This window comes from Niallia circulans NBRC 13626, from assembly GCF_001591585.1.
In the GTDB taxonomy this organism is placed as follows: domain Bacteria; phylum Bacillota; class Bacilli; order Bacillales; family Cytobacillaceae; genus Niallia; species Niallia circulans.
In genome coordinates this window covers 1-338,055 of sequence record NZ_BCVE01000005.1, presented here as the reverse complement: position 1 = coordinate 338,055, position 338,055 = coordinate 1, and the positions used below count along the sequence as shown (strand labels likewise).

The following is a 338,055-nucleotide window of genomic DNA, read 5'->3' as shown; positions in this document are numbered from 1 at the left end:
AACAAAAGTAATGCAAGATCTTATGGAGCCTTTAAATAAACTAACGAATAAACTAATTAAAGAAACAATTGCAACAAAAATTTCTAGTATCAGAAATATGGAAGATATAAGAAAGATGGAGAAAGCAATTGTCGAGAGTTCATTAGAAACTAACGATAAAAAAGAACTTTATAGTTTACTAGTAAACAAAATTATGGAACAGAAAAACTCCATTATTTTCGAAACAGCAGATGATATTAGCATCATCAAAGAGGGTATTGCTAACTCAAACCTTAATGAGCCAGCAAAAGAAAAGGCTTATATAACATTAGCTGAAAAAGCAATTAATGAATTAGCGCAAAGAGATAAACCATCTGGTGATAAAGAATTCCAGAAACAAGAAAACCAAAACATTGTAAAAATAATTAATCAAATCAATAGTTCCAAAGAGAAAGCAAGATTAGCTAAACTACATAAATTATATGTAGATACACTAACTCTTACCAAAGAACAGGCGTTTACTTTTAACGTTAAGGATTCATGGGAAAGTATCACTTCGCAATTCTTATTATTAGCAGAAGGAGACTATGGGTCTGAAATAAATTGGGAGTCTAGTAATTCACGTGTTATTTCTATCCATAATCAGAAAGCAAGTGTTAATCGACAAGTAAAAGATAATGTTATGATACTAACAGCAAGATTAAATAATGGAGATACAAGCTTAGAGAAAACATTCCTCCTTGTTGTTAAAAGTAATATAGCTGGTGTAAAAGTAACAGAAGATACGAGAAGACAGCTTAGTGTAGCAGTTGGATCGGAGAAATCATCACCAGTAAGTATTCAAAGAATTAATTTATATGGACTACAATCAGGTAATATTCTTAATAAGATTGATAAATTGATTGTAGATGATTCACTAGTATCTAATGCAACAACCGAATCGGTAAGGATTTACATGCCAGATGATACAAATAATCTTGCTGATGAACTAGCAATAGAAGTTCCATATAGTACTTTGCAAAAGTTAGGAGGCAGCCTAGAAGTAGGGACAGATCAAGGTAAGCTATTGCTTTCTAAAGAAGTAATTCAGCAATTGCAAAGAGATGGAATCGACTTGTATTTCCATATAGTTCCAATTAGAGAAAAAGAGGCACAAGAAGATGTAATGAGTCGAACCATAGACAGTGAGCAGGTAAAAGAAGCTATTGCTCAGGTTGGAGGAAATAAAATCCAAGTGCTTGGTACACCGAGAGAAATCGAGACCAATTATAAAGGATACAAGACAGATATTGTCTTGCCTTTAGCTGATGTTCTATACAATGGCATTAATCTTGATATGATTCGTATCTATATAGAGCATACAGATGGAGAGAAAGTAGTAGAGCAAGGCGAAATTGTTTATGATGAAAATGGCAACCCTACTGGCATTAAGTTTTCCGTAGATAAATTCAGTACCTTTACTATTTTCGAGATTCAAAAGGTAGCAGATGCACCAATCCAACAACCAAATGAGGAAGATGATTTAGCGGAAGAACCGCAAAATAGTAATCCTGGTGATATAAAAGCTGAAGAACCAAATAATGGATCTGAAGATAAAACAGCTGAAACCCCTTCTAACGAAATTTCAAAAGATAAGACAACAGCTGATCAGTTGGAAAAATCTAATGTAATTACAAATGAATTACCCAATACGGCTGGAACATCTTATAATTTAATTTTATTAGGTGCCATGTTCTTATTAGCAGGTTTCATCTTATTAATAATGAAGAGAAGAAAAAGTAAAAGAGCTTAATAAACAGGAAATAGAGAGCTTGTAGACATTGTCTGCAGGCTTTTTTTATACTATCAAAAGTAAATGGATCTCAATAAGAAAGCTCTCTGCTTCCTTTTCAATTTATGACGAATCAAGAGTAAGTTTGGTTGATAAGGAAAGTTCTTGTAAAATGAGAGAAATTGCGTTATATCATCATACTTTAAGGGAGTACTACGAGGGAAAAGGATGTAAAAGAGTATCTTCTTTATCCCAATTTTAAGAATTTGCAAAGGATATTCTCGCGCTGGCAAAAGAAATTTTACCAGATAGTTTAACTTTTAAGTGTGTTTGTGAATGAAAAACAGCATGTATTGGAATTTCAAAGAATAACAAGCAGATTCATATTTCCTATTTGCCTATTATCACAATAGGCTCTGAACTAACAGCTATGTATTCGATAACAATAAAAATGGCTAAAAATGAAGATGTATCAATCGTTAAAGCATATGCCGCTGCCTTTCACAAAAACTTTAAACAGAGTACGATCATATGGTTGATTTTATTAGCAGCCGGCATTATTTTGTATATGGATTACTATTACCTGAATCAATATACAGGAAACTTAGTTTTTCTTGTTAAGATAAGTCTAGGACTTTTTTCTTTTGCTTATATAATATTGTTTAGCTTTATATTTCCTTATGTTGCAAGATTTAAAGATTCAGTAAAGGATTCAATCATTAACACTTGGAAAGTAGCACTAGTTCACCCTTTTAAGACAATTTCCGTCCTAATGGTTACTGGGACTCCTATTATAACTTTGGGAATATCAGTCTATTCCTTTTTCTTTCTTTTATACTTTAGTCTATTTATTGGTTTTTCCTTATTTGCTTATATAACTACCTATATCATTCTCAATATTTATGAGGGAATAATCCCTCTTTTTCTCCGCCCTTGTCGTTACTTGTCAAATGCCGTCAAACATGTCAAAAATCCTCGAAATATTTCTTCTTTTATTAGTTGTATCTCTATTTCCACAGTGTTAACATTATTTTGTAAGCGTTTTCCGTTATTGGTGCCTGACCATTAAATTATCTACTTTTTAAGGAGGAATTCGATGAACCAACAGACTGTAGTTTTGAAAGAAAAGGTTGGAAAGTTCCTAAGTGGTAAGAAAAAGTTATTTATTAATGGTGAATTTGTGGAGAGTCAAACACAAAAAACATTCGACAGTTATAATCCAGCGACAGATGAGGTTTTAGCAAGTGTATATGAAGCAGGTCCAGAAGATATTGATTTAGCGGTGAAAGCGGCACGGAAAGCTTTTGACGAAGGACCTTGGTCAAAAATGAGTGCTTCGGAGCGCAGTCGTCTTATGTACATACTGGCCGATTTGATGGAGAAAAACAGTGCGGAGCTTGCCCAATTAGAAACGTTAGATAATGGGAAACCGATTCGCGAAACAACTAATGCGGATATTCCATTAGCCATTGAGCATATGCGCTATTATGCGGGTTGGTGTACAAAAATTACAGGACAAACGATTCCAGTTAATGGTCCATACTTTAATTATACACGCCATGAAGCAGTGGGAGTAGTTGGGCAGATTATCCCTTGGAACTTCCCGCTGTTAATGGCAATGTGGAAGCTCGGAGCGGCTCTTGCAACCGGATGTACAGTGGTATTAAAACCAGCTGAGCAAACGCCGTTATCTGCTCTTTATTTAGCAGAATTAATCCAGGAAGCGGGGTTCCCGGATGGGGTTGTGAACATTGTTCCTGGATTTGGGGAAACAGCTGGACAGCCGCTAGTTGATCACCCTTTAGTAGATAAAATTGCTTTTACTGGTTCTACGGAAGTTGGAAAAATGATTATGGCGAATGCCTCTAAAACATTGAAAAGAGTTACATTGGAGCTTGGTGGGAAATCACCGAACATTATCCTGCCAGATGCAGATTTAACAAAAGCTATTCCAGGTGCATTTAATGGTGTTATGTTCAATCAAGGACAGGTATGCTGTGCCGGGTCTAGAGTTTTTATTCAAAAGAAACATTTTGATAATGTCGTTGCCGATATGGCAGATCAAGCGAAAAAAATGAAGCAAGGTGCTGGTATCCACGCTGATACAGAAATTGGACCGCTTGTTTCCGCTGAACAGCAACAACGAGTTCTTGGTTATATTGAAAGAGGGTTAAACGAAGGCGCGCAGCTAGTCGCAGGTGGTTTTAATCCACGTGAGGAAGGATACTTTGTTTCCCCAACTGTTTTTGCCGATGTACGAGATGAGATGACGATTGCCAAGGAAGAAATTTTTGGACCTGTTATTTCGGCAATGCCATATGATGATTTAGATGAGCTGATTAAACGTGCAAATAACAGTGAATATGGCTTAGCAGCAGGCGTCTGGACGAGAGATGTTGCTAATGCCCACTACATCGCCAGCAAACTCCGCGCAGGAACAGTTTGGGTCAACTGCTACAATACATTCGATGCAGCCTCTCCATTCGGCGGATACAAACAATCAGGCATCGGCCGTGAAATGGGCTCCTATGCCCTAAACAACTACACAGAAGTAAAGAGTGTATGGGTTTCTATGCAATAAGGGAATCGGAGGGACGGTTCTTATTGCTTTTTAATCGCATGATATAGCAAGTAGTGGCTGACGCAAAAGTCGTTTAAGAACAACTTTTGAAGTCAGCTTCTTTTTGTTCATATACTAGGATTAATGGAAAGAGTACTCTGTATAAATGTGTATTTCATTTTCACGAGACATACTAATAAGGAAGGAAGAAGGGAGGGCAACATGTAATGAAGAACATTCTTTTGATAGTTGCGCTAGCTCTGACCATTTTTGTTATTTACCTTATTGCGATGCATCCAAATCCAACTAAAACTGTCTTTATTCCTCCTACATCATCTTTGGAAGAAAGGGTATGTGAAGAAGTATCGGAACAATTTGGTGATTGCAAACGAATCCTGTTGTTTGATGCGCAGTCCCGTATCGTTTTTGCGGAAAATAGGTCGGGGATTGTTCCTGTACTTACTAATAAAGAATTTACTGACTTTCAAAAAATTATTTATCCTATATTAGAATTTCAGGAGTTTCAAGAAGAGAGACAAGAGAGAGGTTCTATTACCTGGCAGGCAAATAATAAGCTCGAAAAGAATTTTTCCATTATTTATGGATTTGCCGAAGATAGCGCCAAAACCATCATTATTACTAGTGAGGGCAATATCCAGCCAAATAAGTTTTTCCTTCAAGGTAATCTCTGGGTATGGTATGCGACTTTCCCAAAGGATAATGTTAAACTGCCAGTTGAAGTAGATATTTATGAATAAAGAGAAGTGTATGAACCGTCCCTCTGCTTCTCTTCCATACAAAAAATCCGGTTGTTTTTTGAAAAAGTTTGGGTGTAAAATCGAAGTGATTTTGTCTATGATAAAATGAGGCCATAGGTAAATAAGGACATAGTCCATTAGTATTCTGCTCCATCTTTTTTGAGGGAATCACTTGTAAGCGCTTAAATGAAGAAAAGACTTTGATAGGGCTATATGAATTTTCAAATGAAACAATCTTCCAAATGGAATAAGGTTGAATGAGGTGAAATGTATGCTTACTCAGCGACAAAAAAACATTGTCTTCTATTTACTAAAGTCAGTTAAACCAGTCACTGCAAGATGGATTGCCAAACATCTAGGAGTAAGTGATCGCACCATTCGAAAAGAATGCAAAGATATTCAAATAGAAAGTTCTTCATTAGGATTTGAGCTCCACTTAATACGGGGGAAAGGCTATCAAATACAGATTAATGATGAAGAACTGTTTAATAGCGAATTTAATGTGCAGATTGAGAAGGAAGATGGACCATTATTTCCTGATTTTACCGATCAAAATACTAGAGTGATGTATTTATTAAAACAATTTCTCTTAAATAATGGTTATATCAAATTAGAGTATTTTGAAGAAGAAATGTTTGTATCTAAATCAACTATTCAAAATGATTTAAAACAGGTGCGGAAGATACTCGCATCCTATCATTTAAAGCTGCTTCATCGCCCTCATTATGGATTATATATTCATGGTGATGAGTATCAGAAACGTTTATGTTTAGCCAACTATATGCACAATCAGCAGCTTAACTCAGACTCAAATCGAAATCAACTGCTTGTATTTAAAGAAGATCTATATAAGAAAATACACACTATCATTATTAAAAAAGTCAATCAATACAAAATAGAGATATCCGATATTTCTTTAGAAAACCTTGCTACACATATAATGATTGCATGTAAACGAATAGAAGAAGGATTTCTAATTGAAGATACGGAGGGCAATCATTTAGAGGAATTTCCCTTTGAAAACATTGTTGCCAAGGAGATCGTACAGGAAGTAGAAGCGATTACTGATTTACTATTTCCTACGACAGAAATTAATTATATTGTTATTCATTTAGCTGGGACAAAACTAATCCATAAAGACAGTTTGACGGCATACAGCAAATTGGATGAAGTTGAAAGCATCATGAAATGTATGTTAAATAAACTGAAAAAGGAAATGGACTGGGATTTATATCATGATTATGAATTCATACAAGCAATGATTCTTCATATAAGACCTGCGATGAATCGTCTACGCTATAAGATGAATATCCGAAATCCATTATTACAGGATATCAAACTTAAATATCCATTGGCTTTTGAAGGGGCTGTAATAGCTAGTAAATGTATGAAAGACTATTTAACAATGGAGATTGGAGAACATGAAATAGCCTATTTGGCTCTACATATCGGAGTGGCTCTTGAAAGAATGAAAAGTAAGAATAGAAAAGCGAAAAGGGTTGTCCTCGTTTGTGCATCAGGAGTAGGAAGTGCCAAATTGCTTTATTATCGTCTAGAAAATATATTCGAACAAGAGATCGAAATTGTCGATACGATTAATTATTATCGATTAGAGGGATATGAGTTATCTTCAATTGATCTCATTATTTCAACAGTTCCAATTAAAGAGCCGGTAGGCATTCCTATTCAACTTGTGAGTACATTTCTAGAAGAGACAGATATTACAAGAATTAGGAAACATTTATCTGCAGCATTAAAAATGAATGATAGCTATCTTGATTCAAAAAGAATTTTTCTAAAACAAAATTTAGATACAAGGGAAGAAGTTATTCACTTTTTATGTGAGAATTTATCTAATCAGAACCTTGTTACAGAAGGATATGAAGAATTGGTACTCGATAGAGAGAACACAGCACCAACGAGTTTCGGCAATTTAATTGCAATCCCACATCCAACTATTCCTGTGACAAAAGAGACCTTCTGGACCTTTTGTACACTTAATCGTCCTATTGCTTGGAGTAATAACCAAATGGTGCAGCTTGTTTGTTTGCTTAATATTAGTGCGGTTAAAAAAGGAGAATTGGATAAAATGTATCGCAAGCTAATTTCGATAATGGAAAATCAGCAGCTAGTTCAACAACTGATCCATTGTGAGAAGGTAGAAGATTTTATAAGATTGTTGAATGAATAGGCTTTTCCAGTTCCTATATGAACTTTTATTGAAAAAATAAAGCATAATTATTTCCTCTGCCAATTGGAAAAAGTAGCTTTTAAAAATGAAGCGTTTACATAGTATGATGAATATAGAAGATATCTATCTATTATAGGGAGGAATTTTACATGAAATCAATTATGTTAGTTTGTGCAGCAGGGATGAGTACTAGCTTACTAGTTACTAAAATGCAGAAGGCAGCGGAAGCAAGAGGATTGGAAACAGATATATTTGCCATTTCTGCTTCCGAATTTGAAGATACCTTGGAGAAAAAGGATATAGGTGTCGTATTACTTGGACCGCAAGTGAAGTTTAAGCAAAAACAACTGGAAGCAAAACTAGCAGGGACGAATATTCCGCTTGACTCTATTAATATGCAGCACTACGGAATGATGAATGGGGAAAAAGTGTTAGAAGCTGCATTAGAGTTGATGAATTAAAAAAGTGGAGGAGGGATATCCATGCATGAACAAACGCCAGAAGAATATGAAATAAGTTTTTCGATTATTAGTAATGTAGGAATGGCAAAAAGTCTAGTAATGGAAGGATTATTTGCTGCAAGAGAGGGCAATTTTGAGCTAGCTAAACAAAAATTGGATGATTCGAAATCCTATTTTACCGAAGGGCATAAAATCCATTCAACGCTTATTCAAAGAGAAGCAAGTGGAGATAAGGTACCATTTTCTTTAATCTTTATGCATGCGGAAGATCAGTTAATGAGCGCGGAAACAATCTCTACATTAGTGGAAGAAATGATTGAAATGTATAAGCAAATCAAAAGATGAACTAAGATCAATAAGAATAATAGGAAGGCACTGCTTAGCCCATGCAAATGCTGGGCTTTTTTGCTTTTTTTCATTGTCGTTGTTTCTATAGATTTCCTTAAATCACTTCGTTACAATGAAGAAAGAAAATGAAATGTGATATAACCAGGAAATATTCCCTAATATTACGTTAATTAAAGGAGAATGGATACATGTTAATTAACAAGATGAAGTATATGAAGGACTTAACTAATCAAGAACGCCATATTGTGAATTATATACTTCAGAATCCGGAAACAGTTTTTCGGGTTACTGCAAATGAATTGGGAAAATTAACGTTTACTAGCTCATCAACCATTGTGAGGTTATGTAAAAAATTTGGGACAAAGGGATATCCGGATTTTCAATTGCAGTTTGCTTTAGAATATAAAGATTCTCATTTGAAAGATCAGTTGATTCATAGAAATGATGGAAATTATAAAGATTTTTTAGATAAGGTTGATGCCATTCCTTTTATTTATGAAGAAGCCTTACTTCAAACGCGCAAGAAATTTAGAATCGATGATTTAATCGAGATAATCGGCTGGCTGAAGGATGCCAATCGTATTGAAATATATGGAGTAGATGCGAATTATTATATTGCACAACAAGTATGTGCGAAATGGAGTGAAATAGGACTGCATGCGGTAGCGTATAATAGTGTAAACTATCATTTGCTGAATAATGTCAAAAATAATAAAAAAACAGTGTCCTTTGTCATTTCCCATACAGGAACGAATAAAGCGATTATAGATATTGCGAAAACCATTAAAACGTTTAACAGAAAGGTGATTGCGATTTCTGGTAATGAGGAAAATGAATTAGTGAAGCTGACTGATAAAAATATTCAAAGTTACTATAATAATGAAAGCCTCCATCTTACCAAAACTTTTAATATCGTTACCACTCAATATATTTTTGATGTCTTGTATATTGGTACAATAGAAGATAAAGATATTAGGAGGAAGACCCAATAATGCCCAATTATGAAATTCAATTTCATAATTGGGTTAGTTTAATTTGTTATTTTTGAAAACGCTTACCATTATCTTGAATATCTATATCTAATGAATAAAGAGCGTGCTATCATGAGGTCAAGCAAGAGTAAAGGAGAGATTTTATGATGAATATTGCCATAATTGGTTATGGAAATGCGGTTTTAAATTATCATTTACCATACTTGGAAAGAAGAGAAAACATTAAGGTAAAGTACATTTACCGTCGAGAGGAAGATCGAGTTCGTGAAGGGATAGAGCATGAGAGCTGGTATCCGGCTATTCAATTTACAACAAACTTAGAGGAAATTCTTCAAGACGGTGAAGTGGAGCTAGTCGTGATTTGTACCCATGCTGACAGTCACGTTGAATATGCCACAAAAGCATTGGTACATAATAAGCATGTTCTTGTGGAAAAGCCTTTTGCCCCAACCATTCAAGAGGCAGCTAAAGTGTTTGAATTGGCGAAATCTAAAGGACTTATTGCCATGGCAAATCAAAATAGAAGATTTGACGGGGATTTTCTCACTTTGAAAAAAGTACTAGATAGTGGCAGATTAGGAAATATTGTTGAAATTCAATCCCATTATGACTATTTCAATCCTCAAGGTATTAAAAAGGGAGGATTTGGTATGTTATATATGCTAGCCGTTCATACCATTGACCAAATTGTGTCTTTGTATGGGAAACCAGATGATATTCATTATGATGTCAGAAGTATCTATTACCCTGGGGAGTCAGATGATTATATCGATATAGATTTTTATTTTGGAAGAATAAAAGCAACAGTAAAATGCAGCTTAAGTGTTAAATTAGAACATCCAAAGTTTACTGTACATGGCGATAAAGGGAGCTTTATTAAATACAGTAGCGGGCATCAAAAAAAGAATCCGAATGGTCCAACACGAGTATCTTTTGAGCCTGAATCTGAAAGTAACTGGGGAATACTTTCATATATAGATGAAAATGGAGAAGAACATAACGAAAAAGTACCTTCTGAATATACAGATTACGGTATTCTTTATGAAAAATTATATCAAGCGATTAAAAACAATGGGGAAAAGCCGGTAAAGGATGACGAAGTATTAACGGTTCTGAAAGTGTTAGAAGATGGACTTACGATAGCAAAAGAAGCAAATTAGTTAGTCGTGTGGAGGAATCAAAATGAAAATAGGAACAATTGGAACAGGTTTTATTGTAGATGTATTCTTATCAGCCTTAAGGGAGATAGAGGGCGCAAGATGTATGGCTATGTATTCGAGAAAAGAAGAAACAGCAAAGACACTAGCGGAGAAATACCAGATAGCCAATATTTACACAGAATTAGAAAAGCTGTATGCAGATCCTAACATTGATTTTATTTATGTGGCTTCACCGAATAGCCTTCATTTTGAACAGTCCTATCAAGCGTTGTTAAATGGCAAACATGTTATTTGTGAAAAACCATTTACCTCTACCGTACAGGAAACAGAAACTTTAATAAAACTGGCTAGAGAAAAAGGGTTGATGTTATTCGAGGGAATAACAACGATTCATTTACCCAATTATCAATTGATTAAGAAACATCTAAACCAATTAGGTCAACTAAAGTTTGTTCAATGTAATTACAGTCAATACTCTAGTAGATATGATGCCCTGTTAAAGGGGGAAACACCTAATGTCTTTAACCCTTTTTTTGCTGGAGGAGCATTAGCAGATATAAACATTTATAATCTACACTTTGTTCTAAATTTATTTGGCGCACCAAACGCCGTTACCTATACAGCAAATAAACATTCGAATGGAATTGATACATCAGGAATAGTAGTGATGCAATATGCTGATTTTATTGCAGAATGTGTAGGTGCAAAAGATACAAGAAGTATGAATTTTGTCCTTATGCAAGGGGAGAATGGATACCTTCATGTGGAAAATGGCGCCAATGGCTGCCAAAAAGTAATCTTGTATTTGAAAGACAAAGAGATAACGCTCAATAATCAAACTACTAATAACCTTTTATATTATGAACTTCTAAGGTTCAAAGAGATTTTTGACACGAAATCATTTGATAAATGTAGTAAATTGCTAGAACATTCCTATACAGTTATGCGTGTATATGAAAAAGCCAGAAAGTCAGCAGACATCTTATTTCCGGCCGATCTGGTTTGATTTTTAACAGGATGTACAATAAGCGTTAACTTTTAGCCTATTTAAGGGTTAATGCTTTTAAAAAAATAAAGTGAAAACGCTTTACATCAGATGGGGAAGACTATCCTAATAGTCAAAAATAATGATGGATGGGGGAATAAAAATGGCAGGTCAAGAGACAAAGGGGTTTGGTGAGAAGATAAATGACTTTATTATGAATAAAATTGCGGCTCCTCTTGCAAGATTTGGAGAAATACCTGTTGTTACGGCAATTAAAGATGGTTTAGTGGCATCTATTCCTATTATTATTATCGGCAGTATTTTTCTTTTAATTGGTATGTTGGGGCTGCCAGGTTCTTTTACCGAAAAGGCCGTCATTCCAGCATTTTCTTCCTTAACACCTAAATTTTTAATGCTTTATAACTTAACGATGAATTTCTTAGCTTTATATGTTGTGGTTGCCATTGCTGTATCCTATGCAAAGCTTAAAAAAATGGATTTGCTGTCTTCTGCTTTATTAGGTCTTGGCGCATTTCTCCTTATGACGATTGGGGAGATAACAGATGGTGCCATTACCGTGCAGCCCTTTAGTGCACAAGGTTTATTTACTGCTATTATTGTTGCCTTGTTATCTGTAAAAATCATGGAATTATGTATAAAAAATAATATTGTTATCAAAATGCCTGATGGTGTTCCTCCTGCAGTAGGCAATGCATTTTCTGCCTTGATTCCATATGCTATCGTATTTATTCTCACTTGGCTAGTGCGCACAGTATTAGGTTTTGATTTAGTTAACTTTATGGCTGTTGTCTTAACCCCATTATTCGCAGGAGTAGATAATATCTTTGTTTTTGTTGGAAGAGTATTTGCAGAGATGCTCCTTTGGACGGTAGGAATGCATGGAACTGCTATGGTGGACACCATATTTGCGCCATTAAGATTACAATGGGTAGCAGAGAATGCTGCGGCTTTAGCGGAAGGGGTTTCCCGCTATGAATTGCCTTATATCTGGACCACCTATACAGAGCGTATGGCGATTTGGCCATCTGCCGCATGGGGATTACTATTCTGGATGTACTTCTCTAAAGTAAAAACAGTAAAAGTACTCGCCATTGCAGCAACACCAGCAGCATTATTTACGATTGTAGAACCAATTATCTTTGGTGTTCCAATTGTGATGAATCCATTCTTCCTCATTCCATTTGTACTATCAGCTGCCGTCGCATCTGCGGTAACATATTTATCCATGCAAATCGGCTTAGTTGCAAGAGTCTTTATTGAATTACCTTGGGCAACCCCGCCATTTATTGGAGGATTCCTTGCAACAGGCGACTGGAAGGCAGTCATACTCGTAATGGTTAACTTCGCTATCGGTGTAGCGATCTATTATCCATTTTTTAAAGCCTTTGAAAAAGACCAATTACAAAAACAAAATCTATCTTTATAGGGATCGAAGGGATCCTTATTAACGATTAAAGAAGCTTAGGAGTCTTCCTATGCTTCTTTCTTGGTTTAATTAGGGACTTTTCTTGCGATCGATGAATGTTGGGTGAAAGCTAACGATAATAGCAATTTCTCATCCAGAGAAGGAATATAGTCGAGTAGGGAAAAAAGGCTTTATGGTTGATTGTTGCTGAAAATTAAGAGGAAAGCGGTAGAACCGTTCCTCTGAAGACTAAATTCGGTAGAAAAATGTCGAAAACGGTTGTCGAAAGTATTGATATACGTCAAATTTTGTCGATATGTATATTAAGCAGTATAGTTATATGTTTTATGATGCTAAATAGAGATGCATAAAGGAGACGAGGAAGGATGAAAAAAAGTAAAGACAGATCGATTAAAACAAAATTTATTTTGTATTTTTTATTAATTGGTCTTATTCCAGTAATAATAGCTTCTAGTATTATTTATTATGTAAGTAGTAATAATGCGTTAAACAAGGAAGAGGAATGGCTTGGTAATCAAACAGCTTCTACTGTTGAAAACATGGAGGAATGGATTCAAAAACGTTTGGATGAACTTACGCTTATTTCGAAATCAGATACCATTATCAATGGAGATCTTGCAGCTCGCAGTAAACAAATTAATATAGTTAAAGAGCAAGATCCAACTTATGAATCAGTTGTAGTTATCGGAAAAAATGGGATGGTGGAAGCACATACAGACCCTAGTCTAGTTGGTAAATTAGACTTATCAAAAAGAGATTATTTTATTAAAGGGATAAAAGGCGAACAGAGTGTTTCGAATGTCCTTAAGTCCAATTCAACAGGGAATCGGGTTCTTGCAATAGCCACTCCGATTATAAATGCTAATAAAGAAGTAGTGGGAGTTGTATCTGCTACCGTTAACTTTGAAAGTCTTATAAAGCAATTTTTCCAAAATGAGACTTCTCAAAATAGTAGCACATATCCTGTTTTAATTGATAGTAATGATATCATCCAATATTATCCTAATGCAGATTTAATCGGTAAGACAATTAAGGAAGCAGGATTTTCCCAAAAAGTAATGGATATATTTGAGGAGGGAAAAACAGCCAGTGGTAATAAGAACGCAAATGTTAACGGAGAAGAAGAACTAGTTACTTATGCTCCACTAAAAAGTGCTGGTTTAGGGATTTATTTATTTACTTCCTTCGATGATATATTACAAGTCACTAAGAGTATAAAGAATATTACTATTATTATTATAGCAGTGGTTTCTGTGCTGATAATTGGTGTAGCAATTTGGATTGCAAACGGGATGACAAAACCAATCCGAAATATTGTTGCTCAGCTTCGTTTAGTTGCAGCGGGAGATCTTACAAGCAAGGATGTAGCTGTTCACTCTAGAGATGAAATTGGCCAGTTGGCGGAAAATACGAATTCGATGAAACATAGCTTGCGGGAATTGATTAAACAGTTGAAGGAAAGCTCTGAACATACAGCAGAAACATCTGCGCAATTGGCTGTGAGTGCAGATCAATCCAATCAAACAAGTGTAGTAATAACGGAATCGATTCAAACTGTTGCTGAAGGAGCAGCCGATCAGGCGGAAATGGTGACCGAAAGTACAGAAGCGCTTGATGAAGTGGCACAAGGAGTACAGCAAATTGCAGAGGCTTCGGCGACTATTTCTGAAAAGGCGAGCTCAACATTGAATAAAGCCAAAACTGGTAAGGAATCTGTTGAAAAAAATATTACCCAGATGAATACAATTCAACAATCGGTTCAAAACTCAGATGAATTGACGAAATCACTTATTGTAAGATCACAGGATATTGTAAAAATATTGGAAGTTATTACTTCTATAGCTGATCAAACAAATCTGCTTGCGCTTAATGCGGCAATTGAAGCAGCTAGAGCTGGAGAGCATGGGAAAGGATTTGCAGTAGTTGCCGATGAAGTTCGGAAACTGGCAGAAGAATCACAGCGTTCTTCTCAAGAAATTGCTGGGATAGTAACGAAAATTCAAGGGGAGATTAAACAAACGAGCGAATCAATGAATGCAGTCATGGATGAAGTTCAAAGCGGTGTATTGATTGCTAATAATTCAAGAGAACTATTTATGGAAATCTTAGAATTGACATATGAAGTTTCTGATAATATTACCAATATGTCTGCCACTTCAGAAGAGATTTCAGCAGGCGCAGAAGAGGTATCTGCTTCCTTTAATCAAATCTCTACTATTACTAAGAACACAAAGGCAAGCACACAAGAAGTTGCCGCAGCCTCAGAAGAACAACTAGCAGGAATAGAGGAAATTTCCTCAGCTGCCCAAAGCCTCAAAAACTTAGCAGCTGAATTAGAAAAAACGATCACAAAATTTACAATATAGGAAAAAAAGGGGACGGTTCTCATCCGTCCCCAGCTTGTGGAGAAAGGCACTATATTTTCTTCCACAAGCTTTTTTATTTGGTTTAATATTTATTTTTTTCACTGCCTTCCATCATTTTTATGTAAAAAACAAGGATCGTCACAATTACCCTAGCTTGGCTAGGTGCATGGCGATCTTTTTCATATTCTGACACGCTGCGGTGAGTAACACTTGCTCACTCGCGTTGCGCAAGCCCCGTAACCGGCAATAGCGAAGCCCATGCAGTTCTTTTGAATCTGCGAAGCTTCGCTCGACTTTCTCTTTTCTAAGTTTATAAAGCATTTTTCCGGAAAGGGAGAGTCTGTTTAGGCGTACCTTCTCCTTGAACTCTTCCCACACATGGCGTGTTATGACCTTTTGTTTGTTCTTTGACCTTGTGCACTCCTTCAGGAGTGGGCATTCCGAACATTTTTTAGCATCCGACTTATATTCTCTATATCCTTCTCTTGTTGTAGTGCGATAAACTAACTCCTGGCCATTCGGACAAACATAGACATCCTTTTCTTTGTCATAAGTAAACTTCCACTTTGGGAAAAGTCCTTTTGTGGGCTGAAATCTTCGGTGGGCAATGACGCCAAAAATACTTCTGTCGTGAAGACCTTTACAAATGGGATTCGTTAAATAACCTGAGTCTAGTGCTACAGCTTCCACTTTAAATCTAAATCGCTCAATCTGACGATCCAATCTAGAAAGATAAGGGACAGAGTCATGGACATTTCCAGGAGTAACATAGGCATCAGTTATAATATTAAACTTCATATCCGTTGTTCGGTGGTCAAGGTAACAGAACATTTCCTGCTTGTTATCCCTGGACATAAAGCCACAATCCGGATCGGTTGTACTTTTTCGGATTTCTTTTGTCTCTGTCACCTCCTCTATATCTTTTAGAGCTTTTTTCCGTGGTTTGATCGGTCTTCATCAATAGCTTTATTGAGTTCATCTATGTATTCACGAGTCTCCATTTCTACTTCTTGACGAGTGAACTTGTGCTTGTTGGCATTCGCTTTAAGGTGAGTGGAGTCAGTAAATAAAACTCTTCCACCGACCATTTTATGATTGATAGCTTGAAGGACAATTTCATCAAAGATTTCTTGAAAGATGTTTGTATCCTTAAAACGAGTTCGTCGGTTCCAACTGATTGTTGAATGATCCGGAACGGGATCATTGAGCTTTAAGCCAAGGAACCATCGGTATGCCACGTTCATCTGGACTTCGCGTTCTAATTGTCGCTCTGAGCGGATGCCATAAAAATAACCAATGAACATCATCTTAAATAGCATAATTGGATCCGAAGGACGCCCGTTTTTCTCAGAATAGAAGGGACGGACTTTCTCCCCAATAAAAGAAAAATCAATGTACTTATCAACCTTTCTTAGAAGATGATCCTCCGGGACCAAGTCCTCAATAAAAACAAATTCAGCTTCATTTTGTGATTCTTTTTTCGGTTTGAACATACCATCCACCATCCTAGTAATATTAACTATATTATATCATATTAACGCGGTGAATTAGTGAAGCAAAAGCATAAAATAAAGACTGTCGAGAGTTTCTCGACAGCCTGGGGACGGTTCTCATCCGTCCCTTTTTTTATACTCTTTATGAAGGAAGCAGGAGAATCTCACTTTTGGGACTTTGATGGCTAAAATTTATATTTTTTGCAAATACTAACTTCAAACTCTTTCGCAAAACCATGGATTATATTCTCAGTAGATGCAGATCACAAAGCTGTACGCTCAATTACTTTATCTATTAAAAAGGTGGCCGGGGAAAGATGTGAATAAGAATTCATTTGAAAAACTTTTATGGTCCATCGCTTTGCCTGGCTTTGGACAACTACTTAATAAGAAATATATAAAAGGAATTATTTTTATCTTACTTGAGTTAGTTGTGAACATACAAGCTAACTTTAATAAAGCCATTATTTTAAGCTTTCATGGACATACTTCCGCATCTTTAGAGGAAGTTAATCTGAAATGGCTTATGTTTTATCCATGTCTTTATTTTTTTGCGATGTGGGATGCTGTAAAGGATGCTGATGAGGAAGGAGAAAATTCTCCCTTACTATTTCTTCCGTTTGTGTTTGCAGCTTATTTTGTAACAGTAGGATTAATCTATTCATCAGAGGTTTTCTTATTTGGGCATCTAATCGGCCCTATTTTTTTACCAATGCTTTTTGTGTTACCAGGCGTAATCGTTGGATTGGTCATAAGAAAAGTAATATATATATTTACGAAATGAAACGCCATTTTTTAAATGGTGTTTTTCTAATATTCAAGTAAAGGAACGAGGAAAACAACGATTCTTTAAAAGCACCTCAACTAAAATAAGGGAAAGTTCACAAAAAATTTCGGAATACTTTAAAACATATTACATTCTAGTCAATCATAAGCTATTTAAGAAGTAAGGAAGGTTTACTAACTGTCATGATTGGAGGAATGAATGAGTATTTTGCAATCAGGAACTCCCACCTACTTGAAGATAATCAATAAGAGAAAAGTGCTGCAAGAAATTATCGAGGGAAATAAGCTTTATTCCAGAGCGAGTTTGGCAAAAAGATTGAAGCTGAGTAAACCGACTATATCAGCATTGGTAGATGAGCTGGTGGAAGAAGGCTGGATTATTGAAAAAGAAAGCAAAAAGGCGGCAAAAAAAGGGGGGAGAAAACCTGTCCATTTATTGTTTGCCAAAGAATACAAATATACGATTGGCATTGATATTGGAGGAACGACGACCGAAATAGCAATTATGGATTTAGAGGGTAAATTTATTCTTCACCGCAAAATCGACACGCAAGAAGCGTTGAAGAAGAATTTTGTCCCATTGCTTGTTGATCAAGTAAACAGCATGTTATCAGACCAGAATATTAGTCATACGAAGGTGTTGTCTTTAGCGATTGGTGCACCGGGTATGACGGATTCTGAACAAGGAATAGTGATCGAAGCACCAAGCTTAGGGTGGCTGCATTATCCATTAAGGGAGCATATGACAGAACATTTTTCTTTCCCAATATACATAGAAAATGATGTGAATATGGCGGTACTAGGTGAATGCTGGAAAGGAGCGGCTAAAGATAAAGCACATGTTGTTTTAGTAACAATAGGTACAGGAGTCGGCTGTGGAATTGTTATAAATGGAGAATTATTTCGCGGCAGTCAATATGCCTCTGGAGAAATGGGGTATATGATTACCAATAAAGACCAGGCAACCGAAGGCTTTGAATCCATTTTCGAAGGCTATGGTTTTCTGGAAAATCATACTGGCGGTCCATCTATAGTAAAGCAGTATCAAAGAGGTCTAGAGGTTAAGCAAGAAAAGGAGTATAGTGCGGAGGAAATATTTGAGAAGGCTATCGCAGGAGAAGCTTTTGCAAAGAAAGTCATAAATGAGGCATTAGATCATATTGCTGTCTCCTTAATTAACATAGCAGCATTGCTCAATCCAGAATGCATTATTCTAGGGGGAGGAATATCGAAGTCAGGATATTGGTTTCTCCCTAAATTACAAGCTAAAATTAACCATTATTTACCCATTCAAAGCAGGACAGAGGTTATGCTGACAAAGCTGCCTCAAGCATCCTTATTAGGTGCAGCGGTTCTAGGTATGAAAAAACATGAATTATTATCTAGTTGAAAAAATAGATTAGAAGGGAGATATACATGCTCGTTCAAAATGATTTTCAAGTGATTGATATACATGGTCATTTGCCAGCTAAAGAAGGGAACAGCTTTATCAAAAGATCAAAAACGGGCGATCAATACAATGCAGAAAGATTAGAAAGAATCTTATTTGGAACAGATTCAAATGGATTTCCGAGAGGTTTTTCCAATCGGTATTTACAAGAACAAGTAAGAGTATGTAGAGAGATTAATATGCAGGAGGATGCTATCGAAACTATATTTGAAAATAATGCTCGCCGTTTTCTCCATTTAGAGAAGGGAGTGAAGCAGTATAATGCCAGACAGTAGATCCCAAGTCTATGTAAACCATATCTTAGAACCCATCTATGATTTTACGAAACAACATTACCTTCCCTATTTATTAGAGATTAACATCGCCCATGCTACTATGCTAGCCCGCCAAAAAATCTTAACAATAGAAGATACCCAAAAAATCATTAAAGCGAATCAAGCGATATTAGCAAAAGGTTATCCCAAAAACTATAATCCTCTTTATGAAGACTTATTTTTTATGCTCGAAGATGATTTGAAAAAGGAAATCGGCGAGGTGCTTGTTGGAAATATGCATATTGCCTTTAGTAGAAATGATATGGATGCAACCATGTATCGAATGGTATCTAGAGAAAAGCTCCTGCAGTTTCTTACCTTACTTGTAGAGTTAAAAAAGGTATTGTTATGTTTGGCAAAAGAGCATGAACTAACGATTATGCCAGCCTATACCCATAATCAGCAAGCACAGCCGACTACCTTAGCCCACTATCTGTTAGCCATCGATTGTAGTTTACAAAGGGACTTGGAACGTGGTTTCACGCTTTTAAGAAGAATCAATGAGTCCCCAATGGGAGCTGCTGCTTTAGGGACTTCTGGTTTTCCAATTGATCGTTCATTTGTGGCAACCCAATTAGCTTTTGATAAACCAATGGAGAATTCCTATGATTCTATTAGTGCTGCTGATTATATGCTGGAAATAGCTAGTGTGATCAAGATTACTTTAAGTACCTTATCGCGTTTTACTCATGATCTCTTGTTTTTTACGACAAATGAAGTAGAAGCAATCAGATTAGATAAAAGCTTAGTGCAAACATCGAGCATCATGCCTCAAAAACGAAACCCTTCATCTTTAGAACATACGAAATCTCTCATTAGTCGGACAATTGGGGAAGTAAATGCTGCTTTTATGATGTCCCACAACACACCTTTTGGGGACATCGTCGATATTGGGGATGATATCCAGCCTATTCTTATCAATGGCTTTTCTCACTCTTATCAAATTATCGAATTGCTGACAGAAATTCTTAAAACGATGGAGGTGAATGTAGATAAACTCCTGACCCGTTGTTCAGAAGGCTTTTCCACCGTAACGGAATTAGCGGATGTACTGGTTAGGGAGTGCCAATTATCCTTCCGCGATGCCCATCAGATTGTCAGCATTTTGGTTCAGCGATTAGCTAGTTCTAGGAAAAAAATAAAAGATGGTTCTGCTGAACTAGTCAAGCAAATTTCTCAGGAGATATTAGGAACACATCTTCCTTTAACAGAAGAACAATATCAAACTGCGATTAATCCTTTTCACTTTGTTATGGTTCGCTCTGCTTTTGGAGGTCCTAACCCAAAAGAAACAGAGAGACAGCGAATAAAGTCCATTCAAAAGCTTGCTGACTTTTCAAAAGAAGTAGCAATATATAGAAACAAATTTACTTCTTATAAGCAGCTGCTTCGCAATAATAACTAACTTGTTTAATAGGAGGGGTTCTATTGAAAAAGTTTTTAAGTGTATTTCTTTTTCTAGCCATAGCAATGGTTATTGTTGGTTGTTCGAAGGGAAAGGATTCTAGCGGGGAAGCAGATGGTACGGTAACAATTGAATATTGGCAATATGCCTATAAGGCGAAAGTGGATTTAATGGATGAGCTTATTAAAGAGTTTGAAGATAAAAACCCAGGAATTAAAGTAAAGCAGACAACTTTTCCATATGAGCAATACAATGAGAAGGTTGCTACATTAGTTCCAGCTGGAAGAGGTCCCGATGTTATCAATTTATATTATGGCTGGCTGCCAAAATATATTGATTCAGGCTATTTACAGCCTCTTCCTGAGGATACATTTCCAGTGGATAAAATCGAAAGTGAATACTTCTCCTTAGTTAATGCGGCAAAATTGGACGATAAATATTGGGCCATTCCGACTGCGGTTCGTACTCTTGCCCTATTTTATAACAAAGATCTTTTTGAAAAAGCAGGCCTGGATCCAAATAGTCCGCCAAAAACATGGGATGAATTAGTAGATTATGCGAAAAAACTGACAGTAAGAGAAAACGGAAAGCTTGTAACAGAGGGGATGGCGTATGAAATTGGTGCACAGCTGAACAACTGGTTTTATGATGCTCTTGTCTATCAAGCTGGCGGTCAAGGATTGAGTGAGGATCGTAAGCAAATTCTTTGGGATGATACACCTGCTGGTTTAGAAGCATTTACGTATTTAGTGGAATTCGGATCCAAACATAAAGTTGGCGAAAGTGGTTTTTATACAGATGATGTAACAGCATTTAAGACAGGGAATGCGGCGATGAATATTGACGGTTCCTTCCGCTTAGGTACATTGGCGACAGATGCACCTGACTTAAATTATGGGGTTGCGCCACTGCCATCTTATAAAGAAAAGGCTACACAATCTTCGTTCTGGGCAAATGGCATTACGGCTAAAGTAGAAGGAGAGAAATTAGAAGCTTCTAAAAAATTCTTAGCGTTTTTAACAAGTGATGAAGTGATGGAACGCTGGATTGACGAGGTAGGAGAATTGCCAGCAAAAGAAGCGGTCGCAACACAAGATAAATATGTAAACGATCCATTATACGGACCATTCATCGAACAGCTTCCATATGCTAATGCACAATTCTATGTCGACGAAACAGCACAAAGACAATATGTTATTGATGCAGTGAATGAAGTGTTGCTAAATGGAGTTTCAATTGAAGATGCCTACAATGATTTCGCAGCTAAGTCACAAAAGCTATACGATGATTATTGGAGTAAAAAGTAAAGATACTGGAATAAAGAAAGGCGGTAATCGTCTTTCTTTATTCAGAAAGGAGGGTTTTCATGTCGGGGAAGAACCATTCTGCCGTCTCCAAAAAGACTGCTAGATTTACGTTAAAGCAACAAAAATATATCTTTGTATATACATGCTTGCTGATACCTCTTCTTTTTTTTATTTCGATTCGGTTTTTGCCAACACTTTATACATTCAATATCGGGTTTCGGGAATGGGATATTCTATCAGAGGATAAACCATTTGTAGGGATGGATAATTATGTAGCCCTTTTTAAAGATGAAGTCTTTCGTAAATCACTAATAAATACATTTATCTATGTCGTTTTTGGTGTAGTAGGACAACTGATGTGTGGATTAGGAGTAGCGCTGCTTTTGCAAAGGATTAATAAATTTGTCGGGGTATTTCGCGCTATTTATTTCATTCCCTATGTGACAAGTATTGTTGCGGTAAGCTGGGTGTTTAAATGGATTCTAATGAACAACGGCATTGTGAATGATATTCTCATGAAGTTTGGCTTGGAAGCCCAGCTCTTTCTTAAATCACCTGATCAAGCAATTTATATTATTATCTTAACGATGATCTGGCAAGGGCTAGGTTTTCAAATGATTATTTTTCTAGCAGGACTTGAGAATATTCCCAAAATGTTCTATGAAGCTGCGGAAATTGATGGGGCAGATGGTTGGAAAAAATTTATTCATATTACCTTGCCTTTACTAAATCCAACCATTGTATTTTCCGCAGTCATTGGCAGTATTAGTTTCTTACAAACCTTTACCCAAGTGCAAAATATGACACAGGGTGGACCACTTCATTCTACTATATCCGTTGTTCTTTATATTTATGAATTAGCCTTCCAGCGCTTTGATATGGGTCTCGCTTCTGCGGCAACAGTTATCTTATTTCTGATTATTTTAGTTATCACAATCATTCAAATGAAAGTTTTGACAAAGAAATTTGAGTACTAGTTTTTTATGGGGGTGAGGAGTTGAAGAAAAGAAGGTATTTAAAAAAATCAATCGTCTATATCCTCTTGACCGTTGGGGCTATCTTTATGCTGTTCCCTTTTATTTGGATGGTATCCACATCCTTTAAGCCGCCGACGGAAGTATATGGACTGAAGCTGCTTGCCGACCACCCTACATTAGAGAATTATCGGAAGATCATGGTGGATACCCTGTTTAGTAAATGGTTTTTAAATAGTTTTATCGTGGCGGTTATTACTACTATAAGTGTTGCGTTATTTGACACCCTTGTTGGTTATGTTATTGCTAAATTTTCCTTTGTTGGCAAGAGTATTATTTTCTTATTCATCTTAAGTTCCTTAATGATTCCTACCGAAATGTTGATTATTCCTTGGTATATCATGTCTACTGACTTAGGCTGGGTTGATACGTATTGGGGGATTATGTTTCCAGGCGTAATTTCTGCCTTTGGTATTTTTCTCATGAAACAGTTTATGGAGTCTATTCCAGATGACTTACTCGATGCTGCAAGAATTGATGGCTTAAATGAGTTTAAAATTTTCTTTAAAATCGCCATTCCACAAGTATATCCAGCATTAGCAGCGCTATGTATTTTCACATTTTTAGGAAACTGGAATGCCTATTTGTGGCCGTTAATCGTTATCGAGACAGAAGAAATGCGAACACTGCCAGTCGGCCTTGCCTTTTTCTCAGGTGAAAACCAAACTTACTGGGAAATCGTCATGGCAGGAGCTACCATCGCTGTTGTACCACTAATCATCGTCTTCTTAATCTTCCAACGCCATATTATTAAGGGGATAACGTTGACGGGGTTGAAGTAAGGGGAAGTGGAAAAGAAGTTTTTCCAGTTAGACAAACTTGATTAAAGGCTGATCACAAGCATTAGAGGGAAGTAGTACAACTGTCCCTCTGCTGCCATTCCCATCTATACTTAGACAGATGGGAATTATTTATGATTATTGGTAGATGTTGATTAATGACCAGAACCCATTGCATCCACATGATGGACATGTTTGCTATTAAACCAGATAAATAACACGGAAACTAATACAAATCCAGCTCCAACAAGGAATGGGACAGATGGATTAAATATTTCTGCTAACTTTCCTGCTGTGAAAGGTGCAATGGCTCCACCTATAAAGCGCAAGAAGCTGTATGCTGCTGAAGCGGTAGATCGTTCTACAGGAGCAGCATTCATTACGGCAGTTGTAATAAGCGTATTGTTATTTCCTAATAAGGCACCAGCGAAAATAACTGCTGCGATGATAACCCATTGGGTTGTTGTCCAAATTCCCATAGCAACTAATACAACTGCAAACAAGGTTAACATTGCACACATTGATTTTACGGTTCCAAAACGTTCCTGCAATCTTGGTGCCATAAAAACAGAAGTGACAGCTAATAAAATACCCCAGCCCAAAAATACAAAGCCAAGTCCATGTTCGTCTAAGCCCATTACAAACGGTGCATAGGCTAACAACGTGAAAAATCCAAAATTATATAATGCTGCGGCAATCCCTAAAACTAGTAAGGAGCGGTGTTTTAATGCTCTAAACGGATCTGCCAGGGAAGTTTTAGGTTTAACTGTATTTGTTGTATTCATGGAAGTATTTTTTGGCATTAAAATGAAAATACCGAAAAAGGCAATGATCATTAAAACAGCTACCCCTAGGAAAGGACCTCTCCAGCTCATGGCTCCTAACCATCCGCCTAGTAGTGGACCGACAGAGATACCAAGTCCAATCGCTGCTTCATAAAGAATAATTGCTTTAGCAGTGCCACTGTTTGATAGGGACACAATTGCCGCTAAAGCAGTTGCTACAAACAGGGCATTACCAAGTCCCCAACCTCCGCGAAGACCAACAAGCGACCAAATCCCATTTGATAGTCCGCCTAGGCAGGAGAAAATAGCAATGATAACAATCCCCAAGATAAGTGTCCACTTAATTCCAAGTCTGGAGGAGATCATCCCAGTCACTAGCATTGCTACAGCCATCACGGCATTATAGCTAGTGAAAAGCAGCGTTACCTGGCTTTGGGAGGCATGAAGTTTCTCGGCAATAGCAGGAAGGATCGGATCTACGAGACCAAGCCCCATAAAGGCAATAATCCCCGCAAAAAATACAGCCCATACTGCTTTAGGCTGTTTTAATAAACTAGCTTCTGTTTTCGTATTTAAATTGTTTTTGCTTGAATCTGCTGATACAGATTGTGAAGATGACATTTCATTCTCCCCTTTATTTTTTTATTCCCTTTGTTTTTATAGACTAGATTAATTCTTTAAAAGAATTCCTTATAACATCACCGCGACTAATAATGCCTACTAAAACTCCATTTTTTTCAACGGGGACTTTTTTTATTTGCTTTTTACCTAACAGAGCAGCAATCTTTTCTAAATTTTCATCCCAAGCCACTTTAATAACCCTTTTTTTCGCAATTTTCATTACATTCAAATGTAAGAGACTTTGCAATCTATGTTCAAAGTCTTCATCATCCCCTTTAATGACAACCGTATAATAAATACTGTCGATAATATGATCATCATGTTTACCAATGTATCGCAGTACATCTCCATCACTGATGAAACCGACAATCTCATTGCGGTCATTAACGATAGGAAGACCGCTAATTTTATATTGAATGAATTTTTCGATGACAGAACGGACGGTGTCGTTTTCCTTCACTTTATATACTTGGCTTACCATAATATCATGGGCTAACATTTATCTTTCCCCCTTTTTTGGACAAGTAGTTGTATAAGGAAACTATATAATTGTATTATACAACTATATGATGAAACGTCAAATGTTTTTATAGTCAGATGGATTCCTTCCTCCTTACAAATCTTTAATCAAGTATGCTATCATATCTTATAGAAATATTGGAAACGGTGAGGTAGTTAATCAATGGATGAACAATCGCTGGAAGAACTTGAAGTGGAATTATCTATACTGATAAGAAGGGTTACCCATACCTCTTCTCATAAAAAAACTGGCAGTCTGGATCGGTCAGCATACCTGTTATTGCATGAAATAGTGACATCAGGACCTGCCGGTGTTAAAGCGTTAGCAACTGAATTTCAATTAGATGTTTCTACTGTAAGTCGACAGGCGGCTGCGTTGGAGCAAAAGGGCTTTTTGCTGAGAATTCCTGATGAAACAGATGGAAGGGCTTATACGCTCCAGATAACCGAAACAGGATTAGAAGAATTTCAAAAGGAAAAGAAGTTTAGAAAAAGCAGAGTGGAAGAAGTTACTAAATGTTGGACAGAAGAAGACCGTGAGACTTTTGCCAAGTTATTAAAAAAATATAATCAGTCTGCGATGAATGTTCATATATGACTGATTTAATAAGAGAATAGGCATTTGGAAAAAGAAGTGCTTGCTTAAGAGGGAAGGTATTTTCACCTTCCCCTTTTCTATTGGGAGACAAGTGTAATTGGAGGCTATTTGCGTTTTTTGCATGATTTTTATAGGGCCGTTAGAGAGAGGTTCCTTTATGTCTATTTTATTAATATTTTTATATAGTTTGAAAAGCAAAAGAAGATTATTTGCTGGAGATTTAATGTTGATATTCCTTAGTTATGGAAGTGCTCTGATATATAGGGGAAGCACGATTGGGGATTAGTGCGGGATTTGAAGTTTGAAAATAATTAATTTTCTGATATAAAAGTACTATTTTGAGAAAATAAAAAGGGGAATTGACTATCAATTTAGAATATTAAGTCTCGTAATATTACATATTGTGATCAGAGGGGGATTTTTTGGTGGTAAAGAAGAAACTTAAAAAAACAGCACTAGCAGCAGTACTTGGAATTAGTACTCTCTCACTAGGGTTATATGGTCCTCCTGAGAAAGCCGCTGCAGAAGCAGCATATAAAGAAGTTGTCTCCAGTTACGGTGGAGCTCCTATTGATTTAGGCATTGCCAATGATGAGCGGATTATTGAAATGCTGAAAAAAGAGGGAAAGTTAGCAAAGAATGCAAGTACCGGTGAAACGGAAAAAGCTTTACAAAAGTATTTACAAGGCAAAGCAGAAGGAGCTAAAAAAGAAACAAAGGATAAACTGCCGAAAGCCTTATCAAAATTAGAAACAAAGGGAGAAAATGAAACATCTAATCATAGTCTCCAAAAGGGAAAAGGAAATAAATTAGGACAGGCAAAGAAAAATACAGTTGATTCTGTCAAAGAGGAAGCGTATGAAGGGGAAGTTCGTGAAGATAAGGTTCTCGTTTTAGCGATAGATTTTCCAGATTATAAAAAAAGCTCGATTACAAAAGATGAGACAGATATGTTCTATGAAGATTACACACATGAGCACTTTCAAAATATGATTTTTGGCGAAGATGGTTATGAAGGTCCGAACGGCGAAAATCTTGTCTCCATGAAACAATTTTATGAAGAGCAATCTGGTGGCAGTTATTCGGTAGAAGGGGAAGTTGCTGGCTGGTACACAGCTGATCATGAGGCCGCTTATTATGGAGGAAATTATCCTGGGCCAGATGATAGTGATGCACGTCCTCGTGAATTAGTCTATGAAGCATTATCAAAAGCTGCACAAGATCCAAATGTAGACTTAAGTGAGTACGATGTATGGGATCGTGATGATTATGATGGCGATGGTGTATATAACGAACCAGATGGAATTATCGATCATTTAATGGTTATCCATGCAGGAGTTGGTGAAGAAGCTGGTGGAGGAGCCTTAGGGGGAGATGCTATTTGGTCTCATCGTTGGAACTTAGGAAACCTAGTTGCAGTGCCAGGAGCTACATCTAATAGCGATCGTTTCGGTGGCTTGCTTGGTGCATATGATTATACCATTGAACCAGAAGATGGTGCGGCAGGTGTTTTTGCGCATGAATTCGGACATGATTTAGGATTACCAGATGAATATGATACGCAATATACTGGCGGCGGTGAGGCTGTGGCTTACTGGTCTATCATGGCTAGTGGCAGCTGGGCCGGAGATATTCCAGGTACGGAGCCGAGTGGATTTAGTGCATATGCTAAGGAATATTTGCAAGGTGCCCATGGGGGAAATTGGTTAAGCGGCACTACGTTAAATGCGGATGAAATTACAAGTAAAGGAACAGAACTACTGCTGGACGAAGCGGTAACAAAAGGAATAAATAATGACGCAGTGCGTATTAATCTTCCAGATAAAACAACAGATGTAAACACACCGGCAAGCGGGAAATATGAATACTTTAGTGGTAGTGGAAATAATATCGATCATTCTATGAAGACAGCAGTAGATTTGACTAATGCCACAAGTGCCGAGTTGACCTTTAAAACATGGTACGACATCGAGGCTGAATGGGATTATGCATCTATTAAGGTAAATGGCGAGACGATTAAAGGAAATATTACCACAAGCGAAAATCCCAACGACCAAAATCCAGGAAATGGGATTACAGGCAGTACCAATGGTGAATGGGTGGATGGAGTCTTTGATTTAAGTGCATATGCGGGACAAAAGGTCGAAATTGAATTTAATTATTGGACCGACGTGGCAGTTGCTAATCCTGGTTTCTATGTGGATGATATTAAAGTGACAGCTAATGGAGCGGAAATATTAACAGATAATGCAGAAGGGGATTCTTCCTTTGCATTAGAAGGCTTTCAGAAAGATGAAGGAAAATTTTATTCAAAACATTATTATTTATTAGAATGGAGATCACAAAATGGAGTAGATGAGGGTCTTGCGCATATTCGCCGTGGTGCTAGTCTCATGAGTTATGATCCAGGTCTTGTCGTTTGGTATGTGGATGAATCATATAGTGATAACTGGACGGGGGCGCATCCTGGAGACGGATATTTAGGAGTAGTCGATGCAGACCAGCATACAAACTACTGGAGTGATGGAACTGTAGGAGCTACCCGATATCAATTAAATGATGCTGCCTTTAGTTTAGCTAAATCTAATAAAATGTTTTTAGATTATGCTGCTATTAACGGAACTACATTAAAAGATAATTTTACAAAACGAACTCCACTATTTGATGATAGTGCTGACTACAGCAACCAAGGAAATCTAGAAGCAGGACGCAATATTCCATCCACCGGCTTGAAAATTCGTATAGTTGGTGAGAGCAAAGACGGTACAGTAGGAAAAGTATTATTATATAAATAATAATAAATAGAAGAGGCTGTCCGAAAAGTCTCTAATATAAAGCAAGAGGAGAAAAAGGCTCGTTTTTCTCCTCTTGCTTTTCTATTCTGTTGATTCTATCCGAAAGTAGCTGGTGGAAATATGTATTGAAATTCCACTTATAAAGAAAAAAATGGAGAGCATGGATTCATGCTTATACAGGTGACCAAATGGCCCTTGACGGCCCACATGCAAAGGGTGACTTGCGAAGAGCACGTGCAGCGGCTTTAAATATTGTACCAACTTCTACTGGTGCAGCTACAGCAATAGGACTGGTCATTCCAAAATTAGAGGGCAATTTAGACGGTGTATCTCAGCGCGTGCCAGTACCGGCTGGCTCGGTGACAGAGTTAGTCGCTGTCGTCAATAAGACGGTAAAGAAAGATGATATAAATACTGCTATGAAAGCGGCATCTTCCGATTCATTTGGATATACAGAAGAACAGTTGGTATCCTCAGATATAATTGGTATAACATATGGTTCATTATTTGATGCTACACAAACAAAGGTTACCTCACTTCCTGATGGGAAGTCTTTAGTGAAAGTTGTGGCATGGTATGATAATGAGAATTCGTATACAAACCAAATGGTTAGAACTATTAAATATTTTGCCGAACTATAATCTGTGGCTTAAAAAGATATGGCACTAAGAACTTATGAGAAGTCCTCAATATCTATTGTCTTTTAATACACGCTTGGATTCCGCATTGGGAAGTTGGATCACTGCGTGTTAAAAGCAAATGGCATTTTTGAGCTAAATCAAAGCCGCCATAACTTAATAAATTAGGAGGGTGTAATTAATGCACCCTCTTTTTGTATATGCTTGCGGCTTTAGGATAGGAGGTTCTTATGTATTCAAAGCGGCTGTTTTATTTTGGGAAGGAACCGTTACCCTGCGGTAACGGTTTAGCCTAGATGAAGCTCCCATCCTTTATAAATTCAAAAGAAGTATCAAAATGATGACCAGTCAGGGCGGTCATTTTTTATTCGACACTTTTCATGCAAATTTTGTGCAGGGATGTTTTTTGTACCTTTTTTTCATTTGTAGCATATGGGACACCCCCTTCCCTTTTTTATTTTTCCTTAATTAACTGTACACGACCTACTTGTCCATCTTCTAGGCGAACCTTAATTCCATGGGGATGGAAGGAAGACTTGGTTAATATATCTTTTACAATGCCTGCTGTTCGTTTCCCGGTTCTTTGATCTTGTTTTAGTACTATTTCAACAGGCGTGCCTGGTGTTATGTCTTTGCGATTCTGACCGTTCATTATACACCCATGCGTTTTCTTTGGTTATTTGGCTTTTTGGTTAACTGGCTTTTCATTTTTTGCATTTTTTGATTGCCGCTCAAACTTGCTTTTCCGCCTTGTCCTTGCTGTGCTTTATTTGCCAGCTGCTGCTTCATGGCTTCTTGTAAGCTAATTTTCTTTTTACCTTCTTGTTCCTTTGTCTGCATATCGTTGTTCATATCGTTCACGGATTTTTCCTCCATTATTATCGAAATAAGGTTACTCCCTCATCATAACATCAATTGGGTGTCAGGCACCATAAAAAGACAGAAGCCAAAGGGTGTTCACCTCAGAAGGACAGTTTTTCTGCAAACATATTCTCTTCTTTTTGTGAATAGGCTGTAGGAGAACAGGAATGGATGGTGGTAACGATGGATCTGCCGGTTATTTTAGCTGGGCCATTGGTGCGCAAAGTGGAGGAAACATCAGCTTATCTTTGGATAGCTTTAAGTGGAGAATATCAATTGAACGCCAATCTATATGTGATTCACTTCAATCAAACGACAAAAGAGCATGAATATCAGCCGTTTGACATTCAGTCAGATATACAAGTATGCCGATTAGGAAAAAACTTATATATTTATTTAATCAAACTTCAGCCTATCTCCCAAAACTTTCCCACCCAAACATTGTTAGGATACAATCTAGGGTTTCAAAAAGACAAAACAAGCTATGACTTAAGTGATTTTGGATTATTATCATCTGATAGTCCAGTCTCTATTTGTTATGGAAACTTACAATATCCCACTTTCTTCATTCCAGCAACAGTTGAAAAAAACTTCTTATATGGTTCCTGCCGCAAATTTCTAAGAAAATAATCAATTTATTTTATAAAGAGCACCTCTTTTTTCTTCCTTTTGCGCAACGCTATTGTAAAAGAAGGAAAGAGTAGGAGCTCTTTTCTTTTAAAACTACTAGTCGCCATAGCACCTGTATTTTTAAAATTTATATAGATTAGAAGATTCAGAAAAGTGTGGTTGCTAATTCCGAGTAAGTGTATTAGAATAATAGAAAATTAAACTCTTTACAAAGATAAAGGGAAGGTTCAGGAGGTTAATCATTGATCGATTTAGTGTATCGTTTTGGCCCTCAAAATTATTATCATTATGCTGGAGTAATTAATACACTACCGAAGTTTTTGGAAGACAACCACATACAATTTCCATTAATAATTCATGGGCAAAAGTCATGGCAGGCTGTTCAACCTTATTGGCCCGAAACTGAATTTCAGAATCCCTATAAAGAAATTTTGTTTGCTGGTGAATGCAGCTATGAAGAAATAGACCGAATATGGAACGAAGCCTTGCACCACCAGCATGATGCCATAATAGGAGTTGGTGGAGGGAAAGTTTTAGATACGGTAAAAGCGGTGGCAAGTAAAGCGAAAATACCTTGTATCTTAATTCCTACATTGCCTTCAAATTGTGCTAGCTTTACCCCCATCAGTATTGTTTATTCTGCTGAAGGAGACCATCTTGGTACAATACGACATAGTCAATCAAATTATATGGTAATGGTTGAACCAGAATTATTAGTTAAAGCACCAATCGAGCATTTGACTTCTGGAATTGGCGATACCTTGGCTAAATGGTATGAAAGTAAAATTCGTTTTAAGAAATTAACAAGTAAAGAAATATCCATTCCATTGGAACTGTCTCATACTGCTGCTAAGCAATGTCGAGATAATATTTTAAAATGGGGTGAAGCTGCTGTTATAGCTGCTGAAGCTAAAAAAAGCAATGCAGACTTCTCTCGCATGCTTGATACGATTTATGCCGTAGCCGGCCTTGTTGGAGGATTGGGAGGGGAGTTTGGGCAAAGCGTTGGCGCACATGCCTTTAATTACGGATATGTCAGTTTGGGGAAAAAGAGACATTTACATGGCAGCCTTGTTGCGTACGGAATATTATTTCAGTTGAGTTTGGAAGAAAATTATGAAGAAATAAAACAATTAGTTCCTTTATATAAAAAATTGAAGTTGCCAATATGCTGGAGAGATTTACATTTATCCCCTGAGAAAGGTGACCTTGAAAACATGGCTGATCAAATATTAAGACCATCCTCTAGAATTTATGCATTGCCAATGGAGCTAACCAAGCAAAAGGTAATAGATGGCCTGGAAAAATTAGAATCATTTATTACAGAAAATGAGGTGGGGTTAAATGCATTTTGATTGCTCTGAACGTCTGGGTAAATTAAAGCCGAAATATTTAGTCGTTCAAAATAAACGGATAAAAGAACTTCAGCAATCAGATAAGCAGGTAATTAATCTCGGAAGAGGAAATCCAGATCAGCCAACTTTCCCCCGTATTGTGGAGTGCCTGCAAGAAGCCATATATGATAAGAACAACCATGGTTATCCACATTATGGCGGAAAACAAGATTTTAAAAAAGCTATTGTGGATTTTTATCGAAAGGAGTATGGAGCAAATATTTCGTCTAATCAGGTTGCGATCATGAATGGTTCTACAATAGCCTTATCTGGATTAGCACAGGCCCTCTTAAATCCTGGGGATATTGCATTGGTTCCTGATCCTGGTTTCTTTGGATATCAAGCGGCTGTTGAGTTGGCAGGTGGAGAACCATTTTTTGTTCCGATTAGCGAGAATAATCATTTTTTAGTTGATTATTCAAGCATCCCAGAAGAGGTCAGTCAAAGAGCAAAGATTTTATTTTTAAATTATCCGAACAATCCAACAGGTGCAAATGCCACAAGGGAATTTTTCGAAGAAACGATTACATATGCCAATAAATATGGGATTGCTGTCATTCATGATTTTGCTTATGCAGATATCTACTATACAGAGGAAAAGCCAATCAGTTTTTTATCCATTTCCGGGGCAGCGGAAGTAGGAGTTGAAATTTATACCTTCTCCAAAACATTTAATATGGCTGGTTGGAGGAGTGGATTTACAGTAGGGAATGAATCGCTTATCAAACATTTAAGTGCCTATTTACAAAATGCAGTTGGCGGTGTTTTTGGTGGAATACAGGATGCATCTGTGTTTGCTCTATTACATCAACAGGCAGAACGTAATGCCTTAAGAGAGTTATATCATGAGCGGCAATTGTTAGTTGAAAAATGTTTAGAAACGCTAGATTGGGAGTATGTTGCCCCACAAGGAACATTTTTCCTTTGGGCTAAGGTTCCGTTACCAATGAATTCGGTTGAATTTGCCGAACAATTACTAGAAGAAGCGTTGGTAGCAGTGGTTCCGGGCAGTATATACGGCAAAAACGGAGAGGGATGGATTCGCATTAGTTTGGTGACCTCTTTGGAACAGTTGAAAGAATCATTTGAGCGAATAAAGAGATTTTTACTAAGGAAGCGGGGGAATGAAAATGAAAACCTTTCTAAAGCTTAATGCACTTCTTATTGTTGTTATTTCAATAAATCTATTAGCTGCTTGTAGTAATTCTGCTAATTCACAAGAAGAATCGACGAAAACTGCTAGTAAAAGTGAAGCTTCAGATGGAAAAGTTATCCGCGTTGGCGCAACTGGTCAAAGTTTTCCAAACTCTTATCAAGAGGATGGAGAATTAATCGGTTTTGATGTGGAAGTACTTGAAACGATTGCAAAGAATTTAGGGTATAAAGTGCAATGGACATTAGCAGGCTTTGAAGGGTTAGTAGGGCAGCTAGGGGTCGGAAAACTTGATACGATTGCTAATGCCTTTGAATATACAGAGGAAAGGGCAGAACAATATAATTATTCGACAACTTATTCTTATACAAGTACAGGGATTGCTGTTCTTAAAGATAGTCCTTATGATTCTGTAAAGGATTTAAATGGACAAACAGTTGCTGGAGTATTAGGGTCTAATAAAATTAATGTATTGGAAGATTATGTGAAGAAAAATGGATTAGATATTGAAGTCAGACAATATGAAACAAGAGATGGTCCACAATCGGATACAATTAAGGGTGCCGTAGCAGGTTATGTCCAAGGAAAACCTATTTTGCAAGCAACAATAAATAAATCGAAATTACCTCTGAAAATATTAGAGGATGACTTAAAGAAATCAGAAATTGGTTTCCCGTTTGCAAAAACAGAACAAGGGGATGCGTTAAGAAAAGCGTTTAATGCAGAAATAGAAAAGCTGAGAGCGGATGGAACACTAGCTGAAATCTCGGAAAAGTATTATGGAGATGATATTACTTCTGAGGAGTAACGAGAAATTTATTGAATTTTTGATTAATTAAGTAGAAGAAAAGTTTTCTATTAAATAGTGTATAGGCTTCTTCGTGTAGAAGAAGCCTAATTATATTTTGTCCTTTTAAATTGCGAGTTTAGAACGTCTGTTTTTCCTCAATTATGAATGTGTGGAACGTTAAAAAATAATAACTTAATAAACGCTGTCAAATGAAAATTATAAAAAAAAGAAAAAAGTGTGGGATTAACCACTTGGAATATGTTAGAATAGTCAATAATTCGGATTAGTTTTGTTGGAATTAATTATTTGATAATTTAAATAATATTGGTACTAGGAGAGGATAGGAAATGGGTTCACATGTAGTAGCTTTAAAAATGCTGCAGAACAATTTTAGTACAGAAGAAATGCGTTCTGTGTGGGATGATGAAAATAGATTACAGAAGATTTTGGATGTAGAAGCAGCATTAGCATTAGCAGAAAGTGAGTTAGGAATCATTCCAAAGGAAGCTGGAAGAGCTATAAAGGACGCTGCAAAAATAGAAAATTTTGATATTGAAGAAATTGCAAAGGAGTCTGCTAAACTAAAACATTCCTTAATGGCTACAGTTAACCATTTGCAGAAACTATCAGGCGATTATGGAGAATATGTTCATTATGGTGTAACAACACAGGATGTAACGGATACAGCGATGATTCTTCAATTGAAGGAAGCAGATGAAATCATAAGAAGAGATACAAAAAAAGTAGCAGAGCTTCTAATTGGTTTAGCATCTAAGTATAAGAAAACGCCGATGCCAGCAAGAACACACGGAATGCAAGGACTGCCAACCACATTTGGCTTTAAGCTCGCAGTCGTTTTGAGTGAGTTTGAACGTCATCTAGATAGATTAAAGAGCGTCCAGTCGCGTATTTTCACAGGTGTTCTTGCTGGTGGTGTTGGTACATACGCCGCTTTAGGAAGTATAGGACCAAAAATTGAAGAACGGGCATTAGAAATTTTAGAACTTAATGCGCCAAAGATTTGCTGGCATTCTTCACGTGACCGAATTTCGGAGTATGGCTCAGCGCTAGGGCTAATAAGTGGTTCATTAGGAAAGCTGGGAAATGAATTCTATAACTTAATGCGGACAGAAATCGACGAAGTGGAAGAGCCGTTTTCAGCAGGAAATGTGGGCTCAACTACGATGCCGCATAAACGTAATCCAGCTATTTTTGAAGGAATTGCCAGTCTGACAAAACCTGTCTTACATAGTGTTGCCTTGCTGCATGAATCATTAGTGATGGAACATGAAAGGGATGCGATGAGCTGGAGAAGTGAATGGATAGCCTTACCAGAAATTTGTTTATATTTATCCTCTCAATTGAAAAGTATGCTAACCGTTCTGGAAGGGCTTGTAGTTAAACCTGAAAACATGCTGAAAAACTTGGAGCGATTAGGTGGACTGATTTTATCAGAACGTGTCATGTTTGCTTTATCAGAAAAAATAGGTAAACAAACTGCCCATCATCTTATATATGAAATCGCAATGGAATCTGCTGAACAAAAAACTCCATTTAAAAGATTGCTTGGTCAGAATGAAAAGGTGGCTGCTGTATTGACAGAAGAACAAATTAATCAGTTATTAGATCCAAGTCAATATATTGGCTTAGCTAGTGAGAAGGTAGATGAAGTAATTGCTTCGATTAGAAATGGGGGACTTTTAAGTGAGTAATTTATCTTTTCATCAAGCAACTTCCAAAGATATTCCCGAATTACTTGATCTATCTCTAAGAGGATATGCCTCTATTCGAGAGCTGGGAATTCACTTTGCTGCTGCAACAGCAGATGCAGAATTGGTAGAAAAGAATATCAAGGAAAATATATGCTTCTATTTACGAGATGAAGGCAAAATGGTTGCAACTGCTTCTGTTCGCATGCCATGGAGCAGTCATCCTGGTCCATTTGAAATTCCCCATATTTGGTGGGTTGCTGTTGCTCCAGAAGAAAAAAGAAAAGGATACGCAAGCAAAATCCTTCATTATGTGGAGGAAAGTTTTTTAAGAGATACACTTCATTGTCCATCTGTATCGCTGGGCACGGCGAAGGAGCATCCTTGGCTTAGAGAAATGTATGAAAAACGGGGATACAAAAAGGTTGGAGAAACGGATTTAGGGAAAGGTCATATTACCATCTATTTAGAAAAATTACTTTTAGCAAAATCATATAAGAAAAGGTAGGAATTGATAATGTGGAAGAAACTGACTGTAATCATGAGTATAGCATTTTTATTATTATTATCTGCTTGCAGCGGAAACGATAATAAAACAGAAAATGGGGGATCCTCAAAGGAGCAAAAAACACTCCGTGTAGGTTCAACCGCACAAAGTTATCCAAATGGATATGAGGAAAATGGTAAATTAGTAGGTTTTGATATAGAAGTATTAGAGAAAATCGCAAAAAATTTAGGCTATCAAGTGGAGTGGGTTAGATCAGACTTTGCAGGTTTAATGGGGCAATTAGAAACCAAAAAAATTGATACAGTGGCAAACTTTGTTGCTGTTACAGATGAAAGAAAAGAAAAGTATCAGTTTTCAGAGCCGTATGCCTATGCAGGTGCTACCATTGTTACAAATAAAGACAATGCATATGATAGTTTAGATGATTTAAAGGGCAAAACAGTATCCGGAGTATTAGGTTCGAATAATGTGAAGAACTTAGAAAATTTCGATCCTGACATCATCCCTAAAACATATGAAAACCGTGATGGTGCAATGAATGATGCGATTAATAAACGTGTCGATGGTTATGTTAACTCTAAATCTTCTTTGATCGCAGAAATTGAAAAAGGAAATTTGCCATTGAAGTTTGTAGGGGAGCCATTTGTGTATGAAGATGTTGCTTTTCCGTTCCTTAAAAATGAAGATGGAGAAGCTTTGGCAAAAGCATTTAATGCTGAAATAAAAAAATTACGTGAGGATGGTACCTTAACAGAAATATCGAAGAAATATTTTGCAGACGAGGATATCACCGTTAAGGAATAGTTTGGAGGACCAGTATGAATCTTAATTTAGATTTTCCATATTTAGTTGATATATTACCAGAACTGTTGGAATTCATACCGCTTACTTTATTTCTTGCTGTTCTATCCATGGTTTTTGCCATCATTGGCGGATTGATTTTAGCTGTGATATCCAGATCGAATATCCCAGTATTAAAGCAGCTTGCCGCTGTATATATTTCGTTTTTTCGTGCCATTCCAACACTGGTTCAATTATTTTTAATTTATTATGGGCTGCCACAAATCTTTCCAGCTCTAAGTGCGATGACGGCTATAACAGCAGCGATCTTAGGGCTTAGTTTAAAACAAGCAGCATTTTTAGCAGAAATATTCCGTGCTGCACTGAATTCGGTTGATAAAGGACAGGTGGAAGCATGTTTATCAGTTGGAATGACAAAAGTGCAAGCCTTTCGTCGAATTGTTCTACCTCAGGCGACGCGAAATGCTATTCCTGCAACAAGTAATATTTTTATTGGTTTAATTAAAGAAACCTCATTAGCGTTTACTTTAGGAGTAGTGGAGCTTTTCGCCCAAGGGAAAATAATTGCTGCTAGTTCTCTTAAATTTTTTGAAACCTATTTGGCTTTAGCGCTGCTTTACTGGGTGTTAATTATTCTTGTTACTTTCGTTCAGCGGGCTATTGAAAAAAGAATGGAAAAACCGTATTTATCATAAAGGAGTAGTAGGATGATAGCTGTTACAAATCTAAAAAAGAGGTTTGGAGAGAATATAGTATTAGATGGTGTTAATTTAAAAGTTAACCGTGGAGAAGTGTTGGCTATTATCGGACCGTCTGGATCTGGAAAGTCAACATTGCTCCGGTGTTTGAATTTATTAGAGCTGCCTGATGAAGGGGTTATTCAAATAGGCGAGACAAATGTAAATGTACAAAAAATGGGGCGGAAAGATATTCATCAGCTTCGCCAGGAAACAGCGATGGTGTTTCAAAACTATAACCTTTTTAAAAATAAAACTGCCTTGCAAAACGTTACGGAATCCTTGATTGTTGCTAAGAAAATGAATAAACAAGATGCAGAGAAATTAGGGAAAGAACTTTTAGTGAAGGTAGGGCTTGAGGATAAGTTTCACCAATACCCTGCCACATTATCAGGCGGACAGCAACAACGTGTGGGCATTGCTAGAGCGCTCGCTGTTAAGCCACATGCCATTTTATTTGATGAACCAACCTCAGCACTTGATCCAGAATGGGTTTCAGAAGTGCTGCAAGTTATAAAAGATATTGCACAACAAAATACAACCATGATTATTGTGACCCATGAAATGAAATTTGCGGAAGAAGTGGCTGACAGAGTGATTTTTATGGCAGATGGAAATATCATTGAAGAAAATGAGCCGAAAGAATTATTTCATCATCCACAAAATATAAGAACAAAACAATTTTTAAAAACTTTAGAAAGAGATGAATAATAAATCATGAACATGTCTCCTGAACTATTAAACGATTTAATTGTCAAACGAAGATATTTGCATGAGCATCCAGAGCTAGCTTTTGAAGAATTTCATACAACGGAATTAATCAAAAAATGGTTAACAGAACAGGGTATTGCCATTGTTGAACTTGGTCTAGAAACAGGAGTTGTTGCGGAAATAAAGGGAGCGTTTGCGGGACCAACCATTGCTATTCGGGCAGATATTGATGCCTTGCCGATAATAGAAGAAACAGATGTTGCATTTAAATCAAAAAATGAAGGGAAAATGCATGCCTGTGGTCATGATTTCCATACAACTGCTATTTTAGGAGCAGCGATTCTAATCAATAGTCAAAAGGACAAATTACATGGAAATGTAAGATTTATTTTTCAGGCTGCCGAGGAAATTGCTCAAGGTGCAAAGAAATTTGTAGAAAAAGGAGCAATAGAAGGAGTAGAAGCTATTTTTGGAATGCATAACAAACCTGATTTGCCAGTAGGAACGATAGGGGTAAAATCAGGTGGACTTATGGCAAGTGTAGATAAATTTAGTTTAAGGTTTATCGGTGTCGGAGGTCATGCTGGTATACCACATCGTGCTATTGATCCGATTGTTATGGCTAGTCAATACGTAACAGCAGTTCAGTCAATTGTCGCAAGAAGAATGGATTTGTTTGATAATGTAGTAGTCAGTATCACAAGCATCCATGGAGGAAATACATGGAATGTCATTCCAGATGAAGTCAAACTAGAAGGTACTGTTCGAACATTTCAGCCTAAAGCTCGTGAGGCAGTTCCGACAATAATGAAAAAGCTAGCGGAGTCTATTGCAGAAGGAAATGGTGGTTCGGTTGAATTTGTTTGGGATGATTATCTTCCCGTGGTAAACAATCATCAAGATTATGAAGATATTGTCCGAACCACTGTTTTGGATGCAGGGTATAATGTCGTCGATGCTGTGCCAAGTGCCGGTGGGGAGGATTTTGCGTTTTATCAAAACTATATTCCTGGATTTTTCGTATGGATGGGAGTGGATGGACCCCAAGAATGGCATCACCCAAAGTTTGATTTAAAGGAAGATGCTATTAAAGTGGCCGCTGAATTTTTTGCTAAGCTCGCGGAGAACATTTTGAAAAATGACTGATTTAACAAAATCAATAGTCGACTTGATTCAATCCTCCCCGTCTTATCAGGAGCTTACTAATGAGACAAAAGAGAATTTGGAAAAGGGAGTATTCGATTATTTTCTGTCGTGTTTTGCTAGTGTGAGGTTTGACATGAATTTTTCCACTGTTTTACATACTGCTATTTATCCTACTGAAGAGGGAGCAGCAGTAGTAGGCACTGATTTAAAGGTTCACCCATTTGATGCTTGTTTAATTAATGGGTATTCTGCACATGCATTAGATTTAGATGATGTTCATTCTGAGATTAGAGGACATCCGTCTGCGATTATTTTGAGCTTATTACATGCCCTAATAGAAAAGAAGCGTGATAGAGACCGCTTCTATGAAGCCTATTTAATAGGAATAGAGACGATGAAGTGCTTTGCACAACTATTAGGTGCACAGCATTATGAAAAAGGGTTCCATACAACTGCAACTGCAGGTATTTACGGAGCAGTTGCAGCTGGAGCCCATTATTTACATTTCGACACAGAGAAATTCTCGCAAGCTATTAATTTATGCGTATCTAAATTAAGTGGTTCCCGAAGTCAATTTGGAACAATGGTTAAACCGCTGCATGCTGGTCTAACAGCCCAAAGTGCTTGGCAGATTCTTCATTTTGTTGATAAGGGAATTGTCGGAAGTGCTAATACCATTCAAGCTAAAAATGGTGTACTTTCTATGTATGTGGAGCAAAGCGGAAATCCATTCGAGGTTTTTGAAAAGTGGGGAGAACCTTGGACAATAGATAAACCAGGATTATGGTTCAAATTATATCCATGTTGTTCTGCAAATGCACATGCCATTGAGGCCATTCAGAATATACAGGCACAAAGAAATTTTTCTGTTGAAGATGTTGCTTCTGTCGATTTGTACTTCCCTCCCAATGGTGATGCTGCATTAGTTTACACTTCCCCAACGAATGGAGAACAGGGCCGTTTTAGTGTAGAATACTGTGCTGCTTTATTATTAAATGGTGAAGCATTATCTATTGAAAATTTTTCTGTCAATCAAATTGCCGATGAAATTCAAGCAGGAATAAAAAAAATTCATCGAAAGTATGATCATGGAATTCCAGTAAAAGAAATTAGTTATCCAAAAGGTAGATATTGTATAGCCAAAGTAATGTTAAAAGATGGTCAACAGTTGGTCTCTAGAGTAGATGCGCCAACAGGTTCACCAGGTAAGCCACTTAAAATGAAGGATTTAGCCAATAAAGCAAACACATTATTAGGCGAACAAGCCAATACACTAAACAAGTACTTTGCTGCAGGAATAGAAGGCTGGTAAAAGAGGGACGGTTCTTGTGAGGTCATTTGACCTTTAAGAACCGTCCTTTTGTGCCGGGGGGATATCTTTAAGAGATAAAATTTTTTTCATTTTTTTTCATATTTGAACATTCAAGGGTGGCCTAATGTTTTAGGGACCTTTTTTATTTTAGGAATTTGTCCAGATAGCTGCTGCATGAAAGGAATAACAAGGTATAATAGAACTAGAAATTTTGAGGTGGCTAAATGAAAAAATCAATTGGAATTATTATAGCATGTTGTATCTTTATCCTTTCTATTATAAGCATTGTCTATTCTAGTTGGTCGAATCATACTAGAGAAGCAAAAATCTCTAATGGGCAAATAAATCTTGCATCTGTATCGTTTAATAATAAAGATATCATTCACTTAAACGGTGAATGGGAATTTTATAAAAATCAACTGATTACTCCCATTCCAAATAAGGATATATTTGGATCGTATGAGAGGGAATTAAGATATGTCCCCGGATTATGGAATGATAATAAGAGTAAGGATCCTTTTATTGCGGGGACTTATCGAATTACCATTACCGTTCCTAAAGATGGCTTATTTGGTGTTAAAATAAATGATGTTAATCATGCAAGTAAGTTGTTTATCAATGGGCTGGAAGCAGGAGAAAGTGGCAACCCATCGAAAGCGAAATCAGATTATCGCCCATATATTCGAAATTATATCGGAATAGGCAGGAGTGAAAACCAAAAGATTGAGGTAGTTATTCAAGTGGCTAGTCATTATAATCCCACACGAGGTGGAGTAGTACAGTCAATTGAATTTGGAACAGCAACACAAGTATTGAATAGTAGAGAAAGTGACAGAATAGTCGACACTTTATTAATAGGCGGTTATTTAGTACTGGGTATTTTTTACCTTTTCACCTTTTTTTACCTATTTAAGGATATGCACCAATTATATTTTAGTCTTTTTTGCATCATGCAAGGCATGTATTTAGCTTTTGTAAATGAAAAAATAATAGAGTCTTTTATTCTTAATTTAAATATATATTTTTTGACCAATATACAGCTATTGTTATTCCACAGTGCCTTGCTTTTCTTTTTATGGTTTATACATGGATGCTTTGAGGAGTACTCTAAACAAAAAATTATCCAAGTGATAAGCATCCTGCTTATACTCAATGGATTACTATATGGTATTCCTGGTCTTAATAGTATTTTATTGGGATTCTTGCCTCTTTCTTATCAACAAGTAATGATTGTTCTATTCTTATCACCATCCTATATATATATAGGGATAATTTTAATAAAGGCACTTAAGAATAAATCAGAGGGGTCTCAGTTTCTCATAGTCATCATGACAACGTTTATCAGTTATGGTTTTATGCTTGGAGTAAACTTTCTTTTTGATATAGAAATGGGTGTGCTTCCACTTGTGCTGTTTTTATTTATGACCATAAGTCTGGCGTTATTTATGGGACTACGATTTTATCAGGCTTTTATTAAAATAGAAAAACTATCAGAGAGTCTGCAAGTACAGGATAAATTGAAGGATGAGTTTCTAATAAAAACTTCTCATGAACTTAGAACTCCTTTGAATGGAATTTTAAATTTATCTAGGCTGATGCTAGAGGGCAAGGAAGGACCACTTTCTATAAAGCATCAGGAGAGCCTAGCACTGATCCATAATGTTGGGAAGCGTTTAGCAAATTTAGTGGAAGATTTATTAAATGCTTCTGATATAAAAACAAATAATATTGCATTATTCCCAAAAAGTTTAAATTTAAAAATAATAGATGAAGTCATAAAAGAGATGTATCTTTTGGTTCCTGTAAATAAAAATATTACGATTTCCAACAAGATAAATGCCCATCTGCCCAATGTGTATGTCGATGAGGCTAGGCTTATCCAAATTTTTTATAACTTAATTTCGAATGCTATTAAGTACACGGACAATGGTGAAATCACTATCACGGCAGATGTCATTAATAATAAAATGGAAATCACTGTTACGGATACAGGAATGGGAATAAAAGAAGAAGAGCTAGAGCAAATTTTTACGACATTTTACCAAAGTGAAAGAACAATCAACCGAGGAACAGATGGACTGGGATTAGGGCTGGCTATTACGAAGCAGCTGGTCTTAAAATCCGGTGGCGAAATTTTTGTGAAATCAAAAGTGGGACAGGGCTCTCAATTTTCCTTTACCCTTCCTTTAGCTAGTACAGGGGAGAAATTGCCAGTTGAAACACTAGTCCGTCCAGAGGAGTCTATCGTTAAATCTCAAGAAAACAAGGAAAAGTTACAACTTCCGCTGCCTTTAATCGAAAATGGCAAAAGTCCTTATACCATACTTGTTGTCGATGATGAACATGCAAATTTAAAAGTGGTTGTTAATCTGTTAAAACTGCTTAACCATAGTATAATTGCAGTAGATAATGGAAACATGGCATTGGAAATAATCAAAGAAAGAAAAATAGATTTATTGGTGGCAGATTTAATGATGCCCGAAATAAATGGCTATGACCTCTGTAACATCATTCGAGAAGAATATCATTTAGTCGAATTACCAATTTTAATTTTAACGGCTTCAGGGCAAATAGCAGATTTAACAAAGTCCTTTATCAGAGGAGCCAATGATTTTTTGCGAAAACCTATTGAGCCAGAAGAATTAAATGCAAGAGTGACATCGCTTTTAACGATGAAAAATGCCGCAGAACAGGCGGTAAACAATGAACTTAATTACTTTTATGCCCAAATAAAACCACACTTTTTATTTAACACATTAAATAGTATCATCGGTTTAAGTTATAGGGACATGGAAAGAGCCAGAGAAGGGTTATATCATTTATCCACTTATTTCCGCGGAAAACTTGATTTATATCGAAAACCAACCCTGATCTCTATACAAGAAGAAATGGAATTGGTTCAGGCATATCTAGCAATTGAACAATTGCGCTTTGGCGAAGACTTACAGGTGAAGTTTGATATAGAAGAAGATATTCAGATGGAAATTCCGGCCTTAACTATTCAGCCTCTTGTCGAAAATGCAGTTCAGCACGGATTTTCTTACAAGAAAAAAGGTGTGATTTCTATCATAATAAAAAGAGTGGAACCAAAAATAGTTAACATTATTATAAGTGATAATGGAAAAGGAATGAACGAAGAGTCAAGGAATAGGTTATTTCAAGGTAAGAGTAATGGGATGGGCTTCTCCAACGCTTTAAAGAAGCTGAAACTGCTTAAAAACTCAAAACTCTTACTCGAGTCTACAGAACATCAGGGTACTAAAATAATCATCATACTTCCAGAGGTGAGAAGGAATGAGGGTCATAATAATTGATGATGAAAAGTGGGCGATCGAAGTATTAGTACGCCAACTTAATAGATTAACGAATGTAAATATTGTGAAGACATTTACCAATCCGCTTGAAGCCTATCAGGAGCTACCGAAATTAAATGTGGATGTAGTTTTTCTTGATATTGAAATGGGAGAAGTGGATGGTCTAGAATTTGCAGCAAAGCTACTCGCTTTGCCAACCCACATGGATATCATCTTCGTTACTGCCTATAATCAGTATGCGTTAGATGCATTTGAAGTAAATGCAATAGATTATCTAATAAAACCTGTCACTATTGCTAGATTGAAAAAAACTTTTGATAAACTGCATATTTATGGACGAGCAGATTCACAAGTTTTAACTGATAAGAAACAGAGATCCCTATATGCAAACGTGATGGGAGGATTTCAGCTGCTTGATCAGGATGAAAGTGTTGTGAAGTGGCGGACCAAAAAGGTTAAGGAGCTGTTTATTTATCTTTGGCAGCACAAGGGGATATTAGTGCATAAGACAAAAATTATTGACAACTTGTGGACAGATATTCCTGTAGATAAATCTTTAACACTATTGCACACTTCTATCTATCAATTAAGGAAAACACTCAAAACATTAGGATTAGAAAATCCTATCGTCTATTTAAATGATCATTATAAATTTGATTGCCTCATTGAAAGTGATATAGATCGGTTATCAGAGATTTTTGCCAAAAAAGTGGTATCAGAGGAAATGTTAGAAGAAGTTCTCTCTCTATATAAAGGTGATTACTTGGAGGAAGAAAATTTCGAATGGGCGATTGGGAGACAACAACAAATAAAATCCCAGTTTGTAAATTTTTTAGATCAATATATTGAGAGAGAAATTGATCATGCAAAAAAATCAAGCAGTATTATAAAATCTTTAGAAAAATTAGTAGAGCTGGAGCCATATAATGAAAAATATCTCGCATATGCGATTAGATATTTGGGGGAACAAGAAAGTAAGCAGGAGCTAATTCACTTCTTTGAATATTTTCAAGAAAAGTGGTCGAGTGATCTAGATTTGCATTTACCCAAAGAATTATTTGATTTGTATCAGCAATATATAGTGAAACTTTAGAAAAAGAGGGTGTCCCAAATGGATGGGATATCCTCTTTTTTTGTTCAGAATTTGTTCAGAAGGTATTGATACTCTATATAAAGCTTTAGATAGACAAATAAAAATCAATACAAGTCTTTTACGAGTTTGTTATTCCTAAATAAGAATCAAAGCTAAGCTTGAATATTTGTTTATCTAGCAATCATATTTTGAAAGGAGAAAATAGGTTGAAGAGGATAAGTATTAGTTTTCTACTGTTTGTTTTTATTATGCAAACGGTAATGAGCAGCATTCTTTTACCTTCATCAGTATTAGCAATAGAATTGGATGATAATCCGCTAATAGATGTGAATCTATTGGATGAACAAGGGAATGCTGTCAATCTAGCAAATAAAATTACATTAGACTCCAAACTGGATTTGAAATATCAATGGTCTCTTGCTGATATCGATGTATCAGAGGGTAAAGCATTATCATTTCAAATACCTTCAGAGCTAACAGTGACTGAAGAGAAGCAGGGACCATTAGTAACAAGTGATAATCAATCAGTTGGAGAATATAGTATCACCACCCAAGGGATTGTCACTCTCCATATTAACGCAGAGGAAGAAACTACAGAGGCTTATAACGGATTGCTTTCTGTACCAGTAAAGCTAAATGCAGAAAAGATAAAGGGTGACGAGAAGTCTCTCTCTATTCCATTTACTTTAAGGGAAGGAAGTAAAGTTATTGAGGTTGGTTTAGAATCTATCCAAAGCCAAGAAGAAAAGGATAGCTCAGGTCAGGAGAAAGCTCCTGAAACAGAAGAAGCGTTAAAAGAAGAGCAACCTAGTGATAGTGGTCAACAAGAAAAGGATATAACTGATTTACCACTAGAAAATGAAAGAAAAGAAGTAAATATAAGGGAAATTAAAAGTTCAAATATAGAAGAGAACATCCTTGTAAAAGCAGAGCTTACTTACGAGGATGAGAATGGAAACAATCTAGAAAGGCCTAATAAGAACTCCTACATTGGTGTTGATTATACGTGGAAACTTCAAAATGGCCATGGTTATAAGGATGGGGCTACCTTCACGTTTACATTACCTGAGGAGCTAGAGGTTTATAATATAGTAGATAAAGAGGAAATACGATTCAATAATCAAGTTATTGGTCATTTTTCGGTAGCGGAAAATGGAACAGCAACTATTGTATTTAATGAATTTATTGAACAATATTCTAATATAGAAGGCACGCTTAAAGTATGGACAAAGTTAAGTGAAGAGCTTGTTGTCAATGAAGAAAAAACAGTCACTATTACACCTATTAAAGACAGCAACTCAATAAAGATTCCCATTGAATACACTCCGAATGGACCAACAGTGACAAAAAGCGGGCTCGCAAATAAAGCATATAATGCTAATAGCATTTCATGGACGGTTGATTTTAATAAATCTTTAGAAAATCTGGAGAATGTTGTTTTAAGTGATCCCATTCAAACAGGCCAAGAATTAAAAGCTGGTTCTATAAAATTATTTCATTTTAATACAAAATTGAATGGTCAAATGACGTTAGGGGATGAAGTAGATCCATCCTTATATGAAATAGGAAAAGCAGAGGATAACAAAGATTTCACTATTAAGTTTAAAAATACAATAGGAACAGCTTATCGATTAGTTTATGAAACTACTATTACAGATGAAAATCAGAAGAAATTTGATAATAAAGCCATCCTTCTTTCAAATAATAATCCGAAGGGTGAAGCAGCAGCATCTGTAAGTGTAAATAGAGGAAGTCATCTAGAGAAAAGTTCGACTGGCTATGATGCAGATAAGCAAAGCATTAGTTGGGAAATCAAATATAATTACAACGAAAAAGCAATTAAGAAGGATCAAGCTATTTTAAAAGATCTATTTACAAATAGTCAATCCTTAATGAAGGAATCATTGAAGATTTACAATGTCACAATAGATGAAGACGGCAAAGAAAGTGTGGGAGAAGAAATTCCCGCATCATCATACACGCTACAAGAAATAAACGAAGATAATAAAAATGGGTTCAAGTTAAGTTTTAACAACGATATCAAGACAGCTTACAAAATAGTATATCAGACTAAAGCGATTGACCGTGTATTTGAGGGAGAAACGATTAAAAATACAGTTATATCCCCAAATGAAACAAAAGAGGCTTCAAGGAATATTGGGCAGCGTATTTTATTTAAATCGCATGGAACACCTAATTACAAAGATAAGAGTATTGACTGGACCATAACATTTAATCACGATCAGTATGAGATGAACAGTGTTAATTTAGACGATATATTTGTAAATGAGGGACTGACTTTAGACAAGGAAAGTCTAGTTATTAAGAGTGGAGAAAATACATTAGAGTTAGGCACAGACTATAAGCTTGTTGAAACAAGTGATGCAAAATTTTCTATTGAATTTTTGCACAAGATTGATCGCATGACGACGATAAAATACAAGACAACTTTTGACTATGAAACTCGACTAGAAAAAACACATTATTACCTTGAAAATAAGGGTATTTTGACATGGATCGATGAAAATGGAGAGGAAGCGAACAAAGAAGTAGTATCTAGATTTACTCCGGACAGTTTTACTCAATCCAATGGCTTTAAAAATGGGAATTATGATGCAGTTACAAAAGAAATTACGTGGAACGTTGGGATAAATTATAATGAAAAGCTGCTGCGCAATGCGGTAGTAGAGGATTATATTTTAGGAAACCAGCGCTTAGTAGATAATTCCATTGAAGTCTTTAAAATGAATTTAACAGGTGGTTCCAATGGAATAGGGAAAGGGGAACTAGTTCCAAGTGAAGACTATTCTATATCCAACAAGGAAGATGAGAATGGTAATAAAGGATTTAGAATTGAATTTAAAGAGGAAATTCAATCCGCCTATTATATTACCTATAAAACTAGTTTAAAGGATTTAGCGTTAGTAAGTTCGAAATATGATAATAAAGCAGTTTTATATGATGGAGAAACAAAAGAAACCGAATTATCTGCATCTGTTAGTATCCCGCATGGTGGTACTTATATTACGAAGGATGGAACGCAATCCGGAAAACTAATTGATTGGAAAGTAAATATCAATTTTGCCCAATCTCAGATAATGAATGCGAGCATTGAGGATATTCCTAGTCCAAACCAAATGTTATTAAAGGACTCTTTTCACCTTTATTCAACTAATGTAGATTCGAAAGGGAATGTAACAAAGGGGGAAGAGCTGGTTCAAGGAAAGGACTATTCTCTTCAGCTTGAGGAAGATCCAAGTTCATTTAAACTAGTGTTTCTGAAAGAAATAAATGAACCTCATATACTTGAGTATCAGTCATATATCCAGGCGAATGTAAATGATGCAGTTAGTAATGATGTTTCTATTACAGGAGAAAACATCGAACCAGGGCAAATCTCGTCCACAGAGAAAGTTGTTATAGTCAAAAGAACAGCTGGTATGGGAGATGGAACTGGAGTGCTTGCAAACTTGAAAGTTGTTAAAATCGATGCAAGCAGTCAGGAAAAATTACAGGGAGCTGCTTTTTCACTTGTTGATAAGCAGAGTGGCATTACATTAAAAACAGCGGTCACTGATGACAAGGGAGAAATCCTTTTTGACAAACTGCTTTTTGGTGATTATGTCTTAAAAGAAGATAAAGCACCAGAAGGATATTTAGCAGGCATTAATGGAGAACAAAATATAACAATTGAAAAAGAGAATAGCGAAATAACGATAAAGAACCAAAAAATAATCAAAGCCGTACAGTTAACGAAAGTGGATATGGCCTCAACAGATACTACATTGGCTGGAGCTACTTTTAAGTTGTTGAAGAAGGTTGACGATAAGTTTGTTGAATTAGAAACATTGACAACAGATGGGGAAGGCAAGGTATTTAGAGACAACCTAGAGCCTGGAGAATACCAGTTTATAGAAACGAAAGCACCTAATGGATATGAGCTTAATGAGGAACCGATAGCTTTTACTATTAAGGAAGATCAAACGAAGGCGATAGAACTAGTAGCAAAAAATAAAAAACTCGGTTCTGTAGAGTTAACGAAACTAGATATGGATGACAAGCAAACGCCGTTAGCGAATGCTGTATTCCAGTTGTGGAAAGACGGGGAGCTTTTAACCTCGAATCTTACAACAGATGAAAAAGGGCTCCTTTTTGTAGAAAATCTTAAACCTGGATCTTATCAGTTTATAGAAACTACAGCACCTGATTATTATAAGCTGGATTCTAAGCCCATTGACTTTACGATTGAAGATGGTAAAACAGATCCAGTTAAGGTAACAGCCTATAATGAGTTAGTTGAGGGTTCCGTTGAATTAACAAAAGTGAATCAGGCTGATTCAAAGGAAGCATTAGCAGGAGCAGAGTTTGAACTCCGCAATGAAGCAGGGGAACTAATTGCGGAAAAACTAGTAACAGATAAATCTGGTAAAATAACGGTTGATCAATTAAAACCAGGAAAATATCAGTTTATAGAGGTAAAAGCACCAGCTGATTTCCAATTAAATAGTGAACCAATCAGCTTTACGATTTCCAAGAGTAAGACAGCAGCTGATGCAGAACAAGTAAAAGTGACAGCAGCAAATACGTTGATCCCAGGCTCTGTTGAACTGACAAAAGTAGAGAAGGATGATCATTCGATTGTTTTAGCAGATGCTGTATTTGAGCTGCAAGACAAAGATGGAAATATAATCAAGTCTGATCTTATAACAGATGAAGAAGGAAAAATTTTAGTAGAAAATCTGGTACCAGGCACTTATCAATTCATCGAAAAACAGGCTCCTTTTGGATATGTATTGGAGAAGGAACCAGTTATTTTCGAGATAGAAAGAGGGCAAACGGAAGTACTATCCATTCAAGTTGAAAATGAATTAATTCTTGGAGCGGTTGAACTTCTTAAAGTAGATGCGGATAATGATATGATGCCATTAAAGGACGCTGAATTTGAATTACAAGATCAAGAAGGTAATAGCATCAAAAGCGGACTAATCACCAATGAAGAAGGAAAAATATTCATTGATGGCTTAAAACCAGGCAACTATCAATTCGTTGAAACAAAACCGCCATTTGGCTATAAAAAAGTGGAAAGCCCAATTAGTTTTGTTATTGTTAAAGGACAAGAAAAACCACTATTGAAGGTAGTAACGAATGAACTAACATTGGGTTCAGTCGAATTAACAAAAATAGATGCGGACAATCACAATCTGGTCTTAGAAGGTGCGGAGTTTGAACTTCAAGATAAGGAAGGAAAAACGCTGCAAGAGGGATTAAAGACAAATGAAGAAGGGAAAATTCGCATTGACGGCTTAAAACCAGGCAGCTATCAATTGGTTGAAACGAAAGCGCCAGTTTACTATCAATTAAATGAAAAGCCAATAATTTTTACAATCGAAAAAGGACAAGAGAGAGCATTGGAAGTGACTGCCGAGAATAGCCTTATTACTGGATCGGTAGAATTAACGAAATTAGATGCTGATCAACAAGATCAATATTTAAGTGAAGCCGAGTTTGTCCTTCAGGATGATAACGGTCATATCTTGTTCGAAAAATTGGTAACAAATAAAGAAGGAAAAATTGTAGTAGAAAATTTAAAACCAGGAAATTACCAGTTTGTAGAAGTGAAGGCGCCGAAAGATTATGTTTTAAATAAGAAACCCGTAGCTTTCACTATTTCTAAAAGCGAAACAGCCGCAGATGTAAAAGTAGTAACCGTTTCTGCATTTAACGAACTAACACCAGGTTCAGTTGAGCTGACGAAAGTAGATGCAGACGATGAGAATCTTGTTTTAGAAGGAGCGGAGTTTGAACTTCAAGATACGGAAGAAAAAACACTGCAAGAAGGATTAAAAACAGATAAAGATGGAAAAATCTACATCGATGGCTTAAAACCAGGGAAGTATCAACTAGTAGAGACGAAAGCACCAACTTACTATCAATTAAGTAAAAAACCAATTGTTTTCACCATTGAAAGAGGACAGACGAAAGCATTGGAAATAACAGCTGAAAATAGTTTAATCACTGGTTCAGTGGAGTTAACAAAAGTAGATGCAGATGATAAGAACCTTCGTTTAGAAAACGCTGAGTTTTCGCTGCAGGATATCGAAGGTAATACGATACTAGGTAACTTAAAAACAAATAAAGATGGAAAACTTCTAATTGAAGGGATAAAGCCAGGCAAGTATCAGCTGGTAGAGACGAAAGCGCCAGTTTATTATCAACTAAACAATAACCCAATTGTCTTTACGATTGAAAAAGGGCAAGAACAGTTATTGGAAGTAAAAGCTGAAAATAGCTTGATAACTGGTTCAGTAGAATTAACAAAAGTAGATGCAGACGATAAGAACCTTGTTTTAGAAGGAGCGGAGTTTGAACTTCAAGATACAGAAGGAAAAACACTGCAAGAAGGGTTAAAGACAGATGAGGATGGAAAGATCCGAATCGAAGGCTTAAAACCAGGGAAGTATCAATTGGTAGAAACGAAAGCACCTGCTGACTATCAGTTAAACGGCAATCCGATTGTCTTCACGATTGAAAAAGGACAAGCGAAGCCATTGGAAGTAGTAGCGGAGAATAGCTTAATACCAGGTTCAGTAGAATTAACAAAAGTAGATGCGGACAATAAGAATCTTGTCCTAGAAGGGGCAGAATTTTCACTTCAAGATACAGAAGGGAAAGTACTGCAAGAAGGGTTAAAGACAGATAAGGATGGAAAAATCCGAATCGAAGGCTTAAAACCAGGGAAGTATCAATTGGTAGAAACGAAAGCACCAGCATACTACCAGTTAAACAGTGATCCGATTGTCTTCACAATTGAAAAAGGACAAGAAAAACAATTAGAAATAACGGCCGAGAACAGTTTAATTACTAGTTCAGTAGAATTAACGAAGGTAGATGCTGATCAACAAGAGCAATATCTGAGTGGGGCTGAGTTTGTCCTTCAAGATGATAAAGGCAATATCCTGTTTGAGAATTTAGTAACAAATGAATCAGGTAAAATCCTAGTTGAAAATTTAAAACCAGGAAATTATCAGTTTGTAGAAGTAAAGGCACCAAAAAATTATAATTTAAATAAAAAGCCTGTTCCTTTTACAATCTCAAAAAGCAGTACAGCAGCAGAAGTAAAGAAAGTGACAGTTATAGCAACAAATGAATTAACACCAGGAGCAGTAGAGTTAACAAAAGTAGATGCAGATAAGAACGATCTTGTTATTGGAGGAGCAGAGTTTGCGCTTCAAGATATGGAAGGGAAAAACCTTCTAGAAGGGTTAATAACAGATAAGGATGGGAAAATCCACATCGATGGCTTAAAGCCAGGGAAGTATCAATTGGTGGAAACGAAAGCACCAGCTTACTATCAGTTAAACAGCGATCCGATTGTCTTCACGATTGAAAAAGGGCAAGGGAAGACATTGGAAGTGAAGGCCGAGAATAGCTTAATACCTGGTTCGGTGGAACTAACAAAAGTGGATGCCGATCAACAAAACTTACCATTAAGTAATGCGGAATTTGTGCTGAAAGATAGCCAAGGGAATGTTTTAATCGAAGGCTTAGTGACAAATAAAGCAGGTAAAATTCTGGTAGAAAATTTAAAACCAGGTGATTATCAGTTTGTGGAAGTGAAAGCGCCGAAAAACTATGATTTAAATAAGCAGCCAATCCCTTTTACTATCTCCAAGAGTAAAACATTAGCTGATGTAAAAATGGTACCAATCACAGCAACTAATGAATTAACAGCAGGAGCAGTGAAATTAACAAAAGTTGATGCAGATGACAAAAACCTTGTCTTAGAAGGGGCGGAGTTTGAACTTCAAGATACAGAAGGGAAAGTACTCCAAGAAAGCTTAAAGACTGATGAGGATGGAAAAATCCTTATCGAAGGTTTAAAATCAGGGAAGTATCAATTGGTAGAAACGAAAGCACCAGCTTACTATCAATTGAACAGTGAGCCGATTACCTTTACCATTGAAAAAGGGCAAGCAAAAGCATTGGAAGTAGTAGCCGAGAATAGCTTAATACCAGGTTCGGTAGAATTAACGAAAGTTGATGCAGATGACAAAAACCTTGTCTTAGAAGGAGCGGAGTTTGTTCTTCAAGATATAGAAGGGAAAGTACTCCAAGAAGGCTTAAAGACAGATAAGGATGGAAAAATCCGCATCGAAGGCTTAAAACCAGGGAAGTATCAAATGGTAGAAACGAAAGCACCAGCTTACTACCAGTTAAATAGTGATCCGATTGACTTCACTATCGAAAAAGGACAGGCGAAGACATTAGAACTTATGGTCACTAATAAGTTAATACTGGGAAGTGCAATAGTGAAGAAGGTGGACGAGAAAACAAATCAACCATTAGAAAATGCACATTTCAAGTTAACTGATAAACAAGGTAATATCATCATGGAAGAGGGAATTAGCGGGAGAGATGGCAGTTTAGAATTAATAGATTTATTGCCTGGTGAATATCTCTTATTTGAAACGAAAGCACCTAATGGCTATAAGAAGTTATCAGAGCCAATCATGTTTGAAATTACCAAAGGGCAGCAAGAACCAATTGTTGTTAAAGTAGCAAACGAAAAGATAGTTTCCGGAGAACAGAAACCAACGAAAGAGTCTGACGATGAGAGTGGTACTAAAGGGGAAGATTCTTCTGGTTCGAAAAATAACCCTGGAAAGACGCTTCCTGATACAGCAACAAGTTACTTCAATTACATTTTAGCAGGAGTGCTCTTAATAGGTTTTTCTGTTTTAATTAGAATTAGAAAAAGAGGAAATTAAGAAACAGAAATCTACTATCTTCAACGTAAGCTAATAATAGAGAAAGCAGCTGAATTGTCAGCTGCTTTTTTTAGTGTGCTAGAGATAGCAACCATCTAGTCGATGTAAGTTCTCTTTAGTGGGATTCCTTCTGTGCTATTTTCCCGACACTCGATTTCATAGGAGTAATTAATACCCATTAATTACTTTTATAAAGATATATCCTCTTATTCGTTTTAATAGGTTTTTAGAGGGAATCGGTAGAATGTCCCTTAATAGGAAGCTATTTTTGCTTTGGATAGTCGAACATTACTAAAAGCGATTCCTCCTAATATTAAGGCAACACCGATCCATTGCAGCATGCCAACCTGTTCTCCTAAAACGAGTGCAGACATCGAGACAGCTACAGGAAGCTCAGAAGCTGTTAAGATAGTGCCAAGTCCCGGTCCAATTTGTGGCATTCCAATAGAATAGAGCAGAGGCGGAAGAACTGCACCGAAAACTCCAAGCAGCAATCCATATGGTGCTACCCCTATTAACGTAGAGAAATCCATTAAATAAACCGGTGGAAATACTAGAAAAACAACGAATAAGCCACCTACGGAAAGAAGGCCGCTCTTTAGGAGAGGAGCAGTGTTCTTTCCGACAGATCCGCTAAGAAAAATAAAAGTAGCAAAGGTGAAGGCAGAAAGTAATCCCCAACCGGCACCTTGCCAGGAAATATCCATGCCCCCTTCTAAAGAAATGCCTCCTGCGAGAACAGAGCCGAATAGAAGAATAATAATCGAGATGACCTTCTCCTTTGTAGGCTTTTTCTTATAAATAACCATTTCGAAAAGCGTGCCAATCCAAACAAATTGAAACAGTAAAATAATTGCAAGGGAAGCATTTATTGTTTGTAAGGATTGATAATAGAAAATTCCTGTCATCCCAAACGGAATACCAGATAATAAGAGTTTAATAGCTTGCATGAACGTTACTTTATATTTCTTTGTAAGTAATACAAGAATCCATGTAATGGCTGTACCAAATAAATATTGTGCACCTGTTACTTCAGCTGCCGAAAATCCAGCAGCATAGGCAAGTTTAACAAATGTAGACAAAATTCCGTAACAGCAGCCACCTAAAAAAACGATTAAAGCATAATTCCATTTTGCCAAAATAAATTTCCTCCTTTTCAACATAAAAAGCCACACAATTGTCAAAAGACAATCGTGTGGCGAAAATAGAGTTTCCTCTAGAAAAATCCACGTCCTACATCAGGTTTTATTATTACATTCCTCATTTATTATAAGAACAAGCCTGCTCGTTGTCAAAGGGTTAGAAAGAGAAAAAGAGGATAAGTTCTAGCGTGGGCATTTAACTAAGGATAAAAACAAGAAACATGTTAAGAGAAAAATTCAAAATAATCTTTTTTAGCTAAAAAGGGAAACGGAAGAACTTCTCTTGCTTCCCTTTATGAAATGTATGTGAATTAGTACACAAATAAGGTTTTTTCGAATCTATGTGGAGTACAATAAGGGGAGAAAAAGAATTTGAGGAGTGAATTGAAATGTGTTCTGATGATCAAGCGTTTTCAGGTGTTGATGGAATTGTAAATGAGCTTCATGTAAATCAGGTACAGAATACTAATTTCTATGGAGCGGGAGGGGATTATTCAAATGGGATACATCTGCAAGTGCAGCTAAGTTCCAAGCAATATTCAAATCTATTAAAATACGGATACTCAGGTAAAAAGAACAATGTCTATTTCGCAGTAAGATCGAATAATCATGTCCATCTCTATGCGGCTTCTACAGAAGATATTAACAAACTTTTAGAAGTGATCAGTAATTAAGGGAAGCAGAAGGAGGGTTCTAGTGAGATCATCCGACTCATAAGAACCGTCCTTTTATGTACCAATCTGATATATCTTTCTTGGTCTTCCTCTTGTAAGAGGAACTTCTTCGCCGATTATTTTGGCTAGTCCTTGTTCTTTTAAATTTGTCAGTATTCTTCTAGCATTTCTTGGTGTCATTTTGAGCCATTCAGCTACGTCTGATGCAGTTATTGCATGTTTTCCAGTATTTTTTTGGATAGAGATCAATTTGTTATAGGTGCTAATAGTCACTCCTGCTTTTTTGAGTTTATTGCTAAGCTCTTCATCTGTCACCCTGTAATTAAATCCTATGGTTTGATTTTGCTGAAGTGGACCAGTAATATTTCCTATATCATCGACAAGAAAACCGGTATAGGTTCCATATGCCTCTGCATGTTCCAGTGCTAGAATGGCGTTTTTCTCCGCAATCATGGCGGTATCCCCATAACCAATTCCGACATTTGCTTTAGAATCTGTAAGCAGCTCTATCTGAGAAAGAAGGGAAATTCCTTGTTGACCGTTTCTTTCAATCGAGCCCCTTGTCGAGAAAATAATAAAGCTGCCGATACCTGTCGTAATAAAAGACCCTGAAACAGATTCAGCAAAATCTAATACGGAATTTTGGATTTTTAAATTTAATCGATGTAAATCATAGGAAATCGAATCCTTTGCAGCTGTATCCATCATTTCCCCAATTTTTATCATCATGACTGCAATTTGGGAATTACGGAAATGGAGCTTTTCCCATTTTTCAAACCCTTCGCTAATCGTTTGTTTAATATTCTCTTTTGTGGCAGTCACTCGATAGACAGGAATATTCAGCGAAACAAGCTTGTCATAAACGGAGCGAAGGGAGGTGATGCAAATATCTACTTTCCTATTCCGAAAGAGATTAGTATGATATTCAACAATGTCATTGGTTGAGAGTCCGACATTATGTAATAAATGTAATTGGTCTAAAGGAATATGGTTTTCCTGATAAAGGTCGATAAATTGCTGTTTAAAAAAACTATCGATACTAATTTTTTCAATGTTTTTTCCATCCTTATAAAGAATATTTAATAGGATGATGGCAATAGCGCCTTGATTAAACCGTGGATAAAAAAATAATTGCTGCTGGTGAAATTTTTTCGTCAAATGGTAAGGGGTATATCCTGTACATATCCAAAAATCAACAAATTGCTGCTTTTGTTCTACAATTGCTACCGAGTCACTTGGTTCGTTATAAATACATGGAATAACTTCTAGAGTGGGCTGGAATTCTTTAGCGATATTCATTATTTTCTGGACCGAGTCTTTTGGGCCGAGCAGCCCAGCTTTTGCTTTCATGATTGCATTGCCTCCGACTATTATTTCCTCGAGTATACTATAGGAAATAAATAATGAGCAAACTGAATTTCCGTAATAATTCTGTAATAATTGGAGAGAAAAATTATGTCAGATAATCTTACAGGGTTTTTAACATGTGTTATTGACTTTGATATTTTGTCTCTCTATACTTTAATTTAAGGGTTAATTAAGGAAATATTCCGAATTTAACAAAAGAATAAAGGGGGAGGAAAAATGCAAGATATCATTACATTTGCCGCGACTGGTGATTCCTTTATCACACGTAAGCTTCCAGTCAAAACTGCATCCTATAAAGAAATTGCTGGAATTATTAATCAAGCTGATTTTCGATTTACGAATTTAGAAGTCACACTTCATCATAATGAAGGTATTCCCGGAGCAGAAAGTGGAGGTACTTGGGCGATGGGGTCTCCAGAACTTCTGTCTGATTTAAAGAATTATGGATTTAATACCCTTGCATGGGCGAATAATCATACCTTGGATTATTCTATTGATGGATTGAAAGCGACAGAAAAATACTTAAATAAGTCAGGCTTTGTACATGCAGGTGCTGGACAGAATTTGGCCTATGCGAGTGAACCCAGATATCTAGAGACAGATCCTGGCAGAGTTGCCTTAATATCAGCCACATCCACCTTTCATGAGTCATGGGTAGCAGGAGAGCAACGCCCAGATATGATGGGAAGACCTGGCATTAATCCACTACGTTATAAAACCACCCACCAGATTACACCTGAAAATATGAATACTTTAAAGCAAATAGCCTCAACCACTTATATAAATGCAGCTCAAGAATTATCCATTAAAGAAGGCTTTCTTTTAAGAAGAACCGATGGGATTTTTTCTTTTGGAGACTACTTATTCGAAGAAAGCAAAGAAGAAGGACAAACGACTACACCGGATGAAAGAGATATGGAACGGATCATAAGAAGTATTAAACAGGCCAAAAGACAAGCTCGCTATATTATTGTAAGTATTCATGCTCACGAAATGAGAAAAGGAGATAAGGAACTACCTGCTCAGTTTTTGGAGAAGTTTGCTCGAAGATGCATTGATGAAGGAGCACATGCTGTCATTGGTCACGGTCCGCATGTATTAAGAGGAATAGAAATTTATAAAAATCGTCCGATATTTTACAGCTTAGGTAATTTTATTTTTCAAAATGACACTGTACCTTATTTACCAACAGACTTTTATGAAAAGTATCAATTAAGTCATACGGATAATGTCGCAGATGCACTAGATAAAAGAAGTAAAAATAACACAATTGGGTTTGGGACAAATCATAAAATTTGGGAATCGGTTATTCCAGTTTGGACAATGGAAAAAGGTGAATTATCAGAACTAAAGCTCTACCCAGTGGAATTAGGCTATGGGAAGAAAAGATATGAAAGAGGCTGGCCGGTTCTATCCGATAATCAGGACATATTGCAAAGACTTGCTAAACTTTCTGAGCCATATGGTACGCAAATCAATCTAGAAGGAAATATAGGGATCATTCGTTTAAAAGAGCATACAACCGCAATTTGAAAAGACAGAATATTTTTAAAATAGAGGAAAAAGCTTTTAAGTTCTTAATAAGGAGTGTATTTCAATATAAGATGTCCATTTAGAATGGATCGATGTAAGCAGGAAGTGCCTTCGGAAATTACAAATTAACGATAAACATGTTGTTGCTTTTCATTTATATGATTGATTAAAAAGTGAGAGAGGAGTGCAGATTTCATGACAAATGTTGAGCAGAAAACAGAGGGGGTTACCAAGAAGGTGGGGCAAGTATATAAACTACTTGCTGAGAATGAGCAAGTCCAAAAAGCACTAGAGTTTTTAGAAGAGGATAATGAAGCAACAACTGAGGAACAAATTGAACTGACGGAAATAGAGGCACCAACTTTTGAAGAAAAGGAAAAAGGAGAATGGTATAAAAAGAGATTAGAAGCGTTAGGTGTTAGGGAAGTAACTACAGATGAAGTAGGAAATGTTTTTGGTGTGCTGCCAGGAAGCGGGAAAGGTCCTTCCTTAGTTGTTTGTGCTCATTTAGATACCGTGTTTCCAAGAGGGACAAATGTAAAGGCAGTCCGCAAAAACGGATTAATTTATGCTCCGGGGATTTGTGATGATGGAAGAGGGTTAGCTGTTGTTTTAACCATTATTCGAGCGCTTGCTGTGGCGGGGATAAAGACAGAAGGGGATCTTATTATTGGTGCCACAGTGGGGGAAGAAGGACTGGGAGATTTAAGAGGGGTGAAATCATTATTTGAAAGTCGTCAAGATATAGATGGTTTTATCTCGATTGAGCCTGGGGATCCAAGTCGTATCACTTATTTAGGCACAGGAAGCAAAAGATTTAATGTTTTATTTAAAGGACCTGGTGGGCATAGCTTTGGGAATTTCGGTATTCCAAGTCCCATTCATGCATTAGGGCGAGCAATTGCCAAAATTTCTGACCTAGCGACACCTATTGAACCAAAGACGACGTTTAATGTAGGCATGATAAAGGGAGGAACATCTGTTAATACGATTGCGGAAACAGCGGAAATGCTAGTTGATTTACGTTCGAATTCACAAGAAGAACTTGAAATAATCGAAAGTAAATTTTTACATTTGATGGAGCAAGCAAAAGAAGAAGAAAATGCTCGCTGGAATGTGGAAGCACAAGTTAGTCTTCAGATAGAAAAGGTAGGTGATCGTCCAGCGGGATCACAAGATAAAAATAGTGTCATTGTGCAAGCTGCTCAATGTGCGACAGCAGCGCTAGGGTTTGAACCGATTCTAGATCAGGCGAGTAGCACTGATTCGAACGTTCCTATTCATTTAGGGATTCCAGCCTTAACGCTCGGCGGCGGTGGGGAAGGTGGAGGATTCCATACATTGCAGGAATATTATAACCCTGCCGGCGCTTATACTGGGGCACAAAAAATATTATTAACAATTCTCGGCTTAGTTGGATTAGAACAGGTTACCGCTCCACTATTGGAGAAAGGTAAATAAAATCTTAAATGGCTGCTTAACTTTGGTAAGCAGCCAAGTGTAGCTAATCGAGGTATTAAAGAAACGGCTGAAGTAGTGGCAAGATCCATTTGAAAGGCTTAGGAGCAGATGGAGAATTAGTCGCAATAGAAGAAAATCCGATTGATCAATAATGGGGAAGTGACTCTTTTTCGTCAAAAATTCGTTACGGTATGCAAGAGGGATCGCTAATAATAAAAGGGCTCTTCTTGATAGAATGGTGCTATGCATACATATTAAGCAGTAGTTGAAGAACTATCGATTAATCTGATTTTTTTTAGTACTTTTAATAAGTAAAGTTTTTTTGTTAATATTATGATGAATATAAATATTAGGATTTTAAAATAAATGCTTTAGAAAGGGAAAGCATGTTGAAGAAAAAAGTAGTTTTGATATTTGCTTTAGTAATTCTGTTAATAGGAGGCTGCTATTATTTATTTATCTATTTTCCTTATCAATCTTCCAAAGATTTTTTCGGCTTCCCCGTTCCTAGAAATGCTGAAATAATTAGAGTAAATGAAACGACAAAAACTTATAAATGGTCAAGCGCATCAGAAGAACATGGTATTCCCTTTGGATATGCAAAAGCCATACAATCATATGGTTGGAAAAAGGGAGAACAAGAGGGAGCTTTGGTTTATTATAGCAACGGAGAGCATCAAATCATATTGATTTCTTTAACAGAAATAATAAGCATCGAAAAAGTAAAGTAAGAAAATAAAGGAAAAGTGAAATGGAGAAAAAGAGCTATTCTAAATGGAGTTGTGGCTTTTTTGGGAGTTAAAATATATAAGTCTAACCGACGGCATAGGTGGAAAAAATACAAGAATCGACTATAAAATATTTTTCCAAATAAATGAAACTAATTAGCTCTTTAAAACGTATTCTTAAGTAGCAATTGTTAAACAATAGATGTGGAGGTGTAAAAATGATATTTTTATGGCTATTTGCCCCAGTGGTAATTGTGGTGGGACTTGTACTATTTTTCGCAAAGAAATCTGGAATGACTGCACCTGACGAAAATAAACAAGCAGATAAATTAGGAGAAATAGTCCATTATAATCGAGTTAATTCAAGTAGTGGTCCAGGAGGAAATAGTTGAATAAATGAGAGTAGAAGAATCAAAAGGACAGTTCTTGTGAGAATTTATAATAATCACAAGAACCGTCCTTTTTGTGAAGTGGAGGGCGGGGAGTACTAGAACCGTCCCTCCGAGGTCATTACTTAATCACGACATATTCTAAATTAACTAGTTTTGCATAGGTGATAATTTGATCGGTTGTTAGGTTTAGAGAAACGACTGTATGGTGGCCGCCACCGTTTTCGATCCATGCCTTTACGCCGTCTTGAAAATTTGGTTTGATATTCCATAATACCCGAGCTACTGGAAGATTTGGGGCTGGAACGGTTGGTTCGAATGCGGATACTTCATTGATTAAAAGCTTGTAATGAGTACCGAAGTCAGCCATGGAAACAACAACTCCATCTCCTGCTTTTCCATCAAATACTAATCGAGCTGGATCCTCGCGATTGCCAATCCCTAATGGAGATACAATAATTTTCGGTTTATTGCTTGCTAAAGTTGGATCGACTTCGAGCATATGTGATTGAAGTGCGGCTTCTTGACCAACTGCTAATTCATAGGTGTAATCCTCCATAAAGCCTGTTGACTCGTTATGGCTCATTACTTTTAGAAGGCGATCAAGTGCAGCGGTTTTCCAATCGCCTTCGCCGGCGAATCCATAGCCTTGCGCCATTAAACGCTGGACAGCAAGACCAGGGAGCTGTTTCATGCCATATAAATCCTCAAAGTTTGTGGTAAAAGCGTTGTATCCACCTTCATCAAGGAAGCGTTTAATGGCAATTTCATAGCTTGCCTGCACTTTTACGCTAGCTTCCCAATCTTCCTTATTATAGCTTCCGTAGTCAAAGTCATATAGTTCTTCATATTGTGCAAATAAATCATTTATTTCATTTTCGTTTACTTCATTTACATATTGAACAAGGTCGCCGATTCCAAAATAATCAACGGTCCAGCCAAATTGTATTTGTGCTTCGATTTTATCTCCTTCTGTCACCCCGACATTACGCATGTTGTCGCCAAATCGCGCAACCTTAATTTGAAAGCTTTCGTTATAAGCGACAGCTACGTCCATCCAATCAGCAATTTGCTGCTGTACTTTTGCGCGCTGCCAGTGGCCAACCACTACTTTATTTTGTTTTTTCAAACGTGCATTAATGAAACCGTACTCTCGATCCCCATGAGCTGCTTGATTTAGATTCATAAAGTCCATATCAATTGTATCCCATGGAATGCTTTCATTGTATTGTGTTGCTAAATGAAGCAAGGGCTTTTGTAATAGCTTGGTGCCGCGAATCCACATTTTCGCAGGGGAGAAAGTGTGCATCCAGGTGATAACACCAGCTACTTCATCTCGGTAGTTAACTTCTTTCATCATCTTTGTAATGGTATCTGCGCTCACTGCTAAATCTTGCAAAACAAGCGGATAAGGGAGCAGACCACTTTCATTTAAAGTGTCTGTCATTGTTTGTGCATGGGCTTTGACTTCCTTTAACGCTTCTTCGCCGTATAGATGCTGGGATCCTACAACAAACCAAAATACTTTATTAGTTGACATGCTATTTCCCTCTTTCTAATAATAGTTTAGTAGCTTAATATTACTTTTGACCATAATAAGCATTCTTTCCATGCTTTCGTAAATAGTGTTTATCCAAAATACGCTGCGGCAATTCTTTGGAAAAATGGTTTAATTCTCTTGTAAATAAATTCATCTTGGCCACTTCATCCAACACGACACTGTTCATAACAGCTGATTTAGCATCTTTTCCCCAAGTGAAGGGACCATGACCATGCAGCAAAACGCCAGGGATTGCTAAGATGTCTAATCCCCGTTCTTCGAAAGTTTCAATGATTACTTTACCAGTCTCTGCTTCATAACCACGATCAATTTCTTCTTGTGTTAAAAAGCGAGCACATGGTACAGCACCATAAAAAGTATCAGCGTGTGTAGTTCCCAGAGCGGGAAGATCAAGTCCTGACTGAGCCCAAATGGTTGCCCAAGTGGAATGAGTATGGACAATTCCGCCGATTTCTTGATAATGTTTATAAAGAACAGCGTGAGTAGCTGTGTCAGAGGAGGGATTCAACGTTCCTTCTACAACATTTCCCTCTAAATCTATTACGACCATATCGCTTGGCTGCATTGTTTCATAATCAACCCCGCTAGGTTTAATCACGAATAAACCACTTTCGCGATCAATGGCGCTGGCGTTTCCCCATGTGTATTTCACGAGTCCCTGCTTAGGTAATTCCAAATTTGCGAGAAAAACTTCCTCTTTCAGCTTTTCTAACATGTAAATCCCTCCAATTATCCTTTAGAGAATCAAATTTTCGATTGCAGCTTTTTCGATTGCTAGCCCTTTTTTATAGCGTTCGATAAATTCTTCAAAGCCTTCTACGTCAAAGCGGTCTGGATAAATCGTCTGTTTATCTACCTCTTTAAATACTCTTTTGTCGAGATAATCTTCTAAACTATCATGCTCGTTATTATTTAACATATAAGAAGCGAGAATAGCGATTCCCCATGCGCCGCCATCTCCAGCAGTATCCATGACAGAGACAGATGTGTTCATTGCAGCTGCCACAATTTTTTGTCCCACGACAGGCGTTTTGAATAAACCGCCATGTCCTAAGATGCTGTCTATGGTAACATTTTCTTGTTTGGTCAAAATATCCATTCCGATTTTTAAAGCTCCAAAGGCCGTAAAGAGATGGGTTCTCATAAAGTTTGCTAAATTAAAATTGCTCTCTGGCGAACGGACGAATAAGGGACGGCCACTTTCTAAACCAGTGATATTTTCACCTGAAAAATAGCCGTAGCTTAGCAATCCGCCACCATCTGCATCCGCTTTCAAAGAAGTGTTTAATAAAACATGGAACAATTTGTCCATTTCTACCTTTTGTCCCATTGCTTCTGAAAATTCGCGGAATAGGCGCATCCAGGCATTTAAATCACTCGTACAGTTATTGGCATGGACCATTGCAACTGGAGATCCATCTGGAGTTGTGACAATATCAATTTCTGGGTGAACGGCTGAAAGGTCTTTTTCTAATACAATCATGGCAAAAACAGAAGTTCCAACGGAGACGTTTCCAGTCCGTTTCTTCACGCTGTTGGTTGCAACCATCCCTGTACCGGCATCTCCTTCTGGAGGACATAGGGGAATACCTGGTTGTAAATTCCGTGAACGATCCAGAATTTTTGCGCCGATTTCTGTTAATTTTCCGGCTTGTTCTCCGGCTATAGCGACTTTTGGAAGGATATCCTTCAGTTTCCAAGGGTATTCTTTTGCAGCAATTAATGCATCGAATTGTTCTATCATTGATTCATTATAATCTTGCGTTGTTTCATCAATTGGGAACATACCGGAAGCATCGCCAATGCCGATGACCTTTTGACCAGTTAATAACCAATGAATATATCCAGATAAAGTAGTAATATGGTCGATACGCGGGATATGCTGTTCATTATTCCAGATAGCTTGGTAAAGATGTGCAATACTCCATCTTTCTGGAATATTGAATTGGAATACATCAGTTAATTTTTTTGCAGCAGTACTTGTGGTAGTATTGCGCCAAGTTCGAAATGGAACAAGTAGTTCACCAGTATGATCAAAGGCTAAATAGCCATGCATCATCGCAGAAAACCCGATCGAACCAACTGTGCGAATAGTTACCCCATAATTTCGTTCAACCTCTTGTTTCATTTCACTATAAGCTGTTTGTAAACCAGTAATAATGTCCACTAAATTGTACGTCCAAAAACCATCTTCTAAAAGATTCTCCCACTCATAACTTCCAGTTGCGATGGTTTCAAAACGGTTGTTAATTAAGACAGCTTTGATTCGCGTGGAACCGAATTCAATTCCAAGTGAGGTTGCCCCCTCAACAATATCTTGTTTGGTATTTGCTCGATTATTTTTCATATATTCCCTCCTTGACAGCGGTTTCGTAATCAGTGGAGATAATGGTGTTTATTAATATCATTTTTATACCTATACTTTATAATGTGTACGTACATTTGTCAAATGTATTTATAGATGTTCATACAAATAAAAAGAATTATGAATAGCCTTATTACTATTAATACTAGCCTGAATATAAATTTATGTATATTCGTATAAAAAATTGTCGGAAAAGTAAAATGGCATTAGCTGTGTTTAATTTGTATGCACTAATATGCATTGTTTTGTTTCTGTAGCAGTTATGCTAAAATATGACCATACAAATACCAGATCGTCATTACATTGAAGGAAGTGCATTAAATGAAATTAAAGTATCAGATCATCATTGATGATATAAAAAGTAAAATTCTTTCTGGAGATTATCAGGTTGGAGAACAAATTCCTACTGAATCAATCTTGCAGGAAATGTATAAAGTTAGCCGTCATACGGTGCGAAAAGCAATCTTGGAATTGTCTAATGACGGATTTCTCCGAAGTGAAAAAGGATCTGGTACCTATGTAAGTAACTACTATCAATTAAAAGGGAATGGAAAATCCAAAAGGAAAACAATTGGTGTTATTACTACCTATATATCTGATTATATCTTCCCTTCCATTATTCGAGGAATTGAAAGTCGGTTAAATGCAGAAGATTATTCTTTATTATTAGCAAGCACAAACAATGATGTGGAACAAGAAAAGAAGGCATTAGAAATGATGCTGGCATTTGGAGTAGACGGTTTAATTGTTGAGCCGACAAAAAGTAATTTATACAATCCAAATATTGCTTACTATCTATCCTTTAAAGAGCAAGATGTTCCATTCATTATGGTCAATGCCTATTATGAAGAACTAGAAGTGCCATTCTTCTGTCTTGATGATGTGAAATCTAGCTATCTTGCAACAAATGAATTAATCGCAAAAGGGCATACAAAAATTGGCCTTATAGCAAAAATGGATGACTTACAAGGAAAGTTTCGTATGAAGGGATACATAAAAGCATTAGGAGAAGCAAAGCTGCGTTTTCAAGCAGAGCATGTTTATTCTTTTACAACCGAAACAAAGCCTGATTTAAATGTAAAATTAAAGGAATTTCTACAGGAAAACATGGATGGAATGACAGCGATTGTCTGCTATAACGATGAGGTAGCGTTAGAGGTTGTTCATGTATGCAGAAAACTGAACATCGCCATTCCAGACCAATTATCGATTATTGGTCAGGACAATTCCTATATGGCAAAAAACGCTAATATCAAGTTGACTACTTTAACACATCCGCAAGAAAAAATGGGACAAGATGCAGCAGAATGGATCATTAAGAAACTACAAGGCAAAAAAGATTTGAAAAACGAAAACTATTATCAACCAGAACTCATCCAAGGAGAAACAGTGAAAGGTCTGATATAGGATGCAGAGTGGCGGTTTCCACGCAAAAAGGTTCCCCAGCCCTAAAGGAAAAGGACTGGGGGAATATATAAGTAATTAACCATTTTGGGGAAAGGGAGAGCTTTACTATATTTGCAAAATAAGCTATTTCGTTTTTAAAGTGATTAGTCCAATGCTCGGAGTATTGAATAATCGAAATGAAGCAAACCATGGACCAGTTACCCCTAACCCACCATTTACATATTGTGTATGATTTTTTACAGTATGAACCCCTGTTACATTTACCTTTCCTGGAAATAATCCATAATTCGGTGCATAGAGAGGACCGATAATTGGTAGTTTGAATTGGCCGCCATGTGTATGACCATTAATGCTCAAATCCCAATGTCTCCATTCTTTATCGGTATCCTTTAAAGAGGTTATCCGATAATCATGGAGTGTAGTGCTTTCTTTATCAATTTCTGTAGGGCGATGCGAGATTTCAATGGTGAAAGGCTCGTTCTGCTGTAGGTAACGAAGCTCAAATTCTTTCCTTGCTTCTATTAAGTGATAGGGGATTTTATCTGCCCCTACTTCATTTATTCCAGCATATGGATTGGTTTTTAACCAAATAGACTCATCACCTTTTTTTAGTTCCTGACCAGGATATAATGGCTTCACTCCATATTTCATAAATAATTTATAAAATGGGTTGCTTTTTGTCAGTGCTGCTGTACTATTATCAGCATCTTTGTCTCCTAAAATATAGTACATTTCTTTCTTTTGTGGCATTCCTTGTAATAGGTGTTCGAGTGGTTGTAAATTTTCTTCTTCGGAAATATAATCCCCTGTGAAAACAACTAAATCATATTGTTGCTTTTTTATTAAATGAATCAGCTTCTGCTGATCTTTTCCGAATTCCTTTCCTTTCAAATCAGAAATCTGTAAAATATTGAAATGATCAAATGCTGCTGGCAAACGGTGGTTGACAATCGTTACCTTATCTACTACCACGCGATTGTTATCCCAAATAATTCCTATAATTAACAAGGTGAGTGCTGTCATTATAACCCAAAAAGGTTTTAGCTTTTTCATTTCTATTCTCCTATTGCCTGATTATTTTTTTGTAGCTTTTTTCTGTCAAAATAAAGAGAAATCCATAAATAATTATAAAAACAATGGCCGCAAAAAGACCACATCCTATCACCACAAGCCAGTCATCCATGGCTGCGATTCCTATTAATTTCATTACTAGTGGCAAAGCCATTGTAAGATGCAAGAGAGCGACTGCTAACGGGGTAAAAAACATAATCCAAGTTTGTTGCCGAATCGTTTTCGTCATTTCTCTATCGCTCATTCCGACCCTTTTCATAATGACAAAACGCGTACGATCATCGTAGCCTTCGGAAATCTGCTTATAAAAAATCATTAATGCTGTTTCCGCGAATAAAACAGTACTAATAAATATTCCGAGAAATAATAGGCCGCCAAATCGTACTAATAAAGATTCTTTATAAATGGATTTTGCTTCGACATAGATATTTTCGATGGATTCTGCCTCGTCAGTGATTGCGTGGGAAAGCTTATTCACTGCATCTGGATCTCCTTGTAAAGCGATGTCTTGGAAGCTTTCCGCAGAATCGGGCAATCCAATTTGGTTTGTGAATCTGCTGTTTAGTGGTGCAATAACATAAATCCATTTATTCTCCGGGTTAGTAGATAAGGAGGTGTCTATTGGAAGCTCTTCGATGAGTTTATTCACTTTGAATTGGTGATCAGCTAAGTGAATACTTTGTAGTGGAGTTGTTTTCTCATTCCTTAAAAGCAGTACCTCATCATCAGCCAAGGAAACCTGTTGGTTTGTTAACCTGTTATAGTCGTTCAAGGGTAAAATAAACACAAAGTCGTCCTTCCCATCACCCGTTAGATCAGCAGCAAACTTTCCTCCTTGATAAGAAGTAATAGAGGTAATCTTGACTTTAAAAGCGTCTGCACTTTTTTCTATAAAGGTTTTCAGCTTTGTTTGTTCCGTATTGGATTCTCCACTGCTGCTAATTTTTATATCATACGGAAAACTGTTCGTTAGTATTGTGTTAATGCCCATATATAAAGAAAGTGTTATGGTCATAACCATCAATGTTCCAGTACTTAAAATCGTAATATTGGAGAGGCCAACTGCATTTTGTTTCATTCGATAAAGCATGGTAGATATTAACGTGAAATTATTTTTGCTATAATAAAGGTTTTCCTTACTGCGCAGGGCTTTTAGCAGGGCAATACTAACAGCTATAAAAAGCAAATAGGTAGCTATCGTTACAAATCCGATAGCTAGCAGCATGGAATATAAGTCATTTTTCGGGTCTTTTACGGTAAAGGATAGAATATATCCAACTATTAAAAGCACTCCACCAAGCATAGCAGCTATTAATCTTGTTTTTGGCTCCTTTTCGCCAGCTTCGGCACCCTTCATTAAATCGATTATAGGAACGGAAAGGAGTTGTTTTTTATTAAATAAGTATAGGATAAAAAAGATAACAAAAAACGTAGCGATTGTTTTGAAACATGCTCCTAATGATATAGTGCTTACAGTCAAGGGAACATCCATGATGGCCGACATGGCTAATCCTGCCAATTTATTGAAAATAAGGCCTATTAATATACCACTCGTAATTGTTAAGCTTGCAATGATATTATTTTCTAGCAGCAATAGTCTTTGGATATGTTTTCTCTCAAGTCCCAATAAATGATAGAGGCCAAATTCCTTCTTCCGCCATTTCAAAATAAAGCTATTTGTGTACAGTAAGAAAAAGACAGAAAGAACCGTAAATAATAGACTGCCAAATTTCATAACGTCTATGGTGAAGTTCCCTCCGGAAATAGACTTTAATGTTTCGTCTGTCACTAAGTTATTGATGGTATAGTACAAAGAGATGATAACCGTGCAGGTTAGTAGATAGGGAAGGTACATTTTCCGATTTGTTGTAATGTTAGTTACAGCTAATTTGATAAAGACTTTTTTACCCATAAATGTCACCTCTAGCAGCTTTTGCTGCCTGTACTTCGAAGATTCTCTGTATCATATCTTCCTCGGAATGTGTTTTGCGAATTTCTTGTTCCATTTTTCCGTCCTTGATAAATAACACACGGCTTGCCTTACTTGCTGCATGAACGCTGTGTGTGACCATAATAATTGTTTGACCTTTTTCATGAAATAACTGAAATAAATCCAATAGCTCATCTGCGGAGCGAGAATCTAATGCCCCGGTTGGTTCATCTGCTAAAATTAAGCTTGGCGATGTGATAAGCGCCCTTGCGACAGCAGCTCTTTGTTTTTGTCCCCCAGATACTTCATAAGGGTACTTTTCTAAAATGGAGTCTATTCCTAATGTTTTCGCCAACGGCTTAAGTCTTTCTTTCATTTCTGCTACAGACTTATTGGCTAATACAAGCGGTAGAAAAATATTATCTTTTAGACTAAATTGATCGAGTAATTGAAAATCCTGAAAGACAAATCCTAAATGTTCTCTGCGGAATGCTGCCATTTCATCATTTTTGATTTGTTTATAATCTGTCCCGTGTAATATTACATGTCCTTCTGTGACATCCTCTAATGATGCTAATATATGGAGTAATGTTGACTTCCCTGAACCGGATTCCCCCATAATAGCAATATGCTCCCCTTTGTGAACAGTGAAGCTTATATCTGCCAATGCCTCTACCTTTGCGCCAAGCCGGGGTTTATAAACTTTTTTGACATTTTTCACTTGTAAAATTTCCATCATCATACCTCCAACAATAAAAAGCAGCTTATTATTTCGTACTTTAATCATACGGAATAATAAGCTGCTTTTTATTTGCTCTATCTAACAATTATCTTCTTTTTTTCTTCTAAAATTCTTACGAAATTCATACGGTGAGAGGGATGATGACTTTGAATAGAATATGTTGGTCTTCGCTTTTCGCCGTAATGGTACCATGATGTTGTTCGATAATTTGCTTAGCGATTGCTAATCCTAATCCTGTGCCGCCATTTCTAGAGGATCTAGAGGTATCCAAACGAAAGAATTGTTCAAAAATCCGATCTAATTTTTCTTGTTCGATTGGATAACTTTGATTGCTAAATTGAATCACAGCATTACCGTTATCCTGCGTAACGGAAACAATGATGCTGCTATTTTCCAAGCTATAATGCACAGCATTACTAAGGAGGTTATCAAATACTCGTTGAATCTTCTCTGTGTCACAAACGATTTCTACATCCTTGCTTCCGTCCAACTGATACGTTACATTTTTCCTTTTTAAGGCTGGCTGCAGCTCAAATAGTAACTGCTCGAGCATAAAGGAAATATTCACTTTGCTGTAATTTAACGAGACATTAGCTAAGTTAAAGCGGGTAATTTCGAAAAACTCATTGATTAAATCGTCTAACCGCTCTGCGTTATGGAGTGTAACTTGGATAAACTTTTGATGCATCTCATCTGAAATGCTTCTCTCATCCCGCAACAGTGTTAAATATCCGATAATGGAGGAAATAGGTGTTTTTAAGTCATGTGCTAAATAAACAATTAAATCATTTTTTCGCTGCTCAATTTCTTTCCTGGCCTGCTCCTTTTCCCGTAATGCTAATTGCAATCTTTCTATGCTCTCTTCCGTATCTTTTAATATGCCTGGTAGCGGGAAACGGTCTTTCTCTTGATCTTCTTCCAAGCTTATTGTCTCAAAATTTGCTGAAAGGGTAGCTAAATAAGCTATTAATTGTCTTCGCTGAAAATAAATAATAGCAATAATACAAAAGATAAAAAGTAGTGGAGCGAGGGTTAAAATTCGGTTACTAAGCCATTTTAGCGCGGTCCCTAACATCCCATTAAAGAGTTGCTCACTATCTGCTTTTAGGATGAGAACAGAGAGGAGGAATATAACCGCAAAGCAGAAAAGTGCAAGGATAAAAAAACGAATTCTTAAATAATGGCTAATTTGCTTTTGCTTTGCTTGTTTATTCAACTTTATACCCCACTCCCCAAACGGTTTTAATAAATTTCGGCTTTTTGACAGGCTCCTTGAGTTTTTCTCGCAGTCTCGCAATATGTGCCATAACCGTATTGTTGTTTTCTAAAAACTTCTCTCCCCAAACATTCTCAAACAGTTCTTCAGAGGGAATGACTTTGCCCTGATTTTCGGCTAAATACCACAGGATGGAAAACTCAATTGGAGTTAAATCGATTGGTTCCCCAAATAAAGAACAGGTGTGGGTTGCTTTGTTTATTTTTAATCCTCTAATATCATGCTCCTCGACCTGCTGTTTTCCTGTTTTTTCGTTGTAGCTCGTATAACGACGCAAAACAGTTTTCACTCTAGCCATTACCTCGAGAGGATTAAAAGGTTTCGTAATATAATCATCAGCACCAATTGTTAAACCGGTAATTTTATCGAAATCCTCTATTTTGGCTGTTAACATAATGATGGGATAGTAGTATTTTTCTCGAATTTTCTGGCATAATTCAAACCCATCGACATTAGGTACCATTACATCTAATATGGCTAGATCGTACTCTGTATTTTCAATATACTCTAAGGCAAGCTGCCCATCATGAACGGTTGTAACGATGTATCCTTCATTTCTTAAATATAGCTCTAATAATTTCGACAGATCCTCTTCATCTTCAACAAGTAGTATTTTTCGACTCATTTTCTATCTCCTTTTTGGTTTAAACATGATAAATGCTAGGGATGTGGAGTGGAAATATAAATTTACTATACCAAATAATAGGACGAGAGGGGAACTGTCCTTTTGCGTCTTTTTTTACTGAAAGTCTTTCCTAAAAGGGAAAGATAGTATTTAATAGAAATATGGGTAGATATGGGTGAATATACTAAACTATCCATTTTTGTTGTGTTCAAAAAAGAGGAGGAATGGCATGGGCTTTAAAGATGAATTAAAACATGAAATGCGGAATTTAAAAAAGGATATAGAGAAAGAGGTTCAAAAGAGTTGGACCGTTCATTATAAAGGACATGTGATAGAAGTGATCAATCAAATGAAAGAAGAGTTGCTTATCATTGACGGGATAACGGTAGCCCAAAATAAACGGAAATCAATACTATCGCATATTATTCCTTATACAAAGCTATCGGGAGTCCTCACTTTGGAAGATGGGAAAAAGCATAAAGTCTCTGTAAAAATTGGTGGCTACGTAAGTTTAAACTGCAGCATCAAAATTGATAATGAGACTGTTCTGCAGGAATCCGAAAAACTTGAATTTCTGCCCTGGGACCATAAAGAGAAAATAGTTCCGTTTATTCAACGACAAGTTCTAGAAAATAATAGAATAGTAGAAAATACTCTACCAGATGATACGTACTTTTTTGGAGAAGATAATCCACCATTGGAGCCAGGGTTATTTGATATAATCGTGAATGAACCGAAAACGCCATTTTTTGTGAGTAAGCTGATGAAGCTTTTTAAAGAACAGCTGGAACAACCCACTATAAAAACAAGAAAGGCGACATATGATCAAATTATTTTTGACCATATTGCCATCTATCGAGATGAGCTTCTTGACCAGTTAGGGCAAGCAGAATTGGATGAACACATGGCACAGCAAGAGGCATTATGGCTATTAGAGCATGCTGCACATAGAGATGTTGTTAAATTTGCTATTCTGGTTCTCGGGTTTACGAACTGTGAGGAATATCAGGAGCTCTTATATACAATCGGCTTGCACGATGAGTTTACCCCATATGCTATATTCGCTATAAGAAGCGGAGGGAAGGGAGTAAATGATCAAATATGGAAACTAGTTCAATCTGTCCAAGGGATTGGTAAAATGACAGCGATTGAGCTAGTGGAAGCGAAAACGCCAGAAATGAAGTATTGGCTGCTTACAAAAGGATGTGAAAATAGGAAATTTGCTGATTTCCTAGCGCATCGTTGTGCAGTAAAGGGAGAGCTAGATGTTGCGCTCTACGAAGTGAATATTTCCAAGGAGCTATACACGGGAGCGGCTATGATTATAGAAGGCTTATTAGACGATGAAAATCAAGACGGCATGGATCAATATCCTTACGCCAGTGCTGTAATGACTCGCTTCCTTCACCACGCCGCAACCCACTGTGAAAGCTTGGAGGATTTTTATCCGATAATGAAAATAAGCGAATTTGTTCATGCCGAAGATGACATTTGGGAAGAGCGATTAAATGGACAATGGAAGCCGCATGAACGCAGGGCAATTCAAGAAGCTGTTCAACCGTTCATAGACAACCCTAAATGGTCACAGCTGGCATTGGATGTATTACAATCGAGCGAGAAGGTAGATTTCCGAGCAATGGAGATAGCTCGATTCTATCAATTAGACATTACGGCACTATTATTTGAAAAGCTGAAGAAAGAGCCGACAAACAGTATATTGTATGGTGCTATCATGGAAACAAGGGATTTACAGTCTATTCAAGATCTTTGTGCCTTCGCAGAAACACATTTTTCTATATCCAGTTTATCGCTGGAAGAACAGTATTGTCTAGAGTATATTATTCAAGATTTACATGAATTTGAGGGTGTAGGGGCTCCATTAGTCCGCGCAGCACTGGAAACTAAAAATGAGAGCTTACGCTGGCAGGGATTAAGCGTGTTGGCAGAATGGTCCCCAGCTATAAGGCAGTTACCAGAAATACAACACAGCCTTAGAACTATAATCAGCACAACAAAAGATAAAGAAGAACGGAAATTGGCCAAGCAGTTGGTGAGATGAGAACAGCAGAGAGACGGTTCTAGTGAGGGATATCTTCATTAGAACCGTCTTTTTGCTTCTTTTTTTAAATGTTTTTTTCGGTAGTTTAAAGAAGAAATGCAATATTTTTTCTTGAAGATGCTTGAGAAGTATTGGCTGTATGTGAAGCCGCATTTTTCTGAAATTGTTTGAATGGTGTTATCTGTTTTTAATAGTAAGATTCTTGCTTGCTCTAACCGATAAGAATTTAAATACTCTAATGCGGTGAATTAATAAAATAGTTTCATGTATTTAGATATTGTATTTTCATGTATGTTAAAATGAGCGGTTAATGTATCGTTTGTTAGAGGAAGATGATCATTTTCTCGTAAAAACTGAACAACCTTTTCTGCGATCACATAGCTGCTATCTTTTGCAATTCCTTGAGATTCTAAGAGATTAATTAATGAAAAAAAGCTTAATTGGATATCCCAAAATGAAAGCTCTAAGGATTCGGTTTGTACAGATGTGTATACAAAGTATTTAAATGACATGCAGGAAATCCAGAGAGTTTCACTTCTGCCATTTGTTGAAAAGGAAGGAAGCAAGTATAAGCCTTCTCTTTTATTCGATGTGTTATGAGCTCATAAAATCACGATTGGAGTAAATCGAATCCAATCAGATAGCGTTGTGTTAAATGCAATGGAGCTAATTCAGAAAGTAATTGAAAATCGTTTGTCCATTTCGCTAGAGCTCTAGTTAGTCCATATTTTCGCCAGAAAAATTATGTGCATTGTTTAAGCACGTATAAAAGCTTATATAAAAATTGCAATAATAATATAAATGATAAAAAAGAAGTTCTAAAAATAAAATGAAAACACCATATTTTTTAATTGAAAAATAATAAAATGTTATAACATATAAGAAAGCGCTAACATTATATTTCGAATTCCTTATTGGTGTTTTTACCAATACAATCAATTAATTTGAGATTAGAAAGGACAGGATAACATGAAGCTAAATGTTATAAGATCTTCTTCTACTGAAAGGGCGTTTTTTCCTGGAATTTCTAAAACAGCAAGAACTACATATACTTTGATGGAATATAGTTAGTAAAAAATAAAAAAGGGAGTGATAATTGTATGTACAAACATCATCAAGATTCCATTAACAATTTCATTAATATATATAAAGATAATTTAGAAATCATAGCTGCCATTTTAGGAGGATCGATTGCAAAAGGTAAAGAAAGAATAGATTCTGATGTAGATATCATGTTAATTGTTAGTGATGAGAAGTATGAGGAACTTACAAAACAAAATAGGCTTTCAGAAGTAATTACGGATAACTGCACTTATGAGAAGGGTTATTTTGACATAAAATACTTTACAAAAGATTATCTCACCAAGCTTCTAAAGTTGGAAGTGAACCTACTCGAAATGCCTTCGTAGGAGCCCAATGTATATTTACCCATGATTCTGAAATAGTTGAGCTAATTAAGAAAATCCCTATTTATCCAGTCTGGGAAAAGGAAGAAAAAATAATATCATTTTACAGTGCTCTCATGCTAAATAACTTTTATTTTTGGGAACAGGCTATCATCACAAATAATGTCTATTTAAAAACAAGAGTTGCCACGGACATTGTTTTGTTTGGTTCAAGAATGTTACTAGCTTACAATGAGAAACTATATCCTTGTCAAAAGGGATTAATTTCCACGCTCAGCGAACTGGATCAAAAACCGCAAGATATTGCAAATAAAGCCAATTTATTTTTACAAAAACTCGATGAAGATACAAAAAACGATTTTGTATTTTCTATCTTAAATTTTTGTGATTGGAATGTATCAAATGATACGGCAGCTATTTTGAGCAGATCGATTGATGATAATGAATTATGGTGGTATAAGAATCGCCCTGTTCTAGCAGAATGGTAAAGAGATTTAAATAGAGTGATAGAGGAATATTAAACATACTGATATTATTACAAAATTGAATTTAGAGGTAATATTTATTTACACTAATTTAGAAGTCATTAATAAAAACTCATATGAAATGAAATTAACCTGGACGAATAAAGTTGTGGGAATTACGATGCTGTTTAAGTTTCGTTGCAGAACAAGCAATAGGGGATGGGCTTTATCGTCCGAGCAGCATTCTTTCTTTGTTAATTGGGGTAAAAAGTTAAAATCAATTATAAGATTAATTAAATGAGGAGGAACATTTAATGACTATACTGAACCATAATGGCAATAATTCAAAAATTGATTTCCTAAACACAAAATTTATCGATAATCCATATCCAGCCTATGCTGAGATTCGTAAAAATGATCCAGTACATCGATTTCTATTGCCAAATGGACAATTTGCCTGGATTATATCAAGATATAAAGATGCCGCCAAACTGTTAGCTGACTCTCGTTTTGTTACAAATTATCCTGTCCACTCTTCTATTAAAGGAAATCTGCCTCCACACCAAGAAATAATTTCCAGAAACTTACTTAGTGTAGACCCGAAAGATCATCGCCGATTACGACGTTTAATCCAAAAGGCTTTCACACCAAAAATGGTTGAGAATCTTAGAGGAAGAATAGAGGAAATTGCAGAAGAGTTACTTTTTCAAGTTGAGCATAAACAAGAAATCAACTTGATAGAGGACTATGCCTTTCCGCTTCCTATTATTGTTATATGCGAAATGTTGGGTGTTCCCTTAAAAGATCAGGAAAAATTCAGGGAATGGTCGAATGTGATCATGGAAGGAGTTAGTAATCCAGAGCTTTCTCAAAAGACTGAAAACGCGATGATTTCCTTTATCCAGTATTTAGAGGAATTAATTGCCGAAAGAAGAAGGCATCTTCAAGATGACTTAATTAGTGATCTTCTGCGTGTGGAGGATGAAGGAGATGTATTAAGTGAAAATGAATTATATGCACTTGTTTTCGTTTTAATCATTGCCGGTCATGAAACAACTGTTAATCTTATTGGGAATGGTATTCTTGCCTTATTAGAACATCCTGAACAGAAAGAAAAATTAGTATCTCACCCTGAGCTTATTCATGGTGCAATTGAAGAAATATTGAGATATAACGGTCCTGCCGAAGTTAGCAATGTCCGTTTTGCAACAGAGGATGTCATCATTGAAGGAAAACATATTAAAAAGGGGGATATGGTATTTATAGCATTAGCAGCTGCCAACCGTGACGATAATCACTTTATTGAACCAGATTCATTTGATATAACCCGTGAAGCTAATACCCATATCGCGTTTGGTAAAGGAGTTCATTTCTGTCTGGGAGCTCCACTCGCAAGACTGGAAGGTGAAATTGCGATTAATAAACTGCTGAAAAAAATACCGCAAATAAAATTAAAAGAGGATTTAAACACAATTGAATGGCGACCTGGGATTATTATTCGCGGAGCAAAAGAAATTCCGCTTACTTTTTGAAGTATATAATTGGAAAAAGTAATAAATACTATGCCTAAAAGATTTGGTTGCAATATGGGCTGCCAAATCTTTTAAATTAACTTTTAAGCAACAGTATTTCCAACACAGTGAACTTCATAAATCAGTAGTACTAACTATTTTCTTTCCCAACTGTTTTAGTTAAAATAGCAAATCCCTGACAATGTTGACTATACTCTTCTACACTTGGACCATCCTGATATAATCCATAAGCACCTCTACAGAATGTATTTATTGCCTTTTTAACTTTTAGAGGGCGCAGTAAATAACAGTTTGTCTGCAATAATTTCTGTCATAATATCCAAACATCCTTATATACCTCCATTATTATAAACAAAAGAAGAAGTGACTTTTTCTTTTCACGATAGAAATTCTTTCCTATTGACCAAAAAGTAATAAAGTGATAAAATTATTTCGAATTAAAGATATCTTAATTAATTATATTTTTTTATATAAATATCTCAATTTCGAGATAATTAATAGGAGGAAATAAATAATGAATGAGTTAAAAGGACTTCATCATATTACAGCAATTACAAGCAGTGCCGAAAAAATTTATGAGTTTTTTACCTATGTATTAGGGCTAAGATTAGTTAAGAAAACAGTAAATCAGGATGATATTCAAACCTACCATCTATATTTCACGGATGATGTCGGCAGTCCAGGTACGGATATGACATTTTTTGATTTTCCTGGAATACCAAAAGGAGTGCACGGCACAAATGAGATTTCCAAAACATCATTCCGAGTGCCGACAGATGCAGCTTTAGAATATTGGGTAAAACGCTTTGATAAGTATGAAGTGAAGCATAAAGGAATTCAAGAACAGTTTGGGAAAAAGACATTGTCATTCGTAGATTTTGATGACCAGCAATATCAACTGATTTCAGATGAAAAAAATGAAGGAGTTGCATCAGGGACTCCGTGGCAAAATGGACCAGTTCCATTAGAATTCGCGATTATAGGATTAGGACCAATATTTGTTCGGACTGCTTACTTGGATTACTTTAAGGAAGTATTAGAAAAAGTGTTTTTAATGAAAGAAGCTTCTCAAGAGGGTTCATTCCATCTATTTGAAATGGGTGAAGGAGGAAATGGTGCCCAAGTTATCGTAGAATTTAACACCATTCTTCCACAAGCAAGACAAGGGTTTGGTACCGTTCACCATGCTGCTTTCCGAGTAGAAGATCGTGGCGAATTAGATCAATGGCAAGAACGTTTGAGCAGTTTTAAATTGCCAAACTCCGGTTTTGTAGAGCGCTATTATTTTGGTTCTTTATATTCCAATGTTGCACCGCAAATCTTATTTGAATTAGCAACAGATGGGCCTGGATTTATGGGAGACGAGCCATATGAAACATTAGGAGAAAAATTATCCTTACCACCATTTCTCGAACCAAACCGTGAAAAAATTGAAAAGCTCGTAAGACCAATAAACACCGTGCGCAGTAATATAGAAATCAAGAAAGAATACTTGTAAAGCAAACAGAGGGATGGTTCTATAGAGGTTAATGACTTCAATAGAACCATCCTTTTTTATATTTAGAATCATATATTTACTGTCCTCACAAGATCCATCACTCTGGCAAATAAGATTATCTTATACTATATTTAAATTTATAGTGTTTGAGGAAAGTAGGGTTAGTGTAATGAAAACGACGATTTATCAAGTGGCAGAGAAAGCTGGGGTTTCTATTTCTACTGTTTCGAAAGTTATAAATAATACGGGACGTATTAGTGAGGAAACGCGGAAAAAAGTCAAACGCATTATGAAGGAATTGAATTTCCAACTAAGTGTGGTGGCTTCTGCCTTAACGGGAAAGCAGACGAAAACAATTGGTTTTCTTATTTCTGATATATCCAATCCCTTTTATGCAGAAGTTGCGCGGAAAGTAGAAAATAGAAGTAGAGAACTTGGCTTTCATGTCATGATGTGCAGTACTGATAATGAAGAAGAAAAAGAAAAAAATTATTTATCCTTGTTAACTAGACAGCGTGTCGATGGATTAATTATAGCTTCTGAGTTTCATAATACGGATATATTGGCAGAAGTGATTGAAAATCAGCAATTGCCAGTTGTACTGATTGCTTCTGATATTCCTAAGCTTCCCATTCATTCCGTCAGAGTTGACGACTATCAGGGGAGTTATTTAGCCACTTCTCATTTAGTACAGCTAGGACATCAGCGAATTGCCATGATAGCCGAGAAAATTAGAAGTAATCATCAACGGGTAGTAGGTTATAAAGATGTTTTAGGAGAATATGATCTCCCTTTATATGATGAATATGTTATCTATACAGAGGCTACTCATCAAAGGGGCTATGAAGCTGCGATGAAGCTTCTTTCATTGGAGAATAGACCAACAGCTATTTTTGCAAGTAATGATTTATTAGCAACAGGTATTATTAAAGCAGCGAAGAATTTAGACATAGAAGTTCCTAATAAACTTTCGGTGGTTGGCTTTGATAATACTATTTTATCAACGGTTATTACCCCGGCATTAACGACTATAGCACAGCCTGTTCAGGAAATGGCTTCGAAAGTAGTCGATTTGCTTATGGAAGAAATGGAGCAGCCAAGTAAATATAAACAGCGTTTACTATTTACTCCCGAATTAATCATTCGCGATTCTACGTTGTGATACGAAATGTAAAATGAGTTGACATCAAAGTTGCTCAATAGTTACTCAAATAATGAAAAAATCATGAGAACTTTTTTAATAAATCATGTTGCAATAAATGGGATTATCAGCTAAAATGAACCTAGCTGCAAAAGAAAGCGTTTTACCAAAAGGTTTTGGTATGACCAATCATCTATGTAACTACCAAATCTAAAGTAGAAAAAGGAGGGGATTTATAACTCTAATACTTTATGGTTGTATCTGTTCAATAATGAAGAACTAAGGGGATTCAAAGATTAAACAGTATATAGGGAGTGATTAGGTGAATAAAAAAACAAAATGTGCTGTTATGGGAATTGGCAGATTGGGATATTGGCATGCTGTAAATGCATCAACAAGAATTCAACATGTAGAAGTCGCTGCTATTTTTGATATTGATATAATCCGAGCGGAGAAAGTAGCAAGGGAGTTAGAGATTCCTAAATTCACTTCAAATGCAGAGGCGATATTTCAAGATGAGACGATAGAAGCCGTTATCATTGCTACGCCAACAAGTACCCATTTTGAATTTTTAAAGCAGGCTTCTTTTGCTAATAAAAAGATTTTTGTGGAAAAGCCATTGACCATTGATATACAGGAGGCAAAAGAGATTACTAGTTTAATTGATAAGAATCATACATATTGCCAATTGGGCTTTATGAGAAGATATGACCCGGCATACGCGGAAGCCAAAAAGAGGATACTTGCTGGAGACATTGGGAAACCGCTTTACTTCAAAGGCATATCAAGGGATCCAGATTGTCCTCACGAAAGCTTTATTCAGAACAGCGGCGGAATTTTTGTGGACGTCTCTATTCATGATTTTGATATAGCAAGATATTTATTAGCATCCGAAATCAGCAAGGTTTCCGCTAATGGGAAAGTAGTTAAATATCCTTTTGTGGAAAAATATAACGATATTGATCAAGCGCTTTCCTATATAGAGTTTGAATCAGGTGCAGCTGGCGATGTTGAAGCTAGCAGAAATGCTTACTATGGCTATGATATCCGCGCCGAAATTATTGGTTCAGAAGGAACCATAGTGGTAGGAGATAACTTACAGCAGCATAATCTTCATATCTTTACAAAGGCAGGTAAGACACATAATATTCTCCCTCATTTTCCAGAAAGATTCGCAGATGCTTACTATTTAGAATTAGATGATTTCTTTCGAGGCATTCGAGAAAATAAACATGCTTCCGTTACAGCTTACGACGGATTGAAAGCGCTTCAAATTTCTTATGCAGCAAGATCTTCTTATCTAACACAACAACCGGTCTCATTAGCAAAGGAAGAAAGTGCCATAGCAAATATAGATTAATTGGTTCAGCTCATCTTTATTGTCATTACTATTTAAAAAAAATAATCGAGAATAGAGGGGTATATGCTATGAAAAAATTTGGTTTGTTGCTTACGATTATTGGTTTAGTAATTGCGATGGTGGGATGTGGCAAGAGTGCATCCGGAAGCGGGGAAGATGGAAGCGTTGCGGTTGTATTGAAAACATTGAGTAGTCCTTACTGGAAGTATGTAGAAGCAGGAGCGAAGGCAGCAGGAAAAGACTTAGGTGTGGATGTTACTATTGTGGGACCTGCTTCTGAGTCACAAATTATGGAACAAGTTAACATGATTGAGGATTCTTTAAACCAAGGGATAGGTGCACTTGTTGTATCTCCAACCCAACCAGATACTGTCGTACCAGTGTTAGAGCAAGCGAATGTGCCGGTCCTTTTTATTGATACGGACGCCGATTTTTCTGGAAAAACTTCTTTTATTGGTACAGATAATTTAACAGCAGGGAAAGAGGGCGGAAAACTGCTTGCTTCTTTCCTAAAAAAAGGAGATGAAGTTGCTCTGCTTGGTGGAGCGTTAGGAAATACAGCAATGGATCAACGTATTAAAGGTGCGAAAGAGTCTCTAGAAGAAGCAGGAATGGTTATTGTGGCTGAGCAGCCTGCAGATAGTGATAAAACAAAAGCTAATTCAGTAGTGGAAAATATTTTGCAAAATAATCCTAATATTAAAGGGATATTTTCGGCAAATGATGATATGGCAATAGGGGCGTTACGTGCGACAGAGTCGAAGGGAATTAAACTTCCGATTATTGGAACAGATGGAACTGCTGAAGCAATTCAATCGATTATAGATGGAGATTTAGCTGGATCTATTGCCCAAAATCCATATGAAATGGGCTATAAAGGGGTGGAAAATGCTGTTAAAGCAATGAAGGGGGAAAAAGTAGAATCAAGAATCGATAGTGGAATTGATATCATTACGTCTGACAATGCGCAGGAGAAATTAGATTTCCTTGAAGGAATCGCAAAATAATGAAAGTAACTATATGAGTTCTACTGTCTATTTGAGGATGAATTCGTATAAATGTTCTTTATAACAGATATCTTCGTAACTAGAAAACATGGAAATAGAAGCTTAGAAAGGAGAACAAGTATGGAAGATGGGAAACAATTGCTTGTGATGAAAGGGATTAAAAAAAGCTTCTCAAACAATCATGTCCTAAAAGGGATTGATCTCGAAATAAAGGCGGGAGAAGTCCATGTTTTATTAGGAGAAAATGGTGCCGGAAAATCAACATTAATTAAAATTTTGACTGGTGCATATGAGAAAGATGGCGGAGAAATATATTGGGAGAATCAATTAGTCTCCATCAATTCCCCTGTCGATTCTATGAAGATAGGCATTGCCACGATTTATCAAGAGTTAAACGTTATCCCACAGCTTAAAGTATATGAAAACATTTTTTTAGGGAGAGAATTGAAAAACAAGGGAAAATTATCTTTTTTAAATCGAAAAAGCATGCATGAAAAAGCGAAGGAATATTTACGAATGCTTGGGCAGGACCCATCGATTGCGGATAAAGAGTTAAGTGAATTAGGAATGGGGCAGCAGCAACTTGTTGAAATTGCGAAGGCCCTAACTTTGGATGCAAAATTACTCATTATGGATGAGCCAACATCGAGTTTAAGCGGGGCAGAAGTAGAACAATTATATGATACGGTTGAGAATTTAACGAAAAAGGGAATGGCAATCGTTTTTATATCCCATCGCTTGGAAGAAATTAAGCGAATAGGGGATCGAGTAACCATTTTAAGAGATGGCTATAAAATTGAGACATTGCCTGTAAAAACAACTAGTAGCGATCAATGGATTGAGTTAATGGTTGGAAGGTCATTAGATGAAAAATATCCGAAGAAGAATTTTCCATTAGGAAAGGAGGGGTTCCGAGTTGAAAATTTAACAGTGAAAGGGACTCTTCATCCAATAAATTTTCATGTTAATCACGGAGAAATTGTTGGATTTTCTGGTTTGGTGGGTGCGGGCAGAACAGAACTTGCAAGGGCGATCTTTGCAGCCGATCCAAAAGATGGGGGGAAGATTTTTGTAGAAGGAAAAGAAGTTTCCATCCGAACACCGAGAGATGCTATCAATGCAGGAATTGCCTTTATTACAGAAGATCGTAAAAGTGAAGGCTTGCTATTGGATCAGCCGCTTGATTTTAATATCGCATTAGCTAATATGAAGGGCTTTCAAGGAAAAAAATCAAAGTTGATCAATCTTCAGCAAATTAGAAATGTGGCCAATTCATATATTCAAGAGCTTCAGGTCAGGCCGAATAATGTGGAGCTAAATGCAAGAAAACTAAGTGGAGGAAACCAGCAAAAAGTTGTGATTGCAAAATGGCTGGAAACGAAAGCAAAGGTGTTTATTTTTGATGAGCCAACGAGAGGGATTGATGTTGGAGCGAAGGTAGAAGTATATCGGTTAATGAATCAGCTGGTAGAAAACGGTGCGACTGTGATAATGATATCTTCAGATTTACCTGAAATTCTTGGTATGTGTGACCGTATTATTGTCATGCATGAAGGAAAGATAACTGCTACTTTAGATCGAACAGAAGCGACACAAGAAACGATTATGAAAGCAGCTACAGGAGGGTGATAGTATGTCAAAAGCAGCGATAAATGATGTGCAGGCAGAAATTAAGGCCCAGGAAAGAAAAAAATCATTCCGATATTATTTAGATAAATTTGGTGCGGTTATTGGCTTAGTTGTACTAAGCATTATTTTAACGTTTTTATCCGATCGATTTTTGACACTAAATAACTTAATGAATATTGCTCGTCAATCTTCTATTAATGCTTTACTAGGACTCGGGATGCTGCTGCCGATCTTAACAGCGGGCATTGATTTATCTGTTGGGTCTATTCTTGCTATATCCATTATGGTAATGGGAGTCGTGGTTGTGAATATGGGAGTTCCTCCTGTAGTTGGAATTTTAGTATGTTTATTAGTGGGGGGATTCTTTGGCTGGCTAAACGGAATTATGCTGACAAAGCTGCGTTTACCACATCCGTTTATATCCACTTTAGGAACAATGAATATAGCGAGAGGGTTAGCCCTTATTATCACAGCAGCAGCTCCAATCGCTGGTTTTCCTTATTTGATTCAATTTTTGGGGAGAGAGTTTGTCGGTCCTATTCCGGTTAGTTTCGTATTGGTTCTTATTATGTATGTTATCTTCCATCTTTTCTTAACCCGTACGAAAACAGGAAGATATATTTATGCAATTGGCGGTAATAAGGAAGCTGCACACTTATCAGGAATTAATGTAAACAGAGTCCTAATCATTGTTTATTCCATAAGTGGCTTTATGGCCGCACTTGCAGGATTAGTAATGGTGGGGCGAGTAAATTCTGCCTTTCCACTTGCAGGCCTTTCGTATGAATTAGATGCTATTGCAGCAGTAATTATAGGCGGCGCCAGCTTCTTTGGTGGAGTTGGAACCGTATGGGGAACCTTAATTGGAGCCATGATTATAGCCGTTCTCCGCAATGGATTAAACCTATTGAACGTATCAGCAGACTTTCAAATGACCGTAATTGGGGTGGTTATTATAGCAGCAGTATTCGTAGATGTTATCAGACAAAGAAGATCAAAAAAAGATTAAAGGAAATGAAGGGAGGGTTCTTGTAGAGTTGAATCCTTCTCACAAGAACCGTCCCTGTGCTTGCCCTTTATAGATAGGGAACTTTTCTAGGCTGATAAGAAATAGTTTCTGCTGAATAGATCTCTATGAGTAAATGATGTCCTAACATTTTGGCTTGAATAAGGACGGGAAGTTCGTAGTTATTTTCAAAAACAAAATCTGGTCCGTCCCAGCTGACGGTGGCATCTCGCTTGGGCGGAACATAAGAGATTTTTCTACTATGTGAATATCGTTGAATGATATTTAATCCCGCATTATCTACAGCATTAAAAAGGGTAGAGGAAACTTGGCAAATTCCACCGCCAATATCTTCTGAAAATTTCCCATGAATAATTACAGGAGCCTGTAAATATCCCTTTTCCACAGTTCTTTTCCCAACAATTTGATTAAAGGAAAATTTTTCATTTGGAAAAATGACACTGTTATTAATCGCTTCTGTAGCTAGGGAAATATTCATGCTCCGTTCTTTATTTCCCTTGTTAAAAGATGTTATATATCTACCTATTTTTTTGCGGCGAATACTTTCTAACAATTCACTATCTACCTTAGGATAAATCACTTCTAGGGGGTACCCTTTGTTACTAGAAGTATCATTAAAATAATGTGCATACATTTGCTCTATAAATTTAACTCGATGCAGACGATAACCAACTTCTTCAGGGACAATCTCTCCATATTTATTGACGGCAGCATCTTTTGGTGCGATATACACTTTTTTATCTATTTCATCCATTACTTTATTGAACTCATCTGTATGGATAACAGGTAAACCAGGGGACTTCCATAAAAAATTTTCTTCTTTCTTACCTTTAGGTTGTGATATACTTTCAGTTGCTTTAATAAAATCACCTGATAAAAGTACAGAATGAGAAAATAGCAGCACTCCGAGTAAAAAATGAACATACATAAGAAATACCTCCGTAAAGATCTCCGTTATTCATTAATATGTGTTTGTTTTTTTATTTAATGTACTTAATTGTAATTTTAATGAGGTAGTAGAGGTATTCACTTGGAAGTGCGAAGATTGTAAAGAAGCAGAGAGACATTTTTGGATGCTGCTTTGGCTGATAGTCTCTCTACTTTGGCTGATAAGCCCCCGAGTTTGGCTGATAAGCCCCCGAGTTTGGCTGATAAGTCCTCGAGTTTGGCTGATAAGTCCTCGAGTTTGGCTGATAAGCCCTCGAGTTTGGCTGATAAACCCTCGAGTTTGGCTGATAAGCCCTCGAGTTTGGCTGATATCCACCTGTTTTTGTGAGGCTATGACTTCACAATAACCGTTTTTCTATCTATCTTTTTTAATAATGGTGTACGCACCGCTAAACATGGCCATTAGCAGTCCAGCTATTGGGAAGATAATCCAATTGATATGCCAGTTTCCATACACGATGCCAGTAATTAAGAAAATGACAACAGCTAGTGGCCAGATAACCGCTGCAAAGGCACCGATTACTTTATCCTCTTTTTCTTTTTCGAAGGAATAGTCTTCAACTTTTAACAGCTTTTCATATGCATCTTTTTTGCCGCCACTAATAATAAATAGATATACTGCTATTGCAATAAAGGCTAATAAAAGACAGACCCCATAAACCGCTGCTTGATCACTGATACCAGAGGTTACTAGTATTGCAATTGGGGATAAAATACATAATGCTACACCGATAGTTACGGAACGAAAAAAGATTGGCTGATAAGCATCTTTTTCTGCCGTTATTTTCTTTTTTAAAGGAATGGAAAGCTCAAAACTAGCTGTTTTTTCCATAAATTTATATTTTTCTAACAGCTGGCCACTATAAATGAATAAACTAACAGCGATTGCTACGAATAAAAGTAATTGAGCAACACCGATTAAAGTGGCTGTGTTTTCGGTTATGCCGTTCAGCAATCCTTGATCATACATTTGAAGGCTGAGAATTAGCAGGGCGGAACCAAGTATACACAGCATCACACCGATACCGATAAAATTCATTGCCTTTGCTGTTTTTTGTAAAAAAGTTGTTACTTCTTCTTCAGTAAGTTGGCGTTCTAATGATGTTTCCTCGGTTAAGGGAAGATCAAGCTCACTTAACAGTTCATCCATATTACCAAATTCAGAGATGACAATCCCAATTGCTTCATGTTCCATTTTTCCAGCCTTTTTTAATTCATTATATTTATCCTCCATATTTGAGAGCATTTCTTGTTTCAGTGTTTCCATTTCTAAAGTTTTTGGTAAGCTGGCAAAGACATTGTCTAAATAATTTATAATGCTATTCATTATATCCCTCCTTAATAAATAAGTTAATTACTTCCTGGGTTACGAACCATTCTTGGCATTTTTCCTGATAATATTTTCTGCCTTCTGACGTTATGGTGTAATAAGTTCTTCTTTTTCCAAATTCTCCTTCTTTGTAATAGGAATGAATATAGTTATTTTTGATTAATCGATTAAACGCAGAATAAAGGGTTGTTTCTTTAATAATGTATTTTTCGTTAGTTAATGTTCGTATATCTTTTGAAATTTCATAACCATAAGAATCCTTTTCTAATAGTAAAAAAAGAATGATGGTGTCATTATATCCGCGAATGACATCACTGCTAATCAAAAAATCACCCCTTCCAAATACTTCATCTATCATACTATGTCTGTCGTAGTAATTATACTTTACCATATATACTACGACAGGTGAAGTAAAAATGTTAAAAATTTCTGATTTCCCTTTCTTTACATAAATTTTATGTTTATTAATACTTGCTTAAAGGTTCCTTAAAATAGGAGCTCTATGATTTGACTGAGTAGGATAATCACCTTAAGGGAGGAATGAGCTTGTGACTATAAAAAAGAGGATAACAAAGAGGGCTTTGGTCATCTTTGTGATGGGGGTTTTTTTCTTTTCAACCTATTTTCCTATTTTTCCAGGTTTAACGATGTATGCGGCAGAACCAACTGGTAAAAAAGTAGAGGAAAACCCGCCAAAGACAGTAGAAAATAACACGGTAGAAGTACCTGAGACTACAACCGACAAAGAGAAGGGAGAAACAGTCGAAGAAGAAAAAGTAGAGGAAACGGATCAGCATGAAAATGAATCCTCATCTACTTCCAAAGAGAAGAAATCAACTCTGACTGCTGAACAAAAGGAAGAATCAGTAATAGAGGAAGTGGATAAGCCTCAGGAAACGGAAGAGAAGGAACCAGCAAAAGAGGAAATAACAAATAATACGGAACAAAATCAGGAGAAAGCAGAGAATCAACAAGAATCTGTTGATTACACAAAACTACCGCCATTACTTATTACCGAGCTAGCTCCTGATTCGAAAGGAACCGATAACTTCGAATTTATTGAGGTCTATAATAACACTAATCAGCCAATAGACTTAAATAGCTATTATTTTTATTACCAATACATAGGCGGTAATACAGCAGATAAAATAATGTCTATTCCAGCAGCCACACTAGCACCCCAAGAAACCATTGTTCTTTGGTTTAATGTCAAGGAACTTTCAGTAGAGGATTTCAACAAGCATTTTAGTACTTCATTAACAGAACAACAAGTAATTTCCATTAAAGGGGATTTTTCAGGTTTTGCCAATGGTGGTAATCGAGGTGTCCTAATAAAAAACCTTGCAGGGCAGGAAGTAGTATCAGCAAACTATTTACCAGGTGAAACGGACAATACAGGTGCAGATGTTCATTATGCTTTTCCAACTGAAGGTACAGAGATGGTAAAGCAGGAAGTTAAGGCTGCCCCAACACCAGGTACATTAAGTGATGGACAAGTACCAGCAGAGCAAGTTCCAGTGAATCCCGAAACTAAAGATACAGAAGCTCCTGTCATAACGCATGAAGCAAAAACAACCATGAAAGCAGGAGAGGCAATTTCTATCGAAGCCACTATTGTAGATGATAGAAAAAATCCAACAGCTACCTTGTATTATCAAGGTAAAACAGACACAGAGTTAAAGGTATTAGAGATGAAACAAGATTCAGCCCAACCACAAAAATTCACAGCCAGCATACCTAAAGAGGCTGCATTGGGCAAAGTAGTCTATTATCTGGAAGCTTCAGATGGCATGAATATATCAAAAACATCCGAATATACAATCGAATTAGAAAAAGAACCAGAGAAGGAACCAGTGCAAGATACATATAGCGATCGCCCCCTTTTAATCACAGAACTTGCTCCTAATTCAATGGGAGGAGGCACAGATTATTACGAATACTTTGAGCTATATAATAATTCCAACCAAACATTGAACACAGCAAGTTACACTTTCTACTATGTATATACGGATAATTCGAGAGAGCCGATTCTCTTTCCATTACCAGCAACTGAAATAAAGTCAAAAGAGAAGCTTGTATTCTGGTTTAATAATGGAAATAAAACATTAGCTGATTTTAATAAAGAGTATGGGGCAAATCTTACAAGTAACGAAGTAGTAATGTTTACAGATCAAACATTCCCAGGTTTCGCGAATGGGGGTAATCGTGCTCTTGAAATCAAAGATGCCAAAGGGAATATCACGATTTCAGCTAGTTATTTAGGTTCTGAAAATGATAATAATGGCAAAGTGGTTCATTATCAATTTCCTCAAGCGGGAACGGAAATGGTTAAGTATAAAGTATTAGCAGATCCTACACCTGGGAAAATAGAAGCAGACCAAGTTCCAACTAATATAGTGGATCTACCTGATGTTCCGAAAGATACGGAACCACCGGTCATTTCTCATCAAGCAATGAAAACAGCAAAAGCATTTACGGCTGTTACAGTAGAAGCAAAGGTAACGGATAATGAGACAGCAAACCCAATTGTGACTTTACAGTATAAAAAATCAGCGGATGAAAATTTTAAATCTGTATCTCTTTTAAAGGATACGCAAGGGAAATACTCAGCAACTATACCAGCAGCAGATATAGATGGAGACATTATTTATTATTTGGCAGCTAGTGATGGAATCAACGAAAGCAAAACCGAAGAATATACAATTTCGGTGGAGAAAACGGATATTGATTTTACCAAAGTTCCGAAATTGCTTATTACAGAAATAGTGCCTGATAGTGCTAATGTCGGGACTGCAGATGGCTATGAATACATCGAAATCTATAATAATACCGATAAGGCAATAAACTTCAAGGATTATAAAATTCAATATCGCTATAATGCAGACCCTAATACAGATATGATTTGGCCATCTGTACCAGATGATACGATAATCGAACCGCAAGGCACTCTTGTCTTCTGGGTGATTAATTCTCAAAATGGGGATAAAACAGTAGCTGATTTTAATGCGAATTATGGGACAAACCTTGTCGAAAATAAAGATATTGTTCGTATTAAAAGTGATGGCATGGCCAATGGAAGTATGCGTGGTCTAGTAATTGCCACGAATACAAAAGAAGAGATAAATGTTGCTTATTATAATGATGAGGCAGCGCAATTAGATACGGCAATGAATATGGGCGTTCTTTATAAATTCCCGGAGGATGGCTCCACGCAATCGGTCAAAATTAGTTCGAAAACAAAATTAGGAACACCTGGCTCCATAGAACCGTCACAAGTGCCGAACGAGCCAGTTCATGTAGAGGATGATACGGTTCCGCCAACTCTCATCAACGCTACGAATGTTCAAGAAATTCAGCAGATGAATGATTTAACCATTCGAGCAAAAGCAACCGATGATAAGGGAATTAAATCTGTGCTTTTGTATTATCGTACAAATGATCAAACAGATTATGAAAAAATATTATTAACAGTAGATGCGAGCGACAGCGAATATTATGCCACTATTTTATCGGCAGCTAACTTTATTGCGAAAGAGAAAATCGAATATTATTTCGTTACCACAGATGGGCAAAATGAGGTAACATCCGAAAGATATGTCATTACTATTAAAAATGAAATAAGCAATGCACCTATCTATTTAAATGTTAAAGATGATGATATTTTAACTGGAAAAGCAATCTTAAAAGCAGTATCCAAAGAAACAGCCGCTGCGGATGTAGAACTTTTTATTGATGGGAAAAAAGTAGAGGAAAGCACCTACAGCACATTAGAGACACAAGCTTATCTTGCTGTTGATATTAGCGGTTTGAATATGTATTTCAAAAATGCTATTACAATGGGAGAGGAAATAATCCACCTTTTGGATAAGGATAATAATTCTGATTGGAAAACTTTTACGATTCCGATTGACCCTAATAAATTAGCCGTCGGAGAAAATATTATTACCGTTCGCTCGGGGAATAAGGCTTCTCCATTCCAATTAGAAGAAAGTGAAGAAAATAGAGATGATTATAATCTAAGAAATGTAAGGTTAATTTTAGCTGATGGTACTGTTATTAGAGACCCTCAAAAGGCGGATCCTTCTCAAGTATTCGATATGGGGGATGATGGCACATATCGTCCATTCGAAGATTTTACTTTTACGATAACAGAAGAGCAGTCAAAAGCAAAAGCCTATGTCTGGGACACTACGTCTGTTTCTGATGGAGCTTATAGTATTAAAGCAACAGATGGAAAAAGGGAAGCAGCTGCTACTGTAAAAGTAGATAATACAGCCCCAGTAATTAAAACAAATATAGAAGCAGAGAAAGAATATAAGGGTGTCTTTACCATTGAAGCGAGTGCAGAAGATACACTTGCTGGTGTAGAATCACTGGAAGTAACCCTTGATGAAGAGGAGATAAAGGTACCATTCGATACGGCTTCTTCCAAGCTTGCTCCAGGAAAGCATACCTTAAAAATGGTCGCAGTAGATAAGGCAGGCAATAAAGGAGAATCCGATATTTCCTTCTCTGTGACAAATGAAAATCCCAATAAGCCAGAATTAATTGCACCAGCTAATAACACAGCAGCACCAGTCGAAGGCAATCCGAAATTGAAGGTAAAGGTAACGGATCCAACAAATGATTCGATGGATGTTACGTATTATAAAGGATATAAATATGAAGCATCGGATAGTAAAGTAAAATCATTTGAAAATGCTAGTGACACAGAACCACCAGTTGAGCTGGCACCAGCAGGGGAAAAGGCATTAACTGCTAAGGATGTTTCAGCGATTTCTTCCTTAGACGGAAAGTATCTAACAACGAATTCAAGTACTAAATTCCCTTATCATCGCTTTGAAGTAGCGCTCGATCCTTCTATTAGTAATCAAGATAAAGTGGAGCTAGTGTGGAACGGAAAATCACTGCAAGGAAGAAAGGTTTCCATGTATGCTTGGAGCATTCAAGAAAATAAATGGAAGCTACTAACATATAAAATTGCGGGTCCTGAAGATTTCACATTAAAAGCAAACGTCGATGTCAGGGCATTTGCTGATGAGGCGAATAAAGTTAATGTGTTAATTCAAGATGAAATTCCAAGCACACCAGATGAATATGATTATACATTTGTTTGGATGTCAGATACGCAATATTATGCAGAGAGCTATCCATATATTTATAAGCGACAAACAGAATGGATTGCGGAAAAACAAGAAGAGATGAAAATTAAATATGTCATGCATACTGGTGATGTTGTCGACGAGTTTGATGATGAGAAACAATGGGTGTATGCAGATGAATATATGCGAACGTTAGAAGAAAATAAAATTCCCTATGGCGTGCTTGCCGGAAACCATGATGTGAACCAATTATCTAATGACTACAAAGAATTCTCTAAATGGTTCGGAGAATATCGGTTTAAAGATAAGCCATTTTACGGAGAATCTTACAAGAATAATCGTGGTCATTATGATTTGATTTCTGCTGGTGGAAATGACTTTATCATGGTATATATGGGCTGGGGAGTAAACGACGAGGATATGAAATGGATAAATGATGTACTAAAACAATATCCAGATCGTAAAGCCATTCTTAATTTTCATGAATACTTATTAGTTTCCGGAAATAGAAGCCCGATTGGGGAAGAAATTTTCCAGAAGATAGTAGAGAAGAATGAAAATGTCTTTCTTGTATTAAGTGGACATTATCATGATTCGGAGACATTAATCAGTGAAGTGGATGATGATCAGGACGGAAAAGCCGATAGAAAAGTCTACCAAATGCTTGGCGACTATCAAGGTGGTCCAGAAGGCGGGCAAGGCTATATGAAACTACTTCATTTTGATCAAAAGAATAATAGAATTCTTATTAATACGTATTCACCATATTTAGATGATTATAATTTCTATGATCCAATAGAGTATCCATTGAAAGATGAATTGGCTATTGATTTAGATTTAACAGTCCAAGAGAAACAAGTCGCTACGGATTACTTTGCAGTAAATGTTTATACAAAGGAAGAAATCGGCAAGCAAGAAAATGTAGCAAGTGGCGAGATTGCTGAAATAGCATGGAAGAATCTAAAAGAAGGGCAAGTATATGATTGGTACGTAGTAGCTTCTGATCATTATACAGGGTCAGTAACTTCCGATATTTGGTCTTTTGCCAAAGGCCAGCCGGCACCAGAAATTCCAGCAGAACCAGGTGATGGAGGAAGCGAGGAGCCAACGCAGCCGAATCCAGGAGGAGATGATGGAGGAAGCGAGAAGCCAACGCAGCCGAATCCAGGGGGAGATGATGGAGGAAGCGAGGAGCCAACACAGCCGACTCCAGGAGGAAATGATGGAGGAAGTGAAGAGCCAACACAGCCGAATTCAAGTGTTACCAATCCAAGTGAACCAAAAAATAATCAGTCCAGCATACTCCCGAATACAGCTACAGCAAATTATACAATTATGCTGGTAGGATTAGTGTTATTAATTGGAGGAATGGTAGTTGCTTACTGGAGTAGAATACGTAGAGAAATATAGGATCTGGTTCCATTTATTCCTATTTGCGGTTTAACTACAGGGAATTCTAATAATCATTTATCAATAACAATAAAGAGCGGTAGAATCTATTTATTAAAACTATCGCTCTTTAACTATAAAATGTACTATTTTCAATATGATAATAATATATTGGAATTATCTACACTATCTTCACGAATATTAACCTTTCAGCTCCCTTACTTATCTCGCTCTTCATTAAAATCTTACGGTTATAAAAGGAGGTCAAAAGAAATAAAAACAGTTATCGTTTGAAAAATCGAATATTTAGATGGTTATGAAAAACATATTTACAACACAAGATATTTATTTTCCATACTTAATAACGACACTAGAAAAAGTAAGTTGATAGAATTTTCCCTATACCACGATTCCCCATTCATTTCCTACCATACTCATCCTAGTCGAACTAATTTATATTTCATTTCAAGTAGCATTTTCATTTCTTTTTAAAGTCATTGGTAAAAGTAAGTAGAGGGAGAGGATTTCATTTGTGCAAAGAACAGGGGATTTAAAGCTCATACAAGAATTAAATCGATCCATTATTTTAGATACGATCCGAAAAAAAGGACCGATTTCAAGAAGTCAGGTTGCAAAAGAAATAAAAATAAGCCCTACTACCGTTACATCAGCTGTCAATGATTTAATTCGTAAAGGCATGGTAATTGAAGATGGTGTTGGTCATTCCAGTGGCGGGCGAAAGCCGGTATTACTTCGCTTTAACCCGAGTAAGCATTCCATTATAGCTATATCTATCACTAATTCTTATATCAAAATGGCTGACATGGACTTAGAAGGAAAAATTTTAAGGAAGAACGTTCATCCAGTAAATCAGCTTCAAGGTGATGATATTATTTTGCTTTTGATAGACTTATTGGAACAGTTTGTCGCAGGGAATGACCGATTAGAGTTTTGCGAAGGGATTTCCATCATAACTCCTGGCATTGTAGATTCCAATAACGGGATGATTGGTTATAACACCAAACTTAAGCTTTATGATGTTCCGCTAACAGAAATGATAGAAGAAAAGTTTAACTTACCAACCTTTTTAGATAATGATGTAAATGCATTTGCGGTGGGAGAATATTATTTTGGTTCTTTTAACAGCTATAAAGATATCATGTATCTCACTATAGGAGATGGTGTAGGATCCGGTTTGATGATTAATGGGACCATCTATCGTGGATTCAAAGGAAGCTCTGGAGAAATTGGGCATACAACTGTTGTCCCAGGTGGTTCAAAGTGTGAATGTGGAAACAATGGATGTCTAGAAAACTATGTAAACTGGCCAGCTATTTATTCCAGTATCGTTTCCTCCATCCTAACTAAAGGGCGTGATACGTTAATAAAAAATTTAATTGAAAATGACGTCCGAAAACTTACCCCTGAAATTTTTATTGAAGCAATTAAACGGAATGATAAGTTAAGTATCGAAATTCTTGATGAAATTATCAGCTACTTATCGATTGCAATTTCTAATACGATTCACTTACTAAATCCAGAAATAATCATAATAAGTGGAGAAGTCGTACAGGATAATCCCTTATTTATCAAAAAGATAAGAGAGAAATTATCTGAAATGGTGATTCCTATATTAAAAGAGGACATAAACATTCAAAGTACTTCTTTGGGTTCGGATTTTGACTTATTGGGAGCGGCAGCGGTCATTCTTCAAGGGAAATTTCGTTTTCAATTATAAAGAGTGGAAAGGTATTAAAAGAATATTCAGTCATTATTAGAGGGAAAATGGAGGGGTATTATGAAAAAGTTATTAAGCCTTTGTATCTTTGTGTTGATCTCCATCATGCTTGTGGCATGTGGCGGGAAGTCATCGGGTGATGGAAAGAAAACGATAGAAGTTGCATTATGGGATGAAAATGTTAGTGCTGCTGTTGATGCATCGATTGAGTCGTTCAAAAAAGAACATCCTGATGTGAATGTAAAAGTTACTTATACTCCGTTTGCGGAGTACTGGACAAAGTTGCGAACAAGTCTGGGAGGTGGTAGTGGTCCAGATATTTTTTGGATGAATGGCCCCAACTTTTATCAATATGTAACTTCTGATTTGATTAAAGATTTAGAACCATTTCTTCAAGGAGACGAAGAGTTCGCCAAGGAAAATTATTATCCAGCCGTTGTGGATCTTTATTCCTATGAAGATAAACTATATGCTGCTCCATATTTTGTAGATTCTATTGGCCTATTTTACAACAAAAAATTGTTTGATGAAGCAGGCGTAGATTACCCTGATGAAACTTGGACTTGGGAAGACATAGAGACAGTTGGTGCAAAGCTTACAAAACCGGACGAAGGAGTCTATGGCTATTTAAATCAAGTTGTGCGAAATCAATCAGGCTACTATAACTTAATGCATCAAGCAGGTGGTTATGTCATCAGTGAAGACAAAACAAAGTCTGGATTTGACACACCAGAAGCAAAAGAAGCATTTGCATTTTTGAATAGATTAATTGAAAAGAAGATTTCTCCGACCGTGCAGGCACAAATCGAAACAGATGCAGATCAGTGGTTCATGTCTCAGAAGGTGGCTATGACTCCAGAAATTTCTGTTCATGCAGCTGAGTATGAAGAGGTTCTTGGAGAGGATTTAGGGGTAGCGCCCCTGCCGAAAGGAAAAGTAGATACATCCATTGTCCATGGTATTGGATGGGCAATGAATAGCAAAACAAAAAATGAAGATTTGGCTTGGGAACTAATTAAAAGCTTATCTAATAAAGAAGGAACAACGGTGATGGCTGAGACAGGATTTGCTACACCAGCCCATATGGAAATTAGTAAGGTTTGGTTAGATTCTCTGCCGAATGTTGATTTACAAATATTCTTAGATGCGCTTGAAAAAGCAGTCCCATATCCAGTTTCCGAAAAAACATCAGAATGGCAAAATATTGAAACAACGGAAATCCAAGGTGCCTTCTTAGGACAAAAATCGATTGATGAGGCTTTAGATAAAATTGCTGCTGAAATGAATGCGATTTTGGAAGAAGAACAGAAGGATTAAGCTGGTTTTAAATGTAATTTCCCTTTTCATTGATTCCTAATGGAAAGGGAAGGGGGGAAATTCAAGAAAGAAGGGAGAGTTACGATTGGAAACGATGGTAGTGAATAAGAAGAGCCCAGAGACTGTGGCAAGAAAGAGAAAGAAATTTAATCGTGAAGCCATTGCTGCCTATTTATTTATTGCTCCCACCATGTTAGGGCTGTTTATGTTTTATATTTTTCCTGCACTTGCCTCATTTGCTTTGTCCTTTACAAAATGGAATGGTATTTCCACGCCGGAATATGTAGGATTGGGAAATTTGATCCAATTATTTACTGATTCTTCCTTTCTTCGTTCGATCATTAATACAGCAGTATTTACCTTTATTTCCGTTCCATTTACTGTCATTATAGCGATTTTTATAGCAGTCATGCTGAATCAAAAAATAAAAGGTATTGTCTTTTATCGTACCTTGTATTTCTTGCCGGTAGTTACGATGCCGGTCGCCGTTGGGATGGTATGGAAATGGCTATATAACACCGATTATGGCTTAATTAACTACATTCTAGGTATCTTTCATCTTCCGCAGCCATCGTGGTTATTTGACCCGAAGATTTCCTTAATATCCGTTATTATCGTCTACATATGGATGAGTGTCGGCAATAATATCATTTTAATCTTAGCGGGACTTCAAGGAATAGAAAAAACGTATTATGAAGCGGCCGACATTGATGGTGCTTCAAGGGCTCGGAAGTTTTTTAGCATTACCTTACCACTATTAACACCTACTATTTTCTTTGTTTTTATAACAGGAATGATTAGTTCCTTACAAGTATTCGACTTATTATTTGTCATGATTGGTAATAGTACAGCGCTACTAGAACCACTGCGTACGATTGTGTATGGCGTTTACGAATCAGGCTTTAAGTATGGTGAAATGGGGATTGCTTCTGCCCAAGCATTTATCTTGTTTCTTGCCATTCTATTGATGACCATTATTCAATTTATTTTCCAAAAGAAATGGGTTTATTACGATTCATAATAAGGGGGGATTTGCTTGAAGCGGGTTTCTAGACATTTACTGCTCATTATCGGAGCTTTTATCATGATTGTGCCATTTCTCTGGATGATTTCTACCTCTCTGAAATCTTTTGGAGAATCTATGCAAGTTCCGCCGACGATTATCCCTAAGGAATGGCATTTCGAGAATTACGGGAACGTCTTTGAAGCTGTGGATTTTTTAAAATATTATCTGAATACGATTATTCTCACTTTAGGTAGAACGATTGGTCAACTTATTTTATGTTCTTTAGCTGCATTTGCTTTTGCCCGTTTAAATTTTCCTGGGAAAAATGTTCTCTTTATTTTAATGCTATCCGTGCTTATGGTACCTGCTCAAGTAATTTTAATACCAAATTATGCAACATTAACACAGCTGGGCTGGATTGATACATTCTTCGCTTTGATTGTTCCAGGCATTTTCAGTGCCTACGGTACCTTTTTGCTGCGCCAATTCTTTATGGGCATTCCAAAGGAGTTGGATGAAGCAGCTAAAATTGATGGCTGTTCGTACTTTGGAATCTATTGGAGAATTATTTTACCAAATTCGACACCAGCCCTTACTGCTTTAGGAATCTTTACGATTCTCGCAGCATGGAATGATTTCTTATGGCCGCTTGTTATGACAAACTCTGAGTCAATGAGAGTATTGTCTGTTGGGATTTCCACCTTCTCAGGACAATATTCTACGGACTATCCGCTGTTAATGGCTGGTGCTGTCTTGTCCACGATTCCCATGTTGTTCATGTTTATTTTTCTGCAAAAGCATTTACTGGCAGGGATTGCACTTGGAGGAGTTAGAAGATAGCTAGTTAGAAGGAGAAAGAATTGATAAATAGAATAGGGAGTGTGTGTATATGTTAAAAGCATTAGTTATTGGCGCCGGAACAATGGGGAGTACTCATTCCTTCGCTTATTCAACCATGGATGATGTTCAATTAGCTGGAATTGTGGACAAAAACCTGGAAAAAGCGGAAGAATTGGCAAGAAAAATAGGAGTTCAGGCATTTGCAAGCTATGAGGAAGCGATCGAAAGCCTTGGTGCTGTTGATGTTGTGTCTGTTTGTGTTCCTACTCCATCTCATAAGGAATATGTCATAAAAGCAGCAGATGATTGTTTCCAAGTTGTTTGTGAGAAACCATTGGCTCGCAATTTAAGGGACGCCAAAGAAATGATCGACTATTGCAAGGAAAAGGGCGTGAAGCTTTTTGTAGGTCATGTCGTGCGGTTTTTTCTGGAATACCAGCGCGCAAAGCGAATGATAGAAGAAGGGAAAATTGGCAAGCCAGGTGTTGTAAATACGAAAAGAGGCGGAGGCTTTCCATCTGCTTCTAGAGATTGGTATGCAGACTATAACAGCAGTGGTGGATTAGTGCTAGACTTAATGATTCATGATTTTGATTATTTACGCTGGTGCTTCGGTGAGGTAGAGCGAGTCTATGCCAAAAGTGCCCAAGGAAGAGCGATGGCAAAATTAGACTATGCATTAGTGACACTGCGCTTTGAAAGCGGAGTAATTGCTCATTTGGAAGGAACTTGGGCTCACCAAAATTTCGCAACAAAATTTGAAATAGCTGGAAAAAAAGGAATTATTCACTATGATAGCTCGAAATCAACTCCGCTTGTAAAAGGTATTAATCACAATAATACAGGTTCAGCTGGGGTCGCCGTGCCGGAAAGTCCATTAAAAGAAAATCCATATATAACAGAATTAAAACATTTTATTTCATGCATCAAGAATAAGGAGGAATCGATTGTGACTCCCTTAGATGCGTATAAAGCAATGGAAATTGCGTTAGCTGCTATCGAGTCACTAAAGGAAGGAAAAGTAGTAGAATTGCGTAAACAAGAAATGGAGGTAAGACGATGAGAGTAGGAATTATTAGTTTTGCTCATGGCCATGCGTACGCCTATGCAGAGGCATTAAAGAAAATCGATGGAGTAGAGTTAGCAGGAATCGCAGATGACCAGGAAATCCGTGGTACAGAAGCAGCAAAGAAATACAGTACCAATTACTACTCAAACTATGAAGATCTATTAGACCAAGCTATAGATGCTGTCATCATTACTTCCGAAAATTATAAGCATCATGAACATGTGCTTGCTGCAGCAAAGAAGGGGAAACATGTTTTATGTGAAAAGCCGATTGCGACAAATAGGAAGGACGCATTGCAAATGATTGAAGTTTGCAAAGAAAATAATGTATTCCTGCAAATTGCTTTCCCTGTACGCTTTAGTACACCAATAGCAAAAGCGAAACATATAATCGAGACAGGGGAACTTGGCAGTATTATTGCTATAAAAGGAACGAATCGCGGTACTAACCCAGGCGGCTGGTTCGTAGACAAAGAAAAATCAGGCGGCGGTGCTGTAATGGATCATACGGTTCACCTTGTGGATATTATGCGATGGTATATGAATTCAGATGTGAAAGAAGTCTATGCGGAAGTAGATAATCTCTTTTCTGATTATGAGATAGATGATTGCGGAATCGTCACAATGGAATTTGAAAACAATGTGTTTGCTTCTATTGATTGTAGCTGGTCAAGAAATAAGACATTCCCAACATGGGGAGACGTTACATTAGAAATAATCGGGACGAAGGGAACATTGTCAGTAGATGCCTTTGCGCAGAAAAGTGAGGTGTATAGTGCAGAGGGAGCAAAATGGGATTATTGGGGAGATGATATGAACCAAGATCTTGTAGAAGACTTTGTTGCAAATGTGATGAAGGGAATTGCACCTACTATAACAGGGGAAGATGGCCTGAAAGCAATGGTGGTTGCTCTTGCAGGCTATGAATCTGTGAAAAGCAAAAGGCCTGTTTTGATAGAAAAGAATGGAATCAAATAATCAATAGATATAGCTGTATGAAGGGATGCTATTTAGGGAGGAATAAAGATGCTAAAGGGGATTAATCAGTGGTGCTATCCCGATGATACACCATTAGAGATGGTATTTAAGTACAGTCATGATGCTGGCTTTGATGCAGTAGAGCTCAATGTAAGTATAGATGGCATTGGGCTTACAATGAATACGTCAAGGGAAGAAGCAAAACAAATTCGAGAAATGGCTGAGCATTATCGTTTACGTTTAAGCAGTATTTCTACGAATCTATTATGGAAGTTCCCTCTTTCCCATCGAGATGAAAAGGTGCGGGAACAAGGGAGAAAAGTGGTAGAAAAACAAATAGAGTTAGCCGGATATATTGGGGCAGACACTGTTTTAGTTGTCCCAGGGGTAGTTAATGAAGAAACGTCTTACCTTGATTGTTATAGGCGTAGTCAAGATGAGTTAAGAAAAGTTCTGCCATTAGCTGAAAAACATAATATTCATGTGGGAATCGAAAACGTATGGAATAAATTTCTACTTTCTCCTTTAGAAATGGCAAGGTATATTGATGAGTTCTGCTCCGATTATATTGGCGCTTATTATGATGTCGGCAATACATTACAATATGGCTATCCAGAACAATGGATTGCCATATTAGGGGAGCGAATCCGAAAAGTTCATGTTAAGGATTTTAAACTGAACGTTGGGAATATTACTGGCTTTGTTCCATTATTAGCAGGGGATGTAAATTGGGAAAAAGTGTACCAAGCATTAAAGAACATAGGCTATAAGGATACAGTAACCGCTGAAATACCAGCCTATGCATTTGGGCCAGAGTATCTTGCCCAAGACACATCCAAGCATCTGGATGTCGTGTTAAATCTGAAAAAGGTTAGCCCTTAGAGGAGTGTCCGGTATGAGAAAAGTTCGTGTAGGCTTTATAGGTGTCGGGGGGATTGGATCCGTACATTTGAAGAATATTGCTTTGATTGAACAGGCAGAAATGGCAGCGGTATGTGATATATCCGAAGACCAAGCAACAGCTGTAGGGAAGAAATATCATATTCCAGCATATACAGATGTAGACAAGATGCTGGAAGAGACCGCATTGGATGCACTTTTTATATGTGTCCCTCCATTTGCCCATGGGGATATCGAGGAAAAGGCTGCTAAAAAGGGCATTCATATTATGGTAGAAAAACCTGTTGGATTAAATCTGGATAATGTAAAGAGAAAAACTGCGGTTATTAAAGCTTCTGGGATTATTTGTGCTACAGGATACTGTTTACGGTACTTAGATACAGTGGCAAAAGCAAAAGAGTATCTACAAGGCAAACAAATTGCGATGGTTAACAGCTATTATTTAACAAAATTTGTTCCAACTCCATGGTATCGGGAACAATCCAAATCAGGTGGACAATTAGTAGAACAAGCCACACATATTTTGGATTTAATTCGCTATTTAGCAGGAGATATAGATAAAATCTATGCAAATATGAATCTATTGGTTTCAAAGGATATTCCTCATATTGATATACCAGATGTCACTTCGGTCAATTTCACTTTAAGGAACGGGGCAATCGGCCAATTAGGCTGCTCTTTTATACAACCAGATCACCGGATGGGTCTAGAAATTTTAGGGAAGAATTTCCGTGTTGCTTTTAACGGTTCCAATATAACGATTACAGATGAATTTTCAACTACTACGTATCGACCAAAGTTGAATTATTATGAGGCCCAGGATCGAGCTTTCATTGAAGCGATTGCTGCCAATCAGCCAGAATTAATCCTGTCATCCTATGAAAATGGTGTTCAAACATTAGCTGCTACCCTTGCTGCAAATGATTCTCATGAAAATGGAGAGCCTATTTCTTTAAGTAATTATTATTCTTTGTAAAAAGATTTCTATTGATAAAATGACAATATGACTTTTTTAGATTGACTTCCTATTTATAACCCCGTTCTAAAAGGAGAACGGGGTTATAAATATAGCATGTAGATTTTGATGTGTGTCTTTTCTTTTAATAAGATTTTTCGATTAAGATTTGAGAGTGAATATGATGTTCCATATGCTCAAGATAATCTTGTATCAGCCACTCTAGTGTTTTATGCTGATTATTTCCTATGTCGCAAAGATAGGAAAGCTTTTCGTGCGGAACATTTTTCACAATATGAACCATTTGTTTATGGAGTGCTTGATACAGATCTATTATGTCATCAAGTGGTCTATCCTGATAATTTTGCATCTTTACCCAATGATCTTGGTCATATGATTGGATAGCATACACTGGTTCTTCATATTGAATTTTGATAAACCTTTCTATATTATTTATCGCTGAATCACAAAGATGCCCTAAAATTTCTTTTTTTGACCATTTGTTTGGCATGGGACGATGAGAAGAACTATTTTCAGACATAGATTTGAATTCTTCTGGTAATCTTTTTATCCAATAATTTATTCCCTCCACAACCTTTTGCATGATTCTATTCCTCCTTCTTTTAAAATTTAATATTCGATTGCCATCTGTAATATTCCTTTATTGTTCCTGAGTTAAAAGTATGACTAATGTATGAAGGATTTATTGACAAAAAAATGCGACGGCTGAATTTAGGAGGAAAAGGGAGGGGCGCTCATTAGTTATTAACCTTATGTAGAAGGGCTACCCATATGTAGTCCTTGCCATTTGGGCAGCCGTTGATAACTCATTCTGTCAAAAATTCATTAATTCTCTCCACATAATCACTTTTGGGGTAGTTATTATATAAAAATCCAGAAAGGCGGACAGGATCGCCAAAAAAATATCGCTCATATTGTGTCTGTCTTGTGCCGAAGGAACTCATTGTTAAATCCCAAGCTAATCGAAAGATTTTATTGCGTTCATCTGCAGATCTGCACGTTGCTTGGAGATATTGATTTAAATCTTTCCCAACTTCTGAGTGAAACATTTTCTCTGTTGGCAGCGATACTAAACCGCTGGCGCCAATTAGTTGAAGGATTTCGGAAAAACGAGGATAAATTTTTGGGAAAATATTACTAGCAACTAGCAGGATGGTTTTATTTGGAATCATAAATCCTTGGTCATTTAAGAGAGCATCGTTCTCTGCCTTTTCTATTAGTGCTTTCAACGTTTCTAATCCAATAATGATTTCGGCCATTTTTTCTTGGATATGTTGATATTCGCCTACATTAATTGTGTTTATCATATTTTCCGCTAAGCCTAAAATAAACTCTGTTTTGACAATTTGTCTAGTAATAACTTGATGATAAGCAAATGAATTAAAAGAACTTTGGCTTAAAAACATATTTGCAGTTTCCAGATCTTCGTGGAAAAAAACACGTTCCCATGGAACAAGGACGTTATCAAATACAACAATAGAATCCATTTCTTCAAATCGCGAGCTTAATGGATAATCAATAGTAGATTCTCCTCCCACATAGGATTCTCTGCATAGAAACCTTACTCCTTTAGTGTCTGAAGGTATTGCAAAAGCAAATGCTTCCTCTTTCGCGAATCTGGGTGCTCCGAAAACCAACAGTTCATCGGTGAGACCACCCTGTGTGGCTAGGAGCCGCGCCCCTTTAATGATTAGTCCCTTATTATTTTTCTCGATTATTTGAGCAGAGATTGGCTCGTTGGAATATTCTAGATACATACTCGAGCGATTAACTTGAGGTGTTATAAAAGTATGGGTGAAGCTAAGATCCTTTTCTCTTGCCGCTTCGTATAAGGATTGGATATGCTTAGGGTAACAATTTTCCTTTCCTTCTAAAAGGGAAGCAGAAGTGGCAAAACTCATGATTACTGTATTCAAATAATCTGGGCTCCGTCCCATCATTCCTGCTGTTTCCTTAGCCCACCGTTCGATCATCTTTCTTCTTCTTCGCAAATCCTCTTTTGTCTTCGGCTGTAAGTATGACATACCTATAGAGTCCCCGGATAGTGGGGATAAGAAAGTCATTTCCTCCTTTAAGTTAGGCTGACATTGTAAATCATAAAGAGAAGCTTTTGAATGTAGTATCCCTTTAAAGGCAGGATGGTTAGAGAGGTCCTGGATTTTTTCCCCATCTAACCAAATTTCTGTAGATAGACCGCTGATTCGTGATAAATATGTCTTTCCATTCACTATTCCCATTTTTTCTTCTCCCTTATTCATTAATAAAATGGATATAAACTATTTTATTATTTTATTAATGAATATAGTCCTCAGTTCCAGTTAATTGGATAAAGATGGGGATTTTTTCTTTTCATTTGATTTGGAAAAATAGGTTTCCGGGTTGCTCGCCCCTTTATTTCCTTCTTAGTTATGAACAAAAACTGTTTCAAAAACAAAACTCTCGTGCAGATGGCGTGTGATCGAGTATTCGAATATTCTTCCATCTTCTAACTGGGCTAATTTTTCGATTTCCATCATGAAGGAGTTGTCTGGAATCTTTAGTAAAGAAGTATCTTCGCTATTTGCTTTGTCTCCTCTAATCCAGACATGGGTGCTATGCGTTTTCAGCTTTAATTCCTCGCGAATATAATTATAGATAGATCCTTCTAGATGTTTTGGCTCTAATCCAGTAATAATAGATAAGGGCATGTAAGTATGTTCCAGCGAATAAGGTTTATTATTAATATGCCTTGTTCGAATAATTCGATAAATGTATTCGTCATCAATCTCAAGTTTTTTGGCAATTTCTAAGGAAGGTTTTTCGATCGAAAAAAGAATGATTTTTGAGGAAATGTTCTCTTTTCCAACAATGTTAGATAAGCCTTCTGATGGACCTAATGCAATAGCTTCTCCGTTAGTAGAAACCCCTTTCACATAAGTTCCAGAACCTCTACGTCTAACAACCATTCCTTCTTTAACAAGAATATCTAATGCTTTTTTTACTGTCAGTTTACTGCATTTGTAATAATCAGCAAGCGTATCCCCGTCAGGTAACTTTTCATTTATCTCATATTCGTTATTATTTATCTTATCTCTAATATCTGTATATATTTCCATATATTTAGGTAGTTGGCTCAAGTTAAATCCTCCATTTTGTAACGGTTTTACATTTAATAAGTATACCATATAGTTAAAAACAAGTATATAAATCAATAAAGGTATATACTTTTTATTAAAAGTATTTACTTATATTAAAAAGAGTGGTATAGTTTGTTCGTAAAGGAATGAAGGAGGCATTTATTATGAAAGAAATGTTAACGTTTCCGAGTGATTTTTGGTGGGGAACGGCTTGGTCAGCTGAGCAAGCAGAAGGTAGAGGTAATACAGGAAAAGCTGAAACAGTTTGGGAACATTGGTTTAAAACGGAACCATCACGTTTTTATCAGGGGATTGGACCTGAAGTAACAACTGATCATATAAATCGATACAAGGAAGATATTCGATTAATGAAGGAAACAGGGCATAATTCTTTCCGCATTTCCATCTCATGGGCAAGGATGTTTCCAGATGGTGGAGTAGGAGAAAGAAATCCAAAGGCAATTTCTTTCTATCGAGACCTTTTGACTGAAATGAATGAAAACGGTATCAAACCTTTTGCTAATCTTTATCATTTTGATATGCCGTATGTACTTCAAGAAAAGGGAGGATGGGAATCACGTGAAGTGGTTAATGCATATGTGAACTTTGCAACTGCTTGTTTTGAAGAGTTTGGTGATTTGGTTTATCATTGGTTCACATTTAATGAGCCGTTAGGGCCAATTTTAGGAAGTTATTTAGAAGATTTTCATTATCCAAATTTAGTAGATTTCAAGCGTGGTGCACAGGCAGCATTTAATACTATATTGGCACATGCGAAGGCTATTCAATCTTTTAAGGAAAAGCAACTGCCTTCTAAGATAGGAGTAATATTAAACTTAAGTCCAACTTATCCGAGAAGCCAAAATGAGTTTGATGTAGAAGCAGCTGAAATTGCGGATGCCTTTTATACAAGAAGCTTTTTAGACCCCATGGTTAAAGGAACATTTCCAAAGAAATTGGTAAAAATATTGCAGGAATATAATCAGATGCCTTCATATGAAGAAAACGATTTAAAAGTAATTGCAGAAAATACTTCTCAAATTTTAGGGTTGAATTATTATGAACCAAGAAGAGTTAAGGCACGCCTGACAGAAATTAATAAAAAAAGCCCTTTTTTACCAGAATGGTTTTTTGAACTTCATAATATGCCAGGGAAAAAAATGAATGTGTACCGCGGATGGGAAATTTATGAAAAAGGTATCTATGATTTATGTATAGACATTAGAGATAATTACGGCAATATAGAAGCTTTTATATCTGAAAATGGTATGGGAGTAGCGAATGAAGAACGATTTCTTAATGAGCATGGACAAATTATAGATGATTATCGAATTGAGTTTATTAAAGATCATCTCGCCTATGTCCATAAAGCCATTCAAGCAGGCTGCCATATCAAAGGATATCATTTATGGACATTTATTGATTGCTGGTCATGGATTAATGCTTATAAAAATCGATATGGACTAGTTTCTCTTAATTTAGAGACACAAGAAAGAACAATCAAGAAAAGTGGAGAATTTTATAAAAAAATGAGCATGGACAATGGATTTGAGTACGAAACGAGTAAATTGGGATAAATAAAATATAAAGGGTGGATAGATCATGAATAACTCAACAAAGCAAGGTATTGCAGATCGGTTTGCTTTTGTTGCACAAAAATTAGGAGCGCAGATTCATCTAAGAAGTCTACGCGATGCCTTTGCATCGATTATGCCATTTATGATACTAGCTGGATTTATGACTCTGATTAATTATGTCATTTTAGAGCCAGCTGGATTTATGGGGAATTTGGTTAATCCTGATACTTTAACAACCTGGCAATCTATTGGGGTATCAATTGCTAACGGTACACTGAATATCATGACACTTTTAGTAGCTGTTGCCATTTCTTATCATCTATGTGTAAATAGGGGATATAAAAATGTAATAGCTCCGATCTTAGTTGTTCTTTCTACAATGATAGTAGTTACACCATTAACAACGACTTTTTCACCAGAAGGATCAACCGAAAGCTTTCTTATTTCTAATGTGATTCCTGTGAGTTATACAAGCGCATCAGGAATGTTTGTTGGGATTATCGTAGGGCTGCTTGCAACCGATTTATTTATAAAATTATCTTCAAATAAAAAAATGCAAATCAATATCAGTGGGAATATACCACCGGCAGTTATTAAATCTTTTAATGTGTTAATTCCGATTATGGTGAATGTTATTATCTTTGCAGTTGCATCCTTTTTATTAAATCAAGTATTTAATATGGATTTTAATACTTTAATATCCACCATTATTACTAAGCCATTAAGCTATGTGACAACCAGTTTACCAGGGTTCTTATTAATTACTTCAATCGCTAATTTGTTTTTTGGATTCGGTATCCATCAGGCAGTTATTTCCGGAGCGCTTTTGGATCCCTTTTTATTACAAAACATGCAAGATAATATGTTAGCATACGCTAATCATCAAGAGATACCCCATATAATTAATATGGCCTTTAAAGATACCTTCGCTGTTATGGGGGGGTCTGGAAATACGATTGCATTGTTGATTGCTATTTTTATCTTTAGCAGACGTAAGGATTATAGAGATATATCAAAAATGTCCTTAACACCTTCAATCTTTAATATTAGTGAGCCAATTATATTTGGGCTGCCAATTGTATTTAACCCAATGTTAATTATTCCATTTGTTCTTGCTCCAATTTTTTCTTTATCAGTTGCCTATTTTGCGACAGCTTTAGGTTTAATAAATCACGTGGTTGTTCAAACCCCATGGACTACACCACCGATTATTTCAGGATTCCTAGCTACAGGAGGTGACTGGAGAGCATCTGTCTTACAATTATTGATCATCATAATAACAGTATTTATGTATCTGCCATTTTTAAAAGTAGATGAGAGAGTAAGTGCGATGCAGAATAAATAAGGAATAAAAACAGTCTATTCTATAGGAGGAGTGGTTTGTATGAAAAATATTTTATTAGTATGTAATCAAGGAATGTCTACGAGTTTTTTAGTAGAAAAAATGAAGCAGGCAGCAAAAGAGCAAAGCATAGAGGTAAATATTTGGGCGGTTTCAGATGCAGAATTACATGAAAACTGGGAAAAAGCAGATATTGTTTTATTGGGACCACAGGTAGGATATTTAAAAAGCAATACAGAGAAAGTAGTCGGTAATAGTATTCCTGTTACTGTCATTGATTTTGTTGATTATGGAAGAGTAAACGGAGCGGCAGTTCTTAAGACCGCATTAGAAATGATAGAAAAATAGTTTATAAGAGGCGAGGGATTGGAATGGAAGGAACAGAACTAATTGCTTTTCAAATCATTGGGAATGTTGGGATGGCGAAGACAAAGTTTATAGAAGCACTAGCTCAAGCGAAAAACGGTGATTTTTCCAGTGCAGCTTCATTGATGAAGGAAGGATCAGACCTTTTGGTTGAAGGCCATAAAGTTCATGGTGAATTAATCAAAAATGAGGCTGCGGGTAATAAAACAGAATTCTCCATTTTATTAATGCATGCAGAAGATCAATTTATGAGTACAGAAACAATTAAATTGCTCATTGCAGAAATGATTGAATGGAGGCAAGAACTAAGTACCGTTAACTGAAGTTGGAAATAAAGGGTTTATTTTGAAGTATCTGCTAAGTAGGATAACTATATATTTCAAGACCTTTTAGGAGGATAGCGGCCATACTATCCTCTTTGCATTTATTATTTTTTAAAATTATTGGTGCTACTTCATCTTGAAGCTTGTTCACACATTCTCATTAAAAAAGAAGACTGTTCCACTCCCCTTAAACGGTCTATCTGTTTCTAGTTTGCTATTTTCTTCTCTTTGGATGCAGGAATTGTAATTTCAGAACGAAAGTATTGTTTATCTAAGATGGCAAGGAACGGAATCCAGATTACTACGACGATTGCTAAATTAACGAGTTGAAGAATTCCACCTGCTATTGAATTAGTAACAAGCATCCCACCGATAAATATGGGCGTAGTCCATGGGACGTGTACCCCTGTCGATACGGGGACAAGCCCTGTTGCCATGGAGAAATAGGTAACGATTGTTACAACAACTGGAGATAAAAGCCATGGAATGATAATTAAAGGGTTCATAACAATTGGCAAACCAAAAATAATGGGTTCATTTACGTTAAATATCGATGGTCCTCCCCCCAGCTTCCCAAGTTGTCGTAATTGCTTACTTTTGGTAATGAAAAAGATACCAAGAATAACGGCCATTGTCATTCCAGTTCCGCCCATTCCAACGATGAACGTATCAATGAACTGATTATTAACAATATTGGGCCGCTCTAAACCAGCGTTAAAGGCTTCAAGATTTTCTAAAGAAAGAGTCATCCAAATTGGGTCCATAATGGAATTCACAATGATTTGGCCATGCAGTCCAAAAAACCAAAATAACTGAATGATTAAAACGGCGATAATGGTTGCGGCAAGCCCGCTTCCAAGAGAGGTTAAAGGTTTTTGAATCACAGTGAAAATAAAATTTTGTACCGTTTCAAAGGATGTGTAGCTAAATAGGATGCGAATTAAGAGAAATATTGTTAAGGTGAAGGTAATAGGAATTAAAGAACTGAAAGATTTCGGTACGGCCTCAGGCACACCATCTGGCATTTTTATGGTCCAGTTTTTTTGTAAAAAGAAACGATATAATTCAACCGATAAGAAAGCGGTGAAAATTCCTAAAAACAGACCTTGTGCACCTAATGCTGCAGAAGGAATAACACCAGAAACGCCTTCCAATACTTGTGGAGTTAAGATAATGAATGCCGCAATCGATGCGAAACCGCCATATAGCCCATCCATTTTATAATATTGCGTTAATTTAAAGCCAATCCCACATATTACGAATAGTCCCATAATACTTAATGTAGATGCAGAAGCTGGACCTAGCGCATTTTTATAAGAGGTAACAGCACCCTCATTCAGGATTTTATCTAAAAAGGGCAAATTAGCTAAAACAACAAAGATTGATCCAAATATAATCATAGGTAAAGCACTCATAAATCCGTCACGCAGTGCACCAAGATAACGATTTGTATTTAATTTCCGGGCTATTGGCAATAATATTTTTTCTAAAAAGGTAGTGAATTTATCCATTAACAACACTCCTTTAAATATTTTTTAAACGCTTACAAAAATGAATGAAGCTTTAACGAAAGCCTGTTTGTAAAAAATATCTGTATGCTAGCAATACTAAACCAAAAAATAGGAATGAATAAAGCGCTCTTACTGGACCACCTCCCTTTTGCTAAAGCATTTTCAACTATCTTTTTACTATTCAGTTTAGTTCAAGCTGTTTATAAACTACAGCTATGCTTTTTCCGTTTAATTTGGAAAATGTTATCTAGGGAAATACAATAGTAGGTGAAACATAATCCTAGCTAATTCGTAAATACTTAGAGACATTCTTTAGGAGGGAGTAAATGAACAGAGAAATTATTTTTGAAGAGGACGCTGCTGTACTGAAGATAAGGGGATTAATGATGCTGTTCACTTTCAAGCATAAAGTGAAGATGCCCTATAGCATGATTAAGAGTGTATTTGTTGATTATTTTGATCCACCGAAATGGATGATTCGTATGCCTGGAACTTCTATTTCGCCGTTAAATATATATGAAGGCTCTTATAAATACCAAGATGAATGGTATTTTTTATCTTACGAAGGAAGGATTCCAGTCGTAATCATCGAATTGGATAACCATGAGAAGTATCGCTATGTCATTTTCCAAATTGAAAATCCAACAGAGGTGGCAGCTGAGCTGAGGAGGAAAATGGCGGAAGCAGAGGGACGGTACTACTGAGGTATGTCTTCAGAACAATCGTTCCTCTGAGCTGAGGACTAAAGAGGGGGAAATATACAGGTGAAATGGCATATAAAGAAATTTAATGAGTTAACAAACGTGGAATTATATACGCTTTTGAAAGAGAGAACGGCTGTTTTTGTAGTGGAGCAAAATTGTCCTTATTTAGAGGTGGATGGAAAGGATTTAGAATCGTTTCATCTTTTTGCTGAAAAACAGGGAGAGATTGTTGCGTATTTAAGAATTTTACCTCCAGGGGTGTCATATCCAGAGGCCTCTTTAGGGAGAATTTTTGTAAAGAAAGAATATAGAGGACAGGGATTTGCAGAAGAGCTTGTAAGTCGCGGGATTGATTATATCAAGCAAGAGCTAAAAGAAGAGAGGATAAAAATTCAGGCACAGGACTATTTGCGGAACTCTTATCAGTCTTTTGGCTTTCAAGCCATATCAGATGTATATTTAGAAGACAATATTCCTCATATTGATATGTTATTAAACGGAAAAATAGCGCAAACTAAGTAACGAAGATTAGATTTGAATACCTAATTTCGGTATAAAATACAGCATTCCTGCCTACCCTTTAATAATGCAAGGGGTGTTGTGAAATGTTCTACATAGAAATTATAGTAGCGATTCTTTTAATCTTGGCTTTTATGAAATACTTATGGACCAAAAAAGAAAATGATTATCAGACTACTCTGCTGGCTAATCATATCGAGTCAAGTGACGAGTTAAAAAAGACATTGGCAATGGGGCTTTATTTAAGGTTTTGTAAAGAGGAAAAAGACAATAACTATTCATCTATTTATTTAAAACAAGATCCTCGCCAATTTGAAAGGTTTGCTGCGGAAATTATGGAGAAGACAAGAGGCGGATCGACATGGGTGACTCCTCCGACAGGTGATTTTGGAGTAGACTTTGAACATGAAACAGAAAAAGGATTGTTTCTTGGACAAGTAAAATGTTATCAAGGAGATTTACCATTTGATTCAATTGCCCTGATTCATTCGAATATAATCAAACGAGGAGCTCAAGGTGGATATGTTATTACAACAGGCAGCTTTACATCTGCAGCTTATGAATATGCCAAAGGATTAAATGTTGAATTAATCGACGGTGTTAAGTTTGTGGAAAGCTGGTTAAGTAGTTTGAGCAAAGAGGAAAAAGAAATGAAGGAATTATTGCTCGTTTAAGGGAAGCAGAGGGACGGCTCATCTGAAGTTATGTATTCGGAAGAGCCATCTCTCTGCTTCTTTTTTAGATGTATTGGAAAATAGGAAAAAGGAATAATAATGGAAATGGTTCTGTCAAAAATGATTTGGAGGGGGATTTTTTATGAGGAAATTTACGTATGCTTTTCTGGCAGTATGTATGATATTGCTTGTTGCTTGTTCAGCAGATAAGAATAAAAAGGAAAATACGGATAATAACAAACAAGCAGATGAACAAAAGGTGAATGTGGATAAAGGTCTTTTAAATGTTGAAATCACACTGCCAGCCTCTTTGTTTGAAGGGGAAGATATTGATTCCGTAATTGCGGATGTAGAAAAAGAGGGCATTAAAGTTACTAAAAATGAAGATGGTTCCCTTACTTATAAAATGTCTAAGGCAAAACATAAAGAGATGATGAAGGAAATGGAAACCTCGTTAGAAGAATCCATTAAGGAAATAAAAGAGAGTGATGATTATGTGTCTATTAAGGATATCACGCATAATAAATCATTTTCTGAATTTACGTTAGTGGTTGATAAAAAGAAATATGAAGATAGTATGGATAGTTTTGCTATTTTTACCCTTGGAATAACAGGCATGATGTATCAAGTGTATAGTGGCGTAGACCCAGATGATTATCAAGTCAAGATTTGGACAAAAGACGAGGCTACAAAGAAAGTTTTGGATGAAACCATTTATCCTGATGATTTAGAAGAGGATTCGGATAAATAGAAGGAGTTTTTACATAGAGAAAAGTAAGGAGAATGAACATGAAAATTAAGCTACCCAATATTTTTAAGCTGTGTCTTACTAGTTTATTTATTATCGCTATTCTTGGAGGATGTGGACAAGATACCAAGGATGTAAAAATGAAAGAAGATCATGAAGGTCAGGAAGAAGCACAGACAAAAGAGTCAGATAAGAAAGAAGAAGCAAAATCAAAGCTCGGCACTCGAAGCAATCCAGTCCCATTGAAGAAGACAGTAACGGTTGATGATGAACTATATAATGACGAAGGGGAGTCTTTTCCCATAAAATTTGATTTAACCGTATTGGAAGTGACACGAGGAGAGGATGCTTATCAAAAATTGAAATCTATGAATGAATTCAATGAGCCTGCTCCAGATGGATATGAATGGCTTTTAGCGAAAACAAAAGTGAAGTTTACTGAATCGGCTACAAAAGATTTGTCCTTCTATATTGACGGAATAATGAATTTCGAAATGGTTAGTGAAAATGGGGATATATATAGTGGTGACATTCTCGGTACAACTGACCCTGAATTTAGTTATGAAATGTATGTAGGAAACGAAAAAGAAGGATATATCTCTGGGTTAGTGAAAAAAGGAGAAAAAGCGCAGCTACGCTATGAAGAGATGCTCGGGGGGAATGTGTTCTTGAATTTACAGTAGAAAAAGGAAGAGGGGAATCAGATTCTACTGATTCCCTATCGCACCACGTACTGAAGATGGTAACCATTTGAGAAAAACACGACAAATGCTGCGTTTGTGTGTGCCTAATGACAGGCTAACAAGTCTAAATTCCAAAAGGTCGATAATTCATCTCTATACACCTAGTATGTTAGCTGTTTGTTTAAAACATGATAGTTTTTTTCTCTAGATTATTATTTTCTAATTCTTGCTTATATATTGTTGGGTGAATTCATTTAATGAATACATCAGTGGAGCTCCTCTAATAAAATATGGATAACATTTTTGAATTATATAGATTGAGTCATTTTCTTTCATTATCTTATCAGACATAAGTGCATGCAGGTAGTTCCCTTTATTAATGATAAATATACTAGATTCTAATATAACTAGTTCAATAATGGCTTAGTATCATAGTCAATTTCTCTGTCAACAACAGGCATTCCTTAATTAAAAGGAAAAACGCTCTCTATTTCCTTTCTTATTTCCTCCTCCAAATTCCCTATTTTTTAAAATTGTTAATATTATAATGTCGTATATGATAGAATAGTTGTAGAAAAAGAGAATATTAGTAGGACATAAGAATGAAAGTTTTATCATTTTATGTCCTGAATTTGTTTAATAGGGGGAAATGACAGAAAATCTATGAATAAAAAAAGACAAATTTTTTACTTTTTTGTAGTTATTTTACTAGGTATGATATATGGCACAAATGTTACTAACGTCAAAGCAGCGCAAAATCCAACGATTAGCTATTCGTCACATGTTCAAAGCTATGGCTGGATGGATAGTGTATCTAATGGCAAGCTATCTGGAACGACAGGAAAAAGCAAACGAGTGGAAGCGGTTAAGATTGATTTGAAAAATAAACCATACTCAGGGAACATTACCTATAAAACTCATGTTCAAAGCTATGGTTGGATGAATAGTGTGAAAGATAATGCTATCAGTGGAACTACTGGAAAATCTAAACGGGTAGAAGCTATTCAAATTAACTTAACGGGAGAAATGGCGAAGCACTATGATGTATATTATCGTGTCCATGCCCAAAGCTATGGCTGGTTAGACTGGGCAAAAAATGGCCAGTCAGCTGGAACAGAGGGTCTTTCAAAGCGAGTGGAAGCGATGGAGATTGTCTTAGTGAAAAAAGGACAAGCAGCGCCTGGTTCCACAGCTAAGCCATTTGTAGCCAAGTTATCCGTAAATTATTCTGCACATGTTCAAAGCTATGGCTGGATGAATGCAGTCAAAAATGGAGCCACTGCTGGAACAACAGGAAAGAGTAAGCGAGTGGAAGGGATTAAAATTTCCTTGAATAATACTCCATACTCAGGTGGAATTACGTACAAGACACATGTTCAAAGTTACGGCTGGATGAATTCAGTTTCAAATGGAGCAGTAAGCGGCACTACAGGAAAAAGTAAACGAGTAGAAGCTATCCAAATTAACTTAACAGGAGAAATGGCAAAGCATTATGATGTATATTATCGTGTCCATGCTCAAAGTTACGGCTGGCTGGGTTGGGCAAAAAATGGCCAACCAGCTGGAACTGCAGGGCTTTCGAAACGAGTGGAATCCATTCAGATTAAGCTTGTAGAAAAGGGAGAAAATCCACCTGGACCTACAGAAAAGCCATATGTAACAGATCTATCCGTTGCTTATTCTACTTATGTTCAGAATAATGGCTGGACAAAAACGGTGAAAAACGGTGCGTTATCAGGTACTTCTGGACAGAATATGAGAATCGAAGCGATAAAGGTTGCTTTAAAAAATACTCCTTACTCAGGTGGAATTAACTATAAGACAAATGTCCAAGGACATGGCTGGTTGAATGCTTCTGCCAATGGAGCTATAAGTGGTAAAGCTGGCGAAGGCAAACGTGTTGAGGCGATTCAAGTAAGCTTATCTGGAGAAATGGCGAAGCATTATGATGTGTATTATCGTGTGAATGCAAATGGTTATGGCTGGCTAGGTTGGGCAAAAAATGGTCAATCAGCAGGAACAGAAGGATTAGGTAAGCAAGTAGAGGGAATAAATGTGGTATTGGTAGAAAAAGGAGGAAAAGCTCCGGGTTCTACTTCTAAGCCATTTTTAACAAAGCCTTCTGTCGCTTACGAAACCTATGTTCAATCTGATGGTTGGACAAAGACAGTGAAAAATGGCACATTAAGTGGTACACAAGGACAATCTAAACGGATAGAAGCAATAAAAATTAATCTTGAAAACTCTCCTTATAGTGGAAATGTTATATATTCTTCTAAAATGCAAGGTACAAATTGGTTGAGTAGTGTAACTAATAACGGTGTATCTGGTATCGAAGGCTATTCCAAACCGTTAGAAGCGGTAAAAATTAACCTATCTGGTGAAATTGCTAATTACTACGAGATTTATTATCGTGTACATGTTCAATCCTATGGCTGGCTGGGATGGGCAAAGAATGGAATGAAAGCCGGAACAGAAGATTTATTTAAGCGAGTTGAAGCAGTTGAGATAAAGCTTGTCGAAAAAGGAAAAGGAGAATCTGTTAGTGAAAAGAACTCCTTTAAAACCAACCTGACTATACAAAATACAAACTATAATATTTCCTTTCAAGATGCATTAGCATTGCAAATGAAAGTTTCACCGCAGACAGATAAATACCGCAACGAAAAGGCATTTGCGAGCAAAGAGTATCTTGAACTGATGAACAAAGCGACAATCAATGAAAACGATGTGAAACTAAGAACTTCTCCAGAGTTAAAAGATGATAAAAATGTGGAGGAGAAAGTGAAGTCCGGTACGGCCATTCTCGTTTTAGATAACAATGTTAAAGGGGATAAAACCTCTAACAGCGAAAAATGGTATAAGATTGAATATAATGGAAAAGACCTATTTGTTCATAGCTCGCTCGTGAAAATGGGAGCGAGAGTAGGAAGAGTAAATGCTGATACTCTAAATATTCGCTCAAAAGAAAGTACGACAAGTCATACCTATGGCACGGTAAAAAAGGGAACCGTATTAACGGTTATAGAAGAAAAAGACAAGTGGGTAGAAGTAAGCTACAATGCTTGGCGTAATGCTACTTCATCAGATGTAAAGTACTATCTAGATCCAGTCAATTTTTCTAAAGATAAAGTGCAGAGATTCCAATTCATGGACTTGACGAAATCAAGTCAAGTTCCAGTTAGTATTCTAAACCAATACCTTAAAGGGAAGGGAATTTTAGAAGGACAAGGACAAGCGTTTATTGATGCAGGGAAGAAGTATGGCATAAATGAAGTTTATTTAATGGCTCATACTTTATTAGAAACTGGCAACGGTAAATCCACGCTTGCAAAAGGAATAAAGTACAATAACAAAATAGTCTATAATATGTATGGTATCGGTGCATACGATGACTGTCCAGAAAAGTGTGGAGCAGAAGCCGCATACAAAAATGGCTGGGACACTCCATATAAAGCTATTTTGGGTGGAGCTGCCTTTATTGAAAATGGCTATATAGGCGGAAATAATGCCGATCGAATTGTACAAAATACGCTATACAAAATGCGTTGGAATCCAGAAAAAATGGTAAAATCTAAAGCGGCTGGGCATCAATACGCGACAGATATTGGCTGGGCTTCCAAACAGGTACAGGTGATGTCTGAAGTATACAACCTAAGACCGTACGTTCTATATTTAGATATTCCAGTATATAAGTAAGGGAGCAGAGGGACAGTTCTACTGTTACCCATTGGATTCTAATTTATAGGTAAAAGAAGAGGGAGCGGTTTAAAAACCGCCCCTTTTTTATTTTTTAACAAACATTTGTACCCATTCATAACCGCCTTCATCAAAACCTACACCGATATGCGTATACTTGCTATTTAGAATGTTTGCGCGGTGTCCTTCGCTATTCATCCAAGCGTTTACTACTTCTTCTGGTGTGCGTTGTCCTTGAGCAATATTTTCACCGGCTGATTCGTACGTAATTCCAAAGTCTCTCATCATGTCAAATGGAGATCCATAAGTGGGGCTTGTATGTGAGAAATACCCTTTGTCATTCATATCTTTTGCTTTCATATCCGCTACATTATTTAATTCTGGATACACTTGTAAATCAGGAAGTCCTTGTTTTTTTCTTTCAGCGTTTGTTAAGTCGATTACTTCCGACACAAAGTTACTCGGTTCTTTTTTTGCCGTATTATTAGGTGTTGTATTATTAGGTGATGTTTGCGGAGCTGGTTGAGCACCTGGCTGCGTACCTTGATTTGTTTGTTGTTGCTGCTCTGTAGCCTGTTGCTGTGGTGTCGCTTTTTGCACTTGTTGTCCATTAGTTGCATTTGGATTATTTGAATCATAAGTTCCGACAATTGTTCGGAATTCGTATTTAGCATTTTGAATTTTTATAGGTTGTGTATGTGGATATTTATTACTATTTACATTTGTTGTTAAGCTAGAAATTGTAGAATCATTATAACGATCCATATTCATGTCTGAAGCTTCACGGTCATTATTGTTACATCCAGCTAGCATAAGAAAAGGCATGCAAGCAAGGATTGATAATATATTTTTAAACTTCATCATCATTTTGCTCCTTTTATTAAGATATTTACTTTTTTATTTTTTCATCTTTTCATCAAAATACAAATGGGAATTAAAAACAAATACAGAGAGACTGTTCTTCCTGCTTTTTCCATAAATTGGAGTATAGGAGTGACTCATTAGAACCGTCCCTCCGAATCCATACTAATGGCAGGAGGATCTTGAGTCTTTTTTATCAGATGGAAATAAAGGAAGTGGATGGGGAGTATACGCTTATTTTGCATTTAAGGAAGCAGCAATCCTGTTATGATAACTTTTAATAGGTCTCATCTTTACTTCGGCAATACGAAATTGTATATTCCTCAATTGATAAAACCCAAAGAAATTTAAGCATAGTGTCTCCTAGTTACTTTGATATAAATGCGGATGGCCCGTAAATACGTCGGCGGGAATATAAACATCAAGGACAGTCATTCAAAGAGCTAACCTACAGTCAGGTAACTTATTTTTGGCACCATTTCTCATGTAGGAATTTATCTGGGAGAAAATCAATTTATTTCTGCTACTAGTATAAAAGGCATTGCTGTTTATTTTATGGATAACACTTATTGGTTTCAAAATGAGAAGACGATACTCTTGTTCCCAAAAGAAAGGGGAAGTGAGCATATCGTCCCTAATTTTCATCATTTTCTCATTTTTATCGTATAAAATACAAAAGTGTTTAAAATACCCATAAAAAATAAAGAAGGAGAGCGCAAAAAATGGAGAAGAGAGTAAGGAAAAAAAGGAAGAAAAAATTATGGATTATTGTATGGTCGATTATCGGGATACTTATAATAGGGGCAGGGTCTTATATTTATTATTTATTTCATTCTGTAGAACAGGCAGCGAATGAAATGTATGAGCCGCTTGCAGAGGATTCAAATTCAGCAAAAAAGGAAAGGGAAGAGAAGCTTTCGCATCAAAAGCCAATTTCTATTTTGTTAATGGGGATAGATCAAAGAAAAGGGGATGTTGGAAGATCCGATACCCTTATTGTAATGACGCTAAATCCGAAAAATGAGAAGATGCAAATGGTAAGTATTCCACGTGATACCAAAACAGAAATTATCGGAGATGGGCGAGTAACAAAAATAAATGCTGCTTATGCTTATGGCGGCGTTAAAATGGCGAAGGATACAGTGGAAAATTTCACTGGTGTAAAGATGGACTATTATATCCAAGTCAATATGGAAGCGTTAAGTGATCTTGTTGATGCTATAGGCGGAATCACCGTTCAAAATGATTTGGATTGGATTGATGAAGGTTATTATAAAAAAGGCTATCATTATGAAAAAGGTACATTAACTTTAAATGGACCACAAACATTAGGATTTGTAAGAATGCGTCACCTAGATCCAAACGGGGATTTTGGCAGAAATGAAAGACAGCGCAAAGTTATTAGTGCGATTATTGACAAGGCTACAGGAATATCTACTGTTACCCATTTTAATGATATACTCGACGCTCTTGGAGCAAATGTAAAAACAAATATTACCTTTGACCAGATGATGACGATACAGAAAAATTACCGAAGTGTGCGTAAATCAGTAGAGCAGTATGAGGTTACCGGACAAGGAACACCGCCTGGACAAACATACTATTTAAATGTTCCTGATGAAGAAAAGGCAAAAGTTCATGATATGTTGACAGAGAATTTAAAGTAAATGGACGAAAAAAGGGTATTAACTATGAATAGTTAGCACCCTTTTTTGTTTTCAGAGGAATGGTTCTCTTGTTTAGATTCCCGCAATGAACGAAAAATGAAAATAAAGATCCATCTCACTGCTTTCCCATGATTATTATAATTTTTTAGCCTTATTTTACATCTTTTGTTTGAATGAACTCTGTATTCATGATGCCGTCAAAATCGACCGGTCGTAATTCGTACCAACCTTTAATGCTTGGCCAAACTGTTAGCTCTACTCCCGCCTCTTCATAATGGTTCACTTTAATTGCATTAACAGAAGGACGAGCATATGTTGTGACATTTTTTAATGTTTTCACTTTTTTCATCTATTTATTCCCTTTCTTACTTTTATCCTCAAGTTTAACTTCCAATGAAATATTGCTAAGAGGTTTCGTGTAAAATGGTTGAATAGAATAAACTTTTCCAAACGAATGTAGAGAAGGAATTATATCATGTTTTTTAAGGAACTCAGCTCGAGAAGAGCCTAACCTTCTTCTTTTTACATAGCCATTAACCGTTGCCTCTACAAATAGGTCCCAAACCCCAACAAACTTTTCATCAAAGAGTATTTCTTGATAATCTACCACAAATGTAAATTTATCTTGTATACCTGGGAATTGATTTTTATGATGTACTTCTAAGCCTGTTGGTCTGTGGACTAAACGTAGTTCATATTCCACATCCTGGTTAATTAATAAACTTTGTGTCATTTGCCCATTAATTGTGAATGTTCTATCATCAAATTCTAATTCGGAAATAAACACATTAGAAGTGTTAAATTGATTTACAACATGTTCTTCATCATAGGAAATTTCTTTAGAAACTTTTCTTAACCTTGCATAGATAAAGCCGTTTTCCACTTTCGAAATGTCATTTGCGGTTACTTTGTTTATATGACGATGAATGGCTAATAATTTATCCACATCATTTTCTTTAGCTACCTTTAGTAAATATTGAAATCTAGAATGCATAGAAGCAATAAGGTCATCTCCTACATGATTATCAATAAATAATTTGGTCTCATTTAACCAATCTTTTTTCTGTTCTTTGTTTAGCAAACCAGATAGTAGATGGCCTTTTAATCTACTTGCATGTAAGAATCGATTTAAAAAGGCTATCTTAAGCTCCCTTTTATAAATAGCATTCAGACTGCTATTTTCAAGAAACTCCATAATACGGTTGAAGGAGAAGAAAAATTCATTTGCAGGAAAATATTTCAGGCTTAAATTTTCATTTCCTCTTGCGACCACATAATAGTAATCATAGTCTGATAGCACGGTTATTACTTTAGCATTTATGAAGCATTGCATTACAAATAGCTGATCTTCTCCAACTACTGCTTTGGGATGGAATTGAAAACCATTTTCTTTAACAAATTGTAAATTGAACATTTTATGGGGAGCTAAACTATACACTAGATTATCCTCAATGATATCCGCGTTGTATCTATTGCCTTTTTTAAACATAGATTGAGGAACTACCCGACCGTTTACCCCTACATATTTTCCAAAAATAACGTCTGACTTATGTTCTGTTGCTGCATTATAAAATCTTTCTAATGTTTCTTCACCTAAAAAATCATCATTATCTAAAAATAAGATATACTCTCCTCTAGCTGCTTCAATGGCATCGTTTCGAGGAATCATAGGACCGCCTGAATTTTCCACACGATCAATTAGGATTAAATTACTCATCTTCTTTTGATATTCATTTATTACACCTAAACTATTATCTGTAGAACGATCATTGACACAGATAATTTCGAAATCGGCAGCATCCATTGTTTGGTTCATTAATGAATCTAATGTAACATTTAAATGTCGAGCCGCATTATAAATTGGAATAGCTATCGTTACTTTCAATTACTTACCCTCCAAAATTACATGTTTCCTTTTATTCATAAGATTTATCATACCACACTTTTTGCGATAAATAATTATCTTCTTTATTACAATAGTTAAGTTTATGATAGGACTATACAGTGTTCTATTTACCTAATTCAAAAATAGTATAATACTATTTCCTTTTAATTACTACCATTTATATCCTTTATAATAGAGGAAACTAATAAGTTTGATGAAAGAAGACGTTATATCCTTAAAATTTGATTACAACAATAGGGTTTTCTATTTGTAGAAAATACAATCTTTTTCCATAGTAGGAAGGAATTCAATAAAGATTTTTGACTTTTTCTATCATTATTGCTAATTTTTATATGTAGCATTCATTTCCATCGTTTTTTTCTATTAATTACTAGCTAAAAATTATTTTTTGATTACATTCATATAAGTTGTTATTTATTTAGGGTAAAATAAAATTGTAAGCTTAAAAGAAAAGGAGAATTTCTTACATGAAAGGAATTATACTAGCTGGCGGAAGCGGGACAAGACTTTATCCGCTTACTTTAGTGACAAGTAAACAGCTCTTACCAATTAACGATAAACCGATGATTTATTATCCTCTTTCTACTTTAATGTTGGCGGGAATCAAAGACATTTTAATTATTTCCACTCCCGAGGACACCCCTCGATTTGAAGCACTGCTTGGTGATGGTTCTCAATTTGGCATTACCTTGCAGTATAAAGTGCAGCCAAAGCCAGAAGGGCTTGCTCAAGCATTTATTATTGGGGAAGAATTCATTGGCGATGATTCGGTTGCGATGATTTTAGGTGATAATATATATTATGGAAGCGGAATGAGAAAAATCCTCCAACGTGCAGCACAAAAGGAACACGGGGCAACCGTATTTGGCTACCATGTTCAGGATCCGGAACGCTTTGGTGTAGTGGAGTTTAATGAAGACGGAAAAGTGTTAAGCGTGGAAGAAAAACCAGAAGTGCCTAGGTCTAATTATGCGATTACTGGTCTCTATTTTTATGACAATCGAGTAGTAGATATTGCAAAAAAAGTCCAGCCATCTCATCGTGGAGAGTTAGAAATTACGTCTATTAATGAAGCGTACTTGCAGCTTGGAGAATTAGAAGTAGAGTTACTTGGCAGAGGCTATACGTGGTTAGATACAGGAACGCATCAAAGTTTATTAGAGGCTTCTAATTTTGTTCGGACAATTGAGGACCATCAAGGAATTAAGATTGCTGCACCAGAGGAAATTGGTTACATCAATGGTTGGATTACCAATGATTTGCTAATTGAACAGGGGAATCTTTACTCTAAAACAGGCTATGGTCAATATTTATTAAAAGTGGCAAAAGGCGATATTAAATATTAAGTAGATTTGAGGTGCATAGGATGCAAAGTATTGAAACATTTATCCAAGGATTAAAAGTAGTGGAACCAAAAGTATTCGGGGATCATCGCGGCTGGTTCATGGAAACCTATAATGAAGAAATCTTCCAAAAGGCAGGAATCGATATTCGTTTTGTCCAAGATAATCAATCGTTTTCGGCAACAAAAGGAACGCTTCGCGGCTTACATTATCAATTAAACCCGAAGGCACAGACAAAATTAGTCCGCTGTACAAAAGGGGCTATTTTTGATGTGGCGGTAGATATTCGCAAAGGTAGCCCGACGTTCGGTAAGTGGTTTGGAATCGAGCTTTCTGCTGAAAATAAAAAGCAATTATTAATCCCACAAGGGTTTGCGCACGGATTTATGACGATTACGGATGATGTGGAAGTGCAATATAAAGTCGACAACTTATACGCCCCTGATTGTGATCGAGGAATTAGTTGGAATGATCCTGAAATTGGCATTGAATGGCCATTAGAAATTACGCCGGTTCTTTCAGAAAAAGATGAAAAAGCACCATTATTGAAAGATGCTGATAATAATTTTACTTTTGGTGAGAATAAATGAAGATTTTAGTGACAGGCTATTCCGGTCAATTAGGTTATGATGTGGTATTAGAAGGAAAAAAGCGTGGATTTGATATGATTGGCGTCGGTCATAAGGAACTGGATATTACGCAAGAAGAGCAGGTGCGAAACTATATACATACCGTAAAGCCAGATGTGGTCATACATTGTGCTGCTTATACGGCAGTCGATAACGCAGAGGATAACAAGGATGTCTGCTTTGATGTGAATGTAAATGGGACAAAGTACTTGGCAGCGTCGGCTAAAAGCGTGGATGCTAAATTTATTTACATTAGCACCGATTATGTCTTTGAAGGAACAGGTACAGAGCCTTTCACAGAAGAAGATGCAGCTAATCCAGTTGGCTACTACGGAATAACGAAATATGAAGGTGAAAAAGCTGTACAAAGCTTACTAGATAAGTACTTCATTATTCGTATTTCTTGGGTATTTGGCATTAACGGCAATAACTTTATTAAAACGATGCTTCGTTTGGCGGAAACAAGAAAGGAATTGAATGTAGTCGGGGATCAATATGGCTCTCCTACGTATACATTTGATTTAGCGAAGCTATTACTAGATATGGCTGAAACGGAGAAGTATGGCGTGTATCATGCTTCTAATGAAGGATTTACTACATGGGCAGACTTTGCGAAAGAAATTTTTCAAGTAGCGGGAAAAGCCGTGAAAGTAAATAGCATTACGACGGAAGAATACCCGACTAAAGCTGTTCGTCCAAAGAATTCCCGGATGTCAAAGGACAAGTTAGAGAAGAATGGATTTACTCGTCTTCCTGCATGGCAGGATGCATTAACGCGATATATCGCTGAATTACAAGAAGAGGTGAATTAAATGGCAAGAAAGAAAGTACTAGTAACAGGTGGAGCAGGATTTATCGGCGGTAACTTTGTTCAATATATGGTAAACAAATATCCCGATTATGATATCTATAATTTAGATTTATTAACCTATGCAGGAGATTTAACGAAGCATAAGGAAATCGAAGCGAAGGATAACTATCATTTCGTAAAGGCAGATATCGCAGATCGTGACGCCATTTTCGCACTTTTTGAAAAAGAAAAGTTTGATTATGTTACTCATTTTGCAGCAGAAAGCCATGTCGATCGTTCGATTACCAACCCTGAAATTTTCGTGGTTACTAATGTACTAGGTACACAAGTATTACTGGATGCGTCAAAGGCAATTGGGGTAACAAAATTTGTTCATGTATCGACAGATGAAGTATATGGTGAATTAGATTTTGATCCAACAACCTTCTTTACAGAAGATACACCATTACAGCCAAATAGCCCATACAGTGCAAGTAAAGCATCCTCCGATATGCTTGTTCGTGCCTATCATGAAACATTTGGCTTGCCAATCAATATTACGCGTTGTTCCAACAACTATGGACCATACCATTTCCCAGAGAAATTAATTCCATTAACGATATCTCGCGTGTTGAATGAACAAAAGATTCCTGTTTATGGAGACGGTAAAAACATTCGTGACTGGTTACACGTATTAGATCATTGTGCGGCAATTGATTTAGTGCTGCATGAAGGTGCAAATGGAGAAGTATACAATGTTGGCGGTCATAACGAACGAACAAACTTAGAAGTAGTAAAAACAATCATTAGCACACTAGGCAAGTCAGAAGACTTAATCGAATTCGTAACGGATCGACTAGGACATGATAAACGCTATGCGATTGACCCAACAAAATTAGAAGCATTAGGCTGGAAACCAACCTATACATTTGAGTCTGGCATTGCCCAAACGATCCAATGGTATTTAGACAACAAGGAATGGTGGGAGCAAATCATCAGCGGGGAATATCAGAATTATTTTGAGAAACAGTATACATTGTAAATAGAAATAAAAAAAGCAGAGAAAGCAGTTTTTCTGCTTTTTTGTCTTTTTTAGAAAAGACATGGAGACTGAGAAAACGGAGAAGAGATATTTTTGTTAGATAGGTAATGGGTTGAAATTTTTCTTGCTTTTCTCTAACCTTCCTTTATAATTTACTCCTATCCTTCAAGCAAATAATTTTTTTTCTTGTTAAGCAATTGATATGATTAAGGATGACTTAAACAAGAAAGGATCTTGCAAATGGCAAATTTAAATATACCTATATCTGTATTAAACCTTGCCCCGATTCGTGAGGGACAAACTTCTAACGAAGCTATTGAATCAATGGTGGATTTAGCTCAAGCAACAGAGAAAATGGGCTATAAACGTTATTGGATTGCAGAGCATCATAATACATCTACACTTGTTAGTTCAGCAACAGCTATCCTCATTAAGCATACGCTTGAACATACAGACAGCATTATCGTAGGATCTGGTGGCGTGATGCTTCCGAACCATTCTCCATTGGTAGTTGCCGAACAATTTGGAACGATGGCAACGATTTATCCAAATCGAGTAGATTTAGGACTTGGCAGAGCACCAGGAACCGATATGCTGACTGCGAGTGCGTTAAGACGGTCACAAAAGGATTCCGTCTATACGTTCCCAGAGGATGTTAATGCTCTTTTAACGTACTTTGGACCTGAAGAGGATCAAGGTTATGTAAAAGCACATCCGGGTGTTGGTACAAATGTACCGATATATATTCTTGGTTCTTCCACTGATTCAGCTTATTTAGCGGCAAGTCTAGGACTGCCTTATGTGTTTGCTTCTCATTTTGCACCGAGATATATGGCGGATGCAATCAAGATTTATCGTGAGCGTTTCAAACCTTCGAAGTATTTGGATAAGCCATATATGATGGTTTGTTTAAATTTGATTGCCGCTGAAACAGATGAAGAGGCGGCTGTTTTGCAGACGTCTACTCATCAATTTTTCCTAAATGTTGTACGGGGAACACAAATGCCGCTTCAGCCACCAGTGAATAGTTTAGATGGTCTTTGGAATCCACAAGAAGAAGAAATGGCCAGATCCATGTCTAGCGTGACTCTTTTAGGAAGCAAAGATTCCGTTCGCAACCAGCTTGCAGCTTTTCAGGAACGCTTTAATGTCGATGAAATCATGGCAGTTTCTTATATTTTTGATCCTGAAAAACAGAAACGCTCTTATGAAATATTGAGAGAAGTAGTAGAGGGAAAATAAAAGTTCAGCAAAAAATTAAATCATAAAAAAGGGTACTAGCTCCTGAAAGAGCAAGTACTCTTTTTTACCATTATTTCTCTTTATCCTCTTTTTTCTTTTCTTGCTGTTTCTCTTTTTGTTCCTCTGTTATTTTAAAATCACGATCCACTGTTTTGTTTTTTAAATCTTCATTTTTAACCATCTATAACGCCTCCTTTTTTCTTATATATAGACGATTTTAAGCAGATTAAACGGTAAAGTAATAGGAAAAAGTGGAATTATTTGGGTTTTGAGGAAGCGGAGGGATGGTTCTCCCTTTTTTTAATAACTAACATTTGAACTTTCTATTTATGATCCAGTTCGATTTTTCTGGACACTTTCTACGCCTACAATTATGTAATTTTTCATATTTCATATTTTTTTGATAATGAGATGAAGATGCAATAACTATGCATATGAATAATTATTTAATCGCTTACATTTTTGCCAGTTAAAGTTGCAAAAACATATACTAAACTTCTTATAAACAGTTAATTATAATCAAATTATGAAAGGGGTTACTTTTCATGAAGGAACGCACAAAACAAGTATTGAAAAGACTTCTAACGGCAAATACGTATTTAACTTTAGAAGATTTAAGTAATGAATACCATATTAGCCAACGAACCTTGCGAAATGAATTAATGCTAATTAATGAGTTTCTCCAAAGCAACAATTATTCACTGGTTACCACAAAAAGAGGGAAGGGAATGCAGCTTACTCTGGCACATAGAGATGCAAAAACCTTATTGGAGCGAATGAATGCGGAAGGAACGAAAGAATATTACCATCCTGACGAGCGTTTCTTAGTATTACTTTTAGATATTGCTGATACTAGTAAAACCACTCTCTTATATGAAATGGAAGGACGTTTACAAGTATCGAAAAGTACAGTGGATGAAGATATGCGTAAGATACGTCAGCATTTAAAAAAGTATGGTATTCAAGTCGTAAGTCTTCCGAAGCAAGGAGTTGTTTTACAAGGGGATGAAAGGTCTATTCGGTCGATGCTTTTTGATGTCATTAATAGTCGGACAGATTTCGATTATATAACGCTATCGAGCAGAATGCCGAAGGAAATTAATTTTGAGGCTAGGCTAGTATTAAACTTTTTGGAAAGAGAACGGATAAAGATTATTGCACAATTGTATAACCAGCAATTGAAGCAGTTGAACCCAGATGTTAATCCTTTATATCATAATCAAGTTATCTTATTTTTAGCCATTTGGATTAGACGGATACATGATGGCAATACCATTAGTGATACGGTAAAAGGAAAAAGAGAATTAACGGAAGGGCAAATTAGAGATTTTATCGATCAAATTTGTGAGCGCTTTAAGCTATATCCCTCCCTATCAGAAATGAAATATATTGCCTTTACGATTGAATCTTTTGATTCGAAAGATATGAGTAATTCACTCGATTGGGTTACAGCACAGCTATTGACAATTCAACTAATCATTCATGTGGAGAAAGTAACACTTATCCCTTTCTCTTTGGAAGAAGAAGATTTATATGAGGGATTGTATAAACATATTACAGGCTTACTCAGTAGAGCAAGGAATGACATAAAGGTATTCAATCCATTAAAAGAGACAATTAAGGAATCCTATAGTTGGATCTATCAAGCGGTAGCAGGATTTAGTAACCATATAGAAAGTTATATAAAGAAACCATTATCAGAGGATGAAATAGGCTTTTTGACTATTTATTTTTCTACATCGACAAGTCGGATGAAGCAAGAGGAGCAGTTTATTTATCAAGCGGTAGTTGTCTGTAATCACGGTATTTCTACAGGAAGGCTGTTGGCGGCAAATTTAAAGGAGCAATTCAATATAGAGATAGTCACTGTTTTGAGTTCCTATGAACTGTCTTTTATCGACAAGTTAGATGTAGACATTATTTTCTCAACCATTCCGATTGACTATTCTAAGAAACCCTCCCTTTTGCTTAATCCTATATTAAGAGAAAGTGATAAAAAAGAGATTGATGCTTTCTTAGAACAAAATAAAGAAAAAAGAAGATTAGTGTCTAATGAAAGAGATGCAACCAAGATGCTGCAGGACATACTAACCTTAATGGAAGCGTGCGGTGCAAAGATAACAGCGGAGAGCTATCTGAACCTAGTAGATACCTTTAAACAACACCGCTTGAAATTTAATACAAGGGAGATTCAGCCAATGTTACAAGATATCCTCAGGGATAAGAATATTATACTCCATCAAGAATGTGAAGATTGGAAGGAGGTGATTGAGCGAGTCTCTCTCCCTTTAGTAACGGAGCAAGTTATCGAAGCTAGATATATTGAGGCAATGATTCATTCTGTTGAAGAATACGGTCCTTATATTGTGATAGGGAAGCACTTGGCGCTTGCGCATGCTAGACCAGAAGACGGTGTGAATGAATTAGGAATTAGTGTGATGACATTGAAAGAACCAATTATGTTTGGAAATGAAGAAAATGATCCTGTGAAAATTATTTTTTGCTTAGCAGCTGTAGATTCTTACTCTCATCTAAACATAATGAAGAGCTTGGTTGATTTGATAAATGATAAACAAAAGGTAGAAAGATTAATCCATGCAGATAATCTAGCTATTTTTAAGCAAGAGTTGTTTGAAAAGAATTCATGCAATAAAAATTGATTTTGCTAATGCTATCAAACTATTAAAAAGTTAAAGGAGAATGCTAATTGAAAAAGTTAAATATTTTATTTGTCTGTGGTGCTGGGTTAGGAAGCAGCTTTGCGTGTCAGATGGCAGCGGAGGATGTGTTAAATAAACTAAAAGTAAATGCAAAATTAGATCACAGTGACATTTCCTCAAGCGCGGCAGCAAAACCAGACATTATTATTACGGCACAAAACTTCCAGACTCAATTCGAAAAGTTCACTATTGATCCTGCCAAAACTCACATCATCTATTTGAAAAATATTGTTTCAAAACAAGAAATTGAAGAAAAACTAACACCGGTTTTACGAGAAAAAGGTGTGCTATCTTAATAAATAGGTAGAGAGAGGGATAAAAATGAGCGTCATCAACTTTATCATCCAAAATATCTTAACGCAAGCATCTATTACGGTCGCTTTAATTGCGATGCTTGGACTTATTTTACAAAAAAAATCGACTGGACAAATTATATCGGGTTCTTTAAAGACATTGTTAGGATTTATGGTTTTATCAGCTGGCTCCAGTATTATTGTAGGAAGTTTACTGTATTTCGGAGAGATTTTTACAGAAGGCTTTCATATGCAAGGGATTATTCCCTCCATAGAGGCTATTAATGGTCAGGCTATGAATGAATTGGGGTTAGGTCGCGATATTGCACTTACCTTTTTAGCTATATTTGTTTTTAATATTCTGATAGCTCGATTCACTAGATGGAAATATATATTTCTTACAGGTCAAGCGATATTATGGATGGCTACTATGACCACTGTTTTTGGATATTTTGCTGGCTTACGCGGATTAGCATTAATACTGATAGGCGGTTTAATTGGAGGAATCTTTGCGGTCGCTATGCCGGCAATTGCTCAGCCATTTGTACGAAAAATTACGGGTATGGATGAGATTGCATTAGGACATTTTTGTACAATTGGTTATGTTTTTGAAGCTGGGGTAGCAAAAGTATTCGGGGAAAAAGGCGAAAAGAAAAAATCAGTGGAAGATATAAAGCTGCCTTCTCAATTAGAATTTTTGCAAGATACGTATCTTTCCTTAATGACAGTGATGGTTCCTCTATTCATTATTACAGCTATTTTTGCCGGTGAGGAATTTGCTTCTACTTTTTCTGGAAGCACGAATTATATCATGTATGCATTCTTGCAATCCATCCAATTTGTAGTAGGAGTTTATGTACTGTTATCAGGAGTGCGCTTGTTATTAGGGGAGATTGTCCCGGCATTCAGAGGGATAGCTATGCGTGTTGTTCCAAATGCAAAGCCTGCACTTGATTGTCCAGTTCTTTTTCCTTACAGTCCTAATGCGGTAATTGTTGGTTTTATTACGACTGTCATTGGATCAATCATTGCGATGTTTGTTCTTCCTATCTTTGGTTTAGCGATGATTTTACCAGGGATATTAACCGCCTTCTTTGCAGGGGGGACAGCAGGAATTTTTGGAAATCTAACAGGTGGAAGACGAGGAGCCATTATAGGAGGAATATTCCACGGATTTTTTATCACCTTATTACCGGCACTATTAGTAACCATTTTTAACTCTATGGGATTTGTCAATGCAACAGCAACAGATGTAGATACTGTAACAGTTGCTTTATTATATGCATGGCTGATTGGTCCATTAATGAAGGCCTTCTAAGAGGAATTAACTGGATTTGGAGGGAATGATTATGTGGTTTAAAAGAAAATCAGAGAAAAATAAAAACGAGAATACCATATCGAAAAAGAAGCTTACGGAGGATCAGAAAGAAGAATTATTAGGTTTTATATCGAGAAAATCAATAGAAGTACAGTCGTTGAATATTGAGAATCAGGCAAGGGTCTTTGAAGAGATAGGTTTAGCCTATTACGAGCTTGGTGATGAAGAGAATGCAATAGCTTCACTAGAAAAAAGTCTTCAGCTGAAAAAAACAATTGGAGAAAGCTTTAAAACATTACTAAAGCTATATAACAAAAAAAGAGCAGAAGCAGCGGAAAGTAATGATGCCGATAATTTACAGACTTTTTTGAATAAAATAGATTTGCTGATGCAAATTTCAAAAGATGTTACCCGAGGTGTTAAGTGATACTTATTTAGGGAGGAAAATCACAATATGTATACAACATTAAAAGAAGTTACTCGTAAAGCCGAGGCACTAAATTATACAGTAGGTGCCTTTAATGCACATAATTTAGAGATGCTGCCAGAAATGATACGGGCGGCAAAGGAAATGGGCGCACCTATCATTATCCAAACAAGTATAGATACGGCTAAATATATCGGGCATGAAAACATAGTAGCGGTTTGTAAGTCTATGGCTACTAAGGAGATGGTAGATGTAGTTCTCCATTTGGATCATGCACATGATTTCAATGACATTAAAGAAGCGATAGATAAAGGGTATACATCTGTTATGTTTGATGGTTCTCACTTGCCCTTTAAAGAAAATATTATGAAGACAAGTGCAGTAGTGGAATATGCTCACCAGCATGGTGTATCTGTAGAAGGAGAGTTAGGAACTATCGGGGGAACTGAAGAAGGAATTCATGTGGAGGAGAGTGACAAGATTTATACAGATCCGCAGGATGCTTTGAAATTTGTAAAAGCAACAGGAGTAGATGCATTGGCAATTGCCATTGGCACCAATCATGGACAATACAAATCAAAAACAGATGTAAATATACCGCTATTGAAAGAAATCAATAGATTAGTAGATGTACCTTTAGTTATTCATGGAGGAACAGGTGTAAAGGAAAACGATATTCACGAATTAATAAATAACGGTATTCGGAAGTTCAATGTAGGTACAGAATTACTGGTGACTTGGACAAAAACAGCAAAAAAATATTTTGATGAAACAAAAGAAAATAAATCCCTGCGACACAATATTATTCCATGTAATGAAGCTGTAAAGGAAATTGTAAAACATAAAATAGAAATTTTCATGAATAAGGAAGGGGCTATAAATAACGTCTTATAATTACCCAAAATATTGCTCCTTATTGCGAGAAGAGAGTACAAGTATTTAAAAAAAGTACTCTTTTTTCTTGTATGAATAGTGGAAGAGGTGATTAGAAATGAATGGGGTCTTAATTTTATTAGCGGGTTATCCAGGAACTGGGAAGACTTTTCTAAGTAATATTATTAAAAAGAAGCTAGGCGGTTTAGTCAGGATTTCACCAGACGATATAAAAGAGGACTATTTCGATAGGTACGGCTTTCGTAATATAAAAGAGAAGCAGCAAATTGAAAGAATAGCATGGGAAAAATACTATGAAATAATGGAAAAGCAAATGAAAAGAGGTAACGGCATTATTTCAGATTATCCTTTTAGCAGTAAACAAAAAACTTATCTAGAAAAATTAAGCGGAAATTATAACTATAAAGTTATTACCATTAGGTTAATCGCAGATTTGGATATATTATATGAGCGTCAGCAAAAACGAGACTTAGATCCAACTAGACACTTAAGTCATATAGTTAATTCTTATAAGAAGGGAGATTATTTAACTAATAGAGAAAAAGCAGATAACTTACTAACTTATGAAGAGTTCATAGAAAGATGTAAAACAAGAGGTTATAACACATTCAATTTAGGGAGACTTTTTGAAGTGGATGTGACCGATTATACTAATGTGAATTATACGGATTTAATAGATAATGTTGAAACGTACCTAAGTTTAGAATAGGAGCATATATATCATTAGGGGAAGCGACGAGAACGTTTTACTGTCTCTCTTTTTGAAGAGAACCACGAAAGGGAATTAGAAAAACATCCTCGTGATTCCCCTTTATATTACCAGCTTGCTTTTTTTAGTCCAGGAATTTGGCCTTTGTAGGCTAATTCTCTTAAGCAAATCCGGCATAATTTAAATTTGCGGTATACAGAATGAGGTCTTCCGCATTGTTCGCATCGTGTATATTCTTGTACTTTATATTTAGCAGTACGTTTTTGTTTATTGATAAGTGCTTGTTTAGCCATTATTCAGCCTCCTTTTAAAATAATTATAAACTAATAATTATTTTAAAAAAATAGGAGATTAATGGCAGATAGAGATACGGTTCTTGTGGTCCCCATCATTACAGTTATTCTTAATGGGAAACAGCAGAACCTCTGAGTACTTTCTATGAAACCCGGGTATAAATAATATAAATAGGGAGGTGACGCTGATGGCTGAGAATAAAGGAAAATCTACTTCGAATAAGACGCAGATGAATATGGATAATCCAGAACAATACCCTACAGAAAATGAAAGTTTATTTGATAAGTTTGAGATAGAGCAGACAGTTGATTCCATTCCAATGGAAGATTTAAAAGAAGAACAAAGAGAAGAAAAGGCAAAACATGACACCAAAAATACATCCTCAAGTGAAAAGAAGTATAAAACAGGTATGTAAAGAAACCGGAGGGATGGTTCTATGGAATCCTTATTTAATAGCAAGTCTAAATGGAAACAGAAGAACCTTCCCTCCGATTCCCCACAAAAAAGCACCCGAGATCAACTCTCAGGCACTTTTGGAATTTTATCTTTTGGGAAAGGCAACAGCATATTGTTTTGGCATTTCTGTTTCTTTGCGCAATTGCGCCGCTGCTTCGATAGTCCAATATGGGTTGCGAAGCATTCCTCTTCCTACAGCAACAAGGTCTGCATCCTCGTTCCCAATAACAGAGTTTGCTAGTTCTGCTGAATCCAGTCTTCCAACAGCAATAACGGGCACATTTAGTTCTTGTTTAAATGCACGAGCTAGAGGAACTTGGTAGGCAACATGTGTCCCAGGTCTGCCAGCAGCTGCAATTGGGCCTTCTCCACCTGCACTGACATGGAAAATATCTACTCCAGCTTCTTCGTATTTTTTAGAAAAAGCAACACTGTCTTCAATATCGTATCCGCCTTCTACATACTCTTTACCAGAAACACGCATGATTAGTGGCATGTCAGTCGGCATTTCTGCTTTCACCGCTTTAATGACTTCTACACCAAACTTCGTCAAATCTTGACCATATTCATCTGTACGTTTATTTGTATAGGCAGATTGGAATTGATGAATTAAATATCCATGTGCACCATGAATCTCGATAGTATCAAAACCAGCTTTTATTGCACGGGCAGCTGTTTGGCGGAATTTTTCTACCATTTCTTTTACTTCATGTGTTGTTAATTCTCTTGGAGTTTTTGATTTATCATCAAATGGAATAGCAGATGCTGATACTGGTTGTGGAGCATCTTCTGCTTTTCTACCAGCATGTGCAATTTGTATACCCACTTTTGCGCCATATTGATGACAAGCATCGACAATACGTTTCAATGGTGCAATTTGCTCATCAGACCATAAACCTAAATCGTTATCTGTAATACGGCCATCTGGTTCTACATCAGTCATTTCAATAATAATTAATCCAGCACCGCCAATCGCACGGCTTACATAATGAACATAATGCCAATCTGTTGCAATTCCATCTTTCTTCTCCACTGAATATTGACACATTGGAGGCATTACCACTCGGTTTTTTAATTCTAATCCTTTATAAGAAAAAGGAGAAAATAGATCCTTCATATTTTTGCCTTCTTTCATCAATAAAATATATGTTTGTCTAAAAACTTACCACCAGCCGCTATTTAATTCAAATATTATGCTTTCACCAATGATTTATTATGTACAAGATGCTGAAAATAAATCCTATCGATTGTTATAAAAAATATTTATTTTAATAGATGAAATCTTACATATTTCATCCATGATAAAAATAAAATAAGAAAAGAGAAATGTAATTGCACAAATTACTATTTAAATATTAAAAATATACAGTAAATTAACAGTATTACCTTTTATCTTATTAATATGTTGTTATATAATGAATACAATATATAGAGAGCGGCTTAAATCTTTCATAGGCGCAACATCACAGAATAAGATAATTGGATACTCAAATTATTTATTGGGGATGGAGATGATAAAGTGAGACTAGGTTCCATTATCTGTTTTTTTAAAAGACGCCATAAATTTAGTTATTACTCCAATAAGTGTGTGCGTTGCGGCAAAAAAAGAGAGATTTAAAAGGATAACAAATAATAAGGTGTTTTTTAAAATACTCTCGGACATGAAGAGTATTTTTTTATTTAAAAAACAATGACTTGCTAAAACTAATAGCATTAGTTAAAATGAAACTAATACCATTAGTTTTTTTAATCAGGAGGTTTGACTATTGAGAATTATCCACCATAATTATTTATATCAATTGACTTTTTTGCCAAGAATTTTTCCAGTGAACTGCTATCTCGTCGAGGAAGGGGAAGAATTAACATTAATTGATACAGCTTTGCCTTTCAGCTATAAAAAAATTCTCTTATTTGCTGAAAAACTGAATAAACCGATTACGAAGATTATTCTTACTCATGCCCATGGAGATCATATTGGCTCATTAGATGCCCTAAAAGAAAGATTACCAGATGCGAAAGTCTATATATCTGTACGAGATGCTCGCATATTAGGCGGGGATCATACTATTGACAAGCAAGAGGAACCCTTTGTTTTAAAAGGGGGTTTACCTAAAAATATCAAGACGAATCCAGATGTGCTAATAAAAGATGGGGATCAAATTGGTTCGCTAATAAGTATTTCTTTACCAGGACATACACCAGGGAGCTTTGGCTTTCTCGATAAACGAGATAATAGTTTGATTACTGGAGATGCTTTTCATACAAGAGGAGGCTTTGCTATAAGTGGTCAATTTCGGACTTTCTTTCCTTTTCCAGCATTGGCAACCTGGAATAAGGAGAAAGCCATTGAGAGTGCGAAGAAAGTGCTGTCTCTAAATATTAGTCTTTTAGCCACTGGGCATGGAGATCTGCTGGAAAATGCTCAGCCTTCTATTGAATCATTACTTAAAAAAGAAAGAGGATAAATATGTCGCCAAGAGCAGGAATAACACATAATGATATTATTGCCATGGCAATCGAAATTGCCAATACGGAAGGATTAAAGGAAGTAACGATAGCTAATCTAGCAAAGCGACTTCAGGTTAAATCTCCATCCCTATATAATCATATCAATGGGCTTCCCGATATCATGAATCTGTTAACATTGCGAGCATTAGAAAGTCTATATCAGTTATTAAAGAACGCAATAATGGAAGGTGGAAAAGCAGAGACTATCCATAATTTAAGCTTCGCCTACTTAACCTATGCGAGAGAGCAGCCAGGGCTCTACATGTTAACTATTGAATCGGCATCGAAGAAAGGAGAGGAAATTCAAACAGCTGCTAATCAAATAATTCAATTATTAATAGAAGTATTAAAGCCATATGATTTAAACGAAGAAGAGACCATTCATGCCATTCGCGGGCTAAGGAGCATTCTTCATGGATTTGCCTCTATTGAAAATCAAAAAGGATTTGGCATGCCGATAGAGCTGGATAAAAGCTTTCATTATTTGGTTTCTACTTTTATTGAAGGGTTGGAAAAACATTCATAAGCGAAGTGGAAAGGGTCACTATTATAGTCGCCCTTTTTTTATGGCAAAAGTAGGTTTATTCACTAATGACTTTTGTTTGGTTTAAAGAAAAGGAACATGTTAAAATAGTTCAGTCATTTAACTATTTATCTGCCTATTTGTAATGATAAAAACATTCATTTTTGATAAGAAGTTTTAAGAAAATAAGTCTATCCTGTTGCATTTAATAGAAACATAGAGAAAGGAGTTACTATGTTAATTAGGGTAATGATAGCCGATAAAGATAAACGAGTGATCGCTCGTATTCGTTATTATTTAAAGGATCATAAGGATATAGAAATTATTGCTGTGTGTGATAACGGCAATGATTTAGTTTATCAATATCAGAAGTGGAAGCCTGATTTGATAATAACAGAAGTAGATTTACCATCTATGAACGGACTGGAAGTCATGAAGCAATGTTACCAATTAGGGGGAGAAATTCATTTTATTTTTTTAGCAGAAGGTGAGAAGGATGCATTAGAAGCATTGGAATTAGATGCTATTGATTTTTTGGTCAAGCCATTCAGAAGTTTTCGATTATCTAAAGCTATTGAAAAAGCAAAACGAGTGATAGCGAGCAAGAGAGAAAGGTTCTCTTTTAATAATTTACCAGTTAAATATCATAAAGGCATGTATTATATTAAAAAGGAAGAAATATATTTTATTGAGAAAATAGGCAAGAAATGTGTTATATATACGGCCGAAGATATAGTGGAGACTCGGGAAAATATTGGAGAGTTATTACCTCAATTAGATGATACATTTTTTCTGTCGCATCGTTCTTATATTATCAATCTAGAAAAGGTGACAGAGATTAGTCCCTATAAGGAAACGTATATTGCCTATTTTGATGGAGTAAACAGACAAGCGAAAATATCAAAGTTGAAAATTAATGAGGTAAAGGAAAGAGTATCTATGCTTTTATAAGTTAGCTAGTACTTTTATATCTCCTAAATAAAAATAAATATGTCGAAACATGGAATATTATGTAGATACTCTTAAATGGCTAAAGTTCTGTTTAAAAAGTATCTTTTTCATACAGAAATGACTAAAATTATGTCTAAATGGCGTTAAGTTCAATAGACAAATACTGACAGAATCGGTAAATTTACTTGTATGATTAGATAAATTTGAAAAATCAGGACTTTTCGTTTATTTTGGAGGATACCCTAAGTGGATATAATAACAAGATTAAAAAGCAAAAAGTTTTATCATGTATATCAGCCAATTTGGAATATAAAAGAATGGAAGATTATCGGATATGAATCATTGCTGCGTATATCCCAAGAGCCAGACATCTCGTTAGAAGCTTTCTTCGCTGATGCGAGAAAAGAGAATTATTTATCTGAATTAGATACCTTTCTTATTAACAATACGATTGAACACTACCAGATACTTTCATCAAGAAGAAAGAAGCCACTATTTATCAATATATTTCCATCAACCATCATACATGAATCATTTGATTCGCTGATTCTATCTTTACTTGAAAAATTCCCAGCCATGAAAGGGAAGATTATCTTTGAATTAAATGAAACAGTATTAGAGGAAGAGCTATGGGATTCCCCTCTATTTAAGGAGAAGATTACCTTTCTAAAAGACAATCAGTTTCAAATAGCTTTAGATGATTTTGGGAAAGGCATAGCAAATTTTGAGAAAATCTTAGAGATTTCTCCTAGCTATCTTAAACTAGATCGTTATTTTTCCAACAATTTAGCTTTTTCCACTGAAAAACAAAAACTAGTTCATCTATTAATGGATTTTGCAGATGAAAAGATGAAAATTATCTTGGAAGGAATTGAAGAGGAGACAGATTTAGCGATGACTAAAGCATTGAAGGTTCCTTTTGGCCAAGGATTTTTGTTAGGAAAACCAGAGATGCTGGTCTAAAAAGTTTTTTAATGAATTATTAAGTACAAGGAGTAATATAATTGTTTTTTATAGAAAAAGCACGCTGCCGTATCATTGTGTTTAGATCTCAATTACTTACATGTGATCAAACATCTTATGGCAGCTATTTTTATATAAGAGAATCATAAAAAGTCGGATGGAATCATTAGAATGACATTGAAATTAAGAATAAAATAAAGTTATATTTACATAAGGTTATATGAGGCATTTAAATTAAGGGCTATTGGATGAATATCTATTACAGGAAAAATACAGGGTATGCGATACTTTTTTTTGAATCTTCCTGTATAGGTGAATCCGTTAGTTTCATCAGTGAATAGGGAGTTAATGAGATGGATCATCAGGGGGTAGTTGTCTTATATAGAAAGGAGAAAGAATGGAAACGCTAACGATAGCGGTAGCTTGTATCGATTCACCTATTAATTCATCTATCCATAATTTGATTGCTATCCATTCTAGTTTTAAAATAATAGGAGAAGCAAAGACTGGAGAAGAATTATTAGAATTAATTTATCGAGCGAAGCCTAATATTATAATTGTTGATTATGACTTACCATCTATCCATTCCACTATTTTTAATAGTGCCTATAAAGACTATCTCCCCGATTTCCAGCTTATTTTAGTAGGCAAGGATAAAAAACAGGCGATTGAAGCATTTAATTATTCAGCAGTTGGTTATTTGCAGAAGCCTATTATGGAATCACCATTCCTATCCCTTTTATATAAAATAAAAGAATCTTATACTAAGAGTAGAAGACAGATTCATACCGGGAAGGGGAATCGGATTTTAATCAAATTAAGTAATCGATTTGTTTATATCCCAATAGAAGAAATTTTGTTTATAGAAATAATCGCACGAAAAACAATGGTACATACAATCAAGAAATCATATGAAACGACAGAAACCTTTCTCTCCTTCGTAGACCGATTACCGTGGTATTTTTATCGTACCCACCGTTCCTTTCTTGTTAATTTAAAGAAAATTGTTCGCATTGAATTATTCGGCGAATCCTATTTAGCCTATTTCTCTGGAACGGATAAGCGTGCAAACATATCAAAATTAAAAATACGAGAAGTCCATTCCTTGTTGATTCAATAAGAGGGGGGATATTCTTTTTCCATAAAAAAGGGAAGCAGGAACCGTGGTTCTGCTTCCTCATTCTTTAATTAGAAGATAGATAAAATATGGAGCACCTAAACAGGATAGAACGAGCCCAACTGGTATTTCTGAGCCAACCATGAGACTTTTGGCGATGATATCAGATGTTAACAGGAGAAGTGCTCCTATTAGTGCCGCTATCGGCAGGAGTCGTTGGTGTTTTGGACCAACTAGCATTCTTGCTAAATGTGGGGCAAGAAGCCCTAAAAAGGAGATTCCTCCGCCAACTGATACACATGCTCCTGAAAGTCCGACAGCAAGCAGCAAAAGTAATCCTCGCTCTTTTTCGATCGAAACACCAAGACCCTTTGCCAGATTATCACCTAGTTGTAGTAAATTAATGGATTGGAATTTGCTTATTGCAATCGGAACAAGAATAAGAATCCAAGGTAAAAGGGCAAGAACATAACTCCAACTTGCGCTCCAAATACTTCCGGAAAGCCAAATAGTCGCTTGGGTAAAATCCCGGGGATCCATCATCAATTGAAAAATGATGATTAAAGCACCGAACGCAGCGTTAATGCCGATACCGACTAATACTAAGCGAACAGGCGTAACCCCATCCTTCCATGCAATGATGTAGATGAGTGCAGCAGCCATTAGAGCTCCAGCAAGTGCAAAAAATGGCATGATATAAACCGATAATGAACCTGCTTGAAAAGCACTTCCTTGAATAAAGAAGATATAAAGGATAACGCCAAAGCCAGCTCCAGAATTGATGCCTATAATACCTGGGTCGGCTAAACTATTACGCGAAACCCCTTGTAAAATCGCTCCAGCAATTGCCATTCCCATTCCTATTAAAACGGCAATTACAGATCGAGGCAGTCGAAAGTTATATAGAATATTAAAGTTTTGAACGGTGCCTTTACCGGTAAAAGCTTCTATCATTTCCATCGGACTAATTTTTATGGTTCCCATATTTAGACTTAGAACAAAGACTAAAACGATAGCCGTAAGTAAGGCAGTGCTAACAATATATATGTTTTTGTTCGTTAATTTTAAAGCAGACATTACAGACCCCTCCCTTCTCGACGTGCTAAATATAGAAAGAAAGGAACGCCAATTACCGCTGTTATGGCTCCTAATGGTGTTTCAAAAGGAGGATGAATCAAGCGTGCAACGATATCTGACAGCACTAACAAAAGTGCACCAACAACTGCCGAACAAGGAATAATTAATCGATAATCCGATCCTACAATAAAACGAACAATATGGGGAACAACGAGTCCTACAAATCCAATAGTTCCCCCGACTGCCACAGCAGCCCCAGTTAAAAGCAAAACGACAATCGTACCTAATAATTTCACTAGACCAACCTTTTGGCCTAAACCAGCAGCAATATCCTCACCTAAACTTAAAATAGTAATAGATTTACTAATGAAAAAAGCGAGAATTAGTCCTAGTATAGCCACAGGGATAAGTAATTTTACATTAATCCACTGTACTCCAGCTACTCCTCCTGCATACCAAAAGCTAATATCTTTAGCTACATCAAAGCGAAGGGCAATTCCAGTTGAAATGGAACTAAGGAAGGCACTGATAGCAGTACCAGCGAGCGCTAATTTCATTGGTGTTAATCCTCTTTTGGAGAGTGCGCCAATCAAAAAGACTAAAGCTGCCCCTAAACCTGCGCCAATGAATGCAAAGAGCATAATAGTCATATTGGAAACAGCAGACAGAAAAGCAAAGGCAATCGATACGGCAAACATAGCTCCAGAAGTTACCCCCATTATAGAAGGAGAGGCGAGTGCGTTTCTCGTCATCCCTTGCATGATGGCACCAGATACGGCAAGGCTTGCTCCGATAAAGGTAGCAGCAAGTGCTCGTGGGAGGCGTAAACGATAAACAATTTGATGAGCGGTGGACGTACTATCAAAATGAAATAGTCCTTGTATAACTGTTGATAGGTTAATATCGGCTACTCCTAAAATGATGGACATACAAATAGAAAAGAAAAGCATTATAAGACCAATTAAGACAACCAAAGTGGCAGCTTTTGGTCTAAATATAGCAGCTTTATCATTTTCAAAAGAGTTACTTTTACTCATGAGGAACCCACTTTCTAATAAAATAGAGAGAAAAATAGTAAATAATAGTATGTAAATGGTTAAATAATAATCGATATAGGAAACATTTCAATTAATTTTACTATAAAATTAATTGAAAATCGATATTATTATTGAAAGTGATAATCGTTATCATTTATAATCGAAATATAACCTATTAGGAGGATACATAATGAATAACCGAAAGATGAAATCAATATTATTTATTTGTTTACTACTAGTTTTCACTGTTCTTGCGGCATGTGGAAATAATAATAGTAAAGAAAATAACAATAAAGAGAATGGCGCTTCCCAAGATGCAACGGAACGTACATTAACAGATGCACTTGGAAATGAAGTAAAGGTTCCGGCAGAGCCAAAAAGAATTATTGGTTCATACTTAGAAGATGATTTACTATCATTAGGGGTAACTCCAGTTGCTCAATGGTCCATTAAAGAGGGAAAAGGGGTTCAAGCTTATCTGCAAGACTCGTTAAAAGATGTCCCAACCATTGACTCTTCACTGCCTTATGAAGCAGTGTCCAGCTTTGCTCCTGATTTAGTATTAATGTCATCGGGCGCACAAGTAGAGGGGGCAAAATATGATCAATACGCGAAACTTGCTCCTACCTATGTTGTTTCAAAAGAAAATAATAATGACTGGCGCACGAGGCTCCAAACAATTGGAGAAGTAATTGGGAAAAAGGCAGAGGCAGAAAAAGTGTTAGCAGACTATAACAAAAAGGCAGAAGATGCGAAAGGAAAGATTCAGGCATCTATTAAAGATGAATCAGCAGCAGCAATTTGGCTTGTATCGAATCAATTATTTATTGTCGGAGAGAATGTATCAAGCGGAGCAGTCCTATATGGCGATTTAGGCTTGAAGGTTCCAGAAGTAGTAAAAGAAATATCCGCTACTGCAACAGGAAACTGGTCAGCCATTTCATTAGAAAAACTTGCTCAATTGGATGCCGATCATCTATTCCTAATCAATAGTGACGGTAAAGGAGCAGAAGTGCTTAAAGATTCCCTATGGTCCAATATTCCAGCTGTGAAAAAAGGAAACATTTATGAATACGGTCCTGACACAAGCTGGCTATACTCCGGTCCAATCGCCAATACACAAATCATTGACGACGTAGTAGAAAGTCTAGTGAAATAAGCAAAGGAATGGTTCTTCCGAGGACTTTCTCCATAAAAAAGCCAAGTAGAAGTGGAAATACTTTTACTTGGCCTTTTATTTTTATGAAATATGTTTAAAAAACAAATAATTTATCCTCATATGAATCGTCCCTATGATTCCTTTCTTCTATAGTATCTAAATCTTGAAACGAGCATGTCCATTACGATTTGATAGATAAAGGAGTGGGTTTGGATATCTGTTTGATGTGGGAAGAGGATAGAATCTTGAACGAAATTGTAATCATTCACCTTTGGATTGGAGGAGATTACAACGATTTTTGCTTTCGTATTTTTAAAAACATTTTTCTTTGGTGTTCCTGCCCGAAGCTGTTGTTTTTCTAAGAAGTTTCCTGAGTTAGAAAAAATGATAATTAATGTATCTTCTTCCGCTTCTTCGATATACTCCTCTTGTTTCCTATCACTTTGAAAAGTGACAATAAATTTCCCGTTATAAGCTAATTTATATTGCAGATCAAAGGCGGCTGATTCCGAAAATAATAAGCCAAAGGAAGCAACATTTTTGAAATGTAGGATATCTTTAGCCAGTCTGTCAATGGCTTCTAAATCAATTTCTCTTTTATATGCTTCTATATCTTTGATAATGGCATCAAAGTAGCTTTCCGTCCCTAATTTTTCAATAGAAGACAAAATATTGGAGACGTAATTCAAATCATTTTGATAGCGATTCTCTATAAAAGGGGCCGCATCCTTCAAATCAAAGTAGTCATCAAATCCAATAGAACGGGCAAACTTAGAGATCGTAGACTTTGAAACATTGCAAAGCTTGGCCACTTCAGAGATGCTTAAGTGTGAGATTTCATTATAATGATTTAATAGAGTAATGGCGATATGATAGTTAGTTGAATCTAGTCGTTCATTGTTAAGAACAGTAAGCAATCGTACAATTAGCTGCCCCACCTAATAATCCCTCCTGAAATGTAATGGTTTCCAAAAAACGAAATTTTAATGAAAACGTTAACTATGTTGCTATATTTAATGTGTAATTAGAAAACTTCATAAAAATTAAAAGGAGCGTTCAACATGTCAAAAGATTATGGCAAGCTTTCTCAAGAAATCATTGACGGCGTTGGTGGAGAGCAAAACATTATTAGTTTATATCATTGCGTAACAAGACTACGCTTTAAATTAAAAGATGAGACAATTGCAAAGATCAATAAAGAAAAGATTCAGAAATTACCCGGAGTTCTTTCCATTGTAGAATCCAATGGTCAGTTCCAGGTTGTAATTGGAAATGAAGTAGCAGATGTGTATCAGTATATCATGGATAAATACAAAATAAAAAGTGCTTTAGGATCTGATTCGGATAATCCTAATGAGGGAGAGGCAGAAGAGAAAAAATCAGGCAATCTCCTTATTCGATTTTTTAATGTAATCTCTTCTATCTTTAATCCAATCATCATTGCGCTCGCTGGTGCTGGGATGACCAAGGCTCTCCTTGTTTTATTATCACAGTATCACATATTAGATGCAGACGGTAGTACGTATAAAATACTATCAGCAGCAGGGAATAGTGTATTTTACTTTTTACCACTTTTTCTAGCAATTAGTGCTGCAAGGGTTTTTAAAGTAAATCAATTTGTTTCATTAGCTATTGTGGCCTCTCTATTAGAGCCTAACTTTGTAGGACTCGTAACAGAAAATGGAACTACTGTTGATTTTCTAGGTATACCAACCGTTTTAATGACTTATTCTGGGACGGTAATCCCAGCAATTGTAGCTATTTACGTTTATTCTCATTTAGAGAAAATTTTGAAGAGGTTTATTCCCAAAAGTATTCAAATATTTGCTCTATCAATGGTTGCATTACTAATTATGGTACCACTTACAGCGATGGTCATTGGTCCTATAGGTGTAGGATTAGGTAATGGATTAGGAAGCATGATGAATTTAATTAGCAGTAAGAGTGGTTTACTAGCTGGTCTTATCATTGGAGCTGGTTGGACATTCCTTGTAATGTTAGGGATTCATTGGGGTATTGTTCCAATCATGATTAATAATCTTGCAACATATGGGTTTGATACTTTACGTCCAATGATTGCTGCTGCAACCTTTGCCAGTGCTGGTGTTGCACTAGGTGTGTACTTAAGAAGCAGAAATAAAGGAACAAAGAGCTTGGCACTGACTTCCCTTGTACCTGCATTGTTAGGGGGAATAACAGAACCCATAGTATATGGTTTATCCGTAAGATATAAAAGGCCGCTCATCGCTCAAGCAATAGCAGGAGGAATCATGGGAGCCTTCATGGGAGCCATGCAAACAAAAGCAATTGTCTATGTGTTTCCCGCATTGACTACTTTACCAGCTTTTCTTGGTGATACCTTCATCTATTATGTAATAGGTATAGCTGGTGCATTTATATTAAGTGCGGTTTTGACATATTTTATTGGAATTAAAGAAGAGGAGCAAGATTCAATAATCAATAAAAAAGCAGCTGAAGGTAAAATGGAGCTGCCGGTAATTGGACATGCAATTTCTTTAGATGATGTGAACGATGAGGTATTTTCATCAAGAGCAATGGGAGATGGTATTGCCATTGTTCCAACAAAAGGAATTCTTTATTCGCCGTTTGATGGAAAAGTTGAGGTTGCATTCCCAACTGGTCATGCTTTCGGCTTAAAATCGAATACCGGTGTAGAGATGTTATTGCATATCGGAATTAATACGGTGGAGCTAAATGGGAAAGGTTTTAATGCAAAAGTAAAAGTGGGAGATTCAGTTGAAAAAGGCCAGATTCTGGGTGAATTTGATCTAGAAGCAATAAAAAATGCTGGTTATGATCCGACAACAATGATGATTTTCACTAACTTAACTGCTGAAGTTCAAGAGGAGATCATTACAGCAAATGATCAAGAAATGATTCATTTAATGAAATGGAAAAATAGTGGAGGTGCAACAGTATGAGTAAGTTTCCAACAGGATTTCTATGGGGAGGAGCTATTGCTGCTAATCAGGCGGAAGGTGCATATTTAAAGGATGGAAAAGGACTGAGCATAGCAGATATTTTACCTGTAGGAAAAAATCGTTTTGATAACTTAACATTAGAGATTCGTGATGGTGTATTTTATCCAAGTCATGATGCAATTGATTTTTACCATACGTATAAAGAGGATATTGCTATATTAGCAGAGGCTGGATTGAAATGTTTCCGAACCTCTATTGCATGGAGCCGTATTTTTCCGGAAGGAGATGAAGCAGAACCGAATGAAAAAGGTTTAGCCTTTTATGAAGATATGTTTCAAACTTTGCGTTCTTTCAACATAGAACCTGTTGTGACTCTATCACACTTTGAAACTCCCCTTCATTTAGTAAAAAAATATGGAGGATGGAAAAATCGACAGCTAATTGCCTTTTTCGAACAATATGCTCAAGTTGTGTTTGAACGGTATCATGGTTTAGTGAAATATTGGATGACTTTTAATGAAATTAATCATACACATACCCTTCCTTTGCTAGCTGCAGGTCTTTATATTGAAGGAGAGGATGAGCAGCAGAAATTGCAAGATATGTATCAGGCTAGCCATCATATGTTTGTCGCTAGTGCGAAGGCTGTAAAAATTGCGCACGGTATTGATAAGTCCTTACAAGTCGGCTGTATGCTTTCCTTAAGTCCTATTTATCCAGCAACTTGTAATCCGAAAGATGTTTTCGAAGCAAACGAATTAAGAAGAAGATCGTTGTTTTATAGTGATGTCCATATTAGAGGGAAATACCCTGCCTATTTTAAACGGATTGTAGAGGAGAACCATTTAAGCCTTGATATTCGAGAAGAGGATCTACAGGTAATAAAAGAGGGAACATGTGATTATTTAGGATTTAGTTTTTATCGAAGTTCTCTTCACGAGGCTGGGATGAAAATTCTAGGGAATACTGGTGGTTTGCTAGGAAAGAAAAATCCATATTTAAAAGAAACACCATGGGGATGGCCAATTGACCCACTCGCACTTCGATATGTTTGTAATGAACTAACAGATCGATATCAAAAGCCGCTATTTATCGTGGAAAATGGAATTGGATTACATGACAAAGTAGAGGAAGATGGCAGCATTATGGATGTGGAGCGAATGCAGTATTTAAAGGAACATGTAGAAATGATGGCAGAAGCAATAAAAGATGGCTGTGAAATTATAGGCTACACTTGGTGGGGACCAATTGATATTGTCTCAGCAGGAACAGGAGAAATGGAAAAGCGCTATGGATTTATTTATGTCGATAAGCAAAACGATGGAACCGGCAGCCTGAAGAGAATAAGAAAAGAAAGTTTCTACTATTATAAAAGAATCATTGAATCAAATGGAGAAGACTTAGAACTTCTTCAATCAGTAGAAAAGGTGGAGAGATAAATGGCAATGAAAAGTTATTTTCCGAAAGATTTTTTATGGGGTGGAGCAATTGCTGCCAATCAGGCAGAAGGAGCTTGGAATGTAGACGGGAAAGGGATGTCGGTTGCAGATGTGGCCAAGTATAAACCAAATATTGATAAAAAGGACTATGTCAGCCAGTGGCATGTAAGTCCAAAGCAAATTGAAGAAGCAATGAAAACAGATGATACAGTCTATTATCCAAAAAGAAGAGGAATTGACTTTTATCATCGATATGTAGAAGATTTGGCATTATTTGAAGAAATGGGCATGAAATGTTTACGTGTATCGATTGCTTGGACCAGATTGTTTCCTAACGGTACAGAAAAGGAACCTATTCAAGCAGGAATTGACTTTTACGTTCGTCTTTTTAAAGAAATGAGAAAAAGAAATATTGAGCCTCTTGTTACTTTGTCTCACTATGAAATGCCATTGTATTTAGTCAACCATTATGATGGATGGGTCTCAAGAGAAGTGGTAGATATGTTTGTAAATTATGCGAAAGTTTGTTTCGACCACTTTGGACAGTATGTAAAATATTGGCTGACGTTTAATGAAATCGATAGTGTTTTCAGACATCCTTTTACTACTGTCGGTGTAGTAGAAGAAAAGTATTCTAGCAAAAAAGAAGCAGAAAATGCCATTTATCAGGCTCTTCATCATCAATTTGTTGCCAGCAGTTTAGCTACTAAATATGCGCATGAAATGATCAAAGACGCAAAAGTTGGCTGTATGTTAACGAGGACCCTTGCTTACCCACTAACTTCTAATCCTGAGGATGTAGTACTTGCCCAAAGGCATAATAGAGAAAATTATTTTTATTCCGATGTTCAAGTGTTTGGCGAGTATCCGTTGTTTATGAAACGATATTTTGAAGAGAATAATATTGTCATAGAAAAGGTAGAGGGGGACGAAGAAATTCTCAAACAGCATACAGTAGATTTCGTATCGTTTAGTTATTATATGTCGATGATTAAAAGTGTTAATGAGGAATCGATGGAAAAGGTTGGTGGTAACTTAATAACAAGTGTGAAAAATCCATACTTGGATATTAGCGATTGGGGCTGGCAAGTAGATCCAGTCGGCTTGCGAATTTCCCTCATTGATTTATATGATCGTTATCATCTTCCATTATTTGTAGTGGAAAATGGCATAGGATCAATTGATGAACTAGTGGATGGTCAGGTACATGATGATTATCGGATTGATTATTTCCGTAGACACTTTGAGCAAATGAATCTGGCATGCAAAGAGGGGGTAGAGATGATGGGATATACATCTTGGGGTTGCATAGATATCGTAAGTGCCTCTACCTCCCAAATGAGCAAAAGATACGGCTTCATCTATGTCGATGCAGACGATCTAGGAAATGGAAGCTACAAACGAATTAAAAAAGATTCCTTTTACTGGTACCAAAAAGTAATTAAGAGTAATGGGGCGGAGCTTTGATAGAAGAGGTAATTAGGAATATTAGCAGATGACAATGGAGGACTTCTGACTTTATCAATAGAAATTAGAAAAGGATACTTTTAAGTAAAGGGAAATCGCCGGTTAAACTGGCGATTTCTTGATTTTAACCATACAGTACTAAAACTACTGGAATAATAGGAGGACATCTGCAAGCGGAAATCCAGTATTTATTATATGTTACAGCAGAGATTCAGCGATATTATTAATCGTTATCAGGAAACACTGATTTTAGTACATTCTTAAAAATTTCTGGAATTTCCCATATATCTAATTTTAATTGGGCAGGGGAAAAAACAGGGAATAATTCTTGCTCGACTACTTAGCCTCCCAAAGCATTGATAGGGATCTGTTGCAGCTACATTTGTAACAAAATAACCAAAGTTTTCATCAAACTTTAATAGTATCCTATTTCCATTTAGCTTTACTTGAACTTGATCACAATTGGAAAAAAGATGACCTCAACTTTTTCACTTTTACAGTGATCCCATTTTTCCGAAGAAAATAACGAGTTTTCTCATTTACGGCTAAATCTAATACTCCTGCTGAAGATCCATGTATGGGCCATCAGTGAGCTTCTTCAAGATAATCGTTACCAGTCCAAGCTTATTTCGATAGCTATCAATGGAAAACATTATTTATCTAAATACTCTCCCAAAAAAGATTCTCCATTTCGGTAAAAGCGCGGATCATAAATGCCGATTCGATTGTCGTCATCTACTACAACTACAAATGGTGACCATCTGTATAATGTTGCAGCTGCAGGATTTTCTGCAAATAGGTAATCAAGGTCCACTTCATCGCTTGAAGTAAGTCTATCCACAAAATTAGCTTTTGTTAGAAGGGAATCATTCATGATATCGACCGTATCAGCATTTTTTCCGATAATGGTAAAATGCCAAGGGATAAAGCTGGCAGACAGGGCAACATCCTGATAATCCTTTTGATAGTTTTTATATAAAACAGCACCTTGAAGAGATTGGATAGCGATATGAAGTACAATTAGAATCCAGCCAATACGGAATAATACATGTGGCTTTATTTTAGGATACACTTTGGAACCAATAAAGGTTAATAAAAAGATAAACCATATCACTAAATCAACAATCGGAACTGTTCCAAAAGTTAAACGAACAGATGAAAATGGTTCGAGATAACCTGTTCCCCATGCGTTGAATACATCACTAGTATTGTGGATGAAAACGGCGAGAAGTGCAATATAATATGATTGAATTCCTTTTATTTTAAAAGCGAAACGATTGATCATGTAAAAGATTAAAGCCCATATAGGAGCTAGAAAAATAGAATGGGTGATGCCTCTATGCCACATCTGATACTGCCCTGTAGTGTCCCAGAGCTGGGAGATAACATCAATATCAGGGATTTGGCTGGCACCTATTGATGTAACAAGCAGGGCATATTTTTCTTTTCTAGTCATTTTTTCTTTATTAACACTTTTATAGATTCCTATACCAAATAAAGTATGTGTAATAGTATCCATATTTCCCCCGTTCTCACAATCAGTCCTTTAGTTTCTCCAATATTTCGATAAATAGTTCATTTTTGGTGGATGCTCTTTTATTCATTTTGACAAGATGATACATCACAATGATAAAAAAGAAAATCCAAGTAAATAGCTGTACAATGAAAGCAAAGTCAGCATTTACGCTAATTTCTATACGGAATATCTCTGGGTGTTGAATAAAATACAACAGGATACCAGCGAATAGAGTAGATAAAATGGCCATAATGGTGGCAGGAAGGGAAACTGAGTTTCTTTGTGCCTTAAAGTAAGCTAGTAAGAGTTCTCTTTTTTCCTTCTCGATTTTAGTGAATGCCTGTTTGATAAGCTCAAGGTTGTCTATAAGATTATACTTCGGTTTAATGTCTTTCAAAAGGTTTTGTTCCAGCCTTCTGCCGCCGTTTCCTCCATCATCAACCCATTCTAACAAACTTTTATAATGCTTCTTTTTCCAGCTTGTTTCACCATTAGACAGCAGATGCAAGAAGCTATCTAATAGAAACATAATAAAAACAGAAAGAAGGATGGAGAAAATGCCATTGATAGTGGTTTGATTTAACACTTCCAGTGAACTGCCTATTGCCAGTCCCGCAAATAACACAACAAAAATAAAAGTAGCCCATAATATCCTGTTCATAAAAATCATCACCAATACATGTATAATTTAAGTAATCTTTAACTTTACTTCCATTATAGCAAGTTCTTGGTAGGAAACATAGGGACGTTCGAAACTAGTAAAGTACGACTTAAAGTAATGAGTTGAAAATGGTCTATCATTAAAATGCGACGTTGCACTGGATTTTTCCAGTTAATTATCATGCTTTCCGGAGCTATTTCGAATGTTTTTGTAACCTCCATTCAATTTATTAAAATAATAAGTCTAATTACATGGGTATAATTAACTATAATCCCCGAAGTGAATACTATTTAATTTCATTTTATGATAATATTGTACTATTGTTAGAAATTAATAAGAGGAGATGGGAAAATGAAAGAAGTAGTATTCTCGATGAATTTATTATTCTTTTGGATTAAGGGAAAAGTCGAAGTTGATAGTAGGTTTGTGAAAACAAATCTATCAAACACAATATTAGGATTTATTCCAGCAGGAAAAGATCAACAAAGCATTCCATTAAAAAATATTTCTGGGGCTATATTATCATCAAAATATCATATTAAACGCATTATTTTAGGACTATTTATATTTTTTATAGGATTAGGTTCTTTAAGTTCCAGTATTTTTGGATTGATTATACTCCTAATAGGTATAGGGATTGCTGGGAATGGTGTACAAACTATACTTACAATTGAAAAATCAGGGACAACCAATGTTATTAGTGTTCCTTTCTTTGAAAAACAAAAGATGCAATTATTACAGAATAGTATACATAATGCCTTAGCAGAAGATACAGATAAAACCGATCTAAATTTATTTTTTGATAAAAAATCACAAGAGGTATAAACTTTAATTTCATGAGATTAATGCTATTATATCAATATTATTAATTGTAAAATGAGGCTTCTAAAAAAGGGTTTATAGGTCTTTTTTAGAAGCCTAATCTATTTAAATTCACCAAAATGCAATAGAAATCCAACTCACTCTTATACCAAAACTCCTTCTATCTCCCCAGTACTTCAAAGGAAACAACTTTGCCTTCGTTTACTGCAATTAAGCCGTGGTCTGTTATTTTTAGTGCTGGGCTTACTGGCAGGGACAGGGTGCTTAATGACATGATTACATTATAATGTTCGTAACCTAATGACTTTAAAGCATCTGTTAATTCTTCTACTTGTGATGCTATGACTTCTAAAGGTTCTTCCGATAGAATGCCTCCAACTGGTAGTGGCACCATGGAGAGAATTTTTCCGTTATAGACACAGCAGATGCCGCCTTGGTTTTTGATGACTTCATTTGCAGCTAGCTGCATATCTGCTTTATTTTTCCCGACTACTAATAAGTTGTGATTATCATGGGAGTAGGTGGTGGCAACAGCACCCTTTTTTAAAATATCACCGCCGATTAAGCCATGTGCTTGATTGTTATTTTTCCCATAGCGTTCAAATGTTTTAACTAAACAATAAGCGCTATTCATCCATTGTAATTTTCCTGCTTCCACTGCAAGTGTATCTTGTCTTTCTTCTGTAAAAGTAGAGCCATTTTGTACATGGATCGTTCGAACAGTGACACTCTTTTTCTCTGTTTCGATAGGTACTTCAAAATCCTCTGCCTTTAAGGGAGCAAGCTTTACACTTTCATAGAAAGGGGCAGGAAATTGTTTGGAGACCGCTCTCTGCACATAAGGGAGGTCTCGCTCAAAAACTTTTTGGCCGTTTTTATATACAGCATCAATGGAAAAGTCTGCGACATTACTCACCATTACAAAATCAGCTATTTTGCCTGGGGCGATAACGCCTCTATCATACATTCTCATCCGCTGTGCAGGAGTATAGGTGCAAGCATAAATGGCGTCCTCTATGGACATTCCCATAGCAATAGCTTTCTTTAGCAAGACATTTAAATGGCCTCTTCTTTGAAAAGAATCTGCCATTACATCATCTGTCACAAAACAAAAATGTTCTTTAACTGGATTTGCACTGAGATAGTCGATCACTTCTTTTGTCATCGATTTCTCTTGAATTTCTAAAAACATGCCAATTGCAATTCTTTCCATCATTCCTTCCACAGTCTGGTGAGTATGGTCGGAGCCGACGCCAGCAAAAGCAATTCCTTGTAACTCATCATCTAATAGCTTAGGAACATGGCCTTCAATTATTAGTTCAGGATAGTTGCTGCGAACAAAGTCGAGAATTTGATTGGTTTTGCAATCTGGCTTTGTGAGAACATCATAGTAATTCATGATTTCGCCTAGGCATTTGATGGACTCTGTTTGCAGCAATTCTTCGATATCCTCTATTTCAATTGCGCCGCCGGTCGTTTCCATTGCAGTAGCTGGAACAGAGCTCGGGATGCCATAAAACATATCGACCACTTCATTTTTGCTTGCCTTAATCATTTCTTTTACCCCAGCAATTCCAAATACATTGGCCATTTCATGGGGTTCTGGGACGATAGTTGTAACTCCATTCTTTATTAATCCATATGAAAAGGTTGCAGGTGTAACCATCGTACTCTCAATATGCAAGTGAATATCAATTAAGCCTGGAATGATATACTTTCCATCAGCGTCAACCGTCTCTTTTGCTTGGAAAAATTCTTTTCCCTTTTTTCCGATATAAAAGAACTTTCCATCTTTAATCGCAATATTTTCTTTTCTAAATTGTTTAAAATAACTATTAAACACAATTCCGTTCAAAACGAGTGTATCTACTTGCACGAAAAACCCTCCTCTATTCCACTAGTACCATTTGATTCTGTGGAATAATTACCGTTACTTCTTGTCCGTTTTTAAATGGCTGAACCATTTCTTTATTAATCGTAAAATCACCGAGGGCTGTTTCTACCACATATTGATAGCTTCTGCCAAGGAATGTCGTAATTTTAATGATTCCCTTCATTCCATTCGTTGGGATAGCAGCTGTGCTTGGCTCCATCATAAAATCATCGGGACGAATGGCGCCCACTTTTTTATTGTGATTTTCCATATGTGCATGTCGATCAACCTTGAAGATCAATCCAGCCTTTTCAAGTTCGATATGATCCTTGTGATCTGTCCGTTTATCAAAAGAAATGAAGTTTTTAAAGCCGATAAAGTCAGCAACGAACTTTGTTTCGGGATATTGATAAATGGTCGCTGGGTCGCTCAACTGTTCAATGACTCCTTTATTCATAATGGCAACTTGATCTGAAATCGAGAAGCATTCTTCTTGGTCATGGGAGACGTAAACAGTAGTGATTCCTAGTTCTTGCTGAATTCTGCGAATCTCTACTCTCATATTGACTCTAAGGTTTGCATCAAGATTACTTAGTGGTTCATCAAATAGTAGAATATCAGGTTCGATTACTAAAGCTCTTGCGATTGCCACACGTTGTCTTTGACCACCAGATAGCTCGCTGGGAAATCGTTGTTCAAATCCCCTTAAGTTTACGATCTCCAGCATATTTAAAACGCGTTTCTCGATTTCCTTTTTGTTGATTTTTCGTAATCGCAAGCCAAATGCAATATTGTCAAAAATAGATAGATGAGGAAAGAGCGCATAGTTTTGAAAAACAAAGCCGAAATTTCGTTTGTTAACAGGAACCTTTGTATAATCTTTACCTTCAAAAATAAATTTTCCTTTACTTGCTTCTAAAAATCCTGCAATTAAGCGCAATGTCGTTGTTTTTCCACAGCCGCTTGGACCTAACAGGGAAACAAGCTGTCCTTTTTCAATACTTAAATTAAAATCTTCTAATATATTTTTCTTTTCATATGCAACAGATACATTTTCTAAAGTAAATAAAGCCATTTTTATCCTCCATTATCTTTTCGTGAAATAAGACAATCCCATTAATCTTTCCACTACAAACATAAAGATAGCAGTTAAGAACATTAATAGAACAGAGATGGCTGCAACAGTAGGATCAAAATAATTCTCTACATAAAGCAGCATTTGAATAGGGAACGTACTGACACCGGGTCCAGTCATATAAACCGAAATATCCACATTGTTGAAGGACTCTAAAAAGGCAATCATGACAGCCGCGATAATGCCAGATTTAATGTTCGGCAATACGACACGAAAGAATGTACCAATTCGATTCGCACCAAGACTAAGTGCCGCTTCTTCTATGGAAAAATCAAAGTTTGCCAGACTAGAAGAAATGACGCGAATAATAAATGGCAGCATGATGACTGTATGACCGATAAATAAGGATAAATAAATAGGAAGGTTATAGGTCACAACAATATAACGCAAAAAAGAGAAACCTAGAACGATTCCTGGAATAAGAATCGGAGAAACGAAGATAGCATTAATGATCCCTTTGCCAGCAAAGTTAAAGCGGCTAAGCGCATAGGCTGCTGGTACACCAAGTAGTAATGCTAAAATGTTTCCTGCTATGGATACAATAATGGATGTTTTAAAGGTGCTTAAAAACATTTCCACTTTAAAAATATTCTCATACCATCTAAGGGAAAACTCTTCTGGAGGGAATTTCAGAATACTTCCACTCTCAAAAGAGGTAATCGATATTATTACAAGCGGCCCAAGTAAAAAAATAAAAACAAGGATCGTAAACAGGGCCAATCCTCTATGTTTTTCCTGCATACACGTTTACCCCTTTGGATTTAGTTTTTTCGCAACACCATTCATGATCGTAATAATGATAAAGGTACAAATAATCATTATAGTTGCCACAATAGAGGCAAGTTTCCAGTCATTTAAGGTAATTGCATTTTGATAAAGAAAAGTGGAGATAACCCGTTGTTTTCCACCGAGCAAAGCAGGCGTAGTATATGCGGTAAAGCTGCCCACAAATACTAAAATACTTCCAATTACAAGACCGGGAACACATAATGGCACAATGATTTTCATAAAGGATGCCATTTTGGAAGCACCAAGACTTTCTGCTGCACGCAGTAAATCACTGTCGATATTCTCCATTACACCAACAAGCGTTACGATAATTAATGGAAGAAAAAGGTGAACTAAACCGATAATAATTGCATTAGGCGTATATAAAATATTTAAAGGTTCTTGGATAAGCCCTAGACTCAATAACGTTTTATTTAACACACCATTTTTCCCAATAATAATCATCCAGCTAAAGGAACGAACAACAGGACTTGTCAGCAATGGAAAAATCGTGAATAACAGGAGAACCGCCTTTCTTTTGCTAGGAAGCTTCGCAATATAATAGGAAACTGGAAAGCCAATTAAAATACAAATAAAAGTTGTGAGTAAACTAACGCGTAAAGTAGTAAGAAGGATATCGATAAAGTATTTATCCTTAAAAAAGTCGATATATCCTTGCAAACTAAAGGATCCTCCCTCATTAAAGGTTGTCCCCATCATTGAAAGAATAGGTATTACTAAAAATATCGTTAAAAATAATACTCCTGGCAGTAAAAGTAAATATAAATATCGTTTCTTCAAGACGTCACTCCCTTTCCTCAAAGTGACCATTCAAAATATCAATAAACATCTGGAAGAAGGCATCAGCATCTACTTGTAGGGAAATATGCAAATTCGCTTCTCTTTGTAGACGATTTTGAAAATCACAGACGAGCTGACCATCACATAATTCACTTCTTGTTTCAACATCGACAAAATACTTTTCTGTTTGTACTAGGCCTTTGTTGAGGGCAATTCCTACAGCGAGCGGGTCGTGCATAGCGCAAGCATGGACTCCGTACCGGTTAAAATATTTTTGTTGATAGTCATTTGTACTTTGAGCAATATAATCTTGTAAAGATTTATCCGTTATTAACTGAAGATGATCTTTCGTTAATAATGCTTTTCTTGTTACATCTAATCCGACTTGCGTGATAGCAGGAAAGCCTGCATGTAAAACAATTTTTACAGCTTCGGGATCAACATAGCTGTTAAATTCAGCAGTTGGCGTTACATTACCTGGTCCCTTTACAACCCCGCCCATAAAAATAACTTCTTTCACGTGATTCGTGATTTGCGGACATTTTTTCACGGCTAAAGCTAAATTGGTTAAGGGGCCAGTAAACACTAATGTTACTTCGCCCGAAAAGCTTAAAATGGAATTGATTAAAAAGTCAGGAGCGAAGCCATCACTCACTGGATGAGTGACAGCTGTCTCCTTTAGTGCTCCGCCTAAACCATCTTCTCCATGTATGCGATGTTCGAAGAATGGTGCTCGTACGAGGGGAGTGGCAGCTCCTTTTATTACTGGAATATGATTTGCTTTTACTAAATCTAGTATTTTGCATGTGTTTGTTGTTGCTTGATCCAGGGAGACATTGCCATTAACAGTTGTAATCCCTAGAATATCAAATGATTTGCTTTTTACAGCTAGTAGAATACCAATTGCATCATCAATGCCAGTGTCTACATCCAATATCAGCTTCTCTTTCATGATGACCCTCTTTTCTATTATTGAACTAGCTCGCGGTTCCAGCGATCAATCCAGCCCTTTAAGTTATCGTTGATAAATTTCATATCTAATGTGTGCAAGCTGGTGATTACCTCTTCGCCATATGTTAACCCTTGTGCTTCTTCTTCTGTTAATTCGACTTGCGTATTAACCGGTGAATCTACTTTATTTTTAGCTGATTTTTCTTGTGCTTCTTTTCCTAAAATATAGTTGATGAATTTTTCTGATAGTTCTTTTTGGTCTGAACCTTTTACGATGTTTACTGTATTCATAACGGCATATCCACCTTCAGCAGGTGTAACAAATTTAGCATTAGGGACTGCTTCTTTTAAATCAGCAAAGTACATTTCCATGATTGGCCCAGCGGCAATTTCTCCTTGAGCAAACATATTTACATATTCAGAAGTTTGACCATATTCTTTTACAACGCTTGGCATTAAGGATTTTAATTGTTCAAAGGCTTTATCTTCGCTAAAAGTTTGTTCACCGCTAACTAAAGAAGCCACGTCTACCATCATTGGCCCTGTTGTAGAGGTAATGCTAGGGATCGTAATTTTTCCCTTTAAATCTGCACTCCATAGGTCTTTCCAAGAAGCAACGGGTTTTGCTACTTCATCTGGATTATAAGCAATTCCAAATTGCGCTATGGTATAGGCAGGTCCGTACTCTTCACCAAGTGGAGCTTTAGCCGTTTCATAAATATTGTCTAGATTAGTCAGCTTGCTGCGATCAATCGTTTCAAAAACATTATCTTCAATTCCTTGCTGGGCGTAATAGTCGGATAAAAAGATGACGTCAACATCTGAATTTCCTTGTCTCACTTTATTTAAGCGGTCTGCATTATTACCTGTATCTAAGACGATTTCTACATTGTTCTCTTTTTCGAATGGTGCATAAATTTCACTGCGGAAGAAATCTTCATTAAATCCCCAAGTGGAAACAACTAGCTTTTCTTTTTTTTCTTTGCTGTCTGATGCGCCATCGGAACTGCATGCTGCTAATAATAAAAAGGATGATGCGGCTACTGCACTAACTAATTTTTTCATTTTCATTTTAGAACCCTCCGAATGATTTTGTTTTTTAGGCTTTAAGAAACTATCTTTCTCGCAAGCTATTAAATAATAAAAAAAGACAAGCTTAAATAGAATTATCCTTCTACTTAAGATTGTCTTTTCTTTGTAAACAAAGATTAAACTTATCTTTTGTATATAGTGGCGTTCTGCTTAGATAAATCCAAGAAGAAATCCAAGATTAATGTTTAGTTAATACAATGTTTGTAAAAGCAAGCTGTGTGAAAGAATCATAATCCCTAAGAATCGCTTCAATATTCCAATTTGTCGTTTCTTCTAGTTGTTCTTTTAGCTTTTTCTTAAAAAGTAAGGACAGATGAAAGTCAACCTCTTGTTTAAGGCTCGGTACTTCTCCTTCGAGAGCAGCAGAGCGGGGGGCACGTGGATGCTTCGCTTGAAGTGTAATCACATTCTGATCAATCGTTACCTTCAATAATGTCGTTCCAGCACCAAACAAATCCTTTGAAATCTTATTGTATACCTGAGATAAAAATCTCTTCATTTCATTTGCATCGATGATAAATCACCTGCCAAACTATTGATATTGGTTATTATACATATCATTTTTGAATAATTCAATAGAATGTGCGGATTTTGGCGAAAAAAATATAAATTTGTCGTTTCTGGAGGAAATAACATGGTAAAAAAACGAACTATGGAGAGATTTGTGAAATGTGTTCTACAGTTTCTCTATAGAGAATCTTTGCTGGAATAGCTAAAGGAAAATTAATTTTAATATTGATAAAATTTTATATATTCCTAACTTTAGTATATTCTCTTTTATTTTTCTAGTAGGAGGGAAGATTTTTTTACATTATTTTAGTGTAAGCGAGAGAGTAGTCATGATAGATTGTAATGTTGCATGAAGAAAATTCTTCTTTTTATAACGGTGATAAAGAAACTGTTTATATATTCCTAACTTAGTTTTTGTGCAAATGAACAAGGAAATTTGGTTGGTTTATCAATTGTTAAAGGGCTTACAATGAAATAGAATGAAACCGTATTCAAGTGGTTCTATTTGCAAATGGTTTATAAGGGGTATACACCAATTTTAGTAATATTACCAAACAAGGGCAGAACAAAGGATGATTTTTGGAAGATTCGAATGTAATAGACCGTTATTGTCAAGATTAATAGATTAGGAGGATTATTTATGGCAGCTGGGTTAGAGATTAGTTGGATTGGAGCTTTATGTGGTTTGGCGCTGGCAATTATTTTAATTTTGTTTAAGTTATCCCCAACTTATTCCCTTATTTTAGGGGCGATTGTTGGAGCATTTATTGGTGGTGCTAATTTTTCAGAGACAATTACGATTTTAGTGTCAGGGACTCAAAGTGTTCAAGGAACAGTTATCCGTATTATTGCTGCAGGGGTTTTTGCAGGTGTCATGATGGAATCTGGGGCAGCAGAAACAATTGCCAAGTTTATTGTTGATAAACTCGGTGGGACAAAGGCTATGCTATCTTTAGCATTAGCTACGATGATCATTACAGCGGTAGGAGTATTCATTCCCGTAGCGGTATTAATTGTCGCACCAATTGCTCTGTCTGTGGCAAAAAAAATGGGTTATTCTAAGATTGCTGTCTTAGTTGCCTTATCCGGAGGGGGAAAAGCAGGAAATATTATATCTCCTAATCCTAATACAATTGCTGCAGCAGGCGGATTTGAGCTTCACGTTAACCAGGTAATGATAGGGGGACTTATTCCAGCTATTTTTGGTGTAATTGTCACAGTATTCCTTGCATCGCTAATTAAGTATAAAGGAACGAAAGTGACAGATCAGGAGGCGGAAGAACTAGAAAATGCAAACGTCTCCAATTTACCGGCTTTATCTAAAGCTTTAATAACTCCAATTATTGCTATTGTTCTATTGATGATTAGTCCAATAGGAGCATTGCTTGGAATAGATGTACTTACAAAATTGAACATTGACTCCTTGTTTATTTTGCCTTTTGCGGCAGTTGTCGGTACGCTGGCGTTAGGGAAAAAAGAAAAGCTGCTGGATTATTGTACAGCTGGCTTAAATAGAATGACACCAACCATTTTAATTATTATTGGTGCAGGTGCTATTGGTGGATTGATTACTGCTTCAGACTTGCCTTCACAAGTAGTTGCCTTAGTAGAATCATCTGGCATTTCTGGCACATTCCTTGCTCCAATTGCAGGAACTTTAATGGCAGCCGCTACAGCATCTACTTCAACAGGGGTTATTTTGGCAACTGGTTCATTCTCAGAAGCAATCTTGAATACTGGCGTCGCACCTATAGCTGCAGCAGTGATGACACATACTGGCGCTACGGTGATTGACCACTTACCACATGGAACTTATTTTCATGTTACTCGCAACGCTATGAATATGAGTATGGCAGACAGAATGAAAGTGGCAGGTTATGAAAGTATTGTTGGCTTAACCATGACTATTGTAGCAATTATCCTATATGGATTTATTTTATAAAAAGAGGTGGAAGCAATGGGGAAAACATTTTTATTAGCTCCTGATTCATTTAAAGAAAGTATGACAGCAAAAGAAGTATGTGTTGCTATGGAAGCAGGGATAAAAAGAGCAATCCCTGATGCAGAATGTATCCATGTTCCAATGGCAGATGGCGGAGAGGGGACGGTTCAATCACTAGTAGACGCTACAGGCGGTACACTAGTTACAAAGGAAGTTACAGGACCCCTTCATACACCAGTTTTAGCACAGTATGGTATTTTAGGAGACGGTAAGACTGCTGTCATTGAAATGGCATCTGCAAGCGGAATCCATCATGTTAACAAAGAAACAAAAAATCCCCTTATTACCACAACTTTTGGAACAGGGGAATTAATAAGGGAATGTATAGAGCGAGGCATTACAGATATTATATTGGGAATTGGCGGGAGCGCAACAAATGATGGCGGAACGGGTATGGCCGCTGCGCTTGGCTATAAATTTTTAGATAAAGATGGAAATGAATTGTTGTTTGGCGGCGGTTATTTAAATGAACTTAATACAATTGATTGTTCTCATGTTATCCCACAGTTGAAAAATGTGCATATATTGGTTGCATCGGATGTCACAAACCCATTGTGTGGAGAAAATGGAGCATCGGTTGTCTTTGGTCCCCAAAAGGGTGCTACTCCAGAGATGATCCAAATTTTAGATAGAAACCTACGTCACTACGCTAACAAGGTGAAAGAGTATCTTGGAATCGATATAGTAGATACAGCTGGTGCAGGTGCTGCAGGTGGCCTAGGGGCAGGTTTACTTGCTTTCACTCATTCAACGATGAAGAAAGGAATAGATATCGTAATCGAATATACCAATTTAAAGGAAAAGTTAAAAGCAGTAGATTATTGTTTTACAGGAGAAGGCGGCATTGATTTTCAAACAAAGTTTGGCAAAGCCCCATATGGAGTTTCACAAGCAGCTAAAAGTGTGAACCGTGACATTAAAGTAATCGCACTGGCAGGGTGTATTGGTCAGGATGTGGAAGTTTTGTACGAAGAAGGTTTTGATGCCATTTTTGGGATTGTCCCTGGAGCAGCTTCGATTGACACTTTGCTGGCTCAAGGAAAAGAAAATCTTGCAAGAACGGCAGAGAGTATTGCAAGACTATTAAAATAGCATTGCTTGATTTCATACGAGTATATAGCTGAAGCTGTTCCTTTGACTTAGGAGCAGCTTCTTCACTTGATACGATTAATTAACATAAAGATTAGTTCTACAAGATCCAATATATTTTTAGGATCTTTCCCTGTAATTTTATGAATACGATTCAATCGATAATTTAATGTATTTCTATGTACAATCAGCTGGCTGGCTGTTTCATTCATATTCATATTGCAGTTAAGGTAAGCCTGGAGTGTCTTGATAAGTTCATCATTTGTTTCCAGCAAGTCTGACTGAAGGGCTGTTTTTTTTATTTTTTGCAAAGAATAAGATAAATCGGCAATAAACTCACAATCAGCATAAAATATGATTTTCTGATGAAGAAACAACCCTTTTAGTACTTTTAATGCCAATTTTGTCTGAAGAAAACCATCCGCGATTTTATCATTTATTTTGCTAACGGAAATAAAGATATCTTGATATTTAGCTAGATTCTCTAGCAGCTCTTCCATGTTGTTTGGCTCTTGCACAACCACACATAGTGTAGTTTGATAGGGCTGAAAGAAAGGAAAATCTTTGACTATAGTCTCATCAACGTTTTTCTGAAATTCGATATAGACTAGTTGACTTGGTTTATTTAGCTGAACATTATAGGAGGATGCCTGGTCTATTAAATCCTTTGTATAAATAGTATTTGAGTCTATTAATAAGTTGAAAAATTCCTGTTTTACATTCTTTCTCCTATTTTCTTTTTCCGAAGCAATGCTCTGTTCAATTAATAGCAGAACGGTTGACTTCACTAGTTTTCCAAAAGGGCTGGTTTCCTTTATCTCCCCGCTAATACCAACTACTCCTAATATAGACTTATTCCATTCAATAGGCAGATTAATTCCTTTCTTGACAAATTCTTCATCCTTTTCAATAGGAACTATTCTTTTTTGTTTGATGGCAGCAACTGCACCATGATGGAGCGTGCCGATTCTTTCTTTATTGCCACTGCCAATGATAATGCCTGTTTTATCCATAATATTAATATTATATGGAATATCCTTCATCATTTTATTTACAATTTTTTGTGCCTGTTTGGGTGTTAATTCATACATTTTAACTGGCTCACCACCTTTTAAATAAGAAAGAAAAATACTTGCTATTATATAGTATATATGAGAATTAGATATTTGATTTTTTATATTGCAAAGGAATAGTCGAAAGCACTTCATTTAATGGAAATTAAAAGTAGAGAGAAAACCAAAACAATTCAGTACTCTAAAAAATATCTGGATACTTTTTTTGAAAATACTTTAAAAGAACGGGTAAATTTTTCTGAAACTCTAAACAAATCTGCTGGCCTAATGGAGCGGCATAAATATTCTTTTGGCAAAACGGGCAGACATCCTTTTCTTTGAATATGTGTTTTACATTCAAGGGAAAAGGTTCAGTAGAATTTCCAATTAGAAAGTGATAATCATGATTTTCTATGCGGAATAAAATTTCCAGTCCCTTAAAGCTGCTTGACGGATAAATCTTGGTTACCTCAATAGGAAGTTCGTTAATCAAAAGCATAGTTAGATTCAATCCTTAATATTTATTGTATAGTCTTATTAATAAAATAAACTATATCATTAAATGATAGCGTGTTCAAATAGGAATAAACACCACAAATCAGCCAATATTGTGGTGGTAAAGAAATTTAACTTCCCTTCATAAAATCCAAAATCTTATCCTTCAAATTTCCGATACTTGTAAAAATAATATAATTATCTGTTTTGGTATGTATGATGATCCTGTCAGTGTTTCCATAAGGGAGACCAATTCGTATTCCGCTTATTTCTTTCCCGGCATATGTTTCATCATTTGTTACTGCTGTTATATCTGATAAGAGTATTTCAATGGTACTTAGCTGCCATTTTATTTGTAACTTGTTATTGTTCTTTGTTACTTTGACTTCCAACATTCCCATTCACTCCTTTTAACTATGTTTACGGAGATGATGGGGAAAAGTTTCATGGGATAAGTAACTCTCTAAAAGAGTATGAGCAAGCATACTGACTGGTCTTAACACAAAGTTTTATTGCTCTGTATAACTTGGGGTGAGCATGAAAAAGAAACGGAAATGGTGGAATAGAAATGAAAGTTCTGATGATACTCCGGTGTTTTTTCTTAGCAGGTTGTTGTGTTTTGATTACTTGCGCTTTGTGTGAATTCCTTTCTTCATTTATGTTTAGTTGAATCACTTGAAATGGTATCATAGAGAAATATTAGGTTTTTTCCAATATATACTAAGAAAAAAGAGGATGGATTCTAGATGACTGCCGTTATTAAGATGATAAGGATTTCAGGAGGAAGCTTTTGTTTGAGACTTTATAAGAATCGCTCCTCTGAATGCTTTTCTATTCATCTTCATAAACTAACGAAGGGTGATTTTTTTGAAGAATGTTTTTACTATTTACCGAAATGATTGGATTCGTATTTTTAAGGCGCCTGTTGCGGCACTTCTAATTGTGGCTTTAATGGTGCTGCCATCTCTATATGCTTGGTTTAATTTGGCGGCTTCATGGGATCCATATTCGAATACGAGTGGGATAAAAATTGCAGTAACAAGTGAAGACGAAGGAGCAGTTATTCGCGATTCCTCCGTCAATATTGGCGATGAAATTGTTTCAAGCTTAAAGAAAAATGATAAGCTTGGCTGGGAATTTGTAAGTAAAGAAAAAGCGAAGGAGGGTGTTACGAAAGGAGAGTATTATGCAAGCCTGTACATCCCTCATGATTTTTCCGCTAAGATTGCAACTATTTTAGAGGACAAACAAGTAAAACCAGAGATTGATTATAGTGTAAATGAAAAGTTAAATGCAATCGCACCAAAGATGACTTCTACTGGTGCCTCGACGATTGTGCAGCAAGTAAAGGAAAACTTTATTCATACGGTAAGTGAATCCGTATTGAGTGTATTTAATGATGCTGGAATTAAGCTGGAAGAAGAATTGCCGACGATTAGAAATATAGAAGAGAAAATTTTCGCATTAGAAAAAGAAGTTCCGAAAATAAATGAATTAGGAGAAAAAGTAGTAACACTGGAAGGTAAGTTGCCTGAAATCAATAAGCAAGCACAAAAAATTTTAACATTAGAAGCAGCTTTTCCAGATATTAATGAAGCGAGTAAAAATATCCTGTTATTAGAAGAAAAGCTTCCGGAACTAGATAAGGTTGGTGAAGGCATTCTAGTCTTACAGGAAAAGGCGCCAGAAATTCAAAAGTTAGCGGATGGCGTGATGGAGCTAGATGCTCATTTTTCTGACATTAGTGAAATGGTAACAAAAGCATTATCGAATGTAGAAGACATGCAGTCATTTTTGGAAACAGCAAGTGGTTCATTAGAGAAAATCGAACAAGGGATAAATAACGGGAAGCAATTAGCAGATACACTGCCGGCGTTTATCGATGCAAATGGGCAAGCGCTCGATGCAGTAGGGCCAGTATATAAACAAAATCTTCTTCTCCATCAGAAAACGGCTGATGCTGTTCACCAATTTGCTGCATTAGTTCAAAATGGTAATCTTACTGAAGAGGAAGCAAAAACAAATGCAGTAGCTTTGCAAGCACAAGTGCAAACTAGTATCGATAGTTTAACACGTTCCGTTGCATTATTTACTACTCTAAATAGTGTAACTCCAAATGGAGATGATGCTCTTTTGTCTGAAATTAAAGACTTACAGGCATTACAAACCAATTTTCAGCAAGAAAAAAAGCTGCTACATACGATTCAAGCAGAGGATAAGGAGAAAGCATCCAGTTTATTGGCGTTGTCGCAAGAGGCAATTGAGCTTAGTACTACTCTAATGAATCGTTATGACAAGCAAACAGAGCCAGCTATACATCGTGCTATAGAGGGGATAAAGGATTCGGCTCAAAATGCAATGAATGATTTGGAAAGTGCACAGGCGAATATACCAAAGCTAGAAGAGATATTAAAAAATACGGATGAGTCACTTGCCTTTGCGCAAGAAGAATTAACAAAGCTTCATTCTGACTTACCTACAATAGAAAAGAAGATTCATGAAGCAACAAACCTTATCAAGAAAAATATGGACAAAGTTTTAGCAGGCATTAATGATGCCGCAGAATTTTATCAAAAATCTTTTCCGAGTCTGAAAGAGAAGTTTCATGAAGCAGCAAACTTTGTTCGTAATGATCTTCCCGCGGCTGAACAAGATATTTCTAAAGTAGCTGCATTTATTAAGACGGATTTACCTAGAGTGGAAGATGCTGTTCATAAAGCGGCAGATATGGTACAAAATGAATTGCCAAATTTAGAAGCGACGTTGACTAAAACGGCAGATTCTATTCGGAAATTTGAAGATGAATATGATTTAGGGGAAATTATTTCCTTGTTGAAAAATGATATACAACAAGAAAGTGACTTTATATCAGATCCGATTGTATTAAATGAAAATTCTTTATTTCCTATTCCTAATTATGGATCAGCGAATTCGCCTTTTTATACAACCTTGAGTTTATGGGTTGGTGCCTTGCTGCTCATTTCTTTATTACGCGTGGATGTTCGAGATCCTGAGGGGATTTACACACCGAACCAAGTATACTTTGGCAGATGGCTCACCTTTGTCACAATTGGATTATGTCAAAGCTTGATTGTGACACTAGGAGATATGTTTATCTTAAAGGCATATGTAGCTGAACCAGTTGCATTCGTATTGTTCAGCATGTTTATCAGCTTAGTATTTATGACAATTGTTTACACATTAGTTTCTGTTTTTGGCAACTTAGGTAAGGGATTAGCGATTATTTTTCTTGTATTGCAGCTATCTGGTTCTGGAGGGACTTTTCCTATTCAGGTTGCACCACCTTTTTTCCAAAAAATTAATCCTTACCTACCATTTACACATGCGATCAACCTGTTAAGAGAAACCGTAGGTGGGATGGTAAAGGAAAAAGTACTATTTTCAATCAGTATGCTTATAGTCTTTAGTGTAATTGCTTTGATTATTGCTCTATTTTTAAAAAAGCCATTAGCAAATGGAACAAGAAAAATGACAGAAAAGGCAAAAGCAAGCGAGATTATACATTAATAGGGACTACGTGGATAAGGAATCTCCCATTATGGAAAGCGAAGGACTGTTTCTACATGATAGAACAGTCTTTTTGCTTTTATTTTTAAGAATAATGTAATGCCGAAAAGGGTAAAAGAAGGAAGGAATCAGCCTTATTAAGTGTTTATGTTAATTATGTAAGCTTTAAGGAAAACTGATGTTGGCTGAAAAAATTCGACTTTAGCTGAAAAGCCAGTGAGATTGGCTGATAAAACAGAAGTTTGGCTGAAAAGCCCCCAGTTTTGGCTGATAAAAATGAAGATTGGCTGAAAAGCCCCTAGCTTTGGCTGATAAGATCGAAGTTTGGCTGAAAAGCCCCTAACTTTGGCTGATAAAAATGAAGTTTGGCTGAAAAGTCCCTAACTTTGGCTGATAAAACAGAAATTTGCCTGAAAACCCAACAGATTTGACTGATAAAACCCCATTTAGGCTAGAATCCTCTCATCTTTGCCATAATGGGAAGCCTTTTTCCAGTAATTTCTCCTATATTTTACTACTCCTTTGACATAAACAGCTGATGACTAATGGTCCATTGTAAGTATTTGCTTTCCAAACTCAAACTATTGAAACATACCTGAAATACTACAGAAAAGAATTAATATCTTCTCCATTCAGCTATGGAAGGTTGGCAGGTTTTAATATCATCAACAAATAAAATACTATTCTACTTACTTAATCTTCTGCTTGTGTTAGGACTACTAATAGGATTTATTTCTCTAATCTAATGGAAAAAAATACTATTGTAAACGTATTATCCTTTTTATTGACAACTTGTATATACATCTATATCATTAGTTTTATGACATGTATATACAAGATTCGACAAGATTTGCAAACGTTTTTATTAGTATTGGAATAGAATTTACTTTCATCATAGAATAGGAGGACGTAAGAAATGAGCATAGATAAACAGCAGGTTAGTAATATAATTGAAGCGATTGGCGGCAAAGAGAATATTTATGCTGCAACGCACTGTGTGACCAGATTACGATTTGCATTAGCAGATGAAGCAAAAGTAGATAAAGAGAAGCTTGAATCATTAGATTTAGTGAAAGGGTCTTTTTCGACAAATGGTCAATTTCAAGTAGTAATTGGTCCAGGTACGGTGGAGAAGGTTTATAAAGAGTTAATCAATCAAACGGGTGCATCCGAAGGGTCGAAGGATGATGTCAAAAAAGCCTCAGAACAAAATTTAAATCCATTACAGCGTGCTGTAAAAATGTTAGCTGATATATTTATTCCGATTTTGCCTGCGATTGTAACAGCTGGTTTACTAATGGGAATCAATAATGTCTTAACAGGTGAAGGTATCTTTTTTGAGCAATCGGTGGTTCAAGCGTTTCCACAATGGGCAGACTTTGCTAGTATTATCAATTTAATAGCTAATACAGCGTTTACTTTTTTACCTGGTTTAATCGGCTGGTCTGCAATGACTAGATTTGGCGGCAGTCCTTTATTAGGGATTGTGCTTGGATTAATGCTCGTTCATCCTGATTTATTGAATGCATGGGGATATGGAAAGGCAGAAGAAATACCGACATGGAACATTTTTGGCTTAGAAGTAGAAAAGGTTGGCTATCAAGGTCAAGTTTTACCAGTCCTGCTTGCTTCCTATGTTTTAGCTAAGTTAGAAATTTTCTTAAGAAACAGAATCCCAGATTCCTTTCAAATGTTATTCGTAGCACCTATTGCTTTACTTGTAACTGGTTTTGTATCATTTATTGCAATAGGTCCAATCACATTTTTTATCGGAAACATGATTACAGATGGAGTTGTAGCAATCTTTGATTTTGCGCCAATTTTAGGTGGATTAATATACGGCGGATTATATGCACCGCTTGTTATTACTGGTATGCATCATACCTTCTTAGCAGTAGATTTGCAGTTGATCGGAAGCACTGGAGGAACATTTCTATGGCCGATGGTTGCTTTATCCAATATTGCTCAAGGGTCAGCAGCACTTGCCATGTTGTTTATATTAAAAGATGAAAAATTAAAGAGTTTGTCAGTAACTTCAGCTATCTCCGCGTATCTTGGTGTTACGGAGCCAGCGTTGTTTGGTGTTAATCTGCGCTTCCGCTTTGCCTTTATTTCGGCCATTATTGGATCTGCTATAGCTGGTGCTTTTATTTCTATCCAAGCAGTAAAAGCACCTTCAATAGGAGTAGGCGGCTTGCCAGGATTCCTGTCCATTTTCCCTAATAATTGGGGAGCATTCTTTATTGGAATGGCCATTGTAATAATCGTCCCATTCCTTTTAACAATATTATTTGCAAAAGTGCGCAAGGCGCAATAAATAGTAGAGTATTTATAACAGAAGGTATCAATGATTCCTATTGATATCTTCTGTTTTTATTTACATAAATGACTAAGCAAAAAAAGTGAAAAGAAATCTATGCTTCTTTTTATCTTATATGGTGAAGAATTCATTAATATGCGACTTACAATATGATCCTGAAAGTCATATAATTCGCATAGAACAATCCTATTTATCTTGAATTGTCTCTTCTGCTGTTTTTGGTATTTAATAGTTTGTGAGTATCGTTTTTCAAATTACCTTTCCAATTTTTAATTATCTTGGTAAAGTAGTCGTAACAATAAGGAGTTAGTAGAGAAAGGTGGGTGAATCATTTTTTGAAAACGTTTAAATTTAAAGATAGATTACGAAAGGAAATTATGGTAAGTTCGCTTATTACTATCTCGCTGGCTTCCTTGGTGATTTTTGGAGGACTATTTGGCTACTATTACTATTCAATCAACCAAGAAATAACAGAAGAAAGGGAAAGGATTACTAAACAGTATAAAAGTATAACTAGTTACCTTGATGAAAATTTAGAAATGTACAGCGAAACCATATTTGCAAGATATGTAGATGGAAAATTAACTGATAGAGATTTATATGAAGAGTATTATCACCTTCTAAGCAGAAAGGAAAGGAATGTCAGAATTCGGTTATTATTATTGGATAAAAATAAAAATTTATTATTTGATAGTGAGAAGAAAGAAGATATTAGGTTGATCTATTTCTTAAATACGGTAGTGGATAATAATCCATTAGAGGAAAAAGTTATACGTCGGATATTTATGACTCCTCAAAGAGAGCATACCTTATTATCTTTAAAAAAGATAAAGGAGGATTCCTATACGATTGGATATGCTGCCTTTTTAATGAATGGAAATGATTTTCTGCAAAACTCTTCAGGAAATGGAACCCAATATCTACTGTATGATAATTATCATAATGTTTTCTCCAGTAGCTCATTCGAATTTTTAAAAGGATCTTTAGAAAAAGTAAGTTCAGAAGTAAGGGATGGAAATTTCCAAAGTGAAGAAGGGAACTATTACTCCAAACATAGACTGCTGGAATCAAATATGAATTTAATTGTTTATAAAAAATTAGAATCACTAAACATATTATGGCGCTTTTCGTTTAGCATCGTCATGATTTTGGTTTTCTTTTTATTACTTTTTTCTCGTTATTCCTCTAAAAAGATTGCTTACAATAATTCTAGATATGTGGAATTTATATCCAATGAAATGAAAAAAGTAACAAATAATAAAAACTATCGCTTTAAGATAGAGTCAAAAGATGAATTCCAATTTTTGAGTGAAAATATAAATCAAATGCTCGATGAATTAGAGGAATTAAATCAAAATAACATTTCTTTACTAAAGGAAAATGTCATCTCAGAACGCAAAATGCTAGAGGCGCAATTTAATCCTCACTTTCTGTATAATACATTGGAAACGATACGAGTAGCAACTTATTATGATACAGAATTAGCTAACAAATTAATCTTAAATCTAAATACCATTTTGAGATATAGCATTTCCAAAATGAATGAAGTAGCAGCCATTAAAACCGATATGCTTTATATTAAAAACTATTTGGAAATTTGCAAAGAACGGTTTGAGCGATTTACGTTTGACATAACGATAGAGGAACAAACAGAGGAATTCCTCATTCCGAAATTGTTAATTTTGCCAATAGTAGAAAATAGTATCAAATATGGATTTAGAGATAGAAGCGATTTACATTTATCAATTAATATCCTCAGAACTGGGGAAAGTTTGACGATACAAATAAGCGATAATGGAGGAGGTATAGATGATAGTACGTTAGTTAAAGTAAATTCAAATGTATTTAAGAAAAGTGGGAACCATCATGGCCTATATAATGCAAAGAGAAGATTATTATTAATGTACCCAAATTCTTACTTCAAAGTAAAAAGTCCTGGGGAACATACGACTGTAATTATGAAAATCAGGGAGTGAGAGAAAAGTGTACAGAGTTCTCATTATTGAAGATGAAAAGTTAATAAGAAAATGGCTGCGTTATGGTTTTGATTATGAATCAGTTAATTGCGTAGTAATTGGAGAAGCAAGTGATGGGGAAGAAGGAATTGAACTTATAAATGAACTAAAGCCTGATATTGTCATTACAGATATTAATATGCCAAGAAAAAATGCCTTTCAAATGCTTGAAGAAACAAAATATCTTATTTTTTCAAAAATTATTGTCTCGGGATATAATGATTTTCCTAATGCAAAAAAGGCAATTTCTTATGACGCAGTTGAATTTATTGTAAAACCGATAAATGAATCAGAATTAAAAGAAGCTATCAGAAAAGCAGGGTCAATGGTAGATATATTGAAACTGGAACAAAAGGAAAAGCAGAAAATAGACGATATGATTAAGGGGTTAGCACATTCATCTTTTGAGGGTCATTATGATCATTTAGTTAAGCAGATGATTCAATATATTGAGAAAAATTACGCAAAAAAGTTTACTTTTAATGCAGTGTCAAATGAACTGGGATATAGCTCATCTCTTCTTTATAAGAAATTTAAAGAGGAAACCAAACAAACTTTTAATGAATACCTGAATCAATATCGAATAAAAAAATCAATTGAAGAGGTTCAACGCGGAGAGTATAAAATTTATCAAATAGCTGAAAAAGTTGGTTTCACTGATTATAAGTATTTTAATCAAGTGTTTAAGAAATACACAGGATATACTTGTACTGAATTTTTGGAGAGAAAGTAGTGTAGAATTTTCTCTGAATTTATAGAATAGTACCATTTGAAAGCGTTTGCTTATATATTATCCTAAACATATCAATGATAAGGAGAGGATAATAAATGAAAAGATATTGGAAAATGTTCATTTTAGTAGTTGTGGGTGTATTAGCACTAACTGCTTGTTCATCTGAAGAGAAAGCGGGAGAAGGAGCATCGGATAAATTAGTTATTTACACACCAAATTCAGAAGGGTTAATTAATGCGACAATCCCTGCATTTGAAGAAAAATATGGAATCAAGGTTGAGTTAATTCAAGCTGGTACAGGAGAGTTATTCAAAAAGTTGGAAAGCGAAAAAGACTCTCCAGTGGCGGATGTAATGTTTGGAGGAACCTATACTACTTATGCTCTTCATGGAGAATTATTCGAAGAATATGTTTCTGCTGAAAACGAAAACGTAATAGAGGAATATCGTAATACTAATGGATATTCTACTCCATTTACTTTAGATGGAAGTGTACTTGTTGTAAATAAAGATCTGACAAAAGGAATGGATATTAAAGGATATGCTGATTTATTGAATCCCGAGTTAAAAGGAAAAATCTCTACAGCTGATCCAGTTAATTCATCAAGTGCATTTTCTCAATTAACGAATATTTTACTTGCAAAGGGCGGATATGATTCAGATGATGCCTGGAATTATGTAGAAGATCTCTTTACAAATATAGATGGAAAAATCAACTCTAGTTCTAGTAATGTATATAAAACAGTGGCAGATGGAGAGATGGCAGTTGGGTTATCTTATGAAGATCCGACAGTGAAGTTATTGAATGATGGAGCGAATGTTGAAATTATTTATCCAGAAGAAGGTACGGTTTTCTTACCTGCAAACTCAGCGGTTGTAAAAAATGCCAAAAATATGGATAATGCGAAAAAATTCCTTGATTTCATTATTTCTAAAGATGTTCAAGAGGTACTAGCAAAATCAACAACTAATAGACCAGTTAGAGATGATGTAGAAATCGGAGAAAATATGAAGCCGCTTGCAGATATTAAGACATTAACAGAAGACTATGAATATGTTATTAAGCATAAGGATGAAATTGTCCAACATTATAATGAAATATTTGTTGATATTCAATCTAAATAATGAGAGGCCAGGAGGTGAAAGAGAATGAGTTTTATTAATATAGAGCATGCCAAAAAGGAATATGGAGGAGTAGCGGTAATTCCAGATCTAACCCTGAACATAAAAGATGGATCTTTATTTACCCTATTAGGTCCATCTGGATGTGGGAAAACAACCTTACTGAGAATGATAGCTGGTTTTAATTCAATAGAAGGAGGAAACTTCTATTTTAATGAGAACAGAATAAATGATAAAGAACCAAGTAAAAGAAATATCGGAATGGTATTTCAAAACTACGCAATCTTTCCTCATTTAACGGTAAGAGAAAATGTAGAATTTGGTTTAAAACAAAGAAAACTTACGAAAGAGGAAATCCAACAGAGGACGACTCAATATTTGAAATTAATGCAAATTGAGCAATATAGTGAGCGGAAACCAGAAAAATTAAGTGGTGGACAACAGCAGCGTGTTGCGCTAGCACGTGCATTAGCAATAAATCCTGATGTACTACTGATGGATGAACCGCTAAGTAACTTAGATGCTAAATTAAGACTTGATATGCGCCAAGCTATTAGGGATATCCAAAGAGAAGTGGGAATAACAACCGTATATGTTACCCATGATCAAGAAGAAGCCATGGCAATTTCAGATCAGATTGCTGTTATGAATAATGGAGTAATTCAGCAAATTGGAAGTCCGAAAGAATTATATCACCGCCCTGCTAATGAATTTGTTGCTACCTTTATTGGGAGAACTAATATACAAGAAGCGAAACTAGTTTCCACTGGAGATAGTGCCACAATAGAGTTCGAAAATGGTTTTAATCTTCCCTTTGATGAACTAGCCAGCGAACATAGTCAAAGAGTTAGAGTGAGTATTAGACCAGAGGAATATGTAAGAACAAAGCAAAATCCTGATACTATTCGTGGCGTAATAACTGATAGTGTCTACCTAGGAATGAATACGGAATATTTCATTCATCTGGATACAGGAGAAAATATTCAAGTAAGTGAAGAGTCAACATTTGAAGAGGATTTGAAGGCTGGGGATGAAGTCTGGCTGGCGATAAATAAACAAAAAATCAATATATTTACTGATGATGGTTCACGTAATTTATTGGGGGTGTAAATAATGAGAAACAAGTTTAAATTTAATATTTGGACCGGATCCTCCTTATTTATCCTTCTTACGTATACCGTTTTCCTTATATATCCGGTATTAATGATTTTAATACAAGCGTTATTTATAAATGGTTCCTTTTCATTAAAATACTTTGTTGAGTTTTTCTCTAAAAGTTACTACTCGGAAACATTAATCAATAGTTTTAAAGTTTCTATTTCTGCAACGTTCTTTGCATTAGTAATTGGAATAACTTTAGCTTATTTATTTTCTATGTTTCAGTTTAAAGGAAAAAAAGTGCTGCAAGTATTAATTATTATAGCTTCCATGTCAGCACCCTTTATTGGTGCCTACTCATGGATCCTATTATTAGGAAGAAATGGAGTCATTACTAAATTTTTAGTGGAATATCTTCATTTTCCTCCATTTGATATTTACGGATTTTCTGGAATAACCCTAGTTTTTACTTTGCAGTTGTTCCCGCTGATTTTCTTATATGTTACGGGTGCCTTCAAGAGTATTGATAATTCGATTTTAGAAGCAGCTGAGAGTATGGGATGTACAGGAATAGCTCGGTTTTTCAAAGTGTTATTACCACTGTTGATTCCTACCATTTTAGCAGGAGCTTTACTAGTTTTTATGCGGGCGTTTTCTGATTTTGGAACCCCGATGTTAATTGGAGAAGGTTATCGAACTTTCCCGGTGTTAATTTATACGCAGTTCATTAGTGAGGTAGGAGGAAATGCAGCATTTGCAGCTTCTTTAGCTATTATTGCAATTGTTATTGCCTTAGTAATATTTTTAATTCAGAAGTATGTGTCCAATAAAAACTCTTTTAGTATGAGTTCGCTTCACCCTGTGCAGCCCAAAAGTATGAAAGGATTTAAGAAACTTTTTGTTTATATAGTAGTTTATGGCATTGTATTTATTGCGATGCTGCCACAATTTTACCTGATGTATACCTCGTTTTTAAATACAAAAGGGATGGTATTTCAAGAGGGATATTCTTTTAATAGTTATATAGAAGCATGGGATAGAATGGGATCAGCGATAATTAACACGATAAGGATACCTTTCTTAGCCCTAGTAATAGTAGTTATTTTTGCTATCTTTATTTCTTATTTGGCGGTAAGGAAACGTAACCTATTTACATCATTGATTGATAGTTTAAGTATGATTCCTTATATTGTTCCTGGCACTGTTTTAGGAATAGCCTTATTAGCATCATTTAATACGGGAATAGGTGGAAGTGGAATAATCGCAATTACTGGTACAGCGTTTATTATGGTTATTTCTTTATCTATTAGAAGATTGCCGTATACGATAAGATCATCAGTAGCCTCCTTACAGCAAATTCCACCTTCTATTGAGGAAGCGGCTGAAAGTTTAGGCAGTAGCCGGTTAAATACTTTTATCAAAATAACCGTTCCAATGATGTTGCCTGGCATTATCTCTGGAGCAATATTGAGCTGGATTACCATGCTTTCAGAGCTTTCTACGTCCATATTGCTATATACGGTGAATACCAAAACAATGACAGTAGCAATTTATACGGAGGTAATTCGGGGGAATTATGGTATTGCAGCAGCACTGTCTACAATATTAACGATAATAACAGTTCTCTCTCTCTTAATATTTATGAAAGTATCTAAAAATGATAGTATTACGCTATAACTTTTGCCTATAGATTAACGAGTAGTTGTTTAAGAGAAGTAGATGCAAATCAAAGAGGCTCCCATCTCATCAAATCTGCGTTATATTGGTTTTGTGAGATCGGAGTTTTTTGTATTAAGATAGTAAAATTAAAGGAATATGCAGACTTTGTCGAAAGAATTTTATAGAAATATAGGAAAAACTACCGATAGTAAATTGGTGGGATTTACTTCTTAATGACTACTTTTCAAGTTATAGGAAGAGACTCCTAAATATAATTTTTTGGAGGACAGCATGATTGGCTTAGGACTTATAGGATTATTATTAATGGTATTTGCGCTTATTTATTTCGTTATCTATTTACTTAACAAGGTGAGAGGCAGAAATCCAATTCTTTCAAAGAAAATATTTTATTTTTCCTTAATTGGTGGTTTCTTATTAATGATTCTTTCGGCTTCTTTTCTTGATACAGGAACTCAAGGACAATTACAAGAGGCAAATGGAAAGAATAGCAAATTAGAGTCAAAAGTAAAGGAATTAAAAACAAAAGCAAAAGAGCTTGAAAATAAAGTCGTAGAACTAGAATCAGATAAAGAAAAACTTACAACTGAGCTAAGTGATACAAAAGCTAAGCTCTCTGATAGCAAGAATCAAGAAAAGGAATTTGCAGAATATAAAAAATCACAAGAAGAAAAAATTGCTAACTTAGAAAGTGAAAAGAAGGAGCTTGAAGAAAAAGTAAATAACTTAGAAGACAAAGTGGCTGCGGCGAATACACCATCAAATTCTTCAACGAAAGCTTCGAATTCTGGCAGTACTGCTAGTTCAAAAAATAATAATGCAACTGCTTCTACTGTTAATTCAAGCAATAATAATTTTGCTAATTGTACGGAATTAAGATCTGTCTATCCAAATGGGGTACCAAGCTCTCATCCTGCTTATCAGTCTAAAATGGATAGGGATAAGGATGGGTATGCTTGTGAGAGATAAGAAATCTTTCATTAATTGATACATATTTTAATTGTACTATACATTCTTATGATTAATAGCTGTCTCTTTGTAGAGACAGCTATTTTAGTAGCTAGCATTTAAAGCTTCTGTGTATCAGAAACAGGCTCATTTACATCATTAGTATCAGCTTTTTTAATCGTAAAGTAGGCAATCAAGAAAGCGGTTCCGATGGCAATAATAATTCCAGCTATCGCATATGGGAAGTAAGGACCAACATAGGCAACTAGACTTACGATACTAGAAAGGATATAGCCATATATTCTCACTCCAGCAGCGGCAAAGAAGGTTGCAGCAATGGCACTTCCGATTGTACATGCAATAAATGCTTTTTTATTTTTAATTAATACACCGAATAAAGCAGGTTCTGTAATGCCGAGTAGTGCTGATATAGTTGCAGAAATGATAATCGATTTCTCCATTTTATTTTTTGCTTTAAAGAACATAGCAAAGGTTGCTCCAGCAATTGCCATATTGGTCATAAACATCATTGGCATTAACATATCATAGCCTTTATCGGCGAAGTTTTGCAGGGCGATTGGCGTGATAGCATGATGCACGCCGAATACAATTTCAATGGGTCTTGCTCCTCCCATTACAACACCAGCTACTATAGGCGAAATATCAAATAAAAGTTCGATAACATAAGCCAATGCCTTACCGACATAACCACCCAATGGTCCTGTGACAATTAAAGAAAAAGGAATAGCAATAAATAGAGCCAACGTAGGTGTAAATACCGTGCGTAAAACATTTGGCATGAAACGATCCACCCATTTGTGAATATGACTTAACGCCCAAACCGAAAGGATAACAGGTATAACTGTACCAGAATAATTAATAACTGGAATCGGTAACCCGATAAATTGAAATTGACTTATTTCTCCTAATTTAGCTGCATCCAATAAGGTTGGATACATCAATCCTCCAGCGATGGCAATAGCTAAGTATTGATTGGTTTTAAAGATTTTTGCTGCTGATGCTGCTAAAAAGAATGGTAGAAAGTAAAAGACACCGCTTGCAACTAAATCTAAAATAGTGACAGTTTCACTTTCCTTGGAAAGAATATTTAAAGCAATGAGTCCAGCCAATATCCCCTTTATCATTCCAGCTCCGGCAATAGCAGGAACTATTGGTCCGAAAACACCTGAAACAACATCTAGTAATCTGCCAAAAACTCCTTTTTTCTTGTCACCCTCTTGTGCTTCTGACTTATCCTCATCTATTCCTAACTCATCGATGATTGCTGTATAAAATTTTTGCACATGCGTACCAATAATGATTTGATATTGATCGCTTTGTAATTGTTCTCCGATTACTCCATCCAGTTGTTTTATTTGCTCTCTTTTTATTAACGACTGGTCATATAAATCGAAGCGTAAACGAGTCATACAATGCCAAACTTTTTTAATATTACTGTTACCGCCAACGTATTCAATGATCTTTGAAATCGTGTCTTTTTCCCTCATAGTTTCATAGCATCCTTTCCTTTTACATAAATGCGGAAAACGTATAACTGCACTTTGATTTGACAAGGAAATCATAGCACAGCTCTTTCATTTTTGAAAACGGTTTAAAAAAACCAAAAAAATGAAGAAATCCTTATAAAATAAGGCGTTTATTCGATTTTTTTATAAAATTGGTATGGTAAATTAACGCTATATTATGACTTGCCTAACCAAATTGACGCTTCATTTTTCCTATGTTTAAATTTAAGTATTAATTGGCTTTGATTTGACAAGAAGAAGCAAAGAGAGAAGGAGATTTTGGTGGAACCGACAATCATAACAGATATAAAATCTTTTGTAACCAATCCACATCGGCATAATTTAGTTGTCGTGAAAGTGGAAACTGATAAAGGGATTTACGGATTTGGATGTGCAACCTTTCAGCAGCGGCCTTTAGCAGTTCAATCCATTCTTGACGAATATCTTAAACCTTTACTATTAAATAAAGATGCCAATCATATTGAAGATTTATGGCAGATGATGATGGTCAATTCCTATTGGCGCAATGGACCGGTAATGAATAATGCGATTGCCGGCATCGACATGGCCTTATGGGATATAAAAGCAAAGCTTGCTAATATGCCTCTTTATCAATTGCTAGGCGGAAAATCTAAAAATGCGATTGCCGCATATACCCATGCAGACGGATTAACACTTGATGAACTTTTTGCCAATGTAGATGAGTTAATCCAAAAGGGATATCGTCATATTCGTTGCCAGTTAGGAAAATATGGTGGGAAAAATCAAAAAATGCATTTGACGAACGAACTAAGTGAAGGGGAATATTTTGATCCAGATATTTATATGACAGATGTCATTACCATGTTTAAGGCACTTCGTGAAAAATATGGCTATTCTATTCACTTCTTACACGATGTTCATGAACGGTTATTTCCAAATCAAGCCCTTCAGTTGGCAAAAGAACTGGAACCATATAAGCTTTATTTCTTAGAAGATATTTTGCCGCCTGATCAAAATGAATGGCTTTCCCAACTAAAAGCACAATGTACGACACCTATTGCGACGGGAGAACTTTTTAATAATCCAATGGAATGGAGAAATCTAATCGTTAATCGACAAATTGATTATATACGATGTCATGTTTCCCAAATTGGTGGAATTACCCCAGCACTTAAGCTAGCTGCTCTTTGTGAAAATTTTGGTGTACGCATTGCGTGGCATGGGCCTTCTGATATGACGCCAATTGGGGTGGCGGTAAATACGCATTTAAATATTCATCTTCATAGCGCGGCTATTCAAGAGATTCAGGAACCAGATGAAACGACAATGAAAATGTTCCCGCATTCGGTAAAAGTGCATGAAGGTTATATTTACCCAATTGAAAGAGTGGGAATTGGCGTAGAATTTGATGAGGAAATGGTGAAGGAATACCCTGTTATCTATCGTAAACATGAGTGGACACAAGCACGAATACCAAACGGTGCTATTCATACACCATAATAGAAGTTAAGAGAGAGGTCTTAGTAAAAGGGATCTGTCTCTTTCTTTTATTTTTAAGAAATAAATATATGTTAGAATGATGGGGCGGATGAAACCTATTCTGTTTGAGAGGTAATAATGATGAAAAAAAGAGACTTTATAGCAGAAGATATTTTAAGTAAGATTTATCAAAATAAATACAAAGCCGGCGAAAAGATCCCAACGGAAAGAGAACTGGCAAAACATTATGATGTATCAAGATACACTATTCGTGAAGCACTAAAAAAGCTTGTGAATATAGGGTGTGTAAAAGTTATTCAGGGTTCAGGAATTTTTGTAAAGGAAACACGATATAAAAGCCCTTTAATATATAATTCACTCACAGAAAGAAAGTTTAAAGATATCCAATCAAAAATTATCTATTTTAAAAAAATAGAGGCAGATCATGCATTAGAAAAAATATTTGACTTAAGTGGTAAAAAAACAAAAGTATGGGAGTATAAACGCGTTCGTATTGTGGATTTTCAAAAAATGCAAATAGAAACAACAAGACTTCCTTGTGCCTATTTCCCAGATTTAGAGGAGGAAGCAGTAAAAAACTCCGTTCATGAGTATGTCCAGCAATGTGGCTATCAAATCTCTCATTTTATTACTACCTATAGTGCTATAAATGTCAGTAAAGAAGATGCCGAGCTGCTTAATTGCAAAAAAGGTACAGCTGCTATGAAGATTTTTAATAGAGGAATTCTGCAGAATGGCACCGTTTTTGAATATAGTGAGATGATAAATTTGGACTACTCCGTTTCTTATTTCACTCCATTTAATCCATATAGTCATCAGTATAGGAAGAATTAGGGGGAAATATTTGTTTTTTCCTCCAAAGGAATAGGGACTGTAAACAATGTCCCTTCAGACAGTAGATAAACTCCTGTATTTTGGAAATAGAAGTTTGAGTAAAGTATAGATTATTAATGTCTTTGAATTAGGGTGTTGTTTTCCGCTCCGGGGGTTCGCGCTGAGCCGCGGTCTGCCTTCAGCCTGCAGGGTCTCAGGCTGCCTCGCTATCTCACCCCCCTCTGCTCCAAGCAACGCATGAAAATGGGTTTCTACTTCTTCCATATCTTTTTGTCGACAAACTGTAGGTACTTTAAAATCTCCCATTTATTTGTATATCAATAAAACAACCTTCCATACCTCCTTCACCATATCATTAAAATCCTCTATATTTTTGGATGAAAAATCCAAAAAAATAAGACAAATTAAATAAATCATGGCTTTTTTGAGTAATCTCTTTAGAATGTATGGATGAAAACATTGTTTACATTTGTTATGGTTGATGAAGAAAGCGTTTTCTTTTTTGGAGTGAAAAGGGGGGAGGATAAGAAGGACCTTGCTATCTTTAATTTATAGGGAGTAAATACATCTTTATTTTTATTGGTTGAACAATTATCCGGAGGTGTACAGATGAAGAAGATACTATCCGTTTTATCTTTGTTTTTAATAGGTTTATTAGTGCTCTCGGGCTGCGAATCAGATAAGGAAACATCGTCAAATGTGGATGGAAATGGAATAAAAACTTTTACTGCATTTATGGCTGTGCCTGGTAAAGAATTACCGGATGATAATAGAATGATGAATAAAATTGCTGAAAAAATAGGAGCGAAAGCAGATGTTACATGGTTAACAGGACAAACGGCTTCCGAGCGAATCGGTGTAATGATTGCAGGAGGAGAATATCCTGATTTTATTGATGGATCAGATGGTACAGCTGCATTAATCAATGCTGGTGCATTAATCCCATTAGAGGATTATTTAGATGATTATCCCAATATAAAAAACTTGTATACGGATGCTCAATGGAATCAAATTAGGAATGAGGATGGCCATATTTATATTATTCCGCAATTTGGTGTCGTTAAAGGGCAGAATATGGCAGTTAACCATAGTGATGAAGCGTTTTGGATTCAAAAGCGTATTTTGGAATGGGCTGATTATCCTGAAATCACCACATTAGATGAATATTTTGATCTAATTGAAAGCTATCTTAAAGAAAATCCTACTTCAGAGGATGGCCAGAAGAATATTGGATTTTCCATTTTGTCTGATGATTGGAGATATTTCTGTTTAGAAAACCCACCGCAATTTTTAGCGGGATATCCTAATGACGGAGCTGCGGTTATTGATCCTGTAACAAAGGAAGCAAAAGTTTATGATCAAATTCCAGAAGCAAAAGAGTATTACAAAATCCTAAGTGAGAAATTTGCCAAAGGAATAGTTGATCCAGAAACTTTTACGATGTCTTATGATCAATATATTGCAAAAATTTCTTCAGGGCGTGTATTAGGAATGGTTGATCAATATTGGCAATTCCAAGATGCAGAAACTTCTCTTAAATCACAAGGTTTAGATCATCTAACTTATGTTCCGCTTGATTTAGTCTTAGATAAAAATGTTACACCGCAATATTTTAGCCCGCCAACATTAAATGTTGCAAATGGCCTTGGCATCAGCATTAGTAATAAGGATGTTGAGGGCTCCTTGAAGTTCCTAAATGACTTACTTGATCCAGAGATTATGGTTATGAGGACTTGGGGAGAAAAGGGTGTTGATTATGAAGTAGATGATAAAGGTTTATTCTATCGAACCGAAGAACAACGTAAAAACGCAAAAAACCAGAATTATGTAACGAATAATTTTTCTGATTATAATTATTTCCCGACATACACTGGAATGATGGAAGACGGAATCAATGCTGTATCTCCAGGTGAACAGCCAGATGAATTCTATGCTACTTTATCTGATTTGGATCGAAAAATTCTTGATGCTTATGGCTATAAAAAATGGACAGATTTCTTAACACCAGTGAAGGAAAACGCACCTTGGTATCCTATTTATTCAGCGACAAATGGATGGACTGCCAGCACACCAGAAGGAATTTCAAAAGAAAAAATGACGGAAGTAAAGCAGCAGTGGTTACCAAAAGTTATTATGACACCACCAGATAAGTTTGAAAGTGCTTGGAGTGATTATATGGATGCTTATAATTCTCAAGTTGATGTAAAGGCCTATGAAGATGCCTTAACAAAGGAAGTACAACGAAGAATTGAAGTCTCTGAATCTACTAATTAACAAGGCTGGTAATGATTATTTAACGAAATATTGGGATGCGCCCTGAAATATAGGACGTTTTCCCAATCCCTTTCGTATTAAAGAAAGGTGTGTGTAAAAGGTGCAGCAGGAGAAACCGGTAATGTTAGAAACTGTCGTACAGCCATCTCCGAAAAAGGTAAGTTCTTTAAAAAAATTATTTAAAAAATGTAAAGAGCAAAAGGAATTAGTGTTACTATCTATCCCATTTGTAATTTATGCATTAATTTTTTATTATGCTCCTCTTAGTGGCTGGTTAATGGCTTTTCAAAATTATCGGCCAGGAAGAGGAATATTTGAACAAGAATGGGTGGGGTTAAATAATTTTAAATTTCTCTTTTCTGATCCTACATTCATTAATGTAGTCCGTAATACGTTAGCAATGAGTATGATAAACCTAGTGCTAGGATTCATTTTTTCCATTGGATTTGCACTTCTCTTAAATGAGGTAAGAAATAAAACAGTCAAAAAGTTTATGCAAACCGTATCGTATCTTCCTCACTTTTTATCTTGGATTATCGTGACAGGAATTGTAATGGAAGTTTTGTCTCCGGAAACAGGCATTATTAATCAATTATTGTTAGTCTTTGGCATAATTGATGCACCTATTAACTTTTTTGCAGATCCCAAATACTTTTGGTGGATTGTAGGCTTTGCAAATGTATGGAAATCAACTGGATGGGGGAGCATTATTTATTTAGCGGCAATGGCATCGATTAATGAAGAACTGTATGAGGCAGCATCTATTGATGGAGCAAATCGCTTAAGAAAAATATGGCATGTTACACTGCCGGGAATTAAACCAACTATCTTTATTCTCTTGTTAATCAATATTGGAAATATATTAAATGCTGGATTTGAAGTTCAATATTTATTAGGCAATGGATTAGTTCAAGGAGTATCGCAAACAATTGATATCTTTGTATTAAAATACGGAATTAGCTTAAATAATTATTCATTAGCTACAGCTGCTGGAATATTTAATGGAATAATTAGTCTTACCTTAATCTTCATTGCTAACCACTTAGCGAAAGCAGCGGGAGAAGAAAGACTATTCTAAAGGAGGATGGAGAGTGATGAAAAAGGTCTATTATTCTGATGTACTTTTTGATATTTTAAAATGGATTTTTTTACTGTTTTTTATTCTTGCAACACTGTACCCCATTTTAAATACGCTAGCAGTTTCCTTTAATGATGGATTAGATTCTATTAAAGGAGGAATTTACCTCTTTCCAAGAGAATTAACACTTGAAAACTATATAACTGTATTAAAAAAAGATACGCTTATCCAAGCTTCTATTATTACTGTTGCGAGAACGGTAATTGCCACAATCGTTCAATTATTTCTAACTGCTCTTTTAGCCTATATATTAAGCAGAAAGGAATTTGTATTTAGAAAATCTATTACATTACTTTATATCTTTACTATGTATTTAAATGCGGGTTTGATACCGAATTACCTTTTGATGAGTAAGTTAGGATTGTTAAATAGCTTTTGGGTGTATATTATTCCGGGAATGATAAGTGCGTTTAATATGTTAGTTATCCGCACGTATATTAATGGATTACCGGAAAGTTTAGTGGAATCTGCCAAAATGGATGGTGCATCTCATTTTAGAATATTTATAAGTATTATAATGCCGTTATGTAAACCAGTTTTAGCAACAGTTGCGTTATTTATAGCAGTATATCAATGGAACTCTTGGTTTGATGCGATGTTATACAACGGATTTAATGATCGATTAACTACATTACAATATGAATTAATGAAACTGCTTTCTTCTGTGACGAATCAAGGTGCAAATGTGGATTCCATGAAAAACTCGTCTTCTATGGTCACTCCTACATCAATACGAGCCGCAACCACAATTATTACGGCATTGCCGATTGTTTGTCTCTATCCCTTTTTACAAAAGTATTTTATGAGTGGACTAACAATAGGTGGAGTAAAAGAATAAAGATGTTAAAAATAAATGATGGAGGTGAGCTGCCTTACTATCAGGAAGTGATAGTTCGGTAGATTAATATGGTAAAAGCATTTCAGACGGGAGAATATACTAATTTATTTAAAAAATATGGCTATCAAGAAGAGGAAATTAACAATCGCTTAGCGCTCATTTGGCAAACGCTATTTTTGGGAAAGGAAGAGGAACGAATTTATTATGAAACAGATAACCAGATGGGATATGTGGTAGATACGGGCAATAACGATGTAAGGACAGAAGGTATGTCCTATGCAATGATGTTAAGTGTGCAATTAGATCAAAAGGAAGTATTTGATCGGTTATGGAAATGGACAAAAACATATATGTGGATGGATTCTGGACTCCATGCTAACTATTTTGCATGGTCTGTTTCACCCGAAGGAGTAAAAAATTCCTATGGACCAGCTCCCGACGGAGAAGAATTTTTTGCAATGGCATTATTTTTTGCTTCGCATCGCTGGGGAGATGGAGACGGAATTTTTGAGTATTCAAAAGAAGCGAAAGATATTCTCCACTATTGTATTCATAAAGGAGAAAACAATGATGGCTTCCCGATGTGGAATCCTGAAAATAAGCTTATTAAATTTATTCCAGAAGTAGAATACTCTGATCCATCTTATCATTTGCCACACTTTTATGAACTCTTTTCCTTATGGGCAAATGAAGAGGATCGTGATTTTTGGAAGGAAGCAGCTGAAGCGAGTAGAAGCTATTTGCTAAAAGCATGCCATCCAGTTACGGGGCTTACGGCAGAATATGCCGATTATGATGGAAACCCCTACTATGACAGCGAACATTTCTACTTTTATAGTGATTCGTATCGGGTAGCGGCTAATATTGGGCTCGATTACGAATGGTTTGGCAAAGACGAAGAATTAAGAAATTGTGTGGCAAAGATTCAAAAATTCTTTTGTGAAACAGTCAAAGGGGAAGAGGATTACGTTTATGCTATAGATGGAACAAAGGTGGAGCAGAAGGTGTTACATCCTGTTGGACTATTAGCAGCAAATGCGATGGGTTCCCTTGCAACAGCAGGAAAGTTTGATTATGCGAAAGAGTGTGTAGAGAAATTTTGGAATACCCCACTTAGAACGGGAGAGCGAAGATATTATGATAACTTTCTTTATAGCTTTGCGTTTTTATCGTTAAGCGGAAATTATAGAATATGGTAGTGCTATTTTTGAGAAGAAGGGATGATTGGCAGTGCAGACTTTTCAGAATCCAATTTTAAAAGGATTTTCGCCTGATCCATCTATTTGTGTAGTTGGAGATGATTATTATTTGGTTACGTCCACTTTTTCTTATTTTCCTGGTGTTCCAATCTACCATAGTAAGGATCTTGTTAATTGGGAATTAATCGGAAATATATTGGACCGAAAATCGCAGCTTCCCCTATCAGATGTTACACATTCTCAAGGAATATTTGCACCTTCTATTAGGTATAACAAGGGAATTTTCTATATGATAACGACAAATGTTCCGAAGGGTGGAAACTTTATTGTGACAGCAACTGATCCAACAGGACCCTGGTCTGATCCATATTATTTAGAAGGAGCAGAAGGAATCGATCCAAGTCTATTCTTTGATACAGATGGAAAAAGCTATTATGTAGGGACAAGGCCAAATCCCAAAGGAGTGCGCTACAATGGAGACTGGGAGGTTTGGCTACAGGAAATAGATCTTCAATCCATGAAACTGATTGGAGTCAGTACAAAACTTTGGAAGGGTGCTCTAAGAGAGGCAATCTGGCCAGAAGGACCACATTTATATAAGCGGAACGGTTATTATTATTTAATGATTGCAGAAGGTGGCACTTCGTTTGAACATTGTGTCACGATTGCGAGAAGTGAAAAAATTGATGGTCCGTATATAGGAAATCCATGTAACCCTATTCTTACACATAGGCATCTTGGACGTGATTATCCTGTATGTAATGTAGGGCATGGCGACTTAGTGGAAACAGCGGATGGGCAATGGTATATGACTTGTCTTGCAAGTCGTATTTTTGACGGATATAGCAATTTAGGCAGAGAGACATTTCTAGCAGAAGTAGTCTGGGAGAGTGATTGGCCAGTCATTAATCCGGGATTAGGAAGGTTAGCAAAAGAGCAGATGCACAGGCTGCCACTTTTTCCAACAGAAACAGTAAATCCTCGAATTCTGTTTGAACAACCTTTAGATAAGCGGTTATTATTTTTAAGAAATCCTGATATAGAAAAGTATGTTTTTGATGAAAGAGACGGTTGGTTAAGAATGTACGCTTCCCCACATACAATCGCAGATATTGCATCCCCTTCTTATATAGGGATTAGACAACAATCCATGTGGTATACGCTTAAAACGAGGCTGGATTTTATACCTCAACAAAATGGGGATGAAGCCGGGCTTGTCATTCTGCAAAATGATCGTTATTCTATTCGCTTTGTCTCAGGATTGTTTGATGGAAAAAGAGAATTGAGAGTCATAACAAATTATAATGGGGAAGAGAAGCTGGAAGAACGTATAGTAGAGAATTCTCGTAATTTAACCTTAAAAATAAGAGGCGATTGTCAAAAACTTCACTTCTATTATTCTCAAGAAGATGGCGAGGAAATAGAAGTGGTGAAGAATATAGATGCACATATCCTAAGTACGGAAGTGGCAGGAGGATTTGTTGGTTGTACAATGGGAGTTTATGTAACTAGTAAATCGGATCTTACAAACATTTGTTATGCAGACTTTCAATGGCTGGAGCAAGTAAACGAGGGAGTAGAAATGCGTATAACAGAAAAGGTGAAACTGTATGAATAGATTAATGAATGGAATATATATGAGGAGATTGACAAAGGTAGCCAATTTATTATACTTAAGTCTTCTTTGGACAGTATTCTCGTTACCTATCATTACGATTGGGGCATCCACGGCTGCATTATATTATGCAGCCCACTATGCAATTAGAGAGGAAGAGGGATATATATTTCAGCAATTTTGGAAAGCGATGAAAAGTAGCTTTAACCAGGCTACTATTACTTGGATATTTTTTGTAGCTGTCATTTCTGTGTTTTACTACAATAGCCTGTTTTTAGGGGCACAAGCAAATGGGAGTGTTGTATCTATAATAGGGCAGACAATATTTCTTCTACTTATCCCTTTGGCATGTTGTTGTTTTATCTATGCTATCTCCTATATAGCGAGATTTCAGTCCCCATTAAAAATTGTTTGGAAAAACGCGGCCATTTTAGCCATCAGCCATTTGCCTAAATCGCTATTTCTATTAACACTTCTAGTGCTTTTTATATTTAGTATATGGCTATTACCAATTTTAGTTGTAATCATTCCTGCTTTTTTCTCCTATATGATAAGTCGCTATATGGAAAATATATTCTCCAGTTATTTGAAAGAAAAATAATAGGAGATTGTAGTAAAAAGGAGAGGAATCAAGTTCAGATTATAACTAATTCTTCAAAGAAACATAGCAATAATGATTTTATGAGAAAATCTATAAAGTAACAGTAAATAAATGGTAGAATACACATTATAGAAAACGTTTACAATTAGTAGGCTAGCAGTCGCTGTTGTTTATTATTTCTTTCTGATTATGATAGATAATAGCCTTTAGCTTTACTATTTGTGTAGAGCTTAGTTTGGAAGGATGGGAAAAAACTTGCTTGCTCTGCTTCTGAATAATATTAAAATAAAGAAAAAAATGATTCTAATTTATTTATTAGCTGTAGTGATTCCTATCGTTCTTACTAATTTAGTCATTATCCATTCCATTCGAGAAAATGAGGATATCCAAAAAAATAAATCAATGGAGATTACGATAGAACGGCTGAAATATCATCTTAATGAGAGCTTCAACGAGATTACGGAAGTATCCAATTATATTAGTAGAGATTTGAAGATCAATGAATTTCTCCAAAAGGAGTATAAGGATAATGTAGATTATTATAGTGACTATATTTCACTTGTTCAAGAAAACATCATTAATAATTTTTATGTATCCCAAGCATTGGAAAGTATTGAAATATACACTACTAATCCAACTATTATTAACGGTGGGGTTTTTTGGAATTTGCGAGCGGTCGAGCATACGAATTGGTATAGAATTTACAAAGAGAATAATCAGAACATGGTTTTATATCCATATTATGAAGAGAATAAACAATTCCCACCAAAGTTAGAGTCGAATCGAACGATCAGTTTTATAAGAGAATTACCAAATGGAAGCAACGGATATAAAAGTATTGTAAAAATAAATATTAATTATTATCGATTATTGGCAAATATCAAAAATGAAGATACGAGTAATAATATTGTAATAGCGTATAATGATCAGGTTATTTTTAGTAATCATGGTTCAGAGAAGAAGAATACTATATTCCGAAAGTTAGAATCAAAAGAAAAATCCAAATTTAATCTATCTGATTCTTTTCTAGCAATCAATGATCGATGGGATATCTATATATCTAATAATCAGACTAATATTTTTGATCTCATTGAGAACAAGAAAACCGTACTACTTGTGTTAATAATTTTTAATTTTCTATTTCCCACACTTGTTATTTTGCTTATTAATAAGTCTTTTCAAGATAGAATTGCTCTAACAGAGCAGCATTTATTGAAAGTAGAAAAAGGGATATTCGAAAGAATCAATATAAATGAAGGGAAAGATGAAATAGGTGATTTAATAAGGAGTTATAATTTCATGGTGGTTAAAATCGATGAATTATTAGGTGAAGTGTACAAAAAAGAAAGAGAACAGCAGAAAATAGAATTAGCCAAAACAAAAGCAGAGCTTAATGCACTTCAAAGTCAAGTAAATCCACATTTTCTTTATAATACGCTTGATAGCATCAGAATGAGGAATTTACTAAATGGAGATCGAGAAAGTGCAACAGTTATTAATGAATTAGCACAGTTATTTAGAAGAATGACCAAATGGAGTGATTCATATTTTGTTACTGTCGAGGAAGAATTAGCATATGTTCAAAGATACTTAAATATTCAAAAATATCGTTTTGTAGATAGATTGAACTTTTCTATCTATGTAGAAGAGGAATGCAAGGAGCATTATATTCCAAAGATGCTGATATTAACTTTTGTGGAAAATGCCTGTATTCATGGGATTGAGAAAAAGAAAAATGGAGGAGAAATTAGCATCATCGTCTCTGCACAAGAGAATGCTATTTATATTGAAATTTTAGATAGCGGAGTTGGGATGGATGCAAAGAGATTAAGGAAAATAAGAGAGTCCCTTGAGAAAAATGATGTGACAACATCCAATTGGGAAGAAAGCACAGGAATCTTAAATGCCTATTTACGGATAAAAATGCACTATCAAGAGGAGGGGGAATTAGAAATTGAAAGCCAGAATTACACTGGAACAGAAGTATACATTAAGTTACCCATTATATAGAGATTAAGCTTGGCAGCATATTTCCAGTACAGGTGTTAATTACTTTTTCGTTTAGTGTTTCTTTCACAAATTCATTTTGAATAGGAGAAAGGTCATTTAGGAGGAATAGATAATGTTAAAAGCCCTTATTGTTGATGATGAGCCATATATTCGGGAAGGAATTAAAGTCATGATTGACTGGGGAAAATACGGTTTTGAACTTTGTTATGAAGCCGGAAATGGGGAAGATGCTCTTCAAATTATTCGAGACTATGATGTTGACATTGTTTTTACCGATATAAAAATGCCTGTTATGGACGGATTAGCATTAATTAAACAAGTAAAGCAGAGCATGGATAAGGAAATAAGATTTGTAATCTTAAGTGGATATTATGAATTTAAATATGCGAAGAAAGCTATTCAATATCGGGTCACTGATTATTTGTTAAAACCAATACAGGAAAAGGAGCTAATCGATTTACTAGAAACCATTAACAAACGATTTATAGTACTAAAGAGAAAAGAAAAAGAGGAAGAAAAAAAGAACAAGGCAATTATTGATTATCATTTAAAAAATATTTTATATGATAAATTTACCTCAAAGGACATCGAATTTGTCAAAGAAAGGTATGGGAATTTTAGAAACTATACCTTTATTAATATGGATGTTGTACAAGAAAATAGGCAGGAACGTGTTATGCCAGATGAAAAAAAGAAATGGAGAAAAATGCTCTATAAAGTAATAGAAAAAATGGTACAGGAAGAGAATTTCCTTATTCTTTATGATATAGAAAATACAAACATGGAATACTCAGTAAGTGTTGTTTGGCAATGCAATCGCTCGGAGGTTTATAGAGCAAATTATATAGAGAAACTTCACAGAAGATTAATTAGTGAAGTGCCGTTCACGGTGAAAATATATATCGGAAATACAGTACAGAAAATAGAAGAAATAACTGATTCCTATAATAAAGTAGTTTTAGGGAAAGAATATGAATATTTTTATTGTGTCGATAAATCAATAATTTATTGCGATAACACACCAGTATTTTCTTTAGAGCAATATCACTTATCTCAAAAACGGATAAATCAATATATTGATAGTATATCAGAAAATAATGAGCAAAAAATAAACATTATTGTTAAAGAAATATACGAAGAATTTCAACAGAAATGTCTGCATCCTCAATTAATAAAAAACAATCTTACTCTGTTAATTTATCAATTAGCAGACCTATGGAATAAGAATAATAAACCGAATTTTTCTAATGATGAACCCCTCCTTTTTATTCATGATCAGAAGAATATTTTATCTGGAAAAATTTCAATGGATGAGTTTTTAACCTATTCATTACATTTTGCAAACTATTTATATAGTATCAGGAATTATTCATCAAAAGACATCTTAGTTAAAATCGAAAGTGACATTGCAGAGCGCTATATGGAAAAATTGAGTTTAAGAAAATTAGGAGATAAATATAATATAAATAGTGTATATTTAGGCCAATTATTCAGTAAGAAATATGGAGTAGCCTTTAAAGATTACTTAAATGAATATAGAATAGAAAAAGCATGCCGGCTTTTAGAAGAAACTGATGACCGCATTTATCAAATAGGGACAAACATAGGTTTTCAGAATCCCGATTATTTTATAAAAAAGTTCTTACAAGTTAAGCATATGACCCCTAGAAAATATCGTCTTATGTCTAGAAGTATAAAGGAAGCATAAAGACAAGAAGCATGGAGATAGTATAAATAAAGAACTAGTTATCCTTTTTTTTACTCTCCCCCGCATTAATTATAGTCACTAAAGGGGGGAGAGTTTTCCGTTAGGCAATTTTAAACAAAACTTATACCCACTTCACCACATCATCAAATTCTCTGCGTGTTTTTGGATATGGATCTTTCGCACGATAACCGAATGCTACCATGACGGAAATTCCTAAATGGCCATCTTCTAAAAGTCCTTCTTTATTTAATAACTGATTCATTTTTTCCATATGAAAGCCCTCTATAGGACAAGAATCGATGCCGATTTGGGCAGCAGCGGTCATCATATTTCCAAGTGCGATATAGGTTTGTTTAGAAGCCCAGTCAAATAAAGAACGATCGGTGTCTAAGCGGAAATCCTCCTTTTGAAATTCTTCTATCCGTTCAATCATTTTTGGAATCACTTCAGCAGGAAGCTTGGATACATTGGTAAACTGTTCTTTTAAATAGGCGGAATCATAGGCTGTATCTAATTTTGTTCTAGCTAATAAAATAACAAAATGGCTGGCGGCCGGAATCTTTGTATACGCTCCCCAAGACGATTGTTTGATTTTATTCAGCAATTCTGGATTTTCAATCACAAGAAATTTCCAAGGCTCAGTACCAAATGAGCTTGGAGAAAGACGAGCTGTTTCTAATATAAATTTCATATCACTTTCTGGAATCTTCTTCTCTGGATCAAATTCTTTTGTAGCATGACGAAAATGATAGGCAGCAAGAATTTCTTGTTTTAACTCTTCTTTATTGCGCATAATTTATCTCCCTTCTTATAACCATCTGCATTACCCCGTATTTCTTTAAGGTAACCAATTTGTTTATGAGTATAGCATAGGAAATTATTGTGGTAAAACAGTCTGATTTCTCTTCATATATATCCATTATTTGTGTATGATATATATAAAATTCCATTAATTTACAACGGAAAAGGGGAGAGTAGGCGAATGAAAAGCAAGAACACTAGCATATCTTTTTATTGCTTCTTAGCTTCTATTGTTGTCTTTATTCTAGCTAACATGATGGGGAAGTTATATGATGAAACAGGATTCAGCATTGGAATTGGGAACGATTATCTCGGTTATAGCATATTAGCAAGTATATTTATCATCCCTTTAGTCGGACTGATATTCCGGATTAAAAGGCGAAAAAAGTCGCTTGAAATACCTTTCTATTGTTGGAAACTTATTAGTATTCTTGACAGTGGGCCTCTTATCAATGGCTTTAACGGTTTACGACTTCCTACCATAGTAAGCCGGAATAAGTATTCAGTCTGCGGGAGATTGCCACCAACTTATCTTTCTTAAAAAAACATAGCCTCATTATAATTAGACGAATGGATTTAATATGTCCGTATAATTGTTCTGAGGGCTGTTTGGCTGGAATACTTATTCCAGTATTTTTTTTGATGAAACAACTGCACCAGAAGGCATCTTGGTGAAGGATATAAAATGAAAACCCTTTACTGTAAAAAATAGATAAAGAATCAGTAATTTTTGCATAAAAAGAAGCAAAATCAGCTATTATTTTCTTGACACTTCTAGAATGTCACATTAATATTATGTAGACCAGTTGTTATAATACTTTTAAGAAGAGATGATCGAATGAAAAAAGGCAACAATAAAAAAGAAGCAATTCTAACTACTGCAACGAAACTATTTCAACTGCAAGGATTCCATGCAACGGGTCTTAATCAAATAATTGATGAGAGTGGTGCTCCAAAAGGTTCCTTGTATTATCACTTTCCAAACGGGAAAGAAGAAATTGCATTAGAAGCAATTAAGCGAATGCGAGAGCTAGTAGTAGAGAAAATGAAAGCAGACTTATATAGCGGGGAAACACCTGTGGCTGCCTTTCAACAACATGTGAATTCTATCGCAAATGAATTTGATCAGATGGGCTGCAGTGCACTTGAAGGCTTGCAAATTAGTCTGATTGCTTCTGAAACAGCGTTAACACATGAAACGCTGCGCTTGGCATGTGATGCTACTTTTACCGATTGGCAGGCGCTTTATACAAATAGGCTAGAGGACTTTGGCTTTGCAGAACCACTGGCAAAGGAACTGGGTATTACGTTAAATGCAATGATAGAAGGTGGGTGCATGCTTGCTCTCACGAATAAGAGCAGTAACCCCCTGCGTTGCATTTCGAATCAAATAGCAGTGCTGTTAAAACAGTGATTTTTTGGATTTAAAGGAGGAAAAGAAATATGACAATGGATATTCCCGCTAAAGGCGAAACAATTGGGAAAACGGAGTTTAAGACGGTGCCGATTATTGCCTCCTTTTTAATTGCAGGCTTTATTGGATTATTTAGTGAAACGGCACTGAATATGGCATTAAGAACAATTATTACGGATTTTAGTATTAACGAAACAACCGTACAATGGTTAACAACAGGTTATTTATTAACACTTGGAATTTTAGTTCCTGTATCAGGACTTATTCTACAATGGTTTACGACAAGACAGTTATTTATTACTTCCCTTATTTTTTCGATTTCGGGAACACTTATAGGAGCAATTGCGCCGACCTTTACAATTTTAATGGTTGCTCGTGTTGTTCAGGCAATTGGTACAGCACTATTATTACCGCTTATGTTTAACACAATTCTTGTGTTAATTCCCCCGCATAAACGGGGAAAAGTAATGGGGATGATGGGGTTGGTCATTAGTTTTGCTCCGGCAGTAGGGCCAACTATTTCTGGATTAATTCTTCGCTCTCTTACTTGGCACTGGATTTTCTGGATTTCCCTGCCACTGCTTGTGGTTGCGCTTGTTTTCGGCAGTATATTTATGCAAAATGTAACGACATTAACGAAGCCAAAGATTGATATTTTATCGATTATTTTATCAACAATTGGATTCGGTGGTATTGTTTACGGGTTTAGTAATGCTGGAGAAGGCGGCGGATGGGGCAGCTTAGAAGTAATTATTTCTATTGCCATTGGACTAATAGCATTAATTTTGTTTGCTATTCTTCAAGTGAGAAGTGAGCAGCCAATGATGAATTTAGGTGCTTTTAAATATCCAATGTTTGTTATAGGTTTAGTACTTGTTATCATGATTATGATGGTTATGCTTTCATCCATGATTTTATTGCCGCTATATTTACAAAATGTGCTAGCATTAAGCACATTTACAGCAGGGTTACTTCTTCTGCCAGGTGGTTTAATCAATGGATTGCTTTCGCCAATTATGGGAAGTCTCTTTGATAAATTTGGGCCAAAATGGTTAGTTATTCCTGGTCTTGCATTAGCAGCTCTTGCATTATTTGGATTCTCTACAATTGATATTGATACATCATCTGGTTTTATTATTGCTTTGCTGATTGTATTAATGATTGGTGTCTCTATGGTAATGATGCCGGCACAAACAAATGGCTTAAACCAATTGCCGCCTGAATTATATCCACATGGAACTGCAATTATGAATACGTTGCAGCAAGTTGGTGGAGCTATCGGAACAGCAATTGCTATTTCTCTTTTAGCTTCAGGTTCAGCGGAATATATAGATAGTGCTGCGACCGATTTAACCACCCCGTTAAGTCCATTGCTTGCCTTTACAGCTGGTGTACAGAAATCATTTAGCTTTGCGATTATTGTTGCAATCATTGGTCTAGTTCTATCGTTCTTTATCAAACGAGTGAAAGTAGACCATCCATCTCATTAATAGCAAAATAATATAATGAAAAATCGATTGGAGGAATATCGATTTGCACTTTTCAGTGTGAATCCCATTCTTTCAATCGATTTTTTTTCTTACAATTAAACCATTCCACCATTAACGCGAAGAGTCTGACCTGTAATCCAACGAGCATCTTCACTCGCTAAAAAGGCGACAACTTTTGCGATATCGTCCGTTTCTCCGAAGCGGCCGAAGGCGTTTAGTTTTTTTAGTTTTTTTAATTGTTCAGGGCTTTTGCCATCCATAAACAGCTCGGTATTTGTAGGACCAGGTGAAATCGTGTTTATAGTGATTTTTTTGGGACCAAATTCTTTTGCCAGCTGTCTTGTAATTTGTTCGACAGCTCCTTTTGTTGCTGCATATAGGCTGTAACCAGGGAACATCATTCCTGCTACAGAGGTGGAAAAATTAATAATTCTTCCTTCTGCCTCCATATGCTGAAGCGCTTGTTGGCAAGCAAAATAAGTTCCTTTTACATTGATGGAGAAATGTAAATCAAATTCTTCTTCTGTTACAGCCTTTAATGGTATAGTGTGCATTATGCCAGCGTTATTAACAAGAATATCTATTTTTCCAAAGTGCTGAAGGGTTTCTATAAATAAACGTTCTACCTCTTTAACTTTACTGACATCTGCTTGAACTGCAATAGCTTCTCCACCTTTATTCACGATGCTTGCAACAACTTCTTTAGCTTTTTCTGAGCTACTTGAATAGTTAATTATCACCTTCGCCCCTAATTGAGCAAGTTCTTCTGCGATAGTTGCTCCTATTCCTCTCGATGAACCAGTTATAATAGCGACTTTATCTTGTAAATGCTTCATTTCTTCCTCCCATAGCTAATTATTAGTCTTTAGATAACATACTGTAATGATAAGAAAACTTTCAGCAAGAGTGATAGAAGATTTCTGTATAATCTTTGCCTAATTCTCCAAATAAGAGGTAAAATGTATGAAAAGTAGGGGGGATATGGTGAATAATAAAAATGAGTTAACGGATCTGGTAGAAAAACACTTTAAAACAGATGGTACACACGCAACAGAAATTAACCATCTAAGCATTGTCCGAGCATCCACATTAACAGAACCGCTTCATTCTATTGTCGAGCCTTCTGTTTGTTTCATTATACAAGGTTCCAAAATAGTGATGTTGGGGGAGGCGATATTTCGCTATGATTCCAGCCAGTATCTAGTTATATCTGTGCATCTGCCTATTCGCGGGAAAATAATAGAGGCTATGAAGGAAAAGCCATATTTATGTATTAGACTTGGATTTACGACAGAACAGATTTTAGAAGCAGTTGCTAATCATAAGGAAGTAGTTTCAGATCCTCCTAAAAGAGCGATGCTTGTAAATAAAACCACCTCTGAAATGACAGATGCCTTACTTAGATTAATAAGGCTGCTTGATACTCCAAAGGATATCCCTGTTCTTGCACCATTATATCAAAAGGAAATATTATATCGGATTTTACAGAAGGAGGATGGTGATCAGATAAAGCAATTTGCCATTTTAGGAACTCATGCCCAGGCGATAAAAGAAACCATTCAATTGATAAATCAGGCATATGCCGAGCCGCTTCGCGTAGAGGAATTAGCTAAAGCTGTGAATATGAGTCTTTCTTCCTTTCATCATAATTTTAAGTTGATTACGGGTATGTCTCCTTTGCAGTTCCAAAAAATGATTCGTTTACAGGAAGCGCGCAGGTTATTGATAGCTGAAGGATTAGAAGCAGCGGAAGCAGCTTTTCAAGTTGGGTATGAAAGTCCGTCGCAGTTCAGCAGAGAATATAGCAGATTGTTTGGATTGCCGCCAAAAAGTGATGTGAAAAAATTACAAGATAATTGGAAATAAGGAAAACCTACTATTTGGAGCACAAATGGCAGGTTTTTCTTTTTATGCTGACAATCATTAAGTTTTCAAAAGTGCGTTATGATTGAGTACATATTAAGGATGTAACCTTATTTAAGATTTTGTTTATCATATTTATATTTTACCTAAAAAAACATATAATTCGTTTAGTTTTTCCTATAATTTGTTTATTGGTTAGCACTCTCTTCGATATTATAATTTAGCTATACCAAAAAGAAAGCGTTTTCCAAAGAAAGGAGGGATAGAAAAATGGCCATGTTAAGAAATTTGTGGAGAAATAAGGCCTTTTTGTTAATGGCATTGCCTGGAACTATTTGGCTTATTTTATTTTTTTATATTCCGGTATTCGGGAATGTTGTGGCATTTAAAAATTTCCACTATTCAAGTGGCGGATTTTTTCAAAGCTTGCGGGAAAGCCCGTGGGTTGGGTTTGATAATTTTAAGTTTTTATTTTCTTCCAATAATGCTTACTTGATTACAAGAAATACTGTCTTATATAATGTGGCATTTATTGTGTTAGGGTTGATTTTTGCTGTTTTCTTGGCAATAGTACTCAGTGAACTGCGTTCAAAAAGAATGATTAAGATTTATCAAACTTCGATGCTATTCCCTTATTTTTTATCATGGGTTATTATCAGTTATTTTGTCTTTGCATTTTTAAGTCCAGATAAAGGATTAATGAATAGTATCCTTACTCTTTTTGGCGGGGAAGAAATTAATTGGTATAACGAGCAAAAATATTGGCCATTTATCTTAATCGTCTTAGGAATATGGAAAGGTGTCGGCTATAATAGTGTCATTTATTTTGCGAGTATAATGGGAATCAACTCGGATTATTATGAAGCTGCGATGGTTGATGGAGCATCGAAATGGCAGCAGATTAAAAATATCACGATTCCGCAGTTAGTACCTTTAATATCTATTCTATCTATTTTATCTGTCGGCAATATTTTTAGAGCTGATTTTGGATTATTCTATCAAATCCCGAGAAACTCAGGTGCTTTATATGAAGTAACAAGTGTCTTAGATACTTATATCTATAACGGACTGACAAGTACAGGTGATATTGGGATGACAGCAGCTGCAGGTCTTTATCAATCAGTTGTCGGCTGTATTTTAGTAGTTCTGGCTAACTTCATTGTTCGCAAATTTGATGAAGAATCTGCATTGTTTTGAGGAAAGGAGGTCCAAATCATACAGTGAAAAAGAAAAAAATAGAGCATGTTCGTGTCCGAACTTTTAGTCGAAAAACAAATATCTTTTTTAATATCATGGTAGGCTTGTTTGCCTTCTCTTGTATTTTTCCCTTCTTATTCGTAATCATTATATCGTTTACAAGTGAAACAGCCTTAATAACAAATGGATATGCATTGTGGCCAAGTGAGTGGAGTATTCAAGGGTACACATATTTAGCTGATTTAAAAACGCAAATTATTCAATCCTTATTTATTACCGTATTTGTAACAGTTGTCGGAACTTTTATCAATGTTGCATTCACATCAACCTATGCTTATGCCATCTCTCGGCCGAATTTTCGTTATAAGCGATTTTTCACCATCTTTGCCTTAATTACGATGTTATTTAGTCCTGGAATGGTACCAAGCTATATTGTGATGACGAATATGCTACAGTTAAAAGATACCGTGTGGGCTCTTATTCTTCCTATGGCTTTAAGTCCGTTTAACATCATCGTGATGCGAACATTCTTTAGAAGACAGGTGCCAGAATCGATTATTGAATCTTCCCGTATTGATGGGGCAAGTGAAATGAGGATCTTTACACAAATTGTTTTACCATTAGCGGTGCCAGGAATTGCAACAATAAGCCTGTTTGCCGCACTAGGATATTGGAATGATTGGTTTAATGCACTGCTATACATTCAAAGTGATAATCTAATTCCACTGCAATACTTATTGATGAAAATCCAAAGCAATATTGATTTTATGACCCAAAATGCGGGCTTAAGTGGAAACTTATCTGGTGGCCTTGCCGCTATTCCAAAAGAGGCTACGCGAATGGCGATGGTTGTGATCTCTACCTTACCGATTGCATGCAGCTATCCATTTTTTCAACGTTATTTTGTTAGCGGCTTAACAATTGGCGGGGTAAAAGAGTAAGTAAATAAAAGGGGGATATGGTATATGAAAATGAAGAAAAAAGTTCCTTTTCTACTTGTTTTGATGTTACTGATTGGCACTGTGTTAGCTGGCTGTAGTTTAAAAGGAAATTCAACAGCAGATAACAGTTCTAAAGATGGTGTAACCACCTTATTAATGTATCAAATTGGTGATAAACCGGAAAATTTTGATACATTAATGGAGAATGTTAACAAGAAAACGGAAAAGGAAATTGGCGTTCGTGTTAATTTACAGTATATTGGCTGGGGCGATTATGAGAAAAAAATGTCCGTTATCGTATCCTCTGGTGAAAATTATGATATTGCCTATGCCAATAACTATGTAACAAATGCGCAAAAAGGTGCTTATGCAGATTTAACGGAATTACTTCCAAAATATGCGAAAGAAGCCTATGACATGCTGGATCCAGCTTATATTGAAGGGAATACAGTGAATGGAAAGCTTTATGCGTTCCCGGTAAATGGTAATGTGTACGCACAGACGATGTTTTCATTTAATAAGCAATATATTGATAAATATAATTTAGATATTTCTGATGTGAAAGGATACAAAGATCTTGAGCCGCTTTTGAAAGTGATAAAAGAAAACGAAAAAGACGTCATGCCATTTTCTGTTGGGCAAGGATTCCGCGTTCTCCCTAATATGGATTTTGTCTTAGGAAATGGCATGCCTTTTGCAGTGGATTTAAATGGAGATACCGCCAAAATTATTAATCAGTATGAGAATAATCAAATGCAAGAAAACTTACGAATTATGCATGAATACTACAATAAAGGATATATTGCTAAGGATGCAGCAACAAGCAATACGGAATACCCATTAAATAGTGGTACATGGTTTGTTCGCCAAGAGACACAAGGACCGTATGACTATGGTGATACCCTTTTATCAACAGTTGCAGAGCAGCCAATAGTTTCCATGCCGATTACAGATCCGATTAAGTCTACAGCACAAGCGCAAATGGCAAACTTTGTTGTTTCTAGTAACTCAAAGAATAAAGAAAAAGCAGTAGAGTTCTTAGGTCTTCTAAATTCTGATCCAGAACTATTAAATGGTCTTATTTATGGGGAAGAAGGAAAAGCGTGGGAGAAGGCCGGAGAAAACAAAGTAAAATTATTAGATGGCTATAAGTCAAATAATCATATGGCAGCTTGGAATACAGGCAATAATAAGATTGTTTATGTTCAAGATTCTATTACTGACGAACAGATCAAAGAGCGAGATGAAAATATTGCCAATGCTACAAGCTCTCCAATTCTAGGCTTCACCTTTAATACAGATTCCGTGAAAACAGAAATCACCAATATTTCGAATGTAATGAGCCAATACCTTGATGGATTAAACACAGGAACATTAGATCCAGATAAAGCAATCCCTGAATTAAATGAGAAATTAGAAGGCGCGGGGTATGAAAAAGTCCGCGAAGAAATGCAGAAGCAATTTGATGCATTTCAAGCCTCTAAAAACTAATCTTTAAAAGGTGCGTTAGCTCTAGTTAACGTGCCTTTTCTCATCATATAATAGAAAGGAGAAAAGCGATATGATTGCCTCTTTTTTGACTACTTTTTTTAACCGATTTTATGTAGTAGTAAAACTGAATCTGTATTTTTGGCTGCTGACTATAATGGGGGGGATTATTTTTGGTATTGGCCCTGCATTGTTAACGATTGTAAAGCTATCTTTAGAGTGCCGTTGGGACCATCAGGAATTAACATGGAAGAATGTTTTTTCTACCTTTAAGACTAGCTATAAACGTGGCAATTTCTCCTTTTACGGATTTTTGCTATTAGGTGTCATTTTAAGCTATAATCTTTATTTTTCCCTTCAAATTAATCATTTGCTCTTTCTCATCATTGACTTCTTGCTTATCTTTGCCCTATTTTTAATTGCTATCAGCTTCCTGTTTTCGCTCTTTATTGAGGCACAATATGAAGCAGCGATAAAAGATGTATGGAAGCTGTCGTTTCTCTTGTTCTTTATGGACTTCTGGACACTCCTTAAACTAGGAGGGCTGCTCGCTGGCATTTCTGTTCTTACTTATTTTAATCCTGCCCTAATTTTATTCGGAAGTATCTCGCTGTTTATCATACTAGCTAGCTTTATTTCCAATAAGCTATTTATAAGACTTAGTCAAAAACTCGTATATGTATCTTAAGGATGATGCTAATTGGGAAGTAAGTATTTTATTAATTCACTATTAAAAACATATTCTATTATCTTAATTTCTGCTGTTACTCTTTTTGCTTTATTAGTCAGCTATAATACAAGCCAGGATAAGCAAAGGACAGCAATCGATTCTGTTGAGAGGGTCGCTAATCAATTAGAAAATATTGTGACAGACAATGAGAAAAAGTTAGATAAAGTAGTTGCTAATTTAATGGCCAGCTCAGAGATGATCACAAGTATGTATCAATATTTTGAGTTAGAACCAGCAGCATATTTACAAAAATCGTTAAGTGAGCAAAGAAATAATGCCTTTCTTTATCTTCCGCGAATCGTAACAGAGATGTATTACTTGGATGATGATATTGAATCGGTAACCATTTCATTAAATGATTATAAAGAAGTCTATTATTCAACGAAGGAAAACAAGGGAGGCAAGAAGTATTTCCATACTCCTATCCGCAACAATCAAGTAGTCTACCAAAAAGCAATAAAGGATCCCAATACTTTATCACAAATTGGAATTGTATCAATTGTTTTTAATGATAAAGAATTAGAACGGATTTTAGATAATGACAAAGAGAAAACGTCTCTTCAAGCAGCAATTATTTCTGATACAAAAAAACTAGTATACTATCAAGGACAATACAGACAAGACTCTGTGCTCCAACAAAAGATTGCAGCAAATTTAGAAGAGTCTTCCGTTATTAGTCTTAAGGATTTAGAAAAACAATATTATATTAAAAGTGTTCATACAAGCAATGACTTTGAGGTGCTCGCTTTCATCAGTAAAAAGGAAGTAAATAACGAATCGATGAAAAGTCTGTTTTTCTTTTTATTTGTTAGTGCTATTTTAGACGGTATTCTCCTTTTTGGGCTCCGAAAAACGTTTAAACGATATGTGATTCAAGTAGAAGATATTCAAAAAGGAACCAATCAAGTTTCAAACGGGAATATGGAAGTACGCATTGAAGAAAAGACGAAGCAAGGGGAGCTAAAGGATATTTCTCATAGTATCAATCAGATGTTAGATAGCATTAATCGCAATATTGAGGATATCTATAACTTAGAAATCAAACAAAAGGATGCTAATATGCGGGCGCTTCAGTCTCAAATTGATCCGCATTTTCTCTATAATACACTTGAGTACATTCGTATGTATGCGGTAAGTGAAGGGGCCGATGAATTATCGAATGTTGTTTATGTTTTTGGAAGCTTGTTAAGAAACAGCATCACCCAAGAGAAAGTAGTTACAATCAGACACGAGCTCGAATTTTGTGAGAAATATGCTTATTTGTATCAAATGCGCTACCGGGATCGCATCGCTTACGGGTTTCAGATAGAAAAGGAGCTTGGAGAAATTAGCATCCCTAAATTTTCTATTCAGCCGCTGGTGGAGAATTTTTTTATACATGGGATTGATCATACAAGGAAAAACAATACAATTAGTGTAAAGGTCTCAAAGCAAGATGGGTATACCTGCATTTTAATCAAAGATAACGGAACAGGAGTACACGAAGATAAATTAAAGAAAATCAACGAATTATTGAAAACGCCTTCTTCAGAAAATCAGTTAGAGTCCTCTATCGGCATACATAATGTAAATGCAAGATTGCGATCCTTTTTTGGAGATACATACAGCATGAGGTTAAAGACCAATCCATTAGGCGGATTAACAATCGAAATCTTGTTTTAAAAGGAGAGGATAGCTTTGTATAAAGTTCTGCTTGTTGATGATGAATATATGATTGTAAGAGGTTTGCAAAAGTTGATTCCTTGGGAGAATCTTGGATTTGAAATTGTCGGCACAGCAGGTAATGGGCAAGAGGCTTTTGAATTTGTAAAAAGACAAAAGGTAGATATTGTGATAACCGATGTAACCATGCCGATCCTTTCTGGGATTGACTTTCTAAAACAAGCACAAGAAGCGTCCATCTTTTTCCGTTTTATTGTGTTGTCTGGCTATCAAGAGTTTGAATATGTGAAAGAAAGTCTCCAGATGGGAGCAGAGAATTATTTAATTAAACCGATAAACAAAGAGGAATTAATCGAGACGTTAAAAAAGTGTATCAAGGAGTTTGAAGAGGAAAAGCTGCGAATCCAAGGCGAAAAATATTTATTTGCACATTTACTCAAACGCTGGGTACATGATGATATTGATTATATGGATTTAAAAAAGATGCTTGCTGCCTTTGATATAAGTACGGAGATGAAAAGGTATCAAGTGCTGATCTTTACCTATAAAAAGAAACTCCATGACCAAGTTCATCAGCTGTTACATACGAATAAAGATTTATATTTTTTTCATCATTATGAAGAAGACCAATGGGTCGTTATCTATTTTGGTGGAAGATGGGGACTGGAGAGCTTAATGAAATCAATCCAAGTGCTATACTGCCAAAATAAAGTGACTTTTGGAATCGGGGAAGAAGTAAAGAAAATGGCTGATGTTTCCTTAAGCTATGAACATGCAAAGAGTAGTTTATATCTTAGTTCTTTTTATGAAAGACAGCAACAATTTATGGACACGGCAACCGCCAATGTTTTAAATGAAAATGTACCGAATATATCGTTCACAGCGTTTAAAAAGGCATTAGGAATAAGAAATATAGAAACAATTCAAACGGAGATTAAACAAATCTTTGCGGAGTTAATGGAATCCGCCGCTTCACCTGCATACACTCGCTATATTATCTTCCTGGTATTCATGGATATTTATCGCGAACTTGAGGTTCAGGATGAATTCATCTATGAAGAGATGGTGGAGAAAATAAATAAAGCTTGTTCTTTTAAAGAGCTGCAAATGATCATTAAAGATCTGTTGGACAATCTGAAGTATAAGAAGTTTAGAAGAGAATACAGCATGAATGTTCAAAATGTCCTCAAAATCATCCAAGAAGAATATCACGAGGATTTAACATTAAAAGCAATTGCCGAAAGGCTCCACTTAAATGTGATGTATGTAGGGCAGATTTTTAAGAAAGAAACCAATAAGAGTTTTTCTCAATATTTAAATCACTATCGCATAAAGCTAGCGCAGAATCTATTGCTGAATTCAGAGCTGAATATAAATGAAATCTCCGAAAAAATTGGCTATATGAGTCCAGGTTACTTTTATAAAAACTTTAAAAAATATTGTGGTATTTCTCCAAAAGAGTTTAGGGACAGCTATCAGCAATTATTTGAGCCGATTGATGAATGAGGAAGTGGATTTGAATATAAAGAAAACCTACCCTTTGGCTTGGTCGGCGCGGGTAGGTTTTTGGTGTGCTTTTATTTATAGGAGGGAGGCACTGTCTGTCGACAAGGAATAAGGTAAATCTGTTTCTGCATAGTCTTTATTTGGCGGCACAATACCAAGCTGGAAGTCGATGGTGCAGCCTTTTATAAGTACGTCATGCTTTAAAAATAGCTTGTTGTAAATTTCATTGTTGACAGTAACCTGATGAACAAAATTAAATTGTGGCTGGTTGAATGCAGTTGAAATTTCGATTTTTTTGTCATTTGGTAGATGTATTGTAATCTCATCAAAAATCGGCATTCCAATTACATATTCCCCTGTACCAGGGCAGATAGGATAAAAGCCCATACTGCTAAAAATAAACCAGCCAGACATACTGCCATTATCTTCATCACCAGGATAGCCAGTTGGACTACTAGAGAATAACTGGGTCATTAATTGTTTTAATAAAACTTGAGACGAAGCGGGATCACCAGCATAGGTAAATAAATAAGGCAGATGAAAACTTGGCTGATTGGATATGGCAACTTGGCCAAAATCAATTGCAGCCATTTCGCTCATTTCATGTATTTCCAATCGATAGCCTTTGGTATCAAAAATCGGTTCTTGATTGCACAGATCTACTAATTTGTTTCGAAAAGGTTCTTTTCCACCATAAGCATTTATTAATCCAGCGAAGTCGTGAAAAACCGCAAAGCTGCTTTGCCAAGCGCTTCCTTCTGCATAATCCTGCCCCCAGCTAAAGGAATTGAAGGGTTCTTCTACTTTGCCTTGTTTATCTTTGGCACGCATAAATCCCGTTTCTTTATGGAAGATATTGCGATAATTATAAGCGCGCTTTTCGAAGGTCTTCCTTAGATCATCCTGTCCTAATTTTTGGGCTACTCTGCTAATGCAGAAATCACTAAATGCGTAATCAAGTGTATGGTTTACACTTTCATGATGGCTGGAAGGAATGTAGCCATATGTATCATAATCTTCGATTCCTTGTCGGCCATAGGTTCGCTTTGAACTTACGGTAGAAGCAGTTTTCACCATTGCTTCAAACAACTCAGGAATGATATCAACAGCAATTCCTTTTTGCGACGCATCTGCAATAACAGCATCGATTAACGTACCCGGCATAAGTCCGCGTTCATCGGGAGACAGCCATTTAGGGAGAAATCCCGTTTCTTTATAACTATTCAGAAAGCCTCTCAGCATTTCTTCATATTCTTCTGGAATAAGAAGAGAATAGAAAGGATAGACGGTTCGGAATGTGTCCCAAAAGCCGTTATTTGTATACAGGACACCAGGTTTTACACTTTTGCTTGTTGTATCATAATGAATCGGCTCACCTTGTTGATTTATTTCATAGAATTTTTGCGGAAAAAGAAACATCCGATACATACAGTGATAGAATGTCTTAACTGTAGAAAAATCTTTATTCTTCACTTCAATTTTATTTAAGTAATGTTCCCAAGCTTCCTCTGCCCTTTCTTTGAGAGCATTAAATGAAAAAGGTGATAGTTCTTGACTTAGATTCCATTCTGCTTGAGCACTGCTTATAAAAGAAGTGGCAAGACGAGTTTCTAGCGGTTTGTCTTCGGTTAATAAGAAGCGCATCAAAAAGTGCTGGTCTTCGCCAGTTGCTGAAAAAGCGGAAGTAAACGTCTTATCCTCTTGGAAAAAGCCAGTATGCACTTGATCGATGGGATGACTAAAGGTCATGACAAAGTACATTTTAAAATCAGGATCTTCGCAGCCAGCAAAATTGGAAACATATCCAGTTAGCTTGTTTTTCTCTATATCTAGTGAAACGTTTCCTTTGCCAGGAAGATGTAGGGATAAACCTGGTAGATTGAAATCTCTATAGGCAGAACGAAGTATGGAGCCATATGTAGTAGGAACCAATTCATTCTTAATTTGATAGCGTGCTTGCGTTATTTGTAAATAATGTGGCTGATATACGGCATTTTCAGGTCGATAGGAACTTTGATTGTGGTAAATATCGTCATGGTGAACAGCGCCTGAAAGGGGTGTTAATAATAAATGGGAGAAATCCCCCATCCACGGGCTCGGCTGATGAGTTAACCGAAAGCCTTGAAAAACCCGATCACGCGGATGAAAAAACCAGCTTCCATTCGTATGTTTTGTTTGCGGAACAAAGAAATTCATGCCAAAGGGAAAGCCTGTATAGGGAAGCGTATTCCCGTTTGAATAGCTATGTTGATTTTCTGTACCTTGTCTTGTATCAATTAATTCTAACATAGACACCTCTCCTTACTTTTTAATTAGTAGATTCTCTAATGATCATTTCAATCGGAATTACTACGGAATGAATTGCTTCTTTGTTTTCAATTAATTGAATAAGCTGTTTAGCTGCTTGATATCCGATCTCCTCGAAGTTTTGGGCAATCGTGGTTAATGCGGGGTCGACAAGTTCAGCTGCTTGTATATTATCAAAGCCAATAATCGAAAAGTCTTTAGGGATTTGATAGCCGTATCTTTTGATTTCTTTCATTAAATGAATCGCATTAATATCGTTCTCTGCTATCAGGCCAGTAATTTCTTCTTCTTTTAGCTGACGGATAAAAGCGCTGTTGTCCTCAGCTGAATGCACTACTTTTGAATCATGATACGCAATATTTGCTTCGTGTACTGCTTTTAAATAACCTAAATACCTTTCTCGAATAGTGGAACTTCTCTCTAAATTTTGTGTAGCATAAAAAATGATTTTCTTATGTCCTTGGTTAATTAAATACTGTGCTGCCAGATAACCACCTTGCATATTATCAGATGTAATAAAAGGAAATGGGATGCTTTCGATTTTCTTATCGAGCACCACTACCGGAAATTTTTCGAGATATAAGGTATAAAGAATATCTAAATGCGATGTTCCAGCCTCTGGATAAAGGAGGAGACCTGCGTACATAGATGATATTTTTTTGGCATCAAGCTGACTTAAGTAAGCATTTGTCTGAATTTGCACCGTATAGGATGTGTTCGCAATAAAACGGCTAATTCCTTGAGCATAATCTCCTAGTCCAGGATTATTAGGAAAAGGAAGAATAAAGAGAATAACATCAGAAGGAAACTGTTTTTGTTCGGCAACAAAGCTTCCTCTCCCTTGGATTCGTTCGATTAGTTCTTTGTTTTCTAGCTCGGTTAATGCTCTCTTTGATGTGATTCGACTGACGTTGTATTGCTTAGAAATTTCTAATTCTGTCGGTACTTGATCGCCTGGCTTTAAATCACCAGCTTGGATTTTGGCTAGTATGTCTGTGACAATTTTTTGATAAAGTGGTTCTTTTTTCATCATAAACTCCTTAAATGATATATCAAATTTATTATAACATGAAATTGCTTTCCGTAAAGAGTAAAGCTAAGCAAATTTTATGAATATAAATATGAGAGAAGTTTTCCCGATTTATAGACAGACAATTTTTCATTAAAATAAGAAAAAGAAACACTAGACAATAAAGGCGATTGAAATTAAAATGGGTTTAAATGATATATCAAATATTGAGAGGGGTTCGAAAAATGTCATATCAAAAAACAACGATGTCTTCGGTAAAAGAATTTATGAAATGGATTACAAAAAAATGTGGGGATGAACATGCGAATTGGGCTGTTAATTTCAATACTTGTTTTGCTAATACATTAGAAACAACAGTTGAAAAGCTGGAGGATGGAACTACTTTTCTCCTTACAGGGGATATACCAGCGATGTGGCTGCGAGATTCCACTGCACAGGTAAGACCATATTTAGTATTGGCTGAAAAGGACGAAGAAATGGCTAATATGATTGCCGGTCTTATTGAGCGACAATGTCAGTATATTTGTTTGGATCCTTATGCGAACGCTTTCAATAAAGAAGCGAATGGGGCAGGACATCAAACCGATTTAACGACAATGAATCCATGGATATGGGAAAGAAAGTATGAAATTGATTCACTGTGTTATCCAATCCAGCTTAGTTATTTGTTCTGGAAGGCAACAGGGAGAACAAATCATTTTAATCAGTCGTTTCAGGAAGCGGTCCAAAAAATAATTGAGGTATGGATGATAGAGCAAGATCATACGAATTCCTCCTATACATTTGAAAGAGTGACCGATCGACAAGAGGATACGTTAATAAACAAAGGGAGAGGGGCAGACGTCGTTCCTACTGGCATGACCTGGTCAGGATTTAGACCAAGTGATGATGCTTGTACATATGGTTATTTAGTGCCTTCAAATATGTTTGCTAGTGTAGTGCTAGGTTATCTAATCGAGATTTATGAAGATGTTTTGAAGATAACGGAGCAAGTTCCTGTCTTTCAAAAACTCAAAGAGGAGATAGAAAAAGGGATTGAGGAGTTTGCCGTTGTACGCAATCATAACGGTGAAGAAATTTATGCCTACGAAGTAGATGGAAAAGGCAACTTTACCATTATGGATGATTCTAATATACCTAATCTACTATCTGCCCCCTATCTTGGATATGTGGAGGAAAATGATGAAAGATACCGAGCAACACGGCAGACAATACTTAGTAAAGAGAATCCTTACTTTTATAAAGGGAAATATGCGGAAGGGATTGGAAGCTCCCATACACCGGAAAATTATATTTGGCCGATTGCTCTTGCGATGGAAGGTCTAACGGCAGAGGATAAAAAGGAGAAAGAAAGAATACTAGATTTGCTTGTAGCCTGTGATGGAGGAACACATTTAATGCATGAAGGCTTTAATGTGGATGATCCTTCTCAATATACGAGAGAGTGGTTTTCATGGGCGAATATGATGTTTTGCGAATTAGTAATGGATTATTTTGATATTCGAGTAAAGAAAAAATAATGACAGGACAGTAAAGGAACTAGAGAGGAGTACCTGAAGATGAAAAAAGTGTATATAATATCCCATAGTCACTGGGATCGAGAATGGTATTTGCCTTTTGAACAGCATCGCATGCGATTGGTTCAGCTAATCGATGATTTATTAGAGTTGTTTGACACAGATCCTCATTTTAATAGTTTTCATTTAGATGGGCAGACAATTATTCTCGATGATTATTTGGAGATAAAGCCGCAAAACGAATGGAAGCTCAAAAAATATATTCAAGAAGGAAAATTAAAAATTGGTCCCTTCTATATTCTGCAAGATGATTTTTTAATTAGTAGTGAAGCAAATGTACGAAATCTTTTAATTGGATTGCAAGAATGCCAAAAATGGGGAGCACCAGTTAAGTTAGGCTATTTCCCAGATACATTTGGGAATATGGGGCAGGTACCACAAATTCTTAAACAGTCTGGCATGGATGTGGCGGCGTTTGGGCGCGGGGTTAAACCTACGGGGTTTAATAATATTGTTATCAATGATGATCAATATAGTTCACCATATTCAGAAATGTGGTGGGAGGGCCCTGATAAATCCACTGTTTTAGGCATTCTTTTCGCCAATTGGTATAGTAATGGGAATGAAATTCCTGTGGATGAAGTGGAAGCAAAGCAATTTTGGGATCAGAAATTAAAGGATGCCCTTCAATATGCATCTACAGATCATCTATTGTTTATGAATGGCTGTGATCATCAGCCAGTTCAAAAGAATATTACAGCTGCCATTGAAGCAGCCAATAATTTATATCCTGACATAACCTTCATTCATAGTAGTTTTGATGAGTATATGAAAATAATAAAACAAGACATTCCTGAAAATTTACATACAGTGAAAGGAGAATTAACTAGTCAGGAGACAGATGGCTGGTATACTTTAGCAAATACCGCTTCCTCTAGAATATATCTGAAACAAAGAAATACAGATGTTAGTAGATTGTTAGAAAATATTGCGGAACCATTGGCTGCAATGGCCTATCAAAAGGACGGAAAATATCCCCATGAAATGTTTCAGTTTGCATGGAAACAATTGATGCAAAACCATCCCCATGACAGTATTTGCGGCTGCAGTGTGGATGAGGTGCATCGTGAAATGATGACTCGCTTTCATAAAGCAGAGGAAGTAGGTCAATTTATAAAAACAGAAGCTTTAACTATGCTTGCAGAACAAATTGACACGAGTGAATTTCCAGCTGGAAGCCGCCCTTTTATTGTCTTTAATACTGCTGGCAGTACAAAAACAGGTTTGGTTGAAATAGAGATAGAGTGGAAAAGACTTCCCTTTTCGAGCGGACGTCCAGATGAATTGTATCGCAAGCTAAAAGCCGAAGAGTTTCCAGCAATGAAAGTAATCGATAAAGAGGGAGTGGAAGTTCCAGCAAGGGTTATCTATACAGATATCCGGTTTGGATATGATCTTCCAGAGGATCGTTTTCGTCAGCCGTTTATCGGTGCTTATGTGACTGTTGAGCTCCCATTAAACGAAATGAGTCCATTATCATGGCAAACCTATGCGTTGATAGAAGGGGAATCCCAGCAGCAAGAACACAAAAAAATTGTTCAGCATCAAGGGCAGCTTTTAGAAAATATCCATCTAAAAGTTCAAATAGAACAAAATGGTACATTGACTGTTTTGGATAAAGGAACAAATAGTATCTACACAAACTTTCTCACTTTTGAGAATACGGGCGATGTTGGCAATGAGTATATTTACAAAATGCCAAAAGGAGATCAGCCCATTTTATCATCAGCAGGAACAGCAGAGGTAGAGATTATTTCTGATACTTTTGCGTATGGAGAAGTGCTTTTAACACAAAAAATGCTGATTCCAGAATCAGCAGATGAAAGGTTATTGGAAGAGCAGAAAGGATTAATTGAATTTCGTGGTCGTCATGCTGGCCGTTCGAAAAAGCTGAAAACATTGGAGCTGAAAACAAAAATAAGATTAGAGCGAAACAGTAATCAGCTTTTATTCGAAACGTCATTTGCTAACCAAATGAAGGACCATCGCATACGAGTGCTCTTTCCAACGGGGATTCATGTAGAGGAGCATGAATCTGACAGTATTTTCGAAGTAGTGAAGCGAGCAAATAAGGTAAGTTCCAACTGGGAAAATCCAACTAACCCACAGCATCAGCATGCATTTGTTAATTTACATGATGAAAATAGAGGGGTGACTGTTGCGAATTATGGACTGAATGAGTATGAAATTATGGAAGATACCATTGCCGTTACTTTGCTTCGAGCGGTTGGGGAATTAGGAGATTGGGGTTACTTCCCAACTCCAGAAGCTCAGTGTATAGGAAATCAAACAGTGAAATTTGCCGTAGGATTTCACGATAGCACAAACAAGCTGGAATCCTATCATGCAGCAATTAACTTTCAAATTCCATTTTCTAGTGTGCAAACAGATATGCATAAAGGTGCATATCCGTCCATATATGAATTTATTCAATTGGACGGAAAAGCTTTTCGACTAACAGCATTTAAGCAGAAAGAAAACAGCAAAGAAATAGTTCTTCGAGGCTATAATTTAACGGAGCAAAAACAGCCTTTAACGTTGAAATATAATGGGAAATACCCAAGAAAATCTAATTTACTGGAAGAAGTGAACGGAGAGATGTTCGATTCCAATCAAATGAACGAAGCGGAGATTTGTACATTTATATGGGAGTAATTTAGAAGAAAAAAAGAGTGTTTCCCCATTTTTTATAGGGAAACACTCTTTTTTTATATGAATGATTAATAACTAAAATAGTAAAATATAGTACCAATCAGCTAAGTATTAATGATTCTAGACATTTCCAGATGTAGTCCTTATGTTATAATTATATATCATCTTGGTTGGTGAAAGGAGAGTTGGTAATGAACAAGAAAACAAATTTTCTCATTTTTTTATTGGCGGTAAGCTGTGGAGCTGTAGTGGCTAATATATATTATACCCAGCCGATAATTCAATTTATTTCTGCTGATTTACATATTGCTTCAAATATTTCTGGGCTGTTAACGACTTTAACGCAGATTGGATATGGCGCTGGCTTGTTTTTCTTAGTGCCCTTGGCGGATCTTTATAAAAGTAAACGAATCATTATCTTGTTAATAGGGCTAACCATTCTTTCTTTAATTGGTGCTTTATTTTCGACAAATGGCATGATCTTTTTATTTGTTGTTACATTCATCGGGATTGGAGCAAGTGCTGCTCAAATGTTAGTGCCATTAACGATGAAAATTGTCCCTAAAGAACAAGCTGGGAATTATATCGGCAAAGTAATGAGTGGGCTTTTTATTGGAATTATGGTGGCGCGGCCATTTTCAATCGCCGTTACGGATTGGCTTGGCTGGCGGATGGTCTTTCTTTTTTCTTGCCTTATTTTAGTTACTATTTTGCTATTATTATTAAAATTTTTGCCGGATTTTGGATTAGAATCTAATCTTGGCATAACGTATCCTGCTTTATTGCGCTCGATGGTAAGTGTCCTAAAAGAAACGCAGCCACTCCAACAAAGAGCATTTTACCATGCTTGTATCTTTGCTACATTTAGTTTGTATTGGACAGTTTTACCCATCTTATTAAGATCCGAGTCCTTGCATTTTACTAATAATGAAATTGCCCTATTTGGCTTTGTTGCCATTGCTGGTGCATTGTTAACCCCATATATTGGAAAGTTAGGGGATAAGGGATATATTTACTCTATGACGAATGTATCAATGGTTCTAGTATTTGTTTCGATTTTTCTTTTGTTTTTTGTAAAAGATCATTCTATCTTAAGTATTGCACTTATTGTAATCTCTGGGATTATACTAGACATCGGTGTATCAGGAAATATGCTGTTAGGTCAAAAGGTTATTTTTAGCTTAAACCCAGCCATTCGAAATAGATTAAATGGATTATATATGACCATTTTCTTCTTAGGAGGAGCGTTTGGATCATGGATCGGAAGCTATAGTTATTATCAATTCAGTCCGGATACGGCATTGCTCTTGGCGATGACCTTTCCCATACTAGCTCTCCTTGTTCATCTGAAAAAAGGAAAAAAAATATTGTCTCATGCCATGGGCTAAAAGAGTAGTTTAAAGAATGAAAGTATCCTTTTTGGGATATTTTTCATTCTTTTTTTATTACTTTTATGGGTATATCTTCTATATGTCACTTCCATTTCTTTTCTGATATTATTTCTGAATTACTAAATACTAAGCTTATTACTATTATGTGGGAGGTATGATGATGAGCAGCAAGGAAAGAGAGTACGATAAGAAAGTACTTCATTTAGAGAGCTTAAAGGAATTAAAAGATAGGAAGTTTCAGAAACAAGTTGATTCAACGGGCAAGCGGACATTAAAAGAAATCAAGGAACAAGTAATCGTAATTACAGGAGCTTCTAGTGGGATTGGACTTGTCACAGCGAGAATGGCTGCTTCTAAAGGTGCAAAGCTTGTGCTGGCAGCACGAAATGAGAATGCCCTGGAAAAACTAACTGCTGAGTTAAAGGAACAAGGGGCTTCCGTCGTTTATGTAAAGGCTGATGTGGGAAAAGAACAAGAGGTAAAAAAAATTGCCGAAACAGCGCTAGAAACATTTGGAGGATTTGATACTTGGGTTAATAATGCAGGAGTGACGATATATGGATATGCCCTGGATGTAAGCATTGAGGACATGAAACGAATGCATGATACTAACTATTGGGGTGTTGTCTACGGTACAAGAATTGCGATTAACCATTTCAAAGAGCGAGGGAATGTGGGTGCTCTAATTAATGTAGGGAGCCTATTTGGGGATAGAGGAACACTTATCCAGTCGACATACGCACCTTCGAAATTCGCTGTTCATGGCTGGACTGAAAGCATTCGAATGGAAGCGGAAAAGGAACAAATTCCTGTATCTATTACTTTGATTCATCCTGGAAGAATAGATACGCCATATGCAGAACATGCTAGAAGTTATTTGGATAAGCAGCCTACTCACAAAGGGATGATTTATCCTCCAGATGCGGTAGCAGAAGCAATATTATTTGCAGCAGAAAATCCAATGAGAGATATATATGTTGGTTCTCAAGCGAAACTATTAAATCTACTAGGCACATTATTACCGCGATTTACAGACAGGTTAATGGAGAAATGGATTCCACCAACTCAATATAAAGATCAACCATCTAACAGCCGTGAAAAAAGTAATTTATATCAGCCAGGATACGGTTTACATGAAAGAGGAAATAATCAGGGATGGATTCGTTCTCGAAGTATGTACGTAAAAATGAGCAAGCATCCCATTCTTACAGCTGCAGCTGCCGTCAGTATTGGGATTATCTTTTTGACTAAAGGGAAAAAATCAAAGTAATAAGAAACAGAATACCTGTTTTTCCTGTGCGAATGATGACACAGTTTAGAAAGGAGAGTCCGAGATGCCGACCAATTCAAACGTGCCTTCAGATAAAGGATTAGATAAAACCATTACCTTATTAAAGGAAGGATATCTATTTATTAATAACAGAATGGATAAATTTAATACTGATATATTCACAGTGCGTTTATTAGGGCAAAATGTGATATGTATAAAAGGAGAGGAGGCTGTAAAGATTTTCTACGACACTGAGAAATTTCAGCGCAATGGTGCAGCCCCTAATCGCGTTCAGCAATCATTATTTGGAAAGAATGCGGTTCAAACGATGGATGATGAAAAACATCTTCACAGAAAACTTCTATTTATGTCCTTATTGACTCCTGAGCATCAGCAAAAGTTGGCGAATCTTACAACAGTCTATTTAGAAGAGGCAATAAAGCAGTGGGAACAACGGGATCAAATTGTTTTATTTGATGAAATAAAGAATATCTTATGTAAAGTTGCCTGTCAGTGGGCAGGAGTCCCGCTTGCGGAAGAAGAAATATTAGAGCGTGCTGATGATTTTATTGCGATGGTGTATGCATTTGGCACCCTTGGCCCCGAGCACTGGAAAGGCAGAATGGCCCGTAATCGAGCAGAGCGGTGGATTAGACAAGTGATTGAAGAAGTTCGTGAGGGCAAACTGGAAACAGAGCAAGGAACCGCGTTACATGAAATGGCTTTTTATGAGAAAATCGATGGAACAAGGCTTGATACGGAAATGGCGGCAATTGAGTTAATAAATGTGTTAAGACCAATCGTTGCGATTGCCACTTTCATTACATTTTCTGCTTTAGCCTTCCATGAATATAAAGAACAAAGAGAAAAACTTCGCACAGCTGATGACCGACATTTCGATATGTTTGTCCATGAAGTAAGGCGATATTATCCGTTTGGCCCTTTTCTTGGAGCTCGTGTCCGAACTAATTTTATGTGGAAGAACCAAGAATTTAAAGAAGGAACTTTAGTCTTATTAGATATTTATGGAACCAATCACGATGCACGTTTATGGGAGAATCCCAATCAATTTAATCCAAGTCGATTTGAAAATTGGCAAGGAGGGTTGTATGATTTTATTCCCCATGGCGGAGGAGATCCAGCAAAAGGGCATCGCTGTCCCGGAGAAGGAGTTACAGTTGAATTGATGAAGGTTGTTTTGCGAACTCTCGCAACGGAATTGGACTATGATGTTCCAGTTCAAGATTTACATTATGACTTAAGTCAGATGCCAACATTGCCGAAGAGTGGTTTTATTATGAACAATGTTAAAAAACGATAAGTAAAAAGAAGAGCTTGGCCTGTTTATTTAAAGGTCAAGTTTTTTTATTTGTTATTTCTCCTATTGGTGAAAAAATATGTCGAAGAAGTCCTGTTTTTTGAAAAAAATTGGTGAATTTTTTTATATATTTTCTAAAAAATGGTAGATTAGCGCTATAATTATAATATCGATACATGGAGAAATGGAAATAACAAGAGAGAAGGGAGATATAATGATTGGTGAAAGAATAAGGCAACTACGTATCCATAAACAGCTGACGCAAAAGGAATTAACGGAAGGGATTTGTTCTATCACTTATTTAAGCCGGATTGAAAATGGGCAAATCAATCCATCTGCAGAGTTTTTAAGAAAAGTGTCCAAAAGACTTGGTTATGATTTAACCGAATTGAGTAGTCCGAATAGAGATGAAAAAATATTAGAGATCGTGGAAAACTATAAAAAAAGCGGAAAAATTACAGATGAACACCTTTCTTATCTTCATATTCAGACATTGGAATTAAACTCTACCAAAATAAATCTGAACCTTTATGGAGTTTTATTGAGATATTATACGACAAAAGGAGAAATAGAGCAGGCTAGAAGTATTTATAGCTTATCTAAACGATTTATTTCAGGAGAAATTAATGAAGGTTTAGAAGAAGAATACTTTTATTATTATCTTTCTTGTGGTAACTTCTTTTATTACCTTCAGGACTTTAATTTTTCAGTTCATTATTACACAAAAGCAGATCATTTATTAAAAGATAGGGAGAGTTTAGATGCTGCGAAACTTTATTATAATCTTAGTTTGATTAAACAAAGAACACACGCCAATCAAGAAATTAGTATGTATTACTCTAATAAGGCATATGAGATATTTGAAAAAAAGAAAGAAAAAGAATATATCATTACTGCTTTAATTACATTGGGGGTTCAATATCAGCTAAATAATGATTTGGATAATTCAATGGAATGTTTAAAAAAGGCAGAACATATTATCATGGAGAATAAAGAGCATGAGAAACTTTCAAGTTTTAAAGGGATGATACAGCATAATATAGGGAGAGTTTATGAGAGAAAAAAGGAATATCAGTCAGCAATAAAATACTATTTAAAGAGTATTAATATATTTGAACAACCTTCACTAGATTTGCAGATTGTTCACCCGTTGAGAAGGTTAGTAGAAATCTATATAGAATTAAAAGATTGGGTACTTGTGGATGAGTATTTAGAAAAGGCCCTTGCGATAACAGAAAAATTTCAGCTTAAGCATGATTATATTTTATTATGTTTATTAAGATTATCGGTTAAGAAACTGCAAGGTAATGAAACTGCATATGAAAAGGGAATGCAAAAAATGCTAGACTCTGCAATTGAATTACATCAAGGTATTTTGATTAAACGAATAACCAAAGAACTGGGGAATCATTATTACGATAAAAAGGCATATAAGAAAGCAGCAGATTATTTAATGAAAGCATTAGAATATGAGGAATAAATTGAAGTAGTAGGTATGTATAGTAAAATTTTAATAGCAAAAAATCTATTAAATGATAGAAAAAACAGTAGAATTTTACCTATTTTTATAAATAATCTATATAGTATAAAATTTTATTAACAAATAGATTAAAGAATAGGAGTGTATTACAAATGAAAAAAATGATAGTATCCGTTGTGGTTCTTATTACTTTAACATTGGGTGTGAATCTTGGAAGTGCTTTTGCTGGGCATGAATGTCAACCAGGAGCACTTAGTATTGGAAATCTCGAAACGGAGTAATAGTGAAATGGTGGAGATGAATAATCAGTTGATGCAGCGAATTTTTGAAACATATCAAGATCAAATGAATCGTGATTATTTACAGCCATCAACTTCTCATATTGTTGCTTGTTCTATTGAAAAAAATCAAAAAATATCACTGCGACCTCGAGAATGTCTTTTTCATAAAAACACATTAGCACAAATTTTATTTGAGGTAATAAGCAAATTTGAACCGGAATTTATAAAGGATATATCTCCTGTAATACTCAAACTAGATGAAAATGTAGTGATGGGAATTCCTTATAATGGTGTTTATAAGCTGGATTCTGAAAAGGAAATTTTTGTGCAACTAGATACAATAGAGTGTAAGCAATATAGTGATATTGCTATACACCAGAAACAATTAGGAATACATTCAAACTTAGGCATATCATATAAGCTTTTAAGACAAGACAAAGAGACATTGGACACTTTAATAAAAGTAATGAAGAAATTAAATTATTATTTAACTATTCATGGAGGAGTAGAGTCAACCATTGCAATAGCTGACTTTATCTCCGACAAGCACGAAAAGAAATTATTATTACCCCCTTACCTTTTTATTCAATGGTTATATCCTACAACTAACTTTGGAGACACTTTAATCTCATAAAGAAAAATTCCAATTTACTTCATTTAAAAGGCGAGTTTGCACTATTAGCATGCCGCCTTTTTACTTTAGGAGGATAGTATGAAAACGAAATTTGGTATAGCTCTATTTCTAATTATCGTTCTAATGATTACTGTCACTACAAAAATTGGCCATTCAGAAAATAACCTTACGATGGAAGAGCTTAATCAGCCAGATTTTCTACATGATAAAGAGGCAGTTGTCTATTTCTCCACAATAACTAATCAAGATAGGAATAATGAAGGGATTAGCTACGCTGTTTTTATTGATGATAAAGGAAAAGCAACTGGTTTTCAAATGGGTGGTTTAGAATTTGGAAGCATGGCGCTAAATGATCATCAAATGTTGTTAGAGGATAAAAATACAATAAGGTTGATTGGAGAAAAGAATGCTGTAATCGATTTGAAATACCAACAAAGCGGAGAACGAACAGGCTATTTGGAGAAACAGGATGTCTTTTTCTCTATTTATCGTTCTGGAAATGATAAAGAAAGGGATATATCCCATATTTATTGGGGAAATCACAAAGGGTTTAAAGGAGGAAATCTCCCTTTTAATATAATGGCTTCGGGTTCCACCAAGGATGAAATTCTCATTTTGACAAATGATAAAGAAGAAAAGGAATATGTCTTAAGGAAAGCATTCTTGGAAAATAACCATTTAGAAATAAAGGCCATTAAGGGATTGGAAATGGAGAAAGGATATGAATATTCATCATTGGCACCTATCTTAAGTGACGAACTCCATTATTATGTTTTGCTTTCAGAGATAACCGATGACAAGAGTCAAAATACCGTTTTATTTCTCCTTAATAAGGAAACTTTGGAACAAACAAAAGTGGAGTTAAGTACAGGATATGTTGCTAATGACCCCGCAGCTGATTCCATGAATTCCAAAAATGCAGCTTATTTATGGCGGGACGTTTTTTTCTATGTTAACGGAGTAGGAGAAGTTGTTGCGGTAAGTAAAGATGGACAAGAACAGAGTAAATTCCTGCTGGAGGATTTTCCACAAAACCAACCCCGGCATAATGAAGAAGTATATTTTGCAGGGGATTATTTATTTGCATTAAGGTATGACGATTCGAAAAAAGAGAAGTATTATCTGGAAAGCTACTCTTTGGAAAATGGTGAGAAGGTAGAAGAGAAAATAATAGAAGGATTAGATGCCATCTTATCATCTGTAAAAGGAACTTCTATTTATTCTTATGATTTTAAAATATTAAAGTAAAAGCATAAGAGCAGCCTTATGCTTTTTTTAATGAAGCTAGATGTAAAGTAGATTTATTTTAAAAAAAATATTTGTTTTCTCCTTTCCAAATTTAAAAGGTTCTAAAACGATTACATTTTTATAGAATAAGAGATTGTACAAGTTGATCCCTATATTTCCATCTCACTTTCAAGTATACTAAGAAAAAAGTAGATAGTTGGAGGTTAAGTAGTGGATTTACATGATTTTTTAGTAATGTTCAAGTATTTTATTCTAGGAGCCATCCAAGGTATTACCGAGCCAATTCCAATTTCCTCAAGTGGTCATTTAATTATTGGCCAAAGGCTTCTAGGAATTGAACAGAGAGGCTTATCGTTCGAGATTATTACAAATACGGCATCATTAATTGCCATTGTCTTCATTTACCGAAAGGATATAAAGCAATTAATAACACATAGCTTTTTGTATCTAAAAACACGAAAGGAAAGTTATCGAGCTGATTTTCGATTCTCCCTGTATGTTATTATTGGAACCATTCCAGCTGGTGTGATCGGCGTACTGTTTGGCGATTATATTGCTGATTATTTCACCTCTTTTTATACTGTTTCCATTACACTACTAATTACAGGTATAGCTTTATGGATCATTCGAAATATGCGTGGTGTAAAAAGAGATGGGGATTTATCTTTGCGAGATGCTCTTATTGTTGGATGTGCTCAAGTGATTGCACTTATACCAGGTATCAGCCGCTCAGGTTCCACTGTTATAGCGTCCATTGCATTGGGCATGAAACAAAGTACGGCGCTGCGTTTTTCCTTTATGCTTTATATTCCAGTAAGTGTTGGAGGAGCTATTCTTGGAGTAACGGAAATGATTAACAGCCCAGATTTGAAAACTTTGGCTTGGCCTTATTTCATTGCTTTTATCACGGCTCTTGTTTTTACCTATTTCTCTATGAAATGGCTAATGGGTATAATGGAAAAAGGAAACTTAAAATATTTTGCTTATTATTGCTTTATCGTTGGAACGATATTATTGGTGGTAACCTACTTATTATAAAGAGAATAATAGACAAAGAAGAAAAGTGCGATAGGACAACTATTGTGCTTTTTTGTCTTTAATGACGACTGTTTCAAAAAGAAATGAAAGAAAGGAAGAGCTTTTATTGTAAAATCCCAAGTTCTTAACAAAGCCGGAAAATCAGAAATAAGGATTGCTCACTTTAATAGGGACATAACAATCAACATTATTTTGTAATTGTGTATCCGCTTTCAGTCGGATAAGATATTACCATAGAAAGAAGAAAAGAGGTGAAGGAATTTGTGAGTCAAGTCATAAATGAGCGTCATCAGATGATTCTTACTATCTTACGAAGGGAGAAACGGTATGTGACAGCTGCAGAGTTAGCACAATCACTTAAAGTTTCTAAGAAGACAATATATAGAGATATCCAACAAATAGTTGATTCGAATTCAATGCCGTTTCGGATAATAAAAAAAGAAAACTTCGGTTATTACTTCCAGAACCATAAAGAACCTTTAGAAACGGAAACGATTGTATTTGATTATCCTGACGAAAGACGTTTGAATTTACTATTATATCTTTTAGCCATTGCACCCGGTAAGACCTCAATTCAAAAAATATCGGAAAAGTACATCGTAAGTCAGAGCTCTATTCTCAATGATTTTAAACATATTGAAAAGGAATTAAGGTCCTATCATTTAAGACTATTAAGGACAAAGGAAGGAACCTTTATTAAGGGAGATAAACTATCTATTTATCGTTTGATGGCCGTAATTATTGAGAATTACTTAACTCAAATGGGAGACCCTTTTAGTCAATATGATATTCCTGATTCTATCAAAAAAGTAAAAGTGAAAAATAATCATTTAATAAAAATTAAGAGGTTGCTGCATGATATCCAAGTGAAGCATGATTTAAGCTTAGATCAGCCCTATTATTTAACCTTATTCTGCTCTCTTCTTTCGATAATAGAAAAACATAATAATAAGCTTTCATTAGATGAAGAAGAAATAGTATACGAAGAAATAGATGAAAATTCCACTATTTATTGTATTTGTAAAGATATGATTGAGGAAATCGAAAATCAGTTTTCTCTTTCGTTAAAACAATATGATATTTATTCTCTTTATTATATTTTGAAAGCGTATAAACTTAATTCGCGATTTTTATTAAATCAAGGTACTGAGCCATATAAAAATGATCAGGTCGTTCTTTTAACAAAAAGGTTAATAGCAAAAGTGACAGAAAATAGCGGATATCGATTCGATACGGATGATGAATTATTAGAAAGGATAACCTTGCATATGCATGCAATGTTATATCGATTAAGCCATCGAATCTATATAGTTAATCCAATCATAAAATCCATAGTAACCAATTTCTCCAATATATTTGGCTTAGTAAAGACTAGCATTCAACAGTTAGTAGAAGAAGGACATTATGAAAAGTATATAACCGATGAAGAAATTGGCTATATTACTTTGTATTTTCAAATTTCGTATGATGATCATTTTGCTAATCAGATTCCTATATTAATTGAATGTACAAGTGGAATTGGCACTTCGCATTTATTAAGTGAAAAAATAAGAAGAACTTTTCCTGATATCCACATAAAGAAAATAATCGCCCAGCAACGAATAAAACAGACAGATTATGAAGATGTAGAATTAGTTATTTCTACTGTGAAAACACATAGTATCATTGATAAGCCTACTATTCTTGTGAGTCCTATTTTAAATCAAGAGGATAAGTTTAAGATAGATCAATTTATTAAGGACTACTACAATCAACAGAGTATTATCGGTGAAAAATAGAAAGGTAGGAGAGTTAAAAGTGGACATGAAAATAGAAGAATTAGATTTTCATAAGGTAGTAACAGAAGATCTTATCGAGTTAAATTTGCAAGGAACTACAAAGGAAGAAGTATTGAATGAGTTAACTGACCTATTATATGAAAACGGTTGTATATCGAATAAAGAAGGATTTATAAAGGATGTGATGTATCGAGAAGAAGAAGGTGTTACTGGTTTGGAGAAGGGGGTGGCTATCCCCCATGGTAAATCAAAGCATGTACGAAAGACATCTATTGCAATAGGAAGAACCCAATCATTTATAGAATGGGAATCGCTTGATGGAAATCCTATCAATATTATTATCTTATTTGCTGTTAAAGACACGGATAAAACCACTATCCATATTAAATTATTACAAAAGGTAGCTGTCTTATTAGCGGATGAGGAAACGATTAGTAAGTTCCAAACACTGCAGACAAAGAAAGAATTTTTAAAGGTATTAACGAAAAATGATTAAGGTGCATTTTATTAAAAACTTATAAATTTGGAGGGAATCATGATGAATATTGTGGGGATTTCAGCTTGTACATCTGGTATTGCTCATACGTATATTGCGAAAGAAAAATTGATTAAAGCAGGCCAAGAGCTGGGACATAAAGTTCGTATCGAGACACAAGGGACCATTGGAATTGAGGATGAGTTAACGACTAAGGAAATAGAGGAAGCTGATTTGGTCATAATTGCTGCAGATATCAAGGTAAGTGGAAAAGAACGTTTTGCTGGGAAGAAAATTGTTGAGATACCTACACATATTGCCATAAAGGCACCGAAACAGCTTTACCAAAAGATTGACGCTGAGCTAAATAAACAGTGAGGGGGTCTACTAGATGCTGAAGAAAATGCAAGTAAAAAAGCATGCTTTAACAGCCATTAGTTATATGCTGCCACTTGTTGTGGCATCAGGACTTTTAATTGCAATTGGGAATCTTACAGGTGGTTCGGTCATTGAAGATTATAAAGCTTCCTTTGATATTCCCTCAGCACTTGTTTCGTTAGGAGTACTTGGAATGGGGTTATTAGCTCCTGTTATTTCAGGAGCAATAGCATATTCCATAGCAGATCGTCCAGGTATTGCTCCAGGGTTATTAATGGGATTGATCGCAAACGCCATTGGAGCAGGATTTTTAGGTGGGATGCTAGGTGGATTTATTGTTGGTTACTTTGTTTTATTTTTAAGAAAAAATTTAAAAGTGCCAAAGTGGGCAGAAGGCTTAATGCCAATGATGATTATTCCTTTAATATCGAGTTTAGTTATCGGATTACTTATGTTTTTTGTGCTTGGCGTTCCGATTGTATGGGCAACAGAGGGCTTAACTTCTTTTCTAACAAGTATGCAGGGATCGATGAGATTTGTTTTTGGGGCAATATTAGGGGGAATGGCAGCATTTGATTTTGGCGGGCCAGTTAATAAAGTAGCCTCATTGTTTGCAGATGGTTTGCTATTAGAGGGCATATACGAGCCAGAAGCTGTAAAAATATTGGCATCAATGGTTCCCCCATTTGGTGTAGCCATTTCTTGGGGACTTTCTAAATTATTTCAGAAGAAACGATATACAAAATCGGAAGAAGATAACATCAAAATAGCTCTACCGATGGGAATATGCATGATTACAGAAGGCGTTATCCCGATTGCAGCAGTAGATATTGTAAGAGTTGTTGCTTCATGCACCATTGGAGCAGCCGTTGGAGGAGGGTTCTCTATGATGTGGGGGGTAGGATCTCCGGTTCCATCAGGAGGAATGTTTATTGTACCTGCGATGACACATCCAATTCTATTTTGTGTGGCATTACTTATCGGGTCACTCATTACCGGAGTTATGCTGTTCTTATGGAAGAAGGAACCAGCTGCAGAAATAGAAGAAACATCGAGTGAAGAGGAAGAAGTAGATTTATCAGATGTGAAGATTACATTTTAACCTGAATGAAAGAACGCTTATTTTGCTAGAGAGTAAGTCAATAAAGGAGGGGACTTAGAATGTATGTTTCGATGAAGGGAATGCTTGCACGTGCCAACCAAGGGAAATATGCGGTAATGGCAATCAACTGCTTTAACCTAGAAACAGCTAAGGCAGTGATTGAAGCAGCACAAGAATTGAGAGCACCTATCATTGTAGATTTATTACAAGATCATTTAATGCAGCATTTGGGAAGTAAGTTATTAACAAGACCAATTATAGAAATGGCAAATGCAGCAAGTGTAGAAGTAGCTATTAATTTAGACCATGGGCAGGATGTTGGATTTGTGAAGAGATGCTTAAGAGATGGATTTTCTAGTGTAATGATGGATGCTTCTCGTTATCCAATTGATGAGAATATAAGAATAACGAAAGAAATGGTAGAATTCGCGCAAAGCTATGATGCGAGCGTCGAAGGGGAGATTGGTAATATCGGTTCTGTTTCTAGGAACCAGATGACAGATGATGAAATGTATACGAATCCTGATTTAGCCATTAGATATGCAAAAGAAACAGGAATAGATGCGCTGGCTATTTCTTATGGCTCTAGTCACGGGGATTATCCAGATGGTTATATTCCAGCTTTTCGATTCGATATTTTAGAAAAAATTAAAGGAGAAACGGGTATCCCGCTTGTGCTCCATGGAGGATCTGGATGTGGAGAAGAAAACATAAGAAAGTCTATTTCATTAGGTATTAATAAGATTAATGTTGGCTCTGATTTTTTTAAAGCACAGGTAAATAGTATAAAAGAAAACATGGTTAGAAACGAAATAGATTATTTTGATATTATTCATCAAACGATTAAGGCTGGAAAAGATTTAGTTAAATATTATATTGAACTGGCAGGCACTGAAGGAAAGTCATTATAAATTTAAAGAAAAGAGGAATATATTATGTTATTAAATATGAAGCAGTTATTAGAAGTAGCACAAAAACATCAATTTGCCGTTGGAGCATTTAATGTAGCAGATAGTAACTTTTTGAGAGTAGTAGTTGAAGAGGCAGAAAGCAATAATTCTCCTGCGATAATTGCAGTACATCCAACTGAATTAGACTTTGTCAAAGATGATTTTTTCTCTTATGTATTAACGAGAATTAAAAATAGCCATGTTCCATTTGTTCTGCATTTAGATCATGGCGGAAATATGGCTGATATTATGCGGGCGATTCATGCAGGCTTTAGTTCCGTCATGATTGATGGCTCCTTGCTTTCTTTAGAAGAAAATATTCAGTTAACGAAACAGATAGTAGAAGTGAGCCATTCGCTGGGAGTATCAGTGGAAGGAGAATTAGGAACAATTGGAAATACAGGTACATCAGTAGAGGGCGGGGTATCGGAGGTAATTTATACTAGACCAGAAGACGCCCAAGAATTTGTAGAGAAAACAGGGGTAGATACATTGGCAATTGCAATCGGTACTTGTCACGGTATTTATCCAAAAGATATGGAGCCAAAGTTGAGAATGGATATTTTAAAAGAAATTAAAGAAACGGTCGACATTCCTCTTGTGCTTCATGGCGGCTCAGCTAATCCAGATGAAGAAATTGCAGAGGCTGTTCAGATTGGTATTCAAAAAGTGAATATCTCATCAGATTATAAGTACGCATTTTATAAAAAATGCCGTGAGATTTTAGCTGAAACAGAGCTTTGGGATCCTAACGCAATATATCCAGCATGCATTGATGCAGCTAAAGAAATAGTAAAATATAAAATGAATTTATTTCAATCCATTGGAAAAGCTGAAATTTACAGAGAAGAAAATGTGACGGCATGGCGTAGAGAATGGTTATAAGCAGTAGGAAGAGGGGAGATAATCCTCTCTTTTTTTATAATCGAATTATTTTTTTATGTCCTCATTAAATGGTGCAGATATAGGTTTCTGTGCTATTTTAATCGTTTTAAAGAGAAATCTAAATTTATTTTTTAATCAGTACCTTGCAATGAACAATACTAAATGGTATATTATTGGCAATAGGTATTATTTTTACTATGGTACTGTTTATTATAAGGTACTGAATGATGAATAAAGGTAGGTGGAAAAGATGAATGTACAGTTTAAAAAGGGTGTCTTAGAGTTATGTGTACTTGTTCTTTTAGATAAAAAGGACCGCTATGGCTATGAACTCGTTCAAAAGATATCCAATCAAATTGAAATTTCAGAGGGCTCTGTTTATCCCCTCTTAAGAAGATTAACAAAAGAAGAATATTTTACAACTTATTTACAAGAGTCAACAGAAGGTCCTTCGCGTAAATACTACAAGTTAACCGATAAAGGAAGAACCTATCTTAATAAACTTATTACGGAATGGAATGAATTTTCTAATGGTGTCAATCAATTAATAAAAGAAGGTGTAAATAATGACTAAAGAGCAATTTTTAAAACAGCTCCAAGCTGGATTAAAAAAGCTTCCGCAAGAGGAACGAAAAGATATCATCCATGATTATGAAGAACATTTTTTTATAGGCAAAGAAGATGGAAAAACAGAGGAAGAAATAGCCAAGTCTTTAGGATCTCCTCAGCAAATTACGAAAGAATTAATAGCTGCCTATCACCTTGAAAAGGTGGAAAAAAGCAGAACAACGGGAAATATTCTTCGAGCAGTATGGGCGGTTATTGGTTTAGGATTCTTTAATTTGGTTATTGTACTTGGACCATTTCTTGTGATAGCATCCCTTATTCTATCAGGGTGGATAGTTGGTGCGTCTTTTATACTCTCCCCACTACTTGTTCTTGTGGACAGTGTTTTTCATCCAGGTAGTTTTGCATTTTTTAAATTATTTATGACCATTTTGCTAGTGGGATTAGGAATTTTTATTGTAATTGGTATGTATTACATTACAAGAATTTCTTCAAAAGGCTTTATCAATTATTTGAAATTTAATGCAAAATTGGTGAAGGGAGGCCAAAAGCATGATTAGTCTAAAAAAATTAATGGTCACTGGACTTATTCTTGTTCTAATTGGCGGCATAGGGGCATTCCTAACATTCCGCGATAACAGTATAGATATTCATGAAGAGAAAGTATTTAAGGAAAATGATATTACTGGAATTGAAGTAGATTCCAATAATGCAGGGATTGAAATTATTCCCACAGCAGAGAAGGAAACAAAGGTTGTGTTGCAAGGAAAAGGTTCCTCTGAAACGAAGGGAAGTTTTACTGCCAAGGTAGTTGGGGAAAAACTGGTTGTAAATTGGAATGAAAAACAAATTAGCTTTTTTCAGATGAATTTTATAGATGAATCACTTACCTTAAAAATTCTTGTACCTGTGAAGGAATATAAATCCCTTCGCATAAATAATGATAATGGAAAGATTGATTTAGCGGACCTAATGGTTGAGCAAGTACAGGCAGAAAGTAATAATGGTCGCATCCATCTGCAAAATATTCAATCCAGAAGTGTAGAAGTAAACTCTGACAATGGAAGAGTATCGCTGGATCATGTAAGCGGAAGCGTGAAAGGAGAAACGAATAATGGGAGAATTTCGATGAAAACTGCCACATTGGATCAGGCGATACAGCTGGAAACAGATGATGGCAGTATCGAAATTGTAACAGATAAGGAACCAACAAATGTCACATTCGATGTTCAAGTTGATGATGGCAGCATCAATATTTTAGATAAATACAAAGGAAGTACCGTGATTGGAAACGGAGAAAATAAAGTAAAGCTGAAAACAAATAATGGGAAAATTAGGGTGGGGAATTAAAAAAAGGCAGCTTTTTTAAGCTGTCTTTTTTATCTGCCGATATAAATATAAATTTTCTTGTGAAAAGAAAATTTGGTATCGCATTCAAACTATATAAAAAATAAAAGCCTCCGATATATAGAAAGTAAATGGACAAAAGAATAAAGCTAGAAGCATTCAGGGGGATAGAATGAAAATAAAATATCAATTGGCAATCATTTTCTTCATTTTAATTATTTCTTTGTTGGGGATTGGCGGATTTAGCAATATGAGTCTGCAGTCGTTAATTGCAAATAGTAAAGAACTGACAGAGGCAAAAGAAATGCAGCGTCTAGTTACTCATTTGCAATATCGAATTGCTGGAATTTCTAATGACGAGCGTGGCTTTCTTCTTACCGGAAATAAAGAATATAGTGACGGAATTAATGAGAAAGAGTCAGACATTCATGATACTTTGAAAACAATGGAGACTTTATCTAATTATTATGAGTATAAAGAAGATATCCAAACGTTTCAATCCAGTCTACAAACGTACTTAGCCACAAGTGACAAAGTGCCTGGGGCTTATATCGAAGATCCATCTGCTGCAGAAAAACTCCATTTTGGGGATTTACGGACATTAAGGAAAGAAGTTTTAGATCCGGCAGTTAATGAATTAGTGGAACATATTAATCAAGATGTTATTCAGTTGGAAGAACAAAATCAAAAAAATAATAAAATAACAAAAACGGTATTAATCGTAATTATCATCGTGGCAGCACTATTGAGTATTGTCTTAGGTTTTCTGTTATTAAAGTCTATTTTACGACCATTAAATAAAATTAATAATCAACTTCAAAGTATTGCTTCTGGAGAAGGGGACTTAACACAGCGAGTAAATGTGAATGGGAAAAACGAATTTGGTCAATTAGCACATTCGTTTAACGCATTCGTCGATTCTCTTCAAATAATGATAAAAAGTGTAGGGCAGACGTCTAAAAATGTTGCACAAGCTTCAGATGAATTAGCTTCCAGTATGGAACAATCGACTGTAGCGGTAGAGCAAGTGGCGGATGCTGTTCAAACCATTGCAGAGAATGGAAATAAGCAAGATTCACTTACCCAGAATAGTTTAATAGAAGTTAATAATTCCTTGAAAAATATTAAGGATGTGGCCCATACTGCCAGCGAAGTTGCAAATGAATCTCTGCTTATTAAAGAAAAAGCAAAAGAAGGGGAATTGGCATTGACTGAAATGCAAATGCAGATGGAGGCAATTCATGCATCTGTTGATTTAGCAGGAGATGGATTAAAATCACTTGTTTTAAGTACAAATGAAATTAATGAGGTACTTGCAAGTATTCAAGATATATCCAATCAAACCAATCTGCTAGCATTGAATGCATCCATTGAAGCAGCAAGAGCAGGAGAACATGGAAAAGGATTTGCGATTGTAGCAGAGGAAGTTCGAAAGCTATCAGAAATGACAGGTACTTCTGTAAATCAAATACACGATCTGATAAGTTCTATTCATGACCACTCAAACACGACAGAAAAAAATATGTCTTTTGTAATAGAAAATGTAGATGCTGGTACGAAATTATCTGATACTACAAATGAACATATTAAGGAAATATTAAATCGTGTTGAATCCATTGCAGATCATATTAAAAAGATGGCAGAAACAGCACAAGAAATTACGGCAGAAGTACAAGAGGTACAAGATTCAGTGGAAGAAATAGCTCATACTTCTCGCGAAACTTTAGAAAGAACGGAAAGTGTTGCAGCAGCAACAGAAGAACAAACTGCCTCATTCCAAGAAATAACAAGCTCAAGCATGGCATTATCTAAAATGGCAGAGGAGCTTCAAGAACTAGTGCACCGATTTAAAATCTAAGAAAGAATGTAAAAAAAGAGAAACTGTGTGAGATTTTCTAGATCAAATTTAAAAAGATCGAAAAAAATTAAGGAGGCAAGTACCCAAGGATTTCGAACAAGTATAGGTCTGAACAATTATACAATTATGTGCATATATTGTATAATTGTTCGTTTTTTATTCGGTATAAGTGGTAATCATCCGCAGATTGCATAAGCTTGCTAGTGGGCGAGCACCAAGCTGCTTCATTTATTGATCTACTGCGTTAATAGGAGATGAATTACTTTGCAAGTTTTCTCTCTCTTTTAAAAGTAAAAAGCTTATAAAGATTGTATTAACCAATCCTATTATTCCATAACACCATATCGGCATTCTGAGAGCTTCATACCATAACATGTTAATAAAGTATACACCAATAGCTATTAACAACGAATTACTTATCAAAGTTAATAGGGCTTTTTTTACAATGAAAAATGAATATAGTCTCCAAATAGCAATAATTAGCGCAGCAATACTTGTCATAGTCAAAGACATTAACGCAATAGAGCGTACGTTTTGTTCTTGATGAAACACTTCTGCTGTAAAAAAGAATTTTGTAAATATATTGGTGAGAAAATAAAAACTTGTTAGATAAATAGAACTAGCCAAAAAGGAGATAGGTATCCATTTCAAATATATAAAAATGGCGTTTTTACTCCTGTTTGACGGTTTTCTTTTTTCCTGAATGGTTTCAGCAATTGATGTCACAACTATAATGAATACTAATAAATATAAATCGTGTAATGGGAGTTTTCCTTTAAAGATGTCCATTAAGAAAAGAAAAGCATCCTTTAATTCCATTAACATTATCTATTCCAACCTTTCAATTATGTACTACCTGTTATACGAAAGGAAATATAGGAATGTTTCAATAATTATATATTTTTTCAGATTTAGGAAACTTTTCCTGATTAGCTATATGTTACCTCAGTTAAAAGAAATGACTATTTGCCTGGATAAAAAATTGGGATTGTTCATAGTTATAGGTAACTTTTGAAAAGTCAAAAGGCTGCCCATTAGTTAGATGAAAAATGCTCTCTACCAATAATTTAGGATTATCTTTTTCTAATCCCAAATAAGCAGCTTCTTCTTCCGTTAATTTCCCTACATGTAAATACACATCTGAAAAGCCTACTTTTAGCCCTAAGCCTTTTGTTATGTAATGAAAAATAGATTCCGCTACGATTTCTTTATTTAAATACGTAATGAAGGCTTTATTATACCAAGATTCCTCTAAACAAAGAGTTTGGCCGTTAATATAGCGAATTCTCTTTACGTAATAAACCTCCTCGTGAAGCTCCATATTTAAATTTAGGGCAATTTCCTCAGTCGGTTTTCTTATCTCTAATTCGATTATTTTGGAGGTTAGAGTATAATCCTCTAAATCTGTTTTAAATCCTTGATTGGAAAGCAAGCTGATATAGCCTTTTCGATTCTGTCGTCTTACAAAAATTCCACTGCCTCTTACTTGAAAAATGATTCCCCTTTTTTCAAGAAGCTCAAGCGTTTTCGTAATCGTACTTTTACTAACCTCGAATTGCTTCATTAATGTCTCAATAACTGGCAGCTTACTGCCTTGCTTTAAGCCATGCTCTTCAATATATTTTTCTATTTCTTCTGCGATTTGCTGGTATTTTAACATAATATATACCTCGATTATCTTAAACGTTATAGCTGGATTATAGCATATATAGGAAAAAAACTCATTTGGATTAATTAGGTATAAAAATATTATATTGTATTTATCATATTGTACCGGTACAATTATAATATAAGTGTAATCTAAAAAATAATGTAAAGGAAAAGACAATTTAATAGTATAAAAAGGAGGAAAATAAGGATGAGCAAAATGCCGAAAGATTTTTTATGGGGTGGAGCATTAGCTGCACATCAATTTGAAGGTGGTTGGAATCAAGGCGGTAAAGGTCCAAGTGTAGTAGATGTTATGACAGCAGGTGCTCATGGAGTACCTAGGAAAATAACAGACTTGATTGAAGAAAATCAATTTTATCCAAATCATGAAGCAATTGATTTTTACCATCGTTACAAAGAGGATATTGCCTTGTTTGCTGAAATGGGGTTAAAGTGTTTACGAACTTCCATTGGCTGGAGCAGAATTTTTCCAAAAGGGGATGAATTAGAACCGAATGAAGAAGGACTGCGCTTCTATGACCAAGTATTTGATGAATTACTTAAATACGGAATACAGCCAGTTATTACCTTATCCCATTTTGAAATGCCGTTACATCTAGCAAGAGAATATGGCGGTTTTAGAAATAGAAAAGTAGTTGATTGTTTTGTCCGCTTTGCCGAAGCATGCTTCCATCGATATAAAGACAAAGTAAAATACTGGATGACTTTTAATGAAATCAACAATCAAATGGATGTTTCTAATCCGCTCTTTTTGTGGACAAATTCTGGAGTAACCGTCAAAGAAGGAGAAAATGCGAAAGAAGTGATGTATCAAACTGCTCATCATGAGCTAGTTGCAAGTGCATTAGCTGTGTCTATTGGCAAAAAAATAAATCCTGATTTCCAAATTGGAGCAATGGTTTCCCATATTCCTATCTATCCATTTTCTTCTAATCCAGAAGATGTGATGCTAGCGGAAGAAGAAATGAGACAAAGATATTTCTTCCCAGATGTGCAAGTTCGTGGATATTATCCTAGTTATGCCTTAAAGGAATTTAAGCGAGAAGGCTATTCGATTACAATGAAGCCAGAGGATGCTGAGATTTTACGCAATGGGACAGTTGATTATTTAGGATTTAGCTACTATATGTCCACTACCGTAAAGAGCGATGTGAAAAATAATAATACAGGGGATATTGTAAATGGCGCCTTGCCAAATGCGGTTGAAAATCCGTACATCAAAGCAAGCGATTGGGGCTGGTCCATTGATCCGACAGGTCTGCGCTATGTGTTAAATCGTCTATATGACCGCTATCAAATACCTTTATTTATTGTAGAAAATGGATTTGGCGCTATTGATACTGTCGAAGCTGATGGCTCTATTCATGACAAGGAAAGAATTGCCTACTTAAAGGCGCATATTGAAGCATTAGAGAAAGCGGTAATGTATGATGGAGTAGATTTGATTGGATATACGCCATGGGGAATTATTGATATTGTTTCCTTTACAACAGGAGAAATGAAAAAACGCTATGGAATGATTTATGTAGATCGAGATAATCAAGGGAAAGGAACCATGAGCCGTTCGAAAAAAGACTCCTTTTATTGGTATCAGGAAGTGATTAAGTCAAACGGGGAAAAGCTGTAATAGAAAAAGGAAGGGGATGTTTTCCTCTTCCTTTCTTTGTATTGTATACTTGATTTTTAATGAAATTTACTATTTTGCGAGAAATAAATTTAGTATTTTTTAATTATAGCTTGCTTCTAATTCATCTATTAAGCTTCCAACATAGGCAATTGCTTTTCGGATTGGCTCAGGGGTGGACATATCTACATTTGCTAGTTTCATTAAATCGAATGGTTTTAAAGTGCCGCCGGCTTTTAAAACTTTTAGCCATCGCTCAACAGCAGGCTGTCCTTCTTCCTCAATCATTGCTGATACGGCAGTTGAAGCTGTAAGCCCAGCGGAGTACGTATATGGGTAAAGACCCATATAATAATGGGGTTGGCGCATCCATGTTAGGCCTGCTGCTTCATCTATTTCCACACTGTCTCCCCAGAATGATTTTAAGACATCGATATTTTGTTCACATAATACTTTAGCTGTAATCGGAGTTCCTTGTTCTGCTAAGTCATAAACTTTTCTTTGGAGTGCCCCTTCTAAAATATGGGTAACAAAATTATGATAATACGTTCCTAGTGATTGGAGAATTACCCATCTTCTAATTTGATTGTTTGAAGATTGTTTCATAATATACTTGCTCAAAAGCATTTCGTTCATGGTGGATGGAGCTTCAATAAAGTATCGAGATGGACGGGTATTTGAAATAATTTGATTTTTGCCAGCAAGAGCAAAATGTCCAGCATGTCCAAGTTCATGTGCTAAGGTAAACGTATTACGCATTGAGTTATGCCATGTCATTAAAATGTATGGATGTACTCCATACGGGCTGGAGCAGAAGGCACCTGATCGTTTTCCATGGTTATCTGCTAAGTCTACCCAGCGGTCTTTTAAGCCTTTTTCCATTATTTCCATATATTCTGGTCCCATAATATTAAGCGCTTCTAAGATAAGCTTGGAAGCTTCCTCGTACGTAATTTTAGGATCATAGGATGTGTCGAGCGGAGCCTTTAAATCACAATAATGGATTTTTTCTAAACCTAATACACGCTCTTTTAATTTGGCGAATCTGCGCATATGTGGAGCCAATTCTGTAAGAATGGTATCCAATTGGTTATGGTACATTTCTTTTGTGACTTGTTGTTCTTGTAAAAGCATGTCTGTTACAGATTCATAGTTTCGTAAACGAGATTCTATTATTTGTTTTTTAACTTCTGTTCCATAGGTAGCCGCATATGTATTTTTATAACGGTTAAGGCCAGCCGAAAAGGCTTCATATGCTTTTCTTCTTACTTCTTTATCTGCCGATTCTTCGTACTTTTCGAAAGAATTAAATGTCAAAGGATATTCTGTCCCGTCACTTGTTATAAAGGAGGAAAACTCCATATCTGATGTTTTACTTCTTTGATAAATCATATAAGGAGAACGCTGGATTTCACCAAATGCTGCTAATACTTCCTCTGCTTCAGGTGTTAACATATGTGGCTTCAAATCCATTAAGTCCGTTAGTGTTTTGGAAAAAAGCTGTAGTTCTTCTTCCTCGTTCAGGTATGTATTTATTTTATCGTTTGCAAGCGTAAGAATCTCTGAATTAATAAAAGAAAGGCTTGAGCTTACTTTTGCATAGAGGGAAGAAACAATTGCATCGTTCTCTTGATTGGAAGGATTAGATCCGTCTGCAGATTGATTAAGGTTTGCATAAGTGAGAACTCTCACTAATCTTTCATCCAATGCATCTCGAGCTTTTAGACAATCTAGCAAGATTTTAGCGTTTTGGTGAAGCTTCCCTTTAAATTGTGTCACAGTAGGAATATCTTCTTCAATCGCTTCTACTTCCCTTTTCCAATCAGCTTCGCTTTCGAACAAATCGCGCAAATTCCAGGTTTGTTCGAAAGGAACTTCGGAACGATAAAGTGTTTTTTCCATTTCTTTATTCATAAACATTCTCCTCTGTCACCTATTTATTTCGTTTTTCGAAACGATTAGTTTGATTATACAATAAAAAATTGAACTATAGGAATATTTTGTTTATTATATTTTTTAATGATAATTTGTAGAAGATAAAGATAAAAAACTACGCTTCTTATGATAAATAATTGTATAATGGTTAAAACTCACCATTTCATCAAATTTTACATTTTAAGGTAAAAGAATGACCGCTGAAATTGGAATAAACAAAAAGGAATGAAAAGAAATTGCCCTTAAAGTTTTCACGAAAAAAAAGATTTTATTTATTATTTTTTATCTGCATTGTCTCCATGTTTATCATTTTTATGTTCTCCCATATGCCGTATGAAGAACAGGATATTAAGCCATTTTTACGAGATAAGATAGACCTGACAAATGTTCCATTCCCCTCTATAACATTTGAGTATGATGGCCAGATTATCTCTTCGGATTCTGACCCATATGGTTTTATCGAATTTTTATTTCGAAAAGCAGGGCATGTAATTGGTTATTGCCTCTTAACTTTGCTGTTATTTCTCACCCTGATGCAAACGAAAATCAAACGACCATGGGTGTATCTATTAAGTGGTGCTCTTTCTATTGCTTATGCATTAACAGATGAGTGGCACCAAAGCTTTGTTCCCGGAAGAACAGGCCATTGGCAAGACGCCATCATTATCGACGGAACTGGCGTTATATTAGGATTAGTCATTGGTTTTATAGGTACTATATTTTTTAAAAAGAGGAAAACGAAGGGAAGGTTTTAGGGATTCCTAAAGAAAGGAGAAGTGAAGTGATTGTACCAAGATAAAGAATTAACAGTAAGACCGATTAAGGAGGAAGATCTTTATCAGCTTTGGACACTGGCATTTAAAGAAGAAAATCCTGAATGGAAAAAATGGGATGCTCCGTATTATGCACATAAAGCATTAAGTTATGAAGGATTCTTAAAAACTCAAAAAGAGCGCTTCTTAGAAAGAGATGATTACTGGGCAATTGTTGTAGGGGAAGAACTAATAGGAACGGTTGGCTACTACTGGGAACATGAACCGTCCAAATGGTTAGAGATGGGAATAGTTATCTATAATCCAAACTACTGGAGTGGTGGATATGGAACGCGGGTATTGAAGCTATGGATCGACCATTTATTTAAGACTTTGCCATTAGTTCGAGTTGGATATACAACATGGTCAGGGAATGAGCGAATGATAAAGGTAGGAGAAAAGCTGGGCATGACAATGGAAGGACGCATGAGAAAGTGCCGCTACTATAACGGTGTATATTATGACTCCATACGGATGGGGATATTAAGAGAAGAATGGGAAGCATTTATAGACGGAAACAAATCAAATGCTGGAAAGATAAATAAATAAAAACAGTGCAAAGGAATATTATGTTAGGTAAAAGTAATATGAAAATTAAGTTCTCGTACTCATGCTTAACATATATTTTATTAGTATAATAGTAGAAAATCAGGAATAAAAGGGTAAATTGTATAGAAGTTACAGCATCACCGGAATTAAGTAGGCGTGGAAAATAACTGAATGGAGTGAGGTCCATGAAGAAAGAGGTTGGATACGTATTTTTCTGCCAGCATTGTGGATTGCCTCAACGTATTCCAGCGTTTGTGCTAAAAACATACTTATGTGATGACATCGTAAAACAATTCTATTGCAATAATTGCAGCCGAGAAAATCTAATTCCTTCTTATATAAAAAAGCTGAAATCAGAATTATAGAACAAGGTCAAGTGATGCACTTGGCCTTTTTTTCTAAGAAATTATAGGTGCTTCTGCATCCACTCTTCTTAGAATCATTTCAAGCTGTGGAAAATTGAAAGAGCCTTTTCTATTTTTTATGAGTAATTACTAATAAATTGTACAAACTATTTAAAGTAGAGAAATAACTCAAGGTCATAAGTAGACAAAAACAGGTCTCTTTAACTCCGATTATTGGAGATTCTTAAACGTGCCTCTCCCTTCAATAATGGAAATTTTTTAAGGAGGAGATGAATAAAATGAACTACAAGGAATATTGGGATAAAATTAATGAAATAAATGGACAATTACATTCATTATATTCTTCCTATTGGGATAAATATTCAGATTTTTCTACATGGCAGTTTTGGATCATTCTTCTATCTTTATTAGTACCATTAATCATATTATATTTTATGGTAGACAGAAGGAGATTATTTGAAATATTATTCTTTGGCTATACTGTTCATCTACTTTGGGCATACATAGACCTTGCACTGAGTAGAACTAATTTCTTAACACATACCCACTTTCTTACACCGGTGCTTCCTAATGCATTAAATATTACAGGTTCCTTTCTGCCAGTAGGGTTTATGCTAGTGTATCAATATGCAACGAATCGCAAGAAAAACTTTTATATCCTAACCGTGTTATTGAGTGCTGTGTATACTTTTATATGCGCTAATATTGAAAAATCAATGGGCTTGGTAACGTTTCATGGAGGAATTAACGTTATTCATTTATTCCTTTTGGATTTATTTATTGTATTTGTAGCATATTGGTTTACTAGGTTATTGTTGAAATTTAGAATCCTCAAGAAAGACGAGCAGCAATAGCGTTTATTACTAGCGTGTATTTAAAAGGCACATGCTAGTTTTTTTTGCGTTCCAGAAGAAGGTAGGAAAGTGAAAAATCGAGAATTGCAGGAAAAACGCTATGGAAAAACTAAGATGTACTCCAAATAGAAGGGAGAAGCGAAAAAAGTGGCGTTCATTACCAAGATGAAAGCCAAAATAGAAGGGAGAAGCGAAAAAAGTGGCGTTCATTACCAAGATGAAAGCCAAAATGGAAGGGAGAAGCGAAAAAAGTGGCGTTCATTACCAAGATGAAAGCCAAAATGGAAGGGAGAAGCGAAAAAAGTGGCGTTCATCAGCAAAATGAAAGCTGAAACGGAAGGGAGAAGTGAAAAAAAGTGGCATTCATCAGCAAGATGAAAGCCAAAAAGGAAAGAAAATGCAAACAAAAAAGCATTCATTGCAAAGTTGAAACCAAAAATCATCGAAGAGCTAAAAAGAGTTAACAGCTAATCTCTCCTCACCTTCGAGGAAAACAAACAATGCATTTGAGGGAAAACGTAACGAGGTGTATACTTGCCAATGAAGAGTGTTAAAGGGGGAATTATTTTGTTACAAAAGCCAAAGGCTATTTTTCTTGATATGGATGGTACTATTTTAAATCACCAGAATCAAGTAAGCGTGAAGACAAAGGAGATTATTGATGATCTACGCAAGGATGGTCTATTCGTATTTATAGCTACAGGAAGATCTTTTGATGAAATTGAATCCGTCGTGCCAGAAGGATTTAAAGTGGATGGATATGTTACTTCAAACGGCATGGCTGGTTACATAGGAAAGGAACCTATTTTTCAGCATACTCTACCTTTAGAACTAGTCGAAACAATTATTAAAAAGGCAAGAGAGAATAAAGTATATTATGAGTTATTTCCATATGGGGACTCTCGAATGACATTAAGTCAGGATAAAGAATATGTTATACAAGAGATCAGAGAACCGAAACCAGAAAGCGTAGGTATTAATGAATGGCTTTCTCGAAAAGAAGCTATCAGTAGAAAGATTGCTTGGAAGGACACGATTGAAGGCAAAGAGTTTTCCAAGTTCTATTTTTTTGCTCGAACAAAAGAACATATTAATCAATGGAAACAGGTGCTAGAAGACTTAAGAAAAGAAATCGACTTTACAGCATCTACTTCATCTGCACATAATGTGGAAGTAATGGTTGCTAACGTAAATAAAGCCACTGGTATTAAAGAGATGTTAGAAAGATTTAATCTTTCAGCAGAGGAGACTATGGGAATTGGCGATAGTGATAACGATATCCAAATGCTTCAATTTGTTTCTATGCCGGTTGCTATGCAGAATGCTCCAGACCATATTAAAGAATTGGCAGCAGAAGTAACAGATTTAAGCTGTGATGAAGATGGCGTTTGTCATTTCTTAACAACTCGATTCAAATAACAGATACGGTTCACCATACTTATTCTTTGTTATTGTAAGTGAAAATCAAAACTTCCTTAAGGGACATCAGTCTAGTATTAGTGAGGATAATAGTAAAGGAAACAAGCGGAATAAAGAGCAAAGTGATAAAACAGAAGACGAAAGATAGTCAGCTTTTTAAGAAGCTGGCTTTCTTTCGTTACTCCTTCCTTAAAAACTTTCGATTACAATTTTTAATAAAAGTTAAAGTAAGTTATTTATTTGCAGCAATGCTATATGAGTCAGACCGTTTGGAAAACTTTTTAATTAGCTCAAGAATGAAGTAGTTAATCCATGTAATAACAGGAATGAAAAGTGGCAGCAAGGATAGAGGCGAATGACCAAAACCAAATAATCTCACTTCTTCATTAGAAATATATATAATCCATGTCGTACCTGCTAACACAACGCTATTCCCACAGAATGCAACGAATAGTGCCACCCATTTCTTCTGTGTTTTTGTGAGTGTAAAAATAGAGAGGACTGCAGAAAACAATAAAGATATAAATAGTAAGATAATGACCACTGATCCTTCCTCCATTCCTATTTTAGCTATAGTTTAGCATAAATTTCCTATTTTTACCTCTTATGATTAGTTGGGAAATTTACATTCCTTTACCAAAAATATAAAAAGAATAAGCGATGAAATAATCAACCATTATACTAACTATATTCCTATTTAAATCTTCCGACTTTTTATTTTAATAACGGATTTTGGCCGTCTTTGTAATCTTTTACATAAGGAGTTTTGTCAAGATGAATATCACAGTGGCAGGTACAGGATATGTTGGATTAGTGACAGGTGTTTGTTTAGCAGAGGTTGGTCACAAGGTAATTTGTGTAGATCAAGACCAAGAGAAAATTGTTCTTCTGAATCTAGGGATTTCGCCTATTTATGAGCCAGAGCTAGATAAACTTATAGAAAAAAATTCACAGGCCGGAAAATTAACTTTTACAACTGACTATAACAAAGCCTATGCGCAATCAGATGTTATTTTCATCGGGGTCGGGACGCCCGAAAATGAAGATGGGTCTGCTAACTTAAACTATGTATTTCAAGTCGCAAAGCAAATTGCCGAAAGTGTAAGGCGTGATTGTTTAATTGTTATTAAATCAACCGTTCCCATCGGGACAAATGACCGTGTTGAAACATACATAAAAAATCACTTAAAACATAAGGTTTCGATAGAGGTTGCCTCTAATCCTGAATTTCTTGCCCAAGGAAGTGCCATTAAAGATACACTGCATGCTTCACGAATTGTCATTGGGGTAGAAAGCGAAAGGGCTAAGAAGATTTTAACTTCTATTTATGAACCTTTTCAACAGCCGATTTTAACAATGAATCGTCGCAGTGCAGAAATGGTAAAATACGCATCGAATGATTTTCTGGCTTTAAAGATTTCTTTTATCAATGACATTGCTAATTTATGTGAATCAGTTGGTGCGAATATTGAGGATGTAACAAGTGGAATGAGTTATGATGAGCGCATTGGGAAAAAATTTTTAAATCCAGGCATTGGGTATGGTGGTTCTTGTTTTCCAAAAGATACGAAAGCCCTGCATTGGCTTGCAGAAGAAGAAGGCTATGTTTTACGGACAGTAAAAGCTGCAATTGAGGTCAATGAGAAGCAAAAATTTAAGCTGATTTCAAAGGCGCGGAATGAATTTTCCTCTTTCAATGGAATGAAAGTAGCAGTACTAGGGCTGACCTTTAAGCCTGGAACAGATGATTTGCGTGAAGCTCCTTCTATTCCCAATGTTCGCATATTATTAAGCGAAGGAGCAAAAGTACATGTCTATGATCCAGTAGGGGGAGATAACTTTAAAAAGCACTTTCCTACAGAGGTAGTCTATGAACAAACACCAGAGAAAGCGCTGGAGGGAGCAGATCTTTGCTTTATCTATACAGAATGGGCTGAAATTAAAGCAATAGATTTAACTATTTTAAAAAACAAAATGAACGTACCATTTATATTTGATGGAAGAAATTGTTTTTCCCTAGAGGAAGCAAGTAAGGCAGGTATTAATTATTTCTCCATTGGCCGACCAGAGGTTAGAGAGATAGAGGTTGAACCGATTAGAAGAGCAGCAGGAAGATAACGGTGTGTGGAATAAGAGAAATAGAATAACAACAAACAAAACTCTTCCTTTCTAAGGAGGGTTTTTGTCTGTTGTATAAAGAATAAGCACGTATGTAAATGATTTAGGACAGGGAGTGTGGCGAATTCAAACAGCTTGATAACCCCATCTCCGCCCCAAACTATTTTTTTGCATTGACTAAAGCTCTTATTGTTAGATAATAAAGATAATCGAAATTTTGAAAATTATCTTAATATGGAGGGCTTTTATGTTCTGGACAGAAAAGAAATTGGATGCACGAATCAAGGAACTAGAAAATTATCGCTATCGAGAATCAATTTCCTTGGACTCCTTTTCGATGCAATTAGATGAAGAAGGAGAGATTGGTGCGAGACCACCAGAAAATGGGGAATGGGCTACTATTCATGTCGGAGATCATTGGGCAGGAAGGGATCATTATGCTTGGTTAAAGACAGAGGTAGCAATCCCTATGAGCTGGAAAGGGAAACAGGTATTGGGCTATTTTGATTTTGGCATAACAGATGGTGGAACGAATTCAGGCTTTGAGTCTCTTTTGTATGTAAATAAGAAAATCTATCAAGGTGTAGATGCGAATCATCGGGAAGTTTTTCTCAAAGAGGAACATTGCGGCACAAATGTCAGCTTGATTTTTCGTTTGTGGTCTGGCTTAGAGGGTGGCGGTAAGCCGCGTATTCAGGAGCATAAGATAAAGAAGGCAGAGATTGCCTGGCTAGACGAAGCAACAGATGATTTATACTATACAGCCAAAGCAATGATCCAAACCATACATATTTTAGATGAAAACAGACCAGAGTATCAGACCATCCTAACAGCATTAAATCGATCATTTTATGAAATAGACTGGACAGAACCAGGATCGGATTTATTTTATCAATCTATTAACAAGGCAAATAACTATTTAAATGCAGCATTAGAAAAGATGGACAAGCATGCAGCTGTAACGATTCATGCAATTGGCCACACCCATATTGATGTTGCTTGGTTATGGCGCTTAAAGCATACTCGAGAAAAAGCGGCACGTTCCTTTTCCACCGTATTGCGTTTAATGGAAAGATATCCAGAATACTTATTTATGCAGTCACAGCCTCAGCTATACGCCTATTTAAAAGAGGATTATCCGGAAATCTATGCCCAGCTGAAAGATAGAGTAGCGGAAGGAAGGTGGGAACCAGAAGGCGGGATGTGGCTGGAGCCTGATTGTAATTTGCCTTCAGGTGAATCTTTTGTTCGTCAATTACTTCATGGAACGAGATTCTTAAAAGAAGAATTTGGAGTAACAAGTAAGTACTTATGGCTGCCAGATGTATTTGGCTATAGCTGGTCATTGCCGCAAATTCTTAAACAAGCAAGAATAGAAACTTTTATGACGACGAAGATTAGCTGGAATCAGTATAATCGGATGCCGCATGATACCTTTCAATGGCGAGGCATTGATGGAACAGAAATTTTGACCCACTTTGTAACTACACCGTATCCGAACAGTAGAGGCTGGGCTTATGATTATAATGGAGAAATGCAGGCAGATGTGGTGCAGGGTGCTTGGGATAATTATAAGGACAAAAATATTACGCAAGATTTACTGTTGTCTTATGGCTATGGAGATGGCGGAGGTGGAGTAAATCGGGATATGCTGGAAATGAGAAGACGTTTTGACCGAATTCCAGGCCTGCCTGCTGTTAAATCAACTAAAGCAGGCGATTATTTTGACTTCCTTCATGAAAAAGTGAAGAATACAGAAGAATATGTTCATACATGGGATGGAGAACTCTATTTAGAATTTCATCGAGGAACCTATACCAGTCAAGCTTATAATAAAAGAAGTAATCGCAAACAGGAATTATTGTACCGGGAGACAGAACTGCTTAGTGTACTAGCTGGTGTATTAGCCTCTGATTGGTCCTTTTATCCGCAGGAAGAGCTGCATAAAGGCTGGACGATTTTATTGCGCAATCAGTTCCATGATATCATTCCAGGGTCTTCGATTCGTGAAGTGTATGAAGACAGCCTATTAGAATATGATGAAGCAGAATCACTGGCTTATGAAGCACAAGAGCAAGTATCAACGAGAATAATCGATTCAGATGTCTCTAATCAGTATACCGTGATAAATGACTCTTCATGGCCGCGTTCCGGATTGGTGGAGGTGCCAGTTAAACTTGGACTAGAAGAGGGAGAATGGTCATCAGAAAATGGAAAAGTACTGCAAGTTGAAAAAGTAAATGGAAAGTGGCTTATATTAGTGGAAGAAGTTCCATCACATGGATTAGCTAATCTTTTATTTAAATCGTCGGAAAATCAAGGTATAAATAAGCAGTCTGCTTTTGTGATAAATAATAATGGGATAGAGACACCTTTTTATCAAATTCTTTGGAATGAAAAGGGACAATTAATTCGTATATTTGATAAAAAAGCACAAAGAGATGTGTTAAAGGAAAATCAGGCAGGAAATATCCTGCAAGTATTTGAAGATAAGCCGTTAAGATGGGAAGCTTGGGACATTGATATTTTTTATCAAGAAAAGCATCAAGAGATTTCTACATTAGAAGAGATAGAAATAATCGAAAACAACTCCTTGCGAGCAGTAATAAAGTTTGTGTGGACATATCACCATTCGAAGGTAGAGCAAGAGGTAATTCTCTATGCTGAAAATCCAAGAATAGACTTTAAAACATTTGTTGATTGGCATGAACAGCATCAGCTATTAAAAGTGGCATTTCCAGTTGAAATTCGTTCCACTCAAGCAACCTATGATATTCAGTTTGGAAATGTACAACGACCAACTCATTGGAATACAAGCTGGGATTATGCAAAGTTTGAAACGGTTGGACACCAATGGGCAGATTTATCCGAGCAAGGTTATGGAATAAGTCTTTTAAATGATTGTAAATATGGCTATGACATCAAAGATTCCGTGATGCGTTTGTCCCTTATTAAGGCAGGTACTTACCCAGATTATTTACAAGATCAAGGAGCACATACATTTACTTATTCTCTTCTGCCACATCAAGGTGACTGGAGAGAAGGGAGAACAGTCCAAGAGGCATGGGATTTAAATCAGCCATTAAAAAGTTTGGCAGGAAAGTTACAATCACAAGATTTTGCTTTATTCCATATAGTGTCTGATCATTGCTTGATCGATGCAGTGAAAAAAGCTGAGGATGGGAATAAAGTCATTGTTCGTTTACATGAATTTATGGGAAAAAGAGGAACAGTAGAATTAACCTCAGATGCTCATGTGAAAAGATGGCAGGAATGTAATCTTCTAGAAGAAACAATTGGAGAAAAACAGGAAAATGAAAGGATAACATTCGCGATAAAGCCCTATGAAATTAAAACTTTTTTAGTAGAAATCTAAAGTGAATGAAAAAGGCAGATCCTAAAGAGAACATACTCTAAGGTCTGCCTTTTGCATGTTTTTTTACAGGAGACTCATACTAAAGTTAAAAACATATAGTGAGGTTTTGTATGAAAATAAATAGATGGAATGATAAGACAATATTAATAATGAAAATGGCAATTGGTTCAGCAATTGCCTGGCAGCTTTCCAAGCTTATTGGCTCGAGTCATTCATATTTAGCACCACTTTCACTCATTCTGTGCTTGCAGCCATCACTCGAGCAGTCTGTCCAATTCTCGATTCGGCGGGGCGTTGGGACGATTATTGGGGTGTTAATGACTATATTTTTTATTCAATATGTACCGCTAACAGGCTGGATATTAGGGATATTTCTATTTGCAGGTACCGGCATTGCCCTGATATTCGGATTAAACACAGTTATCATCCATCAAGTTGCCCTGTCCATTTTATTAGTATTTGCATTAGAAAAGCACGCTGGGAATTATGGATTGGATCGAATTGTGGATACAGTACTAGGAGGGATTCTTGCTATTTTTCTTCAATTATTTATTTTCCCGCCAAACGTGTTAAATAGGACGGCTGTCATAAATTATGCTGAAAAATATGATCATTTACTTACATATGTTTCTTCTTGGATAGCATCAGACTTTAATAAGCAACAGGCTGATGAGGTAGACAGACTAAATAAGAAATTACTTCAAACAATTCAAGAAATCGACAAAAACCTACTAACAGCAACTAAAAATATAAAATACACTGTGTACAATAGAAGAGGCTTAAAGAAAACAATAAATACCCATTCCAAAAATTTAGCTGTATTAAAGGAATGTCATTCCTATTTAATTAATATTATAGCTATCCTAAAGGAATGGAATAAGGCTGGTGGAATGTCTTTACTCGAAAAGGATCAGCTTTTGAGACAATTAAATTTAATAGGAAAAGTATTTAGAGTGCAACTCACAAATGAAGCGAGTCAGAAAGAGAAGGAGAATAGTAATGTGTTTATTCTCCAAAATCCATTCCTTTTCGAAGTAGATTGCTATAGAGGTGCTCTTTATGTAGAGATAAGAAAACTTGCTGCTGCAGCCACTAAATAGAATTTAATGAACATTTTCCTTTGGTGCAGGCAATATTTTTTCTAATGTGATGAGATTATTGTGTATTACCTTTAAATCGTACTGACATTGCTTTAAAAGCTTTTCTATTTCCAGCCATTTTTCTTTATTCAAAGTGAATTCTCCTTTCAGGTTTGGTGATTAGTACAAAGTATGTGGAAAAAGGAAAATTATTCGTAAATAGAGAAGGTGGAAAGTGGAGAGATAGTTTTAAAGAAGAGGGAAATGCTCCTAAAGGCACACCTTAAAACGACTGACGAACATTCTTAAACACTAAATAATTCTATCTCTCTGATTAAGTAATTTATAACGTTTAATAAACATTCTTTAATGGAACTTATAACTATTGTAAAAAAATACGATTCATCATCTTTGACAATCTTTACTTACTAATGGTAAGTTGGTTCTAGAAAACAATTAACTAATTAGTTGGAGGAAGAATATGTCTCATTTAGAAGAAATAATGAAAAGCCGTAAATCGGTAAGAGTGTATGATTCAGCTCATAAAATAGAAAAAAAGGAACTGGAAGAAATTTTAACATTAGCAACAAGTGCACCATCTTCTAGTAATTTGCAGTCTTGGAGATTTATTGTGATTCAAGATCAAGAACTAAAAAAAGAGTTAAGAGAAATTGGCAATAACCAAGCGCAAATAGAAGATTCCTCAGCGATTATTGCTGTGTTAGGAGATACAGAAGCTTATAGAAATGTGGAAGAAATCTATGAAAAAAATGTTTCCCTTGGCTATATGGATCAATCTATTGCAGATAGAACGGTTAATAATACGCTAAGTTTATATCCCAATCAACCAAAACAAACATTAGCACAAATTGCTAGCTATGATGCAGGCTTAATTTCCATGCAGATTTTACTGCTAGCAAAAGAACGAGGGTATGATACCGTTATAATGGGCGGTTTTGATAAAGATGCATTTGCGAAACGTTTTGAGTTACCAGAAAACCAATTTCCGATTACCCTTATTGCAATAGGAAAAGCAGCTGCACCAGCTTTTAATACTAGCAGAATGCCGATAGAAAAAATTGCGAAATTTTACTGATTGAGAGAGAAAAAAGTGCCTTGATTCTAAAAAGAAAGAAGGCACTTTTTTGTTATTTTATTTCGATTGCAGAGGTTTCACCAGCTATACGGCCAAATACGATAATGTCAGCAACAGCATTTCCACCAATTCTATTTCCACCATGAACACCACCAGTAACTTCACCTGCAGCATACAGTCCTTTAATGATATTTCCTTGTTTATCTAAAACATGAGTTTTTGTATCAATTTTTAATCCACCCATAGTATGATGAATACCTGGAGTTACGGGAATTATATAGTATGGACCTTGTTCTAACGTTTGAGTTAGATGGACTCTGTCAAATTCTTCGTCTTTTTTATTTTTAACGTATTTTGTATAATTTTTTAAAGTAGAAGCAAAGGTACTGCTATCTATTCCTGCTGTCTTTCCCAAAGCTTCTATTGTTTCTCCTTTTGTAGCATAGCCATCTTTAATATATCCTGCTAATGAGGCGTTTTCATCAGCCATTTCTTGGTTTACGACGAGATATGCAACTTTATCTGCCTGTGCCAAAATATTTTTCGAAACAACATCACGTGTCAATAATTCATTGGTAAATCTTTTTCCTTCTTTATTTACTAAAATGGCTCCGTCCCCGCGTAATCCTTCTGTAAATAAATAGCCTGTTTCTGGATCGGTTGTTGGGTGTATTTGTATCTGATCCATATCTACGAGGTCAGCCCCAACCTTTTCTGCCATAACAATTCCTAATCCTATTGCTCCTGCATGATTTGTTGTTGAGAAACCTTTCAGATCTTTATTGTATTTAATAACCATTTCAGCATTTGCCCCAAAACCACCTGTTGCTAAAATAACAGATTTTGCATTAACCGTGAATGAATTCCTATTTTTATCGGTAGCTTTTACTCCTACAATTGCTCCATCTTTTTTTATTAAATTATCAGCTGTAGTATTTAATAAAATGGGAGTATTTAATTCTTTCAATTTATTGGATAGAACCTCTACAATAACAGGACCAACTGGTGATCCATCTGCTGGCTGATGAATTCTTGGGTTTGTTTGTCCACCAGATAATGTTACCTTTGTTAAACCTGCTCCCATATCATTTAGCCATTTCAGTGCATCAGGAGCATTATCTACTAGTGTTTGTAGTAGTTTTGGATCATTTAAGTTTTTGCCGCCTTTCATCGTATCGTCAAACCATGTTTGTTTGTCGTCTTTAATTCCATCCGCTTCTTGGTATTTGGTGCCTGCCACATTCATTCCACCTGTTGCTTTATTTGTGTTTCCACCAATGATAGGCATTTGCTCTAAAATGACAACAGACTTACCAGCTTCGCTAGCCTTCACGGCTGCTGCAAGTCCTGCACCACCTGCACCTACTATAGCGACATCAACATCTAAGTCTTCCTGCTTTTGTTCTTCTACAATGACTTTATTTGCAGCATCTTTTAAGGCTTTCATATCGGCTCCAGACTTTTCTAACGCCTTTGTAACAGCTTCAATAATTCCGTTACTAGATTCACTTGCTCCTGATACAACATCCACTGCTAAACTTTGTGAGGAGATAATATCATTGGTTAATTGAGTAGTTGCCCCATCACTAATACTGCCAGTTTCTCCATCTGCACTGATTTCAATTTTCTCAATCTTATCTTTTGAAACTGTTACTGTAGCTTTAATTTCTCCTCCATGGCCAGTGGAAACGCCTTCGTATGTTCCCGCTTTATACTTTGCTTTTTCTTCTGTATTCGAATTGTTGCTACAACCTGCTATTATCAGCATAAATATAGCTAGAAGAACGAATGCTATACTAGAAGCTCTTTTCATAAAAATTTTCCCCTCTCTCTATATATTGCTCATTATTTCACAATATCTATCATAAAGAACATGCTCAACTACTAGCTATCAAAATAATAATGTTCAAAATAAGTTCATAAGTATATGGAGAATTTGTGAATCTTTAAAGGATAAGGAAATCGTACTTTTTGTAATTTATTTCTATTCGCGCTAAACTAAAAGAGAATTCGAAAAAGGAGTGTGGAAAGATGAATGTTGTTACATTAAATAATGGTTTAAAAATGCCTCAACTAGGGTTTGGCGTCTGGCAGGTTCCAGATGAAGAAGCGGCTGTTGCTGTCAGCACTGCTTTTAAAGTAGGCTATACTTCCATTGATACTGCGATGGTATATCAAAACGAAGCAGGTGTAGGAAAAGCAATTAAAGAATCTTCTATTCCACGCGAAGAGTTGTTTATTACAACAAAAGTATGGAACAGTGATCAGGGCTATGAGAATACACTAAGAGCATTCGATGAAAGTTTAGAAAGATTAGGGCTTGATTACGTCGATCTTTATTTGATTCATTGGCCAACCCCACAATTTGATGAGTATGTGGATACATATAGAGCACTAGAAAAATTATATAAAGATGGCAGAGTGAAGGCTATTGGTGTTTGTAACTTTGAAATTGAACATTTAGAGCGCATTTTAAATGAATGTGAGGTTAAACCTGTTTTGAATCAGGTAGAATGTCATCCATATTTAGCGCAAAATGAATTAAAGGACTTTTGCGCAAAGCATGATATTTTTGTAGAAGCTTGGAGCCCGCTTGATCAAGGCGGAGAAGTTCTTCAGGATGAAGTCATCACACAAATTGCAGAAACAAAAGAAAAGTCACCAGCACAAGTAGTATTGCGTTGGCATTTGCAAAATAATACGATTGTTATTCCGAAATCAGTGACACCATCTCGCATTGAAGAAAATTTCCATGTGTTTGATTTTGAATTAACAGAGGAAGAAATGAAACAAATTAATGAGCTAAACCGCAATAGACGAAAAGGTCCACACCCAAATGAGATGAATAACCGATAAGAAAGAAAGGGAATAGTGCTGCTATATTTAATAGCGGCACTATTCCCTTTCCCAATTATATCTATGGTATTAGAATGGGTTTGTTCCTAGTACTGTAGCTGTTTTTACATAGATTCTTGGATGCAGTTTTAATTGAGAAACAATCAGTTCTGCGATATCTTCTGGCTGCATGTATTTCTCTGCATCACCTTTGATTAAATCTGTTTTAACAGCAAGCTCTGTTGCAACTGTACTTGGTGTTAAGGAAGTAACACGAATATTATTTCTGCGTACTTCTTGTGCTAATGATTCTGTCATTCCGATTAGACCGAATTTAGAAGCACTGTATGCACTGGAAGTAGCAGCGCCATTTAAGCCATTTGTAGAAGAAATATTGATAATATCTCCGCCATTTTTTTCAATTAATTGTGGTAAAACTGCCTTTGTTACATAGTATGGTCCCATTAAGTTTACGTCGATGATTTGTTTCCATTCTTCTGGGTCCATTTCTAAAAGAGATTGGAATTTACCAATTCCAGCATTATTGATTAAAATATCTGCTTTCCCTAGTTCGTTTGTTAAAGTAGAAATTGCTTGTTCTACTTCTTCTAAAGAGGATACATCAACTGTTGCATAAGCAGCTTTTACGCCAAGTGCTTCCACTTCTTTGGCTACTTCTTGTAATGCTCCTTCTGTACGAGCAAGTAAACCAACATTTACACCTTCATTTGCTAGTGCAACCGCTACTGCTTTTCCTATCCCTCTTCCAGCTCCCGTAATGAAAGCTACTTTTCCCTTTAAAGATTGTGCCATTAAAAGCAACTCCTTCCAATCGTTGTTCAGTAAATAATACTTTGTCTATTTTAAGATTTTCTGCAGGTATTAGCAAGAAAGCCGCTTAGAGAAAAGATTTATTATCTATCATTCATATAATTTCCCTTTTCCTTGTTTCTAATTGGAATGATTCTTGCCATCGAACTAATTTTGCCTAATATCCTGTTTATTATCTTTTTTCTGGAAAAAAATATACCTGCTAGAAATAAATAAACTCCATCGGTATTTATTATTTTTGAAAGAGTAAGACAGATAAGTAGTATATTGTTAAACTATTTAAATAAAATACTTAAATGAATAAGAAGGAGAATCCTATGGTAAAAACAATTGTCGATAAATTAAATTTAAAAAAATACAAAAAAATGGCGATTCTAAATCAACCAAATGAATTGAATTACTTTGGAGAATTGGAAGCATATGATACAGAGCTTCAAGATAAATATGATGCTATATTCGCCTTTGTGCTAGACATGGTTGCAATGCGAGAAACGGTTGATAAGATTATACGAACAGATTCGCTGAACAAGAAGGGATACATCTTTTTAGCATATCCAAAGAAAGGAAATAAAGTCTACCCCACTTATATTCATCGGGATGAATTGTTTAAGGGGCTAGATACGGATTCAGATGGATATGTGGGAACGAGTACAATAAAATTTGCGCGTATGGTTGGATTGGATGAAGTATTCACTGTGATAGGTTTAAAAGAAGAGGAAAAAAGGACATTAAAGGCCGCTTCCTCCAAAGCGAGTCAACGTGTTGATGATTATATAGAAAAGATCCAAGCTATCGAAGATGATTTAATAAATACTCCCGAGTTATTAGCCTTTTACCAATCCCTCACACCAGGTTATCAAAAGGAATGGGCAAGATATGTCTATAGTGCAAAACAAGAAGCAACGAGAGAAAAAAGAAAAGCAGAAATGTTGATGATCCTTCAAGCTGGTTATAAAAGCAGAGATACCTATCGAAAAGAGCAGGGATAATAGGTTTCAACAGTCTTTTTGATTATCGGTTTGGCTAAATAAACATTTCAATCAAATATAACCCCGAATAATTATACGTACACACTAAAAATATTCGTATAATTGTTCGGGGTTTAATTAATTTTAAGAAAAAAGGTCTATGGTGATCAACCGCAGCCTGAATAGACTTTGCTTTCCATGGGGCGAGCGCCAAGCCCCATCCCAAGTGTTAGGCACTATCTACAATTGGAGGTGCAGTTGACTTTAGCCGAGGAGGCTTTGGTTGTTCCTCGAGGTATCGTGTGTCTGTAGTGTAATGGAACGAATTGGTTTCACCACTAAATTAGAAATTGTTATTTTTATCTATTATATATTTTGTTTTGTACCAGCCACTCTTCAAATCCTTCTCGTCAAAAAGTATGGCATGACTTTCAAACGATATTCATAGATTAATATATATCTTTTTTGAAGGAGAGGATTATATGCGTTTTGCTAGACTAGCTGATCGTTTTTGGGACGGCATAACTTTGACTAATGTCAATCATAAAGGAATTATTTATCCTTATTTTGTTTTTATGATTACTGCATTTCTTTTTGAATTATTTCTTATAGTGTTAATAGGAATATCTATTTATTACTTCTACCAATGGAAGTATTATCCCAATGCGCTCTTTTATATTGGATGCTGCATCCTTTTTTTACTGCTTATCTTGACAACAATATCGATAAAATCTATTTATCTAAGGATTAAATAATTTCCTGCTTTTTACGTAAATAATAATATAAAATGATGCAGCAAATGGAGCATAATAAAGATAAAAATGCGATAAACCCATAGCCTGCCTGCTGTCCAATAACACCATTACTTGTATAAAACAAACGATTTATCCCATCAATTATGACTCCAATTAGCAGGTTTCCGAACACACTTGCAATTCCCATTAGAGTAACAGTAAAGGTAATGGCTGTACCCGTTCCCTTCGGATACCTTTTGGCAAGTAATGCCATTACAGTTGGGTAAATGGGGGCAATTCCTATTCCAGCGATAGCAAAAAGAATCGCACCTTTTTCGCCAATGATAATGCCAGCAAAACTGCAAATGCCGGAAAAGGCAGCGAAGATCATGATGGATAGTGTATAGCCGATTTTATCTGTTAGTGGGCCAAGGAATAACCTTGAAAGCATAAAAAATAGAAAAAACATAGATAACATACCTGAAGCTGTTTCCACATTCCATGAATACGCTTTAATTAAAAAGTTTACTAACCAGCCTCCGACAGCCAATTCAGATACCACCCCAAAGGAAAGTATCATGACAATAAGCCATGCAGCTGGATCGCGAAGTAAAAATCGATATGACACTGATTCATCATCACTAGTTTCCTCTTCAGGAAATTTGCCGAAGATAGAAGGGATGATAGGGAGAAGGGCTAAAAGCAGCACAATGAAGTACATTCCTCGCCAGCTATTGTCCATTTCATCATCCAAGAGGCGATAATCGGCGCAAACATTGAGCTTAATCCATAGAAAAAATGAGCGAGATTCATCATAAATCCAGTATTTTTTGTGAAAATTCGCGCTGCCATTATCCCCAGTCCGATTTCAAGCATTCCATTTCCAATATATAAAAGGAAATAAGAGGAAGAAAGGGTGAAATATTTTTCGGAAAAATAAAGACAAATACCTGAAAGAGCCATTGCTGCGAAAGCAACAATACCAGTCCATTTAATGCCAATTTTATTGGCTAAAGCGGCAGTAAAGGTACAAGCAATTAAATAGCCAAGTGAATTGATAGCAAGCAAAAATCCTATTTGTGACTCACTTAAAAGAAAATCTGCTTGAATGATAGGGATAGCGGGTCCCTTAACGTTCTCTGATAATCCGAAAATGAGGAACCCGCCAAAAATAATAGCAAGTAAAACAGAATAATTAATTTTAGAATGTTTCTTACTAAAAGCAATCAAGCGATTCATAGGTATCCTTCCTTTATCTTCAAAAATGTAACCAACGAGTTATGAAGACTATTATTTATGATAACGTGATTGGCGAGATGGAAGATTGGTATTTTCGTTTGAATGATTATTCGTGTCCACATGATTGTTTTTTTTGCGAAGGATTTTTTTAATTCCTTTAAACAATAAGGTAATAACTAAATATATTCCGAAAAATAGGAGGAATCCATTAATTCCGGCCACTGCATCTGCAAACTCCATATTTCCCCGTCCCGTAATTCCTTGCTGGATTTCAATTGCAAATACCAATACAAGGATGAGTGTAAACGTATATATAAAAGAAATGCTCTTGATGCTCCAAGCAGCTAACCGTTTAAAAATAAATTGAACAATAAAGAATGAAATAATCCCAATAAGGCCGATAATCCATAAATGTAAATCTTTGTCTGAAGCTTGCCAACCCAGAATGGCAGCAGCATCCATAATAATATCATGAAGAATATTAACAATCTCTGCGGTAATTTTAAAAAAGTCTCCCATTGTGTCCCTCCCCTTTAATGTTTCCTTTCATTAGATTATACTGGACGATGGAAAATAATAAAACAAGCAATCAATTATTCTATTATTAGCAAATGCGCTTCTAGTTAAAAAATGGTAAGATAGGATAAAAGATGTTCATTAAGACGAACGTATATAGAAATTATACTTTGAAGGGGCAATGTCTATGCTGCTTTGGAATCGTAATAGGCAAATAAAAACATGGGGACAAATTACGTTAGTAACGATCTCTATATTATTTACTACTTATCAATTTGTTATAAAGCATGAACCTTTTTTCAATATTGATTTTTTCCTGTTTACGATCTTAGCATGGATTGTTGGCTGGAGGTATGATCTGTCCAAATACTATGAGAAGAAGGCAAAGGATAGTGAAGAAAGCTATCGACTCCTAATGGATTCCTTACCAGAATCCATATTTATTCAATCCTTAAGAGAAAACAAGTTAGTCTATGTCAATCATGCTGCTGTTAAAATGATGGGAGCATCTAGCGGTCAAGAGTTAATTAATCGATCATTTGGAGAGTTTGTCACAGCAGATTATATGGAACGGTGGAAAATGCGTCTGAATATTGCCTTAGAGAAAAAGAAACCGCTCTCTCCTATTGAATACAAAATGAAACGTGTGGCTGGAAATGATTTTTTCTATGAGGCGTCCTGTTTAGCGATAATGTTAAATGGGGAAGATGTGATATTATCGATTGGAAAAGATATTACAGCTAGCAAAGAGAAAACGATGCATTTGCTCCAAAAGTCAGAAAAATTAGCGATTTTAGGAGAGATGTCTGCAGGAATTGCTCATGAGATTAGAAATCCATTAACCTCGATTAAAGGATTTATTCAGCTAGCGAAGGCAGAAAATCCTAAAAATAGATACTTTGAAATTGTATTGTCAGAAATCGAAAGAATTAATGGCATTGTTGGCGAGCTGCTTTTTCTCGCTAAACCTACGGCGGATGTTTTTTTAGTTAAAGATATTCGTAATATTATTAAAGACGTTATTACATTAATACATACTCAATTAAGCTTACATAATATTCAGATTAAAGAAGTATATGAATGGGATATTCCAATGATTTTATGTGAGGAAAAGCGCCTAAAACAAGTATTTATTAACTTGCTGCAAAATGCTATAGAAGCTATGCCACAGGGTGGATATATTTCTATTAAGGGTACGTCTCTCCAGGATGGTAATATTTCGATAGAAATTATGGATCAGGGAGTAGGTATTCCGGACGAGAGATTAGGAACATTAGGTGAACCATTTTTTACAACGAAGGAAAAAGGGACTGGTCTTGGTTTAATGACCTGTTTCAAAATCATTGAAAGTCATAATGGCAGTTTGAGCTTCCAAAGCGAATTAAACAAAGGAACAAAGGCAATCATCGTCTTTCCGGCAGCTACACAAGATACATTACTTGGTACAGTTTCTCAAGGATAATAAAAGCAGATGTAAACCTCCGCAAAATTAGTGGGGGTTTATTTAGATAAAGGAAGTAAGTTTGACTGAAAAGGGAAAACTGTAGATGTTAAAGATTCCAGTCGAGTTTTTTTCTAACGCTCCATGTTATAATGACTTCAAAATAGCAAAAGGATGGTGGATGTAGTGATTAATAACTTTGATGAAGTGGTAAATCGACGAAATACTTATTCGATTAAATGGGACGGTGGAAAAATTATTAAGGAGATGGGACTTACAGAGCGATATGATGAAGAGACAATCCCCTTATTTACAGCAGATATGGATTTGCCTGTACCACAAGCATTAGTAGATGCATTACATAAAACGGTTGATAATCGCATATATGGCTATTCTATTTTTCCTGATGAGTACTATGAAGCAATTCAGCATTGGTTTAAAAAAAGACATAATTGGGAGATAGATAGAGAATCTATTGTCTATAGTCCAGGAACAGTTCATGCAATTAATATGGCAGTGCGTGCTTTTACAGAAGCTGGCGATGGTGTAATTATTCAACGCCCAGTTTATCCGCCGTTTACTTCGGCAATTGAAGGAAATGGCAGAGTGGTTCGGAATAATGCGTTACTTCAAGACGAAGAAGGGTATTATACCATCGATTTTGCTGATTTTGAAGAGAAAGCAAAGGAAGAATCAACGAAGCTGTTTATTCTTTGTAACCCCCATAATCCAACTGGTCGCATTTTTACAGTAGAAGAACTAAGTCGTTTAAATGAGATTTGTGTAAAACATAATGTGTTAATTATTGCAGATGAAATTCATGGTGATTTAATTAGACGTACACAGAAATTTACTCCAATTGCGATGGTTGCAGATAATCAGGATCATTTGATTACATGTACGGCAATTAATAAAACTTTTAATGTGGCAGGACTTCACTGCACTAATTTAATCATTCCAAATGTGAAGCTGCGCAATGCGTTTAATAAGGAAATGGGTCACCAATTGGCATCTCCTTTTACAATTTCTGCGCTTATTGCGGTTTATAAGGAAGGAGAAGAATGGCTGGAGGAATTGAAGGAATATATTGACGGAACCATGGAATGGGTAAAAGCCTACATCGATGAACATATGCCAAAAGTGAAAGTGACAATACCAGAAGGAACCTATATCATGTGGATGGACTTCAGCGGATATGGAATAACACCAGAAGAAGTACATGAGCGTATTTATCATAGAGCCAATGTTTTACTAGAAGATGGCAGTATGTTTGGAGAAGAAGGAATTAATCATCAACGAATTTGTATTCCTTCCCCAAGACCGATTATAAAAGAAGCTATAGAAAGAATTGCAAGAGAGTTCGCTGATTTAATATAAAGATCCGTTTTGACTAAAGAATCTAATGAAGAAAAGATATATTTCAACTGCAGGGAAGAGCAACTACTTTAACCTTAAGTGAAAAAATGTTTCTTTTCTAATCAGATTCTTTTTTGTTTGGACTATATTGTAAAGTTTTGTTAGGCATAGGAAAGGGTAAGAAATAATCGGTTAGTATTATTTCTTTTGATTTTTAACAAAAGAACCTAGTATTTTGATAATGATTCATTATTATTATTCATTTATTAATGTTACTGCTGTATAGAATTTAAAAAAGTGCCAATGATGATATTAGATATTTAACTTGAATAGGTTAGTAGTCATTGTAAGATGTGGCAATACAAATTTTTGGAGTAAAACAGGGCTTTCAGTTGAATCAGAAATATAGAATTTTTATGATAGGCTCATAATTAAATTCCATATTTTTTAATTTGTGGTTACAGAAAGGGTTAGGAAAATGAAGAATATATTGATTAGATCAGGGATGTCACCACTTGATATTTTTGATGCATCATACATACTAAACAACAATTCGATTGGAGGAAATGTTGGAAACCTAATTTACCAATATAGTGTTTACCGTACATTAATGACGGAGGATACAAACATTACGCCAGATTACTATGATTATGATCCATCAAGAGCAGATGAAATCAATGAAGAGTATGATTGTTATGTCATTCCCTTGGCAGATGCATTTCGAAAGGAATTTGTACCGACTTTACGAAAATACACAGAGTTAATCAAAAGATTAAAGATTCCAGTCTATGTCATTGGAGTAGGACTGCGTGCTCCTTTTGAGCCAAAATTAAATGAAGGTTTTCCATTCGATGAGGATGTAAGAGCATTCATTAAGGCTGTTTTAGAAAAGTCAACAATCATTGGGTTACGTGGTGAAATTACATCAAAATATTTAACTGGATTAGGGTTTAAAGAAGGAGTAGACCATACAGTTATTGGCTGTCCTTCCATGTATACCTTTGGTCGAGAATTGAACATTCGAGAAACAACTATAACGAAAGAGTCAATGGTCTGTGTGAATTCCTCTCGAATCTCTCCAAAAAATGTCCTTGATTTCATTACAAGAGGGATGGAAGAGTTTCCGAATTATTATTTTATTCCACAGTGGCTTAAAGAATTAAAATTAGTGTATTTAGGTGCGCCTGCAATAGCAAAAGACAGCACAAACTATCCGGTGAAAATTTCTGATCAAGCCTATAAGAATAATAGAGTTCGTTTCCCTCTGAATGCTCCAACTTGGTTTGATTTTATAAGCCAAGCAGATTTGAGCTTCGGAGCAAGATTACATGGAAACATAACAGCAACAATCTCTGGAACACCGAGTATTATTATTCCAAAAGATGCTCGGATGAGAGAATTGGCAGAATACCATCAACTTACATATGTAATGGCAAAGGAAATTAATGAGAAAACAAGATTATCGGATTTGATTGAGCAGGTAGACTTCCAACAGCCTGCAAAGCGACAAGGTGAAAATTTCGATCATTATATTGATTTCTTAAATAAAAATAAAATAGATCATATTTATAAAGACACAAATCATCCTGAACGAATACCATTAGAAGAAAGATTGACGGATGTACAATTAAAGCCAATAGAAGTGCCAATAAGTGTATGCAGTATAGAAGAAGCAGTTGCAAGATGGCATAATTTCCATTCAGGAGAAGCTCCACAAATCATGGAGTTGAAAAAGAAAATTAAAAAGCTAGAAGGGCAATTAAATCGAAAATCTGTCAAACTAGTCTTAAAAGCAGCAAACGTATTTAATTAATGGAGAATGAAAGGAAGCATGCACTTTTCTCTTATAAAAAAGGGGCAAGGAATAAGGCTAATCTTCCCTGAATCGCTTGCTTATATAAAAATGTAAAAAAGCACCAAGCTCCATAAAGGTGCTTTTTTATCATTCTAGCAGCAGTGGATTATGTATAAGTATTAGGTTTAAAAGCTATTCATCCTGTCAAAAATATGAAAAAAGCTGATTTCATGAAGACTAAGGTTAAATCAAGAAAAAGTGTTGAAAAAAACATGATAGGGAAGAAGCATGATGAAAAAAATATTAATAAGAGCAGGTATGTCACCTTTAGAACCTTTTGATGCAGCAAAAATGATAATGGACAATACATTTGGTGGGAATATCGGAAATCTAATCTATCAATACAGTGTATTTCGGACATTGATGACTAAAGATACAATTATTACACCAGATTATTATACATATGGCCCAGATAGAGCAGATGAAATAAACGAGAATTATGATTGCTATATCATCCCCTTAGCAGATGCCTTTCGAAATGAATTTATTCCATCTTTACGAAGATATACGAAGCTGATTAATAAATTGAAAATTCCCGTTGTCGTCATTGGCGTTGGCTTAAGGGCTCCCTTTGAACCAAAGTTAAACGAAGGATTTCCCTTTGATAAAGATGTAAAGAATTTTGTTAAGGCCGTATTAAAAAAATCTTCTATCATTGGAGTTCGAGGAGAAATTACGGCAAAATATTTAACTCGTTTAGGATTTCGTGAAGGAATAGATCATGTAGTAATTGGCTGTCCATCGATGTATACGTTTGGTAGAGAATTATCTATACGGAATACGCGCGTAACGAAGGAGTCAAAAATCTGCGTTAACTCCTCCCGTCGTTCCCAAAAGAAAGTATTAGACTTCATCGCTAGAGGTATGGCCGAATATCCGAATCACTATTTTATTCCTCAATGGTTAAAAGAATTGAAATTAACGTATTTAGGAGCACCCTCCATTGCAGAAATAAGCAAAAAATATCCAATAAAAATGTCAGACCCTGTATATATGAATAATAGAGTTCGATTCTTTTTAAATGTACCCACATGGTTAGAGTTTATGAAAGATGCTGATTTAAGCTTTGGTGCCCGTCTCCATGGAAATATTGCAGCTACCATTGCGGGCACACCTAGTTTAATTATTCCGAAGGATGCCCGAATGAGAGAATTAGCAGAATACCATCAATTAACCAATCTAATGGCAAATAAAATAACGGGTAAGACTAGTTTATTAGAAATAATAGAGAAAAGCGATTTTCAGTCTCCTGTTAAAGTACAAGGTAGGAATTTTGACCACTTTATTGATTTTCTTAATAAGAATCAATTAGAGCATATATATATAAACACAGTAACACCCTCCACTGTTCCGTTAGATCAGAAGCTAGCAGATATTCAGCTCCAACCACCAGTGAAACCAGTAAGCGGATGTAGCTTAGAGGAAATGGTGGAACGATGGGAGAGATACTATCCATTAGAAAGTAGTCAAAAAAATGGAAGCAAAGTTTTAATGACGAAAGAAAATTTAGTAGCAATGGTTATGGAAAGGATTTTCAAGAAAAAGGAGCAGGTATTTAAGCGATTATCCAAGGTAGGCAGTAAGTAATTAAAATCTCAAGAGAAGAAGGATATAACTATTAGAAAGTGTTTTCTCTTCCCTTTCTAATAGTTATATTTTGTTACGGAATCCTTTAAAAAGATTTTTTATAAAAGATGACGTATTCTTTACCAATAGCCTAAGGATAATATATAATAGAGAGGAAGGAAGTCCCTTTTTAGTGGACTTGCTATTATTTTTTACTAAATTGAAAGGATGATTTTTATTGTTATTCAACAGGCAGTACAAACCGAACTAATTAAAAAGTATTGGGAAATGTATGAAAGTAAGAAAGAGAGGACATATATTGTAAAGCCCTCGATGCCAATTATGTATTTTGGTAATAGTAAGAAATATTTTGAATCCCCTATCCGCATCATTACTGTAGGTCTAAATCCGTCTAGACGTGATTTCCCTGACCCTGACCCTTTCCAAAGGTTTCAATCGATGAAACGAGACCATCACTATCAATTCAATCAACAGTACATTACTGCACTTGACCAGTATTTTGAAAAAGACCCATATAAAGCATGGTATGAGCCTTCTTTTGAACCGTTATTGAATGGAATGAATGCAAGCTTTTATGGTAACAAAGAAAATACGGCATTGCATACAGATATTTGCTCACCGCTTGCAACTAATCCTACCTGGGATAGTTTAAGCAAAGAAGCAAAGAAAGACCTTCAAGCAGAAGGCGTGAAATTATGGCATGATCTTATTGAATACTTACAGCCTGATGTAATCCTAATTTCAGTTGCAGGAGAACATCTCTCAAAAATTCAGTTGGAAACAGAAAGTGATTGGGAGACTGTTTATACGATTCCTAATTCCCGTTATTTAATTAATAGCAAGAAAGTAAGGTTAGCGACGAAAACAGCTGATGTTTACTATGGCAGATCGGCAGAAATTCCATTTGGGCAAGTTTCACCGGAGAATAAGGTGAAGATTGGTGAATATATTAAGGCGATTACGGAGAAAAAAGATCAGCCAATTGATTTTAAAGCCTTTCATCATGCCATTTTAGAATCCGAACAGCGAGATGATGAACTTTTTGGCTGGAACCAAGAAGCAAACTAAAAAAAGGGAATCAGGCTATTGTTTGTCTGATTCCCTTTTTTATTTGACTGATAAGCGGTGATGCACCTTTACAATGCCTCGCTAATGATTTTCTTATAATAAATAACGGAGAGAATTCCAAAGATGGAATACAGCAATGCATATAGCCCCATTACAATGAACATTGGTGCCCATAATTCCGATCCAAAGAAGAACCAGCCAGATTTGACAGCGAAATAACTATGAAGCAGGCCAATAAGTAACGGAATCCCAAAGTTAAATAGTTGTTTTGATTTAATGCCGTTTATTAAATCATTCTGTGTATAGCCTAGCTTACGAAGAATGGTATAGTTATACTTTTCTTCTTCTCCTTCATCCATCTGTTTAAAGTAAAGAATACACCCTGATGTGATAAGGAAAGTGAGCCCAAGAAAACCGACAATAAACATCGCTAATCCCATAAATTCTTTTTGAGACTGGCTTGTCTCATAACGTGATAAAGTTTCCTGACTTTCAAAAGTTAGTTTTTGATAAATTTTATCAGCTTCTACAATTTCTTGATTCTTATTAATATTGATCCCAATATAAAGTGAAGAAGGAGACTGAAGGCTTTTATCCATATTCTTTTGTACTAAATCAAAGACAGAAGAGTCGACGATTACGGTCATTAGTCCGCCGTTAGAAAAGTTATAAGGAAGAATGTTCATTTCCTTCATTCCTAAATAATTTAATGGGACGGACTGACCGTTTAACTCCATGGTAATTGAGCCCGTAGATTTTAATTTGATAAACTTTTCTAAGGTAGAACTATATCCATCAAAAAGTACTTCCTCTTTAGATAGATGAACACCTTCTACATAGTCTTCACTAATAACAGGCATCTGCATCTCGCTGGTATCTTGTGTGAATCCATCTGGAATATTATCGAGGACTCCCTTTATATCAAAGATGGTCTGAATAACAGGAATTTTTTCTTCCTTATAAGCAATTTTTTGTTCTTCCAGTCGGCTTGTAAAAGCTTCTGCATCCTGGACATTGTCAAAAGCGAAATCGGCTGGAACATTTTGTTTTGCATTTTTTTCTGCAGAGTAGTAAGATATATAGCTTAAACAAAGAAAGCCTAATGCGAGCGCAGAAACGGTTGTTATAATTGTTAATAAAATAGCATTTGATTTCATCCGAAACATAATACTAGACAGGGAAAGTACTTGATTAATATTAATGTAGCCATTTTTCCCTTTACGAATAAGGTTAAACAAAAAGCTGACAGATCCTTTATAAAAGAGATATGTCCCGATTATGACTAGAGCGAGAATAGAAATCATAGCGAAAAACAATTCATTCATGGATTGAAAGTCGCCATTAAAAAGCTGGGACGAGATGTAGTAGCCGCTTATGATAAAAATAATTCCTGTAACACCGATAATCATTTCCCATACAGACATTTTCTTAACTCGTGCTTCTGTTGAAGACGCAACACGGAATAAGGAAAGAATCGTTTGGCGCTTAATGAAAATATAGTTCATTAACATAATGAGAACATATATGGCGCAAAAAACAATGACTGTTTGGACGAGAGCCTCTGGCGAAAAGTGAAGTTTCGCAATAGCTTGGACCCCGGTTACTTTGAATAGAATCATGATGGTTATCTTAGAAAAAGAAACGCCAATAAAAATACCGATTACAATAGATAGAAAATATAAAATAAAATTTTCCAGTGTTAACAAACGGAAAATTTTGCTTTTGGTCATCCCAATCAATTGGAAAAGTCCAATTTCTTTTCCGCGGCGCTTGATAAAAATCGTATTGGCATAGAGTAGAAAAATCGCAACAATTGCTATTAAAAGAACAGAGGCCGCTTTAATAGCAGCGCCGCCTTTGACTGAATTTTCTACCACGTCCATCGATGGGTCATATTGTAAGGTTACAAAGGAAAAATAAAGGGACACGCTGAATACTAAGGCAAAAATATAAAGATAATAGTATTTTATATTTTTTTTGAGATTACGAATTACAAGATTACTTAAGGTCATTTTGCACACCACCCAAAATTCCCTGTGTTTTGATAATATCTTGGAAAAAGCGCTGTCTATCCTGGTCTCCTTTATAAAGCTGTGTATAAATTTGCCCATCTTTAATAAAAACAACTCGATTACAATAGCTTGCAGCGACTGGGTCATGGGTTACCATAAGGATGGTTGCGCTTCTTGTTTGGTTTAGATGACTCAATTTATTTAATAAATCAGAGGCAGACTTAGAATCAAGAGCCCCGGTTGGTTCATCTGCAAATATAATACTTGGTTCATGAATGAAAGCTCTGGCTGCAGATGTTCTTTGCTTTTGACCACCTGATATTTCATTTGGATACTTATCTTTTATTTCGTAAATACCTAATTCTTTCGCTAAAGTATCAAAACGCTGATGCGCCTCTTTTTTTGGTGTTTTTGTAATCGATAATGGTAAAAGAATATTTTCTTTAACGGTTAAAGTATCGAGTAAATTATAATCTTGAAAGATAAATCCTAAGTGATTTTTTCGGAATTCTGCTAACTGCTTTTCTTTAAGACGGGTAATTTCCTTCTCTACGATTCGAATAGTTCCTCCACTGGCTTGATCGATAGAAGAAAGTACGTTCAACAAGGTTGTTTTCCCTGAACCAGAGGCCCCCATAATACTGACAAATTCGCCTTTTTGGACGTTTAAATTTACGCCCTTCAGCACTTCTTGACGATTTGTTTTATTGCCATAACTTTTATGGACCTTTGAAGCAATTAAGATATCCATACTCCACACTCCTTTAAATGATAGATTAAGTATACAAAAAGAATTTCCTCCAATCCCTCGATTTGACGAACAAATAAAAGAAGCATGTGACATTATTGTCACGATGCCTCGAAGTCAGCATGTTTAGTTATGAATTTGATTAAATTCATTGTTCTTTGGAAAAGTAAGGATGAAGGTGGTACCTCTATTTAATTTGGAATGGACAGCAATATTGATTTTGAGTACATCTGCAATTTTCTTGGATAAATATAACCCCATTCCTGTAGCAAAATTATTTTGATGCTTGGAGGTGGAAGTAAAGCCTTTTTCAAAGATCCTTGGTAAGTCTTGCAGGCTTATTCCTATTCCATTATCGGTTATTTCTAAACAGCTATATCCGTCATTGCCATAGCTTCTTATGATAATATCTGATTCATTACTATATTTAACGGCATTACTCAATAGCTGTCTAATAATAAACGAAAGCCATTTTCCATCTGTTAATATCATCTTTTTCTGCAGTTCAATATCAAAACCGATTCCTTTTTGGATGCACCATGACTGTAATGTTTTTATTTCTTCGAAAAGAACCACTTCGAGATCAACATTTTCTATGTAGAGATCATTTTGAATAAATGAAAAACGTTTTTGGTACAGCTGTTGGTCTAAGAGATGGTGAATTCTTAACCATTCAAATGTCAAGGATGTCTTCATTTTCTGATTTTCAATAGCATCTATTAGTAAACGTAATGCTGTTAATGGCGTTTTTACTTCATGAATCCAAGAAAGCAGTTCATCCTTCTCTAGTTCAAGCTGCTGAAGATTTTGATATCTTTCTGTCTTTAACATGCTAGTTTGGGTTGTAAAGCTATCCGCGATTATTTTTTCAAAAGGTGTTTTTGCTGGCGCTAAGGATGTTAGGTCTAAATCATCTTCTCGAGCAGAAAGGCTTTTATAAAACTTAGTCTCTTTTTGATAGCGGATAAAGCAGAAAATCAGAAACAATAAGATGCTAATAAAGCTAACATATATCATTGAATAAAAAGAAATTGTCTCATCAATAATGGCCATAAATAATTGAAACAGCTGTAAAAAAAGAATAAAGAGAATCCAGCTTCTTTTTTCTATTAGAAATTGTCTGATCATAATGTATCCTCTTCAATAGCCATGTAGCCTTGTCCGACTTTTGTTTCTATATTGCTTCCGAGAGAAAGTTCATCTAGTTTTTTTCGCAAACGATTTACGTTTACTGTTAGCGTATTGTCACTAACAAAGCGTTTATCGTTCCATAGTTCATTGATAAGATCATCTCTTGATACGATTTTATTTTTTTTGTCTAATAATATTTTTAAAATGAACATTTCATTTTTCGATAGCTCGATTTCCCCATTGACAGAGGTCACTGTATTTTTCTCAAAATCAATGGTGGCACCACACCAAGTTTTCAGAGAAGATTGCTCGATGTTGTAATTATAAACCCTCCGCAAGGTTGCCTGTATTTTTGCAATTAAGACTTCAAAGTGAAATGGCTTTTGTACAAAGTCATCGGCTCCTAGCTGCATCGACATCACCATGTCGGTTGGATGATCACGAGAAGATAGGAAAATAATTGGTACATTGGAGTGGCTTCTAATCATTCGACACCAATGAAACCCATCATATTTAGGAAGCTGAATATCGATAATAACTAAATCGGGTTTCTTTTCTGTAAACTCTTGCATCACTTTATTAAAATCATGAATCCCAATCGCATCGTAAGACCATTGCTCTAAACGTTCCTTTATTGCCCGGAACAAAGTTTGATCATCTTCGATTAAAAGTATTTTAAACAGGACAATCACCACATCATAATTAGGTTATTATTCACTTCTTTATATGAATAATAAGAAGAGAACTACGATCATTATATCATTTTAATTCCTAACAAAGGGGAATATAGAAGCGAAAATTAAAAAATTGTGAATATATGGAAGATGTCTGCTGTTATAGTAAAGTGATTTTGACAGATTGGAGTGCAGCATCAGTGATTAAACATGTTGAATCTTTAGAAGAGATTATTCCCATTGTGCCAATTATTAAAGAAGCGGCAATACCAGCAAATCTTTCGATAGCCATTAGTGTTAAAGAAAATTTATCGCTTCTTTTCCTGAAGAGATTATTAATTTACATATCAAATCAAATCAGCCCTTACAGCCTGGTGAATCGTTGAGAGAGACAATTCAGCCTAAAAAACTTAAAGCCGAATCGATGGGAAAAATTGCAGCTATCGGGAAAAACAAGCAGATTCCATTGAACATACAGCCATCTTTATGGAAGAAGTTTTAAAGATGGCTAAAAAGATAAATGACTATTCTAATAAGCTAGAGAATTAGTCTTTTTTAGAGGTTATTATCCATTAACTATTCAATCGCTAAGCTGGAAACTTTCTCCTTTTAAAAAAATTTAGTTTTCATTTCCGAGAAAATCCGTTATAATCCATTATGTTGTCAAATAATCAATCGATATATACACTCGTATAATAGCAGGAATATGGCCTGCAAGTTTCTACCAGATGACCGTTAATCATCTGACTACGGGTAAGCGTATAAAATGGAGATATACTGATCTATACATAAATAGGGCAGTCTATTTTTGCTTTAAAAACACAGCCGCTTACTCATAGAGTAGCAGCTGTGTTTTTTTGTATTATGTAAGGATAGTTCGAGCATTTATTGTTATTAGCTATCCTTCAAAAAAGGAGAGAGTCTAGTTAATGGAGTTATTGAAGAAGAAAATTGAAGAAGAAGGTATTGTGTTAAGTGATCATGTTTTAAAAGTAGATTCATTCATTAATCACCAAATGGACCCTCAGCTGATGAAGGAAATTGGCCTGGAATTTGCTAGATTGTTTAAAGATGCTGGGATTACAAGAATCTTAACAATAGAGTCATCTGGTATCGCACCAGCTATAATGGCAGGTCTAGCATTAGATGTTCCGGTTATTTTTGCAAGAAAAAGAAAATCCCTTACTTTAACAAGCGATTTATATACAGCAACAGTTTATTCATTTACAAAACAAGAGTCAAATGAAATTACAGTTTCCAAAAAGTATATGCATTCAGATGATTATGTTCTCGTAATTGATGACTTTTTAGCTAATGGACAGGCTGCTTTAGGCTTAGCAAATATTGTCGAGCAGGCTGGTGCAACTGTTAGTGGAATTGGGATATTAATCGAAAAGTCATTCCAGCAAGGGGCAGATGATTTAATTGCAAAAGGCTATCGAGTAGAATCTCTAGCAAGAATTGCCTCTTTAAAGGGTGGAAAAGTAACATTTGCCGAACAGCGAATACATGATGGCATTTATGCAGGGGGATATTAAAATGGAAAAAATGTCAGTAAAAACATGGTCTATAGGTCTGCAGCATGTACTAGCAATGTATGCTGGTGCTGTGCTAGTACCTTTAATAGTTGGTGGAGCATTAAAATTAACACCTGAACAATTAACCTATCTTATATCGATTGATCTATTAACATGTGGTGTTGCTACGTTGCTGCAGGTTTGGAAAAATAAATTTTTTGGAATTGGTCTTCCTGTTATGCTTGGCTGTACATTCACTGCAGTTGGTCCAATGATTGCGATTGGAAGTAAGCATGGAATAACGGCCATTTATGGTGCAATTATTGTTTCTGGTATTATTGTTGTTCTTATCTCTTCAATCTTTAGCAAGCTTGTGAAATTTTTTCCACCAGTCGTAACTGGTTCTGTTGTTACAATAATTGGTCTTACTTTAATTCCTGTAGCATTTAATGATATGGCAGGAGGGCAGGGAAGTGCAGACTTCGGTAATATTAAAAACGTCGTACTTGCTTTTGGTGTACTTACTATCATTATATTGCTAAATAAATTTACAACTGGATTTATCAAGACAATTTCTATTCTGATTGGAATTATTATCGGAACGCTAATTGCTGCAATGATGGGAATGGTTGATTTTGCTAAAGTGGGTGAAGCTGATTGGATACATGGAATCACTCCATTTTATTTTGGAATGCCAACCTTTGATCTCACTTCCATTATCACGATGACTCTTGTTGCCATTGTGAGTTTAATTGAATCAACAGGTGTCTATTTAGCATTAGGAGATATAACTAATAAAAAGGTTTCAGAAAAAGATTTAGCAAACGGATATCGAGCAGAAGGGATAGCTTCTGTAATTGGCGGGATTTTCAATTCCTTCCCTTACACAGCTTATTCACAAAATGTTGGTTTAGTTCAATTAACAGGTGTAAAAACAAAGAATGTCATTTATGCAGCAGGAACAATTTTAGTTATTTTAGGCTTTATTCCTAAGATTGCAGCCATTACAACATTGATTCCAACAGCTGTACTTGGGGGCGCTTCGCTTGCAATGTTTGGTATGGTTGTGTCCTATGGTATTAAAATGCTAGGACAGGTGGATTTTAATAACCAAGGAAACTTACTCATTCTTGCTTGCTCGATTGGAATGGGGCTTGGTGTAACCGTTGTTCCAGATATCTTTATGAAATTTCCAGAAAGCATCCGCATCCTCTTCCAAAGCGGTATTGTTGCAGGTGGGCTAACTGCAATTATCTTAAATATTTTATTTAACATAATTCCCGGATCACGTGCCAAAACAGTACAAATGGAAGAAAAGACAGCAGCCTAAATTTGCGATGCTAAAAAACAGATAAATAAGACTTTCCGCAGTGTAATCCAAATAATAAGCATAAATCGAGAAATTACACTTTTTTATAAAAATTATTCCGATAAGTTTAATTGTATTTATTTGTTATATCAGAATATTTTTTTGTTAATGGTTATAGGAATAGATGGAGTATTGATTGAAGTCGAAGTTAAAGAAATTATATGGGTAATAAGAATAGTTTCTTATCCTATATATAAAAACGATTATCAAGTGGATGTTTTATAAGAATAATTTATTTTTATAGGAAGCATATTTGTAAATAAAAAAATGCAAAAACATAGTTGACAATTTATTTATCTAGTTTTATAGTTGTTATCAAATCTTACAAAAATTAAATAAAACATTTTTCTTATCCAGAGAGACGGAGGGACAGGCCCGAAGAAGTCTCGGCAGCGGATTTATATTAAACACCGTGCCAATTCCTGCAAATGCCAATTGTGCATTTGAAAGATGAGAAAAAGTAGTTTCTTTGTCTTATAAAGGCCCTGCTTTTTCTTTCTGGAAAGAAGAAGCAGGGCCTTTTTGCATTGACTAAAAGTCTGCTTCTTCTTGACAAGATACGTATGTTTTTAACCTAGTATAGGAGTGGAAGGGCAAATGATTGAATTTGAAAAGGTAGCCAAGACCTTTAAGCTTGGCAGTCGCGAAGTAAACGCAGTAAAGGATGTTTCTATCTCCATTGCACAAGGAGAGATTTTTGGGATTATTGGTTTTAGTGGAGCTGGAAAAAGTACTTTATTACGACTTGTGAATTTATTAGAAACACCAACAAACGGAAATATCCAAGTGCAAGGAGTAGATGTAGCCTCCCTATCACCAAAAGAGATTCGCAAGCTTCGTCGAAGAATCGGCATGATTTTTCAAAACTTTAATCTCTTTACATCTCGAACGGTAGCCGGCAACATAGCCTACCCATTAAAGCTGGCTGGTGTATCGAAAAAGGAAATAAAAGAAAGAGTGGCGGAGCTTTTACAATTTGTCGGTTTATCCGATAAAGCAGACGACTATCCTGAACAATTGTCAGGAGGACAGAAGCAGCGGGTTGGGATTGCACGTGCTCTTGCTACTTCTCCGGATATATTGATTTGTGATGAAGCAACTTCTGCGCTTGATCCAGATACAACAGGCGAAATACTGCGTTTATTAAAAAAAGTAAATAAGGATTTAGGCATTACGATTTTATTAATTACACATGAGATGCATGTTATTCAAGAAATATGTGACCGAGTGGCTGTGATGGAAAATGGCGAAGTAATAGAGAATGGATCTGTCTTTGAAGTTTTCACAAATCCCCAACACTCGACTACACAACGCTTTATTCAGTCTGTACAGCAGGATCGTCCATCTGCTTCCTTATTGGCTGAATGGAGGAATAAGGGCGGCGACAAGTTATATAGAGTAATTTTTAAAGGGGAAATTGCAAGTGATCCAGTTCTTTCAAAGGTCACAAGAAAATTTAATGTCGATGTAAATATTGTTTATGGATCTGTTCGTGAATTGCAAGAGAAGTTTTATGGGAATCTTCTAGTATCCTTTGAAGGCAGCAAGGAAAATATTAAAGCGGTTCTGCATGAATTAGAAGCATTAGTAACAGTTGAGGAGGTGCTTGTTTAATGAAGGTTGATTGGAGTACTTTTTGGCCGCGCATTGTGGAATCTACCGGAGAAACCATATTAATGGTTATTACCACTCTTATTTTAGGATCTATTTTAGGCATTACGATTGGATTACTTCTCTTTGTGACAAGGAAGGGAAATATTTTGGAAAATAAATTAGTTTTCCGTTTGCTCAATATTCTAATAAATATTATCCGCCCTATTCCATTTATTATTTTCTTAGTAGCAATCAGCCCGTTAACAAGAGCAGTTGTGGGCACAACGATTGGGACTTGGGCAGCGATATTTCCAATGACTATTGCAGCCTCATTCGGAATTGCGAGAGTAGTAGAAAATAATTTAGTCAGTATTGATCCAGGAGTTATTGAAGCTGCTAAAGCGATGGGAGCAAGCCCTTTGCAAATCATTTTTACTGTATTAATTCCCGAAGCATTAGGACCACTGATTCTAGGATTAACCTTTGTAACGATCAGCTTAATTGATTTTTCTGCGATGGCTGGTACCGTTGGCGGAGGCGGACTGGGACATGTGGCGATGACATATGGCTACCAGCGTTTTGACGGCAGTGTTATGCTTGTTACCGTCATTATACTGATTATACTTGTACAAATTGCTCAATGGATTGGAAATACATTATCACGAAAAATAATGAGACGTTAAGACAAAACTTTAACGATGGGATATTTACCGCTTTATAAGTTAAAAAATAACAAAAATTACTAATTAAGGAGATTGAGAGATGAAAAAATATTTTGCTATTTTACTATTATTAACAACTATTTGGGCACTAGCTGCCTGCGGGTCAGACAGTGCATCAGGTAAAGATAAAACAGTGAAGGTGAAAATAGGGGTAACAGGATCCGATGGAGAAGTCTGGCCGACTTTGAAGAAAAAGGCGAAAGCAGAAGGAATTGAAATCGAGCTAGTCGAGTTTTCAGACTATACTTTGCCAAACCAAGCTTTAGAGAATGGAGATATTGATATTAACTCCTTCCAGCATATTGCTTTTCTAAGTCAGTTTAATGAAGAAAACAAAACGGATTTAACGCCCATCGGAACAACAGTGATTGCTCCTATGGGAATCTATTCAGAAAAAGTGAAAGATGTAAGTGAAATAAAAGAGGGTGACAAAATTGCTATTCCAGACGATCCATCTAATCAAGCGCGCGCTTTAAAATTACTTGAATCTGCAGGATTAATTACCTTAGCTGATGACTTTGGATTATTTGGAGATCCATCTAAGATTGTAGAAAACCCAAAGAAACTTGATATCTTGCCAATTGTAGCTCAACAAACACCAAGAGTCTTACCAGATGTTGCAGCATCTGTTATCAATAATGGTGTCGCTGGTCAAGCAGGCTTTGATCCTGTTAAAGATCCCATTTATCTAGAAGATGCAGAGGATAAAAACGTATTACCATATGTAAATATCTTTGCGGCTCGTACAGAGGATGCGAATAATGAAACCTATCAGAAAATTGTTGAACTTTATCATGAAGAAGAAGTTGTAAAAGCGGTAGAAGCAGATACAAATGGTGGTTCGATTGTAGTAAATATTGCAAAAGATGAGCTGGCAAAACAATTTAAAGGACTATAAGGGGGAGAGAAAATGAGTAATACGTTATCTGGTCTTGATTTAATTAATGAATCCATTCAAACAAATAAGGATCTTTATATTGAAACGAGTCAATTAATTCATGCAAATCCTGAGATTGGCAATCAAGAATTTTTTGCAAGTAAAAGGCATGTAGATATTCTAACAAACGCGGGATTTAAAGTGGAAATTGCTGTTGCTGGACATGAAACATCTTTTTATGCAGTAAAAGACAGTGGGATATCTGGTCCAACCATTGCCTTCCTTGCTGAATATGATGCCTTGCCTGGTCTAGGGCATGCTTGTGGCCACAATATTATTGGAACAACAAGTGTTGCAGCTGGTATTGCCTTATCTCAAGTACTGTCTAAAACTGGTGGGAAAGTAGTTGTTCTTGGCACACCTGCAGAAGAGGGAGGTCCAAATGGGAGTGCAAAAGGAAGCTTTGTGAAACATGGCTATTTAAAGGATGTGGATGTCGCTTTAATGATTCATCCCTCTGGCCAAACCTCGTTGACTAGTGAAACACTTGCTGTGGATCCCTTAGATTTTCATTTTTACGGAAAAGCAGCACATGCATCCGGATCACCTGAAAAAGGGATAAACGCACTTGATGCAGTTATACAATTGTTTGTCGGCATCAATGCGCTTAGACAACAGCTGCCTGATGATATCAGAATCCATGGGATTATAACAAACGGGGGAGATGCACCGAATATCATACCAGAATATGCATCAGCACGATTCTATATACGTGCCGAAACATGGAAAAAAACAGAAGAGGTTGCAGCAAAAGTTCGTGCGATCGCTGAAGGAGCTGCGCTTGCCACTGGTGCGACTGTTAAAGTGGAAAGATTTCAAAATGAAGTGAAGGATTTTGTATTAAACCCAATTTTAGATGGAATCTTAAAAGAAGAATTAGAGGCAGTTGGAGAAACAGTTGTAACGGAAAGATCTCGCGGAAAAGGATCAACAGACGCTGGAAATATTAGCTATGAAGTTCCAACTGCGCATCCTCATATTAAAATAGGGCCAGACGACTTAATTGCCCATACGAACGAATTTCGAGAAGCCGCAAAATCACCAACTGGAGATGCCGCTCTTGTTAAAGGAGCACAAGTCCTTGCAAAAACAGGCTATCGTTTGCTTTCAGATAGTGTGCTTTTAAATCGTGTGAATAAAGCATTTGAAGCAGCGAAAAAAGAAAAAGTAAACTCCATTTAAAATAGTTATTTTTGTCACTGGAAATTTCAAAAGAATAGAGAAATGGAAAAAGCAATTTTAGGAGATGGTTCCTGAAATTGCTTTTTATCGTTTTATTTACCTGGGTGAGTATTTATAATGATATGAATTAAATATATTTAGATAATATTTAGAAAGGTTGAAATTTTATTAATTTAACTTATTCTTCAATTAAAGGATGACATTAACCCAAATATAAGGTAATATCTAAAACTGTATATCGTTTTTAATGTATTAGCAATGTTTTCTGAAGTTATATTAACTATATTAAGATAGTTTTTATGAGAAGAGGAAGGTTGTTACTGCTTCATATTTAGGAGGAATTTTCTATGTCGATTTTAGTTGGGATATTAGGTATCATCGTGACGATAGCTATTGCCTTTTTACTATCAAATGATAAAAAAAGGATTAACTTCAGAGCTATTCTCGTATTATTTGTGCTTGAATTTATTGTAGCACTAATAATGTTTAAAACTACAGTAGGACTAAAAATAGTAGAAGCTACATCTAACGGTGTCTCTAAAGTCCTTAACTATGGGTATGAAGGGGTAAATTTTGTTACTGGGGGATTAGTACCAGAAGGCGAAAGTGTTTTTTTCATTAATGTTCTTATGATCATTATTTTTACTTCTACTTTATTATCTTTGTTAACTCATATCAAAGTATTGCCACTAGCAATTAAATATATTGGTGGTGCATTGGCTAAGATTACTGGTTTATCAAAGGTTGTAACATTTAACAGCATTAACTCTATCTTTTTTGGACAATCGGAAGCACTTCTTGCGATCAAAGGGCATTTAGATACGATAAACGCAAATAAATTATTTATTGTATGTACCTCTGCTATGGGATCTGTTTCTGCATCTATTATGGGGGCATACATGGAAATGATTCCTCCCCGATATGTATTAGCAGCTATGATTTTAAATGCATTATCTGCTTTAATTATTGCGACACTTATTGCACCAATTTCAAAAGATGAAGATGAGAAAATTAACATAAAAGATGTCTCCAATACGAATTCTGTTTTTGGAGCAATCTCAGCAGGAGCTTTAGATGGTGGTCGTGTTGCCTTAATTGTTGCCGCGATGTTAGTTGCTTATGTTGGTTTACTGGCTCTAATTGACGGTTTCTTTACAAGTATTTTCGGCATCGGTTTTACCGGTATATTGGGTTATATATTTGCTCCAATTGCTTGGATAATGGGGATACCTGGCAGTGAAATAGTAACGGCTGGTTCTGTAATGGGGACGAAATTAGCTGCAAACGAATTTGTAGCAATGCTGCAATTACAACCATTACTTGGAGATCTTTCAGACAAAACAGTAGGGATTGTGTCCACTTTCCTTGTATCTTTTGCAAATTTCTCTAGTATTGGAATTATTGCCGGATCGATTCAAGCAATTAATGCCAAAAAAGCAGATATCGTTGCAAAATTCGGACTGAAAATGTTATTAGCAGCCACACTTGCATCTGTATTAACCGCTACAATCGTAGGTTTATTTCTTTAATAAATGAAAAAGGGACTGTTGCTAGTCCCTTTTTTTATAAGCAATTTCTACTTTATTTTTTTATCTATTTCAGTTGTATCGACTTTACTGCCAAACCACTCTGTGAGTTTTACTCTTGCTTTTGATTTAATATCCTCATCAATATACATAGCAACTTGGAATAATGCAAGTCCTAGTGCCCCTAAATCATCTGTATAACCTATACCAACAAGAAAATCAGGGATTAAATCAAGAGGGAGGATAAAATAACCTAATGCTCCAATAATAGTTGCTTTGACTTTTTTAGGTACATTTGGTTTTTGTAAAGTGTAATACAACAAAAGCACCGCATAAACGACAGAGGAACCTGCCTTTTTTCCAAACTTGGCAATTTTGGACCAAAATTTTTCCTCGGAATAATGCTTTCCTGCAGCAGCAAGTTCTTTTTCTAATTTTTCTTTTGATTCGGCCATTATGAAAGCTCCTTTCCTAATGGTTTTCGCGCCTATTCATATAATGATTATATGCTTTTGTGTAGTATAAGTAAAATATTTACTGTTTGCCTAGTCTATTTACCAACAAAAGTAAGGAAAATACGAAGCCATCCAAAAAAGGAAATCCATAAAGGGGTACTAATAAGCATACCGAAAAATAGTCCCTTCCCAAAATTTCCTGTTTCCGGTAAATAATAGTTTTGATCGCTTACAACGATTGATCGCTTGATTAGTATTTCATCATTATTTTTTTGTCTCATTTTCTTTTTTCCCTTCATCTAAATCGTCGAAGGTGGATTCGGTAACTGGCTGGCAAGCGTAATGAATGTCATAACTTTTGCTATCATGTAGAAAAAATCGATCTTCGTTACCCCTAAGCCCCTATAGCTTTGCGTCATCACTTTTCAATGATTTTGCCCTTTCGTCGATTAGTCAGATTATTATAGTTTAAGATTAGTACTTGCTAGTTCTAAATGCCAGTATCAAAAGGCCTATAACACCTTTATAAAGAAATTATATCAAATATTTTGTGGGAATTATAGGTTATTTATACTATATTAGACATCTGAAATTCTTTTTCTTCATACTTTCTCCATTTGCTAATTGATTGTCCATTCATTATTTTTCCTATAATAATGGGCAAAAAATAAATAGGAAAACAATAATTATCCACAAAAGCCATTAAGCAGTCATCCCATTTTTAAACAAACGTCAAGTGAAAAATATTTTTTTAGAAATAGAGAAGTTACCACGGTAAAAGAAGACAGTGGATTTCGACGTTCTTCTCCATTATTCAAGGAGTAATTTAATTGTTCTAGTTGTTTTAGTGATAAGACGTATGTCGGAAGGAGATTTAATCGATCAGTATTGCCGTGTTTTAGGATAATTTCCCGGGAAACTTGTCGCTATTTCTGTATTTACTTTTTATCGGTGCATGTGGAAGTATTATGTCAACTTTTGTTTATCCATTAAAAAGATTATTCTTTGGCTGAAGCTTCGACCTTTTTATTCTTTTAGCAGCTTTCCTTATCGGTGAATATGCCATTCATTTTGGGGTAGAGGTAGCAGCATGGCTTGCCTTAATTAGGTATTTTCGAACATTGCCCTGAATACTTTGTTAATGATGGGTTCCATTAGTCAATTCGATATAAAAGAACTGATGCCTGTTTTTAATCAGGATTTAAGGAACAGTATTGGCGAGTAGACATCATATGGCATGACTGAGATGCTGGTTTGTATGATTCTTTCGCTAGTAAGAAACGAACAGACTTGGCTCAGTTCCTCTGAAGCAGGTGGTATTTATGGTGGCATGATTGTTATGATTTGGCCAATTTTGGAAGCGTTAGTATTAACCGCAGATGTAGCAGCAAAGTATATTGTTTCTTCTATGGCAAATGGCTCGAAGTGCAAATGGATTTATTTATCCATTGTTATGAAATAATTATAATTTTCTTTTTGTGTTACCTATTTTTACAATGATGATTTTCCATTACTCATTCATTGCCTTCTGAAAGAAAAGATCATCGTCTAGTTATCATTCCTGTAGGACTTGTTTTAAAAACTGTTTACTTCACCTCAAATGGGCTATTTACATAGAGTAATATAAAAGCTCGAAAGGGGAATAATAATGTATTTTCAGCCGTTTTATTCTTATTGTGGACACCATTCTTTTCTACCTCATCATAGAATGATTAGTTCGCAAATAGGTGGAGAATCTAGAATAACCCCTCCATCGAATGGTGGAGGAACAGTTCCTCATTTGCCGCCAATCGGAGGTGGGATTTTGCCGCCGTTTCCAGGTGGAGAACAACCGCCTCCTCCAGCAGGACCTCCAGCATTTCCAGATGCACCGCAGATTGGAGATGGGACTGACTCTGGACCGCCGATATCACCACCGCCATCTTTTACACCACAATTAAATCAGTCGCAACTAAGCACTTTTACTGTTGAATCTAGTTCTATCCGACCTTGTATGTACCGCTTTACTTTTATTTGGTTAGAAAATGGCAAAGGATTTTGGTTCTATCCAACCTTTATTGGGCGTCATTCTATTGCAGGATATCGTTGGCGAATAAACCGTTGGATGTATTATGGAACAGATATTAACCGTATTCGATTTTTTCAGTGTATTTAAGCTAGCAAGGAAAGATCTCCTATGTTGATAATGAAACAGAGTTATTGTGGAATACAAAGTGGTGTAGTATGAATGATATTTAGTGTGAATGAAGAAAGTCCAATGTAGAAACTATAAAGGGAGCAGAGGGAAGGCAACCATTATAAAGAGAGACAAGTGAAGCATTTAAACGAGCAAGGTCTCTGTGCCCCAAAAGAAGAGAACAGAGAAAAAAGGTAAAGGAGGAGAGCTCTCTGTGCCCCAAAAAGAAAGAGGAATAGAGAAAAAGTAAAAGAGAAGAGTTCTCTGTGACTGAAATTCAAAAGAAAAAGTGCAAAAAGGTAACAGATACCCCTTCTCCTCGCTGTGCCACTGCTCGGTTACTGTATAGGAACTAGTATTTCACACAAATGATTTTCAATCATTTGTGAATTATATCTTTCTATAATTGGTTGTTGTCTTAATGATAGATTATGTCTTTCTATCTCAGAAATAATATTTCCCCAAAATTCACTGACTGCCTCTTTTGTATGGTCGAGCAAGAAAACAGCATATTTTCCACCGGGAAATTCACCAACTTGAGCTGGTTTTGCTACTTTAAAATTATTTTCTATCACAATACAAACATCATAACGGCATTCCTCCTTAGGTGTGATTTCTGGGTTATCTCGAGGTATGCCAAGAATAATAGAATTATCAAATAAGCCATTCGATTTTGCCCACTTTTTAAAGGATTCCATCAATTCTTTATTTTGTTTTTCTCCATACTCCCCAACATTTCGAAAATAAGCAATCCTTGATTTAGGTATTTCTTCAATAGTTATATTCATATTGTAACCTCCTTCTTAGATAAGGTAATTCGAATTAAAATGTTTTTCAAGTGAATTTTAAAAAAATTTTGACTTCATGATGGTTTTCTTCTCTCAAGAAGTAATTCACTAGATCTTTAAACAGATATCTTTGTGGAGAAGATTAATTCAAAAGAAGCAAAAAGAATAGAAATGGGATGATTTTTTGAAGTGCATTTCTGTTAATTAGCAAGAAGAGTTGTTCTATATAAGGAACGAATAGGAAATATTTAATGGGAGGCTGGATAACATTAACCTACGTAACAATTTTAAAATCACTAATGATGGTTTATCAAATTTGGCCATTGCGCGGAAGTTTAGGAGAATAAGAAGTTACTTATGTAAAAGTGTTTCCTGCTTGGAAAAGGAGAAGGAATAGCTGCGATGAATATTTATTTGTTTTCATTATTAAAGGGGGAAGTTATCCCCCTATTGATTGAAGCTTCCCTTTATTATGAATGAGAATTTGTTTGTTACCGATTAAGCTAAGAATTCCCTTGTCGACCAGCTTTGCAAGTTTTCGGCTAATTGTTTCTCTCGTAAGGCCAACATAGCTGGAGACTTCTTCTCTTGTGATAGGGAGGGTAATAAGAACAGTATTTTGATGTTCTGTCCCGAATTTCTCACAGAATTCTAAAAGCATATCGGCAATTCTCACTTCGGGATCTTTCGTTGCTAACGTTCTTGCTAGATCTTCTGTATGAGATAAGCGTTTGGTAATCGTTTTTAACAGTTTGAAAGAGATTTCAGGATTACTTAACATTATTTGATCAAAATCTTGTTTTTTTAATACACATATCTTTGTATCTTCTAAAGCATGGCAGCTTAAGTTCATAACCATGTCATCATGAAAAAGATTGCTCTCTCCAAAGAAATCACCAGTCGTTAATAAATGAACGATTTGTTCTTTTCCCTGAATAGTTAACTTAGATAGCTTGACTTTGCCACTATGAATAATATAAAGAGAGGTGGAAATATCTCCTTCCTCTATAATCATCTCACCTTTTTTAAATAGTTTATGATGAACAACATCTGTTATTTTTTTTATTTCTAAATCTGATAAAGAGTAAAATATAGGAACTCGTTTAGGACATGGGCTAACCATTTGTTGTTTCATTATTAACACCACCAGTCAATTTGTGTATTTTTTCACAATTAAAACGATGATTATCTAATTAAAATTATAACAATCTTTAATCTGTGATTTCAATCCTATTTTACTTTGTCCATATCTTCTATACTTTAGCTATTCTAATAAGGGAGAGTGTTCATATGAATGCCATTTTTACGGAAGAGACGAAAACAGGTGATATCATTATTAAGTTTCCAGCAGCAAGTAAACTATTTAAAGAATATAAAATTGATTTTTGCTGTGGGGGAAATCGGCCAATAGGAGAGGCAATTAAATCTTTACATTTAGAAGATAAGGATTTAGTAAAAGTACTCAATATTATGTATGAACAGATGCAGACAACCGAAGAAATTGACTGGATGAATAGGTCATTAACTGATTTAGTGAAGTATATTATCGATCATTACCATGCAAATACGAGAGATTTATTAGAAGAATTAGATGGATTTGTTAGTAAAGTCTATCGTGTGCATGGGGAGCGCGATTTACATTTGAAAGATATGTATACCCAGTTTTATTTATTAAAGGACGATTTAGAACAACACTTGCTTCGAGAAGAGCAGCGGATTTTTCCAAAAGTGATAGAATATGAGGCGAGTAAGGAAGTAGAAAGTCTTGAAAAGGCTCGTGCTGAAATCACAATATTAGAAAAGGAACATGAAGGTGCAGGGGAAATATTGAAGAAAATTCGCCAAGCTGCGAATGATTATGAACTGCCGCTGCATGCATGTAATACGTACCGATTAGCCTATTTAAAATTAGAAGAATTAGAGAGCTTAACATTTGATCATATACATCTCGAGAATAATGTATTGTTTAGAAGATTATAAACGGCAATTCTTCTTCCAATTCTATACCCTCATTGACGTATTGTAATAAATAATATGGTAAAATGTGTATGACTATAGGATGGGAAGGATGGGATGATTGTATGAAAATAGGTTGGATAGGATTAGGAAATATGGGGATTCCGATGGCTTTGAATTTAATCAAGGCTGGTTATGAATTAACGTTCTATAATCGTACACCTGATAAAGGAAAAGAATTAATTGCTGTTGGTGCCAAACAGGCTGAATCGTTAACAGAACTAGTCGATAACAGTAACCTCATTTTTACAATGGTTTCAGACGACAATGCTGTGAAAAGCATCTATCTTGAAAATGGAATCTTATCACATGCAAAATCAGGAAAAATATTTATTGATATGAGTACCGTTTCCCCACAAACGTCTCAATTCATTTATAATACTGCTTTAGAAAATGGAGTGAAGTTTCTTGATGCCCCAGTTTCAGGAAGTGTTCAACCGGCTAAGGAAGGAAATTTACTTGTGTTAGTTGGCGGCGAAGAAGAAGTTTACGAACAGGTGAAAGCTGTATTGGAGCCGATGAGCAAGCTTTCTATTTATCTTGGTCCATCTGGAGCTGGCAGTAATGCAAAACTTGCCATTAACTTATTATTGGGAATTACAGTACAAGGAATTGCCGAATCCGTTCTTTTTGCAGAAAAACAAGGAATAAAAAAAGAAGACATGTTAACTATTATTAATGAAAGTGCAGTCGGAACAGCAATTTCAAAAATGAAATCATCGTCTATTTTAAAGGATGATTTTCCGGCAGCATTTGCCCTTAAGCATATGGCAAAAGATTTACGACTAGCAAGTGAAACGGCAGAATTAAATGCGATTGGAGCATCAGCCTATAAAACATATCAATCCGCTCTTGAAAATGGATTAGGAGAATTCGATGTAATGGCTGTTTTAAAAGAGTTAAAAGGAGATGGATCAACATCGCTATAAGCGATGTTGAATTCTATCTCCTTTTTCATTTTTTAAACTGGTTTACTAGTTGTAAGACTTTCCAGGACGTTCATTGCCGCAATTACCTCATCTGCTCGATAGGAACCCATTAGCTGAAGCGATTCTTTTGGATTAACAGCATGTTCTGCAACCTTTTGTAGAGCTATTGCCTGATTATCTACAATATGTAAGTCTGCTAAATTGGTTGGAAAATCGAGCTGCTGATAATATGGCAACAATGCTTCGATTTCATCAATGCGGTTTTCTAAGGCAAGCTGGACTAATATGCCATAAGCCACCTTTTGTCCATGAAGGATGGTGTGTGTTTCTTCAACAAAGCTTAATCCGTTATGAATGGCATGAGATCCAGACATTCTCCCATATCTTCCGCCGAATCCTCCTACTGTTCCTGCTAAAGTAATAACGGCTTCTACCGTTTTAGTAAAGCTCGGTGTAACTTTTCCAGCTTCACTGCTTTGAACTGCTTTTATACTATCCTTTAATAAAATATCACGGATGAAAACAGATTGGCTTAATGCAGCTTGGACAAATAAAGAGTGAGCTCTTTCATCATTCGCATTTCGGATAATCGCTTCTGCTTCATACCATTTTGTTAAGGTATCACCAATTCCACTTTTCAAATAATCAATCGGGGCGTGAATTAAAAATGCTGGATCAACAACCGTTAAATAACTAGAGCGTCTATGATATGCTACTCTTTCAAATTCCCCATCTGGTGAATAAATGACACTTAATGGTGTGCTTGCAGCACATGTTCCAGCAACAGTTGGAATTAAAACAACTTCGATATTTAATTTGTCTGCAACTGCCTTGGCAGTATCTAATATAATGCCGCCTCCTATACCAATAATGACATCAGCTGCTCCACATGATGGGGCGAGCTCCTCTATCGCCTGTTGAGAACTATAGCCTGCGTGCTGAATAATTTTCCAGTGTTCAGGAATGGAAGCGACATATTTAGTATAGGCTTCAAATGATTTATTGCCAGTTATGATGGCAGGAGCTTGAAAGGGAGACAATAAACTGTCTAATTCCTTTAGAATTCCTTCTTTACAAATATATTGGTTCGGACCACTTCTAACGATGTCCTCTGGTTGAATTTGCATTGTTTTTCCTCCTTAGAGATAGCCTCTGTAAATAAATTATATTATTCTAAAAATTATACAACTTTCGGAAAGCGAAAAGTAGGTGTTTTTTCAAAAAAATCAAACATTTGGAGTGAGAAAAAAAGAAAGAGTGATAAATTTGCTATAGTAAAAGAAAAATACCTTATGGGGGGAAGCTTATGATTATTTGGATCAACGGAACATTTGGTGCAGGGAAGACAACAACTGCTTATGAGCTTGTGAAAAGATTAGAAAAAGCATTTGTATTTGATCCAGAAAGATTTGGATATGTCTTAATGAAAAATATTCCACCCGCTTTACAAAACGATGATTTTCAAGATTTTCCTCTTTGGAGAGAGACAAACTATTCATTATTAAAACAAATCACTCGCGATTACGATGGAATCATTATAGTACCAATGACCATTACGAATGAAGCATATTTTCATGAAATTATCTCGCGATTAAAGAATGATCAGATTATAGTTAAACATGTTACACTGATGGCGTCAAAAGCTACGATCAAAAAACGATTACGAAGCAGATACGAAGGAGAAGATTCTTGGGCATATAAGCAAGCTGAATCTCGATTAAAGCAGCTAGAACGATCATTATTTAGGGAGCATGTGGATACAAATGGTTTAAGTATCGAGGAAGTCATCGAAAAAGTTGCGCAGGCTATTGGCTTAAATTTAAAAGAAGATAAAAGAAATCCATTTAGAAAAAGAACGGATAGATTATGGAATAAATTAAAGGAAATTAGCTTATTTAAGTAAAGAAATCAATGAATTTTGGTGATGAAATTGAAAGATATTATTTTTCGTTTATTAGACTTTATTAATAACAATAAAACAAAGGATACGAATTACTATATTGCCTTGACACTATTAAAAGATGTGCGTCATATTGCCAATATGAACATTACTGTTTTAGCAGAAGCTTGTTATACATCCCCTGCAGCGATTACAAGATTTTGTAAAAAAATAGGCTATGCTTCCTTTCAGGAATTTAAAGATATTGCCCAAATGGACAAGTTGGAAAATCCAGTGGAGGAATATATTGAAAGTGGCTTACAAGAAAATGAAGTAGGCGAGCAATTGCAAAGAGTGCTTTATCAAAAAATGGCAGGGTGGCTGCATACAATGGAAGCTAGGATAAATGTTGGTGATGTACGAAATATTTTAGAAATTATCTATGAAGCAAAGAAGGTTTCTTTCTTCGGAACACAATTATCTCAAGCGATGGCTCAAGATTTTCAATACCGATTAGTAAAGTCTGGGAAATTTGTTCATGCCTTTTCTGATATCCAAGAGCAAATGAAAGATATAGCAGAATTGGACGAACAATCTGTAGCCATTATCACAAGCCCTTCTGGCAGATTCATAGAAGGAAATACAGAGTTGATCCAACTTATTCGGAAAAGCAACGCCAAAATTATCGTTATTACCCATAATGAAAGCCTTCCTATTGTCAATAAAGCTAATCTTTTCTATAGACTTCATGGACAAACATATGATCGAACAGGCTTCTCCTCAGAACGTTTTGGACTTATGTACTTTTTTGATTTTGCAATAGCATTTTATCAAAAGTTATACCCAGCTGAAAAGAATCACAGAGAGTAATTGCACTTCTGTAAGTGGAAATTCGCATTCATACTATAATAATAGGGTAATTTCTTTGCTTTGACCTGTTATTACTAAATTGATACTATGAGTACGAGGTGACTTAATAATGAAAAATAGTTTTCAAGCAGTTGTAGTTGATAATAAAGATAGTAATTTTTCAGTGGAAACAAAGCATGTTAGCTTAGAGGATTTATCTGCTGGTGAAGTAGTCATAAAAGTTCATTATTCTGGCGTAAACTATAAAGATGGGCTTGCTGGTACTCCAGATGGAAAAATTGTTCGTTCGTATCCCCATATTCCAGGAATTGATATGGCAGGGATAGTTGTGTCTTCAGAAGACAGTCGCTTTAAAGAAGGAGACTCTGTTATTGCTACCAGCTATGAAATAGGTGTATCTCATTCTGGAGGTTATAGTGAATATGCTCGTATTCCTGCAGATTGGATTGTTCCGCTGCCAGAAGGATTAAGCTTGAAAGAAGCGATGATTATTGGAACAGCAGGCTTTACCGCAGCTCTTTCTATACAAAGATTGCAGGATAATGGTCTGAAGCCAGAGAATGGATCTGTATTGGTGACAGGTGCTACTGGTGGAGTTGGCAGCTTCGGTGTAGCGATGCTTTCCCAATTAGGGTTTAACGTTATTGCAAGCTCTGGAAAGAAAGAAGCAGAGGGCTATTTAACAAGCATTGGAGCATCCCGTGTTATCGGAAGAGAAGACGTCTATAATGGCAAAGTAAAGGCACTGGATAAGCAAGAATGGGCAGGAGCAATTGATCCAGTCGGAGGTGAATCGTTGGCTGCAATAATTAGTAAAATAATCTATGGCGGTTCGGTCGCAGTAAGTGGCTTAACAGGTGGTGGAGCAGTGCCGACAAGTGTATTTCCATTCATACTTAGAGGAGTGAATCTACTTGGAATCGACTCTGTCTATTGCCCAATGGGAATTAGACAAAAGCTATGGGAACGTATTGCAACTGATTTGAAACCAAAAAACCTTTCTTCCTTTGTTTATAAAGAGGTATCTTTGCAGCAATTACCTGAAGAGTTACCCAAAATATTAGAAGGCGGCATAACAGGCAGAATGATTGTTGCTGTTGAATAAAAAAAAGAGGCTGTTCTTATAGAATGGCCTTTTTTAATAAAAAAAGAAGGGATGAAACAAATTAGTATGCCCTATAAACCTCGGACAATTTCTCCAGAAATCCTCGTTTTACAATCCTTGAATCAACGGATGGACCTAGATTTAAATGAAAAACAGTACTTAGCTCATCTGAAAAAAGGCTTGGCAGGAGAAAAATTATTTGATTGCTTCACAGAGACTCTTTTAGGAGACAGCTAATTAATCAATGATTTACTACTGCAAATAAATAACACTACTTTTCAAATCGATTCCATTATTATTACCACTGATGAAATTCATCTTTTTGAAATAAAGAATTATGGAGGAGACTATTACTATCAAAATGATCGCATCTATACAATGAATCATAAAGAAATTAGTAACCCACTAAATAAAATAAGGAGGGATGAAACGTTATTTAAACAGTTGCTTCATAAGCATTGTTGGGAGAATAAAACAACTACTTCTTCTGTTGTTTTTAGTAATCCTGAGTTTACCTTAATAACAAGCTCCCCTATCTTTACCATTTATTTTTCCAACGCAGGTCCAGCGATATTTAAAAAGAATGAGTCATCCTTCCGAAAATCTGAACAAGTTTCAGCAACAATTAGCTGAAAAATTAGCAGCGCTGCACATCGACAAATCCCCATTATCAAAATTACCAATCTATAAATATAAAGAATTGCAGAAAGGAATCTTTTGCAAATATGTCATTCATTTAAAGTGGTAGAAATAGGAATGAATGTCGTTTGTGAAGAAAACTGAAAGGAAGAAACAGTCAAAACTGCGGTATTACGCAATGTAGAAGAACTGAAATTACTTTTTCTTAATGAAAAAATAATAACCCTCCTATTATATAATTGGTGTAGAATTATTTATTCCAAAAAAGAATAAGAAGAATATTAGCCAAAACATTATAAGTTAGCAGGAGTCAACCGTTGGAGCTATTTTGAGTAGTTTTTAATCATGTTAATAATATGTAAACTGAAATAAAAGAAAAAAGAGTGAGTAAACACCTTCTTTTAAAAAAATTGCAATAGAAGGGAACAGAGAGGAGCGCTCTGTGCCCAAAAGCAAGAGACAAAAAGGAGGTTTATCTAGAATATTGAATACCACATGGAATTTTCAAAAAAGTAGATAGAATTTCTATATTTATTGGAAAAGTGTAGCGAAGTTAGTTTTTAAAAAAACAGCATGCCTGTATAATACAGATATTAGCTGTTTTTTTTATTGTAATTATAGTGAGAAATATAGAAGCATTAATGTAAACCTTATCTATAAAAACAAGGAAAGAAAGGAGAGAGGACAATGGGAAAAAGCCTGATACAGCAGCAAATAGTAACTAGAGATGGTAAAGGTCTTTTTCTTACAGGTGATGAGTCTGATACTATAGCTGTCTCCCCTAACGTGGAGGAAAGCTTCATCAAGAAATACCTAATTCCAATTAGTACTTATCATATGCCGAGTGAATTAAAGAAAAGCAGTGACAAAGAAATAGAGAATTATCCGCCGCAATTTACTTTAATGCAGCCTGAAACGGGAGAATTGGTGATAGGGAAATCTAGTTTTGCGCCTGCTGAAAGCCCAAAACGAAAGAACCAGCTGTTTGTACATAATTATATTATTCCTCCAAGTAGAAAAGAGGAATGGATCCATAAACCTTCTCAAATTTTTCATATTGAACATTTTTATAGCTTGGAAGATATTGAGAACCTAGGAGAAGAACTAGAAGAAATAGAACATGTCTCATATACGAAAGAGAATATCTTTACCAAAAAGCAAGAGCTGTTTTATGTTTTACAGCTGGATGAAAAGAAGTTTAAAGAGTTATTATTTGCTTGTATTACGGCAGTTGCGGAAAAGAAAAGAGTGTATATTTCGTTTCAGGCCCCCTCTCATCTGCAGCATAAATATGCAATGTGGCTATTGGAACTATTATTTTTATATATGCCCTATGAAACAAGAAGATTATTTGGTGCATCTACTTTTCATAACGAACCAGAAATGTTAGAAAATATCCATGTAATGTTTGTAGAGCAGGGATCCATTCGTCTCCGAAATAGAGCTGTGGAAAACCAATTTACTTTTGACTTAAGTCAGGATAAAAGAAATGTCTTAAGTTTTAAGGAAGAAGAACATGATTACCTTCACTTTGCTTTTGAAGCACTGGAAACTGCCACAGAGCTAGATGAATTTTTTGTTTACTGTGAACGGGCTTTGAAAGGATTGGATAAACAGAAGAAACTTGCTATTCAAACATACAATGACTTATTTCTTCTATTCTATATGGAAAAACTAGATTATTATTTTTATGATAATGATAAAGTAGCGACATTGAAAATGCTGTATACTTTTCTCCAAAAAAATCATCGAGAAAAGCTCGAGCTTGTGCATATTTTCAAACAAGTGCTTTATCGAGAAGAGCGGATGAAGGACGCTTCCATTGTTCCTGATTATCTAAGATTTGTTTTGGAAATCCAAAAGGTTGTTGAACATGTAGATGTTGTAGAATTTATAGTTAAAACAATTGCCTATTATGAAGGGGAAGATATCTGCCAATCACTATGGGAAATTCTCGAAAAATATCCAGAAACGTATCAGCAAGTTCTTTCTTATATGAGTGATATTTTTTCTTACACAGAGATTATTGAAGATTATCTAAAGCATGAATTCAGCTTTCAACATTCTTTAACCAAAGTATTAATTAATATCAAAAATCTATTGCATGTAAATTCTTCCTTTGAGCATAATGCAACATTCTTAAAAACAACCAAAAATAGACTAGTGTATGAAGTGAAAAAAAGCAGCCATCCTATGGCAATTGTCTTTGAAATAATCGTCTATTTTCAAAGATTTATTCCATTTGAATCATATAAGAGGTTGGTGCTCCCGGATGTAAAAGCACAGATTTTAGTACAATTACAGTTAGAAAAAGTAGAGCTTGCCGATGTTAAGCAGTTTGGAGAGATATTTTTACAAGACAAAGAAGAACGTAGTTTTGAGATAAAGGGTTGGGAAAAAGAGAAGTTTGAAGTATTAGAATTACTGTATACCTATTTCTACCTATCTCAGGAACAAACACAAAACGTTTTTCGTATGGCAAGTGAACCAATTAAAGCCAAAGCAACCGATTTGGCCCAAGAGATTACGAAAGACAATGGTCTTTTTAAACCATATGAACGATTTCTCCTTCTGTTTCCAGGAGGAATGGAGGGGGTCGAACATCGTCAAGTCTTTTCGTATATAGCGATATATGGTTCCGAAGATGAAATGCTTGATTATATTGAATGGTCCTTGAAAAAATTTGGGACGAGTCCAAGGTTCAACTATGCCTTAAAAGATTACTTAATTACGGATCGTAATTCTATTTGGAAGAAGAAAGAACGGAAAAGAGAATTAGCTAGTATACGATCTCAATCTTTGAAAAAACTTCTAAAGGAAGTTCGTGAACAAACGGCGAATCCAGGTGTAAAGTTTTTTCGCAAATATGGAATTCTTATAATCGTTTTAATCATTCTTGGAGTTATAGGATATTTTTATGTGAATTAAGAGAAACGGAGCGTCTTTATTTAATAAGATGCTCCGTTTTTTATAGGAGTAAGCAAGTCGGATTATGTGGAATTATCGAAAATGTTTGTTATGATAGGGGAAAAACACTTATGAAAGGAGTATGAAAATGCAATATATTAATGGGGTATGGCGTCATTCCGTTTCACGAAAAACTTATTCTGTCTATAACCCGGCAACTGGAGAGGTCATTGAAGAAGTGGCAAGAGGAGGAAAGGAAGACGGGCATTTAGCAATTGATGCAGCTCAAAATGCGCTGCCTTTATGGGCGAAAAAAACTGCAAAAGAACGTTCTATGTATTTAAAAACAGTAGCTGATAAGCTGCGCGAACAAATAGAAGATCTCGCAGCAATTATTACAACTGAAATGGGAAAGCCAGTTGCAGAGGCTAAGGGGGAAGTGAATTTAGCAGCAGATTATTTGGAATGGTATGCGGAAGAAGGAAAACGTATCTATGGTGATACCATTCCTGCAAGTTCAGAAACAAAGCGAATCATTGTGCTAAGACAGCCAGTAGGAGTAGTCGGAGCAATTACTCCATGGAATTTTCCAATCGCCATGCTTGCTAGAAAAATTGCTCCAGCGCTTGCTGCTGGATGTACAGTTGTCTTAAAGCCAGCGGAAGCCACTCCTTTAACAGCAATAGAAGTAATGAAGATTTTTCATGAAGTAGGACTGCCAAAAGGTGTGTTAAATTTAGTTCATGGTGATGCGGCTCCAATCGGAGATGCGATGATGGAAAGACAAGAAGTAAGAAAAATCACTTTTACAGGTTCAACAAAAGTAGGGAAAGAGCTTGCAGCAAAAGCATCTGCTACCATGAAGAAGATCTCGATGGAACTTGGGGGCCATGCTCCTTTTATCATTTTTGAGGATGCAGACTTAGAAAGAGCAGCTGAAGGCGTTATTGCAAGTAAGTTTCGCAATGCAGGACAGACATGTATATGCACGAATCGGATTTATGTTCAGAAAACAATTGCAGAACGCTTTTCCGATATTTTAGTAACAAAAATGAAAAATTTGGTTGTTGGAAATGGCTTGTATCCTGAAGTAACCATTGGGCCACTTATAAACGAAGCAGCTGTTGCCAAAACGGAAGAGCATATTCAAGATGCTATCCAAAAAGGCGCTAAAGTCATCTATGGAGGAAAAAAACCAGCTGGCGAAGAATATGACAATGGCCATTTCTATGAACCAACAGTTTTATTACATGCTACTCATGAGATGAAAATTGCGACGGAAGAAACATTTGGACCAGTAGCGCCAATTTTTGAATTTGAAACAGAGAAAGAAGCCTTACATTTTGCTAATGATACTTCCTATGGATTAGCAGCATATTTTTATACAAAAGACATCTCTCGTGTATTTAGAATGTCAGAAGGCCTTGAATATGGCATAATTGGGATCAATGATCCGGTACCAACCACTGAACAAGCACCATTTGGCGGAGTAAAAGAATCAGGAGTCGGTCGCGAAGGTGGAAAGTATGGATTAGAAGATTATTTAGAGTATAAATTTCTTTCATTGGAATTAGATATCTAAACTTTTTCTAAAAAATAGAGTTAGAATTTCTGACAAAATAGAAGAAAGTCGTACAAAGATATGATATGATCCAATAAACAGAATATTCTATATTTTATATAGGTAGATTTGTTTTGCTTGTATGCTGCGAGCTTTTGATAGGTTATAGAATGGCTTATTCGTTCTGCTATCTTTAGTGGGGGTGATAATTATATTAGTTGATCAGCTACCAAGAACTCTCGGAGAATTGAAGCAAAGTATCATGAAGGAAAACAATCTTGTCAATCAATTGATTTTTAAGGTTGGGCTAACTGAACAGCAGATTAGTTTAATCGATAATAAAATTATCATTATTGCTAAGCATAAGCGTATTCCTGTACTGGAAATTATAGAAAGTTCAAGTGATAACCTTGCGGAGATTATTGATCGTCTATTAATTGATAAATACAAGGAAATGCTTTTACGCAATTTAGAAGAAAAACTGCATTTCAAGGTGCAGCTAATATTAAAGGATTATGATTCCATGAGAGAGATTAGTGGAACAATTATTATGTTAGACAAGAAAATTGAATCCTATTTGGCTGGTTAAATGAACTCTTTGGAAGAGAGCAGGAAAACCGTCAGAATTAGACTGAGATACAACACTCAGGAAATTCTGGCGGTTTTTTTTATTAAAAGTAATATTTTATGAAATGAGGGATTTTAGGGTGTATAAACTAGAAGTTCGCCATACGAATAAGATCTTTAAAAAAGAAGGAAAAGAAGTAGTAGCATTGAGGGATGCCAATTTAAAAATCCAAGAAGGCAAGTTTATCAGCTTAATTGGACCGAGTGGTTGTGGTAAATCAACGTTATTTAATATAATCGCAGGTCTAATGAAGCCTACTACTGGGGAGGTAATCCTCGATGGTAAGAACATTGTTGGCAAGAATGGATATGTGGGCTATATGCTTCAAAAAGATTTGCTTCTACCTTGGAGAAGTATTTTGCAAAATGTCATATTAGGACTAGAAATAAAGGGTGTGAGTAAGAAAGAAGCTGTGGCAAGAGCTAAACCACTTCTTCAAAAATACGGATTAGGGGGATTTGAACATCATTATCCAGATGAATTATCTGGTGGAATGAGACAAAGAGCAGCATTATTACGCACCTTGTTATATGACCAAGATATTATTTTACTCGATGAGCCATTTGGTGCTTTAGATGCCCAGACACGATTGTTGATGCAAACTTGGCTGTTAGATATTTGGGCTGATTTTAAGAAAACCATTTTGTTTGTAACCCATGATATTGATGAAGCTATCTATTTATCAGATGAAATTTATGTCTTATCCCCAAGACCAGGCCGATTAAAGGAAAAGGTAGACGTACCATTAGCAAGACCACGCAATCAAGAAACATTATTGCATCCGGATTTCATTGCTTTGAAAAAATACTTATTTGCACTATTAAAGGAAGAAGCAGCTTTAGAAAAATAAGATTCTAGAAAAGAGGAGGAACATAGATGAGAGACAATTCAGAGCAAATTATTTTGCCGCATAAGGTGAAAATGCAAGAGGTAGGTATATTGCCGATTATAGAGGATGAGGAATTAAAGGAAAGAAGGAAGAAGCGAATAACGCTAATTGGGCAAGTTTTAATTGGTATTCTTTTCTTTGTTTTATGGGAACTACTTACAAAGTGGAAAATAATCGATTCTTATTATTGGAGCAGCCCGACGATTATTTGGGAAACGGGTATTATTGCTTTTACAGAAGGAACTTTATGGAGCGATCTTCTATACACTTCAGGTGCTACTATAATCGGCTTTCTTTTTGGCACATTTTTTGGTGCATTGCTTGGATTGTCCTTTTGGTGGTCCTATTTTTACTCCCGAATCACAGAACCATATTTAATTGCTTTTAACGCCATTCCTAAACTTGCATTAGCTCCGGTTTTAGTTATTCTTTTTGGGATTGGCTTCAGCTCAAAAGTTGTTCTGGCATTTATGATGACTGTGATTGTAACAGCTATTGCTGCACATAGTGGGGTGAAAAGTGTGGATGCTGATTTAGAAAAAATGCTTTTCTCTCTTGGCGCAAAAAAACATCATATTTTTGCAAAAGTCGTTATTCCCTTTGCTATGCCGTGGATTGTCAGCAGTTTGAAAATTAATATTGCCTTAGCCTTAGCGGGAACAATCGTAGGGGAATTTATTAGTTCGCGACAAGGGATTGGCAGAATGATTTTGTACGCAGGACAAATTATGAATATAAATTTAGTATGGGTAGGAGTTGTTGTTTTATCCATATTATCAGTGTTGATGTATATAGGGACTGTTTGGCTGGAAAAGCGCTTGTTAAAAGGAAAAAGACTGAGAGAGTAGAGTCTTAGCCAGTTTAGATAATGCAATAGGGGGAGAGTTTACATGAAAAAAAGTCGCTATTTTAAAATTGGTGTTTATTTAGTACTTCTTTTATTTATTTTTAGCGGATGTTCCTCCGCAAACGGCACCAGTAGTAAAAAAGAGTCTGAGAATGGAACAAAGAAGCTTGTTATTGCCGAACCAGTACATTTAATTGGCTATCTGCCTTTATATGCAGCGATTCGGGAAGGCTTTTTTGAAGAAGAGGGACTAGAGGTTGAAATAATTACAGCAACAGGCGGTGCCCATGTTACTTCTGTAGTTAGTGGGGATGCATGGGGAAATATTGGTGGTCCAGAATCGAATCAAATGGCCAACACAGGAAATGCTGATCCTATTGTTTCTGTAGTAAATGTTGTAAACCGAGCCAATGTGTACTTAATGACGGATACAGAGCAAACAATAGCCAATACTAGTAAGGAGAAACTTGCTGATTATTTAAAAGGAAAAACCATAGCAGCAGGGCGCTTTGGCGGAAGTCCCAATTTATTAACACGGTGGTTATTAATGGATGTCGGTTTAGATCCTGATAAAGATGTCAAACTAGAAGAACCAGCTGATGCAAGTGCTGTCGTTTCATTAGTTGAATCGGGTCAAGCTGATATAGCGAACGGCGCAGAACCACAGATTACCGAAGGAATAAATAAAGGAGTTTGGACAGAACCGTTTTACAGCTTTGCCAGTCTTGGTGACTATCCATATTCGGTATTAAGCGTGAAAAAGTCAACAATAGAAGAAGAGCCAGAGACAGTAAAAAGCTTTGTCAGTGCGGTTATGAAAGGACTTAAGACGATTGATGAGGATCATGAGCTGGCGATGAAAATTTTAAAACAAGAATTCCCTTCGACTGCGGAGGAAAGCTTGCAGGCTTCGCTTGATCGGGCTTATGCAGATAGTCTTTGGAGTAAGGATGGCTTTATTTCCGAAGAGGCACTTGCAAAACCAATGGAAGTTGTCGAAAAAACTGGAGTTTATACAAATGGCTATCAATACGATAAGCTAATTGACATGCAATTTGTGGATGAGCTTTCTAAATAATATGGATCATTTTGATGGGAATGCAAAGGATACAGGAAGAAGGTATAAATTTAACACGAAAGGATGAGGCTAATGAATCAATTAGAATGGAATCCCCAACATACTGCATTATTAATTGTTGATGTTCAAAATGATTATTGTCATAAAGAAGGAAGCTTAGCTCAGCAGGATTTAGATGTATCTATGGTAGATGAAATGATGCCAAATCTAAAAAGCATGATTGCTTCGATGAAAGACATAAATGTACCGATTATTTATATTCAAACGATTCATGAGGACAGCACAGATTCAGAAACGTGGGTTAAGCGACTAAAGGGAAAAAATCAGAAGGGGCTTTGCCGAAAGAATACATGGGGAGCAGAATTTTATCAATTGGAACCAGAGAAGAATGATGTTATCGTAATAAAACATAGATATAGTGCATTTATTAATACAAGATTGGATTCTGTTCTAAGAGCATTAAAAATTGAGACGCTGTTAATGGCTGGTGTTAGCACAAATATATGTGTGGAATCAACAGCAAGAGATGGTTTTATGCTGGATTACGATGTTATTTTCTTATCAGATTGTACGGCAGCCTTCTCGAAAGAGGCACATGAGATGACCTTGCAAACCATCAACCAGTTCTTTGGTACAGTTGCCACCAGTAAAGAAGTAGTTAAATCTATTCATGCTCTGCAGTAAGATACGAATTAGTTTGATGGGAGGAAAGTGTGAGAAGCTTCTGATACTCTCATCCTCCTCTTTAGATTTCGCCGTAGTAGAGAGAATGCGTATGTTCATCACCATAAAGGATGATTTAAATGACAAAAAACAAGCTAAGTTATTTAGAAGTAAGAAAAGGCGCATCAACCTCAAGTCAAAAATTCCAGTCCATACTTTTTTTGCTATCTGTTTGTACAGGGGCTTTTTTGTCCCACTTTTCTGCTGGATTTGTCAATATTGCCTTAACCGATATATCCATTGACTTTTCGGCAAAGCTTTCCGTTACCCAATGGATTGTCAATGGGTATCTATTGGCAATTATGTTGTTTTTACCTTTGATGGGGAAACTAGCAGATCAGTTTGGAAAGAAGCGTATACATAATCTTGGCTATCTTATTTTTGCAGTGGGAGCATGCGGATCCGCCCTGTCTTTCAATATTCCTATGTTAATTATTGCTAGAGTAATCCAAGGCGGTGGGGCAGCAATGCTTCAAGCAGTCAATATGGCAATTGTGACAGATGTTTATCCTGAGAAACATCGAGGCAAAGCTCTTGGGATTATCAGCACATCTGTGGGAATCGGAGCATTATTAGGTCCCTCTGTTGGTGGATTTTTTATCGAATCCTTTTCTTGGCATATCTTATTTTGGACCGTTGTTCCAATAAGTTTGGGAGCCTATTTTTTAGCACAAAGATTTGTGCCAATTGACCGCCATTTTGAAAATTCTAGCTTTGATTACAAAGGCAGCATCTATTTTGGAATCGGTATTGTTTCCTTTGTTTTTGTTCTTAACTCAATTGGAGAGGGAGCATTTAAGATCTATTTATTAGGGATTGCGTGTATGAGTGTTGCCTGCTTTCTTTTCTTTTTCTTTCATAGTAAGAAGGAGGAGCATCCGTTTATCCAGCCATCGATTTTCACTTCACCGATTGTTAAAGCAGGTGGATTAATCTTAATGACAAGCTATTGTGCTGCATTTGCTTCAACGGTTATATTACCTTTTTATTTACGGGGAGTTGTAGGCTTTTCTGCCGAGCAGTCAGGACTTTTATTAATGTGTTATCCATTGTTTCTTGCAGTACTAGGACCTATTAGTGGATCGTTAGCAGACAGATTTGGGGGAGAGAAAGTAGTCTTAGTTGGCTTAGGGCTTTTATGTATAACGATGCTTGGGCTGAGTTTCCTATCTCCTGGGACATCCTTACCTATATTAATTGCATTGCTTTGTTTATTGGGTTTTTCGATGGGGATTTTAACATCACCCAATTACAGCATTATGATGCTATATGTTCCCTTACAATTCTTAGGAATGATGAGCAGTACTATTGCCTTACTGCGAAATATTGGAATGGTAATCGGGACAGCGCTAGCTATTACTTTTATGAATATGTGGTTAGATGGAACGATTACGGAATGGATGAATGATACAAGACGTTCAGAATTTGAGGCAATAATGTTAGGCTTTCATTATTTATTTCTGCTTTTATTCGCTCTTTTAGTATTGATTGCTATTTATTTCGTTTATTCTGTTCGAAGAAAGAAGAAGGAGGAGTGGGAGGAAGGATGAAAAATTAATATTTATAGGGAATACTTGGTGAAGTGAATGATGATTTTGGCTGAAAGTATCGAGAATTAGCCATAGTGCACTGGGAAATCAGAAAAAACAGGAGGAAATCAGCCAACCGAGGCAAGAAATCAGCCAAAGTAGAAAAATATCAGCCAACCGGGGCAGAAAATCAGCCAAAGTAAAGAGATATCAGCCAACCGGGCTAGGAAATCAGCCAAAGTAAAGAAAAATCAGCCAACCGGGCTAGGAAATCAGCCAAAGTAGAAAAAAATCAGCCAACCGCGCTAAGAAATCAGCCAAACAACAAATCATTATTCATTCCCCTTAAAAAAACACCCGAAAAGTAATTGTCACGCTAACTTTTCGGGTCCTCTTACTTCACAAAAATTTAGTTTTCACTATTAAACTGAGACACAATTTCCATTAATTCGTCTGCCATGCTGGATAAGGATTCAGCAGAAGCCTTAATTTCTTCCATCGATGCTAATTGTTCTTCTGTAGAAGCGGCAACTTCTTCTGTACTATTCCCATTTTCTTTAGCAAGAAGGGTAATTTCATTTGCAGCCCCAACCACATCTTTAATCTGTGTTGTGATGGCAGCAACTGTTTGGGCAACCTCATCTATTTCTGGAGCAACCTTTTGAGTATTGGACACAATGGTGGAGAAGGATTCAACTGTATTTGTTGAAATAGTTACCCCGTTCTTCGCTCGATCCATTGTCTCATTTAACATGGTGACTGCATCAGATGTATCCTGCTGAATTCCATGTAAAGATTGGGCAATATCTTGTGCGGAAGTTTGAGACTGCTCCGCTAATTTACGAACTTCATCGGCTACAACGGCAAAGCCTTTGCCGTTTTCTCCTGCTCTAGCCGCCTCAATAGCCGCATTTAAAGCTAATAAATTTGTTTGCTCGGCAATATTACTTATTAACTCAATCATTTTTCCTATTTCCTTTGATCGGTCAGCTAAAGAAGAGATAATCGAATTGGAACGTTGTACAGAATCATAAATGAATTTCATTTGTGTTAAATTATCTTCGATTTGTTTTGTTCCCTTTTCTGCATAGGTAAATGCAGCTTGCGATAAGGAAGACACATGCAAAGAACGATCTTTAATCGCTTCTACTCCGGTTAAAATGGAATCTAAGGCAAGTGTATTGCCAGATATTTTAACAATTGCATGTTCATTACTAGCAGCAATTGCCTGAATGGAGGAAGCAATTGCTGCAGATGCATTGCTTGATTGTTCTGCACTTGCATTTAATTGCTCTGCAGATGCCGCTACCAGATTTGAGCTTTCTGCCATGTTAACAATCATTTTTGCTAAATTCTCTTTCATTTGTTCAAAAGCTTCATTTAGTTGATAAATTTCATCTTTTGATTTTATAGGAAATTTAGCTGTGTGTAAGTTCCCTTTTGCTACTTTTTGCATATTTGTTTTTAAATACTGAATTGGTTTCATAATAAGAACTGATTGTAGGAACCCCATAACGACAGATATCATCGTGACTAACACACTAAAAATAATTACCAGCATCATTCTTTGTTCAGAATCTGTATGAGCTTTTTCAACTTCTGGATTCAAAATATCATGGCTCAGCCAAATATTAAAAGCTTCCGTTTGATCAGATAAGCTGTCAGACAATGTCGTAATCTCATCTAAAGCAGATCGAGAAGGATTATTACTATTCATCAATGCATTCGCCTTATGAGTAAGTTCTTTGTTTAAAGTCTGTATATCCTTTAATCGCTTTACTGTTTCTGCCTCAGTAGAGATTTCTATCCCACTGTTAACAAGCGTATCAATATTGGTGCTTGCGCCATTTACTCTATTTTTATAGGCATCGGTTTTATAAACAAAATAACCCCTTAAGTTTGAAATTTCTCTAGCTGTATTTGTCTGTATTTGTTCAGAAATAGAGCGTAATTCTGTGACGGTTTCAATTACATAATCATAAGTTTCTACTGTTTCTTTTGTACTTTTATAAGAATAATAGGACAGAAGCATAAATAAAATAGAAACAATCAGAAAACTTGCTAATAATTTATACTTAATGGAAATTTTCATACTGTTCGCCTTCCTTTTTAAATGTTAATAATTCTTATTTAGCAAAATTAAAAGATACCTTGAATATTATCGACGGAAACTTTCTTATTTTTAGTAAAAATGCAAAAGTCAGAATTGGAAGAAAAGAAGTAATTATTTGAATGGATGTTTTTAAGAATTCAATAAATAATCGTAGGAATGATTTAGGAAGAAGAGGGGTATACAGTAATATCAACTGACAGAGAGGTGTGTATCCATGGGTAATCCAGATATTACAATGTATTATTTCGAACAGAATAGATATATACCCAATCATCCGTATCTACCGGCTCTTCATTATAAAAGGGCAATGGAGAATAAGGAAGACGAAATGGAAAAGGTCTTTCAGCAAAATAATTGGAAAAATACCTGGTCAGGAGGAGTATTTTCCTATCATCATTATCACAGCAACACCCATGAAGTTCTGGGTGTAAAAACAGGCTCCGCTTTATTACAAATAGGTGGAGAAGGTGGATCCAAGCTTATTGTAAAGAGTGGTGATGTCTTATTGCTTCCTGCGGGAACTGGTCATAAGAAATTATCTGCCTCTCCAGAATTTGAAGTGATCGGTGCATACCCAAATGGAGAAGATTATAATATAAAAACAGATGTAGAGAAAGACTTAGACGGTGTACAGGAAGAGGTCGAAAGTGCATTTTTTCCAGCTGCGGATCCAGTCTATGGAGAAGACGGTCCACTGTCAAAGATGTGGAGACAAAAATGATTTAGGTGGAAATTGATCTGGGAACTTTATTGACATAGGAATTAAGACCTGATTGGTGAGGAGGGTTCCACAAGAAGGGGTTTGAAAAAATCTTTACTTATATACATATTTTAGGTAATGTTAAGATATATGGTTAATTAATTTAAAGGTGGGAGAACAGCGACAATGGCTTATAAAGAAATCGTAGAAAAGTGGACAAGTTTTGCAGGACTAGAAGCGAACTTAAAAGCGCAACTAACAGAATTACAAACATCTGATAAGTTGCTGGAGGACAGTTTTTACAAACATTTAGAATTTGGTACAGGCGGTATGCGTGGAGAACTAGGACCTGGTATTAATCGCATGAATATTTATACTGTTCGTAAAGCAGCAGAAGGATTAGGGAAGTACATAGTAGAGCAAGGAGAAGAAGCGATGAAGCGCGGGGTAGCTGTAGCGTATGATTCTCGTCATCAATCTCCAGAATTTGCCCTAGAAGTTGCGAAAGTAGTAGGTAAGCTTGGAGTTAAATCCTATGTGTTTGAAGAGCTTCGTCCTACACCAGCATTATCTTTTGCTGTACGCTATTTAAATACATTTGCTGGAGTAGTGATTACCGCTAGTCACAACCCTCCTGAGTATAATGGCTTTAAAGCATACGGAGAAGACGGTGGACAACTTCCTCCTGAGGCTGCGGATATCATTATTAAATATGTAAATGAAGTAGAAGATGAGCTTACAATAGAAGTGTTAGATGAAAAAGAGTTATTAGAAAAAGGATTATTAACATATATTGGTGCAGAAGTAGATGCTGCCTATGTAGAACAACTAAAAACAATCCAATTAAATCGTTTGCCAGAAGCAAAAGATTTAAAAATTGTTTATACTCCATTACATGGTACTGGAAACAAGCCAGTCCGTGCTGGTTTAGAAGCGTTTGGATTTGAAAATGTAACAGTTGTGAAGGAACAAGAATTACCTGATGCTAACTTTTCTACCGTAAAATCACCAAATCCAGAAGAGCATGCTGCTTTTGAAATTGCGATTCGTTACGGCAAAGAAATCAATGCCGACGTTCTCCTTGCCACAGATCCAGATGCAGATAGACTAGGGGTTGCAGTGAAGGATGCAAGTGGCGAATACACAGTTCTTACAGGAAATCAATTAGGTGCATTAATGCTTGAATACTTATTGTCTGAGAAAAGGGCAAAGGGAACACTTCCAGAAAACGGTGTTGTCATTAAAACAATCGTTACCTCTGAAATTGGCCGTGTGATTGCAGAATCTTATGGCATTCCAACTATTGATACTTTGACAGGATTTAAGTTTATCGGAGAGAAAATTAAAGAGTTTGAACACACACATGAGCATACGTTCCTTTTCGGTTATGAAGAGAGCTATGGCTATTTAATCGGTGATTTCGTGCGCGATAAAGATGCTGTTCAATCTGCCATTTTTGCTGCAGAGGTTGCTGCTTATTATAAAGCAAAAGGTTTAACGCTATATGAAGGTTTACTAGAAATCTTTAAAAAGTATGGCTTCTATCAAGAAGGTTTAGAATCATTAACATTAAAAGGAAAAGATGGAGCAGAGCAAATTGCATATATTATGGATACTTTCCGTAAAGCTCCAATCAAAGAAGTTAAGGGCTTAAATGTTGTAGCAGTGGAAGACTATTTAACAAGTAAACGTTCAGAAGGTCTAACAGAAACATTGATTGATCTACCAAAGTCTAATGTAATTAAATATTATTTAGAAGATGGTTCATGGTTCTGTCTGCGTCCATCTGGAACAGAGCCAAAGGCGAAATTCTACTTTAGTGTAAATAGTTCTTCTTTAGAAGAAAGCACAAGTAAGCTAGAAGCACTGAAGCTAGGCGTAATGGAGCAAGTGAATGCAGTAATCGACGGATATAATAAATAATCTACCAAAACTCCTTCAAGATTGTTTGGGAAAAGCGAAGTGATATTCCTTTTCTAGACATTCCTGAAGGAGTTTTTTTATTAATAAAATAAAAAAGGCAAAACTTAAAATTTGAACGCTATTTCTGCTCCGAAGTTTAAAAATCGCTTAGGCGAAATCTTCGTTTTCTTTATAGATATACGCTCAAAACTTGAATTTTCGACATTTTGCCTTTGCTCTAATTTATAGTATGATTTTACTAATTTAAGAGAGAAGGGAGGGAGAAGATGATCAATCAAGTTACTTTAGTAGGAAGGCTAACGAAAGATCCAGAACTGCGAGTAACGCAAGAAGGAACTTCCATTGTTCATGTGACTGTTGCAATAAATAGAAACTACAAGAATCAAGCTGGTGATTACGATGCTGATTTTGTGCAATGTACCTTTTGGAATAAGGTAGCGGAAAATACAGCCCAGTATTGTCATAAAGGCTCTCTGGTTGGAGTCGTTGGCCGAATACAAACAAGAAACTATGAAAATCAGGATCGGAAAAAGGTCTATGTAACAGAAGTTATTGCCGAATCCGTACGTTTCTTAGATCCTAGAAAACTAGAACAAACCATTCCTTAAAGGAGGAAAACAAGGTGAATAATGTACCAGAGTTAATGGTTACATTAATTAAAATGCAGGCCAAGACTAATGAAAAATTAGAACAATGTAATGTAAGAATAAAACAGCTAGAACATATTATTCAGATGGAAACTATCTCTCGTACTTCCCCAACATCTTAAGGCTTTCACTCTATACACTACTCACGCCAAAATTATCTTTCCGTTTCAAAGCTCTTTCTTTGAAACATCCATCCTTTATTAGAAAAAATCAATACACACTTCGCTTTTATTCCCCATTATTTAGTGTCCAATGTGACACTTTTTTTTTTGCGGGTGACATAAAAGAGAAAAAATACCTTAATAGATTCGCTATTAAGGTTGAAACGCTATCATATTTTAAAATATTCTAAAAATTTATTCTATTTTCTAGTATTGTTAACACTGCACGGACTTCTTCATGCGTTAAGCCCTGCTTTTTTGCCTCCGAGATAAGCGATAACCATTCACTGTCTAAATATCTTTCAGTTTGAATTTCGGTGGGAAACAAATTAATCATGATAATTAACCTCCTTATAGAATATAAGGTGGCCCAGCCATCATAGTAAAAAAATCTACCTTAGACCTGAAGCTTTGCGTCCCACCCTTTCAGATGGTTTGCCTTTATCTGTTAATTGTACAGTAAAATTTTATCACTATTATGCAAAAGTTAAAAACATTTTCATATGAAAACTTTCGACATATTCCAACATCGGCATAGTAAATATTTCTTAAAAAAGGAAAAATAGTAAATATTGTAAATTGTACAGTATAGAATGAGAGAGGTATTACTAGCATGAATTGTTTCTAGTAGACAATTTTTATATAATAGAAAAGGGCTTTTTTAAAAAATTTCTCATTAGGGGATACAAAATGGATAAGAAATGGCTAGGAAATTTAAAAGTAAATGTTATAAGCTCAAAAGAAGCTATTACGTATATAAAGGAAAAACTAGACGAAAGAAAAGCAACGGATGTTTTTTTTCTAAATGATCATGGATATAATATTGCGCAAAAGGATGCAGAATATCGTGATATGCTGAATAATGCTGATTTATTGTTAAATGACGGAATTGGTATTGAAATGGGTGCTAAGCTTTTTGGCTTCTCTTTTAAGGAAAATTTAAATGGGACAGATTTTATTCCGGCTTTATTTGAGTCATTAAATGAAGAGAAGCATAACCAATCATTTCGAGTGTTTCTTTTGGGAGCTAAACCTGGTGTCGCACAAAAGGCTCAAGAGCGGCTGCAGCAAACATATCAGAATATTTTATTTGTAGGGAACCAGGATGGTTATTTCCCGAAAGAGAATACGGAAAATATAATTAGTCAGATTAATGAGAGTAAAGCAGATATCCTTTTAGTAGGATTTGGGATGCCGTTACAGGAACAATGGATTAATGAATATCGTTCAAAGCTAAAGTGTACGATTACGATGGCAGTAGGTGCTTTTATTGATTTTTCTTCCGGTGAAGTGACAAGAGCTCCTAAAATTTTTCGCGATCTCCGTCTTGAGTGGTTATATCGAATGGGAAAAGAACCTAGAAGATTATGGAAACGCAATGTCGTTGGGCATGTCTCCTTTTTCTATTCTATTTATAAGCAAAGAAAAACAAGCTGAAAATACCAGATAAGGAGAAACCCTTATCTGGTATTTTCTTATTCATCTGCTGTGTGTTTCTTTCTTCGAATAAATATTACCGTTCCAATTCCAATTACTAGCAGACCTAAACCGATTAAAATATGGTTATAGGAGTCAGTTGCAGTATTAGGAAGAGCTTTTCCATTTCCTTTGTTTGGAATGCTGGGGGTTTCTGCTGCTTGATGAGAACCTTGATTTTTGGAACCATCTGATTTAGGCTTTTTCACTCCGTTATCATTAGATGTTGGAGGTGTTTCTGAATCCGTTTCTCCAGGAGTAGAAGGTACCTCTGGTTGAGGTGGCTCTGCTTGCTCCGCATCTACTAATAAAACAGTTCCGCCGTCTTCTCTAGAAGGAATAGTTATCGTAATTTTATTTTCACTAACAGAATATGTTTTACCAGAATATAAATCTACTGCTTCCTTCATAAATGGAACTTCAAAGGCAGCTTCTGTCGCTGTTTCCTTCGTATTTAAGGCAACAAAAACTTGTTGATTTGAGTATTCTCGTTTAAATACAGAATAACCTTCCGCATCACTACCTGCTATGTGAGCACGAGTCCCTTTAGAAAATATGCTGGAGTATTCTTTTCTAACATTTAATAGTTTTGTATAGTGCTCCAGAACCTCATTGTTTTCCGTTAGATTCCAATCCATGTCATAGCGGTTATCATAGTATGGATAATTATTTGCTCCTGACAGACCAAGCTCTTCTCCATAGTAAATGACAGGTTGACCTTTAGAGGTGATTTGCAATGCGGCTGCAAGCTTAAGCTTTCCAATATCACCATCTACAGACTCTAAAAAGCCGTCTTCATCATGGCTACCTAGAAATTGTCCTAATGTACCTGTGTTTGAAAGCTTATTGTTTCTATCTTCTAAAGCTCTTTGGACACGTTCTATATCACCATTTGCAAAGTCACGTGCTAAATTCTTAAAGTCAAAGTCTAATAAGGAGTCCATCATACCGCTATTTAAATAGCCTTGGTCATCATTCACTTGAGCTCCCCATGCTTCTCCAATTAATTTAAAGGTTGGTAAAATTTTTGTTAATTCATTTTTAAAGCTTGACCACGTTGTATTCTCAACGTGTTTTACGGTATCCACGCGGAAGTAATCAATGGTATTTCCTTTCGCTGTCTTTGATTTTTCAATCCAGCTAGTTTGCCAATCTACAATTTGGTTCCTTACATCTGGATTTTCCGTTAAGAAATCAGGCAGTCCTGATAGCTCGCCTTGTACAGTATCTGTGCCTCCATCACGGAACATTCCAGCAAAACGATTTCTATCATCAGCAGTAGGGAAGTTAGCGATTTTTCCATCCTTTACGGCATCACTTGCTTTTAACCCATAGCCCGCATGATTTACGACAACGTCCACCATAATTTTTATTCCACGCTCATGGGCTGCATCAATTAGTTCATGGAAATCCTCCATTGTTCCAAAATGAGGATTCAATTTTTCAAAATTACTAGCCCAATATCCATGGTACGCATAATAAGGAGTATCTGGATTTTCATAGCGAACATCATACTTAATATTTTCTACTATAGGATTAATCCATATTGTATTGATGCCTAGATTTTCGAGATAATCTAGCTTTTTTGTAATTCCTTTAAAGTCTCCACCATGATAGGTTCCAGGTTTACTTGTATCATAGCCAATGCCAGATGGATCATTGTTCAATGAATCTCCATCAAAGAATCGGTCTGTTAGCATAAAGTAAATCCTTGCTTCATCCCAGTCAAAATCATCTTTTCCCACTGATTGTCTTGCTTTAACTGTGATTTTTGCTTGCTCGGTATGAATGTTGCCATACTGATCAGTAATATATACCGGAATTTCTTTCGTTCCTGTAGTTGTATTTTGGTCAATAGCGATGGTAAGTTCCTTTAATTGTGGATCAATTGCTACTTTTCCTTTTCCGCCAATAGCGCTTAAATCAGCATACACTTCACGGATAGCTGTATTTTTGTTTGTTTGCCAATCAACGGAAAGGACGGCATTGTCGTTATAAGTCGCTTCTTTTGGAGTGATATCCGTAAGCAAGTTAAAATCTGCTTTTTCATAAACAAGCATGGATGTGCCATTTTCCGTATTATAGGGATCAGTTACTTCTGTTTCGATCCCATCGATTGTTACAAAGAAAGAATAGGGATGCTTTCCTTCTGGGATATTTTCAATTGTATAGGAAAAACGCTCATTTTTTGCTTCATTCGTCATATTATAACGTTTTCCATTAAATTGAAGTTCTACCTTTTCTAGTTTATCCATTTCATTCTTTGCATATAAATCTTTGTCTCTATAGTAGAAGGTAGCATTTCCTTTTTCTAAAACGGGTCCAGTAACTTCAGGCACAATAAATAGCTCCTCTTGCCTACTTGTAACATAAACCTTTGTGATTAAATCCGATGTATTTAGAGATATGTAGCGATCTCCATTTCCTTCTTTAACAGCTGTATCCCAATTTTCGCCTTTTCGTAAAATAAATCCAACGCTTTGGGCTGCTTCACTTACATTAATTGTTGCAGTCGCCTTCCCGTGAAGGTTTTGATCAAAATCGATTTGATCATCCTTCACACCAGTCCCCCATACCCATATATTCCAGTCTTTATAATCCAAATCAGGACGATCATACATAAACTGAATATGGCGCCTTACATAATCCCCTCCTTTTAAATCTTTTATTGCGTTAATAGCATCATCTTTTGTATAGAAAACAGTTTCTACCCCTTCAATTATCCATGCTTCAGCAGCTTGTTTGCCATCCGCTATTTTAATAGAGTTCTGTATATCTTGCGCTTCCCAATTTCCTTTGCGAGGAATAATCGTTATTTCATTTTCTGGAAAAGAATAGTTCCCACTTGTAAACGTATAATCATTTGTCACTTTCTCTGTAAATGGAAAGCCATTATCAGGAACCCCACTGTTAAAAATCCATAAATCCCATTTCGTATAGTCTTCATCTAGACGATAATAGTTAATAGTATACGAATACATATTGCCAACAATATCAATTTTCTTTTCTACCTTTTCCCCATCCTTATCAGCAAGCAGGATAAAGGATTCATTAGCTTTTGCATTGTCCTGTATTGTTAGTTGGCCATCAACAATGTTAATCCCTTCTACTTTCTCTTTAAGTGACCACGTAAGCTCTGTTTCTTTTTGTGTACTGCCATCTTTATTAACTAGGGTCGCTTCTAATGGGTATGATTTATTTTTTTCAACCTTCACCGGTATAGAATCAAGGTTTAAGCCGGGAACAACAAAGCGACTATTGCCATCTTCCAAAATCTCATTGGCTGGATCTGTTATCCATTCATTATCAACAATAAACTTATATTGATAGACGCCAGCTGCTAGATTTGAAATAGAAAGGGACCAGCGATTGTCTTTGTCCTTTTTCATGCTTAATGCTCCATTTTGCCAGTCAGTAAAGCTTCCTGCCACTTTCACGTCCTGTGCCGATGCATTATCATAGGAGAATTGCACAGACTTATCAGCATTGACGATAGGAGAATCTGGTAAATTATCTGCTTTTGCCTTTTTACTTGGAAGATAGCCTCCAAAGCTGCTGAAAATAAGAAGAAAAATTAAACATAGTACGAGATAAGGATGATTTTTTGTTTTCAAAAAACATTCTCCTTTCCATTTTTTTATGAGAACAGAAAGACTTCTGTTACTACCTATGTACTTCAAAGAAAACGATTGCCCTAATGGGATAAAGGTGATTTATTAAGAAAGTGAGTTCATGATGGGGCATCAGTGAAAACGTTTGCGCAAAATAGCAAAATAAAATGTTGTTGTTAAAATGATAGATTAGAAAAGTTGAAAGCGTTTTCTGCATTTGAGTCTATTTAAAGATACTATGCTTTTGTCTATTTGACAATAGGATATTTCTTTTTTAGTGCCAATTTGCGATTAAAATCTTACTGTAAAAAATTTTTACAAAAAATGTGATAAAATAGGAGAGAGGATAAAATGTTACTAAAAGGAGATTTATCTATGATATTAGTAGTAGGTGGAGCTGGCTATATTGGTAGTCATTTGGTTAAAGAATTAGTAGAAAAAGAAGAAGTGATTGTATTAGATAATCTTGCTACAGGTCACGAGGAAGCAGTAGATTCGCGTGCTATTTTTGTAAAAGGGGATCTAGGGAATGTAGACGATTTAGAAGCGATTTTTTCTAAATATCCAATTAAAGCTGTTATGCATTTTGCAGCATATAGTCTAGTCGGGGAGTCTGTTCAAGACCCATATAAATATTATGAGAATAATGTAGCCAATACATTAACGTTATTAAATGTCATGTTGAAATATAAGGTGAAAAACTTTATTTTCTCTTCAACTGCAGCTACATATGGAATTCCAAAAGAAGAAATCATTGTAGAAACATCAGAAACAGCACCTATTAATCCGTATGGAAGATCAAAATTAATGGTAGAACAAATTTTAGCTGATTTTCATACCGCATATGGTCTTCATTATGTGGTTTTACGCTATTTCAATGCTGCTGGTGCTCATGTATCTGGTGAAATCGGGGAAAGTCATGACCCAGAAACACACTTAATTCCTATTATTCTTCAACAATTATTAGGAGAGAGAGAGTCTATTTCTGTCTTTGGTACAGATTATCCAACCGAGGATGGGACTTGCATTCGTGATTACATCCATGTGACAGATTTAGCTAATGCTCATATAGCTGCATTAGACGCTCTATTAAATGGAAAAAAGGAAGCAGAAACCTATAATGTAGGTAACGGAGTAGGCTATTCTGTCAAACAAGTAATTGATATGTGTGAAAAGGTTACTGGCACAAAGGCAAATGTAATTCTAGGTGATAGAAGAGCAGGGGACCCTGCAAGATTAGTTGCTTCCTCGGAGAAAATATCCAGCGAATTAGGCTGGAAAACAGAAAGAGGCTTAGAGACAATTATTGAGAGTGCATGGAAATGGCACAATAAATAATACATAGAGGCGAAGGAATCCAGACAATTTCTTCGCTTTTTCTAACATGACGATGCTTATTTTTAAATGAAAAGGAGTAATAAAATGTTTAATGTAAATAAGATTCATCATATAGCGATTATTTGCAGCAATTACGAAGTATCAAAACATTTTTATGTGGAGCTTTTAGGATTTAAGCCAATAAATGAAGTATACAGAGAAGAAAGGGACTCTTATAAGCTAGACCTTTTAGTAAACAATATCTATCAAATCGAACTATTTTCCTTTCCTAAACCAAGAGAAAGACCAAGTTATCCTGAGGCTGCCGGCTTACGTCATATTGCCTTTGAAGTAAATAACATAGAAGAAACTGTACAATATTTACAATCGAATAATATTACAGTTGAAGATATTCGGATCGATCCATTTACGAACAAAAAGTTTACTTTTTTTGCTGATCCTGATGGGTTACCAATTGAAGTGTATGAGGCTTAATTAGAATGAGCTTTTCCCTTATATTGAGAAAGGGTACAAACAGTTTGTAAAATAAATTGCTTATCTTGAGAACTTAGTAATCTCCAGCTACCAGCTTTTATTTTCATATCTATCATCCTTTCCACTCTTTTTCTTATAGTATATATACCGCGTTTGTATTTATTGAAAACACTAAATTATCAACAAATGCTGACAAGTATTTCCCGAGAAATGTCGGCAGAAAGAAAAAGTCGTCTTAATAAGAGAAGCTTATTAAGACGACTTTCTTTAAATTTTTAGTTTTTATAGCTAATTAAAAAACAACTTTGTTCCATTAAACATTCGATATCTAATTATAATAACTCATTAAAATTATTGATAATAAGCTGATCAACAACACGCTCTGTTGCTTTTCCGTCTAAATCATCAAAGAAGTAATGAACAAAGGGCTCAATTTTCTCCATTTTAAAATCTTCCTTTTTAATAATGTCGATCATTTTCTCTGTCGTTTTTGCAAGCGGACCAGGAATGAAGGAATGATAGTCATAATAGAAGTCACGTGTACGGACATATTCCTCCACATCATATGCAAAGAAAATCATTGGTTTATTTAATAGAGCATATTCGAAACATACAGATGAATAATCTGTAATTAAGATATCAGTAATAAATAGTAAATCATTGATTTCTCGGTAGGAAGAAAAATCATAGAAGAAATCACTGAATTGGTAAGGAATGCTAAATTCATTTTTTACAAATGGATGAATTTTAAACAGGAATACATACTCGTCCTTCAATTCGTTATATAGCTTTTCTAAATTTAATACCTCCATTGGATAATGGGCAGACTGCTGGCCATTTCCTCGGAAAGTAGGTGCAAATGTAATTACTTTCTTACCTTTTAAGAATGGATACTCTTCATATAAGTTATTTCGTACTTCTTCCTGATATTCTTTATCAAAGAAAACATCTGTTCTTGGAATACCTGTTGGAATTACTTTATCTAAGTCAATACCAAACCCTTCAGCATAATGCTTTGCAACGTTATGAGAGCTAACAATAGCTTTTGTATAGTTGCGATGGTTTTTCGATTTTGGTGACGGTCCGCCTGGACGGCCTAAGCGGCTAAAGCCAAATGTTTTAAATGCTCCAACTGCATGCCATAATTGAATCAATTCAGCATTCTTTCTAATTTTTAGTGGATAGATCATTGGATAAAAGTCATCAAGAATAATAAATTTAGCAGTAGCTAAATGATAAGCTAAGCTAAAGATTTCTCGATAATTTTTCTTTTCGTCCACTCCCTTTTTTAAAAGGAGATGATAGTCATAATTTAAATTTCTTCTAAGTAATTCATCATAGACAAATTGGAAGTTTCCGCTCATTTCACTACGGCTGTCAGATGCAAAAATAATCTTTCTTGTTTGCAATGGTAATAGCGTTTTGCATATTTTGTAAGTTAGAGAAAAACACCATTTGTAGACAATGCGATAAATGATACCGCGCTGTTTTAAGTCTGCATCTAATCCCATTAAGGTTGGATCTAAGTCCTTCAATTTAGATGACGTAATTTTTAATGTCTTTAACGGTAAATCATATGTAGCTAAAAGGTTGAACTTCATTTCTTTTCTTGCGGTGAAATACTCCATTTTAGCTGAATGAAAACCATTATCTAGAAAATGCTCAATATTTCCTAAAGGGAATGATTTTTTATATACTTTATCGCCAAGTACATGGACGTCAAGCTCCAAGAATAAGCGATATTCCTCCTCAGGAAGCGGCCTATTATGGGAAGTAATAGTAGCAAAGTTAACCTTTGAGCGAAAACCTGCCCAGCTATACTTACTATCAATAGAATCCGTTGTTTTGATATCCTTAACAAGCACATCTTGTAAGGGGATAGATACCTTTAAACCACTAGTGCTTAATAAAACTAAACGTTTTTTCACGAGGTCTTCATTCATCATAGGAACTTTTTCTAAATAAAAATATCCCTCGATTTCCAAAATAGGTCCATTCCAGTTCAATTGCGTTATTTTACGGCGAGGAATATATTCTTCTATTTTTCCAGCTATTTCGTTCAGAACAGGAAGGGATTCACTTATTTTCTCTTTTTGGATAATAATCCGATCCTCTGTTATTTGAACAGGCTTATCAATGCTAAATTCCAGATCATCACGGACTACCGGTCCGGATGAATTAGAAGAGGTTCTTCTTCTTAACTTTCGAATAATCTTTCTTAACATATTTATGTCTCCTTAACTTCATAAATCATTCAATGAACTAAGCAAATGTGAAACGATTCTACTAGAAGTGTTTCCGTCTGTATAATCAAAAAATTTATTTTTAAATAAATCCATTTTCTCTTGATTGAACTGCCCATTATTTAACCAATCTACAAGTTTCTCTGTGTGAGAGAAAATAGGCCCAGGTACTAATGATTCGTATTCATAATAAAAATCTCGTTCTTGCATGTATTCATCTAAATCATGAGCATAAAATGCCGCAGGTTTATTTAATAAGCTATAGTCAAATATAATAGAGGAATAATCTGTTATAAGAACATCTGTAATTAATAATAACTCTTCAATAGTAAAGTCATGTTTGATGTGGTAAACAAAATCTTTTAAATCGTCCTCTAAATGGAAAGCAGAAGACATATAAGGATGTAAATGAATCAAAATGATTGATTCTTTTTTTAGTTGCTCTTTTAATAAATTAAAATTAATAGGGCTAACAAATACGTCCTGTTGATAACTTTTCCCGCGAAATGTAGGGGCATAAAGAATTATTTGTTTATCTTGGAATGATCCTATTTTTTGTAGTAATTTCTCTATCACTTTTTCCTTCTGATGATTTTCAAAAAAATAATCAGTTCTGGGAACACCTAGGGGGAATATTTTTGACTCTTCCATATCAAAAGCTTCTGCATAATAAGGAATAACCTCAGACGAACTGACATATAGTCTAGAGTAATTTGAATGAATTTTAACAGTCTTTATATATTCCCTACTTGGGCCATTTGGCTTTCCTACTATGCTCATACCAAACTTTTTAAATGCTCCACAAGCATGCCAAAGTTGAATAATTTCTGTTTTTTTTCTTGGTTTAATTAAGTAAATCAAATAATGATAATCATCGATAATAAAATATCTTGAAGTTGCAATATGATAGCACTCTTTAATCATATGAAATAAGTAGTGTATCTTACCAGTAAAATCATTCTTAATTTTAAAGAATGATTTTACTAAAATAAGATTATTATCTCTACTTTTAAATTCTGAATAAATATATTCTAAGTTACCATTTAGTTCGTTTGAACGTGAAGATGCAAAGGTAATTTTTTTGGGATTTACTTTAAAGAAGAAACAAAAAAGTAAATAAACAAATTGGAAACCAATTTTTGCTAAAACAGTAGGTAGTAATTTTATACTCTTCAAAAACAATCTACCTTTCTTATCTTTTGGTAAGATTTATATCTTCCATTCCATAATCGTTTTTCCCCAAGAAGAAGTTAAGTCTTTTTCAAATGCCTCAATAATGGACTGAATAGATGTAACTGTTTGGACTTCTCCAATTAGGGTAGAAAAGTAATCTACGATATCTGGATACTCTTTATAAAAATTAACGGTATTTTGGAAATCAGCACGTCCACTCCGGCTACTGCCAATCAAGGTAATACCTTTTTCCAGAACCATTCTTGTATTTACTTCAACAGGATACTCTGACACCCCTAGAATCGAAATAGAACCTTCTGGCACAATTAAATCAATGCTCTGGTTTATAGCATATTGGCTGCCTAAACCACCTACACATTCGAATGCGTGGTCTATTTTTACTGATTCTGGAATATCATCAATTAAGTACGCTTCATCTACAAAGGAGAAACGGTCTAATTTATACTGCGTTTTTCCAAAGGAAATTACTTTGCTCTCAGGATATTTCTTCTTTAAGATTAATGACATAATAAATCCAAGATTTCCATCTCCCCAAACACCAAATGTATTTCGGCGTTTATGAGATCTTGATTCAAATCTTGTAAGGGAATGCATGGCAATTGTGATAAGTTCAGTAAAAGCTGCTACAAATGGGTTCATATCTTCAGGAATTTCAACTAAGCGATCTCTCTTTAAGAAGACATAGTCTTGCATAAATCCGTCATAGCCACTAGAGCGGAATCTACTTGAACGCAAATAGTTTTCAGCAATGTAAGGATCTTCTTCAGTAGGATCGTTAGGAACCATTACTACTCTTGTTCCATTTGCTATTTCACCTTTTGGATCGTATACAACTGTACCAATTCCTTCATGAATTAAAGCCATTGGTAGTTTTTTTGCCATTGTCTCTTTACCGCGTGATCCAGTATAATAGCGTTGGTCCGCATTACAGATAGACAAATGAGTTGGCCGAACGACAATCAATTCTGATTTTAAGGAGAAGTCTTGGTATGTTACTTCAAATTGTCTTGGGGAAACAAGACGATAAACTTGATTAATCATGGTTTATTCGCTCCTGAATAATAGCATTTGCTACTTTTAAATCGTATGGTGTTGTGATTTTAATATTAAATACTTCTCCTGTTACAAGTTTCACTTTCTCGCCCTTTAAGACACAGATTTTACAAGCATCTGAAAGAATTGCCTTTTGCTCCGTAGAAAGGGAGTAATAGTGATCTTTCAGCATTTTCATATTAAATGTTTGTGGTGTTTGACCTTGATACATAAGATCACGAACAGGGATATGAGAAATAGACTCGCCATCCTCTGATTCGACAATTGTATCAATCGCAGATATTACAGTATCAACAGCACCAAATTCAAGACCGTATTGGATGTTTTCTTCAATAATGCGATGGGTAATAAAAGGACGAACAGAATCATGCGTTACGATTATATCGTCATGAAATAACCCAAATGTATCTTCCACATATTTTATTCCATTCATAATGGTCCCATTTCTATCTTCTCCACCTTCGATTACAACTAAACGGTCACGATTATCAATATATTTATTGATAATATCATTTGTATAATTGATCCATTCTTTGGGTGAAGCAATAATAACTTTTTCAAATTGGTCATTTAATAAAAACTTTTCAATAGTATGAATAATAATTGGCTTTTCATTTAATGGAAGGAATTGTTTTGGCATGCTAACATTTCCCATTCGTGTTCCTTTTCCACCAGCAAGGATTTCAGCGTATATCATAATTAAGTCTCCTTTACATGATTATCTATCAACTGTCTCTTCATATTTATTTAATCTTTCATTTACATAAACCAAACTAAATATACACTTCTTTTCGAGTCATTTCAACAAATACCATAGGATTTAAAGTAATCATAACACAATTAGCGGCCCTATAAAAAAGGCATCTATCATAACTAAATAGTTTGATAAATCCCATTAGTACAAATCTCTTTTGTTTCTGTATTCGATAAAGCAAGAAAAATAGTCACAAAGAAAGTGTATGTTATTCATTATTTTAGCCATTTATGAAGCTGATTAGCCACATTTTTGCTAGCATTCCCTAATGAATAAGTATTCCAATCTTCATGGAAGTTTTCAATCTTCTTATAATCAAAGGACGAGTGACTAATGTAGTCGACAATTTCTTCTGAATTATGCGCAATAGGTCCTGGTACTAATTGGTCATACGGTTCCCAAAATCCTCGATTTTGAGAATATTCTTCTAAGTCATAAGGATAGAAAATCATTGGTTTTTGTAAAAATGAATATTCAAAAGGAATAGAAGAATAATCTGTTATCAATATATCCGAAATGAATAATAAATCATTCATTGTAGGATAGGAAGAGAGATCGTAAACAAAACCTTCGTAATTTGATAGGTCCATTGCATTTTTTATACTTGGGTGCAGTTTAATAAGTAAAATATAGTCAGATTTTAATTTTTCTTTAAAATAAGCAAAGTTAAGTGGTAAATCAGAAGTTTCTCCTTGGTCATCTCTGAAAGTTGGTGCATACAGAATAATTTTTTTTTCTCTAAAAGTAGGATACTTTGTGTAAAATGTATCTTTAACTTTTTTTATATAATGTTGGTCGAAAAAAATATCAGTTCTAGGGATACCAATCTCTAGCATTCTCTTTTCAGAAACAGAAAAGGCTTGTTGATATATTGCAGACATTTTTTTCGAACCAGAAAGGATATAGTCAAACTGATTATATACCTTACTAAATCTTTTCTTTGCACGATTACTACGGTGTTTGACACTATAATCTTTCCAACCAAATGTTTTAATGGCGCCATTAGCATGCCAAATTTGAAGTTTTCTAACTTCACTTTTAAACTGAATTGCTGATAAAAAACCAAAATAATTATCTAACACAACCACTCTAGAAGTTGCCAGGTGATAAATTCCTTTTAAAAAAGATCCAAAGTGTCTGGGGGAGAAGGGAAGAACTGTATCTCCAATTGTAACTTTGTCTTTAAAAAAGGAAGTGGTTTTATGGTCTGTTAAAAAAATGCAAGGATATGTTTGAGAATTCTTTTTTAGTTCATTGTATATAAAGTAATTATTTTCAACAAAGGACACACAAAAAACTATTTTCTTCTGCAGAGGAAACAACTTAGCTACCTTGAACAGAAAAGAAAATAGCATTAAGTACATATAAATAAATAGTTCTCTAACCATTTATATTAATTAAGTCCGTTTTTATTTTTGTTGTTGAAATGCCATCTGTTCTTGGCAAATATACAACTTCACAATAATCTTTCAAAAAGTCGAATTTACCTTCCCAATCATTTCCCATCACAAAAATATCAATATTGTGATCAACAACATCTCTAATTTTTTGATCCCAATCATTTTCAGCAATTACTTCATCTACATATCGGATAGATTCTAAAATAGTTTTTCGATTTTCATAGCTATGAAAAGCTTCTTTATTTTTGATTTTATTAAATTCATCACTAGAAAGACCAACTGTTAAATGGTCTCCTAATTCTTTTGCACGTTTTAAAATATTTATATGACCTATATGCAACAAGTCAAAAGTACCATAAGTAAGAACTTTTTTCATTATAACCTCCTGAATAGAGTGATTAACCTATAATGATAGGCTATAAAAGATAGATGATAGAAATTTAGTTTATCCAATTAATTTATTTTAAATCTTTTGATTGTTATTTACAAGTACAAGGAAGCACGACAAATAGCATAAAAAAAGCAGCCACCTTTGTCTAGATTAGACTAATGTGGACTGCTCTGTCTTTTGTATTTAATCAACATTTAAGTGATTTTTTAGTTCTGTTTGCACTCTTGTTTTTTCTTCATCATTAACAACTAAATACCAAACTTTATTAATAGTTTGTCCAGTGCCAGAAATCGTTAACTGGTCAATGTCGTTTGCTGCACTCTTATAATTGGCTTGAATATCAACCATTTCATCAAAGCTTATATTCGTTTTAATGTTTTGACCAAGAGCTTCGAAAATATTACCGAAATTTGTTAATGTGTTGAGACTAGCTCCTTCTTTAATAACAGCTTGAATAATTAAACGTTGACGTAATTGACGACCGAAGTCTCCTCTAGGATCTTCATATCGCATACGAGAAAATTTTAAAGCATCTTTACCATTTAATGATATTTGACCTTTAGGGAAATGAACTCCTTCATACGTAAAGTCTAGATCATTATTAACCGTTACCCCACCTACTGCATCAACGATATCCTTAAAACCTTCCATATTAATTTGCATATAGTAATCGATAGGAATATCTAAAAAGTTCTCAACTGTATCCATAGACATTGCTACTCCACCAAAAGCGTAGGCGTGGTTAATTTTATCTGTCGTACCATGACCAACGATTTCTGTCCGAGTATCACGTGGGATACTTAACATCTTAACAGATTTTTTTTCTGGGTTAACTGTCATTACGATAATTGTATCAGAACGTCCAGAATCTCCATCACGTTCATCTACACCTAGCATTAACACAGAAAACGGTTCTTTACTCTTAAGACTTAATGAGCTATCCCTTTTAGATGTAACCCGGTCAACTGGTTCATGCATCGTATCCACCGCTTTATTTAGTGAATGCCATACCGTGTATATATAAGCTCCAATTCCAATAATCAATAACAGTAATACAATACCAGTTACACGAAGCCAAGTTCGTTTCTTCTTTATAGGCTTATCTGATCGCATTAATTAAATCCTCCATATCCTGACAAAATATGATAAAACTAATATAAAGAATAGCAGAAAAAAAAAATAATAGATATCTTTTTATAAAAATTAAGAAAAGTACATTAATTCTTTACACCTAGTAAATCCCTGATAAAACTGATTAAATAATGTAGATGCTTTAGTAAGGGGAAATAATAGTTTAAAACAGATTGGCTTAATATAGAATTTCCGAGGAACATAAGCATCTCCTATATTAAAAATCGTATAATAACTTTTTATAGCATTTGTTCAATCACATCGTTTCATTCGGATATTTGACAATAAAAGTTTCGGAATTATCTCCATTCAATTTTACTATCTATTTATATAGGACGTTATTAATCAGATGTAAGTTGCAATAGTATAGAAAAAACTTGTAAATCATATTAAATAGAAGGTAAGGAAGAGAACTAGGAAGTGAATATCGAAAATTAGTTGATATTTTAGTATTTGAAAAATCTTTGTAAAATCTATATATTTATAAAGAGACTAAAAGGGAATAGACAGGAGGTAGTTTAAAAATATATTAGGTATAAGAAAGTTAGAGATAAAATAAATGGAATACACTCTGACATAAATAAGATTATAAAGATAGATGATAACTTTAGAAGGGTATAACAATATGAATTCAATGTTTAAAGTAATTAAAGAACAAATAGATAATTTTCATTTAATAAAAAGGCTGTCCACGTATGAGTTGAAAAGTTCTAATAGAAATAATTATTTGGGGATTCTTTGGGAGTTTATTAACCCAGCCATTCAAATTGCAATCTATTGGTTTGTATTTGGATTTGTACAAGGAAGGGGAACTGTACCAGGAGAAAATGGAAAAATACCATTTTTTGTATGGATGCTGTCTGGAATTTTAATCTGGTTTTTCATCTACCCGGCTATAACACAAGGCTCTAAGTCCATTTATTCTAGACTACGAATGGTCTCAAGAATGAATTTTCCTTTAAGCGCTATACCATCCTATGTAATATTGTCGTTATTATATCCCCAATTATTGATAATGGGAGTTATAATGATAATATTCCAATTTATTGGATATCCTATTACGATTTATTACTTGCAAATACCTTATTTTTTATTTGCAGCTATTTTATTTTTATTTGCACTATCACTAATCACATCAACTATCTCAACTATTGTGCGGGATTTTCAAATGTTGCTGCAATCTTTAATGCGTGTGCTCTTGTATATAACGCCAATCTTGTGGCCGGCAGGAAGATTTAATGATTCCTCCTTTGGAAAGATTATTGATTATGTGATGTTATTAAACCCTATCTATTATTTAGTAGAAGGCTATCGTTATGCATTGTTAGGAGAGGGCTGGTTTATCATGGCCCATCCAACAATCACCATATATTTCTGGGGATTAGTTCTCCTCCTATTATTTGTAGGGTCATATATGCATGTGAAATTTAGAAGACATTTTATTGACTTTTTATAATAGGAGGTCCCGTATGGAAAAGTCTGTAATCGTTAAAAATTTAACAAAAAGATATAAATTATATAAAAACAATTCGGAGAAACTAAAAGATATATTTCTTCCGAAAAGTTACGGAGAACCCTTTTTTGCTTTAAAAGATGTTAGTTTTGAAGCAGAGAAGGGGGATGTTATTGGCTTTGTAGGTGTCAATGGTTCCGGCAAATCAACATTATCTAATATTATTGCGGGGATTGTTCCCCAAACTTCTGGTGAGGTAGAAATTGATGGACAGGCATCTCTGATTGCAGTATCTGCTGGTGTGAACGGCGAATTAACAGGCCGTGAGAATATAGAGCTAAAGTGTTTGATGCTTGGATTTACAAAAGATCAAATTAAAGAGCTTGAGCCAGAAATTATCGAGTTTTCAGAGTTAGGGAAATTTATTGATCAGCCAGTGAAATCTTATTCAAGTGGGATGAAGTCCCGTCTTGGCTTTGCGATTTCTGTTCATACAGATCCAGATGTATTAATTATTGATGAGGCATTGTCAGTAGGGGATAAAGCATTTGCGGAGAAATGTTTGGACAAAATGAATGAGTTTAAAAAGCGCGGGAAAACGATGTTCTTTGTCAGCCATTCAATCGGCCAGATGAAACAATTCTGCGAAAAAGGTGTTTGGCTAGAGCATGGCGAAGTGAAAATGATCGGCAGTATTGAAGAAGTAATGCCAGCATATGAGAAATTTTTAGCAGAGTATAAAAAATTAACTCCGAAACAAAAAAAAGAATTTCAAGAAGCTGGGCTGAAAAAAAGAAGTGATCCTGCATTTGTAGGAAAGGTCTAAGGAGAAAGCTTGTCTCTATTAGTACCTTGTAAAACCGTTCTATCTGTTAGAGCGGTTTTATTTTTAATAGGGCAGAGATGAAAAAATTATGCTTTAGGTTGAAACTTTCCTAAAGTGGACCACGTCATATATAATAATAATCAAGTTATGTTTATTTAGGATTAAAAAAATGTAATATAAATGTTAAATAAGAGTGGAATTTATTAAACCAAGCAAGATAGTATTGTGTTATAATAAATCTCGATTATATGCAAGAATAGACAGATGCCTAAAAATATACGTTATGAGAGGCATTAGGGAGGATCTCCATGATTTATATAATGCTTGTGGTATGTTTTATTGCTTCTATCTTACTGACACCACTAGTGAAGAAGCTTGCGTTTAAAGTTGGAGCAATGGATAAACCAGAGAAACGAAAAGTACATCAAAAGATCATGCCACGTATGGGTGGTTTAGCAATATATATTAGTTTTGTCATCGGTGCTTTAGTAATTAACCCAGATAAGGCCTATCATTATCCAATATTGATTGGTAGTGTAATTATTATAATAACGGGTATATTAGATGATATTTATACCCTTTCAGCAAAGATTAAACTTGCTGCTCAAGCAATCGCTGCAGTAATAGTCGTTGTATGGGGCGGTGTACAAGTTGAATTTATCAACTTGCCATTCGGTGGCCAGCTAGAATTTGGATTCTTGGATATACCGATTACGATTCTTTGGATTGTCGGCGTAACGAATGCGATTAATTTAATTGATGGTTTAGATGGTCTAGCATCAGGTGTATCCTGTATTGCCTTGTTTACTATCACTGGTATGGCAATGATCATGGGAAATGGGTATGTAATTGCAATTTCCTCCATCGTTTTAGCAAGTACACTTGGATTTTTATTTTTCAACTTTTATCCTGCAAAGATTTTCCTCGGAGATACGGGTGCGTTATTTCTCGGTTATATCATTGGTGTAATGTCTCTGCTAGGTTTTAAAAATGTAACGTTAATCTCCTTTATTATTCCGGTTATTATTTTAGGAGTTCCTATTTCGGATACATTCTTTGCGATAATTCGTCGATTAGTTAATAAGCAGCCATTAACGGCCCCGGACAGGTCTCATTTACATCATTGTTTACTAAATATTGGTTTTACGCATAGACAAACCGTTATAATAATATATGCAATGGCATCATTTTTTGGACTAGTTGCAGTCATTTTCTCTATGGCAAAAGTATGGGGAGCAATCCTCTTAATAGCCACTGTTTTATTAATAATTGAATTAATTGTAGAAAAGATTGGATTAGTAGGAAAAAACTATAAGCCGATTTTAAAATTTATTAATGACATAAGGTATTCAACTGAGAAGAATAGATAATAAAAAGGCCTCTTATTATAAGAGGTCTTTTATAATGGAGAAGAAAAGAAGTGAGGCTTACTTTCTTTCCTTTACATTTTTTACATACTTTGTGGATACATAGCCAGTTACTTTTCCATATTTCACTTTATACCAAGAACCGCTTTTTTCATAAATAGTTACTTTCTTATCGTTTGGAATTGACCCAACTACCTTGGATGATGTAGAGGACTTCTGTCTAATATTGAGCTTGCTTGCTTTAACAGTTCCAGTTTTTACTTTATAGAGAGTGAACTTTTTAGAAACAGATTTCTTTAGCTTGCTTATATTTACCGATTCAATTGTTGCTGAATAGAACCCGTCACTCGTGCTTCCAACACTCCATGTATAGGAAGAGGATCCTGACTTTAATGATGTATTAGAAGCAAGTGTTTTAACGACCTTATTTTTGTTGTTTACAATTTTTACGGTTGTGTTAGAAGCTTGGTTCACATGGAAGCTCACCTTTATTTTATTTCCTGATGTATCATAGGATGTTTTTACATTGTTAATAATTGGAGCTTGTACTACTGTTTTCTTAAGAGTGAAACTTTGTTTAACTGTTTGCTTTTTATTAGCGCTATTTATCGAAGTAATTTCAAACGTATAGGCTCCATTGTTCACATTTGCTACATCCCAAGTAAAGGAATGATACCCCGCTGTTAAAGATTGATTGTTGGCTAATGTTTTCACTGCTTTATGATTGCTATCTTTCACAATAACCGTTGTCTTTGTTGCTTGGTTAACATGAAAGGAAGCAACGACTTTGTTAGCATCTTTATCGTATTTGGTAGTACTGGAACTAATCGATGGTGCTGCTAGTTTTGCAACTTGAACTACAGCATGAGCTGTTGCTGTTTGCTTATTGCTGTCGGTTGCAATTATTTCAGCTGTATAGCTGCCGTTGTTCCAGTTTGCTACATTGGCAGTATAGTTGTAGTTACCAGCATGTAAAGCTGCGTTATTTAAAAGAGTTGCAACCACTATACCAGTACTATCTTTTACTCTTACAGTCGTATTGGCTGTTTTATTGATAGAAAAGAAAACGCTGACTGTGTCATTCGTGTTCGCGAAAATAGCCTTTGTATCTGTTATCACAGGAGTGGTAATCTCAGACTGGATATATTCCGTTACTAAATTAGCGCTTGGATAATAGAATGAAAGAATATCACTGTATTTTTGGCCACTATTAGCACGACCATTTGCACCATATTGACTTAAACCTACGCCATGGCCATACCCCTTTCCAGCAACACTATGTGCAGTGGTACTAGAAGCGCTTTTTGTAATAAGATAACTCTTTAACGTATCTACACCAATTATTGCTCTAACTTTAGAAGCTGCCACATTTGCTTGTTTCACTTCTTGTAAAATAAGGTTCCCGTCTTTATCTTTTATATCCTTCACATAAAACTGAACTGTTATTGAACCTGTTGTTACTCGGGTTGTGGACGAAGGATTATTAAACGCAAGGGTCGGAATAGAAACAATTTTGATATCTTTATCTTTATAGCTATTATTATTTAGCCAACTTTTTATAAGACTGACAATTTTTGTATCTTTTTCTGAAGTCGTTTTCCACCATGCGTCTGGATTAGCTAAATCTTTATCTTTCATATCGATTTGTGTTTTTTGTAGGCTGAATTCCCAACTATAGTTGTTATCAAAGGAATCAGCACCATTTTGTAAATAGGCATATTCATAGCCCCAAACATTTTTAGCAGACTCCATTACGCCACCATTACTTGCTGAGAATACAGCATCGATTAATTTGCTGCCATATTTTAAGACCTGTCCAGTAGTTGCCTCCACTGCATTATCAGAATTAGGATGAGAATCAGTTAATCCGCCATACACTTGGTGATTAATGGTATCGGTAATGGTTTGACCGCCGTAATTCCAAGAATAAGTTCTGGCAGCAACTGCCTGTGCTTTTAATGCTTCGATATTCCACAGGGCAGGCATTTCACGAGGCACAACCCCTTTAAGATAATCTTCTATCCCTACTGTATTAATTGGGCGAATATATGTTTTTCCGCTGATTGTTTCCATGATAAATTCAAAAGATCCTTTATAGGAACGATTATTAATTGTTAAGTAGCTGTTTGGATCAGAAGGAGCCAAAGTAAACGAAGTAGACTCAGAAAGAAGCTGGCTTCCTTGATATAGCTTTAATTTTGATTGTTCTAGCTTAACCATATATTCTGTGTTGCTATTTATAGATACTTTACCATCACCAGTTTTATAGGTACCAGAGGAGGTAAGGGAAATTACTGTTTTATTACCAAGATAATTCTTTAACTTAACATGTACTAGTGGTTCAGCAACGCTCGCGTAGATGCTGTGTTCAAAAACAGGAAGGAAAGAAAGAAGCAAGACAAGTGACAACAACAATGATAGTGTTTTTTTTATCATCATTTTCTCCTTTATTTAATTGTCGTAAACTAGGAATCTATTAAAAAAATTATTTCTTTTACCTAAGAGGAATTACTATGATTCTATCATATTCTAATGGTAAATGAATGTGGATATTGCTGGCAGATTAAGAAAGGGATAAATGGGGAAGAAACAGAAAAAAACTGTAGAGCAATTCATCTACAGTTGTATATGGTATCTAGAAGTAAATAATAATAGCATGATTATAAAAGTCTGTGCTTTTCGTCTAATTCCTCATCGTAAAAATCATCTTCTAATTCATTCCAAATACTAGGTTCATTATCCGTAAATAATGGTCTTTCAATTGCTCCATTTAAGTAGGTTAACATTTTTTTCAACATACTAGCACCTCATTACTTTGTATTTCCTTTACAAAATATGTTTGCTTTTTCTATTAGGTATAGTGTTGACATTTTACTTAAAAATTATAATGCTGAAATAAATTTTTTAGTCAGCAGGTAGTTGTATAGTTTATTTATAGCCATTCTAATTCATTTTCAATGAGGATTTACGCAGAATTTTTTTATTTTATGATATAAATAAAAAATGCACCATGCTTTGGAAGCTTGATGCATTTATATTATTTAATAATTTACCTTATCGGATGTGGTATCTGTTTCCACGGTACTGTTTAAATCAGTAGTATTTTCCGAATCATTCGGTTTGTCTGAATTGGATAGTTGGTTACTGCTTATGCCTAAATGCTGCTGCAGAATCGATTTTGTTTCTGCAAGTGCTGTTTCATCTAATTGATAAATGTATTTATTATCGACACGACCGTCGGTTCCAGCTAGCGTTAGTGTCTCCACTTGTAAACCATTATCTGCAGTTGCATAAGCAATTAGAGATTGTATATCGCTGAATGATAAGTCTGTTGTCATATTGCTTCCTATCGCTTCCATCACTTTTGAATACTTGGTTATTCCCTCGATAGAGACTGCTTTTTTCATAATGGCTTGCATGATTAATTGTTGTCTTTTCCCACGTTCAATGTCATTATCAATTTTTCTTGTTCTTGCAAGGGCAAGTGCTTGTTCGCCGTCCAATTCTTGATAGCCTTTTTCAAGATGAATGGCGCCTGCTTTATCCTTTGAGTTTTGTTCCGTAAATGTTACTGGAACATCGACATCAATTCCACCTAATGCATCTACTACATCCATAAAGGCATCGAAATTCATTTTTACATAATAATCAACAGGAATATCTAGCAATTCTTCCACTGTGTCTAAGGTTGACGAAACCCCGCCGAAATAATGGGCATGAGTAATTTTATCAGAATAGCCGCGTTCAGGAATATATACATAAGAATCACGTGGGATGCTCAGCAATTTAACGGATTTTTCTTTCTCATTTAAAGTAGCAAGCATGAGAGCATCGGAACGAGATCGGGTTGTGCCGGATTTGCTCGATCTTTTCTCACTGTCATCTACTCCAATGAATAAAATTGAAACGTCATCGATGTTTGGATCCACTTTTGCATCCCTTTTAGAATCACGGTCAATTGGCTCATAAGAATCATCTACCACTGATTTTGCCTTTGAATATAAGGTAGCTCCATAACCAATTCCGGCTAAGATAATAACCAGCAATGGGACAAAAATAAATAGCTTAATTTTTTTTCGTTTCTTTTTCTTTGTATCCTTTATTAAAGTTTCTCTTGTATTATTTGCCATAAGTTCTCCTTTTTGAATTAAGAAATAACGGAATGAAAACATACATACTATCTTACCTCTATCTCTCTTTAACGTAAATTAGTAGTTTATTTCTATTCCAGGTATATTTTTGTATTAATTGTAAAAAATTCAAATGAGGGTTTCTGCGTACAAGGTGTCTTTTTCTTTTATAATACCTTGTCCATTTGTTAAGTCAGTTATCCAATCCGTATAAGTCTCTACCTCATCAGAATCCACAAAGACATCAATTTCGACATTTTCTAAATAATGAATATCTTTAATTTCATAGTTCGATGAACGTAATTCATTTTCTATTTTACCAAGTAAGTGATACTCGATGGATACACTGACTATTTGTTTCAACTTTCTTTCAACAATACCGATATTTGCTAATCCTTCAGAGGTTGTTTTTCCATAAGCACGAATAAGCCCCCCTGCACCAAGCTTAATACCTCCAAAATAACGGGTAACAACAACTGTTGTATCTTTCAGACCTTTTTTCTTCAGGACCTCAAGAATTGGTACTCCTGCTGTGCCACTCGGTTCCCCATCATCGTTTGCTTTTTGAATTTGATCATGTTCTCCGATTAAGTAAGCAGAACAATTATGTGTTGCGTCTTTATGTTTTTTCTTGATTTCTCCTATGAAAGCCTGTGCTGCTTCTTCTGTTTCTGTTCGAGCGATATGAGCAATAAAGCGTGATTTTTGAATAATTAGTTCATATTCTCCGTAGCTAGGTACAGTAAGATAGGAAGGAAGCATATTGGCAGCTCCTTTCTTTGTATCTCTTTCCACTAATATTGGCGATTTCATCTTATTTGTTCGTTATATAAGTCATTTTTTGTAACCATTTTCTATAAAAAATTAGTAGAAAATCGATAATTAGTCTTATTTCATTATAATTCGACATTGTTTATTCTTCAATTATTGTTCGCTTTGTAATCAAATCTTAATATAGCGATTTTGCAAGCATGATATAATAAGTAAAACTCCATGCTCGAAAAGACCCGCTACATATGGTATAGGCTATATTTCATGCAGAGGCTTACGAATCTTTGATTACAGGCGCCTTATCAATCTATTTTCTTTTACTTTGTTTTTTGTTTAGAATAGGATAAAATTGTATTATTGCATTTTTACATACTTTTTCACAGTGATTCTTGATGTTAATAGGTCTTCGGACATGGTTTCATATAGGGTGATATATGTCAAAATAACGATTTTAATTTATTTTTCGATGAATTAAACATATTATTAACTTTCAAGCTAAAATAATAATGGATGTTGGAAGGGTTTTAGCCTTTTTGGAGGAATTAAATATGTTGATAAGGAAATTTGACACAAAAACGTTAGATTATATTGTAGAACAAATGATTAAAACCGTTGGTTCAAGCAAAGATGAAATTTTTCGTATTGGAGAACAATGTAGACAAGATTATGAAACCCTTACCGAAGAATTAAAAGAAATGAAAGTTCTTGTATTAGAAACGATAGAAAAAGGAGACAAGCTAGAAATCCAGTCTCGGTTTGCTCGTAAACGCTTATCAGAAGTCAGTAAGCATTTTAATGAATACTCAGAAGAAGAAGTACGTGAGGCTTATGAAAGAGCACATACACTGCAAATGGATTTAAGTGTGAATCGGCACTTAGAAAAGCAGTATCGAGAACGCCGCGATGATTTAGAGCGTCGATTGTTAGGTCTAGATGAAACCATTAAGCGGGCAGAACATCTGGTCACACAAATTTCTGTCGTGATGAATTATTTGGTTAGTGATTTAAAGCAAGTTGGCGAAGTAATCGAAGACGCCAAACAAAAGCAGGATTTCGGACTGAAAATTATTGGTGCCCAGGAAGAAGAGAAGAAAAGACTTTCTCGAGAAATACACGATGGTCCTGCACAAATGATGGCAAATGTAATGATGCGCTCTGACTTAGTGGAAAGAATATATAAAGAGCGTGGGGCGAAAGAGGCCTTTGAAGAAATCAGAAATTTAAAAGTGATGGTACGAAGTGCATTATATGAGGTAAGACGAATTATTTATGATCTTCGTCCAATGGCTTTAGATGATCTTGGCCTTATTCCGACCCTAAAAAAATATTTGAAAACAACAGAAGAGTATCATGACTCAATAAAAATTGAGTTTGCCACCATCGGAAAAGAAACAAGACTTCCAAGCAAATATGAAGTTGCAATTTTTCGCTTAGTTCAAGAATCAGTCCAAAATGCTTTAAAGCATGCAGAAGCATCTAATATCTCCGTAAAAGTAGAATTACGAATGGAGCAAATTATCGTCTTAGTTAAGGATAATGGAAAAGGATTCGATAAGAATGAGAAAAAAGAAGAATCCTTTGGTTTAATTGGGATGAAAGAAAGAGTAGAACTACTGGATGGGGAATTAACCATTGATTCCAAACTTGGAGTTGGAACCATTGTTATGATCAACGTTCCTATTAGATGATAAGAATGACTGTTTTCGAGAAGTATGTTATTTTAACCAAAATGAAGTTTAACATTTTTGTGTTGAATGGATTGGAGGATGCTTGACTCCTATCAAGTAGTGTGTGGAGAGGAAAGCAAGAAGTTCATTTCCTGCCAAAAATAACATTGTGACGAAAAGAGCTTAAAGAAAATAAGGGAGGCGGAGCAGTTGACTACAAGGATAGTTATTATTGACGATCACCAATTATTTAGAGAAGGGGTAAAAAGAATTCTCGACTTCGAATCGAGCTTCGAAGTAGTAGCTGAAGGAGACGATGGTACACAAGCTATTCAGCTAATCGAAGAATACCAACCCGACGTAACAATCATGGATATAAATATGCCTACCATTAATGGTGTAGAGGCAACAAGACAATTACTAGAGAAATTTCCAGAAACAAAAGTCATCATCCTATCTATACATGATGATGAAAACTACGTAACCCATGCCCTTAAAACAGGTGCGAGCGGTTATCTGCTTAAGGAAATGGATGCAGATGCATTAATTGAAGCAGTTAAGGTAGTAGCAGATGGAGGGTCTTATTTACACCCGAAAGTAACCCATAATCTCGTTAATGAATATCGCCGTTTAGCAATAGAGAATGCAAACTCGGATGAACATCATGTACAAGTAGTAGAAATTAGAAGACCATTGCACTTGTTAACAAGACGTGAGTGTGAAGTTTTACAGCTTCTTGCTGATGGAAAAAGTAACCGAGGAATCGGAGAGGCACTATTTATTAGTGAAAAAACGGTTAAAAACCATGTAAGTAATATTTTACAAAAAATGAATGTGAACGACCGTACACAAGCAGTAGTTGTTGCTATTAAAAACGGTTGGGTAGAAGTTCGTTAAGAAAAAAGGGGTTACCTAAATCACTTGTTGGTTTGAGGAAACTCCTTTTTTTAACGAATTGTTTTATTTGGTGAGGTTGGTGTTTTCGTTGCAATTGCAATCATATGAAAATGCGATAAAATTGTAGGAAGTGAAAGTAAAGAAATATTGCCATCCTAATCAACCTCTAAAGTGAAAAATCTGTTATAATATTTCCTTGCCATTTAAAATTCCATATAAATTCCTCTTTATGTGCATTATAATAGAATTAATCGATAATGCTAATTAACTTTTATAGTTAAAATATGTATACAAACGAATAGATAAGGAAGGTAACTAATTGCATGAAAACAGCTATTGTTACAGATAGTACGGCCTATATTCCTAAAGAGGTGAGGGAGAAGTACAATATATATATGATCCCATTGACAGTTTTCTTAGGGTCAGAAGTATATGAGGAGGAAAAAGAATTAACCGCATCTGAATTTTATGAAGCAGTTAGAAAAATGGACCTGCCTACGACCTCTCAACCATCTATTGGAAAATTTGTAGAGCTATTTGAAGAACTATCTAAAAATTATGATGAAGTAATAAGTGTTCATTTATCAAGTGGTATCAGCGGCACTTATCAAGGAGCCATTACTGCTGGAGACATGGTAGAGGGCATTAAAGTATTTGCTTTTGATACAGAAATAAGCTGCATGGTTCAAGGTTTCTATGCTATAGAAGCAGCAAAATTAGCTCAACAAGGGAAAAGCGCAGCAGAAATTATTCCCATTCTTGACGAATTAAAACAAACAAGCAACGCCTACTTTATGGTAGATGATCTATCAAATCTTCAAAGAGGTGGACGACTATCCAGTGCTCAAGCAATCATCGGCAGTCTTCTGCAGGTTAAGCCATTGCTGCATTTTAAGGATAAGATAATTGTCCCATTTGAAAAAATCCGCACAAAAAAAAGAGCAATGAGGCGAATTGTCGAACTTCTCCGCGAAGAAACGAATGGAGGCAGCTACTACGCTGCCATCATCCATGCTAATCGCGAAGAAGAAGCAAAAGAATGGAAAGCAGAACTAGAACAAGAATTCCCCAATATTGAATTCTCATTAAGTTACTTTGGTGCTGTTATTGGTACACACTTAGGAGAAGGATCAATGGGACTTGGCTGGATAAAGAAAAGATAATAATGATGTTTGGAATCCCGGTTCTTAGAAAAGAATCGGGATTTTTGTGATGGTGGGAGAGTTAGTCGAAAGGATAGGTGAGGGAGTCGCAAGGAAAAAAATGAACAAGGAAGAGCGCCCCTTTTCATTCCTTCGTTATGACTAGCTTGTAAATCGTGTTTTACCCAGTCAGCACTTACAGCTCCATATCCTTCCTCACTACGTTCAGTCCGGTACCGCTGTAAGAACTTGACTAGGCATCAAAGTCACCTCTCGATTTCAAGAGGTGGTCTTTTACAAACTTCCCCTATCTTCCAAAATACCATCATTTTTTCTTCTCCATATTCTCAGCTGCAGTAATCTCTTTACGAGCCTCCAGCGTTTGGCGCATCGATTCTACGAGCTAGCGATCTCTCTCTTCTAAACGATTCTCTATGTATTCATGCTGACCATGAAATTCTTCAATAAGCTGTTTATTAAACTCCATTTGTTGCTTGCGGAAGCTTTTGAATACTTCCATTATGTAAAAAGCCATAAACGTTGTTAAATCAACGTTTACGGCTTTTTGGTGTGTTCCCAAACTTTGATTTGGGAACGTTATTTTGTATGGTGTTGTATATTAATATAATAATTTTTTCCAATAATCTGCAATGCGCTCAAAAGTTTTTGCTGATTTCTCTTTAACGAAGTTATTTGCTGCTTCGTAGTCTTTATCTTGTTTAGAAATACCTTTTGTAACAAAGTTCGATAACTCATCCTGCAATTTAGCAATGAGGACATCAACGTCCGATTTATTTTGAAGCATTCCGAATTTTTCTTTATAACCTTCAATCATTTTGGAAATTTCTGCTTCTGTATAATTGATTTTGCCTAGTTTATTTGTAATCGATAAATTATTTTTTTGTTGGGCATTTAAAGAAGATGTATCCATATGTCGTGTTTCGTAAATCTTCGCACGCCCTTGATAAAATTTTTCTTCGATTGACTTATAGCTCAATACACGTTTTTTATTTCGCTTTGTGTACTGTTCAATCAATTGGTGAAAGCCCTCTTTCGCATCGCCTGTAACATATTTCTCACCAAATAGTTGTAATGCAGCTGTTGAAGAGGCAAGTTCTAATTGTGCCTCAGCAGAAGTTAATTGCTGCGTAATAGGTTTGCTTCCAGATTTTATATCTCGGCCTTTTGGTGTAGCAATATCTAAATTATCTAAGCCATCCGTTATATCTACAAGTAGATTTTCAATTTCTTCAATATCCTTCGCATTCTTCCCATCAAAGATACCATTATCATTTAAATATTGACTGAAAATAAGCCATTGGTCTCGCGGACGATATGAAAAAATATCAGATGGGTCTTCTACTTGCTGAGCAAACATTTGTGCAATTTCTTCATCTGTCTCTGCTTTTAGATGTTTTATTTCATCAGAGAATGTTAAAGTAAAAGCTTTTCCGTCACGCTCTACTTCAATTTCTTTTTTTTCACCTAGTGGCTGCTTCATTAGTACATCTGTATTGGTCGATGCTTGTTGCTTAAATTGTTCTTTTACTGCTCCTTCAAACAAAAGATTAATTTGCATAACGGCACTCCTTATTTATTACCAGTTAATATAAAGACTGAAAATTGGTATTATATTTTATATCGGATAACGATAAATAATTTAAATTATGTAGTTACCAAGTGCAGTTTAGTAAACAAAAGCAACTAAGTTTTATTCACTAGTCCTTTTTTATCAAATAGGCAGGAATTCAAATGACTGTATAGAATAAATTAAGTATGAAAAAAAGGAAGTGAGCAGTTGATCGTAAAACCAATTGAATATCGATATCGAGCGCTCCAATTAGAGGCCTTGCTCTCGAGGATTAGAGCTAATCATTCTAATATTTCGTTAATCAATCAAGATTATCAACGGAAGTTGGCAAGATACAGGGGGGAAGCAGGCAGTGGATTTTCCCGCTTAGTTTTTTGCCAGATGATGAATACTTTATCCTGCATGATTTACGCCTATGGGACGGAAAACATTTTTTCCAAATTGATGTATTAATTCTGCATGCGAAATATGCGTTAATCCTTGAAGTGAAAAATATCATTGGCGAGCTATACCTTGATACTGATTTACATCAAATGATACGAATAAAGGAAGAAGAAAAAGAGGCATTTCCTGATCCTATTATTCAAGTGAACAGATTAAAGCGACAGTTTGAAGCCTGGCTATTAGCTAATCAATTTCCTATTATTCCTATTTACTCTCTCGTTGTATTTAGTAACCCAAAATCAATTTTGCGGTTATCCTCTCCTCAAATTCAAACCTTTAAAAACACCATCATTCATAAAGAATATTACCAAAATTGATTTCTAAACTCACTTCTTCCTATAAAAGATATTTTCTCCCAACAGAGGAAAAAAGAGATTAATCAAGTGTCTTAAAAGAAAGAATACTCCTTTAGATACGGATATTTTGCAAAAGTATATTGGTTTTTCCCTAGCTGTAGTAATAAGTCAAAAAAAGGCGATACTCCCCACTTTAAAGGTTATTAGTCTATAATAGCTTCAAGGACACTAGCAAATTTAAAACTGAAAAGAACAGGATTTGGAAAAAAGGCAATTCATCATTTAACCTTAAAATCTATTTAAAACAGAACTAGGAGGAAAATAATGCGATTTTATCAAAAGGACAATATATTACTCCCCACGAAAAGTAATTTCTCTCACTCCTTCCGAATCTCCAATGCTTCCCAAAATCAACTGATAACGCCGCCACTTAATAAAGCTTATCCATTTAATCCGCAACTCCAAGCTTCCCTCCAAGGTAAAACTTTACTACTAGCTGAGCTCCCTTTTTCAGAACAAGAAATCCAAGCACATTACGAAAATGGTTATTGCTCGTATAGGAAAGGGATAGAGAAAAAAGCTCGCAATAAGTACATTTGCATGCGTTGTGGAAATGAAAATCAGGAGTTATTTGCTACTTTTCCTTGTGCACGATGTAAAGAAAACTGCACTTATTGTCGAAATTGCATCATGATGGGGAGAATAAGTGAATGTACCCCATTAATTAAATGGAGTGGGCCAGAACTGGATCAAGAAACATCAAAAATTACATTACAATGGAACGGCAGTCTTTCACAAGGACAGCAAGAGGCATCAGACAAAATGGAGCAAATCATCGAGGCACAATCGGAGCTTCTTATCTGGGCAGTGTGTGGCGCTGGGAAAACGGAGATTCTTTTTAAAGGAATTGAAAAAGCATTGCGTGATAATCAACGTGTATGTATTGCTACTCCTCGTACAGATGTTGTCCTCGAATTGGCCCCTCGATTACAGGAGGTTTTTCCAGAAATAAAGGTATTGCCTGTTTATGGTGGTAGTGAAGATCGTCATCTGTATAGTCCGCTAACGATTAGCACGACCCATCAGCTTTTTCGGTTCCACCAAGCCTTTGACCTCATTATTTTAGATGAAATGGATGCATTTCCATATTCCGTTGATAAATCGCTTCAATATGCTGTGCAAAAAGCCAAGAAGGAACAATCGACACTTATTTATTTAACGGCGACTCCCGATAAAGACTGGCAAGAAAAGTGTAAGCATAACAAAGTTCACTTTGTGACCATTCCAGCACGCTTTCATCAATATCCGTTGCCTGTTCCAGATTTTCAATGGTGTGGGAATTGGGAAAAGGGCTTGAAAAAGGACAAGCTCCCTGCCATGCTTGTTGATTGGATTCGTGAACGAGTTCCACAAAATAAACCTATGCTCTTATTCGTGCCCAAAATTCATTATATGGAAAAAGTGAAAAAGCTGTTGCAACCAATTGTTGATAAGGTTGAAGCCGTTCATGCTGAAGATCCTGATCGAAAGGAAAAGGTACAAAAAATGCGTAATAAAGAAGTGGATTTGCTTGTTACAACAACGATTTTAGAGAGGGGCGTTACTTTTCCAAATGTAGATGTTGCTGTTTTAGGAGCGGAAAATCGGATTTTCACAGAGAGTGCTCTTGTACAGATTGCGGGAAGAGTAGGAAGGAAAAAGGAATTTCCAGATGGAGCGATAACTTTTTTTCATTATGGAAAAACAAATAATATGGTATTAGCGCGAAAGCAAATTAAGCGAAGCAATCAAGAAGCAGGAGAGAAGGGGATGCTACTGTTATGATTTGCGTGATTTGCTTAGCACCAGTTATACCGGAATTTAATTGGACCTATCTTTTCTCGAAAGCACCAGAATGCTATTTATGTGCGGGCTGTAAGGAGAAGTTAGCAGTAATAAAGGGAGAGACTTGCCGAATTTGTGGCCGATCTCTTCAGTTCTTGGAGTCCGTTCATGTTAAAGAGGGCATGTGCCATGATTGTCAAAAATGGGAAGACGAAGAGGAATGGAAAGGAATACTGCAATCCAACCAATCGTTATTTTTGTACAATGATTTTTTGAAAGAAACGATTGCACGGTTTAAATATAGAGGGGACTATAATATAGCTGCAGCCTTTGTTTCTTTTTTACCGAAGGATTTCGGAAAAAATAAAGTGGTGATGCCTATTCCATTAAGTGACGAACGTTTGTACGAAAGAGGCTTTAATCAAGTAGAGGCAGTTCTCTTTTATGCAAAAGTTCCTTATGTAAATGGTCTTGTGCGCATACATAGTGAAAAACAATCGAAAAAAACACGAAAACAACGATTACAGATAGGAAATATTTTTAAAATAGAGCAAAAAGAGGCTGTTATCGCTCAAGATATTATTCTGGTTGACGATATATATACTACAGGTGCAACGCTACGAAATGCAGCGAAAGTGCTAAAGGAAGCCGGAGCAAAGTCCATCACTTCCTTTACAATTGCAAGATGAGGAGGAATCATGGATGGCTGAACTAGGGAATTGCCCAAACTGTGGCGATATATATGTGATAAATAACATTCGAGATGTGTGTTTGAAATGCTATAAACAAGAAGAAGCAGATTATGAAAAAGTATACCAATATATTCGCAAAAAGCAGAATCGCACAGCGCAGATGGATGATGTGGTCGAAGCGACTGGTGTAGAAAGAACATTGATTTATAAATTTATCAAAAAAGGCAGAATCAAGCTTGCCCAATTCCCTAATCTTGGATATCCCTGTGCCAAGTGTGGAACGATTATTCGAGAAGGGAAGCTGTGTCATTCTTGTTTATCAGGAATACAGAATGATCTAAATGTGATGGAAAAGGAAGAAGAAAGAAAAAGAGAAATGGAAGAAAGAAATAAATCAGCCTATCGAGTATTAGATAAAAGGTAGAATAATTAAAAAAGTTTAATAGAATTGTAATTCTATTAAACTTTTTTAATTAAATTTTACCATTTTTATTGAATAAATAAAGTTAGAAAGCATTGGGCCGATATAGTAAGAAGAATGTATTTTATGGGAGTGTTATTATGCAAATATCTAATAAAACCCAACTATCCAATGTAACAACCAATGAAAAACAATTAGAGCTTTTAAAAAATGAAACATATAATGCACAAATTAAATCTCGGATTTCAGAAAATGAAGCGGTTGTCCAAATTAAAGGAAAAGACTTTAATGTGAAATTTGAAGAAACGATTCCAAAGGAAAATCGAGTTTCTGTCCAAATTAGTGATATGGATGGTGGTGAAATAAAGGTTAAAACAATCACCACTACTGCTCCTGACTTACCATCAAATCCTTCATCAGAAAAAATGATAGAAGATATGAGCATTTCAGAAAAAAGTAAAAACGAATTAAGAATGGCAACGGCTATTTTAGGAAAAAAAACTACCATAAATAGAGATACATTAGTCCAGTTAAATACATTTTTAGAAAATGAAACAGGGACAATAGAAGAAAAATTAGTTTCATTACGTGCTCTGGCAAGTAAAAATCTGGAGATATCAGCAGTTAATTTGCGTTCTATCCATGCAGCAGTTAATGGAGAGCCGTTGAATGATATCATTACAAAAATAGCAAATGTAATTGATCCTAATTTTCAAAAAAATGTATCGAAAAATCAAGTAGAACATCATAATCCAGTCTATGCTTTAAAAAATGAAACTAGTTCAAAGCAAAATAATGCTTTGACAAAATTAATAAGTGAATTATCTTCTGCAATGGAAACGGAAGAGGATATTCAAAAGGGAATAGAGTTATTACGTACAAAATTAAACGAAAATCCACGGATATCGAAAGAGCATATAAAAAGTATTACACAAGCTATACAAGATTCTGAAAAACTACAATCAATAGCCAAAACAAAAATAATAGATGTATTGACAAATATAAAATTAGACGATTTACAAGAGGCTGCTACGGAATTGAATAAAGTGAAAGACCAAATAAAGCTAGAGCCTAACCTACAAAAAGCAATCCAGACGGTAAAAGAGACGATTATTAACAATCCGAAAATGCCGCCGGAAGTAGTAAAACAAGTAGAACAGGCAGTAAGAGAAGCGACAATAAGCCAGCGTTTAGGCCAAGAAAGTGCTGGCCGCGAGAAATTAGTACAAGCAGTCACAAAGGCCGAACAAGAAATTACGGCCCAACAAGCCAAACCTGCAGCAACAGACCAAAGCAAAGCCGTACAAGACCAATTGACTCAAACGAAAGACCAAATAAAACAAGAGCCTAACCTACAAAAGGCAATCCAAACGGTAAAAGAAACGATTATCAACAATCCGAAAATGCCAAAGGAAGTAGTAAAACAGGTAGAACAGGCAGTAAGAGAAGTAGCAATAAGCCAGCGTTTAGGTCAAGAAAGTGCGGGCAGAGAGAAATTAGTGCAGGCAGTCACAAAGGCCGAACAAGAAATTACGGCCCATCAAGCCAAACCAATAGCACCAGAGCAAAGCAAAGCCGTGCAAGA

At 35.7% G+C, this 338,055-nt stretch carries 281 protein-coding genes, 6 pseudogenes and 4 riboswitches; of the genes and pseudogenes, 206 read left to right on the top strand and 81 right to left on the bottom strand.

The window, feature by feature from the left end:
* The 12 genes from BCI01S_RS09090 to BCI01S_RS09035 all read left to right on the top strand — a co-directional run.
* On the top strand, positions 1-1,771 hold a 1,771-nt coding region (locus tag BCI01S_RS09090), incomplete at its 5' end, for an immunoglobulin-like domain-containing protein (RefSeq protein WP_156485410.1).
* A gap of 373 nt (positions 1,772-2,144) precedes the next feature.
* Positions 2,145-2,819 carry a YesL family protein gene (locus BCI01S_RS26340; protein WP_061798241.1) on the top strand — a complete coding sequence of 225 codons (675 nt, stop codon included), beginning with the start codon at positions 2,145-2,147 and terminating at the stop codon, positions 2,817-2,819.
* Positions 2,820-2,846: 27 nt separating this feature from the next.
* A complete protein-coding gene (locus tag BCI01S_RS09080) occupies positions 2,847-4,331 on the top strand; it encodes an aldehyde dehydrogenase family protein (RefSeq protein ID WP_047942072.1) in 1,485 nt (494 codons plus the stop codon).
* A 206-nt stretch (positions 4,332-4,537) separates the two neighbouring features.
* Positions 4,538-5,068: a hypothetical protein gene (locus BCI01S_RS09075; RefSeq protein WP_061798239.1), complete on the top strand. Its 531-nt coding sequence runs from the start codon at positions 4,538-4,540 to the stop codon at positions 5,066-5,068.
* 271 nt (positions 5,069-5,339) lie between these two features.
* Positions 5,340-7,259 carry a BglG family transcription antiterminator gene (locus tag BCI01S_RS09070; protein WP_061798237.1) on the top strand — a complete coding sequence of 640 codons (1,920 nt, stop codon included), beginning with the start codon at positions 5,340-5,342 and terminating at the stop codon, positions 7,257-7,259.
* Between the two features lie 149 nt (positions 7,260-7,408).
* Positions 7,409-7,720: a PTS sugar transporter subunit IIB gene (locus tag BCI01S_RS09065; protein WP_061798235.1), complete on the top strand. Its 312-nt coding sequence runs from the start codon at positions 7,409-7,411 to the stop codon at positions 7,718-7,720.
* A gap of 21 nt (positions 7,721-7,741) precedes the next feature.
* Positions 7,742-8,065 carry a PTS sugar transporter subunit IIA gene (locus BCI01S_RS09060; RefSeq protein ID WP_061798233.1) on the top strand — a complete coding sequence of 108 codons (324 nt, stop codon included), beginning with the start codon at positions 7,742-7,744 and terminating at the stop codon, positions 8,063-8,065.
* Between the two features lie 191 nt (positions 8,066-8,256).
* Positions 8,257-9,060, top strand: coding sequence for a MurR/RpiR family transcriptional regulator (locus BCI01S_RS09055; protein WP_061798231.1), 804 nt, complete (start codon positions 8,257-8,259; stop codon positions 9,058-9,060).
* A gap of 143 nt (positions 9,061-9,203) precedes the next feature.
* Entirely contained in the window at positions 9,204-10,220 is a 1,017-nt protein-coding gene (locus BCI01S_RS09050) for a Gfo/Idh/MocA family oxidoreductase (RefSeq protein WP_061798228.1), read from the top strand.
* 22 nt (positions 10,221-10,242) lie between these two features.
* Positions 10,243-11,226: a Gfo/Idh/MocA family protein gene (locus tag BCI01S_RS09045; protein WP_061798225.1), complete on the top strand. Its 984-nt coding sequence runs from the start codon at positions 10,243-10,245 to the stop codon at positions 11,224-11,226.
* Positions 11,227-11,368: 142 nt separating this feature from the next.
* The gene (locus BCI01S_RS09040) at positions 11,369-12,652 is read left to right on the top strand and encodes a PTS sugar transporter subunit IIC (RefSeq protein WP_061798223.1); all 1,284 of its coding nucleotides are present in this window, start codon (positions 11,369-11,371) and stop codon (positions 12,650-12,652) included.
* Positions 12,653-13,017: 365 nt separating this feature from the next.
* The gene (locus tag BCI01S_RS09035) at positions 13,018-15,018 is read left to right on the top strand and encodes a methyl-accepting chemotaxis protein (RefSeq protein WP_061798221.1); all 2,001 of its coding nucleotides are present in this window, start codon (positions 13,018-13,020) and stop codon (positions 15,016-15,018) included.
* 144 nt (positions 15,019-15,162) lie between these two features.
* Here BCI01S_RS09035 and BCI01S_RS24705 read toward each other — a convergent pair.
* Positions 15,163-16,511 (bottom strand): IS1182 family transposase gene (locus tag BCI01S_RS24705; RefSeq protein WP_156485408.1). Its coding sequence is split into 2 segments (ribosomal slippage): positions 15,163-15,947 and positions 15,947-16,511, totalling 1,350 coding nucleotides; the frame shifts between segments, so codons are not numbered across the junction.
* Positions 16,512-16,830: 319 nt separating this feature from the next.
* Between BCI01S_RS24705 and BCI01S_RS09020 the strand changes: the two genes are divergently transcribed.
* From BCI01S_RS09020 to BCI01S_RS08990, 7 genes and pseudogenes are all read left to right on the top strand, one after another.
* A complete protein-coding gene (locus BCI01S_RS09020; RefSeq protein WP_047942076.1) occupies positions 16,831-17,295 on the top strand; it encodes a hypothetical protein in 465 nt (154 codons plus the stop codon).
* Between the two features lie 201 nt (positions 17,296-17,496).
* A complete protein-coding gene (locus BCI01S_RS09015) occupies positions 17,497-18,687 on the top strand; it encodes an ROK family transcriptional regulator (protein WP_061798215.1) in 1,191 nt (396 codons plus the stop codon).
* Between the two features lie 143 nt (positions 18,688-18,830).
* Positions 18,831-19,022 (top strand): annotated as a pseudogene (locus BCI01S_RS25225) (amidohydrolase family protein); the annotation flags it as partial.
* Positions 19,009-20,466: an argininosuccinate lyase gene (gene argH, locus BCI01S_RS09005; protein WP_061798211.1), complete on the top strand. Its 1,458-nt coding sequence runs from the start codon at positions 19,009-19,011 to the stop codon at positions 20,464-20,466. The pseudogene BCI01S_RS25225 and the gene argH, both read left to right, overlap by 14 nt.
* A gap of 23 nt (positions 20,467-20,489) precedes the next feature.
* Positions 20,490-21,773: a sugar ABC transporter substrate-binding protein gene (locus tag BCI01S_RS09000; protein ID WP_235844469.1), complete on the top strand. Its 1,284-nt coding sequence runs from the start codon at positions 20,490-20,492 to the stop codon at positions 21,771-21,773.
* Positions 21,774-21,832: 59 nt separating this feature from the next.
* The gene (locus BCI01S_RS08995; RefSeq protein WP_061798205.1) at positions 21,833-22,750 is read left to right on the top strand and encodes a carbohydrate ABC transporter permease; all 918 of its coding nucleotides are present in this window, start codon (positions 21,833-21,835) and stop codon (positions 22,748-22,750) included.
* 20 nt (positions 22,751-22,770) lie between these two features.
* The gene (locus tag BCI01S_RS08990) at positions 22,771-23,589 is read left to right on the top strand and encodes a carbohydrate ABC transporter permease (RefSeq protein ID WP_061798203.1); all 819 of its coding nucleotides are present in this window, start codon (positions 22,771-22,773) and stop codon (positions 23,587-23,589) included.
* 152 nt (positions 23,590-23,741) lie between these two features.
* Here the strand turns inward: BCI01S_RS08990 and BCI01S_RS08985 are convergent, their stop codons facing one another.
* Positions 23,742-24,992, bottom strand: a complete 1,251-nt coding sequence (locus BCI01S_RS08985; protein ID WP_061798201.1) for an MFS transporter — start codon at positions 24,990-24,992, stop codon at positions 23,742-23,744.
* A 43-nt stretch (positions 24,993-25,035) separates the two neighbouring features.
* Positions 25,036-25,491 (bottom strand): CBS domain-containing protein, encoded by a 456-nt coding sequence (locus BCI01S_RS08980; RefSeq protein ID WP_061798199.1) that lies wholly within the window; start codon positions 25,489-25,491, stop codon positions 25,036-25,038.
* 183 nt (positions 25,492-25,674) lie between these two features.
* Between BCI01S_RS08980 and BCI01S_RS08975 the strand changes: the two genes are divergently transcribed.
* The 3 genes and pseudogenes from BCI01S_RS08975 to BCI01S_RS08965 form a co-directional block, all read left to right on the top strand.
* Positions 25,675-26,109, top strand: a complete 435-nt coding sequence (locus BCI01S_RS08975) for a MarR family winged helix-turn-helix transcriptional regulator (protein WP_047942092.1) — start codon at positions 25,675-25,677, stop codon at positions 26,107-26,109.
* 425 nt (positions 26,110-26,534) lie between these two features.
* Positions 26,535-28,904 carry an immune inhibitor A domain-containing protein gene (locus tag BCI01S_RS08970; RefSeq protein ID WP_047942093.1) on the top strand — a complete coding sequence of 790 codons (2,370 nt, stop codon included), beginning with the start codon at positions 26,535-26,537 and terminating at the stop codon, positions 28,902-28,904.
* Positions 28,905-29,068: 164 nt separating this feature from the next.
* A pseudogene (locus tag BCI01S_RS08965) lies at positions 29,069-29,545 on the top strand (type I glyceraldehyde-3-phosphate dehydrogenase); the annotation flags it as partial.
* A gap of 451 nt (positions 29,546-29,996) precedes the next feature.
* On the opposite strand, the gene BCI01S_RS08960 reads toward BCI01S_RS08965, so the two are convergent.
* Both BCI01S_RS08960 and BCI01S_RS08955 read right to left on the bottom strand, forming a co-directional pair.
* Positions 29,997-30,194, bottom strand: coding sequence for a YwbE family protein (locus BCI01S_RS08960; RefSeq protein ID WP_047942094.1), 198 nt, complete (start codon positions 30,192-30,194; stop codon positions 29,997-29,999).
* The gene (locus BCI01S_RS08955) at positions 30,194-30,394 is read right to left on the bottom strand and encodes a hypothetical protein (RefSeq protein WP_095259271.1); all 201 of its coding nucleotides are present in this window, start codon (positions 30,392-30,394) and stop codon (positions 30,194-30,196) included. Before BCI01S_RS08955 ends, BCI01S_RS08960 begins: the two co-directional genes overlap by 1 nt.
* Positions 30,395-30,574: 180 nt before the next feature.
* Between BCI01S_RS08955 and BCI01S_RS08950 the strand changes: the two genes are divergently transcribed.
* The 14 genes from BCI01S_RS08950 (at position 30,575) to BCI01S_RS08885 (ending at position 54,469) form a co-directional block, all read left to right on the top strand.
* Positions 30,575-31,033: a hypothetical protein gene (locus BCI01S_RS08950; protein ID WP_061798196.1), complete on the top strand. Its 459-nt coding sequence runs from the start codon at positions 30,575-30,577 to the stop codon at positions 31,031-31,033.
* Between the two features lie 242 nt (positions 31,034-31,275).
* Complete coding sequence (locus BCI01S_RS08945; protein ID WP_061798195.1) at positions 31,276-32,388, top strand: iron-containing alcohol dehydrogenase family protein; 1,113 nt, start codon at positions 31,276-31,278, stop codon at positions 32,386-32,388.
* Positions 32,378-33,580 carry an aminotransferase class I/II-fold pyridoxal phosphate-dependent enzyme gene (locus BCI01S_RS08940; RefSeq protein WP_061798193.1) on the top strand — a complete coding sequence of 401 codons (1,203 nt, stop codon included), beginning with the start codon at positions 32,378-32,380 and terminating at the stop codon, positions 33,578-33,580. Before BCI01S_RS08945 ends, BCI01S_RS08940 begins: the two co-directional genes overlap by 11 nt.
* Positions 33,558-34,388: a transporter substrate-binding domain-containing protein gene (locus BCI01S_RS08935; protein WP_082810030.1), complete on the top strand. Its 831-nt coding sequence runs from the start codon at positions 33,558-33,560 to the stop codon at positions 34,386-34,388. Before BCI01S_RS08940 ends, BCI01S_RS08935 begins: the two co-directional genes overlap by 23 nt.
* 329 nt (positions 34,389-34,717) lie before the next feature.
* Positions 34,718-36,082 (top strand): adenylosuccinate lyase, encoded by a 1,365-nt coding sequence (gene purB / locus BCI01S_RS08930; RefSeq protein ID WP_061798188.1) that lies wholly within the window; start codon positions 34,718-34,720, stop codon positions 36,080-36,082.
* The gene (locus tag BCI01S_RS08925) at positions 36,075-36,587 is read left to right on the top strand and encodes a GNAT family N-acetyltransferase (RefSeq protein ID WP_061798187.1); all 513 of its coding nucleotides are present in this window, start codon (positions 36,075-36,077) and stop codon (positions 36,585-36,587) included. The genes purB and BCI01S_RS08925 overlap by 8 nt, the downstream gene beginning before the upstream one ends.
* A 6-nt stretch (positions 36,588-36,593) precedes the next feature.
* The gene (locus BCI01S_RS08920) at positions 36,594-37,391 is read left to right on the top strand and encodes an amino acid ABC transporter substrate-binding protein (RefSeq protein ID WP_235844471.1); all 798 of its coding nucleotides are present in this window, start codon (positions 36,594-36,596) and stop codon (positions 37,389-37,391) included.
* A gap of 14 nt (positions 37,392-37,405) precedes the next feature.
* A complete protein-coding gene (locus tag BCI01S_RS08915; RefSeq protein ID WP_047942102.1) occupies positions 37,406-38,083 on the top strand; it encodes an amino acid ABC transporter permease in 678 nt (225 codons plus the stop codon).
* Positions 38,084-38,095: 12 nt separating this feature from the next.
* Complete coding sequence (locus BCI01S_RS08910) at positions 38,096-38,836, top strand: amino acid ABC transporter ATP-binding protein (protein WP_061798183.1); 741 nt, start codon at positions 38,096-38,098, stop codon at positions 38,834-38,836.
* A gap of 3 nt (positions 38,837-38,839) precedes the next feature.
* On the top strand, positions 38,840-39,982 hold the full coding sequence (locus tag BCI01S_RS08905) for an amidohydrolase (protein WP_280529783.1): 1,143 nt from the start codon (positions 38,840-38,842) through the stop codon (positions 39,980-39,982).
* Positions 39,975-41,294, top strand: a complete 1,320-nt coding sequence (locus BCI01S_RS08900) for an MmgE/PrpD family protein (RefSeq protein WP_061798180.1) — start codon at positions 39,975-39,977, stop codon at positions 41,292-41,294. Before BCI01S_RS08905 ends, BCI01S_RS08900 begins: the two co-directional genes overlap by 8 nt.
* Before the next feature lie 224 nt (positions 41,295-41,518).
* Positions 41,519-44,608, top strand: a complete 3,090-nt coding sequence (locus tag BCI01S_RS08895; RefSeq protein ID WP_061798178.1) for an ATP-binding protein — start codon at positions 41,519-41,521, stop codon at positions 44,606-44,608.
* Positions 44,589-45,701, top strand: coding sequence for a response regulator (locus BCI01S_RS08890; protein ID WP_061798176.1), 1,113 nt, complete (start codon positions 44,589-44,591; stop codon positions 45,699-45,701). The genes BCI01S_RS08895 and BCI01S_RS08890 overlap by 20 nt, the downstream gene beginning before the upstream one ends.
* 206 nt (positions 45,702-45,907) lie before the next feature.
* A complete protein-coding gene (locus tag BCI01S_RS08885; RefSeq protein ID WP_061798174.1) occupies positions 45,908-54,469 on the top strand; it encodes a SpaA isopeptide-forming pilin-related protein in 8,562 nt (2,853 codons plus the stop codon).
* A gap of 251 nt (positions 54,470-54,720) precedes the next feature.
* On the opposite strand, the gene BCI01S_RS08880 is transcribed toward BCI01S_RS08885, so the two are convergent.
* Positions 54,721-55,608, bottom strand: coding sequence for an EamA family transporter (locus BCI01S_RS08880; protein ID WP_095259256.1), 888 nt, complete (start codon positions 55,606-55,608; stop codon positions 54,721-54,723).
* Positions 55,609-56,000: 392 nt separating this feature from the next.
* Here BCI01S_RS08880 and BCI01S_RS08875 point away from each other — a divergent pair, with 392 nt between their 5' ends.
* The gene (locus BCI01S_RS08875) at positions 56,001-56,285 is read left to right on the top strand and encodes a hypothetical protein (RefSeq protein WP_047942107.1); all 285 of its coding nucleotides are present in this window, start codon (positions 56,001-56,003) and stop codon (positions 56,283-56,285) included.
* A 54-nt stretch (positions 56,286-56,339) separates the two neighbouring features.
* On the opposite strand, the gene BCI01S_RS08870 is transcribed toward BCI01S_RS08875, so the two are convergent.
* Complete coding sequence (locus tag BCI01S_RS08870) at positions 56,340-57,635, bottom strand: helix-turn-helix domain-containing protein (RefSeq protein ID WP_047942108.1); 1,296 nt, start codon at positions 57,633-57,635, stop codon at positions 56,340-56,342.
* Between the two features lie 234 nt (positions 57,636-57,869).
* On the opposite strand from BCI01S_RS08870, the gene BCI01S_RS08865 reads away from it, so the two are divergent.
* The 4 genes from BCI01S_RS08865 (at position 57,870) to BCI01S_RS25220 (ending at position 61,767) form a co-directional block, all read left to right on the top strand.
* Complete coding sequence (locus BCI01S_RS08865) at positions 57,870-59,186, top strand: CapA family protein (RefSeq protein WP_061798172.1); 1,317 nt, start codon at positions 57,870-57,872, stop codon at positions 59,184-59,186.
* A 195-nt stretch (positions 59,187-59,381) separates the two neighbouring features.
* Positions 59,382-60,647 carry a M20/M25/M40 family metallo-hydrolase gene (locus BCI01S_RS08860; RefSeq protein ID WP_061798170.1) on the top strand — a complete coding sequence of 422 codons (1,266 nt, stop codon included), beginning with the start codon at positions 59,382-59,384 and terminating at the stop codon, positions 60,645-60,647.
* 386 nt (positions 60,648-61,033) lie between these two features.
* Complete coding sequence (locus BCI01S_RS08855) at positions 61,034-61,378, top strand: hypothetical protein (protein ID WP_061798168.1); 345 nt, start codon at positions 61,034-61,036, stop codon at positions 61,376-61,378.
* A 215-nt stretch (positions 61,379-61,593) separates the two neighbouring features.
* Entirely contained in the window at positions 61,594-61,767 is a 174-nt protein-coding gene (locus tag BCI01S_RS25220; protein ID WP_156485407.1) for a hypothetical protein, read from the top strand.
* 118 nt (positions 61,768-61,885) lie between these two features.
* Here the strand turns inward: BCI01S_RS25220 and araA are convergent, their stop codons facing one another.
* From araA to BCI01S_RS08840, 3 genes are read right to left on the bottom strand one after another with little or no spacing between them, the layout of a single operon-like run.
* On the bottom strand, positions 61,886-63,304 hold the full coding sequence (gene araA, locus BCI01S_RS08850) for an L-arabinose isomerase (RefSeq protein WP_047942115.1): 1,419 nt from the start codon (positions 63,302-63,304) through the stop codon (positions 61,886-61,888).
* 40 nt (positions 63,305-63,344) lie between these two features.
* Entirely contained in the window at positions 63,345-64,040 is a 696-nt protein-coding gene (locus BCI01S_RS08845; RefSeq protein WP_047942116.1) for an L-ribulose-5-phosphate 4-epimerase, read from the bottom strand.
* A gap of 21 nt (positions 64,041-64,061) precedes the next feature.
* A complete protein-coding gene (locus BCI01S_RS08840) occupies positions 64,062-65,672 on the bottom strand; it encodes a xylulokinase (RefSeq protein ID WP_061798167.1) in 1,611 nt (536 codons plus the stop codon).
* A gap of 339 nt (positions 65,673-66,011) precedes the next feature.
* Between BCI01S_RS08840 and BCI01S_RS08835 the strand changes: the two genes are divergently transcribed.
* The gene (locus tag BCI01S_RS08835; protein WP_061798165.1) at positions 66,012-67,097 is read left to right on the top strand and encodes a GntR family transcriptional regulator; all 1,086 of its coding nucleotides are present in this window, start codon (positions 66,012-66,014) and stop codon (positions 67,095-67,097) included.
* A 123-nt stretch (positions 67,098-67,220) separates the two neighbouring features.
* On the opposite strand, the gene BCI01S_RS08830 is transcribed toward BCI01S_RS08835, so the two are convergent.
* From BCI01S_RS08830 to vanR, 5 genes are all read right to left on the bottom strand, one after another.
* Complete coding sequence (locus BCI01S_RS08830) at positions 67,221-68,150, bottom strand: metallophosphoesterase (RefSeq protein ID WP_047942120.1); 930 nt, start codon at positions 68,148-68,150, stop codon at positions 67,221-67,223.
* A gap of 10 nt (positions 68,151-68,160) precedes the next feature.
* Positions 68,161-70,080: an FtsX-like permease family protein gene (locus BCI01S_RS08825; RefSeq protein WP_061798162.1), complete on the bottom strand. Its 1,920-nt coding sequence runs from the start codon at positions 70,078-70,080 to the stop codon at positions 68,161-68,163.
* Positions 70,073-70,834, bottom strand: a complete 762-nt coding sequence (locus tag BCI01S_RS08820) for an ABC transporter ATP-binding protein (RefSeq protein ID WP_047942122.1) — start codon at positions 70,832-70,834, stop codon at positions 70,073-70,075. Before BCI01S_RS08820 ends, BCI01S_RS08825 begins: the two co-directional genes overlap by 8 nt.
* A gap of 127 nt (positions 70,835-70,961) precedes the next feature.
* Complete coding sequence (locus BCI01S_RS08815) at positions 70,962-72,056, bottom strand: sensor histidine kinase (protein ID WP_082138317.1); 1,095 nt, start codon at positions 72,054-72,056, stop codon at positions 70,962-70,964.
* The gene (gene vanR, locus BCI01S_RS08810) at positions 72,049-72,741 is read right to left on the bottom strand and encodes a VanR-ABDEGLN family response regulator transcription factor (RefSeq protein WP_047942123.1); all 693 of its coding nucleotides are present in this window, start codon (positions 72,739-72,741) and stop codon (positions 72,049-72,051) included. Before vanR ends, BCI01S_RS08815 begins: the two co-directional genes overlap by 8 nt.
* A 229-nt stretch (positions 72,742-72,970) precedes the next feature.
* Between vanR and BCI01S_RS08805 the strand changes: the two genes are divergently transcribed.
* Positions 72,971-74,800, top strand: a complete 1,830-nt coding sequence (locus tag BCI01S_RS08805) for a hypothetical protein (RefSeq protein WP_061798158.1) — start codon at positions 72,971-72,973, stop codon at positions 74,798-74,800.
* 38 nt (positions 74,801-74,838) lie between these two features.
* Here BCI01S_RS08805 and BCI01S_RS26335 read toward each other — a convergent pair.
* Positions 74,839-75,033: pseudogene (locus tag BCI01S_RS26335) on the bottom strand (helix-turn-helix domain-containing protein); the annotation flags it as partial.
* A gap of 15 nt (positions 75,034-75,048) precedes the next feature.
* Positions 75,049-75,312 carry a hypothetical protein gene (locus BCI01S_RS08800; RefSeq protein WP_141231683.1) on the bottom strand — a complete coding sequence of 88 codons (264 nt, stop codon included), beginning with the start codon at positions 75,310-75,312 and terminating at the stop codon, positions 75,049-75,051.
* 588 nt (positions 75,313-75,900) lie between these two features.
* Here BCI01S_RS08800 and BCI01S_RS08795 point away from each other — a divergent pair.
* The 9 genes from BCI01S_RS08795 (at position 75,901) to BCI01S_RS08755 (ending at position 85,846) form a co-directional block, all read left to right on the top strand.
* Positions 75,901-76,209 (top strand): nucleotidyltransferase domain-containing protein, encoded by a 309-nt coding sequence (locus BCI01S_RS08795; RefSeq protein WP_061798156.1) that lies wholly within the window; start codon positions 75,901-75,903, stop codon positions 76,207-76,209.
* 113 nt (positions 76,210-76,322) lie between these two features.
* A complete protein-coding gene (locus BCI01S_RS08790) occupies positions 76,323-76,694 on the top strand; it encodes a hypothetical protein (RefSeq protein WP_061798154.1) in 372 nt (123 codons plus the stop codon).
* Positions 76,695-76,984: 290 nt separating this feature from the next.
* Positions 76,985-78,202: a cytochrome P450 family protein gene (locus BCI01S_RS08785; protein WP_047942129.1), complete on the top strand. Its 1,218-nt coding sequence runs from the start codon at positions 76,985-76,987 to the stop codon at positions 78,200-78,202.
* 514 nt (positions 78,203-78,716) lie between these two features.
* Complete coding sequence (locus BCI01S_RS08780) at positions 78,717-79,700, top strand: ring-cleaving dioxygenase (protein WP_061798152.1); 984 nt, start codon at positions 78,717-78,719, stop codon at positions 79,698-79,700.
* 169 nt (positions 79,701-79,869) lie between these two features.
* On the top strand, positions 79,870-80,862 hold the full coding sequence (locus BCI01S_RS08775; protein WP_061798150.1) for a LacI family DNA-binding transcriptional regulator: 993 nt from the start codon (positions 79,870-79,872) through the stop codon (positions 80,860-80,862).
* Between the two features lie 301 nt (positions 80,863-81,163).
* Positions 81,164-82,201 carry a Gfo/Idh/MocA family oxidoreductase gene (locus tag BCI01S_RS08770; protein ID WP_172885249.1) on the top strand — a complete coding sequence of 346 codons (1,038 nt, stop codon included), beginning with the start codon at positions 81,164-81,166 and terminating at the stop codon, positions 82,199-82,201.
* A 68-nt stretch (positions 82,202-82,269) separates the two neighbouring features.
* On the top strand, positions 82,270-83,208 hold the full coding sequence (locus tag BCI01S_RS08765) for a sugar ABC transporter substrate-binding protein (RefSeq protein ID WP_061798148.1): 939 nt from the start codon (positions 82,270-82,272) through the stop codon (positions 83,206-83,208).
* Between the two features lie 120 nt (positions 83,209-83,328).
* Positions 83,329-84,837, top strand: coding sequence for a sugar ABC transporter ATP-binding protein (locus BCI01S_RS08760; RefSeq protein ID WP_047942134.1), 1,509 nt, complete (start codon positions 83,329-83,331; stop codon positions 84,835-84,837).
* 4 nt (positions 84,838-84,841) lie between these two features.
* Positions 84,842-85,846 (top strand): ABC transporter permease, encoded by a 1,005-nt coding sequence (locus BCI01S_RS08755; RefSeq protein WP_061798146.1) that lies wholly within the window; start codon positions 84,842-84,844, stop codon positions 85,844-85,846.
* A gap of 67 nt (positions 85,847-85,913) precedes the next feature.
* On the opposite strand, the gene BCI01S_RS08750 is transcribed toward BCI01S_RS08755, so the two are convergent.
* From BCI01S_RS08750 to BCI01S_RS08735, 3 genes are all read right to left on the bottom strand, one after another.
* On the bottom strand, positions 85,914-86,792 hold the full coding sequence (locus tag BCI01S_RS08750) for a VanW family protein (protein WP_047942136.1): 879 nt from the start codon (positions 86,790-86,792) through the stop codon (positions 85,914-85,916).
* Between the two features lie 375 nt (positions 86,793-87,167).
* The gene (locus BCI01S_RS08740; RefSeq protein ID WP_047944477.1) at positions 87,168-88,139 is read right to left on the bottom strand and encodes a permease prefix domain 1-containing protein; all 972 of its coding nucleotides are present in this window, start codon (positions 88,137-88,139) and stop codon (positions 87,168-87,170) included.
* Positions 88,132-88,467 carry a PadR family transcriptional regulator gene (locus tag BCI01S_RS08735; protein WP_047944476.1) on the bottom strand — a complete coding sequence of 112 codons (336 nt, stop codon included), beginning with the start codon at positions 88,465-88,467 and terminating at the stop codon, positions 88,132-88,134. Before BCI01S_RS08735 ends, BCI01S_RS08740 begins: the two co-directional genes overlap by 8 nt.
* A gap of 223 nt (positions 88,468-88,690) precedes the next feature.
* Between BCI01S_RS08735 and BCI01S_RS08730 the strand changes: the two genes are divergently transcribed.
* From BCI01S_RS08730 to BCI01S_RS08690, 9 genes are all read left to right on the top strand, one after another.
* The gene (locus tag BCI01S_RS08730) at positions 88,691-94,654 is read left to right on the top strand and encodes a lamin tail domain-containing protein (RefSeq protein WP_235844468.1); all 5,964 of its coding nucleotides are present in this window, start codon (positions 88,691-88,693) and stop codon (positions 94,652-94,654) included.
* A gap of 511 nt (positions 94,655-95,165) precedes the next feature.
* On the top strand, positions 95,166-96,371 hold the full coding sequence (locus tag BCI01S_RS08725) for an ROK family transcriptional regulator (RefSeq protein WP_047944475.1): 1,206 nt from the start codon (positions 95,166-95,168) through the stop codon (positions 96,369-96,371).
* Positions 96,372-96,431: 60 nt separating this feature from the next.
* Positions 96,432-97,688 (top strand): ABC transporter substrate-binding protein, encoded by a 1,257-nt coding sequence (locus BCI01S_RS08720; RefSeq protein WP_061798139.1) that lies wholly within the window; start codon positions 96,432-96,434, stop codon positions 97,686-97,688.
* Positions 97,689-97,782: 94 nt separating this feature from the next.
* Positions 97,783-98,709 carry a carbohydrate ABC transporter permease gene (locus tag BCI01S_RS08715; RefSeq protein ID WP_047944486.1) on the top strand — a complete coding sequence of 309 codons (927 nt, stop codon included), beginning with the start codon at positions 97,783-97,785 and terminating at the stop codon, positions 98,707-98,709.
* A 63-nt stretch (positions 98,710-98,772) separates the two neighbouring features.
* Positions 98,773-99,534, top strand: a complete 762-nt coding sequence (locus BCI01S_RS08710; RefSeq protein ID WP_082138436.1) for a carbohydrate ABC transporter permease — start codon at positions 98,773-98,775, stop codon at positions 99,532-99,534.
* 49 nt (positions 99,535-99,583) lie between these two features.
* Positions 99,584-100,597 (top strand): Gfo/Idh/MocA family protein, encoded by a 1,014-nt coding sequence (locus tag BCI01S_RS08705; protein ID WP_061798137.1) that lies wholly within the window; start codon positions 99,584-99,586, stop codon positions 100,595-100,597.
* Positions 100,594-101,580, top strand: coding sequence for a Gfo/Idh/MocA family protein (locus BCI01S_RS08700; RefSeq protein ID WP_047944471.1), 987 nt, complete (start codon positions 100,594-100,596; stop codon positions 101,578-101,580). The genes BCI01S_RS08705 and BCI01S_RS08700 overlap by 4 nt, the downstream gene beginning before the upstream one ends.
* A 48-nt stretch (positions 101,581-101,628) precedes the next feature.
* Entirely contained in the window at positions 101,629-102,462 is an 834-nt protein-coding gene (locus BCI01S_RS08695) for a sugar phosphate isomerase/epimerase family protein (RefSeq protein ID WP_047944470.1), read from the top strand.
* A 13-nt stretch (positions 102,463-102,475) separates the two neighbouring features.
* On the top strand, positions 102,476-103,456 hold the full coding sequence (locus BCI01S_RS08690; protein WP_061798133.1) for a Gfo/Idh/MocA family protein: 981 nt from the start codon (positions 102,476-102,478) through the stop codon (positions 103,454-103,456).
* Between the two features lie 124 nt (positions 103,457-103,580).
* Here BCI01S_RS08690 and BCI01S_RS08685 read toward each other — a convergent pair whose 3' ends face one another.
* The 3 genes from BCI01S_RS08685 to BCI01S_RS08675 all read right to left on the bottom strand — a co-directional run bounded on the left by BCI01S_RS08685 (position 103,581) and on the right by BCI01S_RS08675 (position 106,572).
* Entirely contained in the window at positions 103,581-104,039 is a 459-nt protein-coding gene (locus BCI01S_RS08685) for a DinB family protein (protein ID WP_047944468.1), read from the bottom strand.
* A gap of 223 nt (positions 104,040-104,262) precedes the next feature.
* Positions 104,263-105,693 carry a 4-hydroxyphenylacetate 3-monooxygenase, oxygenase component gene (hpaB, locus tag BCI01S_RS08680; RefSeq protein ID WP_061798131.1) on the bottom strand — a complete coding sequence of 477 codons (1,431 nt, stop codon included), beginning with the start codon at positions 105,691-105,693 and terminating at the stop codon, positions 104,263-104,265.
* A 165-nt stretch (positions 105,694-105,858) separates the two neighbouring features.
* Positions 105,859-106,572 carry a GntR family transcriptional regulator gene (locus BCI01S_RS08675; RefSeq protein ID WP_047944466.1) on the bottom strand — a complete coding sequence of 238 codons (714 nt, stop codon included), beginning with the start codon at positions 106,570-106,572 and terminating at the stop codon, positions 105,859-105,861.
* Between the two features lie 164 nt (positions 106,573-106,736).
* Here BCI01S_RS08675 and BCI01S_RS08670 point away from each other — a divergent pair, with 164 nt between their 5' ends.
* The 4 genes from BCI01S_RS08670 to BCI01S_RS08655 are packed head-to-tail and all read left to right on the top strand — an operon-like array spanning position 106,737 to position 110,180.
* Positions 106,737-108,149, top strand: coding sequence for a glycoside hydrolase family 1 protein (locus BCI01S_RS08670; protein ID WP_047944465.1), 1,413 nt, complete (start codon positions 106,737-106,739; stop codon positions 108,147-108,149).
* A gap of 25 nt (positions 108,150-108,174) precedes the next feature.
* A complete protein-coding gene (locus BCI01S_RS08665) occupies positions 108,175-109,494 on the top strand; it encodes a PTS sugar transporter subunit IIC (RefSeq protein ID WP_047944464.1) in 1,320 nt (439 codons plus the stop codon).
* Between the two features lie 39 nt (positions 109,495-109,533).
* Positions 109,534-109,839, top strand: coding sequence for a PTS sugar transporter subunit IIB (locus BCI01S_RS08660; protein ID WP_047944463.1), 306 nt, complete (start codon positions 109,534-109,536; stop codon positions 109,837-109,839).
* Positions 109,840-109,862: 23 nt separating this feature from the next.
* Positions 109,863-110,180 (top strand): PTS sugar transporter subunit IIA, encoded by a 318-nt coding sequence (locus BCI01S_RS08655; RefSeq protein WP_047944462.1) that lies wholly within the window; start codon positions 109,863-109,865, stop codon positions 110,178-110,180.
* Positions 110,181-110,386: 206 nt separating this feature from the next.
* Here the strand turns inward: BCI01S_RS08655 and celB are convergent, their stop codons facing one another.
* Complete coding sequence (gene celB / locus BCI01S_RS08650) at positions 110,387-111,691, bottom strand: PTS cellobiose transporter subunit IIC (protein WP_061798129.1); 1,305 nt, start codon at positions 111,689-111,691, stop codon at positions 110,387-110,389.
* Positions 111,692-112,017: 326 nt separating this feature from the next.
* Between celB and BCI01S_RS08645 the strand changes: the two genes are divergently transcribed.
* The 6 genes from BCI01S_RS08645 (at position 112,018) to BCI01S_RS08620 (ending at position 118,718) form a co-directional block, all read left to right on the top strand.
* Positions 112,018-112,395: a hypothetical protein gene (locus tag BCI01S_RS08645; protein WP_061798128.1), complete on the top strand. Its 378-nt coding sequence runs from the start codon at positions 112,018-112,020 to the stop codon at positions 112,393-112,395.
* Between the two features lie 60 nt (positions 112,396-112,455).
* On the top strand, positions 112,456-112,917 hold the full coding sequence (locus BCI01S_RS08640) for a GNAT family N-acetyltransferase (RefSeq protein WP_061798126.1): 462 nt from the start codon (positions 112,456-112,458) through the stop codon (positions 112,915-112,917).
* A gap of 83 nt (positions 112,918-113,000) precedes the next feature.
* Positions 113,001-113,588, top strand: a complete 588-nt coding sequence (locus BCI01S_RS08635) for a restriction endonuclease (RefSeq protein ID WP_061798124.1) — start codon at positions 113,001-113,003, stop codon at positions 113,586-113,588.
* A 142-nt stretch (positions 113,589-113,730) separates the two neighbouring features.
* Positions 113,731-114,339: a hypothetical protein gene (locus tag BCI01S_RS08630; RefSeq protein ID WP_061798122.1), complete on the top strand. Its 609-nt coding sequence runs from the start codon at positions 113,731-113,733 to the stop codon at positions 114,337-114,339.
* 38 nt (positions 114,340-114,377) lie between these two features.
* Positions 114,378-115,019 (top strand): hypothetical protein, encoded by a 642-nt coding sequence (locus BCI01S_RS08625; protein ID WP_061798121.1) that lies wholly within the window; start codon positions 114,378-114,380, stop codon positions 115,017-115,019.
* 663 nt (positions 115,020-115,682) lie between these two features.
* Positions 115,683-118,718, top strand: coding sequence for a glucosaminidase domain-containing protein (locus tag BCI01S_RS08620; RefSeq protein WP_061798118.1), 3,036 nt, complete (start codon positions 115,683-115,685; stop codon positions 118,716-118,718).
* Positions 118,719-118,805: 87 nt separating this feature from the next.
* Here BCI01S_RS08620 and BCI01S_RS08615 read toward each other — a convergent pair whose 3' ends face one another.
* Complete coding sequence (locus BCI01S_RS08615) at positions 118,806-119,582, bottom strand: CAP domain-containing protein (RefSeq protein WP_235844467.1); 777 nt, start codon at positions 119,580-119,582, stop codon at positions 118,806-118,808.
* Positions 119,583-120,044: 462 nt separating this feature from the next.
* Between BCI01S_RS08615 and BCI01S_RS24695 the strand changes: the two genes are divergently transcribed.
* The gene (locus BCI01S_RS24695) at positions 120,045-120,248 is read left to right on the top strand and encodes an NlpC/P60 family protein (protein WP_095259294.1); all 204 of its coding nucleotides are present in this window, start codon (positions 120,045-120,047) and stop codon (positions 120,246-120,248) included.
* 53 nt (positions 120,249-120,301) lie between these two features.
* Complete coding sequence (locus tag BCI01S_RS08610) at positions 120,302-121,246, top strand: LCP family glycopolymer transferase (protein WP_061798116.1); 945 nt, start codon at positions 120,302-120,304, stop codon at positions 121,244-121,246.
* 151 nt (positions 121,247-121,397) lie between these two features.
* Here the strand turns inward: BCI01S_RS08610 and BCI01S_RS08605 are convergent, their stop codons facing one another.
* The gene (locus tag BCI01S_RS08605; protein ID WP_047944455.1) at positions 121,398-121,595 is read right to left on the bottom strand and encodes a hypothetical protein; all 198 of its coding nucleotides are present in this window, start codon (positions 121,593-121,595) and stop codon (positions 121,398-121,400) included.
* Positions 121,596-123,131, bottom strand: a complete 1,536-nt coding sequence (locus BCI01S_RS08600; protein WP_061798114.1) for a glycosyltransferase family 2 protein — start codon at positions 123,129-123,131, stop codon at positions 121,596-121,598.
* Positions 123,132-123,619: 488 nt separating this feature from the next.
* Here BCI01S_RS08600 and rfbA point away from each other — a divergent pair, with 488 nt between their 5' ends.
* From rfbA to BCI01S_RS08545, 11 genes are all read left to right on the top strand, one after another.
* Positions 123,620-124,498 (top strand): glucose-1-phosphate thymidylyltransferase RfbA, encoded by an 879-nt coding sequence (rfbA, locus tag BCI01S_RS08595; RefSeq protein ID WP_047942549.1) that lies wholly within the window; start codon positions 123,620-123,622, stop codon positions 124,496-124,498.
* A 20-nt stretch (positions 124,499-124,518) separates the two neighbouring features.
* On the top strand, positions 124,519-125,085 hold the full coding sequence (rfbC, locus tag BCI01S_RS08590) for a dTDP-4-dehydrorhamnose 3,5-epimerase (RefSeq protein ID WP_061798112.1): 567 nt from the start codon (positions 124,519-124,521) through the stop codon (positions 125,083-125,085).
* Positions 125,082-125,936: a dTDP-4-dehydrorhamnose reductase gene (rfbD, locus tag BCI01S_RS08585; RefSeq protein ID WP_061798109.1), complete on the top strand. Its 855-nt coding sequence runs from the start codon at positions 125,082-125,084 to the stop codon at positions 125,934-125,936. Before rfbC ends, rfbD begins: the two co-directional genes overlap by 4 nt.
* The gene (gene rfbB, locus BCI01S_RS08580) at positions 125,937-126,956 is read left to right on the top strand and encodes a dTDP-glucose 4,6-dehydratase (protein ID WP_047944452.1); all 1,020 of its coding nucleotides are present in this window, start codon (positions 125,937-125,939) and stop codon (positions 126,954-126,956) included.
* 240 nt (positions 126,957-127,196) lie between these two features.
* Positions 127,197-128,198 (top strand): LLM class flavin-dependent oxidoreductase, encoded by a 1,002-nt coding sequence (locus tag BCI01S_RS08575; RefSeq protein ID WP_061798107.1) that lies wholly within the window; start codon positions 127,197-127,199, stop codon positions 128,196-128,198.
* A 545-nt stretch (positions 128,199-128,743) separates the two neighbouring features.
* The gene (locus BCI01S_RS08570; RefSeq protein ID WP_061798105.1) at positions 128,744-130,858 is read left to right on the top strand and encodes a BglG family transcription antiterminator; all 2,115 of its coding nucleotides are present in this window, start codon (positions 128,744-128,746) and stop codon (positions 130,856-130,858) included.
* Positions 130,859-130,905: 47 nt separating this feature from the next.
* A complete protein-coding gene (locus BCI01S_RS08565) occupies positions 130,906-131,214 on the top strand; it encodes a PTS sugar transporter subunit IIB (protein ID WP_061798103.1) in 309 nt (102 codons plus the stop codon).
* Between the two features lie 25 nt (positions 131,215-131,239).
* Positions 131,240-132,529 (top strand): PTS sugar transporter subunit IIC, encoded by a 1,290-nt coding sequence (locus BCI01S_RS08560; RefSeq protein ID WP_047944448.1) that lies wholly within the window; start codon positions 131,240-131,242, stop codon positions 132,527-132,529.
* Positions 132,530-132,560: 31 nt separating this feature from the next.
* Positions 132,561-132,956, top strand: a complete 396-nt coding sequence (locus tag BCI01S_RS08555; RefSeq protein WP_061798101.1) for a tetratricopeptide repeat protein — start codon at positions 132,561-132,563, stop codon at positions 132,954-132,956.
* 27 nt (positions 132,957-132,983) lie between these two features.
* Positions 132,984-133,850 carry a class II fructose-bisphosphate aldolase gene (locus BCI01S_RS08550; RefSeq protein ID WP_061798099.1) on the top strand — a complete coding sequence of 289 codons (867 nt, stop codon included), beginning with the start codon at positions 132,984-132,986 and terminating at the stop codon, positions 133,848-133,850.
* Positions 133,851-133,947: 97 nt separating this feature from the next.
* Positions 133,948-134,559, top strand: coding sequence for a P-loop nucleotide/nucleoside kinase family protein (locus BCI01S_RS08545; RefSeq protein ID WP_047944446.1), 612 nt, complete (start codon positions 133,948-133,950; stop codon positions 134,557-134,559).
* A 107-nt stretch (positions 134,560-134,666) separates the two neighbouring features.
* Here BCI01S_RS08545 and BCI01S_RS08540 read toward each other — a convergent pair whose 3' ends face one another.
* The gene (locus tag BCI01S_RS08540; protein ID WP_047944445.1) at positions 134,667-134,852 is read right to left on the bottom strand and encodes a type Z 30S ribosomal protein S14; all 186 of its coding nucleotides are present in this window, start codon (positions 134,850-134,852) and stop codon (positions 134,667-134,669) included.
* A gap of 188 nt (positions 134,853-135,040) precedes the next feature.
* On the opposite strand from BCI01S_RS08540, the gene BCI01S_RS08535 reads away from it, so the two are divergent.
* Entirely contained in the window at positions 135,041-135,268 is a 228-nt protein-coding gene (locus tag BCI01S_RS08535; protein ID WP_061798096.1) for a YczO family protein, read from the top strand.
* A 126-nt stretch (positions 135,269-135,394) separates the two neighbouring features.
* Here the strand turns inward: BCI01S_RS08535 and BCI01S_RS08530 are convergent, their stop codons facing one another.
* On the bottom strand, positions 135,395-136,426 hold the full coding sequence (locus tag BCI01S_RS08530) for an NADH:flavin oxidoreductase/NADH oxidase (protein WP_061798264.1): 1,032 nt from the start codon (positions 136,424-136,426) through the stop codon (positions 135,395-135,397).
* Between the two features lie 649 nt (positions 136,427-137,075).
* Between BCI01S_RS08530 and BCI01S_RS08525 the strand changes: the two genes are divergently transcribed.
* The 5 genes from BCI01S_RS08525 (at position 137,076) to BCI01S_RS08505 (ending at position 141,374) form a co-directional block, all read left to right on the top strand.
* A complete protein-coding gene (locus tag BCI01S_RS08525; protein WP_047944442.1) occupies positions 137,076-137,774 on the top strand; it encodes an MBL fold metallo-hydrolase in 699 nt (232 codons plus the stop codon).
* A gap of 2 nt (positions 137,775-137,776) precedes the next feature.
* On the top strand, positions 137,777-138,343 hold the full coding sequence (locus BCI01S_RS08520; protein ID WP_047944441.1) for a TetR/AcrR family transcriptional regulator: 567 nt from the start codon (positions 137,777-137,779) through the stop codon (positions 138,341-138,343).
* A gap of 231 nt (positions 138,344-138,574) precedes the next feature.
* Complete coding sequence (locus tag BCI01S_RS08515) at positions 138,575-139,291, top strand: LytR/AlgR family response regulator transcription factor (protein WP_061798094.1); 717 nt, start codon at positions 138,575-138,577, stop codon at positions 139,289-139,291.
* 246 nt (positions 139,292-139,537) lie between these two features.
* A complete protein-coding gene (locus tag BCI01S_RS08510; protein WP_047944439.1) occupies positions 139,538-140,254 on the top strand; it encodes an EAL domain-containing protein in 717 nt (238 codons plus the stop codon).
* Between the two features lie 397 nt (positions 140,255-140,651).
* Entirely contained in the window at positions 140,652-141,374 is a 723-nt protein-coding gene (locus tag BCI01S_RS08505) for a LytR/AlgR family response regulator transcription factor (RefSeq protein ID WP_047944438.1), read from the top strand.
* 57 nt (positions 141,375-141,431) lie between these two features.
* On the opposite strand, the gene BCI01S_RS08500 is transcribed toward BCI01S_RS08505, so the two are convergent.
* Together BCI01S_RS08500 and BCI01S_RS08495 are read right to left on the bottom strand one after the other, a co-directional pair.
* Positions 141,432-142,448, bottom strand: a complete 1,017-nt coding sequence (locus BCI01S_RS08500) for a FecCD family ABC transporter permease (protein WP_047944437.1) — start codon at positions 142,446-142,448, stop codon at positions 141,432-141,434.
* Positions 142,448-143,485, bottom strand: a complete 1,038-nt coding sequence (locus tag BCI01S_RS08495; RefSeq protein ID WP_047944436.1) for a FecCD family ABC transporter permease — start codon at positions 143,483-143,485, stop codon at positions 142,448-142,450. Before BCI01S_RS08495 ends, BCI01S_RS08500 begins: the two co-directional genes overlap by 1 nt.
* A 190-nt stretch (positions 143,486-143,675) precedes the next feature.
* On the opposite strand from BCI01S_RS08495, the gene BCI01S_RS08490 reads away from it, so the two are divergent.
* Positions 143,676-144,644, top strand: a complete 969-nt coding sequence (locus BCI01S_RS08490) for an iron-hydroxamate ABC transporter substrate-binding protein (protein WP_047944435.1) — start codon at positions 143,676-143,678, stop codon at positions 144,642-144,644.
* 131 nt (positions 144,645-144,775) lie between these two features.
* Here BCI01S_RS08490 and BCI01S_RS08485 read toward each other — a convergent pair whose 3' ends face one another.
* Positions 144,776-145,582, bottom strand: a complete 807-nt coding sequence (locus BCI01S_RS08485) for a MurR/RpiR family transcriptional regulator (protein WP_061798092.1) — start codon at positions 145,580-145,582, stop codon at positions 144,776-144,778.
* Positions 145,583-145,705: 123 nt separating this feature from the next.
* Between BCI01S_RS08485 and BCI01S_RS08480 the strand changes: the two genes are divergently transcribed.
* From BCI01S_RS08480 to BCI01S_RS08470, 3 genes are read left to right on the top strand one after another with little or no spacing between them, the layout of a single operon-like run.
* Positions 145,706-147,586, top strand: a complete 1,881-nt coding sequence (locus BCI01S_RS08480; RefSeq protein WP_047944433.1) for a beta-glucoside-specific PTS transporter subunit IIABC — start codon at positions 145,706-145,708, stop codon at positions 147,584-147,586.
* Entirely contained in the window at positions 147,583-149,025 is a 1,443-nt protein-coding gene (locus BCI01S_RS08475; RefSeq protein ID WP_047944432.1) for a family 1 glycosylhydrolase, read from the top strand. Before BCI01S_RS08480 ends, BCI01S_RS08475 begins: the two co-directional genes overlap by 4 nt.
* Positions 149,026-150,492 carry a glycoside hydrolase family 1 protein gene (locus BCI01S_RS08470; RefSeq protein WP_144544590.1) on the top strand — a complete coding sequence of 489 codons (1,467 nt, stop codon included), beginning with the start codon at positions 149,026-149,028 and terminating at the stop codon, positions 150,490-150,492. It abuts the gene before it with no gap.
* Between the two features lie 652 nt (positions 150,493-151,144).
* Here BCI01S_RS08470 and BCI01S_RS08465 read toward each other — a convergent pair.
* Positions 151,145-152,011 carry a metal-dependent hydrolase gene (locus BCI01S_RS08465; RefSeq protein ID WP_047944431.1) on the bottom strand — a complete coding sequence of 289 codons (867 nt, stop codon included), beginning with the start codon at positions 152,009-152,011 and terminating at the stop codon, positions 151,145-151,147.
* A gap of 19 nt (positions 152,012-152,030) precedes the next feature.
* A complete protein-coding gene (locus BCI01S_RS08460; RefSeq protein ID WP_047944430.1) occupies positions 152,031-152,669 on the bottom strand; it encodes a hypothetical protein in 639 nt (212 codons plus the stop codon).
* 351 nt (positions 152,670-153,020) lie between these two features.
* On the opposite strand from BCI01S_RS08460, the gene BCI01S_RS08455 reads away from it, so the two are divergent.
* The gene (locus BCI01S_RS08455; RefSeq protein WP_047944429.1) at positions 153,021-153,494 is read left to right on the top strand and encodes a hypothetical protein; all 474 of its coding nucleotides are present in this window, start codon (positions 153,021-153,023) and stop codon (positions 153,492-153,494) included.
* A gap of 157 nt (positions 153,495-153,651) precedes the next feature.
* On the opposite strand, the gene BCI01S_RS08450 is transcribed toward BCI01S_RS08455, so the two are convergent.
* From BCI01S_RS08450 to BCI01S_RS08420, 7 genes are all read right to left on the bottom strand, one after another.
* On the bottom strand, positions 153,652-155,367 hold the full coding sequence (locus BCI01S_RS08450) for an adenine deaminase C-terminal domain-containing protein (RefSeq protein ID WP_047944428.1): 1,716 nt from the start codon (positions 155,365-155,367) through the stop codon (positions 153,652-153,654).
* 13 nt (positions 155,368-155,380) lie between these two features.
* Positions 155,381-156,439: an ABC transporter ATP-binding protein gene (locus tag BCI01S_RS08445; protein ID WP_047944427.1), complete on the bottom strand. Its 1,059-nt coding sequence runs from the start codon at positions 156,437-156,439 to the stop codon at positions 155,381-155,383.
* A 12-nt stretch (positions 156,440-156,451) separates the two neighbouring features.
* Complete coding sequence (locus BCI01S_RS08440) at positions 156,452-157,240, bottom strand: ABC transporter permease (RefSeq protein WP_047944426.1); 789 nt, start codon at positions 157,238-157,240, stop codon at positions 156,452-156,454.
* 6 nt (positions 157,241-157,246) lie between these two features.
* Positions 157,247-158,068 carry an ABC transporter permease gene (locus BCI01S_RS08435; protein ID WP_061798090.1) on the bottom strand — a complete coding sequence of 274 codons (822 nt, stop codon included), beginning with the start codon at positions 158,066-158,068 and terminating at the stop codon, positions 157,247-157,249.
* A gap of 4 nt (positions 158,069-158,072) precedes the next feature.
* Positions 158,073-159,020, bottom strand: coding sequence for a nucleoside hydrolase (locus BCI01S_RS08430; protein WP_047944424.1), 948 nt, complete (start codon positions 159,018-159,020; stop codon positions 158,073-158,075).
* Between the two features lie 17 nt (positions 159,021-159,037).
* Positions 159,038-160,084 (bottom strand): ABC transporter substrate-binding protein, encoded by a 1,047-nt coding sequence (locus tag BCI01S_RS08425; RefSeq protein ID WP_047944480.1) that lies wholly within the window; start codon positions 160,082-160,084, stop codon positions 159,038-159,040.
* 205 nt (positions 160,085-160,289) lie between these two features.
* Positions 160,290-160,610, bottom strand: a complete 321-nt coding sequence (locus tag BCI01S_RS08420; protein ID WP_047944423.1) for a Na-translocating system protein MpsC family protein — start codon at positions 160,608-160,610, stop codon at positions 160,290-160,292.
* Positions 160,611-161,261: 651 nt separating this feature from the next.
* Here BCI01S_RS08420 and BCI01S_RS08415 point away from each other — a divergent pair.
* On the top strand, positions 161,262-162,563 hold the full coding sequence (locus BCI01S_RS08415) for a GntP family permease (protein ID WP_047944422.1): 1,302 nt from the start codon (positions 161,262-161,264) through the stop codon (positions 162,561-162,563).
* A 15-nt stretch (positions 162,564-162,578) separates the two neighbouring features.
* The gene (locus tag BCI01S_RS08410) at positions 162,579-163,715 is read left to right on the top strand and encodes a glycerate kinase family protein (RefSeq protein ID WP_047944421.1); all 1,137 of its coding nucleotides are present in this window, start codon (positions 162,579-162,581) and stop codon (positions 163,713-163,715) included.
* A 62-nt stretch (positions 163,716-163,777) separates the two neighbouring features.
* Here the strand turns inward: BCI01S_RS08410 and BCI01S_RS08405 are convergent, their stop codons facing one another.
* Together BCI01S_RS08405 and BCI01S_RS08395 are read right to left on the bottom strand one after the other, a co-directional pair.
* Positions 163,778-164,803, bottom strand: coding sequence for a CdaR family transcriptional regulator (locus BCI01S_RS08405; protein ID WP_047944420.1), 1,026 nt, complete (start codon positions 164,801-164,803; stop codon positions 163,778-163,780).
* Positions 164,804-165,390: 587 nt separating this feature from the next.
* Positions 165,391-165,654: a SunI/YnzG family protein gene (locus BCI01S_RS08395; protein ID WP_047944418.1), complete on the bottom strand. Its 264-nt coding sequence runs from the start codon at positions 165,652-165,654 to the stop codon at positions 165,391-165,393.
* A 472-nt stretch (positions 165,655-166,126) separates the two neighbouring features.
* Between BCI01S_RS08395 and BCI01S_RS08390 the strand changes: the two genes are divergently transcribed.
* From BCI01S_RS08390 to BCI01S_RS25215, 8 genes and pseudogenes are all read left to right on the top strand, one after another.
* Positions 166,127-168,787 (top strand): YhgE/Pip domain-containing protein, encoded by a 2,661-nt coding sequence (locus BCI01S_RS08390; RefSeq protein ID WP_047944417.1) that lies wholly within the window; start codon positions 166,127-166,129, stop codon positions 168,785-168,787.
* A 916-nt stretch (positions 168,788-169,703) separates the two neighbouring features.
* On the top strand, positions 169,704-171,104 hold the full coding sequence (treP, locus tag BCI01S_RS08385) for a PTS system trehalose-specific EIIBC component (protein WP_047944416.1): 1,401 nt from the start codon (positions 169,704-169,706) through the stop codon (positions 171,102-171,104).
* Between the two features lie 338 nt (positions 171,105-171,442).
* A complete protein-coding gene (locus tag BCI01S_RS08380) occupies positions 171,443-173,083 on the top strand; it encodes a sensor histidine kinase (RefSeq protein WP_047944415.1) in 1,641 nt (546 codons plus the stop codon).
* A gap of 7 nt (positions 173,084-173,090) precedes the next feature.
* The gene (locus BCI01S_RS08375) at positions 173,091-173,855 is read left to right on the top strand and encodes a response regulator transcription factor (RefSeq protein ID WP_047944414.1); all 765 of its coding nucleotides are present in this window, start codon (positions 173,091-173,093) and stop codon (positions 173,853-173,855) included.
* 95 nt (positions 173,856-173,950) lie between these two features.
* The gene (locus BCI01S_RS08370; protein WP_047944413.1) at positions 173,951-174,979 is read left to right on the top strand and encodes an ABC transporter substrate-binding protein; all 1,029 of its coding nucleotides are present in this window, start codon (positions 173,951-173,953) and stop codon (positions 174,977-174,979) included.
* Between the two features lie 24 nt (positions 174,980-175,003).
* Entirely contained in the window at positions 175,004-176,086 is a 1,083-nt protein-coding gene (locus tag BCI01S_RS08365; protein WP_047944412.1) for an ABC transporter ATP-binding protein, read from the top strand.
* Positions 176,087-176,089: 3 nt separating this feature from the next.
* On the top strand, positions 176,090-177,751 hold the full coding sequence (locus BCI01S_RS08360) for an ABC transporter permease (protein WP_047944411.1): 1,662 nt from the start codon (positions 176,090-176,092) through the stop codon (positions 177,749-177,751).
* Positions 177,752-178,606: 855 nt separating this feature from the next.
* Positions 178,607-178,720: pseudogene (locus tag BCI01S_RS25215) on the top strand (excalibur calcium-binding domain-containing protein); the annotation flags it as partial.
* Between the two features lie 98 nt (positions 178,721-178,818).
* Here the strand turns inward: BCI01S_RS25215 and BCI01S_RS08350 are convergent.
* Complete coding sequence (locus tag BCI01S_RS08350) at positions 178,819-180,207, bottom strand: PTS transporter subunit EIIC (protein ID WP_061798088.1); 1,389 nt, start codon at positions 180,205-180,207, stop codon at positions 178,819-178,821.
* A 300-nt stretch (positions 180,208-180,507) separates the two neighbouring features.
* Between BCI01S_RS08350 and BCI01S_RS08345 the strand changes: the two genes are divergently transcribed.
* The 10 genes from BCI01S_RS08345 (at position 180,508) to BCI01S_RS08295 (ending at position 193,924) form a co-directional block, all read left to right on the top strand.
* The gene (locus BCI01S_RS08345; protein WP_047943818.1) at positions 180,508-181,707 is read left to right on the top strand and encodes an enolase C-terminal domain-like protein; all 1,200 of its coding nucleotides are present in this window, start codon (positions 180,508-180,510) and stop codon (positions 181,705-181,707) included.
* 117 nt (positions 181,708-181,824) lie between these two features.
* A complete protein-coding gene (locus tag BCI01S_RS08340) occupies positions 181,825-182,541 on the top strand; it encodes a GntR family transcriptional regulator (RefSeq protein ID WP_235844466.1) in 717 nt (238 codons plus the stop codon).
* A 609-nt stretch (positions 182,542-183,150) separates the two neighbouring features.
* A complete protein-coding gene (locus tag BCI01S_RS08330) occupies positions 183,151-184,815 on the top strand; it encodes a type 2 periplasmic-binding domain-containing protein (protein WP_047943821.1) in 1,665 nt (554 codons plus the stop codon).
* A 121-nt stretch (positions 184,816-184,936) separates the two neighbouring features.
* A complete protein-coding gene (locus BCI01S_RS08325; protein ID WP_047943822.1) occupies positions 184,937-185,893 on the top strand; it encodes an ABC transporter permease in 957 nt (318 codons plus the stop codon).
* Between the two features lie 16 nt (positions 185,894-185,909).
* On the top strand, positions 185,910-186,791 hold the full coding sequence (locus BCI01S_RS08320; protein WP_047943872.1) for a carbohydrate ABC transporter permease: 882 nt from the start codon (positions 185,910-185,912) through the stop codon (positions 186,789-186,791).
* 68 nt (positions 186,792-186,859) lie between these two features.
* The gene (locus BCI01S_RS08315; protein ID WP_047943823.1) at positions 186,860-187,990 is read left to right on the top strand and encodes a family 8 glycosyl hydrolase; all 1,131 of its coding nucleotides are present in this window, start codon (positions 186,860-186,862) and stop codon (positions 187,988-187,990) included.
* 31 nt (positions 187,991-188,021) lie between these two features.
* Positions 188,022-189,608, top strand: a complete 1,587-nt coding sequence (locus tag BCI01S_RS08310) for a glycoside hydrolase family 43 protein (protein WP_047943873.1) — start codon at positions 188,022-188,024, stop codon at positions 189,606-189,608.
* Positions 189,601-190,206: a YesL family protein gene (locus BCI01S_RS08305; protein WP_047943824.1), complete on the top strand. Its 606-nt coding sequence runs from the start codon at positions 189,601-189,603 to the stop codon at positions 190,204-190,206. The genes BCI01S_RS08310 and BCI01S_RS08305 overlap by 8 nt, the downstream gene beginning before the upstream one ends.
* 243 nt (positions 190,207-190,449) lie before the next feature.
* On the top strand, positions 190,450-192,216 hold the full coding sequence (locus BCI01S_RS08300; RefSeq protein WP_047943825.1) for a sensor histidine kinase: 1,767 nt from the start codon (positions 190,450-190,452) through the stop codon (positions 192,214-192,216).
* A gap of 112 nt (positions 192,217-192,328) precedes the next feature.
* Entirely contained in the window at positions 192,329-193,924 is a 1,596-nt protein-coding gene (locus tag BCI01S_RS08295) for a response regulator transcription factor (protein ID WP_047943826.1), read from the top strand.
* 121 nt (positions 193,925-194,045) lie between these two features.
* On the opposite strand, the gene BCI01S_RS08290 is transcribed toward BCI01S_RS08295, so the two are convergent.
* On the bottom strand, positions 194,046-194,717 hold the full coding sequence (locus tag BCI01S_RS08290) for an NAD(P)H-dependent oxidoreductase (protein WP_047943827.1): 672 nt from the start codon (positions 194,715-194,717) through the stop codon (positions 194,046-194,048).
* Positions 194,718-194,906: 189 nt separating this feature from the next.
* Here BCI01S_RS08290 and BCI01S_RS08285 point away from each other — a divergent pair, with 189 nt between their 5' ends.
* The 3 genes from BCI01S_RS08285 (at position 194,907) to BCI01S_RS08275 (ending at position 197,629) form a co-directional block, all read left to right on the top strand.
* Positions 194,907-195,266, top strand: coding sequence for a hypothetical protein (locus BCI01S_RS08285; protein WP_061798084.1), 360 nt, complete (start codon positions 194,907-194,909; stop codon positions 195,264-195,266).
* Positions 195,267-195,563: 297 nt separating this feature from the next.
* Positions 195,564-196,139, top strand: coding sequence for a TetR/AcrR family transcriptional regulator (locus tag BCI01S_RS08280; RefSeq protein WP_047943829.1), 576 nt, complete (start codon positions 195,564-195,566; stop codon positions 196,137-196,139).
* Between the two features lie 35 nt (positions 196,140-196,174).
* The gene (locus tag BCI01S_RS08275) at positions 196,175-197,629 is read left to right on the top strand and encodes a DHA2 family efflux MFS transporter permease subunit (protein ID WP_047943874.1); all 1,455 of its coding nucleotides are present in this window, start codon (positions 196,175-196,177) and stop codon (positions 197,627-197,629) included.
* A 95-nt stretch (positions 197,630-197,724) separates the two neighbouring features.
* Here the strand turns inward: BCI01S_RS08275 and BCI01S_RS08270 are convergent, their stop codons facing one another.
* The gene (locus BCI01S_RS08270) at positions 197,725-198,465 is read right to left on the bottom strand and encodes an SDR family oxidoreductase (protein ID WP_047943830.1); all 741 of its coding nucleotides are present in this window, start codon (positions 198,463-198,465) and stop codon (positions 197,725-197,727) included.
* A gap of 127 nt (positions 198,466-198,592) precedes the next feature.
* On the opposite strand from BCI01S_RS08270, the gene BCI01S_RS08265 reads away from it, so the two are divergent.
* The 7 genes from BCI01S_RS08265 to BCI01S_RS08235 all read left to right on the top strand — a co-directional run bounded on the left by BCI01S_RS08265 (position 198,593) and on the right by BCI01S_RS08235 (position 207,016).
* Entirely contained in the window at positions 198,593-199,495 is a 903-nt protein-coding gene (locus BCI01S_RS08265) for an AraC family transcriptional regulator (protein WP_053215764.1), read from the top strand.
* A 267-nt stretch (positions 199,496-199,762) separates the two neighbouring features.
* Positions 199,763-200,689, top strand: a complete 927-nt coding sequence (locus tag BCI01S_RS08260) for an ABC transporter permease (protein ID WP_047943831.1) — start codon at positions 199,763-199,765, stop codon at positions 200,687-200,689.
* Between the two features lie 23 nt (positions 200,690-200,712).
* The gene (locus BCI01S_RS08255; protein ID WP_047943832.1) at positions 200,713-201,630 is read left to right on the top strand and encodes a carbohydrate ABC transporter permease; all 918 of its coding nucleotides are present in this window, start codon (positions 200,713-200,715) and stop codon (positions 201,628-201,630) included.
* 24 nt (positions 201,631-201,654) lie between these two features.
* Complete coding sequence (locus BCI01S_RS08250) at positions 201,655-203,121, top strand: ABC transporter substrate-binding protein (protein ID WP_047943833.1); 1,467 nt, start codon at positions 201,655-201,657, stop codon at positions 203,119-203,121.
* 70 nt (positions 203,122-203,191) lie between these two features.
* The gene (locus BCI01S_RS08245) at positions 203,192-203,806 is read left to right on the top strand and encodes a DUF624 domain-containing protein (protein WP_047943834.1); all 615 of its coding nucleotides are present in this window, start codon (positions 203,192-203,194) and stop codon (positions 203,804-203,806) included.
* Between the two features lie 12 nt (positions 203,807-203,818).
* On the top strand, positions 203,819-205,510 hold the full coding sequence (locus BCI01S_RS08240) for a sensor histidine kinase (protein ID WP_047943835.1): 1,692 nt from the start codon (positions 203,819-203,821) through the stop codon (positions 205,508-205,510).
* Between the two features lie 15 nt (positions 205,511-205,525).
* Positions 205,526-207,016, top strand: coding sequence for a response regulator transcription factor (locus BCI01S_RS08235; protein ID WP_047943836.1), 1,491 nt, complete (start codon positions 205,526-205,528; stop codon positions 207,014-207,016).
* A gap of 75 nt (positions 207,017-207,091) precedes the next feature.
* Here BCI01S_RS08235 and BCI01S_RS08230 read toward each other — a convergent pair whose 3' ends face one another.
* Both BCI01S_RS08230 and BCI01S_RS08225 read right to left on the bottom strand, forming a co-directional pair.
* Positions 207,092-209,305 (bottom strand): GH92 family glycosyl hydrolase, encoded by a 2,214-nt coding sequence (locus BCI01S_RS08230; RefSeq protein WP_047943837.1) that lies wholly within the window; start codon positions 209,303-209,305, stop codon positions 207,092-207,094.
* Positions 209,306-209,324: 19 nt separating this feature from the next.
* The gene (locus tag BCI01S_RS08225) at positions 209,325-210,353 is read right to left on the bottom strand and encodes a GntR family transcriptional regulator (protein ID WP_047943838.1); all 1,029 of its coding nucleotides are present in this window, start codon (positions 210,351-210,353) and stop codon (positions 209,325-209,327) included.
* Between the two features lie 224 nt (positions 210,354-210,577).
* On the opposite strand from BCI01S_RS08225, the gene BCI01S_RS08220 reads away from it, so the two are divergent.
* The 20 genes from BCI01S_RS08220 (at position 210,578) to BCI01S_RS08130 (ending at position 232,582) form a co-directional block, all read left to right on the top strand.
* A complete protein-coding gene (locus BCI01S_RS08220) occupies positions 210,578-211,873 on the top strand; it encodes a glycoside hydrolase family 125 protein (RefSeq protein ID WP_047943839.1) in 1,296 nt (431 codons plus the stop codon).
* Between the two features lie 39 nt (positions 211,874-211,912).
* Positions 211,913-214,585 (top strand): alpha-mannosidase, encoded by a 2,673-nt coding sequence (locus BCI01S_RS08215; RefSeq protein ID WP_047943840.1) that lies wholly within the window; start codon positions 211,913-211,915, stop codon positions 214,583-214,585.
* Between the two features lie 188 nt (positions 214,586-214,773).
* Positions 214,774-215,970 (top strand): MFS transporter, encoded by a 1,197-nt coding sequence (locus BCI01S_RS08210; RefSeq protein ID WP_047943841.1) that lies wholly within the window; start codon positions 214,774-214,776, stop codon positions 215,968-215,970.
* Between the two features lie 163 nt (positions 215,971-216,133).
* The gene (locus BCI01S_RS08205; RefSeq protein WP_082138403.1) at positions 216,134-217,243 is read left to right on the top strand and encodes an SDR family oxidoreductase; all 1,110 of its coding nucleotides are present in this window, start codon (positions 216,134-216,136) and stop codon (positions 217,241-217,243) included.
* A gap of 64 nt (positions 217,244-217,307) precedes the next feature.
* Positions 217,308-218,564: a CYP152 family fatty-acid peroxygenase CypC gene (gene cypC / locus BCI01S_RS08200; protein ID WP_047943842.1), complete on the top strand. Its 1,257-nt coding sequence runs from the start codon at positions 217,308-217,310 to the stop codon at positions 218,562-218,564.
* 181 nt (positions 218,565-218,745) lie between these two features.
* Positions 218,746-220,041 carry a helix-turn-helix domain-containing protein gene (locus BCI01S_RS08195; protein ID WP_082138404.1) on the top strand — a complete coding sequence of 432 codons (1,296 nt, stop codon included), beginning with the start codon at positions 218,746-218,748 and terminating at the stop codon, positions 220,039-220,041.
* Positions 220,042-220,193: 152 nt separating this feature from the next.
* Positions 220,194-220,322 (top strand): hypothetical protein, encoded by a 129-nt coding sequence (locus tag BCI01S_RS26185; RefSeq protein WP_268874807.1) that lies wholly within the window; start codon positions 220,194-220,196, stop codon positions 220,320-220,322.
* Between the two features lie 7 nt (positions 220,323-220,329).
* Positions 220,330-220,956, top strand: coding sequence for a hypothetical protein (locus BCI01S_RS08190; protein ID WP_047943844.1), 627 nt, complete (start codon positions 220,330-220,332; stop codon positions 220,954-220,956).
* Between the two features lie 78 nt (positions 220,957-221,034).
* On the top strand, positions 221,035-222,204 hold the full coding sequence (locus BCI01S_RS08185) for a YycP family beta-propeller protein (RefSeq protein ID WP_047943845.1): 1,170 nt from the start codon (positions 221,035-221,037) through the stop codon (positions 222,202-222,204).
* Between the two features lie 234 nt (positions 222,205-222,438).
* A complete protein-coding gene (locus tag BCI01S_RS08180) occupies positions 222,439-223,242 on the top strand; it encodes an undecaprenyl-diphosphate phosphatase (protein ID WP_172864653.1) in 804 nt (267 codons plus the stop codon).
* Between the two features lie 263 nt (positions 223,243-223,505).
* Positions 223,506-225,020, top strand: a complete 1,515-nt coding sequence (locus BCI01S_RS08175) for a BglG family transcription antiterminator (protein ID WP_082138405.1) — start codon at positions 223,506-223,508, stop codon at positions 225,018-225,020.
* A 25-nt stretch (positions 225,021-225,045) separates the two neighbouring features.
* Complete coding sequence (locus BCI01S_RS08170) at positions 225,046-225,516, top strand: PTS sugar transporter subunit IIA (protein WP_047943877.1); 471 nt, start codon at positions 225,046-225,048, stop codon at positions 225,514-225,516.
* A 42-nt stretch (positions 225,517-225,558) separates the two neighbouring features.
* Positions 225,559-225,873 (top strand): PTS fructose transporter subunit IIB, encoded by a 315-nt coding sequence (locus BCI01S_RS08165; protein ID WP_047943848.1) that lies wholly within the window; start codon positions 225,559-225,561, stop codon positions 225,871-225,873.
* Between the two features lie 16 nt (positions 225,874-225,889).
* Positions 225,890-226,975, top strand: coding sequence for a PTS fructose transporter subunit IIC (locus BCI01S_RS08160; protein ID WP_095258446.1), 1,086 nt, complete (start codon positions 225,890-225,892; stop codon positions 226,973-226,975).
* Positions 226,976-227,034: 59 nt separating this feature from the next.
* Positions 227,035-227,886, top strand: a complete 852-nt coding sequence (locus BCI01S_RS08155) for a class II fructose-bisphosphate aldolase (protein WP_047943850.1) — start codon at positions 227,035-227,037, stop codon at positions 227,884-227,886.
* A 24-nt stretch (positions 227,887-227,910) separates the two neighbouring features.
* Entirely contained in the window at positions 227,911-228,810 is a 900-nt protein-coding gene (locus tag BCI01S_RS08150; protein WP_047943851.1) for a ketose-bisphosphate aldolase, read from the top strand.
* A 250-nt stretch (positions 228,811-229,060) separates the two neighbouring features.
* Complete coding sequence (locus tag BCI01S_RS08145) at positions 229,061-229,384, top strand: PadR family transcriptional regulator (protein ID WP_047943852.1); 324 nt, start codon at positions 229,061-229,063, stop codon at positions 229,382-229,384.
* Complete coding sequence (locus BCI01S_RS08140; protein ID WP_047943853.1) at positions 229,377-229,937, top strand: HAAS signaling domain-containing protein; 561 nt, start codon at positions 229,377-229,379, stop codon at positions 229,935-229,937. The genes BCI01S_RS08145 and BCI01S_RS08140 overlap by 8 nt, the downstream gene beginning before the upstream one ends.
* Positions 229,930-230,727 carry a DUF4097 family beta strand repeat-containing protein gene (locus BCI01S_RS08135; protein WP_047943854.1) on the top strand — a complete coding sequence of 266 codons (798 nt, stop codon included), beginning with the start codon at positions 229,930-229,932 and terminating at the stop codon, positions 230,725-230,727. The genes BCI01S_RS08140 and BCI01S_RS08135 overlap by 8 nt, the downstream gene beginning before the upstream one ends.
* Before the next feature lie 169 nt (positions 230,728-230,896).
* Entirely contained in the window at positions 230,897-232,582 is a 1,686-nt protein-coding gene (locus tag BCI01S_RS08130; protein ID WP_047943855.1) for a methyl-accepting chemotaxis protein, read from the top strand.
* 228 nt (positions 232,583-232,810) lie between these two features.
* Here BCI01S_RS08130 and BCI01S_RS08125 read toward each other — a convergent pair whose 3' ends face one another.
* Entirely contained in the window at positions 232,811-233,407 is a 597-nt protein-coding gene (locus BCI01S_RS08125) for a hypothetical protein (RefSeq protein ID WP_053215765.1), read from the bottom strand.
* A 124-nt stretch (positions 233,408-233,531) separates the two neighbouring features.
* Positions 233,532-234,242, bottom strand: coding sequence for a GntR family transcriptional regulator (locus tag BCI01S_RS08120; RefSeq protein ID WP_047943856.1), 711 nt, complete (start codon positions 234,240-234,242; stop codon positions 233,532-233,534).
* A gap of 198 nt (positions 234,243-234,440) precedes the next feature.
* Between BCI01S_RS08120 and bglA the strand changes: the two genes are divergently transcribed.
* Entirely contained in the window at positions 234,441-235,880 is a 1,440-nt protein-coding gene (bglA, locus tag BCI01S_RS08115) for a 6-phospho-beta-glucosidase BglA (RefSeq protein ID WP_047943857.1), read from the top strand.
* 99 nt (positions 235,881-235,979) lie between these two features.
* Here bglA and pepF read toward each other — a convergent pair whose 3' ends face one another.
* A complete protein-coding gene (gene pepF, locus BCI01S_RS08110; protein ID WP_047943858.1) occupies positions 235,980-237,791 on the bottom strand; it encodes an oligoendopeptidase F in 1,812 nt (603 codons plus the stop codon).
* Between the two features lie 257 nt (positions 237,792-238,048).
* Between pepF and BCI01S_RS08105 the strand changes: the two genes are divergently transcribed.
* From BCI01S_RS08105 to BCI01S_RS08090, 6 genes are all read left to right on the top strand, one after another.
* The gene (locus BCI01S_RS08105; RefSeq protein ID WP_053215766.1) at positions 238,049-238,567 is read left to right on the top strand and encodes a VanZ family protein; all 519 of its coding nucleotides are present in this window, start codon (positions 238,049-238,051) and stop codon (positions 238,565-238,567) included.
* Positions 238,568-238,597: 30 nt separating this feature from the next.
* Entirely contained in the window at positions 238,598-239,173 is a 576-nt protein-coding gene (locus tag BCI01S_RS08100) for a GNAT family N-acetyltransferase (protein WP_047943859.1), read from the top strand.
* A 185-nt stretch (positions 239,174-239,358) separates the two neighbouring features.
* Positions 239,359-239,538, top strand: a complete 180-nt coding sequence (locus BCI01S_RS25210) for a hypothetical protein (RefSeq protein ID WP_144544645.1) — start codon at positions 239,359-239,361, stop codon at positions 239,536-239,538.
* A 278-nt stretch (positions 239,539-239,816) separates the two neighbouring features.
* Complete coding sequence (locus tag BCI01S_RS08095; RefSeq protein WP_047943860.1) at positions 239,817-240,392, top strand: hypothetical protein; 576 nt, start codon at positions 239,817-239,819, stop codon at positions 240,390-240,392.
* 199 nt (positions 240,393-240,591) lie between these two features.
* Positions 240,592-240,717, top strand: a complete 126-nt coding sequence (locus BCI01S_RS26180; RefSeq protein ID WP_268874806.1) for a hypothetical protein — start codon at positions 240,592-240,594, stop codon at positions 240,715-240,717.
* Between the two features lie 242 nt (positions 240,718-240,959).
* Entirely contained in the window at positions 240,960-241,811 is an 852-nt protein-coding gene (locus tag BCI01S_RS08090) for an HAD family hydrolase (protein ID WP_047943861.1), read from the top strand.
* A 232-nt stretch (positions 241,812-242,043) separates the two neighbouring features.
* On the opposite strand, the gene BCI01S_RS08085 is transcribed toward BCI01S_RS08090, so the two are convergent.
* Entirely contained in the window at positions 242,044-242,355 is a 312-nt protein-coding gene (locus tag BCI01S_RS08085; protein WP_047943862.1) for a hypothetical protein, read from the bottom strand.
* Positions 242,356-242,585: 230 nt separating this feature from the next.
* Between BCI01S_RS08085 and BCI01S_RS08080 the strand changes: the two genes are divergently transcribed.
* From BCI01S_RS08080 to BCI01S_RS08070, 3 genes are all read left to right on the top strand, one after another.
* Positions 242,586-243,929 (top strand): UDP-glucose dehydrogenase family protein, encoded by a 1,344-nt coding sequence (locus BCI01S_RS08080; RefSeq protein WP_061798082.1) that lies wholly within the window; start codon positions 242,586-242,588, stop codon positions 243,927-243,929.
* A 247-nt stretch (positions 243,930-244,176) separates the two neighbouring features.
* On the top strand, positions 244,177-247,305 hold the full coding sequence (locus BCI01S_RS08075) for an alpha-mannosidase (RefSeq protein ID WP_047943864.1): 3,129 nt from the start codon (positions 244,177-244,179) through the stop codon (positions 247,303-247,305).
* 110 nt (positions 247,306-247,415) lie between these two features.
* The gene (locus BCI01S_RS08070) at positions 247,416-248,405 is read left to right on the top strand and encodes an FUSC family protein (protein ID WP_061798080.1); all 990 of its coding nucleotides are present in this window, start codon (positions 247,416-247,418) and stop codon (positions 248,403-248,405) included.
* A 3-nt stretch (positions 248,406-248,408) separates the two neighbouring features.
* Here the strand turns inward: BCI01S_RS08070 and BCI01S_RS26175 are convergent, their stop codons facing one another.
* The gene (locus BCI01S_RS26175) at positions 248,409-248,537 is read right to left on the bottom strand and encodes a hypothetical protein (protein ID WP_268874805.1); all 129 of its coding nucleotides are present in this window, start codon (positions 248,535-248,537) and stop codon (positions 248,409-248,411) included.
* A gap of 328 nt (positions 248,538-248,865) precedes the next feature.
* On the opposite strand from BCI01S_RS26175, the gene BCI01S_RS08065 reads away from it, so the two are divergent.
* On the top strand, positions 248,866-249,480 hold the full coding sequence (locus BCI01S_RS08065) for a nitroreductase family protein (RefSeq protein ID WP_047943867.1): 615 nt from the start codon (positions 248,866-248,868) through the stop codon (positions 249,478-249,480).
* A gap of 52 nt (positions 249,481-249,532) precedes the next feature.
* On the opposite strand, the gene BCI01S_RS08060 is transcribed toward BCI01S_RS08065, so the two are convergent.
* Entirely contained in the window at positions 249,533-251,293 is a 1,761-nt protein-coding gene (locus BCI01S_RS08060; RefSeq protein ID WP_061798078.1) for a flavocytochrome c, read from the bottom strand.
* 218 nt (positions 251,294-251,511) lie between these two features.
* On the opposite strand from BCI01S_RS08060, the gene BCI01S_RS08055 reads away from it, so the two are divergent.
* Positions 251,512-252,336, top strand: coding sequence for an aldo/keto reductase (locus BCI01S_RS08055; protein WP_047943869.1), 825 nt, complete (start codon positions 251,512-251,514; stop codon positions 252,334-252,336).
* 69 nt (positions 252,337-252,405) lie between these two features.
* Here BCI01S_RS08055 and BCI01S_RS08050 read toward each other — a convergent pair whose 3' ends face one another.
* Complete coding sequence (locus BCI01S_RS08050) at positions 252,406-253,128, bottom strand: 3-ketoacyl-ACP reductase (RefSeq protein ID WP_047943870.1); 723 nt, start codon at positions 253,126-253,128, stop codon at positions 252,406-252,408.
* A gap of 335 nt (positions 253,129-253,463) precedes the next feature.
* On the opposite strand from BCI01S_RS08050, the gene BCI01S_RS08045 reads away from it, so the two are divergent.
* Complete coding sequence (locus BCI01S_RS08045; RefSeq protein WP_047943871.1) at positions 253,464-254,135, top strand: YdeI/OmpD-associated family protein; 672 nt, start codon at positions 253,464-253,466, stop codon at positions 254,133-254,135.
* Between the two features lie 726 nt (positions 254,136-254,861).
* On the opposite strand, the pseudogene BCI01S_RS08035 reads toward BCI01S_RS08045, so the two are convergent.
* Positions 254,862-256,087: pseudogene (locus tag BCI01S_RS08035) on the bottom strand (MFS transporter).
* Positions 256,088-256,138: 51 nt separating this feature from the next.
* Positions 256,139-256,606 (bottom strand): hypothetical protein, encoded by a 468-nt coding sequence (locus BCI01S_RS08030; protein WP_047943620.1) that lies wholly within the window; start codon positions 256,604-256,606, stop codon positions 256,139-256,141.
* Positions 256,607-256,790: 184 nt separating this feature from the next.
* Here BCI01S_RS08030 and BCI01S_RS08025 point away from each other — a divergent pair, with 184 nt between their 5' ends.
* The 5 genes from BCI01S_RS08025 (at position 256,791) to BCI01S_RS08005 (ending at position 263,910) form a co-directional block, all read left to right on the top strand.
* Entirely contained in the window at positions 256,791-258,065 is a 1,275-nt protein-coding gene (locus tag BCI01S_RS08025) for an ATP-binding protein (protein ID WP_061798076.1), read from the top strand.
* A gap of 165 nt (positions 258,066-258,230) precedes the next feature.
* Positions 258,231-259,421: a MalY/PatB family protein gene (locus tag BCI01S_RS08020; RefSeq protein WP_095258414.1), complete on the top strand. Its 1,191-nt coding sequence runs from the start codon at positions 258,231-258,233 to the stop codon at positions 259,419-259,421.
* A gap of 457 nt (positions 259,422-259,878) precedes the next feature.
* The gene (locus BCI01S_RS08015) at positions 259,879-261,213 is read left to right on the top strand and encodes a polysaccharide pyruvyl transferase family protein (protein WP_061798074.1); all 1,335 of its coding nucleotides are present in this window, start codon (positions 259,879-259,881) and stop codon (positions 261,211-261,213) included.
* Between the two features lie 273 nt (positions 261,214-261,486).
* A complete protein-coding gene (locus BCI01S_RS08010; RefSeq protein WP_061798072.1) occupies positions 261,487-262,842 on the top strand; it encodes a polysaccharide pyruvyl transferase family protein in 1,356 nt (451 codons plus the stop codon).
* A gap of 207 nt (positions 262,843-263,049) precedes the next feature.
* Entirely contained in the window at positions 263,050-263,910 is an 861-nt protein-coding gene (locus BCI01S_RS08005; RefSeq protein WP_047943625.1) for a hypothetical protein, read from the top strand.
* A gap of 68 nt (positions 263,911-263,978) precedes the next feature.
* On the opposite strand, the gene BCI01S_RS08000 is transcribed toward BCI01S_RS08005, so the two are convergent.
* The 4 genes from BCI01S_RS08000 to BCI01S_RS07985 all read right to left on the bottom strand — a co-directional run bounded on the left by BCI01S_RS08000 (position 263,979) and on the right by BCI01S_RS07985 (position 268,484).
* Positions 263,979-265,922 (bottom strand): FtsX-like permease family protein, encoded by a 1,944-nt coding sequence (locus BCI01S_RS08000; protein WP_061798070.1) that lies wholly within the window; start codon positions 265,920-265,922, stop codon positions 263,979-263,981.
* Positions 265,909-266,673, bottom strand: a complete 765-nt coding sequence (locus BCI01S_RS07995) for an ABC transporter ATP-binding protein (RefSeq protein ID WP_061798068.1) — start codon at positions 266,671-266,673, stop codon at positions 265,909-265,911. Before BCI01S_RS07995 ends, BCI01S_RS08000 begins: the two co-directional genes overlap by 14 nt.
* A gap of 123 nt (positions 266,674-266,796) precedes the next feature.
* On the bottom strand, positions 266,797-267,798 hold the full coding sequence (locus BCI01S_RS07990) for a sensor histidine kinase (protein WP_061798064.1): 1,002 nt from the start codon (positions 267,796-267,798) through the stop codon (positions 266,797-266,799).
* On the bottom strand, positions 267,795-268,484 hold the full coding sequence (locus BCI01S_RS07985) for a response regulator transcription factor (protein WP_061798259.1): 690 nt from the start codon (positions 268,482-268,484) through the stop codon (positions 267,795-267,797). The genes BCI01S_RS07990 and BCI01S_RS07985 overlap by 4 nt, the downstream gene beginning before the upstream one ends.
* A gap of 191 nt (positions 268,485-268,675) precedes the next feature.
* On the opposite strand from BCI01S_RS07985, the gene BCI01S_RS07980 reads away from it, so the two are divergent.
* From BCI01S_RS07980 to BCI01S_RS07945, 8 genes are all read left to right on the top strand, one after another.
* Positions 268,676-268,861 carry a hypothetical protein gene (locus BCI01S_RS07980; RefSeq protein ID WP_156485405.1) on the top strand — a complete coding sequence of 62 codons (186 nt, stop codon included), beginning with the start codon at positions 268,676-268,678 and terminating at the stop codon, positions 268,859-268,861.
* A gap of 282 nt (positions 268,862-269,143) precedes the next feature.
* Positions 269,144-269,245: riboswitch (purine riboswitch) on the top strand.
* Between the two features lie 159 nt (positions 269,246-269,404).
* Positions 269,405-270,013, top strand: a complete 609-nt coding sequence (locus BCI01S_RS07975; protein ID WP_061798060.1) for a xanthine phosphoribosyltransferase — start codon at positions 269,405-269,407, stop codon at positions 270,011-270,013.
* A 1-nt stretch (position 270,014) separates the two neighbouring features.
* Positions 270,015-271,322 carry a nucleobase:cation symporter-2 family protein gene (locus BCI01S_RS07970; protein ID WP_061798058.1) on the top strand — a complete coding sequence of 436 codons (1,308 nt, stop codon included), beginning with the start codon at positions 270,015-270,017 and terminating at the stop codon, positions 271,320-271,322.
* A gap of 385 nt (positions 271,323-271,707) precedes the next feature.
* Positions 271,708-271,818: riboswitch (SAM riboswitch) on the top strand.
* A gap of 140 nt (positions 271,819-271,958) precedes the next feature.
* Positions 271,959-272,975 (top strand): methionine ABC transporter ATP-binding protein, encoded by a 1,017-nt coding sequence (locus tag BCI01S_RS07965; protein WP_061798057.1) that lies wholly within the window; start codon positions 271,959-271,961, stop codon positions 272,973-272,975.
* Positions 272,975-273,637, top strand: a complete 663-nt coding sequence (locus BCI01S_RS07960; protein WP_047943633.1) for a methionine ABC transporter permease — start codon at positions 272,975-272,977, stop codon at positions 273,635-273,637. Before BCI01S_RS07965 ends, BCI01S_RS07960 begins: the two co-directional genes overlap by 1 nt.
* Positions 273,638-273,716: 79 nt before the next feature.
* Complete coding sequence (locus tag BCI01S_RS07955; protein ID WP_061798054.1) at positions 273,717-274,574, top strand: MetQ/NlpA family ABC transporter substrate-binding protein; 858 nt, start codon at positions 273,717-273,719, stop codon at positions 274,572-274,574.
* 12 nt (positions 274,575-274,586) lie between these two features.
* Complete coding sequence (locus BCI01S_RS07950; RefSeq protein ID WP_047943635.1) at positions 274,587-275,795, top strand: M20 family metallopeptidase; 1,209 nt, start codon at positions 274,587-274,589, stop codon at positions 275,793-275,795.
* Between the two features lie 347 nt (positions 275,796-276,142).
* Positions 276,143-277,324, top strand: a complete 1,182-nt coding sequence (locus tag BCI01S_RS07945; protein ID WP_061798048.1) for a NupC/NupG family nucleoside CNT transporter — start codon at positions 276,143-276,145, stop codon at positions 277,322-277,324.
* 47 nt (positions 277,325-277,371) lie between these two features.
* On the opposite strand, the gene BCI01S_RS07940 is transcribed toward BCI01S_RS07945, so the two are convergent.
* Positions 277,372-277,776: a YkvA family protein gene (locus tag BCI01S_RS07940; RefSeq protein WP_061798045.1), complete on the bottom strand. Its 405-nt coding sequence runs from the start codon at positions 277,774-277,776 to the stop codon at positions 277,372-277,374.
* A 95-nt stretch (positions 277,777-277,871) separates the two neighbouring features.
* Positions 277,872-278,057, bottom strand: a complete 186-nt coding sequence (locus BCI01S_RS07935) for a hypothetical protein (protein ID WP_047943638.1) — start codon at positions 278,055-278,057, stop codon at positions 277,872-277,874.
* 66 nt (positions 278,058-278,123) lie between these two features.
* Positions 278,124-278,225, bottom strand: a riboswitch (cyclic di-GMP riboswitch).
* 788 nt (positions 278,226-279,013) lie between these two features.
* On the opposite strand from BCI01S_RS07935, the gene BCI01S_RS07930 reads away from it, so the two are divergent.
* Positions 279,014-279,238, top strand: a complete 225-nt coding sequence (locus BCI01S_RS07930) for a hypothetical protein (protein WP_156485404.1) — start codon at positions 279,014-279,016, stop codon at positions 279,236-279,238.
* Positions 279,239-279,424: 186 nt separating this feature from the next.
* Entirely contained in the window at positions 279,425-279,931 is a 507-nt protein-coding gene (locus BCI01S_RS07925; RefSeq protein ID WP_053215750.1) for a hypothetical protein, read from the top strand.
* Between the two features lie 359 nt (positions 279,932-280,290).
* On the opposite strand, the gene BCI01S_RS07920 is transcribed toward BCI01S_RS07925, so the two are convergent.
* Both BCI01S_RS07920 and BCI01S_RS07915 read right to left on the bottom strand, forming a co-directional pair.
* A complete protein-coding gene (locus BCI01S_RS07920) occupies positions 280,291-280,740 on the bottom strand; it encodes an AraC family transcriptional regulator (protein ID WP_061798035.1) in 450 nt (149 codons plus the stop codon).
* Between the two features lie 439 nt (positions 280,741-281,179).
* Positions 281,180-281,875: a Crp/Fnr family transcriptional regulator gene (locus BCI01S_RS07915; protein ID WP_061798030.1), complete on the bottom strand. Its 696-nt coding sequence runs from the start codon at positions 281,873-281,875 to the stop codon at positions 281,180-281,182.
* Between the two features lie 155 nt (positions 281,876-282,030).
* Here BCI01S_RS07915 and ric point away from each other — a divergent pair, with 155 nt between their 5' ends.
* Both ric and BCI01S_RS07905 read left to right on the top strand, forming a co-directional pair.
* Positions 282,031-282,720, top strand: coding sequence for an iron-sulfur cluster repair di-iron protein (gene ric, locus BCI01S_RS07910; RefSeq protein ID WP_061798024.1), 690 nt, complete (start codon positions 282,031-282,033; stop codon positions 282,718-282,720).
* Positions 282,721-282,821: 101 nt separating this feature from the next.
* Entirely contained in the window at positions 282,822-283,685 is an 864-nt protein-coding gene (locus BCI01S_RS07905; protein ID WP_061798017.1) for an NAD(P)-dependent oxidoreductase, read from the top strand.
* A gap of 32 nt (positions 283,686-283,717) precedes the next feature.
* Here the strand turns inward: BCI01S_RS07905 and BCI01S_RS07900 are convergent, their stop codons facing one another.
* The gene (locus tag BCI01S_RS07900; RefSeq protein ID WP_061798253.1) at positions 283,718-284,806 is read right to left on the bottom strand and encodes an iron-containing alcohol dehydrogenase family protein; all 1,089 of its coding nucleotides are present in this window, start codon (positions 284,804-284,806) and stop codon (positions 283,718-283,720) included.
* A gap of 185 nt (positions 284,807-284,991) precedes the next feature.
* Between BCI01S_RS07900 and BCI01S_RS07890 the strand changes: the two genes are divergently transcribed.
* The 13 genes from BCI01S_RS07890 to BCI01S_RS07835 all read left to right on the top strand — a co-directional run bounded on the left by BCI01S_RS07890 (position 284,992) and on the right by BCI01S_RS07835 (position 298,361).
* Positions 284,992-285,588, top strand: coding sequence for an AAA family ATPase (locus BCI01S_RS07890; RefSeq protein ID WP_061798011.1), 597 nt, complete (start codon positions 284,992-284,994; stop codon positions 285,586-285,588).
* A gap of 27 nt (positions 285,589-285,615) precedes the next feature.
* Complete coding sequence (locus BCI01S_RS07885; protein WP_061798009.1) at positions 285,616-286,434, top strand: MurR/RpiR family transcriptional regulator; 819 nt, start codon at positions 285,616-285,618, stop codon at positions 286,432-286,434.
* Positions 286,435-286,543: 109 nt separating this feature from the next.
* On the top strand, positions 286,544-287,539 hold the full coding sequence (locus BCI01S_RS07880) for an acrylyl-CoA reductase family protein (protein WP_061798006.1): 996 nt from the start codon (positions 286,544-286,546) through the stop codon (positions 287,537-287,539).
* A gap of 51 nt (positions 287,540-287,590) precedes the next feature.
* Positions 287,591-287,776, top strand: a complete 186-nt coding sequence (locus BCI01S_RS24690) for a hypothetical protein (protein WP_082810026.1) — start codon at positions 287,591-287,593, stop codon at positions 287,774-287,776.
* Positions 287,777-287,779: 3 nt separating this feature from the next.
* Positions 287,780-288,172 (top strand): nuclease-related domain-containing protein, encoded by a 393-nt coding sequence (locus tag BCI01S_RS26330; protein ID WP_082810025.1) that lies wholly within the window; start codon positions 287,780-287,782, stop codon positions 288,170-288,172.
* Positions 288,173-288,865: 693 nt separating this feature from the next.
* Entirely contained in the window at positions 288,866-291,106 is a 2,241-nt protein-coding gene (locus tag BCI01S_RS07870; protein ID WP_061798000.1) for a GAP1-N2 domain-containing protein, read from the top strand.
* A gap of 127 nt (positions 291,107-291,233) precedes the next feature.
* Positions 291,234-292,667, top strand: coding sequence for an NAD-dependent succinate-semialdehyde dehydrogenase (locus tag BCI01S_RS07865; RefSeq protein WP_082810024.1), 1,434 nt, complete (start codon positions 291,234-291,236; stop codon positions 292,665-292,667).
* A gap of 226 nt (positions 292,668-292,893) precedes the next feature.
* Complete coding sequence (locus BCI01S_RS07860; RefSeq protein WP_141232339.1) at positions 292,894-293,235, top strand: Na-translocating system protein MpsC family protein; 342 nt, start codon at positions 292,894-292,896, stop codon at positions 293,233-293,235.
* Between the two features lie 118 nt (positions 293,236-293,353).
* Positions 293,354-294,124: an ABC transporter ATP-binding protein gene (locus BCI01S_RS07855; RefSeq protein ID WP_373694328.1), complete on the top strand. Its 771-nt coding sequence runs from the start codon at positions 293,354-293,356 to the stop codon at positions 294,122-294,124.
* Between the two features lie 71 nt (positions 294,125-294,195).
* Entirely contained in the window at positions 294,196-295,011 is an 816-nt protein-coding gene (locus BCI01S_RS07850; protein ID WP_061798251.1) for an ABC transporter permease, read from the top strand.
* A 42-nt stretch (positions 295,012-295,053) separates the two neighbouring features.
* Positions 295,054-296,088, top strand: a complete 1,035-nt coding sequence (locus tag BCI01S_RS07845; protein ID WP_061797981.1) for an ABC transporter substrate-binding protein — start codon at positions 295,054-295,056, stop codon at positions 296,086-296,088.
* Between the two features lie 72 nt (positions 296,089-296,160).
* Positions 296,161-296,772, top strand: coding sequence for a cysteine hydrolase family protein (locus BCI01S_RS07840; RefSeq protein ID WP_061797975.1), 612 nt, complete (start codon positions 296,161-296,163; stop codon positions 296,770-296,772).
* Between the two features lie 119 nt (positions 296,773-296,891).
* Entirely contained in the window at positions 296,892-298,361 is a 1,470-nt protein-coding gene (locus BCI01S_RS07835; RefSeq protein WP_061797971.1) for an MFS transporter, read from the top strand.
* Positions 298,362-298,749: 388 nt separating this feature from the next.
* Here the strand turns inward: BCI01S_RS07835 and BCI01S_RS07830 are convergent, their stop codons facing one another.
* Entirely contained in the window at positions 298,750-300,432 is a 1,683-nt protein-coding gene (locus BCI01S_RS07830; protein WP_061797964.1) for a methyl-accepting chemotaxis protein, read from the bottom strand.
* 235 nt (positions 300,433-300,667) lie between these two features.
* Between BCI01S_RS07830 and BCI01S_RS07825 the strand changes: the two genes are divergently transcribed.
* The 4 genes from BCI01S_RS07825 to BCI01S_RS25205 all read left to right on the top strand — a co-directional run bounded on the left by BCI01S_RS07825 (position 300,668) and on the right by BCI01S_RS25205 (position 303,845).
* On the top strand, positions 300,668-301,174 hold the full coding sequence (locus tag BCI01S_RS07825) for a cupin domain-containing protein (protein WP_061797958.1): 507 nt from the start codon (positions 300,668-300,670) through the stop codon (positions 301,172-301,174).
* Between the two features lie 165 nt (positions 301,175-301,339).
* The gene (locus BCI01S_RS07820; RefSeq protein WP_047943655.1) at positions 301,340-303,076 is read left to right on the top strand and encodes a phospho-sugar mutase; all 1,737 of its coding nucleotides are present in this window, start codon (positions 301,340-301,342) and stop codon (positions 303,074-303,076) included.
* Between the two features lie 266 nt (positions 303,077-303,342).
* On the top strand, positions 303,343-303,684 hold the full coding sequence (locus tag BCI01S_RS07815) for a single-stranded DNA-binding protein (protein ID WP_047943656.1): 342 nt from the start codon (positions 303,343-303,345) through the stop codon (positions 303,682-303,684).
* Between the two features lie 14 nt (positions 303,685-303,698).
* A complete protein-coding gene (locus tag BCI01S_RS25205) occupies positions 303,699-303,845 on the top strand; it encodes a hypothetical protein (RefSeq protein WP_156485403.1) in 147 nt (48 codons plus the stop codon).
* A gap of 226 nt (positions 303,846-304,071) precedes the next feature.
* On the opposite strand, the gene BCI01S_RS24680 is transcribed toward BCI01S_RS25205, so the two are convergent.
* The gene (locus BCI01S_RS24680) at positions 304,072-304,221 is read right to left on the bottom strand and encodes an anti-repressor SinI family protein (RefSeq protein WP_082810023.1); all 150 of its coding nucleotides are present in this window, start codon (positions 304,219-304,221) and stop codon (positions 304,072-304,074) included.
* 24 nt (positions 304,222-304,245) lie between these two features.
* Positions 304,246-304,334: riboswitch (cyclic di-GMP riboswitch) on the bottom strand.
* Positions 304,335-304,574: 240 nt separating this feature from the next.
* On the opposite strand from BCI01S_RS24680, the gene BCI01S_RS07810 reads away from it, so the two are divergent.
* Positions 304,575-305,321, top strand: a complete 747-nt coding sequence (locus BCI01S_RS07810; protein ID WP_047943657.1) for a WecB/TagA/CpsF family glycosyltransferase — start codon at positions 304,575-304,577, stop codon at positions 305,319-305,321.
* A 38-nt stretch (positions 305,322-305,359) separates the two neighbouring features.
* Here the strand turns inward: BCI01S_RS07810 and BCI01S_RS07805 are convergent, their stop codons facing one another.
* On the bottom strand, positions 305,360-308,974 hold the full coding sequence (locus BCI01S_RS07805; protein ID WP_061797952.1) for an alpha-amylase family glycosyl hydrolase: 3,615 nt from the start codon (positions 308,972-308,974) through the stop codon (positions 305,360-305,362).
* Positions 308,975-309,346: 372 nt separating this feature from the next.
* On the opposite strand from BCI01S_RS07805, the gene galE reads away from it, so the two are divergent.
* Positions 309,347-310,309 carry a UDP-glucose 4-epimerase GalE gene (galE, locus tag BCI01S_RS07800; protein ID WP_047943684.1) on the top strand — a complete coding sequence of 321 codons (963 nt, stop codon included), beginning with the start codon at positions 309,347-309,349 and terminating at the stop codon, positions 310,307-310,309.
* A gap of 84 nt (positions 310,310-310,393) precedes the next feature.
* Entirely contained in the window at positions 310,394-310,783 is a 390-nt protein-coding gene (gene gloA2, locus BCI01S_RS07795) for an SMU1112c/YaeR family gloxylase I-like metalloprotein (RefSeq protein WP_061797946.1), read from the top strand.
* A 332-nt stretch (positions 310,784-311,115) separates the two neighbouring features.
* Here gloA2 and BCI01S_RS25910 read toward each other — a convergent pair whose 3' ends face one another.
* The 7 genes from BCI01S_RS25910 to tagU form a co-directional block, all read right to left on the bottom strand.
* A complete protein-coding gene (locus tag BCI01S_RS25910; RefSeq protein WP_082810022.1) occupies positions 311,116-313,008 on the bottom strand; it encodes a CDP-glycerol glycerophosphotransferase family protein in 1,893 nt (630 codons plus the stop codon).
* Positions 313,009-313,026: 18 nt separating this feature from the next.
* Entirely contained in the window at positions 313,027-314,202 is a 1,176-nt protein-coding gene (locus BCI01S_RS07785; RefSeq protein ID WP_061797941.1) for a CDP-glycerol glycerophosphotransferase family protein, read from the bottom strand.
* Positions 314,203-314,235: 33 nt separating this feature from the next.
* Entirely contained in the window at positions 314,236-315,261 is a 1,026-nt protein-coding gene (locus BCI01S_RS07780) for a ribitol-5-phosphate dehydrogenase (RefSeq protein WP_047943660.1), read from the bottom strand.
* Complete coding sequence (locus tag BCI01S_RS07775; RefSeq protein WP_047943661.1) at positions 315,254-315,970, bottom strand: IspD/TarI family cytidylyltransferase; 717 nt, start codon at positions 315,968-315,970, stop codon at positions 315,254-315,256. The genes BCI01S_RS07780 and BCI01S_RS07775 overlap by 8 nt, the downstream gene beginning before the upstream one ends.
* A 272-nt stretch (positions 315,971-316,242) precedes the next feature.
* Positions 316,243-317,382 (bottom strand): CDP-glycerol glycerophosphotransferase family protein, encoded by a 1,140-nt coding sequence (locus tag BCI01S_RS07770; RefSeq protein ID WP_268874811.1) that lies wholly within the window; start codon positions 317,380-317,382, stop codon positions 316,243-316,245.
* A gap of 25 nt (positions 317,383-317,407) precedes the next feature.
* Positions 317,408-317,803, bottom strand: a complete 396-nt coding sequence (tagD, locus tag BCI01S_RS07765; RefSeq protein WP_047943663.1) for a glycerol-3-phosphate cytidylyltransferase — start codon at positions 317,801-317,803, stop codon at positions 317,408-317,410.
* 198 nt (positions 317,804-318,001) lie between these two features.
* On the bottom strand, positions 318,002-318,931 hold the full coding sequence (gene tagU / locus BCI01S_RS07760) for a polyisoprenyl-teichoic acid--peptidoglycan teichoic acid transferase TagU (protein ID WP_047943664.1): 930 nt from the start codon (positions 318,929-318,931) through the stop codon (positions 318,002-318,004).
* A 643-nt stretch (positions 318,932-319,574) separates the two neighbouring features.
* On the opposite strand from tagU, the gene BCI01S_RS07755 reads away from it, so the two are divergent.
* From BCI01S_RS07755 to BCI01S_RS07745, 3 genes are all read left to right on the top strand, one after another.
* Complete coding sequence (locus BCI01S_RS07755) at positions 319,575-320,405, top strand: ABC transporter permease (protein WP_047943665.1); 831 nt, start codon at positions 319,575-319,577, stop codon at positions 320,403-320,405.
* A 13-nt stretch (positions 320,406-320,418) separates the two neighbouring features.
* Positions 320,419-321,228: a teichoic acids export ABC transporter ATP-binding subunit TagH gene (gene tagH, locus BCI01S_RS07750; protein WP_047943666.1), complete on the top strand. Its 810-nt coding sequence runs from the start codon at positions 320,419-320,421 to the stop codon at positions 321,226-321,228.
* Between the two features lie 308 nt (positions 321,229-321,536).
* On the top strand, positions 321,537-322,598 hold the full coding sequence (locus tag BCI01S_RS07745) for a glycosyltransferase family 4 protein (RefSeq protein WP_047943667.1): 1,062 nt from the start codon (positions 321,537-321,539) through the stop codon (positions 322,596-322,598).
* A 57-nt stretch (positions 322,599-322,655) separates the two neighbouring features.
* Here the strand turns inward: BCI01S_RS07745 and BCI01S_RS07740 are convergent, their stop codons facing one another.
* The 4 genes from BCI01S_RS07740 to BCI01S_RS07730 form a co-directional block, all read right to left on the bottom strand.
* Entirely contained in the window at positions 322,656-325,031 is a 2,376-nt protein-coding gene (locus BCI01S_RS07740; RefSeq protein WP_061797937.1) for a SpoIID/LytB domain-containing protein, read from the bottom strand.
* Positions 325,032-325,255: 224 nt separating this feature from the next.
* Entirely contained in the window at positions 325,256-325,393 is a 138-nt protein-coding gene (locus BCI01S_RS25200) for a hypothetical protein (RefSeq protein WP_156485402.1), read from the bottom strand.
* Positions 325,394-325,636: 243 nt separating this feature from the next.
* On the bottom strand, positions 325,637-326,725 hold the full coding sequence (locus BCI01S_RS07735; RefSeq protein WP_047943668.1) for an LCP family protein: 1,089 nt from the start codon (positions 326,723-326,725) through the stop codon (positions 325,637-325,639).
* Between the two features lie 129 nt (positions 326,726-326,854).
* On the bottom strand, positions 326,855-327,487 hold the full coding sequence (locus tag BCI01S_RS07730) for a YigZ family protein (RefSeq protein ID WP_061797935.1): 633 nt from the start codon (positions 327,485-327,487) through the stop codon (positions 326,855-326,857).
* 557 nt (positions 327,488-328,044) lie between these two features.
* Here BCI01S_RS07730 and BCI01S_RS07725 point away from each other — a divergent pair.
* From BCI01S_RS07725 to BCI01S_RS07715, 3 genes are all read left to right on the top strand, one after another.
* Positions 328,045-329,184: a sensor histidine kinase gene (locus tag BCI01S_RS07725; RefSeq protein WP_047943670.1), complete on the top strand. Its 1,140-nt coding sequence runs from the start codon at positions 328,045-328,047 to the stop codon at positions 329,182-329,184.
* Between the two features lie 189 nt (positions 329,185-329,373).
* Positions 329,374-330,060: a response regulator gene (locus BCI01S_RS07720; protein ID WP_047943671.1), complete on the top strand. Its 687-nt coding sequence runs from the start codon at positions 329,374-329,376 to the stop codon at positions 330,058-330,060.
* Positions 330,061-330,383: 323 nt separating this feature from the next.
* Positions 330,384-331,223: a DegV family protein gene (locus BCI01S_RS07715; protein WP_047943672.1), complete on the top strand. Its 840-nt coding sequence runs from the start codon at positions 330,384-330,386 to the stop codon at positions 331,221-331,223.
* 598 nt (positions 331,224-331,821) lie between these two features.
* Here BCI01S_RS07715 and BCI01S_RS07710 read toward each other — a convergent pair.
* A complete protein-coding gene (locus BCI01S_RS07710) occupies positions 331,822-332,781 on the bottom strand; it encodes a hypothetical protein (protein ID WP_061797934.1) in 960 nt (319 codons plus the stop codon).
* Between the two features lie 344 nt (positions 332,782-333,125).
* On the opposite strand from BCI01S_RS07710, the gene BCI01S_RS07705 reads away from it, so the two are divergent.
* The 5 genes and pseudogenes from BCI01S_RS07705 to BCI01S_RS07685 form a co-directional block, all read left to right on the top strand.
* On the top strand, positions 333,126-333,554 hold the full coding sequence (locus tag BCI01S_RS07705) for a nuclease-related domain-containing protein (RefSeq protein ID WP_082810018.1): 429 nt from the start codon (positions 333,126-333,128) through the stop codon (positions 333,552-333,554).
* A 303-nt stretch (positions 333,555-333,857) separates the two neighbouring features.
* Entirely contained in the window at positions 333,858-335,357 is a 1,500-nt protein-coding gene (locus BCI01S_RS07700; protein ID WP_061797931.1) for an ATP-dependent helicase ComFA, read from the top strand.
* Positions 335,354-336,046 (top strand): ComF family protein, encoded by a 693-nt coding sequence (locus BCI01S_RS07695; protein WP_061797924.1) that lies wholly within the window; start codon positions 335,354-335,356, stop codon positions 336,044-336,046. The genes BCI01S_RS07700 and BCI01S_RS07695 overlap by 4 nt, the downstream gene beginning before the upstream one ends.
* A gap of 13 nt (positions 336,047-336,059) precedes the next feature.
* A complete protein-coding gene (locus BCI01S_RS07690; protein WP_047943677.1) occupies positions 336,060-336,473 on the top strand; it encodes a TIGR03826 family flagellar region protein in 414 nt (137 codons plus the stop codon).
* 137 nt (positions 336,474-336,610) lie between these two features.
* Positions 336,611-338,055 (top strand): annotated as a pseudogene (locus tag BCI01S_RS07685) (hypothetical protein); the annotation flags it as partial.

Bases quoted from the DNA above. Each gene is read 5' to 3' on its own strand.
- BCI01S_RS08605 (WP_047944455.1), bottom strand. From the start codon at position 121,595: ATGAAAAAAGTGAAAACATTAAAAAATGTCACAACATATGCTCGTCCT.
- BCI01S_RS08710 (WP_082138436.1), top strand. From the start codon at position 98,773: ATGATTGTGCCATTTCTCTGGATGATTTCTACCTCTCTGAAATCTTTT.
- BCI01S_RS07820 (WP_047943655.1), top strand. From the start codon at position 301,340: ATGGCTTATAAAGAAATCGTAGAAAAGTGGACAAGTTTTGCAGGACTA.
- BCI01S_RS08615 (WP_235844467.1), bottom strand. From the start codon at position 119,582: ATGATGAAGTTTAAAAATATATTATCAATCCTTGCTTGCATGCCTTTT.
- BCI01S_RS08135 (WP_047943854.1), top strand. From the start codon at position 229,930: ATGATTAGTCTAAAAAAATTAATGGTCACTGGACTTATTCTTGTTCTA.
- BCI01S_RS08935 (WP_082810030.1), top strand. From the start codon at position 33,558: ATGAAAACCTTTCTAAAGCTTAATGCACTTCTTATTGTTGTTATTTCA.
- BCI01S_RS08215 (WP_047943840.1), top strand. From the start codon at position 211,913: ATGAAAAAAGTGTATATAATATCCCATAGTCACTGGGATCGAGAATGG.
- BCI01S_RS08540 (WP_047944445.1), bottom strand. From the start codon at position 134,852: ATGGCTAAACAAGCACTTATCAATAAACAAAAACGTACTGCTAAATAT.
- bglA (WP_047943857.1), top strand. From the start codon at position 234,441: ATGAGCAAAATGCCGAAAGATTTTTTATGGGGTGGAGCATTAGCTGCA.
- BCI01S_RS07905 (WP_061798017.1), top strand. From the start codon at position 282,822: ATGAAAATAGGTTGGATAGGATTAGGAAATATGGGGATTCCGATGGCT.
- BCI01S_RS08635 (WP_061798124.1), top strand. From the start codon at position 113,001: ATGTTCTACATAGAAATTATAGTAGCGATTCTTTTAATCTTGGCTTTT.
- BCI01S_RS08900 (WP_061798180.1), top strand. From the start codon at position 39,975: ATGACTGATTTAACAAAATCAATAGTCGACTTGATTCAATCCTCCCCG.
- BCI01S_RS07870 (WP_061798000.1), top strand. From the start codon at position 288,866: ATGGGAAAAAGCCTGATACAGCAGCAAATAGTAACTAGAGATGGTAAA.
- BCI01S_RS08275 (WP_047943874.1), top strand. From the start codon at position 196,175: ATGGATATTCCCGCTAAAGGCGAAACAATTGGGAAAACGGAGTTTAAG.
- BCI01S_RS08915 (WP_047942102.1), top strand. From the start codon at position 37,406: ATGAATCTTAATTTAGATTTTCCATATTTAGTTGATATATTACCAGAA.
- BCI01S_RS07725 (WP_047943670.1), top strand. From the start codon at position 328,045: ATGTTGATAAGGAAATTTGACACAAAAACGTTAGATTATATTGTAGAA.
- BCI01S_RS25220 (WP_156485407.1), top strand. From the start codon at position 61,594: ATGATATTTTTATGGCTATTTGCCCCAGTGGTAATTGTGGTGGGACTT.
- BCI01S_RS08860 (WP_061798170.1), top strand. From the start codon at position 59,382: ATGACAAATGTTGAGCAGAAAACAGAGGGGGTTACCAAGAAGGTGGGG.
- gloA2 (WP_061797946.1), top strand. From the start codon at position 310,394: ATGTTTAATGTAAATAAGATTCATCATATAGCGATTATTTGCAGCAAT.
- BCI01S_RS08995 (WP_061798205.1), top strand. From the start codon at position 21,833: ATGTCGGGGAAGAACCATTCTGCCGTCTCCAAAAAGACTGCTAGATTT.
- BCI01S_RS09035 (WP_061798221.1), top strand. From the start codon at position 13,018: ATGAAAAAAAGTAAAGACAGATCGATTAAAACAAAATTTATTTTGTAT.
- BCI01S_RS08425 (WP_047944480.1), bottom strand. From the start codon at position 160,084: ATGAAAAAATTAGTTAGTGCAGTAGCCGCATCATCCTTTTTATTATTA.
- BCI01S_RS08210 (WP_047943841.1), top strand. From the start codon at position 214,774: ATGAACAAGAAAACAAATTTTCTCATTTTTTTATTGGCGGTAAGCTGT.
- BCI01S_RS09055 (WP_061798231.1), top strand. From the start codon at position 8,257: ATGTTAATTAACAAGATGAAGTATATGAAGGACTTAACTAATCAAGAA.
- tagH (WP_047943666.1), top strand. From the start codon at position 320,419: ATGGAAAAGTCTGTAATCGTTAAAAATTTAACAAAAAGATATAAATTA.
- BCI01S_RS08005 (WP_047943625.1), top strand. From the start codon at position 263,050: ATGATTTTTATTGTTATTCAACAGGCAGTACAAACCGAACTAATTAAA.
- BCI01S_RS09080 (WP_047942072.1), top strand. From the start codon at position 2,847: ATGAACCAACAGACTGTAGTTTTGAAAGAAAAGGTTGGAAAGTTCCTA.
- ric (WP_061798024.1), top strand. From the start codon at position 282,031: ATGAATGCCATTTTTACGGAAGAGACGAAAACAGGTGATATCATTATT.
- rfbC (WP_061798112.1), top strand. From the start codon at position 124,519: ATGCAAAGTATTGAAACATTTATCCAAGGATTAAAAGTAGTGGAACCA.
- BCI01S_RS07975 (WP_061798060.1), top strand. From the start codon at position 269,405: ATGGAGTTATTGAAGAAGAAAATTGAAGAAGAAGGTATTGTGTTAAGT.
- BCI01S_RS07935 (WP_047943638.1), bottom strand. From the start codon at position 278,057: ATGAGACAAAAAAATAATGATGAAATACTAATCAAGCGATCAATCGTT.
- BCI01S_RS07775 (WP_047943661.1), bottom strand. From the start codon at position 315,970: ATGATATACGCTGAAATCCTTGCTGGTGGAAAAGGAACACGAATGGGA.
- BCI01S_RS08170 (WP_047943877.1), top strand. From the start codon at position 225,046: ATGAAAATAGAAGAATTAGATTTTCATAAGGTAGTAACAGAAGATCTT.
- BCI01S_RS08000 (WP_061798070.1), bottom strand. From the start codon at position 265,922: ATGACCTTAAGTAATCTTGTAATTCGTAATCTCAAAAAAAATATAAAA.
- BCI01S_RS08025 (WP_061798076.1), top strand. From the start codon at position 256,791: ATGCTGCTTTGGAATCGTAATAGGCAAATAAAAACATGGGGACAAATT.
- BCI01S_RS08350 (WP_061798088.1), bottom strand. From the start codon at position 180,207: ATGAGGGAAAAAGACACGATTTCAAAGATCATTGAATACGTTGGCGGT.
- BCI01S_RS08570 (WP_061798105.1), top strand. From the start codon at position 128,744: ATGAAGGAACGCACAAAACAAGTATTGAAAAGACTTCTAACGGCAAAT.
- BCI01S_RS08420 (WP_047944423.1), bottom strand. From the start codon at position 160,610: ATGAAGAGATTTTTATCTCAGGTATACAATAAGATTTCAAAGGATTTG.
- BCI01S_RS08575 (WP_061798107.1), top strand. From the start codon at position 127,197: ATGGCAAATTTAAATATACCTATATCTGTATTAAACCTTGCCCCGATT.
- BCI01S_RS08800 (WP_141231683.1), bottom strand. From the start codon at position 75,312: ATGTCATTTAAATACTTTGTATACACATCTGTACAAACCGAATCCTTA.
- BCI01S_RS08080 (WP_061798082.1), top strand. From the start codon at position 242,586: ATGAATATCACAGTGGCAGGTACAGGATATGTTGGATTAGTGACAGGT.
- BCI01S_RS08120 (WP_047943856.1), bottom strand. From the start codon at position 234,242: ATGTTAAAATACCAGCAAATCGCAGAAGAAATAGAAAAATATATTGAA.
- BCI01S_RS08520 (WP_047944441.1), top strand. From the start codon at position 137,777: ATGTCGCCAAGAGCAGGAATAACACATAATGATATTATTGCCATGGCA.
- BCI01S_RS24680 (WP_082810023.1), bottom strand. From the start codon at position 304,221: ATGATTAATTTGTTTCCCACCGAAATTCAAACTGAAAGATATTTAGAC.
- BCI01S_RS09060 (WP_061798233.1), top strand. From the start codon at position 7,742: ATGCATGAACAAACGCCAGAAGAATATGAAATAAGTTTTTCGATTATT.
- BCI01S_RS07890 (WP_061798011.1), top strand. From the start codon at position 284,992: ATGATTATTTGGATCAACGGAACATTTGGTGCAGGGAAGACAACAACT.
- BCI01S_RS07995 (WP_061798068.1), bottom strand. From the start codon at position 266,673: ATGGATATCTTAATTGCTTCAAAGGTCCATAAAAGTTATGGCAATAAA.
- purB (WP_061798188.1), top strand. From the start codon at position 34,718: ATGGGTTCACATGTAGTAGCTTTAAAAATGCTGCAGAACAATTTTAGT.
- BCI01S_RS08480 (WP_047944433.1), top strand. From the start codon at position 145,706: ATGTCAAAAGATTATGGCAAGCTTTCTCAAGAAATCATTGACGGCGTT.
- BCI01S_RS08560 (WP_047944448.1), top strand. From the start codon at position 131,240: ATGAGCGTCATCAACTTTATCATCCAAAATATCTTAACGCAAGCATCT.
- BCI01S_RS07740 (WP_061797937.1), bottom strand. From the start codon at position 325,031: ATGATAAAAAAAACACTATCATTGTTGTTGTCACTTGTCTTGCTTCTT.
- BCI01S_RS09045 (WP_061798225.1), top strand. From the start codon at position 10,243: ATGAAAATAGGAACAATTGGAACAGGTTTTATTGTAGATGTATTCTTA.
- BCI01S_RS08465 (WP_047944431.1), bottom strand. From the start codon at position 152,011: ATGGATACTATTACACATACTTTATTTGGTATAGGAATCTATAAAAGT.
- BCI01S_RS08030 (WP_047943620.1), bottom strand. From the start codon at position 256,606: ATGGGAGACTTTTTTAAAATTACCGCAGAGATTGTTAATATTCTTCAT.
- BCI01S_RS08475 (WP_047944432.1), top strand. From the start codon at position 147,583: ATGAGTAAGTTTCCAACAGGATTTCTATGGGGAGGAGCTATTGCTGCT.
- BCI01S_RS08760 (WP_047942134.1), top strand. From the start codon at position 83,329: ATGGAAGATGGGAAACAATTGCTTGTGATGAAAGGGATTAAAAAAAGC.
- BCI01S_RS08165 (WP_047943848.1), top strand. From the start codon at position 225,559: ATGAATATTGTGGGGATTTCAGCTTGTACATCTGGTATTGCTCATACG.
- pepF (WP_047943858.1), bottom strand. From the start codon at position 237,791: ATGAATAAAGAAATGGAAAAAACACTTTATCGTTCCGAAGTTCCTTTC.
- BCI01S_RS07695 (WP_061797924.1), top strand. From the start codon at position 335,354: ATGATTTGCGTGATTTGCTTAGCACCAGTTATACCGGAATTTAATTGG.
- BCI01S_RS08750 (WP_047942136.1), bottom strand. From the start codon at position 86,792: ATGTATGTTCATTTTTTACTCGGAGTGCTGCTATTTTCTCATTCTGTA.
- BCI01S_RS08305 (WP_047943824.1), top strand. From the start codon at position 189,601: ATGAATAGATTAATGAATGGAATATATATGAGGAGATTGACAAAGGTA.
- BCI01S_RS08300 (WP_047943825.1), top strand. From the start codon at position 190,450: ATGGGAAAAAACTTGCTTGCTCTGCTTCTGAATAATATTAAAATAAAG.
- BCI01S_RS08830 (WP_047942120.1), bottom strand. From the start codon at position 68,150: ATGAAAAAGCTAAAACCTTTTTGGGTTATAATGACAGCACTCACCTTG.
- BCI01S_RS08950 (WP_061798196.1), top strand. From the start codon at position 30,575: ATGGTGGTAACGATGGATCTGCCGGTTATTTTAGCTGGGCCATTGGTG.
- BCI01S_RS08790 (WP_061798154.1), top strand. From the start codon at position 76,323: ATGCTAAATAACTTTTATTTTTGGGAACAGGCTATCATCACAAATAAT.
- BCI01S_RS08700 (WP_047944471.1), top strand. From the start codon at position 100,594: ATGAGAGTAGGAATTATTAGTTTTGCTCATGGCCATGCGTACGCCTAT.
- BCI01S_RS07770 (WP_268874811.1), bottom strand. From the start codon at position 317,382: ATGCTATTTTCTTTTCTGTTCAAGGTAGCTAAGTTGTTTCCTCTGCAG.
- BCI01S_RS08190 (WP_047943844.1), top strand. From the start codon at position 220,330: ATGGTGGAGATGAATAATCAGTTGATGCAGCGAATTTTTGAAACATAT.
- BCI01S_RS08610 (WP_061798116.1), top strand. From the start codon at position 120,302: ATGGAGAAGAGAGTAAGGAAAAAAAGGAAGAAAAAATTATGGATTATT.
- BCI01S_RS09050 (WP_061798228.1), top strand. From the start codon at position 9,204: ATGATGAATATTGCCATAATTGGTTATGGAAATGCGGTTTTAAATTAT.
- BCI01S_RS08490 (WP_047944435.1), top strand. From the start codon at position 143,676: ATGAATAACCGAAAGATGAAATCAATATTATTTATTTGTTTACTACTA.
- BCI01S_RS07955 (WP_061798054.1), top strand. From the start codon at position 273,717: ATGAAAAAATATTTTGCTATTTTACTATTATTAACAACTATTTGGGCA.
- BCI01S_RS08050 (WP_047943870.1), bottom strand. From the start codon at position 253,128: ATGGCACAATCTTTAAAGGGAAAAGTAGCTTTCATTACGGGAGCTGGA.
- BCI01S_RS08670 (WP_047944465.1), top strand. From the start codon at position 106,737: ATGAAAGAAATGTTAACGTTTCCGAGTGATTTTTGGTGGGGAACGGCT.
- BCI01S_RS08855 (WP_061798168.1), top strand. From the start codon at position 61,034: ATGTTGAAGAAAAAAGTAGTTTTGATATTTGCTTTAGTAATTCTGTTA.
- BCI01S_RS08070 (WP_061798080.1), top strand. From the start codon at position 247,416: ATGAAAATAAATAGATGGAATGATAAGACAATATTAATAATGAAAATG.
- hpaB (WP_061798131.1), bottom strand. From the start codon at position 105,693: ATGGGAATAGTGAATGGAAAGACATATTTATCACGAATCAGCGGTCTA.
- BCI01S_RS08825 (WP_061798162.1), bottom strand. From the start codon at position 70,080: ATGGGTAAAAAAGTCTTTATCAAATTAGCTGTAACTAACATTACAACA.
- BCI01S_RS07945 (WP_061798048.1), top strand. From the start codon at position 276,143: ATGTCGATTTTAGTTGGGATATTAGGTATCATCGTGACGATAGCTATT.
- BCI01S_RS08765 (WP_061798148.1), top strand. From the start codon at position 82,270: ATGAAAAAATTTGGTTTGTTGCTTACGATTATTGGTTTAGTAATTGCG.
- BCI01S_RS08360 (WP_047944411.1), top strand. From the start codon at position 176,090: ATGAGAAACAAGTTTAAATTTAATATTTGGACCGGATCCTCCTTATTT.
- BCI01S_RS08620 (WP_061798118.1), top strand. From the start codon at position 115,683: ATGAATAAAAAAAGACAAATTTTTTACTTTTTTGTAGTTATTTTACTA.
- BCI01S_RS08125 (WP_053215765.1), bottom strand. From the start codon at position 233,407: ATGTTAATGGAATTAAAGGATGCTTTTCTTTTCTTAATGGACATCTTT.
- BCI01S_RS08010 (WP_061798072.1), top strand. From the start codon at position 261,487: ATGAAAAAAATATTAATAAGAGCAGGTATGTCACCTTTAGAACCTTTT.
- argH (WP_061798211.1), top strand. From the start codon at position 19,009: ATGCCAGACAGTAGATCCCAAGTCTATGTAAACCATATCTTAGAACCC.
- BCI01S_RS08495 (WP_047944436.1), bottom strand. From the start codon at position 143,485: ATGAGTAAAAGTAACTCTTTTGAAAATGATAAAGCTGCTATATTTAGA.
- BCI01S_RS08060 (WP_061798078.1), bottom strand. From the start codon at position 251,293: ATGAAAAGAGCTTCTAGTATAGCATTCGTTCTTCTAGCTATATTTATG.
- BCI01S_RS08500 (WP_047944437.1), bottom strand. From the start codon at position 142,448: ATGTCTGCTTTAAAATTAACGAACAAAAACATATATATTGTTAGCACT.
- BCI01S_RS07815 (WP_047943656.1), top strand. From the start codon at position 303,343: ATGATCAATCAAGTTACTTTAGTAGGAAGGCTAACGAAAGATCCAGAA.
- vanR (WP_047942123.1), bottom strand. From the start codon at position 72,741: ATGAGTCGAAAAATACTACTTGTTGAAGATGAAGAGGATCTGTCGAAA.
- BCI01S_RS08220 (WP_047943839.1), top strand. From the start codon at position 210,578: ATGTCATATCAAAAAACAACGATGTCTTCGGTAAAAGAATTTATGAAA.
- BCI01S_RS08870 (WP_047942108.1), bottom strand. From the start codon at position 57,635: ATGAAAGCAAAAGCTGGGCTGCTCGGCCCAAAAGACTCGGTCCAGAAA.
- BCI01S_RS07865 (WP_082810024.1), top strand. From the start codon at position 291,234: ATGCAATATATTAATGGGGTATGGCGTCATTCCGTTTCACGAAAAACT.
- BCI01S_RS08015 (WP_061798074.1), top strand. From the start codon at position 259,879: ATGAAGAATATATTGATTAGATCAGGGATGTCACCACTTGATATTTTT.
- tagD (WP_047943663.1), bottom strand. From the start codon at position 317,803: ATGAAAAAAGTTCTTACTTATGGTACTTTTGACTTGTTGCATATAGGT.
- BCI01S_RS08470 (WP_144544590.1), top strand. From the start codon at position 149,026: ATGGCAATGAAAAGTTATTTTCCGAAAGATTTTTTATGGGGTGGAGCA.
- BCI01S_RS07840 (WP_061797975.1), top strand. From the start codon at position 296,161: ATGAATCAATTAGAATGGAATCCCCAACATACTGCATTATTAATTGTT.
- BCI01S_RS08280 (WP_047943829.1), top strand. From the start codon at position 195,564: ATGAAAAAAGGCAACAATAAAAAAGAAGCAATTCTAACTACTGCAACG.
- BCI01S_RS09015 (WP_061798215.1), top strand. From the start codon at position 17,497: ATGAGTATTTTGCAATCAGGAACTCCCACCTACTTGAAGATAATCAAT.
- BCI01S_RS08910 (WP_061798183.1), top strand. From the start codon at position 38,096: ATGATAGCTGTTACAAATCTAAAAAAGAGGTTTGGAGAGAATATAGTA.
- BCI01S_RS25210 (WP_144544645.1), top strand. From the start codon at position 239,359: ATGAAGAAAGAGGTTGGATACGTATTTTTCTGCCAGCATTGTGGATTG.
- BCI01S_RS08975 (WP_047942092.1), top strand. From the start codon at position 25,675: ATGGATGAACAATCGCTGGAAGAACTTGAAGTGGAATTATCTATACTG.
- BCI01S_RS08940 (WP_061798193.1), top strand. From the start codon at position 32,378: ATGCATTTTGATTGCTCTGAACGTCTGGGTAAATTAAAGCCGAAATAT.
- BCI01S_RS08270 (WP_047943830.1), bottom strand. From the start codon at position 198,465: ATGAAGCATTTACAAGATAAAGTCGCTATTATAACTGGTTCATCGAGA.
- rfbD (WP_061798109.1), top strand. From the start codon at position 125,082: ATGAAGATTTTAGTGACAGGCTATTCCGGTCAATTAGGTTATGATGTG.
- BCI01S_RS08695 (WP_047944470.1), top strand. From the start codon at position 101,629: ATGCTAAAGGGGATTAATCAGTGGTGCTATCCCGATGATACACCATTA.
- BCI01S_RS08180 (WP_172864653.1), top strand. From the start codon at position 222,439: ATGTTCAAGTATTTTATTCTAGGAGCCATCCAAGGTATTACCGAGCCA.
- BCI01S_RS07830 (WP_061797964.1), bottom strand. From the start codon at position 300,432: ATGAAAATTTCCATTAAGTATAAATTATTAGCAAGTTTTCTGATTGTT.
- BCI01S_RS08655 (WP_047944462.1), top strand. From the start codon at position 109,863: ATGGAAGGAACAGAACTAATTGCTTTTCAAATCATTGGGAATGTTGGG.
- BCI01S_RS07710 (WP_061797934.1), bottom strand. From the start codon at position 332,781: ATGCAAATTAATCTTTTGTTTGAAGGAGCAGTAAAAGAACAATTTAAG.
- BCI01S_RS08660 (WP_047944463.1), top strand. From the start codon at position 109,534: ATGAAAAATATTTTATTAGTATGTAATCAAGGAATGTCTACGAGTTTT.
- BCI01S_RS08320 (WP_047943872.1), top strand. From the start codon at position 185,910: ATGAAAAAGGTCTATTATTCTGATGTACTTTTTGATATTTTAAAATGG.
- BCI01S_RS08775 (WP_061798150.1), top strand. From the start codon at position 79,870: ATGAAAACGACGATTTATCAAGTGGCAGAGAAAGCTGGGGTTTCTATT.
- BCI01S_RS08555 (WP_061798101.1), top strand. From the start codon at position 132,561: ATGTGGTTTAAAAGAAAATCAGAGAAAAATAAAAACGAGAATACCATA.
- araA (WP_047942115.1), bottom strand. From the start codon at position 63,304: ATGTCAACTAATAAAGTATTTTGGTTTGTTGTAGGATCCCAGCATCTA.
- BCI01S_RS08980 (WP_061798199.1), bottom strand. From the start codon at position 25,491: ATGTTAGCCCATGATATTATGGTAAGCCAAGTATATAAAGTGAAGGAA.
- BCI01S_RS08365 (WP_047944412.1), top strand. From the start codon at position 175,004: ATGAGTTTTATTAATATAGAGCATGCCAAAAAGGAATATGGAGGAGTA.
- BCI01S_RS08440 (WP_047944426.1), bottom strand. From the start codon at position 157,240: ATGCAGGAAAAACATAGAGGATTGGCCCTGTTTACGATCCTTGTTTTT.
- BCI01S_RS08645 (WP_061798128.1), top strand. From the start codon at position 112,018: ATGAACAGAGAAATTATTTTTGAAGAGGACGCTGCTGTACTGAAGATA.
- BCI01S_RS07925 (WP_053215750.1), top strand. From the start codon at position 279,425: ATGTATTTTCAGCCGTTTTATTCTTATTGTGGACACCATTCTTTTCTA.
- BCI01S_RS08960 (WP_047942094.1), bottom strand. From the start codon at position 30,194: ATGAACGGTCAGAATCGCAAAGACATAACACCAGGCACGCCTGTTGAA.
- galE (WP_047943684.1), top strand. From the start codon at position 309,347: ATGATATTAGTAGTAGGTGGAGCTGGCTATATTGGTAGTCATTTGGTT.
- BCI01S_RS08685 (WP_047944468.1), bottom strand. From the start codon at position 104,039: ATGCAAAAGGTTGTGGAGGGAATAAATTATTGGATAAAAAGATTACCA.
- BCI01S_RS07810 (WP_047943657.1), top strand. From the start codon at position 304,575: ATGGATAAGAAATGGCTAGGAAATTTAAAAGTAAATGTTATAAGCTCA.
- BCI01S_RS07745 (WP_047943667.1), top strand. From the start codon at position 321,537: ATGATTTATATAATGCTTGTGGTATGTTTTATTGCTTCTATCTTACTG.
- BCI01S_RS08460 (WP_047944430.1), bottom strand. From the start codon at position 152,669: ATGAACAGGATATTATGGGCTACTTTTATTTTTGTTGTGTTATTTGCG.
- rfbB (WP_047944452.1), top strand. From the start codon at position 125,937: ATGGCAAGAAAGAAAGTACTAGTAACAGGTGGAGCAGGATTTATCGGC.
- BCI01S_RS08415 (WP_047944422.1), top strand. From the start codon at position 161,262: ATGGCAGCTGGGTTAGAGATTAGTTGGATTGGAGCTTTATGTGGTTTG.
- BCI01S_RS25910 (WP_082810022.1), bottom strand. From the start codon at position 313,008: ATGTTAAGAAAGATTATTCGAAAGTTAAGAAGAAGAACCTCTTCTAAT.
- BCI01S_RS08225 (WP_047943838.1), bottom strand. From the start codon at position 210,353: ATGAAAAAAGAACCACTTTATCAAAAAATTGTCACAGACATACTAGCC.
- BCI01S_RS08535 (WP_061798096.1), top strand. From the start codon at position 135,041: ATGGCTGAGAATAAAGGAAAATCTACTTCGAATAAGACGCAGATGAAT.
- BCI01S_RS08410 (WP_047944421.1), top strand. From the start codon at position 162,579: ATGGGGAAAACATTTTTATTAGCTCCTGATTCATTTAAAGAAAGTATG.
- BCI01S_RS08045 (WP_047943871.1), top strand. From the start codon at position 253,464: ATGGTAAAAACAATTGTCGATAAATTAAATTTAAAAAAATACAAAAAA.
- BCI01S_RS08890 (WP_061798176.1), top strand. From the start codon at position 44,589: ATGAGGGTCATAATAATTGATGATGAAAAGTGGGCGATCGAAGTATTA.
- BCI01S_RS09040 (WP_061798223.1), top strand. From the start codon at position 11,369: ATGGCAGGTCAAGAGACAAAGGGGTTTGGTGAGAAGATAAATGACTTT.
- BCI01S_RS07920 (WP_061798035.1), bottom strand. From the start codon at position 280,740: ATGAATATAACTATTGAAGAAATACCTAAATCAAGGATTGCTTATTTT.
- BCI01S_RS08805 (WP_061798158.1), top strand. From the start codon at position 72,971: ATGGGCTTTAAAGATGAATTAAAACATGAAATGCGGAATTTAAAAAAG.
- BCI01S_RS08145 (WP_047943852.1), top strand. From the start codon at position 229,061: ATGAATGTACAGTTTAAAAAGGGTGTCTTAGAGTTATGTGTACTTGTT.
- BCI01S_RS08445 (WP_047944427.1), bottom strand. From the start codon at position 156,439: ATGGCTTTATTTACTTTAGAAAATGTATCTGTTGCATATGAAAAGAAA.
- BCI01S_RS08845 (WP_047942116.1), bottom strand. From the start codon at position 64,040: ATGTTAGAAAAGCTGAAAGAGGAAGTTTTTCTCGCAAATTTGGAATTA.
- treP (WP_047944416.1), top strand. From the start codon at position 169,704: ATGAGCATAGATAAACAGCAGGTTAGTAATATAATTGAAGCGATTGGC.
- BCI01S_RS07780 (WP_047943660.1), bottom strand. From the start codon at position 315,261: ATGATTAATCAAGTTTATCGTCTTGTTTCCCCAAGACAATTTGAAGTA.
- BCI01S_RS07730 (WP_061797935.1), bottom strand. From the start codon at position 327,487: ATGCTTCCTTCCTATCTTACTGTACCTAGCTACGGAGAATATGAACTA.
- BCI01S_RS07850 (WP_061798251.1), top strand. From the start codon at position 294,196: ATGCAAGAGGTAGGTATATTGCCGATTATAGAGGATGAGGAATTAAAG.
- BCI01S_RS08430 (WP_047944424.1), bottom strand. From the start codon at position 159,020: ATGAAAGAGAAGCTGATATTGGATGTAGACACTGGCATTGATGATGCA.
- BCI01S_RS09065 (WP_061798235.1), top strand. From the start codon at position 7,409: ATGAAATCAATTATGTTAGTTTGTGCAGCAGGGATGAGTACTAGCTTA.
- BCI01S_RS09070 (WP_061798237.1), top strand. From the start codon at position 5,340: ATGCTTACTCAGCGACAAAAAAACATTGTCTTCTATTTACTAAAGTCA.
- BCI01S_RS08315 (WP_047943823.1), top strand. From the start codon at position 186,860: ATGGTAAAAGCATTTCAGACGGGAGAATATACTAATTTATTTAAAAAA.
- BCI01S_RS07835 (WP_061797971.1), top strand. From the start codon at position 296,892: ATGACAAAAAACAAGCTAAGTTATTTAGAAGTAAGAAAAGGCGCATCA.
- BCI01S_RS08625 (WP_061798121.1), top strand. From the start codon at position 114,378: ATGAAAATTAAGCTACCCAATATTTTTAAGCTGTGTCTTACTAGTTTA.
- BCI01S_RS08055 (WP_047943869.1), top strand. From the start codon at position 251,512: ATGAATGTTGTTACATTAAATAATGGTTTAAAAATGCCTCAACTAGGG.
- BCI01S_RS08755 (WP_061798146.1), top strand. From the start codon at position 84,842: ATGTCAAAAGCAGCGATAAATGATGTGCAGGCAGAAATTAAGGCCCAG.
- BCI01S_RS08295 (WP_047943826.1), top strand. From the start codon at position 192,329: ATGTTAAAAGCCCTTATTGTTGATGATGAGCCATATATTCGGGAAGGA.
- BCI01S_RS08835 (WP_061798165.1), top strand. From the start codon at position 66,012: ATGAAATTAAAGTATCAGATCATCATTGATGATATAAAAAGTAAAATT.
- BCI01S_RS08955 (WP_095259271.1), bottom strand. From the start codon at position 30,394: ATGAACAACGATATGCAGACAAAGGAACAAGAAGGTAAAAAGAAAATT.
- BCI01S_RS08785 (WP_047942129.1), top strand. From the start codon at position 76,985: ATGACTATACTGAACCATAATGGCAATAATTCAAAAATTGATTTCCTA.
- BCI01S_RS07845 (WP_061797981.1), top strand. From the start codon at position 295,054: ATGAAAAAAAGTCGCTATTTTAAAATTGGTGTTTATTTAGTACTTCTT.
- BCI01S_RS08795 (WP_061798156.1), top strand. From the start codon at position 75,901: ATGTACAAACATCATCAAGATTCCATTAACAATTTCATTAATATATAT.
- BCI01S_RS08630 (WP_061798122.1), top strand. From the start codon at position 113,731: ATGAGGAAATTTACGTATGCTTTTCTGGCAGTATGTATGATATTGCTT.
- BCI01S_RS08230 (WP_047943837.1), bottom strand. From the start codon at position 209,305: ATGTTAGAATTAATTGATACAAGACAAGGTACAGAAAATCAACATAGC.
- BCI01S_RS08820 (WP_047942122.1), bottom strand. From the start codon at position 70,834: ATGGAAATTTTACAAGTGAAAAATGTCAAAAAAGTTTATAAACCCCGG.
- BCI01S_RS08665 (WP_047944464.1), top strand. From the start codon at position 108,175: ATGAATAACTCAACAAAGCAAGGTATTGCAGATCGGTTTGCTTTTGTT.
- BCI01S_RS08325 (WP_047943822.1), top strand. From the start codon at position 184,937: ATGTTAGAAACTGTCGTACAGCCATCTCCGAAAAAGGTAAGTTCTTTA.
- celB (WP_061798129.1), bottom strand. From the start codon at position 111,691: ATGGATAAATTCACTACCTTTTTAGAAAAAATATTATTGCCAATAGCC.
- BCI01S_RS08865 (WP_061798172.1), top strand. From the start codon at position 57,870: ATGCAAGATATCATTACATTTGCCGCGACTGGTGATTCCTTTATCACA.
- BCI01S_RS08705 (WP_061798137.1), top strand. From the start codon at position 99,584: ATGTTAAAAGCATTAGTTATTGGCGCCGGAACAATGGGGAGTACTCAT.
- BCI01S_RS08205 (WP_082138403.1), top strand. From the start codon at position 216,134: ATGAGCAGCAAGGAAAGAGAGTACGATAAGAAAGTACTTCATTTAGAG.
- BCI01S_RS08095 (WP_047943860.1), top strand. From the start codon at position 239,817: ATGAACTACAAGGAATATTGGGATAAAATTAATGAAATAAATGGACAA.
- BCI01S_RS07970 (WP_061798058.1), top strand. From the start codon at position 270,015: ATGGAAAAAATGTCAGTAAAAACATGGTCTATAGGTCTGCAGCATGTA.
- BCI01S_RS08265 (WP_053215764.1), top strand. From the start codon at position 198,593: ATGAAAAGTAGGGGGGATATGGTGAATAATAAAAATGAGTTAACGGAT.
- BCI01S_RS24690 (WP_082810026.1), top strand. From the start codon at position 287,591: ATGAAACAAATTAGTATGCCCTATAAACCTCGGACAATTTCTCCAGAA.
- BCI01S_RS08715 (WP_047944486.1), top strand. From the start codon at position 97,783: ATGGTAGTGAATAAGAAGAGCCCAGAGACTGTGGCAAGAAAGAGAAAG.
- BCI01S_RS08140 (WP_047943853.1), top strand. From the start codon at position 229,377: ATGACTAAAGAGCAATTTTTAAAACAGCTCCAAGCTGGATTAAAAAAG.
- BCI01S_RS07950 (WP_047943635.1), top strand. From the start codon at position 274,587: ATGAGTAATACGTTATCTGGTCTTGATTTAATTAATGAATCCATTCAA.
- BCI01S_RS08780 (WP_061798152.1), top strand. From the start codon at position 78,717: ATGAATGAGTTAAAAGGACTTCATCATATTACAGCAATTACAAGCAGT.
- BCI01S_RS08150 (WP_047943851.1), top strand. From the start codon at position 227,911: ATGTTATTAAATATGAAGCAGTTATTAGAAGTAGCACAAAAACATCAA.
- BCI01S_RS08130 (WP_047943855.1), top strand. From the start codon at position 230,897: ATGAAAATAAAATATCAATTGGCAATCATTTTCTTCATTTTAATTATT.
- BCI01S_RS08505 (WP_047944438.1), top strand. From the start codon at position 140,652: ATGGAAACGCTAACGATAGCGGTAGCTTGTATCGATTCACCTATTAAT.
- BCI01S_RS07965 (WP_061798057.1), top strand. From the start codon at position 271,959: ATGATTGAATTTGAAAAGGTAGCCAAGACCTTTAAGCTTGGCAGTCGC.
- BCI01S_RS07990 (WP_061798064.1), bottom strand. From the start codon at position 267,798: ATGATCAGACAATTTCTAATAGAAAAAAGAAGCTGGATTCTCTTTATT.
- BCI01S_RS08405 (WP_047944420.1), bottom strand. From the start codon at position 164,803: ATGTATGAATTAACACCCAAACAGGCACAAAAAATTGTAAATAAAATG.
- BCI01S_RS07755 (WP_047943665.1), top strand. From the start codon at position 319,575: ATGAATTCAATGTTTAAAGTAATTAAAGAACAAATAGATAATTTTCAT.
- BCI01S_RS07880 (WP_061798006.1), top strand. From the start codon at position 286,544: ATGAAAAATAGTTTTCAAGCAGTTGTAGTTGATAATAAAGATAGTAAT.
- BCI01S_RS08515 (WP_061798094.1), top strand. From the start codon at position 138,575: ATGTTAATTAGGGTAATGATAGCCGATAAAGATAAACGAGTGATCGCT.
- BCI01S_RS08285 (WP_061798084.1), top strand. From the start codon at position 194,907: ATGAAAAGCAAGAACACTAGCATATCTTTTTATTGCTTCTTAGCTTCT.
- BCI01S_RS07960 (WP_047943633.1), top strand. From the start codon at position 272,975: ATGAAGGTTGATTGGAGTACTTTTTGGCCGCGCATTGTGGAATCTACC.
- BCI01S_RS08455 (WP_047944429.1), top strand. From the start codon at position 153,021: ATGAAAGAAGTAGTATTCTCGATGAATTTATTATTCTTTTGGATTAAG.
- BCI01S_RS08065 (WP_047943867.1), top strand. From the start codon at position 248,866: ATGTCTCATTTAGAAGAAATAATGAAAAGCCGTAAATCGGTAAGAGTG.
- BCI01S_RS07930 (WP_156485404.1), top strand. From the start codon at position 279,014: ATGACTGAGATGCTGGTTTGTATGATTCTTTCGCTAGTAAGAAACGAA.
- BCI01S_RS08395 (WP_047944418.1), bottom strand. From the start codon at position 165,654: ATGTTGGAAGTCAAAGTAACAAAGAACAATAACAAGTTACAAATAAAA.
- BCI01S_RS08250 (WP_047943833.1), top strand. From the start codon at position 201,655: ATGAAAATGAAGAAAAAAGTTCCTTTTCTACTTGTTTTGATGTTACTG.
- BCI01S_RS07825 (WP_061797958.1), top strand. From the start codon at position 300,668: ATGGGTAATCCAGATATTACAATGTATTATTTCGAACAGAATAGATAT.
- BCI01S_RS08370 (WP_047944413.1), top strand. From the start codon at position 173,951: ATGAAAAGATATTGGAAAATGTTCATTTTAGTAGTTGTGGGTGTATTA.
- BCI01S_RS07690 (WP_047943677.1), top strand. From the start codon at position 336,060: ATGGCTGAACTAGGGAATTGCCCAAACTGTGGCGATATATATGTGATA.
- BCI01S_RS08260 (WP_047943831.1), top strand. From the start codon at position 199,763: ATGGCCATGTTAAGAAATTTGTGGAGAAATAAGGCCTTTTTGTTAATG.
- BCI01S_RS08340 (WP_235844466.1), top strand. From the start codon at position 181,825: ATGATGAAAAAAAGAGACTTTATAGCAGAAGATATTTTAAGTAAGATT.
- BCI01S_RS08985 (WP_061798201.1), bottom strand. From the start codon at position 24,992: ATGTCATCTTCACAATCTGTATCAGCAGATTCAAGCAAAAACAATTTA.
- BCI01S_RS08690 (WP_061798133.1), top strand. From the start codon at position 102,476: ATGAGAAAAGTTCGTGTAGGCTTTATAGGTGTCGGGGGGATTGGATCC.
- BCI01S_RS08185 (WP_047943845.1), top strand. From the start codon at position 221,035: ATGAAAACGAAATTTGGTATAGCTCTATTTCTAATTATCGTTCTAATG.
- BCI01S_RS08840 (WP_061798167.1), bottom strand. From the start codon at position 65,672: ATGAAAAATAATCGAGCAAATACCAAACAAGATATTGTTGAGGGGGCA.
- BCI01S_RS08720 (WP_061798139.1), top strand. From the start codon at position 96,432: ATGAAAAAGTTATTAAGCCTTTGTATCTTTGTGTTGATCTCCATCATG.
- BCI01S_RS08245 (WP_047943834.1), top strand. From the start codon at position 203,192: ATGATTGCCTCTTTTTTGACTACTTTTTTTAACCGATTTTATGTAGTA.
- BCI01S_RS26185 (WP_268874807.1), top strand. From the start codon at position 220,194: ATGAAAAAAATGATAGTATCCGTTGTGGTTCTTATTACTTTAACATTG.
- BCI01S_RS08290 (WP_047943827.1), bottom strand. From the start codon at position 194,717: ATGCGCAATAAAGAAGAGTTAAAACAAGAAATTCTTGCTGCCTATCAT.
- BCI01S_RS09075 (WP_061798239.1), top strand. From the start codon at position 4,538: ATGAAGAACATTCTTTTGATAGTTGCGCTAGCTCTGACCATTTTTGTT.
- BCI01S_RS08740 (WP_047944477.1), bottom strand. From the start codon at position 88,139: ATGAATAGCATTATAAATTATTTAGACAATGTCTTTGCCAGCTTACCA.
- BCI01S_RS07700 (WP_061797931.1), top strand. From the start codon at position 333,858: ATGCGATTTTATCAAAAGGACAATATATTACTCCCCACGAAAAGTAAT.
- BCI01S_RS08155 (WP_047943850.1), top strand. From the start codon at position 227,035: ATGTATGTTTCGATGAAGGGAATGCTTGCACGTGCCAACCAAGGGAAA.
- BCI01S_RS07735 (WP_047943668.1), bottom strand. From the start codon at position 326,725: ATGGCAAATAATACAAGAGAAACTTTAATAAAGGATACAAAGAAAAAG.
- BCI01S_RS08075 (WP_047943864.1), top strand. From the start codon at position 244,177: ATGTTCTGGACAGAAAAGAAATTGGATGCACGAATCAAGGAACTAGAA.
- BCI01S_RS07915 (WP_061798030.1), bottom strand. From the start codon at position 281,875: ATGAAACAACAAATGGTTAGCCCATGTCCTAAACGAGTTCCTATATTT.
- BCI01S_RS08195 (WP_082138404.1), top strand. From the start codon at position 218,746: ATGGAAATAACAAGAGAGAAGGGAGATATAATGATTGGTGAAAGAATA.
- BCI01S_RS08875 (WP_047942107.1), top strand. From the start codon at position 56,001: ATGTGTTCTGATGATCAAGCGTTTTCAGGTGTTGATGGAATTGTAAAT.
- BCI01S_RS08545 (WP_047944446.1), top strand. From the start codon at position 133,948: ATGAATGGGGTCTTAATTTTATTAGCGGGTTATCCAGGAACTGGGAAG.
- BCI01S_RS08550 (WP_061798099.1), top strand. From the start codon at position 132,984: ATGTATACAACATTAAAAGAAGTTACTCGTAAAGCCGAGGCACTAAAT.
- BCI01S_RS08530 (WP_061798264.1), bottom strand. From the start codon at position 136,426: ATGAAGGATCTATTTTCTCCTTTTTCTTATAAAGGATTAGAATTAAAA.
- BCI01S_RS07715 (WP_047943672.1), top strand. From the start codon at position 330,384: ATGAAAACAGCTATTGTTACAGATAGTACGGCCTATATTCCTAAAGAG.
- rfbA (WP_047942549.1), top strand. From the start codon at position 123,620: ATGAAAGGAATTATACTAGCTGGCGGAAGCGGGACAAGACTTTATCCG.
- BCI01S_RS08895 (WP_061798178.1), top strand. From the start codon at position 41,519: ATGAAAAAATCAATTGGAATTATTATAGCATGTTGTATCTTTATCCTT.
- tagU (WP_047943664.1), bottom strand. From the start codon at position 318,931: ATGCGATCAGATAAGCCTATAAAGAAGAAACGAACTTGGCTTCGTGTA.
- BCI01S_RS25200 (WP_156485402.1), bottom strand. From the start codon at position 325,393: ATGTTGAAAAAAATGTTAACCTACTTAAATGGAGCAATTGAAAGACCA.
- BCI01S_RS07940 (WP_061798045.1), bottom strand. From the start codon at position 277,776: ATGGCCGAATCAAAAGAAAAATTAGAAAAAGAACTTGCTGCTGCAGGA.
- BCI01S_RS08330 (WP_047943821.1), top strand. From the start codon at position 183,151: ATGAAGAAGATACTATCCGTTTTATCTTTGTTTTTAATAGGTTTATTA.
- cypC (WP_047943842.1), top strand. From the start codon at position 217,308: ATGCCGACCAATTCAAACGTGCCTTCAGATAAAGGATTAGATAAAACC.